The 461,373-nt window shown below is 71.2% G+C and carries 379 protein-coding genes and 13 pseudogenes (2 of these 392 cut by a window edge); 215 read left to right on the top strand and 177 right to left on the bottom strand.

Annotated elements, in window-relative coordinates:
* Positions 1 to 799, top strand: partial view of a cellulose binding domain-containing protein gene (locus ACVDFE_RS22470; RefSeq protein ID WP_458431725.1) — the 3' portion only. Its footprint begins 578 nt before the window's first position; 799 of the gene's 1,377 nt are visible here — the last part of the coding sequence; its start codon lies off the left edge, out of view; it ends in the stop codon at positions 797 to 799.
* Here ACVDFE_RS22470 and ACVDFE_RS22475 read toward each other — a convergent pair.
* Together ACVDFE_RS22475 and ACVDFE_RS22480 are read right to left on the bottom strand one after the other, a co-directional pair.
* Positions 760 to 1,392, bottom strand: coding sequence for a VOC family protein (locus ACVDFE_RS22475; protein WP_360389662.1), 633 nt, complete (start codon positions 1,390 to 1,392; stop codon positions 760 to 762). The two genes, ACVDFE_RS22470 and ACVDFE_RS22475, sit on opposite strands and share 40 nt — an antisense overlap.
* Before the next feature lie 11 nt (positions 1,393 to 1,403).
* The gene (locus tag ACVDFE_RS22480) at positions 1,404 to 2,420 is read right to left on the bottom strand and encodes a gamma-glutamylcyclotransferase (protein WP_458431726.1); all 1,017 of its coding nucleotides are present in this window, start codon (positions 2,418 to 2,420) and stop codon (positions 1,404 to 1,406) included.
* Between the two features lie 409 nt (positions 2,421 to 2,829).
* On the opposite strand from ACVDFE_RS22480, the gene ACVDFE_RS22485 reads away from it, so the two are divergent.
* The 4 genes from ACVDFE_RS22485 to ACVDFE_RS22500 are packed head-to-tail and all read left to right on the top strand — an operon-like array spanning position 2,830 to position 5,811.
* Entirely contained in the window at positions 2,830 to 3,228 is a 399-nt protein-coding gene (locus tag ACVDFE_RS22485; protein WP_360389658.1) for a TOBE domain-containing protein, read from the top strand.
* Positions 3,229 to 3,245: 17 nt separating this feature from the next.
* Positions 3,246 to 3,983: a molybdate ABC transporter substrate-binding protein gene (gene modA / locus ACVDFE_RS22490; protein ID WP_458431727.1), complete on the top strand. Its 738-nt coding sequence runs from the start codon at positions 3,246 to 3,248 to the stop codon at positions 3,981 to 3,983.
* Positions 3,980 to 4,768 carry a molybdate ABC transporter permease subunit gene (gene modB, locus ACVDFE_RS22495; protein ID WP_360389656.1) on the top strand — a complete coding sequence of 263 codons (789 nt, stop codon included), beginning with the start codon at positions 3,980 to 3,982 and terminating at the stop codon, positions 4,766 to 4,768. The genes modA and modB overlap by 4 nt, the downstream gene beginning before the upstream one ends.
* Entirely contained in the window at positions 4,765 to 5,811 is a 1,047-nt protein-coding gene (locus tag ACVDFE_RS22500) for an ABC transporter ATP-binding protein (RefSeq protein WP_458431728.1), read from the top strand. Before modB ends, ACVDFE_RS22500 begins: the two co-directional genes overlap by 4 nt.
* A 33-nt stretch (positions 5,812 to 5,844) precedes the next feature.
* Here the strand turns inward: ACVDFE_RS22500 and ACVDFE_RS22505 are convergent, their stop codons facing one another.
* The 4 genes and pseudogenes from ACVDFE_RS22505 to ACVDFE_RS22520 all read right to left on the bottom strand — a co-directional run bounded on the left by ACVDFE_RS22505 (position 5,845) and on the right by ACVDFE_RS22520 (position 10,406).
* Positions 5,845 to 6,756, bottom strand: a complete 912-nt coding sequence (locus ACVDFE_RS22505) for an ArsR/SmtB family transcription factor (RefSeq protein WP_458431729.1) — start codon at positions 6,754 to 6,756, stop codon at positions 5,845 to 5,847.
* Positions 6,757 to 6,954: 198 nt separating this feature from the next.
* A pseudogene (rox, locus tag ACVDFE_RS22510) lies at positions 6,955 to 8,368 on the bottom strand (rifampin monooxygenase).
* Between the two features lie 136 nt (positions 8,369 to 8,504).
* Positions 8,505 to 9,230 (bottom strand): TauD/TfdA family dioxygenase, encoded by a 726-nt coding sequence (locus ACVDFE_RS22515; RefSeq protein WP_458431730.1) that lies wholly within the window; start codon positions 9,228 to 9,230, stop codon positions 8,505 to 8,507.
* Positions 9,227 to 10,406, bottom strand: a pseudogene (locus ACVDFE_RS22520) (MFS transporter). Before ACVDFE_RS22520 ends, ACVDFE_RS22515 begins: the two are co-directional and overlap by 4 nt.
* Before the next feature lie 121 nt (positions 10,407 to 10,527).
* Between ACVDFE_RS22520 and ACVDFE_RS22525 the strand changes: the two are divergent.
* Genes ACVDFE_RS22525 through ACVDFE_RS22545 form a run of 5 tightly spaced genes read left to right on the top strand, consistent with a single transcriptional unit; the run spans position 10,528 to position 15,171 of the window.
* Positions 10,528 to 11,511: an ABC transporter substrate-binding protein gene (locus tag ACVDFE_RS22525; protein WP_360389641.1), complete on the top strand. Its 984-nt coding sequence runs from the start codon at positions 10,528 to 10,530 to the stop codon at positions 11,509 to 11,511.
* Complete coding sequence (locus ACVDFE_RS22530) at positions 11,504 to 12,553, top strand: FecCD family ABC transporter permease (RefSeq protein ID WP_360389638.1); 1,050 nt, start codon at positions 11,504 to 11,506, stop codon at positions 12,551 to 12,553. The genes ACVDFE_RS22525 and ACVDFE_RS22530 overlap by 8 nt, the downstream gene beginning before the upstream one ends.
* Positions 12,550 to 13,317 (top strand): ABC transporter ATP-binding protein, encoded by a 768-nt coding sequence (locus ACVDFE_RS22535; RefSeq protein WP_458431731.1) that lies wholly within the window; start codon positions 12,550 to 12,552, stop codon positions 13,315 to 13,317. Before ACVDFE_RS22530 ends, ACVDFE_RS22535 begins: the two co-directional genes overlap by 4 nt.
* A 10-nt stretch (positions 13,318 to 13,327) precedes the next feature.
* Positions 13,328 to 14,128, top strand: a complete 801-nt coding sequence (locus ACVDFE_RS22540; protein WP_360389633.1) for a Rossmann-like domain-containing protein — start codon at positions 13,328 to 13,330, stop codon at positions 14,126 to 14,128.
* Positions 14,125 to 15,171: a pyridoxal-phosphate dependent enzyme gene (locus tag ACVDFE_RS22545; protein WP_458431732.1), complete on the top strand. Its 1,047-nt coding sequence runs from the start codon at positions 14,125 to 14,127 to the stop codon at positions 15,169 to 15,171. Before ACVDFE_RS22540 ends, ACVDFE_RS22545 begins: the two co-directional genes overlap by 4 nt.
* A 189-nt stretch (positions 15,172 to 15,360) precedes the next feature.
* Here ACVDFE_RS22545 and ACVDFE_RS22550 read toward each other — a convergent pair whose 3' ends face one another.
* Both ACVDFE_RS22550 and ACVDFE_RS22555 read right to left on the bottom strand, forming a co-directional pair.
* On the bottom strand, positions 15,361 to 17,670 hold the full coding sequence (locus ACVDFE_RS22550; protein WP_458431733.1) for a beta-xylosidase/alpha-l-arabinosidase: 2,310 nt from the start codon (positions 17,668 to 17,670) through the stop codon (positions 15,361 to 15,363).
* A 14-nt stretch (positions 17,671 to 17,684) separates the two neighbouring features.
* Complete coding sequence (locus ACVDFE_RS22555) at positions 17,685 to 18,698, bottom strand: LacI family DNA-binding transcriptional regulator (RefSeq protein ID WP_360389627.1); 1,014 nt, start codon at positions 18,696 to 18,698, stop codon at positions 17,685 to 17,687.
* Positions 18,699 to 18,839: 141 nt separating this feature from the next.
* Between ACVDFE_RS22555 and ACVDFE_RS22560 the strand changes: the two genes are divergently transcribed.
* The 7 genes from ACVDFE_RS22560 to ACVDFE_RS22590 all read left to right on the top strand — a co-directional run bounded on the left by ACVDFE_RS22560 (position 18,840) and on the right by ACVDFE_RS22590 (position 28,705).
* Positions 18,840 to 20,126, top strand: a complete 1,287-nt coding sequence (locus ACVDFE_RS22560) for an ABC transporter substrate-binding protein (protein ID WP_360389625.1) — start codon at positions 18,840 to 18,842, stop codon at positions 20,124 to 20,126.
* A complete protein-coding gene (locus ACVDFE_RS22565) occupies positions 20,126 to 21,103 on the top strand; it encodes a carbohydrate ABC transporter permease (protein WP_458431734.1) in 978 nt (325 codons plus the stop codon). Before ACVDFE_RS22560 ends, ACVDFE_RS22565 begins: the two co-directional genes overlap by 1 nt.
* A gap of 1 nt (position 21,104) precedes the next feature.
* On the top strand, positions 21,105 to 21,920 hold the full coding sequence (locus ACVDFE_RS22570; RefSeq protein ID WP_458431735.1) for a carbohydrate ABC transporter permease: 816 nt from the start codon (positions 21,105 to 21,107) through the stop codon (positions 21,918 to 21,920).
* A 20-nt stretch (positions 21,921 to 21,940) separates the two neighbouring features.
* Positions 21,941 to 25,003, top strand: a complete 3,063-nt coding sequence (locus ACVDFE_RS22575; RefSeq protein ID WP_458431736.1) for a glycosyl hydrolase 115 family protein — start codon at positions 21,941 to 21,943, stop codon at positions 25,001 to 25,003.
* Positions 25,004 to 25,022: 19 nt separating this feature from the next.
* Positions 25,023 to 26,042, top strand: coding sequence for an endo-1,4-beta-xylanase (locus tag ACVDFE_RS22580; protein WP_360389615.1), 1,020 nt, complete (start codon positions 25,023 to 25,025; stop codon positions 26,040 to 26,042).
* Between the two features lie 100 nt (positions 26,043 to 26,142).
* Positions 26,143 to 27,150: an endo-1,4-beta-xylanase gene (locus ACVDFE_RS22585; RefSeq protein ID WP_458431737.1), complete on the top strand. Its 1,008-nt coding sequence runs from the start codon at positions 26,143 to 26,145 to the stop codon at positions 27,148 to 27,150.
* Between the two features lie 13 nt (positions 27,151 to 27,163).
* Positions 27,164 to 28,705, top strand: coding sequence for a glycoside hydrolase family 43 protein (locus ACVDFE_RS22590; protein WP_360389610.1), 1,542 nt, complete (start codon positions 27,164 to 27,166; stop codon positions 28,703 to 28,705).
* Positions 28,706 to 28,743: 38 nt separating this feature from the next.
* Here the strand turns inward: ACVDFE_RS22590 and ACVDFE_RS22595 are convergent, their stop codons facing one another.
* Positions 28,744 to 30,012, bottom strand: coding sequence for an SGNH/GDSL hydrolase family protein (locus tag ACVDFE_RS22595; protein WP_458431738.1), 1,269 nt, complete (start codon positions 30,010 to 30,012; stop codon positions 28,744 to 28,746).
* Positions 30,013 to 30,339: 327 nt separating this feature from the next.
* Between ACVDFE_RS22595 and ACVDFE_RS22600 the strand changes: the two genes are divergently transcribed.
* The 16 genes from ACVDFE_RS22600 to ACVDFE_RS22675 all read left to right on the top strand — a co-directional run bounded on the left by ACVDFE_RS22600 (position 30,340) and on the right by ACVDFE_RS22675 (position 52,688).
* Positions 30,340 to 30,900, top strand: coding sequence for a DJ-1/PfpI family protein (locus ACVDFE_RS22600; protein WP_458431739.1), 561 nt, complete (start codon positions 30,340 to 30,342; stop codon positions 30,898 to 30,900).
* Positions 30,901 to 31,174: 274 nt separating this feature from the next.
* The gene (locus ACVDFE_RS22605; protein ID WP_458431740.1) at positions 31,175 to 32,689 is read left to right on the top strand and encodes a sugar ABC transporter ATP-binding protein; all 1,515 of its coding nucleotides are present in this window, start codon (positions 31,175 to 31,177) and stop codon (positions 32,687 to 32,689) included.
* Entirely contained in the window at positions 32,686 to 33,714 is a 1,029-nt protein-coding gene (locus tag ACVDFE_RS22610; protein WP_360389599.1) for an ABC transporter permease, read from the top strand. Before ACVDFE_RS22605 ends, ACVDFE_RS22610 begins: the two co-directional genes overlap by 4 nt.
* Before the next feature lie 44 nt (positions 33,715 to 33,758).
* Positions 33,759 to 34,802 carry a substrate-binding domain-containing protein gene (locus tag ACVDFE_RS22615; protein WP_458431741.1) on the top strand — a complete coding sequence of 348 codons (1,044 nt, stop codon included), beginning with the start codon at positions 33,759 to 33,761 and terminating at the stop codon, positions 34,800 to 34,802.
* A gap of 34 nt (positions 34,803 to 34,836) precedes the next feature.
* Positions 34,837 to 35,976, top strand: coding sequence for a Gfo/Idh/MocA family protein (locus tag ACVDFE_RS22620; protein WP_360389868.1), 1,140 nt, complete (start codon positions 34,837 to 34,839; stop codon positions 35,974 to 35,976).
* 13 nt (positions 35,977 to 35,989) lie between these two features.
* Positions 35,990 to 36,997 (top strand): sugar phosphate isomerase/epimerase family protein, encoded by a 1,008-nt coding sequence (locus ACVDFE_RS22625; RefSeq protein WP_360389594.1) that lies wholly within the window; start codon positions 35,990 to 35,992, stop codon positions 36,995 to 36,997.
* A 37-nt stretch (positions 36,998 to 37,034) separates the two neighbouring features.
* The gene (locus ACVDFE_RS22630; protein WP_360389591.1) at positions 37,035 to 38,198 is read left to right on the top strand and encodes an inositol-3-phosphate synthase; all 1,164 of its coding nucleotides are present in this window, start codon (positions 37,035 to 37,037) and stop codon (positions 38,196 to 38,198) included.
* Positions 38,199 to 38,530: 332 nt separating this feature from the next.
* Complete coding sequence (locus ACVDFE_RS22635) at positions 38,531 to 41,371, top strand: PQQ-dependent sugar dehydrogenase (protein WP_458431742.1); 2,841 nt, start codon at positions 38,531 to 38,533, stop codon at positions 41,369 to 41,371.
* A gap of 37 nt (positions 41,372 to 41,408) precedes the next feature.
* On the top strand, positions 41,409 to 43,103 hold the full coding sequence (locus ACVDFE_RS22640) for a ThuA domain-containing protein (protein ID WP_458431743.1): 1,695 nt from the start codon (positions 41,409 to 41,411) through the stop codon (positions 43,101 to 43,103).
* Between the two features lie 5 nt (positions 43,104 to 43,108).
* Positions 43,109 to 44,425, top strand: a complete 1,317-nt coding sequence (locus ACVDFE_RS22645) for an RICIN domain-containing protein (protein ID WP_458431744.1) — start codon at positions 43,109 to 43,111, stop codon at positions 44,423 to 44,425.
* A gap of 138 nt (positions 44,426 to 44,563) precedes the next feature.
* Complete coding sequence (locus tag ACVDFE_RS22650; protein WP_458431745.1) at positions 44,564 to 45,295, top strand: glycoside hydrolase N-terminal domain-containing protein; 732 nt, start codon at positions 44,564 to 44,566, stop codon at positions 45,293 to 45,295.
* 42 nt (positions 45,296 to 45,337) lie between these two features.
* On the top strand, positions 45,338 to 46,567 hold the full coding sequence (locus tag ACVDFE_RS22655; protein ID WP_458431746.1) for an ROK family protein: 1,230 nt from the start codon (positions 45,338 to 45,340) through the stop codon (positions 46,565 to 46,567).
* Between the two features lie 74 nt (positions 46,568 to 46,641).
* Positions 46,642 to 47,490: a sugar phosphate isomerase/epimerase family protein gene (locus ACVDFE_RS22660; RefSeq protein ID WP_360389577.1), complete on the top strand. Its 849-nt coding sequence runs from the start codon at positions 46,642 to 46,644 to the stop codon at positions 47,488 to 47,490.
* 88 nt (positions 47,491 to 47,578) lie between these two features.
* Positions 47,579 to 51,016 carry a ThuA domain-containing protein gene (locus ACVDFE_RS22665; protein WP_458431747.1) on the top strand — a complete coding sequence of 1,146 codons (3,438 nt, stop codon included), beginning with the start codon at positions 47,579 to 47,581 and terminating at the stop codon, positions 51,014 to 51,016.
* A 56-nt stretch (positions 51,017 to 51,072) separates the two neighbouring features.
* On the top strand, positions 51,073 to 51,717 hold the full coding sequence (locus tag ACVDFE_RS22670) for a hypothetical protein (protein ID WP_458431748.1): 645 nt from the start codon (positions 51,073 to 51,075) through the stop codon (positions 51,715 to 51,717).
* Positions 51,714 to 52,688, top strand: coding sequence for a polyprenyl synthetase family protein (locus tag ACVDFE_RS22675; protein WP_458431749.1), 975 nt, complete (start codon positions 51,714 to 51,716; stop codon positions 52,686 to 52,688). Before ACVDFE_RS22670 ends, ACVDFE_RS22675 begins: the two co-directional genes overlap by 4 nt.
* A gap of 18 nt (positions 52,689 to 52,706) precedes the next feature.
* On the opposite strand, the gene ACVDFE_RS22680 is transcribed toward ACVDFE_RS22675, so the two are convergent.
* Positions 52,707 to 53,882, bottom strand: coding sequence for an ROK family transcriptional regulator (locus ACVDFE_RS22680; protein ID WP_360389565.1), 1,176 nt, complete (start codon positions 53,880 to 53,882; stop codon positions 52,707 to 52,709).
* A 261-nt stretch (positions 53,883 to 54,143) separates the two neighbouring features.
* Between ACVDFE_RS22680 and ACVDFE_RS22685 the strand changes: the two are divergent.
* The 11 genes and pseudogenes from ACVDFE_RS22685 to ACVDFE_RS22735 all read left to right on the top strand — a co-directional run.
* Positions 54,144 to 54,239, top strand: a pseudogene (locus ACVDFE_RS22685) (ATP-binding cassette domain-containing protein); the annotation flags it as partial.
* Between the two features lie 85 nt (positions 54,240 to 54,324).
* On the top strand, positions 54,325 to 55,524 hold the full coding sequence (locus ACVDFE_RS22690; RefSeq protein WP_458431750.1) for a sugar ABC transporter ATP-binding protein: 1,200 nt from the start codon (positions 54,325 to 54,327) through the stop codon (positions 55,522 to 55,524).
* Between the two features lie 5 nt (positions 55,525 to 55,529).
* The gene (locus ACVDFE_RS22695; protein WP_458434379.1) at positions 55,530 to 56,522 is read left to right on the top strand and encodes an ABC transporter permease; all 993 of its coding nucleotides are present in this window, start codon (positions 55,530 to 55,532) and stop codon (positions 56,520 to 56,522) included.
* Positions 56,519 to 57,505: an ABC transporter permease gene (locus tag ACVDFE_RS22700; RefSeq protein ID WP_458431751.1), complete on the top strand. Its 987-nt coding sequence runs from the start codon at positions 56,519 to 56,521 to the stop codon at positions 57,503 to 57,505. Before ACVDFE_RS22695 ends, ACVDFE_RS22700 begins: the two co-directional genes overlap by 4 nt.
* 70 nt (positions 57,506 to 57,575) lie before the next feature.
* Positions 57,576 to 58,769, top strand: a complete 1,194-nt coding sequence (locus ACVDFE_RS22705) for a substrate-binding domain-containing protein (RefSeq protein ID WP_458431752.1) — start codon at positions 57,576 to 57,578, stop codon at positions 58,767 to 58,769.
* Between the two features lie 7 nt (positions 58,770 to 58,776).
* Entirely contained in the window at positions 58,777 to 59,556 is a 780-nt protein-coding gene (locus tag ACVDFE_RS22710) for an SCO3242 family prenyltransferase (RefSeq protein WP_458431753.1), read from the top strand.
* Positions 59,553 to 60,881, top strand: coding sequence for an EboA domain-containing protein (locus tag ACVDFE_RS22715; protein ID WP_458431754.1), 1,329 nt, complete (start codon positions 59,553 to 59,555; stop codon positions 60,879 to 60,881). The genes ACVDFE_RS22710 and ACVDFE_RS22715 overlap by 4 nt, the downstream gene beginning before the upstream one ends.
* Positions 60,881 to 61,735: a TatD family hydrolase gene (locus ACVDFE_RS22720; RefSeq protein WP_458431755.1), complete on the top strand. Its 855-nt coding sequence runs from the start codon at positions 60,881 to 60,883 to the stop codon at positions 61,733 to 61,735. The genes ACVDFE_RS22715 and ACVDFE_RS22720 overlap by 1 nt, the downstream gene beginning before the upstream one ends.
* Positions 61,732 to 62,815, top strand: a pseudogene (gene eboE, locus ACVDFE_RS22725) (metabolite traffic protein EboE). The gene ACVDFE_RS22720 and the pseudogene eboE overlap by 4 nt, the downstream one beginning before the upstream one ends.
* The gene (locus tag ACVDFE_RS22730; protein WP_458431756.1) at positions 62,812 to 64,200 is read left to right on the top strand and encodes an alkaline phosphatase family protein; all 1,389 of its coding nucleotides are present in this window, start codon (positions 62,812 to 62,814) and stop codon (positions 64,198 to 64,200) included. Before eboE ends, ACVDFE_RS22730 begins: the two are co-directional and overlap by 4 nt.
* Entirely contained in the window at positions 64,197 to 64,514 is a 318-nt protein-coding gene (locus ACVDFE_RS22735) for a helix-turn-helix domain-containing protein (RefSeq protein WP_360389539.1), read from the top strand. The genes ACVDFE_RS22730 and ACVDFE_RS22735 overlap by 4 nt, the downstream gene beginning before the upstream one ends.
* Before the next feature lie 95 nt (positions 64,515 to 64,609).
* On the opposite strand, the gene ACVDFE_RS22740 is transcribed toward ACVDFE_RS22735, so the two are convergent.
* Positions 64,610 to 65,086 carry a roadblock/LC7 domain-containing protein gene (locus ACVDFE_RS22740; protein ID WP_458434380.1) on the bottom strand — a complete coding sequence of 159 codons (477 nt, stop codon included), beginning with the start codon at positions 65,084 to 65,086 and terminating at the stop codon, positions 64,610 to 64,612.
* 5 nt (positions 65,087 to 65,091) lie between these two features.
* Entirely contained in the window at positions 65,092 to 65,466 is a 375-nt protein-coding gene (locus ACVDFE_RS22745; RefSeq protein WP_360389536.1) for a hypothetical protein, read from the bottom strand.
* Between the two features lie 342 nt (positions 65,467 to 65,808).
* On the opposite strand from ACVDFE_RS22745, the gene ACVDFE_RS22750 reads away from it, so the two are divergent.
* Positions 65,809 to 67,212 (top strand): RICIN domain-containing protein, encoded by a 1,404-nt coding sequence (locus tag ACVDFE_RS22750; RefSeq protein WP_458431757.1) that lies wholly within the window; start codon positions 65,809 to 65,811, stop codon positions 67,210 to 67,212.
* Positions 67,213 to 67,284: 72 nt separating this feature from the next.
* On the top strand, positions 67,285 to 69,531 hold the full coding sequence (locus ACVDFE_RS22755) for a glycosyl hydrolase family 95 catalytic domain-containing protein (protein WP_458431758.1): 2,247 nt from the start codon (positions 67,285 to 67,287) through the stop codon (positions 69,529 to 69,531).
* Here the strand turns inward: ACVDFE_RS22755 and ACVDFE_RS22760 are convergent, their stop codons facing one another.
* Positions 69,532 to 70,377, bottom strand: a complete 846-nt coding sequence (locus tag ACVDFE_RS22760) for a cellulose binding domain-containing protein (protein WP_458431759.1) — start codon at positions 70,375 to 70,377, stop codon at positions 69,532 to 69,534.
* Between the two features lie 238 nt (positions 70,378 to 70,615).
* Positions 70,616 to 71,617, bottom strand: coding sequence for a LacI family DNA-binding transcriptional regulator (locus tag ACVDFE_RS22765; protein WP_458431760.1), 1,002 nt, complete (start codon positions 71,615 to 71,617; stop codon positions 70,616 to 70,618).
* A 233-nt stretch (positions 71,618 to 71,850) separates the two neighbouring features.
* Here ACVDFE_RS22765 and ACVDFE_RS22770 point away from each other — a divergent pair, with 233 nt between their 5' ends.
* Positions 71,851 to 72,849 carry a LacI family DNA-binding transcriptional regulator gene (locus ACVDFE_RS22770; protein ID WP_458431761.1) on the top strand — a complete coding sequence of 333 codons (999 nt, stop codon included), beginning with the start codon at positions 71,851 to 71,853 and terminating at the stop codon, positions 72,847 to 72,849.
* A gap of 138 nt (positions 72,850 to 72,987) precedes the next feature.
* Positions 72,988 to 73,680, top strand: coding sequence for a GH12 family glycosyl hydrolase domain-containing protein (locus ACVDFE_RS22775; RefSeq protein WP_360389519.1), 693 nt, complete (start codon positions 72,988 to 72,990; stop codon positions 73,678 to 73,680).
* Between the two features lie 67 nt (positions 73,681 to 73,747).
* Here ACVDFE_RS22775 and ACVDFE_RS22780 read toward each other — a convergent pair whose 3' ends face one another.
* Both ACVDFE_RS22780 and ACVDFE_RS22785 read right to left on the bottom strand, forming a co-directional pair.
* Positions 73,748 to 74,734 (bottom strand): acetylxylan esterase, encoded by a 987-nt coding sequence (locus tag ACVDFE_RS22780; RefSeq protein ID WP_458431762.1) that lies wholly within the window; start codon positions 74,732 to 74,734, stop codon positions 73,748 to 73,750.
* 126 nt (positions 74,735 to 74,860) lie between these two features.
* Complete coding sequence (locus tag ACVDFE_RS22785) at positions 74,861 to 77,680, bottom strand: glycoside hydrolase family 3 C-terminal domain-containing protein (RefSeq protein ID WP_458431763.1); 2,820 nt, start codon at positions 77,678 to 77,680, stop codon at positions 74,861 to 74,863.
* A 176-nt stretch (positions 77,681 to 77,856) separates the two neighbouring features.
* Here ACVDFE_RS22785 and ACVDFE_RS22790 point away from each other — a divergent pair, with 176 nt between their 5' ends.
* The 12 genes from ACVDFE_RS22790 (at position 77,857) to ACVDFE_RS22845 (ending at position 96,147) form a co-directional block, all read left to right on the top strand.
* On the top strand, positions 77,857 to 79,536 hold the full coding sequence (locus tag ACVDFE_RS22790) for a hypothetical protein (protein WP_458431764.1): 1,680 nt from the start codon (positions 77,857 to 77,859) through the stop codon (positions 79,534 to 79,536).
* Positions 79,533 to 80,480 (top strand): ABC transporter permease, encoded by a 948-nt coding sequence (locus ACVDFE_RS22795; RefSeq protein WP_458431765.1) that lies wholly within the window; start codon positions 79,533 to 79,535, stop codon positions 80,478 to 80,480. The genes ACVDFE_RS22790 and ACVDFE_RS22795 overlap by 4 nt, the downstream gene beginning before the upstream one ends.
* Complete coding sequence (locus ACVDFE_RS22800; protein WP_360389506.1) at positions 80,477 to 81,454, top strand: carbohydrate ABC transporter permease; 978 nt, start codon at positions 80,477 to 80,479, stop codon at positions 81,452 to 81,454. The genes ACVDFE_RS22795 and ACVDFE_RS22800 overlap by 4 nt, the downstream gene beginning before the upstream one ends.
* Before the next feature lie 6 nt (positions 81,455 to 81,460).
* Positions 81,461 to 82,489: a LacI family DNA-binding transcriptional regulator gene (locus ACVDFE_RS22805; RefSeq protein ID WP_458431766.1), complete on the top strand. Its 1,029-nt coding sequence runs from the start codon at positions 81,461 to 81,463 to the stop codon at positions 82,487 to 82,489.
* A gap of 62 nt (positions 82,490 to 82,551) precedes the next feature.
* On the top strand, positions 82,552 to 84,591 hold the full coding sequence (locus tag ACVDFE_RS22810) for a glycoside hydrolase family 31 protein (protein ID WP_458431767.1): 2,040 nt from the start codon (positions 82,552 to 82,554) through the stop codon (positions 84,589 to 84,591).
* Entirely contained in the window at positions 84,588 to 86,576 is a 1,989-nt protein-coding gene (locus tag ACVDFE_RS22815; RefSeq protein ID WP_458431768.1) for a beta-galactosidase, read from the top strand. Before ACVDFE_RS22810 ends, ACVDFE_RS22815 begins: the two co-directional genes overlap by 4 nt.
* Complete coding sequence (locus ACVDFE_RS22820; protein WP_458431769.1) at positions 86,573 to 88,612, top strand: alpha-galactosidase; 2,040 nt, start codon at positions 86,573 to 86,575, stop codon at positions 88,610 to 88,612. Before ACVDFE_RS22815 ends, ACVDFE_RS22820 begins: the two co-directional genes overlap by 4 nt.
* 3 nt (positions 88,613 to 88,615) lie before the next feature.
* Complete coding sequence (locus tag ACVDFE_RS22825) at positions 88,616 to 90,097, top strand: glycoside hydrolase family 43 protein (protein ID WP_458431770.1); 1,482 nt, start codon at positions 88,616 to 88,618, stop codon at positions 90,095 to 90,097.
* Between the two features lie 24 nt (positions 90,098 to 90,121).
* Complete coding sequence (locus tag ACVDFE_RS22830; protein ID WP_458431771.1) at positions 90,122 to 92,134, top strand: cellulase family glycosylhydrolase; 2,013 nt, start codon at positions 90,122 to 90,124, stop codon at positions 92,132 to 92,134.
* 297 nt (positions 92,135 to 92,431) lie between these two features.
* Entirely contained in the window at positions 92,432 to 93,094 is a 663-nt protein-coding gene (locus tag ACVDFE_RS22835) for an NADPH-dependent F420 reductase (protein WP_458431772.1), read from the top strand.
* A gap of 161 nt (positions 93,095 to 93,255) precedes the next feature.
* Positions 93,256 to 94,563 carry a jacalin-like lectin gene (locus tag ACVDFE_RS22840; RefSeq protein WP_458431773.1) on the top strand — a complete coding sequence of 436 codons (1,308 nt, stop codon included), beginning with the start codon at positions 93,256 to 93,258 and terminating at the stop codon, positions 94,561 to 94,563.
* Positions 94,564 to 94,725: 162 nt separating this feature from the next.
* Positions 94,726 to 96,147 carry a cellulose binding domain-containing protein gene (locus tag ACVDFE_RS22845; protein ID WP_458431774.1) on the top strand — a complete coding sequence of 474 codons (1,422 nt, stop codon included), beginning with the start codon at positions 94,726 to 94,728 and terminating at the stop codon, positions 96,145 to 96,147.
* Between the two features lie 40 nt (positions 96,148 to 96,187).
* Here the strand turns inward: ACVDFE_RS22845 and ACVDFE_RS22850 are convergent, their stop codons facing one another.
* On the bottom strand, positions 96,188 to 96,613 hold the full coding sequence (locus ACVDFE_RS22850; protein ID WP_458434381.1) for a nitroreductase family deazaflavin-dependent oxidoreductase: 426 nt from the start codon (positions 96,611 to 96,613) through the stop codon (positions 96,188 to 96,190).
* Positions 96,614 to 96,682: 69 nt separating this feature from the next.
* Between ACVDFE_RS22850 and ACVDFE_RS22855 the strand changes: the two genes are divergently transcribed.
* A complete protein-coding gene (locus tag ACVDFE_RS22855; protein WP_458431775.1) occupies positions 96,683 to 97,057 on the top strand; it encodes a DUF6927 domain-containing protein in 375 nt (124 codons plus the stop codon).
* Between the two features lie 393 nt (positions 97,058 to 97,450).
* Here ACVDFE_RS22855 and ACVDFE_RS22860 read toward each other — a convergent pair whose 3' ends face one another.
* Together ACVDFE_RS22860 and ACVDFE_RS22865 are read right to left on the bottom strand one after the other, a co-directional pair.
* Positions 97,451 to 97,957 carry an LLM class flavin-dependent oxidoreductase gene (locus ACVDFE_RS22860; protein WP_458431776.1) on the bottom strand — a complete coding sequence of 169 codons (507 nt, stop codon included), beginning with the start codon at positions 97,955 to 97,957 and terminating at the stop codon, positions 97,451 to 97,453.
* Positions 97,958 to 97,985: 28 nt separating this feature from the next.
* Positions 97,986 to 98,858: an NmrA family NAD(P)-binding protein gene (locus ACVDFE_RS22865; RefSeq protein WP_458431777.1), complete on the bottom strand. Its 873-nt coding sequence runs from the start codon at positions 98,856 to 98,858 to the stop codon at positions 97,986 to 97,988.
* A gap of 279 nt (positions 98,859 to 99,137) precedes the next feature.
* Here ACVDFE_RS22865 and ACVDFE_RS22870 point away from each other — a divergent pair, with 279 nt between their 5' ends.
* The 9 genes from ACVDFE_RS22870 (at position 99,138) to ACVDFE_RS22910 (ending at position 106,546) form a co-directional block, all read left to right on the top strand.
* Positions 99,138 to 99,437, top strand: a complete 300-nt coding sequence (locus tag ACVDFE_RS22870; RefSeq protein WP_458431778.1) for a hypothetical protein — start codon at positions 99,138 to 99,140, stop codon at positions 99,435 to 99,437.
* A 111-nt stretch (positions 99,438 to 99,548) separates the two neighbouring features.
* Positions 99,549 to 99,926 (top strand): winged helix-turn-helix transcriptional regulator, encoded by a 378-nt coding sequence (locus tag ACVDFE_RS22875; protein ID WP_458431779.1) that lies wholly within the window; start codon positions 99,549 to 99,551, stop codon positions 99,924 to 99,926.
* A gap of 114 nt (positions 99,927 to 100,040) precedes the next feature.
* Positions 100,041 to 101,585, top strand: coding sequence for an MFS transporter (locus ACVDFE_RS22880; protein WP_458431780.1), 1,545 nt, complete (start codon positions 100,041 to 100,043; stop codon positions 101,583 to 101,585).
* A 226-nt stretch (positions 101,586 to 101,811) separates the two neighbouring features.
* Positions 101,812 to 102,381 carry a nucleoside 2-deoxyribosyltransferase gene (locus ACVDFE_RS22885; RefSeq protein ID WP_458431781.1) on the top strand — a complete coding sequence of 190 codons (570 nt, stop codon included), beginning with the start codon at positions 101,812 to 101,814 and terminating at the stop codon, positions 102,379 to 102,381.
* Positions 102,378 to 103,244, top strand: coding sequence for a hypothetical protein (locus tag ACVDFE_RS22890; RefSeq protein ID WP_458431782.1), 867 nt, complete (start codon positions 102,378 to 102,380; stop codon positions 103,242 to 103,244). Before ACVDFE_RS22885 ends, ACVDFE_RS22890 begins: the two co-directional genes overlap by 4 nt.
* Positions 103,241 to 104,023 carry a creatininase family protein gene (locus ACVDFE_RS22895; RefSeq protein ID WP_458431783.1) on the top strand — a complete coding sequence of 261 codons (783 nt, stop codon included), beginning with the start codon at positions 103,241 to 103,243 and terminating at the stop codon, positions 104,021 to 104,023. Before ACVDFE_RS22890 ends, ACVDFE_RS22895 begins: the two co-directional genes overlap by 4 nt.
* A 2-nt stretch (positions 104,024 to 104,025) precedes the next feature.
* Positions 104,026 to 105,339: an NtaA/DmoA family FMN-dependent monooxygenase gene (locus ACVDFE_RS22900; RefSeq protein ID WP_458431784.1), complete on the top strand. Its 1,314-nt coding sequence runs from the start codon at positions 104,026 to 104,028 to the stop codon at positions 105,337 to 105,339.
* Positions 105,340 to 105,429: 90 nt separating this feature from the next.
* Positions 105,430 to 105,954, top strand: coding sequence for an NUDIX domain-containing protein (locus tag ACVDFE_RS22905; protein WP_458431785.1), 525 nt, complete (start codon positions 105,430 to 105,432; stop codon positions 105,952 to 105,954).
* Between the two features lie 16 nt (positions 105,955 to 105,970).
* Positions 105,971 to 106,546, top strand: a complete 576-nt coding sequence (locus ACVDFE_RS22910; protein WP_458431786.1) for an NADPH-dependent FMN reductase — start codon at positions 105,971 to 105,973, stop codon at positions 106,544 to 106,546.
* Between the two features lie 47 nt (positions 106,547 to 106,593).
* On the opposite strand, the gene ACVDFE_RS22915 is transcribed toward ACVDFE_RS22910, so the two are convergent.
* From ACVDFE_RS22915 to ACVDFE_RS22925, 3 genes are all read right to left on the bottom strand, one after another.
* Positions 106,594 to 106,920, bottom strand: coding sequence for a hypothetical protein (locus ACVDFE_RS22915; protein ID WP_458431787.1), 327 nt, complete (start codon positions 106,918 to 106,920; stop codon positions 106,594 to 106,596).
* A gap of 1,429 nt (positions 106,921 to 108,349) precedes the next feature.
* Positions 108,350 to 108,967: a hypothetical protein gene (locus tag ACVDFE_RS22920; RefSeq protein ID WP_458431788.1), complete on the bottom strand. Its 618-nt coding sequence runs from the start codon at positions 108,965 to 108,967 to the stop codon at positions 108,350 to 108,352.
* Positions 108,968 to 108,982: 15 nt separating this feature from the next.
* Positions 108,983 to 109,477 carry a NucA/NucB deoxyribonuclease domain-containing protein gene (locus ACVDFE_RS22925; RefSeq protein ID WP_458431789.1) on the bottom strand — a complete coding sequence of 165 codons (495 nt, stop codon included), beginning with the start codon at positions 109,475 to 109,477 and terminating at the stop codon, positions 108,983 to 108,985.
* A gap of 556 nt (positions 109,478 to 110,033) precedes the next feature.
* Here ACVDFE_RS22925 and ACVDFE_RS22930 point away from each other — a divergent pair.
* On the top strand, positions 110,034 to 110,804 hold the full coding sequence (locus ACVDFE_RS22930; RefSeq protein ID WP_458431790.1) for a dioxygenase family protein: 771 nt from the start codon (positions 110,034 to 110,036) through the stop codon (positions 110,802 to 110,804).
* A 421-nt stretch (positions 110,805 to 111,225) separates the two neighbouring features.
* Here ACVDFE_RS22930 and cmdF read toward each other — a convergent pair whose 3' ends face one another.
* The 5 genes and pseudogenes from cmdF to ACVDFE_RS22955 all read right to left on the bottom strand — a co-directional run.
* Complete coding sequence (gene cmdF / locus ACVDFE_RS22935; RefSeq protein WP_458431791.1) at positions 111,226 to 112,803, bottom strand: tyrosine 2,3-aminomutase; 1,578 nt, start codon at positions 112,801 to 112,803, stop codon at positions 111,226 to 111,228.
* The gene (locus ACVDFE_RS22940; RefSeq protein WP_458431792.1) at positions 112,800 to 114,047 is read right to left on the bottom strand and encodes an APC family permease; all 1,248 of its coding nucleotides are present in this window, start codon (positions 114,045 to 114,047) and stop codon (positions 112,800 to 112,802) included. Before ACVDFE_RS22940 ends, cmdF begins: the two co-directional genes overlap by 4 nt.
* Before the next feature lie 252 nt (positions 114,048 to 114,299).
* Positions 114,300 to 114,821 carry a hypothetical protein gene (locus tag ACVDFE_RS22945; protein WP_458431793.1) on the bottom strand — a complete coding sequence of 174 codons (522 nt, stop codon included), beginning with the start codon at positions 114,819 to 114,821 and terminating at the stop codon, positions 114,300 to 114,302.
* A gap of 93 nt (positions 114,822 to 114,914) precedes the next feature.
* Positions 114,915 to 115,454 carry a hypothetical protein gene (locus tag ACVDFE_RS22950; RefSeq protein WP_458431794.1) on the bottom strand — a complete coding sequence of 180 codons (540 nt, stop codon included), beginning with the start codon at positions 115,452 to 115,454 and terminating at the stop codon, positions 114,915 to 114,917.
* A 411-nt stretch (positions 115,455 to 115,865) separates the two neighbouring features.
* Positions 115,866 to 116,861, bottom strand: a pseudogene (locus tag ACVDFE_RS22955) (IS701 family transposase); the annotation flags it as partial.
* Positions 116,862 to 116,956: 95 nt separating this feature from the next.
* Between ACVDFE_RS22955 and ACVDFE_RS22960 the strand changes: the two are divergent.
* Positions 116,957 to 117,834 (top strand): annotated as a pseudogene (locus ACVDFE_RS22960) (IS5 family transposase).
* Positions 117,835 to 118,150: 316 nt separating this feature from the next.
* Here the strand turns inward: ACVDFE_RS22960 and ACVDFE_RS22965 are convergent.
* Positions 118,151 to 118,693, bottom strand: a complete 543-nt coding sequence (locus tag ACVDFE_RS22965; protein WP_458431795.1) for a TetR/AcrR family transcriptional regulator — start codon at positions 118,691 to 118,693, stop codon at positions 118,151 to 118,153.
* Positions 118,694 to 118,745: 52 nt separating this feature from the next.
* On the opposite strand from ACVDFE_RS22965, the pseudogene ACVDFE_RS22970 reads away from it, so the two are divergent.
* Positions 118,746 to 119,663, top strand: a pseudogene (locus tag ACVDFE_RS22970) (amidase); the annotation flags it as partial.
* 169 nt (positions 119,664 to 119,832) lie between these two features.
* Positions 119,833 to 120,168 (top strand): amidase family protein, encoded by a 336-nt coding sequence (locus ACVDFE_RS22975; RefSeq protein WP_458434382.1) that lies wholly within the window; start codon positions 119,833 to 119,835, stop codon positions 120,166 to 120,168.
* Positions 120,169 to 120,421: 253 nt separating this feature from the next.
* Here ACVDFE_RS22975 and ACVDFE_RS22980 read toward each other — a convergent pair whose 3' ends face one another.
* Both ACVDFE_RS22980 and ACVDFE_RS22985 read right to left on the bottom strand, forming a co-directional pair.
* Positions 120,422 to 120,616: a hypothetical protein gene (locus ACVDFE_RS22980; protein ID WP_458431796.1), complete on the bottom strand. Its 195-nt coding sequence runs from the start codon at positions 120,614 to 120,616 to the stop codon at positions 120,422 to 120,424.
* Positions 120,617 to 120,788: 172 nt separating this feature from the next.
* A complete protein-coding gene (locus tag ACVDFE_RS22985) occupies positions 120,789 to 123,410 on the bottom strand; it encodes a BTAD domain-containing putative transcriptional regulator (RefSeq protein WP_458431797.1) in 2,622 nt (873 codons plus the stop codon).
* A gap of 431 nt (positions 123,411 to 123,841) precedes the next feature.
* On the opposite strand from ACVDFE_RS22985, the gene ACVDFE_RS22990 reads away from it, so the two are divergent.
* The 5 genes from ACVDFE_RS22990 (at position 123,842) to ACVDFE_RS23010 (ending at position 129,352) form a co-directional block, all read left to right on the top strand.
* Complete coding sequence (locus ACVDFE_RS22990) at positions 123,842 to 127,717, top strand: golvesin C-terminal-like domain-containing protein (protein WP_458431798.1); 3,876 nt, start codon at positions 123,842 to 123,844, stop codon at positions 127,715 to 127,717.
* 11 nt (positions 127,718 to 127,728) lie between these two features.
* Positions 127,729 to 128,103, top strand: coding sequence for a hypothetical protein (locus ACVDFE_RS22995; protein WP_458431799.1), 375 nt, complete (start codon positions 127,729 to 127,731; stop codon positions 128,101 to 128,103).
* A 30-nt stretch (positions 128,104 to 128,133) separates the two neighbouring features.
* A complete protein-coding gene (locus ACVDFE_RS23000; RefSeq protein WP_458431800.1) occupies positions 128,134 to 128,352 on the top strand; it encodes a hypothetical protein in 219 nt (72 codons plus the stop codon).
* A 274-nt stretch (positions 128,353 to 128,626) separates the two neighbouring features.
* A complete protein-coding gene (locus ACVDFE_RS23005) occupies positions 128,627 to 128,782 on the top strand; it encodes a hypothetical protein (protein ID WP_458431801.1) in 156 nt (51 codons plus the stop codon).
* A gap of 285 nt (positions 128,783 to 129,067) precedes the next feature.
* Positions 129,068 to 129,352: a hypothetical protein gene (locus ACVDFE_RS23010; protein ID WP_458431802.1), complete on the top strand. Its 285-nt coding sequence runs from the start codon at positions 129,068 to 129,070 to the stop codon at positions 129,350 to 129,352.
* Between the two features lie 170 nt (positions 129,353 to 129,522).
* Here ACVDFE_RS23010 and ACVDFE_RS23015 read toward each other — a convergent pair whose 3' ends face one another.
* Complete coding sequence (locus ACVDFE_RS23015; protein WP_458431803.1) at positions 129,523 to 129,702, bottom strand: hypothetical protein; 180 nt, start codon at positions 129,700 to 129,702, stop codon at positions 129,523 to 129,525.
* 41 nt (positions 129,703 to 129,743) lie between these two features.
* Between ACVDFE_RS23015 and ACVDFE_RS23020 the strand changes: the two genes are divergently transcribed.
* The gene (locus tag ACVDFE_RS23020) at positions 129,744 to 129,971 is read left to right on the top strand and encodes a hypothetical protein (RefSeq protein WP_458431804.1); all 228 of its coding nucleotides are present in this window, start codon (positions 129,744 to 129,746) and stop codon (positions 129,969 to 129,971) included.
* Positions 129,972 to 130,055: 84 nt separating this feature from the next.
* Here ACVDFE_RS23020 and ACVDFE_RS23025 read toward each other — a convergent pair whose 3' ends face one another.
* Together ACVDFE_RS23025 and ACVDFE_RS23030 are read right to left on the bottom strand one after the other, a co-directional pair.
* Positions 130,056 to 130,730, bottom strand: a complete 675-nt coding sequence (locus ACVDFE_RS23025) for a response regulator (protein WP_458431805.1) — start codon at positions 130,728 to 130,730, stop codon at positions 130,056 to 130,058.
* A gap of 39 nt (positions 130,731 to 130,769) precedes the next feature.
* Complete coding sequence (locus ACVDFE_RS23030; protein ID WP_458431806.1) at positions 130,770 to 131,885, bottom strand: sensor histidine kinase; 1,116 nt, start codon at positions 131,883 to 131,885, stop codon at positions 130,770 to 130,772.
* 124 nt (positions 131,886 to 132,009) lie between these two features.
* On the opposite strand from ACVDFE_RS23030, the gene ACVDFE_RS23035 reads away from it, so the two are divergent.
* Positions 132,010 to 133,209, top strand: coding sequence for a serine hydrolase domain-containing protein (locus tag ACVDFE_RS23035; protein WP_458431807.1), 1,200 nt, complete (start codon positions 132,010 to 132,012; stop codon positions 133,207 to 133,209).
* Between the two features lie 1,140 nt (positions 133,210 to 134,349).
* Here ACVDFE_RS23035 and ACVDFE_RS23040 read toward each other — a convergent pair.
* From ACVDFE_RS23040 to ACVDFE_RS23070, 7 genes are all read right to left on the bottom strand, one after another.
* On the bottom strand, positions 134,350 to 134,601 hold the full coding sequence (locus ACVDFE_RS23040; RefSeq protein ID WP_458431808.1) for a nitroreductase/quinone reductase family protein: 252 nt from the start codon (positions 134,599 to 134,601) through the stop codon (positions 134,350 to 134,352).
* A gap of 61 nt (positions 134,602 to 134,662) precedes the next feature.
* The gene (locus ACVDFE_RS23045; RefSeq protein WP_458431809.1) at positions 134,663 to 134,938 is read right to left on the bottom strand and encodes a hypothetical protein; all 276 of its coding nucleotides are present in this window, start codon (positions 134,936 to 134,938) and stop codon (positions 134,663 to 134,665) included.
* A gap of 8 nt (positions 134,939 to 134,946) precedes the next feature.
* Complete coding sequence (locus ACVDFE_RS23050; protein WP_458431810.1) at positions 134,947 to 135,090, bottom strand: hypothetical protein; 144 nt, start codon at positions 135,088 to 135,090, stop codon at positions 134,947 to 134,949.
* Complete coding sequence (gene yjfF / locus ACVDFE_RS23055) at positions 135,087 to 136,058, bottom strand: galactofuranose ABC transporter, permease protein YjfF (protein ID WP_360389474.1); 972 nt, start codon at positions 136,056 to 136,058, stop codon at positions 135,087 to 135,089. The genes ACVDFE_RS23050 and yjfF overlap by 4 nt, the downstream gene beginning before the upstream one ends.
* Positions 136,055 to 137,035 (bottom strand): ABC transporter permease, encoded by a 981-nt coding sequence (locus tag ACVDFE_RS23060; RefSeq protein WP_458431811.1) that lies wholly within the window; start codon positions 137,033 to 137,035, stop codon positions 136,055 to 136,057. The genes yjfF and ACVDFE_RS23060 overlap by 4 nt, the downstream gene beginning before the upstream one ends.
* Positions 137,032 to 138,564 carry a sugar ABC transporter ATP-binding protein gene (locus ACVDFE_RS23065; protein ID WP_360389468.1) on the bottom strand — a complete coding sequence of 511 codons (1,533 nt, stop codon included), beginning with the start codon at positions 138,562 to 138,564 and terminating at the stop codon, positions 137,032 to 137,034. The genes ACVDFE_RS23060 and ACVDFE_RS23065 overlap by 4 nt, the downstream gene beginning before the upstream one ends.
* 139 nt (positions 138,565 to 138,703) lie before the next feature.
* The gene (locus tag ACVDFE_RS23070) at positions 138,704 to 139,678 is read right to left on the bottom strand and encodes an ABC transporter substrate-binding protein (protein WP_360389466.1); all 975 of its coding nucleotides are present in this window, start codon (positions 139,676 to 139,678) and stop codon (positions 138,704 to 138,706) included.
* 163 nt (positions 139,679 to 139,841) lie between these two features.
* Here ACVDFE_RS23070 and ACVDFE_RS23075 point away from each other — a divergent pair, with 163 nt between their 5' ends.
* The 6 genes from ACVDFE_RS23075 (at position 139,842) to araA (ending at position 148,947) form a co-directional block, all read left to right on the top strand.
* Positions 139,842 to 142,325, top strand: coding sequence for an alpha-L-arabinofuranosidase C-terminal domain-containing protein (locus tag ACVDFE_RS23075; protein ID WP_360389463.1), 2,484 nt, complete (start codon positions 139,842 to 139,844; stop codon positions 142,323 to 142,325).
* Positions 142,322 to 143,764, top strand: a complete 1,443-nt coding sequence (locus tag ACVDFE_RS23080; protein ID WP_458431812.1) for a family 43 glycosylhydrolase — start codon at positions 142,322 to 142,324, stop codon at positions 143,762 to 143,764. Before ACVDFE_RS23075 ends, ACVDFE_RS23080 begins: the two co-directional genes overlap by 4 nt.
* 113 nt (positions 143,765 to 143,877) lie before the next feature.
* Positions 143,878 to 144,861 (top strand): LacI family DNA-binding transcriptional regulator, encoded by a 984-nt coding sequence (locus ACVDFE_RS23085; protein ID WP_458434383.1) that lies wholly within the window; start codon positions 143,878 to 143,880, stop codon positions 144,859 to 144,861.
* A 239-nt stretch (positions 144,862 to 145,100) separates the two neighbouring features.
* On the top strand, positions 145,101 to 146,774 hold the full coding sequence (gene araB, locus ACVDFE_RS23090) for a ribulokinase (protein WP_458434384.1): 1,674 nt from the start codon (positions 145,101 to 145,103) through the stop codon (positions 146,772 to 146,774).
* Positions 146,774 to 147,427: an L-ribulose-5-phosphate 4-epimerase gene (locus ACVDFE_RS23095; RefSeq protein ID WP_360389454.1), complete on the top strand. Its 654-nt coding sequence runs from the start codon at positions 146,774 to 146,776 to the stop codon at positions 147,425 to 147,427. Before araB ends, ACVDFE_RS23095 begins: the two co-directional genes overlap by 1 nt.
* A gap of 17 nt (positions 147,428 to 147,444) precedes the next feature.
* A complete protein-coding gene (gene araA, locus ACVDFE_RS23100) occupies positions 147,445 to 148,947 on the top strand; it encodes an L-arabinose isomerase (protein ID WP_458431813.1) in 1,503 nt (500 codons plus the stop codon).
* Here araA and ACVDFE_RS23105 read toward each other — a convergent pair.
* The gene (locus ACVDFE_RS23105; RefSeq protein WP_458431814.1) at positions 148,917 to 149,744 is read right to left on the bottom strand and encodes an alpha/beta fold hydrolase; all 828 of its coding nucleotides are present in this window, start codon (positions 149,742 to 149,744) and stop codon (positions 148,917 to 148,919) included. The two genes, araA and ACVDFE_RS23105, sit on opposite strands and share 31 nt — an antisense overlap.
* Positions 149,745 to 149,901: 157 nt before the next feature.
* Here ACVDFE_RS23105 and ACVDFE_RS23110 point away from each other — a divergent pair, with 157 nt between their 5' ends.
* Together ACVDFE_RS23110 and ACVDFE_RS23115 are read left to right on the top strand one after the other, a co-directional pair.
* On the top strand, positions 149,902 to 150,714 hold the full coding sequence (locus tag ACVDFE_RS23110; RefSeq protein WP_458431815.1) for a hypothetical protein: 813 nt from the start codon (positions 149,902 to 149,904) through the stop codon (positions 150,712 to 150,714).
* A gap of 321 nt (positions 150,715 to 151,035) precedes the next feature.
* Positions 151,036 to 151,920: a cellulose-binding domain-containing protein gene (locus ACVDFE_RS23115; RefSeq protein ID WP_458431816.1), complete on the top strand. Its 885-nt coding sequence runs from the start codon at positions 151,036 to 151,038 to the stop codon at positions 151,918 to 151,920.
* Between the two features lie 4 nt (positions 151,921 to 151,924).
* On the opposite strand, the gene ACVDFE_RS23120 is transcribed toward ACVDFE_RS23115, so the two are convergent.
* Positions 151,925 to 152,908 carry a LacI family DNA-binding transcriptional regulator gene (locus ACVDFE_RS23120; protein ID WP_360389441.1) on the bottom strand — a complete coding sequence of 328 codons (984 nt, stop codon included), beginning with the start codon at positions 152,906 to 152,908 and terminating at the stop codon, positions 151,925 to 151,927.
* Between the two features lie 71 nt (positions 152,909 to 152,979).
* Here ACVDFE_RS23120 and ACVDFE_RS23125 point away from each other — a divergent pair, with 71 nt between their 5' ends.
* The 7 genes from ACVDFE_RS23125 to ACVDFE_RS23155 all read left to right on the top strand — a co-directional run bounded on the left by ACVDFE_RS23125 (position 152,980) and on the right by ACVDFE_RS23155 (position 160,885).
* Complete coding sequence (locus tag ACVDFE_RS23125) at positions 152,980 to 154,176, top strand: MFS transporter (RefSeq protein WP_458431817.1); 1,197 nt, start codon at positions 152,980 to 152,982, stop codon at positions 154,174 to 154,176.
* A 356-nt stretch (positions 154,177 to 154,532) separates the two neighbouring features.
* Positions 154,533 to 154,781 (top strand): hypothetical protein, encoded by a 249-nt coding sequence (locus ACVDFE_RS23130; protein ID WP_458431818.1) that lies wholly within the window; start codon positions 154,533 to 154,535, stop codon positions 154,779 to 154,781.
* The gene (locus ACVDFE_RS23135) at positions 154,778 to 156,715 is read left to right on the top strand and encodes a pectinesterase family protein (RefSeq protein WP_458431819.1); all 1,938 of its coding nucleotides are present in this window, start codon (positions 154,778 to 154,780) and stop codon (positions 156,713 to 156,715) included. The genes ACVDFE_RS23130 and ACVDFE_RS23135 overlap by 4 nt, the downstream gene beginning before the upstream one ends.
* Positions 156,712 to 157,587 (top strand): carbohydrate ABC transporter permease, encoded by an 876-nt coding sequence (locus ACVDFE_RS23140; protein ID WP_360389432.1) that lies wholly within the window; start codon positions 156,712 to 156,714, stop codon positions 157,585 to 157,587. The genes ACVDFE_RS23135 and ACVDFE_RS23140 overlap by 4 nt, the downstream gene beginning before the upstream one ends.
* Positions 157,584 to 158,465: a carbohydrate ABC transporter permease gene (locus tag ACVDFE_RS23145; protein ID WP_458431820.1), complete on the top strand. Its 882-nt coding sequence runs from the start codon at positions 157,584 to 157,586 to the stop codon at positions 158,463 to 158,465. Before ACVDFE_RS23140 ends, ACVDFE_RS23145 begins: the two co-directional genes overlap by 4 nt.
* Before the next feature lie 9 nt (positions 158,466 to 158,474).
* Positions 158,475 to 159,743: an ABC transporter substrate-binding protein gene (locus tag ACVDFE_RS23150; protein WP_458431821.1), complete on the top strand. Its 1,269-nt coding sequence runs from the start codon at positions 158,475 to 158,477 to the stop codon at positions 159,741 to 159,743.
* Complete coding sequence (locus ACVDFE_RS23155) at positions 159,740 to 160,885, top strand: enolase C-terminal domain-like protein (protein WP_360389423.1); 1,146 nt, start codon at positions 159,740 to 159,742, stop codon at positions 160,883 to 160,885. Before ACVDFE_RS23150 ends, ACVDFE_RS23155 begins: the two co-directional genes overlap by 4 nt.
* Before the next feature lie 39 nt (positions 160,886 to 160,924).
* Here the strand turns inward: ACVDFE_RS23155 and ACVDFE_RS23160 are convergent, their stop codons facing one another.
* Entirely contained in the window at positions 160,925 to 161,689 is a 765-nt protein-coding gene (locus ACVDFE_RS23160; RefSeq protein WP_360389420.1) for a pectate lyase, read from the bottom strand.
* Positions 161,690 to 162,060: 371 nt separating this feature from the next.
* Here ACVDFE_RS23160 and ACVDFE_RS23165 point away from each other — a divergent pair, with 371 nt between their 5' ends.
* Positions 162,061 to 162,771, top strand: coding sequence for a cytochrome b5-like heme/steroid binding domain-containing protein (locus tag ACVDFE_RS23165; protein WP_458434385.1), 711 nt, complete (start codon positions 162,061 to 162,063; stop codon positions 162,769 to 162,771).
* Positions 162,772 to 162,899: 128 nt separating this feature from the next.
* The gene (locus tag ACVDFE_RS23170) at positions 162,900 to 164,039 is read left to right on the top strand and encodes a hypothetical protein (protein ID WP_458431822.1); all 1,140 of its coding nucleotides are present in this window, start codon (positions 162,900 to 162,902) and stop codon (positions 164,037 to 164,039) included.
* A 94-nt stretch (positions 164,040 to 164,133) separates the two neighbouring features.
* On the opposite strand, the gene ACVDFE_RS23175 is transcribed toward ACVDFE_RS23170, so the two are convergent.
* The 5 genes from ACVDFE_RS23175 to ACVDFE_RS23195 all read right to left on the bottom strand — a co-directional run bounded on the left by ACVDFE_RS23175 (position 164,134) and on the right by ACVDFE_RS23195 (position 169,602).
* Positions 164,134 to 165,090, bottom strand: coding sequence for a ketoacyl-ACP synthase III family protein (locus tag ACVDFE_RS23175; protein ID WP_458431823.1), 957 nt, complete (start codon positions 165,088 to 165,090; stop codon positions 164,134 to 164,136).
* Positions 165,087 to 166,283: a cytochrome P450 family protein gene (locus ACVDFE_RS23180; protein ID WP_360389408.1), complete on the bottom strand. Its 1,197-nt coding sequence runs from the start codon at positions 166,281 to 166,283 to the stop codon at positions 165,087 to 165,089. Before ACVDFE_RS23180 ends, ACVDFE_RS23175 begins: the two co-directional genes overlap by 4 nt.
* Complete coding sequence (locus ACVDFE_RS23185; protein ID WP_360389405.1) at positions 166,280 to 166,555, bottom strand: hypothetical protein; 276 nt, start codon at positions 166,553 to 166,555, stop codon at positions 166,280 to 166,282. The genes ACVDFE_RS23180 and ACVDFE_RS23185 overlap by 4 nt, the downstream gene beginning before the upstream one ends.
* 47 nt (positions 166,556 to 166,602) lie before the next feature.
* Positions 166,603 to 168,246 (bottom strand): AMP-binding protein, encoded by a 1,644-nt coding sequence (locus tag ACVDFE_RS23190; protein ID WP_360389402.1) that lies wholly within the window; start codon positions 168,244 to 168,246, stop codon positions 166,603 to 166,605.
* Between the two features lie 69 nt (positions 168,247 to 168,315).
* A complete protein-coding gene (locus tag ACVDFE_RS23195; RefSeq protein WP_458431824.1) occupies positions 168,316 to 169,602 on the bottom strand; it encodes a cytochrome P450 in 1,287 nt (428 codons plus the stop codon).
* A 131-nt stretch (positions 169,603 to 169,733) separates the two neighbouring features.
* Between ACVDFE_RS23195 and ACVDFE_RS23200 the strand changes: the two genes are divergently transcribed.
* The 7 genes from ACVDFE_RS23200 to ACVDFE_RS23230 all read left to right on the top strand — a co-directional run bounded on the left by ACVDFE_RS23200 (position 169,734) and on the right by ACVDFE_RS23230 (position 180,523).
* A complete protein-coding gene (locus ACVDFE_RS23200) occupies positions 169,734 to 170,033 on the top strand; it encodes a hypothetical protein (protein WP_458431825.1) in 300 nt (99 codons plus the stop codon).
* Between the two features lie 311 nt (positions 170,034 to 170,344).
* Positions 170,345 to 173,128 (top strand): glycoside hydrolase family 48 protein, encoded by a 2,784-nt coding sequence (locus tag ACVDFE_RS23205; protein ID WP_360389393.1) that lies wholly within the window; start codon positions 170,345 to 170,347, stop codon positions 173,126 to 173,128.
* Positions 173,129 to 173,153: 25 nt separating this feature from the next.
* The gene (locus tag ACVDFE_RS23210; protein WP_458431826.1) at positions 173,154 to 174,419 is read left to right on the top strand and encodes a lytic polysaccharide monooxygenase; all 1,266 of its coding nucleotides are present in this window, start codon (positions 173,154 to 173,156) and stop codon (positions 174,417 to 174,419) included.
* Positions 174,404 to 174,871 carry a hypothetical protein gene (locus tag ACVDFE_RS23215; protein ID WP_360389387.1) on the top strand — a complete coding sequence of 156 codons (468 nt, stop codon included), beginning with the start codon at positions 174,404 to 174,406 and terminating at the stop codon, positions 174,869 to 174,871. The genes ACVDFE_RS23210 and ACVDFE_RS23215 overlap by 16 nt, the downstream gene beginning before the upstream one ends.
* Before the next feature lie 22 nt (positions 174,872 to 174,893).
* Positions 174,894 to 176,633, top strand: a complete 1,740-nt coding sequence (locus ACVDFE_RS23220; protein ID WP_360389384.1) for a glycoside hydrolase family 6 protein — start codon at positions 174,894 to 174,896, stop codon at positions 176,631 to 176,633.
* Between the two features lie 245 nt (positions 176,634 to 176,878).
* On the top strand, positions 176,879 to 179,317 hold the full coding sequence (locus ACVDFE_RS23225; RefSeq protein ID WP_458431827.1) for a beta-L-arabinofuranosidase domain-containing protein: 2,439 nt from the start codon (positions 176,879 to 176,881) through the stop codon (positions 179,315 to 179,317).
* A 165-nt stretch (positions 179,318 to 179,482) separates the two neighbouring features.
* Entirely contained in the window at positions 179,483 to 180,523 is a 1,041-nt protein-coding gene (locus ACVDFE_RS23230; protein ID WP_458431828.1) for a LacI family DNA-binding transcriptional regulator, read from the top strand.
* A 182-nt stretch (positions 180,524 to 180,705) separates the two neighbouring features.
* Here the strand turns inward: ACVDFE_RS23230 and ACVDFE_RS23235 are convergent, their stop codons facing one another.
* The 6 genes from ACVDFE_RS23235 to ACVDFE_RS23260 all read right to left on the bottom strand — a co-directional run bounded on the left by ACVDFE_RS23235 (position 180,706) and on the right by ACVDFE_RS23260 (position 190,599).
* Positions 180,706 to 182,028, bottom strand: coding sequence for a ricin-type beta-trefoil lectin domain protein (locus ACVDFE_RS23235; protein WP_360389375.1), 1,323 nt, complete (start codon positions 182,026 to 182,028; stop codon positions 180,706 to 180,708).
* Positions 182,025 to 183,332, bottom strand: coding sequence for a cellulose binding domain-containing protein (locus ACVDFE_RS23240; RefSeq protein ID WP_458431829.1), 1,308 nt, complete (start codon positions 183,330 to 183,332; stop codon positions 182,025 to 182,027). The genes ACVDFE_RS23235 and ACVDFE_RS23240 overlap by 4 nt, the downstream gene beginning before the upstream one ends.
* 45 nt (positions 183,333 to 183,377) lie before the next feature.
* Positions 183,378 to 186,221, bottom strand: a complete 2,844-nt coding sequence (locus ACVDFE_RS23245) for a glycosyl hydrolase family 95 catalytic domain-containing protein (protein ID WP_458431830.1) — start codon at positions 186,219 to 186,221, stop codon at positions 183,378 to 183,380.
* A gap of 133 nt (positions 186,222 to 186,354) precedes the next feature.
* Positions 186,355 to 187,689 (bottom strand): extracellular catalytic domain type 1 short-chain-length polyhydroxyalkanoate depolymerase, encoded by a 1,335-nt coding sequence (locus ACVDFE_RS23250; protein WP_458431831.1) that lies wholly within the window; start codon positions 187,687 to 187,689, stop codon positions 186,355 to 186,357.
* The gene (locus ACVDFE_RS23255; protein WP_458431832.1) at positions 187,686 to 189,155 is read right to left on the bottom strand and encodes a glycoside hydrolase family 43 protein; all 1,470 of its coding nucleotides are present in this window, start codon (positions 189,153 to 189,155) and stop codon (positions 187,686 to 187,688) included. Before ACVDFE_RS23255 ends, ACVDFE_RS23250 begins: the two co-directional genes overlap by 4 nt.
* Before the next feature lie 88 nt (positions 189,156 to 189,243).
* Positions 189,244 to 190,599 (bottom strand): endo-1,4-beta-xylanase, encoded by a 1,356-nt coding sequence (locus ACVDFE_RS23260; RefSeq protein ID WP_360389362.1) that lies wholly within the window; start codon positions 190,597 to 190,599, stop codon positions 189,244 to 189,246.
* A gap of 461 nt (positions 190,600 to 191,060) precedes the next feature.
* Between ACVDFE_RS23260 and ACVDFE_RS23265 the strand changes: the two genes are divergently transcribed.
* A complete protein-coding gene (locus tag ACVDFE_RS23265) occupies positions 191,061 to 192,458 on the top strand; it encodes a glycoside hydrolase family 6 protein (protein WP_458431833.1) in 1,398 nt (465 codons plus the stop codon).
* A gap of 178 nt (positions 192,459 to 192,636) precedes the next feature.
* On the opposite strand, the gene ACVDFE_RS23270 is transcribed toward ACVDFE_RS23265, so the two are convergent.
* Positions 192,637 to 195,006, bottom strand: a complete 2,370-nt coding sequence (locus tag ACVDFE_RS23270) for an RICIN domain-containing protein (RefSeq protein WP_360389357.1) — start codon at positions 195,004 to 195,006, stop codon at positions 192,637 to 192,639.
* 272 nt (positions 195,007 to 195,278) lie between these two features.
* Here ACVDFE_RS23270 and ACVDFE_RS23275 point away from each other — a divergent pair, with 272 nt between their 5' ends.
* The 6 genes from ACVDFE_RS23275 (at position 195,279) to ACVDFE_RS23300 (ending at position 203,701) form a co-directional block, all read left to right on the top strand.
* Positions 195,279 to 196,052: a FadR/GntR family transcriptional regulator gene (locus tag ACVDFE_RS23275; protein ID WP_360389354.1), complete on the top strand. Its 774-nt coding sequence runs from the start codon at positions 195,279 to 195,281 to the stop codon at positions 196,050 to 196,052.
* Positions 196,053 to 196,209: 157 nt separating this feature from the next.
* A complete protein-coding gene (locus ACVDFE_RS23280) occupies positions 196,210 to 197,253 on the top strand; it encodes a LacI family DNA-binding transcriptional regulator (RefSeq protein WP_360389352.1) in 1,044 nt (347 codons plus the stop codon).
* 230 nt (positions 197,254 to 197,483) lie between these two features.
* The gene (locus ACVDFE_RS23285; RefSeq protein ID WP_458431834.1) at positions 197,484 to 198,506 is read left to right on the top strand and encodes a cellulose binding domain-containing protein; all 1,023 of its coding nucleotides are present in this window, start codon (positions 197,484 to 197,486) and stop codon (positions 198,504 to 198,506) included.
* Between the two features lie 37 nt (positions 198,507 to 198,543).
* On the top strand, positions 198,544 to 200,004 hold the full coding sequence (locus ACVDFE_RS23290) for a non-reducing end alpha-L-arabinofuranosidase family hydrolase (RefSeq protein WP_458431835.1): 1,461 nt from the start codon (positions 198,544 to 198,546) through the stop codon (positions 200,002 to 200,004).
* A gap of 98 nt (positions 200,005 to 200,102) precedes the next feature.
* Complete coding sequence (locus ACVDFE_RS23295) at positions 200,103 to 201,749, top strand: glycoside hydrolase family 27 protein (protein WP_458431836.1); 1,647 nt, start codon at positions 200,103 to 200,105, stop codon at positions 201,747 to 201,749.
* Complete coding sequence (locus ACVDFE_RS23300) at positions 201,746 to 203,701, top strand: family 43 glycosylhydrolase (protein ID WP_458431837.1); 1,956 nt, start codon at positions 201,746 to 201,748, stop codon at positions 203,699 to 203,701. Before ACVDFE_RS23295 ends, ACVDFE_RS23300 begins: the two co-directional genes overlap by 4 nt.
* 189 nt (positions 203,702 to 203,890) lie before the next feature.
* Here the strand turns inward: ACVDFE_RS23300 and ACVDFE_RS23305 are convergent, their stop codons facing one another.
* Both ACVDFE_RS23305 and ACVDFE_RS23310 read right to left on the bottom strand, forming a co-directional pair.
* Positions 203,891 to 204,157, bottom strand: a complete 267-nt coding sequence (locus tag ACVDFE_RS23305) for a hypothetical protein (protein ID WP_458431838.1) — start codon at positions 204,155 to 204,157, stop codon at positions 203,891 to 203,893.
* Positions 204,154 to 204,966 (bottom strand): phytanoyl-CoA dioxygenase family protein, encoded by an 813-nt coding sequence (locus ACVDFE_RS23310; RefSeq protein WP_458431839.1) that lies wholly within the window; start codon positions 204,964 to 204,966, stop codon positions 204,154 to 204,156. The genes ACVDFE_RS23305 and ACVDFE_RS23310 overlap by 4 nt, the downstream gene beginning before the upstream one ends.
* 73 nt (positions 204,967 to 205,039) lie before the next feature.
* Here ACVDFE_RS23310 and ACVDFE_RS23315 point away from each other — a divergent pair, with 73 nt between their 5' ends.
* Entirely contained in the window at positions 205,040 to 205,798 is a 759-nt protein-coding gene (locus ACVDFE_RS23315; RefSeq protein WP_458431840.1) for a helix-turn-helix domain-containing protein, read from the top strand.
* A 57-nt stretch (positions 205,799 to 205,855) separates the two neighbouring features.
* Here the strand turns inward: ACVDFE_RS23315 and ACVDFE_RS23320 are convergent, their stop codons facing one another.
* The 8 genes from ACVDFE_RS23320 to ACVDFE_RS23355 form a co-directional block, all read right to left on the bottom strand.
* Complete coding sequence (locus tag ACVDFE_RS23320) at positions 205,856 to 206,953, bottom strand: aldose epimerase family protein (protein WP_360389338.1); 1,098 nt, start codon at positions 206,951 to 206,953, stop codon at positions 205,856 to 205,858.
* A gap of 192 nt (positions 206,954 to 207,145) precedes the next feature.
* Positions 207,146 to 208,366 (bottom strand): multiple monosaccharide ABC transporter permease, encoded by a 1,221-nt coding sequence (mmsB, locus tag ACVDFE_RS23325; protein ID WP_360389336.1) that lies wholly within the window; start codon positions 208,364 to 208,366, stop codon positions 207,146 to 207,148.
* Entirely contained in the window at positions 208,363 to 209,868 is a 1,506-nt protein-coding gene (gene mmsA / locus ACVDFE_RS23330) for a multiple monosaccharide ABC transporter ATP-binding protein (protein WP_360389857.1), read from the bottom strand. Before mmsA ends, mmsB begins: the two co-directional genes overlap by 4 nt.
* A 27-nt stretch (positions 209,869 to 209,895) precedes the next feature.
* The gene (chvE, locus tag ACVDFE_RS23335) at positions 209,896 to 210,981 is read right to left on the bottom strand and encodes a multiple monosaccharide ABC transporter substrate-binding protein (RefSeq protein WP_360389333.1); all 1,086 of its coding nucleotides are present in this window, start codon (positions 210,979 to 210,981) and stop codon (positions 209,896 to 209,898) included.
* Between the two features lie 247 nt (positions 210,982 to 211,228).
* Positions 211,229 to 213,808, bottom strand: a complete 2,580-nt coding sequence (locus tag ACVDFE_RS23340; protein ID WP_458431841.1) for a glycoside hydrolase family 9 protein — start codon at positions 213,806 to 213,808, stop codon at positions 211,229 to 211,231.
* A gap of 156 nt (positions 213,809 to 213,964) precedes the next feature.
* Positions 213,965 to 215,470 carry an arabinofuranosidase catalytic domain-containing protein gene (locus ACVDFE_RS23345; RefSeq protein ID WP_458431842.1) on the bottom strand — a complete coding sequence of 502 codons (1,506 nt, stop codon included), beginning with the start codon at positions 215,468 to 215,470 and terminating at the stop codon, positions 213,965 to 213,967.
* A 46-nt stretch (positions 215,471 to 215,516) separates the two neighbouring features.
* Entirely contained in the window at positions 215,517 to 217,268 is a 1,752-nt protein-coding gene (locus tag ACVDFE_RS23350; RefSeq protein ID WP_458431843.1) for an RICIN domain-containing protein, read from the bottom strand.
* A 243-nt stretch (positions 217,269 to 217,511) separates the two neighbouring features.
* Positions 217,512 to 218,525 carry a LacI family DNA-binding transcriptional regulator gene (locus ACVDFE_RS23355; protein WP_458431844.1) on the bottom strand — a complete coding sequence of 338 codons (1,014 nt, stop codon included), beginning with the start codon at positions 218,523 to 218,525 and terminating at the stop codon, positions 217,512 to 217,514.
* A 158-nt stretch (positions 218,526 to 218,683) separates the two neighbouring features.
* Between ACVDFE_RS23355 and ACVDFE_RS23360 the strand changes: the two genes are divergently transcribed.
* From ACVDFE_RS23360 to ACVDFE_RS23370, 3 genes are read left to right on the top strand one after another with little or no spacing between them, the layout of a single operon-like run.
* On the top strand, positions 218,684 to 219,898 hold the full coding sequence (locus tag ACVDFE_RS23360; RefSeq protein WP_458431845.1) for a sugar ABC transporter substrate-binding protein: 1,215 nt from the start codon (positions 218,684 to 218,686) through the stop codon (positions 219,896 to 219,898).
* Positions 219,899 to 219,900: 2 nt separating this feature from the next.
* Complete coding sequence (locus ACVDFE_RS23365) at positions 219,901 to 220,770, top strand: carbohydrate ABC transporter permease (RefSeq protein ID WP_458431846.1); 870 nt, start codon at positions 219,901 to 219,903, stop codon at positions 220,768 to 220,770.
* On the top strand, positions 220,767 to 221,579 hold the full coding sequence (locus ACVDFE_RS23370; RefSeq protein WP_458431847.1) for a carbohydrate ABC transporter permease: 813 nt from the start codon (positions 220,767 to 220,769) through the stop codon (positions 221,577 to 221,579). Before ACVDFE_RS23365 ends, ACVDFE_RS23370 begins: the two co-directional genes overlap by 4 nt.
* A 110-nt stretch (positions 221,580 to 221,689) precedes the next feature.
* On the opposite strand, the gene ACVDFE_RS23375 is transcribed toward ACVDFE_RS23370, so the two are convergent.
* A complete protein-coding gene (locus ACVDFE_RS23375) occupies positions 221,690 to 221,965 on the bottom strand; it encodes a hypothetical protein (protein ID WP_458434484.1) in 276 nt (91 codons plus the stop codon).
* A gap of 400 nt (positions 221,966 to 222,365) precedes the next feature.
* On the opposite strand from ACVDFE_RS23375, the pseudogene ACVDFE_RS23380 reads away from it, so the two are divergent.
* A pseudogene (locus tag ACVDFE_RS23380) lies at positions 222,366 to 223,275 on the top strand (MGH1-like glycoside hydrolase domain-containing protein).
* Positions 223,276 to 223,523: 248 nt separating this feature from the next.
* Here ACVDFE_RS23380 and ACVDFE_RS23385 read toward each other — a convergent pair.
* From ACVDFE_RS23385 to ACVDFE_RS23400, 4 genes are all read right to left on the bottom strand, one after another.
* Positions 223,524 to 223,769 carry a hypothetical protein gene (locus ACVDFE_RS23385; protein WP_360389309.1) on the bottom strand — a complete coding sequence of 82 codons (246 nt, stop codon included), beginning with the start codon at positions 223,767 to 223,769 and terminating at the stop codon, positions 223,524 to 223,526.
* The gene (locus ACVDFE_RS23390) at positions 223,769 to 224,371 is read right to left on the bottom strand and encodes a hypothetical protein (RefSeq protein ID WP_458431848.1); all 603 of its coding nucleotides are present in this window, start codon (positions 224,369 to 224,371) and stop codon (positions 223,769 to 223,771) included. Before ACVDFE_RS23390 ends, ACVDFE_RS23385 begins: the two co-directional genes overlap by 1 nt.
* Before the next feature lie 356 nt (positions 224,372 to 224,727).
* Positions 224,728 to 225,948: a helix-turn-helix domain-containing protein gene (locus tag ACVDFE_RS23395; protein WP_458431849.1), complete on the bottom strand. Its 1,221-nt coding sequence runs from the start codon at positions 225,946 to 225,948 to the stop codon at positions 224,728 to 224,730.
* A gap of 211 nt (positions 225,949 to 226,159) precedes the next feature.
* Positions 226,160 to 226,921 carry a hypothetical protein gene (locus tag ACVDFE_RS23400; RefSeq protein ID WP_458431850.1) on the bottom strand — a complete coding sequence of 254 codons (762 nt, stop codon included), beginning with the start codon at positions 226,919 to 226,921 and terminating at the stop codon, positions 226,160 to 226,162.
* A 190-nt stretch (positions 226,922 to 227,111) separates the two neighbouring features.
* Between ACVDFE_RS23400 and ACVDFE_RS23405 the strand changes: the two genes are divergently transcribed.
* Positions 227,112 to 229,913, top strand: coding sequence for a BTAD domain-containing putative transcriptional regulator (locus tag ACVDFE_RS23405; protein WP_458431851.1), 2,802 nt, complete (start codon positions 227,112 to 227,114; stop codon positions 229,911 to 229,913).
* Here ACVDFE_RS23405 and ACVDFE_RS23410 read toward each other — a convergent pair.
* The 7 genes from ACVDFE_RS23410 to ACVDFE_RS23440 form a co-directional block, all read right to left on the bottom strand.
* Positions 229,891 to 230,301: a Calx-beta domain-containing protein gene (locus tag ACVDFE_RS23410; protein ID WP_360389296.1), complete on the bottom strand. Its 411-nt coding sequence runs from the start codon at positions 230,299 to 230,301 to the stop codon at positions 229,891 to 229,893. The genes ACVDFE_RS23405 and ACVDFE_RS23410 overlap by 23 nt on opposite strands.
* 61 nt (positions 230,302 to 230,362) lie before the next feature.
* A complete protein-coding gene (locus ACVDFE_RS23415) occupies positions 230,363 to 231,316 on the bottom strand; it encodes a hypothetical protein (protein WP_360389293.1) in 954 nt (317 codons plus the stop codon).
* A gap of 71 nt (positions 231,317 to 231,387) precedes the next feature.
* A complete protein-coding gene (locus tag ACVDFE_RS23420) occupies positions 231,388 to 231,747 on the bottom strand; it encodes an L-rhamnose mutarotase (protein WP_360389291.1) in 360 nt (119 codons plus the stop codon).
* Between the two features lie 39 nt (positions 231,748 to 231,786).
* The gene (locus ACVDFE_RS23425) at positions 231,787 to 232,968 is read right to left on the bottom strand and encodes a mandelate racemase/muconate lactonizing enzyme family protein (RefSeq protein ID WP_458431852.1); all 1,182 of its coding nucleotides are present in this window, start codon (positions 232,966 to 232,968) and stop codon (positions 231,787 to 231,789) included.
* A 1-nt stretch (position 232,969) separates the two neighbouring features.
* Complete coding sequence (locus ACVDFE_RS23430; protein ID WP_360389285.1) at positions 232,970 to 233,797, bottom strand: carbohydrate ABC transporter permease; 828 nt, start codon at positions 233,795 to 233,797, stop codon at positions 232,970 to 232,972.
* Positions 233,797 to 234,747, bottom strand: coding sequence for a carbohydrate ABC transporter permease (locus ACVDFE_RS23435; protein ID WP_360389282.1), 951 nt, complete (start codon positions 234,745 to 234,747; stop codon positions 233,797 to 233,799). The genes ACVDFE_RS23430 and ACVDFE_RS23435 overlap by 1 nt, the downstream gene beginning before the upstream one ends.
* A gap of 4 nt (positions 234,748 to 234,751) precedes the next feature.
* On the bottom strand, positions 234,752 to 236,023 hold the full coding sequence (locus ACVDFE_RS23440) for an ABC transporter substrate-binding protein (RefSeq protein WP_458431853.1): 1,272 nt from the start codon (positions 236,021 to 236,023) through the stop codon (positions 234,752 to 234,754).
* Positions 236,024 to 236,176: 153 nt separating this feature from the next.
* On the opposite strand from ACVDFE_RS23440, the gene ACVDFE_RS23445 reads away from it, so the two are divergent.
* The 7 genes from ACVDFE_RS23445 (at position 236,177) to larE (ending at position 243,113) form a co-directional block, all read left to right on the top strand.
* Entirely contained in the window at positions 236,177 to 236,956 is a 780-nt protein-coding gene (locus tag ACVDFE_RS23445; protein WP_458431854.1) for a FadR/GntR family transcriptional regulator, read from the top strand.
* 88 nt (positions 236,957 to 237,044) lie between these two features.
* Positions 237,045 to 237,953, top strand: a complete 909-nt coding sequence (locus tag ACVDFE_RS23450; protein ID WP_360389272.1) for an amidohydrolase family protein — start codon at positions 237,045 to 237,047, stop codon at positions 237,951 to 237,953.
* Positions 237,953 to 239,236: a nickel-dependent lactate racemase gene (gene larA / locus ACVDFE_RS23455; protein ID WP_458431855.1), complete on the top strand. Its 1,284-nt coding sequence runs from the start codon at positions 237,953 to 237,955 to the stop codon at positions 239,234 to 239,236. Before ACVDFE_RS23450 ends, larA begins: the two co-directional genes overlap by 1 nt.
* The gene (locus tag ACVDFE_RS23460; protein ID WP_360389266.1) at positions 239,233 to 240,363 is read left to right on the top strand and encodes a glycerate kinase; all 1,131 of its coding nucleotides are present in this window, start codon (positions 239,233 to 239,235) and stop codon (positions 240,361 to 240,363) included. Before larA ends, ACVDFE_RS23460 begins: the two co-directional genes overlap by 4 nt.
* The gene (larB, locus tag ACVDFE_RS23465; protein ID WP_458431856.1) at positions 240,360 to 241,106 is read left to right on the top strand and encodes a nickel pincer cofactor biosynthesis protein LarB; all 747 of its coding nucleotides are present in this window, start codon (positions 240,360 to 240,362) and stop codon (positions 241,104 to 241,106) included. Before ACVDFE_RS23460 ends, larB begins: the two co-directional genes overlap by 4 nt.
* The gene (larC, locus tag ACVDFE_RS23470; protein WP_458431857.1) at positions 241,103 to 242,248 is read left to right on the top strand and encodes a nickel pincer cofactor biosynthesis protein LarC; all 1,146 of its coding nucleotides are present in this window, start codon (positions 241,103 to 241,105) and stop codon (positions 242,246 to 242,248) included. The genes larB and larC overlap by 4 nt, the downstream gene beginning before the upstream one ends.
* Positions 242,249 to 242,303: 55 nt before the next feature.
* Positions 242,304 to 243,113, top strand: a complete 810-nt coding sequence (larE, locus tag ACVDFE_RS23475; protein ID WP_458431858.1) for an ATP-dependent sacrificial sulfur transferase LarE — start codon at positions 242,304 to 242,306, stop codon at positions 243,111 to 243,113.
* Here the strand turns inward: larE and ACVDFE_RS23480 are convergent.
* Entirely contained in the window at positions 243,100 to 243,705 is a 606-nt protein-coding gene (locus tag ACVDFE_RS23480; protein ID WP_360389256.1) for a TetR family transcriptional regulator, read from the bottom strand. The genes larE and ACVDFE_RS23480 overlap by 14 nt on opposite strands.
* A gap of 85 nt (positions 243,706 to 243,790) precedes the next feature.
* On the opposite strand from ACVDFE_RS23480, the gene ACVDFE_RS23485 reads away from it, so the two are divergent.
* Complete coding sequence (locus tag ACVDFE_RS23485; protein WP_360389253.1) at positions 243,791 to 244,348, top strand: NADPH-dependent FMN reductase; 558 nt, start codon at positions 243,791 to 243,793, stop codon at positions 244,346 to 244,348.
* 52 nt (positions 244,349 to 244,400) lie between these two features.
* On the opposite strand, the gene ACVDFE_RS23490 is transcribed toward ACVDFE_RS23485, so the two are convergent.
* From ACVDFE_RS23490 to ACVDFE_RS23530, 9 genes and pseudogenes are all read right to left on the bottom strand, one after another.
* Positions 244,401 to 245,987 carry a cellulase family glycosylhydrolase gene (locus tag ACVDFE_RS23490; protein WP_458431859.1) on the bottom strand — a complete coding sequence of 529 codons (1,587 nt, stop codon included), beginning with the start codon at positions 245,985 to 245,987 and terminating at the stop codon, positions 244,401 to 244,403.
* A 29-nt stretch (positions 245,988 to 246,016) separates the two neighbouring features.
* A complete protein-coding gene (locus ACVDFE_RS23495; protein WP_458431860.1) occupies positions 246,017 to 248,050 on the bottom strand; it encodes a cellulose binding domain-containing protein in 2,034 nt (677 codons plus the stop codon).
* Between the two features lie 348 nt (positions 248,051 to 248,398).
* Positions 248,399 to 249,415, bottom strand: coding sequence for a LacI family DNA-binding transcriptional regulator (locus ACVDFE_RS23500; protein ID WP_360389244.1), 1,017 nt, complete (start codon positions 249,413 to 249,415; stop codon positions 248,399 to 248,401).
* A complete protein-coding gene (locus ACVDFE_RS23505) occupies positions 249,412 to 250,791 on the bottom strand; it encodes a GH1 family beta-glucosidase (RefSeq protein ID WP_360389241.1) in 1,380 nt (459 codons plus the stop codon). Before ACVDFE_RS23505 ends, ACVDFE_RS23500 begins: the two co-directional genes overlap by 4 nt.
* 2 nt (positions 250,792 to 250,793) lie before the next feature.
* Positions 250,794 to 251,609: a carbohydrate ABC transporter permease gene (locus ACVDFE_RS23510; protein ID WP_360389238.1), complete on the bottom strand. Its 816-nt coding sequence runs from the start codon at positions 251,607 to 251,609 to the stop codon at positions 250,794 to 250,796.
* Complete coding sequence (locus ACVDFE_RS23515; RefSeq protein ID WP_360389235.1) at positions 251,606 to 252,544, bottom strand: carbohydrate ABC transporter permease; 939 nt, start codon at positions 252,542 to 252,544, stop codon at positions 251,606 to 251,608. The genes ACVDFE_RS23510 and ACVDFE_RS23515 overlap by 4 nt, the downstream gene beginning before the upstream one ends.
* 20 nt (positions 252,545 to 252,564) lie before the next feature.
* Positions 252,565 to 253,846 (bottom strand): annotated as a pseudogene (locus ACVDFE_RS23520) (ABC transporter substrate-binding protein).
* Positions 253,847 to 254,332: 486 nt separating this feature from the next.
* Complete coding sequence (locus ACVDFE_RS23525; RefSeq protein WP_458431861.1) at positions 254,333 to 255,355, bottom strand: LacI family DNA-binding transcriptional regulator; 1,023 nt, start codon at positions 255,353 to 255,355, stop codon at positions 254,333 to 254,335.
* Between the two features lie 171 nt (positions 255,356 to 255,526).
* Positions 255,527 to 258,172 (bottom strand): glycoside hydrolase family 9 protein, encoded by a 2,646-nt coding sequence (locus ACVDFE_RS23530; protein WP_458431862.1) that lies wholly within the window; start codon positions 258,170 to 258,172, stop codon positions 255,527 to 255,529.
* Positions 258,173 to 258,727: 555 nt separating this feature from the next.
* On the opposite strand from ACVDFE_RS23530, the gene ACVDFE_RS23535 reads away from it, so the two are divergent.
* Entirely contained in the window at positions 258,728 to 260,803 is a 2,076-nt protein-coding gene (locus tag ACVDFE_RS23535; RefSeq protein ID WP_458431863.1) for a cellulase family glycosylhydrolase, read from the top strand.
* Here the strand turns inward: ACVDFE_RS23535 and ACVDFE_RS23540 are convergent.
* Entirely contained in the window at positions 260,784 to 261,770 is a 987-nt protein-coding gene (locus tag ACVDFE_RS23540) for a helix-turn-helix transcriptional regulator (RefSeq protein ID WP_458431864.1), read from the bottom strand. The two genes, ACVDFE_RS23535 and ACVDFE_RS23540, sit on opposite strands and share 20 nt — an antisense overlap.
* A gap of 108 nt (positions 261,771 to 261,878) precedes the next feature.
* On the opposite strand from ACVDFE_RS23540, the gene ACVDFE_RS23545 reads away from it, so the two are divergent.
* Complete coding sequence (locus tag ACVDFE_RS23545; RefSeq protein WP_458431865.1) at positions 261,879 to 262,334, top strand: VOC family protein; 456 nt, start codon at positions 261,879 to 261,881, stop codon at positions 262,332 to 262,334.
* Between the two features lie 201 nt (positions 262,335 to 262,535).
* On the opposite strand, the gene ACVDFE_RS23550 is transcribed toward ACVDFE_RS23545, so the two are convergent.
* Positions 262,536 to 263,540: a TerC family protein gene (locus ACVDFE_RS23550; RefSeq protein ID WP_458431866.1), complete on the bottom strand. Its 1,005-nt coding sequence runs from the start codon at positions 263,538 to 263,540 to the stop codon at positions 262,536 to 262,538.
* Positions 263,541 to 263,609: 69 nt separating this feature from the next.
* Here ACVDFE_RS23550 and mmuM point away from each other — a divergent pair, with 69 nt between their 5' ends.
* Together mmuM and ACVDFE_RS23560 are read left to right on the top strand one after the other, a co-directional pair.
* Positions 263,610 to 264,491, top strand: a complete 882-nt coding sequence (mmuM, locus tag ACVDFE_RS23555) for a homocysteine S-methyltransferase (RefSeq protein ID WP_458431867.1) — start codon at positions 263,610 to 263,612, stop codon at positions 264,489 to 264,491.
* Between the two features lie 198 nt (positions 264,492 to 264,689).
* Entirely contained in the window at positions 264,690 to 265,802 is a 1,113-nt protein-coding gene (locus tag ACVDFE_RS23560) for a hypothetical protein (RefSeq protein WP_360389209.1), read from the top strand.
* Positions 265,803 to 265,869: 67 nt separating this feature from the next.
* On the opposite strand, the gene ACVDFE_RS23565 is transcribed toward ACVDFE_RS23560, so the two are convergent.
* The 3 genes from ACVDFE_RS23565 to ACVDFE_RS23575 form a co-directional block, all read right to left on the bottom strand.
* The gene (locus ACVDFE_RS23565; protein WP_360389206.1) at positions 265,870 to 266,712 is read right to left on the bottom strand and encodes a peptidoglycan DD-metalloendopeptidase family protein; all 843 of its coding nucleotides are present in this window, start codon (positions 266,710 to 266,712) and stop codon (positions 265,870 to 265,872) included.
* 61 nt (positions 266,713 to 266,773) lie between these two features.
* Positions 266,774 to 267,607: a peptidoglycan-binding protein gene (locus tag ACVDFE_RS23570; RefSeq protein ID WP_458431868.1), complete on the bottom strand. Its 834-nt coding sequence runs from the start codon at positions 267,605 to 267,607 to the stop codon at positions 266,774 to 266,776.
* 336 nt (positions 267,608 to 267,943) lie between these two features.
* Complete coding sequence (locus ACVDFE_RS23575) at positions 267,944 to 268,531, bottom strand: cysteine hydrolase family protein (protein WP_360389200.1); 588 nt, start codon at positions 268,529 to 268,531, stop codon at positions 267,944 to 267,946.
* A gap of 158 nt (positions 268,532 to 268,689) precedes the next feature.
* Here ACVDFE_RS23575 and ACVDFE_RS23580 point away from each other — a divergent pair, with 158 nt between their 5' ends.
* Together ACVDFE_RS23580 and ACVDFE_RS23585 are read left to right on the top strand one after the other, a co-directional pair.
* Positions 268,690 to 270,567 (top strand): FAD/NAD(P)-binding protein, encoded by a 1,878-nt coding sequence (locus tag ACVDFE_RS23580; RefSeq protein ID WP_458431869.1) that lies wholly within the window; start codon positions 268,690 to 268,692, stop codon positions 270,565 to 270,567.
* Positions 270,568 to 270,581: 14 nt separating this feature from the next.
* Positions 270,582 to 270,959 (top strand): cupin domain-containing protein, encoded by a 378-nt coding sequence (locus ACVDFE_RS23585; protein ID WP_360389196.1) that lies wholly within the window; start codon positions 270,582 to 270,584, stop codon positions 270,957 to 270,959.
* A 32-nt stretch (positions 270,960 to 270,991) separates the two neighbouring features.
* On the opposite strand, the gene ACVDFE_RS23590 is transcribed toward ACVDFE_RS23585, so the two are convergent.
* From ACVDFE_RS23590 to leuC, 3 genes are read right to left on the bottom strand one after another with little or no spacing between them, the layout of a single operon-like run.
* A complete protein-coding gene (locus ACVDFE_RS23590; RefSeq protein ID WP_360389193.1) occupies positions 270,992 to 271,882 on the bottom strand; it encodes a LysR family transcriptional regulator in 891 nt (296 codons plus the stop codon).
* Positions 271,879 to 272,475 carry a 3-isopropylmalate dehydratase small subunit gene (gene leuD, locus ACVDFE_RS23595; protein WP_458431870.1) on the bottom strand — a complete coding sequence of 199 codons (597 nt, stop codon included), beginning with the start codon at positions 272,473 to 272,475 and terminating at the stop codon, positions 271,879 to 271,881. The genes ACVDFE_RS23590 and leuD overlap by 4 nt, the downstream gene beginning before the upstream one ends.
* A gap of 30 nt (positions 272,476 to 272,505) precedes the next feature.
* A complete protein-coding gene (gene leuC / locus ACVDFE_RS23600) occupies positions 272,506 to 273,900 on the bottom strand; it encodes a 3-isopropylmalate dehydratase large subunit (RefSeq protein ID WP_458431871.1) in 1,395 nt (464 codons plus the stop codon).
* A gap of 256 nt (positions 273,901 to 274,156) precedes the next feature.
* Here leuC and ACVDFE_RS23605 point away from each other — a divergent pair, with 256 nt between their 5' ends.
* The 3 genes from ACVDFE_RS23605 (at position 274,157) to leuA (ending at position 278,144) form a co-directional block, all read left to right on the top strand.
* On the top strand, positions 274,157 to 275,161 hold the full coding sequence (locus ACVDFE_RS23605; protein WP_458431872.1) for a TauD/TfdA family dioxygenase: 1,005 nt from the start codon (positions 274,157 to 274,159) through the stop codon (positions 275,159 to 275,161).
* A 146-nt stretch (positions 275,162 to 275,307) separates the two neighbouring features.
* Positions 275,308 to 276,486 (top strand): pyridoxal phosphate-dependent aminotransferase, encoded by a 1,179-nt coding sequence (locus ACVDFE_RS23610; protein WP_360389184.1) that lies wholly within the window; start codon positions 275,308 to 275,310, stop codon positions 276,484 to 276,486.
* The gene (gene leuA / locus ACVDFE_RS23615; RefSeq protein ID WP_458431873.1) at positions 276,483 to 278,144 is read left to right on the top strand and encodes a 2-isopropylmalate synthase; all 1,662 of its coding nucleotides are present in this window, start codon (positions 276,483 to 276,485) and stop codon (positions 278,142 to 278,144) included. Before ACVDFE_RS23610 ends, leuA begins: the two co-directional genes overlap by 4 nt.
* A 25-nt stretch (positions 278,145 to 278,169) precedes the next feature.
* Here the strand turns inward: leuA and ACVDFE_RS23620 are convergent, their stop codons facing one another.
* Together ACVDFE_RS23620 and ACVDFE_RS23625 are read right to left on the bottom strand one after the other, a co-directional pair.
* Positions 278,170 to 278,820, bottom strand: a complete 651-nt coding sequence (locus tag ACVDFE_RS23620) for a response regulator transcription factor (RefSeq protein ID WP_360389178.1) — start codon at positions 278,818 to 278,820, stop codon at positions 278,170 to 278,172.
* Between the two features lie 155 nt (positions 278,821 to 278,975).
* Complete coding sequence (locus tag ACVDFE_RS23625; protein WP_458431874.1) at positions 278,976 to 279,791, bottom strand: ArsR/SmtB family transcription factor; 816 nt, start codon at positions 279,789 to 279,791, stop codon at positions 278,976 to 278,978.
* 64 nt (positions 279,792 to 279,855) lie between these two features.
* Between ACVDFE_RS23625 and ACVDFE_RS23630 the strand changes: the two genes are divergently transcribed.
* From ACVDFE_RS23630 to ACVDFE_RS23655, 6 genes are all read left to right on the top strand, one after another.
* Positions 279,856 to 281,283: an MFS transporter gene (locus ACVDFE_RS23630; protein ID WP_360389172.1), complete on the top strand. Its 1,428-nt coding sequence runs from the start codon at positions 279,856 to 279,858 to the stop codon at positions 281,281 to 281,283.
* A gap of 38 nt (positions 281,284 to 281,321) precedes the next feature.
* Entirely contained in the window at positions 281,322 to 282,320 is a 999-nt protein-coding gene (gap, locus tag ACVDFE_RS23635; protein ID WP_360389169.1) for a type I glyceraldehyde-3-phosphate dehydrogenase, read from the top strand.
* Between the two features lie 102 nt (positions 282,321 to 282,422).
* Positions 282,423 to 283,184 carry a putative protein N(5)-glutamine methyltransferase gene (locus ACVDFE_RS23640; protein ID WP_458431875.1) on the top strand — a complete coding sequence of 254 codons (762 nt, stop codon included), beginning with the start codon at positions 282,423 to 282,425 and terminating at the stop codon, positions 283,182 to 283,184.
* 27 nt (positions 283,185 to 283,211) lie between these two features.
* Positions 283,212 to 284,483: a lanthionine synthetase LanC family protein gene (locus tag ACVDFE_RS23645; RefSeq protein ID WP_458431876.1), complete on the top strand. Its 1,272-nt coding sequence runs from the start codon at positions 283,212 to 283,214 to the stop codon at positions 284,481 to 284,483.
* A gap of 88 nt (positions 284,484 to 284,571) precedes the next feature.
* Positions 284,572 to 285,546 carry an ATP-binding cassette domain-containing protein gene (locus ACVDFE_RS23650; protein WP_458431877.1) on the top strand — a complete coding sequence of 325 codons (975 nt, stop codon included), beginning with the start codon at positions 284,572 to 284,574 and terminating at the stop codon, positions 285,544 to 285,546.
* Positions 285,543 to 286,316 carry an ABC transporter permease gene (locus ACVDFE_RS23655; protein ID WP_360389157.1) on the top strand — a complete coding sequence of 258 codons (774 nt, stop codon included), beginning with the start codon at positions 285,543 to 285,545 and terminating at the stop codon, positions 286,314 to 286,316. The genes ACVDFE_RS23650 and ACVDFE_RS23655 overlap by 4 nt, the downstream gene beginning before the upstream one ends.
* Positions 286,317 to 286,336: 20 nt before the next feature.
* On the opposite strand, the gene ACVDFE_RS23660 is transcribed toward ACVDFE_RS23655, so the two are convergent.
* From ACVDFE_RS23660 to ACVDFE_RS23685, 6 genes and pseudogenes are all read right to left on the bottom strand, one after another.
* Positions 286,337 to 288,655, bottom strand: coding sequence for an ATP-binding protein (locus ACVDFE_RS23660; protein WP_458431878.1), 2,319 nt, complete (start codon positions 288,653 to 288,655; stop codon positions 286,337 to 286,339).
* Between the two features lie 130 nt (positions 288,656 to 288,785).
* A pseudogene (locus tag ACVDFE_RS23665) lies at positions 288,786 to 289,289 on the bottom strand (AfsR/SARP family transcriptional regulator); the annotation flags it as partial.
* 84 nt (positions 289,290 to 289,373) lie between these two features.
* Positions 289,374 to 290,288: a phosphotransferase family protein gene (locus ACVDFE_RS23670; protein WP_458431879.1), complete on the bottom strand. Its 915-nt coding sequence runs from the start codon at positions 290,286 to 290,288 to the stop codon at positions 289,374 to 289,376.
* 10 nt (positions 290,289 to 290,298) lie between these two features.
* Positions 290,299 to 290,691 (bottom strand): MmpS family transport accessory protein, encoded by a 393-nt coding sequence (locus ACVDFE_RS23675; protein WP_360389149.1) that lies wholly within the window; start codon positions 290,689 to 290,691, stop codon positions 290,299 to 290,301.
* 103 nt (positions 290,692 to 290,794) lie between these two features.
* Positions 290,795 to 292,612 (bottom strand): lectin, encoded by a 1,818-nt coding sequence (locus tag ACVDFE_RS23680; protein ID WP_458431880.1) that lies wholly within the window; start codon positions 292,610 to 292,612, stop codon positions 290,795 to 290,797.
* A gap of 36 nt (positions 292,613 to 292,648) precedes the next feature.
* The gene (locus ACVDFE_RS23685; protein ID WP_458431881.1) at positions 292,649 to 294,520 is read right to left on the bottom strand and encodes a discoidin domain-containing protein; all 1,872 of its coding nucleotides are present in this window, start codon (positions 294,518 to 294,520) and stop codon (positions 292,649 to 292,651) included.
* A 110-nt stretch (positions 294,521 to 294,630) separates the two neighbouring features.
* On the opposite strand from ACVDFE_RS23685, the gene ACVDFE_RS23690 reads away from it, so the two are divergent.
* The gene (locus ACVDFE_RS23690) at positions 294,631 to 295,647 is read left to right on the top strand and encodes a LacI family DNA-binding transcriptional regulator (RefSeq protein WP_458431882.1); all 1,017 of its coding nucleotides are present in this window, start codon (positions 294,631 to 294,633) and stop codon (positions 295,645 to 295,647) included.
* Here the strand turns inward: ACVDFE_RS23690 and ACVDFE_RS23695 are convergent.
* Both ACVDFE_RS23695 and kstR read right to left on the bottom strand, forming a co-directional pair.
* A complete protein-coding gene (locus tag ACVDFE_RS23695; RefSeq protein WP_458431883.1) occupies positions 295,619 to 296,059 on the bottom strand; it encodes a hypothetical protein in 441 nt (146 codons plus the stop codon). The genes ACVDFE_RS23690 and ACVDFE_RS23695 overlap by 29 nt on opposite strands.
* A gap of 65 nt (positions 296,060 to 296,124) precedes the next feature.
* Positions 296,125 to 296,700 (bottom strand): cholesterol catabolism transcriptional regulator KstR, encoded by a 576-nt coding sequence (kstR, locus tag ACVDFE_RS23700; protein ID WP_360389854.1) that lies wholly within the window; start codon positions 296,698 to 296,700, stop codon positions 296,125 to 296,127.
* Between the two features lie 160 nt (positions 296,701 to 296,860).
* On the opposite strand from kstR, the gene ACVDFE_RS23705 reads away from it, so the two are divergent.
* The 6 genes from ACVDFE_RS23705 to ACVDFE_RS23730 are packed head-to-tail and all read left to right on the top strand — an operon-like array spanning position 296,861 to position 303,249.
* Positions 296,861 to 298,756 (top strand): acyl-CoA dehydrogenase family protein, encoded by a 1,896-nt coding sequence (locus tag ACVDFE_RS23705; RefSeq protein WP_458431884.1) that lies wholly within the window; start codon positions 296,861 to 296,863, stop codon positions 298,754 to 298,756.
* Complete coding sequence (locus ACVDFE_RS23710) at positions 298,756 to 299,727, top strand: acyl-CoA dehydrogenase family protein (protein ID WP_360389132.1); 972 nt, start codon at positions 298,756 to 298,758, stop codon at positions 299,725 to 299,727. Before ACVDFE_RS23705 ends, ACVDFE_RS23710 begins: the two co-directional genes overlap by 1 nt.
* The gene (locus ACVDFE_RS23715) at positions 299,717 to 300,859 is read left to right on the top strand and encodes an acyl-CoA dehydrogenase family protein (RefSeq protein WP_458431885.1); all 1,143 of its coding nucleotides are present in this window, start codon (positions 299,717 to 299,719) and stop codon (positions 300,857 to 300,859) included. The genes ACVDFE_RS23710 and ACVDFE_RS23715 overlap by 11 nt, the downstream gene beginning before the upstream one ends.
* Positions 300,856 to 301,743 (top strand): bifunctional MaoC family dehydratase N-terminal/OB-fold nucleic acid binding domain-containing protein, encoded by an 888-nt coding sequence (locus ACVDFE_RS23720; RefSeq protein ID WP_458431886.1) that lies wholly within the window; start codon positions 300,856 to 300,858, stop codon positions 301,741 to 301,743. The genes ACVDFE_RS23715 and ACVDFE_RS23720 overlap by 4 nt, the downstream gene beginning before the upstream one ends.
* Positions 301,730 to 302,113, top strand: a complete 384-nt coding sequence (locus tag ACVDFE_RS23725; RefSeq protein WP_458431887.1) for an acyl dehydratase — start codon at positions 301,730 to 301,732, stop codon at positions 302,111 to 302,113. The genes ACVDFE_RS23720 and ACVDFE_RS23725 overlap by 14 nt, the downstream gene beginning before the upstream one ends.
* Positions 302,110 to 303,249: a lipid-transfer protein gene (locus ACVDFE_RS23730; RefSeq protein WP_458431888.1), complete on the top strand. Its 1,140-nt coding sequence runs from the start codon at positions 302,110 to 302,112 to the stop codon at positions 303,247 to 303,249. The genes ACVDFE_RS23725 and ACVDFE_RS23730 overlap by 4 nt, the downstream gene beginning before the upstream one ends.
* 22 nt (positions 303,250 to 303,271) lie before the next feature.
* Here the strand turns inward: ACVDFE_RS23730 and ACVDFE_RS23735 are convergent, their stop codons facing one another.
* Genes ACVDFE_RS23735 through ACVDFE_RS23755 form a run of 5 tightly spaced genes read right to left on the bottom strand, consistent with a single transcriptional unit; the run spans position 303,272 to position 308,005 of the window.
* Positions 303,272 to 304,099: a MaoC/PaaZ C-terminal domain-containing protein gene (locus tag ACVDFE_RS23735; protein WP_458431889.1), complete on the bottom strand. Its 828-nt coding sequence runs from the start codon at positions 304,097 to 304,099 to the stop codon at positions 303,272 to 303,274.
* Between the two features lie 10 nt (positions 304,100 to 304,109).
* Positions 304,110 to 305,072, bottom strand: a complete 963-nt coding sequence (locus ACVDFE_RS23740; RefSeq protein WP_458431890.1) for a 2Fe-2S iron-sulfur cluster-binding protein — start codon at positions 305,070 to 305,072, stop codon at positions 304,110 to 304,112.
* On the bottom strand, positions 305,065 to 305,301 hold the full coding sequence (locus tag ACVDFE_RS23745) for a hypothetical protein (RefSeq protein WP_360389115.1): 237 nt from the start codon (positions 305,299 to 305,301) through the stop codon (positions 305,065 to 305,067). Before ACVDFE_RS23745 ends, ACVDFE_RS23740 begins: the two co-directional genes overlap by 8 nt.
* Positions 305,298 to 306,428 carry a Rieske 2Fe-2S domain-containing protein gene (locus ACVDFE_RS23750; RefSeq protein WP_458431891.1) on the bottom strand — a complete coding sequence of 377 codons (1,131 nt, stop codon included), beginning with the start codon at positions 306,426 to 306,428 and terminating at the stop codon, positions 305,298 to 305,300. The genes ACVDFE_RS23745 and ACVDFE_RS23750 overlap by 4 nt, the downstream gene beginning before the upstream one ends.
* Entirely contained in the window at positions 306,428 to 308,005 is a 1,578-nt protein-coding gene (locus ACVDFE_RS23755; RefSeq protein ID WP_458431892.1) for an FAD-dependent oxidoreductase, read from the bottom strand. The genes ACVDFE_RS23750 and ACVDFE_RS23755 overlap by 1 nt, the downstream gene beginning before the upstream one ends.
* A 113-nt stretch (positions 308,006 to 308,118) precedes the next feature.
* On the opposite strand from ACVDFE_RS23755, the gene ACVDFE_RS23760 reads away from it, so the two are divergent.
* Genes ACVDFE_RS23760 through hsaB form a run of 8 tightly spaced genes read left to right on the top strand, consistent with a single transcriptional unit; the run spans position 308,119 to position 315,658 of the window.
* Positions 308,119 to 309,597: an FAD-binding protein gene (locus tag ACVDFE_RS23760; RefSeq protein ID WP_458431893.1), complete on the top strand. Its 1,479-nt coding sequence runs from the start codon at positions 308,119 to 308,121 to the stop codon at positions 309,595 to 309,597.
* A 2-nt stretch (positions 309,598 to 309,599) separates the two neighbouring features.
* Positions 309,600 to 310,361 carry a 2-keto-4-pentenoate hydratase gene (locus ACVDFE_RS23765; RefSeq protein WP_458434386.1) on the top strand — a complete coding sequence of 254 codons (762 nt, stop codon included), beginning with the start codon at positions 309,600 to 309,602 and terminating at the stop codon, positions 310,359 to 310,361.
* Between the two features lie 9 nt (positions 310,362 to 310,370).
* Positions 310,371 to 311,249 carry an acetaldehyde dehydrogenase (acetylating) gene (locus ACVDFE_RS23770; protein WP_458431894.1) on the top strand — a complete coding sequence of 293 codons (879 nt, stop codon included), beginning with the start codon at positions 310,371 to 310,373 and terminating at the stop codon, positions 311,247 to 311,249.
* Positions 311,215 to 312,225 (top strand): 4-hydroxy-2-oxovalerate aldolase, encoded by a 1,011-nt coding sequence (dmpG, locus tag ACVDFE_RS23775; RefSeq protein ID WP_458431895.1) that lies wholly within the window; start codon positions 311,215 to 311,217, stop codon positions 312,223 to 312,225. The genes ACVDFE_RS23770 and dmpG overlap by 35 nt, the downstream gene beginning before the upstream one ends.
* On the top strand, positions 312,222 to 313,388 hold the full coding sequence (gene hsaA / locus ACVDFE_RS23780; RefSeq protein ID WP_360389099.1) for a 3-hydroxy-9,10-secoandrosta-1,3,5(10)-triene-9,17-dione monooxygenase oxygenase subunit: 1,167 nt from the start codon (positions 312,222 to 312,224) through the stop codon (positions 313,386 to 313,388). The genes dmpG and hsaA overlap by 4 nt, the downstream gene beginning before the upstream one ends.
* Positions 313,389 to 313,401: 13 nt before the next feature.
* Positions 313,402 to 314,223 carry a 4,5:9,10-diseco-3-hydroxy-5,9,17-trioxoandrosta-1(10),2-diene-4-oate hydrolase gene (gene hsaD / locus ACVDFE_RS23785; RefSeq protein WP_458434387.1) on the top strand — a complete coding sequence of 274 codons (822 nt, stop codon included), beginning with the start codon at positions 313,402 to 313,404 and terminating at the stop codon, positions 314,221 to 314,223.
* Positions 314,223 to 315,125 (top strand): iron-dependent extradiol dioxygenase HsaC, encoded by a 903-nt coding sequence (hsaC, locus tag ACVDFE_RS23790; RefSeq protein WP_458431896.1) that lies wholly within the window; start codon positions 314,223 to 314,225, stop codon positions 315,123 to 315,125. Before hsaD ends, hsaC begins: the two co-directional genes overlap by 1 nt.
* Positions 315,089 to 315,658 carry a 3-hydroxy-9,10-secoandrosta-1,3,5(10)-triene-9,17-dione monooxygenase reductase subunit gene (gene hsaB / locus ACVDFE_RS23795; RefSeq protein ID WP_458431897.1) on the top strand — a complete coding sequence of 190 codons (570 nt, stop codon included), beginning with the start codon at positions 315,089 to 315,091 and terminating at the stop codon, positions 315,656 to 315,658. The genes hsaC and hsaB overlap by 37 nt, the downstream gene beginning before the upstream one ends.
* Here the strand turns inward: hsaB and ACVDFE_RS23800 are convergent.
* A complete protein-coding gene (locus ACVDFE_RS23800; RefSeq protein ID WP_458431898.1) occupies positions 315,644 to 316,450 on the bottom strand; it encodes a class I SAM-dependent methyltransferase in 807 nt (268 codons plus the stop codon). The genes hsaB and ACVDFE_RS23800 overlap by 15 nt on opposite strands.
* A 42-nt stretch (positions 316,451 to 316,492) precedes the next feature.
* On the opposite strand from ACVDFE_RS23800, the gene ACVDFE_RS23805 reads away from it, so the two are divergent.
* A complete protein-coding gene (locus tag ACVDFE_RS23805) occupies positions 316,493 to 316,885 on the top strand; it encodes a helix-turn-helix domain-containing protein (RefSeq protein WP_360389086.1) in 393 nt (130 codons plus the stop codon).
* Here the strand turns inward: ACVDFE_RS23805 and ACVDFE_RS23810 are convergent.
* Genes ACVDFE_RS23810 through ACVDFE_RS23830 form a run of 5 tightly spaced genes read right to left on the bottom strand, consistent with a single transcriptional unit; the run spans position 316,767 to position 322,015 of the window.
* Complete coding sequence (locus ACVDFE_RS23810; protein WP_458431899.1) at positions 316,767 to 317,837, bottom strand: acyl-CoA dehydrogenase family protein; 1,071 nt, start codon at positions 317,835 to 317,837, stop codon at positions 316,767 to 316,769. The two genes, ACVDFE_RS23805 and ACVDFE_RS23810, sit on opposite strands and share 119 nt — an antisense overlap.
* A complete protein-coding gene (locus ACVDFE_RS23815) occupies positions 317,834 to 318,634 on the bottom strand; it encodes an acyl-CoA dehydrogenase family protein (protein ID WP_458431900.1) in 801 nt (266 codons plus the stop codon). The genes ACVDFE_RS23810 and ACVDFE_RS23815 overlap by 4 nt, the downstream gene beginning before the upstream one ends.
* The gene (locus tag ACVDFE_RS23820; protein ID WP_458431901.1) at positions 318,631 to 319,722 is read right to left on the bottom strand and encodes an acyl-CoA dehydrogenase family protein; all 1,092 of its coding nucleotides are present in this window, start codon (positions 319,720 to 319,722) and stop codon (positions 318,631 to 318,633) included. Before ACVDFE_RS23820 ends, ACVDFE_RS23815 begins: the two co-directional genes overlap by 4 nt.
* On the bottom strand, positions 319,722 to 320,552 hold the full coding sequence (locus tag ACVDFE_RS23825) for an enoyl-CoA hydratase (RefSeq protein ID WP_458431902.1): 831 nt from the start codon (positions 320,550 to 320,552) through the stop codon (positions 319,722 to 319,724). The genes ACVDFE_RS23820 and ACVDFE_RS23825 overlap by 1 nt, the downstream gene beginning before the upstream one ends.
* Positions 320,549 to 322,015 carry a FadD3 family acyl-CoA ligase gene (locus ACVDFE_RS23830; protein WP_458431903.1) on the bottom strand — a complete coding sequence of 489 codons (1,467 nt, stop codon included), beginning with the start codon at positions 322,013 to 322,015 and terminating at the stop codon, positions 320,549 to 320,551. Before ACVDFE_RS23830 ends, ACVDFE_RS23825 begins: the two co-directional genes overlap by 4 nt.
* Positions 322,016 to 322,057: 42 nt before the next feature.
* Here ACVDFE_RS23830 and ACVDFE_RS23835 point away from each other — a divergent pair.
* The 4 genes and pseudogenes from ACVDFE_RS23835 (at position 322,058) to ACVDFE_RS23850 (ending at position 325,639) form a co-directional block, all read left to right on the top strand.
* Positions 322,058 to 323,145, top strand: a pseudogene (locus ACVDFE_RS23835) (acyl-CoA dehydrogenase family protein).
* Entirely contained in the window at positions 323,142 to 323,885 is a 744-nt protein-coding gene (locus ACVDFE_RS23840) for an SDR family oxidoreductase (RefSeq protein ID WP_360389067.1), read from the top strand. The pseudogene ACVDFE_RS23835 and the gene ACVDFE_RS23840 overlap by 4 nt, the downstream one beginning before the upstream one ends.
* 14 nt (positions 323,886 to 323,899) lie before the next feature.
* Positions 323,900 to 324,493, top strand: a complete 594-nt coding sequence (locus tag ACVDFE_RS23845) for a TetR/AcrR family transcriptional regulator (protein WP_360389064.1) — start codon at positions 323,900 to 323,902, stop codon at positions 324,491 to 324,493.
* 12 nt (positions 324,494 to 324,505) lie between these two features.
* Positions 324,506 to 325,639: an acetyl-CoA C-acetyltransferase gene (locus ACVDFE_RS23850; protein WP_458431904.1), complete on the top strand. Its 1,134-nt coding sequence runs from the start codon at positions 324,506 to 324,508 to the stop codon at positions 325,637 to 325,639.
* Here ACVDFE_RS23850 and ACVDFE_RS23855 read toward each other — a convergent pair.
* From ACVDFE_RS23855 to ACVDFE_RS23870, 4 genes are read right to left on the bottom strand one after another with little or no spacing between them, the layout of a single operon-like run.
* Positions 325,620 to 326,672 (bottom strand): NAD(P)H-dependent flavin oxidoreductase, encoded by a 1,053-nt coding sequence (locus ACVDFE_RS23855; protein WP_458431905.1) that lies wholly within the window; start codon positions 326,670 to 326,672, stop codon positions 325,620 to 325,622. The two genes, ACVDFE_RS23850 and ACVDFE_RS23855, sit on opposite strands and share 20 nt — an antisense overlap.
* The gene (locus ACVDFE_RS23860; RefSeq protein WP_458431906.1) at positions 326,669 to 327,379 is read right to left on the bottom strand and encodes a CoA-transferase subunit beta; all 711 of its coding nucleotides are present in this window, start codon (positions 327,377 to 327,379) and stop codon (positions 326,669 to 326,671) included. Before ACVDFE_RS23860 ends, ACVDFE_RS23855 begins: the two co-directional genes overlap by 4 nt.
* A complete protein-coding gene (locus ACVDFE_RS23865; protein WP_458431907.1) occupies positions 327,376 to 328,173 on the bottom strand; it encodes a CoA transferase subunit A in 798 nt (265 codons plus the stop codon). Before ACVDFE_RS23865 ends, ACVDFE_RS23860 begins: the two co-directional genes overlap by 4 nt.
* Positions 328,148 to 328,915, bottom strand: coding sequence for an enoyl-CoA hydratase family protein (locus ACVDFE_RS23870; RefSeq protein ID WP_458431908.1), 768 nt, complete (start codon positions 328,913 to 328,915; stop codon positions 328,148 to 328,150). The genes ACVDFE_RS23865 and ACVDFE_RS23870 overlap by 26 nt, the downstream gene beginning before the upstream one ends.
* A gap of 70 nt (positions 328,916 to 328,985) precedes the next feature.
* Between ACVDFE_RS23870 and ACVDFE_RS23875 the strand changes: the two genes are divergently transcribed.
* The 5 genes from ACVDFE_RS23875 to ACVDFE_RS23895 are packed head-to-tail and all read left to right on the top strand — an operon-like array spanning position 328,986 to position 331,822.
* Complete coding sequence (locus ACVDFE_RS23875; protein ID WP_458431909.1) at positions 328,986 to 329,747, top strand: SDR family oxidoreductase; 762 nt, start codon at positions 328,986 to 328,988, stop codon at positions 329,745 to 329,747.
* The gene (locus ACVDFE_RS23880) at positions 329,744 to 330,607 is read left to right on the top strand and encodes an SDR family oxidoreductase (RefSeq protein ID WP_458431910.1); all 864 of its coding nucleotides are present in this window, start codon (positions 329,744 to 329,746) and stop codon (positions 330,605 to 330,607) included. Before ACVDFE_RS23875 ends, ACVDFE_RS23880 begins: the two co-directional genes overlap by 4 nt.
* 44 nt (positions 330,608 to 330,651) lie before the next feature.
* On the top strand, positions 330,652 to 331,191 hold the full coding sequence (locus ACVDFE_RS23885; protein WP_458431911.1) for a hypothetical protein: 540 nt from the start codon (positions 330,652 to 330,654) through the stop codon (positions 331,189 to 331,191).
* Between the two features lie 11 nt (positions 331,192 to 331,202).
* The gene (locus ACVDFE_RS23890; RefSeq protein WP_458431912.1) at positions 331,203 to 331,340 is read left to right on the top strand and encodes a DddA-like double-stranded DNA deaminase toxin; all 138 of its coding nucleotides are present in this window, start codon (positions 331,203 to 331,205) and stop codon (positions 331,338 to 331,340) included.
* The gene (locus ACVDFE_RS23895) at positions 331,337 to 331,822 is read left to right on the top strand and encodes an Imm1 family immunity protein (protein ID WP_458431913.1); all 486 of its coding nucleotides are present in this window, start codon (positions 331,337 to 331,339) and stop codon (positions 331,820 to 331,822) included. The genes ACVDFE_RS23890 and ACVDFE_RS23895 overlap by 4 nt, the downstream gene beginning before the upstream one ends.
* A 15-nt stretch (positions 331,823 to 331,837) precedes the next feature.
* Here ACVDFE_RS23895 and ACVDFE_RS23900 read toward each other — a convergent pair whose 3' ends face one another.
* On the bottom strand, positions 331,838 to 333,064 hold the full coding sequence (locus tag ACVDFE_RS23900; RefSeq protein WP_458431914.1) for a cytochrome P450: 1,227 nt from the start codon (positions 333,062 to 333,064) through the stop codon (positions 331,838 to 331,840).
* A 128-nt stretch (positions 333,065 to 333,192) separates the two neighbouring features.
* Here ACVDFE_RS23900 and ACVDFE_RS23905 point away from each other — a divergent pair, with 128 nt between their 5' ends.
* The 3 genes from ACVDFE_RS23905 to ACVDFE_RS23915 are packed head-to-tail and all read left to right on the top strand — an operon-like array spanning position 333,193 to position 336,021.
* A complete protein-coding gene (locus ACVDFE_RS23905; RefSeq protein ID WP_458431915.1) occupies positions 333,193 to 334,320 on the top strand; it encodes a steroid 3-ketoacyl-CoA thiolase in 1,128 nt (375 codons plus the stop codon).
* A gap of 10 nt (positions 334,321 to 334,330) precedes the next feature.
* Positions 334,331 to 335,152: an SCO6745 family protein gene (locus tag ACVDFE_RS23910; protein ID WP_458431916.1), complete on the top strand. Its 822-nt coding sequence runs from the start codon at positions 334,331 to 334,333 to the stop codon at positions 335,150 to 335,152.
* Positions 335,149 to 336,021: a fructosamine kinase family protein gene (locus ACVDFE_RS23915; protein ID WP_458431917.1), complete on the top strand. Its 873-nt coding sequence runs from the start codon at positions 335,149 to 335,151 to the stop codon at positions 336,019 to 336,021. Before ACVDFE_RS23910 ends, ACVDFE_RS23915 begins: the two co-directional genes overlap by 4 nt.
* On the opposite strand, the gene ACVDFE_RS23920 is transcribed toward ACVDFE_RS23915, so the two are convergent.
* Genes ACVDFE_RS23920 through ACVDFE_RS23940 form a run of 5 tightly spaced genes read right to left on the bottom strand, consistent with a single transcriptional unit; the run spans position 335,999 to position 340,451 of the window.
* Positions 335,999 to 336,445, bottom strand: coding sequence for a nuclear transport factor 2 family protein (locus tag ACVDFE_RS23920; protein ID WP_458431918.1), 447 nt, complete (start codon positions 336,443 to 336,445; stop codon positions 335,999 to 336,001). The genes ACVDFE_RS23915 and ACVDFE_RS23920 overlap by 23 nt on opposite strands.
* Positions 336,442 to 337,302 carry a TIGR03619 family F420-dependent LLM class oxidoreductase gene (locus ACVDFE_RS23925; protein WP_458431919.1) on the bottom strand — a complete coding sequence of 287 codons (861 nt, stop codon included), beginning with the start codon at positions 337,300 to 337,302 and terminating at the stop codon, positions 336,442 to 336,444. The genes ACVDFE_RS23920 and ACVDFE_RS23925 overlap by 4 nt, the downstream gene beginning before the upstream one ends.
* Positions 337,299 to 338,444 (bottom strand): thiolase domain-containing protein, encoded by a 1,146-nt coding sequence (locus tag ACVDFE_RS23930; protein WP_360389024.1) that lies wholly within the window; start codon positions 338,442 to 338,444, stop codon positions 337,299 to 337,301. Before ACVDFE_RS23930 ends, ACVDFE_RS23925 begins: the two co-directional genes overlap by 4 nt.
* On the bottom strand, positions 338,445 to 339,497 hold the full coding sequence (locus tag ACVDFE_RS23935) for a thiolase domain-containing protein (RefSeq protein ID WP_458431920.1): 1,053 nt from the start codon (positions 339,495 to 339,497) through the stop codon (positions 338,445 to 338,447).
* Positions 339,498 to 339,506: 9 nt separating this feature from the next.
* Complete coding sequence (locus tag ACVDFE_RS23940; protein WP_458431921.1) at positions 339,507 to 340,451, bottom strand: Zn-ribbon domain-containing OB-fold protein; 945 nt, start codon at positions 340,449 to 340,451, stop codon at positions 339,507 to 339,509.
* A gap of 45 nt (positions 340,452 to 340,496) precedes the next feature.
* On the opposite strand from ACVDFE_RS23940, the gene ACVDFE_RS23945 reads away from it, so the two are divergent.
* Genes ACVDFE_RS23945 through kstD form a run of 4 tightly spaced genes read left to right on the top strand, consistent with a single transcriptional unit; the run spans position 340,497 to position 345,210 of the window.
* Positions 340,497 to 341,525 carry an LLM class F420-dependent oxidoreductase gene (locus ACVDFE_RS23945; protein WP_458431922.1) on the top strand — a complete coding sequence of 343 codons (1,029 nt, stop codon included), beginning with the start codon at positions 340,497 to 340,499 and terminating at the stop codon, positions 341,523 to 341,525.
* A gap of 25 nt (positions 341,526 to 341,550) precedes the next feature.
* Complete coding sequence (locus ACVDFE_RS23950; RefSeq protein ID WP_360389012.1) at positions 341,551 to 343,059, top strand: acyl-CoA synthetase; 1,509 nt, start codon at positions 341,551 to 341,553, stop codon at positions 343,057 to 343,059.
* A complete protein-coding gene (locus ACVDFE_RS23955) occupies positions 343,052 to 343,507 on the top strand; it encodes a pyridoxamine 5'-phosphate oxidase family protein (RefSeq protein ID WP_458431923.1) in 456 nt (151 codons plus the stop codon). Before ACVDFE_RS23950 ends, ACVDFE_RS23955 begins: the two co-directional genes overlap by 8 nt.
* The gene (gene kstD / locus ACVDFE_RS23960; RefSeq protein ID WP_458431924.1) at positions 343,504 to 345,210 is read left to right on the top strand and encodes a 3-oxosteroid 1-dehydrogenase; all 1,707 of its coding nucleotides are present in this window, start codon (positions 343,504 to 343,506) and stop codon (positions 345,208 to 345,210) included. The genes ACVDFE_RS23955 and kstD overlap by 4 nt, the downstream gene beginning before the upstream one ends.
* Positions 345,211 to 345,449: 239 nt before the next feature.
* On the opposite strand, the gene ACVDFE_RS23965 is transcribed toward kstD, so the two are convergent.
* Entirely contained in the window at positions 345,450 to 346,049 is a 600-nt protein-coding gene (locus tag ACVDFE_RS23965) for a hypothetical protein (protein WP_458431925.1), read from the bottom strand.
* 130 nt (positions 346,050 to 346,179) lie between these two features.
* Positions 346,180 to 346,968: a crotonase/enoyl-CoA hydratase family protein gene (locus tag ACVDFE_RS23970; protein WP_458431926.1), complete on the bottom strand. Its 789-nt coding sequence runs from the start codon at positions 346,966 to 346,968 to the stop codon at positions 346,180 to 346,182.
* A gap of 75 nt (positions 346,969 to 347,043) precedes the next feature.
* Here ACVDFE_RS23970 and ACVDFE_RS23975 point away from each other — a divergent pair, with 75 nt between their 5' ends.
* Positions 347,044 to 348,630 carry an acyl-CoA synthetase gene (locus tag ACVDFE_RS23975; protein ID WP_458431927.1) on the top strand — a complete coding sequence of 529 codons (1,587 nt, stop codon included), beginning with the start codon at positions 347,044 to 347,046 and terminating at the stop codon, positions 348,628 to 348,630.
* Positions 348,611 to 349,702, top strand: a complete 1,092-nt coding sequence (locus ACVDFE_RS23980) for an NAD(P)H-dependent flavin oxidoreductase (RefSeq protein ID WP_458431928.1) — start codon at positions 348,611 to 348,613, stop codon at positions 349,700 to 349,702. Before ACVDFE_RS23975 ends, ACVDFE_RS23980 begins: the two co-directional genes overlap by 20 nt.
* 19 nt (positions 349,703 to 349,721) lie before the next feature.
* Here ACVDFE_RS23980 and ACVDFE_RS23985 read toward each other — a convergent pair whose 3' ends face one another.
* Entirely contained in the window at positions 349,722 to 350,621 is a 900-nt protein-coding gene (locus ACVDFE_RS23985; protein WP_458431929.1) for an acyl-CoA dehydrogenase family protein, read from the bottom strand.
* Positions 350,622 to 350,629: 8 nt separating this feature from the next.
* A pseudogene (locus ACVDFE_RS23990) lies at positions 350,630 to 351,791 on the bottom strand (acyl-CoA dehydrogenase family protein).
* A 45-nt stretch (positions 351,792 to 351,836) separates the two neighbouring features.
* Between ACVDFE_RS23990 and ACVDFE_RS23995 the strand changes: the two are divergent.
* The 5 genes from ACVDFE_RS23995 (at position 351,837) to ACVDFE_RS24015 (ending at position 356,307) form a co-directional block, all read left to right on the top strand.
* Positions 351,837 to 352,028 carry a ferredoxin gene (locus ACVDFE_RS23995; protein ID WP_458431930.1) on the top strand — a complete coding sequence of 64 codons (192 nt, stop codon included), beginning with the start codon at positions 351,837 to 351,839 and terminating at the stop codon, positions 352,026 to 352,028.
* A gap of 78 nt (positions 352,029 to 352,106) precedes the next feature.
* Entirely contained in the window at positions 352,107 to 353,192 is a 1,086-nt protein-coding gene (locus ACVDFE_RS24000; RefSeq protein WP_458431931.1) for a Zn-dependent alcohol dehydrogenase, read from the top strand.
* Positions 353,193 to 353,201: 9 nt separating this feature from the next.
* Complete coding sequence (locus ACVDFE_RS24005) at positions 353,202 to 354,047, top strand: SDR family NAD(P)-dependent oxidoreductase (RefSeq protein ID WP_458431932.1); 846 nt, start codon at positions 353,202 to 353,204, stop codon at positions 354,045 to 354,047.
* Between the two features lie 8 nt (positions 354,048 to 354,055).
* On the top strand, positions 354,056 to 355,561 hold the full coding sequence (locus ACVDFE_RS24010; protein WP_458431933.1) for an aldehyde dehydrogenase family protein: 1,506 nt from the start codon (positions 354,056 to 354,058) through the stop codon (positions 355,559 to 355,561).
* Entirely contained in the window at positions 355,561 to 356,307 is a 747-nt protein-coding gene (locus ACVDFE_RS24015; protein ID WP_360388980.1) for a glucose 1-dehydrogenase, read from the top strand. Before ACVDFE_RS24010 ends, ACVDFE_RS24015 begins: the two co-directional genes overlap by 1 nt.
* Positions 356,308 to 356,485: 178 nt before the next feature.
* Here ACVDFE_RS24015 and ACVDFE_RS24020 read toward each other — a convergent pair whose 3' ends face one another.
* The 8 genes from ACVDFE_RS24020 to ACVDFE_RS24055 all read right to left on the bottom strand — a co-directional run bounded on the left by ACVDFE_RS24020 (position 356,486) and on the right by ACVDFE_RS24055 (position 366,226).
* On the bottom strand, positions 356,486 to 358,255 hold the full coding sequence (locus tag ACVDFE_RS24020; protein ID WP_458431934.1) for a cation:proton antiporter: 1,770 nt from the start codon (positions 358,253 to 358,255) through the stop codon (positions 356,486 to 356,488).
* Positions 358,256 to 358,760: 505 nt separating this feature from the next.
* Entirely contained in the window at positions 358,761 to 358,970 is a 210-nt protein-coding gene (locus ACVDFE_RS24025) for a hypothetical protein (RefSeq protein WP_458431935.1), read from the bottom strand.
* A 55-nt stretch (positions 358,971 to 359,025) separates the two neighbouring features.
* Positions 359,026 to 359,457 (bottom strand): universal stress protein, encoded by a 432-nt coding sequence (locus ACVDFE_RS24030; protein ID WP_458431936.1) that lies wholly within the window; start codon positions 359,455 to 359,457, stop codon positions 359,026 to 359,028.
* Positions 359,458 to 360,711 (bottom strand): SLC13 family permease, encoded by a 1,254-nt coding sequence (locus ACVDFE_RS24035; RefSeq protein ID WP_458434388.1) that lies wholly within the window; start codon positions 360,709 to 360,711, stop codon positions 359,458 to 359,460. It abuts the gene before it with no gap.
* A gap of 106 nt (positions 360,712 to 360,817) precedes the next feature.
* The gene (locus ACVDFE_RS24040; protein WP_458431937.1) at positions 360,818 to 363,643 is read right to left on the bottom strand and encodes a glycoside hydrolase family 2 TIM barrel-domain containing protein; all 2,826 of its coding nucleotides are present in this window, start codon (positions 363,641 to 363,643) and stop codon (positions 360,818 to 360,820) included.
* Between the two features lie 182 nt (positions 363,644 to 363,825).
* A complete protein-coding gene (locus ACVDFE_RS24045; RefSeq protein WP_458431938.1) occupies positions 363,826 to 364,404 on the bottom strand; it encodes a LacI family DNA-binding transcriptional regulator in 579 nt (192 codons plus the stop codon).
* Positions 364,405 to 364,427: 23 nt separating this feature from the next.
* The gene (locus tag ACVDFE_RS24050; protein WP_458431939.1) at positions 364,428 to 365,345 is read right to left on the bottom strand and encodes a DUF6891 domain-containing protein; all 918 of its coding nucleotides are present in this window, start codon (positions 365,343 to 365,345) and stop codon (positions 364,428 to 364,430) included.
* Between the two features lie 23 nt (positions 365,346 to 365,368).
* Positions 365,369 to 366,226, bottom strand: a complete 858-nt coding sequence (locus ACVDFE_RS24055; RefSeq protein ID WP_458431940.1) for a LysR family transcriptional regulator — start codon at positions 366,224 to 366,226, stop codon at positions 365,369 to 365,371.
* Positions 366,227 to 366,304: 78 nt separating this feature from the next.
* Here ACVDFE_RS24055 and ACVDFE_RS24060 point away from each other — a divergent pair, with 78 nt between their 5' ends.
* The 3 genes from ACVDFE_RS24060 to ACVDFE_RS24070 are packed head-to-tail and all read left to right on the top strand — an operon-like array spanning position 366,305 to position 369,451.
* The gene (locus ACVDFE_RS24060; protein ID WP_360388953.1) at positions 366,305 to 367,534 is read left to right on the top strand and encodes an aspartate aminotransferase family protein; all 1,230 of its coding nucleotides are present in this window, start codon (positions 366,305 to 366,307) and stop codon (positions 367,532 to 367,534) included.
* A 10-nt stretch (positions 367,535 to 367,544) separates the two neighbouring features.
* A complete protein-coding gene (locus ACVDFE_RS24065) occupies positions 367,545 to 368,690 on the top strand; it encodes an acyl-CoA dehydrogenase family protein (protein WP_458431941.1) in 1,146 nt (381 codons plus the stop codon).
* Positions 368,687 to 369,451, top strand: a complete 765-nt coding sequence (locus ACVDFE_RS24070; protein WP_458431942.1) for an FAS1-like dehydratase domain-containing protein — start codon at positions 368,687 to 368,689, stop codon at positions 369,449 to 369,451. The genes ACVDFE_RS24065 and ACVDFE_RS24070 overlap by 4 nt, the downstream gene beginning before the upstream one ends.
* Before the next feature lie 12 nt (positions 369,452 to 369,463).
* Here ACVDFE_RS24070 and ACVDFE_RS24075 read toward each other — a convergent pair whose 3' ends face one another.
* From ACVDFE_RS24075 to ACVDFE_RS24085, 3 genes are read right to left on the bottom strand one after another with little or no spacing between them, the layout of a single operon-like run.
* A complete protein-coding gene (locus ACVDFE_RS24075) occupies positions 369,464 to 370,966 on the bottom strand; it encodes a tripartite tricarboxylate transporter permease (RefSeq protein ID WP_458431943.1) in 1,503 nt (500 codons plus the stop codon).
* Complete coding sequence (locus ACVDFE_RS24080) at positions 370,959 to 371,453, bottom strand: tripartite tricarboxylate transporter TctB family protein (RefSeq protein ID WP_458431944.1); 495 nt, start codon at positions 371,451 to 371,453, stop codon at positions 370,959 to 370,961. The genes ACVDFE_RS24075 and ACVDFE_RS24080 overlap by 8 nt, the downstream gene beginning before the upstream one ends.
* Positions 371,450 to 372,424: a Bug family tripartite tricarboxylate transporter substrate binding protein gene (locus tag ACVDFE_RS24085; protein WP_360388941.1), complete on the bottom strand. Its 975-nt coding sequence runs from the start codon at positions 372,422 to 372,424 to the stop codon at positions 371,450 to 371,452. Before ACVDFE_RS24085 ends, ACVDFE_RS24080 begins: the two co-directional genes overlap by 4 nt.
* A 143-nt stretch (positions 372,425 to 372,567) precedes the next feature.
* On the opposite strand from ACVDFE_RS24085, the gene ACVDFE_RS24090 reads away from it, so the two are divergent.
* Positions 372,568 to 374,139, top strand: coding sequence for a sensor histidine kinase (locus ACVDFE_RS24090; protein ID WP_360388938.1), 1,572 nt, complete (start codon positions 372,568 to 372,570; stop codon positions 374,137 to 374,139).
* Complete coding sequence (locus ACVDFE_RS24095; RefSeq protein ID WP_458431945.1) at positions 374,136 to 374,807, top strand: response regulator; 672 nt, start codon at positions 374,136 to 374,138, stop codon at positions 374,805 to 374,807. The genes ACVDFE_RS24090 and ACVDFE_RS24095 overlap by 4 nt, the downstream gene beginning before the upstream one ends.
* Positions 374,808 to 374,844: 37 nt before the next feature.
* Here ACVDFE_RS24095 and ACVDFE_RS24100 read toward each other — a convergent pair whose 3' ends face one another.
* Both ACVDFE_RS24100 and ACVDFE_RS24105 read right to left on the bottom strand, forming a co-directional pair.
* Positions 374,845 to 375,948 carry an RES family NAD+ phosphorylase gene (locus ACVDFE_RS24100; protein WP_458431946.1) on the bottom strand — a complete coding sequence of 368 codons (1,104 nt, stop codon included), beginning with the start codon at positions 375,946 to 375,948 and terminating at the stop codon, positions 374,845 to 374,847.
* A 3-nt stretch (positions 375,949 to 375,951) separates the two neighbouring features.
* Positions 375,952 to 376,584, bottom strand: coding sequence for a hypothetical protein (locus tag ACVDFE_RS24105; RefSeq protein WP_360388930.1), 633 nt, complete (start codon positions 376,582 to 376,584; stop codon positions 375,952 to 375,954).
* A 156-nt stretch (positions 376,585 to 376,740) separates the two neighbouring features.
* Between ACVDFE_RS24105 and ACVDFE_RS24110 the strand changes: the two genes are divergently transcribed.
* The 9 genes from ACVDFE_RS24110 to ACVDFE_RS24150 all read left to right on the top strand — a co-directional run bounded on the left by ACVDFE_RS24110 (position 376,741) and on the right by ACVDFE_RS24150 (position 392,145).
* Positions 376,741 to 377,931 carry a hypothetical protein gene (locus ACVDFE_RS24110; RefSeq protein ID WP_458431947.1) on the top strand — a complete coding sequence of 397 codons (1,191 nt, stop codon included), beginning with the start codon at positions 376,741 to 376,743 and terminating at the stop codon, positions 377,929 to 377,931.
* Complete coding sequence (locus tag ACVDFE_RS24115) at positions 377,921 to 379,804, top strand: AAA family ATPase (RefSeq protein WP_360388924.1); 1,884 nt, start codon at positions 377,921 to 377,923, stop codon at positions 379,802 to 379,804. Before ACVDFE_RS24110 ends, ACVDFE_RS24115 begins: the two co-directional genes overlap by 11 nt.
* Positions 379,798 to 380,460: a 4Fe-4S single cluster domain-containing protein gene (locus ACVDFE_RS24120; RefSeq protein WP_458431948.1), complete on the top strand. Its 663-nt coding sequence runs from the start codon at positions 379,798 to 379,800 to the stop codon at positions 380,458 to 380,460. The genes ACVDFE_RS24115 and ACVDFE_RS24120 overlap by 7 nt, the downstream gene beginning before the upstream one ends.
* A complete protein-coding gene (locus ACVDFE_RS24125) occupies positions 380,448 to 380,957 on the top strand; it encodes an FHA domain-containing protein (RefSeq protein WP_458431949.1) in 510 nt (169 codons plus the stop codon). The genes ACVDFE_RS24120 and ACVDFE_RS24125 overlap by 13 nt, the downstream gene beginning before the upstream one ends.
* Complete coding sequence (locus ACVDFE_RS24130; protein ID WP_458431950.1) at positions 380,954 to 381,691, top strand: PP2C family protein-serine/threonine phosphatase; 738 nt, start codon at positions 380,954 to 380,956, stop codon at positions 381,689 to 381,691. The genes ACVDFE_RS24125 and ACVDFE_RS24130 overlap by 4 nt, the downstream gene beginning before the upstream one ends.
* Entirely contained in the window at positions 381,684 to 384,347 is a 2,664-nt protein-coding gene (locus tag ACVDFE_RS24135; RefSeq protein WP_458431951.1) for a protein kinase domain-containing protein, read from the top strand. The genes ACVDFE_RS24130 and ACVDFE_RS24135 overlap by 8 nt, the downstream gene beginning before the upstream one ends.
* 3,183 nt (positions 384,348 to 387,530) lie before the next feature.
* Positions 387,531 to 388,442: a CHAT domain-containing protein gene (locus ACVDFE_RS24140; RefSeq protein WP_458434389.1), complete on the top strand. Its 912-nt coding sequence runs from the start codon at positions 387,531 to 387,533 to the stop codon at positions 388,440 to 388,442.
* Between the two features lie 108 nt (positions 388,443 to 388,550).
* Positions 388,551 to 390,116 carry a sigma-70 family RNA polymerase sigma factor gene (locus ACVDFE_RS24145; protein WP_458431952.1) on the top strand — a complete coding sequence of 522 codons (1,566 nt, stop codon included), beginning with the start codon at positions 388,551 to 388,553 and terminating at the stop codon, positions 390,114 to 390,116.
* A 256-nt stretch (positions 390,117 to 390,372) separates the two neighbouring features.
* Positions 390,373 to 392,145 carry a CocE/NonD family hydrolase gene (locus ACVDFE_RS24150; RefSeq protein WP_458431953.1) on the top strand — a complete coding sequence of 591 codons (1,773 nt, stop codon included), beginning with the start codon at positions 390,373 to 390,375 and terminating at the stop codon, positions 392,143 to 392,145.
* A gap of 59 nt (positions 392,146 to 392,204) precedes the next feature.
* Here ACVDFE_RS24150 and ACVDFE_RS24155 read toward each other — a convergent pair whose 3' ends face one another.
* From ACVDFE_RS24155 to ACVDFE_RS24195, 9 genes are all read right to left on the bottom strand, one after another.
* The gene (locus ACVDFE_RS24155) at positions 392,205 to 395,402 is read right to left on the bottom strand and encodes a hypothetical protein (protein ID WP_458431954.1); all 3,198 of its coding nucleotides are present in this window, start codon (positions 395,400 to 395,402) and stop codon (positions 392,205 to 392,207) included.
* Positions 395,399 to 396,520 (bottom strand): ATP-binding protein, encoded by a 1,122-nt coding sequence (locus ACVDFE_RS24160; RefSeq protein WP_458431955.1) that lies wholly within the window; start codon positions 396,518 to 396,520, stop codon positions 395,399 to 395,401. The genes ACVDFE_RS24155 and ACVDFE_RS24160 overlap by 4 nt, the downstream gene beginning before the upstream one ends.
* Positions 396,521 to 396,536: 16 nt before the next feature.
* Positions 396,537 to 397,907 carry a VWA domain-containing protein gene (locus ACVDFE_RS24165; protein WP_360388897.1) on the bottom strand — a complete coding sequence of 457 codons (1,371 nt, stop codon included), beginning with the start codon at positions 397,905 to 397,907 and terminating at the stop codon, positions 396,537 to 396,539.
* A complete protein-coding gene (locus tag ACVDFE_RS24170) occupies positions 397,904 to 399,286 on the bottom strand; it encodes a hypothetical protein (RefSeq protein ID WP_458431956.1) in 1,383 nt (460 codons plus the stop codon). The genes ACVDFE_RS24165 and ACVDFE_RS24170 overlap by 4 nt, the downstream gene beginning before the upstream one ends.
* On the bottom strand, positions 399,286 to 399,777 hold the full coding sequence (locus tag ACVDFE_RS24175) for a hypothetical protein (RefSeq protein WP_360388893.1): 492 nt from the start codon (positions 399,775 to 399,777) through the stop codon (positions 399,286 to 399,288). Before ACVDFE_RS24175 ends, ACVDFE_RS24170 begins: the two co-directional genes overlap by 1 nt.
* Before the next feature lie 149 nt (positions 399,778 to 399,926).
* Positions 399,927 to 400,460: an SMI1/KNR4 family protein gene (locus ACVDFE_RS24180; RefSeq protein WP_360388891.1), complete on the bottom strand. Its 534-nt coding sequence runs from the start codon at positions 400,458 to 400,460 to the stop codon at positions 399,927 to 399,929.
* Between the two features lie 17 nt (positions 400,461 to 400,477).
* Positions 400,478 to 402,313: a HEAT repeat domain-containing protein gene (locus ACVDFE_RS24185; protein ID WP_458431957.1), complete on the bottom strand. Its 1,836-nt coding sequence runs from the start codon at positions 402,311 to 402,313 to the stop codon at positions 400,478 to 400,480.
* Positions 402,314 to 402,389: 76 nt separating this feature from the next.
* A complete protein-coding gene (locus ACVDFE_RS24190; RefSeq protein WP_360388884.1) occupies positions 402,390 to 402,791 on the bottom strand; it encodes a hypothetical protein in 402 nt (133 codons plus the stop codon).
* Between the two features lie 65 nt (positions 402,792 to 402,856).
* Positions 402,857 to 403,669, bottom strand: a complete 813-nt coding sequence (locus ACVDFE_RS24195) for a glycoside hydrolase family 20 zincin-like fold domain-containing protein (protein ID WP_458431958.1) — start codon at positions 403,667 to 403,669, stop codon at positions 402,857 to 402,859.
* A 409-nt stretch (positions 403,670 to 404,078) separates the two neighbouring features.
* Here ACVDFE_RS24195 and mptB point away from each other — a divergent pair, with 409 nt between their 5' ends.
* Genes mptB through ACVDFE_RS24210 form a run of 3 tightly spaced genes read left to right on the top strand, consistent with a single transcriptional unit; the run spans position 404,079 to position 407,539 of the window.
* The gene (mptB, locus tag ACVDFE_RS24200) at positions 404,079 to 405,497 is read left to right on the top strand and encodes a polyprenol phosphomannose-dependent alpha 1,6 mannosyltransferase MptB (protein ID WP_458431959.1); all 1,419 of its coding nucleotides are present in this window, start codon (positions 404,079 to 404,081) and stop codon (positions 405,495 to 405,497) included.
* Complete coding sequence (gene lnt, locus ACVDFE_RS24205) at positions 405,484 to 406,974, top strand: apolipoprotein N-acyltransferase (protein ID WP_458431960.1); 1,491 nt, start codon at positions 405,484 to 405,486, stop codon at positions 406,972 to 406,974. Before mptB ends, lnt begins: the two co-directional genes overlap by 14 nt.
* A 49-nt stretch (positions 406,975 to 407,023) precedes the next feature.
* Entirely contained in the window at positions 407,024 to 407,539 is a 516-nt protein-coding gene (locus ACVDFE_RS24210) for a hypothetical protein (protein WP_458431961.1), read from the top strand.
* A gap of 9 nt (positions 407,540 to 407,548) precedes the next feature.
* Here the strand turns inward: ACVDFE_RS24210 and ACVDFE_RS24215 are convergent, their stop codons facing one another.
* On the bottom strand, positions 407,549 to 408,313 hold the full coding sequence (locus ACVDFE_RS24215; protein WP_458431962.1) for an SDR family oxidoreductase: 765 nt from the start codon (positions 408,311 to 408,313) through the stop codon (positions 407,549 to 407,551).
* Positions 408,314 to 408,413: 100 nt separating this feature from the next.
* Between ACVDFE_RS24215 and ACVDFE_RS24220 the strand changes: the two genes are divergently transcribed.
* Positions 408,414 to 409,259 (top strand): MmyB family transcriptional regulator, encoded by an 846-nt coding sequence (locus tag ACVDFE_RS24220; RefSeq protein WP_360388864.1) that lies wholly within the window; start codon positions 408,414 to 408,416, stop codon positions 409,257 to 409,259.
* Here ACVDFE_RS24220 and ACVDFE_RS24225 read toward each other — a convergent pair.
* Complete coding sequence (locus tag ACVDFE_RS24225; protein WP_458431963.1) at positions 409,252 to 410,109, bottom strand: helix-turn-helix domain-containing protein; 858 nt, start codon at positions 410,107 to 410,109, stop codon at positions 409,252 to 409,254. The two genes, ACVDFE_RS24220 and ACVDFE_RS24225, sit on opposite strands and share 8 nt — an antisense overlap.
* A gap of 248 nt (positions 410,110 to 410,357) precedes the next feature.
* On the opposite strand from ACVDFE_RS24225, the gene ACVDFE_RS24230 reads away from it, so the two are divergent.
* Complete coding sequence (locus ACVDFE_RS24230) at positions 410,358 to 410,693, top strand: hypothetical protein (protein WP_458431964.1); 336 nt, start codon at positions 410,358 to 410,360, stop codon at positions 410,691 to 410,693.
* A 45-nt stretch (positions 410,694 to 410,738) separates the two neighbouring features.
* On the opposite strand, the gene ACVDFE_RS24235 is transcribed toward ACVDFE_RS24230, so the two are convergent.
* The 3 genes from ACVDFE_RS24235 to ACVDFE_RS24245 all read right to left on the bottom strand — a co-directional run bounded on the left by ACVDFE_RS24235 (position 410,739) and on the right by ACVDFE_RS24245 (position 414,186).
* Positions 410,739 to 412,454, bottom strand: coding sequence for a S8 family peptidase (locus ACVDFE_RS24235; protein WP_458431965.1), 1,716 nt, complete (start codon positions 412,452 to 412,454; stop codon positions 410,739 to 410,741).
* A 121-nt stretch (positions 412,455 to 412,575) separates the two neighbouring features.
* Positions 412,576 to 413,604 (bottom strand): alpha/beta hydrolase-fold protein, encoded by a 1,029-nt coding sequence (locus ACVDFE_RS24240; RefSeq protein WP_360388855.1) that lies wholly within the window; start codon positions 413,602 to 413,604, stop codon positions 412,576 to 412,578.
* Between the two features lie 9 nt (positions 413,605 to 413,613).
* Positions 413,614 to 414,186, bottom strand: a complete 573-nt coding sequence (locus tag ACVDFE_RS24245; protein WP_360388852.1) for a CGNR zinc finger domain-containing protein — start codon at positions 414,184 to 414,186, stop codon at positions 413,614 to 413,616.
* A gap of 48 nt (positions 414,187 to 414,234) precedes the next feature.
* Here ACVDFE_RS24245 and ACVDFE_RS24250 point away from each other — a divergent pair, with 48 nt between their 5' ends.
* Complete coding sequence (locus ACVDFE_RS24250; protein ID WP_360388849.1) at positions 414,235 to 414,921, top strand: metallophosphoesterase family protein; 687 nt, start codon at positions 414,235 to 414,237, stop codon at positions 414,919 to 414,921.
* 13 nt (positions 414,922 to 414,934) lie between these two features.
* Here the strand turns inward: ACVDFE_RS24250 and ACVDFE_RS24255 are convergent.
* The 6 genes and pseudogenes from ACVDFE_RS24255 to ACVDFE_RS24280 form a co-directional block, all read right to left on the bottom strand.
* Positions 414,935 to 416,534 (bottom strand): annotated as a pseudogene (locus tag ACVDFE_RS24255) (PucR family transcriptional regulator).
* A gap of 63 nt (positions 416,535 to 416,597) precedes the next feature.
* Positions 416,598 to 418,016: an MFS transporter gene (locus ACVDFE_RS24260; RefSeq protein WP_458431966.1), complete on the bottom strand. Its 1,419-nt coding sequence runs from the start codon at positions 418,014 to 418,016 to the stop codon at positions 416,598 to 416,600.
* Complete coding sequence (locus ACVDFE_RS24265) at positions 418,013 to 419,107, bottom strand: hypothetical protein (protein ID WP_458431967.1); 1,095 nt, start codon at positions 419,105 to 419,107, stop codon at positions 418,013 to 418,015. Before ACVDFE_RS24265 ends, ACVDFE_RS24260 begins: the two co-directional genes overlap by 4 nt.
* Positions 419,108 to 419,320: 213 nt before the next feature.
* Entirely contained in the window at positions 419,321 to 420,112 is a 792-nt protein-coding gene (locus ACVDFE_RS24270) for a creatininase family protein (protein WP_458431968.1), read from the bottom strand.
* Positions 420,109 to 420,963, bottom strand: a complete 855-nt coding sequence (locus ACVDFE_RS24275) for a hypothetical protein (protein ID WP_458431969.1) — start codon at positions 420,961 to 420,963, stop codon at positions 420,109 to 420,111. Before ACVDFE_RS24275 ends, ACVDFE_RS24270 begins: the two co-directional genes overlap by 4 nt.
* A 1-nt stretch (position 420,964) precedes the next feature.
* Positions 420,965 to 421,483, bottom strand: coding sequence for a hypothetical protein (locus tag ACVDFE_RS24280; protein ID WP_360388833.1), 519 nt, complete (start codon positions 421,481 to 421,483; stop codon positions 420,965 to 420,967).
* A 564-nt stretch (positions 421,484 to 422,047) separates the two neighbouring features.
* Here ACVDFE_RS24280 and ACVDFE_RS24285 point away from each other — a divergent pair.
* From ACVDFE_RS24285 to ACVDFE_RS24320, 8 genes are read left to right on the top strand one after another with little or no spacing between them, the layout of a single operon-like run.
* A complete protein-coding gene (locus ACVDFE_RS24285; protein ID WP_458431970.1) occupies positions 422,048 to 422,311 on the top strand; it encodes an acyl carrier protein in 264 nt (87 codons plus the stop codon).
* A 33-nt stretch (positions 422,312 to 422,344) separates the two neighbouring features.
* Positions 422,345 to 423,736, top strand: coding sequence for an aminotransferase class III-fold pyridoxal phosphate-dependent enzyme (locus tag ACVDFE_RS24290; RefSeq protein WP_458431971.1), 1,392 nt, complete (start codon positions 422,345 to 422,347; stop codon positions 423,734 to 423,736).
* On the top strand, positions 423,730 to 424,281 hold the full coding sequence (locus ACVDFE_RS24295; protein ID WP_360388824.1) for an acyl-CoA thioesterase: 552 nt from the start codon (positions 423,730 to 423,732) through the stop codon (positions 424,279 to 424,281). The genes ACVDFE_RS24290 and ACVDFE_RS24295 overlap by 7 nt, the downstream gene beginning before the upstream one ends.
* Entirely contained in the window at positions 424,223 to 424,663 is a 441-nt protein-coding gene (locus ACVDFE_RS24300) for a 3-hydroxyacyl-ACP dehydratase FabZ family protein (RefSeq protein ID WP_360388822.1), read from the top strand. The genes ACVDFE_RS24295 and ACVDFE_RS24300 overlap by 59 nt, the downstream gene beginning before the upstream one ends.
* On the top strand, positions 424,660 to 425,766 hold the full coding sequence (locus ACVDFE_RS24305; RefSeq protein WP_458431972.1) for a beta-ketoacyl synthase N-terminal-like domain-containing protein: 1,107 nt from the start codon (positions 424,660 to 424,662) through the stop codon (positions 425,764 to 425,766). Before ACVDFE_RS24300 ends, ACVDFE_RS24305 begins: the two co-directional genes overlap by 4 nt.
* Positions 425,763 to 426,281 carry a beta-ketoacyl synthase N-terminal-like domain-containing protein gene (locus tag ACVDFE_RS24310; RefSeq protein ID WP_458431973.1) on the top strand — a complete coding sequence of 173 codons (519 nt, stop codon included), beginning with the start codon at positions 425,763 to 425,765 and terminating at the stop codon, positions 426,279 to 426,281. The genes ACVDFE_RS24305 and ACVDFE_RS24310 overlap by 4 nt, the downstream gene beginning before the upstream one ends.
* Complete coding sequence (locus tag ACVDFE_RS24315; RefSeq protein WP_458431974.1) at positions 426,269 to 427,615, top strand: class I adenylate-forming enzyme family protein; 1,347 nt, start codon at positions 426,269 to 426,271, stop codon at positions 427,613 to 427,615. The genes ACVDFE_RS24310 and ACVDFE_RS24315 overlap by 13 nt, the downstream gene beginning before the upstream one ends.
* Complete coding sequence (locus ACVDFE_RS24320; RefSeq protein WP_458431975.1) at positions 427,612 to 428,424, top strand: LLM class flavin-dependent oxidoreductase; 813 nt, start codon at positions 427,612 to 427,614, stop codon at positions 428,422 to 428,424. Before ACVDFE_RS24315 ends, ACVDFE_RS24320 begins: the two co-directional genes overlap by 4 nt.
* A gap of 15 nt (positions 428,425 to 428,439) precedes the next feature.
* On the opposite strand, the gene ACVDFE_RS24325 is transcribed toward ACVDFE_RS24320, so the two are convergent.
* From ACVDFE_RS24325 to ACVDFE_RS24345, 5 genes are all read right to left on the bottom strand, one after another.
* Positions 428,440 to 428,949, bottom strand: coding sequence for a DUF4916 domain-containing protein (locus ACVDFE_RS24325; RefSeq protein WP_458431976.1), 510 nt, complete (start codon positions 428,947 to 428,949; stop codon positions 428,440 to 428,442).
* A 4-nt stretch (positions 428,950 to 428,953) separates the two neighbouring features.
* A complete protein-coding gene (locus tag ACVDFE_RS24330) occupies positions 428,954 to 429,652 on the bottom strand; it encodes an NTP transferase domain-containing protein (protein ID WP_458431977.1) in 699 nt (232 codons plus the stop codon).
* Positions 429,640 to 430,179 (bottom strand): HAD family hydrolase, encoded by a 540-nt coding sequence (locus ACVDFE_RS24335; RefSeq protein WP_360388802.1) that lies wholly within the window; start codon positions 430,177 to 430,179, stop codon positions 429,640 to 429,642. The genes ACVDFE_RS24330 and ACVDFE_RS24335 overlap by 13 nt, the downstream gene beginning before the upstream one ends.
* 2 nt (positions 430,180 to 430,181) lie before the next feature.
* Positions 430,182 to 430,913 (bottom strand): phosphotransferase family protein, encoded by a 732-nt coding sequence (locus ACVDFE_RS24340; RefSeq protein WP_458431978.1) that lies wholly within the window; start codon positions 430,911 to 430,913, stop codon positions 430,182 to 430,184.
* Between the two features lie 367 nt (positions 430,914 to 431,280).
* Positions 431,281 to 433,959 carry a BTAD domain-containing putative transcriptional regulator gene (locus ACVDFE_RS24345; protein ID WP_458431979.1) on the bottom strand — a complete coding sequence of 893 codons (2,679 nt, stop codon included), beginning with the start codon at positions 433,957 to 433,959 and terminating at the stop codon, positions 431,281 to 431,283.
* A gap of 217 nt (positions 433,960 to 434,176) precedes the next feature.
* Here ACVDFE_RS24345 and ACVDFE_RS24350 point away from each other — a divergent pair, with 217 nt between their 5' ends.
* Genes ACVDFE_RS24350 through ACVDFE_RS24360 form a run of 3 tightly spaced genes read left to right on the top strand, consistent with a single transcriptional unit; the run spans position 434,177 to position 447,787 of the window.
* A complete protein-coding gene (locus ACVDFE_RS24350; RefSeq protein WP_458431980.1) occupies positions 434,177 to 442,867 on the top strand; it encodes a LamG-like jellyroll fold domain-containing protein in 8,691 nt (2,896 codons plus the stop codon).
* Entirely contained in the window at positions 442,845 to 443,387 is a 543-nt protein-coding gene (locus tag ACVDFE_RS24355) for an SMI1/KNR4 family protein (RefSeq protein ID WP_360388792.1), read from the top strand. The genes ACVDFE_RS24350 and ACVDFE_RS24355 overlap by 23 nt, the downstream gene beginning before the upstream one ends.
* Complete coding sequence (locus ACVDFE_RS24360) at positions 443,384 to 447,787, top strand: ricin-type beta-trefoil lectin domain protein (protein WP_458431981.1); 4,404 nt, start codon at positions 443,384 to 443,386, stop codon at positions 447,785 to 447,787. The genes ACVDFE_RS24355 and ACVDFE_RS24360 overlap by 4 nt, the downstream gene beginning before the upstream one ends.
* Positions 447,788 to 447,879: 92 nt before the next feature.
* Here ACVDFE_RS24360 and ACVDFE_RS24365 read toward each other — a convergent pair whose 3' ends face one another.
* Positions 447,880 to 448,203, bottom strand: coding sequence for a hypothetical protein (locus ACVDFE_RS24365; protein ID WP_458431982.1), 324 nt, complete (start codon positions 448,201 to 448,203; stop codon positions 447,880 to 447,882).
* Between the two features lie 73 nt (positions 448,204 to 448,276).
* Positions 448,277 to 448,564, bottom strand: coding sequence for a DUF732 domain-containing protein (locus ACVDFE_RS24370; protein ID WP_360388783.1), 288 nt, complete (start codon positions 448,562 to 448,564; stop codon positions 448,277 to 448,279).
* Between the two features lie 127 nt (positions 448,565 to 448,691).
* Between ACVDFE_RS24370 and ACVDFE_RS24375 the strand changes: the two genes are divergently transcribed.
* Entirely contained in the window at positions 448,692 to 449,345 is a 654-nt protein-coding gene (locus ACVDFE_RS24375) for a response regulator (RefSeq protein ID WP_458431983.1), read from the top strand.
* Here the strand turns inward: ACVDFE_RS24375 and ACVDFE_RS24380 are convergent.
* Positions 449,323 to 450,465: a hypothetical protein gene (locus ACVDFE_RS24380; protein WP_458431984.1), complete on the bottom strand. Its 1,143-nt coding sequence runs from the start codon at positions 450,463 to 450,465 to the stop codon at positions 449,323 to 449,325. The two genes, ACVDFE_RS24375 and ACVDFE_RS24380, sit on opposite strands and share 23 nt — an antisense overlap.
* Positions 450,458 to 451,465 (bottom strand): sensor histidine kinase, encoded by a 1,008-nt coding sequence (locus ACVDFE_RS24385; protein WP_458431985.1) that lies wholly within the window; start codon positions 451,463 to 451,465, stop codon positions 450,458 to 450,460. Before ACVDFE_RS24385 ends, ACVDFE_RS24380 begins: the two co-directional genes overlap by 8 nt.
* A 430-nt stretch (positions 451,466 to 451,895) precedes the next feature.
* Between ACVDFE_RS24385 and ACVDFE_RS24390 the strand changes: the two genes are divergently transcribed.
* The 3 genes from ACVDFE_RS24390 to ACVDFE_RS24400 all read left to right on the top strand — a co-directional run bounded on the left by ACVDFE_RS24390 (position 451,896) and on the right by ACVDFE_RS24400 (position 454,202).
* On the top strand, positions 451,896 to 452,168 hold the full coding sequence (locus tag ACVDFE_RS24390) for a hypothetical protein (RefSeq protein ID WP_458431986.1): 273 nt from the start codon (positions 451,896 to 451,898) through the stop codon (positions 452,166 to 452,168).
* Positions 452,169 to 452,524: 356 nt separating this feature from the next.
* Positions 452,525 to 454,075, top strand: coding sequence for a tetratricopeptide repeat protein (locus tag ACVDFE_RS24395; RefSeq protein WP_458431987.1), 1,551 nt, complete (start codon positions 452,525 to 452,527; stop codon positions 454,073 to 454,075).
* Between the two features lies 1 nt (position 454,076).
* On the top strand, positions 454,077 to 454,202 hold the full coding sequence (locus tag ACVDFE_RS24400; protein ID WP_458431988.1) for a hypothetical protein: 126 nt from the start codon (positions 454,077 to 454,079) through the stop codon (positions 454,200 to 454,202).
* A gap of 88 nt (positions 454,203 to 454,290) precedes the next feature.
* Here the strand turns inward: ACVDFE_RS24400 and ACVDFE_RS24405 are convergent, their stop codons facing one another.
* The 5 genes from ACVDFE_RS24405 to ACVDFE_RS24425 form a co-directional block, all read right to left on the bottom strand.
* A complete protein-coding gene (locus ACVDFE_RS24405) occupies positions 454,291 to 455,760 on the bottom strand; it encodes a DUF4185 domain-containing protein (RefSeq protein WP_458431989.1) in 1,470 nt (489 codons plus the stop codon).
* Positions 455,761 to 455,888: 128 nt separating this feature from the next.
* Positions 455,889 to 456,989, bottom strand: coding sequence for an o-succinylbenzoate synthase (gene menC, locus ACVDFE_RS24410; RefSeq protein ID WP_458431990.1), 1,101 nt, complete (start codon positions 456,987 to 456,989; stop codon positions 455,889 to 455,891).
* Entirely contained in the window at positions 456,986 to 457,795 is an 810-nt protein-coding gene (locus ACVDFE_RS24415) for a GNAT family N-acetyltransferase (RefSeq protein ID WP_458431991.1), read from the bottom strand. The genes menC and ACVDFE_RS24415 overlap by 4 nt, the downstream gene beginning before the upstream one ends.
* Positions 457,792 to 458,853, bottom strand: a complete 1,062-nt coding sequence (locus ACVDFE_RS24420; protein ID WP_458431992.1) for a M20 family metallopeptidase — start codon at positions 458,851 to 458,853, stop codon at positions 457,792 to 457,794. Before ACVDFE_RS24420 ends, ACVDFE_RS24415 begins: the two co-directional genes overlap by 4 nt.
* A 1-nt stretch (position 458,854) precedes the next feature.
* Positions 458,855 to 461,373 carry the 3' portion of a serine hydrolase gene (locus tag ACVDFE_RS24425; RefSeq protein WP_458431993.1) on the bottom strand. 700 nt of this gene lie beyond the right edge of the window, so only the last 2,519 of its 3,219 coding nucleotides appear in the window; its start codon lies off the right edge, out of view; it ends in the stop codon at positions 458,855 to 458,857.

The raw sequence follows: 461,373 nt of genomic DNA on the forward strand, positions 1-461,373 counted from the left end.
CCCCGGCAGCGGTCCCGCGCTCTTCGACGACTTCAACTACTCGAGCTCCGGCGACAGCCGCATCGCCCAGCGCGGCTGGACCGTGCGCTCCGGCGGTGGCGGCCCCGGCGTGCCCGGTGCCACCTGGGACCCGTCGCGGGTGACGTTCCCGACCGTGGGCGGCCAGAAGGTCATGCGCCTGGACTCGTGGAACAACGGCTCGGCCGCCGCGCAGACCGAGGTGTTCCACCAGCGCAAGTTCTTCGAGGGCACCTACGCCGCGCGCGTGAAGTTCTCCGACGCCCCCGTGTTCGGCCCGGACGGCGACCACGTGGTGCAGACGTTCTTCACCATCACGCCGCTGAACGCGCCGATGGACCCGAACTACGGCGAGCTCGACTTCGAGTACCTGCCCAACGGCGGCTGGGGCGAACCGGCCAACATCATGTACGAGACGACCTGGGAGACCTACCAGAACGAGCCGTGGGTGGCCGACAACGTCCACACCGAGCAGCGGCAGAGCTGGGCGGGCTGGCACGACCTCGTGATCCAGGTCGGCGGCGGCCGGGTGAAGTACTTCATCGACGGCACGCAGGTCGCCGACCACGGTGACAGGTACTACCCGGAGACGCCGATGTCGATCAACTTCAACCTGTGGTTCATCTCCGGCGGCCTGGTCGGCAGCGGTGCGGAGCGGGCCTACCAGCAGGAGGTCGACTGGGTGTACTTCGCGAAGGACCGCGTTCTCTCGCCCGCGCAGGTGACGTCCGCGGTGAACGGCTACCGCGGCTCCGGCGTGGACCACGTCGACAACGTGTGAGTGCCCCCGGGCCCGGAGATCCGCGCTGTCAGCGCGGGCTCCGGGCCCTTCGCCGTCTCCACGTCGGCTTGCAGCGCGCGCAGCTGCGGTGTGATGTCGTCGGGGTGTTCGACGTGGAAGTGCCGCAGCTCCAGGCCTTGCGGAGCGGTGGTCGCGGGGGACGGGGTGGTGCCCCAGCTGATCAGGAACGGGATCACACCGCCCCGCAGCGCGTTCGTGGTGAGGCGCCAGGTGACCAGGCCGCCCTCCGGAGTGCGCCGCTGGCCGTCGATGACGGGTCCGGGGTCGTGGCCGTTCGCCGCCGCGTGGTCCCGCGCCGCGTCGATGTCGTCGGTGGCGAGGGCCCAGCCGACGAGACCGGGCCCGGTCATGCCGTCCACGCCGAACGGCCGGGGCAGGGCCGGCTCGGGTTGCGCCGGGTCGGGGGCGATGAGCTCCAGGTAGGTGTGCGGGCCGAGGGCGAGCAACCGGTTGTGGGTGCCCATGCCGACGTGCTGCCCGCCGCCGGCGGCGCGGACGCCGAAGAGCCGCTCGAACTCGTCGACCCCGGCCTCCAGGTCCGGGACCGCGTACACCAGGTGGTCGATCCGCACGAGCGCCTCCTTCAGTCCGTCTTGGCGAGGTATGCCCACGCGGGGCCGGAACCGAGCGCCACGAGCACGCGCCGGTAGTCGTCGACCTCGTACACGTCCGCCGCGGCCAGCTCCTCGGCGGTGACGGTCAGTACGGTGCCCTTGGTGGTGTCGGCGGGGTCGCCGGTGCGGCGGACGATCGGGTGCCGGTCGGTGCCGCTGACCGCGACCACGTCCGGGTCGGTGATCGTGACCCAGTCCTGCCGGTGGCCGGGCAGCACGTCCGGTTCGCCCGCGAGCACCCGGCCGAAGCGTTCGCGTTGCACCGCCTCCAGCTGCAGGGTGCCGTAGGAGAACAGCCGGGCGGTGGCGCCGGCCGGGCCGCCGATGCGGCGCAGCACGGGGTGCGCGACGTCGTCGTTGCCGACCACGACGGTGGCCCTGCCGACGGGGTTTGCCTCGGCGAGGTACCGGCGGCTCGCGGCGTGGTAGCGGTGCTCGAACGTGTGCGCCGCCTCCGCCGCGCCGCCCAGCAGTTCGGCGTCCCGCCGGGTGCCGCGGGTCTTGGCGACCTCGAACGCCGTGTCGACGAAGACGACCTCGTCCCAGGTCAGGTCGCGTTGCAGGAAGCTGCCGTCCACGACGAGGACGAGGTCGTCGGCGGCGGTCAGCGGCGGTTCGTCGACCGGGGTGTCGGCGCGCAGGTCGAGGATGCGCTCGCGGTAGCGGCGGTCACCACCGGGACCGAGCGGGCCGAGGACCTCGCGGGCGACCGCGGCGAAGTCGTAGGCGTCGGCGTAGTAGCCGTCCGCGGAGTCGCGGCCCCGCCGGTGGCGGTGGGCGCGCGGGTGGTGGAAGCCGTCCATGGACAGGTGGGCGGCGGGACGGCCCCGCTCGGCGACGGCGGCGGTGAGCTCGCGGGCCAGGGTGGTCTTGCCGGCCGCGGTGACGCCGTCGACGGCGACGCGCAGCGGGTGTCCGGGGTCCCGGCTCGCGAGGTGGTCGGCGATCCGGGCCACGACCCTGGCCCGCGCCGTGGAAGTGATCATGGGATCAGGGTACGGGCGGGGGGTGAGCGGGACGCGGGGTGCCAGGGGTGCGCCTGGGAGCGGGACGCGGGCGCGCTGGGGGTGTTCGGGGGTGCGGGGCGGGCTGGGCTGAGCGGGACGCGGGGTGCGGGGGCGCTGGGGCGGGCGGGATTGCGGGACGCGGGTGCGCCGGGGGTGTGCGGGGGTGCGGGCGCGCTGGGCTGAGCGAGACGCGGGGTGTGCGGGGGTGCGGGCGCGCTGGGGCGCGCGGGATTGCGGGACGCGGGTGCACCGGCAAGCAGGTGCGGTGGCTGGCGGGGGCAGGACGCGCGGTGGTGCGCCGGACGGGCGAGCACCCGGCGGTGTGTTCCGCAGAAGCCGCAATCGCGTGGCCCTTGTGTCCGCAGGCGCGGGACATAGGATGCGCATCATGCCGAATCTGCGGATCACCGAGGCCGCCGCCCTCCTGGGCGTCAGCGACGACACCGTGCGCCGGTGGGTCGACCAGGGGCGGCTCGCGGCCACCGTGGCCGAGAACGGGCGCAAGGCGATCGACGGCAAGGAGCTCGCGGCGTTCGCGCAGCGGGTGGCCGAGGGCACCGAGGCGGGGACGACGGTGGCGGCGTCGGCGCGCAACCGGATGCGGGGAATCGTGACGCGCGTGCTCAAGGACGGTGTGATGGCGCAGGTCGAGATGCAGGCGGGGCCGTTCCGGGTCGTGTCGCTCATGAGCAGGGAGGCCGCGGACGAGCTCGGCCTCGAGGCCGGGAGCGTGGCGGTCGCGTCGATCAAGTCCACCCACGTCGTCGTCGAGATCCCGGAGGCCTGACCGTGCGTCGTCCGCTCGTGGCACTCATCGCACTGGGGCTCGCGGGGTGCGGGTCCGCCGAGCCGGCGGCCGGGGGGATCGGCGGGGACGTCACGGTGTTCGCCGCCGCGTCACTCACCGAGACGTTCACGGCGCTGGGCAGGGACTTCGAGGCCGCCCACCCCGGCACGAGGGTCAGGTTCAACTTCGGCGGCAGCTCGGCGCTCGCCCAGCAGCTCACCAACGGCGCGCCCGCCGACGTGTTCGCCAGCGCCGCGCCCGCGAACCTCCAGCAGGTCGCCGACACCGGGGCGATCACCGAGGCGCCGCGCACGTTCGCGAGGAACAGGTTGCGGATCGTGGTGCCCAAGGGCAACCCGGGGAAGGTCACCGGGCTGGCCGACTTCGCCGACCGGGACCGCAAGATCGCCCTGTGCGCGGAGCAGGTGCCGTGCGGTGCCGCCGCCAAGAAGGTCTTCGGCCTCGCCGGGGTGACCCCGCAGCCGGACACGCTGGAGCAGGACGTCAAGGCGGTGCTCACCAAGGTCTCGCTCGGTGAGGTCGACGCGGCCCTGGTCTACAAGACCGACGCCCAGGCCGCGGGGGACAGGGTCGAGGGCATCGCTTTCAGCGAAGCCGACCAGGCCGTCAACGACTACCCGATCGCGCCGCTCGCCAAGGCCCCCAACGCCGCCGCTGCCCGTGCCTTCGTCGAGCTCGTGCTGTCGGAGAAGGGCCGGTCCGCGCTGAGCGCCGCCGGGTTCGACGGGCCGTGACCAGGCGTCACCGGCTGCCGGTCGTCCTCCTGCTGCCCGCGCTGCTCGGGCTGGCGTTCCTGCTGGTGCCGCTGGCCGGGTTGCTGGTGAAGGCGCCGTGGACCGAGCTGCCGGGGCTGCTCAGCGCCGAGGTCGGGGAGGCGTTGCGGCTCAGCCTGGTCTGCGCGTCGCTGGCCACCGCGCTGTGCCTGGTGCTCGGCATCCCGCTGGCCTGGCTGCTCGCGCGCTCGGGGCTGCCGGGGCGGGGGTTCCTGCGTGCGCTCGTCACCGTGCCGCTGGTGCTGCCGCCGGTGGTGGGCGGTGTGGCGTTGCTGCTGGTGCTGGGGCGGCGCGGGCTGGTCGGGCAGCACCTGGACGCGTGGTTCGGGATCTCGCTGCCGTTCACGACGGCCGGGGTGGTGCTCGCGGAGGCGTTCGTGGCGATGCCGTTCCTCGTGATCTCCGTCGAGGGGGCGCTGCGGGCCGCCGACCCGCGGTTCGAGGAGGCCGCCGCCACGCTCGGGGCGTCGCGGTGGCTCACGTTCCGGCGGGTCACCCTGCCGTCGGTGCTGCCCGGTGTGGTCGCGGGCGCGGTGCTGTGCTGGGCGCGGGCGCTGGGCGAGTTCGGTGCCACGATCACGTTCGCGGGCAACTTCCCCGGCGAGACCACGACCATGCCGCTGGCCGTCTACCTCGCCCTGGAGACGGACCCGGACGCCGCTGTCGTGCTGAGCGTGGTGCTGCTGGTGGTGTCCGTGGGCGTGCTGGCCGGTCTGCGCGACCGGTGGATCAGCGGGCCGTCATGACCCTGACCGCTTCTCTGCGGGTCACCCGCGCGCACTTCGACCTGGACCTCGACCTCACCATCGCCCCCGGCGAGGTGGTGGCGCTGCTCGGCCCGAACGGCGCGGGCAAGACGACCGCGTTGCGCGCACTGGCCGGGCTGCAGCCGCTGACCGGCGGGCGGATCGCGGTGGGGGAGTCGGTCTGGGACGGTCCCGGCCGGTACCTGCCGGCCGAGGAACGCCCGATCGGTGTGATGTTCCAGGACTACCTGCTCTTCGCGCACATGTCGGCGCTGGAGAACGTCGCGTTCGGCCTGCGCGCACGGGGCACCCGCAGGGCCGAGGCCCGTGCGGTGGCCGCGACCTGGCTCGACCGCGTCGGCCTCGCGGACCACGCCGGGGCGAAGCCGCGCGCGTTGTCCGGCGGCCAGGCCCAGCGGGTGGCGCTGGCCCGTGCCCTCGCCACCGGCCCGAGCCTGCTCCTGCTCGACGAACCGCTGGCCGCCCTCGACGCGAGCACCCGCCTCCAGGTGCGTGCCGAGCTCGGCCGGGTGCTCACCGGCTTCACCGGTCACACCCTGCTCGTCACGCACGACCCGCTCGACGCCATGGTGCTGGCCGACCGCCTGGTGATCCTGGAGGACGGCCGCGCCGTCCAGGAGGGACCGCCCGCGGAGGTCGCCCGCCGCCCGCGCACCGACTACGTGGCGAACCTCGTCGGCCTCAACCTCTACCGCGGCACCGCCGACGGCACCGCGGTGGCGCTGGACGAGGGCGGCACCCTGGTCGTCGCCACGCCCGCGCACGGCGCGGTGCACGTGGCGTTCCCGCCCACCGCCGTGGGCCTGCACCTCGACCGGCCCACCGGCAGCCCGCGCAACACGTGGCCGGTGACCGTGGCCGCCGTCGAACAGCACGCCCACACCACGCGGGTGCGGCTGGACGGGGCGCCGTCGGTGCTCGCCGACATCACGACGGCGACCCTCGCCGAGCTGCGGCTGCGGCCGGGGGACGAGGTGTGGGCGGCGGTGAAGGCGACCGAGACGCACACGTACCCGGTCTGACCCCCACCGCCGTCACGACCTCCCTGCCGCCGCTCAGCGGTGGTCGTGCCCGCACAGCAGCGCCGACCCGAGCGCCGTCCGCCGGTGCAGCACGGACAGTCCCCGCCGGACCGTCGTGAGCAGACCCGCCTCCCGCAGCACGGTCGTGTGCCGGCTGACCGCGGACGGCGACGCCCCCAGCCGCGCCGCCAGCTCCGTCGTCGTCGCCCCCGTGCCCACCGCCGCCAGCACCGACGAGCGGGTGGTGCCCAGCAACGCGGCCAGCGCGCCCTCCGGCCGGCTGCCGGAGGAGAGCTGGCGGCGCCACGTCCAGTCGTGGTGCACCGGGTAGACGAGCGTGGGCGGCAGACCGGGGTCGGCCAGCGCGACCGGTGTGCGGCGGCAGAAGTACGACGGCACCAGCCGCAGGCCGCGGCCGCCGAGGTGCAGGTCGCGGTCGTAGGAGTACTGCACCTCCAGCACGGGTGGGCGCCAGTTCATCAACGGCCACATGCCGCGCAGCAGGCCCTCGACACCGTCGAAGCCCGCGCGGTGCACGCGGTCGGTCTCCACCGCGTCCTCGACCAGGTCGGTGTACGGCTCGATCACGGCGCAGTGGTAGCGGGCGAGGGTGCCGGTGAGGTCCTCCAGTGCCGCGCCGTCGCCCTCCACGAGCGGACGCGTCCACTCCGGAGTCGGGCGGATCGCGGCCAGCAGCGAGAACTCCGCGCGCAGGCGGGCGCGCGGAGTCGACCTGATCGCGGCGAGCGCGCTGGACAGCCCGTGCGCACCCTCGGGCGGTGTGAGGAAGTCCGGGAAGTAGGGGCCCAGCGGTGCCAGCACGGACAGCACGCCCACGCCGGCGCGGACCGCCTCCCGCGCGGGGCCGCGCCGGACCGCGCGCAACCACGGCTCGAACAGCAGGCCGCTGTCCCGCTCGGTCAGCCGCAACCAGCTGAACACCATCTCCCACAACGGATCGACGTGATCCGCGACCTGCGTCCGCTCCAGATCTCCTGCCGAGAAATGGATACGCAGCAAAAGCAACCTCCCCCTGAACAGGTCACCGCCAGCAACCGTACCGGGGGAGTCAATCCCTTGTGCCGCACTCGTCTGCGGGTCGTGGTCTCCCGGCGCCGCACCGGCGCTCAGGCGCTCAGGCGCTCAGGCGCCGAACCAGCGGGGCAGCACCTCCTCCAGGTCGTCCTGGTCGTCACCGGCCCACGCGACGTGTCCGTCCGGCCGCAGCAGCACGGCGGGCACGTCCAGCTCCTCGCTCACGTCGACCACGTGGTCGACCCGGTCAGCCCAGCCCCGCGCCGAGAGCCTGCCGGTCTGGTCGAGCAGCAGGCCGCGGGCGGTGCGTTGCAGCTCGAACAGGCGGCCGTCCTTGAGCCGCACGTCCTTCAGCCGCCGCCCGACCAGCGGGTGGTCGCTGCCGAAGTCGTAGCGGATGCCGACCGCGGTGATCTTCTCGATCAGGTGGCGGGTGACGCCCTCCAGGTCCATCAGCTCGCCGAGCAGCCTGCGCACCGCCTGCGGACCCGGTTCCGGTGTCATCAGCTGCACCTGCGCGCGGGTGTTGTCCAGCACGGCGGCGCCCACCGGGTGCCGTTCGGCGTGGTAGCTGTCGAGCAGGTCGGCGGGCGCCCAGCCGCGGACCGCCGCGGCGAGCTTCCAGCCGAGGTTCACCGCGTCCTGCACACCGAGGTTGAGGCCCTGGCCACCGGCCGGCGGGTGGACGTGGGCCGCGTCGCCCGCCAGGAACGCCCGGCCGGACCGGTAGCGCTCGGCCTGCCGGGTCGCGTCGCTGAACCGGGACGTCCAGCGCGGCGAGTGCACGCCGAAGTCCGTGCCCGCGACGGCGACCAGGCGGCGCCGGAAGTCGTCCAGGGTCGGCGGCGTGCGGTCCTGCCGGACGTCATCGGCCGAGACGACGACGCGGAACGTGTCGCCCATCGGGCCCACGCCGAACCACGGGTTGGTCCTGCGGATCTCCGCCACCCGCGCCGTGCAGCTCGTCGAGCGGCATCGTCACCTGCATCTCGCCCAGCAGCGTCTCCAGCCGGGCGGGTTCGCCGGGGAAGCCGATGCCGAGCAGCTTGCGGACCGCGCTGCGGCCGCCATCGCAGCCCACCAGGTAACGGCCGCGCACCGTGCTCCCGTCGGCCAGCGCGGCCGTCACGCCCTCGTCGTCCTGCGTCAGGCCCACGACCTCGCTGCCGCGCCGGACCTCGGCGCCCAGCCCGACGGCGTGCTCGGTGAGCAGCCGGTCGGTCAGCGGCTGCGGGATGCCGAGGATGTAGCCGTGCGCGGTGTCCATGTCCGCGGGCCACGGCTTGAGGATGCCGGCGAAGAATCCGCCCGCCTCGTGCTTCGTCCCCAGCTCCAGGAACTTCTCCAGCAGCCCCCGCTGGTCCATCAGCTCGATGCTGCGCACGTGCAGGCCGAGCGCCCGCACCACCGGCGTCGGCTGCTGCTCCCGTTCCAGCACGACCACGCGCACACCGTGCAGGCGCAGCTCCCCGGCCAGCATGAAGCCGGTGGGCCCGCCGCCGACGATGATCACGTCATACATGTGTTGCTCCCCCGTTCACCAAGCAATGCGCGGTGAAGTGTGGGGCAGGCACGGGGTCTTGTGGCAAGGCCCCCTGTGCGCTATATGTTGAAGTGGGAGGAAGCGCGCTTCCTCCCTTTGTCGTGTGTGGACCCGCTCAGCCGGCGTCGTCCGTGCGGATCGTCTGGATGTGCACCGTGCGTGTGCCGGTGTGCGCGTCGCGGCCGTGCCAGCAGCGGTAGTTGTCGAGCACCAGCACGTCGCCCTCGTCGAGCCGGAACCTCGGCAGCGCCGGCTGCACGCGGGCCACCTCCTCGTCGAGGCGCCGCAGCATCGCCGTGACGTGGTCGCTCCGGGGGTCGCGGTGAAGGGGAGCGGCACCGTCGGTGCGGCGGGTGATGCGCCGCCCGGTGCGCGTGTGCTCGACGTGCCGCGCGACCCGCGGTGTGGCGGGCAGGCCGCGGACGCCGGCCCACCGCCCGTACAGGTCGACGTCGACGTCGGTGAGGAACGCCCGCAGGTCCGCCGGCAGCGAGTCGGTGAACGCGTGCGCGTCGACGACGAACGACTCACCGCCCGACGGCGCCTGCTCGACCAGTTGCAGGAGCACGAAGTCCTCGTCGGGGTGCCGCCGCCGCACCTGCCTGCCGCCGACGTCCACGACGACGTCGAAGCTGTCGGCGTGCAACGGCAGCGGGCCGCCGTCCACGGACCTGTGCGTGCGGTGCGGGTACAGCTCGCGCACCCCGCTGCCGAACAACACCGCCGCCGCCACCGCGAGCGAGCCGGGCTCGACCGGCAGCCCGGTGAGGACCACCGCGCCGGTGCCGGTCAGCGCGGCACGGGCCTGGGGCGAGGTGGCCGGCAGCCGGGCCGGGATCACGACCTGGCCCGGAAGTCGCGCGCCGACGGGACCAGCGCGGCCACCGCGGGAGCGGCGAAGCAGACCACGGCGCACCCGGCGAGCACCGCGGTGGCACCGAAGTGCGCGATGGCGGGGGCGATCAGCGCCAGGCCGACGGGCGCGAGGCCGTACGACATCAGGAAGTCCAAAGAGGACACGCGGGCGAGCTTGGACGGTTCGACCTCGCGCTGGGTGGCGGTGAACCACGGCACGTTGAACAGCTCGATGCCGACACCGGCCACCGCGTAGGCGGCGAGCACGACCGCCGGGTGCACCGGCAGCAGCAGGCTCAGCGGCGCGAACCCGTACAGCGCCAGGCCCGCGAACGCCGTCCAGCCCGCGTGCTTCGGCCGCCAGCGCGCGATCAGCAGGGCGCCGGCGAGCGCGCCGAGCGTGTAGGCGGTGAGGGCGCCGGCGAGCACGGCCTCCGTGCCGTAGCGGTCGCGGCTGACCAGCGGCAGCACCACGCCGGTCGCGGAGTAGCCGGTGGCGATCACGGCCGTCAGCGCGCCCAGGCCGGCCAGGAACCAGGGGTGCCGGCGGGCCTCCCGCACGCCCTCGGCGAACTCGGCGAAGAACCGCGGCCTGCCCGCCGTGCCCGCGAAGTCGTTGCCGCGCGGCGGAACCAGCGCCGCCACCAGCCACAGCGCGCCGATGCCGAGCAGCAGCGCCTCGGTGGTCGCGACGAGCGCGAGCAACGCGGTGAGGCCGGGTGCGACGAGCGTCGTGACGCGGACCGAGAGCGTCATCGCGGCGTTGGCCCGCTGGCGCTGGTCCTCGTGCACCACCTCGGCGGTCAGCGCCTGGAACGCCGGGCGGCACGCGCCCTGGCCCGCGCCCATCGCCACCGCGGCAACCGCCATGAGCGGCAGGGAGGCTCCCGACGAAGAACGCGAGCACCGGTGCCGCGACGGCCGCCGTGAGCCCCGACCAGAGCACCACGCGGCGACGGGCGTAGCGGTCGGCCAGCACGCCGCTGATCGGCACCGCGGCGAGGAACCCGGCGGTGCGTGCGGCCAGCAGCACACCCAGCTCCACCGCGGTGAGGGTGCGGTCGAGCACGGCCAGGCCGAGCACGAACGGCAACGCCCAGGTGGCGATGCCGGACGCGGTGGTCGCCGTCCAGAGCCGCAGGAACGCCACGTTCCTGAGCACGGGGGCGGGTGGGGGCAGTGTGTCGTGAACCACGCGGCCGACCTTCCGGATTGGGGCTTGTGTTGAAAATGGTTGTCGTTACAGTAACGGACACCGCTGTCGTCTCGCACTGGAGGATCCGATGTCACACGCCGCCCGGCTCGGCCTGGCGCTCACCGCCGCGGCGTTCGTCGCCGGCTGCGCCGCACCGGGAGGAGGGGCCGCGCCGACGTCGTCGGTCGTGGTCGACAGCTGCGGCAAGCAGCTGACCTTCACCGGCACGCCGCAGCGGGTCGTCACGCTGGACCAGAACTCCACGGAAACCCTGCTGGCACTGGGGGTCGCCGACCGCATGGCGGGCACGGCCAACCTCAAGACCAAGGTGTCGCCCAGGTTCGCCGAGGCCTACGCGAAGATCCCGGTGCTCTCACCGAAGGTGCTGACCTCCGAACCGTTGCGCGCGGCGAACCCGGACGTCGTGGTGTCGTCGTTCGAGGAGCACTTCACCACCGACCGCGCCGGCACCCGCGACGAGCTCGCGGAGCTGGGCGTGCCGAGCTACGTCAGCGCGGTGAACTGCCCGGACGGCACCACGCCGCCGTTCGAACGGCTGTTCCGCGACTACGAGAACTTCGGCAAGTTCCTCGGGGTGGCCGACAAGGCGAACGCGCTTGCCGCCGAACAACGCGCCGCGGTGGCCGAAGTGCAGGCCGCGGGCGCGAAACGACCCAGGGCGCCCAAGGTCGTGTGGATCTACTCGGTGTTCAAGGACGTGCCGTACGTGGCCGGCCGCGACGGCATGCCGAGCCAGATGAGCAAGATCGCGGGCGCGGTCAACGTGTTCGACGACGTCGCGCAGGAGTGGCCGGAGGTGTCGTGGGAGGAGATCGCGCGGCGCAACCCCGACGTGATCGTGGTCGGTGACCTGTCCGAACGCGGCAACCCCGGTGACAAGGCGAGCGAGAAGCTCGCAATGATGCGCGAGCACCCGGCGGTCGCGCAGCTGGACGCGCTGAAGGGCGGCAGGGTCATCGAGCTGCCCGGCATCGAGATGGACCCGTCGGTGCGCACGGTCGACGCGCTGCGCGCGTTCAGCAAGGGCCTCGACGAGGTCGCGGGTGGCTGACACCGCTGTGCTCGCTGAACCACCCGCACCACCGGAACCGGTCAGGCGCACGCTGACCACGGTGCTGTGCCTCGCTTTCCTCGTCCTCTCGCTCGTGCTCGCCGTCCGCATCGGCGCAGGCACGGGCTGGGCGGAGATCGGCAGGGCCGTCGGTGGGCGCCTCGGGGTGCCGGTCGTGCCGCTGTCCCGGTTGCAGGACTCGCTGATCTGGGACCTGAGGGTGCCGCGGGTGCTGCTCGCCGCACTGGTGGGCGCCGCGCTCGCCGTGTGCGGTGCCGCGCTGCAGAGCGTCACCCGCAACTCGCTCGCCGACCCCTACCTGCTCGGGGTGTCCTCGGGTGCCTCGACCGGCGCCGTCGTCGTGGTGGTGCTCGGGTTCGGCGGGTCGCGGCTCGGGGTCACGGGAGGTGCGCTGATCGGTGCGCTCGTCGCGTTCTCCGTGCTGATGCTGCTGTTGCGGCGCACCGGGTTGGACTCGGTGCGGGTCGTGCTCACCGGTGTCGTGGTCGGGCAGTTGTTCGCGGCGCTGACGTCGTTGATCCTGCTGTCCTCCGGTGACGCCGACAGCATCCGCGCGGTGACCCACTGGCTGCTCGGGTCGCTGGCGTCGGCGCGCTGGTCGTCGGTCGCCGTGTGCGCGGTCGTGCTCGCACTGGGGTTGCTGGTCGTGTGGTTGTGCTCGGCGGCGCTGGACGGGTTCGCGTTCGGCACCGACACCGCCGCCTCGCTCGGTGTGGACGTGCGGACCACCCGGATCGTGCTGCTGGTGACGACGTCGGTGCTGACCGCCGTCGCCGTGGCGGCCGTCGGGGCGGTCGGGTTCGTCGGGCTGATCGTGCCGCACGGCGTGCGGTTCCTGGTCGGGCCGCTGCACCGGCGGCTGCTGCCGTTGTCGGCGGTGGTCGGCGCGGTGTTCCTGGTGTGGACCGACGCGGTGACGCGCGTGGTGTTCGCGCCGCTGGAGGTGCCGGTCGGCGTGTTCACCGCGCTGCTGGGCGTGCCGCTGTTCCTGCTGGTGCTGCGCAGGAGGGGAGAGCTGTGAGGATCTCCGCGGAGCACCTGGACTGGGGCGTGCCGGGCAAGGCGATCGTGCGGGACGTCGAGCTGGTCGTCGAGCCCGGTGAGACGGTGGGGCTGATCGGCCCCAACGGGTCCGGCAAGTCGTCGCTGCTGCGGTGCCTGGCCGGCCTGCGCACACCGGTCGCCGGAGCCGTGCGCTGGGACGGTGCGGACGTGGCGTCGCTGGGTCCCCGCGACCGCGCGCTGCGGCTGGCCTTCGTCGAGCAGACCGCCGACACCGACAGCGACCTGCGCGTCGCCGAGGTCGTGATGCTCGGCCGCACCGCGCACCGGTCGCGCTGGCGCGGACCGGACGCGCACGACCGGGAGGTGGTCGCGGCCGCGCTGGACCGGCTCGACCTGGCCGACCTCGCAGATCGGCCGTGGAAGCAGCTCTCCGGTGGCGAACGCCAGCGCACGCACCTGGCGCGCGCGCTCGCCCAGGAGACGCGGGCGTTGCTGCTGGACGAGCCGACCAACCACCTGGACGTGCGGCACCAGCTGGAGCTGATGGAGCTCGTCAGCGGCACACCGCAGACCGTCGTGGTGGCGCTGCACGACCTCGCGCAGGCCGCCCGCTACTGCGACCGGCTGGTCCTGCTGCACCGCGGTGCCGTGGTGGCGCAGGGCAGTGCCACCGAGGTGCTGACGGCGCCGTTGTTGCGTGAAGTGTTCGAAGTGGACGCCGAGATCGGTCGCGACGGCCTGGGCCACCTGGCCGTCGGCTACCGCGAACCGGCTCGTTGAAGGGGGAGTTGTGACCACAGTGGATGGTTTGGTCGCCGAGGTGCTCGCGAACAGGCACGGGCCTGATCCGGGAGCCGTGGTGGCGACCAGTGTGTTCTGGGTGCACCACGGCACCCGGCTGGCCGGCGGTGACACCACCTACCGCAACCAGTACGTGCTCGTGCGGATCGGGTCGGCGTTCGGCGCCTGCGCGTTCGCCGAGGGCGAGACCGACCCGGCGGTGTGCGCGGACTACAGCGGCGCGCCGGTCTCCGCGCTGCTGACCGAGGCACCGGCGCCGGTGCGGGTCGCGGCGCTGGACGCGTACCTCGCCTCGGTCCGTCCACACCGGACCTCGGGCGCCGAACGGGTCGTGCTCCCCGTTGGCACGCCGGAGGAACGGGCTCGTGCCCGTGACGCGGCGGTCGCGGGGCTGCTGGACGTCGAGCCGGGTGCCAAGGTCGCGTTGATCGGTGTGGTGAACCCGTTGGTGGCGGCGATCAGGGACCGCGGGGCCGAGTGCCTGCCGTGCGACCTGTCGTTGCGCACCACCCAGTGGGGCGACCCGGTGACACCGGACATGAGGGACGTCCTCGGTGTCGCCGACGCGGTCGTGGCCACCGGCATGACGATCGGCAACGGCACGTTCGACGAGATCCTGCGCACCTGCCGGTCGCGAGACATACCGCTGGTCGTCTACGCGCAGACCGCCAGTGCCGTCGCCCGGCAGTTCCTGGGCAACGGGGTGACCGCGCTGTCCGCGGAACCGTTCCCGTTCTCCCAGTTCAGCGCCGACGAGACAGTCCTGCACCGCTACCGGACCCGGACGTGAGCCCCGTCGTGGACCACCACATCGCCGACACCCTCAGCCGACCCGCCCTGGTGCGCCTCGACGACCGCACCACCTGCCTGCGGTTCGAGACCATGAAGGTCGCCTCCGCGCTGGCCGCCGTGCGCCACCTGCTGGAGTGCGGCACGGTCTGCGCGGGCGACACGCTCGTGGACAGCTCCAGCGGCATCTACGCCCACGCACTGGCGCTGGCCTGCCACCGGCACGGCCTGCACTGCCACATCGTCGCCTCCACCACCGTGGACAAGACGTTGCGGGCACAGCTGGAGATCCTGGGCGCGACGGTCGAACCCATGCCCGCCACCGCGAGCCTGAAGCTCGACCAGAGCCGCCGGGTCGCGCGGGTGCACGAGATCCTGCGCGACAACCCGCGCCACCACTGGATGCGCCAGTACCACGACGACGTGCACTACCTCGGCTACCGACCCATCGCCGACGCCGTCCGCGCGGAGCTCGGCCCGGTGCCGCTGACCGTCGTCGGCGGCGTGGGCACGGGCGCGTCGACCGGTGCGCTGGCGAAGTTCCTGCGGGAGTCCGATCCGAGCGTGGAACTGGTCGGCGTGCAACCGTTCGACAGCGTCACGTTCGGCAGCGAGCACGTGCACGACCCGGAGATCATCATCGCCGGTATCGGCAGCTCGATCCCGTTCGCCAACGTCGACCACACCCTGTACGACACCGTGCACTGGGTCGGTTTCGACGCGGCGCTGGCGGGCGCGGTGGCGTTGCTGCGCGAGCACGCGATCTTCGCCGGGCTCTCCGCCGGCGCGGCCTACCTCGCGGCGCGGTGGGAACAGCAGCTCGACCCGGACCGGCACGTCGTGCTGCTGGCACCGGACACCGGTCACCGCTACGTGGACGCGGCCTACTCGCGCCACTCCGAGGCGTTGCCGTTGACGGAGCTGGAGCCGCACGACATCACGGCACTGGCCGACATGGACCTGCCGTGGTCGCGGATGCACTGGAACCGCGCCGAGGCACCACCCGCGGCCTCGGCCCGGCAGCCCATCCCCGTCGCATCCTGAGGGGCTCCTTGCTGCCAAGGCGTCTGCAAGTACCACCAACACATGATCGAATCGCCGCTGACCACCACCAACACGTTCGCCGCTCGCCGAAGCAGGCTCCCCTGTCCCCGGGGAACGGGGGAGCTGTTGGTAGTAGGAAGGTGCTTGTTGATGTCGAGTTGGTGGTACTTGCAGATGCTGGGGAGGTGGTCAGTTCAGGTCGAACGTCGGTGTGAACACCCGGTCGAAACCGACCTCGCGGCGCGGACCGGTCATCGTCAGGCCGATCGCCGTGTCGATGTCACCGCTCGACCGGCCCACCCGCAGCTCGACGGCACCGGGGTCGACCTGGCGCCGACCGGCACGGCCGGTGTAGGAGGTCTGGTCGGCGTGCACCACCGCGGTGACGGTGCGGGTCTCGCCCGGTTCGAGGTCGACCTTCACCGCACCGACCAGCGCCTGCACGGGACGGGCCACCTCGGCGACCGGGTCGTGCAGGTACAGCTGCACGACCTCGGTGGTGGGCAGCTCGGTGTCGTTGCGCAGGGTGGTGACCACGCGGCACGTGCCGTCGGTCGGCCACTCCGCCGCGTCGGCCGTCACGGACACCCAGGTGACCGGGGCGTAGGTGAGGCCGTGGCCGAACGGGAACAGCGGGGTCGGGTCGACCGTGCTCACGTCGCTGCGCGCGCCCAGGGGTGCGGTCAGGTAGGTCGACGGCTGGGTGGCACCGGCGCCGGGGAAGCTGACCGGGAGGCGCCCGGACGGGTTCACCCGTCCGCTGAGGACCGCGGCCAGTGCCGCCGCGCCCTCCTCGCCGGGGTAGAAGCCGCACACGGCGGCGGCGAGGCGGTCGATCTGGCGGGACAGCTCGTACGGGCGGCCCGAGAGCAGCACCAGGACGACCGGGGTGCCGGTGGCGATGAGGGCTTCGAGGAGCTCCTCCTGCCGGCCGGGCAGGCGCAGGTCGCTCGCGTCGCAGCCCTCGCCGGAGGACCCGCCGCCGAACAGGCCCGCCTCGTCGCCGAGGACCGCGACGCAGACCTCCGCGCCGGCCGCCGCCTCGACGGCCGCGCGCAGGTCGGCGTCGGTGCCGCCGAGCACGGTGCAGCCGGCGGCGTGCACCACGTCGTGGTCGTCGCCGAGCGCGTCCAGGACGGTCGGCACGTCGATGCCCATCGGCACCTCGGGGTGGTGCTTGCCGACGTGCAGCGGGAACGAGTAGCAGCCCAGCATCGCACCGGGGTCGTTCGCCCGCGGGCCCACCACGGCGACGCGGCGGCGGGAGGTCAGCGGGAGCACGCCCTCGTTGCGCAGCAGCACGATCGAGCGCTCGGCGAGCTGACGGGCGACGGCACGGGAGTCGGCGTCGTCGAGGTCGATGCCCGCGGCACCGTTGTCGGGCTCGGGGGAGAAGTCCGGGTCGAGCAGGCCGAGCTCGCACTTCTGCGCCAGCACGCGGGTCAGCGCCCGGTCCACCAGCGCCTCGTCGACCCGGCCCTCCTGCACGGCGGTCAGCAGCGGGTCGCCGTAGCAGTCCACAGTGGGCAGTTCGACGTCGATGCCGGCGGCGAGCGCCTGTGCCGCGGCGTCCTCCCTGTCGGTCGCCACGGCGTGCAGGCGGTAGAGGAACGGCACGGCGAAGTAGTCGGCCACCACGGTGCCGGTGAAGCCGTAGCCGTCGCGCAGCAGGTCGGTGAGCATCGCGGGGTCGGCCGCGACCGGCACGCCGTCGTTGTCGGTGTAGGAGTTCATCACCGACCGGGCACCCGCGTGCAGGGCCATCTCGAACGGCGGCAGGAGCACGTCGGCCAGCTCGCGCGGGCCGATCGACACCGGCGCGAGGTTGCGGCCGCCCCTGGAGGCCGAGTAACCGGCGAAGTGCTTGAGCGTGGCCACGATCCCCGCGGACTCCAGGCCCGCCACGTAGGCGGCGCCGATGGTGCCGACCAGGTGCGGGTCCTCGGCGATGGTCTCCTCGACCCGGCCCCACCGCAGGTCGCGCGCCACGTCCAGCACCGGCGCGAGACCCTGGTGCACGCCGAGGCGGCGCATCGAGCCACCGATCAGGGACGTCATGCGGCGCACCAGGTCCGGCTCGAACGAGGCGCCCCAGCACAGCGGTGACGGGAAGGCGGTCGCCTGCCACGCGGCCAGGCCGGTGAGGCACTCCTCGTGCACCATCGCGGGAATCCCGAACCGGGTGCTCGCGATGATCTGCCGCTGGCTGCGGGCGAGGCTGTGCGCGCCCACCTCCGGCGCGATCGGCCGGGTGCCGAACACGCGGGTGAGCTGGCCGATGCCGTGGCGGGTCAGCTCGTCGAAGTCCGGCGGCTCCACGATCAGGTCGTGCTGGTGCGGCGCCATCTCGCCCGCCGAGTCGATGCCGACCCAGATGCCCTGCAGCTGCGCGATCTTCTCGGGCAGGGTCATCCTGGCCATCAGGTCGCGGACGCGGTCCGCCGCGGCGGCGTGCGGGTCGCGCCAGAGTTCTGCCGAGGTGGTGGCTTCGGTCGTCACATGATCTCCAGGGGTCAGGAGGACAGCGCTCGGGTCGAGTGCCGGGCGATCAGCTCGGTTCCGAGCGTGATGTGAGTGCCGTCCGGCGTCTCTCCGTTGATGAGCCGGACGAGCAACGAGACCGCGCGGCGCCCCATCTCGCGGATGGGCTGCTCCACGGTCGTCAGCGCGGGGGCGCACAGCGCCGACTCGGGGATGTTGTCGAAGCCGACCACCGACAGGTCCTCCGGCACGCGCAACCCCATTGCCACAGCGGTTTCGATGGCCGCGATGCCGGTGACGTCGTTCGCGGCGAAGATGGCGGTCGGCCGGTCGGGCAGGCTGAGCAGCTCCCGCGCGGACGCGGCCGCCACGTCGCGGTCGTAGTCACCCGGCCGGACCAGGTCCTCGTCCACCTCGACGCCCGCACCCGCGAGCGCCCTGCGGTACCCGGTTTCGCGCTGCTGGGCGGACTTCAGGTCCGCGCGGCCGGTGAGCAGCGCAATCCTGCGGTGGCCCAGCGCCAGCAGGTGCTCGGTGGCGATCCGGCCACCGGTCAGGTTGTCGGAGTCGACGGTCGGCAGCGCCGCCCGCCCGGTGTGCGGGTCGACCGCCACGACCGGGGTGCCCGGCACCTCCTCCAGGTCCACGGCGGGCGTGACGAGCACGGCGCCGTCGACCAGGGTGCCGCTCAACCGGCTCAGGTACCGGCGTTCCCAGCCCTGCGGGTCACCGGTCCGGCCGCCCGCCGAGTAGACGACGAGCTCGAAACCGGTGCCGCGGATGGCATCCGCCGCTCCCTTGAGCAGTTCGGTGCTGAACGGCTCGATGTCGGCGACCAGGATGCCGATGACGTTCGTGCGGTGGTTGCGCAGGCTCTGCGCGACCAGGCTCGCCTCGTAGCCGAGTTCCTTGATCACCGCCGTCACCCGCGCGAACGTGTCGGCGGAGACGCCGTAGCGCTGGTTGAGGACCTTGGACACGGTGGCCACCGAGACGCCGGCCTGAGCGGCGACGTCACGGATGGTGACACGAGAGCGAGGGGGCACGGGGCTGAGACTAGCCGTGTAAAACGTTATCGACAACGATTGACACAGCGACTTCGAAGCGGAATTCTCTCTAGCCACCGCAGGGCATGTGTTCGATCCCGCCCCGTCCTACTCGGCCGAAGTCGTCAGGAGTGGACCCCAATGCGTTCTGTGCACAAGTTGTCCGTCGCTCTCGCCGCAGCCGCGACGCTCGTGCTTGCCGCGTGCAGCGGCTCCAGCGGTGGCGACGCCTCCGCTGACGGTCCGGTCACGCTCACCTGGTGGCACAACCGGACCACTGAACCGATGAAGTCGATCTGGCAGCAGATCGCGGACGACTTCCACAAGACCCACCAGGACGTCTCGTTCACGATCGAGCCGATCCAGAACGAGCAGTTCCAGACCAAGGTGCCCCTGGCCCTGCAGGGCAACACCCCGCCGGACATCTTCCAGCAGTGGGGCGGTGGCGGGCTCGCCTCACAGCTCAGCTCCGGCAAGATCGCGGACATCACGCAGGGCGCCTCCGGTTGGATCGGCCCGCTGGGCCAGGCGGCGCAGGGCTGGCAGGTCAAGGGCAAGCAGTACGGTGTGCCGTACCAGATGCACGCCGTGGGCTTCTGGTACCGCAAGGACCTCTTCGCCACCGCGGGCGTCACCGCGCCACCGTCCACTCTGGACGAGCTGAACGCCGCGGTCGCGAAGCTGAAGACCGCGGGCCTGGTGCCGATCGCGGTCGGCGGCAAGGACCGCTGGCCGGACGCCTTCTACTACAACTACTTCGCGATCCGGCAGTGCTCGGTCGACGCGCTGAAGAAGGCCGTGGAGAAGACCGAGTTCGCCGACCCGTGCTTCACCAAGGCGGGCGAGAACCTCAAGGCGTTCATCGACACCAAGCCGTTCCAGGACGGCTTCGTCGGCACCCCGGCCCAGCAGGGCGCCGGCAGCTCGGCCGGCATGCTCGCCAACGGCAAGGCCGCCATGGAGCTGCAGGGCGACTGGAACCCGGACGTGATGCAGGCCCTGTCGGAGGACAAGGAGCTGGACTCGAAGATCGGCTGGTTCCCGTTCCCGTCGGTGCCCGGCGGCGAGGGTGCCCCGGACGCCGTGCTCGGCGGCGGTGACGGCTTCTCGTGCACCTCGCGTGCGGCCAAGGCCTGCACGGACTTCCTGGGCTACCTGGTGGGCGAAGAGGTGCAGAAGAAGCTCGCGGCGACCGGTTCCGGCCTGCCCGTGCACCCGGCTGCCGTGGCGTCGCTGAAGACCGAGACGCACAAGCAGATCTCCGAGTACGTCACGAAGGCACCGCACCTGCAGTTCTACTTCGACATCGCCTTCCCGACCAACGTCGGCCAGGCGCTGAACGACTCGATCGCCAACTTCTTCGCCGGCCAGGGCGGTCCTGACACGATCGTCCAGTCGGTCTCCAAGGCAGCCGCCGGGAACAAGTGATGAGCACCGCGACCAGTTCGCGGCCGTTGACCGCCCCCAGCTCGCCCGCGCCAGCGGCTGGGGGCACCCGGCGGCGGCGGTCCCGCACCCGCACACGTCTCGAGCTCGCCCTCCTGCTCACACCGGCCCTGGTGCTGTTCGCCGGGTTCGTGCTGGTGCCGATCGGGGTGGCCGCGGTCTACAGCCTGTACTCCTGGAACGGGTTCGGCCCGCTGACCGACTTCGTCGGCCTGAAGAACTACGTCGACGCCTTCTCCGGTGACGTCTTCCAGGGCGCCATCGGGCACAACCTGATCATCGCGTCGTTGTCGATCGTCGTGCAGCTCCCGCTCAGCATCGGCCTCGCGCTGCTGCTCAACCGGAAGCTGCATGGGCGGACGTTCCTGCGCATGGTGGTCTTCGCGCCGTACGTGCTGTCGGAGGCCGTCACCGCCGTCATCTGGCTGCTGATGCTGCAACCGGGCGGGTTCGTCGACGAGGTCCTGCGGTCGGCGGGCCTCGGCTCGCTGGTCCAGCAGTGGCTGGCCGACCCGTCGATCGTGCTCTACACGCTGTTCGTCGTGATCACGTGGAAGTACATCGGGTTCGGCGTGATCCTGCTGCTGGCCGGGCTCCAGGGAGTGCCGCCCGAGCTGCGGGAGGCCGCCGCCCTCGACGGGGCGACCGCGTGGCAGACCACCCGGCACGTCGTGCTCCCGTTGCTGGGGCCCACGATCCGCGTGTGGATCTTCCTGTCGGTGATCGGCTCGCTGCAGCTGTTCGACCTCGTGTGGATCATGACGCTCGGCGGTCCCGCCAACGCGTCCTCGACCATGGCGACCTACCTGATCGACCACGGCTTCAAGCGCTACGAGTTCGGCTTCGGCAGCGCCGTCGCGGTGATCCTCTTCATCATCTGCTTCACGTTCGCGTTGTTCTACCAGCGGTTCGCGCTGCGCAGGGACACCGAGGGCGCCTTGACCAGGGCGGTGGGCTGAGTTGTCACGTCGCAACACCGCGGGCTACCTCGCCGCGTTCGCCGTCGTGGGCATCACGGTGGTGCCGCTGCTCTTCGTGCTGCTGGGCGGGTTCCGCACCACGGCGCAGATCAACTCCGCACCGGCGGGCCTCCCCGGCCCGTGGGTGTGGGAGAACTACGCCGAGGTCGCGACCTCACCGGTGTTCTGGCGGTTGCTGGGCAACAGCGCGCTGATCGCCGTGATCGCGACGACCCTGGCGGTCGTGCTGGGGGCGATGGCGGCGTTCGCGTTGTCCCGCTACGCCTTCCGCGGCAGGGAGGCGTTCTACACGCTGTTCACGCTCGGCCTGCTGTTCCCGCTGGGAGTGGCGACCCTGCCGCTGTACCTGTGGCTGCGCCAGCTCGGTCTGCTGGAGAACCCGCTCGGTGTCGCGATCCCGGAGGCGGCGTTCTCGCTGCCGATCACGATCGTGATCCTGCGGCCGTTCATGCACGCCATCCCGGCCGAGCTGGAGGACGCCGCGCTGCTCGACGGCGCGGCCAAGCTCGGGTTCTTCTGGCGGATCCTGCTGCCGCTGTCGGGGCCCGCGCTGTCGACCGTGTCCGTGCTCGCGTTCGTCAGCAGCTGGAACTTCTTCCTGCTGCCGTTGCTCGTGTTCAACGACTCCAGCAACTTCACCCTGCCGCTGGGCGTTGCCATGTTCCAGTCGGAGCACACCCAGGACACCGCGAAGGTGCTCGCCTTCACCGCGTTGTCCATGATCCCGGCGCTCACGTTCTTCGTGCTCGCCGAACGACGGATGGTCGGTGGCCTGACCGGTTCGGTGAAGGGCTGACACCTCGGAGGAGCTCGACGATGAACTCGTCCTTCGCCCGGCGTCACTTCCTGCAACTGCTCGCCGCGCTCACGGCGACCGCGAGCGCGACCGGAACCGCTGCTGCCGCCGAGCTCGTCTCGGCGCAGGGCGGGGCCGGCCGGTTCCCGCTCGTGTCCAGGGGGAGGTCGGCGGTGCTGGTCGTCAGCACCGCCGACCACCCCGGCGTCGTCCGGGTCGCCGGTGACCTGCAGGCCGACGTGGAACGGGTCACCGGCGTCAAGCCGGCGCTCGTGCACTCCCTGCCCGACAAGGGCGACGTCGTGCTCATCGGCACGGTCGGCAGCCCGCTCGTCGACCGGCTCGTGGCGGCGGGCGCGCTCGACGTCACCGGCATCGCCGGCAGGTGGGAGACCTCGCTGACGCAGGAGGTCCGCACCGGCGGGCGGCGCGTGCTGGTGATCACCGGCAGCGACCAGCGCGGCACCGTCTACGGCACCTACGACCTCTCCCGCGCCATCGGCGTCTCGCCCTGGTACTGGTGGGACGACGTGCCCGTCGAGCACCGCGACGAGCTGCACGTGCGCTCCGAGCGGCACAGCCCCGGCCCGCCGTTCGTGAAGTACCGCGGCATCTTCATCAACGACGAGAACCCGGCGCTGGGCACCTGGGCGCCGCGCTACTTCGGCCCCGGCCACGCACCCGGTCACCCCGGCGGCTTCAACCACCTGTTCTGGGAGAAGGTCTTCGAGACCCTCCTGCGGCTGAAGGGCAACTACGTCTGGCCCGCAGTGTGGGGACGGGCGTTCGCCGAGGACGACCCGCTCAACCACGCCACCGCCACGCGCTACGGCATCGTCATGGGCACCTCGCACGAGGCGCCGATGATGCGCGGCATCGAGGAGTGGAACCGCCACGCCGTGCCCGCGGTGCGCGACGCGAACGGCGTCATCACCAAGCCGGGTCACGACCCGTACGGCGGCACGGGGGAGTGGAGCTTCCGCCGCAACGCCGACGCGATCAAGGCGTACTGGACCGACGGCATCCGCCGCATGGTGGACGAGGACATCGAGGGCGTCGTCACCGTCGGCATGCGCGGCAACGGCGACACCCAGCTGCCCGACGGCGACAGCATCGAGCTCATGCAGTCGATCATCGCGGCCGAGCAGGAGGTCCTCGCCCAGGTCACCGGGCGCGACCCGGCGCAGGTCCCGCAGGTGTGGACCCTCTACAAGGAGGTCCTGCGGTACTGGGACAAGGGCCTGCGCCCGCCCGACCACGTCACCGTCGTCTTCCCCGACGACAACTGGGGCAACCTGTGCAAGCTGCCGGACCGCTCGCTGCCGGAGCGCGCCGGCGGGTACGGCCTCTACTACCACTTCGACTACGTCGGCGTGGGGCGCAACTACAAGTGGGTCGACACCTGCGCGATCGCGAACCTGTGGGAGCAGCTGCACCAGGCGGCCGAGTACGGCATCTCCCGGCTGTGGGTCGCGAACGTCGGCGACTTCAAGGGCAACGAGCTGCCCACGCAGTTCTTCCTCGACTACGCCTGGAACCCGCAGGCGCTGCCGCTGGAACGGGTGTCCACCTGGGAGCGCGAGTACGCCGAGCAGAACTTCGGCAGGCGCGAGGCCGCGGCCATCGCCGAGGTGCTGAACGAGTACGGCCGGCTGCAGGCGCGGCGCAAGCCCGAGCTGCTCAACCGCCGCATCACCGTCGAGGGCACCACGATCGTCAACGACGACAGGGCCACGCCGTTCAGCCTGGTCAACTACCGCGAGCTCGACCGCGTCACCGAGGAGTGGAAGCGGCTGGGCCAGAAGGCCGAGCAGGTCGGCGCGCGTCTGCCCGCCGCCTACCGCGACGCCTACTTCGAACTGGTGCTGTACCAGGTGAAGGCCACCGCGAACCTCTACGAGCTGCGGCACGCGGAGTTCACGAACCTCTTCTACGCCGCGCAGGGCCGGGCGCTGGCCAACGACCTCGCCGCGACCACCGAGGCGCGGTTCGCCGACGACCTGGCGCTCGCGGACCGGTTCAACAACGTCGTCGCGGGCGGCAAGTGGCGTGGTTTCCAGACGCAGCCGCACATCGGGTACGGCGACGTCGAACGCTACGGGCCGAACGCGCCGTGGCAGCAGCCGGAGAAGGACAACGTGGCGCTGCCCGACGAAGTCTTCCCGCCGGTGCGCCGGATCACCCCGGCCGGTCCGGCTGAGATGGGTGTCGCGATCGACGGGTCCGAGCAGTGGTGGCCGTCCTCGCAGGAGCCGCCGGTGCTGCCGGAGCTCAGCCCGTTCCAGAGCGCGCCCGCGCCGTTCGTCGACGTCTTCAACCGCGGCACCGAGCCGTTCGACTGCACCATCACCTCCGGTGCGCCGTGGCTGGTCGTGCGGCCGGCGTCGGGCCGGGTGGACAAGCAGCTGCGCGCCACCCTCTCCGTGGACTGGTCACGGGCACCGAAGGGCACGACCAGCGTGCCGGTCGTGGTGTCCGGTGCGGGGCGCACGGTGACCGTGCGGGCCCCGATCGGCAACCCGGCGCTGCCGCACTCGTGGCGCGAGGGGTTCGTGGAGGCCGGCGGGTGCGTGTCGATCGAGGCCGAGCACCACAGCGCGAACGTCGCCGTCGGTGGCGTGCGGTGGCGGCGCATCCCCGGTCTCGGCCGCACGGGTGCGGGCATGAAGCCGTTCCCGGTCACCGCACCGAGCCAGGAACCCGGTCGCGGACCGCAGCTGGAGTACCGGCTCACGCTCCTCGCCCCCGGTGAGGTCACGGTGTGGGCGCACCTCTCGCCCCGCGCCGGGGTGCTGCCCACACCGGGCCTGCGCTACGCGGTGTCGTTCGACGACGAGGTGCCCCAAGTCGTGGACGCGATCAAGGTGCACGGCGCGGACCACTCGCTGATGAACCGGCCGTGGGAGCGCATGACCTCCGACAACGTCAACCGCACCGCCACCAGGCACACGATCACCAGGCCCGGCCCGCACGTGCTCCGGTTCTGGATGGTCGACCCCACGCTCGTGGTGCAGAAGCTGGTCGTGGACACCGGCGGCCTGCGCGCGAGCTACCTCGGACCGCCGGAGAGCAAGCGCATGTAGTCAATCCAAGGGAGCGACGATGAAGTTGCACTCAACCAGGACCACGCGGTTACTCGCGATCACGGCGGCGGCGGCCGCGATCGCGGCGGGCCAGGTGGTCCCGGCATCGGCCGCGGGGCCGTTGAAGGACATCACGAACAGGTGGGTCGGCAGCGCCGTGGCGGCGGGGCCGCTGGGCAGCCAGGCCGACTACCGCTCGGTGCTGACCCGCGAGTTCGACAGCGTGACGCCCGAGAACGAGATGAAGTGGGCGGTGGTCGAGCCCAACCGCGGCCAGTTCAACTGGTCCGGTGCGGACGCGATCGTCAACTACGCGCAGCAGAACGGCAAGACCGTGCGCGGGCACACCCTGGTGTGGCACAGCCAGTACCCCGGCTGGCTCAACAACCTCGGTGGCTCCGAGCTGCGCAGCGTGACCCAGCAGCACATCAACACCGAGATGGGCCGGTACCGCGGCAAGATCCGCGCGTGGGACGTCGTCAACGAGATCTTCGAGGAGAACGGCTCGCGCAGGCAGTCGATCTTCCAGACGCGCATGGGTGACGGGTTCGTCGCCGACGCGTTCCGCTGGGCGCGTGCCGCCGACCCGTCGGCCAAGCTCTACATCAACGACTACAACACCGAGGGGATCAACGCCAAGAGCGACGCCGTCTACAACCTGGTCCGCACGCTGAAGCAGCAGGGCGTGCCGATCGACGGCGTCGGCATCCAGACGCACCTCGCCACCCGGTACGGCTTCCCGTCGAGCTTCCGGCAGAACATCGAACGGCTGGCCGCGCTCGGCGTCGACATCGCGATCACCGAGGCCGACGTCCGCGTCCAGCTGCCGGTCGACTCGAACAAGCTGAACCAGCAGGCCAACTACTACAAGCAGATCTGGGACGCCTGCCACGCCGTCTCGCGGTGCGTGGAGTTCACGACGTGGGGGTACACGGACCGCCACTCGTGGGTGCCGGGGACGTTCCCCGGTGAGGGTGCTGCCTGCCTCTTCGACTCGAACCTGAGGCCGAAACCCGCCTACACCCGGATCAACCCGTAACGACCGACCCCCGTCGGCCACGTCCTGCCCGGCACCCGAGCGGTGCCGGGCAGGACCGGCGGACCGCACCCAGAACCACGTCAAGGAGAGAGCGACGATGATGTTGCGCTTACCCCGGGTCCTCGTGATCACCGCGGCGGCGGCCGTGCTGGTGGCGAGCCAGGCGGTGCCCGCGTCGGCGGCGGGACCGCTGAAGAACAGCACCAACAGGTGGGTCGGCAGTGCCGTGGCCGCCGGTCCGCTGGCCGATGAGGCTGACTACCGCGCGGTGCTGACCCGCGAGTTCGACAGCGTCACCCCGGAGAACGAGATGAAGTGGGGCGTCGTCGAGGCCACCCGCGGCCAGTACGACTGGTCCGGCGCCGACGCGATCGTGAGCTACGCCAAGCGGACCGGCAAGTCCGTGCGCGGGCACACCCTGGTGTGGCACAGCCAGCTGCCCGACTGGGTCGCCGGGCTGGAGGCACCCGAGCTGCGCAAGGTGGTCAAGGAGCACATCAAGACCACCGCAGGGCGGTTCAAGGGCAAGATCCGCGCGTGGGACGTCGTGAACGAGGCGTTCAACGAGGACGGCACCCGCCGGCCGACGGTGTTCCAGGAGAAACTCGGCGACGGCTACATCGCCGAGGCGTTCCGGCACGCGCACGCCGCGGACCCGAAGGCCAAGCTGTACATCAACGACTACAACATCGAGGGCCTCAACCCCAAGAGCGACGCGGTGTACGAGCTGGTGCGCAAGCTGAAGAGGCAGGGCGTGCCGATCGAGGGCGTCGGCATCCAGACGCACCTCGCGCTGCAGTACGGCTTCCCGACCACGATGAAGCAGAACATCGAGCGGTTCGCGAAGCTCGGCGTCGACGTCGCCATCACCGAGGCCGACGTGCGCATCCCGCAGCCGACCGACGCGGCGAAGCTGGAGGCCCAGGCCGACTTCTTCGAGCAGGCCTGGGACGCCTGCCACGCCGTCAAGCGGTGCGTGGAGTTCACGACGTGGGGCTTCACCGACCGGCACTCGTGGGTGCCCGGTGTGTTCCCCGGCGAGGACGACGCGTGCCTGTTCGACGACGACCTGCGGCCCAAGCCCGCCTACCAGCGCATCAACCCCTAGCGGGAGCCCCCACTTGGCACAGTTCTCGAACCCGGTCCTGCCCGGCTCGCACCCCGACCCGTCGGTGTGCCGGGTGGGACCGGACCACTACCTGGTGACCTCGACCTTCGAGTACTTCCCCGGCCTGCCGGTCTACCACAGCCTGGACCTCGTGCACTGGCGGCTGCTCGGCCACGTGCTCGACCGGCCGTCGCAGCTGCCGCTGCAGGGCGTGCCGGCCTCCGGTGGCCTGTACGCGCCGACGATCCGGCACCACGACGGCGTGTTCTACGTGGTCTGCACGCTGGTGCACGGCAAGAGCGAGTCCGGCAACTTCGTCGTGACCGCGACCGACCCGGCCGGTCCGTGGTCGGAACCGAAGTGGCTGCCGGAGGCCGACGGGTTCGACCCGTCGCTGTTCTTCGACGACGACGGCCGGGCGTGGTGGACCGCGACCCGGCTGGTGCGCCCGCCCGGTGAGACCGAGGTCTGGCTGCGCGAGTTCGACCCGGCCACCCTCGACCTGGTCGGGGACGAGCACGTGGTGTGGCGCGGCGCGATGAGGGACGCGGTCTGGCCCGAAGCACCGCACGTGTACAAGGTGGACGGCCGGTACGTGCTGCTGACCGCGGAGGGCGGCACGGACTTCGAGCACTCGGTCGTCGTGGCGACGGCGGACCACGTCACCGGCCCGTACCGCGGGTCGCTGCTCAACCCGGTGCTGACCCACCGCCACCTCGGCCGCGACCACCCGATCGCGGCGGCCGGGCACGCGGACCTGGTGTGCACGCAGAACGGCCAGTGGTACGCCGTGCTGCTCGCGACCAGGCCGTACGGCGGCTACTACTACAACCTCGGCCGCGAGACGTTCCTCGTGCCGGTGAGGTGGGAGGCGGGCGGTCCGGTGTTCAGCCCCGGCACCGGCCGGGTCGAGGCGTCCTACGACGTGCCCGACCTGCCGCCGCACCCGTGGCCGGAACCGGACAGGACCGACGACTTCGACGGGCCGGGGCTCGACCCGGTGTGGATGTTCCTGCGCACGCCGGAGGAGCCGTTCTGGTCGCTGGCTGACCGGCCGGGGCACCTGCGGCTGCGGGTCCGGCCGGAGTCGGTCACCGAGGCGGTCACGCCGAGCATCGTGCTGCGGCGCCAGCAGCACGCCAGCTTCCACGCGTCCTGCGTGCTCGACTTCGCCCCGGCGGGACCGTCAGAGGTGGCGGGACTGGTGCTGCTGCAGAACGACGAGCACCACGTGCGGCTGCTGCTCGGCGCCGACCGGGAGGTCGTCCTGGTGCGCCGCTTCGGCGGCAAGGACGAGGAGCTCGCGCGGACGGCGGTCGGCGAGGGCGCGGTGCGGCTGTGCCTGGAGGCGGTCGGCCAGGACGTGCAGGCGCTGGTCGCCGCGGGCACCGAGGGCTGGCAGCTGCTCGGCGACCCGTTCGACGGGCGGGTGCTGAGCACCCCGGTCGCCGGCGGGTTCACCGGGGTCCACATCGGACTGTACGCGTCCTCCGAGGGCGTGCCGAGCGAGTCGTGGGCCGACTTCGACAGCTTCACCTACCGCGGCCTGGAGTAGCCGGTGCCCTCGCGGCACCGGCTGTCCGGAGGAGCTGATCAGTGGAACAGGCGCAGGGGGACCGCCTCCGCCAGAGCCCGGTACCCGGCCGGGTTCAGGTGCAGGTGGTCTCCCACGTCGAACGCGGTCAGCAGCTGCCGCGGTGCGGCCGGGTCGCGCACGGCGGCGTCGAGGTCGACCACGGCGTCGAAGCGGCGGCTGGTGCGGATCCACCGGTTCACCGCCTGCCGCGCCGTCTCGCGGAACCCGCCCGCGTCGTCGTAGAAGCTGCCGCCGAACGGCAGCAGCGTCGCGCCGTACACGGCCAGGTCGTGCGCATGGGCCCGGTCGAGGACCTGCTGGTAGCCCGCGATGAGGCGCTCGGCGACGCGTTGCTGCGACGCCTGGTCCGCGGCGGCCGTGCCGATGTCGTTGATCCCCTCGAACAGCAGCAGCCACTCGACCCGGCTCTGCGCCAGCAGGTCGCGGTCGAGCCGCGCCAGCACGCTCGGGCCCAGGCCGTTGTCCAGCACCCGGTTGCCGCCCGCGGCCTGGTTCAGCACCGCCACCCCGGCGGTGCGGCGGTCCGCGCGCAGCCGCTCGGCGAGCCGGTCGGGCCAGCGGTCGTTGCCGTTGGTGGTGGAGCCGCGGCCGTCGGTCAGCGAGTCGCCGATCACGACGAGGGCCGACGTGCCCGCACCCGTGACCACCTCGACACCGCTGAGGAAGTACCAGTGGTCGGTGGGGGTCGCGCCGGGCAGGTCGGCCGCCTCGACGTGGTTGCCCGCCAGGAGGTGGGACGTGGTGCGCGAACCGGGGTGCGAGGTGATGTCGTTCGACGCCTGCCCGGTGGCGAGGTACGTGGTGACGGTGAGGATCGAGCCCGCGGCCAGCGGGAAGTCCAGCGGGTCGGACACCACGAGCACGCCGGGCGTGAGGTCCGCCGACGGCGAGCCGTTGAACGTCACCCGGCGCGTGCTGCCGGGTTCGACGGCGCTCACACCGGCCCGGCCGCCCGCGGGGAGTGCGACGGTGACCGCGGTGATCGGCAGCGTCGCGCCACCGAACGCGTTCGAGAACCGCAACCGCAGCCGCCGCCCGCCGATCGTGACCCGGACGGTCTGCCGCAGGGTCGCGTCGGCCAGCACGAGCCCGTCCTGGGTGAACGGCGCCGGCGGCATGTTGTGCGGCTCGGTCAGCTGGGGCATCGACGCCCACGTGCCGACCCAGCGTTCCCGGCCCCGCGGTGGCGTGGCGGCCCCCGCGGTGGTGGTGGATCCGGCGACGACCGTGGCGGCCGCGGCGCCGAGGAAGGAGCGTCTGCGCATTGTCCCAACCCTTCGGGAGGAAGGCGTCCGTGATCGAACCTAGGAGGGCCGCGGCAACGCCGTCAATGAAGTGACACAAGGGAAATCGGCAGAACACCTGTGCGCCGGGCGGGGGCCGGAGGTGTGCCTCGCGCTGCCCTGCGCACGCCGCGGGAATGGCCTGCACCTGCCACCTCGGCCGGTTGACCGCGGGTGGTGGTGGTCCTACCGTGGGAGCTGTTCTGCCGAAGACCGATGTAGTCCTTTGTGGACACAAATCTCCGGGTGCCACCGGCGCCCTCGCCGTGGAACCGCCGTGTCCGCAGTCGCTGACGACGAGGAGTGCGCATGGCACGAGTGCTGATGCTGGTGGGTGACGCCGCGGAGGAGCTCGACTCGATGTACCCGCTGTTCCGCCTGCGGGAGGACGACCACGAGGTGGTGGTCGCGGCACCGACCACCCGCCCGGTGCAGCTGGTGGTGCACGACTTCGAGCCGGGCTGCGACGCCTACACGGAGAAACCCGGCCGGCGGCTGCCGGTGGACCTGGCGTTCGCCGACGTGCGGCCGGAGGAGTTCGACGCGCTGGTGATCCCGGGCGGCCGGGCACCGGAGTACATCCGCGTCGACCCGGACGTGGCGCGCATCGTCGAGCACTTCTTCACCCACGAGCGCCCGGTCGGGACGATCTGCCACGGACCGCAGGTCCCGGCGGCGCTCGGGCTGCTGCGCGGCCGGACCACGGCGGCTTACCCGCCGCTGCGCGCCGACGTGGAGCAGGCCGGCGGGACGTTCGCCGACGGACCGGACGTGGTGGACGGCGTGATGGTCTCCTGCCGCGGCTGGCCGGACCTGCCGGAGTGGTCGCGCGCGTTCCTGCGGGTGCTGGCGAAGACGAACGGCAGCTGATCCTCCACAGTGGAAGACCGCACGTCCGACGCGGGCCGGGACGACTCCCGGCCCGCGTCGCCATCGCTCCCGAACGGCCCCTGGTCAAGGGAAAAATTGGCCGATATGTGCCACCTCCACCACCTTGTCCCCGGGCTCGGCCGAACCTAGGTTGACGGTTCACAAGGCCGGATTTCCCTGCTGGCACAGCGGTTGCCGGGGCTCGGAGGACTTCGATGGTGGGCTCACCCGTGCGCGGTCGCGCGCCTGGTCGGCTGTGGACGGGAGTGACCGGATGACGGTCCCGGCGGCGGCACTGCTGTCGGTCAGGGGCCTGGTCAAGCGGTTCCCCGGCGTGACGGCCCTGGGCGGGGTGGACTTCGACGTCCGCGCGGGGGAGGTGCACTGCCTGCTCGGGCAGAACGGGGCCGGCAAGTCGACGCTGATCAAGGTGCTGTCCGGTGCGCACCGCCCCGACGAGGGCGAGATCCGCTGGCGCGGCGAGGTCGTGTCGTTCGGTCACCCCACCGCCGCGATGCGCAGCGGGGTGGCCGCCATCTACCAGGAGCTGGACCTCGTCGCGGGCCTCTCGGTGGCCGACAACGTCTTCCTCGGGCACGAACTGTCCACTGCGGGCTTCAGCCGGCGCGCGGAGGCGCACCGCAGGACCCGTGCGCTGCTCGACCGGCTGGGCCACCCCGACATCGCGCCGGACCGGGACGTCGGCCGGTTGTCCGTGGCCCACCAGCAGGTCGTCAGCATGGCGCGGGCGCTGTCGCTGGACGGGCAGCTGCTCATCATGGACGAGCCGTCGGCCGTGCTGGACCCGGACGAGGTGCGAGTGCTCTTCGACGTCATCCGCGAGCTGACCGCCCAGGGCGTGGCCGTCATCTACATCTCGCACCGGCTGGCCGAGATCAGGGAGATCGGCGACCGGGTGACCGTGCTCAAGGACGGCCGCACCGTCGCGACGGGCCTGTCCGCGCGCGAGGTGCGGACCGCGGAGCTGATCGCGTTGATGACCGGGCGCGACCTCGACAACGTCTACCCCGACCGGCCGCCGCTCGACCCGGCGGCGCCGGAGGTGCTGGTGGTGCGCGGGCTGACCGACGGCGACCGCTTCCGCGACGTGGACCTGACCGTCCGCGCCGGTGAGGTGGTCGGGCTCGCCGGTCTGGTCGGGTCGGGCCGCTCGGAGATCCTGGAGACCGTCTACGGCGCCCGCAAGCGGGCCGGTGGCACGGTCGAGGTGGACGGCAGGCCGTTGCGGCGCGGTGGTGTCGGGGCGGCGGTGCGCGCGGGCATGGGGCTGTGCCCGGAGGAGCGCAAGAGCCAGGGGCTGCTGCTGGACCAGGCCGTCTACCGCAACATCACCGTGTCGTCGATGTCGGCCTTCGCCCGGTTCGGGTTCCTCGACGACCGCGCCGAACGCGCCCGCTCGACCGCGCTGACCGAGGCGCTGGACGTGCGCCCGGCCGGGGTCGACCGCGTGGTGCGCGGGCTGTCCGGCGGCAACCAGCAGAAGGTGGTGCTCGCGCGGTGGCTGCTGCGGGAGTGCCGGGTGCTGCTGCTCGACGAACCCACGCGCGGGGTCGACGTGGGCGCGCGCAACGAGATCTACGAGCTGATCCGCGACCTGGCGGCCAGGGGGGTGGCCGTCGTCGTCGTGTCGAGCGACGTGGAGGAGGTCCTCGGGCTGGCCGACCGGGTGCTGGTCGTGCGCGAGGGCCGGGTGGTCCACGACGGGCCGGCCGGCGAGATCGACGAGTCCCGGGTCCTCGACCTGGTCATGGAAGGACACGCCGCATGAGCGAGGACACCGCCGTGCCCGCGCGAACACAGGGCAGAGCGCCCGCAGCCAAGGAGACCGGCATCGCGGGCCTGCTGGGCTCCGCCGCAGGGCGCAACACCGGACTCGTGGTCGCACTGGTCCTGCTGTGCGCGGGCGGTGTGGTCACCGCCGGGGACCGGTTCGCCGACATCGACAACGTGCTCACGATCCTGCGGCTCGCGGCCGTGATCGGCGTGGTGAGCATCGGCATGACGTTCGTGATCACCGGCGGCGGCATCGACCTGTCCGTGGGCGCGATCGTCGCGCTGTCGTCGGTGTGGGCGACCACGCTGGCCACGCAGGGCCTGGCCGGCGACACCCACTGGATCGTCATGGTGTTCACGGCCCTGCTGGTGGGCGGGGCCTGCGGGCTGGTCAACGGGGTGCTGATCGCGTACGGCCGGGTCGTGGCGTTCATCGCGACCCTGGCGAGCCTGGCCGCCGCACGCGGCCTGGCCGAGATCATCTCCAACCGCAAGACGCAGATCGTGAACGTGCCGGGCTTCGCCGCGTTCTTCGACGCGTCGGTGCTGGGCGTCCCGGTGCTGGTGGTGATCTTCGCGCTGGTCGCGGTCGGCGGGTGGGTGCTGCTCAACCGCACGACGTTCGGGCGCAGGACGTTCGCCGTCGGCGGCAACCCGGAGGCGGCCCGGCTCGCCGGCATCGACGTGCGGCGGCACACCGTGATGCTCTACTCGCTGCTGGGCCTGTGCTGCGGGCTGGCCGCGGTCATGCTCATCGCCCGCACCACCACCGGCAGCGCCACCCACGGCGGCCTGTACGAGCTCGACGCCATCGCCGCGGTCGTCATCGGCGGCACGCTGCTCTCCGGCGGCCGCGGCACGATCGCGGGCACCGTCTTCGGCGTCCTGATCTTCACGACGCTGTCGAACGTCTTCACCCTCAACAACCTCTCCATCTCCGCCCAGGCCGTCGCGAAGGGCGCGATCATCGTGGTCGCCGTCCTCCTGCAGCAGCGGCTCGCCCGACGCAGCGGCGCTTGACGCCGCCCCTCCAGACCGCTGCCACCCGAGGAGACAAGAAAGTCATGCCGCACAAGAGAACCACCCGCATCGCCGCAGCGGCGGCGACACTCGCGCTCGGTGCCGCGCTGACCGCGTGCACCGGCAACACGCCGCAGGACACCGGAGGTGGCGGCAACCAGGGCGGGGTGCGGGTCGCCAACGACGAGCCGGGCAAGAAGGTCGTCATCGGCTTCTCGGCACCGGCCGCCGACCACGGCTGGATGGCCGCGATCACCGACGCCGCGAAGAAGGAGGCCGGCAAGTACTCCGACGTCGAGCTGCGCGTCGTCGAGGGCACCAACGACCCCAACCTCCAGATCAGCCAGGTCGAGACGTTCATCAACGACAAGGTCGACGCGATCGTCCTGCTGCCGTTCGACGGCGCCGCGCTCACCCCGGTCGCGCTCAAGGCCATGAAGGCCGGCATCACCGTGATCAACGTCGACCGCCGGTTCGACAGCCCGTTCGCGGCGCGGTCCACGGTGCTGGGCGACAACTACGGCATGGGCGTGTCCGCGGGCACCTACGTCTGCGAGCGGCTCAAGGGCAAGGGCGACGCCGTGGTCGCGGAGATCGCCGGCATCGACTCGCTGCCGCTGACCCAGGACCGCAGCAAGGGCTTCGCCGAGGCGCTCGCGGGCTGCGGCCTGAAGGTGACCAACCGGGTGGCCGCCGAGTTCACCGTCGAGAGCGGTGAGCGGGCAGCGGCGAACCTGCTGCAGGCCGCGCGCAAGATCGACGCCATCTGGAACCACGACGACGACCAGGGCGTCGGCGTCGCGGCCGCGGTCAAGAACTCCGGCCGCGGCGAGTTCTTCATGGTCGGCGGCGCGGGCTCGGCGAACGTGATGCGCGAGATCAAGGCCGACAACGGGCCGCACAAGGCGACGGTCGTCTACCCGTCGACCCAGGGTGCGGACGGCATCCGGCTGGCCCGGCTCGCGGTGCAGGGCAAGAGCCTCGGCGACCTGGTCGAGGTGGAGGTCCCCCGCGAGGTCCAGCTGTACGCGCCGGTCGTGACGAAGGACAACGTCGACCGCTACCTGCCGACCGCCTTCGAGTCCTGAGAGGGAACGCACTGTGACGACGCTGGGCATCGCAATGGTCGGCCACGCGTTCATGGGAGCCGCTCACTCCCAGGCGTGGCGGGTCGCCCCCCGCTTCTTCGACCTGCCGGTGCGGCCGGTGATGGCGGTGCTGTGCGGCCGGGACCCCGGCCGCACGCGCGCCGCCGCCGACCGGCTCGGCTGGGCCGACGCCGCGACCGACTGGAAGTCCGTGCTGGACCGCGACGACGTGCACGTGGTGGACATCTGCACACCGGGTGACACGCACGCCGAGATCGCGGTCGCCGCCCTGGAGGCGGGCAAGCACGTGCTGTGCGAGAAGCCGCTGGCCAACAGCGTCGCCGAGGCGGTCGCCATGGCGGAGGCGGCCGCACGCGCCGCCGAACGCGGGGTGCGGGCGATGGTGGGCTTCAGCTACCGGCGGGTGCCCGCGCTCGCCCTGGCCCGCGACCTCGTCGCGCAGGGCAGGCTCGGCCGCGTCCACCACGTGCGCGCCCAGTACCTGCAGGACTGGATCGTCGACCCGGCCGCACCGCTGTCGTGGCGGCTGGACAAGGAGAAGGCCGGTTCCGGCGCGCTCGGCGACATCGGCGCGCACATCGTGGACGCCACCCAGTTCATCCTCGGCGACACCGTCGCCGAGGTGACCGGGACCATGGAGACGTTCGTGCCGGAGCGGCCCGTCGCGGCCGCCCACTCCGGGCTGTCGGGCACCGCCGCGGGCAGCGAGACCGGCCCGGTCACCGTGGACGACGCCGCGCTGTTCCTGGCCCGCTTCACCGGCGGCGCGCTCGCCTCGTTCGAGGCGACCCGCTTCGCCAACGGCCGCAAGAACGCGCTGCGCATCGAGGTCAACGGCTCGGCGGGCAGCCTGGCGTTCGACTTCGAGGACATGAACGTCCTGCAGTTCTTCGACGGCACCGAGGACGCGTCCGTCGCCGGGTTCCGCCGGATCGTGGTCACCGAGCCGGAGCACCCGTACGTGTCCGCGTGGTGGCCTGCCGGGCACGGCCTCGGCTACGAGCACGCGTTCACCCACCAGGCCGTGGACTTCGTGCGGGCCGTGGCCGCGGGCACCGACCCGGCGCCGTCGTTCGCCGACGGCCTCCAGGTGCAGCGGGTGCTCGCGGCGGTCGAGACGAGTGCTGAGTCCCGCACGTGGCAACAGGTCTGAGGAGGCAGAACAGATGGCACGCCCGATCACGTTGTTCACCGGCCAGTGGGCCGACCTGCCGTTCGAGGAGGTCTGCCGGCTGGCCTCCGGCTGGGGCTACGACGGCCTGGAGATCGCCTGCTGGGGCGACCACCTCGACCCGTGGCGGGCCGCGGAGGACGACGACTACGTCGCCGACCGGCTGGAGGTCCTCGCCAAGCACGACCTGAAGGTGTGGACGATCTCCAACCACCTCACCGGCCAGGCCGTCTGCGACGACCCGATCGACGAGCGGCACCAGGGCATCCTGTCCGCCCGCAACTGGGGCGACGGCGACCCCGAGGGCGTGCGGCAGCGCGCGGCCGAGGAGATGAAGATGACCGCGCGGGCCGCGGCCAAGCTCGGCGTCGACACCGTCGTGGGCTTCACCGGCTCGTCGATCTGGAAGACCGTCGCGATGTTCCCGCCGGCACCGCAGTCGATGATCGACGCCGGGTACCAGGACTTCGCCGACCGCTGGAACCCGATCCTCGACGTGTTCGACGAGGTCGGCGTCCGGTTCGCGCACGAGGTCCACCCGTCCGAGATCGCCTACGACTACTGGACGACCGTGCGGGCGCTGGAGGCGATCGGGCACCGGCCCGCGTTCGGCCTCAACTGGGACCCGTCGCACTTCGTGTGGCAGGACCTCGACCCGGTCGGGTTCCTGTGGGACTTCCGCGACCGGATCTACCACGTCGACTGCAAGGACGCCCGGCGCCAGGTCGGCAACGGCCGCAACGGCCGGATGGGCTCGCACCTGGCGTGGGCGGACCCGCGGCGCGGCTGGGACTTCGTCTCGACCGGACGCGGCGACGTGCCGTGGGAGCAGTCGTTCCGGATGCTCAACACCATCGGGTACTCCGGTCCGATCAGCGTCGAGTGGGAGGACGCCGGCATGGACCGCCTCGTCGGCGCGCCCGAGGCGCTGGAGTTCATCCGCCGCAACGCCTTCGACCCGCCGTCGGCTTCCTTCGACGCCGCGTTCAGCTCGGGCGGGTGACGCGCGGGCGAGGGCCCGCTGACGAGAGGAGACGGTCGTGACCGAACGAATCGGCCTGTGGCTGAACGGTGCCAGGGGGTCGGTGGCGACGACAGCGGTCAGCGGGCTGCTCGCCCTGCGCGAGGGGCTCGTGCCGCCCACGGGCTGCGCCTCGGAACTGCTGGACGCCGACCTGCCGCCGTGGGAGGCGTTCGTGGTCGGCGGGCACGACGTCGTGGACACCCCGCTGGTCAAGCGGGTGGAGGGCCTCGTGCGCGACGGGGTGCTGCCGCACGACCTGGCGGGGTGGGTGGCGGACGGGCTGGACGCCGTGGACGCGGAGATCCGGCCCGGCCACGACCCCGCCGCGTTCGCCGGCAGCCAGGCCGAGGCTGCCCGGCGGCTGGCGGCCGACATCACCGGCTTCCGCGAACGGCACGGGCTCGCCCGCGTCGTCGTGGTGAACGTGGCGTCGACCGAACCGCCCGTGCACGTGCCGCACGAGTCGCTGGCGGAGCTGGAGGAAGCGCTCGCCGTGCCGGGGAACGCCGTGCTGCCGCCGAGCTCCCTCGTCGCCTACGCGGCGTTCCAGGCCGGGTGCGCCTTCGTGGACTTCACCCCGTCCACCGGTGTGGCGCTGCCCGCGCTGGACGAGCTGGCGCGGGCGCGGTCGCTGCCCTACGCCGGCCGTGACGGCAAGACGGGGGAGACGTTGCTGCGCGCGGCGATCGCGCCGATGTTCACCTCGCGGGCGCTGAAGGTCCTGTCCTGGACCGGCACCAACCTGCTCGGCGGCGGTGACGGTGCGACGCTGGAGGACCCTGCGCACGCCGACAGCAAGCTCGCGTCCAAGGCCAGGGGACTGGCCGCCCTGCTCGGCGCGGAGGTCACCGCGCCGTTGCACATCGACCACGTGCCAGACCTCGGTGAACGCAAGACCGCGTGGGACCACGTGTCCTTCGAGGGGTTCCTGGGCGCGCGGATGTCGTTGCAGCTCACCTGGAGCGGCCTGGACTCGTCCCTGGCCGCCCCGCTCGTGCTCGACCTCGCCCGCCTGCTCGCCGCCGCCCACGCGGCCGGCCGCAGCGGTGCGCAGGGCGCGCTCGCGTTCTTCTTCAAGGACCCGCTGGGCAGCGACGAGCACCGGCTCGCCGAACAGGCCCGCGAACTGCACGAGTGGGCGCGGGGACTGGATGACCCGCGCTCGCGCCAGACCGACTGACCCACCGACCGTTCCGGTTCGCTTCCGCTGCGCGACCCTTTCCCTGCGAAGGAGCCAAGCGTGAATAGAACGTCATGGCGGCGCGTCCGCCCCCGAGGAGTCGTCCCGCTCTCCGGCACCTCCTCGGCCCGCGCGTAACCCCTCCCGGCCCGCGTTCCCCCGGCGGTGAACAGGGCCGTTCCGGCCGCCCTCTTCTGGGAGCGCTCCCAGAAGAGGGCTTCCCCTGGCGAACGCGCCCGCACACCGACCGACTCGACGCGCCGACGCCCTGACCGTCCACAGCGGACCGCGCGCTGCCCGCGCGCGAACGAGATCGAAGGTTGTCACCTGTCATGAGAAAACGATTCTCCGCGGCGTTCTCCGCCGCACTGCTGACCGTGGCCGGAGCGGTGGCCGTCACGGCCGCCTCGGTCGCCACCGCCCCACCGGCCGCCGCGCACGTCGTCAACCCGGCGGACTTCCAGCAGGTGGAACTCGCCAAGGGCGTCGCCGAGATGGGCGAGCCGATGTCGATGGCCGTGCTGCCGGACCGCTCCGTCCTGCACACCTCCCGCAACGGCACGCTGCGCCGCACCACGGCGACCGGCACCACGAGCGTGATCGCGAACATCCCCGTCTACACCCACGACGAGGAGGGGTTGCAGGGCGTCGCGGCGGACCCGAACTTCGCCACCAACCGGCAGATCTTCCTCTTCTACGCGCCACCGCTGTCGACACCGTCCGGTGACGCTCCGGCCACCGGCACGAACTTCTCGGCGTGGAACGGTGTGAACCGGCTGTCCCGCTTCACCCTCAACACCGACTTCACGGTCAACATGGCGAGCCAGGTGACGGTGCTCGACGTGCCGACCAGCCGGGGCATGTGCTGCCACGTCGGCGGTGACATGGACTTCGACGCGGCCGGCAACCTGTACCTGTCCACCGGTGACGACACCAACCCGTTCGACTCGGGCGGCTACACCCCGATCGACGAGCGCTCCGGCCGCAACCCCGTCTACGACGCGCAGCGCAGCGCCGGCAACACCAACGACCTGCGCGGCAAGGTCCTGCGGATCAAGGTGAACGCCGACGGGTCGTACTCGATCCCGGCCGGCAACCTGTTCGCGCCGGGAACGGCCCGCACCCGCCCGGAGATCTACGCGATGGGCCTGCGCAACCCGTTCCGCTTCAACGTGGACAAGGCCACCGGCACGATCTACCTCGGCGACTACGGTCCGGACGCCGGGTCGACGACGTCCACCCGCGGTCCCGCCGGTCAGGTCGAGTTCAACCGGATCACCTCGGCGGGCAACTACGGCTGGCCGTACTGCACCGGCGGCAACACCACCAACGAGACCTATGTGGACTACACGTTCCCGTCGGGTCCGTCGGGCAGCCGGTTCAACTGCGCGGCACCGGTGAACAACTCGCCGAACAACACCGGACTGACGAACCTGCCGCCCGCGCGCGCGGCGTGGATCAAGTACGACAACTGCTCGTTCGCCGCGTTCGGCTGCGGCTCGGAGTCGCCGATGGCGGCGCCGGTGTACCGCTACGACTCGACGAACCCGTCGACGGTCAAGTTCCCGGCCTCCCTGGACGGGCACGTGTTCGCCACCGAGTTCGGCCGCCGCTGGATCAAGACGATCGACGTCAACTCCGACGGCACGCCCGGCACGGTCGGCGACTTCCCGTGGCGCGGCACGCAGGTCATGGACGCCGCGTTCGGCCCGGACGGCGCGCTCTACGTGCTCGACTACGGCACGGGCTGGGGCAGCGGTGACGCGAGCTCCGCGCTCTACCGCATCGAGTACGTGCCGTCGGGCAACCGGGCGCCGGTCGCGAAGGCGAGCGCGGACCGCTCGTCCGGTGCCGCTCCGCTGACCGTGAACTTCTCGTCCGCGGGCTCCTCCGACCCGGAGAACGGCGCGCTGACCTACTCGTGGAACTTCGGCAACGGCGCCACCTCCACGGCGGCCAACCCGAGCTACACCTTCACCGCCAACGGCCAGTACACGGTCACACTGACGGTGACGGACCCAGGCGGGTTGACGGCCAGCACCAGCGTGGTGGTCACAGTGGGCAACACCGCACCGGTCGTGACGCTGAACGCACCGCTGAACGGCAGCCTGTTCAGCTACGGCGACACCATCCCGTACACGATCACGGTCACCGACGCCGAGGACGGCACGATCGACTGCACGCGGGTCAAGCTGTCCTACATCCTCGGCCACGACAGCCACGGCCACCCGATCACGTCGAAGACCGGCTGTTCGGGCACCCTGACGATCCCGGTCGACGGTGAGCACGACACGGCGGCGAACATCTACGCGGTCTTCGACGCCGAGTACACCGACAACGGCGCGAACGGCGTCCCGGCGGCGACCACACACACCCAGCACGTGCTGCAGCCGCGCCACCGCCAGGCCGAGCACTACGCGGCGCAGTCGGGTGTCGCCCTGTACGACAAGACGCCGGCCGAGGGCGGCCGGACCGTCGGCGACGTCCACAACGGCGACTGGATCGCGTTCGACAACTACAACCTCACCGGCGCCAACCGGTTCACCGCACGGGTGTCCTCGGCCGGCGCGGGCGGCACGATCACGGTGCGCGCCGGTTCCCCGACCGGCACGGCCATCGCCACGCTGACGGCGCCGGTGACGGGTGGCTGGGAGACCTTCACCGAGGTCTCGACCGCTCTCAGCTCGGTGCCCGCGACCACCGGCAGGCTGTACCTGACCTTCACCGGCAGCGGCACGGGCTACCTGTTCGACCTGGACGCCTTCACGTTCGACACCTCCACCGGCGGCGGTGGCCGCACCGGGCCGATCACCGGCCCCGCGAGCAAGTGCGCCGACGTGACCGGCGGCAGCACCGCCGACGGCACCCGCATCCAGCTCTACACCTGCAACAACGGCACGAACCAGCGGTGGACCGTCCAGGGCACGACGCTGCGGGCGTTGTCGAAGTGCATGGACACCGCCGGTGGCGCGACCGCCGACGGCACGGCCGTGCAGCTGACGACCTGCAACGGTGCCACGAGCCAGAACTGGTCCGCCGGCGCCAACGGTTCCGTGGTGAACACGAAGTCGGGCAAGTGCCTGGACGCCAACGGGGCGAGCACGGCCGACGGCACCGCGCTGATCATCTGGAACTGCCACGGCGGCACGAACCAGCGCTGGACCCTGCCGTGACGACTCCGCCGCCTGCTTCACCATCAAGGAGGATGAGATGAGGTACCAGGCACTCCGGCGGGCGCTCAGCGCGACCGCCGCGGCACTGGTCGCCGGGGCGGTCGTCACCGCGCCACCGGCGGCGGCTGCCGACGCACCGTACGACGTGCTGGTGTTCTCCAAGACCGCGGGCTTCCGGCACGACGCCATCCCCACCGGCATCCAGCTGGTCCGCGACCTGGGCGCCGGCAACAACTTCACCGTGACCGCCACCGAGGACTCCGCGGTGTTCACGACCTCGAACCTCGCGCAGTACGAGGCCGTGGTCTTCCTCAACACCACCGGGGACGTGCTCAATGCGACCCAGCAGACCGCGTTCGAGTCCTACGTCCGCGGCGGGGGCGGCTACGTCGGCGTCCACTCCGCGGCCGACACCGAGTACGACTGGCCGTTCTACGGCGAGCTGGTGGGCGCGTACTTCTCCTCGCACCCGGCGATCCAGCAGGCCACGGTCCGCACGGAGAACCGGGCGCACGCGGCCACCGCGCACCTGAGCCCGGCCTGGTCGCGCACCGACGAGTGGTATAACTACCGCAGCAACCCGCGCTCCACGGCCCGCGTGTTGTCCACTTTGGACGAGTCGACCTACTCCGGCGGGTCGATGGGCGGCGACCACCCGATCACCTGGTGCAAGATCCTGAGCGGCGGCCGGTCGTTCTACACCGGCACCGGTCACACCAGGGAGAGCTACGCCGACCCGGCGTTCCGCTCGATGGTCCTCGGCGGCATCCGCTACGCGGCGAACCGGACGAAGGCCGACTGCCGGCCCGAGACCGGGTACACCACCCTCTACAACGGCTCGACGAGCGGGTGGACGCAGGCGGGCCCCGGCGGTTTCACCAACACCAACGGCACGCTCACGTCGTACGACGGCATGGGCATGCTCTGGTACAGCGCGAAGGAGCTGCGGTCCTACTCGCTGAAGCTGGACTGGCAGGTGCCCGGTGACGACAACTCCGGTGTCGTGCTCGGGTTCCCGGCCGGCAGCACCCCGGACTCGGCGCTGACCAGCGGTTACGAAGTCCAGATCGACGCCACCGACACCGCGGACAAGACCACGGGCGCGATCTACGGGGTCAAGGGCGCGGACATCGCGGCCAGGGACGCGGCGCTGAACCCGCCGGGCGAGTGGAACACCTACGAGCTGCTCGTCGAGGGCGAACGGCTGCAGGTGTTCCTGAACGGCGTGAAGATCAACGACTTCACCAACGCCGACCCGGCCCGCTCGCTCACGTCGGGCCACATCGGCCTGCAGAACCACGGTACGGGCGACGACGTGTCGTTCCGCAACGTCCGGATCAAGGAGCTCGGCGGGACGACGCCGCGCACCGGCCGGATCACCGGTGGTTCCGGCAAGTGCGTGGACGTGGCGGGCGGCAGCAGCGCCGACGGCACCCGCATCCAGCTCTACACCTGCAACTCCAACGCCGCCCAGCAGTGGACGGTCAACGGGAACACGTTGCGCGCGTTCAACAAGTGCATGACCACCGCCGGCGGCAACGGCGCGCAGGTGCAGCTGCAGACGTGCAACGGCAGCGGCACGCAGAACTGGGCGCCGGGCGCGAACGGGTCGCTGGTGCACCAGCAGTCCGGCCGCTGCCTGGACGCCAACGGCGGCAGCTCGGCCGACGGCACGTCGCTGATCGTCTGGACCTGCCACGGCGGGACCAACCAGCGCTGGACCCTGCCGTGAGGCGGGTGAGCGCCGCGGTGGCGGCACTCGTCGTGGCGGGGACGGTGGTCGCGGCCGGTCCACCGGCGTCGGCTGCGACCATCGACACCACCGCCTGGTACGTCCTCGTCGACCGCAACAGCGGCAAGGCGCTGGACGTGTCCGGTGCCTCGGCCGCCGACGGCACGCGGATCATCCAGTGGAGCCGCACGGACGCGGCGAACCAGCAGTGGCAGTTCGTCGACTCCGGCGGCGGCTACTACCGGATCAGGTCCCGCAGCTCGGGCAAGGTCCTCGACGTGTCCGGCGCGTCGGCGGCCGACGGTGCCGCTGTCGTGCAGTGGTCCGACAACAACGGGTCCAACCAGCAGTTCCGGGCCGCGGACTCGGACGGCGGCCACGTGCGGCTGATCGCCAGGCACAGCGCCAAGGCGGTGGACGTGCGCGGCGGGTCGACCGCCGACAACGCCGACGTCGTGCAGAACACCGACACCGGTGCCGCGAGCCAGCAGTGGCAGCTCGTCAAGCTGTCCGGTGGCGGCGACCCGGGAACCGGTGGCGGCTGCGGCAAGGCACCGACCCTGCGCAACGGCACGCACACGATCCAGAGTGGCGGCAAGACCCGCAGCTTCATCCTCCGCATCCCCGACAACTACAGCAACACCACCCGCTACAAGCTGATCATCGGTCTGCACTGGCGCGGCGGCACGGCCAACGACGTCGCGTCCGGTGGCAGCAGCGGTGCCGCCTGGGCCTACTACGGCCAGCAGGAGCAGTCGAACAACACCGCCGTCCTCGTCGCACCGCAGGGCCAGGGCAACGGGTGGGCGAACTCCGGCGGTGAGGACGTCACGTTCATCGACGACCTCGTCAAACGCGTCGAGGGCGACCTGTGCGTCAACCCGGCGCAGCGGTTCGCCCTCGGGTTCAGCTGGGGCGGTGGCATGAGCTACGCGCTGGCCTGCGCGCGGCCGACCGCGATCCGCGCGGTCGCCGTGATCTCCGGTGGCGAGATCAGCGGGTGCAGCGGCGGCACGCAGCCCGTCGCGTACTTCGGCCTGCACGGCGTCAGCGACAACGTGCTGGGCATCGGCCAGGGCCGGTCGTTGCGCGACCGGTTCGTGCGCAACAACGGCTGTGCCGCGCAAAGCCCGCGGGAACCGGCGGTGGGCAGCCGGACGCACGTCACGACCACCTACTCGTGCCGGGCCGGGTACCCGGTGCAGTGGGCCGCCTACGACGGGGGCCACGCGCCCGCGCCGGTGGAGGGCTGCGGCTGTGACGACGGTGCACGGACGTGGACGAAGGCCGAGATCTGGAGGTTCTTCGCGCAGTTCCAGTGACAGTTCCGGTGACAGTTCCGGTTGACAGTCGAACTGTCGAACAACGCGGTGCCAGTCGTGCCTTCCGTGGTACGACTGGCACCGTTCCACACGCCGCGCACAGCCATGACCACCCATCACTGACGAAGGAGTCGTGTGATGCGCACCTCCGTGGACCGCGAGCGCGGCCGGCACGACACGAGCCCGGCCGTGTCCAGGACCGACGGCTTCCGCACCGACAACGACGAGTGCGGCGCCCTGCTGTACGGGATGCCCGCGATGGAGAAGGTCGTCTTCGACCACCCCGGCTGCGACCCGGCCTACGAGTTCCGCATCTCCAGCCCCGGCATGACCGCCGTCGACGGCTACGGCCGGATCACCGACTACCGCACCGGCGAGGTCATCTCGACGTGGATCGACAGGTACGGCATCTGGGCCCGCCGGGCGTTCGCGTCCAGGGTGGACCGGGTGATCGTGCACGAGCTGCTGCCCGCGCCCGGCCGCACGGTCGACACCACGCTGAGCGTCGACACCGCGCTCGACGGCCTTCCCGGTGGCCTGAGCTTCACCACCAGGGCCACGGTCAGCGGCGGCTCCGGCTACCTGAACCTGCGCGGCTCGGCCCCGGCCCGCGACGGCGTCCCCGGCTGCGAGGGCGTCACGCGCGTGGTCGCGTTCGACGGCACGATCTCCGCCAGCGGCACCACGCTGGTCGTCATCGGCGCGACCCGGCTGCTGCTGCTCACCAAGCTCGACCGGTACGCGTCGCCGACGGCGTGGGTGACCCAGGCGCTGCGCACGGCGCTGGCCGGACTGGACGCGGACTACACGGCGTTGTTCGCGCGCCACCGCGACGCCACCGGTTCGGGCGGCGGTGACACGCGGCCGTGACAGCTGCACCCGTACTTTCGGTGGCGATGTGACAATTGGCTGATGGAGAGCACCCAGGGCATCGAGGCGGGTTCGCCGGCCGCTGTGCTGCGCATGCTGATGGACGGCAGGCCGCGCACCCGAGCGGAGATCGTGGCGGCGACCGGCCTGGCCCGTTCCACGGTGCGGGCGCGGCTGGACCTGCTCGTGGCCGCGGGACTGGTGACCGGCAACGGCACGGGTGAGTCCACCGGCGGGCGCCCGGCGAGCCGGTTCGGGTTCAACCCCGGCGCGCACCTCGTGCTGGCGGCGGAGGTGGGGGCCACGCACGCCACCGTGGCCGTGGCGGACCTGGCGTGCCGGCTGCTGGCCGTCGAGCAGGTGGGCCTCGACGTCGCCGACGGGCCCGCGGTGATCCTGCCGCTGCTCGTGGCGACCTGGCGGGAGCTCCTGCGGACGGTGGACCCCGCCGAGATCGCCGGTGTCGGCATCGGGCTGCCCGGACCGGTCGAGCACTCCACCGGGCGCCCGAACAACCCGCCGATCATGCCCGGCTGGGACGGCTACGACGTGCCCGCGGCGATCGAGGCGGAGTTCGGTGCCCCGGTGCTCGTCGACAACGAGGTCAACCTGATGGCGCTGGGCGAGCACGCGGCGTCCCACCCGGACGTGCAGCACATGATCGTGGTGAAGGCGGCGACCGGCATCGGTGCCGGGCTGATCAGCAACGGCGTGCTGCACCGGGGTGCGGCGGGCGCGGCGGGGGACCTCGGGCACATCCGGGTGCCGCAGGGCGGCGAGGTGCTGTGCCGGTGCGGCAACACCGAGTGCCTGGAGGCGGTCGCCGGTGGACCCGCGCTGGCGGCGAAGCTGCGGGGACTGGGCCTGCCCGCGCACTCCACCGCCGACGTGGTGCACCTGGTGCGGTCGGGCAACCTCGAGGCCGGCCGGGTCGTGCGGCAGGCGGGCCGCGACATCGGCGAGGTGCTCGCCGGGTGCGTGAGCATGTTCAACCCCGCGCTCGTGGTGATCGGCGGGCTGCTCGCCGAGGCGGGGGAGATGCTGCTGGCCGGGGTGCGCGAGTCGATCTACCGGCGCTCGCTGCCGCTGGCCACGGAGAACCTGCGGATCGTCGCCTCGGGTGCCGGGGTGACCGCGGGTGCGCTGGGCGCGGCGGCGATGGTCGTGCGGCACGTGCTGTCGCCGGAGGTGCTGGACGCGCGGCTGGGTGCCGTCGCGGCGGGGGCCGCCGGGGTGGCCACCGCGGAGGTTCACGGCACTTTTGGCGGATAGTCGTCATAAGTTACGCCAGAAGCGACGCTCTTCTGCATTGACCCGGTCATATGTCCGGGCCTACGTTCAGGCTCATGTGGGACATTGGCGTCAGCACATGGGTTTGGACGTCGCCGCTCACCGACGACGGGTTGGCCGCCCTCGCACCGAAGGTCCGCGAGCAGGGCTTCGACGTCATCGAGCTGCCGGTCGAGCAGCCGGGTGACTGGGACCCGCACCGCGCGGCCGACCTGCTCGCCGCACTCGGCCTGCGCGCCACCGTCTGCCTGGTCATGCCACCGGGCCGCGAGCTGGTCGCCGCGGACACCGTGCGGGAGACGCAGGACTACCTGCGGCACGTGGTCGACGTCGCGGCGGTCGTGGGCAGCCCGGTCATCGCCGGTCCCGCCTACAGCTCCGTCGGCCGCACCTGGCGGATCGACGACCGGCCGCGGGTGTACGCGGAGCTGCGCGCGAACCTGGCCCCGGTCGTCGAGCACGCCGCCGCACGTGGCGTCCGCGTCGCCGTGGAACCGCTGAACCGCTACGAGACCAGCCTGCTCAACACCGTGGACCAGGCGCTGGAGGCACTGGCCGGGCTCCCGGACGAGGGCTGCGGACTGGCGCTCGACACCTACCACCTCAACATCGAGGAAGCGGCACCGGTGAAGGCGGTCCACGCCGCCGGGTCGCGGATCGCGCACGTCCAGGTGTGCGCCAACGACCGCGGCACACCGGGCCGCGACCACCAGGACTGGCCGGCCCTGCTGGGCGCCCTCTCCGGGGCCGGCTACCGGGGACCGCTGTGCATCGAGTCGTTCACCCCGGACAACGCCGCCATCGCGACCGCCGCCTCGATCTGGCGGCCGCTCGCCGACTCACCCGACGCCCTCGCCGCCGAGGGGCTCGCCTTCCTGCGTTCCGCCGCCGCCGCTCTGACCTGACCGCCGACCGCCTCACCACCACGGAGGAGTGGCAATGCAACGCAGACTCACGCGATTACTGTCAGTGCTGGCCGGTGTCCTGGTGGTGATGGGGCTCGTCGTTCCGGTCACCCCCGCCCAGGCGCACGGCCTGCACGTCCTGCTGTTCTCCAAGACCGCCTCGGGCGCCTACCGGCACGACTCCATCCCCGCGGGCATCACGATGTTCGAGCAGCTGGCCGCCGAACGCGGCTGGGAGCTCACCAAGAGCGAGGACGCGTCGGTCTTCAATGACACCACGCTCGCCACGTTCAACGTCGTCGTCATGCTGCAGACCTCGGGCATGGTGTGGGACACCGCGGCACAGCGCACCGCGATGCAGAACTACATGCGCAGGGGCGGTGGTGTGGTCGCGATCCACAACGCCACCGACATGAACATCGAGGCGCAGTTCCCGTGGTGGGACCAGATGCTCGGCATGACGATGACGCAGCACTCGGCGGTCGTGTCCGGCACCGCGAAGGTCGCCGACCGCAAGCACCCGTCCGGCGCGGGTCTGCCGGACCGCTGGACGCGCACCGAGGAGTGGTACAACTTCAACCGCTCCGCGCGCGGTGACGTGCACGTGCTGGTCACCGCCGACGAGTCGACCTACGACGCGGGCTCGTCGAAGATGGGCGTCGACCACCCGATCTCCTGGTGCCGCAACTACGAGGGCGGCCGGCTGTGGGCCACCGGCATGGGCCACCAGGCGTCGAGCTACTCCGAACCCCTGTTCCGCCAGCACATCACCGGCGGCGTGGAGTCCGCGGGCGGCGTCGTCTCGGCCGACTGCGGGGCCACGGTGTGGAGCAGCTTCCAGAAGGTGCAGCTCGACAGCTCCACGATCGCGCCGAGCACCCTCGACGTCGCACCGGACGGCCGGGTGTTCTTCACCGAGTACAACGGCAACCTCAAGATCTACAAGCCGGACACCAGGACCACGGTCGTCGCGGGCACGCTCAGCGTCTACGGCGGCGGGCAGACCTCGGAGGACGGTCTCGTCGGCCTCGCGCTCGACCCGGCGTTCGCCACGAACCGGTGGGTGTACCTGAACTACTCGCCGACCGGGTCGCAGGAGATCGCGCGGATCTCCCGGTTCACGATGAACGGCGACCGGCTCGACACCTCGACCGAGAAGGTCCTGCTCACCCTGCCCGCGTCGCGGCGGGAGGAACCGGGCCACACCGGCGGCCAGCTCGCGTTCGGGCCGAACGGCAACCTCTACATCAGCGTCGGCGACGACACGAACCCCAACGGCGACTCGGCCGGCTACGCGCCGATCGACGAGCGCTCCGGCCGTTCGCTCTACGACGCGCAGGGCACCGCGGCCAACACCAACGATCTGCGCGGCAAGATCCTGCGCATCCACCCGGAGGCCGACGGCACCTACACCGTCCCGGCGGGCAACATGTTCGCGCCCGGCACGGCCAAGACCCGGCCCGAGATCTACGCGATGGGCTTCCGCAACGCGTTCCGCTTCAGCGTGCACCCCACCACGGGCGTGGTCTACGCGGCCGACTACGGCCCGGACGCGGGTTCGGACAACCCCAACCGCGGACCCGCGGGCCTGGTGGAGTGGAACGTCATCAAGTCGCCCGGCAACTACGGCTGGCCGTACTGCGTGGCGAACAACATCGCCTACAACGACTGGAACTTCGCCAACAACACCTCCGGCGCGAAGTTCAACTGCGCCGCACCGGTGAACAACTCGCCCAACAACACCGGTCTCACCACGCTGCCCGCCGCCCGTGCCGCGGACATGTGGTACGGCAACGGGGCCAACGGCAACGTGTGGCCGGAGATGGGCACCGGCGGCGAGGCGCCGATGGCGTTCCCCGCCTACCAGTACAACGCGAACAACCCGTCCACCACGAAGTTCCCGGCCTACTTCGACCAGACGCCGTTCTTCGGCGAGTGGTCGCGCAACCGGATGTGGGAGTTCCGGCTCGACTCGTCCGGAAACCTGTTGAAAATCAACAACTTCCTGTCGAACATGTCCTTCGCCTCGCCGATGGACGCGAAGTTCGGGCCGGACGGGTCGATGTACCTGCTGACCTGGGGCACCGGCTGGGACGACAACAAACCGCTGCCGGGCGCGGGTCTGTGGCGCATCGACTACACCGCCTCCGGTGAGCAGAGCCCGGTCGCCCAGGCCTCCGGCACCCCGCTGTCGGGCGGCTCGCCGCTGACGGTGCGCTTCTCCAGCGCCGGATCGGCCGACCCCGGTGGTTCCGCGCTGACCTACCGCTGGGTGTTCGGCGACGGCAGCACCTCCACCGAGGCGAACCCGACGCACACCTACACCGGCCGCGGCCGGTTCACCGCCCAGCTCACCGTGACCAACGCGAAGGGCAAGACGGGCACCGCGAACGTGACCGTGACGGCGGGCAACACCGAACCGGTCGTGCGCTTCACCGGCCCCGCCGACGGTGGCATGGTGAACTTCGGCGACACCGTCCCGTACACCGTGTCGGTGACCGACCCGGAGGACGGCACGATCGACTGCTCCAGGGTGACCGTGCAGTCGAACATGGGTCACGACACGCACAAGCACCCGATCGGTTCACCGGCGACCGGCTGCACGGGAACGCTGCAGACGGGCATCGACTCCGGGCACCAGGGCCTCAACGTGCACGTCATCGGGTCCGCCGAGTACACCGACGGCGGCGCGAGCGGGGTGCCGGCGCTGACCGGTGGCGCCCAGGTCGTGTTGCAGCCCAAGCAGAAGCAGGCCGAGTTCTTCACCGGCTCGTCCGGTGTGCGGGTGGTGTCGCAGTCCGGTGCCGAGTCCGGTGCGCGGATCGGTGACATCGGCAACGGCGACTGGATCTCGTTCAACCCGGTCAACTTCACCGGCATCAACCAGGTGTCGTTCCGGGTGTCCGCGCCCTCCGGCGGTGGCGGGACCATCGAGCTGCGGTCGGGTTCCCCGACGGGCTCCCTGGTCGCGTCGGCGGCGGTGTCGAGCACCGGCGGCTGGGACAACTACGTGAACCTGCCCGCGGTGAACGTGACCGCGCCGTCCGGTTCCGTTGAGCTGTTCGCGGTGTTCCGCACGTCCTCGTCGACCAGCTTCGACCTCGACTCGATCACCTACGTCGGGCCGGGTGTCGGGACGGGCGGCGGTGGCGGTGGCGCCAAGGAGATCGTCGGCGCCTCCGGCAAGTGCGTCGACGTGAACGGCGCCAGCTCGACCGACGGTGCCAAGGTGCAGTTGTGGACGTGCAACGGCGGCGCCAACCAGAAGTGGACGCAGAACGGCACCACGTTGCGCGCGCTGGACAAGTGCCTGGAGGTCACCGGCAACAGCCAGACCGACGGCACCGCTGTGCGGCTGTGGTCGTGCAACGGCGGGTCGGGCCAGAACTGGACCGCGCAGTCCGACGGCACGATCCGCAACGGCTCGAAGTGCCTGGACGCCAACGGGGCCGGCTCGGCGGACGGGACCCAGCTGATCATCTGGACCTGTCACGGCGGGACCAACCAGAGGTGGACCTTCCGCTAGCGGGAGGGCGGCCGGCGGCTCGCCGCCGGCCGCCCTTGTTCCCGGAGGAGGACTCGATGGTCAAAACCGTGCGGAGCCGTGCGGTCAAACCGGCCGTGCGGCCCGTTCCCGCCGCACGGCCGTTCTGGGCGGGGCTCGTGACCGCGTTCCTGCTCGGCCTGGCGGTGGCGTTCCTGGTGGGGTCGTGGACCGGCCCGGACGCGACCGAGCAGCGGATCGCGGAGCTCGAACGCGAGGAGGCCGACCGCGACGCCGCCCAGCTCGGCCCGTTGTCCGACCAGGCCCGGCAGAGCCGCGACCGGCTGGCCCCGGTGCTCGCGGCGATGGCCGAGGCCCCCACCGCGGAGGCGGTGAGCGGCTGGCGGGACGTCGTGGCGGAGGTGGCCGGGACGTACGAGCAGTCGCCGTCGGCGGGCAACGGGATCAACATCGCGCGCACCGGCATGCGCACGGCGGTGCAGCAGCTGGCGGCAGCGGTGAAGACCTGCGAGCTGGCGTTCGGCGGGGCCGAGGCGGACCGGGCCGCGCTGCTGGCACTGGCGCAGGAGCAGCGGATGCTGGCGGTCCGCACGTGGTCGGTGGCGGCGGTGCAGCTCGACGTCCTCAACATCGAGGCCGGGCGCGGGCACGTGCACGTGCAGCTGTCCGGCGACGGGGACACCGGCGGGCTCACGGTCGACGGTGCGCCGGAGGGGCGGTGACGGCTGACCCGGTGCGGCTGCTGGACGAGGCACGGGCGGCGGTCGAGCCGGTGCGGCGGGCGGCGGTCGACGGGCTGGGACCCGCGTTGCGACGGGTCGCCGGCTACCACATCGGGTGGTGGGACGCGGACGGCCGACCCGCGCGGGCCACGGGGAAGGCGCTGCGTCCGGCGCTGGCGCTGGCGAGCGCTCGTGCGGCCGGCGGTGAGGTCTCGTCCGGGGTGGTCGCGGTGGCCACGGCGGTCGAGCTGCTGCACGACTTCTCGCTGCTGCACGACGACGTGATGGACGGCGACGAGACCCGGCGGCACCGGCCGTCGGCGTGGATGGCGTTCGGGACCACGGCCGCGATCCTCGCCGGTGACGCGTTGATCGGGCTCGCGGTGCGCCAGGTGCCGCCCGCGCTGGCCCCGGTGCTGGCCGACGTGCTGGTCGAGCTGTGCGAGGGTCAGTCGGCGGACGTGGCGGCGGAGCCGGTGTCGCCGGCGGAGTGCCTCGTCACGGCGGAACGCAAGACGGGTGCGTTGCTCGGCGCCGCCTGCCGGCTCGGTGCGGTGGCGGCCGGTGCCGGCGAGACCACGGCCGAGCACTACCGCGGGTTCGGCGTGCACCTGGGTGTCGCGTTCCAGGCCGTCGACGACCTGCTCGGCATCTGGGGCGACCCCGCCAAGACCGGCAAGCCGGCCCACGCCGACCTCCGCGCACGCCGCCGGTCCCTGCCCGTGGTGGCGGCGCTCGCCGAGGAGTCGCCCGCCGCCCGCCGGCTGGCGCGGTGCTACGCCGGGCAGCCGGCCGATCCCGAGGAGATCGCGCACCTCGTCGCCGAGGCGGGTGGCCGGGCCTGGACCGAGGCCGAGGCGGACCGGCGGGTGCGGCTCGCGTTCGACTGCCTGCGGCAGGCCTGCCCGACCTCCGCCGGCGGGGCGGAGCTGCGCGCGTTGGCGGGGCTCGTCGTGGCCAGGGACCGGTGAGGCCACCCGCCGCAAGCGTCAGCCCAGCTGCTGGTCCACGACGGCGGGGGACAGGACGTGGTGGATGACCATGGCCGCCGCACCGAGCACACCGGCCACCTCGCCGGCCCGTGACGGCACGATCCGCAGGTTCTCCGTGGCCAGCGGCAGCGAGCGTCGGTAGACCGCCTCCCGCACCCCGGCCAGCAGCATCTCACCGGCCGCGGCGAGGTCTCCGCCGACCACGATGAGCGAGGGGTTGACCATGCTGACGCACGCGGCGAGCACCTCGCCGATGGTGCGGCCGGCCTGCCGGATCGCCTGGCCCGCCTCGACGTTGCCCGCGCGGACCAGCGCGACCACGTCGGCGCTCGTGTGCGCCTCGACGCCCCTGGAGCGCAGCCGGGCCGCGACCGCGGAGCCGCTCGCGACGGCCTCCAGGCAGCCGGAGTTGCCGCAGCCGCAGTCGGCGCCGTCGCCGTCGGGCACCCGGATGTGGCCGAGGTCCCCCGCCGCGCCGGCCGCGCCGCGGTGCAGGACGCCGTTGCTGATGAAGCCGGAGCCGATGCCGGTCGCGACCTTCACGACGATCATGTGGTCGGTGCCGGGGAACGAGTGCGCGTGCTCGCCCAGCGCCATCAGGTTGACCTCGTTGTCCACCAGCACCGGCACGCCGAACTCGGCGCGCAGGTGGCCGGGCACGTCGAAGCCGTTCCAGGCCGGCATGATCGGCGGGTGGTTCGGGCGGCCGGACGAGTGCTCGACCGGGCCGGGCAGGCCGATGCCGACACCGGCCAGCGACACCGCGGACAGCCCCGCGTCGCGCACCATCTCCCGCCACGTCCCGGCCAGCGCCGCCAGGACGCGCTCCGGGCCGGTCGCGACGTCCAGGGCGAGGCGCCGGGAGGCCAGCAGCCCGCCCACGAGGTCGGTGACGGCGATCGTGGCGTGGCTGGCACCGACGTCGGCAGCCAGCACCGTGCGCGCGCCCGCGTTGAACGCGAACCGCCCGGCCGGACGGCCGCCGGTCGCCACCGTGATCACGCGGTCGGTGAGGAATCCCGCTCCCTGCAGGGCGTCGAGCCGGGTCCGGACCGCGGCGCGGGTCAGGCCCGTCTGGGTGGCCAGCTCGGCGCGGGTGCGTGGCACTCCGTCGAGCAGCAGCCGCAGCAGCTGTCCAGGCGATGCTGCGGGGGCCCAAGGTACGTCCGGCACCGGATCAGTGAACCAAATAGACCGAGTAATGGCGATATTCATCCCGAAGACATGTGTCCTTTGGCAGAGAAGCGCCAACTTTTGATTGACAGTCGCCAATAGTCCACTCTACGTTCGCCTCATGACTGTGACCCGCGTAACACCGGGGGTGGCGGCGTGACGGACGTCGTCCGGTTGGAGGGGATCGGCAAGGCCTTCCTGGGCGTGCCGGTGCTGCGCGGCGTCGACCTCGCACTGCGGGGCGGCGAGGTCCACGCGCTGGTGGGCGAGAACGGCGCGGGCAAGTCCACCCTGCTCAAGGTGCTGGCGGGCGTGCACCGGCCGGACACGGGCCGGGTCGTAGTGCGCGGCGAGGAGGTCTCGTTCGCCGCGCCGCGGGACGCGCAGGCGGCGGGCATCGCGATCATCCACCAGGAGCTGCACGCTGCTGGAGCACCGCACGGTGGCCGAGAACGTCTTCCTGGGCCGCGAACCCGTGCGCCGCGGCCAGGTCGACCGGCGGGCGATGGAGGCGGAGACCCGGCGGCTGCTCGGCTCGCTCGGCGAGGACGGGATCGACCCCGGCACCGAGGTGGCGCGGCTCTCCGTGGCGCGCAAGCAGGTCGTGGAGATCGTCAAGGCGCTGTCGGCCGACGCGACCGTCCTCGCGATGGACGAGCCGACCGCCGCGCTCGCCGACGGCGAGGTCGAGCTGCTGTACCGGCTGGTGCGCAGGCTGCGCGACCGCGGGATCGCGATCCTCTACGTGTCGCACCGGATGCGCGAGGTGTTCGACCTCAGCACCCGCATCACGGTGCTCAAGGACGGCGCGTTCGTCACCTCCGCGCCCACCGCCGAGCTGACCACCGACCAGGTCGTGCGGCACATGGTCGGCCGTCCACTCGACAGGCTCTACCCCGAGCGCGCCACCGCGCCCGGCGAGGTGCGGCTGGCGCTGCGCGGCGCGGGGAACGACCGGGTGCGGGACCTGACGTTCGAGGTGCGGTCGGGCGAGGTCGTCGGCGTCGCAGGGCTGCAGGGCTCCGGCCGGTCCGCGCTCCTGCGGGCGATCTGGGGCGTCGAGCCGTTCACCACCGGGACGCTGGAGCTCGACGGGACCCCGGCCCGCGTCACCGGTCCGCGCACGGCGGTGCGCAAGGGCATCGGGTACGTCACCGAGGACCGCAAGGGCGAAGGGCTCGCGTTGCGGCAGTCGGTGCGCGACAACACCCTGCTCGTCCGCCGGGCGACCTCGCGCGGTGCGCGCGCCCGCCGCGAGACCGACCTGCGGGAGCTGCTGGCCTCGGTCGCCGTCGTCGCACGCGGCCCGCACCAGGAGGTGCGCTACCTCTCCGGCGGCAACCAGCAGAAGGTCGTGCTGGCCAGGTGGCTCGCCGTGCGGCCGCGCGTGCTGCTCGTGGACGAACCGACCCGCGGTGTCGACGTCGGCGCCAAACAGGCGCTGTACCGGCTGCTGCGCGACCTGGCGGCCGACGGCCTCGCGATCCTGCTGGTCTCCTCCGAGCTGCCGGAGCTGATCGGGCTGAGCGACCGGGTCCTCGTGCTGCGCGAGGGCACCCTCGCGGGCGAGCTGCCCGCCGGTGCCGACGAGGAGACCGTGATGGGCCTGGCCACCGGACACCTGGTCGGAGAACCCGCGTGAGCGCCGTGGGCGTGGCGGCCGGCCGGCTGCCCGCGCGGCACCGCGCGGTCGCGTTCACCCCGGTCGTGGTCGTCTACCTGGCACTGGTGGCGTTGCTCGTCGTCGGCAGCGTGCTGGTGGCGCTCGACGGCGGCGTGCTCCTCGACCACGGCGGCGTCCTCAACATCCTGACCCGCAGCACGGTGCTCGGCCTCGTCGCGATCGGGCAGACGCTGGTGATCGTCACCGGCTCGCTCGACCTGTCCGTGGCCTACCTCGCCGGGCTCTGCTCGCTGATCGCCGCCGAGACCATGGCGGGCAGCACCGCCATGGTCGTGCCGGGCGTGCTGGCGGCGCTGGCCGTCGCCGCGGTCGTGGGGCTGGTCAACGGCCTGGTGATCACCGTGCTGAAGGCCAACGCGTTCATCGCCACGCTGGGCGTCGCGCTCGTCCTGCGCGGCTACCTGGAGCACAGCTACACCGGACCGGCCGGCAGCGTGCCGCGCGCGTTCCAGCACCTCGGCTACGACCGCATCGGCCCGGTGCCGGTGTCCGCGCTGCTGATGCTGGCGCTCGCCGCGGCGGCGTGGTGGTACCTGCGCCGCACCCGAACCGGTTACCACATGTACGCCGTCGGCGGTGACGTCGACGTGGCGCGGCTGTCCGGCGTGCGCACCGGGCGGACGATCGTCACCGCGCACGTCGTGTGCGCCGTCATGGCGGGGCTCGCCGGGGTGTTCCTGGCCTCGCGGCTGGGGTCCGGCGCACCGTACGTCGGCACCGACGCCGGGTACGACCTGGAGTCCATCGCGGCGGTCGTGCTGGGCGGTACAGCGCTGGCGGGTGGTCGCGGCGGAGTGGCCGGGACCATCGGCGGGGTGCTGATCCTGGCCACCCTGGACACGATCTTCGACGACCTCGGCGTGAACTCGTTCTTCAAGGACGTCGTCCGCGGTGTCGTGCTCGTCGTGGCGGTGGCGCTGTACGCGCGCCGCCGGCACACGGGGAGGTCGTCGTGACCCGGCTGCGGCTCGCCGACGGCACGGCACCCGTGCTGGTCGTGCTCGTGGTCCTGCTGGTGGCACTGGCGTTCGCCGGTCCCGCCTACTCCGAACCCAGCGGCTACCTCGCGCTGCTCAAGCGGGCGGCGCCGCTCGTGGTGCTCGCGGTGGGGCAGTACTTCGTGGTCGTGTCCGGCGGGTTCGACCTCTCGGTCGGCTCGCTGGTGACCGCCGAGGTGGTGATCGCGGCCCGGCTGGTGGACGGCGACGACGCCGACACCGCGTGGGTCGTCGCGCTGCTGCTCGGCTTCGGGCTGCTGGTCGGCCTGGTCAACGGGCTGGTCACGACGAAGCTGCTGGTGCCGTCGTTCATCGTGACGCTGGGGATGCTGCTGGTCCTCGACGGCGCGGTGTTCCTGTGGACCGGTGGCGCACCGCGCGGTGCGCTGTCGCCGTCGTTCCGGGTGGCCGGCCGGGGCGGTGCCGACGTGCCGCTGCTCGGGCAGGTGCCGTGGTCGGTGGTGGTCCTGCTGGTCGTGGTCGGCGCGGCGGTGTGGTTCATGCGCGGCCCGACCGGACGCCTGCTGGTCGCGGTGGGCGACAACGAGAAGGCCGTCCACCTCGCCGGTGGCCGGGTGGACCGGTTGCGGCTGCTCGCGTTCGTGCTGTCGGCGCTGCTCGCCACGGTCGCCGCGATCCTGCTCGCCGGGTTCGCCGGGGTCTCCGCCCAGGTCGGCCAGGGCCTGGAGTTCCGCGCCATCACCGCGGTGGTGCTCGGCGGGGTCCTGCTCGGCGGCGGCCGGGGTTCGGTGGTCGCCGCCGCCGCCGGTGCCGTGACGCTCGAAGCGCTCTTCTCCCTGCTGAACCTGCTCGGCGTCTCCGGTGCGCTGGAGTCCGCCGTGCAGGGCGTGATCATCATCGCCGCCGTGGCCTACGCCGCCCGCGGCACCGCGCTGCGCCGCCTGCTGCCGCACCGCAAGACCACTGTGGACAGCACGTGACCGCACCGCCGCACCACCTCTCCTGACCACACCGCCTGAGCCCCCGCCGAAGAAGCCGAGGAGCAAGCACATGCACAGGAATTGGTCCGTCGTGGCCCTGGCCGGCGCGCTGGTGGTGGCCGGGTGCTCCAGCGACCTGCCCGCCACCTCGGGCGCCGACGGCACCTCCGGACCGGCGAAGGCCATCGCGAAGTCGGAGTTCTACGACCAGGCGGAGCTCGCGCGCCAGCTGCGGTTCCGCACCGCGAAGGCGATCGGGCTCGACGGCCAGGACGGCACGGCGGGGCCCTGGGAGCAGGCGCTCGATCCGGAGCTGACCGACACGGCCAAGTACGCCAAGCCCGGTGGCGGCTACCACCTCTGCTTCTCCAACGCCTCGGTGGACAACCCGTGGCGGCAGGTCGGGTTCAAGACCATGCAGCAGGAGGTGAAGCTGCACCCGGAGATCACCAAGTTCACCGTCCTGGACGCCGAGGCCAAGGACGACAAGCAGATCAGCGACATCCAGTCGCTCGCCTCCCAGGGGTGCAGCGCGCTGGTCGTCTCGCCCAACACCACCGCCACGCTCACTCCGGCGGTCGAGGCCGCGTGCGCGACCGGCGTCCCGGTGATCGTGTTCGACCGCGGTGTGAAGACGAGCTGCCCGGTCACGTTCATCCACCCGATCGGCGGGTTCGCCTTCGGTGCCGACGGCGCCGAGTTCCTCAAGGAGAAGGTGGCGCCCGGAGGCAAGGTCCTCGCCCTGCGCATCCTGCCCGGTGTCGACGTGCTGGAGCAGCGCTGGGCCGCGGCCGACGAGGTGTTCGCGGGCAGCCAGGTGAAGGTCGTGGGCGTCGAGTTCACCGACGGCGACGCCGCCAAGACCAAGAGCATCGTCAACGAGTACATCCAGCGCGAGGGCAAGATCGACGGCGTCTGGATGGACGCCGGTGCCACCGCAGTGGCCGCGGTCGAGGCGTTCCAGGACGCCGGGGTGGCCATCCCGCCGTTCGTGGGCGAGGACCAGCAGGACTTCCTGCGCATCTGGGCCGACGAGAAGATGACCGCGGTCGCCCCCACCTACCCGACCTACCAGTGGCGCACGCCGGTAATCGCAGCGTTGCGCGTGCTCGGCGGCAAGCAGGTGCCGCGCGAGTGGGTGCTGCCGCAGCCCAAGGTCACCCAGGACACGCTGAAGGACTTCATCAAGCAGGACATGCCGCCGCTGCACTACGCGATGTGCGGCTGCGAGCAGATGCCCGGCTACCCCGCGCCGTGGAAGTGACCCGGTGATGAAGGCGTACGTGGAGCTGGTGCGCGCACCGGCGGCGCTCACCGTGCTGGGGGACACCCTGGTCGGCGCGCGGAAACCGTTGCGGGGCAGGGGACTGCTGCTGCCGCTGGCATCGGTGTCGCTGTACTGGGCGGGCATGGCGCTCAACGACTGGGCCGACCGGGACCTGGACGCGGCCGAACGGCCGGAGCGCCCGATCCCGTCCGGCCGGGTCGCACCGGACGCGGCACTGGCGACGGCGGCGGGCCTGACCGCGCTCGGCGTCGGGCTCGCCGCGGCCGCCGGGCGCAACGCACTGCCGCTCGCCGCCGCCGTGTGGGCCTATGACACCGCGTTGAAGGCCACGCCCGCCGGGCCGTTCGCGATGGCCGCGTGCCGTGCGCTGGACGTCCTGCTGGGCGGCCGGGCCGTGCTGCCCGCGGGCCTGATGGCCGCGCACACCCTGGGCGTCACGGCGTTGTCGCGCGGTGAGGTGCACGGCACGTCGCCCGCCACGGCGAAGGCGGTGCTGGCGGGCACGGTCCTCACCGCCGTCGCCGCGGCCGTGTCGTCCCGGCGCATCTCCGGGATCGCGGGGGCGCTGGGCTACGCGGTCACGGTCGGGCGCGCGCAGTGGAACGTGGTCCAGGACCCGAGCGCGCGGAACGTCCGCACCGCCACGAAGGAAGGCATCCACGGCATGGTGCTGCTGCAGTCCGCGCTCGCCGAGCACGGTGCCGCACTGCCGGTCGTGCTGCCGCTGGCGCAGGCGCTGAGCAGGAAGGTGAGCCCGACATGACGTTCCACCTGGGCTACGGCACCAACGGTTTCAGCAACCACCGCCTCGGCGACGCGCTCGCCGTGATCGCCGACCTCGGCTACACCGCCGTGGCGCTGACCCTCGACCACCACCACCTCGACCCGTTCGCCGACGACGTCGCCCGGCAGACCGACCGGCTCGCCGCCCGCCTGCACGAGCTGGGCCTGCGGGCCGTGGTGGAGACCGGCGCGCGGTACCTGCTCGACCCGCGTCGCAAGCACCACCCGACCCTGGTCAGCTCCGACCAGGACCGCCGGGTCGACTTCCTGGTGCGCGCCAAGCGGATCGCGGCCGACCTCGGCGCGGACTGCGTGTCGTTCTGGTCGGGCATCGGCTCGCCGGACGACTGGGACCACCTGCGCTCGGGGGTGGCCGCCGTGCTGGAGAACGGCCCGTCCGTCCCCATCGGACTCGAACCTGAACCGGGCATGGTCGTGCAGTGGCTGGAGCAGGCGCTGCGGCTGCGCACCGAGCTCGGCGACCCCGAACAGCTGCGGATCACCCTCGACGTCGGGCACTGCGTCGCCGTCGAGCCGCAGGACGCGGCCGCGTGCATCCGGCAGGCAGGTGAGCTGCTGGTCAACGTGCAGCTCGACGACATGCTGCCGGGCGTGCACGAGCACCTGGAGTTCGGTGACGGGCACCTGGACCTGCCCGCCACCCTCGCCGCGCTGACCGACATCGGGTACACCGGTGTCGCCGCGGTCGAGCTGCCCCGGCACAGCCACGCGGCACCGGACGTGGCGGCACGGGCGCTGCGGGCGTTGCGCGCGGCCCGGTGGCTGGCCGACGCCGAACGGGCGGTGCGGACCGACCCGAACGCGATCGACACCCTGTTCCCGGCCGTGGGCAGAGCGGTCGGAACGGGTGAGGACGCCGCCAGGGTCCGGCTGCTCACCGCGTTCGCCGACGCGACCGGCGACCCGGTCGACGGCCTCACCCGGCTCTACCGGTACGGCACCTCCGCGGAACGGCGCGGCGTCCTGCGCGGCCTCGCCGAGCTGGGCGACCGGGCTCCCGCCGCCGGTGTCGCGCTGGTCGAGGACGCGTTGCGCAGCAACGAGACCGGCCTCGTGGCGGCGGCGCTCGGCCCGTTCGCCACCCGGCACCTGGGCCGGCACGCGTGGCGCCACGGCGTGCTCAAGTGCCTGTTCATGGGCATCCCGCTGACCGCGGTCGACGGCCTGGACCGGCACTCGGACCCGGAGCTGCTGCGCATGGTGGCCGCGTTCGCGGAGGAACGCCGTGCCGCCGGCCGTCCCGTGCCCGCCGACGCCCTCGCCCTGCTCGGAAAGGCTTCGTGATGCGCATCTTCGACCCGCACATCCACATGACGTCCCGCACGACCGACGACTACGAGGCCATGCGCGACGCCGGGGTGGAGGCGCTCGTCGAGCCCGCGTTCTGGCTCGGGCAGCCGCGCACGAGCGTCGGGTCGTTCGTCGACTACTTCGACGCCCTGCTCGGGTGGGAGCGCTTCCGCGCCGCCCAGTTCGGCATCGCCCACCACTGCGCGCTCGCGCTGAACCCCAAGGAGGCCAACGACCCGCGCTGCGCCGAGGTGCTCGACGTGCTGCCGCGCTACCTCGCCAAGGACGGCGTGGTCGCGGTCGGCGAGGTCGGCTACGACTCGATGACGCCCGAGGAGGACGACGCGTTCGCCCGCCAGCTGGAACTGGCGCAGCGGCACGACCTCCCGGTCCTCGTGCACACCCCGCACCGCGACAAGCAGGCCGGTACCCGGCGCACGCTCGACGTCGTCCGCGAGTCCGGGCTGGCACCGGAACGGGTGCTGGTCGACCACCTCAACGAGACCACCGTGCGGATGGTCGCGGACGCGGGCTGCTGGATGGGGTTCTCCGTCTACCCGGACACCAAGATGGACGAGAAGCGGACGGTCGCGCTGCTCACCGAGCACGGCACGGACCGGATGCTGGTCAACTCCGCCGCCGACTGGGGCCGCTCCGACCCGTTGAAGACGTACAAGACCGGGCAGGCCATGCTGGACGCCGGGTTCTCCGCCGACGACGTCGAGAAGGTGTTGTGGCACAACCCGGTCGAGTTCTACGGCCAGAGCGGTCGGCTCGCGCTCGACCCGGTGACGGCGGGTGCGGTCGACGCGGCCACCGGCAGCTCGGTGCTGCGGGGTGAGCGGTGATCGCCTACTGCACCAACGTCCACCCGGCACCCGACCTGCCCGGCGTCCTCGCCCAGCTCGACCGGCACGCCGTGCGCGTGCGGGAGGCGCTGGGCGCGGACACGCTCCCGCTGGGGCTGTGGCTGCCCGCACCGGTCGCCCACGGCCTCGCCGAGGACGTGTCCGCGCGGCGGGCGTTCGGGGCGGAGCTGGCGGCGCGCGGCCTGACGGTGTCGACGCTGAACGCGTTCCCGTACGGCGACTTCCACGAGGAGGTCGTCAAGCACAAGGTGTACTTCCCGACGTGGACCGACCCGCGGCGGCTGGAGTACACGAAGGACTGCGCGACCGTACTGGCCGACCTGCTGCCCGACTCCGCCTCGTACGGCAGCATCTCCACCCTGCCGCTGGCGTGGCGGGAGCCGTGGACGTTGATGGACGACGGCGCCGCGACGGCCGCGCTCGCCGAGCTCACCCGGTTCCTGCGCGAACTGCCCGGCCGGCCGGTCAAGCTCGCCGTCGAACCGGAACCGGGCTGCGTGCTCGACACCGTCGCCGACGCGGTCGGCTGGCTCGCCGGCCGGGCCGACCCCGAGCTTCGTCGGGCTGTGCCTGGACACCTGCCACCTCGCGGTGTCGTTCGCCGACCCGGTGGCGGCGGTCGAGTCGATCCGGCGGGCGGGGCTGTCGATCGTCAAGGTGCAGGCGTCGGCGGCGCTCGAAGTCGCGGAACCCGGCACCGAGGAGGGCAGGCTGGCGGTCGCGGCCTACGGCGAACCCCGGTACCTGCACCAGGTCCGGGAGAACGCGCCGGGCGGCGTGCTGGCCGCGGACGACCTGCCGGAGGCGTTCCACACCCTGCCCGCCGAGCACCCGTGGCGGGTGCACTTCCACGTGCCGCTGCACGCCGTGCCACCCGCACCGCTCACGTCCACCACCGACGTGCTCGTGGCCGCGGTCGCGGCGGTGGACCCCGGTACCCACGTCGAGGTCGAGACCTACACCTGGACGGTGCTGCCGGGGGCGGGCGACCTGGCCGACGGCATCGCGGCGGAGCTGCGGTGGGCGCACCAGCACCTGGCGGCGGGGGTGGCGGCGTGAAACCACTGGTGGTGCTGAACGTCGTCGGCATGACCCCGGCGCTGCTGGCCCACATGCCGAACCTCGCGCGGCTGGGCTGGCAGGCGGAGCTGGGCACGGTGCTGCCGGCCGTGACGTGCAGCGCGCAGGCCACGCTGCTCACCGGCCTCACCCCGGCGCGGCACGGGATCGTCGGCAACGGCTGGTACTTCCGCGACCTCGGCGAGGTCCACCTGTGGCGCCAGCACAACCGGCTCGTCGGCGGCGAGAAGCTGTGGGAGACCGCCCGCCGCGCCCACCCCGGTTACACCGCCGCCAACATCTGCTGGTGGTACGCGATGGGCGCGTCCACCGACATCACCGTCACGCCCCGGCCGATCTACCACGCGGACGGCCGCAAGTCGCCGGACTGCTACGTCCGCCCACCCGGCCTGCACGACGAGCTGGTGGGTGCACTGGGGGAGTTCCCGCTGTTCCAGTACTGGGGTCCCACGGCGGCGCTGGCGTCCAGCGAGTGGATCATCGGCGCTGCCAGGAAGGTGTTCACCGAGCAGCGGCCCGACCTGCTGCTGGTCTACGTGCCGCACCTGGACTACGACCTCCAGCGGTTCGGCCCGTCGTCCCCGCAGGCGGTGAAGGCGGCGGCGGACGTGGACCGCGCGCTGGCGCCGTTGCTGGCCGATGTCGCGGACGCCACCGTGGTCGCGTTGTCGGAGTACGGCATCACGGACGCGCGCCGGCCGGTGGACGTCAACCGCGCACTGCGCGCCGCCGGTCTGCTGGAGGTCTACGCGCAGGCCGGGATGGAGTACCTGGACCCGTGGACGTCCCGGGCGTTCGCGGTGGCCGACCACCAGGTCGCGCACGTGTACGTCGCCGACCCGGCCGACGTGCCGCGCACCAGGGCGGTGCTCGCCGAGCTGCCCGGCGTCGACGTGCTGTACGACCGCGAGGGGCAGGCGGCCGTCGGACTGGACCACGAACGGTCCGGTGAGCTGGTCGCGGTCGCCGAGCCGGACGCGTGGTTCACCTACTACTACTGGACCGACGACAACCGTGCGCCGGACTTCGCCCGTGGCGTGGACATCCACCGCAAGCCCGGCTACGACCCGGCGGAGCTCTTCTTCGACCCGGCCGACCCGCTCGCGAAGGCCAAGGCGGGGCTCAACCTGGCCCGCAAGAAGCTCGGCCTGCGGTACGCGATGAACGTCGTGCCGCTGGACCCGTCGTGCGTGCGCGGCACGCACGGCAGATCGCCCGACCGCGCGGCCGACGGCCCGGTGCTGCTCTGCTCGGACCCGGCGGTGCCGCCGTCGGTCGAGCGCACCGGGCGCGTCGCCGCGACCGAAGTACGGAACCTGTTGCTAGCGCTGCAGGGCATGCCCGCAGAGGAGTTCAGCCGATGACCAGACCGCTCACGTCACGCCCCACCCGGCGGGAAAGCCACCTGACGGCGGTCCCCGCGGTGCGCCAGGACCACACCGTGGCCGTCGGCAAGGAACCCACGGCCGCCACCCGCCGCCTGCTGCGGCTCATGGGCACCGGCGCCACCGACCGGGCGATCGCCCGCGAGCTCGACGTCAGCCTGCGCACCCTGCACCGGCGGATCGCGCGGCTGCAGTCGTTGCTCGGCGTGCAGTCCCGGTTCCAGCTCGGCGTGCTCGCCGCGGAGCTGGAGTGGCTCGTGGTGTCCCCGCCTCGGCAGGCCGTGGGCGAGTGAGAACGGGCCCGCCGGCCGCTGTGGGACGCGGCAGCGGCAGGCGGGCCTCCCTCCTGCTCGCCACGCAGATGCCGGAAAGGCGCGGAGCAAGGGGGTCAGCGGCGGTTGGCCACCGCCTCCTGCAGCAACGCCAGGGCCTGCTTCGCCACCACGTTGAACATGCCCATCGTCGTGTCACGCGTGCCGAGCACGACCAGCAACGTGTCGGCGTCGACGCCGAACACCCCGGCCTGACCGGAGTCGCCCTCGAAGAACACCGCCCGCGGGCTGCCGACACCGGCCTGCGCGGTGAACTGGTTCGCGAGACCCGCCGCCGCCGCGGCCATCGCCGCCACGCCGTCGTCCTGGACGCCGCGGGTGACGGCGCACAGCACCAGGCCGTCCCTGGTGGCGACCAGCACACCGTTGATCGCGATCGAGTCGATCGACCCGTGGACCTCCGCCAGCGCCTCGGTCATGACCTTCGCGTCGGTGCCCGGCAGGGGAGTGGTGACCGGGCCGTGGCTCGGTGTCGTCGCTCCGCGCCGGCGCGTCGGCAGGGCTTCCGGGGACGACGACGGGTGGATGAACATCTCGTTCACACCGTGAGGTCGGCTTCGATGGCCCTCAGGCTGTGCCTGGCGAGGGCCAGGTTGGCCCGCTCCCGGTCCAGCACGAGGTACAGGAAGAGCATCGACGAGCCCCGCTTGCCCGGGGAGAGCAGCCGGATCAGGTGGTACTGGCGCTGCAGGGTGATCAGGATGTCCTCGATCTCGTCGTTCAGCTTGAGCGCCGAGATGACCCGCTGCTTGGACCGCACGACCTCGGTGTTCCCGGCCGCCGCCACCTCCAGGTCGAGCCAGTCGCCACCGCCGATCGACCCCAGCGACATCCCGCTGTCGTAGTCGACGAGCGCGGCCCCCACCGCGCCGGTGATGGTCATGGCTTCTTTCAGCGCGGTATCGATGTTCATCCCGGCGATTTCCCCTCGTGCGCGAACGGTCACACGCGGCGACATCCCCCGTGGGCCGCGTGGTGGATCACCTTACGTCGCAGCGAGTCGCCCGGCCATGGCCGTTTGGAGCAACGTGTGGACGGTCCGTGCTCCTATGAGGACCGCGTCCAGGACGGCCCGATCGTCGTCTGATCCCAAACGTTCTGCGGGAGCGGTGCTAAACGTCCTGTGTGGACTTTAGCTGCCGAACGGGGTGTGGCGGTGTTCTGTCATCCCCCGGCCGCCGTCTTGACGCTCGTCCGAAACCGCTGCTCTCATGGGCCGATGAGACTTTGGAAAGCGCTTACCACATTACGCCTGTTGACCTCCGTCCTCCTCGTGGCCGGGCTGCTGACCGCGGGCACGACCGCCGCGCAGGCGTCCACCGCCGGGTTCCGGGGCGTCAACTGGGCCGACCAGCGCGACAACTTCGTCAACGGCGTGCTCTACCCCTCGGGGCTCAGCGCCTCGGACACCTACTCCTCGGCCGCCACCGTCGCCGACCGCGTCGTCGGCGGGCTCTACGCCGTCACCGGCGCGAACACCGTGCGGTTGCCGGTGAACGAGCCGACGGTGTCGACCTACTGGGGCACCTACACCGGTGCGATCGACACGGCGCTCACCAAGGGCAACGTGATCCTCGCGTACTGGGCGCACACCGGTGGCCGGCCGCAGAACCAGGCGGCGTTCCAGCAGATGTGGGACCGGGTGGTCGCCAAGTACGGCTCGCACCCCAACGCCTACTTCGAGGTCATCAACGAACCGCACGGGTACAGCACGGGCGACCTCAACAACATGTACAACGACTGGCTGAACAGGTACTCGTCCGTCCCGCGCGGCCGGGTCGTCCTCGACGGCGCCGGCCTCGCCCAGAACGTCCCCGCGGTCGGCGGCGACAGCCGGCTCAACGGCACCCTGCTCGCCGTGCACGACTACTCGTTCTTCGCCGGCTTCGAGAGCGAGACCGAGTGGGCCGACCACATCGGCAGCTACATCGGCGCCTACGCGAGCCGCACCATCGCCACCGAGTGGGGCGGCGCGATGGGCCCCGGCACCAAGAACGGCGTGTACTTCGACGCGGTTGACTACAGCGTCCCCAGCGGTTCCTACATGGCCGACTACGTCCGCGGTGTCGCCGCGAAGCTGCGCAGCCTCGGCATGGGCAGCGTCTACTGGCCCGGTCTGCGCGACGGCGACTGGTACAGCATGACCACCCGCAGCGGCACCGGCCAGAACACCGCGCTGACGCTGACGAACCCGTCCGGCCTCCAGCAGCTGCGGCACTCCTGGGGCCTCGGCGACAACGGCTCCACCACCGTCGAGATCCGCAACGTCGCGACCGGCTGGTACGTCGACGGCCTCGGCCGCAGCACCGACGCCGCGGCCGGTCAGGGCACCGGCGGCACCAGCGCCAGCCAGCGCTGGGTGGTCGAGAACACCGGTTCGTTCGTGCGCTTCCGCAACACCGTGACCGGCCTGTACCTCGACGGCGCCGGCCGCACCGGCAACGGTTCCGACACCGGCCAGCGCGCGAGCAGCACCGCCACGAGCCAGCAGTGGACCGTGGTGACCGGCAAGGCCAGGGGCAACGACATCCGCATCCGCAACCGCGCCACGGGGCTCTACCTCGACGGCATGGGACGCACGGCGACGGCGGCGAACCTCGGCCAGTGGAGCGACAGCAACAGCACGAACCAGCAGTGGCGGATCCTCCCGGCGGGCTGAGCCGGTCACCGCGGAATTCGCCTCGGGCCGATTCCTTGACGCTGGGGAAGGTGGCGTGGTCACCTTTCCCACGTGTATCGAAGCGCTTCGATTTCGGATTCGGCGCTGTGGTTTCGCACGCCGGCAGCGGTGTGGGAGGAAGCCCTGCCGCTGGGCACGGGCCGGCTGGGCGCTATGGCGTTCGGCGGTGTGCGCACGGAGCTGTTCCAGCTGAACGACGACCGGTTGTGGACCGGTGGGCCGGTCGCCGCGGTGGCGGGTGATCCGGCGGTGGTGGAACGGGCCCGGCGGCTCGCGCTGGCGGGGGATGCTGCTGGGGCGGAGGAACTGCTCAAGGCGGTGCAGGGCCCGGACACGGCCCGGTACCTGCCGCTCGCGGACCTGCGGTTGGAGCTGCGGGTCGGGGACGCTGCCGTGGAGGACGCGGCGGCGGAGGGGTACGAGCGGCGGCTGGACCTCGCGACCGGGGTCTACTCGGTGCGCTGCCGGGCCGGTGGCGCCGGGGTGGTGCGGGAGGCGGTGTGCCACCCCGGGTTGCACGTGCTGGCGTGGCGGGTGCGGGTGGACCGGCCGGTCGAGGTCGGGGTGCGGCTCGACAGCGCGCTGGCCGCGGAGGAGTTCGCGGACGGGGACGTGGTGGGGCTCGCCGGTGCGGTGGGCATGGCCTACGCCGCCGCAGTCCTCGTCGACCGGACCGACCACGCTGACCGGACCGACCACGCTGACCGGACCGACCGCGCTGACCGGACCGACCACGACGGCCCGCACACCGTCACCGTCTACGTGGCCACCGAAGCCGGCCACCGCGGCCCCGCCACCGACCCCGAACGCGACCCCGCCGTGTGCGCCCGGCTCGCCACCGACCGCGTGCGGCGGGCCCGTGCGCTCGGCTGGTCCCGGTTGCGCGAGGAAACCGTTGCCGCGCACCGGGAGCTGTTCGACCGGGCCGACCTCGACCTCGGGCCTGCGCCGGACCTGCCCACCGACGAACGGATCGCGGCGCCCGACCCCGCGCTGGCCGCGCTGCTGTTCCGGTTCGGCCGGTACCTGCTGATCACGAGCTCACGGCCGGGCACGCTGCCCGCCAACCTCCAGGGCGTCTGGAACCCGCACGTCGACCCGCCGTGGCGCGGCAACTACACGCTCAACATCAACCTGCAGATGAACTACTGGCCCGCCGAGGTCACCGGTCTGCCCGAGTGCCACGAGCCGTTGCTGGAGTTCGTCGAAAGGCTTGCCGTCCGGGGCGAACAGGTCGCACGTGAGCTGTACGGCCTGCCCGGCTGGACGGCGCACCACAACAGCGATCCGTGGTGCCCCGCCACGCCGGTCGGTGCGGGCGCGGGGGACCCGGCGTGGGCGAACTGGCCGTTGGCCGGGGCGTGGCTCGCGCTGCACCTGTGGGAGCACTACGAGTTCGGCGGGGACAAGGGTTGGTTGCGCGAGCGGGCGTGGCCGGTGGTGCGCGGGGCCGCCGAGTTCTGCGCCGGCTGGCTCGTCGAGCACGACGGCGGGCTCACCACCGCGCCGTCGACGTCGCCGGAGAACCACTACCTCGACAGCGCCGGCCGTCCGGTCGCGGTGGGTGTCGGGTCCACAATGGACCTCACGCTCATCGCTGAGCTCCTCGCCCGTCTCGTCGACGCCGCCGAGGTGCTCGGGGTCGAGGACGAGCTCGTGCGACGGTCGAGGGAGCTCCTGCCACGGCTGCCTTCCCCGCCGATCGGCAGCCGCGGGCAGCTGCTGGAGTGGGCCACCGAGCTGCCGGACGCCGAACCGGGTCACCGGCACGTGTCGCACCTCGTCGGCCTGTACCCCGGCAACCGGATCGACCCGCACCGCACACCGGAGCTCGCGGCGGCGGCACGAGAGGCGTTGCTGGAACGCGGTGACGCGGGCACGGGGTGGTCGCTCGCCTGGAAGACGGCGCTGTGGGCCCGGCTCGGCGACGGTGACCGCGCCGGGGAGCTGCTGGCGCTCTTCCTCACCGACGTCACCGCGGAGGGCGCGCACGGCGGTGGTGTCTACCGCAACCTGTTCTGCGCCCACCCGCCGTTCCAGATCGACGGCAACCTCGGCATCACGGCCGCGATCGCCGAGATGCTGCTGCAGAGCCACGCCGGCGAGCTGCGCGTGCTGCCCGCACTGCCACCGGCCTGGCGGCGCGGCTCGGTGCGCGGGTTGCGGGCCCGCGGCGGGCTCACCGTCGACATCGCCTGGGACGACGGGGAGCTGACCGGCGTGGTGGTGCGCGGTGGTGGGGCGCGGACGGTCGCGGTGCGGTACCGCGACCGCCTCTTCCACCTGGACGTGACCTGATCACACCACCGTGCAGGCGAACCCGTTGAGGCTGAACGCACGCGGCGCGGTGTTGGTGCTGCCACCGCTGGCGGTGAACCCGGCCGGCACCGTCCGGCCGCGCGGGATCGCCTGGTTGTAGGACACGGCGGTCGCGGACACGTCGGCGCCCGTCTGCCGGTGCGTCGCGTTCCACATCTCCGTCACCGTCTGGCCGTTGGCGAACTTCCACCGCAACGTCCAGCCGGTGACGTCGGTCGTGCCGGTGTTGCGGATGGTGACGTCGGTGCGGAACCCGCCGGGCCACGAGTTCGTGACGCGGTACTCGACCGAGCAGCCGGTCACCGGCTGCGGCGCGGCCGGCGTGGTCGTGGTCGGCGTCGGGACGACCGGGTCTGGGGCCGGCGGCGGGACCGGGGTGCTCGGCCGGACGCACGGCGGCCCCCACCGGCCGAGGCCCTTCGCCGACGCGGACGCCTCGGCCTCGCGCAGCACGCGGTCGTCGCCCGCCTCGCTGCGCACCATGCCGAGCTCGACGGCCAGCACCGCGTAGTCCGTGCCGTCGGCCAGCCGCAGCGACCCGGTCGACGTCGACTCGACCGGCTTCTCCAGCAGCACCGTCCGCGCGAACGCCGTGGCGGCGTCCGACCAGCACGCGTCGGGCTCGGCCAGGCCCTCGACCTCGACCTGCTCGCCGTCGGAGAGCTGCACGGTCCGCACGTCCAGGACCCGTTGCACGGTCGTGGTCAGCGCCTCCTTGCGCGGCGGCTCGATGGTGGGGACCTCGGCCTGCACCGGCTGGGCCGGTGGTGCCGGCGGCTCGTCGTCGCCGCAGGCGCTCGCCGCGCCGGCGACCAGGACGGCCACGACCAACAGCGATGCGACGGGTCTTGTCCTGATGGCGCCCAGTAGTTTTCTCATCGCCCCTCTGCGGCAAGGAGCCGTCGGCGCTCGTACCACAACCGGTTCGGCCGAACGGCTGATCTCGTCACGGCAGGCTACGTCGCACGTCCAAGGCGCGGAAGAACTTTCACGTAATTGGAATGCGCGTTGTCGTTCGACGCATTCGAGTCGAATCGCGTCGAACGCGGACGGGAAATCGTTGTCAGAGAACGGCGGTGCTGCCGCGGTCGGTGAGCCGGGGTTGCAGCAGCCGCACCTCCGGCGCGTGGTCGTGCGCGAGGCGGGTCATCACCATCTCGACCGCGATGGCGCCCAGCTCCTGCGCGGGCACGGAGATCGACGTGAGCGGCACGGGCAGGTCCTGCGCGAGGTCGTCAGGGCACAGCGTGATCACCGACAGGTCGCCGGGCACGTCCAGCGAGCGGCGCCGCAGCTCGAGCACCAGCTGGCCGAGGACCGCCTCGTTGTGCACGACCAGGCCGGTGGTGCCGCGGTCGGGGTGCAGCACCTCGTCCAGGCAGGCCGCGACCGAGTCGTAGCCGGGAGCGCAGGAGTGCACCGACGCGGGCAGGGCACGCCTGGTGGTCTCGCTCTGGAACCCGGCCAGCAGCCGGGCGGCGTAGCTGGTGCCGCGCTCGTAGACCGACGGGTGCGAGCCGATCAACGCGATCGACCGGTGGCCGCGGTCGGCCAGGTGCGCCGCCATCTGCCTGCCCGCGCTGGTGAAGTCGAGGTCGACGCAGCTCAGGCCGCTGTGGTCGTCGGGCATGCCGATCAGCACCACCGGGGCGTCGACCGCGCGCAGCTCGGGCACCCGCGGGTCCGCGCTCTCGACGTCCATCATGATGATCGCGTCCGCCATGGACCGCGCCGTGACCCGGTGGGCCTCGCCGGGACCCGCCTCCTTGGTCAGCAGCAGCACGTCGTAGTCGTGGCCGCGGGCGGACGCCACGATCGACGACACGAACTGCATGATCACCGGCATGTTCTGGTCCGACCGCAGCGGGACGACCAGGCCGAGCACCTGCGAGCGGTTCGACGCGAGTGCGCGCGCACCGGCGTTCGGGTGGTAGCCCAGCGCCACGATGCTCTGCTCGACGCGGCGCTTGGTCTCCTCCGAGATGCTCCGCTTCCCGCTGAGCACGTACGACACCGTGCTCATCGAGACGCCGGCGTGGCGGGCGACCTCTTTGATGGTGATCATGCCCGCCCTTCGGGTTCGCCACGAGTGGTGGCGATCATCGTAGTGCGCGCGGAACGGCGTCGCGCAGACGTCCGGCGGCTCCGGCGCGGCCCTCGCGGCACCACCCGGCGGTCGAACAGCGGTGGGCATTCGTCGAAATCGTCGAACGGAAGTCGTTCTCTTGACGCCCGCGTTTCGACTGTGTCACGGTACTGAACCACGTTCGAAGCGCTTCGATTTGCGGAGGTGTCGACGTGGTCACCATTGTTGACGTGGCGAGGCACGCGGGAGTCGCGCCCAGCACCGTTTCCTACGTGCTCACCGGCAACCGCCCGGTCTCGGCCGACACGAGGGTCCGGGTGCGGGAGAGCATCCAGCTGCTGGGCTACCACCCGCACGCGGGCGCACGGGCGTTGGCGAGCAGCCGCTCGAACGTGATCGGCCTGGTCCTGCCGCTGCGCGAGGGCGTGCAGCTGCCGGTGGTCATGCGCTTCGTCACCTCCGTCGTCACCGCCGCCCGCCAGCACGACATGGACGTGCTGCTGGTGACCGCCGACCAGGGCGCCGCGGGACTGCGGCGGCTGGCGAACGGCGCCAGGGTCGACGGGTGCGTGGTGATGGACGTCGGCCTGGACGACGAGCGCCTCCCGGTGCTGCGCGAGCTGGGCCGCCCGGCCGTCCTGCTCGGGCACCCGGCCGCGGTCAAGGGCTTGACCTGCGTCGACCTGGACTTCGAGGCGGCGGGCGCGCGGTGCGTCGACCACCTCGCCGAGCTTGGTCATCGCAGCATCGGGTTCCTCGGCGCGCCGAGCGTGGTCTACGCGCGCAACACCGGCTTCGCCCAGCGAACGCTGGCGGGGTTCAGCTCCGCGGCGATGCGGCGCGGTGTCGCGTCGACCGCGTTGCCCGCCGAACCGCGGTACGACTCGGTGCACGCCGTGGTGGGCACGCTGCTGCGGGAGCTGCCGCGGATGACGGCGCTGGTCGTGCACAACGAGGCCGTGCTCGGCTGGGTGCTGGAGTGCCTGCGCGCTGAAGGCAGGCGGGTGCCCGACGACGTGGCCGTGGTGGCGATCTGCCCCGACGAGCTCGCCGAACGGCTGCGGCTCACCTCGGTCCAGCTGCCGGCCGAGGCGCTGGGGCGGCGGGCCGTCGAGCTGCTGGTCACCAAGCTGAACGGCCAGCAGGCGCCGCCGCTGACGCTGCTGCCGCCGAACCTGTCCGTGCGCACCGGCCCGCAGCGCCCGAGCTGATTCGCAGATGGTTTCGCCGCAAATGCGTCGAACGATTTCGCGCGGTTGTATTCGAGCTGTTCGATGTTAGCTTCGTGGTGAACCGCTTCGACGCCGGCGGTGCGGATTCCGTTCAACGCAGCACGGAAGGAATCGGACATGTACGGGAAAGCGCGTTATCTGGTTCTCGCGGTCGTCGCCGCTTTGACGGTGTCGCTGGGCGCCGGCACCGCACTCGCCGCGACCTGGAGCTCGACCGACCGGTGGGGCACCTGGTCGAACGGCGGGTACACGGTCCGCAACAACGTGTGGGGCAACGGGTACGGCCCGCAGACCGTCTGGGCCAACTCCTACAGCAACTGGGGCGTGTGGTCGAACCAGCCCAACACCGGTGGCGTGAAGTCGTACCCGCACTCGGAGAAGATGGTGAACCGCAGGCTCAGCTCGCTGGGCAGCCTGCGCAGCAGCTTCAACGTCAGCTACCCGAACGCCGGCTCGTACACCACCGCGTACGACATCTGGGCGAACAACAACGCCTACGAGATCATGCTGTGGATGAACAAGGTCGGCAACGTCGGCCCGATCGGCTCGTGGCAGGCCTCGGCCACCGTGGGCGGTCACAGCTGGAACGTCTACCGCGGTTCCAACGGCCACAACGAGGTGTTCTCGTTCGTCCGCACGTCCAACACCGGTGCCGGGACCGTGGACGTCAAGGCGGTCATGGACTGGATCCGCGGCCGCGGCTGGTTCGGTGACGTGACGGTGGGTGCCGTGCAGTTCGGCTACGAGATCACCTCGTCCAGCGGTGGCCTCAACTTCGCCACCAACAGCTACTCGGTGTCCGTGGGCTGACCGCCCGGAAACGCGTGGCCCACCGGTGTTCCCGGTGGGCCACGCGGAGTTCGTGCGGAGAACGGGCTCACCCGGCGTCGGGCACCAGCCCGCGCTCGTGCAGCCACTCCAGCTGGACCGCGGCGTTGGAGCCGTACCCGCCGCCGTGGTCGGCGAACTGCCACACCGTCATCGTCTTGTCCGCACCGGCGTAGCGGTTGAACGCCGCGTACACGGTGGACGGTGGGCAGACCGGGTCCATCAGCGCGACGCTGAACAACGCGGGCGCGGTGGCGCGCCGGGCGAAGTGGGCACCGTCGAAGTAGGACAGCGTCGCGAACGCCGGGTCGACGCGGTGCCGGCTGTGCAGGCGCAGGTACTCGGCCACCTCCGGGTACGGGCCGTCGGCGGTGATGTCCACCGCGCGCCGGAAGTGGCACAGGAACGGCACGTCCGGCAGCGCCGCCGCCACCCGGTCGCCCAGCAGCCCGGCCACCGCGATCGTCAGCCCACCGCCCTGGCTGCCGCCCGCGACGACCACCCGGCCGGGGTCCACCCCCGGCAGCTGCGGCAGCGCGTCCACGGCGCGGGCGCAGTCGGTCATCAGCCGCCGGTAGTAGTGGTCGTCGGGGGAGTCGATGCCGCGGGTCAGGAAACCCTTGACCCACTGAGTTCCGCCGCTCGCGTGGCGGTCAGGGGTGTCGTGGCCCTGGCCGCGGCTGTCCACGACGAGCTGGGCGCAGCCGGCGGCGGAGAACAGCAGGTGGTCGGTGGGCACGCCGCGCCCGCAGCTGTAGCCGAGGTAGGTGACGACGACGGGCAGCGGGCCGTCGGCGCCGCGCGGCAGCAGCAGCCAGGCCGCGACCGGGTCGCCGTTCCAGCCGGGGAAGCGGACGTCGTAGGCCTCGACGGTGCGCAGCCGGTACCGGTCGGTCACGCGCTCCGCGGTCACCGCGCCGTCGTGCGAACGCGCCTCGGTCAGCGTGCGCTCCCAGAACGCGTCGAAGTCCGGTGGCGCCGGCAGGTCCGGGTGGTACGCGGTGAGCTCGTCGAGCGAGAGGTCCGTCAGCGGCATCGCAGCTCCTCACAGGGGAAGGTGGTGGCCCGTCCCCGCCGAGCGACGGGCCACCGGTCCCGGCCAGGCCGCACGGCCTGGAGAAAGGTGGTGGCCCGCCTCCGCCGGTTCGGCGGGCCACCGGTCTCAGGCGGATCCGAAGCGGAACGCGGTCAGCCGGAACGAACCGCGCAGCGTCACCCGCAGATCCTGGACTCCGGTCACGGGTGCGGACAACGCCGCCGACACCGTCGTCCACCGGTAGCGGTCACCGGTGGAGGGCACGGGGAGCTCCGCGAGCAGGTCCTCGCCGGTCCAGAACGCGACACGGGCGTCCGGTTCGTCGTTCTCCGCCGCGACCTCCGCCTCGACGCGGACAGCGCCGGAGAGGTCGGTGGAGCGGAACCACAGCGTCGCCGCACCGGCCGCGGGCGTGACCGCGTCACCGTCCACACGGGTGGCGTCCACGAGGGTGGCGCTGTCGTAGTCGTCGAAGTCCACGGCGAGCACCCGCCGGTCGACACCGGCACGCGGTGCGGGAGCCGGGCCGGCCACCGCGAGCGGGGCGGTGAGCACGACGTCCTCGGCCGACCGGGCGACGAGCAGCTCGTAGCAGCCGGGGTCGGTGGTGAACGCACCGGTCGCGACGTCCCAGTGGGCCAGCCGGTCGGTGGACAGCCGGAACGCCAGCACGCGGCTTTCCCCCGGCGCCAGCACGACCTTGCGGAAGTCGGCGAGCCGCAGCCGCGGTGCCTCGTAGCGCGCGTCGAGCGCGCGGACGTAGAGCTGCACGACCTCGCTGCCGGTCCGGTCGCCGGTGTTGGCGAGCGTCACCGAGACGTCGACCGCGCTGTCTGCGGTCAGCGTGTCCGCGGACAGGAACAGGTCGCGGTGCTCGAACCGGGTGTAGGACAGGCCGTGGCCGAACGGGTACAGCGGCGCTGCCCGGTGGTACTGGTAGGTCCAGCCCGCCTTGACGACGTCGTAGTCGAGCGGGTGCGGCAGCTCGTCGTCGCCGCGGTACCAGGTCTGCGGCAAGCGCCCGGCGGGCTCGGCCTCGCCCAGCAGCACGGCGGCGACCGCGCGGCCTGTCTCCTGCCCGCCGTGGGACGTCCACACCACGGCGGGCAGGTGCTCGTCGGCCCAGTCGAGGGCGTAGGGGTAGCTGCTCATCACGACCAGCGCGGTGTCCCTGCGGACCCCGGCGACGCGGCGCAGCAGCGCTTCCTGCGACTCCGGCAGCGCGATGCCCGCGCGGTCCTGGGTCTCGCGGCCACCGATCAGCGGCTGGTTGCCCAGCACCACCACGGCGACGTCCGCCGACAACGCCGCCGCGACCGCGTCCGCGGTGCCGTCGCGCAGCACCTCGCGTTCCCAGCGCTCGGCGGTCTCCGCAGACTCCGCGGTGACGGTGACGTGGCCGTCAACCGGGTCGACGACGGCGTATCGGCCCGTGAGCACGCTCTGCAGCAGCACCGGACCATCGGCGGGCACGAGGCGGAACGTCTCGCTGACGTCCCAGCTCTTGATCTGCTCCTGGTCCGCGGCCAGCGTCCCGTCCTCGCGCCGGAGGCTCAGGTAGCGCCGGGTCTCCGCGGACCGCAGGGTCAGCACGCCGTCGCCCCAGTCGAGGATGTCGAACGCGGTCTTGCCGAGCAGGTCGCCGGTGGTGCGCGAGCGCAGCGCGACCCGGTCGGCGCCGTTCGCGACGACCACCTCGCCGCCGTAGGTCCCCAGCACCGCCGAGAACCCGTCCGCCACCGTGACCTGGTACGGGAACGTGCCGCTGTACCAGTCCTCGCACAGCGTGTCGGCGAACGGCCCGATGACGGCGACCCGCGGTGAGGCGGCCGCGTCGATGGGCAGCAACCCGGTGTTGCGCAACAACACCACCGACTCCGTCGCCGACCGCAGCGCCAGCGCGCGGTGCTCGGGGCAGTCGACCACCTCGGGCCCGATCGCGGAGTACGGGTCGAGCTCCGGGTCGAACTCGCCCAGGCGGAAGCGGAGCTCCAGCTGCCTGCGCACCGCCCGGTCCACATCGGACTGGTCGATCAGCCCGCGCCGCAGCGCCTCGCGCAACCGGCCGACCGGGACCGCGCTGTCCTGCCCGTGGTCGGTGAAGCTGTCGATGCCCGCCTTCAGCGCGGCGGCGTGGGACTCGGCGTGGTCGTCGAAGTAGTGCTCGGGGTCGACCAGGTTGGACGGTGCCTCGGCGTCGCTCACCACGAACAGCTCACGGCCGGTCGGCTCCGCCCAGCGGCGCAGCTCGGTGCCCAGCAGCGGGCTGACGTGGCACGGGCGGCCGTTGACCAGGTTGTAGCCGGCCATCGCGCCGGTGGCGGCACCGGAGGCGACCACCGGCCGGAACGCCGCCAGGTCGTACTCCTGCAGCACCCGCGGGCGCAGGCCGGACGAGGTGGTGCAGCGGTCGTCCTCGTTGTTGTAGGCCAGGAAGTGCTTGAGCACGGGGGCCGTGCGCAGGAACCGGTGGTGGTCGCCCGCGAGACCGCGGCAGAACGCCGTCCCGAGCCGCGCGGTGTGCAGCGGGTCCTCGGAGTAGCCCTCCTCGTTGCGGCCCCAGCGCGGGTCGCGCAGCAGGTTCAGCACCGGCGCCCACGCCTGGAGGCTGTTCGTGCCGGTGCCGACCGCGGTCGGGCGGTGGTAGTGGAACGCCCGCAGCTCCACCGCGGTGGCCTCGGCGACGTGGTGCACCAGCTCCTCGTCCCACGTCGCACCCAGCCCCACGGCCTGCGGGAACACCGTGGCCTGCCCCAGCCAGGCGACGCCGTGCAACGCCTCCGTCCCGGTGCGGAACGCGGCCAGGCCGAGCCGGGGTACGGCCGGCGAGTACTGGTGCAGCATCGCGAGCCGCTCGTCGGGCGTGAGGCGCCCGAGCAGGTCGTCGATGCGCTTGCGCGTCGGGAGCGACGGGTCGCGGAAAGGCAGCCGATCGACGGCGGACACAGCCTCGGAAACCACGTGGTGACCCCTCCGGGTTGGCGCGTGCAGTGAAGCGTTTCGACGGTGGCACGCTTAGGTTTCTGCTGTCAACGGTCTTGTCTCGTGCGATCTGCGTCACTACTGTGCCGGGCATCTGTTTAAGCGCTTCGACACTTCGACGACGAAGGATCGGATCCGTCATGGGCATCGAGTTGAACCGCAGGAACTTCCTGAGCGCCGCCGTCTCCGCGGCCGGTCTCGTCGCGGTGGGGCCGCTGCTGTCGGCCTGCGGGGGCAGCGCGGCGCAGCGCGCGGGGGTGAACTCCGGGGCCGGGCTCCAGGCCGCGTTGCCCGCCCACGTGCCGAACACGGCGATCAAGCCGGACATCCCGTCCGTGGCGGGCGGTCCCGACGTGCTCACGAAGCCCGGGTTCCTCGGCTACCCGGCCGACCGGGTCGCGACCGTGCCCGGTGTGCCCGGCGCGGGTGGCCGGTACGCGGCGGTGACACCGCTGTGGGGCACCATCCCGCCCGCGGACAACTCCTTCTACCAGGCCATGAACAAGGCACTGGGCGTCGAGCTGCAGATGAAGCCCGCCGACGGCAACACCTACAACACCATCGTCTCCACGATGACCGCGGCGAAGAAGCTGCCGGACTGGATCCAGCTGCCCGCGTGGTGGAACGCGAACTTCAACACCGGCGGCCTGGCCGGCAGCCAGCTCGCCGACCTCACCCCGTACCTGGCCGGCGACAAGGTGAAGAAGTACCCGAACCTGGCCGCCATCCCCACCGCGGCCTGGCGGGCCGGCGCGTGGGGCGACAAGCTCTACGGCATTCCGTGCGTGTCCTCGGGGTTCGAGATCGCGGGCACCACGTACTACCGGCGTGACGTGCTGGAGGCCAAGGGCATCACCGCGGACCAGGTCAAGTCCGCCGACGACCTGATGAACCTCGGCAAGGAGCTGACCGACGCGAAAGGCGGTGTCTGGGCGTTCGGCGACGTCTGGACCTACCTCTTCACCACCTTCGGCGCACCGCTGAAGTGGAAGGTGGACGGCGGCAAGCTCGTCCACAAGTACGAGACCGAGGAGTTCTTCGCCGCCCTCGACTGGCACCACCGCCTCGCGACCGCGGGCTACGTGCACCCGGACTCGCTGGCCGGCGACTCCGCGGGCACCACCCGGTTCTACGCGGGCAAGGCGCTGATCACCGGCGACGGCATGGGCGCGTGGAACCTCGCCGACCACCAGTCCGGCCGGGCCGCGAACCCGAACTACCGGCGCGGCGCGTTCAACGTCATCGCCGCCGACGGCACGAGCAAGCCGCGCGTCGACATGGGCCCGTCCACCAGCATCCTCAGCTACCTCAACGCCTCACTGAAGCCGGAGCAGGTCGAGGAGCTGCTGGCCGTCGCGAACTACCTGGCCGCACCGTTCGGCTCCGCCGAGTACACGATGGTCAACTTCGGCGTCGAGGGGACCCACTTCACGACGGTCGACGGCGTGCCGACGCCCACGGAGGCGGGCAAGAAGGAGGTCCAGGCGCTGACCTACCCGTTCCTGGCCTCGTCGCCGGCCGTGGTCAGCAACCCCACCGGCGACAGCGTCACCAGGGACCACACCGCCTGGCAGAACGCGAACGTGCAGACGCTCGCCAAGCCGGTGTTCTGGAGCATGAACGTCAGCATGCCGCAGGCGCAGGCCACCGCGGAGGCCGCGCAGGCCGTCGAGGACACCGTCAAGGACTGCTACCGCGGCAAGAAGAAGGTGCAGGACGTCAGGGACGCCGTCGCGACCTGGAAGACCAGCGGCGGCGGTGACCGGCTGATCGCGTGGATGGACGAGAACGTCCTGCAGAAGCACGGCACGGGGCAGTGACCACGCTCGGGGCGCGCCGCCGCGGCCGGCCGGCACGGCTGGGCTGGCGGGCCAGGTTGCTGCGGGACCGTTCGCTGGTCCTGATGACGCTGCCCGCTGTCCTGCTGTTGCTGGTGTTCAACTACGTGCCGCTGTTCGGCGTCGTCACCGCGTTCCAGGAGTACGACCCGCTCTCCGGTGTCTCCGGCAGCCCGTGGGTGGGCTTCTACCAGTTCGAACGGCTCTTCGCCGACCCGTTGTTCTGGGGCGCGGTGCGCAACACGCTCTACCTCAGCTTCGTGCAGCTGGTCCTGTTCTTCCCGGTGCCGATCGCGCTGGCGCTGCTGCTGAACTCCGTGCTGAGCGAACGGGTCCGCAACTTCATCCAGTCCGTGGTCTACCTGCCGCACTTCTTCTCGTGGGTGCTGGCGATCACGATCTTCCAGCAGATGCTCGGCGGCGCCGGCGTGCTCAACCAGTTCCTGCGCGGCAACGACCTGGCGACCTGGGACGTGATGACGAACCCGGACACCTTCGCGTTGCTCGTCACCGCGCAGGTGGTCTGGAAGGAGGCGGGCTGGGGCATCATCGTGTTCCTGGCCGCCCTCGCCGCGATCAACACCGACCTCTACGAGGCGGCCGCCGCCGACGGTGCCGGGCGGTGGCGGCGGCTGTGGCACATCACGCTGCCCGGCCTGCGCGGCGTGATCGTGCTGATGCTGGTGCTGCGCCTGGGCAACGCGCTGACCGTCGGGTTCGAGCAGTTCCTGATCCAGCGGTACGCGGTCGGCCACGACACGGCCGACGTGCTGGACACCTTCTCGTTCTACTTCGGCATCGCCACCAACGACTACAGCTACGGCGCGGCGGCGGGGTTGTTCAAGAGCGTGATCTCGCTGCTGCTCATCTGGGGTGCGAACAAGCTGGCGCACGCCTTCGGCGAAGACGGGTTGTACCGGAGATGACACTCGCGATCGAACGCACCGGCGGCGACACGGCCGCGGAACCCCTCGCACCGCAACCGGTCCGCAAGCGGCGCAGGAACGAGCGCCCGGTCTGGGAGGAGCCGCCGACCGTCGCGGGCGAGACGGCCAAGGGCATCACGCTGGGCGGGGTGCTGCTGGTCATGCTGGTCCCGCTGTGGATCGTCGTGCTCACCAGCCTGTCCACCCAGGGCGCGGTCAACCGGGCCGGTGGCCTGGTGATCTGGCCGGACGGCCTGACCCTGGAGACCTACCGGGTGATGCTCAGCGACGTGACGGTGCGCAACGCACTGGTGGTCAGCCTCGGCATCACGCTGGTCGGCACGGCCGTGTCGATGGTGGTGTCGGTGCTGTGCGCCTACGGGCTGTCCCGGTCGCGGTCGTTCGGGCACCGGTTCCTGCTGTCGCTGCTGATCGTCACGATGTTCGTCAACGGCGGCCTGATCCCGACGTTCCTCGTCGTCACCGGCCTCGGCGGGTACGGGCAGCTGTGGTCGCTGGTCCTGCCGAGCGCGGTGTCGGTGTTCAACATCCTGATCCTGCGGGCGTTCTACTCCAGCACCTCGGCCGACCTGATCGAGGCCGCGCGCATCGACGGCGCGGGGGAGTGGCGGATCCTGTGGTCCATCGTGCTGCCGACCTCGCGGGCGGTGACCGCGGTGATGGCGTTGTTCTACGGCGTCGGTTACTGGAACTCGTTCTTCAACGTGATGCTGTACATGCCGACGGACAGCGAGAAGTGGCCGTTGCAGTACGTGCTCTACACCTACGTCAGCCGCGGTAACGGGATGCCCGGCTCGGTCAACAACGGCTTCGGTGACGCGCTGTCGCAGACCGCGCCGCTGTCGCTGCAGATGGCCGTGGTCGTGCTGACGCTCGTGCCGTTGCTCGTCGTCTACCCGTTCGTGCAGAAGCACTTCCGCACGGGTGTCCTGACCGGTGCTATCAAGGGCTGAGAACTCATGGTGACCATTGCCGACGTGGCCAGGCACGCGGGCGTGTCGTCCAGCACGGTGAGCTACGTGCTGAGCGGCAAGCGCGCCATCTCCGAGGAGACCCGCAACCGGGTGCGCAGCGCCGTGCAGCAGCTCGGCTACCACCCGCACGCGGGTGCGCGGGCGCTGGCCGCGCGGCGGTCGCACATCATCGCGCTGATGGTGCCGCTGCGCACCGACGTGTACGTGCCGGTGATGATGGAGATCGCGATCGCCGTGACCGTGGCGGCCCGCCAGCACGGCTACGACGTCCTGCTGATCACCAACGACGAGGGCCCGGACGGGGTGCGCCGCATCGGTGCCAGCGGACTGGCCGACGGCGTGATCGTGATGGACGTCGAGATGGACGACGAGCGCATCCCCGTGCTGCGCGGCCAGGGCACCCAGGCCACGCTGATGGGCCTGCCGTCCGACACCCGCGGGCTGTCCTGCGTGGACCACGACTTCGTGGCCGCGGGCGCGCAGTGCGCCGACCACCTCGCGGACCTGGGTCACCGCGAGGTCGCGTTCATCGGCTACGGCTCCGGTGTCTACCACCGCCACGCCGCCTACGCCGAACGCACGCTCGCCGGGTTCCGCAACCGGGCCGAGCAGCGCGGGCTGCGGTTCCTGCACCGCTCCTGCGAGGGCACCTACGAGTCCACGGCCGGGACGCTGGCCCGCATCCTCGCCGACCGCCCGGCGACCACCGGGTTCGTCGTGCAGAACGAGGGCGCGATCGGCCCGCTGCTCACGTTGCTGCGCACCAGCGGCCGCACCGTGCCCGAGGACGCCTCGGTGATCGCGCTGTGCCAGGACCAGCTCGCCGAGCAGTTCGCGCCGCGGCTCACCGCGGTGACCGGGTCGGCGCAGGAGCTCGGCCGGGTCGCCGTCGAGCAGGTGATGCGCCGGCTGACCGCGGTGAACGACGGTGGCCGGCCGGTCGACGACATGGTGCTGCTGACGCCTGCCCTGACGGTCCGCGAGAGCACGGGACCCGCACCGCGCCCGGCCTGACGCGCCGGCGACCGCACGCCCGACCTTCTCCGCCTCACTCACGAACGCGAGGGAGCTCCCGCATGCCCCACCACTTCCGAGACCTCGGCACCGCACTGGAATGGCGGGCCAAGGGCGAGACCGTGCGCGTCGAGGCCTGGGGCCCGGACGCCGTCCGGGTCAGGGCCACCCCGGGCGGCCCGCTGCTGGACGGCCTGCCGGGTGCGCTGCTGGACGCGCCACCGGAGGGCGGCGCGGCCGAGGTCGAGATCACCGAGCACCGGGCCACCCTCGTCAACGGCCGGATCACGGTCAGGGTGGACGCGCACACCGAGGGCCAGCTCACCCCCGAGCTGGGCGCGTCGGCCGGCTCGCTCACGTTCCTGCGCACGGAGGACGGCAGCGAGCTGCTCGCCGAACAGCCCGCCCACTTCTGGTGGCCGGGACCGCGGCTCGCGACCGCGACGGGCAACGGCTACCACCGGCTCGAACAGCGGTTCCGCGCCTACCCCGGCGAACGCCTCTACGGGCTCGGGCAGCACACCCACGGGCTGCTGGACCAGAAGGGCGCCGTCATCGACCTGGTGCAGCGCAACGCCGAGGTCACCATCCCGCTGCTGGTCTCCGACCGCGGCTACGGCCTGCTGTGGAACTCGCCCGCGATCGGCCGCGTGGAGCTGGCCGAGACCGGCACCCGCTGGGTGGCCGACAGCGCCCGCCAGATCGACTACTGGGTCACCGCGGGGCAGCCCGCCGACGTGTTGCGCGCCTACGCCGACGCCACCGGGCACGCGCCCGAGCTGCCCGAGTGGGCGGCCGGGTTCTGGCAGTGCAAGCTGCGCTACCGCGACCAGGACGAGCTGATGGCCGTGGCACGCGAGTACAAGCGGCGCGGGCTGCCGCTGTCGGTGATCGTCTGCGACTTCTTCCACTGGACGCACCTCGGCGAGTGGCGGTTCGACCCCGCAGAGTGGCCCGACCCGGCCGGGATGGTGCGCGAGCTCGGTGAGATGGGCGTCCAGCTCATGGTGTCGGTGTGGCCGTCGGTGAGCCCGGCGAGCGAGACCTACCACCCGATGCTGGACCAGGGGTTGTTCATCGGCACGGAGTTCGGGCCGATGGCGCACGCCGACTGGCCGGACAAGGGGCTCGGGGCCTACTCCGCGCAGGTCGCGTTCTACGACGCCACCAACCCGCGGGCGCGCGAGTACGTGTGGGACCGCATCCGGCAGGGCTACCACGACCTCGGGATCAAGGTGTTCTGGCTGGACGCCGGCGAACCCGAGCTCAAGCCCGGCCACCAGTACAACCTGCGCTACCATGCCGGTCCCGGCCTGGAGGTCGGCAACCTCTACCCGCGCGAGAACGCCCGCACCGTCCACGACGGACTCACAGCGGCCGGGGAGACCGAGGTCATCTCGCTCAACCGGTCGTCGTGGGCGGGCGCGCAACGCTACGGCGCCGCGCTGTGGTCCGGTGACATCGGCACGGACTTCGCCACGCTGCGCGCCCAGATCAAAGCCGGGCTGAACGTGATGCTGTCCGGCATCCCGTGGTGGACCACGGACATCGGCGGGTTCCACGGCGGCGACCCGGACGACCCCGCCTACCGCGAGGTGCTCGTCAGGTGGTTCCAGTACGGCACCTTCTGCCCGTTGTTCCGGCTGCACGGCTTCCGCGGCTCCGAACAGGTGCTGGAACCCGCGATGACCGGTCTGGCCAACGAGGTCTGGTCCTACGGCGAAGAGGCCTACGAGGTCCTCGCCGCGCACCTGCGGCTGCGGGAACGCCTGCGGCCCTACGTGCTGGAGCAGATGCGCACGGCGGCGCGCACCGGTGTCCCGCCGATGCGGCCGGTGTTCCTGGAGTTCCCGGACGACCCGGCGGCGTGGCGGGTCGAGGACGCGTTCCTGCTCGGCCCCGACCTGCTGGTGGCCCCGGTCACCGAGGCGGGTGTGCGGGAACGCGACGTGCACCTGCCCGCGGGCGCGCGGTGGACCGACGCGTGGACCGGCGAGGAGCACGAGGGCGGCCGCACGGTCACCGTCGCGGCGCCGATCGAGCGCATCCCGCTGTTCCTGCGCGACGGCGCGGTGCTGCCGGTGCGCGAGGAGGGCGCATGACGGCACGCCGGCTGACCTACCGGCTCGGCGGGCTCGCGTTCGGCGGCGACTACAACCCCGAGCAGTGGGACGAGCAGGTGTGGAAGGAGGACGACGAGCTGATGCGGCAGGCCGGGGTCAACCTGGCCACGGTCGGCGTGTTCTCCTGGGCGCTGCTGGAGCCGGAGGAGGGCCGCTACGACTTCGGCTGGCTCGACGCGCACCTGGACCGCCTGCACGCAGGCGGTGTGGCGGTCGACCTGGCCACGCCGACCGCCTCGCCGCCGCCGTGGTTCACGCTCGCGCACCCGGACGCACTGCCGGTCACCCAGGACGGCACCCGGCTCGTGCACGGCAGCCGGGACACCTACTGCCTCACCGCGCCCGCCTACCGCGCCGCCGCCCGCCGGATCGCCGCCGCGCTCGCCGAGCGCTACGGCGACCACCCGGCGCTGGCGCTGTGGCACGTGCACAACGAGTACATGACGTTGTGCTGGTGCGAGCACACCGCCGCCGCGTTCCGGGTGTGGCTGCGGGCCCGCCACGGCTCGCTGGAGGCGGTGAACGAGGCGTGGGGGACGGCGTTCTGGAGCCAGCGCTACGGCAGCTGGGAGCAGGTCCTGCCGCCGCGCGCCACCCAGTGGCACCGCAACCCCGGCCACACGCTCGACTTCAGCCGGTTCTTCTCCGACGAGGTGGTCGCGGCCTACACCGAGCAGCGGGACGCTATCCGCGCGCACAGCGACCGGCCGGTGACGACGAACCTGATGATGCCCGCCTACCAGAACGTCGACCTGTGGGCGCTGGGCCGTGAGGTCGACGTGGTGGCGGTCGACCACTACCCGGACCGGCCGGGTCTCGACGCGGCCGCCGACGTGGCGTTCGCCGCGGACCGCGCCCGGTCGTTCGCCGGCGGCGGGCCGTGGCTGCTGATGGAACAGGGCACCAGCACCGTCTACGACCGCGGCCGGGTGCTCGCCAAGGAGCCCGGTGAGGTCCTGCGGCACTCGCTCGGGCACATCGCGCGCGGTTCCGAGGGTGCGCTGTTCTTCCAGTGGCGCCAGTCGAAGGCCGGTGCCGAGCAGTGGCACTCGGCGATGGTCCCGCACGCCGGGCCGGACAGCCGCGTGTTCACCGAGGTGGCCGAGACGGGCAGGGCCGTCGCGCGACTGGCCCCGCTCGCGGGCTCGACCGTCACCGCGCAGGTGGCGGTGCTGCACGACTCCGACGCCTGGTGGGCCCTGAACGCTGACGGCCTGCCCTCGTCCGATCTCGGCTACCACCCGGCGCTGCGGGCCGCCCACCGCGCGGTCTGGGACGCCGGGGTGGTCGCCGACTTCGCACACCCGACGGCCGACCTGGGCCGCTACCGGCTCGTGCTGGCCCCGGCGCTGTACCTGCTGTCCGATGCGGGAGCGGAGAACCTGCGGCGCTACGTCGCCCGCGGCGGCACGCTGCTGGTGCAGCACTTCAGCGGCGTCGTCGACGACCGGGCGCACGCCCGGCTCGGCGGCTACCCGGCCGCACCGCTGCGCGCGGCCCTCGGCATCCGGGTCGAGGAGTACCGGCCGCTGCGGCAGGACGAGCGCATCACCCTCTCCGACGGCTCGCACGGCACGGTGTGGAGCGAGTCGCTGCGCACGCGGGGCGCCGAAGTGGTCGTGGAGTACACCCACGGCGCGCTCGCGGGTTCCCCGGCGCTCACCCGCTACGGCTACGGCGGGGGAGAGGGCTGGTACCTGTCCACCCGCCTCGACGACACCGCTTATCAAGCACTGATCGCCCGGCTGCTGGACGCCACCGGCGTCGGCCCCGTGCTGCCCGGCCTGCCGCCCGGCGTGGAGGCCGTGACCCGCCAGGGCGAGCACGAGCGGTGGCACGTGGTGCTCAACCACACCACCGAACGCGTGCCGCTGCCGGAGACCGCGCACGACCTGCTGACCGGTGGACCGCTGACCGCGCTGGCGCCCGGAGCGTGCGCCGTGCTGAGGGGAGGACGGCCGTGACCACGATCCGCTGGGGCCACACCGCAATCGAGCACGAGCTGCACGTCACCGAGGACGGGGTGCACCACGCCGGCAGCACGTCACCGCTGGTGGAGATCACGACGGCGGACCACGGCCGGACCTGGTCGAGCAGCCGCCTGGTCGACACCGCCATCGGGGCACGGCTGCGGTACCGCGGCCACCGCGCACTGTCCGAAGAGGACTGGCAGGGGGTCGTCGTCGAGCTGCACGACGAGGTGAGCGGCGTGACCGCGGAGGTGTCCCTCCGTTCCCCCGAGGGCATTCCCGTGGTGCGCGGGGAAGTCCTCGTGCGCAACGACGGGACCGCCCCGCTGCGGCTGGAGTCCGTCACCTCCCTCGTGCTGGGCGGTCTCGGCCCGCTGGCCACCGCCGACGTGCTGCGGGCGGAGAACGACTGGCTCGCGGAGTGCCGGTGGCGCCGGCAGCCCGCCCGCCTGACGGTGCCCGACCGCAACGGCAGGCATCCCGACTACCGCCACAAGGGAGCGGAGGTCGTCGCCGGGCGGGGTGTCTGGTCCAGCTGCGGCCACCTGCCGATGGGCGGCGTCACCGACCGGGCGACGGGCCGCTCGTGGGTGTGGCAGGTCGAGCACAACGGCGGAGGGTGGCGGTGGGAGCTCGGTGAGCAGGACGGCAGCGGCTACGTCGCGCTGTCCGGGCCCGCCGACCTCGACCACGGCTGGAACCGGGTGCTGGCACCGGGTGAGGAGTTCCGCACCGTGCCCGTCGCGCTCGCGTTCAGCGCCGGCGGTGGGCCGGACGACGCGTTCGCCGCGCTGACCCGCTACCGCCGCGTCACCCGGCGGCCGCACACCGACCACGACGACCTGCCGATCATCTTCAACGACTACATGAACTGCCTGATGGGCGACCCGACCACGGCGAAGCTGCTGCCGCTGGTCGACGCCGCCGCCGACGCCGGTGCGGAGTACTTCGTCATCGACGCGGGCTGGTACGCCGAGATCGGCGAGAGCTGGTGGGACGGCGTCGGTGCGTGGCAGCCGTCCCGCACCCGGTTCCCCGGCGGGCTGGGCGAGGTGCTCGACCGAATCCGCGACCGCGGCATGGTGCCAGGGCTGTGGCTGGAACCGGAGGTCATCGGGGTGCGCAGCCCGCTCGCGCGGTCGTTGCCGGACGAGGCGTTCTTCCGCCGCTCGGGCACGCGGGTCGGCGACTGCGGGCGCCACCACCTCGACCTGCGCCACCCGGCCGCCCGCGCCCACCTCGACGAGGTGGTGGACCGGCTGGTCGGCGAGTGGGGCGTCGGCTACCTCAAGCTGGACCACAACGTCGACCCCGGCTCCGGCACGAGCGCGGAGGAGGGGGAGAGTCCCGCGGACGGCCTGCTCGGCCACAACCGGGCGCACCTCGACTGGCTCGACGGCGTCCTCGACCGCCACCCGCACCTGGTGCTGGAGAACTGCGCCTCCGGCGGCATGCGGATCGACCACGCGCTGCTGTCGCGGCTGCAGCTGCAGTCCACGAGCGACCAGCAGAACCACGACCGCTACGCACCGATCGCGGCCTCCGCGCCGACCGCGATCACCCCGGAGCAGAGCGCCGTCTGGGCCTACCCGCAACCGGAGGACTCGCTCGACGAGGTCGCCTTCGGCCTGACGAGCGCACTGCTCGGCCGCATCCACCTCTCGGGCAAGCTCGCCGACCTCGCCCCGCCGGCACGAGCGCTCGTCCACGAAGCACTGGCCGTGTACAAGGCGATCCGCGCCGACCTGCCGCGGGCGGTGCCGTCCTGGCCGCTCGGCCTGCCCGGCTGGGAGGACCCGTGGCTCGCGCTCGCGCTGAGCACACCGTCCGCCACCTACCTGGCCGTCTGGCGGCGCGGCGGCGCGGACACCGTGACGCTGCCGTTCCCCGGACTGTCCGATGTGGACGTGGAGCGGCTCTACCCCGCTGACAGCGCCGCGGAGGTGCGGTGGTCGCCCGGTGAGCTCTCCCTGACGCTGCCCGCCGCCCCCTCCGCGGTCCTCCACCGCCTCACCCCACGGGGAGCGTGACCGGTGACCGGCGCCGCCACCCCTGTTCTCGCGGGCATGTACCCCGACCCGAGCGTCTGCCGGGTCGGCGAGGACTACTACCTGGTGTGCTCCAGCTTCGAGTACTTCCCGGGAGTCCCGGTGTTCCACAGCCGGGACCTGGTGCACTGGACGCAGCTCGGCAACGCGCTGGACCGGCCGAGCCAGCTGCTGCTGACCGCGGACACGCCGTCGTCGGCCGGGATCTACGCGCCGACGCTGCGCCACCACGACGGCAAGTTCCACCTGATCGTCACGAGCGTGAGCCACGGCGGCGGGACGGTGGTGTTCACCGCCACCGACCCCGCGGGGCCGTGGTCGGACCCGATCCCGCTGCCGGACGTGCACGGCATCGACCCGGACCTGGTGTGGGACGACGACGGCACCTGCTGGTGCACGATGGCGGGCGTCCACCAGTACCGCGTCGACCTCGCCACCGGTGCCGTCCTCAGCGGCCCGGAGCCGCTCTGGTCCGGCAGCGACCGGGCCAAGGCGCCGGAGGCACCGCACCTGTACCGGATCGGCCGCTTCTGGTACCTGCTCATCGCCGAGGGCGGCACGGAACGCGGTCACGCGGTCTCGATCGCCCGCGGTCCCGCCCCGGACGGCCCGTTCGAACCCTGCCCCGCCAACCCGGTCCTGACCCACCGCGGCACCGGCGAGCCGGTCCAGAACACCGGTCACGCCGACCTGGTGCAGGGCCCGGACGGGTCGTGGTGGATGGTGCTGCTGGGCGTGCGGCCCGGCGGTGGCACCCCCGGCTGGCACGTGCTGGGCCGGGAGACGTTCCTGGCGCCGGTGCGCTGGGTCGACGACTGGCCGGTGGCCGGCCCGCTGACCGCCACGCCGCCGTGGCCGCTGCGACCAGGGCCGGTGGAGCCGGACCGGGACGACTTCGACGACAGCGCGCTGCGGCCGTCGTGGATCTCCGTGCGCGACCGCTCCGAGGAGCACTGCACGACCGAGGTGCGGCCGGGCTGGCTGACCCTGCACGCCCGCGGCGCCGGTCTGGACGACCCGTCCGTCGTCTTCGTCGGCCGCCGCCAGCAGCACCGGTCGTGCCGGGTCCGCGCACTGGTCGACGTGGAGCGGGGCAGCGGCGGGCTGGCGGTGCGGCTCGACGAGGAGCACCACTACGAGGTCGAGGCCGGCTCCGGCGAGGTGCGCGTGCACGTCCGCATCGGTCCACTCCGGACGGTCGTGGCCGTGCAGCCGGTGCCGGCCGGGCCGGTGGTGCTCGTGGTGCGGGTGGACGAGGCGCGCGAGCTGCGCGACGCGCGGTCCGGCCCGGACACCGTCTCCTTCGCCGTCGAGGCGGCCGACGGCACCCCGACCACGCTCGCAGAGCTCGACGGCCGGTACCTCTCGACCGAGGTGGCCGGCGGTTTCACCGGACGGGTCATCGGCGCCTACGCCGCCACCGGCACCGTCCACCTCGACTGGATCGACTACGAGCCGCTCGACTGATCAACGACGATTGCGGGGCGCTTGATGTTCAACTCGACCGGTGTGAGAAGGCTGGCCGGTGCGGTGGTGGCCGTCGTGGTGTCCGCGGGACTCACCGCGGGAACGGCGACCGCCGCCGCACCACCGGGCTGCCGGGTCACCTACGAGGTCTCCGGCCAGTGGCCCGGCGGTTTCACGGCCGACGTCGCCGTCACCAACCTCGGTCCCGCCCTCGACGGGTGGCGGCTGAGCTGGGAGTGGCCGACCGGCCAGCAGGTGGGCCACGCCTGGAACGCGACGGTCACCGAGTCACCCGACGAGGTGGTCACCGCCACGAACGCCGGATACAACGCGGAGCTGGCACCGCAGGCGACCGCGCGGTTCGGCTTCTCCGGCAGCTGGGACCACGCCAACACCGCGCCGCTGGCGTTCTCGCTCAACGGCGTCACGTGCGTGCACGGCGGCAGGCAGCTCAGCGCCGCGCAGCACACCGCGGCGATGCAGCCGGGCTGGAACCTCGGCAACACGCTCGACTCGACCGGCGCCGACGAGACGTCGTGGGGCAACCCGCGGGTCACGGAGGCGTTGCTGGACAACGTGAAGGCGCAGGGCTTCAAGAGCATCCGCGTCCCCGTCACGTGGAGCGCGCACCTCGGGCCGGACGGCACGGTCGAGGCGGCGTACCTGGCCCGTGTCGAGGAGGTCGTGCGCTGGGCCTTGGCCCGCGACCTGTACGTGATGCTCAACGTCCATCACGACTCGTGGCAGTGGATGTCGAGGATGCCCGCCGAGCACGACCAGGTGCTCGACCGGTTCACCCGGATCTGGACGCAGCTGGTGGGCGCCTTCGCCGCGTACGGGCCGAAGCTCGCGTTCGAGAGCTGGAACGAGCCGCAGTTCACCGGCAGCACCGGCAAGCCGCAGGAGATCGCGCTCAACGCCGAGCTGAACGCGGCGTTCCACGGCGTCGTCCGCCGCTCCGGTGGCAACAACGCCACCCGCCTGCTCGTCCTGCCGTCCCTGCACACCTCGTCCGAGCAGCAGTACCTCGACCCGCTGGCGGAGCAGATCCGCGGCCTGGCCGACCCCAACCTGATCGCGACCGTGCACTACTACGGCTACTGGCCGTTCAGCGTGAACGTCGCCGGTGGCACCCGGTTCGACGCCACCGCCCAGAAGGACCTCACCGACTCGTTCGACCGCGTGCACGATACGCTGGTCGCGCGCGGCATCCCGGTGGTGCTGGGCGAGTACGGCCTGCTGGGCTTCGACCGGCACACCGGCACCATCGAGCAGGGCGAGAAGCTCAAGTTCTTCGAACAGCTCGGCCACTACGCCAAGGCCAAGAACATCACCACGATGCTCTGGGACAACGGCCAGCACCTGGGCCGCACGTCGTTCCAGTGGAGCGATCCCGAGCTGTACGCGCAGATCAGGTCGAGCTGGACCACGCGCTCCGGCACGGCGTTCACCGACCAGGTGTTCCTCGCGAAGTCCAGTCCCGTCACCGCGAGGACGATCGCCCTCAACCTGAACGGCACCGCGTTCACCGGCCTGCACAACGGGAACACCGCCCTGGTCCGCGGCCGGGACTACACGGTCTCCGGTGACCAGCTCACCCTCACGGCCGCCGCGCTGACCAGGCTGGGCGGGTCGCGCGGGTACGGCACGAACGCGGTGCTGACCGCCCGGTTCTCGCAGGGCGTGCCGTGGCGGTTCTACGTGATCACGCACGACACGCCGGTGCTGTCGGCCGCGACCGGCTCGACCGCGGCGTTCGACGTCCCGACCGCGTTCCGCGGCGACCAGCTCGCCACCATGGAGGCGAAGTACGACGACGGCACCTTCGCCGGCCCGCACGACTGGACGTCGTTCAAGGAGTACGACCGCGCTTTCACCCCCAACTACTCGGAGTCCCGTACCCGCCTGACCGCGGAGTTCTTCGCGGCCGTGCGGGACGGCGCGCGGGTGACGCTGACGTTCCACTACTGGAGCGGCGCCAAGGTCACCTACCACGTCACCAGGACAGGTGACACCGCCTCCGGCTCCCCCGCCTAACCCTTACCCTCCGCACCCACCCTCCCTTGCCCGGTTCGCACGCGGGGGCCTTTCGTGCGGTCCTGGAGTACGAAGGTTCCCCGCGTGCGGTGAAATGAGGCGCGTGAGGGGCGTGTGGGTGAACGAGGCGGGGGTGGGGGTGAACGAGCCGGGGGTAGAGGTGAACGGGCCGGGGGTGGGGGTGAACGAGGCGGTGGTGCGAGTGGAAAGTTCGGCGGGGAGGTTCGGCGGGGAGCGGAATAGGAGAGAGGGACGGGGTGTTGACGTGCAGGTCCATCGATCTTGGAAGGGCCTGTCATGAAGATCGGCATCATCGGCGCCGGCAACATCGGCGGCAACCTCACCAGGCGGCTGACCGCGCTCGGGCACGACGTCTCGGTCGCGAACTCCCGCGGCCCGCAGACGCTCACCGCGCTGGCCGAAGAGACCGGAGCGACGCCCGTCGCGGTCGAGGAGGCGGCCCGCGGCGCGGAGGTCGTCGTCGTCACGATCCCGCTGAAGGCGATCCCCGACCTGCCGTCCGGCCTGTTCGCCGACGCGGCGGAGGGCTTCGCGGTGATCGACACCGGCAACTACTACCCGCAGCAGCGGGACGGGCGGATCGCCGAGATCCTCGACGAGGGGGTCACGGAGAGCCGCTGGACCGAGCGCCACCTCGGCCACCCCGTCGTCAAGGCCTTCAACGGCACCTACGCCGCCGACATCCTCGACCGGGCCCGCCCGGCCGGTGCCCCCGACCGGATGGCGCTGCCGGTGGCCGGCGACGACGAGGCGGCGAAGGCGAAGGTGCGCGCGCTGATCGACGAGCTCGGGTTCGACACGGTCGACGCGGGCGGCATCGACGAGTCCTGGCGCCAGCAGCCCGGAACCCCCGTCTACGGCCTGCGCGAGGGCGTCGACGGGGTCACCAAGGCCCTGGCCGACGCGAGCCGGGAGCGGACGCCGGACTTCGTCATCTGAGGTCCACTTAGGACGGAAACCGTCGAATGCCGTTCGACGCGTTCGACGGTTTCCCGTTCTTCGTTGCGGTGTTGTCACCTCCACGGTATGTGAAGTTTCTTCGCGTTGCTCTAGCCTCGCGGCGTCGTGCTCGATCGCGAGGCGGGAGTGGTGCCGTGCAGGTGTTGACCAGAACTGTCGTCGTCGCCGGCTTGGTCGCGGCGGCGCTGCTCCCGGCCACAGCCGTGGCGGCGCCGGCCGGTGGGACGTTCTCGGTGCTCAGCTACAACGTCGCCGGGCTGCCGGAAGGCCTGTCCAGCGGCAACCCGAGGGTGAACACGCCGATCATCGGCCAGCGCATCCGGCCGTACGACGTCGTGCACGTCCAGGAGGACTTCAACTACCACGCGTCGTTGTACGCCAACAACACCCACCCGTTCCGCACGCCCACCAGCGGCGGCGTCCCGTTCGGCGACGGCCTCAACACCCTCGCGAACTACCCGTACTCCGACCTCGTTCGCGACAAGTGGGACCGCTGCAACGGCACGGACTGCCTGACGCCCAAGGGCTTCACGTTCTCCCGCACCAGGCTGGCCGAGGGCGTGCTGGTCGACTTCTACAACGTGCACTCCAACGCGGGTTCGACCGACGCGGACCTGGCCGCCCGCCGCGCCAACATCAGCGAGCTCTCCCGGTTCATCGCCGCGAACTCCGCCGGCAACGCCGTCGTGGTCGCCGGGGACACCAACACCCGCTACACCCGCGCCGGCGACAACATCCGCGAGCTGGTCACCGCCAACGGCCTCACCGACGCGTGGGTGCAGGAGGAACGGGGTGGCGTGCCGCCGGAGGCCGGCAGCCCGGCGCTGGTCTGCGACGACGCGAACGTCACCGACGCGTGCGAGGTCGTCGACAAGGTCCTGTTCCGCGGCAACCGGTACATCACCCTCAGCCTCACCCGCTACGCCAACGAGAACGCCGCCTTCCGCACCGCGGACGACAAGATGCTGTCCGACCACTACCCGATCGCGGCGGACTTCCGGTGGACCCTCGACCCGGCCCTGTCGCTCAGCGACCAGTGGGGCGGCCCGCACGGCACTCCGTTCACCGACGTGGCCACCGTCCCGCCGGCGCAACGGGTGACCCAGCTGACCCTGCGCACGGGCTCACGGGTCGACCAGGTGGGCCTGGCACTCGCCGACGGCACGACGTTCACCCACGGCGGCAACGGCGGCACGGCTCAGCAGCTGACCCTCGCACCGGGGGAGCACCTCACGTCGGTGACCCTCCACTCCGGACAACACGACGGGCGCACCCGGATCTTCTTCGCCCGCTTCACCACGAACACCGGCCGCACGCTGTCCGGCGGCACTGAGACACCGAACGCCGTCACCTACACGGCACCGGCCGGGTTCCAGATCGCGGGCTTCCACGGCCGCGCGGGCAGCGAGGTCGACGCGCTGGGCGTGGTCTGCACGCGCGTCGGGTGATCGACGCGTCGTCCGACCGGCCGGCAGGTCCGGCTTCGACCCGGTTCGACCGGTCGTCGTCGAACACCGCCAGGCTCGTTTTCGATCTCGTTCGACGCTACGGTCGAGGTTCCGGGAGCGTTCCCGCACAGTCCGCAGTGGACGGCCGAACGAGGAGAGCAAGTGCACCGGTTGAAGCCGACGGCAGCCGCCGTCCTCACCGCCGCGATGACAGCGGCCGTCCTCTCCGCCGGTGCGCCGGCGGCCGGTGCCGCAGCCGGGTGCCGGGTGGTCTACCAGGTGACCAACGAGTGGCAGGGCGGGTTCATCGCCTCGGCGGAGGTCACGAACCTCGGTGACGCCGTCGACGGCTGGCAGCTGACGTGGTCGTTCGGCGGCGGGCAGACCGTCACGCAGCTGTGGAACGGGACCGTGCGGCAGTCCGGTGCCCAGGTGACCGTCACCGACACCGGCTACAACGCCCGCATCGGCACCGGTGCCACCGCCGGGGTCGGCTTCGTCGCCACCGGCGCCATCACGCCCGCTCCCACCGGGTTCGCGCTCAACGGCACCGCCTGCACGGGGGACACGCCCGCGCCGGACCCGCTGACGCAGGCGCACACCGCCGGCCGGGTCACCGCCACCGGCCAGTACACCTGGCCCGGTGTCTACTTCGAGGGCCGGTTCCGCGGCACCGGCGTCGGTGTGGTGCTCAACGACGCGGTCAACGACTACGACGTGCAGGTCGACGGCACGACGGTGGCCACGCTGGTCAAACCCGGCAGGGTCACTCACCAGGTCGGCGGGCTCAGCAACGCCGAGCACCGCGTGCGGCTCGTCAAGCGCACGGAGAGCACGTACGCCGCGGGGCAGTTCGGCGGGTTCGTGGCGGCCAGCGGCGGTGTGGTGCTCGACCGGCCGGCGGCGCGCAGCAGGCAGATCGAGTTCATCGGCGACTCGCTGACCGCCGGCTACGGCAACCTCTCGACCACGCGGGACTGCTCCGCCAACGGCGGCGTCGACCGCAACACGAACTCCGACATCAGCTTCGGTGCGCTCACGGCTCGCGCGCTGAACGCGGACTACCAGATCAACGCGTTCTCCGGGCGCGGCATGGTGCGCAACTACGCGGGCGGCCAGCCGGGCACCAGCTACCGCACCTACTACGACCGGGCGCTGCTGCACGTCGAGGGCGACGTGTGGGTCAAGCCCGCGAGCTGGCAGCCGAAGGTCGTCGTGGTGGGCCTGGGCACCAACGACTTCTCCACCGCGCTCAACCCCGGTGAGCAGTGGCCGACGCAGGAGAGCCTGGTCACCGCCTACAAGAGCGCCTACCTCGGGTTCCTCGCGAAGCTGCGGACCCGCTACGGCGCCGGCACGGAGATCGTCGTGGGCGTCCCGGAGGCGTCCGGGGTGTTCGCCGACGCCGCACGCCAGGTCGTGCAGGAGCGCACGGCCCAGGGCGACAGCCGGGTCCGCCACTGGAACTTCGCCGACCCCGCCATCGACCGGCTGGGCTGCGACTGGCACTTCTCCGCCCGCGACCACCGGTTGATCGCCACGAAGCTCGGCGACTTCCTCGCCGGGCTGGGCATCACCTGGTGACGGAGGTGGGCGGTCCCGCGACACCGGGACCGCCCGCGCGTCACTTCGCTTCGAGCACGAACACCGGGATCTGCCGGTCGGTCTTGGTCTGGTACTCGGCGTAGGGCGGGTAGGCCGCGACGGCCCGCTCCCACCACTGGGCGCGTTCGTCGCCGTCGACCTCGCGTGCGACGAAGTCCTTCGTCACGGTCCCGTCCTGCAGCTTGATCTCGGGGTACGCCTTGATGCTGTGAAACCACGCCGGGTGCTCGGGCGCGCCGCCCTTCGAGGCCACGACCGCGTAGCTGCCGTCGTGCTCCACGCGCATAACCGGGGTGTAGCGCAGCTGGCCGCTCTTGGCGCCGCGCACCGTCAGCAGCACGATCGGCCTGCCGGCGACCTTGATGCCCTCGGTGGTACCCGTCTCCAGGATCTTCGCCGTCTGGTCCCGCACCCACTCAGTGGGGCTGAGCTTCACGTCTGCCATGTCCACGATCAACGATTCTGCGGCAACTTCTGTTCCCTCGCAGGCCGGCGAGCGGAGAACTGTACGTTCGTGGACTGCGCGGCGTCCTGCCGGACCGGGAGGGCAGTAGCTAGCGCCCCGGCCAAGGTCCTCGACGCACTCAGCCCCACGACCAACGAGTACGCGTTGGAGTGGCGTGCGAAGTGCCGCAACCGGCTCACCAGACGATCGGAAGTGCGCCAGCGTCTGAAGGACGTCGTGGTCGGTACGACGATCAAGCTGAACGGCCCGCTGCGTTTACACAACGGTCTGGAAGCGTCACGGTTTCAGTGCCTCAGCTCGACCGGTCGGAGCTTCGGATGGATGGCCATCACTGACGATGGCACTCAGTTCCCCTGCCGCCTTGGTGCCGACTGGGCACACGAGCTCCGGTGGGAGATCGAGCCAGCTCAGGCTTTGAGCTGACCGGTCGAGAAACGGACATCCTCGGGCCGATGACCGGTCTCTCACGACGGCGCGGGAGGCGATGACCCGCGGAGCTCAGCGGAGGCGCTGAAGCGGGCATCGCCTTGACCCGCGCACCAGCGCTGTGCGACACAACTACGACTGCTGCAGATCAACTGCACCGCCGAGGTGCTCGACCAGTTCGAGACGCTGCTGGCCGCGGTGCCCTGGGCGGTCTACGACGTGCGCCGCACGCTCTCACCACGGGTGGACGGCAAGGTCAACCACGCGAGGTCGATCCGCATCCTCGACGTCGGCGAACGCGCCGAGATCCGTAGGCGTAGGGCTGCGGCGGCGGAGGAGGGCCACCGTTCCAGCCCTCCGCGAATCGATCGTCCCGATCCCGCTCAGGGTTCAACCCGTACCGAGGCGTCGACGCCTGCCCCGGTACTCGGCAGGGCCGGGGGTCCAGAGCTGGTCCAGCACGTCCAGGGTCTCGTCCAGGCGGCTGCCGCGTTCGGACATCGCGACGTTCACCGCGGTGAACTCGTCCGGTGACCAGCCGATGCCGAGGCCCGGCACGAGGCGCCCGTCGCTGAGCACGTCCAGGGACGTGAGCGCGCGGCCGAGCACCACCGGTGGGTACCACGGCGCGTTGAGGACGTTGCTGCCGATGAGCACCCGTTCGGTGGCCATCGCGGCGATGCTCAGCAGCACGAACGGGTCGAGCACCGCGCGGAACTCGTCCGGGAACGTGCCGGCGCCGTTGTGGCCCGCCGTGGGGGCGACCGGCGCGAGCAGCCGGTCGATCACCCACAGGCTGTCCGCTCCGAGCCGTTCGCCCTCGCTCGCGTAGCGGCCCGCCCGCTGCACCTGCCGGGCGGCCGTGCCCGCCTGCGGCAGCGTGGAGCCGATCTTCACGACGCTCCTGCCGCCGTCGGTGCGGGCATCAGCGGTTCACCGAGTCGCGCACGTAGTCGCGCAGGGAGCGCGGCGCGTGGCCGAGCAGCTCGGTCATGGTCGCGACCTGGGCCAGGTCGGTCAGGATCGGTCCCGCGCTGAGCAGCTCGAAGCTGTGGATCCAGCCGATGAGCTTCGGGCCGGAGAGCCTGCGCCCGAACGCCTTGCGCCACTCGGGGTCGTTCCCGGTGTAGACGACCTCGCGGCCGAGCGCCTCGGCCCAGATCTGGGCACTCTGCTCGCCGTTCAACGACTCCGGTCCCAGCAGCTGGTAGCTGCCGGCCGCGAAGCCGGGGTCGACGAGCGCGCGGGTGATCACCTCGGCGGCGTCGCGCAGGTCGATCCGGTTGACGCCCCTGGCGTGCAGCGGCGTCGGGTGGACACCCGCCTCGATGTCGGCGCGGAAGACCTCGTCGTTCTGGTCGAAGTTGGTGAGGCTGAACATGGCCGGCCGCGTGTCGGTGCCCGCCAGGAACGCCGCGAGCCGCAGCTTCCCCGTGTAGTCCGGCATCGCCTGGGCCGCTCCCGCGCGCGCCTCCGGGTCCTCGACGTGGAAGCCGCCGAACGCGAGACGGGCGCCCGCGCGCTGGGCCTCCTCGCCGAAGATCGTGGCGATCTCGATCTCGTTGGCCTCGTGCGGCGAGACGTAGAACGCCGAGTCGACGCCCTTCAGCACGGCGGCAACGGCCTCGCGGTCGGCGAGGTCGCCCTGCACGACCTCGACCGTGTCGGGCAGGTTCGCGCGCTCCGGCTCGCGGAGATCCGCAGGCGACGCGGCCCGGACGACCCGGTGGTGCGGGCGCTCGCGCTCAACGGCGAGGAACGGCTGGCGTCGGTGCGCCGCGTCCACCGGCTGCTGCACCGCACGGCACCGCGGCAACGCTGACGCCGGTCTTCAGCCACGAGACGGTCAGGTCTCCGCTTCCGGCGGCGGCCGGCAGGCCAGGGCCGTCACGCCGTTCACGAGATCGCCCGCGCGGCCGACCTCGGCGAGTTCGCCGGTTCGGTACCGTGCGAGGAGCGGGCGGCACGGGTCGTTCCGCCACAGCGCAGAAGAAGAAGGTGGTCGTGGTGCGGCGGATGCCTTAGCCGCCCGCCCGGAGGGTCCGGGAGCACGGGTGGCTGGTTCCGGAGGAACGAGATGTCCCGCACGGACAAGACCAAACCGGCGTGGGTGCGGCACCGCGAGCACGGTGGCCTGCCCCTGCACGACCACCGGCACGGGTCGTGCGACCTCCCCCCGCTCCCGCCGCGGGAGCACACGGGTACCCGGTGCCGCTGGGCGGTGGTCACCGGGATCGCCTCCCCGTGGCGTTGCTGCGCACGGACCCAGGAGCGCTCCGCGCACAAGGAGTGGCAGGGCTGGGTGAAGGCCGCCAACCGCGGGGTCCGCTACGCGGGCCGTGCCGCCGCGCGCCGCCGGCACCTCGACGCGGACTGACCCGGCGGGGTCACCACGAATGTTTCGGGTCGATTGTCACCAGGTAAACCGCCGCGAAATCAAGCTCGTCTCATTTGCCCGATTCTCGGCGGTGCCGTAGAATTCCACTCCGTGAGACAGGTGAGAATTCGGGAGAACATCGACGAGATGCCCGAGCTGTGCAACGTCGAAGTGGCGCTCGTGGTGATCGGCGGAAAATGGAAAATGCTGATCCTGAAGTACCTGCTGGACGGAACGCTCCGATTCGGCGAGCTGCGGAAGATGCTGCCGTCGGTGACACCGCGGATGCTGAGCCGGCAGCTGAAGGAGCTGGAAACCGACGGACTGGTCACGCGGGCCGTGTACGCGGAGGTGCCGCCGAGGACGGAGTACTCCGTCAGCGAACTGGGCGAGTCGCTGCGGGAGCTTGTCGACAAGCTCGACAGCTGGGGTGCGCAGTACCGGGACAGCGCGCGACCGGCGGCGGTGACGGGTTCCGCCGAAATATGACGGAGATCATATTGCAACGTGGATCGCCGCTGCCCGCAAAGGTATACAGCTTGTCACTATGACACAGCGTGTTCACTGCTTGACTCTGCGTTACGATAAGTAGACAAAGGGTCAGTGAGTCTCAAGCCCTCCACGCATTCCCAAGCCAAAAGCGAGCACCACCGGCGGTGGCTGGTCCTGGCCGTGCTGTGCACGAGCCTGCTGCTGGCCGGCCTGGACCTCACGGTCCTGCACGTCGCCGTGCCCGCGCTCGCCCGCGACCTCGACCCCAGCGGGCCGGGACTGCTGTGGATCGTCGACGTCTACTCGCTGACCGTCGCCGCCTTCCTGATCGTGTGCGGCACCCTGGCCGACAAGATCGGGCGGCGCCGGGTGGCGCTGACCGGCTTTGCCCTGTTCGGCCTGGCCTCACTGGCCGCGGCGTTCGCGCCGTCGACCGGCCTGCTGATCGCCGCGCGCGCCGTGCTCGGGCTCGGCACCGCACTGATCATGGCCGCCACCGTGGCCATCATCCGCAACGTCTTCCCCGACGACCGCGAGCGCGCCTTCGCGATCGGCCTGTGGACCGCCGCGCACAGCGTGGGCACCACCCTGGGGCCGCTGATCGGCGGCGCGCTCGTCGAGCACTTCCCGTGGGGCTCGGTCTTCCTGGTCAACGTCCCCGTCGTGGTCGTCGTGCTCGTCGTCGGCGCCCTGGTCATCCCCGAGTCCTCCAACCCCGAGCCCAGGCCGTGGGACCCGCTGAGCGTCGTCCTGTCGGTGGTCGGGCTCGCGGGCTTCGCCTACGGGCTCAAGGAGGCCACCGCCCCCGGCGGGCTGACGCCGTTCACCCTCGCCGGCGGCGTCGCCGGCATCGCGGTGCTGGTGTGGTTCGTGCTGCGGCAACGCCGGCTGCACCAGCCGCTGCTGGACCTCGAACTGTTCCGCAACCGCCGCTTCAGCGTCGCGATCATCGCCGTGTTCGGTGCGTTCGGTTCCTACGTGGCGATGCTCTTCCTGCTCATGCAGTGGTTCCAGCAGGCGCGCGAGTTCACGCCGTTGCAGGCCGGGGCGGCGATCGTGCCGCTGGCCGTGGCCAACGCGCTCGGGGCCACGCTCGCACCGCGGATCGCCGACCGGTTCGGCAGCCGCTGGTCGATGACGGGCGCGCTCACGGCGTTCGCCGCCGCGCTCGCCTTCTTCGCGGCCAGCCCGCTGACCACCTGGTACCCCGCGCTGGTCGGCGTGCTGGTGGTCTCCGGCTTCGGCGCGGGCATCATCATGACCTCCGGCGCCGACTCCATCACCGCCGTCGTCGCACCCGAGCGCGCGGGTGAGGCCGCCGCCATCCAGGAGACGTCCTTCGAGCTGTCCGCGGGAATGGGCGTGGCGCTGCTCGGCAGCGTGCTGGCGGTCGTCTACCGGTTCAGCCTGACCACACCGCCGTTCCTCTCCGAGGGCGAGGGCGACGTCGCGCGCAGTTCCGTCAATGGGGCCCAGGAGGTCGCGGCGACCTTGTCGCAGGCCGATGCCGGTGCGCTGACGACCGCCGCCGAGTCCGCGTTCGACACCGGCGTGCGCGTGGCCGTCGGCGGTGCCGCGGCGGTGCTGCTCGTGATCGCCGCCGCCGTGGCGGTGCTGCTGCGGCCGCCGTCCGCCGGGGAGGACCCGCCCGACTGAGGTCCGACCGGTCGCCCGGACAACACCCGCGCGTTGTCGCGCGGTTTTTCGGCGCGCGCACGATTCTTTTTCGAGGCATTTTGTTTAGGCTCTGAACAGTCACCCGATCGGAGGTGCCGGCGCGGATTATTCGCGCCGGATACTGATTGCTGAAAGCCGTCGCCGCGAACTTTGTCGACAGATCATTCCCATTCTTCTCGACATCGCAACCTCGAAGGGCGAACAAATGCTGACCGAGCAGCACCCACCACATTCCGCGCTCACTGGTCTAGACCTATTCGTCGGCGGTCCCATCCAGCACGCCATCCGCCCCGACGGGTTCACCGGGCACCTGCGCAGCGCGATCTCCCTGGCGATCGAGACGCTGCGCGGACAGGGCGGCACGATCTTCTCCGCGCACACCGTCGAGGAGTTCGGGGCGCGGACCGCCGCGTTCAGCCCCGAGCAGGTGTCGGCGCGGGATCTGCGCTGGATGTCCAAGTGCGACGTCTTCATCCCCGTGCTGCCCACCTCCGACGAGGAGCTGATGCGCACCGACGGCACCCACATCGAGCTAGGCTGGGCCACCGCCCTCGGGCGGCCGATCGTGCTGGTCACCCGGCAGCCCATCGTCGAGTCGGCCAGCCACCTGCTCAAGGGGCTGCACCGCATCGGCAACGTGCAGGTGCTCGACCTCGACCGGTTCACCCGCGCGCCGTTCCTGCTGGTCGAGGCCGTGCTGCGGGCCACGACGCGCCAGCGCGAGGCCGTGCGGTCCTCCGCCGTCGCCGTGAAGACCCCGGTGGCGGGCCGGTGAGCCCCCGCAGCGGCTCCACCGCGCGCGTGCTCGGCATGGACCTGGCGAACCCGGTCGTCGTGGGCTCGGGTCTGCTGACGGACCAGGCCCGCAACATCCGGCGGCTCATCGCCACCGGCGCGGGCGCGGTGGTCACCAAGACCATCCACCCCAGCCCGCCGCGCGACCTCGACGAGCGCATCCTCAGGCTGCCCACCGGAATGATCAACAGCACCACCTACTCCAAGCGCTCCGTCGGGGAGTGGCTGGGACACCTGCGCGGCTTCACCGAGGACGACCTGCCCGTGATCGCCTCCCTGCACGCCGACAGCCCGGCCGAGCTAGCGGAGCTGGCCGCACAGGTCGAGCAGACCGGGTGCCGCGCGCTGGAGCTGGGCATCTCCTGCCTGAACGAGGAGGACGGGCTGGAGGACACACCGGAGCGGGTGGCGGCCTACACCAGCGCCGTGCGCGCGGCGACGTCGTTGCCGTTCGCGGTGAAGCTGGCCATCGGCGAAAGCTTGCGCGACCGGTCCAAGGCCGCGCTCGACGCCGGTGCGGACGCGCTGAGCATCAGCGACACCATCCCGGCCGCGGCCGTGTCCGTCGCGGGCGAGCTGGAGCTGGGCGGTGTGTTCGGCTACTCGGGTCCCGGCATCAAGCCGCTCGTGCTGGCCGCGATCCACTCCCTGCGCAGGGCTGGTGTCGGCGCGGAGATCCTGGGCATCGGCGGCATCGCCACGGCCGACGACGTGCGCGAGTACCTGGCGGTCGGGGCGACGGTCACCCAGGTCTACACAGCGCTGCACACCGACATGTACTCCACGCTCGCCGCCATCGTCGCGGGCGTCGTCGAGCACGAGCCGGACGGAGTGGTGGTGTGAGCCGCTACTTCGCGGACCTCAGCAGCGCCGAGGTGCACGAGGCGCTGGCGGGCGCGACGGTCATCTGGCCCATCGGCTCCACCGAGCAGCACGGTCCCCACCTGCCCCTGTCGGTCGACTCCGTGCTGGCCGAGGCGTTCGCTGCCGAGCTGGCCGAACGGGTCGACGGCCTGCTGCTGCCCACGCTGGACATCGCGGCGCGCTCGCTGCCGCAGAGCGGTGGCGGACTGGCCTTCCCCGGCACGCTCTACGCCTCCGGCGCCGAGCTGATCTCCTACGTTCGCGAGGTGCTGCGCTCGATCGCGGAGCTGCCGCTGGCGCGGCTGGTGGTGCTCAACGGGCACTTCGAGAACGAGGCGCTGCTGCTCGACGCCGTCGACGACGCCACGCGTCCCGGTGGTGCGCTGTCCGACCGCGAGGTGCAGGTCTTCAGCTGGTGGAGCCTGGTCGACGACGCGTGGGCGCGCGAGCACGTCGAGGGCTTCCCCGGCTGGCACGCCGAGCACGCCGGGCACACCGAGACCAGCCTGATGCTGCACCTGCGGCCCGACCTGGTGCGCGAGGTGCGGCCCGACCACGACACCCCGCCGCCCGCGGGGATCTACGTCCACCCGCTGGAGGTCTCCAGGGCGAGCACCCGCGGTGTGCTCAGCCGCACCTCCGGTGCCAGCGCGGAGTCCGGTGCCCTCCTCTTCGAGCACGTGAGCGCGCGTGCCGCGAAGTCGGTGGCAGAGGGCTTCGGGCTCGTCCGCCGGCAACCACCGTTCGACAAGGAGTGAGCATGGCCTCCCCGTTCCACCTCGCCTTCATCCTCAACTTCACCACCGACGACTGGCGCGGCCAGTTCGGCTCCGGCGGTGACACCTGGGACGGCGAGTTCTACATGGAGATCGCCAAGGCGCTTGAGCGCGCCTGCCTGGACTACGTGATCATCGAGGACAAGCTGATGGTCCCGGAGACCTACGGCGGCAGCGCCGCGGCGGCGTTGCGCCAGGCCGCGATCGCGCCCAAGCACGACCCGGTGCCGCTGGCCGCCGTGATGGGAAAGTCGACCACGGAGCTGGGCATCGTCGCGACACTGTCCACACTGGCCTACCCGCCGTTCATGACCGCGCGCCTGGCGTCCACGATGGACAGCCTGCTCGGCGGCCGGTTCGGCTGGAACATCGTCACCAGCGCGGAGGACCTGGCCGCGCAGAACTTCGGCCTGGACGCGCTGCCCAGCCGCGAGCAGCGCTACGAGATGGCCGACGAGTACGTCGACCTGGTCAAGCAGCTGCTGGCGTCCTGGGACCACGACGCGGTCGTGCGCGACCGGGAGAAGGGCGTCTACGCGGACCCGGACAAGGTGCGCCCGATCCACTTCCGCGGCAAGTACTTCTCCAGCCGCGGCCCCCTCAACACCGTGCCGTCGCCGCAGCACCGGCCCGCGTTCGTGCAGGCGGGCGCGTCGCCGAGGGGACGGGCCTTCGCCGCCCGAAACGCCGACTCGGTCATCGCCATCGCCAACGGCCCGGCGGAGATGAAGGCCTTCCGCGACGACATCCGCAAGCACGCGGAGGCCGCGGGCAGGGACCCCGACGAGATCAAGGTCCTGTTCTGCGTCACGCCGACCGTCGGCGAGACCGAGCAGGACGCGCGCGAGAAGCACCAGCGCATGGTCGACAACGACGACTTCATCGCCGACGTGCTGGTGCAGGTCTCCGCTCTGACCCAGATCGACTTCGCGCAGTTCGCGCTGGACGAGCCGTTGCCGCACAAGCTGGAGACCAACGGGGAGAAGGGCACCCTCGACCAGTTCCAGCAGTGGGGCAGCGGGAAGACGCTGCGGCAGCTGGTCACGGAGAACGCGGGCGGCCTCGTGTCCTCTGTGGAGCTGATCGGCACGCCGGACTCGGTGGCGGCGCGGATGGGCGAGGTCATGGAGGAGGTCGGCGGCGACGGGTTCATGCTCACCACCCCGTTGCTGCGCCTCAACCGCCGCTTCATCGCCGACCTGACCGACGGCCTGGTCCCCGCCCTGCAACGCCGCGGCCTGGCGCGCAGCGCGTACACGCCCGGCCAGACGCTCAAGCAGCGCCTGCGCGAGTTCTGATGCCCGTTCGTCCCGCCGCTCCTCCGTCCGTCCGACACCGTGCCCGGCCGGCAGGAGGTCGATCACGGGACTTCCGAGAGCGAGAGAACAGTGACCACTCATCTGACCAGCCCGGCGGACTGGCGGACGTCCGCGCGCTACACCGGGATCATCCCGGTGGCGGTGCTCGTCGTCCTCGGTGAGGACGGCAGGCCGACCCTCGTCCGCCAGAAGGGCGGACCGTTCGCCGGCCGCTGGATGCTCCCCGGCGGCGTCATCGAGCTGGGCGAGGCGGCCAAGGCCGCGGCGGTGCGCGAGTGCGCGGAGGAGACCGGCATCGAGGTCCCGGTCTCGTGCGTCACCGGCATCGGCACCTACGAGATCATCGCCGACTGGCCGGGCACTCCGCGCTACCACGTCCTGCTGTCGGCCCACCTGGCCGAGGGGAGCTACCGCCTGCCGGCGGGCTTCGTCGGTGACAACGGAGGGGGTGTGGTCCAGGCGGGTCCCGACCACGTCCGGCTGCACTCCACCGACCGGCGCATCCTCTCCGACGCGGGTGTCGTCCGCACTCCCGCGCGGGTGCTGGAGGACGACCTCGACAGCGACCAGTTGACCATCAGCGTGCTGAGCTGAGGGAGCGATGTTGCCCATGGAAGACGACGACAGCCCCATCCGCGTCACCATCGTCAACGGGAGCCTGCGGCAGGGGAGGTTCGCCCCGGTCGTGAGCTCGTGGGTGCACTCCCGCGCCCTGCGGCGGCCCGACCTGCACGTCACCCACCTCGACCTCCAGGACGTGCTCACCCCCGAGCACTGGGAGCAGCCGGGGCGCAACCCGGTGTGGGTCGACGCCGTGGCGGCGTCCGACGCGTTCGTGGTGGTGACCCCCGAGTACAACCACAGCGCGCCCGGCCTGCTGAAGCACGCGATCGACAGCGTCAACCAGGAGTGGTACCGCAAGGCCGTCTCGTTCGTCTGCTACGGCGGTCTTTCCGGTGGCCTGCGCGCCGTCGAGTCCCTGCGGCTGGTGTTCGCCGAGCTGTACGCGACGACGGTCCGGGAGACGGTGTCCTTCCACGGCGCCAAGAAGTGCTTCACAGCCGACGGCCTGCCCAAGGAGGAGGAGATCGCTGACGCCGCGGCGGACACGATGCTCGCCGAGCTGACGTGGTGGGCGCGTGCACTGCGCACGGCGAGGAAGGCCGGTGTTCCAATGCCGACATGACAACGGGAGCGGGCGGGCACGGATGCCCGCCCGCTCTCCGGCGCGGCTCAGGTCCGCGCGGGCTGGAGCTCCGCCTCGGGCACGTCGGCGCGGCGGGCCGCACGTCCCAGCAAGGCGCAGAAGCCCGCCGCGATGGTGGCGAGCACGGCGATCGTGACCGCCATCGGCACCGCCGAGTGCCCCTCCCTCGCGCTCACCAGCGGTGACACGACAGCGGCGAGCCCGAACTGCGACGCGCCCAGCACCGCCGACCCGGTGCCCGCGGCCTGCGGCACGGCGTCGAGCGCGAGCGCCGTGGCCGGACCGAGGACGAACCCGAGCGACGCGACGGCGAAGAAGATCGGCACGACCAGCCAGGCGGGGCCGACTGGCACCGCGAGGACTGAGCGAGCAAGTCGTCGGATACCTGTCGGCGGATGGGTCGATGGACCAGAAGGGCGTTGTACTGTGCCGTTGTGTCAGCGGATCTGAAACGGGCCTTCCCTGGTTTGGTCTTCGGCCTGTCGGTTGTGGCGTTGTGGGGCCTCGGGATGGCTGTTTTCACACCGTCAGCGAACACTGGTTTCGACGTTTCGCTGACGTCGTATCCTTCTTGGCGAGCTGCCGCGTTGTGGTGCGTGTCTGTCGTACTGGTGGCAGCTGCCGCTCCGGTACTTGTTACGCGGTCCCGGGTTGTTCCGACTGACGGCATGCTGCCGGCTTCGATTCGCTGGTTCCTCTCAGCGCGGGAGCGATCGCGTGGGTAGCTGGGTGGATCGACATGCTCAGCTTCTACGACGTGCTTCGTCCGATGGGAATCGCCGAGCACGTGGCTGGGTCCCACCCGGGTTCTTGCCGGCGGATGGGGGCAGTGGCCCGCTGCGTACCCAGGTGATCCGATCAAGTCGGTGATCGTCGGGTTCGCAGGGGTGGCCGTGATGGCGTTGTGGGCGCTGCGGCGTCGGTGGCCCGATCTCATGGTGGCTGCGGCTGTGGCCAGTGTGGCCTTGTCGGTCTCTGCTGCCGTCCGCGATCGCGTCCCCGCCGCTAATGTTCTGTCGCCGACACCGTACAACGCCGCCGAGATCCTCTGGAGCAGGCAGCGATCACGGTCGTTGCCGGCACAGCACTGATGGTGGGAGCGGTGATGAGCCGTTTCGTGCGGCGTCAGCGCAGGTAAGGCTCATCGATTCCCGGTTCGGTGCCGAAGCAGCGAAGCTGGTGTTGCGCCGTGCTTTACTCGTCGTCGGGCAAGGCCGCGGAGAGCCACATTCGAATCCGGTACCGCTCGAAGCCGCCTGGCTGTGCGGTGACGAGGGCTTCCCTGTGGACAGCGATGTCCTCGTGTTCGAGGATCTCCTGCCGTGCTGCGAGGGCTTGTTCGCGTGCCTGATAGGTGACCTCGAGCGCGTAGATACCTGGTCCCGTCGGCAATTGCGCGTCGAGTGCGTCGCCGGTGGGGGAGCTGAGGACGAGCAGGCCACTCGGGCACCCGAGTTCGAACAGCTGGGTTTCGACCAGCCGCCTTCGTCGGCTCCCTCAGGTGGTGCGGACCACGTCTCGAGGCGTGCGGACACCGGCAGCAGGTCCTGCGCACAGTTGATCACCAGCTCATAGCCGGTCGACGCCACGATGGTCGCCTGGGCGTGTGTGATGGCCTCGTCGAGACCTGTGCCGGCGTCGTTGTCCTGGTCGCGCACGGTGAGCAACCGGTGGGCGGGCACGGTGATCAGCTCGTGGTGACCCAGTAGCCCCGGCACGGCACACCCTCTTGTCGCTGCTGTTCGATCAGGTTGTGCCGATCACTTTAGCCGGACGTGACGTTCACGTAGAACGCATCGTTGTCCAGGATGCGGTTCTGGCCGTAGAATCCTGCCAGTTTGGTGCCGCCTCGTTGATTGTCGCCGGCATCGATCGGCCGGGCAGAACCATTCCACATGCCTTGCGGCGTTGTGTTCCGTATCGGCTTGCCCCTTTGAGGAGTTCCGCGGCGCGGTCGCCGGTGTCTGGCCACAGTTGGATGAGGTAGTGCTCGAGAATGTTGAGGCTGGATTCATCGACGGCGGAGTCGCGTCCGGTGGCGTGAACGCGAGCCCTGTAGCGACCGGCGGTCGCGGGTGTGCGGAGTTGTCCGGGGATGTCGTCCATCAGCGCGCTGACGCGAAGTGCGCCTGCGGGTGCGTCGAGGGAGACCTCGACGACGTCTTCCCAGGCGTCCAGATCCGGCTCCGGCGGGTCCGTGTGGCGCTCTACTACGAGTTCGACGGGCCCGGTGTGGATGCCGGCGTTGATGCCGAGCAGTCCTGACGCTGTGGTGGCCAGTCCGTTGCTGTGCCACGACAGCCGACCGCCGTCCTCGGGGTAGAAGCCTTCGTCCAGCATGAAGAACTGGTGGTAGGACACTCGTACCTCGCCGGACAGGCGGATCGGCTGCCGTGTCACATTCAGGCCTCCTGATCAGACGATCTGGACGTAGAAGGGATCGAAGTTGATGATCCGCTGGTCACGATAGAACGCGGACAGCTCCCTGCCACCCTTTTCATTGTCTTCTTCTTTGATCATCCTGGCGCTGTAGAGGCCGCCGCCGAGGAACGCGCCCTGGTTGGTCGAGGCGAAGGGATACTCGTCGCACTGCTTCCCGTCCGGCCGGGGGAGGCTTGAAGGACAGGACGTGCTGCGGTTCTTGTCCATCAGGATTCGGTCGGTTTGCCGTGTCAGTGGGCTCCCGCTTGCGGGGGAACCCGGAAGGCCGGCGCGTTGAGTGTCAGCGATGTGCGTGGCGAGTTCTCCGTTGTGTAGGTCAAGGTGGGGGTAACCGAGTGTGCCCATCTGCGTGAAGATGATGGTCCATCGGCTCTGGTGCGCCATGATCGTGCCTGCGGTTCCCGGCACGATGTCCGACATCGCGCGCACGGCCCCTTGAGGGTTGTCGCTGAGCAGGCGGTAGGGCAAGTCGCTGCTCGTGACGCTGCAGTCGATAGGGCATGACGCGATCGCTTCGGGGAATCAAGCCGTTGAGGTCGCCCCAGCCGTCCGGCTTGACGGTGACTGCTACCCCATTGTGAGGTGCGCGGGGTCGTGCTCATCCACCCCCACCGGAAGGGCACTGTCACCGTCCTCCAGGGTCGGTGGCGTGTGCGCGGTCGGGGTCCGAATGCCGATCCGGAGACGCCGATCTGCGTGCGCAACCCCTTGGGTGTCCGTGACCACGTCGAGGCGCCGCGACAGTCGCCGTGCCGCCGTCCGGCGGTAACAGCGTGACGAAGATATAACCGGGAACGGCCCGGACCACGTGAATTGCCCCATGTGCAATGACTGCGGATTCCGATGATCGGGCTATCAGTCCCACGAACGGTATTTCGTGATGGCGGCAGACGGGTGAATCCTCTCGACAGCGATTCTGGCGGTCTTGGACAGTTCCATCGTGCGCGGTTTCCTGCAACCACTCACCACATGCATTCCGTTCCCACCACGCACAGCGAACGGTATGCCCGGAAGGAAAAACTCCATGCACGACGACGATGAGCCGGTAGGCCGTGTACTCGGCCGACGGCAGGCGCTGATCCTGCTCGGCGCCGCAGGCGCGACGCTCACGGTCGCGGGATCTCCCGTGGCCGGCGCCACCCAGACAACCGGCGGCCCCGAGGTCTGCGCACCGGCGCTGAACTGCGTGGTCAAGCCGGAGCAGATGGAAGGTCCCTATTTCGTCGACAGGATGCTCAACCGGTCCGACATCCGAACCGACCCGGCCACCGGTCGGCCGTCGCCAGGAACGGCGCTGACGCTCAACTTCACCGTCCAGTCGGTCCGCCCGGGACAGTGCACCCCCCTGCCTGACGCCACAGTGGACATCTGGCAGTGCGACGCGCTCGGGCTTTACTCGGACATCCCGTCGCAGGGGAGTTCTGGTCGCCGTTTCCTGCGCGGCTATCAGAAAACCAACACGGATGGGAAGGCACAATTCATCACCATCCTGCCCGGCTGGTACACCGGCAGGACGCTCCACATCCACATCAAGATCCGGACGACCGGCACCAACGGCCGTCCGTACGAGTTCACGTCACAGCTGTACTTCACGACCGCGTTCGGCGCGGCCTACCTCCAGACCCAGCCGTACGCGCGTAAAGGCCCTGCGGACACCACCAACAACAGGGACTCCATTTACCTGAGGGGTGGTGCCCAGATGGTGCTGAACCCCACCAGCACCGGGACCGGCTACAGCGCGGACTTCGCGATCGGTCTCGACCTGTCCAACACCCAGGTCGGCCTCCCCGACTGATCGGGACGTTCGCCGGGCCTTCTCGACCTCGTTGTACTCCACCCTTCCAGTCCGAGTAGGACGGTCAGGTCGTCGGCGGGGAAAGGGAAGTGGTACCGGCAGAGTCCCGACTGCCCTTGACCGGGCACTGGTGATTCCGGGGTGGCCCTCATGAATGGGCTGCTGCCGCCGCCCGGGATCGCCTTGCAGGTCGAAGGCAGTGAGTTGCGCGGTTTGCCGATGCGCGGTGAGGTCGTCAGCACCGGCTGCGCCGCGAACCGCGTTCACCAGACGACACCTCGACCGGGCACATCCCGATCTCGATGATCTGCGTCGACTCGCCCGGCGGCGGCGTTCCTGCTCAACAGGTCGCCTCGACGTCGACGACCAGCACGTGGTCCACCACCATCACGTGCTGATCGTCCCCGGCGTGTGAATCCGATCAGTTGAGTTCCACCCCGACAGCGGACACGAACTCACCCGCTGCGACAGCGGCGGCGACGACCTCGATGTCGTCCGCCATGAACCGGTCCTCGGCCAAAGTGGGCACCAACGACCGGACCTTCGAGTACGTGGCCGCAGACTGCGGGCTCAGCCCGGACCGCCGCCCCGCCACGTCCACGGCCTGCGCGGCCGCCAGGTACTGCACGGCGAGAATCCGGGTGTTGTTGGACAGCACGCGGCGGGCGTTGCGTGCCGAGATCAGGCCCATGCTGACGATGTCCTGGTTGTCCCCGTTGGACGGCACACTTTGCGTGGACGCGGGGCCGATCGTCCTGTTCTCCGCGACCAGCGCCGTGGCCGGGTACTGCGCCCCGGCGAACCCGCTGTTCAGACCAGGATCGCCGGCGACGAGGAACTCCGGCAGGCCGTAGTTGAGGTGCCTGTTCAGCAGCCGGTTCGTCTGCCGTTCGGACAGCACACCCAGCTGCGTCAACGCGATCGTCACGTAGTCCATGGCAAACGCGATCGGCTGGCCGTGGAAGTTGGCGCCGTGGAAGATCTCCCTGCCCTCGAAGAACAACGGGTTGTCGTTCGACGAGTTGAGCTCGATCTCCAGCTTGCGCACGGCGTCGTGCAACGTGTCCCGCACCGCGCCGGCCACCTGCGGGACGGCGCGCATGGTGTACGCCTTCTGCAGATAGATCTCCGTGCGCTGCACGTCCTTGCCGTCGTGCCCCTCCTCCAGCTCGCGCCGCAGGTCGGCGTGCTCGACGGTCAACAAGCTGCCCGCGAGCAACGCCCGCAGGTTCGCGGCCGAGGCGATCTGGCCGGGGTGCGGGCGGGCGATGTCGTGACCCTCGGCCAGAAACGGGCTGGTGGAGCCGCGCAACGCCTCGATCATCAGCGCGGTCACGATCTCCGCCTGCCGCACCTGCTCTAGTGCCCGCGCCACGACCAGCGAGCCGAGGCCGGTCATCGCGGACGTGCCGTTGATCAGTGCCAGACCCTCCTTGAAGCGCAGCTCCAGCGGCTCGATGCCCTTGGCCCGCAACACCTCCCCGGTCGGCACGGGCTTGCCGTCGCGCAGCACGTAACCCTCACCGATGACCGTGCTCGCCACGTGGGCGAGCGGCGCGAGGTCACCGCTCGCGCCGAGCGAGCCGATCTCCGGAATGGCGGGCGTGATGTCCGAGTTGAGGTACAACGCCAAGCGCTGCAGCACTTCCGGCCGCACCGCCGAATACCCCTTTGCCAGTGCGTTCAGCCGCGCCGCCACGATCGCGCGTGCCTCGTCGACGGCGAACAGCGGGCCGACGCCCGCGCTGTGGCTGCGCACCAGGTTCGTCTGCAGTTCCACCTCCTTCGCCACGTCGACGCGCATGTAGATCATTTCGCCGTAGCCGGTGGTCACGCCGTAGATCGGGATGTTCTGCCGGGCGATGTCCTCGAACATCGCGCGGCTCTTGGCCGCCTTCGCGAGCGCGGCCGGTGCGACCGCGCACTCCTGCCCCAGCTCCGCGACGCCACGGACACCCGCGATGTCGAGGTGCTCACCGTCGAACTCGACCAGACTCAACTGATTCCCCTTCTCAGTGTGGTTGCGAGCAGCACCACGGCGAGCGGGTACAGCAACGCCCACCCGCCGAACGGCAGCACCAGCAGGCACCCCAGAAACGCGACCACGGCGCAGACACGACCGATGTCGTCGGGTGGCAGCACCTTCACAGCGGCCGCGGTGCCCGCCAGGTACAGCACGAGGAACGTGGCGCTCGGCCATGCCAGCAGTTCCCCGAGATCAGGTCGCAGCAGTGCGTCCGCGAGCAGCACCACCGCGAAGAAAACTCCCAGGCACGCCAACGCGACCCACGGCGTGCGGTGCCGGGAGTGCAGCCGCGCCAACGCTTTCGGCAGCTCGCCCACGCGCGCCTGGGCGTACAGAAGGCGGGAGAGGCCTGCGATGTTCGTGTGCACGGCCACGAACGCGCACGCCAGCGCGAACACCGCTGTCGCCACCCCTGCCGCCCGGCCGAACGCGGACGCGGCGGCCACGCTCATCGGCGCCAGCCCGTCGCCCTGCAGGTACGCGCCGGTACCGATGGTCACGAACGCCGCCGCGCAGTACAGCACCGAGAGCACGACCGACGCGATCCCCATGCTGAGCGGCAGATCGCGTCCGGGGCGGCGGAAGTCCTCCGCGAGGTGCACGACCATCTCGAACCCGATGTAGGACCAGAAGATCAGCAGTGCGGCCGCTCCGACCGCCATCCACCCGTTCGGCACAAACGGCGTCAGAAACCCGGACCGCACATCGGGCAGTCCGGCGACGGAGATCGCCGCGATCACCGCACCCACGGCGGCCACAGCCCCGGTTTGCACCGCCGCGGACGCCTTCAGCCCTCGCGAGTTGAGCCACAGCGACACGAACAACAGCACCAGGGCCAACACCGAGGCGGCAGCGTCGGGCAGGCCGAAGTACGACGTCACGTAATGCGCGCCGACCAGCGCGATCACCGGCACGGACAGCGGCACCGAGGCGAGGAACCACCAGCCGCACACACGGGCGGACCGAGGCCCGAACGCGTGCGAGACGTAGGCGATGATGCCTCCGGCGTCCGGGATGCGTGCCCCGGCCCGACCCAGCGCCACTGCCAACACCAGCCCGAACAACGACATGACCCCCCACGCGACGAGCGCGGCCGGTCCGGCGGTCCGTGCGGTCAACGCCGGCAGCACCAGCACGCTCGGTCCGAGCACCGCGCCGACGGCGAGTGCGGTCCCGGCGGGCACGGTCAAGTGCCGGCGCAGGCCGGTTTCCCCCATGAAGGATTCCACCCCAATGAGATAGCAGTGCGTGATTGTCCAACTCCGTACCGTAACCACATCAGCGTTGGTTCGTCGAGGTTCCAACCGGAACTTGTTCCGGTCCGCGGTTCGAACCAGGCCAGTACTCCAGCCGCACTTCGTGGTCCTTGGTCTGTCTGCGCTGGCGGTGAAAGGCTTTCGCGCGGCGCTAGTGACGTCTACGCCAGTGGGACCAGGCCCACTCGCGGGTGCTGTCGTAGACGGTGGTGATCAGGTGTGCCAGGAGACGCTTGACCTCTCCGGGTGAGCGGGATGAGGCCGCTGCCGGGGCTTTGGGACGATCGTGGCTGTGACAGCGAGGTAGGTGCGGGCGAGCATTGCGAGGGTGATGTGCCGGTACCAGGCGTCGTAGCGGCGAACCTGGTGGTGGTCGAGCCCGGCCTCGGTCTTGGCAGCCTGGAAGCAGTCCTCGCCCGCCCAGCGGGCGCCGGCCACACCGATGAGATCGTCATCTGTGGTTTCGTCTGGCGCGCAACATAAGTAGTAGGCCAGTTCGTGCTCGCCCTTGGTGTTGCGCGTGAGTGAGCGGCGGGCCAGTAGCCAGCGGCGCCACCCCGGCGGGATGGAATGCTCGTAGATGGGCAGCGAGGCCACCGCCCAGTCGAACAATCGTGGCCCCCTGGCTCCGTCGTCGCAATTGCGGCGTTTCCAGACGTCATCTGGTGCTTGCGCCGCCAAGACGTCGGCGCGGGACGTTCCGCCGACCGCGGGAATGGTCAGGTTGCAGGCCACGGCGACGACGTAGCCGATGCGTGGATTCGGCAGGGTTTGGCTTGGCGCAACTCACGCCGCCTGGGTGGGGGAGTGCCCCACCCAGGTGCTCGATCAGGAGATCCTGAACGAGTTGGCGCGGTTGTTCAACGCTCCGACATCGCCGTTGTCGAGCCAGGCGCTGGAGTCGCCGGTGAGGTCGTTGCCGTCGAAGAGCTTGACGTCGCAGGAGTTGTAGGTCTGCACCGAGCTGATCTGGTTGGCCGAGGCGCCGAGGTTGGCCCCGCCCTCGTTGTTGGTGATACCGCTGGTGCAGCCGACCTGGTAGGCCGGGTTGAAGACCACGACCTGCGAGCCACTGGCGCCCGTGCCGTAGTACAGGCGAGCCACCACCAGCCCGTCGCCCGGTGTGCCCTGCTGACACCCGAAGGTGTTGTCCCGGACCGCGCAGTACAGGGTCGCAGTGGTGCCCACGTGCCCAAGGCGGGCCAGGTCCGACACCATGACCGGTGTCGAACTGGTGAACCGCTCGACCTGGATCGTCGACGCGGCGGGCGCCGCCTGGTCGGCCGGGCTGGCCGAGGCGTGCGAGCCCACCACTCCCACCGCGCTCACTGCAAGCGCCACAGCCGCGAACCATCTTCCCTTGCTCATGTGAGCACTCCCCTCATGGATCCTCCGGTTGTTCGGAGTCTCCGACGGGCAAGATTCCGCACACAGGCCTGCCGCAGGGGCAGAGCTGCTCACGTCACCCGGACAGCGCCCCGAAGATCACCCAGATGCCGATCTGCAGCCTGACCGGTGATACGGAGGGCAGTCCTCTTCGCGGGCGACAATCACGAGCTCGACGCGGGTGGCGCCGTGAAGTTCCATATCGCGGTCGGTACTCACAGCTGTTACTGCCGGTTCCGCCTGGAGCTGGAGACGATGATGGCTGGGCACACCAGGCGAGTACGGGTCGAACACCGCTCCTTCGCGTTGAGCGCGGCGGTTCCCACTCCGAAGGAAGGCCTGCCCGTCCCTTTGCGCATCGCGCAGTTCGGCCGTGTCAGATTTTCAAAACACCTTGCTCTTGGCCTGCTTCAAGCATTCCTCGATGCGCCAGCGGGTTCCGGCGATCCAGGCCAGGTCCAGCAGCGTGCAGCGGCGCGGGCCGTAGCAGACGTAGTAGGCGATCTCGCCGGGATCGGTGATGCTGCGGCGGGCCAGTAACCACTGCCCGCGGCCCGGTTCCCACAACACGCGGATGGGCACCCGAGCCCAGTCGTACTCGCGCGGCCCGTGTGCCCCGGTGCTCACCGACAACCTGCGCCAGGCCTGCACCGGCAGCTGCGCGATCAGTTCGTCGGCGCGGGCATGGCGGAAGTCGGTGGTGGACAACACGTCGTTGACTTTGGTGGCCAGCACGTGCGCCACGTCGCGCTGTTTCAAGCCAGAACCGCAGGTACTTGACCTGCCCGTAGGCCTCGTCGGCGGTCACCCAGCCGAAAGGCACCTCGGCATCGAGCGTGCGCTCGCTTATCGCCATCGCCTGCCGCGGCTTGGTGGCGAACTCCACCTCGCCGGGGGACGCCGGCCGCCCGGCACCGGTCCGGATCGGCGGTCCAGGATTCCGGCAGGTAGAGCTTCTCGATCGATCAACGCGTGCCCCCGCGCCGAGGCGTAGGCCAGGAACACGCCCACCTGGCAGTTCTCCGTCCGGCCGGCGGTGCCCGAGTACTGCCGCTGCACCCCCGCCGAGCGATCGCCCTTCTTCAGGAATCCGGTGTCGTCAACGATCAGCACTCCGTCCGGGGCGCCCAGATTCTGCGCGACGTAGTCCCGCAGATCGTCACGGACACCATCGACGTCCCAGTCCATCCGCCGCAACAACCGCTGCATCCCATCCAGCGAGACTTCACCGGCCCGCTCGTCCAACGTCCAGCCGTTCTTGCGCTTCAACCCCGCGGTCAGACCCAGCACATACTCCCGCACCCGATCGCGCGGCTCCGACCTGACGAACCGGCCACCGATCCGATCATGCAACCGGCCCAGCTCCGCCACAGCGACATCGACCACCACGCATAACATGATCCATTGCGGAACACACAAGTGCCGTTGCAGTACTAGGGCGTGTCCTGCGGATCTTTCTCATGATCGTGTGCAGATGATGGTGTGTGGTCGGACGTGGTGAGCTGACGGACAAGGCCTGGGCGAGAATCGCGCCGTTGCTGCCCGCGCAGAGCGGGCAGCGCGGTGGCCGGTGGCGCAGCCACCGGCAGGTGATCAACGCGATCCTGTGGAAGGAACGCACCGGCGCCTCGTGGCGTGACCTGCCAGAACGGTACGGGCCGTGGAAGACCGCGCACGAACGGCTTCGGAAGTGGACCGCGGACGGCACGTGGGACCGGATTCTTGAGCACGTGATCGTCAAAGACGACTCACTCGGGACACTCGAGGACCATGTCGCGTTCGTGGTCAGCATCGACTCCACGAGTGTCCGGGCGCACCGGCACGCGGCGGGTGCCCGGAAAAAGGGGGCTGCGCGGACTGGATCGACGACCTCGCCGTCGACGGCGAATGCCTCGGACACTCCCGAGGCGGACTGACCACCAAGTTCCACCTGGCAGTCGACTCGGCCGGGTTGCCGCTGGCGGTGATCCTCACGCCCGGTCAGACCGGAGACAACCCGCAGCTGCTGCCACTGCTCGACGACATCTGCGACATCGATGTCGACGGGCAGCGGGTGCGGGTCGGTCGAGTGATCGCCGACAAGGCCTACGCGCACCCGAGCACCCGAACCGCGTTACGGCAACGGCGGATCAAGGCCACTATCCCGGAACGCGTCGACCAGATCGCTTACCGCAAGGCCAAGGGCTCGGCCGGTGGCAGGCCACCGGCCTTCGACCCCGATCTCTACAAGATGCGCAACGTGGTCGAGCGCTGCTTCAACCGGCTCAAGCAGTTCCGCGGCCTGGCCACCAGGTTCGCCAAACGAGCCGCCTACCACCGCGCCGAGATCATCCTCGCCTGCATCGTCCTCCACCTCAGGTGAAGGTCCGCAGGACAGGCCAGATGATCGGCGGGCCGGCCGGGGTGCAGGCCAGGCGCAGACGCAGGCCCCAGGAGAACCGTGGATGCGACGAGCAGTGGCCGGCCCAGCTGGCCGGTTCGGAAGGTCTGGTGGTCTCGCAGGAGCGGCCGCATTTGACCGGGTGGAGTCCACGATCCAGGTCGCGTCGTCCACAGGTCGGTGTCGACGGCGAGCGGCCGGATGGCTTCGGCATACAGCGGTGGAACCGCACGCGGGCGAGCAGTTCGCGCGTCCACGATCCCCGCGGTCCCGGTGCGGCCGCGGCACACCGCAGGTCCTATTTCCACAGCCCGGCCACATGCGTGTTCAGGACCTCCGCCGCGTCCTGTGCGGTGAGGTGGCCGATGACCACGTGGGTGGTGAGGCCGTCCGCGATGGCCAGCAGCGCGCGAGCCGCGGCCGGCGGATCGGCCAAGCCGCTGCCGGTGGCCAGGCGGACGAGCAGGTCGTGCAATGCCGCGTAGCTGTTCCTGAGGGGACGAGCGAGTGGCTCCTTGATGGCGGCCTGGGCGACGAACGCCAACCAGATCCGCGCCTGAGCCCGTTGTTCGTCGCGCAGCAGCGCGATCTCGTCGATCGCCTGCCCCAGGGAGGAGTCCGCGGTCAGACGTGCTCGCACGCGCTCGCCGACGTGCTCGACGGCGAACAGCAGCATCTCCTCCTTGGTGCGGAAACAGCGCTGAACGGCACCGAGTGAGACCTCGGCGCGAGCGGCGACGTCACGCATGCTCACCCCCTCGGGCCCGTGTTCGTCGGCGAGGAGGCAGACGGCTTCGGCGATCTGGCGGCGCCGGCTGTCGTAGTCCACCTGCTTGGGCATGCTCTCCTCTTTTCCGATACGGTCGTATCGATCTTATCGGATGGAGAACGTGATGATCAGGCAGGACGCCTTGTGGGCGAAGACGGCCGCATCCCAGGCGGAATCGGTCCGGAGCGGCGAAATCTCCGCCGCCGAGCTCGTCGAGAGCCACCTCGACCGCATCGCCGAGGTCAACCCGCGGGTCAACGCTGTTACGCAGCTGATGGCCGAGCGTGCGCGCGAGGCCGCGGAGCTCACGGACCGGCAGCGAGCGGCGGGGGAGACGCTCGGGCCGCTTGCCGGAGTGCCGTTCACGGTCAAGGAGTCCACCGCCGTGGAAGGGGTGCCGACCACGCTCGGGTTGCCGCGGTTCCGCGACCTGGTGGCGGCGGCCGACGCGCCCCCTGTCGCCCGGCTCCGCGCGGCCGGCGCGATCCCGATCGGCCACAGCAACATGCCAACCCTGGTACTGGCCGGCATGCACACCCGCAGCGAGCTGTTCGGCGACACCGTCAACCCGTGGGACCCCGGCCGCACCCCCGGTGGCAGCAGCGGCGGAGACGGGGTCGCCGTCGCCACGGGCATGGCGGCGCTCGGTCTCGGCAACGACTCCGGCGGTTCGGTCCGCATCCCGGCCGCGTTCTGCGGGGTGGCAGCGCTGAAGCCGACCACCGGACGGTTCCCCTCCGACCACCGCATCCTCGGCGCGGACGACCCGGGACCGGCCTCGCAGCTGTTCGTCACCGACGGTCCGCTGGCGCGCACGGTCGCCGACCTGCGGCTGGCCTACGAGGCACTGGCCGGGACCGACCCGCGCGACCCCCGTGCCGTGCCGGTTCCCCTGTACGGCGAGCCGCTGTGCGGACCGGTCAAGGTCGCCGTCGTCACCGATCCCGGAGGACAGGGCGTCCACCCGGACGTCGTTCGCGCTATCGCCGCGGCGGCCGATGCCCTGCGCGACGCCGGGTACGACGTGCAGGAGGTGGCGGACGTGCCGCGGCTGGCCGACGCGCTGGAGGCGTACGGCCGGATGACCGTGACCGAGTTCGCGCCGACCTGGCCGGTGGTGCGAACGCTACTCGGCAAGGGCGGGGACCGCTACATCCAGATGGCCATGGACAAGACCCCGCCGGTGGACGCCGCGGAGCTGCACGAAGCTGATGGGGACGTGGCTCGGCATCCGCCGCTCCTGGGCGGAGTTCCTCGACGAGCACCCGCTGCTGCTCGGACCCGTGTTCACCGAGCCGCCCGTCGAGCCGGGCCTGGAGTCGCGCGACGAAGCGGGACGCGAACGGGTCGCCCGCGCCCTGCGCCTGTGCGCGGTGACCAGCTTCGTCGGTGTTCCCGCCGTCGCCGTACCGACCGGCGTCAGCGACGGGCTGCCGTCCGGCGTGCAGCTCATCGGGCGCGCGTTCCGGGAGGACCTGTGCCTGGCTGCGGCCGAGGCGGTCGAGAGCCGCCTCGGTGTGTTCACCCCGCTCGACCCACGCCCGTGAGCGAAGCGGCGGGTTGACGCATCCCTTCAAGAACGCCGAGAAGTGCCCGGAAATGGCATGGTGACCATGCAGCTCAACGTTCCCGTTCGACCGAGCCGTGACCACGCACTGTCCGTCATCGAGAACATCACCGACGACGACGTGACCAAGCCGCCGCCGTGCGCCGACTACGACGTCCGCGCCCTGCTACCTCGGAAAGCGTCACGCCGTGATGGTGTGGCGCCTTCGCGAGTCCGGGGTAGTGGTCGGGTGGTCATTCACGCTGGTCCACAGTCGAGAAGTGCGTGATCCGGTCCTCGAGCTCGCGCGCCTCCTGCTCGGCCAAGTGCACGGAGAGCACCTGTCGCACCGCCTCGTTCCGGAAGACCTTGCGGCGCGCGGCAATGCACGTCAAGCCGTCGAACGCGCATGGCGGCAACCGCACGTTGGCCTCCTGGTGAGTGCCCACGGCGACATCATCGCGGCCAGTTAGCCACAACGACTGGAACCCTTCCGGTGGGGCAGGTCAAGATGTCACCAATCCGTGCAGCAGACCCAGTGGTTCGGCGTGTCCGCTGACGTCACCCGGCAGCTAGTACACCACTGCGAAGACTCACCCTTCGGCGTGCCCGTGAGCACACTCAAGCTAAGGACACTCTGCTGATTTCTGTGGAGGCTGCGGCGAGCAGGTTCTCCACCTTGCGCACGGCGGTCGTGCGACGCTGCGTCCGGTAGAGATCGACTGCCCGGAGCCAGGCCTGTTCCGCCTCACGGACACGACCCCGGGCCCGCTCGGACTCGCCGAGCTGGGTCAGCACGCTCGCCTCGATGTAGTTGTGGCTGAGTCGGCGGCACAGTGCCAGCGCCTCCTTGCAGTACCGCACCGCATCCGCGTACGCGCCCGTGTGGTGGGCGAGAAAGCCGAGGCTCTTCAACGTGTGCAGGGCGCCGTCGAGGTGATCGTGGCGTCGGCACAGCTCAAGTGCGGCCTCGCAGTGCGCTTGTGCGAGTTCGTGGTTGCCCAGGTGTGCGTGGGTCCAGCCGATGCAGTTGAGCATGTCGGCTTCCCACTCAGGCTTGTCGAGTCTGCGGTAGTGCGCCAGCGCGCAGGTGGCGTGCAGTAGCGCCTGTTCGTGGTGGCCGTGCCGATCCTGCAGCCACGCCAACGAGTTGTGCGCGTGAGCTTCTTCCGTGAGGTCGCCTTGCCAGGCTGCCAGCTCCACTGCCTGCTCCAGATGTTCCGCCGCGGTGACGAGGTCGGTGACGCTGGCGCAGGCGTCGCCGAACGACCGGTGCGCGAGCACCTTTGCGGTGTCGTCGTCGAGACTGTGGATCTCGGCGAGTGCGACCCGCCACACGTCGACGGTGTCGTGGTGCTTGCCCGTACGCCACTGATACACACTGAGCAGACGGGCCAGCTGCCAGCTCGACGGCCCCGGAAGGCGCTGTATGGCAAGAAGACATGCGTACTCGTCTTCGTACCAGGACATGGCCGCCGTGATGCCGTCGTGCGATGCGCATCCGGCAGGTGCGGGTCCCGTGGCGAGCGGCGAGCGGTGCGGGTAGAGCCACCGGTCGGCGGCGATCGCGCTGTGCAGGTAGAAGTTGATTAGCCGCTGCAGCGCGGCGTCCCGGCCGGGCATGGGTTGCTCGCTCGCGTAAAGGTGGACGAGGTCGTGCATGCGGTAGCGGTCCGGGCCGGTGCGGGTGACGAGGTGCGCCGCCTCGAGCTCGGCGAGTGCCAGAGCGGCCTTCTCCGCCAGCAGCGCGTCGATTGCGGCGACACCCAGGTCCATCGAGGGCGCTGTCCCCAACAGGCCGAACAGGGTGGCGGCGGGTCCGCTGAGTGCCCGGTAGGACCAGGACAGCGTGGTCCGCAGGCTCAGGTCACCGGCGTCGAGCGCGTCGAGGCGAGTTTCGCGCAACTCGGTGGCGATCGACGCGAGGCTGAGGTTCGTGCGGACTGCAGCGCGGGCGGCGACGATGCCGAGCGCCAGCGGGAGGCCGCCGCAGTGCCGCACGATGTCCGTTATCGATTCGGGTTCGTGAGCGCCCAGCCGTGCGGTCAACAGGTCGCGGGCCTCGTCGTCTGGCAGCACGTCCAGTGGCATCGACACCGCGCTGTGTGCCGCGATCAAGCCGGTCAGCGGGTGTCGGCTGGTGATCAGCGTGCGGCACGTCTCAGCGCCCGGCACCAGCGGCACGACCTGCTCGGTGTTCGCCGCATTGTCCAGCACCACCAGCATCTTCCTGCCTGCGACCGCGGTGCGGTAGAGGCCGGCGAGCGCGTCCACGTCGCCGGGCAGGCTGTCCGGCGGCATGCCCAGTGACGTGAGGAAACGGCGCAGTACCATCGCCGGATCGACCGGCTCGGTCGTGGGGTCGAAGCCGCGCAGGTTGACGTAAAGCTGACCGTCCGGATAGGACTCCGCGTGTCGGTGCGCCCAGTGCAGCGCGAGCCACGTCTTGCCGATGCCGCCCGCGCCGCGGATCGCTGAGATCAAGACGGTGTGCTCGCCCGCATCGGTCAACGCGTCCAGTTCGCGCGCCCGGCCGACGAAGTGCCTTGGCGCCAATGGAAGCTGCCGCGGGACGGCCCGCGTGGGCAGCTCGCCGGGGGAGAGCAACCGCTGGTGCAGCTTCCGCAGCTGACTGCTGGGGTCGATGCCGAGCTCGTCGGCCAGATGCCGCCGCACCGTCTCGTAGCGCGTGAGCGCCTGAGCCTGCTGCCCGCTGCGCGCCAGTGCGTCGATCAGCTGGTGCGCGACGCGTTCGTCGAACGGGCGTTCGGCGGCGAGCACGGTCAACGGGACCACTAGCTCGGCGTGCCGGTCGAGCCGAAACCGGACGTCGTGTTCGTCCAGCCGCGCGGCCAGGCGCTCGTCTGTCAGCGTCTCGCGCACCTCGTCCACCCACGGTGATTCCACGCCCACCAGCGCGTCATTTGTCCACAACCCGAGGGCCTCACCCAGTACCTCGCCACGCTTGTTGTCGTCCGTGAGCGTGGTGGACCGCGCGACGAGGTCGCGAAAGCGGTGCAGATCGACGCTGTCCTGGTCGGCCTCCAGCACGTACCCGCCCGAGCGCCGAGCGATGCGGGCGTTCTCCGCGCCGGCGAGCGCCGCCCGTAGTCGAGAGAGGTAGCTGTACATCGCGTCCTTGGGCCTGCGCGGCAGCTCCTCGCCCCATATCCGCTCGGCGAGCGTGTCGGCCGACACCACCCGGTTCACGTCGAGCAGCAGTACGGCGAGCACGGTGCGCACCCGTGCGTGCCTGAGCAGGACCGGCTGACCGGCCACTGTCACGCCTACTTCCCCGAGCAGCTGAAATCGTGCTCTCACGATGTTGTGCCTCCCCTGCCGACGTGTCTACAGACTTGTGCCAGGTCCGTGCAAGGTCTGATGGGCACTGTCTTCCCTGGCAGCTATGGGCGTCTGAGGGGGACACCCAGTGGGCCTGGGGATGAGATGCACACCGAAAGAAGATGTGTCGTTGGCGCGCGCCGTTGGCTGGTGGCCTTTCGCGAACGACCCGCCGTCGCCGACGCGGGACCGCGAGGTGCCTCGGAAGTAAACCGGCGACGGCGTCTCGGCAATCGATCAGTACGGGTGGTCCAGCGGCGCGGTACCAGTCGGCTGCTGGGCACCCCGTCCAAGATCTCGGACTGGCCGATCAGGGACTACCGGGGGAAACGATGAAAAGACCGATGCTGCGGGCGGCCGTTCAGGTCGTGCTCGCCTTGCTGCTCGCGACACTGCTTCCACCGCTGGCGGCCGCGGGAGTCCGAAGCCCGGCCGCGCCGGCACCGAGCTCACCTGACGAACTGCTCGGCCAGGGGTGGCAGGGGTCGCGTGACCGCCTATGGACGACCACCGGCGACGCGACAGGGTTTCACGTCCTCGTTGCCGAGGCCAGCACCGGGTACACGTGGCGCACCGCCGCCACGCTGACCAGGCCAGGCGTCGAAGCCGACCAGTGGATCGGCAACGCGTGCGTGACCGTCTCCGGGCGCAACCTCGTCGTGGTGTACGCGCCGCGGTCATTCACCAACAAGGGAGACCTCTTCGACCGAGGTGGCTTCACCTCGGTCGTCGACCTCACCACGGGCCAGACGCGGCACCTCGCTGTGCGGACCTCGCTCGCCTACTTCAACCCCGGCTGCGGACACGGCGAGTCCGCCGTGCTGACCCAGGGAGGCGATGACGACCTGGGCAAAACAGGGTTGATCACCCTCGACGCCGCGACCGGCGCTCTGACCAAGCGCATCGAGGTGCCCGGCCAGCTCACCTCGGCGGTGCCGACGAGCGAGGGGATCGTCGGCGCCGACCGCGACGCCGTCGTCCGGGTTGCGCGCGACGGCGTGCGAACAGTGCTCGCGGACAGCGCCGGCGTGCCGTTCGGGCTCATGACCGACCGCGCGGGCGGCCTGGTGTTCATGGACCGGACCGCGAACGAGGTGCGGGTGCGCCGGGCCGCGGCGGTCGGCAAGCCGGGGACCAAACCCGCCGTCGCGATGCTCGCCAGGGGCAAACCCGGCGAGCTCGGTGTCGCGGCCAGCGCGGATCGCAAGGTCGTCATCACCGGCACGGCGGTGGAGACGAAGACGCTGCCGCCGTCAGTGGTGAAACCGGACGTGCCGTTGCACGCCCAGCCGTCCACCACGGGCGAGGCCGCGGTGACCGCGGTGGCACCGGCCGGCAAGGCGGATCCCCGGCTGCGGGCGGTTGACCCGGCCGAGGCGCAGCCCGTGCGGATCGAGGGCAAGAGCATCAAAACCGGTAAGGCGCTGACGTTCGACGTCATCCCGGCGAGCCCGGAAGGTGCCGCCTCCGCCACCACCGGTGAGATGTCGGCCCAGGACAGTCCCGACGACGCCGGCCGGTACTGCGCGGTGCCGCGTAACGACCCGAACACCCAGGTGTACCAGCCGAAACCCAAGCAGGTGGAGTGGGCGGCGAACATGGCGGTCAAGGGACACCTGACGGTGCAGCGACCGGCGAACTGGCGAAGCAACGGCCTCGGCGCCTACACGCCGCAGGGCATGTTCCCGTCGATCCCGTTGAAGAACACCACCAACGGCCAGGTGCCCGCGCAGGTCCTGCTCGGCGTCCTCGGCCAGGAGTCCAACCTGTGGCAGGCGACGAGGCTCGCCTACCCCGGTGAAACCGGGAACCCGTTGGTCGGCAACTACTACGGCACCGACATCTACAACAAGCTGCCCAACGGCCAGCCGGACACCTCGGACGACTGGGACATCCGGTGGAACAAGGCGGACTGCGGCTACGGCGTCTCCCAGATGACTGACGGCATGCGCCTCGCGGGCCACGAGAAGCCCGGCGAGACGTCGTTGCCGTGGCACCAGCAGAAGGCGATCGCGACCGACTACGCGGCAAACCTGGCCGCCGGCCTGCAGGTGCTGCAGAAGAAGTGGAACGAGCTGCAGGACGCGGGCATCAAGGTCAACAACAACGACCCGGCCCGGATCGAGAACTGGTTCCTCGCGACGTGGGCGTACAACTCCGGCTACCACCAGCCCGGTGAACCGGGCTCGGCAGGCGCCCACGGGCTCGGCTGGCAGAACAACCCGGCGAACCCGAAGTACAACCCGTGGCGGGAGAACTTCGGCAAGTACCCGACCGACTTCGCCACGCCGCAGCGCTGGCCGTACCCGGAGAAGGTGCTCGGGTTCGCGTCGTTCCCGCCGTCCGGATTCGAAGCGCCCGGTGTCGAGGTGCCGTTCTTCCGGCCCGCGTGGTGGAACTCCGACGAGGCCCGTACCGCGGCGCGGCCGAAGACGAACACGTTCTGCACCGTCACCGCCAACGAATGCTGGTTCGGCAACAACTCACACGTGCCGGACTACCCAGGCGATCCCGGTACCGGTAGCGGCAACGTCGTCGGTGAGCCCGCCGGGCCGTGCGCGCACAAGAACGGCCCGTACTACGACCTGAAATGCTGGTGGCACGATTCGGTGACCTGGAAGGAGAACTGCGCGCGCGACTGCGGTAACGAGTTCATCCGCTACGACTACCCGCAGTACGCCGCGGAGCCGGACAACGGAGCCAGCTTCCCGCCGAACTGCGCAACCGCCGGGCTGCCCGCCGGGGCGCTGGTCATCGACGACGTCGGTGGCGACGTACCCGCGGTGCGCGGATCATGCGCGCGTCCGGCGAACGCGGGATCGTTCGACCTCGGCTTCGGCTCTGACTCCGCGCGGATCGACCTGCACCAGCTCGGCGGCGGGTTCGGCGCGCACTTCTGGTTCTCGCACACCAACAAGACCAAAACGGCGCTGGCCACCCGGCTGAACGTCACCGGCACGTGGACGCTCGACCGGGCCATCAACGGCTGGGCACGGGTGCTCGTGCACATCCCGGACCACGCGGCGCACACCCGGCAGGCGCGGTACGAGATCGACCTCGGCAACGGCGGAACGCGGTTCCGCACGGTGCCGACGCGGTTGCTCGCGCACAAATGGGTGTCGCTGGGTTCGTTCCCGTTCGCGGGCACGCCGAAGGTGCGGCTGAGCAACCAGACCTCGGACGGGGCCGGCGTGGAGGACGTGGCCTGGGACGCGATCGCGGTGGTGCCGTTGCCCGGCAAGCCCAAGCAGATCATCGCCTCACTCGGTGACTCCTACGCCTCCGGCGAGGGTGCCTCGGCACCACACGGCGTGGACTACTACCGGGAGACCGACCTCGACGGCAAGGGCGGCGAGTGGCGAGCGGCCTGCCACCGTTCCACGAAGTCGTGGTCGCGCACGATGACGCTCGCCGACTCCGCAACACCGGTCGGCGTGCGGGCCGACAACCTGGATCCGGCGGTGGACCACCGCATGGTCGCGTGCTCCGGCGCGCGCACCAAGAACCTGTTGTCCGCCGAGGGTCCCACCGATGCCTGGAACAAGCGGGGTGAGACGTCCTACCACGAGGTCGCGCAGCTGGACTCCGGCTGGGTGGACGAGGACACCACGCTGGTGACGCTGTCCGTCGGCGGCAACGACGCGCGGTTCGCGGACGTGCTCAAGCACTGCATGTACGGCTCGGGCGCGCAGGACTGCCAGCACACCACGATGAGCGGTGATCCGGAGCCGCTGGGCGCCTTCCAGCCCAAGGTGATGGCGGACCCCATGCGCCGGTCGGTCGAGACCGTGCTGGAACAGATCAAGCTGAAGGCGCCCCACGCGAAGGTCGTGCTTACCGGCTATCCGTTGCTGTTCTCCAAGACCGACGTATGCATCGTCGGTATCGGCAACGAGGAGTCGCTCTGGCTCAACGACATGGGCCGAAAGCTGAACGAGCAGTTGGAGGCCGCGGTGCGCAACTCGGCGAGCCGAGGTGTCAACGTGAGATTCAGCAATCCCCAGCAGGACTTCATGGGCAAGGGGCTGTGCGGCGCGCCGGAGAACATCCACGGCGTCGTCACCGACCTCACACCCGGTGACAACCCGGAGTTCGAGTACTGGCCGGGCAAGGGAATCGTGTCCGCGCAGGGGCTCCACCCCACGATCGAAGGCGCGGCGCTCTACGCGCAGATCGTCACCCGCACACTGCGCGAGTTCGGTATCTGACTGGAGGAAAAGTGTTTTCAACCAAGAAGATCGGCGCCGTGATCGCGGCGACCGCGATGTCCGTCGGCCTGCTCACCGTCCCCGCGAGCGCCGAGGCGAGCAGGGCGTGTCGCAACATCGGCAACGGTGACCTGTGCGTCGAGGTGGTCGCGTTCTACTCGATCGCCAGGGTGAGCTACCACAAGACCGCGGGTGCGCCGTACACCGGCGAGCTCGTGCTGTGGGACCGCTACGGCTGGCAGCGGGCCGGTAGCACGGCCACCTGGTACGTGGGTTCGTACTACTCGCAGGAGTTCCACACCGAGTTCATGCACTCCTGCATCACCGCGGGCATCCACGTGCCACCCGCCGGCGACAACATCTGGGGCGGCCAGCTCTGCTTCTGACCGACCGGTCGACTGGGGGAGAGGCAGAACATGAGAACAAGCCTGTGGTTCGTCACCGCAGCGGCATTGATCATCACCGGCCTGACGGCTGTCCCGGCGCAGGCGCAGACGTCGCAGTTCTTCCGCAACCAGAAGACCGGCTTGTACGTGGACGACAACTTCCAGGACGGCCTGCGCGCGTTTCCCTTCAACGGTGGTGTCTGCCAGAAATGGGACCCCAAGAGTGGTCCGACAACACCTGGCAGCTGAAGAGCCACGCCACCGGCCGTTGCATCGACGACAGCATCGAGTATGGACTGCGTGGCTACCCGTGCAACCAGTCGAAGTACCAGAGCTGGTACTGGCGAATTTGGCCGGCGGAACCCATGAGTTCAAGAACCAGCAGTCCGGTCGCTGCATCGACAACTCCGGGGGGCTGACGGCCCTCCGGTGTACCGCGTCCGAGTCGCAGAGCTGGTCATGACGCGGCGCGAACGAAGGGGGATGACGAGCAGTGAGAAGAACTGGGGGAGGACAGCGCTGTGTGCGCTGTCCTCCGCTGGTGCTGGTGCCCACGCAGGCCGAACCGGTGGCGATGCCCACGAAGGAGTCGTCGAGTGTCACGCCCGCCGAACGGGACGAGGTGCTCGGCATAGTGATGGCAGGCCTCTGGCGACCGGTTGTGGAACACGACGGGTGACTCGGATGGTCTGCGCCGCTGGTGGCCGAGGCGAAGACCGGTTGCACGTGCCGTACCGCCGCGACGTTGAGCCAGGCAGGTCGACGAACTCACCCAGCAGGCTGGGCATCTATCGCTGGGTCGAGGCGAGACCAGGTGGCGAGGTGTACTTGACGGCACGTGTAGGCAACCGTTGTGCTCGGTCTGCTCGCCGATCCCGGACTGGCGACTGACATCGTGGAAGCCCTGGCCGGGCATCTGCCGCGGCGGTTGAGCTGCGACGTGAACGGTGGCGTCGAGTGACGGGTGGTGCCTGTGTGCGACCAGCTCGCCGCCGACGAGCACGGCTCGGTGCGGCACGTCGCGCAGGCGGTGCGGGACCAGGTCGCGGACGAGCGTTGCGACCTGTGGGTGTGCCTGACGGACCTGCCGCGCAGGGACGGCACCGATCCGGTGGTCGCGGATGCCAGTGCCGACGACGGCCTCGCTGTGGCGTCGCTCCCGGCACTGGGCAGCTGGGCCTGCGCCGCAAGACCGGTGATGTCGTCAGTGCCGTCGTTGCCGAGCTCAGGGATCATGAGGTCCCGATGAAGCGGCGTGCGCGGCGGGTGGACTCGCCGACCGACGACATCGGTGTGCGGTTGTGGCACTTGGTCTACGCGGCCGGTTGCGGATGTCCGCGGGCGTGGTCAGGGCGAACCGGCCGTGGCGGCTCGCGATGGGCATGTCCAGCATGCTCGTGGCCGCCTTCGGCACGGGGCCTACACGTTGATCGGCCCAACCGTGTGGATGCTCGGCGCGCAGTCGAGCGTGGTGAGGCTGGTGGCGGCGATGCTGCTGTCGATCACCGCCATGGTGACGTGGCTGGTTGTCACGCACGACCTGTGGGAGCGGCCGTCCGACACGAAGGAGAAGGCGCGGGCGCGGCTGTACAACCTCACGACGGTGGTCATGCTGGTGCTGGGGGATCTCCAGGTTGTACGTGGCGTTGTTCCTGGTGGTGCTCGGCGCGGTGGTGTTGGTGCTCGAATCGTCCGTGCTGGCGCAGCAGATCGCTCACTCTCCGGCCGTGCGCGACTACCTGGGCCTGGCGTGGCTCGCCGCGACGGTGGCAGGGGCGCTCGGTGCTCGCCTGGAGAGCGACGAGGCGGTGCGCAACGCCGCATTCGGTCATCGCCAGCAGGAGCGCCGCGAGAACCTCCAGAAGTGACCCCACGGGACCACTGTCCGCTGTGGAGCTCCGCCTCGTGGACCGAAGCGTCGCACGCGTGCGGTGCGGAAGCGTTCTCACACCTCAGCCGCTGGGAGCCGCAGAGCCAGGAACGACCAGGCCGCTCTCGTAGGCCACGACCACAGCCTGAGCGCGGGTGGTCAGGTTCAACTTCCGCATCGTGTGCTTCACGTGCGTCTTCACCGTCGCTTCGCTGATGGCGAGCTGGTCCGCGATCTCCTCGTTGGTCGATCCGGTCCCGAGCAGCCGCAGGATCTCGGTCTCTCGTGGCGTCAGTTCCAGCAGCCGGGTGTTCGCCTGGAGTTCGACGCGGTGACGTTGTGCGTAGGTCTGGATCAGCCGCAGGGTGATGGCCGGCGAGATCAGCATCTCTCCTACCGCGACCGTGCGCACCGCCGCGATGATCCGATCGGGAGGTGTGTCCTTCATGATGAACCCGGCGGCTCCGTCGGTCAGCGCCGTGTAGACGTACTCGGGGATGTCGAAGGTGGTCAACACGACGACCTGGGTCTCCGGGCGCATCGCGAGGATGCGCCGGGTGGCGCTGAGTCCGTCCATGACCGGCATCTTGATGTCCATGAGCACCACGTCGGGCGTCAGATCGGCGACCAACGCCACGGCGCGCTCACCGTCTGACGCCTCGCCGACGGGTTCGATGCCGGGTGCGGCGTTGAGCAACGCCATGAGAGCGTGGCGAACGAGGTACTGGTCGTCGACCACCAGGACGCGGATTGCCATGACATCTCTCCAGCACGTGCATTCGGTCGGCGGTCGAAATCAGGCCTCGTCAGGAATCGGCAGGCGCAACACGACCTGGAACCCTCGGGGAGAGCGGTGTCCGGCGTCCAGGATGCCACCGTAGAGTTCGGCGCGCTCACGCATCCCCCGGATGCCGTGCGATTTCGCCTTGGCGCCGGAAGGTCTCGGCGCGCCGTCATCGGTGATGGTCAACAACAGTTCGTGCGCACGGTAGTCGAGCACCACCTCCACAGCTGCAGGACCCGCGTGCTTGAGGACGTTGGTCAAGGATTCCTGCGCGACGCGGTAGGCACAGAGGTCCTGCCCGGAAGGCAAGGCGCGCGGTGTTCCCCGGACCACGAGTTCGACGGCGAGACCGGCGTCGCGCGTGCGGTTCACCAAACCGGGGAGAGTGTCGAGGCCAGGACTCGCCAGTTGCACGTCGGGAAATTCTGTTTCGTTCTCCACCCGCAGCACGTCGAGCAACCTGCGCATCTCGGTCAAGCCCTGCCGGCAGGACTCGGAGACGGTTGAGATCGCGGTACGCGCGGTGGCGGGATCGGACGCGATGGTGTACTCGGCCACCCCGGTCTGCAAGGAGATCACAGACATGTGGTGCGCGACGATGTCGTGCAACTCCCGTGCGATCCGCACTCGCTCGTCGGCGGCCGCGCGACCTGCTCGCTCAGCTGCTTCCTCGGCACGCCTGGCCCATTTCTTGGAACTCTCGCCGAGTATCCAGGCAACGAACAAGACCAGGACGGTCTGCACGGCTTCCGACCATTTCAGCGTCGCCTCCCCGACGTATTCGGGCACCAGCAGGCATAGTGCCGAGGTCACTGCCATGACCGCGGCGGTCCGTGAGCTGCGCACGTTGGCGACGGTGAACACGCCGACGAGCACACCCAGCCCCATGTTGCCCAGGACGCCATGACCGAAGAACGTGTAGGCGACCGTCGAACCGAGAATCATGCACAACGACGTCACCGGCGCGATGTGACGGATCACCATGGGCGCCACTGTGAGCGCGGCGAGCGACAAATCCGCAGGTGTGAGATCGGCGCCGAAATATTCCACTTGATTGGCCAGGGTGAGGACCGTGGCAACCAAGGCGAGAAGAAGGTCTGCCCACGCCGGTCGGAGAAGCTTGCGCACCGGCGGGACGCTACCACGGGATTCTTGTTCGGAAACACAAGAGATCCGCTCTACCACCAGAGGGGTAGGACGGACGACCAACAAGGATGACGACATCGCGTGAATGCGTTCTTACGGTGATGTCATGAGTACGAAAACGAGCGCCTTGGTGGCGCTGCTTGCAATATCGTTTGTGGCCGGATGTTCACCGGCCGGTGCCGAGCACGACACGGACGACGCGGTTCAGGCCTCTTTGCAGAAAGACGCCGACGCACTGGTGGCGAAAGGTGCCCCCGGCGTTCTGACCGAACTGCGCACGCCCGGCGGTGCGGTGAAGGTCCGCAGCGGAGCAGGCGACACCGACGCGAAGACACCGGTGCCGTGGGACTCCCACTTCCGCATCGCGAGCTTCAGCAAGACCTTCGTGGCGACCACGCTGCTCCAGCTCGTCGGCGAACGCCGCCTGTCACTCGACGACACCGTCGAGAAGTGGCTGCCCGGAGTCGTGACCGGCAGTGGGAACGACGGCAGCAGGATCACCGTTCGTCAGCTGCTCCAGCACACCAGCGGCATTCCCGAGTACATCGCCAGCGTGCCCGTGTTCACCGATGACGACTTCCGGCAGCACCGGTTCGACAAGCACTCCCCGGCGGACCTCGTGGCCCTCGCGATGCGTCAGACACCGACCTTCGCGCCCGGCGCCGGCTGGAGCTACTCCAACACCAACTACGTGCTGGCCGGAATGATCATCGGCAAGGTGACCGGCCAGGACTGGCGCACCGCCGTCGACGAGCGGATCGTCCAGCGCCTGGGATTGCGGAACACGTCGGCCCCCGGTCACTCGACTGCGCTGCCGCACCCCCACGCGACCGCGTACGAGCGCTTCCCGGAAAACGTCACAGCGGATCCGTTGCGCTTCGGAAAGCCCGTCGACGTCACCGAGCTCAACCCGTCCTATGCCGAAGCGGCGGGAGAGCTGGTCAGCACCACCAACGACGCGCTCGTATTCCTGCGAGCCCTGATCTCGGGCGAACTCCTCGCTCCCGCGGAGCTGGCCGAGATGCAGAAGACGGTGCCGGCGCCGAGCCTGCAGTCGGTGTGGCCGGAAGCGCGGTACGGACTGGGCATCGCCTGGATTCCCACCGCGTGCGGCGGATTCTGGTCGCACGCAGGTGACATCCAGGGCTTCCAGACCCGCAACGGGATCACGCCCGACGGCAAGCGCAGCGTCATCGTCTCGATGAACACCGACTCGGTGATCCCGGTGGAGTCGTCCACCCCGCCGACGCCGCTCGAGGACCCGTCCTTCGACCTGGTCAAGAACGCGCTCTGCGACCGGCGGTAGCACGGCATGCCGGCTCAGCTGAACTGATCACTGAAGCTTGCTCCCGTGCCCTGTGGACGGGCCTGTCCGAGACTTGTGCGGACCGATGACGCGTTCGACTTCTGGCAGCCCTGACAACGACATCGCCGTCGTGGTTCTGGGCCTGCGGTTGGCTGGTGGCATCTGCGAACCGGCGGACTTCTGGGCCGGCTTGATCGTGGCACGCAGTGAGGACGGGGACCTCGCAGTCAGCGCCGTCCTCGGTTGGATTGGGCTGATCGTGCCGTGCTGGCCGCGTTGGTCCGCCAGTTACCGGTGTGGCTGCGAGAGCACCGGTTGATGTCCGGGCACCGCGCTGCGGTGGCATCGACGGTTGGTCGCGAAGAAGTGGGCCTACCCGAACCCGGCTGGGCGAGTGCGGGTCGATAACAACGTGGTTGGATTCCGATCAGCGAACGCTGGTGTGGCGCGATGGTCTTGCCGCGCGCGGCAAAGCTGAACCCAAACGCCCGAACGGCGTAGATCCCATTGTCCCATTTCGGCATGGAATAACCGGGCCGCCGCCAGAGCTGGTTTCACTGACGCGTCAAGAGGTTCCAGCGCCTGGTCGACGTCGCCGCACTGATACGACTGGTCATCTCGCCGCTCGCGGACCGGCGTCGTTGCCCTGATCGCCAATCCGACGCCTTGCCATCCGACCCCGTCCTGGGAGCGCTACCGCCGGGCCTGACCGAAGCTGAAGTGAGCCACCGATGGGCACATTGTTATTCGGACAGTTGCAATATCCGGCTGTGCCATCGCGCTGGGTGCGTTGGAGATGCACACCCGGATGGCTTCGGTGCCCGACACCTGGGAGGACCCGCATCTGATCCCGCTGACCGAGCTGCGGGAGAACCCCGCCGAAGACTCCGCGCTCGCAGTCGGTGCGCGGTGAGCGGGCGCGGCAGCAGCAGACGCGGCACCCCGGCCGTGGCCCGTCGGCCCCTGCTCGGCACCGCCGGGTGTGCAGGACGGCACCGAGGACGGTTGCGCGGGGTTCTTCCGCGGCGAGGGTGGGCGTGAGTACCGGTTCGACTTCAGTCGTTGTCCACTGCCGGGCTGGTACAGGCTGATGGCCGCAGCCATGGCACAGCGGGTCGGCCTCGCCGGTGGCCTGCGCACTCAGCAGTCGGCGCGCGTGTGCTGGCGGAACCACGCGGGGTGCTCGGGCGCGCACCCCTTCGACGCCACCACCGCGTAGCTGCCGTCGTGCTCCACGCGCATGACGGGCATGCAGCGCAGCTGGCCGCTCTTGGCACCACGCACGGTCAGGAGGACGATGGGCCGGTCGAAGATCAGGACGCCCTCGGTGGTCCCGGTCTCCGGGATCTGCTTGGTCTGGTTCTGCACCCAGTCGTCTGGGCTGAGCGCCACGGTGTCGTCTGCCCTGCAATGATCAACATCGTACGGGCCGCGAATGTTCCCCACGATCGGGTCAGTGGGCGCTGAACTGCTCTTCCGTCGGCTGGACCACGTCAGGCCGGACCGGTAGCGCGGGCAGCACGAACCGTTCGCCGTAGAGGTCGGTGACCGCGACCGGCCCGCCGCAGCCGTTCTCGGCGAGGAAGCAGTTGTACCCGGCCCTCGGCAGCTGCCGCCACCGGCCGGGGCACAGGTCGGTGACCCGGACCGTGACGCTCTTCCCGTTCGCGGCCTTGACCAGCACGTACGTACCACAGGCCGCTGAATTCCCGTAGTCGGCCCAGCTCATCGCGACGGTCAGCGGGTCGGGGCTCCTGTCGTACGAGCAGGCACGGCCGCGACGGCCGGGGTGCCCGCGATGCCGGGCGGGTCGCGGACCACGACCACGACCGCGACCAGCACCACGAGCACTACCAGCGCGTACGGGGCGGCACGCCTCACCGCCGCACCATGGTCCGCTGCACCGCGATGAACACCAGCAGCAGCACACCGATCACGATCTTCGTCCACCACGAGCTGAGCGTGCCCTGGAACGAGATCAGCGTCTGGATCGTGCCGAGCACCAGCACCCCGGCCAGCCCGCCCAGCACGTAGCCGACACCACCGGCGAGCAACGTCCCGCCGATGACCACGGCCGCGATCGCCTCCAGCTCCATGCCGACGGCGTGCAGGCCGTAGCCCGACAGCATGTACAGGCTGAACAGCAGCCCGGCCAGCGCCGAGCAGAACCCGCTGATCACGTACACGCCGACCTTCACCCGCGCGGTCGGCAGGCCCATCAGCAGCGCGGACGACTCGTTGCCGCCCACCGCGTACACCGTGCGGCCGAACCGGGTGCGGTGCAGCACGTACATGGCGGCGAGCACGACCAGCAGCGCGATCACGACGTTGTAGGTGATCGTCACGCCACCGGGCAGCGGGATGGCGGCGGTCGCGATGTCGCGCAGCGTGCGGTCCTTGATGGACACCGACTCGACGCTGATCAGGAAGCACAGGCCGCGGGCCAGGAACATGCCGGCCAGCGTGACGATGAACGGCTGGATGTCGAACTTGTGGATCACCAGCCCCATCAGCAGGCCCAGCGTCGAGCCGATCACCAGCACCGCCAGCACGACCAGCGGCACCGGCCAGCCCGCGCGCAGCCCGGCCGCGGTGACCATCGTGGACAGCGCGACCACCGACCCGACGGACAGGTCGATGCCGCCGCTGAGGATCACGAACGTCATCCCCGCCGCGAGCACGATCAGGAACGCGTTGTCGATGAACAGGTTCGCGATCACCTGGCCGGACGCGAAGCCGTCGTAGCGCACCGAGCCGATCCCGAAGGAGAGGACGAACAGCACGACGGTCGCGAGGACGGGCAGGAACCGCGACGGCACCCCGCGCACCCCGCCGACGAGCGTGGTCATGAGACGGCCACCTTCCGGAAGCTGAGCGCCGCACGGGCCTTCGGGGCCTGCACCAGGCACACGGCGATGACGACGACCGCCTTGAAGAGCAGCGTGACCTCCGGGGCGACGCCGATCGTGTAGACGGTGGTGGTGAGGGTCTGGATGATCAGGGCACCGAGCAGCGTGCCGGTGAGCGAGTAGCGCCCGCCCGCGAGCGACGTGCCGCCGATGACGACGGCGAGGATCGCGTCCATCTCGATCCACAGACCGGCGTTGTTGGCGTCGGCCGCGCTCACGTTCGAGCTGATCATCAGACCGGCGATGCCCGCGCACACGGCGGCGAACACGTAGACGGTCCAGATGATCGTGCGCGACCGCACGCCGGCCAGCCGCGAGGCCTCCGGGTTCACGCCGACCGACTCGATCAGCATGCCCAGCGCGGTGCGCCGGGTCGCGAACGCCACCAGCCCCAGCACCAGCAGGCTGATCAGGATCGAGATCGGCAGCACGACGAACCCGGCGCCGACCTGGCGGTAGGCGTCGTTGTTGACCGTGACGATCTGCCCCTCGGTGACGAGCATGGCCACACCGCGGCCCGCCGTCATCAGCACGAGGGTCGCGATGATCGGCTGGATGCCCAGCCCCGCCACGAGGAACCCGTTCCACAGCCCGAGCACCGCGCACAGCACGAGCGCGATCGCCATGCCGGCGAACGCGGTGCCCGCCGAGTCGGACGTTCCGATGTGGACGCACGTGACCGCGCCCGCGATCGCCGCCACCGCGCCGACGGAGAGGTCGATGCCGCGGGTGGCGATCACCAGGGTCATGCCCAGTGCGATCAGCAGGGTCGGCGCGCCGTTCTTGAGCACGTCGACCAGGCCGCCGTAGAGGTGGCCGTCCTGGACGCGCAACGAGAAGAACGACGGCGTGACGACGAGGTTGAGCAGCAGCAGCGCGGCCAGCGCGAGCAACGGCCACAGCAAACGGTTCTTCACGACACCACCTTCTCCGGTGCGGCTCCGCCCGCGATGAGCTCGACCACCTCGTCCACGCCGGTGACCGACCCGTCCAGCTCGGCGATCTTGCGCCGGTCGCGCAGCACCACGATCCGGTCGGCGATGCGCACGACCTCCTCCAGCTCGGCGGAGATGAACAGCACCGCGGTGCCCTCCGCGGCCAGGGTCGTGACGAGCTGCTGGATCTGGGCCTTCGCGCCGATGTCGATGCCCCTGGTCGGCTCGTCCAGGATAAGCAGCCGCGGCTCGGTGACGAGCCAGCGGGCGAGCAGGACCTTCTGCTGGTTGCCGCCGGACAGGGTGCGCACCAGCGCGTCCGGGTTGGCCGGGCGGATGTCCAGCGCCGTCAGGTACTTCTCGACGAGCTGGTCCTTGGTCTTGCGCGACAGCGGCCGGGTCCACCCGCGTGCGGCCTGCATGGCGAGCACCAGGTTGTCCCGGATGGACAGGTCCGCGACCACGCCCTCGCCCTTGCGGTCCTCGGAGCTGAACGCGATGCCGGCGGCGATGGCCGACCGCGGTCCGCGCAGCCGCACGGGCTTGCCGTCGACGAGCACGCGGCCGGAGTCGGCCTTGTCCGCGCCGAACAGCAGCCGGGCGAGCTCGGTGCGGCCGGAGCCGAGCAGACCGGCCAGGCCGACCACCTCGCCCGCGCGGATCTCCAGGTCGAACGGTTCGATGGCGCCGCGGCGGCCGAGGCCCTCCGCGTGCACCAGCACCGGTCCCTCCGGGTGGCGCTGCTCGGCGGCGTCCTCGATGGCCTCCAGCGCGCCGAGGTCGCGGCCGATCATCTGGGCGATCAGCGCCCGCCGGTCGACCTCGGCGGTGAGGTGCTCACCGACGAGGGTCCCGTTGCGCAGCACCGTCATCCGGTCGGAGATCTCGTAGACCTGGTCGAGGAAGTGCGACACGAACAGGATCGCGACGCCCTCGTCGCGCAGCACCCGCATGATGCGGAACAGCTCGGCGACCTCACCGGCGTCCAGGCTGGACGTCGGCTCGTCGAGCACGAGCACCCGGCAGTCGACCGCGATCGCGCGCGCGATGGCCACGAGCTGCTGCACCGCGATCGGGTGCTCGCCGAGGCTGGAGGCCGGGTCGATGTGCACGCCGATGCGGGAGAGGACCTCGGCGGAGCGCTTGCGCATGGCCGGGAAGTCGATGCCGCCGCGCTTGCGGGGTTCGCGGCCCAGCAGGATGTTCTCCGCGACCGTGAGGTTCGCGCAGAGGTTGACCTCCTGGTAGACCGTGCTGATGCCGGCGTGCTGCGCCTCGCCGGGGGAGGAGAACGCCACGTCGGCGCCGGCCAGCACGACCTGGCCGCTGTCGGGGCGGTGCACGCCGGTCAGGGTCTTGATCAGGGTGGACTTCCCGGCGCCGTTCTCGCCCATGAGGGCGTGCACCTCGCCGGGGAACAACCGGAAGTCGACGTCCTGCAACGCCTTCACGCCGGGGAACGCGAGGGTGATGCCCCGCATCTCGACGACTGGCGGCGGTGACTCGGTCATGGCTCAGGCCTTCGTCGCTGAGGTGCGGGACCCGTCGCCACTTGGGCGGAGCGACGGGTCCCGCGGTCTGGTGGGGCGGTGGGTGGTCACGACCGCGCGACCACCCACCGCGTGTGCTGTCCTGCGGCGGGGACCGGGGTCAGTACTGGCGCTGCGGCAGCGCGGTCTTGGCCTGCTCCTGGGTGAACGTGCCCTCCTCGGTCACGACCCTGGCCGGCACCTCCTCGCCCTTGACGACCTTCTTCGCCAGGTCCATCAACTGCTTGCCCAGCAACGGGTTGCACTCGACGATGAAGTTGATCTCGCCGTTGGCCAGCGCGGTCATGCCGTCCTTCACCGCGTCCACGGTGATGATCTTGATGTCCTTGCCGGGCACCTTGCCGGCGGCCTTGATGGCCTCGATCGCGCCCAGGCCCATGTCGTCGTTGTGGGCGTAGACCACGTCGATCTTGGGCTGGGACTTGAGGAAGGCCTCCATGACCTGCTTGCCGCCGGAGCGGGTGAAGTCACCGGTCTGCGAGGCGACGACCTTGATGTCGGACTTGCCGGCGATCTTCTCCTCGAAGCCCTTCTTGCGGTCGATCGCGGGCGCGGCACCGGTGGTGCCCTGCAGCTCGACCACGTTGGTGGGCCCGGAGGCGTTGGCCACCAGCCAGTCACCGGCCTTGCGGCCCTCCTCGACGAAGTCCGACCCGAGGAACGTCTTGTAGAGCGAGGTGTCGTCGGAGTCGATCGAGCGGTCGGTGAGGATGACCGGGATGTTGGCGCGCTTGGCCTCCAGTAGCACGGTGTCCCAGCCGGTCTCGACGACCGGGCTGAACGCGATCACCGACACCTTCTGCTGGATGTAGGACCGGATCGCCTTGATCTGGTTCTCCTGCTTCTGCTGCGCGTCGGAGAACTTCAGGTCGATGCCGGCGGTCTTGGCCTCGTCCTGGATCGACTTCGTGTTGGCGGTGCGCCAGCCGCTCTCGGCGCCCACCTGGGCGAAGCCCATGGTGATCTTGTCGCCGGACTGGCCGGAGGCGGCATCGCCGCCGCCGCTCGAGCCGCCGCACGCTGTCAACGCGAACAGCGCGACCACGCTGGCGGCTGTCGTGATCTTCTTCAGCACTGGGATTCCTCCGGGGTGACGACGGTGTCGCGGAGCTCGACCGCGTGTCCGCGGTTGTCAGGTGGACAACAGTGAACGTTCACATCTGCCGCGTCAAGTCCTTGCCCGTAACGAGTTCGCAGCCCTATGTTAACGCTCACTTCCGAGCAGGGGAGGCAAATCCGTGCCCCGCAAGTCCGTGCCCCGCAAGCACGTGTTGTTGTCCGCCGCTCTCGCCGCCGGTCTGCTGGTCGGCGTGCCGGGTTCGGGCGCCGCCGCGGAGACCGACTACGCGCTCAAGGTCGACGCCACGGCGAAGGGCCCGTCCATCGACGACTCGATGTACGGCGTGTTCTTCGAGGACATCAACCGCGCCGCCGACGGCGGCCTGTACGCCGAGCTCGTGCAGAACCGCTCGTTCGAGTACGACCCCGCCGACAACGCGGGCTACACCGGGCTCACCGCGTGGGCACCGCACAGCGGCACCCTGGACGTGGCCGACGACGCCGGGCGCCTCAACGAGCGCAACCGCCGCTACCTGAAGCTCGGCCTGCCCGCCGGTGTGATCAACTCCGGTTACAACTCCGGCATCGCCGTGCGGGAGGGCCAGCGCTACGACTTCTCCGTCTGGGCCCGCACCGACCAGGCCAGGACCGCGCTGACCGCCACCGTGACCGATCCAGCCGGTGCCCCGCTCGGTGACCCGGTACGGGTCGAGGTCCGCGGTGACGGCTGGGCGAAGTACACCGGCACCGTCCGCGCCCGCAGGTCCACGACGACCGGCCGGCTGCTCGTCACCGGCGAGGGCACCGGGACGCTGCGGCTCGACATGGTCTCGCTGCTGCCGCAGGACACCTTCAAGGGCCACGGCCTGCGCCGCGACCTGGCCGAGAAGGTCGCCGCGCTGAAGCCCGGCTTCGTGCGCTTCCCCGGCGGCTGCCTGGTCAACACCGGCAGCCACCAGGGCTACGACGCGCCGGGCTACGAGCGCCGCCGTTCGTACCAGTGGAAGGACACCATCGGCCCGGTCGAGCAGCGCGCCACGAACTGGAACTTCTGGGGCTACAACCAGTCCTACGGCCTGGGCTACTACGAGTACTTCCAGTTCGCCGAGGACATCGGCGCCATGCCGCTGCCCGTCGTGCCCGCCCTGGTCACCGGCTGCGGCCAGAACCGTGCCACGGACGACCCCGCGCTGCTGCGCCGGCACGTCCAGGACACGCTGGACCTGATCGAGTTCGCCAACGGCCCCGCCGACTCCACCTGGGGCCGCAAGCGCGCCGAGATGGGCCACCCGAAGCCGTTCGGGCTCACGCACCTCGGCGTCGGCAACGAGGAGAACCTGCCCGACGAGTTCTTCGCCCGCTTCACCGAGTTCCGCACCGCGATCAACGCGAGGTACCCGGACATCACGGTCGTCAGCAACTCCGGCCCCGACGACACCGGTGGCGTGTTCGACCGCCTCTGGCAGCTCAACCGGCAGGCCGGCGTGAAGATGGTCGACGAGCACTACTACAACAGCCCGAGCTGGTTCCTGGAGAACAACGCCCGCTACGACTCCTACGACCGCAACGGTCCCAAGGTGTTCCTCGGCGAGTACGCCTCCCAGGACAACAAGTTCTTCAACGCGCTGAGCGAGGCCGCGTTCATGACCGGCCTGGAACGCAACGCCGACGTCGTGAAGCTCGCGTCGTACGCGCCGCTGCTGGCCAACGAGGACTACGTGCAGTGGAAGCCGGACATGATCTGGTTCAACAACCACGCGTCGTGGGGCTCGGCGAGCTACGAGGTGCAGAAGCTGTTCATGACCAACGTGGGCGACCACGTCGTGCCCAGCACCGCGACCGCCACCCCGGCCACCCAGACCCCGATCACCGGCGCCATCGGCCTGTCCACCTGGGCCACCGCCGCGAGCTACGACGACGTGCGGGTCACCGGCGCGTCCGGTGAGGCGTTGTTCGGCGACGACTTCTCCGGCACCGACGCGCAGTGGACGAAGACCGGCCGCGGCGCGTGGAACGTCGTCAACGGCGCCTACGTCCAGTCCGACGCGGCCGCCGAGGACACGCTCGTCACCGCCGGCGACAGGAGCTGGCACGACTACACGCTGAACCTCAAGGCCACCAAGCAGTCCGGCCGCGAGGGCTTCCTCGTCGCGTTCGGCGTCAAGGACACCGGCAACTACTACTGGTGGAACCTCGGCGGCTGGAACAACACCCAGTCCGCTGTGGAGAAGGCCGCCGGCGGCGGCAAGAGCACCCTGCTGACCGACGGCACCCGCATCGAGACCGGCCGCACCTACGACGTGCGGGTCGAGGTCCGCGGCCGGAAGGTCGCGCTGTTCCTCGACGGGCGGAAGTGGGGCGAGTTCACCGACCAGGTCGCCGAACCGTTCCGCCAGGTCGTCACCCGCGACCGCGCCACCGGCGAGCTGGTCGTCAAGGTCGTCAACGCCCAGGACAACGCCGCCCGCACCCGCGTCGACCTCGGTGTCCCGGTGTCGTCCACGGCGCGTGCGACCGTGCTGCAGGGCCGTCCCGACGACGTGAACACCGAGTTCGCCCAGCCGATCAAGCCCCGCTCCGAGCAGGTGCGGGTGGCGAGCAGCTTCACGCACACCTTCCCGCCGAACTCCGTCACCTTCCTCCGGATCAGGAGCCGCTCGTGATCGACCGCCGATCCCTGCTGCGCACGGGCGGCGTGCTCGCCGCGACCGGGGCGCTCGCCTCCGCCGCACCCGCGGCCACCGCCGTCGCCGCCGAACCCGCGGCCGGGCTGCCCACCCGCAACCCGCTCGTCGAACAGCGCGCCGACCCGTTCGTCACACCGCCCACCGACGGCATGTACTACCTCACCGGGTCCGTGCCCGAGTACGACCGGATCGTCGTGCGCGGAGCGTCCACCCTGGACGGCCTGACCGCCGCCCGCGAGCGCACCATCTGGCGCCGTCCGGCCACCGGGAAGATGGGCGGCTACATCTGGGCGCCGGAGCTGCACCGCATCGACGGCAGGTGGTACGTCTACTTCGCTGCCGGTGACAAGGACGACCCGTTCCGCATCCGCACCTATGTGCTGGAGTCCCCGAACGCCGACCCGCGGCTGGACGGCTGGGTGCTGCGCGGCCAGATCACGACACACCTGGACACGTTCACGCTCGACGCGACGACGTTCGCGCACCGCGGCAAGCGCTACTTCCTGTGGGCGCAGAACGAGCCCGCCGTCGGCTCCGGCACCAACCTCTACATCGCCGAGATGGCCTCCCCGCTCGTGTTGCGGACGGCGCCGGTGCGGATCGCCACGCCGACGGCGTCGTGGGAGGTGCAGGGGTTCCGGGTGAACGAGGGGCCGGCGGTGCTCATCCGCAACGGCCGCGTGTTCGTGACGTTCTCCGCGAGCGCCACCGACGCCCGGTACTGCATGGGCCTGCTGACCGCCGACGAGAACGCGAACCTGCTCGACGCGCGGTCGTGGACGAAGTCGCCGAACCCGGTGTTCGCCACGCACGTGCCGACCTCGCAGTACGGGCCGGGGCACAACTCGTTCACCACGGTCGGCGACGTGGACGTGCTCATCTACCACTCCCGCGACTACCGCGACATCAGCGGCGACCCGCTGTTCGACCCGAACCGGCACACCCGCGTGCAGCGGCTGCACTGGAACGCCGACGGCACCCCGTCGTTCGGCGTCCCGGTGGGGGAGGGAGGGCCGATCACGCGGCTGTCGCCGTTGGACTCCCCGGCGCTGACCGTGCGGCACTACGAGTACCGGCTGCGGGTCGACGGCAACGTCCGCGAGCTCGCCGACTCGCAGTTCCGGTTCGTGCCGGGCTTCTCGGGCTCCGGGACGGTCGCGCTGCAGTCGGTGAACTTCCCGGACCGGTACGTGCGCGTCGACGGTGACGTGGTGCGGATCGACCCGTACGAGGACACGGACGCCTACGGCCGTGCGGCGAGCTTCGTCCGGGTTGCCGGACTCGCCGACAGCACGGCGATTTCGTTGAATGTTGGAGCAGATTCTTATCTCATCCACGACCGGGGGAGACTGGTGACCGGCAAACCCGGAAACGACCACGACGCGCGCCGACGTGCGACGTTTCGGCTCGAATAGCGGTCACAATGGGTGAGCTGTACCAGGACTGACCGGTGTTATCGCTAACATCATCGGTCTAGACCAAGGATCGGAGACCGTTCGTGGACCAGAAGATTTCGCGCGACCCCGCGATGACCGACGTCGCACGACTCGCCGGGGTGTCCCACCAGACGGTCTCGCGCGTTCTCAACAACCACCCCAACGTCCGCGAGCAGACCCGGCTGCGGGTGCAGGCCGCGATCAAGGAGCTCGACTACCGGCCCAACCGCGCGGCCCGCGCGCTGGTCACCGGCAAGACGCAGCTCATCGGCGTGGTGGCGCAGAACTCGACGCTGTACGGCCCGGCCTCGCTGCTGTCCGCCTTCGAGGAGGCGGCGGGCCAGGCCGGGTTCGCGGTGAGCGTCGGCCGGGTCAAGGTGCTCGACCGCGAGTCCATCTCCGCGGCCGTCGAACGCCATCGCGACCAGCGCGTGGCCGGCATCGTGGTGATCGCGCCGAACTCCGGTGCCGCCGACGCGCTGGCGGACGTGCCCGCCGGCGTGCCGCTGGTGACGGTGGACGGCGACCCCGACCGCGCGACGCCGCTGGTCACGGTCGACCAGGCGGCCGGTGCGTTCGAGGCCACCACCCACCTGCTGCAGGCGGGCCACAGCACGGTGTGGCACGTGTCCGGTCCCGCCGACTGGTTCGACGCGGCCGGTCGCGTGCAGGGCTGGCGGCGTGCGCTGGAGTCGGTGGACGCCGAGGTGCCGCCGGTGGTGACGGCCGACTGGAGCGCGGCGTCGGGGTACCGCGCGGGTCAGATGCTCGCGCGGATGCCCGAGGTGACGGCGGTGTTCTGCTCCAACGACCACTTGGCCCTCGGCCTGCTGCGGGCGCTGAGCGAACGGGGCCGGCGGGTGCCGCACGACGTGAGCGTGGTCGGGTTCGACGACGTGCCGGAAGCGGCCTACTTCATCCCGCCGCTCACGACCGTCCGCCCGGACTTCGCCGCGGTGGCACGGGAAACCCTCGGTCTGCTGCTGGAGCAGGTGAGCGACGGCGAGACCGCCCGCCCGCGCCGCACGGTGGCCCCTTACTTGGTGACCAGGGACAGCGTGTCCCCACCCGCCTGACCCCCGCTGCTTCCCGCACGCGGGGACCTTTCGTTCACCAGGAGAGTACGAAAGCTCCCCGCGTGCGGTGGACAGCGCGTGTGACGAGATGTGAGGACCGCCCGCCGGTGGCACACGCGGTGGGCGTTTTGTCGTGCGCTCACGGCGGTGGACATCGGTGTTCTTGCTGGGAAATCACGATGTTCGCGGCGCATCTTGACGGCGTGATTGTTAGCGATAACACTCAGGCCGTGACTGACATGACGATCGACCGCGACGCGTGCGTGGTGGGTGTCGACTTCGGCACGCTGTCCGGCCGCGCCGTGGTCGTGCGCGTCCATGACGGCGCCGAGCTCGGCACCGCCGTCCACGAGTACCGCCACGGGGTCGTGGACCAGGTCCTGCCCGCGACCGGCCGTCCGCTGCCGCCGGAGTGGGCCCTGCAGGTCCCGGCCGACTACCTCGACGTGCTGCGCACCGCCGTCCCACAGGCGGTCGAGGCGGCCGGGATCTCGCCGTCCCAGGTGGTCGGGATCGGCACCGACTTCACGGCCTGCACGATGGTGCCGGTCACCGCGGACGGCACACCGCTGTGCGACCTGCCGGAGTTCGCCGGGAACCCGCACGCCTACGTGAAGCTGTGGCGCCACCACGCCGCCCAGGGCCAGGCCGACCGGATCAACGAGCTGGCCCGCACCCGCGGCGAGGTGTGGCTGCCGCGCTACGGCGGCCTGATCTCCTCGGAGTGGGAGTTCGCCAAGGGCCTGCAGGTGCTGGAGGAGGCACCCGAGGTCTACGCGGCGATGGAGCACTGGGTCGAGGCCGCCGACTGGATCACCTGGCAGCTCTGCGGCACCTACACGCGCAACGCCTGCACCGCCGGGTACAAGGGCATCCTCCAGGACGGCGCCTACCCCGGTGAGGACTTCCTCGCCGAGCTCAACCCCGACTTCGCCGGGTTCGTCGCCGACAAGCTCGACCACCCGCTCTCGGCGCTCGGTGACCGCGCGGGCGGGCTCAGCGCCAGGGCCGCGGAGTGGACCGGGCTGCCCGAGGGCATCGCCGTCGCGGTCGGCAACGTCGACGCGCACGTCACCGCACCGGCCGCCCAGGCCGTCGAGCCCGGCCAGATGGTCGCGATCATGGGCACCTCCACCTGCCACGTGATGAGCGGCGCCGTGCTGCGCGACGTGCCGGGCATGTGCGGTGTGGTCGACGGCGGCATCATTCCGGGGCTGTGGGGCTACGAGGCCGGGCAGAGCGGTGTCGGCGACATCTTCGCGTGGTTCCTGCGCAGCAGCGTCCCGCCGGCCTACCACGAGCAGGCCGCCGAACGCGGCATCACCGTGCACGAGCTGCTGACCGAGCTGGCCGCCGGCCAGGCGGTGGGGGAGCACGGGCTCATCGCGCTCGACTGGCACAGCGGCAACCGGTCCGTGCTCGTCGACCACGAGCTGTCCGGCGTGATCATCGGCCAGACCCTCGCCACCAGGGCCGAGGACGCCTACCGCGCGCTGCTGGAGGCGACCGCGTTCGGCACGCGGGTCATCATCGACGCCTTCACCGACTCCGGTGTGCCGGTGACCGAGCTCGTGATCGCGGGCGGACTGGTCAAGAACGAGCTGCTGATGCAGATCTACGCCGACGTCGTGAACCTGCCGCTGTCGGTGATCGGCTCGGCACAGGGCCCCGCGCTCGGCTCCGCGATGCACGCCGCCGTCGCCGCGGGCGCCCACCCGGACATCCGCAAGGCCGCCGCCGCGATGGGTTCCGTGCGGCGCAACGTCTTCACGCCCGTACCGGAGAACGTCGAGGCGTACGAACGGCTCTTCCTCGACTACCTGGAGCTGCACGACTACTTCGGCCGCGGTGCCAACGATGTCATGCACCGGCTGCGCCAGTACCGCCGCGACGCACTGGAGGGGAAGAGCTGATGTCCGCCACGGCAGAGCTGCGCCGCACGGTCGCCGAGCTGCACCGCGAGCTGACCCGCTACGGGCTGGTGAGCTGGACGGCCGGAAACATCTCGGCCCGCGTGCCCGACCAGGACCTGATGGTCATCAAGCCGTCCGGGGTGTCCTACGACGACCTGGGCCCGCACGCGATGGTCGTGACCGACCTGCACGGCACCCTCGTCCAGGGCGAGCTCGCACCGTCCTCCGACACCGCCGCGCACGCCTACGTGTACCGGCACATGCCGCACGTCGGCGGTGTCGTGCACACGCATTCCCCTTACGCGACGGCGTGGGCGGCGCGCGGGGAGCCCATCCCGTGCGTGCTCACGATGATCGCCGACGAGTTCGGCGGCGACATCCCGGTCGGGCCGTTCGCGCTGATCGGCGACGACTCCATCGGCCAGGGCATCGTGGAGACCCTGAGCGCCAGCCGGTCGAAGGCCGTGCTGATGCGCAACCACGGCCCGTTCACGATCGGCGAGACGGCACGCGCCGCGGTGAAGGCCGCCGTGCTGCTGGAGGACGTCGCCCGCACCGTCCACTTCGCACTCCAGCTCGGCAAGCCCGACGTGATCGAGCAGGAACACGTCGACCGGCTCTACGAGCGCTACCAGAACGTCTACGGCCAGTGAGCCCAGAAGGAGAGCACATGCCGGACAAGCCCCAGATCTGGTTCCTCACCGGCAGCCAGCACCTCTACGGCCCCGAGACGCTCGACCAGGTGGCCGCGCAGTCGCAGCAGATCCAGCGGATGCTGAGCGACTCCGGCAAGATCAGCGCGGAGATCGTGTGGAAGCCGGTGCTCACCGACTCCGGTGCGATCCGCACGGTCATGCAGGAGGCGAACAACGACCCGTCGTGCGTCGGGATCATCGCCTGGATGCACACCTTCTCGCCGGCGAAGATGTGGATCACCGGCCTGGACCTGCTGCGCAAGCCGTTGCTGCACCTGCACACGCAGCTCAACGAGGCGTTGCCGTGGTCCACCATCGACATGGACTTCATGAACCTCAACCAGGCAGCGCACGGCGACCGCGAGTTCGCCTACGTGCAGACCAGGATCGGGGTGGCCCGCAAGACCGTGGCCGGGCACGCGAGCGATCCCGTTGTCGCACAGCGGATCGACGGCTGGGCACGGGCGGCGGCCGGTAGCGCGCACATGCGCAACCTGCGGCTGGCGCGGTTCGGCGACAACATGCGCGACGTCGCCGTGACCGAGGGCGACAAGGTCGAGGCGGAGCTGCGGTTCGGCGTCTCGGTCAACACCTACGGCGTCAACGACCTCGTCGCCGTGGTCGACGCGGTGGCCGACGCCGACGTCGACCTGCTCGTCACCGACTACGCCGAGGCGTACCGGCTGGCACCGGAGCTGGCGCGCGGGGGAGAGCGGCACGACTCGCTGCGCTACGCCGCCCGCATCGAGATCGGCCTGCGGTCCTTCCTCGACGACGGCGGGTTCGGCGCGTTCACCACGAACTTCCAGGACCTGGGCGGGCTGCGGCAGCTGCCGGGGCTCGCGGTGCAGCGGCTGATGGCCGACGGCTACGGCTTCGGCGGCGAGGGCGACTGGAAGACCTCGGCCCTGCTCGCCGCCGTGAAGGCGATGGGCACCGGCACCGGGCGCGGCACGTCGTTCATGGAGGACTACACCTACCACTTCGGGCCGGGTACGCCGAAGATCCTCGGCGCGCACATGCTGGAGGTCTGCCCGACGATCGCCACCGCGCAGCCGTCGTGCGAGATCCACCCGCTGGGCATCGGCGACCGGGAGGACCCGGTGCGGCTGGTGTTCGACGCGGCGACCGGGCCCGCCGTCGTGGTCGGCCTGGCCGACCTCGGCGACCGCTTCCGCCTGGTGGCCAACGAGGTCACCGTCGTGGAGCCGGACGAGCCGCTGCCGAAGCTGCCGGTGGCGCGCGCGGTGTGGCAGCCGGCGCCGTCGCTGTCGACGTCGGCGGAGTGCTGGCTCACCGCCGGCGGGCCGCACCACACCGTGATGACCCAGGCGGTCGGAGCGGAGGTGCTGCGGGACTTCGCCCAGATGGCGGCCACCGAGCTGGTGCTGATCGACGCGGACACCACGCCCGCCTCGTTCGTCGACCGGCTGCGCTGGAACCAGGCCTACCACCGCCTGGCCATGGGAATGAGCTGACGGGCGAGGAACTCCGCCAGCTGACGCCACATCGCGACGGGGTTGGAGTACATCGGCAGGTGCCCGCTGTGCGGGACCTCGGCGAGCTCCACCCCGTTCGCGTCCAGCCTCTGCAGGTAGGACAGGCCGGCGCACTGCTCGCCGTACAGGTACATCCGCGGGCAGGGCAGGGCCAGGAACTTCGCGATCAGGTCGCCGTGGTCGGCGAGCTCGACCATCGAGCGGAACACCCCGGCCACGGCACCGCGGCGGATCTTGTGCGGCAGACCCGCGGCGTACAGGCCGCTGCCGTAGTGCGGCGCGTTGCGGGTGCGTTCGGCGAACCGGAAGAAGTGCTCGGCCGGGTCCGGTGCCATCAGCGCCTGTCGGCTCAGCAGGCAGTCCTCCGGTGCGAGCACGCCCTTGATGTTCACGAAGCTCAGCACCCGCCGCGGTAGCCGGTGTGCGAGCAGCAACCCGGTGAGCCCACCGGTGGAGTGCCCCACCAGGTGGAACCGGTCGATGCCCGCGTGGTCGAGCACCGCGTGCGCGGTGTCCACCAGGAACGGGATGTCGACGGCGGTGAGGTCGGCGCACTCGGTGGCGCCGCTGCCCGGTGCGTCGTAGGCGAAGAACGCGCGCCCGGCGAAGTCGTGCCGCTGGGTGATGTCGAGGTAGTCCTCCTTGCTCGTGCCGAAGCCGTGCAGGAAGACGATCGGCGCGTCAACCCCTTCGCGGCGCACGGACGCCACCGCCAGGTCCACCCCGCGAACGCGCAGCGGGAGCTGTTCGTGCACGACGTTGTCTGCCGGCGGCATGGCGGTTCCCCGATCGTCGCAGGTGCGGTCTGCGCAACGAGCAGTGAGCATGCCATTGCACTGTGAACGCTCACAAGTAGTTGAACCCTTCACGACGGTGATCCGTATTCCGCTGTGCCGGCAGAAGAGCAGTCCACCACAGTCGTGAGGTTCGAATATGTCGAGAGCACATGCACGACCGGAACGGGGCAAGCGCCGGCTGATCGCGGGCATCGCGGTGGCGGGCACGCTGACGGCGGTCACGGCCGCCGTCGCCTTCGCGGCCACCGGGTCCGGTGACGGCAGCCAGTCGATCGCCTGCCCGCAGCCGGTCGTCCCGGCGGTCCCCGCACAGGCGCAGGCCGAGGTGCAGCGCGAGCTGGTCAACCTGGACAAGCAGATCGCCGAGGCGAACGAACGACTCCGCACCTCCGCGGGCCAGGGCGGCCCGAACTTCGTGCAGAACGCGATCCTCGGCCCCTTGGCGAGCAAGCGCGTCGCCGCGCTCAACCGGATCGAGACGGCGATCGGCCGCGTCGCCGACAAACCGGAGGGCCTGGAGCGGTTCGCGAGCTGCGGACTCGGCCAGGCACCCGCGGTCGGCCCGGCGCCCGTCACGACCACGCGGGCGAACGCGGGCAACGGCAACAACAACGGCGGCAACAACAACGGCGGGAACAACAACGGCGGCGGGAACAACGCGGTCGCCGGTGCGATCGCGTGCCCGGCACCGGCCGTGCCCGACGTACCTGCCGCGGCACGGGCCGAAGTGGACCGCGAGCTCGCGAACCTCGACAGGCAGATCGCCGAGGCGAACGAGCGGTTGCGCACCTCGGTGAGCCAGGGCGGTCCTAACTTCGTGCAGAACGCGATCCTGGGTCCGTTGGCGGACAAGCGGGTCGCGGCTCTCAACCGGATCGAGACGGCGATCGGCCGCGTGGCCGTGAAGCCGGAGGGCCTGGAGCGCTTCGCCACCTGTTCGCTCAGGTGACACCTCTCCTCGGGGGTGTGCGTCTCCGGGGGGTCCTGTCGAACGGGTGCGGTCCCGTTCGACAGGACCTTGACGTCCCGTGAGCGGCCTCGGTGGTTGTTAGCGTGAACATCGTGCGTTCAACGCAGAACCGATGACCAGAACGCTCGCTCTGCTGGCCGCGTCCGCGGTCAGTCTGTCCACTGTGGCCGGTGCTGCTACCGCACCCGTTCCGCGCAGGTAGTCCACTCCGAACGGTCGGTTGAACCGGCGGGGCGAACCCCTAGGGTTGTCGATGGTTGAACGACAACAGGGGTTGTGGTGACGCGCAGGAGTTTGCTCGTGGTCTTGGCACTGCTCACCGGAGCGTGCACGGCGGAACCGCCCACAGCACCACCGCCCTCGCTCGTCAACGAGGAGACGATCTCCCGGGGCGTGCTGCACCACGTGCGGGACGTGCTCGACCCCAGGACGGTCGAGCTGGCCGACGGCACGACGGTGCGTGTGGCCCAGCTGGCGCCACCGGCGGACTGCTGGGCGGAGGCGGCGCTCGCGTTCGCGCGGACGACGCTGCTGGCCGGCGCGGTGCGGGTCGACTTCCTCAGCGGCGGCGTCAAGATCGTGCTGGCGGACGGCGCCGACTACGCGCAGCTCGCGGTGCGGCAGGGTGTGCTGCGGGCCCAGGACGTGGACGGCGGCCCGCTGCCGGCCGCCGAGTCCCAGGCCGCAGCCGCAGACCTCGGCCTGTGGGGCGAGCCGTGCAACGGGCTCGACCTCGTCCCCAGCCCCGGACCGGTACCGCCCCCTCCGCCCGCGCCGGGCGCCACGGCACCGGCACCCACCGCGGTCGTGCCGCCGCGTCCGGCCCCGGCACCGTCGACGACGGTCCCGCCGCGACCGCCTGCCCGGGTCTGCTCCGTCGCCTACCGGGTCACCGGCCAGTGGCCCGGCGGGTTCCAGGCCGGCGTGACCGTGCGCAACACCGGCACCCGGCCGGTCAACGGCTGGCCGCTGCGGTGGACGTTCGGCGGCGGGGAGTCCGTGACGGGCATGTGGAACGCGACCGCGCGCCAGTCCGGTCCCACCGTGCACGCCGCCAACGCGAGCTACAACGCGCAGCTCCCGGCCGGCGGCACGGTCGTCATCGGCTTCACCGGCTCCACCCGCGGCGGTACCCCCGTTTCCGGCGCTTTCACGCTGAACGACGAGAGCTGCACCGCGGAGTAGGCCGTCAGGCGCTCTCGCGCACCACCAGGGTGGAGGGGTAGAAGGTGGCGGTGCCCGTGTCGTGGCGGTCGAGCACGGCCTGTGCCGCTGCCGCCGCGATCTGCTCCACCGGGTGCGTCGAGGTGGTGAGCGCCGGGCGGCTCAGGCACGCGAAGGCGATGTCGTCGAACCCGGCGACCGCCACGTCGCCCGGCACCCGGACGCCGAGCGCGTGCAGTCCGTCGAGGACACCCAGCGCGGTGAGGTCGCTGAGCGCGAACACCGCGTCGGTGTCCGGCCAGCGCGCCATGATCTCGACGGCCGCCTCGGCACCGCGGGCGGCGGTGAAGTCGCCGGGGACGACCCTGGGTTCGCCGCCGCAGGCGTGCACCACCCGCCGGTAGGCCGCCACGGCCCGGTCCCCGCACGGCAGCCACGACGGACCGGTGACCATCGCGATCCGCTGCCGGCCGGTGTTCGCCAGGTGCCGCACGACGCCCTCGGTGCCAGTGCGGTTGTCGACGTCGAACGACGGCACGTGCCGCGTGCCGACCCCGATCGCGGCGACCCGGCCGCGCAGGGACCGCGGCACCGCGTCGAGCGCGGACTGCGTCGGGTTCACCACGAGCAGCCCGCCCAGCCCGCGGGTCTCGGCGAGCCGCGCGAGCGACGCCGGGTCGTGCAGGGGCAGCCAGTGCAGGGACACGCCGACCTCGCGTTCGGCGGCGGTGTGCGCGGCGGTGGTGAGGACCCGGCCGACGTACGGGTCGTCGAGCACGGCGGCGGTGTGGCCGATGACCGCGATGGCGAGCCGGGTCCCGCTGCGGCTGGCCAGTGCGCGGGCGGCGGCGTCGGGCACGTAGCCCAGCATCGCCACGGCGGCGGCCACCCGGTCGCGCGCCTGCCGGGAGGCGGCGCCCTGCCCGGTGACCACGCGGGAGGCGGTGGCCCTGGACACGCCGGCGGCGCGGGCCACGTCGTCCAGTGTCGGGGTGTGTTGTCCCGTCATCTCCGCAGTATTGCGGTGGAAGCGCTTCCACGTGTGGGGTGTGGCTTTGTGGATCGAGAAAGGAGAACCGGATGACGCTCACGGTGACACGCGGGCAGGTCCGCGCGGCCGCAGCGGGGGTCGCGGTGACGTTCGGGCTCAACGGCGTGGCCGTGGCGACCTGGTTCGCCCGCGTGCCCGTCGCCCGCGAGGCGCTCGGGCTGACCGCGGGTGCGCTCGGACTGCTGCTGTTGTCGATGTCGGCGGGCGCGTTCCTCGCGATGCTCACGGCGGGGGAGGTGACCCACCGGCTCGGCCCGCGGCGGACCGTGGTGCTGTCGGCGGCCGTGGTGAGCACCGGCCTCGCGGTGGCGGGTGCGGGAATCGGGGCGGTCCCGTCGGTCGCGCTGACGGCGATCGGGATCTTCGTGCTCGGCTACGGCTCGGGCACCTGCGACGTCGCGATGAACGTCGAGGCCGCCGAGGTGGAACGCGCGCTGGGCAAGACGGTGATGCCCCGGTTCCACGCGATGTGGAGCCTCGGCACCGTGGCCGCGGCCGGTCTCGCGTCCCTGGTGGCGTGGCTGCTGCTGCCGGTGACCGCGCACCTGCTCGTGGTGGCGGCGGTCGTCGCGGCCGGCACCCTGCTGGCAGCGCGGACCTACCGCTTCGCGGGCGAGCCAGAGCACGGCACCGGCAGCGGCGTCCTGGCCGCGTGGCGCGAACCCCGCACGCTGCTGGTCGGCGCACTGGTGCTGGTGCTCGCGTTCACCGAGGGCACGGCCAACGACTGGGTCGCGGTGGCGTTCGTCGACGGCTACGACTTCGACCCCGGCACCGGCGCGCTGGTGTTCGGCGTGTTCGTGACGACCATGACCGCGGGCCGGATCGCCGGCACCGTCGCGCTCGACCGGTGGGGCCGCGTGCCGGTGCTCGTCGTGACGATGCTGCTCGCCGCGGCCGGCGTGACCCTGGCGGTGTTCGCAGGCTCACCCGGGTTGGCCATCGCCGGCGTCGCGGTGTGGGGGCTGGGCACCGCGCTCGGGTTCCCGGTCGGCATGAGCGCCGCGGCCGACGACCCGGCGCACGCGGCGGCCAGGGTCAGCGTGGTCGCGGTGATCGGCTACACGGCGTTCCTCGCGGGTCCGCCGCTCGTCGGGTTCCTCGGCGACCACGTCGGGGTGCTGCGCGGGTTGCTGGTCGTGCCGCTGTTGCTGCTGCCCGCGCTGGCTTTCGTGCCCGCGCTGCGACCGCTGCCGCAGTCAGTCCCGGAGGAGGCCAGCCGCTAAACCCTGGCCAGAAGTCTCGCCCGCCCCCTTCCCCTCCTTGCAGACGCCAGTGGAGCAAGGTCGGGAATGCGGGGCGCTGAAGGCACAACAGCTGGCAACCTGCTTGGACGAGCAACCGCGCAGAGCCCGTCCCGCCGCTGCCTGGCACCGGTGGGACGGGCTCCTTGCTGCGCGGCACATTCCTCCGGGGCAAATGCGGTTCGACGACATTCGATTCGAAGGAACGTCGAACGCCCCACCTCTTCGTCGAATGAATTCACTTCGTTGACGTGCGCCGGAAACGAGCGCAATACTCGCTTCACGCTTGTGTACGTCGTTCAAGAATGTGAATCAGTCGATCGAGAGGGCATTCCCCGATGCGGCTTTTCGTTGGTGCGGTGGTTGTGGCGTGCCTGGGTACCGGGGTGGTGGGCGTGCCCGCGCAGGCCGGCCACGACCCGGCCCGGCAGGTGTTGCCCGCCGGTGACGGCTGGGCGTCCAGCGGGCCCGGCACGACCGGTGGTGCCGCGGCACCCGCCGGTCATGTGCACGAGGTGCGCACGCGGGCGGAGGCGTCGCGGCGCTCGCGGCACCCGCGCCGCGGATCGTCAAGGTCAGGGGCGTGATCGACGCGAACACCGGTGCGGACGGGAAACCGTTGCGCTGCAACGACTACGAGACCGGCGGTTACACGCGGGCCGGGTACCTCGCCGCCTACGACCCGGCGGTGTGGGGCTGGGAGCGCGAGCCGGAGGGACCGCTGGAGGACGCGCGGGTCGCGTCGGCCAAGCGGCAGGAGGCGGCCATCGCGCTCGACGTCGGCTCCGACACCACGATCATCGGCGTCGGGCGCGGCGCCGGGATCACCGGTGGCAGCCTGCGGATCCACGGGGTGCGCAACGTGGTCGTGCGCAACCTGACCTTCCGCGACACCCACGACTGCTTCCCGCAGTGGGACCCGACCGACACCAGCCCCGGCGCGTCCCCCGGCAACTGGAACTCGCTCTACGACTCGGTGTCGCTGCAGCGGTCCGAGCACGTGTGGGTGGACCACAACACGTTCACCGACGAGCCGAACCTCGACAGCGCCGCTCCGCTCCACTTCGGACGGCCCTACCAGATGCACGACGGGCAGCTCGACATCACCACCGGCAGCGACCTGGTCACGGTGTCCCGCAACGTGTTCGCCGACCACGGCAAGACGATGCTGATCGGCTCGTCGAACACCTCCACCACCGACCCCGGCAAGCTGCGCGTCTCGGTGCACCACAACGTGTTCCGCAACATCCAGGAACGCGCGCCCCGCGTCCGGTTCGGGCAGGTGCACGTCTACAACAACCTCTACGAGGGCGAGCAGGTCTACAGCTGGGGCGTGGGCGTTCGGTCACAGCTGTACGCGCAGAACAACTTCATCCGCGGCATCGCGCCGGAGGAGGTCGTTTACAACTGGGGCGGCACCGCGCTCACCGACACCGGCAACCTGGTCGACGGCCGGCCCGTCAGCCTGGTGGCCGCGCACAACGCCGCGTTCCCGGACAAGCAGCTCGGCACCGACGCCGGCTGGACCCCGGCGCTGAACCGCGGCCTCGAACCCGGGCACCGGGTCCGGCACCTCAGGGCCGGCGCCCAGCCCGCGGGGCACCACCTCGTCGTCGGCCAGGGCTTCGCGACCGTGCAGGCCGCGATCGACGCGGCACCGGCGGGCGGTGTGGTCACCCTGCCCCAGGGCGTCTACCGCGAGGTCGTCAAGGTTCCCGCCACCAAGCGCGGCCTGACCCTGCGCGGCGCCACCGGACGTGCCCAGGACGTGGTGGTCGACTTCGACAACGCCAGCGGCACCAAGAAACCCGACGGCACCACCTACGGCACGACCGGCAGCGCCACCGCCACCATCGCCGCCGACGACTTCACCGCGCGCGACCTCACCTTCAGCAACTCCTTCGACCGCGCGAAGCACCCGGAGATCACGGCCACCCAGGCCGTGGCGGTCAAGGCCACCGGCGACCGGATGCTGTTCGACCGCGTCCACTTCCTGGGCCACCAGGACACGCTCTACGCCGACACCGCCGCCGTGGGCACGAAGGCGCGGCAGTACTACCGGGACTGCGCGATCACCGGCGACGTCGACTTCCTGTTCGGCCGCGCCACCGCGGTCTTCGAACGCGCCACCATCACCGCGCTGAACCGCGGCGGCGACCCGAACGGCTACGTCACCGCCGCCAGCACCCGCCGCGACAACCCGTACGGCTTCCTCGTGGTCGACTCGAAGATCCGCAGCGACGCCCCGGCCGGCACCTACTACCTCGGCCGCCCGTGGCACCCCAGCGGCGACCCGGACGCGATCGCCCAGGTCGTCATCCGCAACACCGAGCTGCCCGCCGCGATCAAGCGCACGCCGTGGACGGACATGTCCGGCTTCCCGTGGCGCGGCGCGCGGTTCGCCGAGTACCGCAACACCGGCCCCGGCGCGGGCACCGGTGCCGACCGGCCGCAGCTCACCGACGACCAGGCGCGGCAGTACACGAAGAGCGCCTACCTCGGCGGGTGGAACCCCGCGTGAGGACCCGCACCTGGGCACCCTACGCCCTGATCGCCCCGACGCTCGTGCTGATGCTCGTGTTCCTGGTCTACCCGATCGCGAGCGTCGGGTGGTTCAGCCTGCGCCAGCACACCGTCACCCAGCCGTGGAAGAACGGCTTCATCGGCTTCGAGAACTTCCGCCGCATGCTGTTCGAGGACCAGCTGTTCTGGCAGAGCCTCGCCTTCAGCGCGAAGTGGGTGTTCGTCGAGGTCGGGCTGCAGCTGGTGCTGGGGCTGGTCCTCGCGCTGATCGTGAACGAGACGTTCGTCGGCCGCGCGCTGGCCCGCTCGCTGGTGTTCTCGCCGTGGGCGGTGTCCGGTGTGCTCACCACCGGCATCTGGATCCTGCTCTACAACCCCTCGACGGGCATCTTCCAGCAGCTCGCCCAGTGGGGCATCGGCGATCCCGGCACGTCCGTGCTCGGCGACCCGGCGACCGTGTTCCCCGCGACCGTCGTCACCGAGCTGTGGCGCGGGGTGCCGTTCTTCGCGATCCTGCTGCTCGCCGACCTGCAGACCATCCCGAACGACCTCTACGAGGCCGCCTCGGTCGACGGTGCCGGGCGGTGGCGGCGGTTCGTGAGCGTCACCCTGCCGCACCTGCGCGACGCGATCGTGCTCTCGACGCTGCTGCGCGCGGTGTGGGAGTTCAACAACGTCGACCTGATCTACACGCTCACCGGTGGTGGCCCGGCGAACCAGACCACCACGCTGCCGCTGTACGTGGCGCGCAAGGCCGTCGACTCGCACGACTTCGGCTACGGCTCCGCGCTCACGATGGCCGGCTTCGTGATCCTGCTGTTCTTCTCCATCCTCTACCTGAGGCTGTCCAAGTTCGGGAGCCGGGCATGACCCAGACCCTCGTCCGCCCGGAGGTGGCCCTCGACCCGCCGCCACCACCGCCCAGGCGTCGCAAGCAGCGCGACCCGAGCCGCTACTTCCGGCTGCACCTCCCGCTGGTGCTCTACCTGCTGTTCACGCTGATCCCGTTCTACTGGATGCTCGTCTTCGCGTTCCGGCCCGCGGGGGAGACCGCGCTGGTGCCGTGGCCGATCACGTTCGAGCACTTCGACACGGTGTGGAACGGCATCGGGTTCGGGTTGTTCTTCCAGAACAGCCTGATCATCGCCGTCGGCACCCTGGTCGTCGTCACGGTGTTCGCGCTCATGGGCGGCTACGCGCTGGCGCGGTTCAGGTTCCGCGGCCAGCGGGTGTTCCTGCTGGCACTGCTGTGCACGCAGTTCATCCCCGGCGCGATGCTGCTGATCCCGCTGTTCGTGATCTTCAAGGGCGCCGGCCTGCTCAACAGCCTCACCGGTCTGGTCATCGCCGACACGGCGTTCCAGCTGCCGCTCGCCCTGATCCTGATGAGCGGTTTCGTGCGCAACGTGCCGGTGGAGCTCGAAGAGGCCGCGATGGTCGACGGCTGCACCCGGCTGCGCGCGTTCTTCGCGGTGACCCTGCCGCAGCTGCGCCCCGCACTCGTGGCCGTCGGGTCGTTCGCGTTCATCGGCGCCTGGAACAACTTCCTGTTCGCGCTGATGTTCGCGAGCAAGCAGGACAAGTTCACGCTGCCGGTCGGGCTGAGCTACGCGCTCGGCGAGTTCAACACCGACTTCGGTGCGCTCGCGGCGGGTGGCGTCGTCGCCGCGGTGCCGGTCGTTCTGGTCTTCGCCGTGGTGCAGCGGTTCCTGGTGCAGGGGCTGAGTGCCGGCGCAGTGAAGGGATAGAGGAGAGAGATGAGAGCACTGCTGGTCGCGCTGGCACTCCTGCTCGGCGCGTGTGCCGGAGCCCAGGACGACAAGACGACGATCACCTTCTGGGACAACAACGGCGGTCCCGGCCGCACGCCCATCTACCAGGAGCTGATCAAGCGCTTCGAGGCCGCGAACCCGGACGTCGAGGTCGAGTACGTCGGCATCCCCAGCTCGTCGGTGCAGCAGAAGTACGACACGGCCATCGCCGGCGGCTCCACACCGGACGTCGGCGGTGTCACCACGTCCTACCTCGCGCACCTCGCGGGGCAGGACGCACTGGAGCCGGTCGACGAGCGGCTGGAGGGCAGCTCGCTCAAGGGCAAGCTGATCCCGGGGCTGCTGGAGACCGTGCGGCAGACGTCGTCGGACGGCAAGCTCTACGCCGTTCCCGCGTCGGGCAACATGGACGTCGTCTGGTACCGGTCGGACCGGTTCGAGGAGAAGGGGATCACCGAGCCGGTCACCTGGGACGAGCTCGTGCAGGCCGCCATCAAGCTCACCGACCCGGCGGCCAACCAGTACGGGTTCACCATCCGCGGCGGTGCCGGGTCCGTCTTCCAGCTGCTGTCCGAGGCCTACTCCTACTCCGGTGTCGAGAAGTTCTACGACGGCGGGAAGAGCACGGTGGCCGACCCGCGCAACGCCGAGCTCGTGCGCAAGGTCGCCGACCTCTACAAGAAGGCGACGCCGGAGGCCGACGTCAACAACAACTACACGCAGATGGTCGCCCAGTTCACCGGTGGCACGGTCGCGATGATGCACCACAACCTCGGGTCGACCGCGGACGTCATGAAGACGCTCGGGCCGGAGCGAGTCGCCGCGATGCCGCTGCCGAAGGGGCCCTCGGGCAAGCGGACCGTGGTGCCGAACCCGACCGACGGGTTCGCGGTGTTCAAGGGCGGCAAGAACACCGACGCCGCGTGGCGGTTCGTCGAGTTCCTGGTGTCCGCGGAGAGCAACGGCTACTGGAACGAGAAGGTCGGGCAGATCCCGGCGAACACCGACGTGCGCGGCGCCGAGTGGATTCAGAAGAACCCGGCCGTGAAGATGGCGCTCGGCGTGCTGGAGGACCCGGCGACCGTCCTCGTGCCGGCACCGGTGCACCTGCCGGAGTACTCCTCGATCACCAAGACCGACACCGAGCCGCTGTACCAGAAGGTGCTGCTCGGCCAGATGCCCGCGCAGGAGTTCCTCGACCAGCTCGCCACCAAGCTGACGACCGCCCAGCAGGACTGGGAGAAGCGCAAATGATCGACCGGGTCGCGGTGCGGACGTTCACGACGACCGCGTGCACGTCCGTCGACGCGGAGGGGCACCGGCACCCGGCGCCCGAGCACGAGGTGACCGAGGCGCTGCTGGAGATCACCGACACCGACGGCGTGACCGGGTACTGCCAGGTGCAGCCGGACCAGCTGCGCCCGGCCGTGCTCGACAAGCACGTGCGGCCGGTGCTGCTCGGGCAGGACCCGTGGGACCGCGAGAAGCTGTGGCGGTTGCTGGCCCGGCGGCAACGCGGCGCGCACGGCGGGTTCACCGACCGGGCGCTCGGGTTCGTCGACCAGGCGCTGTGGGACCTGGTGGCACGGCGGGCGGAGCTGCCGGCGTGGCGGCTGGCCGGTGGCGCCCGCGACCGGGTGCCCGCCTACGCCAGCACGATGTGCGGTGACACCGGCGGCCTCGCGACGCCGGGCGACTACGCCGACTTCGCAAAACAGCTCGTGGCGACCGGGTACCGGGCGATCAAGCTGCACACGTGGATGCCGCCGGTACCGGGTGCGCCGAGCGTCGCGCGGGACGTCGAGGCGTGCCGGGCGGTGCGGGAGGCCGTGGGACCGGACGTCGAGCTGATGCTCGACGCGAGCCACTGGTACTCGCGCACCGAGGCGCTCAAGCTCGGCAGGGCGTTGGAGGAGCTGGACTTCTACTGGTTCGAGGAACCGATGGAGGAGGCCTCGATCAGCTCCTACCGCTGGCTCTCAGAGCAGCTGGCGATCCCGGTGATCGGCCCGGAGGTCGCCTGGGGCAAGCACCTCACCCGCGCCGAGTGGATCACGGCCGGCGCGTGCGACGTGCTGCGCGCGGGCCCGGCCGGGTCCGGTGGCATCACGCCGGTGCTCAAGACCGTGCACCTGGCAGAGGCGTTCAACATGGACTGCGAGGTCCACGGCAACGGCAGCGCGAGCCTGACCGTGCTCGGTGCCACCGACGCGGGCCGGTGGTACGAACGCGGCCTGCTGCACCCGCACGTGGACTTCGACCGGGTGCCACCGCACCGCAACTCCATTCCCGACCCACTCGACGAGGACGGCACGGTCGCGTTGTCCGCGTTACCGGGAATCGGTGACGACTGGAATTCGGAGTACATCGGAGTTCACACCCTTGAAGTGTGGTGAGAAATCGGGGCCCCGGCATTTCGCCGGGGCCCCGATCCGTTAGCGGTAGGTCAGGTCGGATGCGGAGAAGAAGCAGTTCTTCCCGTCCGCGCCCGTACCGATCTTCTTCGGCTCACCGCTCGTCACGCCCTGGTACTTGTCGCAGATCGCGATCTTGCGGCTGCTGTCGCCGACGATCGTGATCCGGGAGAACCGGGCCGTGTCACCGTAGTTGGTGTTGATGCCGACGAGGGCCTTGCCTGGCGAGAACGCGGTGATGTTCTCCAGCACCACGTTCCGCTTGTGCTGCGTCTTGCAGTTGCCGCAGGACCGGTAGAGCTTGCCGAAGTCGTCCACCTGGAAGTTGCGGATGATCATCGTGCCCGGTCCGTTGTGCTGGAACACCTTGTCCGACGCCTTGCGCGCGCCGCCGCCGGTGATGGTCATGGTCTGCCCCGACGACGTGCCCTTGAACGTGGCAGCGTCCTCGCCGACGTCCTCCCACCACACGTTGGAGAGCGTGCAGGTGCCCAGGCAGTGGACCCCGTCCGCCGCCGGCGCGCCGAGCACGACGTTGCGCAGGGTCGCGCCGTCGGCCAGCTGGAAGATCGGGTCCTGACCCTCGCCCTGGCCACCGGAACCGAGGTTCCCGGTGCCGTAGAACCGCTGCATGCCACCGTCGTAGCCGCTGGACGAGACCTTGATCGTGGCACCCACGGCCTTCTGGCCCACCGGGGTGGGGAAAGTGCTGCCCGCTGCCTGTGCCTGAGGTGCGAGGAACGCGGCCAGTGCCGCGGCCAACACCATTGTTGCCAGTTTCTTCATGTGCGCTCCGCTTGAAGTGGATGCGCGGCGGTATTTTATATCGTAGAGCGGTGCTGTTTTCTGTCAACCGCATTCGAACGTTCGATTCGAACAACGTCGAAGAGGTTGACCGGATCGGGTACGACGCGGGAGTCCCGCGCAGCCCGTGGGGATCATAGGACAGTTGTCAACGTTGCCGAAGTGCGACGATCGATTGTCGTATCGAAGATCATCGGGGCGAATGGCTCGACTGTGCGGCGTTCCACGCTGTGGAACCCGATCTTGTGCAGATGACGGATGCTTCGTTAGATGGAGCTAATCGTACTGCGGACAGGCGTCGAGTTCGAATTCCCCGTGCTTGGAGCATCAGCGTGGATCGAAATGTCATGTCGATGGAAGATGTCCTCGAAAGGTCGGGAACATCGTGCCCACTGATCGTGGTGGACACGCAAGTTCTCGACGTGAGCGAGTTCCTGCGCTGGCATCCAGGTGGCGAAGCGGTGTTGCTCGCAAATCTGGGACGAGACGCGTCCGTGGATTTTCACCACGTGTCGGCGCACGCACGTCCCGGCGTTCGGCACAAGGTGCGGCAGCTCGCCGTCGCCGAGGTCGACGACGTTCCGCCGCCCACCGCGTGGGCGCCCCTCGGTGAGCTGCTCGACCACACCAGACTGGTGCGCAACTCCTTCGCCGTCCAGCACAGCGCGGGGAGGAACCCCGTTCACGACCTGATCTACCTCGGTCAGTCCTACCGCCACCTCCTGGACGACCACCTCCGAACCTTCGTCCAAGGGTTCTCCGCGCTGCTCGGGCGGACTGCGGATCCCGCGATGCTGCGGCGACTGGATGAGCTCTCAGCCGACGCCCAAGCCCGTGTGGAGGAATCGTTGGCGAAGGCCGACACAACCGCCACCGCGTCGTTGGCGCAATGGATTCAGCAACACTGCGTCGTCCTGTTGGACGATTTGATCGTTCGCACTTCCGTGGCCGTGCGTGCGCTCCGCACGTCTTGCACCGAATCAGCGGACCGCGTCGGGGAAGTCATGTCGGTGATCGAGGATTGGGTCTACAACGATGACGAGGTGGAACTCGATGATGCCTGAACCGGATTCGCTCGCCCAGCACATCGCCACCTGTTCCGCGGGTTCGGCCAGGAACCTGGACGGCGACATCACCGTCGACCACGGGTTCATGCCCCGGACGGTGGCCAGTTCGCCGTTGACCGGTCCGCATGCGGCTTGGGAACAGGTGGCCGCGCGGCTGCCGGAAGCTCGCCTTCGCCCAGGACGCCCAAGCGATCATCGCGGACCTCCCGCTGCTGGCCGCAGGTCCGGACGACCTTCCTGACGACCAGGTCAAGCGGGCGGCGACCGTGCTGGGCCTGGTGGCTCACTCCTACTGGCGGTTCGGCGTCGCGCGCATGTACGTGTCCCGCAACCGCGACATCCCGGATCAGCTGCCCCCGGCGATCACACAGCCGTGGCAGCAGGTGTGCCACCGGCTCGGTCGGGACGGTGCGGGGCTCACCCTGGAGGACTGGGTGTTCAACAACGTCACCTTCAGCGATCCCGGCCTCATGGGACCTTCGGGTGAGTACCGGATCGAGGACGCGGTCATCGAGAACCTGCGTCCCTCGCTCCCGGTGTACGACAATCGCGCCGAGCAGGTGTTCACCTCGGCCTTCTTCGAGATCAACGCCGCGGCGACGCCGATGGTGGGGGAACTGTGCCGCTTGGAGCAGGTGGTGCGCGAGCACGGCCCGGACGCGCACGACGAGGTCTGCCGGGTCCTGCTGGTCGCGGCCGAGTGCGCCCGGCGGGCGACGAAGTCCTTCCGCCGGGTCAGCCCGCGCAGTGACAGCACGACCTTCTGCGACCCGGTCGACTGGGCCAAGACCCTCGTCACCTGGACGGTTCCACCGCCCGGCTACCCCACCGGACCGAGCGGCTCCGCCACACCGCTGGTGCACCTGTTCGACGCGTTGATCGGCCGCACGCAGTACGACTCGGCGCTCGGTGTGTTCGCCCAGGAACTGCGCGGCAGCCAACTTCCGCAGAAACACCGGTCGTTCTTCGACCTGGTCCGCGACCTCGGCCTGCGCGGGTACGTGGCAGGCCTGGCGGAGGTAGCGCCGGCACGGCACACCACGGCCGTGGAAGCGTTCAACGACGCCGTCTCCGCCTTCGCGGGCGACTCCGGCTTCCTGGGAGTGCACAAGGGAAAAGTGGTCAACTACCTCGGTGTGGGAACGATCGTGGGGCGAAACCAGTCGACCGCGCACGACCAGACCTTCATCGCGGACGCGACGTGGACCGAGATGGCCGGCAAACTGCAACACGCGCGGGACGAGCGCACAGGGCTCGCGATCTGACCCCGCCGGCAACGTCTCGCTGACCGCGCTCAGAAGAGGAACCGGTGACACACCGGCCTGCCCACCACACCTGGCGTGTGCCGTCCGTCCATGCTCAGCGACCACGGGTGATCAAGCAGGTGGTGGTGAGTCCTGCCCCGGTGCTGACGTGCAGGTGGTGCTCGTCCTTCCGCGGACCCGGGTGCTCGGCCAGGTTGGCCAGCATGTCGCCTGAACCGAGGTGCCCGGTCGCGTATCCCGTCCGGACGACTCGATCGGCCACACCAGCGGGCAGTCCGGTGCGGGCCAGGTGGCTCACCAACGTCTTGCCGAGCCGGGGGAGCAGCACGGAGCTGATGTCGTTCCAGTCCAGCCCGGCGTCCTCCAGCGCCTGCTCGGCGGCGTCGCGCACGTGGGCGGCGAACGCGTGCAGCGCCTGCCTGCTGGGTGAGCCGGCCGTGCGGGCGGCACCCGGTTCGAAGGGATCGGAGGTGGGGAAGTGCAGTTCCATCCCGGCATCGCCCGCTGTCGTGATGGATTCGACCACCTGCGGGCCGGGGCCTCTGGTCAGCACGACGGCGGTGGCACCGTCGCCGAGCGGTGGCACCGAAAGCCACCTGTCGTAGGGCAGGCTGCTGAAGTTGTCCGCTGTGGTCACGAGTGCGGAGGCTGCGCGAGGCTCCGCGAGGAGATGGGCGATGGCGGTCTGCATCGCGGCCGCACCACCGTTGGACATCTGTCGTATGCCGATCGCGGCGCAGCGGCGCGCGCCCAGCTCCCGTGCGACACGATGCGGGGGAGTCCACGTCTGCGGGCCCTGGTCGAACACCCAGGCGTGCACCAGCAGCCCTACTTCCGCTGCCGTCACCCCCGCGTGCTCCAGTGCGCGTTGTGCGGCGAGCCGGGCCATCCGGGGTGGTGCGATGTCCGCCACCGGGAGCCGGCCGATGAGCTCGCCTTCGGAATCCGCCGCCGTCACCGAGCCCGCCGTCTGCGCTTCGGACGCCGAGTAGACCTCGTCGGGAAGCCACAGGGCGGTTCCCGCGATCGTGATCGCTCCCGCGACCCTCACCGCGCTGCGCCGTTCAGCAGGACGGGTACGCGCTCAGGGACCCGCGGACCGATACCACCGACCCACACCCACTCCTCGAACGGCAGCTCGAGCCGCAGATCGGGGAACCGGCTGAACAACCCGCGCAGAGCCGCGACCGCCTCGATGCGCGCGAGGTGACCGCCGGGACAGCGGTGCACTCCGCCGCCGAAGGAGAGGTGCCCCTGCCGGTTCCCGGCGTCCACCGCGCGGTTCGCGGCTGGGATCAGCACCAGGACCGCATCGCCTGGTGCGACGGAGTGGCCGTCGAGGTCCATCGGCTCGGTGGCGAACCGCCAGCCGGTGAAGGGGATGGGCGGTTGTTCGCGGAGCAGTGACTCGACCACGGCGTCAGCGTCGCCGTGCAGCAGTTCGGCACGCGCGTGGCTGTCGGCCTGGACCAGTGCGACGCCGCGGGAGATGAGCGCGATCACCGGGTCGGCGGCGGCGATCATCAGCAGCGCGAGGTTCGACATGGTCTCCCGCTTGCGCAGCCTGCCATCCCGCTGGGCGGCGAGCAGATCTCCCAGCAGGTCGTCGCGGCCTTCTTTCGACATGCCCTCGGCCAGTGCCCCGTTCAACGCCTGGACGAGCAGGGGATAAGCCGCCAGCATGTCCGGATCTGCCGGGTGTTGCGGCCCGAACAGCTTGCTGCCGTGGGTGACGATGGCTCGGGTGAAGTCCTCGCGCACCCCGAAGAGCTGTCCGATCACGTCCGTGACCAGGGGGACCGCGAAGTCCTCGACCAGTTCCGCCGTGCCGGCTCCGGCGATGGTGTCGAGCCGGTGGTGCACCAGCGTCTCGACCATCGGCCGTGCGGTGGTCAGCGCGGCACCGGACAGCCGCCTGCCGATGACGCGCCGGATGCGCACGTGGTCGTCGCCGTCGAGGTTCATGATCGTGCGACCACCCACGGAGGCGAAGTCGTCCGGCACGCGGCGGGAGCCGACGGGCTGGCCGTACCGCGCCACCCGCATCGGGTCCTTCACCAGCCGCGGGTCGCGCAGGGTCCGTTCGGCGAGGTCGCGTTCGGTGATCAACCACGCCGGCACCTCGCCGGGGAGCGAGATGCGGTGCACGGGGCCGCTGTCGGCGAGCTCGTCGAAGACCGCGGGATGAGGAGAGGTGGTGTAGTCGCTCGTGTGCAGCGGACAACGCACAGCTCGCGCTGTCATCGGGCGGACTCCTCGTCCTGCTCCGCGATCGCGGCTGCCAGTTCGCCGATGGTGCGCACGGTGACCAGTCGGTCGTCCGCCAGTTCGAAGCCCAGCACACCTTCGACGTGGATCAGACCGCGCAGCATCGCGAGAGAGCTCATGTTCGGCATCCCGACGAGCTCGACGTCCTCACCGAGGTCGGTGTCTTCGCGTTCGACTTCCAGCGCGTGCGTCAACGCGCTGCGGACGAGCTCCAGGTAGTCGGTTTCAGTGCGAGCCGTGTCGGCCATGGTTGAACTCCTTCGCAGGAAAGACTGGTTCCGCCTTGAGCGGACCGTCAGGATCCGGTCAGCTGGCGGAACAACCGCGAGGTGAGCCTGCGTTGCCACTTGCCACTGGTCGTGCGCGGCAACGTGTTGCGCGGCACCGCGTACACGTCGACCGAGCCGAGGTCCAGACGTGCCGACACAAGTCCTCGAACCTTGTCGCCCAGTTCGGCGCCGGCTGCCGGATCGGACGTCTCGAGCACCACGACGACGCGTTCTTCGTCGGTGTCGGCGAACGCGACACAGCGACCGAGCTCCGGTGGCAGCAGTGTGCGCGCGACGTCTTCGACGTCCTCGGCGTAGAAGTTGCGGCCCGCAACGATGATCATGTCCTTGCGCCTGCCGGTCACGTAGAGCTCACCGGCGATCCGCACGCCCAGGTCACCGGTCTGCAACCAGCCGTCGCGGATCGCCGTCGCGGTCGCGACGGGGTCGTCCCAGTACCCGGTCATCACCGAGGGCCCGCGCAGCACGATCTCGCCCACGGAGCCGTCCGCGACCTCCGTTCCGTCGTCGGCGAGCAGCTTCAGCTCCATGCCGGGCACGGGCCGGCCGACCGACACGAGTCCGATCCCGTCCGAGGAACCGTCCGGCACGCGAACGGCGACCCGTCGATCTCCGAGCGACGCGCGGTCGAGCCACAACGCCCGAGCGGGCGTACCCGGCTCCGGGCAGGCCACCGACAACGTCGCCTCCGCCATGCCGTACACGGGGAACAACACGCCGGGGGCGAGCCCAGCGGGGCCCAGCGCGGCCGAGAAGCGCTCGACCGTGCCGGGTTTCACGGGTTCGCCACCGTTGAGCGCCAGTCGCCACCTGCTCAGGTCGAGCCCGTCGAGCAGACCGTCGTCGTAGGCCGTGGCGATGCGGTCGTAGGCGAAGTTGGGACCACCGAACGCAGTGGCACCAGCGGCACTCATGTGTTCGATGACCTTGCGCGGCCTGCGGATGAAGTGCCACGGCGAGAACAGGTGCAGCTCGTAGCCCGACCACAGTCCGAAGAGGATCGTGATGAGACCGAAGTCGTGGAACACAGGTACCCACGACACGAAGATGTCCCCCGCGGCGACGCCGCTCGCGGACGCCGTCGACGCGAAGCAGGCGAGCACGGCCGAATGGGACAGCACGACGCCCTTCGGCCGGGAGGTGCTGCCCGACGTGAACTGGACGACGGCGGGGGACTCGGGTCGCGCGGAAGACGCGATCCTCGGCTTCGGCGCGCAGTCGCTGACCCGCACCACGCGCAACTCCGGATGGCGCGCGGCGAGTTGTTCGGCCACACCGATCTGGCTGTCCGTGACGACGACGTGGGTCAGCAGGCCCGCCACGGGACCGAGCGCGGCGGCGACGGACTCGGGAGGCGTCGGCATCGGTGGCACCGGCAGCACGGTGATCGCTCCGCCGGCGGCCCAGACACCGAACACGGCAGGCAGAAAACCCGGCTCGGTGCCGGACAGGACTCCGACGACGGAGCCCTCCTCGACACCGGCCCGCAGGAGCTCATCGGCCACGCCCCATGCCAGCGCGGGCACGTCCGCATGGCACTGCTGTTCACCGGTGACGGGAAACCGGACGAGCACGCCACCGTGTTCGTCGTCGAGGTGGTCGATCAGTTCGGCGAGGGTGGTCGCGGCGGCACGGCCGTCATTGGGCATGCGGGGTTCCTGATCTGCGCGATGTTCGGAGGGTGGTGGTCCGGGTGGTGACATCGCCCGGCGTTCTGTTCAGCTGCGCAACCGGACGGGGACGCGTCCTGGCCCCCGGGGCCCGAAACCACCTCGCCAGATCAGCTCGGTGCCGGGGACCTGCAACTGGACGGAGGGGAACGCGCGGAAGAGGGCGGGCAGTGCCGTCGCGGCCAACCGTCGTGCGAGCGACTGGCCGGGGCAGCGGTGCCGGCCGCCGCCGAACGCGAGGTTCCGCTCGGGCCGCCGCTCCGCCGAAGCACGTTCACCTGGAGCCGCAGGAGCGCCGGAAGGGCAGGCCGGTGGAGCGGGCTCGCTGTTCGCCGTGGCGATGAGGACCATCACGGCGTCGCCCGCGCGCACCTGTTGCCCGGCGATCTCCATCGTCTCCGTGGCGAACCGCCAGCTCGTGAACGGAATGGGAGGCTGCTGGTAGAGCAGGTCCTCGACGACCGCCATCGGGTCGCCGCTGAGCATCGCGTGGCGCAGGAGCGGGTCGTCGTGCAGCGCGACCGCGGAATGAGCCAGCATCTTCACCGGACCGCCGGTCGCCGCGATCATCACCATGGCCAGGTTGGACGCCGCCTCCCGCCTGCTCACGAGCCCGTCGCGCACCGCGCACGCGAGCCCTCCCAGGAGGTCGTCCGCGCCCTCCGCGGTGGAACCCTCCGCAACAGCGCGGCCTGCGGCAGCGGTGACCTGCCGGTACGCGTCGATCATCGCCGGTGCGGTCGGGTCGTCCGGGCCGAACAACAACGCCCCTCCGGTCATGATGATCTCGTTCAGTTCCGGTGGGACACCGATGATCCGGCCGATGACGTCGTTGACGAGGGGTACGGCGAAGTCCGCGACGAGGTCAGCGGTCTCCTCGGCGGCGAGGGCGTCGACGTGGTGCCGGACCGTCTCGGTCAGCACGGTCTGCTTGCGGGCGACGGCGCTGTCGACGAGGTACCTGGTGATCACCCGCCGGATCCGCGCGTGGTCGGCTCCGTCGAGGTTCATCAACTGCCGTCCGCTCACCGCGGTGAAGTCCTCCGGCACGCGTCGGCGGCCGACGGCCTGTCCGTAGCGCGCGACCTCCAGCGGGTCCTTCGTCAGCCTCGGATCGCGCAGCGCTGCCTCGGCCTCGGCCCGCCGCGTCACGAGCCAGGCAGGAGCCTCACCGGGGAGCACGACGTGGTGGATGGGACCTCGCGCGGCCAGCTCGGCGAAGACAGCAGGGGCTGCCGCGCGCCGGTAGTCCTCCGAGTCGAGGGGCCGGAACGAGGTTTCCGCCGGCGTGACCGAGGTGCTGGAGGAGTGGGCAGGACAACTGGGGGTGGACATGGTGTGCCTCTCGCGGCAGGAGCGTCGGGCTCGCACAGTCTCTACTCCGGGCGAACCGTAGGTCGGCTCCTCCTCAGGCGACAACGGCGTGTGCCGCAGGGTGGAACATCGGCTGCACGGCAGCCGGTCCGGTGCACGTCCACGACAACTGTTGCGGCGGTGTGACCGGCTACGGCGTCGCGTCCACCACGGAGGCCGGTGTGCTCGTCGCAGGCAACTGCTTCGAGAACATCCAGGACCCGTTCCACCGCGGCGAGGGCAGCTCGCTGGTCGCGCGCGACGACCACTTCGGGAACGGGCGACCGGGGCGGTTCGGTGAAGACGCTGCCCTGCTCGTACCCGCTCGACGGCGCGAGCAGCGGCAAGAGCGTGGTCACGGCCGGTGCGAGAACCGGGCGTGGCTGAGGGGCCCAGAGGAGTCTTCACCGTGAGGCGGGCATCCCCGCCCTCATCTGGGACCGCTCCCAGAATTCCACTCGAAGAGAGCAGTAAGAGTAACCGGTGGACGAACCGGTGCTGTGTCAAGTGGCGCAACGACAACGGCTTTCCGGTTCAACAGCCGCTGCACCGGCGGCCAGTTGGTCGATGTGGCCCGCGTTACAGTGCCGTGAACTCTGGGAGCGCTCCCAGTTGTCGAGAGGGCGGCGGCATGACTCGGCGAACAACGGCGTTGACAGTTGCGGCGGTGGTGGTCATGGGCGGGGTACCCGCCGTGGCGGCACCGCTCGCGGTTGCTTGCACCGTGACGTATTCGGTAACCAATGAATGGAACAACGGCTTCGGCGCCAGCGTGGCGATCCGCAACGACGGTGAGGCGCTGAACGGCTGGAAGCTCACCTGGACGTTCCCCGACGGGCAACGCGTCCAGCAGGGCTGGAACGGGACCTTCGCCCAGAGCGGCGCGGTCGTCACCGTGACCAACCCGGACTGGGCCCGCACGATCCCGTCCGGCGGCAGCGCCTCGGTCGGGTTCAACGGCAGCAAGGGCTCGACCAACCAGCCACCGACGGACTTCGCGGTGAACGGGGTGTCCTGCACCGGCCCGAACCAGGCGCCGTCCGTGGCGCTGACGTCCCCGGCCAACGGCAGCAGCTACACCGTGCCCGCGTCGATCCCGCTCGCGGCCACCGCGGCGGACTCCGACGGCACGGTCGCCAAGGTCGACTTCTACGCGGGCGACCAGCTGATCGCGACCGACACCAGCGCGCCGTTCACCGGCACCTGGTCCGGGGTCGCGGCCGGTGACCACAGCATCGCCGCGCGGGCGACCGACAACCGCGGCGCCACCACGACGTCCACGCCGGTGGCCGTCAAGGTGCTGGCCGGACCCGCGGTGGTGGCCTCGCCGAGCGCGGTCTCGGTGAAGCAGGGGCAGACGGCCACGTTCGACGTCTCCCTCGCCACGGCACCCACCTCGCCGGTCACGGTCACGCTCGCCCGCAGCGGCAGCGCGGACCTGACCGCCACGCCGACGACGTTCACGTTGTCCGGCACCGCGAAGCAGAAGGTGACGGTGACGTCGGCGGCCAACGGCGGTGACCTCGCGACCGCGACGTTCACCGCGTCGGCGAGCGGGCACACCCCGGCGACGGTGACGGTCAAGGAGCTCGACCCGAGCACGTCGGACTTCAACAAGGCGTTCCTCGACCAGTACAACAAGATCAAGGACCCGGCGAGCGGCTACTTCCGCAAGTTCGGCGACCTGCTCGTGCCGTACCACTCGGTCGAGACGCTGATGGTCGAGGCACCCGACCACGGCCACCAGACGACGTCCGAGGCCTACAGCTACTACCTGTGGCTGGAGGCGAGCTACGGCCGCGTCACCGGTGACTGGGCACCGTTCAAGTCCGCGTTCGCGTCGATGGAGAAGTACATCATCCCCGCGAAGGCCGACCAGCCGACCAACGACAAGTACGACCCGTCGAAGCCGGCGACCTACGCGCCCGAGCACCCGCGGATGGACCAGTACCCGTCGGTGCTCAGCAGCACCGCGCCGGTGGGCACCGACCCGATCGCGAACGAGCTGAAGTCCGCGTACGGCAGCTCGGACGTCTACGGCATGCACTGGCTGATCGACGTCGACAACACCTACGGCTTCGGCCGCTGCGGTGACGGCACGACGGCGCCCGCGTACATCAACACCTACCAGCGCGGCTCGTCGGAGTCGGTGTGGGAGACGATCCCGCAGCCCTCGTGCGACACGTTCAAGCACGGTGGCCCCAACGGGTTCCTCGACCTGTTCACCAAGGACTCCTCCTACGCCAAGCAGTGGAAGTACACCAACGCACCGGACGCGGACGCCCGCGTGGTGCAGGTGGCGCTGCTCGCCCAGCAGTGGGCCACGGCGCAGGGCAAGGCCGGCGACATCGCGAGCGAGATCGGCAAGTCGGCCAAGATGGGCGACTACCTGCGGTACGCCATGTTCGACAAGTACTTCAAGCGCATCGGCAACTGCACCAGCCCGACGACGTGCCCCGGAGCGACCGGCAAGAACAGCGCGCACTACCTGATGTCCTGGTACTACGCGTGGGGTGGCGCGACCGACACGTCCGCCGGCTGGGCGTGGCGCATCGGTGACGGTGCCTCGCACCAGGGCTACCAGAACCCGCTGGCCGCGTACGCGCTGTCGAACGTGCCCGCGCTCAAGCCGCTGTCCGCGACCGGGCAGCAGGACTGGGCGACCTCGCTCGACCGGCAGCTCGAGATGCTGCAGTGGCTCCAGTCGGCCGACGGCGGTCTCGCCGGCGGTGTGACGAACAGCTGGGAGGGCCAGTACGCCTCGCCCCCGGCGGGCACGCCGACCTTCTACGGCATGTACTACGACGCCCACCCGGTGTGGCGCGACCCGCCGAGCAACCGGTGGTTCGGCTTCCAGGTGTGGGGCATCGAGCGCACGGCCGCGCTGTACCGGCTGACCGGTGACGCGCGCGCCAAGAAGATCCTCGACAAGTGGGTGCCGTGGGCCATCGCGAACACGACCACCGGCACGAACTTCCAGATCCCCGCGGACCTGGAGTGGTCGGGAGCGCCCGACACGTGGAACGCCACCAACCCCGGTGCGAACGCGAACCTGCGGGTGCGGGTGCTGAACCACAACCAGGACGTCGGCGTGGCCGCGTCGTACGCGAAGGTGCTGCTGAACTACGCGTCGAGGTCGGGCGACGCCGCGGCCAAGACCACGGGTGAGGCACTGCTGACCGGGCTGCTCTCGCACCAGGACAGCCTCGGCATCGCGACGCCGGAGACCCGGTCCGACTACAACCGGTTCGACGACGTCTACAACACCAGCACGCTCGAGGGCCCGTACGTGCCGCCGGGCTGGACCGGGAAGATGCCGAACGGCGACGACATCAAGCAGGGTTCGTCGTTCCTGTCGATGCGGTCGATGTTCCGCAACGACCCGCAGTGGCCGAAGGTCCAGGCCTACCTGGACGGTGGCCCGGCACCCACGTTCACCTACCACCGCTTCTGGGCGCAGACCGAGATCGCCACGGCGTTCTCGCTGCACGCAGAGCTCTACGGGTGAGAGGAGTAGCGAGATGAGAAAACGCATGGCAACGGCGCTTGCGCTCGTTGCTGCCACGACCGGTGCCCTGCTCGTGCAGACCGGCGGCACCGCGGTCGCGCACGGCTCGATGGTCTGGCCCGGCAGCCGCACCTACCTCTGCTACGAGGACGGCCGGACCGGCGGCGGTGGCGGTGACCTGCAGCCCACCAACCCGGCCTGCCAGGCCGCAGTGGCCCAGGGCGGCAAGCAGCCGCTGTGGGACTGGTTCGGCAACCTGATCAGCAACGCGGGCGGCCGCCACCGGGAGATCGTGCCCGACGGCAGCCTGTGCGGTCCCACCACGAAGTTCGCCGCCTACAACCTCGCCCGCGCCGACTGGCCGGTGACGCAGGTGCAGGCGAACGCCTCGGTCACGTTCCGGTACAACGCGTGGGCACCGCACCCCGGCACCTGGGAGCAGTACGTCACCAAGGACGGCTTCGACGTGACGAAGCCGCTCAAGTGGTCGGACCTCGAGTCCGTGCCGTTCGACAAGGTGACGAACCCGCCGCTCGCGAACGGCGAGTACGCGTGGCAGGCCCGGCTCCCCAACAAGACCGGCCGGCACATCATCTACTCGCTGTGGCAGCGCTCGGACAGCCCGGAGGCGTTCTACAGCTGCTCGGACGTCCAGTTCGGCGGTGGCACCGGCACGCCGGACACCACCGCCCCGTCGACGCCCGGCACGCCGGTCGCGTCGGGTGTCACCAGCAGCTCGGTGAAGCTGGACTGGAGCGCGGCGACGGACGACGTCGGCGTGACCGGCTACCGGGTCTACCGCGGTGACCAGGTGGTCGCCACCACGTCGACGACCTCGGCGACGGTGACCGGGCTGAGCGCGGACACGCAGTACTCGTTCACGGTGGTCGCGACCGACTCGGCGGGCAACGCCTCGCCGGCGTCGCCGAGCGTCACGGTCAGGACGTCCACGGGTGGCGGCGGACCCACCGGCTCCTGCACGGTCGCGTACGCGCGGCCGAGCTCCTGGAACGGCGGCTTCACCGCGAACGTGACGGTGACCAACAGCGGCACCAGCGCGATCAGCGCCTGGCAGCTGGTGTGGGACGTGCCGTCCGGCCAGCAGCTGCAGCAGGCGTGGTCGGCCACCGTCACGGTCGCGAACGGGAAGGCGACGGCGAAGGGCGCGAACTACAACGCGGACATCGCACCCGGTGGAACGGCGTCGTTCGGCTTCAACGCGACGACGACGTCCACGCCGGTCGACCCGACGGCGTTCACCCTCAACGGGTCGGCGTGCGCCGTCCGCTGACGAGGGCACTGCTCGCCCTCCTGGTGGTGGGTTCGGTCGCGTTCGCCCTCCTCGTCGGGCGCGCCGAACCCACCCCTGACCTCAGCAAGGGGGTCGACGGCATCGCCGCCTGGCTCAACCGGCTGACCGACGAGTGCACGACCGTCCGGCGCGAGGCGGACTTCGCGGAGTTCGCGGGTCCGGTGCGCGCCAAGGTCTACGCGCCGTTCATCGCGGAGTGGGGGACCTGCAGCAAGGAGCCGTACGAACGGCTCGGGCTGCTGGTCCTGCGGCCAGGGCTGGAAGAGGCCTGGCGAGCGGCGCTCGCGAACGGCGAGGTCCGGGGCGACCCGGACCTCGCCTTCGGCGACGGCTTCGCGCTGACCGGCTCGGAGGGCATGGAGTACCTGGGACTCAACAGACTCGAGTGCACGCCCACCGCGTGTTCGCTCGTCCCGATCAAACACCACTGAGAGAGACAGGAGATCCGGAGCAATGACGCTCAACGGACAAAGGCGGTGGGCCGCGGCGGGTGTCGTGGTCGCCACCGCCGTGGCGACGTTCGGGGTGGCGCTCAGCGCACCCGCGGGCGCCGCACCCGGTTGCCGGGTGGACTACAAGGCGAACAGCTGGGGCGGCGGTGGGTTCGGCGCCTCGGTGAAGATCACCAACCTCGGTGACGCCGTGTCGGGCGGCTGGACGCTCAAGTTCACCCTCCCCGGCAACCAGCGCGTGGCACAGGGGTGGAACGCGACCTGGGCGCAGTCGGGTGCCGACGTGACCGCGACGAGCCTGTCGTGGAACGGCAACCTCGGCACCGGCGCGTCCACCGAGCTCGGCTTCAACGGCAGCGGTGCGGGCGCCAACGACGCCAGCCCGGCGACGTTCACGCTGAACGGCACGCAGTGCACCGGTGAGGTCGGGCCCACCACCACGACGACGACCACGACGACGTCGAACGGCCCCGGTCCCGACCCGGGCAACGGCAAGGTCGACAACCCGTACGTCGGTGCGAAGCAGTACGTCAACCCGGACTGGGCGGCCAAGGCCTCGGCGGAGCCGGGCGGCAGCCGGATCGCGAACCAGCCCACCGCCGTGTGGCTCGACCGCATCGCGGCGATCACCGGCACCGTGGACTCGCGCGGACTGGTCGGACACCTGGACGAGGCGGTGCGCCAGGCGGCGGGCTCACCACTCGTCATCCAGCTGGTGATCTACAACCTGCCCGGTCGCGACTGCTCGGCGCTCGCGTCGAACGGTGAGCTCAAGCCCGACGAGATCGGTCGCTACAAGACCGAGTACATCGACCCGATCGCGGCGATCCTCGCCCGGCCCGCGTACAAGGACCTGCGGATCGTCACCACGGTCGAGATCGACTCGCTGCCGAACCTGATCACGAACGTGACGCCGCGGCCCACCGCGGTGGCGAACTGCGACGTGATGAAGGCCAACGGAAACTACATCACCGGTGTCGGCTACGCGCTCGCGAAGCTGGGTGCCGTGCCGAACGTCTACAACTACCTGGACATCGGCCACCACGGCTGGATCGGCTGGGACGACAACTTCGGCGCGACGGCCGAGCTGCTGTTCCAGGCGGCGAACGCGTCCGGCAGCACGAAGGCGAACGTGCAGGGCTTCATCGCCAACACCGCGAACTACGGTGCGTTGAAGGAGCCGTACTTCAAGATCGAGGACTCGGTGAACGGCACCTCGGTCCGCCAGTCGAAGTGGGTGGACTGGAACCGCTACGTCGACGAGCTGTCCTACGCGCAGGCGTTCCGCAACCGGGCCGTGCAGGCGGGCTTCGACGCGAACGTCGGCATGCTGATCGACACCAGCCGCAACGGCTGGGGCGGCAGCGCCCGTCCGACGGGTCCCGGCCCGCAGACGACCGTGGACGCCTACGTCAACGGCGGCAAGCTGGACCGCCGCATCCACCTCGGCAACTGGTGCAACCAGTCCGGTGCCGGCCTCGGTGAGCGCCCGAAGGCGGCGCCGGAGCCGGGCATCGACGCCTACGTGTGGGTGAAGCCGCCGGGTGAGTCCGACGGTGCGAGCAAGGAGATCCCGAACAACGAGGGCAAGGGCGCGGACAAGATGTGCGACCCGACCTACACCGGCAACATCCGCAACGGCAACAACCTGTCGGGTGCGCTGCCGGACGCCCCGCTGTCGGGCAAGTGGTTCTCCGCGCAGTTCCAGGAGCTCATGCGCAACGCCTACCCGGCGCTGTGACCGGAGCACCGCACCACAGCACCACCGGCACCACCGCGGTACCGCTGTGAAACGGCTCCTGCGCGACTTCCGCTCGCGCAGGAGCCCCGCCGCCGCCGCACCCGCACCCGCGGCGGCGGCGCGCGGCGGCACCCCGTGCGTTCGACGTGGTTCGAAGGCAGCAGCCGATCCCGGGCCGACCTCGTGTCCGGCCCGGGTCGGCACCACGCTGCGGATGGCCCGGCCCCTGCGAAAGGTCATGCGCGATGCCAGAACTCCCGCGCCACGGCGTGCTGTCCGCCGGCACGCCGGTCACGCACCCGCGCACCGGCCAGGCCCGCCAGGACTTCGGCGTGGCCGCGGAGGCGTTCCCCCTCGGCGCGGTGGCGCTGCTGCCGGGACCGTTCCTGGACAACACCTCCCGCACCCACGCCTACCTGAGGTTCCTCGACCCCGACCGGTTGCTGCACACGTTCCGCCGCAACGTCGGGCTGCCCTCGGGCGTCATCCCGTGCCGCGGCTGGGAGGCGCAGGACAGCGGGCTGCGCGGCCACTCGACCGGCCACGTGCTGTCCGCTCTCGCGCAGGCGTTCGCGAGCACCGGCGACCCCGCGTTCACCGCCGGGGCCGACCACCTGGTCGAGCAGCTGGCGCTGTGCCAGGACCGGGCCAGGACCGCCGGTTACAGCACCGGGTACCTCGCGGCGTTCCCGGAGGGCTTCTTCGGCAGGGTCGAGGCGGGAGAGCCGGTCCAGGCGCCCTACTACACCCTGCACAAGATCATGGCGGGACTGCTCGACGTGCACGTGCTGATGGGCAGCGCACGGGCGCTGCGGGTGCTGACCGGGATGGCGGCCTGGGTGAGGTGGCGGGCCGGCCGGCTGACCGAGGCGCACCGCCAGGAGGTGCTGCGCACCGAGTTCGGCGGCATGAACGAGGTCCTGGTGAACCTCTACCAGGTCACCGGCGACCCGGCGCACCTGGCCGCCGCGCGGTTCTTCGAGCACTCCGCGATGTTCGACCCGCTCGCACTGGGCACCGACGAGCTCAACGGTCTGCACGCCGGCACCCAGGTCCCCAAGGTGCTCGGGGCGATCAGGGCCTACCACGCCACCGGCACCACCCGCTACCGCGACATCGCCGTCAACTTCTGGCGGATCGTGACCGGCGCGCACACCTACGCCATCGGCGGCACGTCCAACGACGGGCACTTCAAGCCACCGCACCGGATCGCCACCGAGCTGTCCGACCACACCTGCGAGAGCTGCACCACCCACACGATGCTCAAGCTGACCCGGCAGCTCTTCCGCACCGACCCCGGTCAGCCGGGGTACTTCGACTTCTACGAGAAGGCGCTCCACAACCACCTGCTCGGCGCGCAGGACCCCACCTCCCGGCACGGCCACCACAGCACCTTCACGCCGTTGCGCGCGGGCGGCATCCGCACCTACAGCAGCGACTACGACGACTTCACCTGCTGCCACGGCACCGGCCTGGAGACCGACACCGGGCACGGCGGCAGCATCTACTTCCACGCAGGCCGCACGCTGTACGTCACCCTGTTCATCCCGTCCGTGCTCACCTGGGCGGCCAGGGGCGTGGTGGTGCGGCAGGAGACGTCCTTCCCGGACGAGGGCGCGACCCGGCTCACCGTCACCGGTACCGGCCGGTTCGAGCTGCGCGTGCGCATCCCGTCCTGGGCGCGGGGCGCGCTGCTGCACGTCAACGGCGTCGCCGCGGAGCCCGTCACGCCCGGTACCTACGCGCGGGTGGACCGCGACTGGCGCAGCGGGGACGTGGTCGAGGTGACCCTGCCGATGCACCTGCACCTGCGGCGGGCACCGGACGACAAGCGGGTGCGGACGGTCGAGGTGGGGCCGATCGTGCTCGCGGGCGCGTACGGCACGAACGACCTCGCCCACCTGCCCACGCTGCGCACCGCGACCCTGCGGCCCACCGCGAACCCGTTGCGCTACACCGCGATGGCCAGTACGGGCCCGGTCACGCTGCTGCCGTTCTTCCGGCTGCACGGTCAGCGCTACACCGTCTACTGGCGGGTGGGCGACACCCCGGCGCCACCGCCGTTCATCGCGCACTTCCGGTTCGGCGAGGGCCGCGGCTCGACCGCCGCGGACGCCACCGGTGGCGAGCGGGCGACGCTGGCGGGTGGCGCGGGCTGGAGCACCGGGCGCACCGGGGCCGCGCTGTCGCTCGACGGTGCGGGCGCGCACGTGGTGCTGCCACCGGGCCTGCTCACCGGAGCGCGCGAGTTCAGCCTGGCCGTGTGGGTGCGGCCGCGGTCGGCGGTCGCGGGAGCGCGGCTCGCCGACTTCGGCAGCGGCGTGAACTCCTACCTGTTCCTCACGCCGCACGGACCCCGGGGCGGGGTGCGGTACGCGATCACGACCGGTGGCGCGGGTGCCGAACGGCACCTCGACGGGGGAACGGTCGCGGTGGACGAGTGGACGCACCTCGTCGTCACGCAGGCCGGTGGACTCGCCGTGCTGTACGTGAACGGCGCGGAGGTCGCACGCGACGCGGAGTTCCCGGTGAGCCCGGCGGTGCTCGGCAGCACCACCCAGAACTGGCTCGGGCGGTCGCAGCACGCGGGCGACGCCCACCTCGACGCGGCCGTCGAGGACCTGCGGGTCTACGGCCGCGCACTGGCACCCGGCGAGGTCGCCGCCCTCTGCGCCGATCCTTGACCGGGTTTGTGAGCGTGCCCAATCGGAAACTTTCCATACGGTACGGAATTCGTCTGGACCACTAGAAATGATCAATGTTAACGCGAACATCACTCTTGTAACGGACTGAACCGGATCTCTATGGTGTCGGAACGCTACAGCGGGTGAACGCGGGAAGGAGGCGGTGTGGTCACCATCGCGGACGTCGCTCGGCACGCTGGAGTCGCGCCGAGCACCGTCTCCTACGTGCTGACGGGCAAGCGGTCGATCTCCGCCGACACGAAGTCGCGGGTCAGGGAGAGCATCAGGGCGCTGGGGTACCAGCCGCACGTGACCGACAGGGGCCTGTCCTCGAGCCGGACCAACGTGATCGGGCTGGTGCTGCCGCTGCGCGCGGGGATGCACCTGCCGGGCATGATGCGGTTCGTCACCGCCGCGGTGACCACCGCGCGCCGGTACGACATGGACCTGCTGCTGATGACGGCGGACGACGGCGCCTCCGGGCTGCGCAGAGCGGCCAACAGCGCCCAGGTCGACGGCTTCCTCGTGATGGACGTGGAGATGGACGACGACCGGGTGCCGTTGCTGCGGCAGCTGTCCAAGCCGTCCGTCCTCATCGGACACCCGGCCACCGCGCGCGGGCTCACCTGCGTCGACCTCGACTTCGAGGCGGCCGGGGCCAAGTGCGTCGACCACCTGGCCGACCTCGGGCACCGGTCCATCGGCTTCCTCGGCGCACCGAGCGCGGTCTACCGGCGCAGCACCGGGTCCGCGCACCGCACGATGAACGGCTTCAGCGCCGCGGCGATGCGCAGGGGAGTGGCGGCGACCGCGCTCGCGGTCGAGGACGACCACGACTCGGTGCTCAGGGCCACCAAGGCGCTGGTCCGCGCGCACCCGTCGATGACGGCGCTGGTGGTGCACAACGAGGCGGCGCTGGGCTGGATCACGTCGTGCCTGCGGGCGGCCGGGCGGCAGGTGCCCGGTGACGTCGCCGTGGTCGCGATCTGCCCCGACGAGCTCGCCGAGCAGCTGTCGCCGCCGCTCACCTCGGTGCGGCTGCCGGCGGAGGAGCTCGGCCGGCACGCGGTCGACCTGCTCGCGGCCAAGCTCGACGGCAAGCAGCCACCGCCGTTGATGCTGCTGCCACCGCGGCTCTCGCGGCGGGCGAGCACCCCGGACCCGGCGGTGCCGCACCAGCACCGCAGAACGGGGTCGTCGGGCTGATCCGGCGACCGGACCCGGCCTCGCGGCCGGGAACGCGGACCGGGCGGTCGGGTGGTGGTGCCGCGCGTGCGGAATGCGGCCCGCACGGGTGGACCTCCACCACTCGGACACCGTCCTGGAGGAGTGCGCGGCGCTCGGCGGAGAGAGTCGCGCACTCCTCTTTTTCCGGTTCTGGCAGGACGTCAGGCCTTGGCCCAGCGCTGGTTGGCACCGCCCTGGCAGGTCGCGACCGTCACGGCCGCGCCGTTGCCCGTGCCGGCGGAGGTGAGGCAGAGCCCGGTCTGGACGCTGGTCACCGTGCCGCTGCCGGTGAGCTGCCAGGCCTGGTTCGCACCGCCGTGGCAGTCCCAGATCTGCACCCGTGCGCCGGAAGCGGCGTTGTTGGGGGCGTCCAGGCACTTGCCGGTCACCTGCAGCGCCTGGCCGTTCTGGGTGAACTGCTGGTTCGCGTTGGTGTGACAGTCCCAGGTGATCATCTGCGCGCCGTTGGCCGTGCTCGCGCCGTTGACGTCGAGGCAGCGGCCGGCCGCCTCACCGCGCAGCCGGAACGTGGTCGGCGCCGGCGGCGTCTCGCCGGTGAAGAACTTCCAGACCTCCTCCTTCACCCAGCTGCGGGCACCGCTCTCGCAGCCCGCGCACCCGTCGACCGGTCCCTGCTGGTGGCCGCCGTCGAACGGCGCCCACACCACCGGGTAGCCGGCGCGGCAGTTCGCGTACTGCGTGATGATGTGCGTGCGGCTGCCCGCGGCCGGTTCCGGCGCGTTCTGCGGCGTGCAGCCGTTGTTGCGCACCCACCGGTCCCGCTGGCCGCGGCCGGAGCCGATGTTGTCGCTGACGCCGTGGATGCCCATGTACGCCACCGGTGCGGTGCCACCGGCGCAGCCGCTGATCTCGCCGGGGGAGGCGATGGCGGCGATGGCGCGGAACACGGTCGGGCGCGAGCACGCGAGGGAGATGCTCATCGCGCCGCCGTAGCTGAAGCCGAGCGAGAACCGCTGCGTGGTGTCGACGCAGAGGTCGTTCTCGATGCGGCTCATCATGTCGTCGACGAACCGGACGTCCTCGCCGCCGCTGTTGCCCCAGCCGTTGTTGAGGCCCTGTGGTGCGACGAAGATCGTCGAGTTGTTCGCCAGCCTGCGCAGGCCGTAGTAGGCGTAGACGTCGCCGTCGCTGCCGCCGCCCGCCACCTGCTGCGCGGTGCCGCCCAGCCAGTGCAGCCCGAAGACGAGCTTGTACTGGCGGGTGTTGTCGTAGTTGTCCGGGATGCTCAGGATGAACGACCGGGTCTTGCCGCTGCTCTGGATCGTCTGGTTGCCGCTGCGCAGCGTCGGTGCCTTGCCGCAGCCGGGGGTGGCCGCGAGCGGGGCGGGCTCGGCCGGTGCCTGCGCCTGGGCGACGCTGCTGCCGGAGAACGCCAGCGCGGCGGCCGCGAGCAGCCACCCCGTCCGGCGGAGGAGGTGCCTGGTACGCATCAGGGTGTTCGCGCTCTCTGTCGTGGCGGTCATGCGGAGGTGCACGTCTTGCCGTTGAGGGTGAACTGCGCCGGTGCCGCGGTGTTGCCGGTGTGCGTGGCCTGGAAGCCGATGCTGGTCGACGTGCCCGGTGCGAGGTCGCCGTTGTAGGAGACGTTGGTCGCGCCCACCCGTCCGGTCGGCGAGTCGTAGGTGGCGTTCCACCCGCCGGTGATGGTCTGCCCGCTGCCCAGCGTGAAGCCCAGCAACCAGCCGCTGATCGCGGCCGTGCCGGTGTTCGTGATGGTGATGGTCGAGGTCAGCCCGTTGTTCCAGGCGTTGACCTCCGCGCCGACCCTGCACTCGCCCTGGGGCAGCGGAGTCGTGGACGTGGGTCCGTCGCTGGTGGTCGTGGTGGTCGTCGTCGTGGTGACCGGCGGACCCGCGAACTGGGTGATGAACTTCCACGCCTCGCCGGAGGTCCAGGTGCGCCAGCCGTCACCGCCGGAGTCGATCGGGCCGGGGGTGTGCCCGCCGTCGAACGCCGCCCACACCACCGGGTACCCGGCGCGGCAGCCGCTGTAGGCGGTGATGATGTGGGTGCGGCTGCCCGCGGCAGGCTCGCGCGGGTTCTGCGCCGTGCAGCCGTTGTTGCGCACGAACTTGTCGCGCAGCGCGCGGCCCTGCGAGATGTTCAGGACGTTGTCGCTGACACCGTGGAAGCCCAGGTACGCGATGGGCTGCGTGCCGCCGTTGCAGCCGCTGAGCTGAGCGCCCGCGTAGACGACGACAGCGCGGAACACGGTGGCACGGGCGCACGCGACGGCATACGACATCGCGCCGCCGTAGCTGAACCCGCCCGCGTAGCGCTGGGTCGTGTCGACGCACAGCGCGTTCTCGAGCTGCCGCAGCATGTCGTCGACGAACGTCAGGTCCTGGCCACCGGGGTTGGCCCAGCCGTTGTTGTTGCCCTGCGGCGCGACGAAGATCGTGCCGTTGTTCTCGGCGTCGGCGAGCTTGCGCAGCCCGTAGTAGGACCAGTTGTAGCCGTCGGACCCGCCGGTGTCGACGTCGTTCGCGGTGCCGTTGAGCCAGTGGAACCCGACGAACAACCGGTACTGCCGGTTGGGGTCGTAGTTGGCGGGCAGCCGCAGGATGTACTGGCGGTTCTGGCCGCCGCTGCTGATGGTCTGCCGTCCGCTCGACAGCGAGGGGGCCTTGCCGCACCCCGCCGTCGCCGCCGCCGCGCCCACGCCGCCGGTGGTCGTGGTCGTGCCGCCGAGCGCGATGCCCGCCGCGCCCAGCAGCACCACGGCACTCGCGACGGCCATCGCCAGCACCGTCCTAGGCCCTGCCACGGCAGCGCTCCTCGTGTTGGTGGAACATCGTCGTCCCTTCGGTTGTCAGACTTGCTGGAGTTGGAACCGCTGGTTGTCGGCCGCGCTCTGGTTCCACTGGGACACGCGGGTGCCGTCGGTGGTCGCCGCGTTCCAGACGTCCATGGCGAGACCGCTCTGCCGGTTGACCAGGCTGATGACGCCGCCGCCTTGGTCGACGACCCGCCACTGCTGGGTGGCCGCACCGGTGTCGGGCTGCTGGGTGATGTCGGCGCCGGTGCCCGAGCCCGCGACCTGCATGACCAGGCCGCTGTGCCGGGCGCGCAGCCGGTAGTACCCGCCGCCGGAGTCGAGGAAGTCGAACTGCTGGTTGAGCCCGCTCGTCGGCGACCACTGCTGCAGCAGCGCACCCGCCGCCGTCGAGACGCCGCTGATGTCGAGGTACTTCCCGCTGTGCCGGGCGACGAGGCGGTAGTTGACGCCCGGCCGCACCACCGCCGGAGCCGAGCCCTGGCCGGTCGCGCGGTAGACGTGCCCGGCCTGTCCGGGGAACTCGGCGACGCCGCTCTCGGGCTGGGCCGGCTGGACCACCGCGCCGGTCGTGGTGTCGCGCAGCTCGAAGGTGCCGCCGAAGATCCGGTTGCGCACGCGGACGGTGCCGTCGCGGTCGGGGGTGACGGTCAGCGTCACGGTGCCGTCGGCGGCCCAGGTCGCGCCGACGGTGTACCCGCCGCGCCCGCGCAGGCCGGTGACGCTGCCCGCGGGCCAGGCCGGTGGCAGGGCGGGCAGGACGTGCAGCTCGCCGTTGTGGCTGTGCAGCAGCATCTCCGCGACACCGGACGTGGCACCGAAGTTGCCGTCGATCTGGAACGGCGGGTGCAGGTCGAACATGTTGGGCGCCAAGCGGTCCGTGGTCACCAGCGAGCGCAGCAGGTCGTGTGCCCGCGACCCCTCCTCCAGCCGGGCCCAGAAGTTGATCTTCCACGCGAGCGACCACCCGGTGCCGGCGTCCCCGCGCAGCTCCAGCGTCCTGCGGGCCGCGGCGTGCAGCTGCGGCGTGCCGCGCTTGGTGATCTGGTTGCTCGGGTGCAGCCCGTACAGGTGCGAGACGTGCCGGTGGTTCGGCTCGGTCTCGACCCAGTCGTACTGCCACTCCATGACGTTGCCGCGCGAACCGACCCTGGTGGGCGCGAGCCGTTGCCGGGCCGCCCGCACCTGGGTGCGGAAGTCGGTGTCGACACCCAGCACCTCGGACGCGGCGGCGCAGCCGTCGAACAGGTCGCGCAGGATCTGCATGTCCATCGTCGGACCCGCGCAGACGCTGACGCCGGAGTGGTGGTTGAGCTCCGGCGAGTTCGACGGGTTCGTGACGAGGTGGCCCAGGCTCGGCTCGGTGACGAGGGTGTCGAGGAAGAACTGCGCGCACCCCTTGAGCGCCGGGTAGTACGTGCGCAGGAACGCCACGTCGCCGGTGAACCGGTAGTGCTCCCAGATCAACGTCGACAGCCACGCGCCACCGGTCTGCCACATGCCGGCCGCGGCGAAGTCGACGACCGAGGAGCCGCGCCACGCGTCGGTGTTGTGGTGGGTGACCCAGCCGCGGGCGCCGTACTGCACCTGGGCGGTGCGGGCGCCGGTGGTGGTCAGGTCGTTGATCATCCGGAACACCGGTTCGAAGCACTCGGCGAGGTTCGTGGTGTCGGCCGGCCAGTAGTTCATCGGCAGGTTCGCGTTGATCGTGTACTTCGAGTCCCACGCCGGGGCGAGCTGGTCGTTCCAGATGCCCTGGAGGTTCGCCGGCTGCGTGCCGGGGCGTGACGAGGAGATCAGCAGGTACCGGCCGTACTGGAACAGCAGGGTGGAGAACTGCGGGTCGCTGGTGCTGCCGTGCCGGGAGATGCGGACGTCGGTCGGCTGGTCGGCGGCGGACGTGCGGCCCAGGTCGAGCGTGACGCGGTTGAACAGCGCCTGGTAGTCGGAGACGTGCCGGGACCGCAGCGTGGCGTAGGCGGTGCCCTGGGCCGCGTTCAGGTGGGTCCTGGCACGGCCCTGGTAGTCGCCGTTGACGGTTCGGTGGTCGACGTAGCTGGTGCCGATGGAGACCAGGACCGTGACCGCGTTGGCGCCGGTGACCCGCAGCGTGCCGCCGGAGCTGCTGACCGAACCGCCCTCGGCCACGACCCTGGCCAGTGCGAGGAACCGCACCGTGCCCGCGATGTTGCGCTGGGTGCCGGAGATGCCGTCGAGCGCGATCGTCGTCGCGTCCGGGCTGGAGGCCGTGACACGCTGCGGCGAGGTGAAGGCCGCGGTGAACGTGACCGAGTTCGCCGTCTCCGCGGTCAGCCTGATGACGATCACCTGGTCCGGCGCGCTCGCGAACACCTCACGCCGGTGGCGCACGTTGTTCGCCGTGTAGGTGACCTCGGTGGTCGCCGTGGTGAGGTCGAGCGACCGCTGGTAGTTCGTGGCGGTGGCCGACGGGAAGGTCAGCCGGAGGTCGCCGACCGGCTGGTAGGCGAGCTGACCGGCCGGGCTGCCCAGCATGGTCTGGTCGATCAGGGTCTGCGCCTGCGACCACTGGTTCGAGAAGACGAGCTGGCGGATCTGCGCGAGCGCGCCCGCACCGCGCGGGTTGCTGTAGTCGTGCGGCCCGCCGGCCCAGACGGTGTCCTCGTTGAGCTGCAGGCGTTCGGTGTCGGTGTTGCCGAACACCATCGCGCCGAGCCTGCCGTTGCCCACCGGCAGCGCGCGCAGCCAGTCGGACCCGGCTGCCCGGTCGTACCAGAGCGAGAGGTCACCGGCCGCCCGCGCCCGAGGTGGGTCGGCGGCCGCGGTCGCCGTCCACCCCGCCTGCGTCAGCACAGCTCCCGCGCCGAGCACCATGAGCTGCCGCCGGTTCAGGTCGGACATGCCAGTCCTCCAAAGGGTGTGCGCGATCGCGGAACTCCCCTTGGTGGCTCGCCACGAGGAGCGGGGTGGTGGGGGTGCGGGCCGCCGGCGGGCACGCGGTGGTGCCCGCCGGCGCCTGGGGACAGCGGTGGGCTCAGGCCGTGGAGCACCGCGCGCCGTTGAGGGTGAAGCCGGACGCGGCCGCGCTGTCACCGGTGTGCGTGGCCTGCAGGCCGATCGAGATCGAGCCGTTCGGCGGGATCTGGCCGTTGTAGCCGACGTTGCTCGCCGTCACGGCGCCGCTGGCCGGCGCGTAGCTCGCGCTCCAGCCGCCGGTGATGGTCTGCCCGCCGGGCAGCGTGAAGCCGAGCTGCCAGCCGTTGATGGCGGTGGCCGACGTGTTGGTGATGGTGATCGTCTCGGTCAGGCCGTTGTTCCAGGCGTTGACCGAGGCCGTGACCGCGCATCCGTCCGTGGGAACGGGCGTGGTCGTGGTGGTCGTGGTGGTGGTGGTGGTGGTGGTCGTGGTCGTCGTCGGTGGCGCGTCCAGACCGAGGAACGAGATCGCGTACGCGAGCATCCCCGACTGCGGCAGGTCGTGCCCGACGCCCTGGATGCTCACGCCCTCGACGGTCGCGGCGGTGCCGGTCGCGCCGTACCGGGTGCGGGTCCAGTTCTGCCGCGGCTGGTCGGTGAACGCCGGGGTGCGGCTCAGCCCGTGGAGGTTGGTCCACTGGTCGAGCTCCTCGCCGAAGTTCGGGTACGCCAGCGTGGTGTCGTTCGTGCCGTGCCACAGCTGCATCCGCGGGTAGCGCCCGGTGTAGCCGGGGTACATCGCCCTGGCCTGGTCACCCCACTGCTGCGGGGTCTTCAGCAGGGTGCCGCCGGAGCACTGGCTGTTCCACAGCGACCCGTTGGTCGTGGCGAAGCAGCCGGCCGGCACGCCGGAGAACGCCGACCCCGCGCTGAACACGTCCGGGTACTCGGCGGCCAGCACGTTGGTCATCATCGCGCCGGAGGAGAAGCCGGCGACGACGATGCGCGCCGGGTCGACGTTGTAGGCCTGCCGCGCGTGCGCGACCATCGACATGATGCCGGTGGAGTCGCTGCCCCCGTTGCGGCGCAACGCACCGGCGGTCGCCACGTCGAAGCAGCGGCCCTCCCGGGTGGCCTCCGGGTAGACGATGACGTACCCGAGCCGGTCCGCCGCGGTGACGAAGTCGCGCCCGTTGCCGTTGTGCACGGCGCTGGCCGAACCGGTGCAGAAGTGCACCATCACGAGCAGCGCGGGTTTGGGGGCGACCCGGTCCGGGACGTACACGTACATGTTCAGGCCGGTCGGGTTGGCGCCGAAGTTCGTGACGCGGACCAGTGAGGCGGCCTGCGCGGGCTGGGGCACCAGGGAGACCGCGAGAGCGGCCAGCATCAGCAGCAGCACGGGCACGAGCGCGATGAGCCCGTACCTCCTCGAGTGCGCGCGAGCGGTCATGACGCACCGCACGTCAGGTCACTCGCCCTGGTGACGGCGACGGTCTGGATCGTCGAGCACATGGTGTCCTCCGTGATCGGTTCTCGGACGGCGGAGCTCGTGCCGGCGGGACCGAACTGCCACCAGTTGAGGTTGAGCAGGTAGCCGCTGCCGCCGCTGAACCTCAGGTACAGGTCGCGGGTGCCGGTCAGGCCGCTCACCGGGCAGGTGACGGTGGTCCACGCCTGCCAGCCGCCCGTGTTGGGCACCGAGCACCGGCCGGCCAGGGCGCCCGTGGCGCTGCCGGAGCGGACCTCGATCGAGCTGCCCGCCACGGTGGAGGCCACCCGTGCGGTGAAGGTGGCGGCGCCGTTGCCGAACGCCACGTTCTTCAGCTTCACGTAGTCGCCGTTGTTGGTGTGGCTGAGGTTCAGCCCGCCCTCGCTGGAGGCCTCGGTCTCGACACCGCTGCCCCACGCGACCGTCTCGCCCTCCTGGCGCACGTACGGGTTCAGCGTGTCCGCGGCCGGTGGCCCGGTGGTGCTCATGGAGAGCTGCGGGATGGTGCCGTCGGCGTTGTAGCTGAACTTCTCCACGGCCACGGACCGGGTGAAACCGCCGCCGCCCGGCAGCGCGCCGTTGTGGTAGAAGAAGTACGAGCCGCCCTTGAAGTCCACGATGCCGGGGTGGTTGGTGAACGCGCTGCCCTGCGTGGGCATCAGGGTGCCGCGGTACGTCCACGGACCGGTGGGGCCCGGCGCGGTCGAGTACCCGATGAACTCCGAGCAGCACTTCGCCGCGAAGACGTTGTAGTACTGGCCGTTGCGCTGGTACACCCAGGGCGCTTCCTCGTAGAGGGTCGGCCGCTTGGGGTCACCGGTGCGGGTGCCGAACCCGGCGGTGGTGAGCGGGATCTGGCTGACGCCGCCGGAGTAGGAGGTCATGTCGGCGTTCAGGCGGACGTACCAGAGGTTGGGGTTGCCCCAGTACAGGTAGGCCTGGCCGCTGCTGTCGATCATGACCGACGGGTCGATCTCGCCGTTCTCGACCAGCGGGCGGCCGAGCGCGTCGCGGAACGGGCCGGTGGGGCTGTCGGAGACGCCGACGCCGATCGCCATCCGGTTGGTGGCGCGGTTGACCACGGGGACGTACCAGTAGAACTTGCCGTTGCGCTCCACGGCCTGGCCGGCCCACGCGTCCTGCTTGGCCCAGCTGAACGTGCCGAGGTTCATGGGCGAGCCGTGGTCGGTCCAGTTGACCATGTCGGCCGACGAGAAGACCCGCCACTCCTTCATGGTGAACCAGGTCGAGCCGTCCTCGTCGTGTCCGGTGTAGAGGTAGACCCGTCCGTTGTGGACGAGCGGGGCCGGGTCGGCCGTGTAGATGTGCTGCACGATCGGGTTGTCCGCCCTCGCGGGGGCGGACACCGCCAGGAGCATGCCCGCCACCAGGGCGAGGTGCGTCCAGAACCTGCGTGTCGTGACCATTCTCGTCTCCCGAGGGCAGGGGAGGTCCCGCGGACCGGACTGCGTTTCCGGTCCGCGGAACCGTCCTCGGCTGCTGCGTGGTGCGGTGTCAGCTCGCGGCGCAGGCCGGGTTCAGACCCGAAGCGCTGCCGGTGCCCTGGAAACCGAACGTGGTCGACTGGCCGGCCGCGATGCTGCCGTTGTAGTCGACGTTGGTCCAGTTGACGGTTCCGCTGGTGCCGCTGCGGTTGGCGCTCCACGAACCGGTGATCGTGGCACCGTTGAGCGTCGTCGTGACACGCCAGCCGTTGAGGGCCGAGGAGCCCGCGGTGACCTTCACGTTGGCGACGAACCCGCCGTCCCACTGGTTGAGCTCCACGGAGGCGGTGCAGTCACCGACGGGATCGGGGCCGTTGCTGGTGGTCGTCGTCGTGGTGGTGGTCGTGGTCGTCACGCCGGGGCCACCCGAGTTCAGCGCGTCCAGCACCGAGTTGTACGCGGGCTTCTTCGCACCCGAGCCGGTGAACAGCAACGGGTTCTCGCCACCGCGCCACGAGTCGGTGTCGCGGATGCCCCACACCGTGATGCCGGTGCAGCGCGCGACGGCCATGCAGGCCCTGGTCACGGCACCGTAGGCGTTGGCCTGGTTGGAGCCCGCGATGTCCAGCTCGGTGATCTGGACGTCGACACCCAGGTCCGCGAAGCGCTTGATGTTGGCCTGGTAGTCCGACGGCGCGTTGTTCGTCAGGTGCGACTGGAGGCCGACGCAGTCGATCGGCACACCGCGGGCCTTGAAGTCGCGGACCATGTTGTAGATGCCCGTGGACTTCGCGTTGATGCCGTCGGTGTTGTAGTCGTTGTAGCAGAGCTTCGCGGCCGGGTCGGCCGCACGGGCCGCGCGGAACGCCGCCTCGATCCAGTCGTTGCCGGTGCGCTGCAGGTTGGAGTCGCGCCGGCCACCGCTGCCGCCGTCGGCGAACGCCTCGTTCACGACGTCCCAGGCGTAGATCTTGCCCTTGTAGTGGGTGGCGACCTGGGTGACGTGGTTGATGGCCGCCTGGCGCAGGTCCGAACCGCTGAGGTTCTGGGCCCAGCGCGGCTGCTGCTGGTGCCACAGCAGCGCGTGACCGCGGACCCGCTTGCCGTTGCTGATGGCGTGGTTGAGGATGCGGTCGCCGCCGGAGTAGTTGAACTGACCGCGGTTGGGCTCGGTCGCGTCCCACTTCATCTCGTTCTCGGCGGTGACCATGTTGAACTCGGTGTTCAGGATGTTCACGTAGGTCGAGTCGCCGAGCTTCTGCGCCGCGACGGCGGTGCCGAAATAACGCCCGCTCTGAGCGGCGGCGGCACCGAGAGTGGTGGCCGCGTTCGCGGTGGCGGTGACGATCAGTGTCGCGCCGAGTGCCGCCGCGGCGACTGTCGAAACGATTGGCACAAGTGACACTGACCTCGATGTCAGTTTCATCGTCCACACTTTCGAAACTTGCCCGAATGCCGGGCGTGATGGGCAGGGCAGACAGTTCGCACGGGCGGAGCTCCGGTGCGCCAGTGCCGGGCTCGGTGCTGCGTGCGTCGGTGGTGTTGCCTTTGCTGTCAAGGAGTGTGGCAGTTGCATGTTCACGCTCACAAGAAGACGGCCGCAGTTTCCCGGCGAGATTGAGCTGAACGGGCTACAAAATGCAGGGAGCGCTCCCAGTCTGCTCATCGAATCTGTCGAACACGAATTGTTGAAGGGCTGTCGAACGCAAAGCGCTAAAGTTAACGCTCACATTTTTAGCGTTTGACCGGCCCTCGGCGGCGTGCCTACGGTGGTTCGAGTTCGGACGCACCTGCCGAGCGGAAATCACCCTTCGGTGGTTTGTGAGAGCGCTCTCACAATTGTTCGGCCCCATATCGCAACAGCAACGACGCTGCGAGGACCCCTGAATGAGAGCAACAGATCCCGCGCGCGCCGGCACGCCGGCCCGTGACCAGTCCCGCTCGTCCGGCACGCGGAGGCGCGCGGCGGGCGCCTGCGCGGCCGCGAGCGCACTCGTGGCCGGCACCGTCGCACTGGCGGTGAGCGGCGGCGCGTCCGTCAGCGCCGCGGAGTCGGCGTACTACGTCGACCCGTCGAGCTCCAGCGCCCGCTGGGTGGCGGCGAACCCCGGTGACTCGAAGGCGGCGGTGATCCGCGACCGGATCGCCTCCGTGCCCCAGGCGCGCTGGTACACCACCACGAACACCTCGACGGTCCGGTCGGAGGTCAGCTCCTTCGTGGGCGCGGCCGCCGCGGCCGGCAAGATCCCGATCCTGGTGGTCTACAACATCCCCAACCGCGACTGCGGCGGCGCCAGCGGCGGCGGGGCGCCCTCGCACCAGGCGTACCGGGCGTGGGTGGACGAGGTGGCGGCAGGCCTGGGCGGACGCCCGGCCGCGATCGTGCTGGAACCCGACGTCCTGCCGATCATGACGAGCTGCCAGAGCGCCGACCAGCAGAACCAGACCAAGGCCTCCATGGCCTACGCGGGCAAGAAGCTGAAGTCCGGTTCCTCCCAGGCCAAGGTGTACTTCGACATCGGCCACAGCGCGTGGCTGAACCCGTCGGAGGCCGCGAACCGCCTGCGCGCCGCGGACATCTCCAACAGCGCCGACGGCATCTCGACCAACGTGTCCAACTACCGCTCCACCTCCGACGAGGTGAACTTCGCCAAGAACGTGCTGAACGCGGTGGGCGACAGCAGGTTGAAGGCCGTCATCGACACCAGCCGCAACGGCAACGGCCCCGCGGGCAGCGAGTGGTGCGACCCCGCCGGGCGCGCCATCGGCACCCCCAGCACGGCCGCCACCGGCGACGGCAAGATCGACGCGTTCCTGTGGATCAAGCTGCCCGGCGAGTCCGACGGCTGCATCGCCCCGGCCGGCCAGTTCGTGCCGCAGCGCGCCTACGACCTGGCGATGGCGGCGGGCCCGATCACCACGACCACCACGACGACCACGACCACGACGACGACCACCGGCGGCAACCCCGGCGGCGGCTGCCGTGCCACCCACCGCCTGCTCAGCTCGTGGCAGGGCGGCTACAGCGCCGAGGTCGTGGTCGAGAACCGCGGTGCCGCGGTCAACGGCTGGACCTTCACCTTCTCCGCACCCGGCGTCACCGTGACGCAGGGCTGGAGCGGCCAGTGGAGCGACGGCGGCGACGTGGTCACCGTGACCAACGCGTCGTGGAACGGCTCCATCCCGTCCGGCGGCCAGGCCGTCATCGGGTACAACGCGAACTACACGGGGTCCACGCCGCCGTTCCAGGCGCCGGCGCTGAACGGAGCTGCCTGCTCCTCCTGACGTTCCTCGGGCAGGGAACCGGTTCCCCGTCACGGCCCACACCCCGGCCGTGGCGGGGACTGCCGTCTCCCGCGCGAGCACGCCAGCTGGGCAGGACTGGGCGTCACGCACGATCTTCCTTTCCCGGCTCGATGCGGGGACCGGACGGCGCCGGCCCCCGCACCCACCGCGCGGCCCCTCAGTCGCGCAGCGTCCACTTCTGGTTCGTGCCGCCGTGGCACGTCCAGAGCTGCACCAGCGTCCCGTTCGCCGTGCCGTTGGCGCTGGCGTCCAGGCACAGCCCGGACTGCGCACCGGCGATGCTGCCGTCGGCGTTGACGTTCCACTGCTGGTTCAGGCCGCCGGTGCAGTCCCACAGGATCACCGCGGTGCCGTTCACCGTGCCCTGGCCGGAGGCGTCGAGGCACTTGCCGCCGAGCGTGAGCTGCCGGCCCGTGGTGTGGTTCCAGCGCTGGTTCGTGCTGCCGGTGCAGTCCCAGAGCCGGGCCCTGGTGTTGTTGCTGACCGCGGCGACGTCCAGGCAGCGGCCCGACTGGGTGCCGACGACCGTCACGTTCTGCCGGCCGCCGCCACCGGTGCCGGTCGGACCGGCGTTCGCGATCACCGCCTGAGCACCGGCCGGCCAGTTGCCGTTCGAGACGACCACGTTGCCGGAGACGGTGTTGCCGCGGTCGCCGTTGGTGATGTTGGTGCTGTTGTTGGTGGACCAGTTGTTGCTCACGGTCCAGTTGCCCATGTTCTCGCCGCCCCAGTAGTTGGCGGTGGCCCACGTGCCGGTGTTGGAGAAGACGTTGCCGGTGGCGCGGTAGTACTTCGAGCCCTCGTCGAAGTACAGGCCGAACCAGCCGTTGGTGCGCAGGCAGTGGTTGCCGCTGATCTCGGCGTTCGGGTTCCACCCGAGCGTGTAGATGCACCCGCCGTCGGTCATCTGCTGCATCACGTCGTGCACGTAGTTGTTGAGCAGCCGGTTGTTCGCCGCGGTGGTGGGCGTCGAGTAGCGCGGCTGGTAGTTGTACAGGCCGCGGTTGGCGTAGTGGTTGCTGCCGCCCGCGTCGTTGGCGCCCCAGCCGTAGCCCAGGGACAGGCCCGAGTACGGCAGGTTGTAGATCTCGTTGTTCGCCACGGTCGCGCCGTTGACGTAGGTGTTGAGCACCGACACGTTGCCGCGGTACTCGACGGCGATGTCGTGGATGCGGTTGTGGCTCACCGTGATGTCCCGGTTGACCATCCGCTGGTCACCGGGGTGGTGGGCATCCGCCCGCACGCCGCCGACGACCACGCCGCCCGCCGAGGTCCTGGCGATCTCCGAACGGGTCACGGTGATGCCGGACGCGCCCAGGCCGACGCCGCTCGCGTGGGCGTTGGCGTCGTTGCCGATGCCGATCGCGGTCTGGCCGAGGTTGAAGAACCTCGAGTCGGTGAACGTGATGCCGCTGGCCGCCGACACCTGCACCGCCGCGGGCATCTGCGCCCAGTTCGGCCGCGCCGCCTCGAACTGCGCGCAACCCTGCTGGCAGGAGTTGATCCGGTCGGCGGGCCAGTTCTGGTTGCCCGTCATGAACGCGCCGGTCTGCTGGTCGGCGAAGCCCTGGTTGCTGCTCGGGCCGAGCCACGACGTGCCGGTGAACGTGATGCCGGCGAACGTGATGTTCCGCGCGGGCGCGTCGTAGGTGCCACCGACGTTGACCAGCGACTGCAGGGCCGGCAGTTCGACGCTGGTGCTGCTCATGCTCTGGCCGGACAGCGGGATGTAGTAGAGCGTGCCGGTGCCGGTGTTGAGGTACCACTCGCCCGGCGAGTCGAGGAGCTCGTAGGCGTTGGCCAGGTACAGCGGGCCCGCCCGGTGCGGCTTGCTGAGCGTGTCGTAGCCGAAGGTGTTGTTGTTCCACGCGGGCTGCTGCATCGTCAGGAAGTTGCCGCTGATGCTCTGCACCGGCGAGTACCGGTCGGTGAACGAGTTGACGCTCTCCACTTCGACCCGGCTCTGGTTCGCGAGGGTGTTGAGGTAGTTCAGCGCGCTGTTGGAGAAGCGCATGCCCGTGTCGGTGAACGTGAAGTCCGCGCGGTTGAGCTGCGTGCGCGCGCGGGTGGCGATCGCGCCGTTGACGTAGAGCTGGCGGGCGTCGAGGCCCGTGCCGACGTCGGCCCGCCAGATGTTCTTTCCGGAGTCGGCGACGGTCCAGCCGGTCACGGCCCTCGACCCGCTGATCACCGGCCGCGCGGACGCCGCGGCCTGCCACAGCACCCGGTAGCCGTTCGTGCCGGAGTCGGCCGCGGTGAAGCGCAACGGCTGGGAGAGCCGGTACGTGCCGTCGGCGAGCTCCACGACGATGTCGCCGGTCATCGAGCCGGTGCGGGACCGCACCGCCGCCTGGGCCGCCGGCAGCGCGCACGGCTCGGTCGCGGTGCAGCTGGTGCCGGTGCCCGTGGGGGAGGCGTGGAGCGTGGTGGTCGCCGCGGTGGCAGGGGGAGCGGTGACGAGCGCGGCGACCACTGCCGCCGTGAGCGCGACCGCGCTCCGCCGGCGCGCTGTGGGGGACGTGGACAAGGGACCTCCTCGTGCAGGGGCGTGGCCTGGTCACCCTCCCGTTGCGGCGACGGGCGGAGTGATGTCCGGTGTGGACGGAGACGTGGCTGAGACGTGGAACGACCCGGCGGGTGGCCGCGGCCCCGGCTGGCGCACCAGGGGCCACGGACGTGGTGTCAACACCCGCGTCCGGAAACAGATCGGAACGTAACTCGTATGACGTGTGACGTCAATGGTGTTACGTATACTGTCGGATCGCCGTCAACGACGTCGTGGAGCGCAACGGAGGCCAGATGTCAGCGACACGTTCGCAGCCGGAGCCGGTCACCACCGCGCCTCCCGGCTGGACGCGGCGACCGGCGAACCTGGCCGCGGCGGTGACCGCCGAGCTGGTGCAGCGGGTCGTGCGCGGCAGCTACCCGCCGGGGACGACGCTGCCCCCGGAACCGGTGCTGTGCGAGACGTTCTCGGTGAGCAGGACGGTGATCCGCGAGGCGGTCAAGATCCTCCAGGAGAAGGGGCTGGTCCGGGTCCGCCAGGGCGCGGGCACCACGGTCACCCAGCAGGCGCAGTGGAACATGCTCGACGAGCTGGTCCTCGCCGCCACCATCGCCGAGGACGAGACGCTCGCGATCCTCGACGACGTCGTCGTGACCCGGCGGCTGCTGGAGTCCGACATGGCCCAGGTCGCCGCGCTCACGGCCGGGCAGGACGTGCTGGACCGGTTGCGGGAGCTGGTCGACCGGATGGACGAGCTGGTCGACGACACCGCGACCTACGAGCAGCACGACCGGCAGTTCCACGACACGATCATGCAGGCCTCCGGCAACCGCATCGCCCGCGGTGTCGTGCGTTCGCTGGAGGGGCAGGTCATCAACTCGTCCGGCTACCAGGGCAAGAGCGGCCGGGACATGTGCAAGGCCTCCAACCGCGGCCACCGCCGCATCTACGAGCGCATCGCCGCCCACGACGCACCCGGCGCCGCGGCGGCGATGTTCACCCACATCACCGAGGCGTGGCTGGTGCGCCGCGGTGCCGCCGGCGACCCCGGCCGGCTGAAGCGCTAGGCGGGCGCCCGCCGCCGGTCCCTCCGCCAGGACCGGTCGGCGAACGCCCGGTGTGAAGACGTGTGACCACGAGCATTTCGTGCAACCTCCCGACCGGGCCAACGCGGTCGGGGCCCGTACTGCGACGGGAGGCGGATCCGGAGTGGGACGAACGCGCGTGACACTGGCCGACGTGGCGGCGGCGAGCGGGGTGTCGGTCACCACCGCCTCGCTCGTCCTGACCGGCAGAGCACGGGAGCTGCGCATCTCCGAGGCCGCCGAGCGCAGGGTGCGCTCCACGGCGCAGGAGCTGGGCTACCGGCGCGGCAGCACCCTCGCGGCGGGCCAGCGCACCGGCCGGTCGCAGACGATCGGCTTCGTGTCCGACGCGGTGGCCTCCTCCGGCCTCGCGGGCGACATGGTGCGCGGTGCCGCGGACGCGGCCTACCAGAACGGTTTCATGCTGTTCGTCGGCGAGTCCGGCGGTGACCCGGTGGTGGAGCGGTCGCTGGTCGAGGCGATGCGAGACCGGCGTGCGGACGGCGTCATCTTCGCCGCCATGCACACCAGGGCCATCGTGGTGCCCGACAGCGTGCACGACGGCCCCGCCGTGCTGCTCAACGCCACGGCGTGGACCAGGACGCGGGCGCCGTCGGTGGTGCCCGACGAGCTGCAGGCCGGTCGCTCGGCCGCGCTGGTGCTGGTCGAGGCCGGGCACGACCGGGGCGTGCACCTGATCGGCGCCGGACCCGGTGCCTACGACGTGCCGCCGAACAGCATCGCGGCGGTGGAACGGCTCCTCGGGTTGCGCGACGTGTTCACCGCGGCCGGGGTCGAGGTGGCCGGCGCCCACCGCTGTCCGAAGTGGACACCGGAGTACGGCTACGAGGCCACCCGCGCCCTGCTGCGCAGGCACTGCCCGAAGGCGCTGGTGTGCTTCAACGACCGGCTGGCGTTCGGCGCCTACCAGGCGCTCGCCGAGGCCGGGCTCTCGGTGCCCGGCGACGTCTCGGTGATCGGCTTCGACGACCACCCGGTCGCCTCGTGGATGCGGCCCCGGCTGACCACGGTCGCGCTGCCGCACCACGAGCTCGGCGCGAAGGCGGTCGCGGTGCTGGTGGACGTGGTGGAACGGCGGGGTCGCGACGCCCGCGCGCCGATGGTCCACCGGGTGCCGATGCCGGTGCGCGAGGGGGGATCGGTGGCCGCTCCGCGTCGTTGACGGAGGGCTCGACGGTCGATGTGTGCGTTAACAGTGCTTGGCTCGATCGAATGAAATTCGACGGCTTCTCGTGGGTGAAGCTAAAGGTTAACGCTCACAACTTTAGCTTTGACCGGCTGTGACGGCCTGGTTACATTGGCCGGAGTCGGACCCCTGCCGCGGACCGCTCGTCAGCGACGACGCAGGGAGACCACGGGCCTGCCACCCCGGTCTCCCGGGAAGGCCCACCCATGCCGAGCCCGCTCACCGCCCTGTGCGCAGCCGCGCTCGCCGTCCTGCTGGCGGCACCGCCTGCGGCGGCCGAGGAGTCCACGTCGCCCGGTCAGTCCACTGTGGACGTCGCGGCGGACCCGGTGAGGGTCATGCCGCTCGGTGACTCCATCACCCAGGGCGGTTCGATCGGCGGCTACCGGCTCGACCTGGGGGCGAAGCTGCGGGCCGACGGGCGGTCCGTCGACTTCGTCGGGTCACTGGCCGACGGCCCGTCCTCGATGCCCGACCGCAACCACGAGGGCCACCCCGGCTGGACCATCGCGCAGGTCGACGCGAACGTCGTGAACTGGCTGCGCACCTACACACCGCGCACGGTTCTGCTGCACATCGGCACCAACGACATGTACGGCAGCGATCCGGGCGGTGCGCCGCGGCGGCTGTCCGCGCTGGTCGACAAGATCACCGCGCAGGCGCCGAACGCGGAGGTGTTCGTCTCGACGATCATCCCGATCCGGTTCGCCGACGCCACCGTGCGCGGCTACAACGCGGCGATCGTGCCGTTGCTGCGCGCGAAGGCGGCGGCGGGCAAGCGGGTGCACGTCGTGGACATGTACCCGTCGGTCCCGATCTCGGACCTGCCCGACGGCATCCACCCGAACGCCGCCGGCTACGCCAAGATGGCGGCCACCTGGTTCACCGCGCTGCGCTCGGTGCCGGGCAGCGTCGGCGACCCGCAGCAACCGCAGCCCGGCGGATCGTGCACGGCCACCGCCCAGGTCACCGGCACCTGGAACGGCGGCTTCCAGGCCGAGGTGACCGTCGCCAACCCCACCGCCACCGCGCTGACCGGGTGGACCGTCCGGTTCGCGCTCCCCGGCGGCCACACCATCTCCCAGCTCTGGGGCGGTACCGCCAGCGGCGCGGTGACCGTCACCAACGCCCCCTACAACGGCGCGCTCGCCCCCGGCGCCACCACCACGTTCGGCTTCCTCGCCTCCGGGTCCGGTGCGCCCTCGGTCGGCACCGCCACCTGCGCGTGACCCGGCCGGTCCCTCCCTCCGACGTCGAAGGGTGATCATGTTCCTCGTACGACGACTGTTCTCCTCCCGCAGAGCCCGGCTCACCGCGCTCACCGCGGTGCCGCTGCTGGCGGTGACCGCGCTGACCGCGGTCGCGCTGCCGCCCGCCTCGGCCGCCCCCGGCTGCTCGGTCACCTACTCCGCACCGTCGCAGTGGGACGGCGGGTTCACCGCGAACGTCAGCGTCACCAACCTCGGTGACGCGGTCGACGGCTGGACGCTGACCTGGAGCTACGACGCGGGGCAGAAGGTGTCGCAGGCCTGGAACGCCCAGGTGACCCAGTCCGGCGCCGACGTCACCGCGCGCAACGTCGCCTACAACGCGCAGATCGGCACCGGCGGCAAGGTCGAGTTCGGGTTCAACGGGACCGCGTCCGGCACGAACTCCCCGAACCCCACCGCGTTCACCCTCAACGGCACGCTGTGCACCGGTGACGTCGACCCCACGACCACCACGACGACGACGACCACCACGTCGGACAACCCGCCGGTCGGGAACCTGCCGTCGAGCTTCCGCTGGTCCTCCGGCGGTGCGCTGATCTCGCCGAAGCCGGACTCCGCGCACCCGAGGGTGTACTCGGTCAAGGACCCGAGCATCGTCTACCACAACGGCAAGTACCACGTGTTCGCGTCGGTCTACACGACCGGCTACAACATCATGTACACGAGCTTCACGGACTTCTCGCAGGCGTCCTCGGCACCGCACTACTACCTGGACCGCACGGCTGTGGGCACCGGGTACAAGGCCGCGCCGCACGTGTTCTACTTCGCGCCCCAGCGCCTGTGGTACCTCGTGTACCAGACGGGCTCGAACGCGTCGTACTCCACGACCACGGACATCTCGAACCCGTCCTCGTGGTCGGCGCCGAAGAACTTCTACGCGGGCGGCATGCCGCAGATCATCCGCGACAACATCGGCAACGGCTACTGGGTCGACTTCTGGGTCGTCTGCGACACCGCCAAGTGCTACCTGTTCTCCTCCGACGACAACGGCCACCTGTACCGCTCGGAGACGACGCTCGCCCAGTACCCCAACGGGTTCACCAACACCGTGATCGCGATGCAGGACTCCAACCGCAACCGGTTGTTCGAGGCGTCCAACGTCTACAAGATCGCGGGCAAGAACCAGTACCTGCTGGTGCACGAGGCGATCGGCTCGGACGGCCGGCGCTGGTTCCGCACCTGGACCGCACCGGCGATCACCGGCCCGTGGACCCCGCTGGCCGCGGAGGAGTCGAACCCGTTCGCCCGCGCGAACAACGTGACGTTCCCCGGTGGGCAGTGGACGCGTGACATCAGCCACGGCGAGATGATCCGCTCCGGTGTGGACCAGACGATGGAGATCAGCCCGTGCCAGCTGAAGTTCCTCTACCAGGGCATGGACCCCAACGCGGGTGGTGACTACAACCAGCTGCCCTGGAAGCTCGGCCTGCTGACGCAGACCAACTCGACCTGCTGACCGCCCCCCAGCCGGACGCCGCCGGACACCCGCCCCGGCGGCGTCCTCCCACTGCCGCAGAACCGCCCCACACCCTCCCTGTCCGAGAGAAGGCAACGATGCCCACCCGGTCGAGAAGACTGGCGCACCTCGCCGCCGCCCTGCTGACCGCGGTCGCCGCCGTCACGGCGAGCCAGGTCACCGCGTCCCCCGTCGTCGCCGCGCCCGGCAGCCCGGCGCTCACCCCGCCGCTGGGCTGGAACAGCTGGAACAGCTTCGGCTGCGGCATCACCGAGGGCCAGGTCCGCCAGGCCGCGGACGCGATGGTGTCCTCCGGCATGCGCGACGCCGGCTACCAGTACGTGGTCGTGGACGACTGCTGGTTCGACCCGCAACGCGACTCCGCGGGCAACCTGCGGGCGCACCCGTCGAAGTTCCCCAGCGGGATGAAGGCGCTGGGCGACTACATCCACTCGCGCGGCCTGAAGTTCGGCATCTACCAGGCGCCGAACGAGAAGACGTGCGCGCAGGGCGTCGGCACGCACCCCGGTTCGACCGGCAGCAAGGGCCACGAGGCCCAGGACGCCCGCTCGTTCGCGTCCTGGGGCGTGGACTACCTGAAGTACGACTGGTGCTCGGGCAGCGGCACCCGCGACGAGCAGATCGCTCGCTTCACGATCATGCGCGACGCGCTGCGCGCCACCGGCCGCCCGATCGTCTACAGCATCAACTCCAACAGCTTCCACGCCCCTACCGGTGACAAGTACAACTGGGGCGAGATCGCCGACCTCTGGCGCACGACCGAGGACCTGCTGGACATCTGGCAGAACGGCAACGTCAACAGCTACCCCATGGGCGTGGGCAACGTCCTCGACGTCACCGCCCCGCTGGCAGCGCAGGCCGGTCCCGGCCACTGGAACGACCCCGACATGCTGGTCGTCGGCCGGCCGGGTCTCACGCTGACCGAGTCCCGCGCGCACTTCGCGCTGTGGGCGTTGATGGCCGCTCCGCTGATGGCGGGCAACGACATCCGCACCATGTCCGCGGACGTGAGCGCGGTGCTGCGCAACACCAGGCTGATCGCGGTCAACCAGGACGCGCTGGGCGCCGGTGGCCGGCGGGTGCGCGACGACGGCAACACCGAGGTGTTCGCCAAGCCGCTGTCGGACGGCTCGGTCGCCGTGGGCCTGTTCAACCGGGGCGGCGGCACCGCGACGGTGTCCACCACGGCCGCCCAGATCGGCTTGTCCGGCAGCAGCTTCACGCTGACCGACCTGTGGACCGGTGGCACGTCGTCGACCTCCGGCGCGATCTCCGCGTCCGTCCCGGCGCACGGCGTGGCCGCGTTCCGGGTGAGCGGCGGCAGCCCGGTGCAGTCGACCACCGCACGGCTGCGCGGTGCGGGCTCGAACCGGTGCCTCGACGTGGAGAACAGCTCGACCGCGGCGGGCGCGAACGCCACGATCCAGGACTGCGCCACCGCTGCCAGCCAGCAGTGGACCAGCTGGGCGGGCGGTGAGGTGCGGGTGTTCGGCGACAAGTGCCTCGACGCCTACAACCAGGGCACCGCCAACGGCACGCGGGTCATCATCTGGCAGTGCAACGGCCAGGCCAACCAGCGCTGGACCGCGGAGGCCGACGGGTCGCTGCGCAACACCCAGGCCGGTCTGTGCCTGGACGTCGAACGGGCGGCGACCGCGAACGGCTCCCGGCTCGTGCTGTGGACCTGCAACGGCCAGTCGAACCAGAAGTGGAGCCGGTCATGAGGCGCGCACCGTACGCGGCCGCACTCGCCGCGGTCACCCTGGTGGCGGGCGGGCTCGCCGCGAGCACCGCGGCCCAGGCCGCACCCGGCTGTTCGGTGACCTACACCAAGACCTCCGAGTGGCAGGGCGGCTTCGGCGCGTCCGTGGCGATCACCAACACCGGTGACGCGATCAACGGCTGGACCCTCGAATGGACCTACGCCTCCGGTCAGCAGGTCGGGCAGCACTGGAACGCCGTGATCACGCAGAGCGGCGACCAGGTGAGTGCCCGCAACGCGTCGTACAACGGCTCCGTCCCCACCGGCGGCAAGGTGGACTTCGGCTTCAACGCGACGACGAGCTCGGCCAACCAGGACCCGGTGTCGTTCCGCCTCAACGGTACGACGTGCAACGACACCGGCACGACCACGACCACGACCACCACGACGACCACCACGACGACCACGCCCCGGCCGTCGTCGTTCACCAACCCGGTGCTGTGGCAGGACTTCGCGGACATCGACATCATCCGCGTGGACGACGCGTACTACTACTCGGCCTCCACGATGCACTACTCGCCGGGCGCGCCCGTGCTGCGCTCCTACGACCTGGTGAACTGGGAGTTCGCCGGCCACTCCGTGCCCAGGCTGGACTTCGGCAACAAGTACGACATGAACGGCGGCCGCGGCTACGTGCGGGGCATCTGGGCGTCGTTCCTGCAGCACCGCAAGAGCAACAAGACGTTCTACTGGGGCGGGTGCATCGACTTCGCCCAGACCCACATCTACACGGCCACCGCGGTCGACGGGCAGTGGACCAAGCACGCCACCATTCCGAAGTGCTACTACGACGCGGGCATGCTCGTGGACGACAACGACACGATGTACGTCGCCTACGGCAACACCACGATCAGCGTCGCGCAGCTCTCGGCGGACGGGAAGTCCGAGGTCCGCTCGCAGCAGGTGTTCCAGACGCCGTCGAACATCGGCACGCTGGAGGGCGCCCGCTTCTACAAGCGCGGCGGCAACTACTACATCTGGCTGACCAGGCCCGCGAACGGCCAGTACGTGCTCAAGGCCTCCAACCCGTGGGGCCCCTACACCGTCCAGCAGGTGCTGCTGAACATGCCGACCCCGATCCAGGGCGGCGGCGTGCCGCACCAGGGCGGCATGGTGCAGACGCAGAACGGTGACTGGTACTACATGGCCTTCGTGGACGCCTACCCCGGCGGCCGGGTGCCGGTGCTCGCCCCGATCACCTGGACCTCCGACGGCTGGCCGCGCATCACCACCGTCAACGGCGGCTGGGGCGTGAACTACCCGATGCCGAACCTGCCGGCACCACCGCGCCAGGTGAAACCGATGATCGGCGTGGACACGTTCCAGGGCACGAAGCTCGGCCCGCAGTGGGAGTGGAACCACAACCCCGACACCACGAAGTACAGCGTCGACAACGGCCTGCGGCTGTCCACCGCGACCGTCACCAACGACCTGTACAGCGCCCGCAACACCCTCACCCACCGCGTGCAGGGCCCGACCTCCACGGCCACCGTGGCGCTGGACGTGAGCGCGATGCGCGACGGCGACCGCAGCGGCCTGGCGATGCTGCGCGACTCCTCGGCGTGGATCGGCGTCAAGCGCGACGGCGGCCGCAACCGGGTGGTGATGGTCAACGGCCTGACCATGGACAGCAACTGGAACACCACCGGCACCGGCACGGAGGTCGCGAGCGCGGCGTTGTCCGGGACCCGGATCTGGTTGCGCGCCAACGCCGACATCAGACCCGGCAGCGGCAGGCAGGCCCGGTTCTCCTACAGCACCGACGGGGTGAACTTCACCTCGCTGGGCAGCGGGTTCACGTTGAAGAACGAGTGGCAGTTCTTCATGGGCTACCGGTTCGGCATCTTCAACCACGCGACCCAGGCACTGGGCGGCTCAGTGGCCGTGTCCCGCTTCGAACTCACGACCCCCTGACCCCTTGCTTCCCCAGCGTCTGCAAGTACTACCAACTCAACATCAACCAGCACTTTTCTACTACCAACACGGTCGTGCCGGGTTCACAGCGTGGCGCGGAGCCTCGTGGGCGGCGACCGAGTTGGGTGTGGTCAGCGGCGGTTCGATCATGAGTTGGTGGTACTTGCAGATGCGGGAAAGGCAGGGGAGTCAGGGGAGTTTTTCGAAGAAGAACTCGTGTTTGAGGAAAGAGACGTCGTACTCGCCGCCCAGGTGGGGCGGCAGCAGCTGCGCGGCCTGGAACAACCGCCAGCCGTCGCGCAACGCGGCCACCCCGTCCGGGTACGGCGGCTCGTCCGAGTCGCCGGTCGTCGGCTGCGTCGCACCGGTGCCGTCGTAGCGCGACCACCCGACGACGTGCGAGTCGAGCGCGGACGACGCCAGGTACAGCACCAGCACCTGCTGCCGCGCGCTCATGCCCGCCCCCGCTGTGCCGGGCGGTTCGTGACGCGGGTGACCCAGTGCTCGACGTCGAACTCCGGGTCGCCGGTCAGCGCACGCCACAACCGCACCCGCTGGTAGACCTCCAGGCGGGCGGTGGCCATCTCGTACCAGGGGAAGTACCGCCCCAGCTCCTCGCCGACAGCGGGGTCGTCCAGGTCGGCGGTGTCCCACAGCCGGACCTGCGGCACGGTCGGGTTGAACCGGATCTTGAACATGTACCGGCGCACGGCGCTGTCGTTGCGGCGGCCGCCGTGCCAGATGCCGTGGTGCAGCAGCAGCACGGTGCCGGCGGGGCAGGTCAGGCGGGTCTGGCCGCGCAGGTTCTGGTAGCGGCCGGTGTCGCTCTCGTTGGTGCGGCGCAGGTGGCTGCCGGGCACGACGAGCGTGCCGCCCATGTCCGGCGTCACCTCCTGCGGGTAGTACATGAGCTGCACGTCGAACGCGTCCGGGCGGACGTCGATGATCGCGTCGCCGTGCAGCGCCTGGGCGTGTCCCTCGTGCGGCTCGCGGACGTGCACCGCGTGGTGGTCGACGGTCGGCGACGGCCCCACGAGCGAGCGCAGCGCACCCGCGACGACGGGCAGGTCCACGAGCTGCCGCGGCCACGATCCGGTGTAGGTGTCGGCGAGCGGGGTGCCGTGGGGGACCGGGGGCACACCGGACGGGAGCCGGTCCAGCGCGAGCCGGTTCAGCTCCGGCGGCACGACCGCGTCCAGTCGCAGGTAACCGTGGGCGGCGAACCGGGCCAGCTGCACCGAGGTGAGCAGTGGAGGTGTTGGCATGCAACGGAACCCAGGCCGCCCCCGAGCATGGGGCGTGGGTTGAAATCACCCACTGCTGGTAGGTTTTCACCTCGTGCGTCAGGTCGTGCTGCCCCTGGGTGAGGCGCCGGTGGTGGCCGACGCCGGGGTGGGCGTGCACGGCGTCATGGCGCCAACCGACGTCTTCCGGCTGCCGGACCTGTGGCAGCTGCACCTGTACGGCTACGAGGGCGTGCTGGAGGTCGGTGGCACGCGGCACCGCATCGCACCCGGCCACGCGAGCCTCGTCCCGCCGGACACCGAGGTGCGCTTCCACTACCGCGGCCGGTCCGAGCACCTCTACGCCCACCTGCGCCTGCCGGACAGCCCCGAACGCCGCACCGCGCCGGTGATGCAGGACCCCGGTCCGAACAGGACACCGATCACCCGCCTGCTGCGCGGTGCGCTGGCGGCGGCCCCGGCACGGGCCACCGCGCACCTGTGGACCGTGCTGTGGCAGCTGACCGACGCCGCCCCGCCGGAGCGCCCCGACCCGTTCGCGGTGGCCGTGGCGCACGTGGAGGCCCACCTCGCGGGGACGTTGTCCGTGGCCGGGATCGCGCGGGTGGCCGGGGTGTCGCACAACCACCTCACGCGCTTGTTCCGCGCCCGCACCGGCCAGACCGTCGTTGCCTACGTGCGCCGGCGGCGTGCGGAACGGGCCCGGCACCTGCTCACCGCGTCGACCCTGTCGGTCACCGCCGTCGCCGCGGCGGTCGGCATCCCGGACCTCCAGGCGTTCAACAAGGTGTGCCGCCGTGAGCTCGGTGCGGCACCGACGAGGCTGCGCCGCGTCAGCACGGGCGGCGGCTGATCCGGTCGAGCCTCCGCGGGGACCGCGCGTGCGACGACGCCTGCGCGGTCCGCTCGCTCAGTCCACCGTGGACAGCCGGTAGACCGTCTCCTGGTGGTACACCTCGCCCGGTCGCAGCACGGTGCTGGGGAAGTCCGGCCGGTTCGGCGAGTCGGGGAAGTGCTGGGCCTCCAGCGCGAACCCGGCGCCGCGGTGGTAGGGCCGGCCGCCGGTGCCGACCAGCTCCGCGGTGAGGAAGTTGCCCGAGTAGAACTGCACGCCCGGCTCGGTGGTCCACATGGTCAGCCGCCGCCCGGACACCGGGTCGTCGGCCTGCGCGGCCAGGGCCGGCGGGTTGCCCGGCGCCCAGTCGTCGAGCACCCAGTTGTGGTCGTAGCCCCCGCCGAGGACGAGCTGCGGGTCGGGGCCGTCGACGCGGGCACCGATCGGCGTCGCCTCGCGGAAGTCGAACGGCGTCCCCTCGACCGGCACCGGGTCGCCCTGCGGGATCAGCGTGTCGTCGACCGGGCAGAACCGGCTCGCGTTGAGCCGCAGCGCGTGCCCGTACACGTCGCCGTTGCCCTCACCGGCCAGGTTCCAGTAGGTGTGGTTGGTCAGGTTCAGCACGGTGGGCGCGTTCGCGGTGGCCCCGTAGGTGATGGAGAGCCGGTTGTCGCGGCTCAGCCGGTAGGTGACCTCGGCGGACACCGTCGCCGGGAAGCCCTGGTCGCCCGCCGGGCTCACCAGCTCGAGCCGCAGTCCCACGCTGTCCGGTTCGTGCAGCTCGGTCGCGGACCACACCCTGGTGTCGAAGCCCGCCGGACCGCCGTGCAGCGTGTTCGGGCCGTTGTTGACGGGCAGGTGGTAGGTCGTGCCGTCGAGCGTGAACCTCCCGCCCGCGATCCGGTTCGCGTACCGGCCGACCAGCGCGCCCAGGAACACCCTGGACGCGCCCGGCCGGTTGTTCGCGGCGTACTCGTCGAGCGAGGAGAACCCGAGCACGACGTTGCCGGGGACACCCCGCCGGTCCGGTGCCTCCACCGACTGGACCACGCCACCGAGGTCGAGCACCCGCACGGTCAGGCCACCCGGCCAGGCCAGGACGTACCGGTGCACGTCGGCGTCACCGAGCCGGCCGAACAGCTCACGGCCGAGCCCGGGCTCCCGCTGCGACATCGAACTCCTCTGGATCAGTTGAACAGGGTCCGGCAGTGCTGCTGCCGGATCCGCTGTGGTGCGACGCTCTCCGGGGTCGGCACGACCGGCTTGGTCGTGCCGACCCCGTCGAAGGTCATCTTGTCGGTCGTCGCCTCCCGGCGCACGCCGTCCCCGCCGGCGAGCGCCCGGTGCCCTCGATCCCAAGGAGGGTCAGGCGCGGCCGCGGCGCTTGGTCCACACGTCGTAGGCGACCGCCAGGAGCAGGACCAGGCCCTTCACGAGCATCACGCGCTCGCTGGGCGAGCCGATCAGCGACATGCCGTTGTTGATCACGCCCATGATCAGGCCGCCGGTGATGGCGCCGACCACCTTGCCGACACCGCCCTGCACCGCCGCGCCGCCGATGAACGCCGCCGCGATGGCGTCGAGCTCGAAGGACGCGCCCGCGGTCGGGCCCGCCTGGTTGAGCCGGCCCGCGAAGATCACACCGGCGAGCGCGGCCAGCGCGCCCATGTTGACGAACACCCAGAACGTGACGGCCTTGACCTTCACACCGGACAGCGTGGCGGCCTGCAGGTTGCCGCCGATCGAGTAGATGTGCCGTCCGAACACCGAGTTGCCGGCCATCAGCGAGTAGCCGAGCGTGAGCGCCGCGAGCAGCACCAGCACCCACGGCAGGTTGCGGAACCGGGCGAGCTGCACGACGACCGCCATCACGACGACGCCCACGCCCACGATCTTCAGCACGAACACCGGCATCGGGTCGACGGTCTGGCCGTACCCGAGGCGGGCGGACCGCTTGCGCCACTGCGACAACGCGAACCCGGCCACGCAGGCGAGCCCGGCGAGCAGGCTCACGAGGTCGGCGCCGCCCAGCGGGCCGAGGCCGATGTTGCCGAGGTAGCCGCCGGTGAACCCGTTGGACAGCGCCCGGATCTCGTCGGGGAACGGGCCGATGCCCTGGTTGCCCAGCGTGGACATGGTGAGCGCGCGGAACACGAGCATGCCCGCCAGCGTCACGATGAACGCGGGGATGCCGAAGTAGGCGATCCAGTAGCCCTGCGCCGCACCGATGAGCGCGCCGGCGAGCAGCGTCACCAGCACCGCGACCGGCCACGGCAGTCCCCACTGGACGGTCAGCACCGCGCAGATCGCTCCGGTCAGCGCCACCGTGGAGCCGACCGAGAGGTCGATGTGCCCACCGATGATCACCAGGATCATGCCGATCGCGAGGATCAGCACGTAGGAGTTCTGCACGATGATGTTCGAGATGTTCTGCGGCTGCAGCAGGTCGCCGCCGGTCAGCACGGTGAACAGCACGACGATCAACGCGAACGCGACGTAGATGCCCGACTGCCGCAGGTTGATCGAGAACCGCCGGGGCTGTGCTGCGGGCGCGGTGGCCGGAGCGGGCGCGGTCTTCGTGGTCATGAACCTTGTCCTCGCGTCATGTATTGCATCAGGCGTTCCTGCGTGGCCTCTTCGCGGCTCACCTCACCGGTGATGCGGCCCTCCGACAGCGCGTACACGCGGTCGCACAGACCGAGCAGCTCCGGCAGCTCCGAGGAGATCACCAGCACCGCGCGGCCCTGCGCTGCCAGGTCGTTGATGATCGAGTAGATCTCGTACTTGGCGCCGACGTCGATGCCGCGCGTCGGTTCGTCCAGGATCAGCACGTCCGGGTCGGTGAACATCCACTTCGCCAGCACGACCTTCTGCTGGTTGCCGCCCGACAGCGTGCCGGTCGGCGTCGACACCGACGCGGTCCGGATGCCCATCGACCGCCGGAACCGCTCGGCGACCGAGTTCTCCTCGTTCTCGTTCACCCAGCCGCGGCGCGCGAGCTTGCCCAGCGCGGCGGCGGAGACGTTGCGCTGCACGTTGTCGATCAGGTTGAGCCCGTAGCGCTTGCGGTCCTCGCTCACGTACGCGAGCCCGTGGTCGATCGCGGCGCGCACGGTGCGTGTGTCGATCTCCCGGCCTTCCTTGACCACGCGCCCGGAGATGCCCACGCCGTAGGAACGGCCGAACACGCTCATGGCGAGCTCCGTGCGACCGGCGCCCATCAGGCCGGCGAGACCGACGATCTCCCCGCGCCGCAACGACAGGGTGGCCCTGTCGACGACCACCCGGTCCGGCTGGGCGGGGCTGTGCACCGTCCAGTCCTCGATGCGCAGCACCTCCTCGCCGATGTCCGGCGTGCGCGGCGGGAACCGGTGCTCCAGGTCGCGCCCGACCATGCCCGCGATGATCCGGTCCTCGCTGAGGCCCTTCGCCGGCAACGTCTCGATCGTCTTCCCGTCGCGCAGCACGGTGACCGTGTCGGCGACCCTGGTGACCTCGCCCAGCTTGTGGGAGATGATCACCGAGGTGATGCCCTCGTCCCGCAGGCCGTCGAGCAGGTCGAGCAGGTGCTGCGAGTCGTCGTCGTTGAGCGCGGCGGTCGGCTCGTCCAGGATCAGGAGCTTGACCTCCTTGGACAGCGCCTTGGCGATCTCGACGAGCTGCTGCTTGCCGACACCGAGGTCGTCGACCCTGGTGGTCGGGTTCTCCCGCAGCCCCACCCGGTCGAGCAGCACCTGGGCCTCGTGGTTGGTGCGGTTCCAGTCGATGAGCCCGCGCCGCGCCCTCTCGTTGCCCAGGAACAGGTTCTCGGCGACGGAGAGCTGACCGCACAGCGCCAGCTCCTGGTGGATGATCACGATGCCGCGGCGCTCGCTGTCGCGCACCCCGTCGAACGCGCACGGCTCGCCCTCGAAGAGGATCTCCCCGTCGTACGTGCCGTGCGGGTGCACCCCGGACAGCACCTTCATCAGCGTGGACTTGCCCGCGCCGTTCTCCCCGCAGATCGCGTGGATCTCACCGCGCCGCACGGTCAGCGAGACCTCGTGCAGCGCGGTGACACCCGCGAACCTCTTGGTGATGCCGCGCATCACCAGGACGTCGTCGTTCACCGGGACCTACTTGAGCTGGTCGGCGGTGTAGTAGCCGGACTCGACCAGTTCCTTCTGGTAGTTCGCCTTGTCCACCGGGACCGGCTGGAGCAGGAACGCCGGCACGACCTTGACGCCGTTGTTGTAGTCCGTGGTGTTGTTGACCTCCGGCTTGCCGCCCTTGAGCAGCGAGTCGGCCATCTTCGCGGCCACGTCGGTGAGCTGGCGCAGGTCCTTGAAGATCGTGGAGTACTGCTCGCCCTTGATGATCGACTTCACCGAGGCGACCTGGGCGTCCTGCCCGGTCACGATCGGCAGCGCCTGGCCGCCGGTGCCGTAGCCGTTGCTGCCGAGCGCGGAGATGATGCCGATCGAGATGCCGTCGAAGGGCGACAGCACGCCGTCGACCTTGGCGCTGCCGTAGGTCGAGGTGAGCAGGTCCTCCATGCGCCGCTGCGCGGTGGCCGCGTCCCAGCGCAGGATCGCGACGGTGTTGAAGTCCTTCTGGCCCGACTTCACGACGAGCTTGCCCTGGTCGATCAGCGGCTGGAGGACGGACATCGCGCCGTTGAAGAAGAACGTCGCGTTGTTGTCGTCGGACGACCCGGCGAACAGCTCGATGTTGAACGGCCCCTCACCCCTGGTCTTCAGCCCGGCCAGCAGCGAGTTCGCCTGCTGCACGCCGACCTTGTAGTTGTCGAACGTCGCGTAGTAGTCGACGTTCGGGGTGTTGAGCAGGAGCCGGTCGTAGGAGATGACCGGGATCTTCGCGTCGGCGGCCTGCTGCAGCTGCGAGCTGAGCGACTTGCCGTCGATCGACGCGATGATCAGCAGCTTGGCCTTCTGGGTGATCTGGTTCTCGATCTGGTTGGCCTGCGTGGGGATGCTGTCCTCGGCGTACTGCAGGTCGACCTTGTACCCCTTGGCCTCCAGCGACTTCTTGAGGCTGTCGCCGTCGCGGACCCACCGCTCCGACGACCGGGTGGGCATCGTGATGCCGACGAGTGCGCCTTCCCCCGAGCCGGTCTGCTGATCGACTGTCTTCTCCGTTGAACCGCAGGCCGCGAGGGAGACGGCGAGTGCGGTGGTGACCGCGATCCGGACAAGCCTCATTGGTTCTCCTCGATGTCACCGACAGGCAACAGTGCTGTAGGCGGCGAGTGTTATCGCTAACAATGGACCAGTCAAGTGACAGGTTGATAACCGCAGGTAGTGGCTGTTAGCGCTCACAGGACGGTTGTCCGGGTATCTCGATTGGTGGTCCACGCCGTCCCTCCGGCACGAAAGCGCGCCCACCACCGCGGTTGCGGTAGCGGGCGCGCTTCGTCCTGCCGGTCGACCGGGCCGGCCCCCTCGGGGGTCAGCCGGTCTTGCAGCCCTTGCCGTTGATCGTGAAGGCTGCCGGGTCGGCTCCACCGCCGGAGGCGTTGAACCCGATGTAGACCGACTTGCCCGGTTCGACCCGGTTGTTCCACGACATGTTCGTCGCGGCCACGTCCTTGCCGGTCTGGGTCCAGTTCGCCGACCAACCGGCGGTGACCTTCTGGTCGCCGGGGAACGCGAACCCGAGCTTCCACTCCGTCCACGCGGCCGTGCCGGTGTTCTTCAGCGCCACCTGCGCGGACAGGCCGCCCTGCCACTTGTTCGCGGTGTAGGTGACCTCGCAGTCCGAGACGGGGACCGGCGGCTTGCCGGACTTCTCGGCCGCCCAGCCGGACACCCAGGCCAGCGCCGAGTTCCAGTTCACCGCGACCTCGTTGACCGAGTAGGCGCCGATGTCGTCGACCCAGCACTTCTGCTGCGGGCACCCGGTGAGCAGGCGCTGGACGATCGGGTCCTGCAAGCCGCTGTTCGGGCCGCCGGACAGGGAGCCCGGCGGTGCGATCGGCAGGGTCGGGTCGTTCTGCTTGGCCCAGAAGCGGTGGTGCACGTTCTGCACGGCCTGGTCGCCGTAGCCCGCCACGTACGAGGTGCTCAGCGGGTTGCGGCCGAGGAGGTAGTGCAGGGCCTCGAAGACGCCGTCGCGGTACTTGTCCGCTCCGGTGAAGTCGTGGGCCAGCGCGATCACCTGGGCGTTGTTCAGCACCGCGGAGTTCGAGCCCCAGACGTAGCCGTCGACGCTGTTGTCGTACGGCGTCGCGTAGCCCATCTGGGCCATGGCGGCCAGGTGCTGGTCGGCCACGGTGGCGAACGCCGACTTGGTCGCCGCGACGTCCGCGGCGGGCAGGCCGGTGGGCACCAGGGCGAGGGTGATGTCGCCCAGGGGCGCCGTGCCGCCCCAGAAGAAGCCGGCCCTGGTCAGGCTGGCGCCCTTGTAGTGCGTGGAGCCGGTCACGTCGGTGCGGTAGGCGGCCTCGCCGGTCGTCGCGTACAGCTCGGCAGCGGCCCAGTAGAACTCGTCGGTCAGGGTGCTGTCGCTGTAGGCGCCGCCGCCGGTGCCGTCGTTCGGGTCCGCGATCTTGTTCGGGTTGGCCTTCGCCGCCGTGTACGCCTTGCGGGCCGCGGTGAGCAGCTTCGCCGAGTACGTGGCGTCGATCGACTTCCAGAGGCGGGACGCCTGCGCCGCCACGGCCGCCAGGTTCAGCGTCGCCGCCGTGCTGGTCGCCGACAGCCTGCGCGGCTGGTCGTCGAGCTCGGGGCGGGTCGGCAGGGCCGTCCAGTTGGCGTCGTGGACCTTGTGGTGCGCCATGCCGTCCGGTGCCTGCATCTTCAGCAGGAAGTCGACCTCCCAGCGGGCCTCGTCGAGCAGGTCGGGCACGCCGTTGGACTTCTCCGGGATGGCGAGCGTGCCGTCGCGGAACGCCGAGGCGTCACCGATGCGGGACGCGCGCTCGTAGGAGTTGAGCAGCTGCCAGACCGAGATGCCGCCGTTGACCACGTACTTGCCGTGGTCGCCCGCGTCGTACCAGCCGCCGCGCACGTCGAGCGTGTAGCCGCAGGCGAGGTCCGCGCGGCACGGCACGTTGTTGTCGCCCTGGTTCGGCGCGACGTTCACGTGACCGGCCGGGCGCGCGTACTGCTCGCCCACGTACTGCGCGTCGATCGGCGTGCCGCTGCGCTGGTGGTAGAAGAACGCCAGCGAGTCGTAGCGCAGCCGCTTCACCGCGTCGGCCGAGATGTCGAACGGGAAGCTGGCGTCCGACCCGACCACCAGCGTGTACCCGGTGCCCGCCGTGTCGTACGACGAGAAGTCGATCTGGTGCACCGAGTCGCCGGACGTCACGTCCGCACCCTTGGGCACGGTCTGGCCGGTGGCCACGGCCGCACCCGCGGAGTTCTTCAGCGTCCACGTCTGCGGCGTGGTCGCGGTGGACACGAGCGTCGCCCGCTTCGGCAGGCCCGGCACGTAGCCGACCTGGTCGACCTGCACCTTCCTGGTCGGGTTGGGGTTGACGCCACCGGGCGGCTTCACGCCGCCGACGAGCGACACGTTGTCGACGCAGACGGTGTTGTCGGCCGCTTGGCCGCCCAGTTGGAAGGCGACCTGGCCGTTGCCCGCGTCCGGGAAGTCCAGGGCGGACGTGAACGTGAAGCTGAACCGCTGCTTCGTCGGCGTCACCGCGAACTCCTGCCGGGCGATGCCCCGGTACGGGCTCACGGCCTCACCGGCCGCCGCGGCCACCGTCTGCGCGGTGGTGGCGTGCGCGTCGAACGACAGGGTGTACGGCTGGTCGGCCTCGAACGGCACACCGTTCTGGCCGACCAGCGCGTCCCAGGGATTCGTGGTGCCACCGGTGACCGCGGCGCACAGCTCGCCGCCGGTCACCCGGTTCGTCACACCGGCGCTGCTCCACCACGGGTCGGCGGAACCGCTGTCGAACTTCCCGTTGAGCACGCGCTCGTACTCCGCAGCCTCGGCGGTGCCCGCTGCCGGCAGCGCGGTCGCGGTGAGCGCCGTGAGCAGGGCGGCAACGAACAGGCGTGGGGGTTGCGATCTCATCTCGTGAGGTTCTCCGTCCTCGTCGACGGGGCTTCTGGGAGCGCTCCCAGGAGACCGTAGGGTGGTCCCGTCGTCATCGGCAAGCCCCGTTCAGCCCTGACCTGGCGGCGTCACCCGGACGGCCGCTCCTGCTCCACCTGCAGCAACCGGGCTGCGTCAGCCGAACGTCCACTGCTGGTTGGCGCCGCCGTGGCAGGTCCACAGGACGACCCTGGTGCCGTTGGCGGTCGCGGCGCCGTTGACGTCCAGGCAGAGTCCGGAACCACCGGTGATCGTGCCGTTGGCGTTGACCGTCCAGCGCTGGTTCGCACTGCCGTCACAGGTCGCGGTCACCACCGCCGTCCCCGCCGCCGACTGGTTGTTCTGCGGCGCCGCGCAGCGGAGCGTCGATCCGCTGTAGACGGTGAGCTGGCCGGACGCGGTGCGCGTCCACGTCTGGTTCGCCCCCGCGTGGCAGTCCCAGATCTGCACCGCCGCACCGACGGCGATGCTCGCACCGTTGACGTCGAGGCACCGGCCGGCGGCCAGCGCGCGCACTGGTCCAGTGGAACCGCCGCCACCGCCGGTGCCGTACCCGGCCGCGATGATGTTGGCCTGCACGGCGTTCTCGGTCGCGTCGGACGGGTACCCGGCCACCATGGCGCCCTCGTAGAACGTGCCCGCGCTGAGGTTCGCGCCGCCGTCGGGCTTGCAGCAGTCACCACCGCTGCCGAGGATGATGGCGCCCTGCTTCTTCATCGGGCTGTAGCCCGGTGGCAGCGAGCCGTCCCACAACGTCGTCACGGTGCCGTTCTGCGCGTTGCCGCCCTTGAGCGCGAACCGCGTGGTGCCGTTGTTCTTGAGCATGGCCGTGACGAACCTGGTGGGGAACGCCCGCTGGTTCGGGTTCCACGACTGGCTGCCGCCGGGGAAGAGGCCCCACTCGAGGTCGGCCTGCACCCACGGACCGGTGCCCTGGCAGCCGCCGAACCAGCACTGCGTGCTGAAGTTGATGGCGTCCATCGCCCCGGCCGCGTCGGCCTTGCGGGTGGTCTCGCTGTTGCCGTAGTCGAAGCAGCAGCCGCCGTTGACGTGCGTGCCGCTGGTGACCATGTACATGCCCTCCGGCGCGCTGCCGGTGGGGACACCGGTCAGGTGGCCGTCGCGCCAGTAGCTGTTGCCGGGGTTGATGTAGAGCGAGTAGGCCTTGTCGCCGCCGACGGTCAGCGCCTCGGACGTCGCGACGGCCGGCCTGCTCTGCGGCGAGCCGGGCACGACGCCGGACCCCTGGTACCACAGGTCGTTGCCGCGGCCGGACTGGTCGTAGACCACCGTGACCACGCACGTGGTGCCCGCGCAGAACGCGTCCTGCGTGGCCGCGTTCGCGTTGCCGCCCGCGGTCAGCACGGCGATGTCGCGCGTCGTGCTGTCCGACGAACGCCGGACCTGGTAGAGGTTTCCGCCGTAGGAGCCGTAAAGCGCTCGCACCGTGCTGTGCGCGGCGATGCAGGGCGTGCCACCGGACGCGTAGATGTCGCACGTCCCGGTGGCCGCTGCCGCCACCGGTGCCGGTGCCGCCGCGGGAGTTGACGCCGCTGAGCCGACCGGGAGGACGGCCAGCGCGAGGGACAGGCCCAGTGCCGCGTGCAGAACGCGCCTCGGGCTGGTTCGGGTCGTTGTCATGAGCCGCTCCACTGCGTTGTGGGGGATCGGAGACCGGCGGGGACCGTCACCGGCCCCAGAGCCGCCAGGTCTGGTTGAGCTGGCTGTTCTGGTTCACGGCCTTGCACGTCCACTGGATGGTCCGGGCGCCCGCCGCGGTCGAGACGCCGTTCACGTCCACGCACTTGCCGCTGGCACGCGCCACGAGCTGGTGGTCGTGCGGGTCGTTGCCGCTGTAGGTGACCCTGCGCACCGTGAACTGCTGGGCGGTCGACCCCGGCGCGCAGGCCTGCTGCACGACCGGGGCACCGTCCGCGGCCGAGGAGACGTCCAGGCACTTGCCCGACTGCTGGTTGGCGACGGTGAAGGTGTCGGCCACGCCCGCGACCGGCGTGAAGTTCCACAGCTGCTGGTCACCGCCCTCGCAGGGGAACTGCTGCTGCTGGTTGCCGTCGGCGGTGCTCAGGTTCGTGTTGTCCAGGCACTGCTGGGAGTGCTGCGCCGCGGCCACGGTCTGGAACCCGGCCGAGCCGGGCGGCAACAGCGTGATCGTGGACGTCTCGTTGACGTCGTTGTGCGGCACGGTGACCGTGACGGCGTTGCCGGACAACGACACCACGGAGTTCTGCACGGTGACCGGACCTTGCACCGCGCCGCCGTTGTTGTGCGGGATGCGCTGCACGAGAACGCGGACCTGGTTGTTCTGCACGAGCCCGGTCGTGGTGTCCAGGCGCTGCAACGTGACCGCGACGTTGCCGGTCGTGCTGCCGCCGCCGATGAGGACCTTCGCGACACCGTTGGCCTTGGTGGCGAACGAGTCGTAGGACTGGCTCGGCGTGGTGGCGGTGCTCTGGCCGGTCTGCCCGGCGTAGAACCGGTAGACCCACCACTCGCCCTTGGGCTGGTGCTGCCCGGCCGCGTTGCGCACCAGCAGGTTGCCGAGGTCGTTGTGCAGGTTGCCCGCACTGGCCCAGTTGGCGCGCAGCCCGTCGGCACCGGCGCGTTCCAGCCGCGCGATGTACCACGCCCCGTCGCCGGGGTTCTGCTCGTTCGACGCGCCGTACTCGTTGATCTGGTACGGCCGCGGGTGCGGGATGCCGCGCGCGTCGAGCGTCGCGTTCGCCGTGGCGACGTTGGCGACCGGGTCGCCGGGCAGCGCGTGCCAGCTGAAGACGTCGGGCACGACGTTGTTGGCGCGCACGAAGTCCAGGTACTGCACCCACCAGCCGCCGGTGGACGGCACGCCCGCGTGGCTCGGCCCGACGATCAGGTGCGCGGGGAACGCCGCCCGGACGCGCTGGTACGTGCGGCGCCACAGCTCGAAGTACTGCGCCTGCGACCGGTTCCAGAACGTCGTGATGTTGGCTTCGTTCCACAGGTCCCACTGCACCGGCACGCCGGTCGCCCGGACGTCGTCGATCACGCGGGTGAGGAAGTTGTCGTAGTCGGTCCAGTTGCCGTTGTCGCCGGGGAAGCGTGAGATCGGGTAGCCGTCCGCGCCCCACAGGTCGTGGGGCAGCAGCACGAACTCACCGCCCAGTGCGCGTGTCCGCAACAACTGCGCCCTGGTGGCGTTCCAGCGGCGCTCGTACTTGCCCGAAACCCAGCCGCCAGGGCTGTCGAGCTGCGCGCCGCCCGCGCGCATGTACCGGAACTTGACGTCGCGGAAGAAGTGGTCGGCGGGCCCCGCGGCGTTCTCCGTCATGCCGTAGATCCAGCCGGAGGCGCGCTGGGCGGGGGTGCCGGTGGTCGTGGCGAAGTCGACGCTGATGGCCTCGTTCGCAGCCTGGGCAGGGGTGGTGAACGCGAAGGCTGACACGAGTACCGCCAAGAGGGCTGTGCGGGTTCGTCGGTGAACCATGGGTGGGCTCCGTAACGGGTCAGGGGCGACGGAGACTCGAACCGGTTCGATCGAGGAGTGAAAGTACGCGCACAGCGGAGTTCTGGGCAAGAGGCTCGTGGGTCGAACCGGTTCGGCCGCAGCGCGGCGAGCCGCGCCGTTCGTCCCGCAGAGGCGCCCTGACCGGACCGCCCGTTCCGCGCGCCGACGGCAGGTCGAGGCTCAGCCGCTCCGGCGCGCCCCGGTGCTCGACCGCAGCGTGATCGACGGCGCCAGCAGCGCGTGCCGCGGCGTGGCCGTCGGGTCGGCGATCTGCTCCAACAGCAGGTCGACCGCGAGCCGCGCCATCTGCCCCGCGGGCACGTCGGCGGCGGTCAGCGGCGGGTGGAAGTCCTCGGCGAGCCGGTCGGCGATCACGCCGGTGAGCGAGAAGTCGCGGGGCACGTCGAGGCGGGCCGCGTGCAACGCGCGCTGCACGCCGGGCAGTGCGGCCTCGTTGATCGTCACGGCCGCCGTCACCTCCGGCCAGTCCGCCCGGATCTGCTCGAAGCACGCCACGCCGGCGGCCGGGTCGTCGGAGCAGCACACGTCGTGGGCGGTCAGGCCGCACTCCGCGGCGGTCCGCAGGAACGCGGCCGTCGCGCGCACCGCCGGGCCGTAGCCGGACGCGACCAGCTCGGCGGAGCGGTTGACCAGCACGATGTCGCGGTGCCCGAGGTCGGCGAGGTGCCGCACGCAGCGGCTGATCAGGCCGCCGTAGTCGACGTCGACCCACCAGGAGGCGGCCGGGTCCGCGACGTGGCCGATCGTCACGAACGGCAGGCCGGTGCTGGTCAGGCGCTCGACGCGCGGGTCGTGCAGCAGGATCTCCATCAAGATCACCCCGTCGACCCTGCGGCCGGTCACCACGCGGTCGAACGAGCGGTCGTGGTCGCCGCCGCTGGGGGAGAGCAGCACGTCGTGGTCGTGCGCGGCGGCCGCCTCGACGACGCTCGCGACGAAGCTCAGCTGCACGTCGGTCAGCCGGGTGCTCGCGGGCGGGATCACCAGGCCGAGCGTCCTGGTGCGGCCTTCGGCGAGGGCGCGAGCGCTGGCGTTGGGCCGGAAGCCGAGCTCGGCGATGACGTCGTTGATCCGCCGGACGGTCGCCGCGGACACCGGCCGCTTGCCGCTCAGCGCGTACGACACGGTGCTGCGGGAGACCCCGGCCCGCCGGGCGATCTCGCCGATGTTCATGCCGCTTCCCCTCGTCGAAGGAACCGATTCGACAGTCGACACTGTAGGCCACCGCCTCTTGCACGCGGTCAGCCGAGACGGCTACGTTGGCGCGGCTGCTCGAAAATCGAACCGGTTCGATGATTGCCGGCGACGGGGCCGGCAGGGAGGACCACCTCATGCGACGCGCAGCCCTGACCCTCCTCGCGGCCGGCCTGGCCGTGACCGCGTGCACCTCGGCGCCGAGCGCGGGCGCGCCGGACGTGTTCTCCGTCTGGGACCCCTACCCGCAGTTCACCGCCGGCTCCGAGTGGGCGCGCACCGTCGACCGGTGCGGTTCCGAGGCCGGCGTCGAGGTGCGGCGGCAGTCCTTCGACACCACCGACCTGACCGGCAAGGTGCTGCTCGCCGCACAGCAGCGCACGGCGCCGCACGTCCTGGTCGTCGACAACCCCGTGGTGTCGACGCTCGCCGAGGGCGGCGTGCTGCGGCCCAACTCCGAGGTCGGCCTCGACGCGTCCGCGGCGGCGCCCAACCTCGTGTCGGCCGGTGCGCTCGACGGGCAGACCTACGGCGTTCCCATCGGTGCCAACACTTTGGCGCTCTACTACAACAGGTCCGTGCTCGCCGCCGCCGGTGTCGACCCCGCGGCGATCACGGACTGGGCGGCCCTCACCACCGCGCTGGCCAAGGTGAAGGCGGCGGGCAAGAAGGGCATCACGTTCTCCGCGATCGGCACCGAGGAGGGCACCTTCCAGTTCCTGCCGTGGTTCTGGGGTTCGGGCGCCGCGCTCACCGACCTCGGCTCCACCCAGGCCGTCAGCGCGCTGACGCTGTGGAAGTCGTGGCTGGACCAGGGTTTCGCGCCCAACTCGGTCATCGGCAACACCCAGACCACCAGCTGGCAGGAGTTCGCCACCGGCGAGTACGCCTTCGCCGAGAACGGCACCTGGCAGCTGCAGAACGCGAAGAAGACCGGCTTCGAGTACGGCGTCATCGCGATCCCGGGTCGCACCGGCGGCACCGCGCCCGCGCCGACGGGAGGCGAGTTCGTGACCGTGCCCGTGCAGGACGACAAGGCCACCGAGACCAAGGCCGGGCAGATCGCCGCCTGCCTCACGAGCCCGGAACGCGTGCTCGCCGCCGACACCGCCCTGACCTACGTCTCCGCCGTGCGGTCCGTGCAGGAGCAGCAGGTGGCCGCCCTGCCCGAGCTGGCGGTGTGGGTGGCCGCGGTGAACGCCGCCAAGGGGCGCACCGGCGACAACCTCGGCACCCGCTACCCGCGCATCTCGCAACCGCTGTGGGGTGCGGTGCAGGCCGCGCTCACCGGCGCCAAGACACCGGAGGCCGCGTTGAAGGACGCCCAGGCCACCGCGGCCGCCGCGAAGTAGCCGTGCGCGCACGGCTCGCAGCCTGGGCGTTCGCGGCCCCGCTCAGCGCGTACCTGCTGATCTCCTACGCGTACCCCCTGTACACCACGGTGGAGCTGAGCCTGCGCGGCTACACCGTGCGGACGTTCGTCCGCGGTGGCGCGCCGTTCGTCGGGCTCGACAACTACGTGGCGGTGTTCGCCGACCCGGCGTTCCGCACGGCGGTGCTGAACACGGTGCTGTTCACGGTCGTGTCGCTGGGCTTCCAGTACACGATCGGCCTGGCGCTGGCGGTGTTCTTCGCCCGCGACTTCCCGCTGTCGGCGACGTTGCGCGCGTTGTTCCTCGTGCCGTGGCTGCTGCCGCTGATCGTGTCGGCGTCGACCTGGGCGTGGCTGCTCAACAGCGAGTCGGGTCTGGTCAACGCGGCACTGGCGGCGGTCGGCCTCGACCCGGTGAACTGGCTGACCTCCCCGTCGTGGTCGCTGGTGTCGGTGACCATCGCCAACATCTGGATCGGCGTGCCGTTCAACCTCGTGGTGCTCTACAGCGGCCTGCGCACGATCCCGCCCGAGGTGCACGAAGCGTCCGCTTTGGACGGTGCGAGCGGCTGGCAGACGTTCCGGCACGTCACGTTCCCCATGCTGCGGCCGGTCTCCGCGATCACGCTGCTGCTCGGGCTGGTCTACACGCTCAAGGTGTTCGACCTGATCTGGGTCATGACCAGGGGCGGGCCGAGCGGCTCGTCGACGACGCTCGCGACCTGGTCCTACGAGCTCGGCTTCGGTGGCGCGCTGCCGCGGTTCGGGCCCAGCGCCGCCGTGGGGACCGTGCTGATCCTCGTCTCGCTGGTGGCCGGGCTCTGCTACGCGCGGGTGCAGGAGCGCGGATGAGGGCCCGGTCGTGGCGCACGTGGGCCGGTCTGGGGCTGACCGCGGTGATGCTGTTCCCGGTCTACTGGATGGTCGCGGTCTCCCTCACCCCGGCGGGGGAGATGCGGAAGTCGCCGCCGAACCTGTTCCCGGCCTCACCCACGCTGGAGGGCTACCGGCTGGTGCTGCACGAACAGCTGCCGTACTTCGGCACCAGCCTGCTGGTCGCGCTGGGCACCGTCGTGCTCACCCTGCTGCTGGCCGCGCCCGCCGCGTACGCGCTGGCGAAGCTGTGGCCGGCCGGGCGGCGCGTGCTCGGGTTCGTGCTGCTGGTCGCGCAGATGATCCCCGGGATCATCATGGCGCTCGGCTTCTACGGGCTCTACGTGCGGCTGGGCATCACGAACACGGTGTGGGGCCTCGTCTTCGCCGACTCGACGGTGGCGGTGCCGTTCGCGGTGCTGGTCCTGACGTCGTTCATCGCGGCGGTGCCGGACGAGCTGCTGCAGGCCGCCCGCATCGACGGCGCGGGACCGTGGCGCACGTTCGTCTCGGTGGTGCTGCCCGCGAGCCGCAACGGCCTGGTGACCGCGGCGCTGTTCGCGTTCCTGTGGGCGTGGTCGGACTTCGTGTTCGCCGCGACCCTCGACTCCGGTGGCGCCTGGCAGCCGTTGACGCTCGGCATCTACCGCTACATCGGCAACAACAACCAGGAGTGGAACGCGATCATGGCCACCGCCGTGGTCGCGTCGGTGCCGGCCGCCGTGCTGCTCGTGCTGGCCCAGCGCTACGTGGCCGCCGGGGTCACCTCCGGCGCCGTGAAGGACTGAGTTCGAAGGACCGAGAGGAACGCCGTGGCAACCGAGTTCTCCGTGCGCGAGATCCCCTTCAGCCGGTCCGGCGCCTGGTTCGGCCTCTCCCCGGTGGTGGGACTGGCCACCTACGCCGACGACGTGCACCTCGTCTCGCACCGCAACGGCATGCACCCGTTGCTGCGCCTGGTTCCCGTGCCGGCGCCGGCCGAGGTGACCGCCGATCCCGCGACCCTCACCTGGAGCACCGGGCAGGGCCGGGTCACCGCGGTGTTCTCGGCACCGGACGTCCTGCGGATCTCGGGCACCGGCACCGGACTGGAGCTCAGCGCCGCCGAACCGGCGCTGACCCCGTTCACCGGCACGTACCTCTTCGCCGACCCGGCCGGTGGACTGGTCTTCACCTCCTACGAGACCGGCCACCGGCTGCGCCTGACCGTCCTGTCCGGACGGTGGGACCAGGCGGGCGACCAGGCGCTCGGCACGGCGCGGCGGGCGGTGGTGCTGAGCGCGGAGGAACCGTGGGAGCTGCTGGTCGAGGAGATCGGCACGGCCCGCGCGCCGTTCTCACCCGCTACGACCTTCGCCGAGGACGTGACGGCCGTGCACGAGGAGTTCACCCGGTTCGCCGACGCCGTGGCACCGTGGCGCGACGACCACGTCCCGGCCGCCGAGCTGGCCGCCTACGTGCTCTGGTCGGCCACCGTGCGCCCGGCCGGGTTCGTGCGTCGCCCGGCCGTGCTGATGTCGAAGCACTGGATGGACAAGGTGTGGAGCTGGGACCACTGCTTCACCGCGCTGGCGCTGGCCGGTGGCGCGCCGGAGCTCGCGTGGCAGCAGTTCCAGGTGGTGTTCGACCACCAGGACGCCGAGGGCGCGCTGCCCGACTCCGTCACGCACTCCGAGGTGCTGCGCAACTTCGTCAAGCCGCCGATCCACGGCTGGGCGCTCTCCCTGCTGCGCCACCGCCTCCCCGGCGGGCTGCCGGACGTGGGAACCGCCTACCGCCAGCTGTCCGCGTGGACCTCGTTCTGGCTCGACCACCGCCGCGCACCCGGCAGCCGCCTGCCGCACTACGAGCACGGCAACGACAGCGGCTGGGACAACTCGACGGTGTTCCGCGAGGAACGCCTGGTCCGCTCACCCGACCTGGCCGCGTTCCTGGTGCTGCAGTGCCGGGAAGCTCGCCGTCCTCGCCGCCGAGACCGGCGAGAACTCCGCCCGTTGGTCCGAGCAGGCCGACGAGCTGCTGACGGCCCTGCTCGACGAGCTGTGGCACGGCGACCACTTCGTGAGCCAGGGCGTAGCGAGCGGCACGAAACGGCGCAGCGCGAGCCTGCTCGACCTGATGCCCGTCGTGCTGGGCGAACACCTGCCGCGCGAGGTGTTCGAGCACCTCTGCGCCGGGGCGGCCACGCACCTCACGTCCGTCGGGCCGGCCACCGAACGGCCGGACTCGCCCTGGTACGAACCCGACGGCTACTGGCGCGGACCGGTGTGGGCGCCCGCCACCGTGCTCGTCGAGGACGGCCTGCGCCGCGGCGGCGCGGTGGAGCTGGCCGACCTGGTGAGCGCCCGGTTCCTGGCCACGTGCGAGAAGTCGGGGTTCGCCGAGAACTTCGACGCGTTGACGGGGGAGGGGCTGCGCGACCGCGCCTACACCTGGACCGCGGCCGCCTACCTGCTGCTCGCGGAGGCGGCGGACCGGCCCTGATGGCGGTGAGGGCGGATGACGACGTCGCAGATGGGGAAGAGCGCGTCACGAGGCGTCAGAGCAATCGAGTCATCGCACTCAGCCGCCAACGCGGTGCAGGTCATCTCGTCGGCTTCACGCCGCCACGACTGCAGGGCCCGGCTCACCGCGCGGCGGTCGAGGTTCGCCTGGTAGTGGGGAAAGGCGCACATCATCTCGGAAACCTGCGTTCTGCGTGGACAACACTGACGGCAGCTGCGGCAACGGGCTCATGCGAGGCGACGCAATCCGGCAAGCACACGCGTGAGCAGCGCGGGGTTGCGCTGGACGAAGAACCGTTCGTCCGGAGGAACAACCGAGCCGGGCGTCCGCTGCGCCAGGTCCGGCCGTGCGTGGCTGGTGGGCCTGCCTGGCGGAGGGGCATCGGCGATGCCCGGCCGGTACACGCGGACCTGGCGCTTCAGCAGCTCGCCCACACCGATCGCCCCGCCCTGATGCCCGTGGTGAGCGCTCATCAGGTGAGCTCCTCGAACGGCACGACGGTGCAGTCCCGAAACTCGCGAATCAAGGCAGACGCCACCACCCAGCGGACGTCCGGGTCGTCGTAAGCCAGGTTCACCTCTTCGACGGCCGCGGGGCCGAACGTGCCCCTCCGGTACAGCGCCCCGTGGACCCCCGCCACCGCGAACTGCCGGACGCGGACAGCCACGGCTCCCCGCCTGAGCGCCGGGCACAACCGCAGGGACACCGCGACGCACCGCACGCAAACAGGCGGCTCTGTGCACGCCATCCCGTCCGGCCAACCCGGCCAGTCGTCCTCGTGGTCGCGGAGCAACCACAAGACGCCGTCGTCGTTCCGGTCGGCTGGCTCTGCGCAGACCTGGCACAGCAGCTTGCGCATGGCACGACGCTGCCTGAGCGGGTGCACCTTGCCGAACTCCGGCTTGCCCACGCCGAGGCGCACGCCGGGTCGCTGCCACAGCACACCACGCGCATCCCGATCGCCGAAGGTCTCGTTGGCGTAGCCGACGCCGAACCCGGGACGCTCAACGACCCTGAAGGGAACCTCCAGCTCAGCACTCCAACTGGTGATGTACGGCGCGGTCGTCCGGCTCACCGCTCGTCCTCTCCGATCCTGATCTCGTCCGGCGTGTTCACACGGATGTGGCCGTGAACCGTTCGAGCCGGGCCGAGTACTGGCTCGTTCGTCGCTGTGGACGCGGGCATCACTCAACTGCTCCCAGAAGTCGCCGTCGTGGGGTACCCGGCGTCAAGGCTTCGCGCAGCGGGCGGAGGCATCACCGCTGCCGGTGTCCCTGACGCCGGGCACCGTCCACTGTGGCTGCTTTCCGCCTTCCGCAGAAGTGACGGAGGTTCAGAGCGAACCCGAACGAGCGAAGGGACTGGGACGGCGCGTCCTAGTCCCTTGAAATCTGCGGTGCCGCTGTCACAGCGCGCCCGCCTCGCGAGGCCCTACAGCTCGATGTTCAACCGATCAGCCAGGCGCAGAAGCGGTGTTTGCCTGCGTCGTGCGCGTTCAGCCAGTTCGTGGACCGTCTGCCGGCTGAGGGTGTGGTACCGCATCCACTCCGGCGCAACACGTTCTGCGGCGAGGAGCTGCGCGGTGGCGGCCTCGTCCTGGTCGAGCTCGCTGTGGGCGATGGCGACGTCGAGGAGGTGGCGGGCGCGGAACGTGGGCGACACCCAGCCGTTGACGGGCACCGACTTGGCCAGCTCCAGCGCGTACTCGAAACGTTCGCTCTCCACTGCCGCGTTCACGGCAGCGATGCTCGCGTTGGTCGGCCCGAACGGCGTGGCGTAGATGTTGTGGTCGGTACCCACCCGCGCCGCTGCGGCACGGGCCAGGCTCATGTGCTCTTCCGAACGCTCCACCTGCTTGTTCCGCACCGCGGCGCTTCCCGCTCGGAGCATCAGGATTCCCCACACCGCCAGCTGTTCCGCCGAACCGCGGACGAAGTCGGGTCCGAGCTGTTCGGCCTTGCGCAGCGCCGCGGTTTCCGCGTCCGCAAGGCGCCCCTGCTTGAAGAACACCCACGACAGCGCGGAGACGTTCATCGCCTGCAACAGCTCGTCACCGGACTGCTCCGCGGCTTCCTGCGCCCGGATCAGCCCGATGTAACCGATGTCCGGCTTGCCGAGCGCCGTCAGCATGGTCGAAGCGATCTGGATGACCTCGGACAGCAGACCGTAGGCGGCCACCCGGTCGTCACCCTCCAGTTCGCGTATGGCCGCGCGTGCCTCGGCCACGAGACCTGGCAGCATCACACCGAGCTGGGCGAACGAACCGTGTTGCCGGATGGACTCGGCATGCGCCAAGGCCATGCGCAGCCCGGCCACGGTGGGCGGTTCGTCGTTGAAGACCTCTTGGTCCGCCAGCCCGGGGAAGTAGGACAACGAGGTCAGCTCATCCCGGATCGCCAGGATGCCGACCGCCTCTTCGTCCACCATCGGTTCGATGGTCGACTTCTGCCCGAGGAGCTGCGGCACGTCGACATCGAGAGCGCGGGCGATGCGGGTCAACGAACTCATGCTCGCGGTGTGCCGGATCTCCTGCTCCAGCTTGCGCACCAGGTCGACGCTGACCTCTGCCTTCTCCGCGAGCTGTTCCTGGGTGAGTTGCCGGCGCTTGCGGGCGCGCTTGATGCGCAGGCCAAGGCTTTGGTCGCTCGTCATGGAGCCTGTCCACCTCCTGCCACCGGGTGAGGCCGAGAGCCGTCACCAGGATACGCAGGGTCTGACCTCGGCAAATGGGTGATGGTGACCAGGACGTGGCGTCCTGGTCGCGATGCACCCGAACGAGCACGGCTCATCTCGGGTCGTTCTCGACATCACTCATTCGATCTCTGGGGAACGAGGACCAACGCGGAGCGGGTTGTGCCGCCGGTCAGCAGCCCACGCGGCGCGACCCCAGTGCGATGTCGTCGACCCACAGGTCGTAGGCGCCGTCGTTGGGCTGGTAGAGCTGCCACCCGATCTTCACCGTGTCGAACGCCGGGAACACGAAGTCCACCGGGTTGCCGCCGTGCGAGCGGGTCGAGACGGTCAGGTCGGGTTGCGGCTTGCCGTCGAACCACAGCTCGACGCGGTTGTCGGAGGCGTCCATCCGCCACTCGACGCACTGCCACACGTCCTCGCGCGAGGGCGCGGACTCCCGCCAGTTCGTCCAGTCACCGGTCGGGCCGCCGTCGGCACCGACGCCCCACAGCGCGCGGCCGGACGTGGGCACGTACTGGCCGCCCAGCGGTCGCACGACCTCCGCGCTGCCCTGGCCGGTGGCCTCGACGAGGGTGTAGTGCGCCCAGTCGGGCTTCTTCGGGAAGGCGTCCACCTTCAGCCGCATCCGGCCGTAGAAGCTGTTGCCCGGTGCGGAGAAGTCGTCGACCCGCAGGAACGCGCGGCCGTTGGCCTCGGTGTGCACGTGCAGCACCCGCTGGCCGCGGGCCGCCTTCTCCACGGTCAGCGTGCCGTGCCGGGTGTCGACGCCCCACCGCAGGCTGGTCGCGCCGCCCAGCGGCACGGACTGGAAGTCCTCGCAGAACAGCAGGTCCGCGCGGGCGCACGAGCGGGTGTGCGCGGTCGCGGACGGCAGGCCCGCCAGCAGGAGGGGGAGGGCCAGGACCACGGACATCGCTTTCCGCAAAGGCATGCCCGGCAATCTACGAGATCGGCCGCAAACGGTGCCAGCAAAGGACTTCCGGCCCGCGATCTTCGAGTCGAATTCGACGGGGGCGGCCGGGCGAGCCATACGCGGACGTGACCGGCAGATTCGTGAATGCGGGCGGTTTGCCCGGTTCAGCGCTGCCGCCGGGGGTGTCCGGCCCGCTACCGTGCGGCACGTGGGCGGACGTGGCGAGGTCCGGATCCTCGGGCCGGTGGAGGTGTGCGGCCCGCTCGGCCGGGCCGAGCTGAACGGCGTCCGCCAGCGCAGCGTCGTGGCGGTGCTCGCCCTCCGCGCCGGCACACCGGTTTCCGTCGACCGCCTGGTGGACGTGCTGTGGGGGGACGATCCGCCGCGCACGGCCGTGCGGTCGTTGCACAGCCACGTCGCACGGGTGCGGCAGGCGCTCGCGGACTGCGGGATGCCCGGCGCGCTCGTCACCGGTCCCGGCGGCTACCGGCTGGACGCCTCCGTGGACGCCGACCGGTTCGAGCGGACCAGGGACCTGGCGCTGTGGCGGGGCGAACCGCTGGGCGGCACCGAGCTGTTCGGGTGGGGCCGCGCGGAGATCGGCCGGTTGCGCGAGCAGCGGCTCACCGCCCTGGAGGCGCACTGGGCGCAGCGGCTCGACCGCCAGGACGCGATCAGCGAGCTGGAACGGCTGGTGGTGAGCCACCCGACCAGGGAACGGCTCGTCGGCCTGCTGATGCGGGCGCTGCACCTGGACGGGAGGCACGCGGACGCGCTTGAAGCGTTCCAGCGCCTCAGATCCCGGCTCGCCGACGAACTCGGCGCCGACCCCGGTCCCGAGCTGAGCGCCCTGCACACCGCCGTTCTGCGGCGCGACCCCTCCCTGCACAGCGCGAAACCCGTCACGCGCACCGCGAGACCGGCCCAGCTGCCCGCCCGTGCCGGGCACTTCACCGGCCGGGCCGCCGAGCTCGCCGCACTGGCCGGTCTGCCGCCGATCGTCGTGGTCTCCGGTGTCGCCGGCGTCGGCAAGACCACCTTCGCGGTCGAGTGGGCGCACCGGGTCGCCGACCGGTTCCCCGACGGGCAGGTGTTCCTGGACCTGCAACGGCTCACGCCCGCCCAGGCGCTGGCCGAGGTGCTGCACGCGCTCGGTGTCCCCGCTGACCGGACACCCGCCGACCCGGCCGCGCTGTACCGGACGCTCACCCACGGCAAACGGCTGCTGATCGTGCTCGACGACGTCCGCCGCGCGCGGGACGTGCTGCCGCTCGTGCCCGGCGACCAGGGCAACCTGCTGCTGGTCACGAGCCGCGACACGCTCTCCGCGCTCGGCACGCACCACGCCGTGCACACGGTGCGCCTCGGCCTGCTGAGCGAACCGGAGGCGCACGACCTGCTCGCCGACATCCTCGGCGCGCAGCGGGTGCACGCGGAGTCCGACGCGACCTCGGCCCTCGCCGTCCACTGCGGACGGTTGCCGCTCGCGCTGCGGATCGCGGCGGCGCGGCTCGCGGTGCGACCCGGCAGGCGGATCGCCGACCTGGTGCGGGAGCTGACCCGCAACGACCCGCTCGACGTGCTGGCGGTCGAGGGCGACGACCGCACCGTCCGCACGGTGTTCGCGAGCGCGCACCGCACGCTCAGCCCGCAGGCGGCCCGCCTGTTCCGCGTGCTCGGCGAGCACCCGGGGGCCAGCTTCCCCGCCGACCTCGCCGACGCGCTGGGACCGGGGCTCGACGAGCTGGTCGCGTCGCACCTCGTCAGCGAGGTCGGCGCCGGCCGGTACGCGCTGCACGACCTGGTCCGGCTGTTCGCCCGGCAGAGCGGTGACCTCGGCGACGGGCTGGAACGCCTGCTCGACCGGTACCTGACGATCGCGCACGCGGCCAACGCGGTGCTCAACCCGCGCCACGACCTCGTGACCCGCCCGCCGTGCGACGACCTGCCGTTCGCGGCCGACCGCGTCGAGGTGCTGGCCCACCTCGACGCCGAGCGCGACAACCTGCTGCACGTCATCCGGCTGGCCGCGAACGCCGGTCTGCGGCGGGAGACCTGGCAGCTGGCGTACCTGCTGACGAGCTACTTCGAGGCGCGCGGCAACTGGGCGGCGCGCGTGGAGCAGTGCGAGCACGCCGTCGCGGCCGCCCGCGCGCTCGGTGACCGGCGGGCGGAGGCGGAGATGTTGCGCGGCCTGGGGATCGCGTTGCAGATGACCTCGCGCATCGCGGAGGCCATGGTGGTGCAGCGGCAGGCGCTCGCGCTCGTCCAGGAGGCCGGTGACCTGCGCGGGGAGGCCCGGCTGCACAACAACATCGGCAACGCGCACTCCGAGCTGCGCGAGTTCGACCGGGCGCTGGAGTCTTACGAGGCCGCCATGCGGGTGCACGGCGCGGCGGGTGACGCGGTGGGCGTGGCGCTGGCGCGGCGCAACCTCGGCTACACCTGCGTGCGGATGGGCCGGGCGGACCGCGCGGTCGGGCCGTTGTTCGCGGCGCTGGAGACCTTCCGCGCGGAGGGGAACTCCCGGCTGGAGGCGGCGACCCTGATGTCGCTGGGCAACGCCTTCCACCAGCTCGCCGACCGGGCACCGGCGCTGCGCTACTTCGGGGACGCGCTGCGGATCAGCCGCGAGGTCACCGACCACCGCTTCGAGGCCGACGCGCTCACCCACCTCGGCGTCACGCAGCTCGCACTCGGCGATCCGGCGGTGGCGCGGGAGCACCTGACCGGTGCGTTGTCGATCTGCCGGGCACTGGGCGACCGCCACCGCGAGGCCTACGCGCTGCACCAGCTCGGCGAGACCGCGCTCGCCCTGGGCGACCTCGCCGCCGCCCGCGACCACCTCGCGGCCGCGCTGACCGCCCGCGCCCAGGCGCCGGACGCCTTCGAGGAGGCCTCGGTCCACCGCTCGTGCGCCGACCTGGAGGGCCGGTGCGGGCGGTGGACCGAGGCCCTGCGCCACTGGGCTCAGGCGCTCAGGCTGTTCACCTCGTGCCGCCGATCGTGAACACCGCGACCGCCTTGCCGACCTGACCCGGTCTCACCGCGGTGATCTGCAGGGTGAACTGCTTCTGCTGGGCACCGACCCGCAACACCGTGTAGGGCACCTGGGCGTAGCTCTGGCCGGCCTTGATCGTGACCGTTCCGCCCTGCGCGGACCGGTAGTCCTCGCCCTGCTTCGCGGTGCCGTCCACGAACCGGTACGACACCTCGACGTTCTCCTGCGTGGCGCCGTAGCGCAGTGCCAGCGTCGCCGCGTACGGACCCGTCTTCTCGTGCACCGGCCCGTCCTGCGCGTCCACCACCACCGGGCAGTCGGGCGGGTTGCAGTCCGGTGCTCCGTGTGCGGGCACGACTCCCAGCAACAGGAGCAACAACACCATGATCGTCTTCATTGACCACCCCTTCGGCGGGTCCGTCTCCGTTCAACGGAGTCGGACCCGCCGGGGCTGATACTCACTCCTTGTCGTTGATCCGGTACTGCGCACCACCGAGGTCGAGGCCCTGCGCGTCGATCTGGTGCACCTCCAGCACCGCCGGTGCGGCCTCCACGTCGGTCGCGAAGGTCACGCCGATCTGAATCCGCTCCTCCGCCTTGAGCGTGAGCCCTTCGAAGCGGGCGAGCTTCGGCTCGACGACCTGGAACTGCGTCTCACCGACCTGCCGCACACCGGTGCCCCGCTGACCGGTCGCCTTCCACCTGGCGGCGAGGTCAGGGCCGAGGTCGACCGTCACCGTGCCGGTGAACTGCCGCTCCGGCTGCTCCAGCACCAGCGCCTGCCTGGTGTCGAACGCCTCCGGGTTGCCGATCGTGTACGGCCGGGTGATCGGCCGGCCGGGGAGGACCCGCACCGAGTCGACGTTGCGCCACGCGATGTTGTTGTTGCGCTGGGCGTTGAGCTGCGTGTTGGACCCCTCGGCGAACGTCATCGGGTCGGCGCTGGACACCCAGCGGGCGAGCAGGCAGAAGTGCGCGGGACCGGGCACGTTCCAGCCGGGCCAGGTGATCATCACGGTCGAGCCGCTGACCGGCACGCTCGCGCCCACGCCGCCGATGTAGGTCCAGCCGCCCGGCCACGCCGTGCCGCCGCCGAGGTTGCTGCGGTACAGGTGCAGGGCGCCGTCCACGTTGCCGAGGCCGTTCGGCTTGCGGCGCAGGTTGACGAACACGTAGTTGGTCGCGCCCACGATCGGCTGCTGCGAGGTCGCGCACGGCGTCGGCGTGTAGCAGACCCGGATGTCGGGGCTGTGGTAGATGCTGCCGCTGCTGGGTTCGTTGCCGATGTCGCTGCCGTTGTCGCGGATGTAGACGTCGCGGTAGGCCGGTGTGGCGTTCGCCGTCGGCACGACGGCGAGCCCCACGATCGAGAGAAGTGCGACCACCATCGCGGCCAGCTTGGTTCTCACCATGTCCTCCTCGGTTGTGCTCTGCTACCGAAGGAGTACCGGCGCGCTGTTGTGGAGCGGTTGTCGTGCTGTTGTCAGCCGGCCGGCGCTGCCTGTCCGCCGGGGCCGGAGAGGTGCCACACCTCCCGCATCGGCACCCACCAGTGCCCGGAGTCCGGCTCCGCCAGCGACTCCTGGCACGGGTCGGTGAACGTCCACCACCGTTGCGTCTCCGGGTCCGCCGCGATGCGGGCCTGGTCGGCGTCGTGGTCGTCGCCGACGTACTCGTAGTAGCCGAACAGCAGGTCGCCGTGCAGGAAGATCGTGAAGTTGCGCATGTTCGCGTCGAGCAGCGTCTGCTCGACCGCGGGCCAGACGGCCGAGTGCAGCTCCAGGTACTCCTCGCGCTTCTCCGGGCGCAGCCGGATCAGCATGCCGAAGCGCTGTGGTTCCATGCGGGGGAGCTCTCCTTCGCGGGCGGCGGGGTCTTCGTTCTACGCGTTGAGCACGGGACTTTCCACGTCCTGCCCGACCTCCACCGCGTGCAGGCGGTGCCCGGCGCGTTCGGGCCGGATGTGCGGGCCACCGGACAGGGCAGCGGGCAGCAGGTCACCGGCCGCGGCGATCCTCTCCTCGTCGACGCGCAGCCCGAGGCCGGGGGTCTCGCCCAGGACGTACGCCCCGTCCGCCACGGTCAGGTCGATCTCCACGCCCACCGGCGGGCGGAGGTCCTGCAGTTCGCTCACCAGGTGGTTGGGCACGGACGCGGCGGCGTGCAGCAGCCCCACCGGGCTCGTGCCGATCGGGCTCACCGGCAGGTCGTGAGCGTGGGCCAGCGCGGCGACCCGCAGGAAGTGCGTGATCCCCCAGACGGCGGCGGTCTGCACGACGTCGACGGCACCGGCGGCGATCAGCGGGCGGTGCTGTTCGAGTCCGGTGAGGTTCTCGCCGGTGGCGACCGACGCGCGGATGCCGCGCCCGACCGCCGCGTGGCCCTCGACGTCCCAGCGCCGCACCGGTTCCTCGACCCAGGTCAGGTCGAAGGTGCGTTCCAGCTCGCTGACGTAGCGGACCGCCTGCTTGCGCGTCCAGGTCTCGTTGACGTCCAGCATCAGGCTGGGCCGGGCGCCGCCGCCCGCCTCGGTGAGGACGTCGCGGACCAGGGCGAGGCGGTGCCGGTCGCGGTCCACGTCGAGGCCGCCCTTGAGCTTCGCCGCGCGCAGCCCGTGCGCCGCGTACTCCTGGTACACCGCGACCAGCTCGTCATCGGGCAGCGCGACGCACAGCCCGGAGGCGTAGGCGGGCACACGGCGGTCGCGACCGCCGAGCAGCCGCCACAGCGGTTCGCCCGCCGCCTGCGCCTTGATGTCCCACAACGCGGTGTCGACCGCGCCGATCGTGCCGAAGACCGCGCCGGCGTGGCCCGCCTTGAACACCCGGCGCAGCATCCGGTCGTAGAGGGCGGTGACCGAACGCGGGTCCTCGCCCTCGATGGCGGCGAAGACGGTGTCGGCCTCCACGTGCGGGCCGAGCCCGACCCCGGTCAGGCCGGTGTCGGTCTCCACGACGACGACGGGGACCCGGACCAGGCCGTCGGGGTGGACGCCGTTGGCGTCCCCGACCGGGCGGCCCCAGTCCTGGACCGTGGTGAGGGTCCGCAGACCAGTGATGCGCATGTCAGCCCTTCGTCGACCCGGCGGTGACCCCGTCGGCGATCTGTCGTTGCAGGAAGAGGTAGACGAGCAGGACGGGGACCGCGGCGATGAGCACGCCGGAGGCGAACGTGGGGATGTCGTCGGAGTACTGCCCGCGCAACGACGTCACGCCCACCATCAGCGTGCGGTGCTCGGCCGACGGCATCACCAGCAGCGCGATGAGCACGTCGTTCCAGCAGAAGAGCGCGTTGAGCACCCCGACCGACAGCAGCGCGGGCGCGCCGATCGGCAGCATGATCCGCCAGTAGACGCCGTAGACGGAGTTCCCGTCGATCCGCGCGGCGTCCACGATCTCCGCCGGCACGGTCGAGTAGTAGCTCGTCAGCAGGAAGATCGTGAACGGCAGGAACTGCGCCACGTAGGCCAGCACCAGCCCCGGGTAGGTGTCGACGAGCCCGGTGTCGGCCATGATCCGCGCCAGCGGCACCATGATCACCTGGAACGGGATGAACAACGCCGCCAGCACGCCCAGGAACAGCGCGGAGGAACCGCGGAACCGCAGCCGGGCCAACGCGAAGCCCGCCATCGACCCGAGCAGCAGCAGCAGCGCGACCGAACAGGTCACGACGACCACCGAGTTGAGGAAGTAGCGCGACATCCCGACGCTGGTCCACGCCTTGACGACGTTGTCGAGGCTGAAGGAGCCGGCGGGGGAGAACCGGTCGAGCACGTACTCGCGCCGCGTCTTCACCGCCACGTTGGCCGTGAACACCAGCGGGTAGACCGTGGCCAGCGCGAGCAGCGCCATCGGGACCGCGACCACCCACCTGCTCAGCCGGGAACCGGTCATCAGTCGTCCCTCCCGGTGCGTCGCAGGACCGCGACCTGGGCCAGCCCCACCACGAGCATGATCAGGAACAGCGCCGTGGAGGCTGCGGAGGCGAGCGCGGGCTGGTTCAGCTGCCCCTGCTGGATCCACACGTAGTACTCGGGCAGGTAGGTCGACCCCTCCGGGCCACCGCTCGTCATCACGTACACCAGGCCGAACATCGACGTCAGCAGCCCGATCATCGTCGTGACGAAGACGAACTGGATCGTGCGGGACAGGCCGGGCACGACCACGTGCCGGATCCGCTGCACCAGCGACGCGCCGTCCACCTCGGCGGCGTCGAGCAGCGAGCGGTCGAGGGTCGCGAACCCGGCCAGGAACACCACCAGCCCCATGCCGAACGTCGCCCACACGTGCACACCGACGACCGCGAAGATCGCCACGCCGGGGTCGCCCAGCCAGTCCACCGGCCCGAGGCCCGCGAGGCCGAGCAGCGCGTTGACCGGGCCGTCGAACGCCAGCAGCAGCGTGAAGATCGCGCCGACGATCACCGGGGACAGCACGGCGGGGAAGAAGTACACGCCGCGGTAGACGCGGTGGCCGGGCACCTTCAGGAAGATGAACGTCGCGAGCAGCCCGGGGACCGCTACGGCCACCGGCAGCAGCAGCACGAGCAGGCCCACGTTGCGCAGCGCCGTGCGGAACAGCGGGTCGTCGAGCAATGCCAGGTAGTTGGCGAACCCGACGGCCTGGCCGTTGCGGTCGCCGTCGCCGGTGAAGGAGAAGTTGATCCCCAGCACCAGCGGCCACAGCCGCAGCCCGACGATCACCAGGACGGCCGGGGCCAGCAGCACCAGGGGAGCCAGGCGCTCGGACCGCGGGCCACCGCGGCGTCGCCGGGTGGGCGGGGCAGCGGGCCGGACGGGCCCGGTGGTGGCCGGGCCCGCGGGCGAGAGGGAGGGTGCCGTCACGCCGTCAGCCCGTCTTGTCGGAGGCCGCGAGCTGCTGCAGCACCTCGTCCACCGTGGCCGAGCCGCTGAGCAGCTGCTGCGAGAGCCGGCCCATGAGGTCGACCGTCTTGGACGACAACGCCACGTGCAGGGCGGGCTTGCCCGACTTCACCTCGCCGACGATGGTCTTGACCGCGGGGCCGCCGGCTGCGGTGTCGATCGTCGTGTCGGCCGCGATCGCGCCGCCGTCGAGGTAGAACGCCTTCAGCGCCTCGGTGGAGGTCAGCGATCGGACGAGGTCGGCGGCGACCCCCTGGTCCTTCGTCCACTTCGCGACGGCGTAGCCGATGCCGCCGTCGTAGGCCAGGCTCGGCTTCGCGGCCGGGTTGACCAGGGGTGCGGGCCGGACGCCGACCTTCTCCGGGGTGAGGAACTCGGCGAAGTCCTTCCAGTGCCCCACGTCCGACATCAGGCCGATGACGTTGGCGGCCTTGGCGGCGTTGAAGGCGGCGAACGCGTCGTTGAACATGGCGGTCGAGTTGGCGCCGTCGGTGTTCAGCCCGCTGTCGCCGGTCTGCTTCCACAGCTCGAAGACCTTCTTGACGTCCGGTGAGGACCAGTCGCGCTTGCCGGCGATCCAGGCGTCGTACTCCTGCGGCGTCAGGACGGCCGATCCCATGGCGGACAGGAAGAACTGGATTCCGATGCCCTCCTTGTTGCCCAGCGCGAAGCACTTCGCGCCGGTCTTCTGGGTGATGACGCCGCAGTCGCGCACGAAGTCGTCCCAGGTCTTCGCGGGGGAGTCGGGGTTGAGCCCGGCCTTCTGGTAGAGGTCCCTGTTGTAGTAGATCGGGTGGCCCTGCAGGGTCACCGGTGCGGCGTAGACCTTGCCCTCGTCGGTGAACGCGTCCCAGCCCGCTAAGCGACCGCGGTCCTCGGAGACGAAGGAGTCGAGCGGGGCGAGCGCGTCGGACCGGTCGCGGATCTGGCCGCCGCCGTTGAACAGGACCACGTCCGGTCCCTTGCCCGCCTGGATGGCCGCGCCGAGCAGCGTGTAGTACTGGTCGAACGGCTGCGCCACGAACTCGACCTGCACGCCGGGGTGCTTCTTCGCGAAGTCGGCCTTGGCCTTCTCGACGTAGCCGCGCGTCTTGGCGTCACCGGACTTCCAGTCCCACACCACGAGCTTGTCGCTCGCACCGCCGGAGGACGTGCCCGGCCCGGAGGCGCTCCCGCAGCCCGCTGTCAACGCGAGACCCACCACCAGGGCGGCCGACCACAGTGTGCGCTGCTTCATCGCTGCTCACTTCCCGAGACGGTTGGCCGGGGGAGACCGGCCCGACGAGGTCCGCCTGAACGTAAGTCGTATGACGTATTACGTCAACGGGTCATTCGGGGTACGCTCCGCAGCGCGCTCCAGCGCATCGGCGGAGCGCGACCGGAGGAACGGATGACGGCATCAGGCCAGCGGCCGGGCGCGGCCGTGGGCGCGCACCCCGCCCCGGGCTGGGTGCGCGGACCGGCGAACCTGGCCAGGGCGATCACGACCGAGCTCGTGGAGCGGATCGTGCGCGGCGACCACCCGCCGGGCACGTCGCTGCCGCCGGAGCCGGTGCTGTGCGAGACGTTCTCGGTGAGCCGCACGGTGGTCCGCGAGGCCGTGAAGGTGTTGCAGGAGAAGGGTCTCGTCCAGGTGCGCCAGGGAGCGGGCACGCTGGTCACGCCGCCGTCGATGTGGAACATGCTCGACGAGCTCGTGCTGGGCGCCGTCGTCGCCGAGGACGAGACGCTGGGGGTCCTCGACGACCTGGTGGTCACCCGCAGGCTGCTGGAGTCCGACATGGCCCTGGTCGCCGCGCGGGTCGCGGACGACGCCACCGTGGCCGCACTGCGCGACCTCGTGGACCTGATGGACCGGCTGGTGGACGACCCCACCGCCTACCGCGAACAGGACCACGTCTTCCACGACACGATCATGCGCGCGTCCGGCAACCGCATTGCCAGAGGCGTCGTGCGGTCGTTGGAGAGCCAGGTGTTCAACACCGCCCGCTACACGGGCAGGACCGACAGCGAGCTGTGCGCGGCCTCGAACCGGGGACACCGCCGCATCTGCGAGCGCATCGCGGCGCACGACCCGGAAGGCGCCGCCGAGGCCATGTTCACCCACATCACCGAGGCCTGGCTCGTGCGCCGCACGGACGTGGGCGAGCCGGGCCGCCTGGACCGCTGATCTTCTCGCACCTCCTGGCGCACACCGGTTCCGCCACCGCCGTGCGCCGCTCCTCCCACAGGCATTCGACGAACGGAGCGACTGGGCCATGGGTGACTTCGACGGGAGCACGGCGGAGCTGCCGGCCGGAAGGGCGGGCACGCCCGCACCACGCCGGATCGACGCCCACCACCACCTGTGGGACCTCTCCGCACGCCCGCAGGGCTGGCTCGACGCGCCGGAGGTCGCGCGGATCCGCCGCGACTTCGGGCTCGCGGACCTCGCGGAGGTGACCGGACCGGCCGGGGTGGACGCCACCGTGCTGGTCCAGGTGCTCGCCGACACCGGCGAGACGGCCGAGTTCCTCGCACTGGCAGCGGAGTCCGGGCTCGTCGCCGGTGTCGTCGGCTGGGTCGACCTCACCGCGCCCGACGTCGCCGAGCAGCTCGACCGGTTGCGGTCGGGACCGGGTGGCGACCGGCTGGTGGGCGTGCGGCACCTCGTGCAGTCCGAACCCGATCCGGACTGGCTCCTGCGGCCGGAGGTGCTGACCGGGCTGCGGGCGGTGCGCGACGCCGGGCTGGCCTACGACCTGCTGACCCGCCCGCACCAGCTGCCCGCGGCGCTGGTGGCCGTGAGATCGGTGCCGGACATGGTGTTCGTGGTGGACCACCTGTCCAAACCGGACATCGCGCGCCGGGCGTACCAGCCGTGGGCGACCCACCTGTCGGCGCTGGCGGCCGAGCCGAACGTGACCGCCAAGGTGTCCGGGCTCGTGACGGAGGCCGGTCCTGACTGGACGGTCGAGGACCTGCGGCCGTGCGTCGACCTGGTGCTGGAGGTGTTCGGGCCGGACCGGCTGATGGTCGGCTCCGACTGGCCGGTGTGCCTGCTCGCCGCCGAGTACGGGGAGGTGCTGTCCGCCGCCGACGCGCTGCTGTGCGGGCTGTCCGCTGCCGAGCGCGCCGACGTCCTCGCCGGCACGGCCACCCGCGTCTACCGGCTGGGGGAGCGGTGATGGACGTCGTGCGGCTGGCCTACGGGGAGACCGGACTGGACCTGCGCGTCGACCCGGCGGTGACCACCGTCGTGACCCCGCGGCACCACCCGGTGCCGGAGCCGGCGGAGCAGGTGCTGCGGCGGGCGTTGCGCTCGCCGGTCGCGGGGCCGCCGTTGCGCGAGCGGGTGCGGCGCGGCCAGACCGTGGCGATCTCCGCCTGCGACGGCACCCGCCCGCAGCCACGGCACCTGATGATCCCTGCGGTGCTGGCGGAGCTCGACGGGCTGGTCGACCTCGACGACGTCGTGGTGCTGGTCGCGACCGGCACCCACCGCGGCAACACGGACGCGGAGCTGCGGGCGATGTTCGGCGACGAGGTGGTCGACTCGGTGCGGATCGTCAACCACGACGCCCGCGACCGGACCGGCCTGACGTGGCTGGGGAAGCTCGCCGCGGACGTCCCGGTGTGGCTCAACAGCGAGTGGGTGGCCGCGGACGTGCGCATCACCACCGGGTTCGTCGAACCGCACTTCTTCGCCGGGTTCTCCGGCGGGCCCAAGCTCGTCGCACCCGGTCTCGCCGCCCTGGAGACGGTGCTGGTGCTGCACGACGCGCGCCGGATCGGCCACCCGCGGGCGACGTGGGGCGTCATCGAGGGCAACCCGGTGCACGACGACGTGCGCGCCATCGCGGCCGCGACCGGGGTGACGTTCGGGTTCGACGTGGTGCTGAACCAGGACAAGGAGGTCGTCGCCGCGTTCGGCGGGGACCTGCCGGAGATGCACGCGGCGGCCGTGCGCACCGCCCGCGAGGTCGCGATGCGGCCGGTGCCGCGGCCGTTCGACGTGGTGGTGACGACGAACTCCGGCTTCCCGCTCGACCAGAACCTCTACCAGGCGGTGAAGGGCATGTCGGCGGCCTACCGGGTGGTGCGGCCGGGCGGCACGATCGTGTGCGCAGCCGAGTGCCGCGACGGGTTCCCCGACCACGGCTCGTACCGCGAGGTGCTGGCCTCGGCCGGTTCGTCGGCGGAGCTGTTCGCGGAGATCTCCGCGCGCGAGGTCACCGTGCCCGACCAGTGGCAGGTGCAGATCCAGGCCCGCATCCAGGCCGACTGCCGGGTCGTCGTGCACACCTCACACCTGACCGACGCGGAGCTGGCCACCGCGCACCTGGAGCAGACCGCGGACATCTCCGCGACGGTCGCGGAGGCGCTGGCGTCCGCCGGTCCCGGTGCCCGCCTGTGCGTGCTGCCGGAGGGTCCGCAGACCATCCCGTACGTGACGGGGGAGGGGCGATGAGCGGCACGGTGCTGGTCTGCCTCGACAAGTTCCGCGGCAGCCTGACCGCCGAGCAGGCCTGCGCCGCCGTCGTCTCGGGCGTCGTCGGCGCGGGCGGCACGGCGGTGGCGATGCCGGTGGCGGACGGCGGCGAGGGCACGCTCGCCGCACTGGCGCGGGCCGGGTATCGCGAGGTGCACGCCGACGTCACCGGTCCCACCGGACGGCCGGTGCGGGCGGCGTTCGCGGTGCGCGGCACGCGTGCGGTGGTCGAGCTGGCGCTCGCGAGCGGCCTGGGCGTGCTGCCGGACGGGGTGGCGGCGCCGCTGGTGGCCGACACCCACGGCACCGGCGAGCTCATCCGCGCGGCACTCGACCACGGCTGCCTGGACATCGTGCTGGCGGTCGGCGGCAGCGCCACCACCGACGGGGGAGCGGGCCTGCTGCGCGCCCTCGGTGCCCGCATCACGGACGCGCGCGGCGTGCCGGTCGGTCCCGGCGGTGCGGCGTTGACCGGGGTCGCGCACGTGGACCTGTCCGGCCTGGACTTCCGGCTGCGGCTGGCGCGCGTGACGCTGGTGTCCGATGTGGACAACCCGCTGACCGGCCCGTCCGGTGCCGCCGCGGTGTTCGGCCCGCAGAAGGGCGCCTCACCGCGTGACGTCGAGGTGCTGGAGCGGGGCCTGGAGCGGTTCGCGGCCGTCGTGGAGCGCGAGGTCGGCCGCGATCTGAGCGGTGCGCCGGGCGCGGGCGCGGCGGGTGGCACGGGGTTCGCCGCGCTGGCCGCCCTCGGTGCGCGGCGCAGCTCCGGCGCGGACTTCGTGCTGGGTGAGATCGGCCTGGAGGACGCGCTGCGCACGGCGGCGCTCGTCGTGGTCGGCGAGGGCCGGTTCGACGAGCAGAGCCTGCGCGGCAAGGCACCCGTCGGCGTGGCGGAGGCGGCCAGGCGCCACGGCGTACCGGTCGTCGTGGTCGCCGGTGACGTCCGGCTCTCCGCGGACCAGCTGCGCGCGGCCGGGGTGAGCGCGGCGTGGTCGTTGCTCGACCGCGCGGGCGACGTCGCGACGGCGATGGCGCGGGCACCGGAGCTGCTGGCGCAGGTCGGCCGCGAGCTGCCGTCCGTCGTGGCCAGGGGAGGAGCCGCATGACCAGTCCCTCCGACGGCGTCTGCAAGTACCCCCAACTCAAGATCAACGAGCACTTTTCCGCTACCGACAGCGAGGCCGTGGACCTCGGCTTCGCCAGGGTCGACGTCGGCCGCGAGGCCCGCCAGGGGGTGCCGGAGGTCGTCTACGGCACCGGCAAGACCGCGGCCCAGGTCGTGGCGATCGTCCGGACCCTGCTGCGGCACAACGACGGCCCGGTGCTCGTCACCCGCGTGACCCCCGACACCGCCGGCGTCGTGCTGGACGCCGTTCCGGACGGCACCTACGACAGCGCTGCCCGTCTGCTCACGTGGCGCCCGGCCCGGCCCACCGCGTTCACCGTCGTGGTCGCCGCCGCCGGCACCGCCGACCTGCCCGTGGCCCGCGAGGCCGCCGCGATCGCCGCTGCCGTCGGCTTGGACGTCACCTCGGTGACCGACGTCGGCGTGGCCGGCCTGCACCGCCTGCTGGCCGAACAGCACCGGCTGCGCGCCGCCGACACCGTGATCGTCGTTGCGGGCATGGAGGGCGCGCTGGCGAGCGCGATCGGTGGCCTGGTCGCCTGCCCGGTGGTCGCGGTGCCCACCTCCACCGGCTACGGCGCCGGTCTGGAGGGCATCACCGCGCTGCTGGCGATGCACGCCTCCTGCGCGGCCGGCATCACCGTGGTGAACATCGACTCCGGCTTCGGCGCCGCGATGGCCGCCTTCCGCCTGTCCGCGGTCCTGCGCAGGAGCACGCCGTGAACCGCATCTGCATGATCACGCCGTTCACCGGCCTGGCCGGCGACATGCTGCTCGCCGCCCTCGTCGACGCGGGCGCACCACTCGACGCCATCCGCGCCGCCGTGGCCGAGACGGGCCTGACCGGGTGGGACCTGACCGTTCCCGCCGCGTCCACGCACGGCCTGGCCGTGCGCCGCGCCGTGGTGTCGGTGACGGACGGTGCGGCGAGCCGCAAGGCCGGCGAGCTGATCGCCATGGCCCGCCGGGTGTCGCCGGCGCCGGTCGCGGCACTGGCGGTCGCCGCGGTGCAGGCCATCGCCGAGGTCGAGGGGAGGCTGCACGGCGAGGACCCGGCCGAGGTGCACCTGCACGAGCTGGGCGGCCACGACACCCTCGTGGACGTCGTGGGTGTGGCCGCCGCACTGCACGCCCTGGGGGTCAGCACCGTCCACTGTGAACCGTTGCCACTCGGTGCCGGTTCGGTCCGGACGGCCCACGGCGTCCTGCCGTGCCCGGCACCGGCGACCGCGGCGTTGCTGGAGGGGGCGGTGGTGACCGGTACGGCGTTGACCGGCGAGACCGTGACGCCGACCGCGGCGGCACTGCTGCGGGCGATGGCGGCGGACTACGGGGTCGCGCCCGCGATGCGGTTGGTGGCCACGGGGTACGGGGCGGGAACCCGGGTGTTGCCGGACCGGCCGAACGTCGCCGTCGTGCGGCTCGGCGAGCCGGTGGGGAGCTCCGCCGACCTCGTCGTGCTGGAGACGAACCTCGACGACGTCACCGGCGAGGTCCTCGGCCACGTCGTCGGCCTCCTGATCGACCGCGGCGCCCTCGACAGCTGGACCACCCCCGCGGTGATGAAGAAGGGCCGCCCCGCCCACGTGCTGCACGCCCTCGCCACCCCGGCCACCGCCGACGAGCTCGAACGGCTGATGCTCGCCGAAACCGGCACCCTCGGCGTCCGCCGCACCGCGGTCCGCCGCACCGCCGCCGCCCGCACCACCGACGTGGTCCACGTGCACGGCATGCCGGTGCGCCGCAAGCACGGCCCGCACCACGGCAAACCCGAGTACGACGACGCCGCCGCCGTGGCCCGGCAGACGGGACTGCCGTTGCGCACGGTGCTCGCCCTGGCCGCGGAACAGCCGAGGGAGCGCTGATGGCCGCCACCTGCGTCGCCACCACCCCACCCGCGCACCAGCCGAAGGAGTGCTGATGCACCCCGCCACCACCGCCACCCGCCTGGTCACGCACCTCGCCGACCTCGGCCCGGTCGCCGTCGCCTTCTCCGGCGGTGTGGACTCCGCCCTGGTCCTGGCCGCGGCCGTGCGCGCGAGTGGCCCGGACGCGGTGCTCGCGGTCACCGGCGACTCCGCCAGCCTCGCCGCGGCCGAACGAACGGCAGCGGCCGCGTTCGCCCAAAGCCTCGGCGTCCGCCACCTCACCCCCGGCACCACCGAGCTCGACCACCCCGGCTACGCCGCCAACGGGCGCGACCGCTGCTACTTCTGCAAGTCCACGGTCCTCACCGCGATCACCGAGGTCGCCCGCGAGCACGGCTTCACCGCCGTCGCGACCGGCACCAACGCCGACGACGCGCGCGACCGGTTCCGGCCCGGCATCCGGGCGGGGGACGAGATCGGCGTGCACACCCCGTTGCGGGAGCTGCGGATGACCAAGGCCGACGTGCGCGCGGTCAGCCTGCACTGGGGGCTGGGCACGTGGGACAAGCCGGCGCAGCCGTGCCTGGCGAGCCGGGTGCGGTACGGGCTCGCGATCACGCCCGCGCGGCTGGCCAGGGTGGAACGGGCCGAGGTGGCGGTGCGCGCCTGGCTCGCCGGTGCCGGTACGCCGTCGCGGGACCTGCGGGTGCGCGACCTCGGTGGGGTCGGGCGGGTCGAGCTCGATCCGACGCTGGTCGAGCTGCCGCAGGTCAGGGTGGGGGTGGCCGAGGTGGTGAAGGACGCGGGGTTCGACGGTGCCGAGGTCGCGGAGTTCCGGTCGGGGGTGCTCAACCTCGAGTGAGCAGCCGGTCGACCAAGTCGTGCCAGCCCGCCTCCACCCGCTCCACCGCCGTGCCGTGCACGCGGACCAGGTGGTCGACCAGCACCAGGTCCACGGAGGCCAGCAGCGTGTGGGCGAGCAGTTCGGCGTCGGCCTCCGGGAGCAACGTGCGCACCAGCGCCACGACGTGGGCGTGCCGCAGCCGCTTGGCCGGAACCGCGTACCGGCGGCCAGCGGTGGGTTCCGCGGCCAGGTAGAGGTCGAGGTGGGTGCGTTCGTGGCGGAGCAGGGCCGGGCCGAACGCGTGCAACCGGTCGGCTGCGGGCGCGCCGGAGCCCAGTGGTGGCCGGCCGGTCAGGAACTCCTCCTGGAACTGCCGCTCCGCGTGGTCGAGCAGGGCCAGCAGCAGGCCACCGCGGTCGCCGAAGCGCCGTGACACCGTGCCCTTGCCGACGCCGGCCGCCGCCGCGACCGCCTCCATCGTGAGCGCCGCCGCGCCGCGTTCGGCCGCCAGCCGCGCCGCCGCCTCCAGCAGCCGCGCCTGGTTGCGCACCGCGTCCGCACGCAGGGGTTTTCCCGCCCCGACGAGGGGCAGGGGTGTGCTGTCGATCACCTCCGCAGCCTAACCCGGAAGATAACCGGGACGCGTCCCGTTTAATCGGGTGACCCTGTACGACCTGCACCCCCAGGAGCTCTTGATGGCCGTTCGCATCCTCACCCTCGTCGGCAGCCTCCGCGCCGGATCGCACAACCGCAGGCTCGCCGAGGCCGCCGTGCAGATCGCGCCGGAGCACGTCGAGGTCGAGCTGTTCAACGGGCTGGACGCGGTGCCGTTCTACAACGAGGACATCGACGTCGAGGGCACCGTGCCCGCGCAGGCCGCGAAGCTGCGCCAGGCCGCGCAGGACGCCGACGCCCTGCTGCTGGTCTCGCCCGAGTACAACGGCACCATCCCCGCGGTGCTGAAGAACGCCATCGACTGGCTGTCCCGGCCCTACGGCGCGGGCGCGCTGGCCGGCAAGCCGGTCGCCGTCGTCGGCACCGCGTTCGGCCAGTACGGCGGCGTGTGGGCGCAGGACGAGGCCCGCAAGGCCGTCCGGATCGCCGGCGCCGAGGTCGCCGAGGACCTGACGCTGTCCATCCCGGGCTCCGTGGTCCGCTTCGCCGAGCTGCACCCGGTCGACGACCCCGAGGTCACCGAGAAGCTCGGCGCGGTCATCGAGGGTCTGGCCGCCCGCACCGGCGTCACCGTCTGACGAACCCACCTCGGCCGCGGTACCCCTCACGAGGTACCGCGGCCGAGTCGTGTCACGCGCAGGCGGACCGGTTGAGCGCGACCGCCGCGGGCGCGCTCGCCGTGCCGTTGGCGGTGAAACCGAGCGACACGGCCGCTCCCGCCGCCAGCGACGGGCTGTGCGCCGGCGCCGTCACGGTGACCGTGGTGCCGCTCTGGCTGAAGGTGCCGTTCCAGCCGCTCACGATCGTGGCCCCCGCGGGCAACGAGAACGTGACCGTCCACGGGTTCGCGGCGCTCGAAGCCGTGTTGGTCACGGTCAACGCGCCCTGGAACCCGCCCTGCCACGAGTTGTCGAGCTTCCACGCGCTCCGGCAGCCGCCCGTGCCGCCACCGGTGGTGGTCGTCGTGGTGGTCGTGACCGGCCCGCCGGCCGGTGGGACCAGGTACGGCTGCAGGATGCTCTGCTTCGCCTGGTTGACCGTGGTCCAGTCGTCGCCGACGATGCCGCCCGTGTCACCGCTGTTCGGGTTCCACGACCAGTACGTGAACGACATGCCGGTGACGCCGGTCCCGGTGTGGGCCATGAGGTGCTCCAGCCACACCTTGTCGACCGGGTTGGCGAGCGTGGTGCCGAACTCGCCCATCATGATCGGCGCGATGTCCTGCTTGTACAGGTAACCCCAGTACCTGTCCCAGATCGCCGGCATGTTCGCCGGGTAGTCCGGAGCGCTGAACCACGGCTGGTCGTAGACCGAGGTGGCGTACTCGTGCGGGGAGTAGACGAGCCGGCCGGGAACGGACAGCCGCACCGGGAACTGGCCCGCCCTCGACAGGTTCCCGCCCCACCAGCCGCAGTCCTCGTCGTTGGTCGGGTCGCCGTCCCACACGTTCGACAGCCCGCCGCTCGGGCAGCTCACGCCCTCGACGAAGATCAGCCAGTTCGGCTGCACGGCGAGGATCGCGTTGCCCGCGCGTTCCGCGGCCAGCCGCCAGTCGCGGGCGGTGTCACCACAGCCCCAGCACGCGCCGGTCGCCGCCGGGTTCGTGCCCTCGGCGTGCGGCTCGTTGTGCAGGTCCGCGCCGATGACCGTGGTGTTGCCCGCGTAGCGCTGGGCGAGCATCTTCCAGTCGTTGATCCAGGTGCTCTCCGGGACGCCCGCCGTGTACCAGAGGGCGGTCTGCCCCGCGCTCGTCGGCCGGTGCCGGTCGAGGATGACGCGCATCCCCTTCTGCCCCACGTGGTCGATGACCTTGTCGAGGATCTGCAGCGGGGACAGGCCGATGAGGTCGGGGTTGGTGTAGTCGTTGATGCCGGTCGCCTTGGCGTCGGCCTTCAGCGCGTCGTTGGAGAACGGGATCCGCAGCGTGTTGTAGCCCAGCTGCGCCATCTGGTCGAGCTGCTGGCGCCACGTCCGGCTGGCCCACAGGCCGTGGAAGGTCTTGTTGTCGGTCTCCATCCCGAACCAGTTGATGCCGGTCAGCCGGACCGTCGCACCCGTGCTGTCGAGGATCTTGCTGCCGCTGGTGTGCAGGTAACCCGTGCCCGTGCCGCCCGCCGCCGCGGCCGTGACCTGTCCGGCGGCGCCGGCGGCGACCACCCCGCTCACGGCCACCGCGGCGGCGAGCACCGCGCCGGCGATCCTGTTGTGCCGCTTCATCCGTTCTCCTCCGAGCAACCGCGCGTGGCTCATGCCGCGGTGCGGCAGAGCGTTCCGTTGAGGGTGAAGGCCGTCGGCAGGACGTTCGGGCCGGTGTAGGCGCCCACGAAGCCCGTCGAGACGGTCGCTCCCGGTTCGATCCGGGAGGTGCCGGTGACCGTGACCGCGGTCCCGGTCTGGTTCCACGTCGCGTTCCAGCTCGACGACACCTGCTGCAACGCCGTGGGCCAGCGGAACGTCAGCGTCCAGTCGGCCACCGGTGCCGTGCCGTCGTTGGTGATGTCGACGGAACCGACGAACCCGCTGCTCCAGTCCGTCACGTTGCCCATCCGCACCGAGCAGGTGCTCGTGGCCGGGCTGCCGGTGGTGATCGTGAGCGGGGGAGAGGACCACGACAACCGCCCGGCCCCGTCGCGCGCCAGCACGTTCACCGCGTAGCGGCTGCCGGGGTCGAGGTTCCGCACGGTCAGCTCGGTCCCGGTCGTCTCGCCCCACTGCTCGCTGGTCGTGCCGAGCTGGCGGTGGACCTCGTACTTCACGCCACCGGGCACCGCGGGCCAGCTGATCGTGGCGGTCCGGTCGGTGACCGCGCTCGCCACCGGCTGTCCCGGTGCCGGCGGCAGCGCGCTCGCCGCCGCCGGCTTCAGGACGAGGGTCGTGAGCGAGAACGGCGGCAGCGTCCGGCTGGTCGCGGTGCCGTCGGCGGTGGTCACGACACCGTTGGCGCCGTTGGTGAACGTGTGCACGGTGGGCGTGCTCGCGGACGGCGTGTACCCGGCGTAGTCGATCGCGACCGTGCGCGCGTTGTCCGGGTCGGCGTTGAGCAGCAACACGGCGAGGTCGCCGTTGGGCCTGCGGACCGCGTGCGCCCGGACCGACGGGTCACCGGAGCCGGCGCGGACGAGCTGGTCGCCGGGCCGTGCGAACAACCCGAGCACCTTGAGCGCGTGGTAGGGCGCGAACGGCGTGTTGAGCGGTGGTTCGCAGGCGCCACCGGGCAGGCAGGTGCCGCTGGAGAGCAGGCCGAAGTCGTGGAAGTCGGGTTGACCGGCCACAGTGGACGCCGTCTCCGCCCCGTTGTGGGTGTTCCACCAGTCGACGGTGAAGACACCGTTCTCCAGCAACGAGGTGTAGGCCTCCGCGGCGAACAGCGCGCCCGGCTGGGTGTTGCGGCCGTAGGTGGTGTTGAGCTCGGTCATGGCGATGCCCAGCCGGTCCGGGTCCGGTCCCGCGTACCTGGTGATCTGCTGGCGCAGCAGGTAGGTCATGTCGGCGATCTGGTCGGTGCTCGCGAGGGTCTGCGCGGCCGTCGACCCGCTCGGGTACCAGTGCACGACCACGAAGTCCACGTGCGGTCCCGCGATCGAGAGCACCGTCTGGTTCCAGCTCGCCGCGTCCCCGGTGCCGACGATGCCGTCCGGCCAGTTCGCGGGCGTGGTCAGCACGGCACCGACCTTGACCGTGGGGTCGACCGCTTTCATGGCCTGCGCGAACGCGACCGTCTCCCGCGCGTACCCGGCCGGGCTCTTGTCGGGGTGGTCGTCGGCCTCCCACGCGGAGCCGTAGTGCCCGTTGCCGTAGAGCTCGTTGCCGATCTCCCAGTACTTCACGCCGTAGCCCTTGGTGACGTTGGCGTAGCGCACCCAGTCCGCGGCCTCCTGCGGAGAACCGGTGCCGTAGTTGGCGATGACGATCGGCTGCGCCCCCGCGCGGCGGACACCGGCCATGAACGTGTCGAAGTCGGTGTTCGGCGCGACGTACCCGCCGGGCGCCGTGTGGCTCTCCCAGTGGTAGATGTCGCCGTAGGAACCGCCGGGGTAGCGCATCATCCGCACGCCCGCGTCGCCGAGCAGGCCGGACACCTCGGGAGTGCCGAGCTGGCTGTCCCAGATGGCGTGGTTCACGCCGAGCGCGGTCTCGGGAACGGTGGCGAGACCGGCCTTGGCGTTCACGACGACCGTCGCGTCCGCGGGTGGGCCGGTCGGCGGTGGCGCCGCGGTGGCCACCGCGGGCAGGCAGGCCGCGACGAGCGCGGAGATCAGGAGGAGCCGGCGTCTTGCCATGCGCATCACGTCCTCGGCGACGGATCTGGGAGCGCTCCCAGGTTCGTTGTCCGAACGGCCGGGGACAAGACGGCGTTCGGAGTCTTCGCCGGAGGGCTACCGCCGCTCAGTCCACATTCGACGGTCGATTCGACTCGAAGGCGGCCCGAGCGGTCCCAGGTCGCGAATCCCGCTCACCGCACGTCACTGCTCCGGTTCCGACGCGTCCCGGCCCGGCCGGTTCTCCTGCTACCAGGCCATGATTCACCGCCGGCCCTCGTCGGTGACGTGGTGGCCGAGGTGGTCGCCCACCGGTGCCCGGAGCAGCTCTGCGGAGTCGTCCCCCGAGCCGTTCGCCACCCGGGCGGATCAGGCGCTCGACCTGCGCACGAGCGAGGTGGGCAGCAACATCGAGAGGGGGAGCTTCTCCTCGCCCGCCAGTTCGGCGAGCAGCCGCCAGGTCATGGTGCGGCCGAACTGCTCCAGGTCCTGGCGCACGGTGGTGAGCGGCGGCACCGCGGTCGAGGCGAGCACCGAGTCGTCGAACCCGACCACCGCCACGTCGGTGGGGATGCGGTAGCCGCGGGCCTGGAGGACGCGCAGGGCACCCAGCGCCATGATGTCCGCCGCCACGAACACCGCGTCGAGGTCGGGTGCCCTGCGCAGCAGCTCCTCCATCGCCAGTGCACCGGCCTCCGGCGTGAAGTCGCTGTGCACCACCAGCGAGACGGCCATGCCGTGTTCGGCGAGCCCGCACCGCCACCCGCTGAGCCGGTCCATGCCGACCGCCATGTCGCGCGGGCCAGCGATCGTGGCGATCTTCTCGCGGCCCAGCGAGACGAGGAACCGCACGGCCTCCAGCGAGCCGTTGAAGTTGTCCGAGTCGACGAACGGGACGGTGCCGCCCGCGAGGGGGCGGCCGCCCACCACGATGGGCAGCCCCGCCTCGTGCAACGTCCGCGGCAACGGGTCCTCGCCGTGCAGGCTCACGACGAGCGCCCCGTCCACGTGCCCACCGGTGAGGTAGGCCACCTGGTCCTGGCCGTCCAGCGGCTGGTTCATCATCAGCAGCAGCTGGACGTGCCGTCCCGCGAGCTCGGCGTGCACCCCGCGCAGCACGCCGGCGAAGAACGGGTCCGCGAGGACCCGGCTGCCCTGCTCGGAGATCACCAGCGCGATCGCGTTGGCCTTCGAGCCCGCCAGCGTGCGCGCGGCGTGGTTGGGGCTGTAACCGAGCAGGGCGATCGCGCGGTGCACGGACTGGCGCGATCGCTCGCTCACGTACTTCTCGCCGTTGATGACCCGCGAGACGGTGGACTTCGACACCCCGGCCACGCGCGCCACTTCCTCGATGCGCGGGCCGGGGCGACGGGTCCGTTCGGTCATGAGACGGCGACCAGCGCGTTGTCGCGGGCCACTCGGGAGAACCACCTCGCACTCATCTTCGGCGTGCGGATCTGCGTCGCGTAGTCGACGTGGACGATGCCGAACCGCTTCGCGTACCCCTCTGCCCACTCGAAGTTGTCCAGCAGCGACCAGCAGAAGTAGCCGCGCAGGTCGACCCCCGCCTCGATGGCCGCGTGCGCCGCGCGCAGGTGCGACGCGATGAACCCGGTGCGGTCGACGTCGTCGATGGCGCCGTTGCCGGAGAAGTCGTCGCGGAACGCCGCACCGTTCTCGGTGATGTAGAGCGGCAGGCGCGGGTAGTCGTGGTGCAGCCGCAGCAGGACGGCGGTGAGACCGTCCGGGTGCACCTCCCAGTCCATGTCGGTGCGCGGGGCGTCCCGGCGGGGGAACGACGCGTGCTGCACGCCGACCCACGGCGACGGCGCGCTGTCACTGCCGTTCGGCGACGCGCTGACGTAGTGCTCGGAGTAGTAGTTCACGCCGAGCATGGCCATCGGTGCCGAGATCACGGCGAGGTCGCCGTCGCGCACGTGGTCGCTGAACCCGAACGGTTCGAGGTCCGCGACGATGTCGGCGGGGTACTCGCCGCGCAGCAACGGGTCCAGGAAGATCCGCTGCTGCAGCCCGTCGAGCCGGCGCGCGACGTCGAGGTCGGCCGGGTCGCTCGGGTCGACGGGGATGATCGGGTACATGTTGAGCGTGATGCCCACCTTGGCGTCCGGCACCGCGGTGCGGATCGCCTCGGCCGCGAGCCCGTGGCCGAGCAGCAGGTGGTGCACCGCGGCGACCGCGGCCTTCGGGTCGGTGATGCCGGGGGCGTGGACACCCGAGGCGTACCCGAGGAAGGCCGAGCACCAGGGCTCGTTCAGCGTCGTCCAGGTGCCGACCCGGTCACCGAGCGCCTCCACGGTGGCGGCGGCGTAGTCGGCGAACCGGTACGCGGTGTCGCGGTTGGTCCAGCCGCCCGCGTCCTCCAGCGTCTGCGGCAGGTCCCAGTGGTACAGCGTCGGCCACGGGGTGATGTCGTGCGCGAGCAGCGTGTCCACGAGCCGCTGGTAGAAGTCGAGGCCCTTCTGGTTCACGTCGCCGCCGTCCGGCCGCACCCGCGGCCAGGCGATCGAGAACCGGTAGGCCTTCAGGCCGAGCTCGGCCATCATGGCCACGTCCTGCTCGAACCGCCGGTAGTGATCGGCAGCGGGTTCACCGCAGTCGCCGCCGACGACCTTGCCGGGTACCCGGCAGAAGGTGTCCCAGATGGAGTCGGTGCGGCCGTCGACGGCCGTGGCACCCTCCACCTGGAACGCCGCGGTCGCAGCGCCCCACAGAAAACCCTGCGGGAAAACAATGTTCTCCATTTTCACCCCTTGACGGCGCCCTGCATCACACCGGCGACGATCTGCCGCCCGAGCACGAGGAAGACGATGAGCACCGGAACCGTCGCGAGCGTGGTCCCGGCGAGGACGAGCGAGTAGTCGACGTAGTAGCCGCTCTGCAGCTTCTCCAGTGCGACCTGGAGCGTCGGGTTGTCGGCGTTGAGCACGACGAGCGGCCAGAGGAAGTCGTTCCACGACTGCATGAACGTGAACACGCCCAGCATCGCGGCGGCCGGCCGGGCCGCGGGCAGTGCGACGTGCCAGAACGTGCGCCACAGGCTGCAGCCGTCCATCCGCGCCGCCTCGACGAGCTCGTCGGGGATGGCGTCGAGGAGGAACTGCCGCATCCAGAACACGCCGAACGCGGTGACCAGGTTCGGCACGATCACGGCCTCCAGCTCACCGGCCCAGCCGAACTCGGCCATCGCCATGTAGAGCGGGATGATGCCGAGCTGGGTCGGCACTGCCAACGTTGCCACCACGAACAGGAACAGCACGCCCCGGCCGCGGAACCGCAGCTTGGCGAACGCGAAACCGGCGAGCGTCGACAGCAGCACCACCGACAGCGTCACGGTCCCGGACACGATGAAGCTGTTGGCCAGCGCCTTCCAGAACGGGACCGTGTCGAACACCCGCACGGCGTTGGACCAGAAGTTCCCGCCGGGCACCAGCGTGAAGTCACCGGTCAGCACCGAGTTGTCGCGGCTCGCGACGAGGAACGACCAGTAGAACGGGAACGCGGAGCCGAGCACGAACGCGGCGAGGATGCCGTAGATCGCGAAGGACGGTCGCTTCGTCATTTGACGGCCCTCCTGGTGAGGAAGAAGTTGAGGACCGCGACACCGATCACGACCAGGAACAGCACCCACGCGATGGCGGAGGCGTAGCCGAGGTCGAGCCCCTGGAAGGCCGACTGGTAGAGGTAGAGCACGACGGTCTGGTACTGGTGCTCCGAACCGCCGCCGCTGCCGCCGGAGGGCTCGAACAGCTTCGGCTCGGTGAAGATCTGCAGGCCACCGATCGTCGAGGTGACGATCACGAAGATCAGCGTGGGCTTCAGCATCGGGAGCGTGATGCTGAAGAACCGCCGCAACGCGCTCGCGCCGTCCACCAGTGCCGCCTCGTACACGTCGCGCGGGATCGCCTGCATCGCGGCGAGGATGATCAGCGCGTTGTAGCCGGTCCACCGCCAGTTGACCATCGAGGCGATCGCGACGTGGCTGCCGAAGGTGCTGGCCTGCCAGTCGATCGGGCTGATGCCCAGCAGGCCGAGCACGTCGTTCACCAGGCCGTACTGCGGACCGAACAGGTTGCCGAAGATGATGGTCAGCGCCACGAGGCTCGCCACGTAGGGCAGCAGCACGCCCATTCGCCAGCCGGTGCGGGCGCGCAGGTTGGCGTTGAGCAGCGCGGCGATCACCACCGCGACGACGATCTGCGGGACGCTCGAGAGCAGGAAGATGCTGAACGTGTTGAACAGCGCGTTCCAGAACTGGTCGTCCTCGAACAGCGTCCGGTAGTTCTCCAGGCCGATGAACAGCGGCTCGTCGGCGCCCACCTCCCAGTCGAACAGGGAGACGTAGGCGGTGTAGAGCAGCGGGAACAGCCCGATGGCGCCGAAGAGCACGAAGAACGGTGCTACGAACAGGTAGGGCGAGACCTTGGCGTCCAGGTTGGACAGCCGGTACCGCCGCGGAGGCCGCGGGCCAGCCTCCTGCGCTGGCCCGCGGTCCACCTCGGAGAGAGTGGCGGTCACTACTTGGCCGCCTTCTGAGCGCCTTCGACGGCGGCCTTCCAGGCCTCCTCGGCGTTCTTGCCCTGCTCGACCGACTGCAGCGCCGGGCTGAACACGGTCTCCTGGATCTGACCGTCGGCCGGGCCCTTGTACTGCGCGGCCTTGATCTTCTTGGCCTGGGTCGCGAACAGCGCGCCGGCCTTCACGTCACCGAAGTAGGCGTTGGTCTGCTCCAGCAGCTCCGGCGCGTCGAGCGCCTTGACCTGGCTGGGGAAGGTGCCCTTGGCCTTGAACGCCTTGATCTGCTGCTCCGGCGCGGTCAGCCACGCGGCGAAGCTCGGCGGCCTTCTTGGCGTTCTTGCTCTGCTTCGGCACGGTCAGGTACGAACCGCCCCAGTTGCCGCCACCGTTCGGGAACGCGTCGGTGACCGCCCACTTGCCCTTGTTCTCCGGACCGGCCTGGGTCTCGACGACGCCGAGCATCCACGACGGGCAGGTCTTGGTGGCGAACTTGCCGAGCTTGAAGCCGGTGTTCCACTCGGGGCTGAACGCCCCGAGCCGCGCCGACTGCCCCTTCGCGACGGCAGCGGTCACCGTCGTCCAGTCCTTCTTGATGTCGGCGTTGGTGTCCACGACGAGCTTGTCGGACTTGTCGTAGTAGCCGGTCTCGAGCTGGTTGTGCATGGCGTTGTAGACCTGGGCCGCGCTGTCGAACCACGCGACGCCCGGGACCTTCGCGATGAAGGTGTCACCGGCGGCGAAGTAGCTGTCCCACGTGGCGAAGAGCGCCTTGACGCCCTCGGGGTCGGACGGCAGACCGGCCTGCTCGAACAGGTCCTTGCGGTAGCACATGGCCAGCGGACCGATGTCGGTCCCGTAGCCCATGAGCTTGCCGTCCTTGGTGGTGATCGCCTCGGTCTTCCACTTCAGCCAGCGGTCGTCCTCGATCTTCGGGCCGATCTCCTTGAGATCGTTGAACTGCCCGGCCTTCGACATGAACTGGCTCAGGTAGCCCTCTTCGACGCCCTCGATGTCCGCGAGGCCAGACCCGGCACCCAGCTTGGTGAACAGGTTCTGGTGGTGCGGCTGACCCTGACCGGTCTTGCGCTGCGTGATCTTGACGTCCGGGTGGGCTGCTTCGTACTCCTTGAACAGCTCCTCGTACCCGAACTCGTTGAACGTGGCGATCGTCAGCTCGGTCTTGCCGTCTGCGGACTGAGTGGCGCCGCCGGAACCGCAGGCGGTTGTGGCGGCGGCGGACACGGCGGCACAGATCAGCACGCTGACCCAACGGTGTCGCACGGGAGAACTCCTCTGGTCTCGGCGGGCGGATTCTGGGAGCGCTCCCAGGTGCCGAGGAGTGTCGTACTGGTGTCGAGAGTGTGTCAAGACACACTCCGGCCCGGATCAGGCAGTTCCGGCCCTGTGGAGGGGGATGACCTCGGGGTTCGGGGTGCAGGTCACAATCGGGAAAACTGGGAGCGTTCCCGGAAAGATGTCGTTTGGGTTAACGCTCCGTGCGGGTACAGGTACGGACCGCTTCAACCGGCCCGCGACCGGTTGGCGCAGCAGGGGTTGCGGCGGGTGGTGCAGGCGGCGTGGGCCGGGGTGGAGCGGGGGTCGCTCGAATGCGCGGCGTGCCGTCCGGTCCGCGAACGTCCGGTGCGCGCTCACGGCTCGGACCGCGCCGCCGCTCGCGTCAGGCGCTCACGGCTCAGGCCGCGCCGCTGTTCGCGTCAGGCGCTCGCGCCGGCCGTGACTCCTCAGCCGCCCCTGCGGCCCGTCGGCCTACGCGCTCGCCCGCCGCACCAGCGACGTCGGCAGCAACAGCGACGGCGGCAACCCCGCCTCCCCGGCCAGCTCCCCGAGCAACCGCCACGTCAGCGTCCGTCCCAGCTGCTCCACGTCCTGCCGCACCGTCGTGAGCGGCGGGGTGGCCGTGGACGCCAGCAGCGAGTCGTCGAACCCCACCACGGCCACGTCCTGCGGCACCCGGCGGCCACGCGCGTGCAGCACCCGCAACGCGCCCACCGCGATGATGTCCGCCGCCACGAACACCGCGTCGAGGTCCGGTGCGCGGTCGAGCAGGTCGGCCATGGCGGTCGCGCCGCTCTCCGGCGTGAAGTCCGCCTCCGCCACCAGGTCCGCGGGCAGCCGCGCCTCGCCCAGGCCGCGGCGCCATCCGCTCAGGCGGTCCTGGCCGGCCGCCATGTCGCGGGGGCCGGTGACCGTCGCGATGCGGCCGCGCCCGAGCGACACCAGGTGGCGGGCGGCCTCCAGGCCGCCGGTGAAGTTGTCCGAGTCGACGAACGGGACGCCCGCCGAGCCGAGGGGGCGGCCACCGACGACCACGGGCAGGCCCAGCTCGTGCAGGCGGTGGGGGAGCGGGTCGTCGCCGTGCAGGCTCACCAGCAGCGCGCCGTCGACGTGGCCGCCCGCGAGGTAGGTGACGAGGTCGTCGTGGTCCTGCGGGCGGCTCAGCATCAGCAACAGCTGGACGTGGCGGCCGGCGAGCTCGGCGTGCACACCCCGCAGGACGCCCGCGAAGAACGGGTCGCCGAGCACGCGGCTGCCCTGTTCGGAGACGATCAGCGCGATGGCGTTGGCCCGGTTGCCCGCGAGGGTCCGCGCAGCCTGGTTCGGGCTGTAGCGCAGGCGGGTGATCGCGTCGTGCACGGCGTCGCGGGACTTCGCCGACACGTACGGCTCGTCGTTGATCACGCGGGAGACCGTCGACTTGGACACCCCTGCCAGTCGCGCGACCTCCTCGATGCGCGGGCCCGGTCGGCGCTGCCGGTCGATCTCCGTCATGCGCTCATCGTAGGAGTGGGCACGTGCCAGTTCGAAAACGGGCGAAACACCCGTGGGAGCGCGTCCCCGGCACGACGTTGTGCCGGGGACGCGGCGGGAGCCGGCCGGAGGCCGGGGTTGGGATCGGCGCGGAACGCCTGGGCGCGCAGAACGCCCCGCACCGAAGCTCGGTCAGGGTTCGGCACCCCACGACAGCGCGCCGCCCGAGTAGCCGGTGACCCGGTCGAAGTCCGACAGCGCGCTGCTGACCCGGTAGCTGTGGTCGTCGCTCTGGTCGAAACCGGACCAGTCGGACTTCGCCACCCGCACCTGGATCTCACCGGTGCCCGCACCGGCGGCGAGGCTCCCGGACGCGAACGACACCTCGACGTAGGCGTCCGCACCCGGCCGGGCCGTCGCCAGCTTCACCACGCGCAGGGTGACGTTGGCGCACCCGATCTGCGCCCAGTCGCACCACACCTGGTAGCCGGCCGCCGCCGAGTCGCCCGTGAACCAGTACCGCGCGGTCGTCGTGCCCAGGCCCACGGCGGTCGTGCCGCGGTTCGTCAGCTGCAGCGCGGCGGTGATCTGGTTGGACCGGGCGGCGCTCGAACCCTTGTGCTGCACGGTCAGCGTGCTGCGAACACCGGGCAACGTCCTGGTGCTCACCGGCGTGCTCGCCGCGGAGACGTTGCCCGCCGCGTCCCTGGCCCGCACCGCGAACGAGTACGCCGTGTCCGGCGTGAGGCCGGTCAGCAGCAGGCTCGTCGTGCTGCTCGACCCCACGACCGTGGTGCCGTCGAGCACCTCGTAGCCGGTGACGCCGACGTTGTCGGTCGAGGCGGTCCAGCCCAGCGTCACGCTGGAGCTGCCGGCACCGGACGCGGTCAGTCCACCCGGGACGGACGGCGCCTCGCTGTCCTCGACACCGCCGCCGCCGGGCTCCTGGCCCCACACGATCCGGCCGTCCTGGCGCAGCACGAGCCGGTCGGTCTGCGCGACCGTGTTGCCGCTGCCGAGGCCGACGTAGGACCAGTCGTTCGCCGGGTCCCACGTGCCGGCGCTGGTGATCCGGAACTGGACCTCCTTGCGGAACGCGGACTGCCCGGCCGGTGCCACACCGGTGCACGCGATCTCCACGTAGTACACCGCGCCCCGGTACTGCGCGGGCGGGCTCGCGGCACCGCACTGGTTGTAGTTCGTGGTGACGCTGATCTGGCTCGGCGTCGTGGCGCCGTCGAGCGTGAAGTAGTAGCGCAGCGAGCCGTTGAACGTCCTGGCCGGCCACGCGGTCTTGTTCAGGATGAACGCCTTGACCTCGGTGAACTGGGTCGCGGCCTGGTTCACCGACGCCTGCACGGTCAGCTCGGGGCCGTCGGGCGCCTCGGTCACCGGGAAGTTCGCCAGCGGGGTGCCGCCGTACTCCTGGTACAGCCGGGCCAGCGCCCCGGTGAAGCCCGCGTTGTAGTCGAGCGCGACCTCGTTCATCACGTAGTCGCTGCGGCTGTCGGTGTAGGCGTCGTTGTTCGTGCTGGGCCCGCCGACCAGCGCGCCGTAGAGCACGTGCCGGCTGACGGCCGGCTCCTGGATGGTGTCGGCCCACGACCCGTGCGCGGTGCGGTGGTGCGGGTTGCGCGGCGGATTGGTGCCGAAGCCGACGACGTAGCTCGCGTTGCGCGGGTTGTCGCCCAAGGCGTAGTTCACCTGCCGCACGCCGAAGTCGTGGTAGGTCTTGGCGCGCGTGCTGTCGCGAGTGGACAGCCAGTCCGAGTAGACCAGGGCGGCGAACGCCGTGTTGGCGGCGTAGCGCAGCGAACCCCAGCTGTCGAGCACCGCCTGGCCGCCGGGGGAGTAGCGCACTCGGTTGCCGTTGTAGCCGGTGGTCCAGAAGTCCAGCCACCGGTTGGCGTCGGTGACGTAGACCTGCTCGCCGGTCAGCTTCGCCATCAGCACGTACGCGCCGTAGGACTTGTCGTCCCACGCGATCGTCCACTTGTAGGAGCGCTCGGTGCTCTGCTGCTCCGTGCTGAGCTTCAGGTACTCGGTCTTCGCCTTGGCCAGGTAGCTCGCGTCACCGGTCGCGCGGTGCAGCCAGATCGCACCCCACACCAGCTCGTCCTGGTAGCCGCTCCACGAGTTGTAGAAGCTCGCCGCGTCCGTGATGCAGGAGCTGTACTTGCCGCGGTAGGTGTCGGCGAACGAGTACAGCTGCTTGGCGTGCGTCAGCAGGGTCGCCGCGTAGGCCGGGTCGGTGTCCTTGAAGACCATCGACGCCGACGCCGTGGCGGCCGCGTACTCGCCGGCCAGGTCGGAGCCGGGGCAGGAGGCGTCGACCTTGTAGGAGGGCCGTGCCATCGGCATGACCTCGGCCGAGCCCCACCACGCGTGGTCGGGGTTGCCCGCGCCGACCTGGCCGTAGACGACGTTGGGCGACGGGTGCGCCTTGATGATCCAGTCGGTGCCCCAGCGGAGGTTCGACATCAGGTGCTGCAGCTGGCCGGAGCTCGCGTAGGCGGCGCGGTTCTCCACGGCGCCCCAGGCGAGCATCGACATGCTGAACGCGAACGGCAGCCCGAACTTCACGTGGTCGCCCGCGTCGTAGAAGCCACCGGACAGGTCGAGGCCGACGTCGGAGCCGTCGCGCAGCGCCGAGTCCGCGCGCCAGCTCACCCGGTTGTCCTGCGGCAGCTTGCCCGACCGCTGGGCGTCGTAGAACCAGACCGACTTCTGCAGCGCCTCGGCGTAGTTGAACGCGGGGGCGGCCGTCGCGCCCGGCACCAGCGGACCGGTCAGCGCCACGAGCAGGGCGACGAGCGCGGCTGTCGCAGCTCTCGACATGCGACCGTGCATGTGGGCCTCCGTTGGCAGGGGGAGAGATTCTGGGAGCGCTCCCAGGTCCGGGACTGTAACGGTCACGAAACCGCTCCGACAGACCTCCGGTGCTGATTTCTTCACACATTCGGCCGTTTGCCGCAACTTTCGCTTAACGCCCGCGTGCTCATTTCGATCATGATTGCTAAGGCCGTCCCTGAAATGGCTCAGTGGCAACAAAAATCCGGCGACCAAGCGTGACCGGAACTCGTCGCCGCAGCTCCGCCGCTGCTCGCATCGCGTGAACGAACGGCATTTCGCCGATCACGCGAAGTGCAATGTGAGGTTCGCTTTCGTATCGACCACAGTTCGACAGGTCTTCCCGACCGGCGGTTGGCGTGGTTACAGTCCGGCCACCGACTGGGAGCGCTCCCAGTCCATGATCCAGGGGTCGAACAGGGCGCGGATCGCCACGGTGCGGCGTCGTGGCGGGCTGCGACGGCCCCTTTCGAGCACTCCCTCCGAGCGTGCGGTTCGGAGGGGGTGCTCCTGGACCGCGCCGCCGAGCCCGGGAGGTGTGCCATGAGCGGATTCCGCGATCGGCTGCAGGCGATCCGCCGTGGAGGTGCGGCGCTGGCGGCGGCACTCGTGGCGGTGGCCGGCACGGCGGGGCTGGCGGCGGTCACCCCCGCGGCGGCGGCACCCGGCTGCAAGGTCGACTACACCGTCCCCAGCCAGTGGTCCGGCGGCTTCACCGCGAACGTGGCGATCACGAACGTCGGCGACCGGGTCGACGGCTGGCGGCTGACCTGGACGTGGCCGTCCGGGCAGCAGGTCAGCCAGGCCTGGAACGCGACCGTCACCTCGACGGGCAGCCAGGTCACGGCCGTGAACGCGGGCTACAACGCGGTGATCGAGCCGAACGCCAAGGTGTCCTTCGGGTTCAACGCCAGCTCGTCCGGGGCGAACACCCCGCCCGCGTCGTTCGCGCTCAACGGCGTCACCTGCACCGGCGCCCCCGTCACCACGACGACCACGACCACGACCACCGGGAACCCCGTGCCCGGCGACGCGATGGCCCAGGTGGCCGCGATGCAGCCGGGCTGGAACCTCGGCAACACGCTCGACTCGACCGGCGCCGACGAGACGTCGTGGGGCAACCCGCGGGTCACGGAGGCGTTGCTGGACAACGTGAAGGCGCAGGGCTTCAAGAGCATCCGCATCCCGGTGACGTGGGGCCAGCACCTGGGCGCCGCGCCGGGGTACACCATCGAGGCGGCGTACCTGGCCCGCGTCAAGGAGGTCGTCGGCTGGGCGCTGGCCGACGGCTTCCACGTGCTGATCAACATCCACCACGACTCGTGGCAGTGGATCAACACCATGCCCGCGGACCGCACCGGGGTGCTGGCGAAGTACAACGCGATCTGGACGCAGCTCGCGACCGCGTTCAGGGACTCCCCGGCGCGGCTGGTGTTCGAGAGCGTGAACGAGCCGCAGTTCACCGGCAGCTCCGGTGACGCGCAGAACGCCCAGCTGCTGCACGAGCTGAACGCCTCGTTCCGAGACATCGTCCGGCGCTCCGGCGGCGGCAACACCGCCCGCCTGCTCGTCCTGCCCACCCTGCACACCTCGTCCGAGCAGGCCCGGCTCGACGAGCTGACCGCGTCGCTGACGACCTTCAACGACCCCAACATCGCCGCGACCGTGCACTACTACGGCTACTGGCCGTTCAGCGTGAACGTCGCCGGCGGCACGCACTTCGACGCCACCGCCCAGAAAGACCTGACGGACTCGTTCGACCGCGTCCACAGCACGTTCATCGCACGCGGCATCCCGGTGATCCTCGGCGAGTACGGCCTGCTCGGCTTCGACCGCCACATCGGCACGATCGAACAGGGCGAGAAGCTCAAGTTCTTCGAGTACTTCGGCCACTACGCCCGTGCCAAGAAGATCACCACCATGCTCTGGGACAACGGCCAGCACCTCGGCCGCACGTCGTTCCAGTGGAGCGACCCCGAGCTGGTCGCGCAGATCAAGTCGAGCTGGACCACGAGGTCCGGCACGGCCTCCACGGACCAGGTGTTCAGCGCGAAGTCGAGTGCGATCAGCGCCAAGACCATCACGTTGAACCTCAACGGGACCACGTTCAGCGGCCTGCGCCAGGGCACCACCGAGCTGGTGCGCGGCACCGACTACACCGTCTCCGGCGACCAGCTCACCCTGACCGCGTCCGCGCTGACCCGGCTGAGCGGCTCCCGCGCCTACGGCACCAACGCGACGATCACCGCGCACTTCTCCCAGGGCGTGCCGTGGCGGATCAACCTGGTCACCTACGACCCGCCGGTGCTGCGGAACGCGACCGGCACGACCGCCGCGTTCGCCGTCCCGACCGCGTTCCGCGGCGACCTGCTCGCCACCATGGAGGCCAAGTACGACGACGGCTCGAACGCGGGCCCGCACAACTGGACCTCCTTCAAGGAGTTCGACCGGACGTTCGCGCCGGACTACACCGCGGGCACCACCACGTTCACGCCGGAGTTCTTCGCCGAGGTCACCGACAACCGCCGCGTCACGCTGACGTTCCACTACTGGAGCGGCGCGAAGGTGACCTACTACGTGACGAAGTCCGGCAGCGCGGTCACCGGCACTGCCGCGTGACCCCGGCCGCCCGGGCCGCGCGACGCGACAACGCGGCGAACGCGTCGCGCAGCTCGGGCGGGCCGACCACCTCGACCTCGATGTCGAACCGCAGCAGCCGCGCGGCGAGGGCGGCCCACGACCAGGACCCGGTGACCAGCCGGGTCCGCCCGTCGCCGAGCTCCTCCGCGGTGTCGTCCCCGGCGAACGGCGCGACCTCGGCGACCGGCAGGTCCAGCACGACCTCGCCGCGACACGGCCAGCCGGGCGCGTCCGACCCCTTGAACCGCGCCGACAGGAACGCGCCGACGTCACCGCCGGGCACCTCCCGCGGTGTGAACCGCGGCCCGTTCGGCACCCGCAGCACCATCCGGTCGGCCCGGTAGGTCCGCCAGTCCTCCCGCTCCGCGCTCCACCCGACGACGTACCACCGCCCCGCCCGGCTCACCAGGTGGTGCGGCTGCACCCGCCGCGGCGGCCCGCCGGCGTCCGGACGGCCCGGTGCGCGGTAGTCGAACCGCAGCTCCTCCCGCGCCCTGATCGCACTGCTCACGGCGAGCAGCACCCCGGTGTCCACCTGCGGTCCGGCGCCGGCCGTCCCGACCTCCAGCACGTCGACCCGCCGCCGCAACCGGGACGGCAGCACCTGCCGCACCGTGACCAGCGCCCGTGCTGCGGCCTCCTCGATGCCCGCACCCGTCCCGACCGCGATCCGCAGCGCCACGGCCAGCGCGACCGCCTGCTCCTCGTCGAACAGCAACGGCGGCACCTCGCTGCCCGCCTCCAGCCGGTACCCGCCGTCGGGTCCCTTGACCGCGTGCACGAGGTAGCCCAGCTCCCTCAACCGGTCGACGTCACGCCGCACGGTCCGTTCGCTGACGCCCAACCGGCCGGCGAGCAACCCGCCCGGCCAGTCGCGGCGGACCTGCAGCAGCGACAGCAACGACAGCAGGCGCGCGGACGTCGTCGTCGAGGGGGAAGTCGGCATGAATCCACTCTCGCACAAGTAGCGGACGTTCCCTGTCCGCTACTACCGGCATTGTCGTCCTCAACGCCGGAGACCTCCGGCACGGAACCACTCGCACAGGGGACGTCGATGTCGCTCAACGCAGTCACCCACCTGAACTTCCGCGGCCAGGCGCGGGAGGCCCTGGAGTTCTACGCCTCCGTGTTCGGCGGCAAGGCCACCATCGCCACCTACGGCGACTTCGGCATGCCCGCCGACCTGCCCGGCGCGGACAGGGTGGTGTTCGGCCAGGTGGTCGCGGACAACGGCTTCCGCGTCATGGCCTACGACGTGCCCGGTGCGGACGAGCCGGTGTCCGGTGCGGGCACGACCCGCCGTGAGAACGGCACCACGATCACCACCGAGCCGTTCTTCCTGTCGGTGCGCGGCGAGACCGTCGAGGAGGTCCGCGGCCACTGGGACGCGCTGGCCGACGGCGCCACCGTGGTGGAGGAGTTCGGGCCCGCGCAGTGGGCGCCGGCGTTCGGGATGCTGACCGACCGGTTCGGCGTCACCTGGATCCTGGACGTCGCAGCCGCCTACTGACCGCCCCGCATCTGCAAGTACCACCAACCCATGATCAAACCGCCGCTGACCACACCCAACCTGTTCGCCGTCCGTCGAACACGTGTGCGGGACGGCGAGTTGGTGGTGGAAAAGTGCTTGTTGACGTTGAGTTGGTGGTACTTGCAGACGCCGGTGAGCGGTCTCCGGCGAGAACCGTGCGGCTAGGCGCGGGGGACGGGGTCACTTCTCCTCGGGCTGCTCCTTGCCGCTGCCGCGCAGCGAACCGGGGTGCGCCTTGACCGACGGGTCGTTGCGCGTCTTGACCAGGCTGGCCACGGTGACGACCACCAGGATCGAGATGATCACGCCCAGGCTGAGCGGAGTGGGCACCTCGGGCACGCGCGGGTCGATGTCGACGTGCGCCCAGTGCAGGATCAGCTTCACGCCGATGAACGCGAGGATGATCGCGAGACCGGCCGACAGGTACACCAGGCGGTCGAGCAGGCCCTTGACGAGGAAGAACAACGCGCGCAGGCCGAGCAGTGCGAACGCGTTGGCGGTGAAGACGATGTAGGGCTCCTCGGTCACGCCGAACACCGCGGGGATCGAGTCGAGCGCGAACAGCAGGTCCACGCCACCGATCGCGACCAGCACGACGAACAGGGGAGTGGCCATCCTGCGGCCTTCGACGCGGGTGAAGATCTTGCCGCCCACGTAGTCGTCGGTGACCGGCAGCAGCTTGCGGGCCGTGGTGACGACGACGTTGTTCTCGACGTCGGGGTCCTCGTTGCGGTGCCGGAACAGCTGGATCGCCGTGTAGATCAACAGCAGGCCGAACAGCAGGAACATGAACGAGAACAGCGAGAGCAGCGTGGCGCCGACCGCGATGAAGATGCCGCGCATGATCAACGCCAGCACGATGCCGAACGTCAGCACCTTGTGCTGGTGCTCCTCGGGCACCAGGAACGTGGTCATGATGATCACGAACACGAAGAGGTTGTCGACCGACAGGCTCTTCTCGACGATGTAGCCGGCGAAGTACTCCGTGCCGGGGCCACCGCCGTGCGTGAGCATGAACCAGACGCCGAAGCCGACCGCGACCAGGATGTAGAACACCGACCACAGGCTGGCCTCGCGGAACCCGACCTTGTGCGGGCGGGCGGCGGCGAGCACGAGGTCGACCGCCAGCAGGACGACGATCACCCCGATCGTGACCGCCCACGTCAGTCCGCTGATCTCAAGCACAGGTGCCCTCTCCTCTGGTGGTCGATTTGTCTGAATTGGACGTTACCGGATCGTGCGTATCCTCGGCTGGTGGACTTGGTGAACGTGCTCACGAACAGGGTCGTCGTGCTCGACGGCGGGCTGTCGACCGCGCTGGAGCAGGCCGGTCACGACCTGTCCGACGAGCTCTGGACGGCCCGCCTGCTGCTCTCCGACCCCGACGCGGTCAGGGCGGCGCACGCCGGCTACCTCCGCGCGGGCGCGGACGTCGTGATCACCTCCAGCTACCAGGCCTCGTTCGAGGGGTTCGCCCGCCGCAGTCTGACCGATGAGCAGACCGTCGGCTTGATGAAGGCCAGCGTGTCGATCGCCCGATCCGCCGCGTCCGAAGTGGACGGCCCCCGCTGGGTCGCCGCGTCGGTGGGCCCGTACGGCGCGGTGCTGGCCGACGGCTCGGAGTACCGCGGCCGCTACGGCAGGACCACCGACGAGCTGGAACGGTTCCACCGCCGCCGCATCGAGGTGCTCGCCGACGCCGGACCCGACCTGCTCGCGGTCGAGACGATCCCGGACGCGCAGGAGGCGGAGGCGGTCCTGCGGGTGGTCGCGGGCAGCGGCGTGCCGGCGTGGCTGTCCTACAGCGTGCGCGACGGGAAGACGTGCGCGGGCCAGTCGCTGGAGGAAGCGTTCGGCCTGGTCAAGGGCATCGACGAGGTCGTGGCCGTGGGCCTCAACTGCTCAGCGCCCGAGGAGGTCGCCGGAGCCGTCGCCACCGCCCGCGCGGTGACCGGGCTGCCGGTCGTGGTCTACCCGAACACCGGCGAGCAGTGGAACGCCGCCGCACGCGCGTGGTTCGGCGGCGTGGAGTCGTTCGCGGTGACGGAGTGGGCCGAACAGGGCGCACGCCTCATCGGCGGCTGCTGCCGCGTCGGCCCGGCGGGCATCGCCGAGATCGCCCGCGCTCTCCGCTGAAACCGCATCAACGGGCATGGGCGGTCGTGTAGGGAAAATGTAGACCTGCTCGGAAAGCTGATGAGCGTTGTGCGAGCAAATCAGTGAAGTGACCTTCGGTATCTGGTTGCGGGAAACGGAATGGCAATGCGTTCTTCTGTTGTCTCATTCTGTTGCCCGCGGTGACACGAACACCAGAGATGGGATGGTTCAGCCGTCATGCAGAAGGACCAACGAAAAGGCCTGCTCCGCAGGACGTGGCGCATCACGGGCGGGACCGCGAAATCTTCGCCGCGGTTCGTCCAGCGGGTTTTCTCCCTCCTCGTGATCGCGCTGCTGGCCGCCGCGACCCCCGCCGCGGTCCCCGCCGCCGCGGCCGGTGAGCTTCCCGGTGGGCGGGCCAACTTCGTGGTGTCAACCGGAAGCCTCACCACCGGCTCGACCGCCAACTGGTTCCGGCTGGGCACCTACGCGTTCGACGCGGCCACCGGGAAGGTGTCAGCGAGCATGTACGTGTGGGAGCAGACGAAGCCCACTCAGCGGACCGGTATCGGGGTCACACCGGACTCGTCGTGCTCGTCCACCGATCCGAAGGCGACCGACAAGGTCCGCCCGTGCGAGATCATGACGGCGGGTGGGTTCACCGGCGCTCCTGACGACGTCCGGCAGGGCACCTACGTGCTGGGCACCCAAGATGGCAAGCAGACCGTCACGATCACCTGGTCGCCGACCTGGACGGACAAGTGGTCAGTGGACACCCAGCAGGCGCTGGCGCGGTTGAACTTCGTGAGTTCCACGCGGGTCAACAGCGGTTATGGCTACGGCAGCAACGCGGCGCTGACCGACCGTCGTGCGATGTCGAGCGTGCAATCGCACCAGGGTGGTCTCCGTTATGTCGGAAAGGGCTGGACGGCTGGTACGGCGAGCGATGTGACCAGTTCGTTCGCGGTCGGCTCCTTCACCGCCTGCACGACGGTGACCTGGTGCCTGACCTATTTCCAGCCTTCGTCGACGAAGGTGTGCCAGGCGGCCGGTGGCTGCCCGCATTACGGCGGCGGCACCCCGGCGAACGTCAGCTCCCTGCAGTACTACCTCGGCCGGGTGAACTCAGGCGACCGCCGCGACGCGCTGTGGCACTGGTGCACTTGCCTGGCGATGGAACGCGACGAGCCGTGCTACACCGGTAATTCGCACGTGAAGCCGTTGTTGCAGATCCTCGACGACAGCGGCACGTTCCGCGGCTGGGTGGGCGTCGAGGGCTCCTTCTCGACCAACGGCGTGCGCAACAGCGACATGCTCGCCGTCTTCGTCCAAGCCGACTGGGTCGCTTGACCGGTGCCCGGGGGGTCTCGGACGAGTGCCCCGGCCGCAGCGGCCGGGGCACTCGGTCATCCGTTCGTCACGGGCAGTTCGTGCTGCGCGCGAGGTCGCGCGTGCCCCAGTAGGTCGGGTTGCCGTCCCGGAACGTCACCCGCTGCACGGAGCCGTTGAGCTTCTGCTCGTAGTGCAGGTGCGGGCCGGTGGAACCACCGGTGTTGCCGACCCGGCCGATCATCGTCTTCTCGGACACCGACTGGCCGACGGACACGTCCTGCGAGCTGAGGTGCGCGTACAGGGTCTGCCAGCCGCCCGCGTGGTCGATCACGATGTAGCGCCCGTAGGAGGTGCTGCCCAGGTTCGCGACCTTCGACACCGTGCCCGGCGCGGACGAGTAGACCTTGTAGCCGTTGTCCTCGGGGTAGTGGTTGAAGTCGACGGCGTTGGCCGGGCTGTGGCCGGAGCGGGTGCTCGCCGCCCAGGTCTCCCCGCAGGGGAACGGCAGCCAGAAGCGGCCGGTCGTGCCAGGGTTGAACTGGTGCGAGGCGTTGTTGTTCTTCAGCGTCGAGTTCAGGTTGGTCTTCGCGCCGGACGCGAAGTCCTGGGTGGCGCCGGCGTAGCCGGAGTTGAAGTACACCCGGACCGTGCCGCCGGTGCGGTTCCACACCGACGCGGCGTTGTTCTTGACGCACAGCCCCTGCCCGGCGCCCGCGCTCTTGAAGTCGTAGCAGGAGGGCTGGGTGGAGCCGTAGTCGGAGATCGACCCCGCGAAGTCGGAGACCGAGCCCGCGTGGTCGCTGTTGTAGAAGTAGCAGAACTCGCCGCTGTCGCAGACGCCGTCCCTGGCCGCCGCGGCCGCCGGGGTCACCGTCAACGCGGTGAGGCTCGCGGCGGCGAGCACCGCGGCAGCCGCGGCGAGGGCCATTCGTGTCCATGTCCGTGGTCTGGGCATGTGCTTCCTCACTGGTGCGGGGATTCTCGAGCGGTCAGGCGGCGCGGAGGTACTGCTCCCACGTCACCTTCGTCACCTGGGGCCCGTCGTCCTGGCCGTTGCCGGCCAGCCCGTCGCGCCCGAGGTAGTACTGGCCGACCTGTTTCTGCGCGGGTGTCGACAGGTCGGTGTCGTTCACCGCGATGCCGTGGACGTGCAGCGGCCAGTTGCCCTGGCTCGGTCGCCGCAGCCACGCCGCGAACCCCACCCGCCGCAACGCCGTCACGAGCGCGGTGCGCTGCGCCGAGGTCAACGCCTCGGCGTCCAGGTCGACGGCGCCACCTCCGTCGTGCGTGCCGGCGGAGGTGGGGTCCTCGCCGGGGGAGTAGGAGCCCTGTTCCACGACGAGCGGAACTCCGCAGAGCCGCTGCGCCTCCCGCAGCATCGCGACCGTGCGCGCGTTGAACGGGAAGCCCTGGAACGTGGTGCGCGCGCCCGGCGTGAGGGTGCGGGTGAGGGTGAACCGCCCGTCAGCGAGCGCGGTGAGCGACGCCCGGCCGGGAAACCCGTTGGCGGCGGCGCCCGCGTACCCGAGCGACTCCTGCCACCGCCCGTAGGCGGTGCGGGTGACCGTGCCGAAGTGCCCGTCGACGTACTGCGCGGCGAGCAGCCCCTCGGCGACGAGCGCCTGCTCGACGAGCCGCACGCTCGCCCCGGCACCCGGCGTGAGCCCGGTGTCGGGCTTGACGGGGTCGCACTGCGCGGCCAGGACCACGAGCTCCATGTCCGCGGTTCCCGCGGCGGCCGCCACCCCGGGGACCAGCACACCCCCTGCGGCGATCCCGCCCAGAACGGCCAGGAACCCACGACGTCCAAGACGATCCGACATGCCGGACATCCTCGGCCAGGCACATATAAAACCGATATATTTTCGACCGGCCCCCGGTTCGATCAAGCCGTTCACCTGGAACGATGCCGGTCGCGCGGGGTTGGCAGACCGCTCGTGCGGGGACCGGGGACGTCTGCGGACTTGTGCACGGCGAACCGACAGCGGCCGCCGGATCGGTGGTGCCAGACCCCGCCCTCACCGGAGCCTTCCGGCCAGACGAACATCCGGCCACCGAGCCCGAGCAGGGTGCGGTCGGCGAGGCCACCGGCGTGGGTCACTCCCGAAGTCGGTCACGGGGTGTGCGAACCGGGGGCACCCACGCCGTCTGCGACCCGTTCACCTGGGCGGCAGTGCCTCGTCCACCGTGGTCACGGTGCCGGTTCGGGCGATCAGTCGCAGCGCCGCCTCGTGCAGGTCGGAGGTGGCGGAGGCGGTGGCGTCCGCCAGCACCTGCACGGCGTAGTCGCGGTCGTGGGCATCTCGTGCTGTGGCCAGCACGACCAGATCGGTGGAGACGCCGGTGAGCAGCAACGTGTTCACGCCTCGCGTGCGCAGCACCAGGTCCAGCTCCGTGCCGAAGAAAGGGCTGATGCGCCTTTTGACGACCACGGCGTCGCCTTCGGCGGGTTTCACGGCGTCGTGCACTTCGGTCGCCCAGGTACCGATGACCAGCTTTCCCGCGTCCTTCGCTTCGGCGAAGACCGGGGAGTTCGACGGCCATTCCGAGAAGTCGGGGGAGAATCCCACCACCACGTAGATGACCGGGATGTTCTCCGCTCGTGCGCGGGCTATCGCGGTGGCGGCCCGTTCGAGCACGCCTCGGCTGGCGACCTGCTGCTCGTAGCCGTGGGAGGCGTACTGGCCGTCGGGGTGCACGATGTCGTTCAGCAGATCGAGCACGAGAAGTGCCGGTGAACTGGTCATGCCGCTCAACTTATTCGCGTGCCGGACACCGGCGGGAAATCTGTCGGCGCATCTTGCATGAGCGAACCAGATGGCTGCATGAACGAGTTCTTCTTCCCGGTGCCCGCCTGCCGGTCATAGCTTTCTCGGCGGTTGCAGGACTCGGGGAAGGTGTGTCCATGGAGGCGTTCGGACCGCTTCGGATCGCCGTGGTCGGCAGCGGGCCCCGTGGGCTCGCGGTGCTGGAACGGCTCGTCGCCAGGATGAACGAGCAGGCGCCGGCGGTGCCGGTCACGGTGTACCTGGTGGACGCGGTCGAGGTCGGCTGCGGCCGCATCTGGCAGTCGGGACAGCCCGAGTGGTTCCTCATGAACACCCCCTGCGGTGAGGTGACCATGTTCTCCGGGCCTCCGGACGAGGGGCGTGCGCGGCCGGGTGCGGGGCCGTCGCTCGCCGAGTGGTGGAGTGCGCATGCCCCGGGGTTCGAGGGACGTACGGGCTATGCGCCGAGGGCCTTGCACGGCAAGTACATGCGGTGGGTCACGGACGTGATCGAGGCTTCGCTGCCGCCCACGGTGCGCTTGCACCGGGTGACGGCGGCGGTCGAGGACCTGGAGCCCACGTCGCTCAGGTACCGCCTCGACCTGTCCACCGGCGATCACCTGCTGGTCGACAAGGTCGTGCTGACGACCGGGCACCCGAGGCTCCACCAGGTGGGGATGTTCCGCGAGTTCGAGGAGTTCGCCGCCACACGACCGGACCTGCGCTACTTCGCCGCCGACTCCGCGGTCACGATGCCGCTCGACACCATCCCCGACGGCTCCGCGGTGGGGCTGCTCGGGCTCGGGCTCACCTTCTACGACCTCATGCTCGCCCTGACGGTCGGCAGGGGTGGGCGGTTCGTCGAGGAAGGCGACGGTCTGCGGTACCTGGCCAGCGGCCGGGAACCGCTGCTGGCCGGCGGTTCGCGCAGCGGGATCGCCCTGTCCGCGCGCGGCATCAACCAGAAGCCCGCGACGCTCAAGTTCCGGCCGACGCTCTTCACCACCGAGAACGTCTGTCGCGGCCGGGTGTTCGGCGAGATCGACTTCGGTGCGCACGTGCTGCCGTGGATCCTCGGCGAGATCGAGTACGTCTACTACCTGACCGAGGTGCGCGAAACCCTCGGAGCCGAGGCGGCCGCGGAGTTCACGGCGGCCGTCGTGGCGGCGACCGGCGCGCGACCGCCGGACATCAGGCCGATCGCCCTCGCTCAGGGCCTCGGGCACCTGACGCCGTTCGACTTCGAGGGCCTGGCCCGTCCGTTCGCGGGCCGGACCTTCGCGTCGCGGGCCGAGTTCGAACGTGCGCTGGACGACCACGTCCGCGCCGACATCGAGCACGCCGTGCGCGGCAACTACGCCTCGCCGCTGAAGGCCGCGCTGGACGTGCTGCGCGACACGCGCTGGGTGGTGCGCGAGATCACCGACTTCGGCGGGCTCACGCCGGACACGCACCGCGACTTCCTCACCTGGTTCTCGCCGCGCAGCTCGCTGCTGGCGGCCGGCCCGCCGCTGGTGCGGATCAGGCAGGCGGAAGCGCTGCGCAAGGCCGGAATCCTGAGGTTGGTCGGGCCCGACGCGGAGTTCTCGGTGGACCGCGGGCGGAACGCGTTCGTGCTGTCCTCGCCCGCCGTCGCCGGATCGAGGGTCGAGGTGCGGACGCTGATCGACGCCCGCATCGCCAATCCCAACGTGTACCTGGACAGCTCGCCGCTGACGCGGGCACTCGTGCGCCGCGGAATCTGGAACGGCTTCACCAACGGCAAGGGCGACAACGCGTTCCACACCGGTGGCGTCGCGGTCACGCGCAGCCCGTTCCACCCGCTGGACCGCCACGGCAGGCCCGACACCGATCTCTACGTGCTGGGCGTGCCGGCCGAGCACACCCGCTGGTTCACGTTCGTCGGCAGCGGCAGGCCCGGACCGTGGAACGAGTTCACCAGGGACGCGGACGCGATCGCCCGGCACGCGCTGACCGCCGTCCACGCCATGACATCACCGGTTCCGGCCGGCTGACGAGGAGGAACACCATGACCGACACCCAGCTCCGATCGGTCCGCGTCCTGCGGGACGTCCTGTCCGCCGGTCTCGACACCGTGCAGTGGACCCGCTGGGAACAACCAGGTCGCGCCGGGGTGGAGATCCACCCGCTGTTCACCACCGGCGATCCCCAGAACGCCACGGCCTTTCTCACGAGGATGGAGCCGGGCGCTCACGGGGACCTGCACGAACACCTCGGCTACGAGCTGATGTTCGTGCTGCAGGGCGAACTCGTCAACGACAACGGCGACCGCTACGGAGTCGGTGACCTGATCGTCGAGGAGCCCGGCAGCGTGCACCAGGTGACCAGCGTCGCCGGCTGCACGGTGCTCGGGGTGCGCACCGCTGCAACCCGGCCGCTGGGCTGACCGGACGCGTGAACCGGTCGGTGCGGACCGGTTCACGCGCTCAGCGGCTCGTCCACGGCTCGCCGGGCGAGCTCGCGGACGAGCCGCACGAACGCCGAGACCGCCGGAGTGCTCCTCGCGGTCTCCCGGACGCCGAGCGCGACCGTCCTCGTCAGCGCCGGCGTCAGCGGGACGACCGCCACCCCGGACATCCCGCCGGGCAGCAACGACATCGGCAACACCGTCGGTCCGACGCCGGCGGAGACCATGGCGAGCAGTGCGTGCAGGTCGCGGATGCGGTACGCCACAGCGGGTTCTGCGCCCTCCGCCAGCAGGACCGCTCGCAGCAGGGGTTCCACCCCGCCGACCGGTAGCACCAGGGGCTCGCCCGCCAGCTGGCCGGCCCGCACCGCGGTCTGCCCGCAGAGGCGGTGCCCCGCGGGCAGCACCGCGCACAGCTCGTCCCGCCACAACGGGGTCGTGACCAGGTCCGGTTTCGGCAACGTCACCACGCCGACGTCCACGGCACCGGACCGCAACCACGCCGCGATCTGCTGGTCGGTGCCCTCGCGCAGCACGATCTCCCCTGAGGGGAACCGGGTGCGGAACTCCTCCAGGAGCACGGGCAGCAGTCTGCCGGCGAAGGTCTGGCTGGTGGCGAACCGCACGGTCCCGCGCAGTCCCGTGACGACCGCCGAGGCGGTCAGCCGGATCTGTTCGGCGTGCGTCACGATGGCCCTGGCGTGGACGACCACGTCGCGTCCGGCATCGGTCAGCCGCACGCCCGCGCGACCGCGCAGCACCAGCTCGCACCGGAGGTCCGACTCCAGTCCCGCGATCGCGTGGCTGACGGCGGACTGCGAGACGCCCAACGCCTTGGCGGCCTTGGTGAAGCTGCCTTCGTCGGCGACCGCGACGAAGGCAGCGCACTGGGTGAACCTCACCGCGTGCCCCCGGTGACGGGCAGCGTGGGGCGGCGGTTCGCTTCGTAGGTCTCGATGTCGCCGGCGTGCGTCAGCGTGGCGCCGATCAAGTCGGTGCCGGTGAGCAGCCGCTCCCTGGCACGCGCGTCGACGCTGAACGACTCGGCCAGCCCTCCGCACCGCACCTCGAGCCGTTCCAGGTCGACGGTGACGGGCACCGCGGGATCGGTTTCCACGGCCTGCCACAGCCGCTCGACCACCGCGGCCGGCAGCACGACCGGGAGCAGGCCGTTGAGCAGCGCGTTGCCGCGGAAGATGTCACCGAACCGCGGGGCGATCACCGCACGGAAGCCGTAGTCGAGCAACGCCCACACGGCGTACTCACGTGACGATCCCGTGCCGAAGTCGTTGCCCGCGACCAGGATCGTCGATCCCCGGTGGACGGGCCGGTTGAGCACGAACCCGGGGTCCTCCCGCCAGTCGGCGAACAGCGAGTCGGCGTGACCGGTGCGCTCGGAGAGCGTGAGGAAGCGGACGGGGATGATCTGGTCGGTGTCCACGTCGCTGCGCCGCAACGGAACCGCGGTTCCGGTGTGGACGGTGAACTGCTGCACGGGTGCGCTCCTGGAGGCGTGGGAAGGCGGTCAGAGGTCGGCGGGGGCGGCGATCCGGCCGCGCACGGCCGTGGCGGCGGCAACGGGCGGCGACACGATGTGCGTGCGCGATCCCTTGCCCTGCCTGCCCTCGTAGTTGCGGTTGTTGGTGGACGCCGCCCGCTGACCCGGTCGCAGGCGGTCCTCGTTCAGCGCCGCGCACATCGAACACCCTGCTGCCGCACGGAAGTCCGCGCCGGCCGCGGCGAACACCTCGTCCAGCCCCTCCTCGCAGGCCTGGCGGCGGACCGCGGCCGAGCCGGGCACGATGATCATCTCCACGGAGTCGGCGACGCGCCGTCCCCGCAGCACCTCCGCGGCCGCGCGCAGGTCCTCGATGCGGCTGTTCGTGCACGAGCCGATGAACACCGCGTCCACCGCCACGTCCCGCAACGCCGTGCCCGGCTTGAGATCCATGTACTCCAGCGCCCGCTCGGCCGCTGCCTGCTCCTGCGCGCCGGCGAACTCGTGCGGATGCGGCACGTGCGCGTCGATCGGCACGCTCTGGCCGGGGTTCGTGCCCCAGGAGACGTGCGGGCGCAGCGAGCTCGCGTCCAGCACGACCTCCTTGTCGAACACCGCGTCGGCGTCGGTGCACAGCGTGCGCCAGTGGGCGACCTCGGCGTCGAAGTCGGCCGGCATGCCGGGACGGAGCCGCAGGTAGTCGAACGTCGTCTGGTCCGGCGCGACCATTCCGGCGCGCGCACCGGCCTCCACCGCCATGTTGCACAACGTCATCCGTCCCTCCATCGACAGCGCCCGCACGGCCTCGCCGCGGAACTCCACGAGGTGGCCCTGTGCCCCGGCCGTGCCGATCCTGGCGATCAGCGCGAGCACCAGGTCCTTCGCCGTGCACCCGAAGGGCAGCTGCCCGGTGATGGTGACGGCCATGTCCCGAGGCCGTGACATCGGCAGCGTCTGCGTGGCCAGCACGTGTTCCACCTGGCTCGTCCCGATGCCGAACGCCAGCGCGCCGAACGCGCCCTGCGTGGTGGTGTGCGAGTCGCAGCACACGATCGTCATGCCCGGCCGGGAGAGTCCCAGCTCCGGCCCGATCACGTGCACGATGCCCTGCTGTTCGCTTCCCAGGCGGTGCAACGGGATCCCGAACTCGGCGCAGTTGGCCCGCATGAGCTCGGCCTGCCTGCGCGCGGCGGGGTCGAGAATTCCGCGCGTCAGGGACGTCGTCGGCGTGTTGTGGTCCTCCGTGCCCACGGTCAGGTCGGGGCGGCGCACCGTGCGGCTCGCCGCCCTCAGCCCGTCGAACGCCTGCGGTGTGTTCACCTCGTGCAGCAGGTGGAGGTCGATGTAGAGCAGGTCCTCGCCCGACGAGTCACTGCGCACCACGTGTCCGGCCCAGATCTTCTGCGCCATCGTCGTACCCATGCGATTTCCCCCGCGCATCCGGTGTGTCGATTCACGTCGAGGCAACCACACGACCTTCGCGAGCAGCAAGACAATGCACCGAAGGGGAATCCGGCTCCACCGGCGGACTAGGCGGTGTACCTCGTTTCCACCGGACTCCACCTCCTGCACCTAAGGCAAGACGCGGAGGATCCCGATTCCTCCGGCGGCCGATGACTCGCCCGTCCCCGGTGGCGAAGCTTGTTCTCAGGATCTCCGCCAGAGCAGGGAAGGAACCATGAAGCCGATCCACATCTTCACCGACGAGCAGTACGAGGAGCTCTACCGCGCTCTCGGCGACGTCGACAAGAACCCCTACGACGACTACGAGGCGTTCTCGCAGGCCGTGGCCGACCTGGTGGACAGGGGCGACGTGCCGGCGTTCTTCCTCGAGGTCTGCGCCCGGATCCGAGCGGACCGGGAGAGCGGGACCGTCGACGCGCACGTCCTGCGCAACGTCCCGATCGACGCGGAACTGCCGGACCTCGGCAACGAGGACCCGGTGTCGGTCAAGCACGCCGAGAAGAAGACGTTCATCGGAGAGACGCTGCTGGAGCTGTTCGGCAAGCTCATGGGCAACCCGCTGCTGGCCTACGCCCGAAACCGCGGCGACTTCTTCACCGACGTGGTCGCGTTCGACAAGTACAGCGGAAAGCTCACCGGCTACAGCGACAGCGAGCTCTACTTCCACAACGACCGCACGGCGCACGAGGTCCGCGCCGACTACATCGCGTTGCTCGGCATGCGCTGCCCGGAGGGCGAGCTGATCTACACCGGTTTCATCGACGGCCGGGAGATGCTCGTCCACCTCGGCGACCAGGAGCAGCGACTCCTCCGCGAACCGTTCTACATCACGCCGTTCGACGTGTTCTCCAAGGACAAGAACGCGAGCCTGACCGACTCCGGAGCGCACCCGATCCTCGAGAACGACCACAGCTTCCGCTACCTCGACACCGCGACCACCACCGCGCCGGGCAGCCCGGTGGAGGCCAAGGACGCGCTGATCGCCATGAAGAACGCGCTGGCGAAGGCGAGCAAGGTCCGGCACCGCATCCTGGAGCGCGACCTCTTCGTCCTGTCCAACCAGGACGGTCTGCACAGCCGCGAGAAGATCGAGATCAACGACCCGGCGCAGGCCCGCAAGCGGTGGCTGCTCAAGACCTACGCGTTCCGCGACGACGCCGCGGCGGACCGCCACGGCGACAAGTGGCTGGACGGCGTGCGAGGACGGGTCGCGGACTAGGGCCTGTGTCGAAGTCCATGTTCGCGACAGCCGGGCCTGAGGCGGCCCCAGGAACCACCTCAGGCGCGACTCTCATCGAACGGGACCCCGACACAGGCCCTAGGTCTGGTCACCCCTGCAACGCGGACACGGTGGAAGGAAGAGTCATGCCCAGGGTGGCGACGCGGTTCGACCACATCCAGAAATCAGCGACCTACGCGGTGCTCGACCTCGTGCGCGAGCTCCGCGCACAGGGCGCCGACGTGCTCGACCTCGGCGGAGGGGAGCCGGACTTCGACACCCCGGAGCACATCTCGGACGCGGCCGTGTCCGCGCTGCGCGAGGGGTTCACGCACTACACGCCCAGCCGGGGGACACCGGAGCTGCTGGAGGCCATCGCCGAGAAGCTCGCCAAGGACAACGACCTGCTGGTGGACCCGATGCGGGACGTCGTCGTCACACCGTCGGCCAAGCACGCGCTGTCCAGTGCGGTGCTGACCGTCGCGGGACCCGGTGACGAGCTGATCGTCCCGACACCGAGCTGGGTCAGCTACGCGGCGATGGCGCACCTCGCGGGGGCCCGTCCCGTGCCGGCGCCGTTGAGCGCGCGGGACGGGTTCCGGCTCACCGCCGGCGCACTGGAACAGGCGCTGACCAGGAGGACGAGGGCGGTGCTGGTCAACACCCCCAACAACCCGACCGGCCGGCTGCTCGACGCCGACGAACTGACCACCCTCGTCCGGTTCGCGCGGGAGCACGACCTCGTCATCATCTCCGACGAGATCTACGAGAAGATCACCTACGCCGACCGGCCGCACCTGAGCCCGGCCGCGCTGCCCGGTGGCGCCGAGCGGACGCTCACCGTCAACGGGTTCTCCAAGGGGTACGCGATGACCGGCTGGCGGCTGGGGTACGTGGCCGGTCCGACCGAGATCATCGCCGAGCTGCTCAAGGTGCAGCAGCACACCGTCGGCTGCGCGAGCTCGTTCGCCCAGCGCGGCGCGGTCGTGGCGCTGACCGGGCCCCAGGAGCCGATCACGGCGATGACCACCGAGTACGCCGCGCGGCGCGACCTGCTCGTGGCCGGCCTCAACGGTCTGCCCGGGGTGACGTGCGCGGTGCCGGACGGTGCGCTGTACGTGTTCCCCGACATCCGCGGGACCGGCCGCGGCGACTCGGCGCGGTTCACCGAGTGGCTCCTGCGCGAGGCGGGCGTCGCGGTGACGCCGGGGTCGGCGTTCGGAGAGGGCGGCGAAGGCCACGTCCGGCTGTCGTTCGCCACGTCCCGCGAGGTGCTGGCCGACGCCGTCGGCCGGATCGGCACCGCGCTCGGGGCAGACCGATGACCCGCCCCGCCACCGCGTCCGGGGAGACCCCGATCGCGGCACACCGCACGCCGCAGCGCCCGTCCGGAATGCCCTTCCGCCGCTACGTCCCCGCCCAGCGGGTTGACCTGCCCGGCAGGACCTGGCCGAACCGGACCATCACGGCCGCGCCCCGGTGGCTGTCCACCGACCTGAGGGACGGCAACCAGGCCCTGATCGACCCGATGGCGCCCGGACGCAAACGTGCGTTGTTCGACCTGCTGGTCAGCATGGGCTACAAGGAGATCGAGGTCGGCTTCCCGGCGGCGTCGCAGGCCGAGTTCGACTTCGTCCGGTCGATCATCACCGACCGGCTGGTCCCCGCCGACGTGACGATCTCGGTGCTGACCCAGGCCAGGGACGACCTCATCGAACGCACCCTGCAGTCGCTGCGGGGCGCGCCGAAGGCCACGGTGCACCTGTACAACGCCACGGCCCCGCTGTTCCGGCGGGTCGTGTTCCGCGCGGACCGCGAACAGGTCAAGGACATCGCCGTCTCCGGTACCAGGACCGTCCTCAAGCACGCGGACCAGATCCTCGACGACGGGATCGCGCTCGGGTTCGAGTACTCGCCGGAGATCTTCACCGACACCGAGCTCGACTTCGCGCTCGAGGTCTGCGAGGCGGTGATGGACGTCTGGCAGCCGGAACGCGACCGGGAGATCATCCTCAACCTGCCCGCCACCGTGGAGCGGTCGACGCCGAACGTCTACGCGGACCGGATCGAGTGGATGTCGCGCAACCTGTCACGCCGCGAGTCGGTGTGCCTGTCCGCGCACCCGCACAACGACAGGGGCACCGCGGTCGCCGCCGCCGAGCTCGCGATCATGGCCGGCGCGGACCGCGTCGAGGGCTGTCTGTTCGGCCAGGGCGAGCGCACGGGCAACGTCGACCTGGTGACGCTGGGGCTGAACCTGTTCGCGCAGGGCGTCGACCCGATGATCGACTTCTCGGACATCGACGAGGTGAGGCGGGTCTACACCTACTGCAACCAGATGACGGTGCCCGAACGCCACCCGTACGCGGGCGACCTGGTGTTCACGTCGTTCTCCGGGTCGCACCAGGACGCGATCAAGAAGGGCTTCGAGGCGCAACGCGCGAACGCCGCGCTCACGGGCGTACCGGCCGAGCACGGCCCGTGGGAGATGCCCTACCTGCCGATCGACCCGCACGACGTCGGACGCACCTACCAGGAGGTGGTCCGGGTCAACAGCCAGTCGGGCAAGGGCGGTGTGGCCTTCCTGATGAAGGAGCACCACGGGTTCGACCTGCCCAGGCGGATGCAGATCGACTTCTCGGCCGTGGTCCAGGCCAGGACCGACGCGGTGGGCGGAGAGGTCACGCCCGAGCTGATCCGCGAGCTGTTCGACCGGGAGTACGGGCTGGGGCTCGATCCCGCCGTCGTCCTCGGTGTGCCGGACGTGACCGGTCAGGCCGAAGCGCTCGCCGCACTCGCGGCACGCGGCCGGCCCTGCCGCGTGCTGGACAGGGTCGAGCACGCGATGGGAGCACGCACGGCCGTCTACCTGGAGGTGTCGCTGGGCGACTCGGTGCACTGGGGTGCCGGCGTCGCGGAACACGCTGACCACGCCGCGCTCTCGGCGCTGGCCAGCGCCGTCGCCCGGTACGGTCGCCGATGACCGCACCCGGTGCGGAGCGGGCGGGTCACGCGGTCCGCGAGTTCCGCGCCGGGTGGTACGGCCTCGTGCTGTTGCGGATCAGGAGAACGGCTTCGAGCCGGTTGCGCGCTCCCAGCTTGGGCAGCGCGTGGGAGACGTGGCTCTTGATCGTCGCCGGGGAGACGCCCAGCGACCGCGCCGCCTCGACGGTGCTCATCCCGTCGGCCAGGAGGCTGAGGACCTCGTGTTCCCGGTCGGTGAGGCCGGCGTTGGGCTGCTGGAGCAGGACGGGCGGCGCGACACCCATCGGCCCGCGGTGTGCGGCCAGCTCCGGTGAGAACAGCAGATAGCCACCCGCCACCGCGTGCACGGCGTCGGTGAGGCCCCCCATTTCCGTGTCTTTCACGACGCATCCGGTGGCGCCGATCGACAACGCCCATTCGACCGATTGCCGGTCGACCCTCGAGACCAGGAGAAGAATCCGAATTCCACGTGAGGAGAGTTCGAGGACCGTCCGCTCGACGTCCTCACGCGAATACACCGACATGACGACGACGGTCTTTTCGGTCAATCGCGGCCAGTGCGACACCGGAACCAGGCTGTCCACGCTTCCGATCAGCTTCATCCGGTTGCAGCAGGTCCTGAGCCTGGCGGCGAGCACGTGCCGGGAGATGGGATCGTGATCGGCCAGCAGCACGGAGCACGTGGATGAATCGGATAAGACGTCGGTTCTCGTGTACAATTCAGACACTTCTCGATTCCCCCCGCGAAGGTTTTCCCCACCACTGCCCGAATCGATTCTGAAGTTACCACGGGTAGCACTTCGAGTGCTCTCCGGAACCGAAGTGTGAGCTACCGCACAAGAGTGCGCTCGGGCTGGTCGGGCAATTCTGCGGGCACCATCTCGAAAGGCCGTCCGAAAGTCCGGGAAAGACCGCTGGCGCCCGCCTTGGTGAGGTGCACGACCCGCGGGCTCACGCCGTGCCGAACCCATTCGAGGGTGAACAGCCTGTGTGCGATGGCCGCTCCGAGGGCCCCCGACAGGTGGTGGCGTTCCTCGCTCCAGTCCACGCAGTAGCGGACCAGTGGTCGCCGCCGAGCGTGTTCCCGCACGTCGATCCCCAGTGTCTGCAACGTGTCCGCGCCCTCGTCGGTGAGCTCGTACCGGTGGTCGCGGCCGTAGGAGGCCGCGCGGTCGTGTGCCGCGGTGGCCGGGTGGTGCGTGCCGTCCGCGCCGTCCACGCCGACGAGGACCTTCGTCTCCAGCAGGACGCCCATGAGGTGGACGCCGAGCTGGCCGGCGAGGTGGTCGTAGCAGGTGCGCGACCTGCGCAGAGCGTCCGCGCGGACGCTCTGCTTGAGCGACCTGACCCGCAGCGGCGGTGCGATCACCGCGAGTGCCTCCAACGCCTCGGCGACCTCGGCGCGGGCCAGCCGGTAGCGGCGGTTGCGGCCGTCGCGGTGGGAGGTGACCAGACCCGCGTCGACGAGCTTCGCCAGGTGGGCGCTCGCCGTGGGGCCGCTGACACCCGCTTCGTCGGCCAGCACGGTCGCGGTGATCGCCCTGCCGTCGCACAGCGCCTTGAGGATCCGCGCACGAGAACCGTCCGCGATGAGCGCCGCCGCTCGCGCGATGTCAGGGTCGGACTTCGTGTCTTCGGAGTGCACACCTCGACGGTACGACATCGATACTTAGACGGGCGACGAAGTGTTTTCGTCACAGACTGGCCGCATGAGCATCCGCGTCCCGCAGCGCACGGAGCCGCCCGCGCTGGCACTGCCCCCACTCATCGCGCTGAGCCTCGGCTACTTCCTCGTGATGCTGGACGTCACCGTGGTCACCGTCGCGGTGCCGGACCTCCAGCGGTCGTTGCAGGCGGGCCCGTCGGCGTTGCAGTGGGCGGTCGACGGCTACAGCGTCGTCTTCGCCGCGTTGCTGCTCCTCGGTGGCGGCCTCGGGGACCGGCTGGGCCACCGGAGGATCTTCCTCGTGGGTCTCGCCGGGTTCACCGCGGCGTCGGTGGTCTGCGCCCTCGCGGCGTCACCGGGCGCGCTGATCGCGGGAAGGCTCCTGCAGGGAGCGGGTGCCGCGCTGCTCGTGCCGACCTCGCTCGCCCTGCTCGCCGCCGCCTACCCCGACCGCGCCGTCCGGGCCCGCGCGCTCGGCTTCTGGGCCGGTGTCGCCGGGGTGGCGTTCGCCGCGGGACCGGTGCTGGGCGGCCTGCTCGTGTCGGGCCTGAGCTGGCGCGCGGTGTTCTGGCTCAACGTCCCGGTGGCCGCGCTGGCGGTCGTGCTGACCCTGCGGCACGTGCCGTCCCCCGCGACCTCCGGCACCGCCCGGCGGATGGACGTCCTCGGCCAGGTGCTCGCCGTCATCGGCCTCACGGGCATCGCCGGAGCCCTCAACGAGGCGAGCACGTCCGGCTGGACGTCCACCGTCGTCGTGGTCTCCTTCGTCATCGGCGCCGCGGCCGTCGTGGCGTTCGTGCTCACCGAATGGCGTCTCGACCGCAACGACGCCTCGCCGCTGCTGCCGCCGTCGTTGTTCGCCGACGGCGGTTTCGCCGCTACGGCAGCGATCGGGGTGCTGCTGAACCTCGGCTACTACGGCATGTTGTTCGTCTCCACGCTGTACTTCCAGCAGCAGCGGGGCTACGACGCCATGACCACCGGCCTCATGCTGCTGCCCACGGTCTGCATGGCGCTGGTCGCCGGTCCTGTCTCGGGGAGGCTCACCGCCCGCTACGGGCCCTACAAACCCATGGCCGCCGCGATGCTGCTCGGCTCCGCGGGGTTCCTCGGCTGGCTCGTCGCCGGGCCCGACACCCCGTACGTCGCGCTGCTGTTCGCCTTGGTGGCGACCGGTCTGGCCACACCGTCCACGGTGCCCGCCGCCACCGCCGCGATCATCGAGTCCGCGCCGAGCGAGAAGGCCGGTGTCGCCTCGGCGGTCTTCAACGTGTCCCGCCAGATCGGCAACGCCGTCGGTGTCGCCCTGTTCGGCACGCTGACCGTCGCCTCGGCGAGCATGTACGACGGCCTGCACACCTCGGCGTTGATCGCCTCGGTGGCGTTCTTCACCGGCGCGGTGCTCGCACTGCTCGCCGGTCGGCGCCGGTCCGTCCGCACCTCCACGGCGCCGGCGACCGCGCGCCCCTGATTTCTTCTCCGCACCAGTGAACTCGAAGGGACAGTCGCTTGACTCGCATCGCCATCAACGGGTTCGGCCGGATCGGGCGCAACGTGCTGCGCGCCTTGCTGGAACGCGACAGCGTCCTCGAGGTGGTGGCCGTCAACGACCTGACCGAACCCGCCGCCCTGGCGCGGCTGCTGAAGTTCGACACCACCTCCGGCCGTCTCGGACGGCCGGTGGAGGTCGACGGCGACACCCTCGTCGTCGGCGACCGCCGGATCCAGGTCCTCGCCGAACGGGACCCGGCACAGCTGCCGTGGAAGGAGCTGGCCGTCGACATCGCGCTGGAGTCGACCGGCCGCTTCACCGCGGCGAAGGCCGCCACCGCCCACGTCGACGCCGGTGCCCGCAAGGTCCTGGTCAGCGCGCCCTCGGAAGGCGCGGACATCACCCTCGCCTACGGCGTGAACAGCGACCTGTACGACCCGGAGTCGCACGTGATCGTGTCGAACGCCTCGTGCACCACCAACGCCCTGGCACCGCTCGCCGCCGTCCTGGACGACCTCGCCGGCATCGAACACGGCTTCATGACCACCGTGCACGCCTACACCCAGGAGCAGAACCTCCAGGACGGCCCGCACCGCGACGCCCGCCGTGCCCGCGCCGCGGCCGTCAACATCGCACCGACCACCACGGGCGCGGCCAAGGCGATCGGACTGGTCCTGCCGAACCTGGACGGCAAGCTGTCCGGCGACGCGATCCGCGTTCCCGTCCCGGTGGGCTCGATCGTGGAGCTGAACACCACGGTCACCCGCGACGTCACCCGGGACGACGTGCTCGCCGCCTACCGAGCCGCGGCCGAGGGCGACCTCGCCGGAGTCCTCGAATACTCCGAGGACGACCTCGTGTCGTCCGACATCACCGGCAACCCGGCCTCCTCGATCTTCGACTCGAAACTGACCCGCGTCGACGGCCGCCACGTCAAGGTGGTCGCCTGGTACGACAACGAATGGGGCTTCTCCCACCGCGTGGTCGACACGCTGGAGCTGCTCGCACGTCGATGAGGTGGGACGGACGTCGTGGAGCGGCTGACCGCGCCAGGGGACGGCCGCGTGGAACAGGTGTGAGCGGGTTGTCCCACGCGGCCCTTTGGTAGAAATGCGGCCATGATCGATGTGGTCGCGACGCTGCGTGCGGCGGGGTGCGTGTTCGCGGAGGACGAGGCGCGCCTGCTGCTCGACGCCGCCGCCACGCCCGCCGAGCTGGACGAGCTGGTGCGCCGCCGGGTGGCGGGCGAGCCACTGGAGGTGATCGTCGGCTGGGCCGAGTTCCGGGGCCACCGGGTGCTGGTCGACGCCGGGGTGTTCGTACCGCGGCAGCGGTCGGTGTTCCTGGTCGAGAACGCCGTGGCGCTGGCCGGGCCAGGAGCGGTGGTGCTCGACCTGTGCTGCGGCGCCGGGGCGCTGGGGCTGGCGGTCGCCGCCGAGGTCGAGGGCGCGCAGCTGCACGCGGCCGACATCGAGCCCGCGGCCGTCGCCTGCGCCCGCCGCAACCTCGCCGGGCGGGGCCGGGTCTACGAGGGTGATCTGTTCGACCCGGTGCCGGAGACTTTGCGCGGCACGGTGGACGTCCTCGTGGTGAACGCGCCGTACGTGCCGACCGACGAGATCGCGCTGATGCCTCCCGAGGCCCGCGACCACGAGCCGCTGGTCGCCCTGGACGGCGGTTCCGACGGCGTGGACGTGCACCGGCGGGTCGCCGCCGCCGCACCGGGGTGGCTGGCGCCCGGTGGTCACCTGCTGATCGAGACCAGCGAGCACCAGGCACCGCTCACCGCCGCGGCGATGACCGAGCACGGGCTGGTGGCGCGTGTGACGACGTCGGACGATTACTACTGCACGGTGGTGATCGGGACAAAGCCCGTGTGAGAGCGGCGGAGGTGTGATCATCGTGTGGTGAGCGAGACCTACCTCGGCACCGCCGAGGCCGCTTGGCGGTGGGTGCTGGACCAGGTCCGGTACGACGAGGGCACCGCGGCCGTCCCGCCGTCGCCGGGCGCCGAGGCCGACCCGGACCGCGACGGCATGTACGACGGCGTCGGCGGACTGGCGCTGACCCTGGCGGAGGTCAGGGCCGTGCGGGCGTGGACGGCGGAGGAGCAGCGGCTGGCCGACGCGATTCGCGCCCAGGTCACCGCGGGCATCGCGACGAGCGCGGACTGCAGCCTGTTCCACGGCCTGGTCAGCACGATCGGCACGCTGACCGCACTGGGCGAGCCGGCCCCGGACGCCGCCGTGGCGCGGCTGCTGGCGCTCGTCACGCCGGACGGCTGGCCGCAGACCGCCATCGGGCCGCCGCGCTACCTCGACGGCGCACGGGTCAGCGACGTCGTGCTCGGCACCGCCGGGGTGCTGCTCGGCGCGGTGTGGGCGCGGCGGCACGGCGCGGAGGCGGACGAGCTGGCCGAGGTCGCGGCCGGAATCCTGCTGGCCGAACGCGAGGAGGTGCCGTCCGGGCTGAACTGGCGCATGGTGCCGCCGCGGTTCTCCCCGGTCGAACGGCAGATGCCGAACTTCTCCCACGGGCTGGCGGGCGTGGCGACGGCGCTGGCACTGGCCGGGGCCGAGCTCGGCCGGCCGGAGTGGGTCGCTGCCGCCCTCGACGGTGCCCGGCACCTCGTGGCGCTCGCCGACCTCACCGGCGGCGGGTTCCGGGTGCCGCTGCGGATCCCGCGGCTCGGCGACGACTTCGAGGAGTACAGCTACGGCTGGTGCCACGGACCGGCCGGGACGGCGTTGCTGTGGAACGCCCTGGAGCACGCCGGGGTGTTCGAGGTGGCCGGTCGGACGACCGCGGAGCTGCGGCGGCGGTGCACGCGCACCGTGCGCACCTGCGGGTTGCCCGAACGGCTGCGGCCCGGCTTCTGGGACAACGACGGGCGGTGCTGCGGCACGGCGGGCGTGGGGGCGCTGCTGCTCGACGCGGGGGAGCGGGACTTCGCGCCGCACCTCGCCGACGTGCTGGTCGACCGCGCGGTGCCGGACGGGGGCGGCGTCTGCTGGCGGTTCACCGAGCACCGCGCGCAGGAGCCGCTGCTGCCGCCCGGCGTCGGCTGGATGCAGGGCGCGGCCGGGATCGCCGGGTTCCTGTTCCAGGCGGGCCGGGGCGGCACCGCCGTGCCCGGCATGACCAACTGGTGGGCCCTCACCGGCCCTCACCGGCCCTGACCAGCCCTGACAGTCGCTGACAGCTCGTTACCAGCGCGCTGACAGCGCGCGGGCGCACAGTTGCTCCCGACACAGGGAGGAACGCGAGATGTCACTGGCGATCAGGGCAGAGGGCCTGGTCAAGCACTACGGGGAGACCAAAGCCCTCGACGGGGTGGACCTGGAGGTGCCGGAGGGGAAGGTCGTGGGCGTGCTCGGGCCGAACGGCGCGGGCAAGACCACGGCGGTGCGGGTGCTGGCCACGTTGCTGCGCCCGGACGCGGGACACGCCACGGTCGGCGGGCACGACGTGCTGAAGGACCCGGTGGCGGTGCGCAGGCTGATCGGGCTGACCGGGCAGTACGCGTCGGTGGACGAGGACCTCTCCGGCACGGAGAACCTGGTCCTGCTGGCGAGGCTGATGGACTACTCCCGAGCGGGGGCACGGGCGCGGGCGGCCGAGCTGCTGGAGCAGTTCGAGCTCACCGGCGCGGCGGGACGGGCCGCCAAGACGTACTCGGGTGGCATGCGCCGGCGGCTCGACCTGGCGGCGAGCCTGGTCGGCGACCCGGCGGTGCTGTACCTCGACGAGCCGACCACCGGCCTGGACCCGCACGCGCGCAACGAGGTGTGGGCGGTCGTGCGGCGGCTCGTCGCGAACGGCACGACGGTGCTGCTGACGACGCAGTACCTGGAGGAGGCCGACCAGCTGGCGGACACGATCACGGTGTTCGACCACGGCCGGGTGGTCGCGGAGGGACGTCCGGACGAGCTGAAGCGCCGAGTCGGCAGCCAGACGCTGCAGGTGCGGCCGACGTCGGTGCACGACCTCGACGTGGTGCAGCGAATCCTCGGCGACCTGACCGGCACGCGGCCGTCGCGCGACGACGACACCGGGCTGCTCACCGCGCCGGTCGACGACCCGGTGCTGCTGTCGACGCTGGTCCGCAAGCTCGACGAGGCCGGCATCACCGCGGACGAGCTGGCGCTGCGGCTGCCGTCGCTCGACGAGGTGTTCCTGGCGCTGACCGGCAAGAAGACCGGCGCCGCCGGCACCGCCGCGCCGGAAGGGAGCCTCGTGTGAGCACGATCGCGTTCGACAAGGGCGTGCGCCACGGGTTCTCCCTGGCGTGGCGGGGGATTCTCAAGATCCGCAAGAACCCGGAGCAGCTGATGGACGTGACGCTCGCGCCCATCATCTTCCTGCTGATGTTCACCTACCTGTTCGGCGGGGCGCTGGCCGGCAGCACCGACGCGTACCTGCAGGTGCTCGTGCCGGGCATCATGGTGATGAACCTGTTGCAGGGCAGCATGACCGCGGGCGTGCAGCTCAACACCGACGCGTCCAAGGGCGTGTTCGACCGGTTCCGCGCCATGCCGATCGCGCGGTCCGCGCCGCTGATCGGCGCGGTGCTGGCCGACGTCGTGCGGTACGTCGTGTGCGTCGTGGTGCTGCTGGTGGTCGCCACGATCATGGGCTACCGGGTGCAGACCGGCCCGGTGGAGCTGCTGGTCGCGGTGGCGCTGGGCATCCTGTTCGCCCTGTGCTTCTGCTGGGCGTCGGTGTTCGTCGGCATGCTGCTCAAGACGCCGCAGGCCGTGCAGGGCATGATGTTCGTGCTGATCATGCCGTTGACGTTCGGCAGCAACGTGTTCGTCGGCACCGCCACGATGCCGGGCTGGCTCAAGGCGTGGGCCGACATCAGCCCGGTGACGCTGATGGCCGACGCGCTGCGCGGACTGCTCAACGGCGGGCCGATCGCGGGGCCGCTGACCGGGTCGCTGATCTGGATGGTCGGCGTGGTGGCGGTGTTCTTCCCCGCGGCGATGTGGGCCTACCGCAGGCGGGTCTGAGCGGAGGAGGGGCGGGCCGCTCAGCCGGGCAGGCCCGCCTCCTTGCGGATCTCCCGCAGCGCGTCGTCCTTCGGCACCTGCGCCGCGTCCGGTTCCCCGAGCTCGGCGATCAGGCCCCGCACGCCGGGGTCGCCGAGGTCGAGGCCGCCGCGGAGGAGCTTCACGAGCGCGAGCAGCCGCAGCGCCACGTCGCCTGCGCCCTGGCCGTGCCGCACCTGGGCGAGGATCTCGGTGACCGCGGCGAGGTCGGGCATGTCGCTGCGCGCCGACGTCGTCTCCACCGCCACCGCGACGCCCTGCTCGGCGTCGGCGAAGCGGTGCTCAGCCAGCGCGATGCGGGCCTCCAGCATCGCCGACCACTCCTCGCCGAACGCGCCGAGCGCCGCCGCGGTGCCGCGCACGCGGAAGCTCTCGGCCAGCTCGCGGGCCTCGGTGACGGCACCGCACCGCAACCGGATCTCCGCCTTGGCGTAGAGGATCATCGCGGACATCTGCTCGTTGCCAGTCTCCTGCACGAACCGCTCGGCCTCGGCGAGCTGCCGCTGGGCCGCGCCGAGGTCGCCCAGGCGCGCGTACTCGACGGCGAGCCGCCAGTGCTGCTGCACGGCGTCCTCCGTGGACCGCAGCTCCTGCGCCAGTGCGAGACCCCGTTCGTACAACGCGATCGCGCCGAGGTTGTCGCCGGTCTGGGAGACGAACGCGGCCTTCATCCCGAGCGACATCGCCGTGCCCCACCGGTCGCCGGTGGCGCTGAACAGCTCGTAGGCCCGCTCGCGGGCGGCCGCCGCGCCGTGCAGGTCGCCGTCGTCGACCAGCAGGAAGCTGCGCGCCCACTCCGCGCCCGCCCGTGCCCACGGGTCGGAGCTGCCCGCCGCCCGCTGGACCTCCCGGTGCGCGAGGTCCTTGTTCTTGCTGACGAACGCGAGCATCGGCAGGGCGATCGCCAGCGCGGGGAACCTCTCGATGGACTCGGCGCGCACGCAGTCCTCGATGACCGCCGCCGTCTCCGCCGCGTCCGGCACCCCCGGCATCACCTGCATCATCAGCCGCATCGCGGTCAGCGCCGCCCGGACGTCGGCGGGCAGCCGGTCGCCGAACGCGAGCACGTCGTCCACCGCCGTGTCCGCCCGCTTGCTGTCGCCCTTCACCATCCAGTACCAGAAGACCGCGGTGAGCAGGCCCGCGGCCGCGTCGGCGTCCTGGTCCTCGACCGCCCCGCGCAACGCGGCCACGATGTTGTCGTGCTCGGCCTCGTAGCCGGCGATGACCTCCAGCTGCCGGGCGGTGCGGGTGAGCGGCTCCCAGTCCTCGGTCAGCCTCCGGTAGTGGTCGCGGAACCGGGCGACCACCTCGGCGGTCTCGCCGGACGCGGCGAGCTGCTCGGCCGCGTACACCCGGATCGTCTCCAGCATCCGGTAGCGCGGCTCGTCGTGGTCGAGCACGTCCACGATGGACTTCTCGACCAGCGACGTGAGCACGTACAGGTCGTGCCGGCAGATCTGCTCGATCGCGGCGAGGTCGGCGCCTGCGGGGAACACCGACAGCCGCCGCGCCAGCTCCCGTTCCTGCTCGGTCAGCAGGTCCCAGCTCCACTCGACGACTGCGCGCAGCGTCCGCTGGCGGGGGAGCGCGGTGCGGCTGCCGGAGGTGAGCAGCCGGAACCGGTCGTCGAGCCGCTGGGTGATCTGGTGCACGGTCATCGACCGCAGCCGTGCGGCGGCCAGCTCCAGCGCGAGCGGCATGCCGTCGAGGCGGCGGCAGATCTGCGCGACGGCGTCCGCGGTGGACTCGTCGAGCCGGAAGCCCGGCTTCACCGCAGTCGCCCGGTCCAGGAAGAGCCGCACCGAGCCGTACCCGGAGAGGTCGGCGCGGCCGTCCGGCACGGCGAGCGGTCCCACCGGGCACAGCGACTCGCCCTCGATGGCCAGCGGTTCGCGGCTGGTGGCGAGCACCCGCGCGGACGGCACGAGCCGCAGCAGCCGGCCGGTGAACTCGGCGGCCGCCTCGACCAGGTGCTCGCAGTTGTCGAGCACCAGCAGCGACTCACCCGCCGCGAGCGCCTCGGCGATGCGGTCCATGCCGTCGCTGCCCCTGCGCAACGGGTCGCCGGTGGTGAAGTTCGGGTCGAACGCGCTGAGCACCGCGCCGACCAGGTCGTCGGCCGCCCGCACGCCGGCCAGCGGCAGGAACCAGACCCGGCCCCTGGCGTGCAGCCGGTGCCGCACCGCCGCCTCGGTCGCGAGCCGCGTCTTGCCCGCACCGCCGGGCCCGACCAGCGTGACGAGCCGCGCCCGGTCGAGCTGGTCGCCGACGCGGCGCAGCTCCTCGTCCCGTCCCACGAAGCTGGTGAGCCGCACCGGCAACCGGTCGGCGACCGGCTTGGGCGCGAGCTTCGCCCCGCAACGCGGCGAGGTGCACGTCCCGCAGCTCCCGCGACGGGTCGACACCGAGCTCGTCGGCGAGCGTGCGGCGCACGTCCTCGTAGACCTGCAACGCCTCGGACTGCCGCTGGTCGGCGCACAGCGCCCTGATCAGCAGCCCGGCGAGCCGCTCGCGCAACGGGTACCGCTCGTGCAGCGCGGCGAGCTTCGCGACGTCCAGCTCACCGCGGTCGAACCGGTCCTCCTCCGCGCTCAGCCGCGCCTCGTCCAGCTCGGCCGCCGCGATCCGCGCGAACGGCGCCTCCCGCACGTCCGCCAGCGCCTCGCCCCGCCACAGCCCGAGCGCCTCGTCGAGCCGCCCGGCCGCGCGCAGCCGTTCGAACCGGACGACGTCCACGTCCTCCGCCGCGACCGCGAGCCGGTACCCACCGGGCTCCAGCGCCACGTCCGGGCAGACCTTCCGCAGCCGCGAGACCAGCGACTGCAGCGCGTTCGTGGCGTCCGCGGGCGGCTGCTCACCCCACAGGTCGTCGATGAGCGTGGCCGGCGAAACCGGCCGGCCGGGGTCGAGCGCCAGCCGGGCGAGGAGCATCCTGACCCTGGCACCACCGATGTCGACCGGTGTGCCGTCGTCCTCCTCGACCCTGAGCGGTCCCAGCAACGCCACGCGCACACGTCAAGCTTCCCAGATCCGCTCCGCGCGCCGGGGCGGGCCGATCTTGCCGGTGCTACCCAGCTCGCGGACGGCCGCGTCGAGCGCTTCGGCGATCACGCGCTCGAACCCGTCGTCGGTGCTGCCGCGCGGGACCCGTTCAGTGAGCATGATCGCGTAGAGGTACGCCCGGTAGGCCGCGAGGCGCACGTGCTCGCTGTCGGTCAGCGCCCGCCCGTACCCCTTCAGGAAGCTCTCGCCGACGGTCCCGAACAGCGCCGGCGACACGAGGTCGGCCACCGGGTCACCCCAGAACGCGCGTTCGCCGTCCACGATCCCGGTCAGCCCGCGGTCGACGAGCACGTTGCCGTCCCAGAGGTCGAAGTGCACCAGCACCGGTGTCCGCACCTCGTCGAACAGCCGCCGGTCGACCGGGATGCGGGGCAACGCGACGCCGTAGCGCTCCGCGTCGGCCTGCACGGCCTCGACCATGGCGGTGAACGCCTGCGACCACGTCTCGTGCAGCCCGAGCTGCGGGTAGCCGAACCCCGGTCCCTCGATCGTGTGCAACGCCCGCGCGGCCGCACCGAGCTGTTCCTGAACGGCATCGCGGTCCACACCGGACCGTCCGAACAGGGGAGTCCCTTCGAGCTTCGTCGTCACCAGCACGTCGCCGTCGACGTGGGAGCGCGAGAAGTCGGTGCGCACGACCTGCGGCACCGGCGCGACCCGCGCCCCGAGCGCGCAGAACAGCGCCTCGGTGCGCACCAGGTCCCGCTCGTAGGTCAACCCCGGCTGCTCACCCGGACTGATCTTGACCACGAGCTCGCCCTCGGCCGCCGTGACGAGGAAGACCCGGTTGTAGGTGCCGCCGCCGAGCGCCTCGACGCGGTGGACGGTGGTTTGTGTGATCTGCTCTATTACTTCAGTGTTGACCAAAACCAATGCCTCATCTGTCGGTCACCTTCGTGCAGGTCACCGCCTGTCCGGGAGCAGCAGTGGCGCTCGCCCACACCCGTTCGCCGTCGAGCAGGATGCGGCACGTCAACGCCTCGTTCCCGGACGGCGTGGCGGTCACCTCCGCCTTCTGCCCCGAGTTGATCACAACGTCCGTCGTCCACGGAACCACCCCGGTGGCGTCGACGGTCCGCGGTGCGTCCCGTTTGCGGGTGTCGGGGTTCTCGGTGTAGCGGAGGGCGACGGGCGCGGACCCCGGCCCGGTCACCTCGTAGGTGACGGACCAGGCCTTGCCGGTGATCTCCGACCAGCCGAAGTAGCGGATCGCGACCACGAACCCCGCGCCGACGAGGACGAGGGCCGCGACCACTGCGAGCGTCTTCACGGCTTCCCACGGTATGGGGTGCGGCGTTCGGCGGCATCGTTCGGTGGGCTGAACGGCCGTCATCCCGCGGTGTCAGGCGGGGGATGACGGCCGTCGGAGCGTCCTAGGCCGGAACGGTCCAGCGCTGGTTGGCCCCTCCCGTGCAGGTCCAGATCTGCAGCTTCGCGCCGTTGGCCGTGTTGTTGCCGGTGACGTCGAGGCACTTGTTGCTGCCGGCGTTCACGAGGGTGCCGCCGGAGGCGGTCCACCGCTGGTTGGGTCCGCCGAAGCAGTCCCACAGCTGGACGGGGGCGCCGTCGGCGGTGGAGTTGCCGGTGACGTCGAGGCACTTGCCGAGGCCGCGGACGGTGCCGTCGGTGGCGAGGGTCCAGGTCTGGTTGGGGCCGGGGGAGCAGGTCCACAGCTGGGGCTGGTTGCCGTTGGCGGTGGAGCCGTCGGTGACGTCGAGGCACTTGCCGCCCAGGCCGGTGATGGTGCCGGTGCGGGTGCCGGGTTGGCCGGGGTCGAGGGTGCCGGGCCAGGTGAAGGTGGCCATGGCGCCGGCGGGGAGGCGGTAGCCGAAGGTCTGGCCGCCGTAGGAGACCTGGAAGTTCTGGTCGGCGCCGGTGTTGAGGGCGACCAGGGCGATGGAGCCGTCGGGGTTGCGGAAGGCGACGTTCTGGATGCCGCCGTCGCCGTAGCCGGTGGAGTCGATGCGGACGGCGCCGGGTTTGACGAACTTGGCGAGGTGGCCGAGGACGTAGTACTCGGCGTTGTAGGTGGTGGTGGAGCCGTTGGTGGTCACGACGCCGGTGCAGTTGGTGCAGCTGCCGATGACGGGGCCGTTGTTCTGGTCGAGTGCCATGTTCCAGAGGGCGACGGTGCGGGCGTGGTTGCGGGTGGCGCCGATGGCGAGGTTGGTGCCTTGCCAGCGCAGGGTGTCGCGGAAGGTGGCGGCGTCGGTGGCGGAGCGGGTGCCGGAGCACTCGGTGAAGAAGATGTCCTTGCCGGGTTGGTTGTTCTTGACGACGGACTGGCCGCCGGGGTTGCCGCCGTAGCAGTGCCAGGCGGAGCCGATGACGTTGGTGCCGGCGCCGTTGTTGACGGTTTGGGGGTAGGTGGTGTCGTCCCAGTTGTGGTCGTAGCCGAGCAGGCGGGTCTGTTGGCCGGCTGCGCGCAGTTTGGGGGCGAGGGTGTTGATGACGGTGACCTGTTGCTGGGCGGACATGCGCATGCCGGGGTAGCCGGGGGGTTCGAAGTTGGGTTCGTTCTGGACGCTGAGGTAGTCGATCGGTACGCCTGCTGCCCGGTAGGCCTGGGTGAACTTGACGAGGTAGTCGGCGTAGGTGCTGATCTGGCTGTCGTTGAGGGAGCCCTGGATGAGGCTGTTGTTGTTCTTCATCCACGCGGGGGCGCTCCACGGTGTGGCCATGGTGCTGATCTGCGGGTTGAGTGCTTTGGCCTGGCGCAGGAGCGGGAGGACGTAGGCGTTGTCGCGTGCGGTGGAGAACCGGGACAGCGTCGGGTCGGGTGCGCCGTCGTCGTAGGTGTAGAAGCTGCGGGAGAAGTCGGAGGCGCCGATCGGCTGGCGCAGGAAGCTCAGGCCGATGCCGGTGTTCGGGTGGAACAGGTTGGTCATGATCTCGTCGCGGCGTGGTGAGTTCCAGATGTTCCACGCGGCCGAGTCGGTGAAGGAGGCTCCGAACCCGATCATGGACTGGTGGGTGGAGTTGGGGTTGACGGTGATGACCGGTCCGCTGCCGCCGTTGCCGAATGCGACTCCTGCTTGCTGGCGCAGGAGGTTGGAGCGGTCGGCGGTGGTCAGCCAGACGTTGGCGGTGGTGGCTGCTGTTGCCGGGGTGGCGAGGTGGGTGCCTGCCGTGACGGCCAGGACGGCGGAGATCAGTGCGGCGCTGTGCCAGCGGTGTTTTTCTCGGGACATGAGCGCTCCTTGCAGGGGTTCGGGCGCTGGTGGGTGTTATCGGTAGAGCCGGATGTCGGCGATGCTCCACCAGTTGTTCGCGGTGCCGGTGGAGGTGATCCGCAGGAATCGGGCGTTCCCGCGGACGTCGATGTTCGTCAGCTGGCCGGTGCTCTGTCCTTTTGTGACGGTGTGCCAGGTGGTGCCGTCGCGGCTCACGTCCAGTTGCCAGGTGCGGGCGTGGTCGCCGAGGTTGGCGCCGCTGTCGACGGCGACGCGGCGGAAGTCGCGGTTGCGGCCGAGGTCGATTTGGAGGAACTGGCCGGGTGTCTGGGTGGTTTCGGTGGTCCAGCGGGTGGAGGCGTCGTCGTCGACGGCGAGTGCGGCGTTTTTGCCGGTCGGGGAGGTGGCGGTGGCGCCGGTGAGGGGGACGGGGTCGTGGTTGCCGCGGAGTCGGTGGTGTGCGGGCCAGGTGAACGTGGCCAGTGCGCCGCCGGGCAGGGTGTACTCGAAGGTGCGGTCGCCGGTGTTGACGGCGAAGGTGCGGGGGTCGTCGTTCTGGTTGTGCACGACCAGTGCGGTGGAGCCGTCGGGGTTGCGGAAGGCGGTGTCCATGATCTGGCCGTTCCAGCCGGTGGTGCCGAAGGAGGTGCTGGCGATGCGGCGGGCGCCGGGGCGGACGAACTTCGCGAGGTGGCCGATCGTGTAGTACTCGGCGTCGGTGGTCACGGTGCCGTCGGGGTGTGCGGTGACCAGGGCGGTGCAGGTGGTGCAGCCGCCGTTGTGGGGGCCGCCGGTGCTGTCGAGGGCGATGTTCCAGGTGACGGCGCTGCGGGCCCAGTTGCGGGTGGTGCCGAGGACGACGTTGCGGGCGTGCCAGCGCAGCGTGTCGCTGAAGACCTTGGCGGGTGGGTCGGTGGCGTTCTTGGAGCCGGAGCACTCGGTGAACCAGATGCCCTTGTGCGGGAAGGCGTTGTGCAGTGCGGTCTGGGCGCTGGGGTCGCCGTAGTAGCAGTGGTAGGCGGTGCCGGCGACCCACCTGGCGGCTTTGGCGCGCAGGACCTGGTGGGGGTAGTCGGCTTCGGCGGTGCCGTCGTTGGGGTGGGTGGCCCAGTTGTGGTCGAAGGCGAGGATCTTCGTGCGGGGGCTGGCGGCTCGCAGTTGTGGTCCGAGGGCTTCGATGACCTTGAGCTGGTCGGCGACGGGCATGTCGGTGCCGGGGTAGGCGTCCGGTGTGCGGTTCTGCGGTTCGTTCTGCACGGAGAGGAAGTCGATCGGCACGCCGGCGCGGGTGTAGGCCTGGACGAACTTGACCAGGTAGCGGGCGTAGGCGTCGTGGATGCGCGGGTCGTCCTTGAGGCGGCCGCCGATGAGCGAGTCGCCGGTCTTCATCCACGCGGGCGGGCTCCAGGGCGTGGCCATGACCTTGAGCTGTGGGTTGAGGCGTTTCGCCTCGCGCAGCAAGGGGAGGATCTTCGCTTCGTCGTGGCGGATGGTGAAGTGCCGGAGGGGGAAGTCGGTCTGCCCGGGCGGTACGTCGTCGTAGGTGTGGTGCTCGGGGGCGGCGGTGAAGTCGGAGGAGCCGATGGGCTGGCGCAGGAAGCTGATGCCGATGCCGGTGTGGGGGTCGAAGAGCTTGCGCATGGTGTCCGCGCGCAGGGCGGGGGTGAGGCCGTGGAGGACTTCGGCGCTGGAGTCGGTGATGGACGCGCCGAAGCCGTCGACCGCTTGGTGGTCGCGGCCGGGGTCGACCACGATCGTCGGGTGGTCCGACGGCGTGGTGCCGAATGCGACGCGGGGGCGTTCGTGCAGGAGTTCGGCGCGGTCCGGGGTGGTGACCCAGACGCGTGCTTCCGGCGTGCTGGAGGCTTCCGCCGTGGGTGCGGCGGTGAGGCCGAGGACCAGGGCCATGATCGCGGTAGTTCTCATCGCCGTCCTTGTAACAGAGGTTCATCACTGTGAAACAAAGTCTTTCCAGGATGAAACACCTCGGCGTGGTGACGGTCAATGGCCTGCCCCAGTTCCGGTACAGTGACCAGGTGGAACGTGCTTCCGGTTCGATGAAACAACGGGCCAGTCTCCGGGCCATCGCCGCCGAGACCGGTGTCTCGGTCGCGACCGTCTCGCGGGTGCTCAACGACCACGTCAACGTCGCCCCGCGCACCCGTGACCTGGTGTTGCAGGCCCTGGAACGGCGCGACCAGCCGCCGGGGCAGCGGACGGTGTACGTGCGGTGCCCGTACGTCCTCACGGACTACTTCGGCCTGATCGTCTCGTCGGTCGCGGAGACGCTGAAGCTGCACGGTGTGCGCCTGCTGCTCGACGCGGGGGAGTCGGCGCAGCACAGTGAGGCGGTGCGCGGCCTGCCCGGTCAGCAGGACGTCAACGGCGCGATCCTCATCCTGCCGCCGGAGGAGGGTGACGAGCTGGTGGCGTTGGCGCAGGCCGGTTTCCCGTTCGTCGTCGTCGACCCGCGCACGCCACCGCCGCCGGACATCGCCTCGGTGTCGGCCGCGCACTCCGCCGGTGCCCGCGCGGTCGCGGACCACCTGATCGCGCTGGGGCACCGCGACATCGCGGTGATCGCGGGCCCGTCGGAGTGGCTGGCCGGTGACGCGCGGCTGGCCGGGCACCGCTCCGCGCTGGCCCAGGCGGGTGTGCTGCTGAGCGCGGACCGGGTGCGGTGCATCGAACCCACGACCGCCGAGGGCCGTCGTGCGGCGCTGGACCTGCTGGCGGCGGACCCGCGGCCGAGTGCCGTCGTGTGCTTCAACGACAAGGTCGCGGTCGGCACGATGCAGGCCGCGCGGTCACTCGGGCTGCGGGTGCCCGAGGACCTGTCGGTGGCGGGCTTCGACGACATCGACCTGAGCGAGGCGACCGATCCGCCGCTGACGACCGTGCGGCAGCCGTTGCAGGAGATGGGCAGCATCGCCGTCACGCAGCTCATGCGGATGCTCGACGGTCACCGGCCCGAGGCGTTGCACATCGAGCTCGCGACCTCGTTGGTGGTGCGCGGATCGACCGCTAGTGTTCAACGCCCCACACGCGCGTGACCGGGTCGACGAGTACCGGCAGTTGCTGCTCGCCGTCGTAGCGGTGGCACCAGTGGCCGACCTCGAACCCGCCGCCGGGCACCGGGACCCACAGCGTCAGCAGGTGTGAGGTGCTCTCCCCGTCGTCGTGCGCCTCGCTGCCCAGGACGTCGGCGAGCACCGTCGTGCCCGTGGCGCGCAACGCCGTGGTCTGCTTGGCGTCCTCCGCCGCCGACGACCAGATCGCCATCATGATCAGGGCGATGAGCACCACGCCCAGCTCGGTCAGCGCGATGCCCCACCACGGCAGGTCGGACAGGGCGACCACGACGCCGATCGCCGCGATGCCGACGAGCGAGGCGCCGGCGATCACGCGCTGGGCGGTGGCCGAACCGCGGCTGGTGAGGACGACTTCGGCGGGGTTCGTGGTCACCGGCTGATCTTAGGTGCGCATCCGGTCCCTGTGCGGGGTTGCGGGGTCTTGGCCGGCCGCACGGGTCAGGCCAGCAGCAGCCGCACGGTCAGCTCCAGCCGGTTCGCCACGTCGGTGGCCGTGGCCCGCCGGGTCACCCACGCGACGAGGTTCGACAGCCACACGTCGCTGATCACCCGCGCGATGGCCTTCTGCTCCTCCGTCGGTTCCTCGTCGGTCATCGCGCGCGTGAACATCGTCTCCATCAGCAGCGCGACGCGGTCGATCTCGGCACCGGCCGAGGCGTCGGCGAAGGTGAAGGCGCGGGTCATGGCCTCGGTCAGGTGCGGGTTGCGCTGCAGGCCGCGGGTGATGCGGCCGAGCACGAACAGCACGCGGTCGTAGGCGGTGTCGCCGGGGACGGCGGCGCGGTCCATCTTCTCCTGCGCGCGTTCGAGCTCGACGGCGAGGCTGGAGACGAGGAGGTGGATCTTCGAGGGGAAGTAGCGGTAGAGGGTGCCGAGTGCGACGTCCGCCCGGTCGGCCACCGCCCGCATCTGGACGGCGTCGAACCCGCCCTTGGACGCCAGCGCGATGGTCGCGTCGACGATCCTCTTGCGCCGCTCGCGCTGGGCGGCCGAGCTCAGCTCCTCGCCCGCCATCAGGGCGTCCGCGCGCGACTTCGAAGGTGACACGGAGATGGTCCTCCTGGAACGTGTTGCAGCAGCCTCCACATCGTACCGGAGTGGGTTTCCCGGCCATGATCTCTTGCCGGAATTAGAACACGTTCTATAAAGTTCCTCATGTATTGGAGGAGGCCGCATGCCGATCGCCACGACCGACGAGCACCGGGCACTCAGGAACAGCGTCAGCGCGGCCCGCGGGACGTGGGAGGACCTGGTCCGCGTCGGGTTCTTCGACGTGCTGCGCGACGGCGGCACGACCCTCGACCTCGCGGTGATGCTCGAGCAGGCCGCCGAGCACCTCGTACCGGGCCCGCTGCTGCCCACGGCACTGGCCTGCGCCCTCGTCCCGGACTTCGACGGGATCGCCGGGTTCGGGTTCGGCACCGGGCACGTCCTGGGCGCCACCGAGGCCACCCACCTGCTCGTCAAGGACCAGGACTGGATGTTCGTCCCCGCCGGGCACACGACCGTCACCGCGCTGGACGCCGTCGACCTGACCCGGTCACTCGGGGCGGTCACCGTCCACACACCGGGCGAGACGATCGTCGACCCGACGGACCTCGCCGTCACGCTCATGGCCGCCGAAGCGAGCGGCATCGCCCAGTGGTGCCTGCGGACCGCGGTCGAGCACGCGCGCCGCCGCGAGCAGTTCGGCCGGGCCATCGGGTCCTTCCAGGCCGTGAAGCACCTGTGCGTGGAGATGCTGTGCCGGGCGGAACAGGCCGCGAGCGTCGCGTGGGACGCGGCACGGGCGGCCGGCCACGACGAACACCCGTTCGCGGCGGCGGTCGCGGCGGCCGTGGCGTTCGACGCGGCGGTGCGCAACGCCAAGGACTGCATCCAGGTGCTCGGCGGCATCGGGTTCACCTGGGAGCACGACGCCCACCGCTACCTGCGGCGTGCCCTGGCGCTGCAACAGCTCGCGGGCGGTCGGGAGCGGTGGCGCAGGACGACGGCCGACCTCGCGCTGCGCGGTGCGCGGCGGCACCACACCGTCGAGGTCGAGGGCGACCCGGAGGTGCGCCGGTTCGCCGCGGAGGTCGCCGCCCTCGAACCGGACGAGCAGCGGGCACGGCTGGCGGACAGCGGATACCTCGTCCCGCACTGGCCCCGGCCCTACGGCCAGGACGCCGGCCCCGCGCGGCAGCTCGTGATCGACGACGCGCTCGCTGCGGCCGGGGTGCGCAGACCGGACCTGGTCATCGGGGCCTGGGCCGCGCCGGCGATCCTGCGCCACGGCACCCCGCAGCAGCAGGAGCGGTTCGTGTGGCCGACCCTGCGCGGCGAGCTGACCTGGTGCCAGCTGTTCAGCGAACCCGAGGCCGGTTCGGACCTGGCGTCGTTGCGCACCAGGGCGCGCAGGGTCGAGGGCGGGTGGCGGCTGACCGGCCAGAAGGTCTGGACGTCGCTCGCCCACCAGGCCGACTGGGCGATCTGCCTGGCCCGCACCGACAGCGACGTCCCCAAGCACAAGGGCATCACCTACTTCCTCGTCGACATGCGGTCCGCGGGCATCGACGTGCGGCCACTGCGGGAGATCACCGGCGAGGCCCGGTTCAACGAGGTCTTCCTCGACGACGTCCTCGTGCCCGACGACTGCGTGGTCGGCGCGGTGAACGACGGCTGGCGCCTGGCCCGCACCACCCTGGCCGACGAACGCGTCGCCCTGGGCCGCGGCTCGTCGCTCGGCGAGGCACTGGAACAGGTTCTGGCCACCGGCCCCGCACCGTCGGAACGGCTCGGCGAACTGGTCGCCCGGGGGCTCGCCGTGTCGCTGCTCGACCTGCGCGCCGGACTGCGCCGCCTTGACGGGCAGGAACCGGGCGCGGAGTCCAGCGTGCGCAAGCTCGTCGGCGTGCGGCACCGGCAGGACGTCGCCGAGTTCGCCGTGGAGCTGGACGGCGGGCTGGTGCACGGCGACGCCGTCCACGAGTTCCTGCTGACCCGCTGCCTGAGCATCGCGGGCGGCACCACCCAGGTCCTGATGAACCTCGCGGGCGAACGGATCCTCGGCCTACCCAGGGAGAGTTGATGGACTTCACCCTCGACGACACCCAGCAGGAGATCGTGCGCCTCGCCGCCGACGTGCTGGGCCGGGAGAGCACGACGCCCTGGAAAGCCCTGGGGGAGGCCGGGTTGCTGGCCCTCGCCGTTCCGCAACGGCTCGGTGGCCACGGCCTCGGCGTGCTGGAGACGGCACTGCTGCTCACCGAGGTCGGCCGCAGCGCCGCGGACGTGCCGGCGTTCGCCACCCTCGCCCTGGGCGTCCTGCCGATCGCCCGGCACGGCACCCCGCACCAGCAGGACGAACTGCTCCCCCTGGTCACCGAACAGCACGCCGTCTTCACCGCCGCACTCAGCGAACCCTCCACCCCGCTGCCGGCCACGCCGTCCACCAGGGCCAACCCCGACGGCACCGGGCTGACCGGCCTCAAGGTCCACGTCCCGCGCGCCGCCGAGGCCGGCAGAATCCTCGTCAGCGCCCTGCTGGGCGACCGGCCGGGCACCCTGGTCGTCGACCCCGCCCAACCCGGGGTGTCCACAACGGACAGCACCGTCCGGTTCGACAACGCCCACGGTGACCCGCTCGACGGTGACCTCACGAAGTACGCGCTGGCCGGCGCCTGCGCGGTCGGCGACGGTGTGCTGGCCGGAGCCCTCGACCTCACCGTCACGCACGTCGGCACCCGCCACCAGTTCGGCGCACCGCTGTCGACCTTCCAGGCCGTCGCGGGCCAGGTCGCCGACGTCCACATCGCCGCCCGCACCCTGCACCTCGCCACCCTCGCCGCCTGCTGGAGCCTCGACGACGCCGACCTCGCCATCGCCGCCCACTGGCTCGCCGCGGAAGCGCTCCCGGCCGTGCACACGTGCCACCACCTGCACGGCGGCCTGGGACTCGACATCACCTACCCGATGCACAGGTACTACGGCCTGGCCAAGGAGCTGACGAGGTTCGTCGGCGGAGCGGAGCACCGGTTGGGGCAGATCGATGTTCATTGACCTCACGAGCGACCAGCGCAGGCTGCGCGACGAGCTGCGCGAGTACTTCTCCGGCGTCATGACCGAGCAGCAACGCGAGGCCGTGCTCACCGAACGGCACGGCACCGCCTACCGCGACCTGGTGCGCCGCCTCGGCGCCGACGGGTGGCTCGGCGTCGGCTGGCCCACCGAGTACGGCGGCCGCGGCTTCGGCCAGGTCGAGCAGCAGATCTTCGTCAACGAGGCCGCACGCGCCGACGTGTCGCTGCCCTACGTGACGCTGCAGACCGTCGGCCCGACCCTGCAGCGCTACGGAACCCAGGAGCAGAAGGACCTCTTCCTCCCGCGCATCCTCAAGGGCGAGCTGCACTTCGCCATCGGCTACACCGAACCCGAGGCCGGCACGGACCTCGCGGCGCTCACGACCAGGGCCGTCCGGCAGGGCGACCACTACGTCGTCAACGGCCAGAAGGTCTTCACCACCGGCGGCCACGACGCCGACCACGTGTGGCTCGCGGTCCGCACCGGAGCACCCGAGGACCGCCACCGGGGCATCACCATCCTGATCGCCGACACGACCGACCCCGGCTACTCGTGGACTCCGATCATCACCTGCGACGGCGCGCACCACGTCAACGCCACCTACTACAGCGATGTCACGGTGCCCGTCGGCCTGCGCGTGGGCGAGGAGAACAAGGGCTGGCGGCTGATCACCACCCAGCTCAACCACGAACGCGTCATGCTCGGCCCGTCCGGCCGGATCGGCGCCCAGTTCGACCGCGTGCACGAGTGGGCGCGCGAGCACGACCTGCTCGGCCTGCCGGACGTGCGCAGGGCGCTGGCCGAGGTCAAGGCCGTGCACCGGGTCAACGAACTGCTCAACTGGCAGGTCGCCGCCCGGGAGGTGGAGGTCGCCGACGCCTCCGCCACCAAGGTCTTCGCCGCCGACCGCACCCAGCGCGTCGGCCGCCTGCTGGAGGAGGTCGTGAGCCGCCACGGCGATCCCACCGAACCGGGCACCGCGCAGCTCGTGCGCTGGCTGGACGTCCAGGCCCGGCGCAACCTCGTGCTCACCTTCGGCGGTGGCGTCAACGAGGTGCAGAAAGAGCTGATCGCGTCCCTCGGGCTCGGACTGCCGAGGGTGGTGCGATGACCGACGTCGAGAAGGCAGCGGCCGAGATCGCCGGCCGGGGCGAGTCCGCACCACGCCTGGCCCGCGACCCGGTGAACCTGCCGATGATCCGCACCTGGCTGGAGGCCATCGGCGACACCCACCCCGGCTACACCGAGGTCGCGCCACCGGCGATGGTGCAGGTGTGGACGATGGCCGGGCTGCACGGCCAGCGCGCGCTGGACGACCCGCTCGGCGCGATGATGCGGGTCCTCGACGAGGCCGGGTTCACCTCGGTCGTCGCCACCGACAGCGACCAGACCTACCACCGCTACCTCAGGGTCGGCGAACAGCTCGCGGTCACCACCCTGCTGGAGGACGTGACCGGCCCGAAGAGGACCGCACTCGGCGAGGGCTGGTTCGTCACGACCCGCAGCACCTGGTACGTCGGTGACGAACCGGTCGCCGAGATGCGGTTCCGCGTCCTGAAGTTCCGCCCAGCCGAGAAACCCGCTGCCCCGGCGCAGACGCAGAAGGCGCAGGCGATCCGGCCCTCGGTCAACCGCGACACCGAGTACTTCTGGAACGGCACCAAACAGGGCGAGCTGCGCATCCAGCGCTGCGGCGGCTGCGGGCTGCTGCGGCACCCACCGGGCCCGATGTGCCCGGAATGCGGTGCCACCACACCGAGGTACCTGGTCTCGGACGGCCGCGGCGTGGTCTACAGCTACGTCGTGCACCACCACCCGCAGGTGCCCGGCAAGCGGACGCCGTTCGTGATCGCGCTGGTCGAGCTGGACGAGGGCGTGCGGATGCTGGGCGAGCTCGACGGCGAGCCGAGCGTCGGGCTGCCCGTCGAAGTCGTGTTCACCGAGGTCGACGACGACCTGACGATGTTCGGCTGGAGGCCTCGTGCGGACCGGTGACCCCCTGCCCGAGTGGCACGTCGAGGCCACGCCCACGTTCGTGATCAGCACCGCGCTCGCGACCCGCGACTTCCAGGACGTGCACCACGACCGCGACCTCGCCGTCCGGCGCGGCGCGAAGGACATCTTCATCAACATCCTCACCACCACCGGACTGGTGCAGCGCTACGTCACCGGCTGGGCGGGCACCGGGGCGCTGGTCCGGCAGATCGACATCCGGCTCGGCGCACCCTGCTACGCCTACGACACGCTCAAGTTCTTCGGCCAGGTGGTCGAACGCCACGACAACGACGTGGTGGTCGAGGTCGTCGGCCGCACCGGCCACGGCGACCACGTCACCGGCACGGTCAGGATCGAGGTGCCCGCGTGAACGCCGCGATCGCTGGCATCGGCGCGACCGAGTTCTCCAAGGACTCCGGCCGCACCGAACTGCAGCTCGCCGCCGAGGCCACCAGGGCCGCACTCGCCGACGCCGGACTCGAACCGTCCGATGTGGACGGCCTGGTCAGCTTCACCATGGACACCAACGCCGAGATCGCCGTCGCCCGCGAGCTCGGCATCCCGGAGCTGACGTTCTTCAGCCGCGTCCACTACGGCGGCGGCGCGGCCTGCGCGACCGTCCAGCAGGCCGCCATGGCGGTCGAGACCGGGATGGCGCAGGTCGTCGTGTGCTACCGGGCGTTCAACGAACGTTCCGGGCACCGGTTCGGCCAGGTCCAGACCGCGGCGGCGGCGAACGTCGACAACAGCTGGTCCTACCCGATGGGCCTGGGCACCCCGGCCGCGATGGTCGCCATGTTCGCCCGCCGGTACATGCACTCCTACGGTGCCACGAGCGAGGACTTCGGCCGGGTCGCCGTCGTGGACCGCAAACACGCCGCCACCAACCCCCACGCGTGGTTCCACAACCGCCCGATCACCCTCGACGACCACCAGTCCTCGCGCTGGATCGCCGAACCGCTGCGGCTGCTCGACTGCTGCCAGGAAAGCGACGGGGGAGTGGCGCTCGTCGTCACCTCCGCCGCGCGCGCTCGCGACTTGAGGAACACGCCCGTGCTGGTCAAGGCCGCCGCCCAGGGCAGCGGCACCGACCAGTTCACGATGACCAGCTACTACCGCGACGACCTGACCGGCCTGCCGGAGATGGGCGTGGTGGCGCGGCAGCTGTGGCAGCGGTCCGGCATCGAGCCGTCCGATGTGGACGTGGCCGTGCTCTACGACCACTTCACCCCGTTCGTCCTCGTGCAGCTGGAGGAGCTCGGGTTCTGCGGCAAGGGCGAGGCGAAGGACCTCGTGGCCTCCGGCGCGTTGGAGCTCGACGGCTCGCTACCGCTCAACCCGCACGGCGGCCAGCTCGGCGAGGCCTACCTGCACGGCATGAACGGCATCGCCGAGGCCGTCCGGCAGGTCCGCGGCACCGCCGTGAACCAGGTCGCGAGAGCGGCCCACGTCCTGGTCACCGCCGGCACCGGCGTTCCCACCAGCGGCCTGCTCCTGGGCCCCTGACCCCCCTTGCAGATGCCGGGGGTCAACGGCTCAGCAGCACCGCGTCGGCGAGCACGGGACGGTCCGCGGAAGAGGTGGTCAGCACCAGGCGGGAGCCGTCCCGCCACACCGACGTCCGCAGCGTCTCACCGGGGAACACCACGCTCGCGAACCTCGCCCCGAACGACACCACCTGCTCCGGCCCGTCCAAGAACGCGTCGACCACCGCCTTGCACACCACGCCGTAGGTGCACAGGCCGTGCAGGATCGGCCGGTCGAACCCGGCCGCGCGGGCGAACCCGGGATCGGCGTGCAACGGGTTGCGGTCCCCGCACAACCGGTATAGGTGGGCCTGCTGCGGCAACGTCGGCGTCTCGATCACCGCGTCGGGTTCGCGGCCGGGCAGCTCGACCCGGTTCGACGGCCCGCGCTCACCACCGAAACCGCCCTCGCCGCGGGCGAAGATGCTCGACCGGGTCGTGTAGAGCGCCGTTCCGTCCGGTGCCACGGCGGTCGACTCCTGCACGATCACCGCCGCCGTGCCCTTGTCCCACACGTCGGTGATCCGCGTCCGCAGCACCGCCTGGCCCTCGGCGGGGATCGGCCCGTGCGCGGTGATCTCCTGCGTGCCGTGCAAGACGCGCGCCAGGTCGACGTCCACACCGGGGAACGACACCACCGGCGGCGCGGTCTCGTGGAACCGCGGCGCCACCACCCCGAACGTCGGCAGGACCGCCAGCCCCTCCTCGTAGACGTACCGCAGCTCGGTCGCACCCAGCGCCAGGTGGTAGAGCAGCACGTCCGACGACGTCCAGGAGAACTTCAGCTCGGGCAGTTCCGCCCCCACCGCAACAGCCGGATCGATCGGCATCGCACGCCCTTCACTCGTAGGTGATCGTCACCGCGTCGGTGACCGGAACCGACTGGCACGCCAGGACGATCCCGTCGGCGATGTCGCCGGAGTCGAGCACGTCGTTGCCGAGCATCTTGACCTCACCGGAGACCAACCGGCACGCGCACGCGCCGCACGCACCCTCCCGGCACGAGAACGGCGCGTCCAACCCCTTCTCCAGCAACAGGTCCAGCAGCTTCATCCGGGCCGGCCAGGCGAAGCGGTGGGTCTCCCCGTCCAGCGACACCTCGACCTGCGCGTCCGGCCGGTCGTCCACCACCGGCACGGCCTCGGCGAACGGATCACCCGACAGCGACACGAACTTCTCGACGTGCACCACCGGAACGTCGTGCAACGCCGTGCGGGCCGCCTCCATGAACGGTGCCGGCCCGCACACGAACGCCTCGTCGCACGGACGCACAAAGGCCCGCAGCCCGTGCGGCAGCCCCTGCACCGACTCCAGCCAGTGCACCACCGTCAACCGCTCCGGGAACTCCCGCGACAACCGGTCCAGCTCGCGGGCGAAGATCACCGACTCCGCGTCCCGGTTGGCGTAGAACAGGAACACCGACCCGGTCCCGCCGGACAGCACCGCCCGGATGATCGACATCACCGGCGTGATCCCGCTGCCCGCCGCGAACGCCAGCACCGAGGAGTCCAGCGACCGCGGCGTGAACACCCCGGCCGGTGCCAGCACGTCCAGCTCCATCCCGGTGCGCAGCTCGGAGCACATCCACACCGACCCGCACCCGTCCGGCGTGCGCTTGACCGTGATCTTCAACGGTTCACCGGGTGCGCTCGACAGCGAGTAGCACCGCGCCACCTCACCCGCCCGCACGGTCAGGAACTGCCCCGGCCTGGGTTCGAAAGACGCCCCCGACAGCACGAACGACCGCGCGTCGTGCGTCTCCTCGATGACCGACTCGACGCGCAACCGGTGCACCTCAGCCATCGGCGACCTCCACCGTCCCGTCGCGCACGGCCTTCTCGATGCCGTCGCGCAACCGCAGGCACGTGCGCACCAACGGCGCCCGCGGTCCCAGCTCCGGGCACGCGCTGGTGTCGGCGAGCCACTGCACGCTGGTGTGCCGGGGGCTGTTCTTCTTCACCAGCACCCGGTTCCCGCAGTCGCACGTCACCGGTGCCATGCCGCCGGACAGGAACTCGTCGCGCTCGCTCATGAGCTCGTCGGCTGCCGGCGGGCGAGGTTCTCGGCGACCTCCCTCTCCCACACCTCGACCGCCCTGCTCGTGTCGACCTCGAACTCGAACCGCCGCACCATGTCGTCGGTGACGTCCTCGACGTCCACGTAGAACTGCTCGTACCAGCGCCGCAGCTGGTAGACCGGCCCGTCCTCCTCGCACAGCAGCGGGTTGTCGATCCGCGTCTTGTTCTGCCAGATCTCCACGTCCTGCAGGAACCCCGCGCCGATGCCGCGCGCGAACTTGCGGGCGATCTTGTCCGCGTGCTCGTCCGACACACCCGGCAGCTTCTTCACGATCGCGCCCCACTGCAGCCGGAACGAGTTCGGCGTGATGGGGTAGTGGCAGTTGATCAGCACCGTCTCGATCTCGATGCCCTTGTAGTCGTTCCACAGGTAGTCGATCATGTACGACGGCCCGTAGTACGAGGCCTCCGAGCGCACCTCGACGTCACCGGTGTAGTTCGACGCCATCGCCACGTCCGGCCGCCCGCGCGTGGTCAGGTACTGCGAGGCGATGTGGCCCTCCATCACGTTCTTGAAGTACGTGGGGAACGCGAAGTGGATGTAGAAGAAGTGGGCCATGTCGACGACGTTGTCGATGATCTCGCGGCAGTTCGCGTTCTCGATCACGACCGAGTCCCACGTCCAGTTGCTCCACTCACCGCTGAACGCCTGCTCGATCCGCGGGATCGTCACGTGCTCGGGCGGCGGGTTGCCCTGCGGGTCGTTCCACACGAACAGCTGCCTGTTCTCCTCCAGCGTGGTCCACGACCGGGTGCGGGCCCGCAGCGGAACCCGCTTGGCGTAGGGGATCTCGACGCACCGGCCGTTGCCCGCCCAGCGCCAGTCGTGGAACGGGCACGCGATGGTGCTGCCCTTCACCGTGCCCCGGGTGAGGTCACCGCCCATGTGCCGGCAGTACCCGTCGAGCACGTTGAGCGTGCCGTCCTCGCCCTGGAACACCACGAGCTTCGTGCCGAACGCCTCGACGGCGTGCGGCTGCCCGTCGCGGAAGGTGTCGGCCAGGCCCAGGCAGTGCCAGCCGCGCGCGAACCGCGCGGGAGGCGCGCCGGTGTCGATCGAACGCACGGAGTCCTGCGTCATCACATGCCTCCACGGTGGTCTTGGCTGGAGATGTCGAGTCCGGCCAGGTACCCGAAGGTCATCGCCGGTCCGAGGGTGGCGCCCGCGCCCGCGTAGGTGTGGCCCATGACCGACGCGCTCGCGTTGCCCGCCGCGTACAGGCCGTCGATCACCGAACCGTCCTCGCGCAGCACCCGCGCGTGCGCGTCGGTGCGCAGCCCGCCCTTGGTGCCCAGGTCGCCGGGGACGATCCTGGCCGCGTGGAACGGCGGCGTGAGCAGCGGCGCGAGGCACGGGTTCGGGTGGACGCGCGGGTCGCCGTAGTAGCGGTCGTAGGCGCTGTCACCGCAGCCGAAGTCGGGGTCGGTGCCGTTGAAGGTGTTGAACCGCGTGACCGTGTCGGCGAGGCCGGGGAGTCCCGCTTTCGCACCCAGCTCTTCGAGGCTGGGGGCATTGAGCACGACCTCGTCCCACCGCCGGGGCAACGGCCGGCGGGGCGGGAAGCCCGCGAACGGGTAGCGGTTGCGGTAGGTCTGGTCGAACACCAGCCAGGTCGTCCCGGTCATCGCCTTGACCACGTCGATGTAGGGCGCCGCCTCGTTGACGAAGCGCCGGCCGGACCCGTCGACCAGCACACACCCCGGCAGCGCGCGTTCGGCGAGCAGGAAGAACGGCCCGCGCGGCAACGGGACCGCCGGCCCCCACCAGGCGTCGTCCATCAGATCCACGGCCGCGCCCGCGCGCAGCCCGGCCTCGATGCCGTCACCGGTGTTGGCCCGCGCGCCGACCGTCCATTCGGTACCGATGTCCTGGTGCTGCTTGCGCAGCTGCTCGTTGTGCTCGAACCCGCCGGAGGCGAGCACGACGTGCGGAGCCTGAATCAGCTCGTCGCCCACGCGGATGCCGGCGACCCGGCCGTTCTCGAAGTGCAGGTCGGTCAGCGCGGTGTTCAGCCTGACCTCGACGTCCAACGCCGTCAGGCCCGCACGCAGCCCGGCGGCCAGCGCCTGGCCCATCGCGAGCCTCCGGCCCGGTGTGAACCTCTGCGCGACCAGTTTGGCCGCGGTGAGCACCCCGCGCGGGTGGCGGGCGGCCAGGGTGAGCCACCGGTAGTCGACCTGGGTGATCACGATTCCGGCCGGGGTCGGCACGTACGGCGGTTCGAGGTGCTCCAGCTCGGCGCCGAGGACGTCCGCCCTCATCGGCACCGGCTCGACCGACCGCCCGCGCGGACGGCCGCCGGGTGCCTCCGGGTAGTAGTCGGGGTAGCCGCGCACCCAGCGGAACCGCAACGGCGTGTGCGCGCACACGAACCCGAGCATCGCGGGACCGGCGTCGAGGAACGCCTCCCGCAGCTCGGCCGGCACGTCACCGGCGATGTGCGCGAGGTAGGCGGAGGCGTCCTCGGGCGTGTCCCGCACACCGGCCTCGGCGAGGACGGGGTTGTTCGGCACCCAGATGCCGCCGCCGGACCGGGCGGTCGAGCCGCCGAAGCGCGCCGCCTTCTCGACGACCAGGGTGCGCAGTCCCCGGTGGGCCGTGCACAGGGCGGTGGTCATGCCTGCCGCGCCGCTGCCGACGACGATCACGTCGTACATCCGCACCTCCGGAGTCGAGACTAGAACAGGTTATAGTTCTGGGGCGGTTTGGCGCTATGGTGTAGGAGTTCCAGGCGGTTCGGATCACCAAGAACGTGTTCCGGGAGGGTTGCGTGGAGGTCACCGCTGACGTGGTCGTCGCCGGCTTCGGCGCCGCCGGTGCGTGCGCCGCGCTCGAAGCCGCGGCCTCCGGTGCGTCCGTGGTGGTGCTGGACCGGTTCGCCGGCGGTGGCGCGACGGCGTTGTCCGGCGGGGTCGTCTACGCCGGTGGTGGCACGCGCCAGCAGGTCGAGGCCGGGGTCGCCGACACGCCCGAGTCGATGCACGCCTACCTCAGGCACGAGGTCCGCGACGCGGTGTCGGACGAGACGCTGCGCCGGTTCTGCCAGGACAGCGCGAAGATGCTGGCCTGGCTGGAGGACCAGGGCGTGCCGTTCGGCGCGCGGCTGTGCCCGTTCAAGACCTCCTACCCGACCGACGACTACCACCTCTACTTCTCCGGCAGCGAGACCGCCTGGCCCGACCCGGTGCCGCGCGGGCACCGGACCAGGGCGAAGGGCACGTCCGGGGGCGTCTTCTTCGCCCGGCTCGCCGAGGCCACCCGGCGCGCGGGGGTGCGGGTGATGACCCAGACGCGGGCCGTGGAGCTCGTCGTGGCCGACCGGGTGACCGGCGTGCGGTGCCGGACGCTGACCGGCCCGCCCCGAGCGCTGCACCGGGCGTTGTCGCGGGCCGCGGCCAAGCCGTGGCTCTACCTCCCGCCGCTCGGGCGCGCGCTGCACCGGGTCGCGGCGGCCGTGGAACGCCGGTTCGGCCGTGAGCTGACGGTGCACGCCCGGCGCGGTGTCGTCATCGCCGCCGGCGGGTTCATCGCGAACCGGGCGATGCTGCGCGACCACGCACCGGCCCACCGCGGCGGTCTCGCCCTGGGCACCCCCGGTGACGACGGCAGCGGCATCCGCCTCGGCACCGCCGCCGGTGGCACGACCGACCGGCTGGACAAGATCTCGGTGTGGCGGTTCGTCACGCCGCCCAGCGCGTTGCAACGCGGCATCCTCGTCGACATCGACGGTCAGCCGTTCGGCGACGCCACCCGCTACGGCGCGGCGATCGGCGACGAGATCATCCGGCGCGACGGCAAGGCGTGGCTGCTCGTCGACGATGACACGCTGAGCGTCGCCAAGGCCCAGGTCAGCACGCAGACCGCGCGCTTCCAGCGCTTCCAGGCCCGCTACCTGCTCTCCCGCGGCCTCGTCACCGCGCCGACGATCGAGGCCGCCGCCGAGAAGGCGGGCATCAGGGCACCGCAGGTCGAACCGTTCGGGCGGCCACCGTACTCGCTGATCGACGTCTCGGTGCGGTTCGACTCCTTCCGGCGCGGCTTCGGTTACCCCTGCCCGATGCTCACCCTCGGCGGCTTGGTCGTCGACGAGCAGACCGGTGCGGTGCAGGGGGTGCGCGGCCTGTACGCGGCGGGCCGATCCGCGGTCGGGGTGTGCTCGGAGTCGTACGTCAGCGGCCTCGCGCTCGCCGACTGCGTCTTCTCCGGCCGGCGCGCCGGCCACCACGTGGCGAAGGAGGACCGGTGCTGACGATGGAGAAGAGGGCGGCGGCCGCACAGCTGCTGCGCACCGCCGAACGCGAGCGCGTGCCGATCACACCGCTGGTGGAGCTGTACCCGGACATCGACGTGGTCGACGCCTACGAGATCCAGCTGCTCAACGTGCGGCACCGCAACCGCGACGTCATCGGCCACAAGGTCGGCCTGTCGTCGCCGGCGATGCAGCAGATGATGGGCGTGGACGAACCCGACTACGGGCACCTGCTCGACGACATGCAGCTGCACGGCACCGCGGACGCCTCGGCGTACCTGTACCCGCGGGTCGAGGTGGAGATCGCGTTCCTGCTCGGCCACGACCTGCCCGGCGAGGGCTGCACGGTCGCGGACGTGCTCGCCGCCACCGAGTTCGTGGCACCCGCGATCGAGCTGATCGACAGCCGCATCGCCGACTGGCGGATCACGCTCCCCGACACCATCGCCGACAACGCCTCCTCCGCGGCGTTCGTCCTGGGCGGCGAACGCGTGCGGCCGTCCGATGTGGACATCCGCGGCGTCGAGGCGACCCTGGCGCGCAACGGGGAGCCGGTTGCCCAAGGCCGTGGTGACGCGGTGCTGGGTGATCCGGCGATCGCGGTGGCGTGGCTCGCGCAGAAAGTGGCCACGTTCGGTGTGCGGCTGCTGGCCGGCGACATCGTGCTGCCCGGCTCGTGCACGCGGGCGTTCGACGCGAAACCGGGGGACGAGTTCCGCGCCGAGTTCGCCGGACTCGGTTCTGTCGACCTGAAGTTCGAGTGAGGTGAACGGGTGAAGGCGGCCATCGTCGGGTCCGGCAACATCGGCACCGACCTGCTCTACAAGCTCCTGCGCTCACCGACGCTGGAACCCCGCTGGATGGTGGGCGTCGACCCGTCCAGCGAGGGCCTGCGGCGAGCGCGCGAGGCGGGTCTGGAGACCACGGCCGAGGGCGTCGACTGGTTGCTGCGCCAGGACGAGCTGCCCGACGTCGTGTTCGAGGCGACCTCGGCCGCGGTGCACCGGGCCAACGCCCCGCGCTACGCCGAGGCCGGCATCCGGGCCGTCGACCTGACCCCCGCCGCGGTCGGCCCGTACGTGGTGCCGCCGGTCAACCTGCGCGAACACCTCGGCGCACCGAACGTCAACCTGATCACCTGCGGCGGCCAGGCCACGATCCCGGTGGTGCACGCCGTGTCACGGGTCGTGCCGGTCGAGTACGCGGAGATCGTCGCCAGCGTCGCGTCGGTGTCCGCCGGACCGGGCACACGCGCGAACATCGACGAGTTCACCCGCACCACCAGCCGCGGCATCGAGACGATCGGCGGCGCCGGCCGCGGCAAGGCGATCATCGTGCTCAACCCGGCCGACCCGCCGATGATCATGCGCGACACCGTCTTCTGCTCGATCCCCGAGGACGCCGACCCGGACCCGATCACCGACTCGATCACCCGGATGGAGACCGACCTCCGCGCGTACGTCCCGGGGTTCCGGCTGCTGCGCGAGCCGCAGTACGACCCCGGCCGCGTCGCGATCTTCGTCGAGGTCGCGGGAGCGGGCGACTTCCTGCCGCCCTACGCCGGGAACCTCGACATCATGACGGCCGCCGCGACCAAGGTGGGGGAGGAGATCGCCGATGCAGTTGCGGCTGACCGACACGTCTCTGCGTGACGGCTCGCACCACAAGCGCCACCGGTTCACCGTCGACGACGTGCGCTCGATCGTCGGCGCGCTCGACGACGCCGGGGTGCCGGTCATCGAGGTCACCCACGGCGACGGGCTGGGCGGGTCGTCGTTCACCTACGGCTTCAGCCGCACACCGGAGCAGGAGCTGATCAAGACCGCGGTGGCCACGGCCCGGCAGGCCAGGATCGCCGTGCTGATGCTGCCGGGCGTCGGCGTCAAGGACGACATCCTGGTGTCGCAGGACAACGGCGCGTCGATCGTGCGGATCGCCACCCACTGCACCGAGGCCGACGTGTCGGTGCAGCACTTCCAGCTCGCCCGCGAACGCGGGCTGGAGACCGTCGGGTTCCTGATGATGGCGCACTCGCGGCCACCGGAGGCGTTGGCACGTCAAGCGAGGATCATGGCCGACGCCGGGTGCCAGTGCGTCTACGTGGTCGACTCGGCCGGCGCGCTGGTGCTGGAACAGGTGTCCGACCGGGTGGCCGCGCTGGTGGCGGAGCTGGGGGACGACGCGCAGGTCGGGTTCCACGGGCACGAGAACCTCGGGCTGAGCGTCGCGAACTCGGTCGCCGCGGCACGGGCGGGCGCGAAGCAGATCGACGGCAGCGTGCGCGGGTTCGGCGCGGGAGCGGGCAACACGCCGCTGGAGGCGTTCGTCGGCGTCTGCGACAAGCTCGGGTTCACCACCGGCGTCGACTTCTTCAAGATCGTCGACGCGGCCGAGGACGTCGTGCGGCCGGTGATGCCCGAGGAGTGCCTGCTCGACCGGATGGCGCTGATGATGGGCTACGCGGGCGTCTACTCCAGCTTCCTCAAGCACGCCTACACCCAGGCGGAGCGCTACGGCGTGTCCGGCGCGGAGCTGCTCGTGCGCGCCGGTCGGCGCGAGCTCGTGGGTGGCCAGGAGGACCAGCTGATCGACATCGCACTGGAGCTGAGCAGGGAGGAGGTCCGATGAGCGAGGAGATCCTCGGCAAGGTGCGGGAGCTGCTGCCCGCGCTGCGCGAGCGCGCGGCGGAGGCCGAACAGCTGCGCAGGGTGCCGCCGGAGTCGGTGAAGGCGTTGCAGGAGACCGGGTTCTTCCGGATGCTGCAACCCGTGCGCTGCGGCGGGTTCGAGACGCACCCGGTCGCGTTCTACACCGCGGTCAAGATGATCGCGAGCGCCTGCGGGTCCACGGGCTGGGTCTCGTCCGTGCTGGGCGTGCACCCGTGGCACGTCGGGCTGTTCGACGTGAAGGCGCAGGACGAGGTGTTCGGCGAGGACCAGGACACCCGCATCTCCTCCTCCTACGCACCGACCGGCCGGGCGACCGCCGTGGAGGGCGGGTTCCGGTTCAGCGGCAGGTGGAGCTTCTCCTCGGGCTGCGACCACGCCACGTGGGTGCTGCTCGGCGGACTGGTGATGAACGACGAGGGAAAGCCCGTCGACTTCCGCACGTTCCTGCTGCCGATCGCCGACTACACGATCAACGACGTGTGGGACACGGTCGGCCTGCGCGGCACGGGCAGCAACGACATCGTGGTGTCCGACGTGTTCGTGCCCGAGCACCGCACGCTGAGCATGGCGCACACCGCGCGGTGCCAGTGCCCCGGCCAGGAGGTGAACCCCGGACCGTTGTTCCGCATGCCGTACGGGACGATCCACCCGTACGCGATCACCGCGCCGATGATCGGCATGGCGGCCGGCGCGTACGAGCTGCACGTCAACGCCACGCGCGAGCGCGTCCGTGCCGCCTACCTGGGCGAGAAGGCCGTCGACGACCCGTTCGCGCAGGTCCGGATCGCCACGGCGGCCAACGACATCGACACCGCGTGGTGGCAGCTCGAGAAGGACGTCGACGACGAGTGGGAGCACGCCGTCGCCGGCACGAGGATTCCGGTCGAGCTGCGCCTGCGGGCGCGCAGGGACCAGGTGCTGGGCAGCGCGCGGGCCCTCTCCGCGATCGACCGGCTCTTCGAGAGCGCGGGCGGCAAGGCGATCAACGCGAACCTGCCGTTGCCCCGGTTCTGGCGTGACGCCCACGCCGCACGGGTGCACGCGGCCAACGACCCGGAACGCTCGCTGGTGATGTTCGGCAAGAACGAGCTCGGCATCCCAGTCCGCGACGGCCTGTTCTGACCGCAACTGGAAGCTGCAGAGGAGAGACATGGTTCGGTTGCACTACCACGAGGCCGGCGCCGACCACGCCGAGACGCTGGTGCTGCTGCACGGCGGCGGGCCGGGTGCGTCGGCGCTGAGCAACTTCGGCCGCACCATCCCGGTGCTCGCCAAGTCGTTCCGGGTGCTGGCGGTGGACCAGCCGGGGTTCGGTGAGTCGGAGAAGCCGACCGAGCACGGCCAGTACTTCACCCACGCCGCCGAGGCGCTGCGCGGGCTGCTCGACGACCTCGGGGTGGAGAAGGCACACCTCCTCGGCAACTCACTCGGCGGCGGCACGGCCGTGCGGTTCGCACTGGACCACCCGCAACGCGCCGGACGGCTGGTCCTGATGGGACCGGGTGGCCTGTCGCTCAACGTCTTCGCACCCGATCCGACCGAGGGCGTGCGCAAGCTCAGCGCGTTCGCCAAGGACCCGACGCGGGAGCGGATCGAGGAGTTCCTGCGGATCATGGTGTTCGACCAGTCGCTGATCACCGACGAGCTGATCGACGAACGGTTCGCCGCCGCGTCCCGGCCGGAGTCGCTGAAAGCCATGGTCGCGATGGGGAAGTCGTTCTCCGGACCGGACTTCGAGCAGGGCATGCTCTGGCGCGAGGCCCACAGGCTGCGCCAACGGGTGCTGCTCGTGTGGGGCCGCGAGGACCGGGTCAACCCGCTCGACGGCGCCCTTGTCGCGTTGAAGCTGATCCCACGCGCACAGCTGCACGTGTTCGGCGGCTGCGGGCACTGGGCGCAGCTGGAGAAGTTCGACGAGTTCAACCGGCTCGCGGCAGACTTCCTCTTGGAGACGTGATGGGCATCCGATCGCTGGGCTATCTGCGGATCGAGGCCACCGACATCGGCCGGTGGCGCGAGTTCGGGCTGAAGGTGCTCGGGCTCGTGGAGGGCAAGGGCTCGACCGAGGGCGCGCTGTACTTCCGGATGGACGACTTCCCGGCCCGGCTGGTGATCGTGCCCGGTGCGGCCGACCGGCTGCTCGCCTCCGGCTGGGAGGTCGCGACCGAGGCCGAGTTGGACGAGGTCGCGAAACGCCTGGCGTCCGCGGGCGTCGCGGTCGTCGAGGGCACGGCCGACGAGCTCGCCGAACGCCGGGTCACCGGGATGGTCAAGTTCGAGGACCCGTCCGGCAACACGCTGGAGGTGTTCCACGGCGCCGCCCTGGAGCACCGGCGGGTGGTGTCCCCGTACGGGCACCGGTTCGTCACCGAGGACCAGGGCCTCGGCCACGTCGTGCTGTCCACCTCGGACGACGAGGCCGCGCTGCACTTCTACCGCGACGTGCTCGGGTTCCGGCTGCGCGACTCGATGCGGCTGCCCCCGCAGTTCGTCGGCAGGCCCGCCGACGGGCCACCGGCGTGGCTGCGGTTCTTCGGCTGCAACCCGCGCCACCACAGCCTCGCGTTCCTGCCGATGCCCACCCCGTCCGGGATCGTGCACCTGATGATCGAGGTGGAGAGCACCGACGACGTCGGGCTGACGCTGGACCGGGCGTTGCGGCGCAAGGTGCCGATGTCGGCGACGCTCGGCCGGCACGTCAACGACCTGATGCTGTCGTTCTACCTGAAGACACCCGGCGGGTTCGACGTCGAGTTCGGCTGCGAGGGACGGCAGGTGTCCGATGAGGACTGGATCGCGCGAGAGAGCACGGCGGTGAGCCTGTGGGGTCACGACTTCAGCGTGGGGCACCGGGGGTAGCGCGCTTCCGGTCGGTCCTGGGGCACTTCTGCACCGGCGTGACCGTGGTGACGGGCATGTCCGCGACCGGCCCGGTGGGGTTCGCCTGCCAGTCGTTCGCGGCGTTGTCGCTGGACCCGCCGCTCGTGCTGTTCTGCCCGCAGCGCACGTCGGGCAGCTGGGCGGCGATGTCCCCGGCCGGGGCGTTCTGCGTGAACGTGCTCGCCGAGGACCAGCGGGAGCTGTCGGCGGTGTTCGGCCGGGCAGGGGCGGACAAGTTCGCCGGCGTCGCGTGGTCCCCGTCGGGCACCGGTGCTCCGGTGCTCGGCGGGGCGCTCACGTGGGTCGACTGCCGGGTCACGACCGTGCACGAGGCCGGTGACCACTACGTCGTGATCGGCGAGGTCGTCGAGCTCGGACCGCAACGCGACGCACGACCGTTGCTGTTCTACCGCGGCCGGTACGCCGCGCAGGCCGACCTCGACCCGCGCGGCCGGTCCGGCGAGGTGCTCGACACCCTCCTGACCTGGCAGCGCCAGTCAGAGTGGAGCTGACGCCGTGACCCGCCAGGTCGCCGTCGGGAAGCTGACCTCGCCGTCGTGCACGAACTCGTCGAATGCGCCGCGCACCCGGTCGAGAATCCGGTCGCGGTCCCGCTCGGGCACCTCCCGCAGGGCGCGGCTGACCGGGCCCATGTTCGTCAGGTACGGCAGCAGCACCTCCTCGGGCAGCCGGGTGGTGCGGTCGATCGGCGTGACCTCGACGTCCGCCCAGCCGTCGAGGACCTCGCGGACCCGCGCCGGATCGGCGAGCGAGAACGGTCCCGGCCCGTCCAGGTCGCGCGCCGGTGTGCCGGGCAGGATCTCCCTCGCCACGCGGTCGCCGGTGAGCATGAACGGGTTCTCCTCCTGCGCCCGCCACGTGATGAAGCACAGCTCACCACCCGGTTCGACGGCCGTGCGCAGGTTCGTGAACGCCGCGCCGGGGTCGGCGAAGAACATCACGCCGAACCGCGACACGACCAGGTCGAACCGCTGCTCGAACACGTGCGTCTGCGCGTCGGCCAGCAGGAACTCCGCCTGCCCGTGCTCCCGCGCCGCCGCGACCATCGACTCGGCGATGTCGACCCCGACGCACTCCGCACCGGTGGCCGCGGCGACCGCCCGCGTCACCCCGCCGGTGCCGCACCCGACGTCGAGCACCCTCCTGCGCGGCCGCTCCGCCGCCTTCTCGACCAGCAGTTCCTCGAACGGCCGCAGGATCTGGCCCACGGTGTCCTGCACCCGCGCCCAGCCCTGCCCCGACGTGTTCCACAGCGCCGCCTGCTCGGCGTTGACCTCTGCCATGCTCCTACCGTCCTACTTCAAGTCGACTTGAGGTCAAGTGTCGTGGACGAGATCGCCATCGGCGAGGTGGTGCGCCGCTCCGGCGTGCCCGCCTCCACCCTGCGCTACTACGAGGAGCGCGGCCTGATCGCCTCGACCGGCCGTCGCGGCCTGACCCGCGTGTTCCCGGCGTCGGTGCTCGGGCAGCTCGCGCTGATCGCCGTGTGCCGCAACGTCGGGTTCTCGCTCGACGAGATCGCCCGGATGCTGGCCCGCGACGTGTCGAACCTCGACCGGGCGATGCTGTCGGGCAAGGCCGACGAGCTGGACGCGATGATCACCCGGATGACGGTGATGCGCGACCGGCTCCGCCACGCCGCCGCCTGCCCCGCTCCCAGCCACGCGGAGTGCCCCGCGTTCCAGCGGATGCTGCGCGAAGCCGGCCCAGGCGCGTGAGGTGCTGCTGCGGGCTGCCGAACAGCTGAGCGCTGCCGTGCGCCCGCTTGAAGTACAGGTGTGCGTCGTGCTCCCAGGTGATCGCGATGCCGCCGTGCAGCTGGATCATCTCGGCGGCGACCTTCTGGAACGCCTCCGAGCAGTAGACCTTCGCGACCGCGGCCGAGACCTCGTCGGACGCCGCCTCCGCCGCCGACCGGGCGGTCTCGACGAGGACGTGCAGGTCGGCCATCCGGTGCTTGAGCGCCTGGAACGAGCCGATCGGCTTGCCGAACTGGACGCGGGTCCTGGTGTGCTCGACGGTGAGCTCCAGCGCCCGTTGCGCCGCACCGACCTGCTCCGCGGCCAACGCCGCGTACGCGACGTCCTGCACACGCGGGTCCCACGGCCCGAGCCGCGCGCCTTCGGCATCGGCGAGGTGGACGGCCGCGAGCCGCCGGGTCGGGTCCATCGCCGGGGTGTGCCGCCGGGTCACGCGCGGCTGGCAGGGATCGATCTCGTAGAGCGAAGTGCCGTTGACGACCAGCAGCACCTCGGCGAGGTCACCGTCCACGACGTGGTTCGCCGTCCCGGTCAGGTCGCGGATCTCCGCTTCCCACGGCCACACGAGCGCCGCGACCGCCCCGCCGGCGATGCGCGGCAGCAACCGGGCGCACGCCTTGGCGTTGCCGGTGGCCAGCAGTGCCTGGCTCGCCAGCGTCGAGGACAGCAGCGGCGCCGGGGTCAGCGTGCGCCCGAGCTCCGCCAGCACCACGTGCGTCTCGGCGAGCCCCGCCCCGGCCCCGCCGTACTCCTCGGGCACGGCGAGCCCCGCGACGCCGACCTCCCCGCACAGCTTCGCCCACAACGCCGTGTCGTACCCGGCCGGTTCCTCGATCGCCGAACGCACGTCGGAGTGCTTGGCCAGCAACGCGCGCACGGAGTCCCGCAACGCGACCTGTTCCGGTGTCACAACGCCTCCAGCACGCGGTTCCGGTGGAACGACAGGCTGCCCCACGCGGTGCGCAGGGCCCGGGTCCGCATCAGGAACCGGCTCAGCTCGTACTCGGCGGTGTAGCCGATCGCGCCGTGCACCTGCAACGCGGTCCGTGCCGCCCGCCAGGCCGCCTCGGAGGTGGCGACCTTGGCGGCCGACACGTCCCGCGGGGCCATCGTGACCGCCGCGCCGAACACCAGCGGCCGGGCCAGCTCCAGTCCGATGAGGACGTCCGCGAGGTGGTGCTTGACCGCCTGGAACGACCCGATCGGCCTGCCGAACTGGACGCGGGTCTTGGCGTGCGCGGTCGTGAGCTCGAGCATCGCACGGCCCAGGCCCAGCAGCTGCGCCGAGCACGCCAGGACACCGAGGTCGAACGCACGGGCGGCGGGGACGTCGGTGGCGACCACCGGACCGGCCGCCACCTCGACGAGCGTCCGCGCCGGGTCCACGGACGCACGGGTGGTCACCGGCGTGGCCTCGCGCAGGGTGGTGCCCTCGACCAGGTGGTACCGGTCCGCCTCGACGGCGTGCGGCACGTGCGGCGGGAACGCCACCGAACCACCGATCCCGAGCGCCGGTCCCACCGCGTACGTCTCCACCACCGGCCCGTCCACCGCGTGGTGCCCCAGCTCCTCGAACACCACCACCAGGTCCACCGGGTCCGAGACGTCCCCGACCCCCACCGCCGCGAGGTCCCGCCGGCCCTGCGCCAGGAACCCGTGCAGCACCGCCCCGAAGTCGGCCTGCTCGGCCGAGAGCGCGAACCTCATCGCGGCAGCCCCAAGATCCGTTCGGCGACCACGTTGCGCTGGACCTCGTTGGTGCCCGCGTAGATCGGGCCCGACAACGAGAACACCCACCCGTCCCGCCAGTCCGGCGCCACCTCGCCGAGCAGGTCCAGCGCCGTCTCGTGGATCGCGACGTCCATCTCCGACCAGAACACCTTCGTCACGCTCACCTGCGGCCCGGACGGCGGGGCCTCCACCGCGCCGAACGTGTGCAGCCGGTACGCCTGCGCCCCGATCCACGCGTCCACCACCCGGTCGCGCACCGCCGGGTCCGGCCGTTCCCGGTACAGCTGGACCAACCGCGCCGCCGCCGCGACGAACCGCCCCGGACTGCGCAACGTCAGCCCGCGTTCGCTGCTCGCCGTGTTCATCGCGACCCGCCACCCGTCGCCGGGCTCGCCGATCACGTCCTCGTCGGGCACGAACACGTCGTCCAGGAAGACCTCCGCGAACCCCGGCTCCCCGCCGAGCTGCCGGATCGGCCGCACGGTGACCCCGGGCGCGCGCAACGAGAACATCAGGTACGTCAGCCCGCGATGACGGCCCTCGGGACCGGTGCGGAACAGGCCGAACGCCCGGTCCGCGAACGCCGCCCGCGAGCTCCACGTCTTCTGCCCGCGCACCGACCAGCCGCCGTCACAACGCACCGCCGTGCTGCGCAACGACGCCAGGTCGCTGCCGGACTCCGGTTCCGACCACGCCTGCGCCCACACCTCGTCCGCGCGGGCCATCGCGGGCAGCAGCCGCTCGCGCTGCTCGTCGGTGCCGAACGCGAACAGCGTCGGCGCCAGCAGGAAGATCCCGTTCTGCGACACCCGGCCCGGCGCGCCCGCGGCGTGGTACTCCTCCTCGAACACCAGCCACTGCAGCAGCGACGCGTCCCGGCCGCCGAGCTCCGCCGGCCACGACACCACCGACAACCGCTCGGCGGCCAGCTCCCGTTCCCACGTCCGGTGCTCCTCGAACCCGGCCGCGGTGTCCATGGAGGACAACGGCCGGACGTGCGAGCGCAACCACGACCGCACCTCGTCGCGGAACTCGGTCGTCGCGTCGTCCAGGTCGAGGTCCATCAGCCCGACGCTTCCTTCATCGACCGCGCGTCCATCCCCGCCAGGGCGTCCGCGCCGACCTCGGCGTTGTGCGCGTGCGCGAAGTGGTGCAGCCCGAACACCGAGTCCATGCCGGCGCGCATCCCCATCAGGTCCTCCGACTGGTTCACCGCCCGTTTCGCGAGCGCCAGGCCGAACTGCGGCATCGCCGAGATCCGCCCGGCCAACGCGAAAGCCGCTTCTTCCAGCTCCGCGCGCGGCACGACCCGTGACACCATGCCCCACTCGTAGGCGCGTGCGGCGGAGAAGCGGTCACCCGTGAACAGCACCTCCTTCGCCGCCCGCGGCCCCAGCACCCACGGGTGCGCGAAGTACTCGACGCCGGGAATTCCCATCCGCACCACCGGGTCGGCGAAGAACGCGTCCTCGGCGGCCACGACCAGGTCGCACACCCACGCCAGCATCAGCCCGCCCGCGACGCACGCCCCCTGCACCATCGCGATCATCGGCTTCGGGATCTCCCGCCACCGCCGGCACATGCCCAGGTAGACCTCCATCTCCCGCGCGTACCTGAGGTCACCGCCGGGACGGCCGACGTGGTCCCACCACATCACCGCGCGTCGCTCGAACGACCGGTCCACGTCCCGGCCGGGCGAGCCGATGTCGTGGCCCGCGGAGAAGTGGTCACCGGCACCGGCCAGCACGATGACCTTGACCTCGGCGTCGTCCACCGCGCGCGTGAAGGCCTCGTCCAACGCGTAGGTCATCGCCGAGTTCTGCGCGTTGCGGTACTCCGGCCGGTTCATGGTCACGACGGCGACCGCGCCCCGCCGCTCGTACGAGACAGTCACGCGTTCTCCTTGCGCAGTAGGCTCTTCAGGACCTTGCCGCCGGCGTTGCGGGGGAGTGCGGGCACGAACTCGACCGCACGCGGCACCTTGTAGTTCGCGAGCAGCGACCGGCAGTGCTCGACCACCGCCGGCTCGGTGAGCGACCGGCCGGGTGCGGTCACCACGAACGCCTTCCCGACCTCGCCGAGCCGCCCGTCGGGCATGCCCACGACCGCCGACTCGGCCACCCCCGGCAACCGGGCCAGCGCCTGCTCGACCTCGGCCGGGTAGACGTTGAACCCGCCGCAGATGTACATGTCCTTCAGCCGGTCCGTGATCGACAGGTACCCGCGCGAGTCGACGCGCCCCACGTCGCCGGTGTGCAGCCAGCCGCCGGCGTCGACCGCCAGCGCCGTCGCCTCCTCGTCGTCCAGGTACCCGAGCATCACGTTCGGCCCGCGCAGCAGCACCTCGTCCCGCTCGCCCAGCCGCAGTTCGAACCCGGCCACCGGCGCCCCGCACGTGGTCGCCACGGTCTGTGGCGAGTCGTCCGGCCGGCACATCGTCGCCACCACGGCCTCGGTCAGCCCGTAGGCCGTCAGCACGGTCTCGAACAGCTCCCGCATCCGTTCGACCAGCACCACGGGTACCACCGCGGCCCCGGTCACGGCGAGCCGCAGCGACGACAGGTCGAACGACGACCGCTCGGGGTGGTCGAGCACCGACTGGAAGATCGTCGGAGCCCCCGGCAGCACGGTGATCCGCTCCCGTTCGACCAGCCGCATCGTCTCGACGACGTCGAACACCGGCTGCGGCACGATCGTCGCACCCGTCAGCAGGCAGGCGAGGATTCCGGCTTTGTACCCGAAGGTGTGGAAGAAGGGGTTGACGACCAGGTACCGGTCAACCGCCGACAACGCCCCGCAGTCCGCCCACGCCTGCGCCACCCCGAGCGACTGCCGGTGCGCGCTCATCGCGCCCTTGCTGCGCCCGGTCGTGCCCGAGGTGAACATGATGTCGCAGACCTGGTCGGGCTCGATCGCAGGCAGCTCCACCGCAGCGCCCGGCCACTCGAACGGCAGCCGCACCACCTCCGGCAGCCGTGACCCCTCCAGCTCGGCCAGCCGGTCCCGCCCCAGGAACGACCCCTCGACGACGAACGCGCGCACTTTGCCGCGCACCAGCACGTCCAGCGTTTCGGCAGCGGTGAACCGGGTGTTGATCGGCACCAGCGCCGCGCCCGCGCACAACGCCCCCAGCGCCGCCACGACCCAGTGGTGGCTGTTCGGCGCGCACAACGCCACCCGGTCGCCCGGCCGCACACCCATCCCCGCGAGCGAGCGCGCTGCGACGTCAACCGCCGAACGAAGCTCGGTGAAGGTGAGTCGGACTTCCCCGTCCACCAACGCTTCCGCTTTACCGTGCAGTGCCGCCGCCCGGTCGAGCACCGCTGAAACCGTGTGCCTGCTTGGATCGATCGCCATCGCGCCTCCAAAGCAAGTGCTTGGTAGGTTAGAGTATGGCGCATGGAGCACTTCCGGCGCGAGGTGCGGGAATGGTTGTCCGCCAACCTCGTCGGCGAGTTCGCCGACCTGCGCGGTCTGGGCGGGCCGGGTCGTGAGCACGAGGCGTTCGAGCAGCGGTTGCGGTGGGACCGGCACCTGGCGGCCCACGGGTGGACGGCGCTCAGCTGGCCCGGCGAGCGCACGATCGACGAACAGGTCGTGTTCCACGAGGAGTACGCGCGGGCGAACGCGCCGGCGCGGGTGAACGTCGTCGGCGAGGGTCTGCTGGGTCCGACGCTGTGCGCGTTCGGCACGCCGGAGCAGCAGCGGCGGTTCCTGCCGAAGATCCGCGCGGTGGAGGAGCTGTGGTGCCAGGGCTACTCCGAACCCGGCGCCGGCTCCGACCTCGCCTCGGTCGCGACGAGGGCCGAGCTGCGTGAACGGCCGGTGGGTGGTCACCGGCCAGAAGGTCTGGACCTCGCTCGCGCACGTCGCCGACTGGTGCTTCGTGCTCGCGCGGACCGAACCGGGCTCGCGGCGCCACCACGGCCTGTCGTACCTGCTCGTGCCGATGGACCAGCCCGGCGTAGAGGTCCGCCCGATCCGCCAGCTCACCGGCACCTCGGAGTTCAACGAGGTGTTCTTCGACGGCGCCGTGACCGCCGGGGAGAACGTCGTCGGCGAACCCGGTGAGGGCTGGAAGATCGCGATGGCGACCCTCGGGTTCGAACGCGGTGTCGCCATGCTCGGCCACCAGGTCGCGTTCCGGCGCGAGCTGGACGAGCTGATCGCGCAGGCACCCGGTGAGCCGGTGCTGCAGGACCGGCTCACCAGGGCGTGGGTCGACCTGCACGTCATGCGCTCGCACACGCTGCGGACCCTCGGCGACGAGCCCGGCCCCGAGGCGTCGGTGCTGAAGCTGTTCTGGTCCGGCTGGCACAGGAGGCTCGGAGAAGCTCGCCATGGACGTCCTCGGCCCGGCCTCGATGCTCGACGGCAACCCGCACCAGGCGCTGTTCCTGTTCAGCCGCGCGGAGACGATCTACGGCGGCTCCGACGAGGTCCAGCGCGAGATCATCGCCCACCGCGTGCTGGGACTGCCCCGGTGAAGGGCCACGACCTGCTCGTGGGCAAGGTCGTCGTGGTCACCGCGGCGGCCGGCACGGGCATCGGCTCGGCCACCGCGCGCCGGTGCCTGGAAGAGGGCGCGACCGTCGTGATCAGCGACTGGCACGAGCGCCGGCTCAGGGAAACCCACGAGTCGCTCGGCGCCCACCACGCGGTCCCGTGCGACGTCACGAACGAGGACCAGGTGCGGGCGCTGGTCGACCAGACCGTCGAGCGGTTCGGCCGGATCGACGTCATGGTCAACAACGCCGGCCTCGGCGGCGAGAGGTCGGTCGTGGACATGACCGACGACGAGTGGTCGCGCGTGCTGGACGTGACGCTCAACGGCACCTTCCGCTGCACCAGGGCGGCGTTGCGCCGAATGGTCGCCCAACGAAGCGGTGTCGTCGTCAACAACGCGAGTGTGATCGGCTGGCGGGCGCAGAGGGGTCAAGCCCATTACGCCGCAGCGAAAGCGGGTGTGATGGCGTTGACGCGGTGCGCCGCGATGGACGTGGCCGAGCACGGCATCCGGGTGAACGCGGTCGCTCCGAGCTTGGCCGCGCACCCGTTCCTGAGCAAGGTCACCAGTGAGGAGTTGCTGACGGAGCTCGCGTCCAGGGAGGCGTTCGGGCGCGCCGCCGAGCCGTGGGAGGTCGCGAATGTGATCGTGTTCCTCGCGAGCGACTACTCGGCCTACCTGACGGGCGAGGTCGTCTCGGTGAGCAGTCAGCACCCGTGAGAGAGGAACGAACGATGAGTGGGCGGCGCCAGGAGCTGCTCGCGTTGGCGGCGAGGATGTTCGCCGAACGCGGGTACGGGCAGACGACGGTGCGCGACATCGCGGACGCGGCGGGCATCCTGTCCGGCAGTCTCTACCACCACTTCGACTCGAAGGAGTCGATGGTGGACGAGATCCTGCGGTCGTTCCTCGACGAGCTGTTCACCCGCTACCGCGAGGTCGTCGACGCGGGACTCGGGCCGAAGCAGACGCTGAAGGCGCTGGTCGTGGCGTCGTTCGAGGCGATCGACACCCGGCACGCCGAGGTCGCGATCTACCAGAACGAGTCGAAGCACCTGGCCGGCCTGGAGCGGTTCTCGTACGTGGACGACCGCAGCGTCGAGTTCCGCAAGCTGTGGACCGTGCTGCTGGAGGACGGCATCCGGGCCGGGGTGTTCCGCGCCGACCTCGACGTGGACCTGGCCTACCGCTTCATCCGCGACACCGTGTGGGTGGCCGTGCGCTGGTACCGGCCCGACGGCGAGCTGTCCGCGGAGACCGTCGCCGAGGAGTACCTGGCGATCTTGCTCGACGGAATTGCAACAGGGCGCCGGAGGGCGAAGACGTAGAGGAGGGCCCTCGTGGCCGAGGCGTACATCATCGAAGCTGTGCGGACCCCGGCGGGACGGCGCGGCGGCGTGCTGAGCCACGTGCACCCGGCCGATCTCGGCGCGCACGTGATCACCGCGCTGCTCAACCGGGTCGACGTCGACCCGACCGACGTGGACGACGTGGTGTTCGGCTGCGTCGACACGGTCGGGCCGCAGGCGGGGGACATCGCGCGCACGGCGTGGCTCGCGGCCGGGTTCCCCGAGCAGGTGCCGGGGGTGACGGTCGACCGGCAGTGCGGTTCCAGCCAGCAGGCCGTGCACTTCGCGGCGCAGGCGGTGATGAGCGGGACGGCCGACTTCGTGGTCGCGGGCGGCGTGCAGAACATGTCGCAGGTGCCGATCGGGTCGGCCATGACGGTCAACCCGCACGCCGGCTGCCAGGGCTGGCAGCACCGCTACGGCGACGAGGAGGTCAACCAGTTCCGCTCGGCCGACCTGATCGCGGTGCGGTGGGACCTGTCGCGCCGGGAGATGGAGGAGTTCGCGCTGCGGAGCCACCTGCGGGCGTTGACGGCGATCAAGGAGGGCCGGTTCGACCGGGAGATCGCACCGGTCGACGGGGTGGTGCACGACGAGTGCCCGCGACCGGACACGAGCGTGGAGAAGATGGCGGCGCTCGAGCCGCTGCGGCCCGACGGGCGGACGACGGCGGCGTTGTCGAGCCAGATCTCCGACGGTGCCTCGGCGGTGCTGGTGGCGTCGGAACGGGCCGTGCGCGAACGCCGGTTGACCCCGCGGGCACGGATGCACCACCTGTCGGCGCGCGGGTCCGACCCGATCTACATGCTGACCGCGCCGATCAGGGCGACGAGGTACGCGCTGGAACGGACCGGCATGTCCATTGCGGACATCGACCTGTTCGAGGTCAACGAGGCGTTCGCGTCGGTGCCGCTGGCATGGGCCAAGGAGCTGGGCGTCGACCTGGCGAAGGTCAACGTCAACGGGGGAGCGCTCGCGCTGGGCCACCCGATCGGCGCGACCGGCACGAAGCTGTTCACGACGTTGCTGCACGAGCTGGAGCGCACCGGCGGCCGGTTCGGGTTGCAGACGATGTGCGAGGGCGGCGGTCAGGCGAACGTGACGATCATCGAACGACTCGGGTGAGGTTGCCGATGATCTCCTCGGCGTCGGTGACGATGCCGGAGATCAGCTCGGCGCAGGTCGGCAGGTCGTCGAGCAGCCCGACGACCTGACCGGCCGCGAGCACGCCCGCGCCGGTCCGGCCCTCGACGAGACCGGCGCGCAGCAGCATCGGCGTGTTCGCGGCCATGACGACCTGGGACCAGGTGAGGTCCCTGCCGTGCTTCAGCGCCAGGCCGTCGCGGAGCATCGCGCGCCAGGACAGGCCGGTGTGGGAGCGGAGCCTGGCCGCGTTGGTCAGCGCTCTGACCAGGCTGCTGACGCGGCCGGACCGTTCGAGGTGGTCGACGAGGTCGGTGCGCAGGACGCGGTGGGGCAGGCCGTCGACGCGGGTGGTGACGACCGTGCCGCCCAGGTCCCGGTGCAGGTAGGCCTGCTTGACGGCGTCCGGCACGGTGCTTTCCCGCGTGAGCAGGAACCGGGTGCCCATGGCGATGCCCGCCGCGCCGTACGCGAGGGCGGCGGCGAGGCCCCGGCCGTCGAAGAAGCCACCGGCGGCGACCACCGGGATGTCGACGGCGTCCAGGACGCTGGGCAGAAGCAACGTCGTGGCGACGCCGCCGGTGTGCCCGCCGCCCTCCCCGCCCTGCACGACCACGGCGTGCGCACCCCACCGCGCGACCTTCTCGGCGTGCCGGGCCGCGCCGACCGACGGGATGACGACCGTGCCGGCGTCGGCGAGCTTGGCGATCATGTCGGGTTTCGGGGCGAGCGCGAAGGAGGCGACCCTCACCCGTTCGCGGATCAGCAGGTCGACGCGTTCGCCCGCGTCGTGCGCGTCGGCGCGGAGGTTGACGCCGAACGGTTGCGCGGTGCGGGCGCGGGTCTCCTTGATGGCGGCTTCGAGCTCGGTGCACGTCATGGTCGCCGAGGCGAGGATGCCGAGGCCGCCCGCTTCGGCCGTGGCGGACACCAGCCGCGGTCCGGCGACCCAGCCCATCCCGGTCTGCACGACCGGGTGGCGCACACCGACGAGCTCGGTCAGCGCGGTCTTCACCGGACCTCCCTCTCCCGCTCGGCGTCCGGGTCGAGCCGGGTGCGGATCAGCTCCAGCTCCTCGCCGGTGGGCAGGCGGGTCGCGGTGACGTCGCCGGCGGTGAGCGGGAACGACGTCTGCTGCTGCACCTCGTCCACGGAGGCGCCGGGGTGCACGGAGACCAGCCGCATCGAGCGGTCCGGGGTGGCGAAGTCGAGCACGGCGAGGTTCGTGACCACCCGGTGGACGTCGTGGAACGGGCCGACCGCGCGGTCGTAGCCCACGCCGGAGACCACGTCGACCTTGTCGACGAACACCCGGGTGCTGTGCTTGGGCACCCAGTAGCTGGTGCGGTGGTTGATCGTGTTGCCGGGTGCGCCGCGGAACCCGAGCAGCTGCCGCGTGGGCCTGGCGTGGTCGCCGATCGCGGAGATGTTCTGGTTGCCGAACCGGTCGACCTGGTTCGCGCCCATCACGACGTGCCGGCGGCCGTGCGCGACGACGTCGAACACCTTCCGGTACGGCAGCCATCCCTCCACAGTGGACTTCGGTGTGAGCAGGAACGCCTCCCCGTCGCTCAGCAGCAGGTCCGGTTCGGTGGTGAGCCGCGCGAGGCGGGCACCGAGCGAAGGGATGAGGCCCATCGGGCTGGCGAGCACCTCCCCGGCACCGGCGAACAGGTCGGCGCAGGCCACGACGCAGACCTCGGCACGCGTGACGTCGCTCATCCCAGGAACCTCCGGTAGAAGTCCGGCCACTGCTGCGGATCGGCCGCTGCGGCGGCGTACTCGCGTTGCGCGGCCTCGTCACGGGGGTAGTCGGGCACGCAGCTCGTGAACCCCGCGCCGCCCGGTGCCTCGACGACGCCGTCGACCATCATCCGGTTGAGCAGCAGGGTCTGCGGTGCTCCGTCGAACCGCTCGACGATCCGCTCGCACGAGACGTACCGGCGGTCGGCGGCCAGGCAGAACAGGTCGTCGAAGTACGGGTCCGGCCCGAGGTACTGGGCGTTGCCGTGCCGGTCCGCGCGGTTGAGGTGCACGAGCGCCACGTCCAGCTTGATGGCGGGCATGGCGACGAGCTCCTCGCCGTCGTCGTAGGGGGAGCGGACCGTGCGGATCTCGGGCGCGCACCTGAGCACGTCCGACCCCAGCCCGGCGCGGATCGGCAGGAACGGCAACCGGTGCGCTGCCGCCTTGAGCCCGACCTGGAACATGCCCTCGTCCAGCTCCAGCACCGCGATCGCACCGGTCTCGCGCGCCCGTTTGAACCACGGGTCGTAGGCGATGGTGTCGAGCGAGACGAACCCGTAGACCAGTTTGCGGACCTTGCCGGCCGCGCACAGCAGACCGACGTCCGGGCCGCCGTAGGAGACGATCGTCAGGTCCTTGGCCGGTGTTGTGAGGAGCGCCTTGACCAGGGCCATCGGTTTGCGCCGCGAGCCCCAGCCGCCGATGCCGACGGTCATCCCGTCCTCGATCCCGCCGACGACCTCGTCAGCCGTCATTCGCTTGTCGCGCATGGTTCCCGTCCACGAAGGCCTGCCGGGCGCGGTCGGACGCGCCGGTGAGGTTCAGCTCGAAGGTGAAGCCCTGCTCGAAGCGGTAGCTCGTGTGCACCCGCTGCGGGTCGATGCCGTTGATCGCCTCCTTGGCCCTGCGGATCACCGCGGTGTCCTTCCGCGCGATCTCCCGCGCCAGCTCGCGAGCGGCGCCGCCGAGTGCGTCTCCGGGTACCACCCGGTACACGCTGCCGTGGTGGTGCAGCTGGGCGGCGGTGACGTTGGACGCCGTGTAGTAGAGCGCGCGCATGAGGTGCTGCGGCACGAGCCGGGCCAGGTGCGTCGCCGCACCGAGCGCACCCCGGTCGACCTCGGGCAGGCCGAAGTAGGCGTCGTCGGAGGCGATGACGACGTCCGCGTTGCCCACCAGCCCGACCCCGCCGCCGAGGCAGAACCCGTGCACCGCCGCGATGACCGGCACCGCGCACTCGTACACCGCCCCGAACGCCTTGGCGCAGCCCCGGTTCGCCGCGACCAGCGCGTCGTACCCCGGCGTCCGCTGCATCTCCTTGAGGTCGACCCCGGCGCAGAACCCGCGGTTCTCGGCCCGCAGGACCACCACCCGCGCGTCCTCGTCCTCGCCCGCGGACGTGATCGTCTCGGCCAGCTCGAACCACCCGCGCGCCGGCAGTGCGTTGACCGGGGGGAAGTCGATGGTCACTTCGACGACGCCGCTTTCGGTGTGGCTGCTGGAGATCCCCATCGCGCCGCCTTCCAAACCAAGCGATTGCTTGGTAACTTAGCAGCGCCGGAGCAACCGGGGTAGGTGCGGAGTGGAACTCGACCTCGACGGATCAGTGGTCCTGGTGACGGGCGGCGTGCGGGGTGTCGGCGCCGGCATCACCCGCGCGTTCCTGGCGGCCGGTGCCGTGGTGGTGACCTGCGCCCGCCGTCCCGCCGAGGTACCGGGCGCGTCTTTTGTCCCGTGCGACGTCCGGGACGCAGACCAGGTCGCCGCGCTGGTGTCCTCGATCGTCGCGCGGCACGGCCGGCTGGACGCGGTGGTGAACAACGCGGGCGGTGCGCCGTTCGCCCTCGCGGACCAGGCCTCGCCGCGGTTCCACCAGAAGGTCGTCGAGCTGAACCTCCTGGCGCCGCTGCTGGTGTCGCAGGCCGCGTACGCCGTGATGCGCGACCAGGAGGGTGGCGGCTCGATCGTGATGGTCAGCAGCATCAGCGGCCGCCGTCCCTCTCCCGGCACCGCGGCTTACGGTGCCGCCAAGGCCGGTCTGGAGAACCTGACCGCCTCGCTTGCCGTCGAATGGGCGCCACGGGTCCGCGTGAACGCTCTGGCCGTGGGTCTCGTACGCACCGAACAGTCCCACCTGCACTATGGCGATGAAGCCGGTATCGCGGCGGTCGCGCGCACCGTGCCGTTGGGCCGTCTCGCGTCACCGGACGAGGTCGGCGCGTGTGCCGTGTTCCTCGCTTCACCGCTTGCTTCTTACGTCACGGGCGCGACCCTGCCGGTGCACGGCGGGGGAGAGGTGCCCGCCTTCCTGGCCGCCGCCCAGACCGACGGGGGTTCGTCATGACGTTGTGCGAGGACCGGGTCGTGGTCGTCACGGGTGCGGGCCGCGGCATCGGCCGCGCGCACGCCTTGGCGTTCGCCGAAGCCGGTGCGCGGGTCGTGGTGAACGACCTGTCGGCTGAGGTGGCCGGCGAGGTGGCGGCTCAGATCGGTCCGCGGGCGGTGGTGAACACCGACGACGTGGGCACCTGGGCGGGCGCTCGCCGGGTGGTCGAGGCGGCTGTGGACGCGTTCGGCGGCGTGGACGTGCTCGTGAACAACGCGGGCGTCGTGCGCGACCGCATGATCGTGAGCTGCGCCGAGGACGAGTGGGACGAGGTTGTCCGCGTGCACCTCAAGGGCCACTTCGCACCCCTGCACCACGCGGCGGCGCACTGGCGCGCCGTGGCGAAGGACGGCGGCACGGTGTCCGGCCGGGTGATCAACACGTCCTCGGGCGCGGGCCTGTTCGGCAGCGTCGGCCAAGCGAACTACTCGGCCGCCAAGGCGGGCATCGCGGCGCTGACCCTGGTGGCGGCGGCGGAACTGGCCCGCTACGGGGTCACGGTGAACTCGATCGCCCCCGCCGCCCGCACCCGCATGACCGAGCACGTGTTCGACACGATGGCGGCGCCGGACCACGGCTTCGACGCGATGGCACCGGAGAACGTGTCACCGCTGGTGGTGTGGCTGGGCAGCGCGGAGTCCGGTGACGTCACCGGGAAGATGTTCGAGGTCGACGGCGGGCGGATCTGCCTGGTCGACGGGTGGCAGCGGGGGCGGGAGGCAGACAAGGGGGAGCGGTGGGCGCCGGAGGAGTTCGGGCCGGTGGTGCGCGACCTGGTGGCCGGCCACCGGCCGGTGCCGGTGTACGGCGCTCGGTGAGGTCGACGACCAGCGGGGGCCGTTGATCGGTGCCACCATGGTGCGTGGCGTCGTTCGAGGAGGTCGCCGCCGAGCTGGCACAGGTGGCTGACGTGGCGCGGAAGGTGATCGCCGCTGTGCGCGAGGCCGGCAAGGCGGCGCAGGAGGCCGTGGACCTGGTCGCGGCAGCCACGCGCGGAGCAGGACACCTCGAAGGAGAGGCCGACCAGGTCGTGCGGTGCTGGACCGAGGTCGTCGCGGCCACCGGGCAGCTGGCCCGGGTCCTCGCGGCTGCCTGTCAGGCGGTCGACCGGCTCCATCGGAGCTTTTCCGGCCGCGCTCCCGCTACGGCGGAGTCAGCCCAGCCGGCCACGTGGGCCGGTCGGCAGCGCACCCAGCTGCCTGCCCATGTCACGAGCGGTGTCTACCGGGATGAGGACGGCCACAGCGATCTGGTCCAGAGCGGAGGTGAAACCAACGGTGAGGACCGGGAGATCGCACGGCACCTGGTGGCGATAGGCCGAGTCCGGCCCCGGACGTTCCCCACCGTGGCGCAGCACGTCGAGATGAAGGTGGGCTGGCGCATGCGCGCGCGTCTGGTGTGAAAGCTGCGGAAGTGGTCGTCAACAACCGGCTGTGCGAAGGCCGCCTGTCCTGCTTCGAACTGCTGCCGCACGTGCTGCTGCCAGGTCAAACGCTGGTCGTCCATGATCCGGTAAGGTCGTACACGTTCCACGGGAGGGGCACTCGGTGAGCTACACGCTTGACGTCTGGTACTACCGCGAGGACGACCGCAGCGGTCAGGGGAACACCCCGGTCACGATCACCTCCAGCGCTGAGCTGGAGGACGTGCTGACCCACGTCCTGAACCACCCGCAGCCGCACCCGGCGCAGATCGTCGCCCGTGAACGCCCCGTGGTCGGTCCGCACGACGAGCCGGACACCCTGATCAAGCTGGCCGTCGCACCGCTGGAACAGGTGGGCGCCCTGCTGTTCCTGGGGCCCGAGTCCTGGGTGCCACCCGTCGATGGCGACACCTCCACCGGCGTGTACGCGACCCGCGCCGAAGCGCCCGTTCCCGGCGCCCCGACGCTCTACGTCGACACCGACACCAAGACGCCGTTCCCGACCGACGCGGCCCTGCCCGTCCCGCACCTGCTCGCCGCCCTGGAGGAGTTCCGCCAGACCGGCGAGCGCCCGACGTGCGTGGAGTGGCAGGAGACCCAGGTCTCCTGACCGGCGGCTCCGGCCTCAGCCGTACTCGACCTGGAACTCCTTGATCCCGTTCAACCACCCCGACCGCAGCCGCCGCGGTGCCCCGGCCTCCCGGATGTCCGGCATGTGGTCCGCGATGGCGTTGAAGATCAGGTCGATCTCCAGCCGCGCCAGGTTGGCCCCGATGCAGAAGTGGGCGCCGTTGCCGCCGAACCCCAGGTGCGGGTTGGGGTCGCGGGTGATGTCGAACCGCTCCGGGTGGTCGAAGACCTCCTCGTCGAAGTTCGCGGACGAGTAGAACAGGCCGACCCGCTGGCCCTTCTTGATCTCCACGCCGCTGAGCGAGGTGTCCTGGGTCGCGGTGCGCTGGAACACGACCACCGGCGTGGCGTAGCGGACGATCTCGTCGGCGGCGGTGGCCGGGCGTTCGGCCTTGAAGAGCTCCCACTGGTCGGGGTGGTCGAAGAACGCCTTCATGCCGTGCGTGATGGCGTTGCGGGTGGTCTCGTTGCCGGCGACGGCCAGCAGCAGCACGAAGAAGCCGAACTCCTCCGACTTGAGGCCCGCACCGTCCACATCGGCCTGGACGAGCTTCGTGACGATGTCCTCGCGCGGGCACGAACGGCGGTCCTCGGCCATGGTCCAGGAGTAGCCGAGCAGCTCGGTCGCGGCGGTCAGCGGGTCGTCGTCGATCTCCGGGTCGTCGTAGGAGATCATCTGGTTCGACCAGTCGAAGATCTTGCGGCGGTCCTCCTGCGGGACGCCGATCAGCTCCGCGATCGCCTGCAGGGGCAGTTCGCACGCGACGTCGGTGACGAAGTTGCCGGAGCCCTTCTCCTTCGCCTCGGTCACGATCTGCTCGGCCCTCGCGCTCAGGGCCGCGCGCAGACCGTTGATCGCCCTGGGCGTGAAGCCGCGGGAGATGATGCCGCGCTGTTTGGTGTGCACCGGCGGGTCCATGTTCAGCAGCAGGAGCCGCTGCATCTCGATGCGGTCGCGCGGCAGGTCGTCGGCGAACCGGATGATCGCGGTGTTCTCCCAGCTCGAGAAGAGCTCGCTGTTGCGCGACACCTCCTTGACGTCGGCGTGCTTCGACACGACCCAGAACCCGTCGTCGGCGAACCCGCCCTGGCCGTGCGGGTGGGCGTTCCACCAGATCGGCGCGGTCTGCCTGAGCTCGGCGAACTCCTCGAACGGCAGGCGGGTCGCGTACATGTCGGGGTCGGTGAAGTCGAAGCCCTCCGGGATGCGCGGCTTGCTCACGAGCACCTCCTAGCTGTAACGCGTTCTAACCGATTCAAACACGGTTGTAGCTTGTGGTGAAGCCCCCATGCGGCCAAGCTGGTCAGCAAAAGGAACGTGTTCTAGTTCTTTGGCGAGGGGAGGCCCGCGTGGGGAGTCCGGTGATCGTGGGAGCGGTGCGCACGCCCATCGGCAAGCGTGACGGCTGGTTGTCCGGTCTGCACGCCGCCGAGCTCCTCGGTGCGGTACAGCGGGGTCTGCTCGACCGGACCGGAGTCGACCCGTCCGCTGTAGAACAGGTCATCGGCGGCACGGTCACCCAGGCGGGTGAACAGTCCAACAACATCACGCGCACGGCCTGGCTGCACGCCGGACTGCCGCGGACGACGGGCTGCACCACCGTCGACTGCCAGTGCGGGTCGGCGCAGCAGTCCACCCACCTGGTCGCCGGCCTGGTCGCCACCGGCGCGATCGACGTGGGCATCGCCTGCGGCGTCGAGGCGATGAGCCGGGTGCCGTTGCGGGCCAACATCGGCGACTCCGGGATGCCGCGGCCCGAGTCGTGGAGCATCGACCTGCCCGACCAGTTCGTGGCGGCCGAACGGGTGGCCGCCCGCCGCGGCATCGGGCGCGAGGAGGTCGACCGGTTCGGCGTCGCCTCGCAGACCAAGGCCCGCCGGGCGTGGGCAGAGGGGCGGTTCGCCGCCGAGGTGGTGCCGGTCAAGGTCGGGCAGGAGCTCGTCGACACCGACCAGGGCCTGCGCGAGACCAGCCTCGAGAAGCTGGCGGCGTTGAAACCGGTGGTCCCCGGCGGCGTGCACACGGCGGGCACGTCCTCGCAGATCTCCGACGGCGCCAGCGCGGTGATGGTCGTCGACGAGGCCTGGGCGCGGGCCCACGGGCTGCGGCCGCGGGCCCGCATCGTCACGCAGTGCCTGGTCGGGTCGGACCCGTACTACCACCTGGACGGGCCGGTGGACGCCACGAACCGGCTGCTCGACCGCAGCGGCATGAAGATCGGCGACATCGACCTGTTCGAGGTCAACGAGGCGTTCGCGTCCGTCGTGCTGTCGTGGGCGGCGGTGCACCGGCCCACCCTCGACCGGGTCAACGTCAACGGCGGCGCCATCGCGCTCGGGCACCCCGTCGGCAGCACCGGCACCCGGCTGATCACCACGGCGTTGCACGAGCTGGAGCGCAGGGACGGCACGACGGCGTTGGTCACGATGTGCGCGGGTGGTGCGCTGGCGACCGGGACGATCATCGAACGGCTCTAGATTGGAGCGCATGGCCCGAACCGCCCGTCGCATGCACGAGCTCCTCGAACCGATCTGCCTCGTCACGTACATGGAGGACGAGGTTGGCGAGGAGTACGCCGCTCTCGGCCACCGCAACTACTGGAGCGGCTACTTCGCCAGCCGTGCCGCACCGCTGGGGCGCGTGCCGGCGGAGGTCGTGCACGCGGCGTTCTACAACTTCGGTCCCGGCGAGGCCGCGCGGCACATCCCGAGCGCGTGGGAGAAGATCCCGGCTGAGGAGTCCCTCGCCGCACGGGAACGCGGCAGCGTGGCCTCCCTGCGCCGAATCCTGGGCGACCTGGCCGGCGCGGAGGGCGTGCACCGGGCCGCCGACCTCACCACGAAGGCCGCCACGAGCGCGCCCACCGACGGCCGGGTCATGTACGCCGGGCTGCGCGCGCTGCCGATCCCGGCCGACCCGCTCACCCGGCTGTGGCACTCCGCGACCGTGCTGCGCGAGCACCGCGGCGACGGGCACGTCGCGGCCCTCGTCACCCACCGCGTCGGCGGCACGGAGGCGCACGTCATCAGTGCCATCGCGATGGGCGTCCACCCGCCCGAGTCGTTCGGCCGCATCCACCACCTGCCGCAGGAACGGCTGGCGGCGGTCATGGCGGGCCTGCGCGACCGGGGCCTCGTCGAGGACGGCCGGTTCACCGACGCCGGTCGCGCGCTGCAGCAGAGCATCGAGGCCCTCACCGACGAGCTCGCCGAGGCGCCCTACGAGGCCCTCACCCCGGACGAGCTCGACGAGCTGGTCACCGAGCTGGAACCGATCAGCGCGGTGCTCGCGGCTGCCGGGTCGCGGTGACCGCCCTGCTGCTCGACCGCCTCCACACCGCCGGACTGACCGACGTCACGGCCGTGGAACCGGTCGAGGGCGGCCTCGCGGCGGTCGCGGGCATCGCCGTCAGGGACCCGGACCCGCCGCTGTTCGTGAAGTCGTTCGCCGACGTGCCCGCGGACGACCTGTTCGCGGCCGAGGCGGACGGGCTGCGGGCGCTGCGGGAACGCGGCGGGCTCACCACGCCCGAGGTCGTCCTCGTGACCCGCGACCTGCTGGCGCTGTCGGTGCTGCGCGAACGGCCGACCGAGGAAGCGTTCTGGGAGCAGCTCGCCCACGCGCTCGCCCGGCTGCACACCTCGACGGTGCACGACCGGTTCGGCTGGGAGCACGACAACTGGCTCGGCCGCTACCGGCAGGTCAACACCTGGACCGCCGACGGGCACGAGTTCTTCGCGCGGCACCGCCTGCTGCGCTGGCTGCCGGAGCGGCGGGTCAGGGCGGCGCTCGACGAACGCGACCGGCGCGCCCTGGAACGGCTCTGCGACCGGCTGCCCGAGCTGCTGCCGGCGAACCCGGCCTGCCTGACCCACGGCGACCTGTGGGCCCAGAACGTCCTGGCCACCGCGGACGGCCGGCCCGCGGTGATCGACCCGGCGGTGTCGTACACCTGGGCCGAGGTCGACCTGGCCCACCTGTGGTGCTCCCCGCACCCGCCGGAGGCGAAGCGGTTCTTCGCCGTCTATGCGGAGCTGACCGGCCTGGACGACGACTGGCGCAGCCGGATGCCGGTGGTCCAGCTGCGCCAGAGCCTCGCCCTCATCGCCATGTTCGACCACGGCTGGGGCGCCGCGGACCAGGTCCGCGCCCTGCTCAAGCCGTTCCGGGCTGGGTGAACGTGGCCATCGCGCGCTCGGTCTCCCAGAACGCGCGCACCGACCTGATCAACCCGTCCTCGCCGGCGTTGTAGACGAACACACCCTCGGTGTCGACGCGCGCGCCACCGGGCAGGAACGCGGAGATCACGCCGACGTTCGCGCACTCCGATCCCGCCGCGAACGAGTCGTGCACCGTGAACTCGAACCGCTCGACGTTGGCGATGGCGAGGTCCCAGAACGCGGAGATGGCCTCCTTGCCGTGGTGGCCCTTGCCCTCCGCGTCGAACATCGACGGGCCGACCGGGTCCTCGACCACCGCGTCCTCGGCGAACAGCGCGAGCCACTCGTCCTTCGCCCCGCGCGTCACGGCGTCCATCGACCTCCACGACGCCACCCGCGCCGGGGTCTCCGCCTTCGAGGCGTTCCAGCTCACCGCGGTCATGAGAACTCCTCCAGCACCTCGTCGGCGAACCGCCGCAACCCGTCCTTCTTCGCCTCCACCGACCCGTCGAACCCGACGCCGTGGAACAGCCACGGCAGCACGATCACGTCGGTCACGCCGATCTCCTCCAGCTGCCGGTACCCGTCGAGCCCGAACCGGTCGACGCACACCGCCTGGACCTCGAACGGCCGCTCCAACGCCCCGAGGTCCCCGAGCTGCGCGATCACCGACCTCAGCTCCTCGAACCTGATCATCGCCGACGTCCAGCCGTCGCCGACGCGTGCGGCGCGCTTCAACGCCGCGGGGGAGTGGCCGCCGACGTAGAACGGCACGGGCGCGGTCGGTGCCGGCGACATCTGCAACCGGTCGAAGTCGAAGTAGTCGCCGTGGTACTCGACCATCCCACCGCCCAGCACCAGCTTGAGCACGTCGATCATCTCGTCGACCCGCGGTCCCCGGTTCTTGAAGGGCACACCGCACCACTCGAACTCCTCCGGCGACCAGCCGAGCCCGAGACCGAGCCCGAACCGGTTGCCGGTCAGGTGCGCGACCGAACCGATCTGGCGGGCCAGCAGCAACGGGTTGCGCGAGCCGAGCTTCAGCACCTGCGTGTAGAAGCGGATGCGCGAGGTCACCGCGCCCATCGCCGCCGCGGCCACGAACGGGTCCACCCACGGCGTCTCGGCGTTCCACATCCGCGAGCCGTCCGGGGTGTACGGGTAGTCCGCGGACACCTCCTCCGAGAAGAACAGCGAGTCCGGCAGCGCGATCGAGGCGTACCCGCACTCCTCGGCGCACCGGGCCAGCTCGGTCAGCTGGTCGAGCGGGCTCATCGCGATGCCGACGGTGAACTTCATGCTGGCTTCTCCGATCCGACGACCCACATGGCGAAGAACTGCGACCCACCGCCGTACGCGTGCCCCAGCGCACGCCGCGCCCCGTCGACCTGGTGGTCGCCGGCCGTGCCCATGACCTGCATCGCGGCCTCGGCGAACCGCAGCAGCCCGGACGCGCCGATCGGGTTCGACGACAGCACGCCGCCGCTCGGGTTCACCGGCAGCCGCCCGCCGATCTCGGTCTCGCCGGCCTCGGTGAGCTTCCAGCCCTGCCCGGCCTCGGTGAAGCCCAGGTTCTCCAGCCACATCGGCTCGAACCAGGAGAACGGCACGTAGATCTCGGCCGCGTCCACTTCGGACAGCGGGTCGGTGATGCCTGCCTGCCGCCACAACGCCCGCGCCGCGTCCTGACCGGCCCGCGGGTTGACCTGGTCGCGCCCGGCGAACGTCGTGGGCTCGGTGCGCATCGCGGTGGCGTGGACCCAGGCCGCGCGCGACGACGTTGGCTCGGCGGAGATCACGACCGCGCAGGCGCCGTCCGAGGACGGGCACGTCTCGTCGTAGCGGATCGGGTCCCACAGCATCTGCGACGCCCGCACCGACTCGACCGTGATGCCGGGTTGCTTCAGGTGCGCGTACGGGTTCATGGCACCGTTGCGGCGGTCCTTGGCGGCGACCATCGCGCCGACGTGCTCGGGTGCGCCGGAACGGCGGATGTAGGAGCGCACGTGCGGTGCGAAGTACCCGCCAGCGCCCGCGTGCACCGGCATCGTGAACGGCGTCGGCACCGACAGCGCCCACATCGCGTTCGACTCCGACTGCTTCTCGAACGCCACGGCCAGCACGCGCTCGTGCACCCCGGCCTGGACCAGCGACGCGGCCACGTTCGCCGTGCTGCCGCCGACCGAGCCCGCGGTGTGCACGCGCAGCAGCGGTTTCCCGACCGCTCCCAGCGCGTCCGCGAGGAACAGCTCGGGCATCATCACGCCCTCGAACAGGTCCGGTGCCTTGCCGAGCACCACGGCGTCGATGTCCGGCCAGTCCACGCCGGCGTCGGCCATCGCGCGGTCGACCGCCTCGCGGCACAGGCCCGCCATCGACACGTCGAGCCGTTTCGCGGCGTGGTGCGTCTGGCCGGTGCCGACCACAGCTGCCGGTCGCATCTAGTCCCGCCCTTCCATCACGCAGACCAGGTTCTGCTGCAGCAGCGGCCCGCTGGTGGCGTGCCCGAGCACCTTCGCGGCCGTGCCGTCGTGCACCCGGCGGGCCGCCTCGCCGATCCGCGACAGGCCCGCCGCGAACATCGGGTTGCCGGCGAGCACCCCGCCGGACGGGTTGACCGTGCTGTCGCCGAGCCCGAGCGCCTGGCTCAGCAGCAGCTCCTGGTGCGTGAACGGCGCGTGCAGCTCGGCGACCTCGACCCCGTCCGCACCGGCCGCCTTGCCCGCGGCCACCGCAGACGGGGACGCCGTGAGGTCGCGCGTGCCGAACGACGGCGAGTCGACCCGGTGCTCGAATCCGGTGATCCACGCCGGTCGCTCGCACAGTTCGCGTGCCCGGTCACCGGCGGCCAGCACGATCGTCGAGGCACCGTCGGTGATCGGCGCGCAGTCGTGCCGCCGCAACGGGTCCGCCACGTACGGCTCGTCGAGCAGGTCCTCCGGTGACACCGGTCCGGACAGCTGCGCCAGCGGGTTCGACATCGCCGCCGCACGCGACCGCGCGGCCACCTCGGCCATCGCGCGTTCGCTCCACAGGCCGTTCTCGATGCCCATCCGCGCCTGGATGCCCGCCAGACCCAGGGAGTCCGGCCACAGCGGCGTCACGACGTACGGGTCGAGCTGCATCGCCATGACCCGCCGCAGCTGTCCGGCCGACGACTTGCCGAACCCGTACACCAGGGCCGTGTCCACCTCACCGCACCGCAGCTTCACCCACGCCTCGTACAACGCCCACGCCGCGTCCATCTCGACGTGCGACTCCATGATCGGCGGGAACGCGCCGATGGCGTCCACGGCGGACACGAACGAGAACGCCCGCCCCGCCAGGTAGTCCGACGAGCCCGAGCACCAGAACCCGATGTCGGACTTCGTGAGGCCGAGCCCGCCGAGCACCTCGTGGAAGATCGGCACCAGCATCTCGACACCGTTGGTGGTGCCGTCGGTCTCGCGCACGCAGGGCGTCTGCGCGAAACCGACCACAGCGACGTCACGCATGCGGGCCCCTCACAGGTGCTGGGAGTAGGAGTCGAACGGCGCGTCCGGCTCACCGGAGGGCGTGAAGTGGTCGATGTTCTGCATCGTCGGGCCCCACTCCTCGCGCGGCTTCCACACCGCCTCGACGCGCATGCCCATCCGCACGTCCTCGGGCGTGACGCCCAGGAGCAGGTGCAGGAACGGGATGTCCGCGCCGTCGAGCAGCACGTACGCCGACACGTACGGCGGCGGGATGCGCTGGCCCAGGAAAGGCACGTTGACCACGCAGAACGTCGTGATCGTGCCGCGGTCGGACAGCTCGACCGGATCGGTCGTGGGCACACCGTCGGTCGGGCAGGCCGGGCGCGGCGGGAAGTACACCTTCTCGCACGCGGGGCAGCGTTGCGCGACCAGCCGCCCCTCCATGAGCCCGCGCAGGAACGGGTCCTCGGTCGGCGACGCGGTGTGCGTGTAGTGCAGGTGCACCGGGGTCGTGACCATGGTGACGTCGTCGGCCTCGACCGGCTCGTCGCCCGGATCGCCGGACAGCTCGAAGCACTCGATGTCGGTGATCGCGCCGACCCGGTCGTCGCGCCAGCGCACCCGGACGCGGGCGCCGGTGGAGATCCGGTCGGGTGATCCCGCGTCGACGGCGTGCAGCATCGACGTGTCGGCGCCGTCGAGCTGGACCAGCGCCCACGCGAACGGGCGGTCCAGCGGCTGGCCTTCCAGCGGTTCGGGAATCCACGACCACCCGCGCACGACACCGGTCGAGGCCACGTCCACGAACTCGGTCAGCCGCTCGGCGGTCACCGGGTCGTACTCCAGCGGCGGCACGTGCACACGGCCGTCCGCGCCGCGGATGCCGGTGACCTTCCTGCGGCGGAGGTCGGAGAGGAAGCGGCCGAGCGTGGGTCCGGTCGAGCGCGTGTAGTCGAAGCCCACGTCCAGCGGAGCACTCAGGGGCCTAGGCACAGATCAAAGTGAAACAGGTTCTCGAAATGGTGGCAAGATGGCGGCATGAAGCTCGGTCTGCAGCTCGGCTACTGGGGCGCTGCGCCGCCCGCGAACGCCCCCGAACTCGTGGCGGCGGCGGAGGAGTGCGGGTTCGACGCGGTGTTCGCCGCGGAGGCCTGGGGCTCCGACGCCTTCACCCCGTTGGCGTGGTGGGGATCTGCCACCCGACGGGTCCGGCTCGGCACGTCGGTCGTGCAGATGTCCGCGCGCACACCGGCCGCGTGCGCGATGCACGCGTTGACGCTGGACCACCTGTCCGGCGGGCGGTTCGTCCTCGGGCTGGGCGTCTCCGGCCCGCAGGTGGTGGAGGGCTGGTACGGGCAGCCGTTCGCGAAACCGCTGACCAGGACCAGGGAGTACCTGTCGGTGCTGCGGCAGGTGCTGGCCCGCGAGGCGCCGGTGACCAACGCCGGTCCGCACTACCCGTTGCCGTACCGGGGGCCGGGTGCGCTGGGGCTGGGCAAGCCGCTCAAGCCGATCACCCACCCGCTGCGCGCCGGCCTGCCGATCTGGCTGGGTGCCGAGGGGCCGAAGAACGTGGCGCTGGCAGCGGAGATCGCCGACGGGTGGCTCGCGATCTACTACGCGCCGCGCCTGGCCGGCATGTACGACGAGTGGCTGGAGGAGGGGCTGGCGAAAGCGGGGCGCACGCGGGCGGACTTCGAGGTCGCCGCCACCTGCCAGGTGGTCGTGACCGACGATCCCGTTGGCGTGCGCGGGTTCCTGAAGCCGTTCGTCGCCCTGTACATCGGCGGGATGGGTGCGCCCGGGATGAACTTCCACGCCGAGGTGTTCACCCGCATGGGATACGGCGAGGTTGTCGCCGACATCGGCAAGCTCTACCAGGCGGGACGCAAGGACGAGGCGGCGCAGGTGGTCCCGGACGAGCTGGTGCGCGAGATCAGCATCGTCGGCAGCGCCGAGGAGGTGCGCGCGGAGGTCGCCCGGTGGGAGGCCGCCGGGGTCACCCAGTTGCTCGTCGGCTGCCGCGACACCGACTCGATCAAGGCCGTCTCCGAGGCTTGTCAGTAGATGAAACACGTTCTACTTTGAGGGAGTGGCAGGACTCTGGAACACCGCGTCGGAGCAGCCGGACCTGACCGCGTTGGTCGACCCCGGCGGCCGTGGGACCACCTACCGGGAGCTGGCGGCGGAGGCGAACCGGTACGGCCGGGGGTTCCAGGCCCTGGGGCTGACACCCGGCGACAGCATCGTGCTGATGCTGCCCAACAGCGCCGAGCTCGTGGCGGTGTACTTCGCCGCCTACCAGACCGGTCTCTACGTCGTGATGGCGAACTGGCACCTGACCGGCGCCGAGGTGGCGTACCTCGTGCAGGACAGCGGTGCCAAGGCGTTCGTAGGTCATGAACGCTTCGCCGCCGCAGCGGTCGAAGCGGCGGCGGGTCTGCCGTCCGAAGCGAAGTTCGCGGTGGGCGAGATCGACGGCTTCCGGCCGTTGGGGAGTCTCGGCGAGGGCGAAGAGGGCCGGCCCGACGTCCGCACGACCGGGTCGCCGATGCTCTACACCTCCGGCACCACCGGGCGGCCCAAGGGCGTGCGCAGGCCGTTGACCGGCGCCGACCCGGACGTCGTACCCGGCTCGGCGCCGTGGTTCTTCGGCATCTTCGGCCTGCGGCCGTTCGACGGGCACGTGCACCTGTGCGGGTCGCCGCTCTACCACACGGCGGTGCTCAACTTCGTGGTCATCTCCATCCAGCTCGGGCACACCACCGTGCTGATGGACCACTGGGACCCCGAGGACATGCTGCGGCTGATCGAGCGGCACAAGGTCACCCACAGCCACATGGTGCCGACCCAGTTCCACCGCCTGCTCGCGCTGCCCGACGAGGTGAAGGGCAGGTACGACCTGTCGTCGTTGCGCGCGATGATCCACGGCGCCGCGCCGTGCCCGGTCGAGGTCAAGCGCAGGATGCTCGACTGGTGGGGGCCGGTCGTGATCGAGTACTACGCGGCGACTGAGGGCGGCGGCACGGTGATCAGCGCGCAGGAGTGGCTGCGCAAGCCCGGATCGGTCGGGCTGCCGTGGCCCACGTCGGAGATCAAGGTTCTGGACGAGGACGGGAACGAGCTGCGCGCCGGTGAGCGCGGCTTGGTCTACCTGCGGATGGGCGACGCGACGTTCGAGTACCACAAGGACGCCGAGAAGACCCGCGCTGCCCGCGTCGGCAAGCTGTTCACGTTGCAGGACGTCGGGTACCTCGACGAGGACGGCTACCTGTTCCTGTGCGACCGGAAGAACGACATGATCATCTCCGGCGGGGTCAACATCTACCCGGCCGAGGTCGAGGGCGAGCTGGTGTGCCACCCGAAGGTCGCCGACGTGGCCGTCTTCGGCATCCCGCACCCGGACTGGGGCGAGCAGGTCAAGGCGGTCGTGCAGCCGGTCGACGGCGTCGAACCCGGCCAGGAGCTGACCGACGAGCTGCTGGAGTTCGCCCGCACCCGGCTCGCGAAGTTCAAGCTGCCGCGCACGATCGAGTACCTGGCCGAGCTGCCGCGCGACCCGAACGGCAAGCTGTACAAGCGGAAACTGCGCGATGCGTGACCGCATCAGGATGACCCCGGCCGAGGTCGACGCGTTCCTCGCCGGGCAGAAGACGTTGGTCGTGGCGACCATCGGGCGCGACGGCCTGCCGCACCTGGCGCCGATGTGGTTCGCGTGGCTGGACGGCGAGATCGTGTTCTGCACCGACCGCAAGTCGCAGAAGGTCGTGAACCTGCGCCGCGAACCGCGGTGCAGCGTGCTCGCCGAGGCGGGGGAGACCTACGACCAGCTGCGCGGCGTGCACATGGAGGGCGTCACCGAGTTCACACCCGACCTCGGCCGCGTGGTCGACGCGGTGGTGGCGCGCAACTTCGGCGAGGTCGGCTCGTCCGACGCCGAGCGGGACGCCCTGCGCAAGGCCATGGCGCGGCGCGTGGCCGTGATCTTCCGTCCGACCAGGACGGCCAGCTGGGACCACCGGAAGCTGATGTCGGGAGTGACCCCATGACCCTGAACCGCCGTCAGGTGCTCGCCGGAGCAGGCCTCGCGCTGGCCTCCGGCCTCGTGCACACCGGTACCGCCGAGGCGGACCTCGGTGAGTACGACGTGGTGGTGGTCGGGTCGGGCGCCGCCGGCATGACCGCCGCGCTGACCGCCGCCAAACGCGGGCTGAGCGTCGTGGTGGTGGAGAAGGCGCCGACGTTCGGTGGTTCCGCCGCACGCTCCGGCGCGGGCATCTGGATCCCGAACAACGAGGTGATCCTCGCCGAGGGCGTCCAGGACACCCCGGCGAAGGCCGCGCAGTACCTGTCGGCCGTGGTGGGCGACATCCCGCCGGCACGACAGCAGGCCTACCTGAGCGCCGGTCCGCGGATGATCTCGTTCGTGCTGCGCAACAGCCCGCTGCGGTTCCGGTACATGGACGGCTACAGCGACTACTACCCGGAGTACCCCGGCGGCATCGCGCGCGGTCGTTCCATCGAGCCGGACGTGTTCGACGGCACCCTCCTCGGCGCCGAGCTCGCGAACCTCAACCCGCCGTACCTCGCCGTGCCACCGGGCATGGTCATCTTCAGCGCCGACTACAAGTGGCTGGCGCTGGCCCTGGTGAACGCGAAGGGCGCCGCGGTGGCCGCCGCCGCGCTGGCCCGCGGTACCGCTGCCGCGCTGGCCGGGCAGAAGCCGTTGACCATGGGCCAGTCGCTGGCCGGTGCGTTGCGGCTGGGGCTGATGCAGGCCGGTGTGCCGGTGTGGCTGAACACGCCGTTGGTCGACCTGCACGTGGTCGGTGGTGCCGTGCGTGGCGTCGTGACCTCACGTGGACTCGTGCGCGCCCGTCGTGGCGTGATCATGGGTTCGGGCGGTTTCGAGCACAACGCGGCCATGCGCGCGCAGTACCAGCAACAGCCGATCGGCACCCAGTGGACCGTGGGCGCCAAGGAGAACACCGGCGACGGCCACCGCGCCGGCCAACGCCTCGGTGCCGCGTTCGACCTCATGGACGACGCCTGGTGGGGCCCCGCGATCCCGGTACCCGGCTCGCCGTACTTCTGCCTCGCCGAGCGCACGCTGCCGGGCGGGTTGATGATCAACCAGCTCGGGCAGCGGTTCGTCAACGAGGCCGCGCCCTACAGCGACGTCGTGCATGTCATGTACGACAAGAACCCCTCCGCGCCGTGCATCCCGGCGTGGCTGGTGGTCGACCAGAACTACCGCAACCGCTACCTGTTCGCCGACGTCGCGCCCGCGCTGCCGTTGCCGGACGGCTGGTACCAGAACGGCGCGGTGGTGAGGAACTGGTCGCTGGACGGCCTGGCATCGGCGATCGGGGTGCCCGCGGCCGCGTTGAAGGCGACCGTGAGCCGGTTCAACAACCAGGCGTTCTCCGGCCGTGACACCGACTTCCACCGCGGCGACAGCGCCTACGACCACTACTACACCGACCCGGCGGTCATCCCGAACTCGTGCCTGGCACCGTTGTGGGCGCCGCCGTTCTACGCGTTCAAGATCGTTCCTGGCGACCTCGGCACCAAGGGCGGCATGGTCACCGACGCGCGCGCTCGGGTGCTGCGGCCGGACGGCTCGGTGATCCCTGGCCTGTACGCGGCGGGCAACGTGAGCTCCGCGGTGATGGGCCGCAGCTACGCCGGCGCGGGTTCGACGATCGGCCCGGCCATGACGTTCGGCTACATCGCCGCGAACGACATCTAACCCGACCTTCCTTGCTGTTCTGGCATCTGCAAGTACTGCCAACCCTTGATCAAATCGCCGCCAACTACCACCAACATGGTCGCCGCGTGCCGAGCCACGTCTCGTGCCGCGGGGCAGCCGGAGGCGTTGTTGGTAGTGGAAAAGTGCCCGTTGATGTTGAGTTGGTGGTACTTGCAGATGCCGGCAGAGCGAGGGTGAGCGGGTGTGGGGCCCGGTCGCAGACCCCACACCCGGCGTGCTCAGCTCACCGAGCCGATCAGCGCCTCCATCTGCCGGGACTGCCCGGTGGTGCCTACGAACGCGACCACGCCGGCGCCCGCGCACGCCGCGCCCTGCCAGCCGATGCCGGACAGGTGGGCGTTGGCGCACGTCGTCGCGGACGGGGCGCCGAGGCCAAGCGCCTCCATCTGCCGGCCCTGGCCGGTCGTGCCGACGACGCCGATGTTGCCGTCGGCCACGCAGACCTGGCTCAGCCAGCCGAGACCGGAGACGTGCGCCTGCGCGCAGATCCCGCCGGTGCCCGCCGAGGACACGGCGAGCGCCTCGATCTGGCGGTTCTGGCCCGTGGTGCCGACGAGCGCACCCGCGCCGTCGTCGGCGCACACCCAGCCCTGCCAGCCGATGTTCTGCAGGTGTGCGTTGAGGCAGACGGTTCTCGCCGCCTGCGCGCGGAGCTGGCTGGGCAGTGTCGGCGCCTGGATGGCGGAGTTGGACTTCGACGAGCCGGGCGCACCCGTCGTGGCATTCGGAGCGGTGGCCGCGTCGGCGGGTGCGGCGGTCAGCGCCAGTGCCACGAGGGTGGTCGTGAGCAGTGCGGCGAAGCGGTGCCTGTGGTGCATCGGGATCTCTTTTGAGAGAAGGTGACCCGCTCACGTTCGCAGGCGCCGCCGGAAGATCCATCCGCTCTACGGACACAATTCCGGCGTCCGTTCGCGATCTTTCCACGCGGCCTGGAACGAGCTGAAGGCGTCAGCGGCCTTGGAAGTCCGGCTTCCGCTTCGCCGCGAACGCCCGCGGTCCCTCCTTGGCGTCCTCGCTGCGGAACACCTCCATGCCCAGCCGGGCGTCCACTGTGAACGCGTCGTTCTCGTGCATGCCCTCGGTCTCGCGGATGGTCCGCAGGATCGCCCTGATCGCCACCGGACCGTTCGCCGAGATCAGGTCGGCCAGCTCCATCGCCTTGGTCAACGCCTGGCCGTCCGGCACGACGTGACCGATCAGGCCGATCTCCTTGGCCTCCGGTGCCGTGATGTGCCGCCCGGTCAGCAGCAGGTCGGCCGCGACCGTGTACGGGATCTGCCGGGGCAGCCGGACCGCCGAACCGCCCAGCGGGAACAGGCCCCAGCGCGGTTCGGAGACGCCGAAGCGGGCGCTCTCTCCGGCCACCCGGATGTCCGTCGCCTGGAGGATCTCCGTTCCCCCCGCGATGGCCGGACCCTCCACGGCCGCGATGAGCGGTTTCGTCAACCGGCGACCCTTCAGCAGCGGTTCGATCACCGAGAAGTCGTACCCCGTGGTCTCGCCGGGGTGGTTCTGCGTCATCGCCTTGAGGTCCGCGCCCGCGCAGAACGCCCCGCCTGCACCGGTCAGGACGCACACGCGCACGTCGGGATCGTCGTCCACGCGGTCCCACGCCTCGCGCATGATGGCCATCATCGGGCCGGACAACGCGTTGCGCGCCTCCGGCCGGTTCATCGTGACCACGAGGACGTGCCCGCTGCGCTCCACCAGGCAATGCGGCTCTGCAGTGGTCGTCATCCGGGGTGCCTCCTGGATCGAGTCTGACCGCACGGGGGATTGTCCAGAACAGTAACACGTTCTACTTTGCAGGACATGGCCCTCAACGTCGCAGACCTCGTTGAACACGCCGCCGACACCGTGCCCGACCGCACCGCGCTCATCTGCGGTGCCAAGCGGGTCACCTACGCCGAGCTCGAGGCGCGCGCCAACAAGCTGGCGCACCACCTGGCAAGCAACGGCGTGACAGCGGGTCAGCACGTCGGCCTGTACGCGCGCAACTCCATCGAGCTGGTCGAGGCGATGCTCGCGGTCTACAAGCTGCGGGCCGTCGCGATCAACGTGAACTACCGCTACACCAAGAACGAGTTGCAGTACCTGTTCGGTGAGGCGGACCTGGTCGCGCTGGTGCACGAGCGCCGCTACTCACCGCTCGTGGCCGAGGTCGACGCGCCGGAGCTCAGGGTCGTGATCGACGACGAGTCCTTTGAGGACTTCGGCGGCACCGAGTACGAGGCCGCGCTGGCCGCCCAGTCCGGCGACCGGGACTTCGGCCCGCGCAGCGCCGACGACCTCTACATCCTCTACACCGGCGGCACGACCGGCATGCCCAAGGGCGTGATGTGGCGGCACGAGGACGTGTGGCGCACGCTCGGCGGCGGCATCGACTTCGTGACCGGCGAGCGCGTCACCGACGAGTGGCAGCAGGCCAACTCCGGCAAGGACTACGGGCTGGTGCGGCTGTGCCTGCCGCCGCTGATCCACGGTGCCGCGCAGTGGGCCGTGCTCGGCGCGTTGTTCGGCGGCAGCACCGTCGTGCTGGTGCCGAAGTTCGACCCGGCCGAGGTCTGGCGGGTGATCGGCAGGGAGAAGGTGCAGGTCGCCGTGATCACCGGCGACGCCATGGGCCGGCCGCTGATCGAGGAGTTCCAGCGCGGCGAGTACGACGGGTCGTCGTTGTTCATCATCAACAGCAGCGCCGCGCTCTTCTCCTACACCGTGAAGAAGCAGTACCACGAGCTGCTGCCGCACACGACGCTGCTGGAGTCGATCGGGTCGAGCGAGACCGGGTCCACCGGCATCGGCGCGGTGCCCAGGGAGATGGTGAAGACCGACGGCACGAAGGTGAAGCTAAACGAGGACACCATCGTCGTCGACGAGAACGGCACCAGGCTCGAACCGGAACCCGGTGTCGTCGGCAAGCTCGCCCGCGGCGGCCACATCCCGCTGGGCTACTACAAGGACCCCGAGAAGACCGCGCAGATGTTCATCGAGGTCGACGGCAAGCGCTACACGGTTCCCGGTGACTTCGCCCGGTTCGAGGCCGACGGCGACATCACGTTGCTGGGCCGCGGCAACACGTGCGTGAACACCGGCGGCGAGAAGGTGTTCCCCGAAGAGGTCGAAGGGGTGCTGAAGTCGCACCCCGGCGTGTTCGACGCGCTCGTGATCGGCATCCCCGACGACCTGCTCGGCCAACGGGTCGGCGCGCTGGTCCAGCCGCGTGACGGCGCCACCCCGACACTGTCCGAACTGGACGCTCACGTCCGCGAGACGCTGGCCGGCTACAAGGTGCCGCGCTCGCTCTGGCTGGTCGACGAGATCGGCCGCACCCCCAGCGGCAAACCCGACTACCAGTGGGCCCGGCGCCACGTGGAGGAGCATGCGCACCAACCTGTGTGACACGTTCGGCATCGAACACCCGGTCTTCGGCTTCACACCGTCCGAGCACGTGGCCGCCGCGATCAGCCGCGCCGGTGGTCTCGGCGTGCTGGGCTGCGTGCGGTTCAACGACGCCGAGGACCTCGACCGCGCGCTGACGTGGATGGACCAGAACACCGACGGCAAACCGTACGGCGTCGACATCGTGATGCCCGCCAAGGTGCCGACCGAGGGCACGCAGGTCGACCTGGACAAGCTCATCCCGCAGGGCCACCGGGACTTCGTGGACCGCACCCTGCTCTCCCTCGGCGTGCCACCGCTCCCCGAGGGCGCCGGCGGCGAGGGCGTGCTCGGCTGGCTGCACTCGGTGGCCCGGTCGCACGTGGACGTGGCGCTGGAGCACCCCGTCCGGCTCGTCGCCAACGCGCTGGGCTCCCCGCCGGTGGACGTGATCGAACGCGTGCACGCCGCCGGTGTCCCGGTCGCCGCCCTCGCGGGCAAGGCCGAACACGCCCGCAGGCACGTCGAGAACGGCGTGGACGTCGTGGTGGCGCAAGGCTACGAGGCCGGCGGGCACACCGGCGAGGTCGCCACGATGGTGCTCGTGCCGGAGGTCGTGGACGCCGTGGACGTCCCGGTGCTGGCCGCGGGAGGCATCGGCTCCGGCCGGCAAGCCGCCGCCGCGCTGGCACTGGGCGCTTCCGGCGTGTGGATGGGCTCCTGCTGGCTCACGACCGCCGAGTACGCGCTGGGCAACTCCTCCACGCAGGAGGCGTTGCTGGCGGCCGGGTCCGGTGACACCGTGCGGACCCGGATCTACACCGGCAAACCCGCGCGGCTGCTCAGGACGCGCTGGACCGAGGCGTGGGCGTCGGCCCACGCACCCGACCCGTTGCCCATGCCGTTGCAGAACATCCTGGTCAGCGAGGCGCACCAGCGGATCGCGCGGTCCTCGGACCCGTCGGTGGTGTCGATGCCGGTCGGGCAGGTCGTGGGGCGGATGAACGAGGTGCGGCCGGTCGCCGAGGTGATCGCCGACCTGCTCGCCGAGTTCGAGGACACGGTGAAGCGGCTGGGCGAGCTCGCGCGGTGAGCGGGTCGGGGCCTGCCGGTCACATGGCCGCGCTGAGCCTGAGGAGCTGGGCGGTCGCCCCGCCCAGCTCGAACTCGGCGCGCTTGGCCGCCGTGAAGTACCGGTGCACCCCGTGGCCCATGTCGATGCCCGTCCCGCCGTGGACGTGCACGGCGGTGTGCGCCACCCGGTGACCGGCGTCCGCGGCCCAGAACTTGGCGGTCGCCACCTCGGCCTCGGCGGGCAAGCCCTCCGCCAGCCGCCAGGCAGCCTGCCACAACGTCAGCCGGATCGCGGAGACGTCGACGTAGGCGTCGGCCAGGCGTTGGGCCACCGCCTGGAAAGCCCCGATCGGCCGCCCGAACTGCACCCGCGTGCGGGCGTGCTCGGCGGTGAGCTCCAGCGCGCGTTCGGTGACGCCGAGCTGGTAGGCGCACAACCCGAGCGCGTAGCGGGTGGTGAGCCAGCCGGGGGTGACGCCCTCGACCGGCTCGCCGCCGCCGGTGAACGCGAACGTGCCCGCCTCCGACCCGTCGAGGAGCACCTGCGGTGCGATGTCGAGGTCCGCGGCCTGCACGAGGAACACCTCGTCGCCCGACGCCACCAGGAACGCCTCGGCCGACGTCGCGAACGGCACCGCGGTCTTCGCGCCCGCGGGGTCCTCGGCGAGCGCCACCGACAGCACGGTCGCGGGGTCGACGCGCCGGCCGGACAGGGCCAGGGCGGTCTGCGCCAGCGTCGTCGGCAGGTACGGGACGGCGGCGACCGCGCGCCCCAGCTCGACCAGCACCGCGCAGTGCTCCAGCACGCCGAGCTCGGCCGGGTCCTCCGGCACCACGCCCGCCTTCACGAGGTCGGCCCACGGTGCGCCGGAGGACTCGACGATCTCGCGGGTCAGCGCGGCCAGCTCCCGTTGCGCCTCGGTCAGCGTGAAGTCCACGTCTCCTCCTACCGAGGTACGGCGGGCAGCCCGAGGCCGGCCCGCGCGATGATGTCGCGCTGGATCTCGTTGGTGCCGCCGCCGAACGTCAGGATCAGCGCGGAGCGGTGCATGCGCTCGACCCGGCCGTGCAGCAGGGCGCCAGGGGAGCCCGCACGGACGATGCCGCCGGCCCCCAGCACCTCCATCAGCAACCGGTAGCCCTCGGTCGCGAACTCGGTGCCGAACACCTTGGTGGCGGAGGCCTCCGCGGGTGAGGGCGCCTCATCGCCGCCGGACGCGAGCTTCCAGTTGATGAGCTTGAGGTACTCGGTCTTGGCGTGCACGCGCGCGAGGTGCAGCCGGACCCACTCCTGCCGGTCGGCACCGGTTTCCCGCGCCCACTGGCGGACCTCGCGCAGCGCGGTCTGCAACGGAGCGGCCGAGCAGAGCGCGACGCGTTCGTGGTTGAGCTGGTTGGTGATGAGCTTCCAGCCCTGGTGCTCGGTGCCGATGAGGTTCGCGGCGGGCACGCGCACGTCGTCGTAGAAGGTCGCGCTGGTGGTGGGGCCGGACATCGTGGGCACCGGTGTCCAGGAGAAGCCCTCGGACGCCGTCGGCACGATGATGATGCTCAGGCCCCGGTGCCGTTCGGACCCCTGGTCGGTGCGGCACGCGAGCCACACGTAGTCGGCGTACTGGACGAGGCTGGTCCACATCTTCTGGCCGGTGACCACGTAGTCGTCGCCGTCGCGGACGGCCCGCGTGCGCAGTGCCGCCAGGTCGGTGCCCGCCTCCGGCTCGCTGTAGCCGATCGCGAAGTGGATCTCACCGCCGGCGATCCTCGGCAGGTAGAACGCCTTCTGCTCCTCGGTGCCGTACGCCATGATCGTCGGTCCGATGGAGTTCAGCGTCAGGAACGGCACCGGCGCGCCCGCCGCGGAGGCCTCGTCGAGGAAGACCAGCTGCTCGATCATGGGGCGGTCGCGGCCGCCGTACTCCCGCGGCCAGCCGATGGTGAGCCAGCCGTCCTTCCCCATCTGGCGGACGGTGTCCTTGTACACCTCGGCGTCGCCGTAGTCACCGCCGGAAGCTCAGCGCGGCCCTGCGCTCCGGTGTCATGAGCGCCGCGAAGTACGCCCGCAGCTCGTCGCGCAGGCTCTCCTGCTCGGGCGTGAAACCGATGCGCATGCCCGCTACTCTAGAACAAGTTCTATTTTCTGTCAGGAGGCCGCGATGAAGGTCGACGTCGACCCGTCGCTGTGCGAGGCGCACGGCGTGTGCACGACAATCCTGCCCGAGGTATTCGATCTCGACGATGACGAAGTTCTGCAGATCCGGCCCGGTGTCGTGACGTCGGCGGAGGAGCCGGTGGCCGAGCGGGCGGTGGCGTCGTGCCCCAAGAGTGCGCTCCGGCTCTCACGCTGATGGACCTTGTCACGAACAGGAACAGATTCTAGTGTGCGACGGGTACCTCGGCCGTGAGCTCAGCGAGGAGTGATACCGGTGAAGGCTGCCGTGCTCAACCAGGTCGGCGACGACAAGCTCGAGCTCCGCGACGACGTGACCACCACCGCGCCGGGGCCGCAGGAAGTCCGCATCAGGATCAAGGCGTGCGGGGTGTGCCACAGCGACCTGTCCGCCATGGACGGAACGCTGCCGGCCCTCGTGCCGGGGGTGGTCGGGCACGAGGGCGCGGGGGAGGTCGTCGAGATCGGCAGCGCCGTGACGTCGCTCGCGGTGGGCGACCACGTCGTGATCACGTTCGTGCCGCCGTGCGGGAAGTGCGCGCAATGCGTGAGCTCCCAACCACATCTGTGCCTCGTCCACACGCTCTCCGCGTTCACGTCACCGCGGTTCGTGGTGGGTGGGAACCCGGCGTTCGGGTACGCGGGGCTCGGTGCGTTCGCCGAGGAGATGGTGGTGCCGGCGGACGCGGCGCTGAAGATCGACGACGACATCCCGTTCGACGTCGCCGCGCTGCTGTCGTGCGGCATCCTGACCGGCGTCGGCGCGGTGCTCAACACCGCGAGGGTCGAACCGGGCGCGAGCGTCGCGGTGATCGGCTGCGGTGGCGTCGGCATCGCGGTGATCCAGGGCGCGCGGCTCGCCGCAGCCGCCAAGATCGTCGCCGTCGACCCGGTGACGGAGAAGCACGAGGTGGCACAACACTTCGGTGCGACGCACGCGACGACACCGGACGGCATCGCCGAGCTGAACAACCAGCTGAACACGGGCATGGGCTTCGACTACGTCTTCGACGTGGTGGGGCTGCCGGCGACGATCCGCCAGGCGTGGGACCTGACCCGGCGTGGCGGCCACACGGTGGTCGTGGGCGCGGGCAAGGCCGACGCGATGGTGTCGTTCAGCGCGCAGGAGCTGTTCCTGCACGACAAGACGCTGCACGGGTCGTTCTACGGGACGGCCAACTTCCGGCGGGACGTGCCGCGCATGCTGGCGCTGTGGCGGCAGGGGGGGCTCGACCTGGAGGGCATGATCAGCAAGCGGATCCGGTTCGAGGACCTCAACGAGGGCCTGCAGGCGTTGCGCGGCGGCGGATCGCTGATCCGGCAGGTAGTGCTGTTCGACTAGGAGTCTCTTGTGGACCTTGCGGGGAAGGTCGCCGTCGTCACGGGCGCCGGTGCCGGGCTGGGCAGGGCAGAAGCGCTTGCGTTGGCCGGGGCCGGCGCGTCGGTGGTGCTGAACGACCTGCCGGGAGTGGCCGACGCGGTCGTGGCCGAGGTCGAGGAGCGCGGCGCGAAGTGCGCGGTGGTCGAGGGCGACGTGGGGGAGCGCGACACCGCCGACGCCCTGGTGGCCGCGGCGGTGGAGCTCGGCGGGCTGCACGTCGTGGTGAACAACGCGGGCGTGCTGCGCGACCGGATGCTCGTCAACATGTCCGACGAGGACTGGGACCTCGTGGTCCGCGTGCACCTGCGCGGCCACTTCCTGTTGTCGCGCAACGCGGTCGCACTGTGGCGGCAGCAGTCGAAGGCTTCGGGCGGACCGGTGTACGCGCGGATCGTCAACACCTCCTCCGAGGCGTTCCTGCTCGGGTCGGAGGGCCAGGCGAACTACGCGGCGGCCAAGGCGGGGATCACCGCGCTGACCGTCGCGACCGCCCGCGGCACCGGCCGGTACGGCGTGCGCGCCAACGCGATCTGCCCCCGTGCGCGCACCGGCATGACCGCGCACGTCTTCGGTGACGCGCCCAGCGGCGCCGACCCGCTGGACCCCGTGCACGTCGCGCGGTTCGTGGCGTACCTGGCCTCGCCCGCGGCCGCGGAGATCAGCGGGCAGGTGTTCGTGGTGCACGGCGGGATGGTCGCCCTGATGGCGCCCCCGGCCGTGGAACAGCGCTTCGACGCGCTGGAGGACGTCGCGGGGTACTTCGCCGCGCGTGATCCGCAGAGGACTTTCTCCTGTACCGAAACGCTCGCCCTGTAGGAGGAGCTGTGACGCTCACCGTGCAACCGCACCGCGAGACGCTGGGGTTGAAGGACGGCCGGCTCTTCGTGGGAGGTCAGTTCCGCGACGCGGAGGAGACCTGGACGCACCGCCACCCCGCGACCGGCGAGGAGATCGGCCGGTTCGCCGTCGCCACGCCGGGGGACGTCGACGACGCGGTGCTGGCCGCGCGCAAGGCGTTCGACGACGGCGTGTGGTCGCGCGCTCGGGTGCAGGAACGCGTCCGGGTGCTGCTGCGGTACGCGAACCTGTTGCGGGAGAACGCCGACGAGCTGCGTGGACTGCAGGCGCTGGACAACGGGGTGCCGCTGTCGTTCGGGCAGATCTACGCGACCTCGGTGGGGATCGCGGCGGACATCTTCGAGCACCACGCGGGCTGGATCGACAAGGCTGGCGGCCAGACCCTGCCGCCGTACCAGGGCGGTGACCACCTGGCGATGACGTTCCGCGAGCCGGTCGGCGTGGTCGCGGCGATCCTGCCGTGGAACGCGCCGTTCGTGCTCTTCGCGCAGAAGCTCGCGCCCGCGCTGGCCGCCGGCTGCACGGTCGTGGTGAAGCCGTCGGAGTTCGCGTCGTTCTGCGTGATCCGGATGGTGGAGCTGCTGACCGAGGCCGGGCTGCCCGACGGAGTGGTCAACCTGGTCACCGGACCGGGAGAGCCGACCGGGCAGGCGCTGATCGCGCACCCGCTGGTGGACAAGATCAGCTTCACCGGGTCGCGGGCGGTCGGCCGCAAGATCGTCGAGGCGTCGGCGGGGACGATGAAGCGGGTGTCGCTGGAGCTGGGCGGCAAGAGCCCCGCACTGGTGTTCGCCGACGCGCCGAACGTGGGCCTCGCCGCGATGACGTGCATGGGCATGGTCACCATGGGGTTGTCGGGGCAGGCGTGCGTGGCCCACACCCGTGCGCTGGTCGCGCGCGAGGTGCAGGAGGAGTTCGTCACGATGGCCACGATGATGGCCGGGGCCGTGACGTTCGGCGACCCGTTCGACCCGGCGGTGCTGGCGAGCCCGTTGATCAACGAGCGGCAGCTGGAGCGCGTGCTCGGCTACATCGACCGCGGCCAGGAGGAAGGCGCCCGGCTGGTCACCGGCGGCACCCGGCTGGACGGCGAGTTCGCGTCCGGCAACTTCGTGGCGCCGACGATCTTCGCGGACGTCTCCAACGACATGGCGGTGGCGCGCGACGAGATTTTCGGGCCGGTGCTGACCGTGGTGCCGTTCGACGACGAGGACGAGGCGGTCCGGCTGGCCAACGACACCGACTACGGGCTCGGTGCCGGCATCTACACCAACGACGTGAAGCGGGCGTTCCGGGTCGCGAAGTCGTTGCGCGCCGGGATGATCGGCGTCAACGGGTTCCAGCTGGAGCCGCACGTGCCGTTCGGCGGGTACAAGCAGTCCGGGCTCGGCCGTGAGGGCGGGCAGAGCGCCTACGAGGCCTACACCGAGCTCAAGACCGTGATGATGCCGCTGACCGACGAGCTGATGTGATGCGGCTGTCCGGCAAGGTCGCCCTGATCACCGGCGCGGCCCGCGGCCAGGGTGCGGCAGCGGCCAGCCGGTTCGTCGCCGAGGGCGCGTCGGTGCTGCTGACCGACGTGCTCGACGAACCGGGCAAGGAGCTGGCCGCGTCGCTCGGCGCGCCCTACTTCCACCTGGACGTGTCGTCGGAGGACGACTGGGCGGCGGCGGTGTCGGCGGCGGGCGAGCTGGGCGAGATCTCCGTGCTGGTGAACAACGCGGGCGTGCTGCACTTCTCGCCGCTCGCGGACACCACCCTGGCCGACTACCAGCGGGTCGTCTCGATCAACCAGGTCGGGACGTTCCTCGGGATGCGTGCCGTCGTGCCGTCGATGAAGCGGGCCGGCGGCGGGTCGATCGTGAACGTGTCGTCGGTCGAGGGGCTCGCCGGAATGCCGATGCTGACCGCGTACACGGCGTCGAAGTTCGCGATCCGCGGCATGACGAAGGTGGCGGCGCTGGAGCTGGGGGAGCACGGGATCCGGGTGAACTCGGTGCACCCCGGCGCGATCGACACGCCCATGGTCAGCACGGCGCTGGGCCGCGAGATCGACGTGTCGCCGATCGGCAGGCGGCTGGCGCTGCGGCGGATCGGGCAGCCGGAGGACGTGGCGAACGTCGTGCTGTTCCTGGCCAGCGACGAGAGCGCGTACTGCACCGGCGGGGAGTTCGCGGTGGACGGTGGAGCGACGGCGACGCACGCCCTGGGCCGCTGACCTGGGCTTCCGAAATTGTCAGACCTCGTCGCTACCGTTGTCGGTGCACGGTCGGAACGAGGGGTGCGGCAGTCCCCGAGCGCTGGTCGTGTCCTCGTCGTCGGGGGTGGATGCCCCGGTCGTGCTCGTCGCGGCCGGGCCCCGGTGCCGATCCGGTCTGCGCCGCTGCCGGGCGGCGTCAGGCGGTGAAGCGAGCGGCTTGGCCGTCGATGAAGTTCTGCGCGCGTTCGAGGGTGTGCGAGCTGTACGTCCCTCCTGCGCGGGCATCGAGCAGGGCGTTCTGCTGGGCGTCCAGGAGGAGGCGTTGAAGTTCCCCCTGCTGGTGCAGGGGGCTGTCCGGATCGCGGTCCGCGGTCAGCATCTTGTCGAGGATCTCCGCCAGGGCGAGACCTCGTGCCCGAGCCTGCTCCAGCACCGCCTCGTCGAACGGCTTGCCGTTCTGGCGTTCGAGCGCGGTGTTCTCGAGCACGGCCTGGGTCGCGGTCATCATCTCGGCGGCGAGGCGGGCGTACTCGCGGCGCTCGTGCTCCTCGTCGTTGCCGCGGATGCCGAGCAGCCGGATGAGCGTGGGCAGGGTGCCGCCCTGCAGGAGCAGCGTGACGATCGCGACGGTGAACGCGATCAGCACGAGCTCCGCGCGGTGGGGCACGTCGATGGGCAGCGACTGGGCGGCGGCGAGCGTGACGACGCCGCGCATGCCCGACCACGCGAGCACCGCACCGCCACGCCAGCCGAGCCCTTCGCTGGCGAAGAACGTGGCGTCCGCGTGCTTGCGCTGCAACGCCCTGGTGGCGCGCTCGTAGCGCCTGCCGGGTTGCGGGCCGTGCTCGGAGATCCGGTCGAGCACCGCCTCGATCCGCCCGGTGAGCCGGTCGGCACGGCGCTGCTGGCGGCGCAGCAACGCGATCAGCGGCACCACGAACACCACCCGCAGGACGATCAGCAGCGCCGTCGCCAGCAGGCCGAGGGTGAACGCGGCCCACACGCTCTCACCCGATGCCCGCACGTCGCTGACGACCGCCGTGATCTCGAACCCCATCAGGAGGAAGACACCGTTCTCCAGCAACAACTGAATGGTGCGCCAGTTGGTGCGCTCGGAGATCCGGTCGTGCGCGGTGAACCGCTTCGCGCTCTGATGACCGGTGATCAGCCCCGCCGTCACGACGGCGATCACGCCGGACGCGTGCAGCTCCTCTGCCGGGATGAAGGCGAGGAACGGCACGACGAACGAGATCGCGGTCGTCAGCACCGGCTGCCCCTGGATCCGCGACCGGGCCCAGACCGACACCACCCCGACCACCGCACCCACGACCACGCCGATGAGGACCGCCCGCCCGAAGTCGCCGAGCGCGCCCCAGAAGCTGACCGTGCCCGCGATCGCCGCCACGGCCGTGCGCAACAGCACGAGCGCCGTCGCGTCGTTGACCAGCCCCTCACCCTCCAGGATGGTGACGAGCCGCGGCGGCAACCCCAGCCGCTTGCCGATCGACGTGGCCGCCACCGCGTCCGGCGGACTGATCACCGCACCGAGCGCGACCGCGGCCGGGAACCCGATCTCGGGCAACAACCACCAGATCAGCAGCCCGGTGCCGAACGCCGACCCGACGACCAGCAACACCGACAACGCGCCGATCGCGCGGAAGTTGCGCCGGAAGTCCATCACCGGCACGTTCACCGCCGCCGAGTAGAGGATCGGCGGCAGCACCACCACGAGGATCCACTCGGGCTCCACGACCACGTGCGGCGCACCGGGCACCTGGCTGCACACCATCCCGACCACCACGAGCAGCACCGGCGCCGCCACCCCGACCCGCGGCGCGACGTACGACACCACGACGATGATCAGCACCGCGACGACGGCGAGCAACGCCAGCTCCTGCATGATCGTCAGTCTGGCCGCCCACGCCGCGTCCGGCCACGCGAGCCACGCCGCGGCGCGGCTCGGCAACTGGCACGCCCGCTCCACTGCGCCCGGCGGGGCGTCGGCCGATTCGCGGCCGCCACGCCCGCTCGCGCCCCGCGCTCTGACGGGCCGCCGGCCGGTTCGCAGCCCAAGCGTCCACTCTGGCCTCGCGTCCGCCGGCACGCGCGCCCGCGTCCCACCGGGCCCTGGTGGGCGTCGGCCGGTTCACGACCGCAGCGTCCCTCCCAGACCGGCGTTTGCCAGCACATCCGCTCGTGCCCCATCGCGCCCTGACGGGCTGCTGGCCGGTCCGCAGCCGCAGCCTCCCCCCATCCGGCATCCGCCACCACGACCCGCTCACCCCAGCCGCCGCGCTCGCCTCACCGAGTCAGGCCGGGCCGATAGCCCGTTCGCAACCGCGGCGTCCACTCCGGCCCAGCGCCCGCCGGCACGTCCACTCGCACCCCACCGCGTCCTGACGGGTCGCTGGCCGGTTCGCAACCGCAGTGTCCACCCCCGCCCGCCGTCCGCCGACACGACCGCCCGCATCTCACCGCGTCCTGACGGGTCGCTGGCCCGTTCGCAACCGCAGCGTCCACCCCCGCCCGCCGTCCGCCGACACGACCGCCCGCACCTCACCGCGCCCGACGGACCGCTGCCCGGTCCGCAGCCGCAACGTCCACTCAGGCCCGGCGTCCGCCGCCGCGCCGCTCGCCTCACCGCGTCGGGCCGCTGACCCGTTCGCAACCGCGGTGTTCACCCTCGCCCGGTACCCGCCGCCACACCCCGCTCACCCCCAGCCGCCGTGCCCGCCCTCACCCTGCCCACACCAGCAGCACCGGGCAGGGTGCGTGGTCCACGACGTACCGGCTTGCCGGCCCGAGGCTCTTCGGCCCCGGACGCCCGTGGTCCCCGTCCCGCGCCACGACCAGCAGCTCCGCCCCCTCCGCCGCCGCGACGACCTCCCGCTCGACCCGGCCCGACCGCTCCAGCCGGGTGCACGGCCGACCAAGTCGCGAAGCAGCCGCGGCGAGCAGGTCCGAGCCTGAGGTCGATGCGAGCGACTCCAGGGTCGTGCCGGGGTCGAGGCCGCGGCGGCCGAGGAGGCCGGCGAACGCGCCGTGGGCCGCGTGCGGCACGTCGTGACCGCTGACGTGCAGGAGGGTGATGTCGGCGTTCGGGTAGGCCTTCGCCGCGTCGACGCACGCGGGCCAGGTGCCCTCGACGACCCAGACCAGGACGGCCACTCAGCCTCCGATCAGCAGCAGGGAACCCCACAGTGCCACCACCGCGGCGACCAGGCTCGCCGGCACGGTCAGCAGGCCGAGCCTGGTGAACTCGCCGAGGTCCACGTCGTGGTCGTGCTGGTGGACGATCCGCCGCCACAGCAACGTCGCCAGCGAGCCCGCGTACGTCAGGTTCGGGCCGATGTTCACCCCGAGCAGCACCGCCAGCACACCGCCGGGACCGGTGGCGGCCACCAGCGGCAGCAGCACCAGGACCGCGGGCAGGTTGTTGATCAGGTTCGCCAGCACCGCCGCCAGCGCGGCGATCGCGAGCAGGGCCACCAGGCCGTTCCCGTCGGGGATGACGCGGGCCAGCGCGGCGCCGAGACCGTTGTCCACGACCGCCTTCACGATGATCCCGAGCGCCAGCACGAACGCCAGGAACGGCAGCGACACCGAGGCCACGACCTTGCGGACCGTCGTTCGCCGCCGCGCCAGCGCCCGGACCGCCAGCACCGCGGCGCCCGTCGTCGCCGCCCAGGCCGGGTCCACGCCGACCGCCGAGGTCACCACGAAACCGGCGAGCGTGGCCACGACCGTCGCCAGCGCGAACACCGGCATCTCGGGCGCCTCCTCGTGCCGCGGTTCGGCGCTGCCGGCGAGCTCGTGCGCGAAGAACCGCCGGAACACCAGGTACTCGGCCAGCACCGCCACCACCCACGGGCCCGCCATCAGCCCGGCGAACCGCGTGAACGACAGCCCGCTCGCCGTGAACGCCAGCAGGTTCGTCAGGTTCGACACCGGCAGCAACGTCGAGGCCGTGTTCGACAGGTGCGTGCACGCGTAGACCGGCGCCTTGGGCCGCACCCCGGCCCGTGCCGCCGTCGCGAACACCACCGGGGTCAGCAGCACGACCGTCGCATCGAGACTCAGCACCGCCGTGATCACCGACGCGAGCCCGAACACCCCGGCCAGCAACCGCTGCGGCCGTCCCGCCGCCCACCGCCCCAGCCAGGCACCGCAGGCCCGGAACAGACCCTCGTCCGCGCACAGCTGCGCCAGCACCAGCACCGCCGCCAGGAACCACACGACCGGCGCCAGCCGCACCACCTCGTCCCACGCGTGCGGCAGCCCGATCGCCCCGGTCAGCACCGCGACCGCCGCCGCGGGCACCGCCACCACCGCCTCGGGCAGTCCACGGGGGCGCACCACCGCGCACACCAGCACCAGCACGAGCAGGACGACCGACACGCCCTCCGCCAGCCACCCGCTCAACACCCGGCACTCCCGTCTCGCACCCGTTCGCCGCAATCGAACCACGCGCGAACGGGCCGCCGCCGGACGAGCGCCCGTGGCCTTGACCACGGGCGCGAGGGCCGGATCAGGACGCCGTGAACGTCAGCGTGAAGCTCGTCTTCTCCGCGTGCAGCCGGTGCCGGGGGAGGACACCGGGCCCGCACGACGCCGTTCCCAGGCCGTGCTGCGCCACGTCGAGGTTCAGGTGCACCCGGTCCCGTGCCCGCAGGTCGGTGGTGTGCGTGGCCGCGTCGAGGTCCTCGGACGTCCACCGGCGCGCGGCGAAGTCGAACACCGGCTCGCCCTCCACCCGCACCCGGCGCACGCCGTCGCTCAGCTCCAGCCACCGGGCGTCGGCGCGGTTTCCGTTCTCCTGCGGGAACACGTACGGCGTCTGCAGACCGTCCACGGTGGACGCGAACCGCCCGACCCGCACCGCCTGCCGGCTGTCGGCGTAGGCCTCGCCGGGCCCGCAGCCGAACCACGACACGGCGTCCAGCGCCCCCGGCAGCGCCAGCCGCAGCCCGAGCCGGGGCAGCGTGCACGGCCACTCGCCGTCCGGTTCCACGTCCACCCGCAGCCGCAGCCGGTCGCCCTCGGCGGTCCACCGGTAGTCGGCGCGCATCCCGAACCCCCACGCGGGCGGCGCCACCCGCGTCCGCACGGTGATCGAGTGCTCCGCCACCTCCACGGCGGCCACCCGGTGCTGCACCCGGTGCAACCCGGCCGCGCGCCACGCCCGCTCGTCGGAGGCTTGGCCACCGCCGCGGTCGTTGTCGGTCGGCGCCCGCCACAGGTCGAGGCGGGGGCCGTCCAGCTGCAGCGGGCCGAGCCGGGTCAGCAGGCCGGTGACCGGGGAGAACACGCCGGGACCGAGCCGCAGGACCCCGCCGCTCCGCACGACCGCGGCAGGCACGTCGCCACCGGCCGCCTCTCGACCGCGCGCACCGACGACCGCGACCTGCCCCACCGCCACCACGTGCCCGGCCGCTGCCCACCGCGTGCCCGCCGCCAGCACGGCCCGCACGGTCAGCCACCCCTCGCCAGCGACGTCCGGCAGCTCCGGCAACGGCACCTCGGCGTCCTGCCCCGGCCCGGTCGCCGGCACCCCGGACGCCACCGCGCCCCCGTCGTCCTCGTACACCCACTCGAACCGCAGGTGCTCCAGCGACACGAGGTCGTAGCGGTTCACCACCCGCACACCGCCGTCGGCACCGGCCGAGATCCGCACCGGCGCGAACACCGCAGCGAACTCCACCAGCCCCGGCGAGGGCACCCGGTCGGGGAACACGAGCCCGTCGATGACGAAGTTCCCGTCGTGCAGCGGTTCCCCGAAGTCGCCGCCGTAGGAGAACCGCCCGTCACCGGCGATCCCGTGGTCGATCCACTCCCAGACGAACCCGCCCTGCACGTGCGGGTACCGCTCGAACAGCTCCCGGTACTCCAGCATCCCGCCCGGCCCGTTGCCCATGGCGTGCGCGAACTCGCACAGCACGAACGGCAGCGCCCGGCGGCGTTCGTTCGCGTCCTCGCGCCGCCCGATCTGCTCGACCTCGGCGTGCGAGGCGTACATGCGGCTGTGGACGTCCACGTACTCGCAGTCGAGGTCGCCCTCGTAGTGCACCGGCCGGGACGGGTCGCGGTCACGGGTCCAGGCCGCCATCGCCGCCAGGTTCTGGCCCGTGTGCGACTCGTTGCCGAGCGACCACAGCACGATCGACGGGTGGTTCTTGTCCCGCTCGACCATGCGCCGCATCCGGTCCAGGTAGGACTCGAGCCACACCGGGTCGGCGCTCGGGTTCCCGGACCAGCCGAGCTCGGTGAACCCGTGCGTCTCCAGGTCGCACTCGTTGACCACCCACAGCCCGTACTCGTCGCACAGCGACAGGAAGAACGGGTCGGGCGGGTAGTGGCTCGTGCGGACGGCGTTGACGTTGTGGCGCTTCATCAGCTCGACATCCGCCACCGCGAACGCACGCGGCACCGCACGGCCCAGCGCCGGGTGGTGCTCGTGCCGGTTCACGCCGCGGAACTCGATCCGCGACCCGTTGACCGTCAGCACCCCGTCGACGATCGCGACCGTGCGGAACCCGATCCGCACCGGCACCCGTTCCGCGGCGGTGTGCACGACACCGTCGTACAACCGCGGCTGCTCGGCGCTCCACGGTTCCACCGCGACCGCCGCGCTCTCACCGGCGGGCAGGTCGTGCACGTCCAGCTCCGGCACGGTGACCAGCAGCCCGTCACCCTCCACCGACAGCGTGCCCAGTCCCGTGAGGTGGTCGTAGGAGGCGTTGAGCCGGTAGTCCGCGACGCCGCCGCGCGGGCGGGACAGCAGCGCGACGCCGCGGAAGATGCCGGACAGCCACCACATGTCCTGGTCCTCCAGGTAGCTGCCGGAGGACCACTGGTGCACCCGCACGACGAGGACGTTGCGGTGCGGGCGGAGCACCGCGCTCACGTCGAACTCCGCCGGCAGCCGGCTGCCGCGCGTCACGCCCAGCTCGACGCCGTTGAGCCACACCCGCCCGCACGAGTCGACGCCGTCGAACCGCAGCACCGCCGGCTCGTCCGGCCAGAACACCGGCAGGTCGAACACGAGCCGGTGGTCGCCGGTCGGGTTCTCCGACGGCACGCGCGGCGGGTCGACGGGGAACGGGTACCGGACGTTCGTGTACGCGGGCGACCCGTGCCCCTGCAGCTGCCAGTGACCGGGAACGGTGATCGTGTCCCAGGAGCTGTCGTCGAAGTCCTCCGCGGCCACGTCGTCGGACAGCACGGCGGTGGGGGACAGGCGGAACCGCCACGCCCCGTCGAGCGGCAGCGCGGCCGCGTCGGAGGAGAAGTGCGCGCGCGGGGGCAGCGCGCCGTGGCCGGGACGGGGGTCTTCGAGGTAGGTCGGCTGAGACATGTGTTCCTTAGCCCTCGACAGCGCCTGCGGCGATGTTGCGGATGAGATCACGTGCGCTGATCGAGGAACATGACCACCAGCGGCACGACCGCCACTGGAGGACGGGTGTTCCACGTCGTGACGAATATCCGTGAGCGCTCCCGTGAGCGTTCACGGATTGGTGCGAAGGATGAGCGCCGCCGTCACGACCAGCTCGGCACCGACAGCGGTTGCCCGCCGTCCGGCAGCAGGGCGGCCTGCTCGACGGCGAGTGCGCCGATCCGCTTGGTGTCCAGCGCGACGCTGGTGAGCGCCGGGTCGACGACGGTGCCGAGCTGCAACCCGTCGAACCCGACCACGGCGAGGTCGTCCGGCACCTTCAGACCGCGCCTGCGGGCGGAGCGCAGCGCGCCGACCGCGACGGTGTCGTTGAACGCGAACACCGCGGTGACACCGGGATGCCGGTCCAGCAGCGCGGTGAGGGCCTCGGCGCCGCCGTCGACGGACTGGTGTGCGCCCGTGACGGCACGCGAGTCGAGCCTGTGCGCGGCCATCGCCGCGCAGAACCACGCGTGCCGGTCACCGGGGTCGGCGCGGTTGGCGTGGTCGAGCATGCCGATGTGCCGGTGCCCGGCCGCGACGAGGTGGTCGACAGCGGCGCCGCGTTGAGGACGCGCCGCTTGGTGGCGCCGTCGATCTCGCCATTGTCGTTGAGCGCGCGACACGGTCTGCCGCGACACGCCCGCGGCGCTCGCGACGTCGTTGATCGTTGCGCGCTTCATGACGACCGAGTGTGCCGCCCGTCCTAGCCGACCAGGCGGCGGCGCCAGTCCAGCGCGGTGACGGAGATGGCCCGGCCGGGGTCGCCGTTCCACTCGATGCGCAGACCGGCAGCCTCGACCGCGGCGACGATCTCGGCGCCGACCGCGGCGGTGGTCTCGGCCGTGCCGTCGAAGCCGCCGTAGTACAGCGTCAGCCCGTGGCCGGCCGCGGCGGCGTCCGTGGACTGGGCGTGGAAGTAGACGAACCCGCGGGCGCCCGGAGCGGCCTCGTCGCCGATCTCGGCGTTGCCGCAGGTGCGGCAGCAGGTGAAGTTCTCGCGGGCGGTGATGCCCGCCTCGTCGAGCGCGGCGAACGCGCGGGTGAGTCGTTCCGGGTCGGTCTCGCCCTCCCAGGTCGCCTGTTCCTCGACCCGTTCCTGCCACAGCCGGTCGGCCAGTGCCCGCGCCTGCTCGGGTGAGACGGGCCTGCGGTCCTTCGTGGCCAGGTGGTCCTCAGCGAGCTCGGCCAGGTCCGCGCGGGAGGCGTAGCCGCCGGCCAGCACCTCGCGGACGCGCTGCTCCAGCGACGTGCGCTCCTCCTCGGTGAGGTCGAGCGACGGCACCTGCGCCGCGGGCGGCAGGTCCAGGGGTGACCAGGCCAGGCCGCGGTCCCAGCCGCTTTCCTTCCGGGCCCAGCCGACGAGGGTCGCGGCCACGGCGTCCGGCTCGCCGGCGGTCGCCGTGAAGTGCCGGTCCGCGGCGCCGTCGCGGTGCTCCACGGAGTAGTTGCCGCCGTTCTCGTGCCAGACCTGGGCGAACACCCCGGGCAGGTCGGGCACCCGCTGCACGACGAGGAACCGGTCACCGGCGCCGCCGATCCGGTGGACCAGCCCGGCCAGCTCCTGCTCGGACACGCGGACGTGCCGTTCACCGTTCTCCACCTGCACCGTGATCTCCAACATGCGCAGACTCTGGCACACGCCCCTCAGCCCGCCGCGGAGGCCAGCGCGTCGAGCACGGTCGTGATCGGGGCGCGCGAACCCCGCCGCACGGCCGCCGTGATCCGGCGGGTCACCGGCAGCTCGCGCGCCACCACGTCGAAGCGCGGGTGGACGGCCAGCGCGGGCAGCAGCGCGACCGCCAGCCCGGCCTCGACGTGCTGCAACGTCAGCACGTAGTTGCTGAAGCGGGCCACCACCCGCGGCTCGAACCCGGCCTGCCGGCACAGCCGCGTGGCCAGGTTCGCCATGTACGAGCCGGGCACGTCGAACGCCCACCGCTCGTCCTTGCACGCCTTCAGGTCCGTCGCCGGGTGACCGGGCGGGGTCAGCAGCACCACCGGGTCCTCGCCGAGCGGCACGACGTCGACGTCCGGCGGCACCGGCAGCTCCACGAAGTCGGTGGTCGTGATGATCACGTCGACCTCGCCGGCCAGCAGCGCGGGCATGCTCGCGTGCGGTTCCAGCTCGACCAGCTGCACGTCCAGGTGCGGGTGGTCCAGCTGCCCGATCGCGGGCACGGCCAGCGTGTGGATCGAGCTCTGGAACGCCCCGAGCCGCACCCGCCCGGACGGTTCGGCGTTGAGCCCGCGCAGCTCGGCCTCGACGGCGTCCATGTGGTCGAGGACCGCCCGCGCCCGCCGCGCGAGGATCAACCCGGCCGACGTGAGCCGCACCCGCCGCCCGGTGCGTTCCAGCAGCTGCGTGCGCGTCTCCGCCTCCAGCACCGCCAGCTGCTGCGACACGCTCGACGCACTCATGTTCGCGGCCTGCGCCACCGCGCGCACGGTGCCCAACGCGTCCAGCTGGCTCAGCAGCTTCAGCCGCCACGGGTTCAACGTCATGCTGTGCAGTATTTCCGAACAGCGAGCGTGGGATTGTGAGATGGACCTGATGCTCGCGCGCTCGTAGCGTCCCGGTCCATGGAGACCTTCTGGGAGGACGTGGACCGCCACCTCGTGCGCTACGGCGGCACCTTCACGCGAGAGATCATCGACAGCGCCGCGGGCAGCTTCCTGTTCACCGAGGACGGCCGCCGCATCCTGGACTTCACCTCCGGTCAGATGAGCGCGATCCTCGGCCACTCGCACCCGCGGATCGTCGCGACCGTGCAGCGCCAGATCGCGAACCTCGACCACCTCTTCAGCGGCATGCTCAGCCGCCCGGTCGTCGACCTGGCCCGCCGGCTCGCCGGGACGCTGCCGGACCCGTTGCGGAAGGTGCAGCTGCTCACCACCGGTGCCGAGTCGAACGAGGCCGCGCTGCGCATGGCCAAGTTGGTCACCGGCAAGCACGAGGTCGTGGCCTTCGCCCGGTCCTGGCACGGCATGACCGCCGGTGCCGCGGCCGCCACCTACAGCGCGGGCCGCAAGGGCTACGGGCCGGTGGGCGGCAACTTCGCGATCCCGGTGCCGACCGCCGACTGGCAGGCGCAGCTCGACCTGGCGTTCGACCTGATCGACGCCCAGTCGGTGGGCTCGCTGGCCGCGTGCATCGTCGAGCCGGTCCTGAGCTCCGGCGGCATCATCGAACCGCCACTGGGCTACTTCGCCGCCCTGCAGGCCAAGTGCCGCGAGCGCGGCATGCTGCTGATCTTCGACGAGGCGCAGACCGGCCTGTGCCGCACCGGCACCTGGTACGCGTTCGAACGCGACGGCGTGGTGCCCGACATCCTGACGCTGTCCAAGACCCTGGGCGCCGGCCTGCCGCTGGCCGCCGTGATCACCTCCGCCGAGATCGAGGAGGAGGCGCACGCCCGCGGCTACCTGTTCTTCACCACCCACGTCTCCGACCCGCTGGTCGCCGCCGTCGGCAACACGGTGCTGGACGTGCTGGTCGAGGAACAGCTGGACGAGCGGGTGGTGAAGCTCGGGGCGCACCTGCGCACCGGGCTGGACGACATCGCCGCGCGGCACGACCTGGTGACCGACGTGCGCGGACGCGGGTTGCTGGTCGGGGTGGAGATCGGGGACGAGTCGCTGCACGCGCCGATCACGCGGAGGTGCCTGGAGCTGGGGCTGCACATGAACATCGTGCAGACGCCCGGGATGGGCGGGGTGTTCCGGATCGCACCGGCGTTGACCACGACGGAGGAGGAGCTGGACCTCGGCTTGAGCATCCTCGACGAGGCGATCGGATCGACGACGGCCTAGGTTGGAGGGCATGGCGCTCACCGAGGACGAGACCGCGATCGTCGCACTGGCCGGCGAGTTCGTCGACCGCAAAGTGCGGCCGGTGGCACGGGAGCTCGACCACACCGACACCTACCCCGAGGCGCTCATCGACCAGATGAAGGAGATGGGCGTCTTCGGGCTGGCGGTGCCGGAGCCGTGGGGGTCGGTGGCGGTGTCGGCCGAGTGCTACGCGATGGTGACCTCGGAGCTGGCCCGCGGGTGGATGTCGCTGGCCGGTGCGATGGGCGGGCACACGGTCGTCGCCAAGCTGCTGGTGGCGTTCGGCACCCGCGAGCAGCAGGACGCCTACCTGCCGCGGATGGCCACCGGTGAGCTGCGGGCGACGATGGCGCTGACCGAACCCGGCGGCGGCTCCGACCTCCAGGCCATCCGCACCACGGCGCGCAGGGACGGCGCGGACTACGTGGTCAACGGTTCCAAGACGTGGATCACCAACGCGCGCAGGTCGGGGCTGATCGCGTTGCTGTGCAAGACGGACCCGTCGGCGTCGCCGCCGCACAAGGGCGTGTCCGTGCTGCTGGTCGAGAAGGGGCCGGGGCTCACGGTGTCGCGCGACCTGCCCAAGCTCGGCTACAAGGGCGTGGAGAGCTGTGAGCTGTCCTTCGACGACTTCCGCGTGCCCGCGACCGCGGTCCTCGGCGGTGTGGAGGGCCAGGGGTTCGCGCAGATGATGCGCGGCCTTGAGATCGGGCGCATCCAGGTCGCGTGCCGGGCCCTCGGCGTCGCGCAGGCGGCGCTGGACGACTCGCTCAGGTACGCCCAGGAGCGCGAGAGCTTCGGCAAACCCATCTGGCAGCACCAGTCCATCGGCAACTACCTCGCGGACATGGCCACGAAGCTCGAAGCCGCCCGCCAGCTCACCCTGCACGCCGCCCGCCGGTACGACTCGGGGGAGCGCGCGGACCTGGAGGCCGGCATGGCGAAGCTGTTCGCCTCGGAGACCGCGATGGAGGTGGCGTTGACCGCCGTGCGCATCCACGGCGGCTACGGCTACTCCACGGAGTTCGACGTCGAGCGCTACTTCCGCGACGCACCGCTGATGATCGTCGGTGAGGGCACCAACGAGATCCAGCGGACCGTCATCGCCCGCCAGCTGGTGAAGAGGGCGAAGTGACCACCGACCTGCTGCTCCCCGACCCCGCGCACGCACTGGGCGCGCTGCTCGACGTGCCGGTGCCCGACCTCGCCGAGGAGGGCCTGCCGCTGCTGTGGCACTGGCTCTACCTGCTCGACCGCCCGGCGCAGGCCGACCTCGGGCCGGACGGGCACCCGTTCCGCAACACCGTCCCGGTCCCGCCATCCGGACGGCGCCGGATGTGGGCGGGTGGCCGCGTGCGCCGCTCGGGGCCGCTGCGCTGCGGCGAGACGGCCACGCGGGAGACGACCGTGCTGTCCACCGAGGACAAGCAGGGCCGATCGGGGCCGTTGACGTTCGTCGTGGTGCGGCACCAGATCTGGCAACGCGGGGAGGTCGTGGTCGAGGAGGAGCAGGACCTCGTCTACCGCGAACCCGGAACGACCCCGGACCTCCCGGAGACACCGGAGGTGCCCGCCGCGGAGCACGAGTGGGCCGTCGACGTGACCCCGACGCTGCTGTTCCGGTTCTCCGCGCTGACCTACAACGCCCACCGCATCCACTACGACCGCGACTACGCGCGGGACGTGGAGGGGTATCCGGGCCTGCTGACGCACGGGCCGTTGCAGGCGCTCGCGATGGCCGAGGCGGGGAGGAGGGCGGGGCTCGCCGGTGACTTCGAGTACCGGCTCGTGGCCCCGTTGTTCGACCACCAGGGGATGGTGGTGACGCCGACGTCGGTGCGCGACCGGTACGGCCGGCGCACCGCGACCGGCGGGTTCACCGGAGCGCCCCGGTGAACCCGCCGGTCCTCAGACGGCGGTGAGCTCCGCGGTCCTGCGGCGCCGCAGCCGCAACACCACCGCCACCGCGAGCAGGACGGCCAGCACCGCGTAGCAGACGGCCGCGAACGGGCTCGCCACCAGCGCGGTCAGGTCGCCCTCGCTGATCTGCAGGGTCCGGCGCAGCTGCTCCTCCGCCAGCGGGCCGAGGATCATGCCGACCACCAGCGGTGCCACCGGGTAGCCGTGGCGGCGCATGAAGAAGCCGACCACGCCGATCACCAGCAGCACGACCAGGTCGTCCACCACGAAGTTCACCGCGTAGGTGCCCAGCGCGGCGAACAGCAGGATGCCCGCGTACAGGTACGGGCGGGGGATCTGCAGCACCTTCACCCAGATCCTGACCAGCGGCAGGTTCAGCACGAGCAGCATCACGTTGCCGATGTACAGCGACGCGATCAGCGCCCACACCATCTCGCTGTTGTTCGTGAACAGCAGCGGTCCCGGCTGGATGCCGTAGCTCTGGAACGCCGCCACGATCACCGCGGCCGTCGCCGTCGTCGGCAGGCCCAGCGTCAGCAACGGCACCAGCACGCCCGCCGCGGCCGCGTTGTTCGCCGCCTCCGGACCCGCCACGCCCTCGATCGCGCCCTTGCCGAACTCCTCCGGTCGCTGGGAGAGCTTCTTCTCCGCCGCGTACGACAGGAACGTCGACACGTCCGCGCCACCGGCGGGCACGGTGCCGATCGGGAAGCCGATCACCGTGCCGCGCAGCCACGGCTTCCACGACCGCGACCAGAACTCGCGGGTGAACCACTTGCCGCCGACCGGGATGACCTCGATCGGGCCGTGCCGCAGCCGGGAGGCGACGTAGAACGCCTCGCCCACCGCGAACACGCCGACCGCCACCACGACCACGTCGACGCCGTCGGCCAGCGTCGGGATGCCCAGCGTGAACCGGGACTGCCCGGACAGCGTGTCCGTGCCGATCAGGCCGATGAACAACCCGAGCGCCAGCGACGCGAGACCGCGCACGGGGGAGGACCCGAGCAGTGCGGCGACCGTCGTGAACGCCACGACCATCAGCGCGAAGTAGTCGGCCGGGCCGAGGGTGACCGCGACGTCCGCGATCGTGGGGGCCAGCGCGGTCAGCAGGACGGTGGCGATGGTGCCCGCCACGAACGACCCGATCGCCGCCGTCGCGAGTGCCGCCGCGCCCTTGCCCGCGCGGGCCATCTTGTTGCCCTCCAGCGCGGTCACGATCGACGCGGACTCGCCGGGCGTGTTCAGCAGGATCGACGTGGTCGACCCGCCGTACATGCCGCCGTAGTAGATGCCCGCGAAGATGATCAGCGCGGCCGTCGGTTCGAGCGTGTAGGTCAGCGGCAGCAGCAACGCCACCGTCATCGCGGGTCCGATGCCCGGCAGCACGCCGACCGCGGTGCCGAGCGTGACGCCCAGCAGCGCGTAGAGCAGGTAGAGGGGCTGCGCGGCGGTCGCGAAACCGTCGATCAGCGCGGTGATGTCACCCATCGAGGAGGGGCACCCCCTCGAAGATCCCGGCGGGCAGCGACAGGCCCAGCCCGGACGCGAACACGACCTGCACCACCAGTGCCAGCACCACGGCGACGATCAGCGCGCGCCACCACACGGCACCCAGCGCCCAGGCGGCGCCGAAGAACAGCACGGTCGCGGCCACCGGCCACCCGGCGAGGTCGATCAGCGCCAGGTGCGCCACCAGCACGACCACCAGCTTGGCCACCGTCGCCCAGTCGGTGCGGACGCCGGTGTCGACGTCCTCACCGTCCTCGGCCTGGCCGAGCTTGCCGCGTGCGGTGGCGATGATCGCCGCGATGCCGGTGACGACCAGCAACGCACCCACGGCGTAGGGGAAGGCACGCGGCCCGACGGAGGTGTCGGTGCCGCGCGAGGCGATCGTGGTCGCGTCGACCAGGACGAACGCCCCGATCGCCACGACCAGCCCGCCGAAGCCGTACTCCTCGGCCTTCTCCGCACTCACTTCGCGAGGCCCATCTCCTCGAGCGCGGGCTTGATCCGGCCGATCTCCTTGGTGAGGAACGTCGAGAACTCGTGACCGGTGAGGAACGTGTCCGTCCAGCCCTTCTTCTTGAGCTCCTCCTGCCACTGCGGGCTGTTGCGCATGTCGGTGACCAGCGTGATCAGCCGCTCCTTGGCCGCGGGCGAGATCGAGCCGGGCGCCACCACACCGCGCCAGTTGATCAGCTCGACGCCCTTGCCGACGCCCTTGAGCGTGGGCACGCTGCCGCCGAGGTCCGTGTGCTCCTTCGGACCGGACGTGCCGAGCGCGCGCAGCTTGCCCGCCTTGATCTGCTCGCGGTACTCGCCGATGCCGGAGATGCCCGCGTCGACCTTCTTGCCCAGCAGCGCGGCCAGCGACTCACCACCGCCGGAGTACGGGATGTAGTTGAGCTTGAGCGGGTCGATCTCCTTGGCGGCCAGCAGCATGGCCGCGAGCAGGTGGTCGGTGCCGCCCGCCGAACCGCCGGTGATCGAGACGCCCTTGCCCTTCTCGTTCACGGCGTTGAGCAGGTCGTCGATCGTCTTGTGCGGCGAGTCGGCCGGCACGACGACGACCTCGTCCTCCGCGGTGAGCCGCGCGATCGGGGTGGTGTCCTCCAAGCGGGTGTCGACGTTGTTGGTCTCCACCGCGCCGACCATCACCAGACCGGTGACCATCAGGTACTGCTCGGAGCGCTCGTTCGCGAGCTTCTTCAGCCCGACCGTGCCGCCCGCGCCGCCGACGTTGCTGACCTGGATCGATCTCACCAGGTTCGCGCCGTTCATGGCCGTCTGCATCGCGCGCGCCGTCTGGTCCCAGCCACCGCCGGGGTCGGCGGGCGCCATGATCTCCAGCTTGGCGAGCGCGTCGGAGCCGCTCTGCCCCTTCTGGCCGCACCCGGTGACCAACAATCCCGCTGCGGCCACCACCGCGACCCATTTCCTGCTCATCGTCCACACACCCGTTCCCTCGGCGACGTTGGGCGGGAACGCTAAGGAGGGGTGCGTTCACACGTAAGCAAACGGTCGTAAGACTCGTATTGGTCGTTTAGTTTGTGGCGCCGACCACAGCTTCTGCGTTAGAAACGTCAGCCATGCGCAGCCGTCGCCGCGTCTCACTGGGCGTCTCCCTGCTGGTACTGCAGGTGGTCATCGTCCTGGTGACCACGTGCGCCGCCGGCCTGCTCGCGGCCAAGCTGCAGAGCGACCGCATCCGCGACTCCTACCAGGACCGGATGCTGGCCGTCGCCGAGAGCGTCGCCCGGCTGCCGACCGTGGTCGGCGCGTTCGGCAGCCCCGATCCGGCGGCGACCATCCAGCCGCTGGCCGAGCTGATCCGCACCGCCTCCGGCGTGACGTACGTGGTGGTCACGAACGACAGGGGCGTCCGCTACGCGCACCCCGACCCGCGCCGCATCGGCGAGCGCGTCTCCACCGACCCGTCCACGGCCCTGTCGGGCAACGTCTTCGTCGGCACCGAGACCGGCACCCTGGGCACCTCGCTGCGGGCGAAGGTCCCGATCCGCTCCGAGGACGGCAGGATCATCGGCATGGCCTCGGTCGGCATCCTGGAGAGCCAGCTGTCCGCCGACCTCGCGGAGGACCTGCCCGAGCTGATCGGCTGGCTCGCACTGGCCGCCCTGGTCGGCGTGCTGGGCGCCGCCCTGGTCACCCAGCTGGTGCGCCGCCGCACGTTCCGGCTCGAACCCGCCGAGATCGCCCAGCTGCTGGAGACCCGCGACGCGATGCTGCACGGCATCCGCGAGGGCGTCGTGGCCGTCGACGAACACGGCCGCCTCGCGCTGGTCAACGACGAGGCCATGCGCCTGCTCGGCCTGGGCGCCGACCCCACCGGCCGCCCCGCCGACGAGGTGCTCGACTCCGGCGTCCTCGACCTCGCCCGCGGCGACGACGTCTCCGACCGCCTCGTCCTCGCGGGCGAACGGGTCCTGGTCGCCAACCGGATGACCGCGAAGACCGCGGGCCGTGCCGTCGGCGTGGTCCTCACCCTGCGCGACCGCACCGAGCTGCACGACGCCCTGCGCCAGCTCGACGGCCAGCGCACCGTCACCGAGGTGCTCCGCGCGCAGGCCCACGAGTTCTCCAACCACCTGCACGTCATCGGCGGCCTCGTGGAGCTCGACCGCCGCGACGACGCCGTCGCCTACATCGAACGCGTCGGCGGCGCCGGCTCGCTCACCTCCGACATCGTCACCGGCGCGGGCGCAGACCCCGCGCTGGCGGCGTTGCTGCTCGCGAAGTCCTCCACGGCCCACGAACGCGGCGTGGCCCTGCGCCTGGACGCCACCTCGTCGGTCGACGTCCGGGCCGGCGACGACGCGCTGACCGTGCTCGGCAACCTCCTCGACAACGCCGTCGACGCCGTGGACACCGGCGGCACCGTCCGGGTGCTGGTCCGGTCGTCCGACGCCGGTGTGCGGGTCGTGGTCGACGACGACGGCCCCGGCATCGCCGAACCCGACCGCAACCGCGTCTTCGACCTCGGTGTCAGCTCCAAGGCGGTGGCCGGCGCGCACGGCAGGGGCATCGGCCTCGCACTGGTCTCCCGCGTGGTCACCCGCCGCAACGGCAGGGTCGACGTCACGGACTCTTCGCTCGGCGGCGCGTCGTTCGACGTGTGGCTACCGGAAACGGGGAACAGATGACCGTCCGCACGCTCGTGGTCGACGACGACTTCGCCGTCGCCGCCATCCACCGCGAGTTCCTCACGGCCCTGCCCGAGTTCGAGGTGGTCGGCGAGGCCCACGGCGGCGGCGAGGCCCTGCGCGCGGTCGAGGTGCTGCGCCCGGACCTGGTGCTGCTCGACATCCACCTCCCCGACATCTCCGGCCTGGAGGTGCTGGCCCGCCTGCGCGCCCGCTCCGGCCCGCCGGTGGACGTCATCGCGGTGACGGCCGCCCGCGAGCTGGAGACCGTGCGCCAGGCGATGTCCCGCGGCGTCGACCACTACCTCGTGAAGCCGTTCACCCGCACGGCGTTCCTCGACCGCATGCAGCAGTACGCGGTGCGCCGCACCGAGGTGCAGCGCCTCGGCCAGTGGCTCGACCAGGACGAGGTCGACCAGCTGCTGCAACACCGCCCGCGCTCGGCCGGTGTGCCGAAGGGCCTGTCCGCACTGACCCTGAAGCTGGTCATCGCCGCGTTGCGCGACTGCGAGAGCGACCTGTCGGCGCAGGAGGTCGGCGAACGGGCCGGGTTGTCGCGGGTGAGCGCGCGGCGGTACCTGGAACACCTGGTGAGCATCGGCAAGGCCGAGGTGCAGCCGCGGTACGGAATGGCGAACCGGCCTTCGCACGGTTACCGCCTGACCTGAGGAAATTGCGGTGCCGCGGCGAAGCCGGATGATTCCGCTAATCGTGCAGCAACCGGTCGACCAGCAGCTTCACGTCGGGTTCGCCGAAACCGCGCGGGAGTTGCACGTACTGCGCCGCGGCGAGGTGCTCCAGCTCGGGCGGAAGTGTCGCGGCTGTGAGCTTCAACCGGGCGCCGAGCAGCACCGGAACCACCGGTACACCGCTCTCGTGCGCCAGGACGAGCTCTCTGCGCACCCAGTCGGCGGGGTTCTCCAGCAACGGCACGCCGTTCTCGTCGGCCTCGTTCTCCCAGCGGCGCCCGATCACCGCGAGGACCGTCTCGCAGTGGCGCACGTTGTCCTCCAGGGCGGTGGCGAAGTCCGGTGTGCCGGGCCGGATCGAGCGCACGTCCCGGAAGACCGCCTTCTCACCGAGCCGGCGGCTGAGCTCCCGGTGCAGCAGCTCCGGCGCCTCCTGGCCGTCGCCGGTGCGGTAGTTGATGAAGAACCGCGGCCAGGGCGCCGGCTCCTCCACCTGCACCCGGTAGGGGCTCAGCAGGTCGCGCAGCCAGGGGAGCTCGGCGTCGTCGTCCAGGACGTGCCGGACACCGGTCGGCACGGGCGCGGCGCAGCGGTCGTCGAAGAGCACCAGGGTGTCGCGGGGCATGTCCGCGATGGACTGCCAGAGGATGCCGTCCGCCCACGGGACCTGGTCGTGCAGCCACGTCGCCCACTCCCTGGTGAACGGGAAGTGCTCCGGAGGACCGGTGACGAGCCGGCTGTCCTGGTGCACCTCGGCGAGGTCGTGGGCGCTGTACAGCCGGACCAGGGCCAGGTCGCGGGAGGTGCGCACCTCGGTCAGCACCTGACCGGCCAGCGCGGCCCGCGGCAGCACCCGTTCGGTGCCCGGCGTCAGCGCGAACTCGCGCAGGAACCGCTCCGCGACGGTCGTCTCCGGCGCGGCCGACAGGCACAGCGTGCGGTAGCCGCAGGCAGCGGTCGCGTCGAACCGGCCGCCACCGGCGAACAGGCTGGTCTGCGGCCGGTCGAACAGCAGCGGGTCGTGGGCAGCGGCGTGCACCCGGTGCAGCACCGTGCCGGCGGGAACGGTCGCGCGTGACGGCGTGCCGGTGAGGGTCGCGGGAGGCGCGTGGTGGATCACGGTTCAGCCCTCCACCACGGCCGCGGCGGCGGCCACGAGCCGGTCGTCGGGGGTGCGGCCGAGCAACCGGACCGGCCGGTCGCGCAGCCAGGCGTTCGCGCTGAACCACCAGTCGGCGGCACCCCAGGGGTCCTGCTGGGCCTGCAGCAGCAGGTTGATCCGCAGCACCACGTCGAGCGGTTCACCCGCGGCGTCGAACTGGAACGTCGGCACGGAGGCGCTGCCGTCGTCGCGGTGCAGCTTGATCACCCCCGCCACGTCCGGGTTGTGACCGCGTTCGCGCAGGTCGGCCGCCGACTCCCACTCGTTGGTCAGAATCCGCTCCCTGGCGCTGCGCGGCCGTCCGCCGAGCCTGACGTCGTCGGAGAGGTGGACCAGCGCGAGGTCGAGGTCGGCCAGCTCGGCGCTGCTCGCGTACCGGACGCCGGCGTCGGCGAAGATCCGGTCGTCGTGCGGCAGCAGGTCGCCGAGCAGCTTCGTCACCTCGTGCGCGGCCGCCGCCCGTTCCACCGGGGTGACCGCGCCGCGCATCTTGTCGACCAGTGAGCGCAACCGCGTGCGCCCGTCGTGCCCGAGCAGGTCGTTGACCCGAGCCCAGTCCTCGACGAGCGCGTAGATGAGGTGCTGCACCGCCACGCGACCACTCCGAATCCGTAGGCCGACAATTCTTGCCGTAAAAGTCGCTGCGGAAGTGGACAAAAAGGGGTCAATTCCTGTTCATCGCTCTGAATTGCCGGTCGCGCACGTATTTTTCCTGCACGGTCCGATGACAGTAGACAGCCGTGAGGTCTGATGAGCTCCTCCGTCGGGTACTACCTCTCGCCCGCTGACTTGGAGGCCCAGCGCCGGCGCCAATTGCGCGCCGACATCGCGGGCACGCTGGCGCGGCTGGCGGAAATGCGCGCGCACGCCCGTGCGGTCGGGGTGAAGGTCCCGGCCGTCGCCGGCGAGCACCGGGCGGACGGCATCACCGACCTCACCGAGCTCGAAGAGCTGCGGGCGCGGGCCTCCGCCGCGGTGGCCGACGCGACCGAGGCGGTCGACGCGGGGTGGTCGCAGCGGTGGCGCGCGACCATCGGCAAGGCCACCGGCGGGACCGCCGCGACCACCGCGTCGGCCGCCCAGGAGCTGGCTGCCCGCCGGGTACCGGCCCAGCACACGCCGACCCGGCGGGAGGGCGATGCGGTGGCCGCCGCGCTGGCCGACGCCGAGACGCTGCTGGCGGGCAACGGCCACCGCTGCGACGCGGACGGCCTCGCGGCGGCGCAGGCCGTGTACGAGGAGATGAAGGCGGTGACGTCGCTGCAGCGGGCCAGGACGTACTCGCTGGAGGTCGCCGTGCTCGTCCGCGAGTCGATCGAGCGCCGCAAGCGGCTGGTGGCGCAGGAGGAACAGCGCGCCAGGCTGCGCCAGCTGCTCGCCGACGTGCTGGAGGAGGAGCAGCCGGCGCTGCTGGCGCTCGTGGCCGGTGCGGCCGATCCGGACGAGGCCGAGGACGCCGTGCACCGCGCCGTCGAACGCGCCGACCTCGCCCGGCACCGCAGGCGGGTCGCCGCCGCGGCGGCGGAGGCGCTGAGCGAGCTCGACTGCGTCGTGGGGGAGGAGTTCGAGTCGCTGCTGGTCGAGGAGACGCAGGCCGTGGTCGCCTTCGACGGCGCACAGCGGGGGTACGGGCTGCTGGTGCGCCTGCCAGGGGACGGGACCGCCCTGCTCACCGCCGTGGTCCGCGCCGCCGACCAGGACGCGGAGGGCGAGCACGCGAAGGCCGTGCAGTCGCACTACTGCGACGAGACGTTGCCCCAGCTCGACTCCGCGCTGCGCGAGCGCGGCGTCGAGCTCGACCCGGCACCGTTCCTGCGGCTCGAGCCGGGCCGACCGGTGCCGGCGGCACCGGCCCCGTTGCCGCCGTCGCGGCGCAAGACCAGACCCGCCGTCCGCCGCCGGGCGACCGAGGTGCCGGGGGTGAGGCAGCGTGAGCGCTGAGGAGCCTGCGTGGGTCCGCGAGCTCGACCTCTCCCTCGTCACCCACCCGCAGCTGCTGTTCGTGGGCAACGTCCGCGACCGCTACTTCCTGCCCGCGGGCGCGGGGAGCGACGTGCTGGTGCCGCTGGGACTGCCGCAGGTGGTCGAACGCGCGTGCCGGGCCCGCGGGTTCGGGGCGCTGGCGGTGCTCGACATCGCCCGCGACCGCCTCGAGGTGTGGCCGTTGAGCGAGGACGGCTCGGCGATACCGCAGGCGTTGCGGGAGTTCGTCGCCGACGACGCGTTGTCGAGGCCGGAGCGCGACGACGGCAGCGCGCCAGACGACCTGGTGCTGCGCAGGGCCCGCCGGGCGCTGCGGGAGATCGTGATGTCGCGCGGCGCCCCCATCGGCCTGCTGATCCCGTTCGCGGCACGGCTGGGCTCGCCGCGCTCGGAGCTCACCGGTGAGGGCAAGCTGCTGATGGCGACGGCGGAGGTGCTCGGCCACGAAGCCCGCCCGGTGCCCGGAACGGCGCCGGTGATGCCGTTCAACACGGTGTTCTGGGTGGTGGAGAAGCAGGAGCAGCTGCCGGTCGAGTTCGCGATGTCCCCGCGCACGGTCAAGGTGATCACCGTGCCGCCCGCGTCCGCCGACCAGCGGCTCGCCGCCGCCCGCCACGCCGTGCGGGTGGTCATCAGCAAACGCCCCGACGCCGCCATCGATGACAACGCCCGCGAGGCCGCGGCGCAGAACCTCGTCTCGGTCACGCACGGGATGAGCAACGGCGAGGTGCTCGCCGTCGGCAGCGTGGCGGTCGACCGGGCCATCCCGGTGAACCGCCTCGACGAGGCGGCCCGGCTGTACCGCGTCGGCGTGCGCGACAACCCGTGGGCGGTCGCGTCCCTGCGGGACACGATCGCGTCGGCGGGTCCGGCGTCGATCGGGGTGTTCGGGCAGGACCACGCCGTGCGCAAGGCGGTGGAGATCTTCATGCGGTCGGCCGCCGGGCTGACCGGCGCGCAGTCGTCGAGCTCCCCGAACCGCCCGCGGGGCGTGCTGTTCCTGGCAGGGCCGACGGGCGTGGGCAAGACCGAGCTGGCCAAGGGCATCGCCCGGATGATCTTCGGGCGGGACGCGGAGCCGATCCGGTTCGACATGAGCGAGTTCGCCCAGGAGCACGCGCGGGAACGGCTCATCGGCGCGCCACCGGGCTACATCGGCTTCGACGCCGGCGGTGAGCTGACCAACGCGGTGCGGTCCAACCCGATGAGCGTGCTGCTGTTCGACGAGATCGACAAGGCACACCGGCTGGTGTTCGACTTCTTCCTGCAGGTGCTGGAGGACGGCCGGCTCACCGACGGCCGCGGCTCGACCGTCTACTTCACCGAGTGCGTGCTGATCTTCACCTCGAACCTCGGCGTCGTCGACCCGGACGCCCCCGCCGGCACCGCACCGCGGCTCAGCTACCGCACCGACGTCGCCGAGGTGCGCAAGGTGCTGCAGCAGTCGTTCGAGCACTTCTTCGACCACCGGATCGGCCGGCCGGAGCTGCGCAACCGGCTCGGTGACGCGTTCATCGCCATGGACTTCATCCAGCCGGAGGTCGTGCCGGAGCTGCTGGACAAGGCGCTGCGGTCGGTGGCCCGCCGGATGGACGTGGTGCACCGGGTCCGGCTGGAGGTCGCGCAGGCCGCACGCCGGACGTTGTACGACCGGGCCGTCGAGAACCTCGACCACGGCGGTCGCGGCGTGAACAACGCCGTGGAGTCGGCGCTGATCAACCCGTTGTCCGAGATGCTGCTGCGCGACCCGCCGCGCCAGGGCGAGACGTGGCGGGTCGACCAGGTCGTCGCCGAACCGGACGGCTGGCGGGCCGAGGTGACCCGGTGCTGAGCGACCGCGGGCCGAGGACGGACGGGGTGCTGAGGACCAGCAGGGTCCTCTACCCGATCACCGCGCTGGGACCGGGCCGGCGGCTCGGGATCTGGTTGCAGGGCTGCACGCTGGCCTGCCGGGGCTGCATGTCGCGGGACACCTGGGACGCCGCCGGCGGCACCGAGGTCACCGTCGACGACCTGCTGCGCACGTGGCACGGGGCGGTGCGCGCGGGTGCGGAAGGGCTGACGATCAGCGGCGGGGAGCCCCTGCAGCAGGCCGCGGCGCTGGCGGAGTTCCTCGACGCCGCCTCCGTCGCGGACCGCGACGTCCTGCTCTACACCGGCTACGAGCTCGACGAGCTGAACGGGCAGCAGGCCGACGTCCTGCACCGGGTCGACGCGGTGGTCACCGGGCGGTACTCGGCGGGCGAGCCGACCAGGTTGATCTGGCGTGGCTCGGCCAACCAGCGGCTGGTCCCGCTCACCCCGCTCGGCGAGCAGCGCTACCGGCACTTCGTCGACCTCGCACCCGTGCGGGCACCGGTGCAGGTGCGGGTGGACGACGGGGTGCTGTGGGTCGTCGGGGTACCGCCGGCCGGCACGTTGCCCAAGGTCGAGCGGAACCTGCGCGACCAGGGGATCGTCTTCGAGGAGGCCGCATGGCGACCGTGACCTACCAGTGCCCCGACGACCCGGACGGCTGCCCGCGGACCACGTCGCCCGGTTTCTGCGCCGTCCACCCCGCGGCCGAGCTGGAAGCGGTGCGCGCCACGGCGTTCGCGGACGCGCCCGCCGACCGGCCGGAGGCGGGGCGCCCGCCGGTGACGGTGGAGACGCCCCTCCCGCAGGAACAGCTGCACCTGCGCTTCCTCGACCGGGTCGTGCCCATCCCCGCGCTGGGCATGCGGCTGGGCCGGGAGTGCGGCCCGCTGGCGGACCTGCCGGGCATGGCCGAGCTGACCCAGGTCTCGCGGCAGCACGCCACGCTGTACCCGCTGAACGGCCACCTGTACGTCCGGGACGACGACTCGACGAACCACACCTACGTGGACGGCCGGATGGTGGTGACGCCGCAACGCCTGCGGGCGGGCCAGGTGCTGCGGCTGGGCCAGGACGTCGAGCTGCGGGTGGAGGCGGCCGGGTTCGACGAGTTCGGGTTGCCGCTGTGACGCGGGTCCACGTCGCGGCGGTGACGTGCAGGGGGCTGGTCCGCGAGCACAACGAGGACAGGGTGGGCGTCCTCGGCTGGCTGGCGCCGGTGGAGATGTCCGCACCGGTCGTGCTGGCGTGCAGGGACCCCGCGGCCGCACTGGTCGTGGTGGCCGACGGGCTCGGCGGGCACCGGGCGGGCGAGGTCGCGAGCCGGCACGTCGTCACCCGGCTGACGGCGGCGCTGCCCGAGCCGGCGGACGGCGAGTCGCTCGCCCGTGCGTTCGTGGACGCCCACGAGGAGCTGCTGGAGCTCGGACGGCGGGACCCGGAGCTGGAGGGGACCGCGACGACCGCGACCGCGCTGCTCGTGCGCCCCGACCGGAGCTACCTGTGCCACGTGGGCGACAGCCGCGCCTACTACGCCGAACCAGGGCTGGTCATGCCGCTGACCGTCGACGACGTCGACGAGGACGCCGCGGGCGCGCTGACCCAGGTGCTCGGCGGGGTGCAGGGCCGCCGTGTCGATCCGCACGTGCGGGTGGTCGAACCGGCTGCGCGGCAACGTTTCCTGCTGTGCACCGACGGCCTGCACTCCTATGTGGACGAGGACGTGCTGAAGGACGCCGTGGTGCTGGACTCGGCGCACGACGCCGCCGAGGCCCTGCTCGCCGCGGCGATAGCGGCCGGTGCGCCCGACAACGTGTCGTTGTGCGTCGTGGACGTGTGGCGCGAGGGAGAGAACGATGACTGAACCCGTGCGACGGCCGAGCACCCCGACGGTGCAGCAGGGCGCCACGCGCAAGTCGGCGCCGACGGTGCAGCAGGGCGCTCGCCGCGAGTCCGTGCCGACCAGGCAGCAGGGGTCGAACCCCACCGTGCAGCAGGGCGAGGCGCCACCGCCGGCCGCGGACGACGGCGGGCCGGTGTTCCCCGACCAGCTGCGGGACCGCTTCGAGCCGCTGCGGGTGCTGGGCACCGGCACCGAGGGCGTCGTGTGGTGCTGCCGCCGCACGGCCGAGGGCGACGAGGTCGCGGTCAAGGTGCACTGGGCGGGGCACCCGATCGACGTGGACCTGTTGCGGCACCTCGACGACGAGCGCTTCCACCGGCACGTGCCGCGGTTGTTCGGCCACGACTCGTTCATCGGCCCGCACGGCCGGGTCGGCTGGGTGGCGATGGAGCTGCTGGAGGCCACGCTCGACCAGGTCGTCGCCCGCAGGCCGGCTTCCGTGCGCAAGGCGGAGGAGGTGCTGCGGGAGCTGGCCGGCGGGCTGAACTTCTGGCAGCAGGTCGTCGGCCGCAACCCCATCGACTTCAAGCCGGACAACCTGATGTACCGGGCCAACGGCGAGTTCGTCATCGCGGACTTCGGCGGTGTCACCGGGCTCACCGCGAGCAAGCAGATCGGCGGCACGATCATGGCCGCCGTCGCCTACACCCCACCGGAGCAGCACTGGGAGGAGAAGGGCTGGCCGTGGCCGTGGTGGAGCCTCGGTGAGATCGCCTACCTGCTCGTCACCGGCCACGGCCGGTTCCAGCGGCGCACCGGCGAGATGCTGTCCGACCAGGCGATCCGGCGGATGCGCACGCTCGACGAGCTGGACCTGACCGAGATCACCGACGAGCGCTGGCGGCTGCTGGTCAGCGGCCTGCTCACGAAGGACCCGCGCGACCGGTGGGGGTGGCCGCAGGTCGAGAGCTGGCTCGGCGGCGGCAGCCCGCCCGTGGCGGCGCACGCTCCCGCGCAGGCGGCGCAGCCGGAGCACTCGCCGATCACGTTCGTCAACGGCCGGTCGTTCACCGACCCCGCCGAGCTGGCCGTGGCGATGCTCGACGACCCGCACGCCGCCGAACGCTGGCTGACCGGCACCGGCGCGGACGCGCTGAGCACGTGGATCCGCAAGGAGAAGCTGCACAACCGGTTCGACACGATGCGGCTGACCGGCCTGCACGGCAGCTCGGCACGACTGCACAGCGCCGTCCTCGCGTTCGGCCAGGCCTTCGCGCCCGACGTGACACCCCGGTACCGCGGCCGCCCGGTCGACACCGACGGGCTCGTCGCCGCGCTCGCCCAGCCGGACGGCTTCGAGTTCGCGGGCGAGGTCGTGCAGGGCGACCTGCTCGGCACCGCCGCCGGCTACCGCTGCGGCCACGGCGGCTGCGGGCCGCGGTGCGGGGTGCTCGACCAGGCGGCGGCCGAGCTGCCGGTGCTGGTGCAGAACGCCGAACAGCTCGTGCACTCGACCGGCTCCGGCGGGTTGACCGCGGGCGAACGGCAACGGCTGCACGGCATGGCGTTGCTGCTGGTGCTCAACCGGCGGCAGGCGGCGCGCGCCCTGCAACCCCCGGTCCGGCTGCGGCTCGCCGACGTGCCGTGGTGGCGTCCGCTGGCCAAGCAGCTCGCGAACGCCGACACCCGCGAAGGCCGCGTCCTCCTGCTGGCACAGGGGGTGTTGCAGGAACGGGTGGTCCGCGAACGCCGGCCGAAGCGCGCGCCGGTGTCGTTGCGGGCCGTGGGCACGACCGCCGGCACGATCGTGCTGCTGACCCTCGCCATGACCGGAGTCGCGTGGGTCGTGGTGGTGCTGCAGAACGGTGCGGTGGCGTTCGAGGGCGGACCGGACGGCGCGCGTGCGGCGGTCACCCTGGCAGCCGCAGCGCAGCTGGGCCTGCTGCCCCCGTTCGCCCTGCTCGCGACCGAGCTGGTGCTTCTGGTGCGCACCAAGGGCGCCGTGGCCGGCGGCGTGCTGCTCGCCGTCGTGCTGGCGTTCTTCGCGTCCGACCTGCCGCTCTTCACCGCGGTGACGTCACCGGACCTCGTCGCCGACCTGGTGTTCTCGCTGGCGGGCAAGTGGGCCGACGGCCTGGTCGTCGGACTCGTCGTCACGGCACTGGCCAGCCTCGGACTGTGCCTGTGGGCGCGGTCCTGGCTGCCGCAGACCGCGCAGAGGAGCACCCGGCGCGCACTGCCGCCCACCCCGCTGCGCCGCGTCGCCGTGTTCGGCCTGGCCTGGGCCGCGCTGGGACTCGTGTACTGGGCCGCGACGGTGCTGCGGCTGACGGTCCACTCCGAGGACCTGTTCGTCACGGCACCGGAGTTCGGTCTGCGGGCGGCCGCGCTGCTGAGCGGCTACCTCCTGCTCCTCGGCGTCGTCGCGGCCATCGCGGCGATGTGGCGGGCGAACACCTTCGGTGTCGTCACGATCGGGATGCTCGCGGTCCTCGTGGCGGCCGGCTTCGCCCAGGTCGTGCCGCAGACGAAGGCGCTGTGGCTGCCGTTCCTGCAGGACCCGCTGCTCTGGGCAGCCGGTCTCTGGGGCGCCGCCGCGTTCTGGGCCGCCCTGCTCGTGCACGTGCCGCTCGCCGTGGTGTGCCTGCGCACGATGCGCCGTCTCGTTGACGCCTGATGGAGGGTGAGTTCCGCGACCGCCTGGAGGCGGCCGAGGTCCTGCTGGCCCAGTTCGAGGCCGGCCTGGACGACGCGGCGCCGGTCGACGTGGCCGTGGTCGAGGACATCCGCTACTACCTCGACTGGGTGCTCGCGGTCGCGGACCGGTCGTCGTTCGACTGGGTGTGGGCGCAGTACCTGAGCGCGGCGTGGTTCCGCTGCCAGGGCAGGGCGCTCGCCGACCCGTCGCGGCTGGACGAGGCGATCGAGGCGATGCGGATCGTCGTCGACCGGCTCGACGCCACACCCGGCTTCCGCATCGAGCTGGTCGACCTCATCCAGCTGCGGTACGCCTCGACCGACGTCGGCGACCGGGAGCTGCTCGAAGCCTCCGTCCACGAGCTCCGCCTGCTGGTCGCCATGGAGCTCGACGAGGAGGACCGCGCCCTGGCCGAGGCGGTCATGGGGATGTCCCTGCGGGAACAGTTCCGCCGGGCCCGCGCCGACGACGAGGAACCGCCGCCGGAGCTGCTCGACGAGGCGCAGCGCTACCTCGACAACAGCCTCGACCTGCCTGGCATGGACGACGGCCTGCGCGTCGAGACGATGCTGGAGCTGGCCCGCCTGCGGTCGTTCCGGTCGGTCATGGGCGGCACGCCCTACGTGCTGGACGCCGCCGCAGAGGAGGAAGAGGCGATCCCGCTCTACGAGCAGGTGGCGCCGAACGACCCGAACGCGGCGTTCGAGCTCGCGGAGATGATGATCTCCCGGTTCGCTGCCTCCGGTGACCTGCGGGAACGCAACGGCGCCCTGCGCTGGCTCACCAGGATCGAAGGCGACCCGCGGCTGGAGCAGGACCCGGCGGAGGTCGCGGCGCTGCGCGGGGACCTCCTGCTCGACCGGGCCAGGAAGGCGCGCGACGAGCTGCCGGCGCTGATCGGCTACCTGACCGGGGCCGTCGCCGCCGCGCCGGGGAACGCACAGCTGGCCTCCGAGCTGCTGGAGGCCTACTACCTGCACGACGACGTCGACGGCATGCTCCGCGCCGTCGAGCAGCTGGCCGCCGCCGGCGAGGACGCGCCGGACCCCGTGCTGCTGCTGCCGTACCGGGCGCTCGCCCTCGCGACCAGGGCTCTGCGCGGGCGGGACGACCTGGTGGAGGCCGAGCGCGTGCTCAGGGCCGCTGCCGGCGAACCCACCGTCTCCGGCTGGACGAAGCACCTGGTCATCGGGCTCCTCGCGGTGGTCGAGGTGGTCCGTGTGAATCCCGGTGCGGTGCTGGGCGACATCGCCGACATCGGGATGTCCGACGGGTTCGGCCAGGACGCGGCGACGACGCTGCTGACGTGGCTCGTCGAGCACGGGACGGGCGGTGTGGACCAGCGGTGCGCGATCGCGTTGCTGCGGAGGCTGCTCGCGCAGGGGCCGAGCGAGCAGCTGACGGCGTTGACCGAGCTGGACGCCGTGCGCCGGGAGCTGGACCGCACGGACGACGTGGCGGTGGTGCTGCTGTTCCAGCAGGCGGTGGCGGCGTGCAACCTGGCCCTGGACTCCAACGACCAGCGGCGGGTGGAGGCCGTGGTCGGGCTCCTGGACGAGTTCTTCGCGGTCGCGGGGGAGTCGCACCCGCTGCGGTCGACCGCGCTCGGGCTGTACGGCACGACGCTGTCGCACGCCCACCTGGTCGGCTGTGAGGCGACACCGAGCCGTCACGCCGTCGCCGCCCTGACCGCGGCCGTGGCGGACGAGGACCAGGACCCGGACATCAGGGCCAGGTTCCTGGTGATGCTGTCCCAGGCCGAGATCCTGCAGAGCACGCAGGAGCGGGTGGACCTGTACGAGTCCGCCGCCGGGCACTGCCGGCAGGCCATGAACCTGGTCGAACCGGGCACCGAGGAGCACGACCTGGCCTGGCAGGCGTTCGCCGCCGTGCTGCTGACCCGGTTCCAGCAGACCGGGGACCTGCGCGACCGGCAGGCCGGGCTGAGCCACCTGGAGGCGCTGCGCGCCGCACGCGTCGCGAGGGGCGCCGGCGTGTCCGAGATCGACGACATGCGAGACCGGATGAACGTCCTGACCGGCGGAACCGACGGGACCGACGACCTCGCCGCCATCCGGGCGCAGCTCGACCGGCTCGCCCGAGCTGACGAGCACGTGGACGCGGTGGCGCTGGCGGGGGAGAGAGCCGTGCTCGCCCAGCGGCTGCTCAACCTCGGCGCGGGGAAGATCGACCAGGCCGTGCTGGACGAGGCCCTGCAGTTGCTCGTCGACGCGGTGGAGGGGATCGACCGCAGCTCGGCCATGTTCGCCCCGCTCGCCCTGACCTCCGCGCACGGGCGCATGGGGGTGGCACTGCTGCGCCGCGACTGGGCCCTGTTCGACGCCGCCATCGCCGAGCTCGAGGCGCTCAGGGACGACGCGGACGTCCTCGACGTCCACCGCGCCGCCGCCGTGTTCGGCCTGGCGATGTTCTGGCACGGCCGCCACCTGACGACGAGGACCAGCGCGGACCTCGACGAGGCGCTGCGCCGTTACGCGCACGTGGAGCTTCGCCCCGATCGGTGGCAGGGACGTCACCGGGGTGCTCGACGGTTTCGCGGACAGCTGCTGGAAGCTCGCCACGCTGGGCTACGGGGACGACGCCATCGCGATCGGGTTCGACTCCCTGCGGCGGCGGGCGAGCGACGTCCTGCTGCAGAGCGACAGCGGGCACGCCGTGGAACGCGCAGCGGACGCCGCCGCCCGTGCCCGGCGGGTCGCGTTGCGCTGTGCGGACTCCGGCGACTGGGAGCGGGCCGTCGAAGCGGTCGAGTGGGGTCGCGGTCTGGTGCTGCACAGCACGACGGCGTTCTCCGGCATCGGCCCCCGGCTGCGCGCGCTCGGGCACGACGACCTCGCCGCGGACCTCGCCAAGCCGCAGCCGCCGGTGCCGATCGCGTCGATGGAGCTGCAGCCCAGCGACCTGCGCAGGCGTGCGGTGGCGGCGCTGGGCGGCGAGCTGGAGCTGCTCCGGCCGCCGCCGGTGGCCGACGTCGCGAAGGCGTTGCGGGCGCTGGAGGCCGACGTGCTCGTGCACCTCGTGCCGGGACTGGACAAGCACGACGGACGTGCCCTGGTGACGACGTCGGAGGGCATCGTGCGGGAGGTGCTGCTGCCGCTGCTGCGCGCCGAGGAGGACGGCGAGGTGGGGCGCTATCTCGCGATGGACGACCAGGCGCGGCGGGCGGCACTGCCGTCGTTGTGCGCGTGGGCCTGGCGTGCGGTCGTCGAGCCGCTGCTGCGGGAGATCGGCCGGCACCAGCCCTGGATCGTGCTCGTGCCGACGGGCGTGCTCGGCGTCGTCCCGTGGCACGCGGCAGCGGGATCAGGCCGGACCGCGGTCCGGGAGGCCGGCTTCACCTACGCCACCTCGGCGCGGCAGCTGTGCGACCTGGCGGCACGGCGGCGCCTGCCGTTCGACGCGGACCCGGTGGTCGTGAGCAACCCGGACGGCACGCTGGTCGCGGGCCAGTACGAGGCCCAGTTCCTGCACCGGCTGCACCCCGGAGGCCGGTTCTACGGCCAGCCGGGACCGGGCGTGCCGGTGAGCGGGCCGGGAACGCCCGACGAGGTGCTCGCGGCCTGGGACGGCGGCGTGTCGTTGCTGCACCTGGGCTGCCACGCCCGCGCAGGGACGACGCCCGCCCGGTCCGCGCTCGTGCTCGCCCGCGCCGAGCTGTCGGTCGAACGCGTGCTGCGGCACGCGGCCGGCCGTGACGACGACCGCGCGGGCGGACTGGTGGTGCTGGCGGCGTGCGAGAGCGACCTGACCGCGGGCCTGCACGACGAGGCGCTGACCCTGGCAGCCGCGTACGTGGCGATCGGCGCGGCCGGCGTGGTCGGTACGAGGTGGAAGGTCGACGACATCGAGTCCGCGCTGCTCATGTGCGTGTTCTACGACTTCCTCCGATCGGGCGCCCGCCCGCGGGACGCGCTCAGGTCGGCCCAGCTCTGGGCGTTGGACGAGGACCGGGAGGCACCGGAGGGGGTCGACACCCTGCTGCGCGGGCGGGCCCGTGACCGCGCGCTCGCCGACCCGGTCAAGTGGGCCGCGTTCGCTCACCACGGCTGGTGAACCAGTTGTGACATGGGTCACTTTGTTTCGTGCTTTGTGTGACTTGGGGTGAGATGCGCCGGTCTCCGTTTCCGAACGGGTGACGTCGGCGAAGTGAGGGTGTTGGTCGTGACGGTGCGGGAGTGGCTGGGGCAGGTGTCCCCGGAACTGGTGGTGGCTGCGCGGGAGGGGGACCGCGCGGCGCTGGACGCGGTGGTCGAGGCCTACCTGCCGCTGGTCTACAACATCGCTGGTCGCGCGCTGTCCTCGGACGCCGACGTCGACGACGTGGTGCAGGAGACGATGGTGCGGGTCATCCGCGGCATCGGCGGCCTGCGTGAGCCGGAGCGGCTGCGGTCGTGGCTGGTGGCGGTGACGGTCAACCAGCTCCGCGAGCACTACCGGCGCCGGGAGACTGCCCCCGCGCCGCTGGAGGAGTACGACCGGGCGGACCCGGAGGCGGAGTTCGTCGAGGTGGCGTTGTCCCGGCTGCACCTGCTGGAGCAGCGGCGGGAGGTCGACGAGGCGGCGCGGTGGCTGGACCCGGCCGACCGCGAGCTGCTGGCGGTGTGGGCGCTGGAGCGGTCGGGGCAGCTCAGCCGCGCCGAGGTCGCCGACGCGCTGGACCTCAACGCGCACGCCGTGACGGTGCGGGTGAGCCGGTTGAAGGGCCGGCTGGAGACGATCCGGCTGCTGGTGCGAGCGGTGCAGCACGACCCGCGCTGCGCGGGCCTCGCGCGGGCGGCCGAGGAGTGGAACGGGCAGCCGAACCCGTTGTGGCGCAAGAGGTTGCTGCGGCACGTCGACGATTGCGGCCGGTGCCGGCGCGGAGTTGCCGACGCCATGCCGGTCGAGCGGATCCTGACGGGCGCGGCCCTGCTGGTGGTTCCGGCGGGCTGTCTGCCGCTGCTGCTGGAGAACCTCAGCCGACCGGCCGTCGAGCCCGCGGCGCACCTGCTGGAGATGACCGTGCTGCAACGGATCGGTGGTTTCCTCTCGGCCAAGCCCGCCCTCACCGTCGCGGCCGCCGTGGTGGTCTGCGCCGCGGCCGGCGTCACGGGCGCCTGGGTCTTCACACCCGGCAACCCACCCGCGCCACCGGCGGCACAGGCCCCGGCCGCGCTGACGCCTGCGGTGACGACGTCCGAGGTCCCTCCCGGCACCTCCGCGGCTCCCAGCACCTCTGCGGCTCCCAGCGGCTCCGCCACGCCGACCAGCTCCGCCGCCCCGACCACGACGTCCGCCGCCCCACCTCCACCACCCCCGCCTCCCGCAACCCCGGCCGAACGCGTGCTCGCCCACCTCAACGCCGCACGGGCGGAGGAGGGCCTGCCGCCGTTGACGATGGACCCCGCGCTGGTCACGGCAGGCGAACGGCACAACCAGGCGATGATCGCGGGCTGCGGGCTCTCACACCGCTGCTCCGGCGAGGCCGACCTGGGCGACCGGATCACCGCGGCGGGCGCGCGGTGGAGCTCGGTCGGCGAGAACGTCGGCATGGGCGGCCCGGTCGCGAACGCCGCCGACCCGATCGCGGCCATGGCCATCAAGCTCAACCAGGGCATGATCGACGAGAAGCCGCCGAACGACGGCCACCGCAAGAACATCCTGAGCCGCTCGTTCACCCGCGTCGGCATCGTGGTCACCCGCGACGCCAAGGGGACGGTGTGGATGACCCAGGACTTCGCCGGCTGAGGTCCCGGGCCGCCGGGCTCACGTTCGCCGGGCCACCGCCTCGCCGCCAGGCACGACCGGGGTGCACGCCGGTAGCCCCGTGGAGGCGGTGGCGAAGCCGTCGGCGCCCGAAGACCCGCGGTTCTGGGCTGGGCCGGTGGGCCGAGTTCCGGCAACCGTCAAGATCCTTCGACGGTACCGCCGCACGTTCCCGCATCGGTGAGATTCCGGTGTGCCCGGTCACCCCTGCTCGGCCGGGCTCGCACCGGAGGAACCCATGCGAACCCTTGTCCCCGCCGTGCTGGCAGCACTGCTGTCGGCCGGCGTACCCGTGAGCGTCGCCGCCGCCCCTGTCGCGGCCGACATCACCGAGACCGTCTACGTCGAGTCGTCAGTGGACAGTGACGGCGACGGTGTGCGCGACCGCATCGCCGCCGACGTCAAGCGCCCCGGCCAGGCGGGCAAGGTCCCGGTGGTCATGGAGGCCAGCCCCTACTACGGGCTCGGCGCGACCGCCGCGGCCGGCGTGCCGCGCGGTTTCGGGCGGTGGTACGACGAGTACTTCGTGCCGCGCGGTTACGCCGTGGTCGAGGTGGAGATGCAAGGCACCTCGCGCTCGACCGGCTGCCCGACCACCGGCGGGCCGGAGGACACCGCCAGCGTGCGCGCCGTCGTCGACTGGCTGAACGGCCGCGCCACCGCGCGGTACGCCGACGGCCGTGCCGCCGTCGCGTCGTGGAGCACCGGCAACGTCGGCATGCTCGGCGTCTCCTACAACGGCACGCTGCCCAACGCCGCCGCGGCCGCGAACATCCCCGGAGTCAAGACGGTCGTGCCCATCGCCGCGATCTCCAGCTGGTACGAGTACGCGCGTGACCAGGGCATCGGCTACCGCGGTTACACCAGCGACTACCCGACCGTGCTCGCCAACTACGTGATCAGCTCCGCGCAGAAGTCGAAGTGCCGCGCGGTGCTCGACGCCATGGCCCGCAACGACGGCGACGAGTCCTACGACTACACCTCGTTCTGGCGCACCCGCGACTACCGGCCCTCGGCCGGCAACGTGAGCGCGTCCGTGTTCGTCGTCCACGGCCAGGCGGACTGGAACGTCAAGCCCTCCCAGTTCGGCCGCTGGTGGGACGCGCTCGCCGCACAGGGCGTGCCCCGCAAGCTGTGGCTGCACCGCGGCGGCCACCTCGACCCGATCTCGTTCCGCCAGGCCGAGTGGCAGCGGGTCATGGGCCTGTGGATGGACCACTGGCTCAAGGGGATCGACAACGGCATCATGAGCGAGCCGATGGCCGACATCCAGCGCCCTGACGGCTCCTGGGAGCAGCACGCGTCCTGGCCCCAGCCCGGCACGGCGACCACCACCCTCCACCTCGGCCCCGCGGCCGGCGGCTTCACCGGCTCGCTGACCGCGTCGCCGACCGGCACCGGCCAGACCCAGCGCCTCGCGGACAACACCAACCTCAGCGAGTCCGCCATGATGGCCAACCCCGAGGTCGCCGACACCCGCCGCCTCGCCTACGTCACCGCACCCCTGACCCGCGAGGCCCGGCTCTCCGGCGAGGTCCAGGTGACCGCCCGCATCGCGGCCAACCGCACCTCCACCCCGCTCACGGCACTGCTCGTCGACTACGGCCCGGCCACCCAGGCCGTCCTCACCGAACGCACCCCGCTGCAGCTGTCGACCGAGAAGTGCTCCCGCGACGACCTGCGCAACCGCACCGGCTGCGCCCAGCCGCCGGCCGTGTCGACCCAGGCGGTCTCCGCGACCATGCTCACCAAGGGCGCCATCGACACGAAGAACCGCAACTCGCTGGAGACCGCGACCCCGTTGCCGACCGGCACCGCCGTCGACGTGACGTGGAAGCTGCACGCCCGCGACGCGGTCATCCCGGCCGGGCACCGGATCGGGATCGTGCTCGTGACCAACCACAGCGGCTACATCGGCACGGACACCGGGTCGAGCGGCATCTCGATCGCCGTGTCGCTCGGTGTCAGCAAGGTCGTGCTGCCCGTGGTGGGCGGCACGATCAGCACCTGACCGGCTGAACCGTTGCCCGTCCCGGCCGCCCTGAGCGGTGGGGACGGGCAACGCTCGTTTCAGGGCACCAACAGCGCCTCCAGTGCCAACGCCGTGTCCGGGTGCTTGGCCAGCAGGGCCACGCCGGACGGAGCGGCCGCCTGCCAGGAGCCCGTGCAGCCCAGCAGGTCCGCCACCGCGTCGCAGGTCGCCGGGTGGGCGGCCAGCAGCGCCACGCCCCGGGGTGCGGACGTGCGCCGGGGCGCGGTGGGGGTCGGCTCGGCGAGCCAGGGCGGGGTCCAGGCGTCGAGGGCCGGGAGGCGGGCCGGGAAGAGGCGGGCGGCCTCGCGGATCAGGGTCGGGACGTGCTGCGCGCCCTTGGTGCGCAGGGTGGTGATGAGGCTGGGCAGCCACGGCAGGAGCAGGTGGTCGGGGAGGTGGGCGAAGGCGGTGGAGATGGTCTCCACCACGAAGTCCACCAGCGACGGGGCCGGTTCCAGGGCGTGGACGAAGCCGCTGAGGTAGCGGGGGTAGCTCGGCAGGGTCAGCGGGTTGGTGAGCAGGTCGTGGCACCGGGTGCGGAGGTCGGCGCGGGTCAGGCGGCCCAGCTGGACCTGGGCGGCCCACAGCAGTGCGACCTTGGCGGGTTCCTCCGGGTGGGACTGGGCGACGGCCAGTTCCAGCTGGGTGCGGTCGCAGCCCAGCGACAGCGCCAGCGACTCCATGCTGAACAGGAAGCCCAGGGTGGCGGCGACCTGGTCGACGGTGGCGTCCTCCTCGGTGAACGCGGTCGGCAGCAGCGTGCAGTAGTGGGCGTAGCCGGTGCGGACGAACGACTCGATCCACGGCGGCAGGGCCGGGTCGTTGGTGCGGTAGTAGGCGAGCAGGCGGCGGGCGCGGCGCAGGACCTCGGGGGCGCTGTCGACCGTGCGCTCGCCGGCCAGGACCTCCAGGGCGCGGGTGCCCAGCTCAGCGGCCAGGCGCGGGCTGTGCAGGTAGCGGATGGCGTCCTCGACGGCTTCGAGGACGCGGGCCGTCGTGGCCTGCGGGTCGTGGGCGGCGCGGCGCAGGCGTTGCTCCACCACCTGTTCGACGCTCACGCCCTCGTAGCCGAGCTCGATCAGCGAGCGCTGGTGGGTGCCGAGGGCGAGGTCCCAGGACTCCTGGATCGGGCGTTCACCGAGGCTGCGCTCGCCCATGATCGGGCGGGCGGCGCCGTGCGGCATCAGGTAGCGCAGCATCCACAGCAGGTCGGAGCACGCTTCGAGCTCCGGCCGGCCGGCGATGTCGAGCAGGGCCCGCTGCACGCCGCGCTGACCCAGCTTGAGGTCGAGCGGCGCGAGCCGGTCGTGCACGTCGCGGGCCAGCGGCGGCAGCGCGTCGTAGCCGACCTGGCCGATCCGGTCGCCGCCCATCATGATCTCGACGATGCGGCGCACGTCGCGGCGGCCGGGCACGACGTCCTTCTCGATGCACGTGACCGCCGCGTCCTGGAAGTCGTACGGCGTGGGCCGGGCCCGGTCGCGCATCCCGGCCAGCAGGATCGACGTCTCGAACACGGCGATCGCGTCGGCGGTGGAGGACAGGTAGCCGTTGCGGCGGGCCGCGCGGACCACCTCCACCGACCAGCCCAGCAGCTCGGCCTCGTCCAGCCGGTCGAGGACCGGCGGGCGCTGCAGGAAGCCGGAGAGCTGGTCGGCCGCCGCCAGCTCGGCCACCGGCTCCGGCAGCGGTTTCCTCGGCTTCTTCGCGCCGGCCTGGCCCTCCAGCGCGAACGGCTTCACCTTGGTGCGCTTGAGGTTCTTCGCCCACTCGGTGGCCGCGATCGACACCGAGCCCGACGCGAGGCCGAACTGCGCCTCGATCGCGGCGTGGCTGGACGGGATCAGGCCGTACTGCCACCTGCTCGCGCTGCGCGGGCTGATCTCGAAGTCGCCGGAGCCCTCGACGCCGAACTCCGCGACGTGGCTCGCCGCGTGGAAGGCACCGCAGACGTACAGGCAGTCTGCCGGGTCCGCGCCGCTGGCGGCCAGGTGCTCGCGCATCCGGGTCCACATGTAGCGCTCGCGGTCCTCGTCCACGGTGACCCGGTGTGGGTCGCCGGGTGCGAGTCGCCGGAAGAGGCTGCCGATCAGGAACATCACCTGGCGGTAGGTGTCGTGGTCGGTGCCGCCCAGCGGCTGCTCGACGTACTGGTGCCACCACTCCGACCAGTGCCGCACCTTGCCGTGGTGCAGCAGGTGCTCCTCCAGCTCGGCGAAGCGCGGCCGCAGGTCGCCGATCTCCACGCCCACGGCGTCGCCGTGCAGCGCTTCCTCGTCGGCCGGCCCCGCTTCCGGTGCCTGCCACTGGAACACGTGGTCGGACGACCGGTCGACCAGCACCAGCTCGACGCCGGGGGTGTCGAGCGCGTACGAGATCGCCTGGTACTCCGCGGACGCCTCGGTGATCGGCGCGACCACCGACAGCGGTGCCCACTCCGCCGGGAAGCCCTCGACCTCGCTCGCGAACGCCTGCACCGCGACGGGCAGGCGGCAGTTGCGCAGCTCCGTCAGCAACGGCGCCATGTCCTCGCACAGCTCCAGGTACACGACCTTCGGCTGCTTCTCCCGCAGCCGCCGCGCCATCGCCACGGCCGAGGCGGGGGAGTGGTGGCACACCGGGAAGATCTCCAGCGGCTCCCGCACGGCGCGGTCGACGTCGTCGACCATGCCGCGCAGGATGCCCTCCAACGCGCCGGGCCCGTCGGCGAACTCCGTCGCCGCCTCGTGCAGCTGCGTGCGCAGCGCCTCGAAGACCCCGGCGGTGGCGCTCTTTGCGGGCGCGCTGGTCGTGGAGGGGCTCGCGGACGTGCGGGCCGCTCTGGCGGTGGCCGGGGCATTGTCCGCAGTTGGGCTGGTGAGCGTGCGCTCCGCCCTGTCGGTGGCCAGCGCGTTGTCCGCTGTGGGGCTGGCGGATGTGCAGGCCGCTCCGGCGGTGGCCGAGGCGTTGTCCGCGGTGGGGTTGGCGGACGTGCGGGCCGCTCCGGCGGTCGTTGGCGCGTTGTTCTCGGCGGGGCTGGCGGACGTGCGGGCCGCTCCGGCGGTAGTCGGGGCGTTGTCCGCGGTGGGGCTGGTGAGCGTGCGCTCCGCGGTAGCGCTGACGGGCGCGTGGTCCGGGCTGCCGCTCGCCGGTGCGGGGCGGGGGAGAGCGCTGGCCGCGGCGGGACCGGTGGACGCGCTGTCCGTTGCTGGGCCCGCAGGTGGGGTGTCCGGCGCGGGCGTGGGGGCGCCGCTCACGAGAGGGTGGCGATCGTGTCGCGGCCGCCGGTCAGGAACTCGGGCCAGTGCCCGCCCTCGTCCTTGCTGCGCGGCTCGACGACACCGTGCAGGTACTTGTTCATGATCGCCAGGTCCTCCGGTGCCCGCCGGGAGAGCGAGCCGACCAGCGACGCCCCCAGCGTGTGCGCGGTGAGCGCGCGCTCGCCGAAGAAGTTGCTGTGCAGGATCGCGTCTTCCAGCACACCGATCTGCTCAGCGGTGGACAGGGCGGACTCGAGCTTCTCGTCCTCGCTGGCTGCCGAGGCGGAGGCGGCGCGCAGGTCGGCGAAGCTGCGCAGCAGCACGTCGAGCAGCGTGGGCGGCACGTCCAGCTCGATCTGGTGGCGGCGCAGCAGCTCCTCTGTGCGGAAGCGGACGATCTCGGTCTCGCTCTTCTTGTTCGTCACCACCGGGATGCGCACGAAGTTGAACCGGCGCTTCAACGCCGACGACAGGTCGTTGACGCCCCGGTCGCGGCTGTTCGCGGTGGCGATGATCGAGAAGCCGGGCTTGGCGAACACGATGTTCTCGCCGCCGGCGCTGTCGAGCTCCGGCACCGAGATGTACTTCTCCGACAGGATCGAGATGAGGGCGTCCTGCACGTCGCTGGTCGAGCGGGTGAGCTCCTCGAACCGGCCGATCGTGCCGGTCTCCATCGCCGTCATGATCGGCGACGGGATCATCGACTGCCGCGACTGCCCCTTCGCGATCACCATCGACACGTTCCACGAGTACTTGATGTGGTCCTCGGTCGTGCCCGCCGTGCCCTGCACGACCTGGGTGGAGTTGCGCGAGATCGCGGCGGCCAGCAGCTCGGCCAGCCAGCTCTTGCCAGTGCCGGGGTCGCCGATCAGCAGCAGACCGCGGTCGGAGGCGAGCGTGACGATGGCCCGCTCCACGATGCTGCGGTCGCCGAACCACTTCTGGGCCACCTCGCGGTCGAGGCCGTCGGACCGCTCGGCACCGAGCACGAACAGCCGGATCATCTTGGGCGACAACCGCCACGCGAACGGCTTGGGGTTCGCGTCGATCGACTCGAGCCAGTCGAGCTCCTCGGCGTACTTGATCTCGGCGGGGGCGCGCAACAGGTCGGACATGGTGATGTGGTGCCTTTCAGAAGGTCAGGAAGGTCTTGAGTTCGTGGACGAGCTTGCGGACGTGGCCCGAGATCACCGGGGTGCCGAGGTCCTTGAAGCGTTCGCGGAACCACGGGTTCACGCTGCCGCGGCCGGAGCTCGTGACGGAGCCGACCGGGATGAACTTCGCGCCGGAGCGGTGGATGGCCGCCATGTTGTCGAAGAGCTGCTCGATGCGGGTCTCGTAGAAGTCGGAGATCCAGACCACCACGGTGTTCGCCGGCTCGGCGATCTTCGCCTGCGCCAGCGCCATGGCGACCATGCCGTCGTTGCCGCCGCCCAGGTTCGTGCGCAGCAGCGTCTCGAACGGGTCACCCACCCACGGCGTGAGGTCCAGCGCCTGGGTGTCGTACGCGATGAGGTGCACGTCCACCTTGGGCAGCCCGGCGAAGATCGACGCCAGGATCGCGCAGTTGACCATGGAGTCGACCATCGAACCGGACTGGTCGACCACCGCGATCAACCGCTGCGGCGTGGTCTTGCGCGCCGTCTGCCGGTAGTAGAGGCGGTCGACGTAGAGCCGTTCCTCCTCCGGGCTCCAGTTCGTCAGGTTCTTCCAGATGGTGCGGTCGAGGTCGAGGTTGCGGAACACCCGCTTGGGCGGCACCGACCGGTCGATCCTGCCGACCGAGGCCTTCTCGACCTCGGTGCGCAGCACCTCGGCGACCTCGTCGACGTACCGGCGGATCAGCGACTTGGCGTTGGCCAGCGCGACCCCGGACAGGTTGTTCTTGTCCCGCAGCAGCTGCTCGATCAGCGACATGCTCGGCGTCAGCTGGGCGGCCAGCGCCGGGTCGGCGAGCACCTCGCGCAGGTGCATGCGCTTCACCAGGTCCGCTTCGAGCGCACCCAGCTCGGGCCCGATGCCGGGCAGCAGCGTGCTCAGGTCCGGTGTCGGCGCGCCGCCGCTGGTGCCGTGGCCGCTGCGGCCACCGCGCAGCTCACCAGGCCGGCAGCCCAGAGCGCGTTCCAGCCAGCCGGCGTCGGACTGCCAGCGGGCCAGCTGCCCGGCCGTGACCGTGCCGGAGCCGGTGCCGAACACGTTCAGCAGCACCTTCGACACCAGGGCCGCGCGGCGCACCTCGGCCGCGGAGTCCCTTTCCTCGTCGGGGGAGCGGGCCATCAGCCCGTCGAACTCCGCCTCCAGGCCGGGGTGGCGCTGCACCACGTTGTCGACACCGGTGTGCGGGTCCAGCAGTGCGGGCGGCAGGCCGACGTCCTGCAGCACGGCGAGGCTCGCGGCCTCCAGCGAGGACTGCTCCTCGTGGTCGAACAGGCGCGACAGCAACCGCCAGTACAGGACCTGCCTGCGGTTCTCGTCGTTCGCCGACGTGGTCTCGTCGGTCATTTGCGCAGCAGCCTTCCAGCGCGCTCGCGCAACACGGCCACGGCGTCCGTGGCGGCCTTCTCCGCCTTGACCCCGGCCTTGTCGGTGCCCGCGCCACCGGCCCACGCACCCGCGTGCAGCGCCACGGACTTCTTGCGCGCCACCGTGAGCACGGCCAGCGGCTGCACGCGGAACGCCCCGTCGTCCCAGCGCACCAGGCCGATGCACTCAGCGGAGGCGGCCACCGCCTCCGGCGTCAGCGGCCCGGCCGCCGGGATGCGGTCGGCGTCCACCGCGACCTGCTGCCCGGACACGACGAACGCCAACGGGTCGGGCTCCACGCCGTACCCCTCCAGGAACACCGGCGCGGCGATGCGGGCCGGGTGCCGGTCCAGCGCCGCCGTCGGCAGCGCGGCCGCGGTCGGCAGGACCACCCGCGCGGTCGTGAACGGGTCTGCGGCCTCGGCCGGCCGTGCGCACGACTCGACCCACAGCAGGTCACCCTCACCGGTCATCGGCATGTCGGTCAGCTCCACCGCCCTGCCCTCGCTCACCGCGGTCAGCAGGCTCAGGTGCGGCCGCAGCAGCTGCCAGATCCCCGCGCCCACCACGGTGTCCGGCTTCGGCGCGGACACGCTGGCCCGCACCAACACCGGCGCGCCGCCGTCCGCGGGCTCCAGCACCGCGTGCACCTGCGCCTGCGCTGCCGTGGCGTGCTCCTGCAGGTCCACGCCGAGCGGCAGCAGGCGGCCGCTCACCGTCGTCGTCCCCGTCCGCAGCGCGCCGGGCAACGTCAGCAGCATCGCCCGCGACCACAGGTCTCCCCAGCGCCGCGCGGGAACCCGCTCCAGCGCCGAGCCGGGGCAGGACGCCGCCAGCTCCGCCGCGAACCCGTCCAGCAGCGCGGCCAGCCTGCGCAGCTCCGGCACCGGCAGCAACGCCGACACCACCGGCGCGGCACCGGCGACGAGGTCGTGGTCGATGCCCTGCCACCCGGCCCGCGCGAGGTCGGACAGCCAGGACCGCGCCGCCAGCAACAGGTTCACCGGCACCTCGGCGGTGCCCGCGGGAACCAACTCCTCCGCACGAGCCCGCCCGGTCGCTTGGTCGAGCCGGTGCACCACCGCGTCGTGCACCGAGCCGAACAGCGCAACCCGTGCCGCGGCAAGGGACACGAAGTGGTCCTCGCCCGCCGCACCGGCCGCGACCTTCTCGGCCGCCTCCGCCACCCGCTCCGCCAGCGGCGACCCCGCCACGGCCTCGGCCAGCGCGGTCACCCCGGCCACCTGGGCGGCCTGCGGGCGCAGCAACCCCGCCGCCAGCGCCTGGTCGGCACCGGCCACGGCCGCCAGCGCCTCGTCGAGGCCCTCGACCTCGTCCGCCAACAGGTCGGCACGCATCACACCACCGCCCTGGTCGGCGGGAACCACTGCATCTCCGGCAACGGCGCCGTCGTCGGCGACAGCTCCAAATAGGCCAGATGACGCAGGAACCGGCTGAACACCTGGGCCGCCGCGGCACTGTCCCCCTGGGACGGTCCGGCCGCCCGCATGTTCGCGGCGATCTGGTGGCCGTCCTCGCCCTCGACGCGCAGGTACCGCGCGACCCGCTCGGCTCCGTACTGCAGCACGGCCTCGCCGATCAGCCCGAGGACGTGGTTGCAGAACCCGCCCCGCGCCCCACCACACGGCCGATTGTTGTTGGTGCTGCAGGAGAAGTCGTACGAGCCGGCCGCGACCGACGACACGTACACCCGCTCGACGTCCGAGCCGCTGGAGACCACGCCCTGCAGCCGCCCGTCCGCCAGTTCGACGAACGGGACCTTGGCCAGCTTGCGCGGCCGCGCGGGCCACAGCACCCGCGCCGTGCTCGAACTTTCCCAACCTGACAACGCGTCATCTCCTCACCCCGGGGCCCGATCCGACCGGTCCGGCCCGACAGGGGAGACGTTAGCGACGACCACTGACAATTTCTGACGATCACCACAACCCTGCAGGTGGTGAGCACATCACCACGCTGGGTGGGCGGTCGGGGAGGGGCTCAGCGGCACCAGGACTGGACGGTTTCGGCGAAGTCCGGGAACTCCGCCCGCGCCGCCGCCAGCACCTCGGCGGGCGTGCGCGGTGCGGTGCCGGAGTGCTGTTCGGCCACCGCGCGCAGCTCCGGGTGCGGCACGCCGGTGTCCGTGCCGAACTCGACCGCCTCCTGCGGTCCGACGCCGCCGGCCAGCAGCCACAGGAACGAGCCCAGGTCCGTGGCGACCACGCCGACCTCGCCCTCGGAACCGAAGAACGCCACCGGTTGCTCGGTCAGCGGTCGGCCGGGTCGCACGAGCCAGCTGGTGACCAGGCCGCCGGTGCCGTCCTGCGCGAACACCCGGAATGCGGCGCCGTCGAGCTCGTCGTTGCCCGTCCAGGCGCGGATCCAGTCGGTGGTCTCGTCGGCGGGGTCGAACTCGTCATAGGGCTCGTAGTCGATGTTCGTCGGCGCCGGCTCCTCGTCGTGGCTCCAGGGGAACTCGATGCCCGACAGGGCGACGAGGGCGGGCGGGAACGTTCTGTCGGTGATCTCCACGCGCGCACGGTACTTCTTCAGGCCGCACCGGCCAGCACGGCCCTGATCGCGTCGCACAGCAGGTCGTCGTCGCGGATGCCGCACCGCCGGTCGGGCCGTCCCGGCCGGGTGTCCTGCTCCAGCAGCTCGCGCAGCACCGGCACCGCGGGCTCCGCGAGCGGACCGAGTTCGGCCAGCCGGCCGATGCACTCGATCAGGTACCGGCCGAACGGTCCGCCGGTGGTGAGCGCCCGCCACACCGCCATGGCCGCGCCGGTGGCGTCGGCCGGGTCGCCGGTGATGCGCCACAGGGTGCGCAGCCGGCGTGCGTCGTCCCATCCGGAGGTGCGGGTGGTGCGCAGCACGGCGGCCAGATCGGCTGCCGCGGGGCCGAGCTCCGCCAGGACGTCGAGGTGCCGGACGAGTGTGGGGTCGTCGGCGCGGAGGCGGTCGAGGAGGAGCTCGGTGTCGCCGGTCGCGCGCCAGTACCGCACGGCCGACCTGACCGGCGCGTCTGGTTCGGGCCGTTCGCAGATGTCGCTCAGCCCGAACGAGACCAGCGCGTCGAGAGCCCACTCCTCGACGTCCGTGCCGATCTGGGCGGTGACCTCCGGTGCCGCCTCCACGGCGTCGGGGCCCCAGTGTGCGAGCACGAGGAGGTAGTCGCGTCGTTCGGCGAAGTCGTCTGCCTCGGCAAGGCGGCGGCGCAGCAGCGGCAGCAGCGTCGCGGCGAAGGGCCGCAGCGGGCGCAACGACCGGCGGAGGTCGTGGTCCACCGGGCCGTGGTCGAGCAGATCTGCCACCAGGGCAACGGATTCCGGCGCTCCGGCCAGCGCCAGCACGGCCGCCTTGCGCACCGCGGGCACCTCGTCCCGGGCCGCGGCGACGAGGTCTGGATGCCACGGTTCGGCGGCGCGGCCGGTGGCGCCGAGCACCTCGGCTGCCTGCTCGCGTCGAGCCGGGTCCGGATCGGACAGCCGTTCCGCGACGAGCGGCAGCAGGGTGGCGGCCGGGGAGCGCCAGCGGCTCAGCACGTCCCAGGCCGCGGTCAAAGCCTGCTCGTGGCCGAGGCGCAGCAGTGCCGCGGCCAGACGGGTCCGGCCGTCCCGGTCGTCGTCGAGCACGTCGGCGGTCCACCGCACCAGCCGGGCGATCGGTCGGCGCGCGGCCCAAACGTGGTGCCACAGCAAGGGATCGGCCGTCGGCAGGTAGGCGATGGCCTCATCGACGTGCCGTGGGTCGCGTCCGCCGAGACCGGACCTGCGGTGGGCCATCGCACCGGCGAAGCGGTGCACCGCGTCGGGGTGCGAGCGGAGGTCCGAGAGCCAGTCGACGACCGGCGCCGGCCACTCGGTGGCCATGTCGCGCAACAACTCCGCTGCCGCGCACACGAACCCGACCCGAGCGGCCTCGTCGGTGTCGCGGTGCCAGCCGTTCACCAGCGCGGGCAGCACCAGGCAGGCGTGCTCGTGCGCCTGGGCGAGGGGGAACGCGATCCGCCGGCGGACCACCGGGTCGGGGTCGGTGACCAGGTCGAGCAACCGCGGGACGGCCGCCGCCCACGCCGCCGGCCAGGTCGGTGTGACGTACCGGGGTTCCGCCGTCCGCCCGGCCTCCGCCAACCGGCCGACGAGGTCGACCACGGCGGCACGGTGCCCGACCGCCGGATCGGCGGCACAGCGCAGAAGTGCCGGCAGCACCGGGGGCGCGGCGGACAGGACGCAGCCGCCCTGGTGGGAGATCCTGTTGTCCAGCTCGCCGAACGCGCGGGCGTCGGTGGCGGCGGCGCGCAGCAGGGCGGGAACGTCCTCCGCGGTGCCGTAGTGGTGGTGCAGCCGGTCCCACGCGACGGCGGGAACGAGGTCCTGGGACATCCAGGCGACTTCTTTTCGGATCAGAACCGACGAGGTGCCCGAACCCTACGTCATCGCCAGTACGCCGCGCAGGTGTTCAGGACGTGCTGACAGCCGCGTTCCGCCGGAGCGGGCCGCGGTAGGTCACGGCGAGCACCCCGAGCGCGCCCGCCCACGCCGCGAGGGTCGCGCCCCAGCTCGGCTGCCAGCCGACCTCGCCGAGCCGCAACGCCCAGCTGGTGCCGAAGAGCAGGAGCACGAAGGCGATCCCGACGTCGCGCGCGGACGTGTGCTCGGCCGGCTCGGCGAAGATCCGGTCGAGCCACTGGGCGGCGGCGACGGCGATGCCGAGCAGCAGACCGGCGGTGATCAGGTGCCACGCGAGCGCGGCTGCGGTGGTGCTGCCGCTCAGGACGTGCAGCAGGTCGAGGCAGGCCGCCACCACGAGCAGGACCAGTGGCAGCGCGGCCATCCGGCGCAGGGGCCTGGACGAGGGCATGGTCGGAACTTCCTTTCCCGGGGACGCGTCTGTACCCCGGAGAAGGCCGGTTAAACCTGGTTCGGTCAGCCCAGTGCGGGTGAGGCCAGTGCGGCGGACCGCTGCAGCACCCCGTGGCCGCCCACCCAGCCGGCCACCGCGACGGCGCGCAGCCCTGCGTCGCCCTCGCTGAGCTGGCCGTGCGGGCCGAGGACGTCGGCGGGCGCGTCACCCTCGTGCCAGCGCACCGGCACCCGGTCGTGGCTCTGCAGCAGACCGGCAAGACCGCTGGTCAGCTTGGCCCGGCCGATGTGCACCCAGCGGCTGGGGAACACGTCGAGCACCTCGGCGAGCGACCTGCCGATCTCGGGCACGATCGTCACGCCGTTGGCCAGCGCGTACTCCACGAGCTCGCGCAGCTCGTGCTGGTCGCCGTCCGGGCGCAGGTGCAGGACGTTGAGCTTGTAGGCGGCCATCCGGTCGATGGTCGCGCGCATCTCGGCGGCCGGCAGCAGCGGGCTGGTCACACCGCGCCACGCGAACGCGGGGGAGTCCTGCACGTCGGCGGCGCGCACGGTGCCGTCCGGGGTCATCAGCTGGCGGAACGACTGCACGCCGTGCCGCAGACCGGCCTGGGTTCGCGCCCGCAGCATCACGGCGCTCGGGCTGACCAGCAGCGCGTAGCCCTCGGGGCCGAGTCCGCGCAGGGCCGGGTCGAGCGTCACCATGAGCCTGCCGTCGGGCGACTCGGCCAGCGTGTGGCCGGTGCGGCGGAAGATGTGCTCGCGCAGCAGCGCGGCCGCCGTGCGGGCCTGACCGGTCACCCTGATCGTGACGTCCTCGGTCAGTGCGAACGCACCCGTGCGACGGGGTGCGTTCGAGGGCATGGGGACGATCACCGCGTTCCTCTCCGGCGGACTGCCTGCACCCGCTCAACGCGGCACGGCTCAGGTGAGTTCCACGTGACCCGGCAGCCGCACGGTGGTGCCTCGACCAGGTGCGGCGGTCACGTCGACGGAACCGCGGTGCACCTCTTCCAGTGTGCGTACGGCAGGCCCTCGCGGCGATGCCCACGGTGGTGTCGGTGATCGAGATCACCCGCTCGGCGGCCCCCTGAGCGGCGGGGGCTGACTGATCTCCGGGGTCGACGTCGAGGCGCCGCCGGGTGAACCGGTGTCGGCACTGGTGGCGGCGGCCCGGCAGGAGGTTGCGCGACCACCGGATGATCAACGTCATCCTCAGGTCGTACGCCCGGCAGCGACCGCGGGGTGACGCGGGACGATCTGTCCGGAAAGCACTGTCTGTTCCGTGCAGACGGCAACGGCGGCCCTTCCCCGCTCACTGGCACCCGCTCCCGAGGCGGAGCTGCTGCGCTGGACCGGTGCCGGCGGTGCGGTGCTGCTGACCGGCGGGGCGTGGGCGGTCACGGCGGGAGCGGGCGCCGCCGGGCTGGCCGCCGCCATCGCGGGCGCGGGGCTGGTCGTGCTGGCGTGGGTGCTGCTCGGCCGCACGAAGCGCCCGGTCACGTGGCTGCGCCGCACGCTTGTGTGGTGGTGTGCCCCGTTGGTGCCGGCACCGCCGCTGTTCAGCCTTGATGTGTACAGCTACCTCGCGCAGGGGGAGGTGGCCGCCCGCGGGTTCGACCCGAACGTCGTCAGCCCCGCGGCCGGTGCGAGCGCCGAGGCCGTCGCACGGGTCAGCGGCCACTGGCGGGAGACGCCGTCGCCGTACGGGCCGCTGTTCGGCACGGTCGAGCGCGGCATCGCCGAGATCACCGGCGGAGATCCGGTCGCGGGCATCGTCCTGCACCGGCTCGCCGCGGTGCTGGGCCTGCTGCTCGTCGTGTGGGCGGTGCCGCGGCTGGCCGCGCGTGCGGGCGCGTCGCAGCGCACGGCGTTGTGGCTGGGCGTGCTGAACCCATTGGTGCTGTGGCACCTCATCGGCGGCATGCACAACGACGCCCTGATGCTCGGTCTCATGCTCGCGGGCACCGTGGTCGCGCTCGACGCACTCGACGACGCCCGCTGGTGGTCGGTCACGGCCGGGATCGTGCTCATCGCGCTCGGTGCGCAGGTCAAGCTGCCGGCACTGGCCGCGCTCGCGATCGTCGGCACGGCGCTGGCCCGCCGGTTCGGCGGCGGGCTGCTGAGGTTCACGCTCAGTGGTGCCGCCATGGTCGCGGCCGCCGTCCTGGTGTCCGTGGCGACCTCACTGGCCGGTCGGGCCGGATTCGGCTGGGTGCAGGCCCTCGGGACGCCGTCGAAGGTGCCCAGCTGGATGGCGCCGAGCAACTGGCCGGGCTTCCTGGCCGGTGCGGTGTCCGGTGCGGAGAGTGGTCAGGCGATGATCTCCGCGGGACGGGTCGCGGGGCTCGTGCTGGTCCTGTGCGGCGTCGCGGTGGTGCTGACGCGCCAGCTGCGCGGCGGGATCTCCGAGGTGAGGGCGCTGGGGCTGGTGATGGGCGTGATCGTGGTGCTGGGCCCGGTGGTGCAGCCGTGGTACCTGCTGTGGGCGGTGGTGCCGCTCGCGGCCGCGGGGCTGTGGCGGACCGGCCTCACCGCGGCCGTGACGATGTTCGCCCTGCTCGTGCCGCCGCTGGCCGGGGACTTCACCGGCCGGGTGGGCGAGCTGGTGGTCGGCTACGGCGCCGGCCTCGTGCTCGTGGCCTGCGCGTTCCTCGTCCTGCGCCGCCTCGTCGTGAGCCGGGTGCCCGGTGCGCGGGGCTGACCTGGGCCGGTACGGCGCCGCGGCACTGGCCGGCGGCGCACTGGCGTCGAGCTTCCCGCCGCGCACCCTGTGGTGGCTGGCGGTGCCCGCGTTCCTCGTGCTGTGGCTGACCCTGCGGAACGGGCGTTCCGGCCGCCTGGGCTTCGTCTTCGGGCTGGCGTTCTTCCTGCCCCACCTGTGGTGGATCCAGCACTTCCTCGGCACCGAGTTCGGCCCGTGGCCGTGGCTCGTGCTCTCGGCGTTGATGGCGCTGTTCGTCTCGGCCGCGTTCGCGCTGTACCCGCTGGTCGCCCGGCTGCCGGGAGCACCGGTGTGGGCGGCGCTGCTGTTCGTGCTCCAGGAGACAGCGCGCGGGCTCATCCCGTTCAACGGCTTCCCGTGGGGCCGGGTCGCGTTCGGGCAGGTCGACGGGCCGTTCGGGCGGCTGGCGTCCCTCGGTGGCGCACCGCTGGTGACGTTCGCCGTGGTGGTGACCGGGTTCGGGCTGGGCGCATGGCTGCGCCGGCCGCGTGAGTGGCGCCGGTCGTGGGCGCTGCTGCCGGTGCTGGCCGCGCTGCTGGTCACCGTGCCCGTCGCCGCCGAGAACGGCACCCGCACCGTCGCCGTCGTGCAGGGCAACGCACCCGACATCGGCCTCGGCCTGCTCGACGCCGGCGCCGAGCTGCGCGCCAACCACCTGCGCAAGACCGCGGAGCTGGCCGCACGACCGGGACCGAAGCCCGACCTGGTGGTGTGGCCGGAGAGCGCGACCCGCACCGGCGACCGCGACCCGGTGCTCGACCGGATGGTCGACGACCTCGGCGTGCCGGTGCTCGTGAGCGCGTTGAAGAACGGCGAGAACTCGGTGATCGCGTGGCGTCCCGGCAGCGGCCGGGGGGAGTCCTACGCGAAGCAGGAGCTGGTGCCGTTCGCGGAGCACATCCCGCTGCGCCCGCTCGCCCGGCTGGTCACGCCGTTCGCCGACCAGCAGGACCTGAAGGCGGGCAGCGAACCCGGCCTGCTGGACGTCGCGGGCACCCGCGTGGGCGTCGGCATCTGCTACGAGGTGGCCTACGACTACGTGCTGCGCGAGTCCGCGGCCGAGGGCGCGCAGCTGCTGGTCGTGCCGACGAACAACGCCTGGTACGGCCGCGGCGAGATGACCTACCAGCAGCTCGGCATGGCCCGGCTGCGGGCGGTCGAGCACGGCCGTGCGGTCGTGGTCGCGGCCATCAGCGGCGTGAGCGCGGTCGTGCGCCCGGACGGCAGCGTCGTGCGGTCGACCGGGATGTTCACCGACGACCTGATGGTGGACACCGTGCCGTTGCGCTCGTCGCTGACGATCGCCACCAGGTTCGGCGGCGCGTTGCACGTCGTCTTCACCGGTGCCGCTTTCGTGGCGTGTCTGGCCGGGCTGTGGCAGCGCCGTCGTCGACGCGGAGTGACCGAGGATCACCCGATGAGGTCGCCGTTGCCGGAAACCGGCGTCCCCTCCTGAGAAACGGGTACCTGACGGCCGTCTGCACACTCCACAAAGGACGGCGATGATGAACAAGACCGCTTTGGCCGCAGTGTTCGCGACGGTTCCCCTCATGCTCGCGCCCACCGCGTCGAGTGCGATCGCCTGCTACGACAACCTCTCCAGCTCGGTCGGGACCATGGCCACGATCGTGCGCGACGAGTTCATCAAGCCCGTCTGCCAGGCGCAGCTGCAACCGGGAGCAGAGCGCCAGGACGTGACACAGCTGCGGGAGGTCGTGATCCCGCAGGCGATCAACAACCTCGCCGGCATGAAGCTGATCTTCGAGCGGTCCAAGCCGGTCCTCGACGGCCTGGTGGAGAAGTGCTACTCGCCGCAGGACTTCTGCAGCCCGGACGCGGTGGGCCGGGCCGTGCGGTGCATCAAGTCCGAGCTGCCCGACATCGCGGCGGCGACGCTGAGCGCGACCACGCTCTCGGAGTCCTGCGACGGGTTCGAGGCGGTGGCCAAGACCGATCCGCAGGGACTGCGCGAGCGGGCCCGCGCCGCCGCCGACTCCTACATCACCTACCTGCGCGGGTAGTCCCCTGGTTCAGTCGCCGTGCGGGTCCTCGGCGTTGAGGGCGGCCACGACCTGGTCGTAGTCGCCGCGGGCCTCGCCGTAGCGCAGGAACTTGACCCGCTCCACCTGGATCTCCCGCACGTCGGGCCGGGCCTCGATGATCCCCATGACCTCGGCGACGTACTCGTCGAGCGGCATGGCGTGGTCGTTGTCGGCCTGGCCCGGCAGCAGGTCCGTCTGCACCGACGGCGGCTCCAGCTCGGTCACCTGCACGGAGGTGCCGGCCAGCTGCAGCCGCAGCGTCTCGCTGAGCATGTGGATCGCGGCCTTGGTGGCGTTGTAGCTGGGCGTCACCTTGAGCGGCGCGAACGCGAGCCCGGACGACACGGTCATGATGGTGGCGTCCGGTCGCGTCTGCAGGTGCTCCACGAACGCCGCGATGAGGCGGATCGGCCCGAGGAGGTTCGTCGTCACGGTCGTCTCCGCCGACTCCAGGAAGGTCTCCGGCCGGCGCCAGTCCTCCACGCGCATGACACCCGCCATGGTGATGAGGACGTTCAGCTCGGGGAAGCGCGCCAGCACGTCCTTGGCCGCGTCCTTGACGCTGTCCGCGTCGGCCGTGTCGATCCGCACGGTCTCGACACCGGGGTGCTCGGCCGCGATGCGCTCCAGCAGCTCGGTGCGGCGGCCACCGACGACCACGGTGTTGCCGCGTTCGTGCAGGGCCAGCGCGAGCGCCAGGCCGATGCCGCTGGTGGCGCCGGGGATGAAGACGGTGTTTCCGGTGATGTCCATGAGTGAAAGCTTCTGCCGTTGCCGTCGCACGCGGCAGAGAGCGCTTATCGGGGGATCGGCGATCCCTGGCTCACGGCGCACACACGCCGATACTGAAGCCATGGACCGTGTGGAACTCGCAGCCTTCCTCCGCCGCCGACGCGAAGAGCTCCGGCCGGAGGACGTCGGTCTGCCCGTGGGCGCACGTCGGCGAGCGGCGGGCCTCAGGCGCGAGGAGGTCGCAGCACTGGCCGCGATGTCCACGGACTACTACACGCGCCTTGAACAACAACGCGGCCCGCAACCGAGCGAGCAGATGCTGGCGGCACTGGCCCGCGCGCTGCGCCTGACCGACGACGCCCGCGACTACCTGTTCCGCATCGCCGGCCGCAACGCGCCGTCCCCGTCGGTCACCAGCACCCACGTCGCCCCCGCGCTGCAACGCGTGCTGGACCGCCTCACCGACACCCCGGCGTTGATCCTCTCCAACCTCGGCGAAGTGCTGCTGCAGAACCGGCACGCGGCCGCGCTCTACGGCGACTCGTCGAAGTTCACCGGCCTGGCGCGCAGCGGCATCTACCGCTGGTTCACCGACCCGGACGAACGCCTGATCTACCCCGAACACGACCGCGACCGCCAGTCCCGCGCCCAAGTCGCGAACCTACGAGCTGCCTACGGCGCTATGGGCGCACGTTCGCGTGCAGGCGAGCTGGTGCGTGTGCTGTCGCGAGAGAGTGCCGAGTTCGCGGAACTGTGGGAACGCCACGAGGTCGCGAAGCGGTTCGAGGACCACAAGGTGCTGGTGCACCCGCAACTGGGCGAGATCGAGGTCGACTGCCAGGCGCTGTTCACCGAGGACCAGTCGCAGGCGCTGCTGGTGCTGACCGCACCGCCGCGCACGGAGGCGTTCGACAAGATCCAGCTGCTGGGCGTGCTCGGGCACGAGACGTTCGAGGACGTCAGGTAGGCCGGCACCCGGTCGTGCTGGTGCCACCGCCGGACGGTGCGGCCACGGTGACGGTGACCTGCACGCAGCCGTCCGCGGTCAGCAGGATGTTGCCGAACACGGCCTGCCCGTCGAACTCGGTGCTGTAGGGCAGTCCCTTCGTCGTCGTCCGCGGACGCGCGGCCGCGATCGTGACGGTCGCGCTCCTCAGGAACGTGACCCGGTCGCTGGGCGTGAACCGGCCCCACGCGACCCGGCAGCGCGGGGAGTAGCGGAGCTCGGCGGTGCCCAGGAAGTTGCGCTGGGCGGTGTTGATCTCGACGCTGTCCAGCGTGGTCACCTCCGGGTCGTAGGCGCACCCGGACTCCTTCGGGTCGGCGCCGTCGGCGACCGGAGCCGCGGTTCCGGCGAACCTCGGCGTCGTGTCCGCCGACGGGGGCGAGGTCTCCGGTGGAGTGCGGTTCGCGCCCCACCACCGGGCTGTTCCGAACGCCGCCGCGACCAGGACGGCGACCACCGCGGCGATGGCCGGTCCGGCGCCGGCCTTCCCGGCGGCCCGCTCGGGTTCGCGGGGAGCGGCCGGGGCCGGTTCGTCCGGCGGCAGGCCGAGGTCCGCGCGGGCCTGGACCCAGCGGCGCCGCCACTCGTCCACCTCACCGCCGCACGCCTGGACGTACGCCTTCGTGACGTCCCAGGTGGGGAGGCGGTGACCGCTGGCAGCGGACGACGGGGTCGCTTTGGATAAGTGGACCCTGGCCGCCATGGAGCGGTAGGACTCGCCACCGGCCGCGTCCCTCAGCTTCCTGAGCTCGGCGGCGAACAGCTGGGCCGGACCGGTGGACCCGTCGATCGGCCGTTCGGGACGAGGCATGCGCATCCCTCCGGTTGTCCGGACCTGTTGTCCACGCCTGGACAGCGTGTTGGCCAACCCGGTCCGCGCTTAGACCTGAATGGCGATTCCCTTCACTGGTCCACATGTCCGACAGCACGGCGCATTACGCGCAACACCCGGACGGGCCAGCGATTCCACTGACGGAGGAAAGGACCGACGATGAGAAGTCTTGTCCGCGGTGTGGCTGTGCCGGCAGCGGTGGTCCCGCGAACGGCACGGCGAGCACCGTGCCGATCCTCCACCCGGAGATCAGCGGCAACGTCCTCGGCTGGGTGGACCTGCGGTGGAGCACCGGCTGCCAGATCAACTGGGCCAGGGTGCGGATGAACTCCGGTGCCGCGTACGCCGTGCCCTCGCTCGGCATCCGGGTGTGGGCGGTGCGCCCCGGCGACGGCACCAGCACGTGGGGCCACGCCTGCAACCCCGGCCCCTACTACGCGTCGTCCGCCTTCTCCGGACAGCTCAACGGGAGCTCCAACCAGGTCATGTGCGCCTACGGGGGGCTCGCCTACCAGCCGGTCAACGGCCCGGTCGGTTGGCGGCAGGCGAGCTACTGCTTCTGACGGCGAGAGGTGGGCCCGTGGCCGCGGGCCCACCCCCGGCTGTGCCTAGAAGGTCAGCTTCCAGGCGTTGATGTAGCCGGTGTCGCTGCGGTACGTGTCCCGCACCTGCAGCTTCCACACGCCGTTCGCGACCTCGCTGGAGGCGTTGGTCGTGTAGGTCTCCACCACGTTGTCCGCGGAGTCGGAGGTGCTGGAGTCCTTCAGGCGGTACGCCGTGCCGTCCGGGGCGATGAGGTCGATGACCAGGTCGCCGCGGTAGGTGTGCACGACGTCGACGCCGACCTTGAGCGTGGCCGGGGCGTTGCCGGTGAGGCCGGAGACGGTGATCGAGCTGGTCACGGCCGAGCCGGCGTCGGGGATGGCGACGTCGGCGGTGTTCTCGAAGGTCTGGCCGGGCGGGGTGGTGCCGGTGTCGACCGCGGCGAACGCGTCGACGCGGCCCTCGCCGAAGAAGTTGTTCTTGGCGGTGGTGCCGCTGCACCGGGTGTCGGAGCAGGACAGGTCGTCGGCCTGGGTCGCGAGCAGCGTGCGCAGCTGCGCGGGGGTGGCCGTCGGGTTGACCGACTTCAGGAGTGCGGCGACGCCCGCGACGTGCGGGGAGGCCATCGACGTGCCGGACTTCGAACCGAACCGGCCGCCGGGGACGGTCGAGTAGACGCTGTCACCGGGGGCGGCGACGTGGATCTTGTCGGTGCCGAAGTTCGAGAACGACGACTTGGCGTTCGAGGAGGTGATCGACGAGACGCTGACGACGCCGGAGAGCTCACCGGGCACGCTCAGGCAGGCGTTGCTGATCGTGCGGGTCGCGGGCGTGGAGTCGTTGGGGCTGGTCGTGTCCGTGGACTTGGCCGCCAGGTTGTAGTTCTCGTTGCCGGCGGCGGCGACGGTGAGCACGCCCTTGCCCTCGGCGTAGGCGACGGCGCGCTTCATGCCCTCCAGGATCGCGTCCTGGTCGGCGTTGCTCGGGCAGTTGAACAACCAGGGATCGGTGTAGTAGCTGTTGTTGGTCACCTCGAAGCCGCGGTCACCGGAGAAGACCATGGCGCAGATGGTGTTCTCCGCGAAGAACAACCCGCTCGGCTTCTCCGCGATGCGCACCGACGCGATCTTCACGCCCGGCGCCACGCCGACCATGCCCACGCCGTTCTTGGCGGCCGCGATCGTGCCTGCGACGTGCGTGCCGTGCGTGTCCGTGTCACGCCACGAGCCCGTGCGCGTGTCGAGCTTGCCGTAGGCGCACGACGCCGAGTTGGCCGCGTCGAAGTTGGCCTTGAGGTCGGCGTGCTGGTCGTCGACACCGGTGTCGAGCACACCGACGGTGACGGTGGGCGAGCCCTGGTTGACCGCCCACGCGCGGTCGGCGCCGATCTGGCTCATGTCCGTGCGCACCGGCTCACCGGCGGCGGGTGTGGCCTGCGCCGGGGCGGCCGGGACGGCCGGGTTCGCCGCCTCGGCGGGCACGTCGGAGGTGCGGGTCGCGCCGACCTTCTGCACGCCGCTCACCGACCGCATCCGGGTCGCGAAGTCCGCGGAACCGGAGTGGGCGACGACGACGCCGATCGCGTCGTAGGAGGCCCAGACCGTGCCGCTGTTGCTCGCGACCGCGGACTTGGCGCCCGCCGTGTCACCGGGTGCGGTGATGACCAGGTACGACCGGTTGCCCGCCGCGGGTGCCGCCGCTGCCGGGGTTGCCGCCGCCAGGACCCCGGCGCCCACGACCGCGGCGATGACCGCGGCACGCAGGCGTGTTCTTGTACGCACGAACACGATTCCTCCAACACTCTCGCGGGCTGTCCCCGCGCAGTGTGCGCGGGGCGCAGGGGCCCGTCACGAGCTGAAGAGGAGCATCGCAGGCGTCAGGGACGCGCGGAGTTCAGAAACCCTACGAAAGTCGTGCCAGCCGGTCAGCCAGCCAGGCCAGCGAGAGCGGGTAGCGGTAGTCGATGGCGGCGTGACCGGCGTCGAACAGCTCGAAGTGGACGCGCTCGTCCGGCACGCCCACCGCGGCCAGCTCGGCGCGGAACGCCTCGGCGCCCAGGTCGAGGTGGTACTCGTCGCTGCGGCCCGCGTCGATCCACACCGCGTGCAACGAGCGCACTGCGCCGGCGTGGGTCGCGACCATGCGGACCGGGTCCCGGTCGAGCCAGCGCTGCCACACGTCGGGGCGCAGGACGCCGGTCACCGGGTCGAACGGCAGCTCCGGGGTGCCGTCGTCGAGGGCGGAGAAGCAGGCCGCGACGCCGAGGGTGCTCAGGAGGGTGGCGTCCGCGGGCTTGGTGAAGGCCGGACGGCCCTGGAAATCGGCCCACCACGCGCGGATGTCGTGGTCATAGGCGCGTAGGAAACGCACAGCCTTGGCGAAGTCGGGCAGGTAGCAGTACTCGTAAAGCGTGTCGCCCGCGTGCGTGGCCAGTGCGCCGAACAGGTCGGGGCGCAGCATCGGGGTGATCATCGCGCCGAAGCCGCCGGAGGACTTGCCGGCGATGGCACGGGACTGCGGGGCCGGGATCGTGCGGTAGTGCGCGTCGACCCACGGCACGATCTCGTCGCACAGGTACGAGTGGTAACGGCCGGTGCCGGGGGAGTCGACGAACTGCGAGCCGCCGTAGGTGGTCCAGGCGTCGACGTAGACGACGACGCACGGCGGGGCGCCGTTCGCGAACACGGCGTCCGCGGTCTCGACGAACGGCTGGCGGAACGGCGTGCGGTTGGCCCACATGCCCAGGTGGCCGGTGTAGCCCTGGATCACGTACACGGCCGGGTAGCGCTCGTCGGACGAGTCGTAGCCCGGCGGCACGTACACCCACAGCGGGCGCTCGTGCGGGTCGCCGAGCGGGTTGCCGCGCAGCAGCTCGGATTCGACGGTGTGCCGGTCGAGCCGGCCGGCGAGTTCGCCCTCCCACGGAAGCATGCGACCGAGTCAACCACGATCTTGCTGTTGGCTCGCGAACCTCGCTACGCGCGCACGGTTGCCGCACGACGCTTTGCACCACTGCTGGCGGCCGTGCTGCTGCACGAAGTACCGCACGCACCTGGGGGCCTGGCACGAACGCAGGCGGGGTGCGAGCGGGCCGGTGAGGAACTCGACGACCGCGAGGGCCAGTGCGCCCTCGACGAGCGCGGGACCCCGTGCCGCGGTCTGCAGCCGGCGCCGGACGCCGTCCTCGATCGTCACGACGGTCTCGGCTCGCAGCGCGTTGACGGCGTTGTGCAGGACGGCGGCGGCCTCGGTGTCGCTCATCCGCCGCGTCCGCTCGACCCGGCTCGGCGGGTGCGGGAACACGGAGGCGGCGAACGCCGAGCGCGCGGCGAACCGCAGGGTGCGCACGCGGTCCGGCACCACGAGCGCGCCGGGGAAGCGGTTCGCGACCCAGTTGTGCACCTCCGCGTCGGTGGCGAGGTGGTCGGCCACGCCGCCGTTGCCGTCGTCGGCGATGGTGCTGACCAACGCCAGCGCCGTCACGCCGTCGGTGCCGTCCGGCAGTGTGAACACCAAGCCTCCGCTAACGGTAAATGCAGATTTACCGTTAGCCTAGCTCGGGTGACGACTCTCCTGCACCTCAGCGACTGCCACCTCGACGGGTCACCGGAGCGGGCGGACCGGCTCCGCGCGGTGCTCGACCTGCTGCCCGCGAACCGGCAGCCGGACGCGGTCGTGCTCACCGGGGACATCGCCGACAACGGCGTCGAGCCCGAGTACGAGCAGTTCAGCGCGGTGATGGAGGGCCGGCTGCCGTGGCTCGCGGTGCCGGGCAACCACGACGTGCCCGCGCTGGTGCCGTCCGTGCCGGTGCTCGACGTGGGCGAGCTGCGGGTGATCGGCGTCGACGTGGTCGTGCCGGGGGAGAACCACGGCGTGCTGCGCGAGGAGGAGGCCGACCGGGTGGCCGCGCTCGCCGCGGGCGCCGAGCGGACGGTGCTCGCGTTCCACCAGCCCCCGATGGAGATCGGCCACACCTACGTCGACCCGATGCGGCTGCTGAACGCGGACGCGCTGGCAGCGCTCGTCGACCGCATCGGCACCGTCACGGCGATCCTCTGCGGACACGTCCACACCGCGTGCGTGGCGCAGTTCGCGGGCGTGCCCGTGCTCGTGGCGCCCGGCATCGTCTCCGCGGCGAACCTCGACGGCGACCACCCGACCGCGAACCGCGAGCACCCGCCGGGCATGGCGCTGCACCAGTTCACCGGGCACGGCATCGTCACGACGTTCCACTACGCGTGCTGACCGGCCCGGTCCGTCACACGGGACGCCACAGCCGCAGCTGCAGCATCGCCGCGAACCGGGCGTCCGGGTCGGTCAGGTCGAGCTTCGCCCACCTCGGCCAGGCGCCGCAGCCGGTAGCGGAACGTGTTGGGGTGCACGAAGACGGCGGCCGAGGCGGCGGCGACGTCGCCGAAGGCGTCCAGCCACGCGCTGAGCGTCTCCACGAGGTTGCCGTTGTGCCGGAGGTCGTAGTCGATCAGCCGCGCCACCGGGCCGGTGAGGGTGTCGCCGCGTTCGGCGATCAGGTCGGCCAGCTCCAGCAGCAGGCCCTCGCTGTGCACGTCGGACACCCGTGCGACCGCGCGCTGCGACCGCCCGGCGCGCAGCACCCGCAACGCCAGGTCGGCGCCCGCCTTGGACCGGGCGAGGGTCAGCCCGTCGGCCACCGGCCCGACGCCGACGACGACCCGGTCGCCGATGCGGGTGCGGAAGTCCGTGGCGATCCGCAGCGCCCGGTCCTCGGACTCGGTGGGCAGGATCGCGTAGGCGACGTCACCGACGAGCGCGGCGGCCGCACGCGGGTGGACGGCCGTGAGGTGCATGGCGAACGCGTCCGCGACCTGCTGGCGTTCGGCCAGCAGCCGGGCGTGCTCCGCCGGGTCGTCCACGTGCGAGTCGGCGAGCGCGAGGACGAGCACCACGCACTCCTGGTCGGTCAGCCCGAGCCGGCGCACCGCCTCCGCCGCACCCGCACCGCCCTCGACCGCGGTGCTGACCAGGTCCGCGCGCAACCGGCGTTCGACGTCGGCACCCGCACGCTGCCGCATCAGGTGCAGCGCCACGAGCTTGGCCGCGTCGCAGAACGCCAGCTCGCGGTCCGCGGGCAGCGGCGCCCGCACGGCCGCCCAGATCGAGCCGAGCACCTCGTCGCCCGCCCGCACCGCGACCGCGACCCTGGGCAGGCACACACCCCCGTCGTCGTCGGGCAGGTCCGAGATGTAGACGGGCTGGTCGCTGCGGTAGAGCCGGCGGAACACCCCGCGTGCCTCCAACAGCTGCGAGTACCGCGCGGGCACCTGCCGCCCCAGGATCGTCTGCACGCGCGAGGCGTCCGCCTGCTCCTGCCGCCCGGAGAACGCGAGCACCCGCGAGCTGCGGTCCTCGATCGTCACCGGCGCGCTGATCAGCGACGCGACGGCGTTGGCCAGCGCGAACAGGTCACCGGCCGGGGTGCCGCCCAGTGTCTCCGAGTCGGTGACCTCGCCCTCGGCCAGCAACGACCGCAGCAGCGCGGCCAGCTGCGTCCACGACGCCCCCGGCGCGAGCCCGAGCAGCGCCACACCGGAGCGGTCGGCCGCCGCGGCGACCTCGTCGGTCAGCACGACCGGGCCGCGCACGACGAGCCCGGCCGCGCCGAGCACGCCCAGCTCGTCGAGGCGGGCCCGCACGTCCGCCGGTTCCCGCACGCCGACGCCGAGCACCAGCGCGCGCGGCGGCAGCACCTGGTCGTCGTGCGGGTCGTCGATCACCACGCCGCCGATGCCACCGGCCCGCGCGGGGTCGCCGCGGACCAGGTCGATCAGCGTCGTGCCGAGGTCGTCGAGCACGCGGGCGAGGCCGGTTCGGTTGCTCACCCCGCCACCGTGCCACGGGAACCGTCTACAGAGGAATCCCTTGCGCGCCCGACGTCCGCTGCCTCACCGCACGGCACGCCCGGCACTCCAGCGAGCGACGACGGCGGTGGTCGACAGGACCAGAGCGGCCGCGACCCAGGTGATGCCGCGAAAAGCCCCGGTGAGCGCCTCGGCCGCGGCGGCGGAGCTCCGAGCGTCCAGCAACGAGGCCGATCCTCCGGCCCGCTCGCGGTAGAACACCGCGGTCACGGTGCCGAGGACGGCGATCCCCACCGCCGCGCCGGTCTCGTACGACACGGACTCGATCCCCGCGGCCGCCCCGGCCTGCTGCTCCGGCGCGGTCGTCATGACCAGGTCGGACGCGATCATCTGGACCAGGCCGTGGCCGAACCCGACAAGCACGAGTCCTCCCGCGAACACCACGTCCGACGCCACCAGCGCGTAGCCCGCCGCGGCGAGGGCCAGGCCACCCGGTACCGCCAGGCGTGCGCCCAGCCGCGGCAGGAGCCATCCTCCGATCGGGCCCGCGAGCACCGCCGCCACCGGCATGGGCAGCAGCCGCCACGCCGCCTCGGCCGGCGACAGACCGAGCGCCAGTTGCAGGTACTGCACCAGTTGCAGCTCGAACCCGACCATCACCAGCACCGGCAGCACCGAGATGACGACCCCGGCCCGCAACGGTGGCAGCCGGAACAGCGACAGGTCGAGCAGAGGGTGCTCCAGCACGCGCTGCCGGCGCAGGAACGCCACGATCGCCAGGACTCCGGCCGCGCCCGGTACGACCACCTCCGCCACCCCCACCCCGTCGTGGGTGAGAGCGATGACCGCGTAGGCGGTCCCCACCGAACCGATCACCGCCAGCACCGGCGACAACGCCTCCCACGGCCGCGGCTCCGGTTCCGGGTTGTTGCGCAGCACCAGCAGCACCGCCGGTACCGCCACCGCCACGACCGGCAGGTTGACCAGGAACGTCGAGCCCCACCAGAAGTGGTGCAGCAGGAACCCGCCGGCCACCGGCCCCAGTGCCGACGCCCCCGCCGCCACCGCGCTCCACCAGCCGATCGCGACGGCGTGCTCGCGCGGATCGGAGAACGTCTGCCGGATCACCGCCAGCGTCGCCGGGATGATCATCGCCGCTCCCACCGCCAGCAACGCCCGGCCGGCGACGAGCGCGAGCGGCGTGCCGGCCAGTGAGGAGAACGCGGAAGCCACCCCGAACACACCCAGCCCGATCAGCAGCAGCCGCCGATGACCGATGCGGTCTCCCAGCGGCCCGGTGACCAGGACCAGGCCGATCATCAGCAACGAGTAGACGTCCACCACCCACAGCAGTTCGGTGGTGGAGGCGTCGAGCGCCTCGGCGAGCGTGGGCACCGCGATGGTCAGGATCGTGACGTCGACGGCAGCGGGGAGGAAGCAGAGCAGGACCACCGCGAGCACCAGCCACCGCCTGGCAGCGCCGACACCGGTCGCCGACGTCACCGGAAGAGTCCCAGGGCCGTCCTGGTCTTCGCGATGAGGTCGTGCAGCTCGGCGATGCCGGGGGCGAAGAACATGCAGCTCAGTCTGCCGCAGCCGAGGTCGGTCAACTCAGCCGGAACCACCCCGCGGCCGGCGTGCCTGGGCGAGGCGACCAGGTTTCCGAGCTGCCGCAGCAGTTCCGGCAGCGTCAAGCCGGTCGGCAGACCGTAGAAGTCGTAGTTCGCGACGGTCGTCGTTTCCAGGTAGTCCGGCCCGATCAGCTCGTACCCGAACTCGTGCACGTGCGTGGACCCGGTCCGGCGGGCGTTGAGGTCGTGGGCGTACACGACGCCGTCGCGGGCGATCGCGTCGATGCCGAAGTGGCCTCGGTAACCGCGCCGCTGGAGCTCCCGCGCCAGCCGCATCCCGCCGTCGACCAGTGCCCGGTACCACCAGCGCGTGCGCAGCTCCCGCGAGGTGACGTTGCCGCGCAGGTGCGTGGCACCCTCGAACAGCATCTCGGTGGTGTAGCAAAGGCGTGGTTCCGCGGTTTCGGGCACCACGTACTCCACGGACGGGAACTCGACGTCGCCGTCGAGGAACTCCTCGACCACGACCGGTTCGTCCGCGTAGAACTGGCTGCCGGCCAGCGTGCGCGCCACGTGCTCGGCGGTGTCGCCCGGCTGGAAGATGAGCAGCCCGAGACTCGCCTCGCCCCGGTCGGCCTTCACGATGCACGGCGTCCCCGCGGCGAGCATCGCCGTCACAGCGGCCGTGACCGCCTCCTGGCCGGCGTGGTGCTCACCCGCCGGAACGCGGAACGGGCCTTCGAGCATGCCGAGATCCGCGGCGAGGTCGCGCAGCCCGGTCTTGGTGTCGGCCAGGTCGCGCAGGGACTGGTCCGGCGTGCTCTCCGGCAGCTCGGCGGTGACCCCGTGCCGTTCCCGCAGCACCTCGGCGAACAGCCACAGGTCGGCGGTGGTGGTGTGCGGGATGATCCGGATCCGGCGACCGGGGCCGGCGTGGTCCGCGAGCGCGGCCGTCAACGCCGGGTCGGCGATCATGTCGGCGAACAGCGAGCCCGTCGACCGCGACGGCCACAGGTTCACCACCCCCGGGAAGCTCCAGGAACTCCTGGTGCCAGGCCAGGTCGCCGATCGGTTCGTAGGTGACGAGCACCTTGTCCAGCGGGCCCCAGAACAGTGCCTGGTCCTGCTGGGCGTAGCACTCGGCGAGCAGCGCATCGACGTCGTCCGCGCGGATCGCGAAGTCGCGCAAGGTGTCCACGGCGTTGCACACGCAGACGGTGGGCACGTGCTGATCGGTCACGGTTCCTCCTCGGACGGTGTGCGCAGCAGTCCGTCTCCTCGGGACACCAGGTCGACCGCGGACGACACCACGTGCCAGAACAGCTCCTCACCGAATGACGCGGAGGCGCCGGAGGTGCTGGAGAGGATGCCGTGGGTGGTCGTGGTGGTCACGTCCGCGGGGTGGAGGTAGACGCCTGCGCGTGGCGGGTGGTCGTGGTCCAGGCGCAGCCCGGACACGAGGTCGGGGCGCAGGAACAGCATCAGGCTGGTCTCGGTGAGCCCGGCGTGCTCGGCGTGCCAGCCGGGGAAGGCGGGGACGCGCTCGGCCAGCCAGCTGTCGTCGACCAGGCTCCACCAGCTCAGCGCCATGAACTCCTTGCCGTGGGCGGCCGGGCGCCTGGCGACGTCGTCGAGCGCCTCGAACACGAAGGGCTCGTTCTCGAAGTGCCCGTTGACGACCAGCAACCTCTTGAACGGCAACGCGCACAGCGATTCCAGCGCGTCCACCAGGAAGTCCAGCAACGACCGCCCGCGCACGTGGACGGTGCCGGGGAACGACAGCCCGCCACCGCTCTGCGGTAGCGACCGGGCCGCGATGGACTGCACCGGCAGCGTGAGCGCGGTGAGCTCGTAGGCGATCTGCTGGGCGAACGCCTCTGCCAGCACGAAGTCGACGGACAGCGGCAGGTGCGGCCCGTGCTGCTCGATCGAGCCGATCGGCCACACGACCGTGCGCCCCGCGGTGGCCTCGACCACCTCGGCGCTGCTGACGTCGCAGAGCCGGGGCCCGGTCGACCGGGGCGTCACGACGGCACCCGCCGGGTCCGGTCGAGCACCTCGGTCTCGGTGACGATCCTGGTCAGCGTCGGGTAGAGGTCGGTGTGCAGCGCGGTGTAGACCTGGGCGGCGCAAGCGCCGACCCGCAGGTAGTCGTGCACGTCCCGGCCGGACTCGACACCGCCGGAACCGAGCACCGGCAGGGTGAAACCCGCACGCCGCAGGCGCCAGATCGAGGCGAGCACCAGCGGTTTGATGCCGGGGCCGGAGTACCCGAACGTGCCACCGAGGCGCAGCAGGCCGGTGTCGGGATCGACGGCCGCGGCAGGCAGGGTGTCGCTGAGCGTCAGCGCGTCCGCGCCCGCGGCCTCGGCGGCCGCCGCCCTGGCCGGCAGCCCTTCGCCGCTGGCGAGCTTGACGGCGAACGGGATCGTGGTCGCGGCACGGGCCGCCGCGGTGTAGGCGTGGACGCGTTCCGGGGTGTCCTCCAGGCCGTCCTCCTCGTTGAGGCACGAGATGCCCAGCTCCAGGGCGCGGCAGCCGGTGCCCTCGACCTCGGCGGCCAGCTCGGCGAGCTCCCCGGGGCTGTCGGCGTGCAGCGAGGCGATCACCGGCAGGCCGTCGGCCGCCATCCCGCGCAGCACGGAAAGCCAGTGCCCGACAGGGCGCTTGGAGTAGGTGGTGCTGTTCATCATGCCGGTGGGCAGCCGGATGATGCGCTCGTCGAGGCCCGCCGGCGGGCTGGGGTGGATGGTCTTGGTGACCACCGCGCCCGCGCCCGCGTCCAGCATCCTGCGCAGGGTGCGTTCCTGGTCGGTGAGCAGTCCCGAGCCGACCAGCACCGGCGACGTCACGTCGATGCCGAGCACGGTGGTGCCCACCTCAGGCCGCCGTCCTGGCCCGGCCGAGGGCGGCGAGCACGCCGTCCACCAGCAGGCCGGGCGCCTCCGCGAACTCGGCCGCGGACAGGAAGACGGCGTCGGCGACCCGTGCCAGGCCTTTGAGCAGGTGGCTGGCCGAGTCGGCGAAGGGCTGCTCGGTGATCCCGACGATCGGGCGGCCCAGAGCGCTGGCCCAGCCCAGCTCGATGTGCGTGCCGTCGGTGCGCAGCAGGGTGCCGTCGGCGAGTACCGGCAGCACCGGCACGAACACGTCGCACGCGCGCATCCAGCCGAAGTCGCGTTCGGACACCTGGTCCGGGGTGAAGTCCGCGGTGGTGACGCCGAAGCGCTCGGCGACGTGCGCGGACAACACCGCGCCGCCCGCCCGCTCCACCTGGTCGATGGCCGCGTGCAGCCGGTCGCTGACCGCGCCGAGCATGCCGCCCGGCACCAGCGCGTGCTGGATCGGACCGCCGACGAACACGGTGGCGCCCGTCAGCGGGCGCGAAGGGGGAACCATTCCGGCAGCTCCTTCGGGTTTCGCGATGCCGGGCCGCGGGAGTCGGCGGGTATCGCGATCCGGTTGACAGAAGATGTGGGCACTGAATTGCCCGTTCGGGCATTGGTGGGTGAGGCGCGAGAGAGTGGCCGCGGGGACCGCAATTGCGGATCGCCTGTCACGGCCTTCGTTGTCCACAAGGCCTCGGCCTCGATCAGGCTGGCACGAGTCGTCGATAGCCGCAACATCAACCACGAACACTTTTAACAGCAATGGAATCCGCTGCTCAACAGTAATCAGGGCTTCTACGTGCGCAAACAGTGGGTCCACAAAGGAGTTATGAAACCTGAAAAACACCCGTTCGGATCATATATGAGACCGATTGAACTATGAAAAGTCCTAGTACACCCCACTGGGCGTTGACCGTCGGCGAAGTCGATGCGTAGCTTCAGGGCATCGAGCTGCGCGCGACCATTACCGGCTTATTCCACCTCATTGAGCCTGAGGTCTGACAACTCGCACGCACGACGACACAACCCCTCCCGGAATTGGGTGAAACCCCCGGAAGAAGTAGGGAAACTGCTCATGAATTCGTTGCAGACGATCAAGCGCATCCTGTCCGCCGACGTGCTGGTCGAGATCCCCGAGGACCGGATGGGTCTCGACGACCAGCTCCGCGAGGGCTACGGCATGGACTCGCTCGGGTTCGTGGAGCTGCGCGTGCGCTGCGAAGAGGTCTTCGGCGTGGAGATCGAGGACGGGGCACTCGCCGGGCTGATGACGCTCGGTGACGTCCTCGCCCTGGTCGAGCGGCTGGCCAGGGCGCAGCACTCGACCGCGGGCGCCTGACCCGCCCTGGACCACGACACGAAAGGGCGACCAGTGGCCGCACCTGTTGATCATCCCCGGACCGACGAGGTCACGGCGCGTCTGCTGCGCGGCACCGACCTGCACCTGAACCACTACGGTGCGCCCCGGTTGCCGTTCGCCTGCACCGGCGGACGTGGTCTCGAACTCGACGTCATCGACCTCACCCCGGAACACCGGGGCAGGCGGATGCGGTTGCTCGACGCCAGCGGCGGGTACGCCAGCGCCGCGCTGGGCGTCGGCCACGAGGTGGTGCTCCGGGCGCTGGCGCGCGGGGTGACCGGAGCAGGCAGTGCGACCGACGAGCTCGGTTCGCTGGAACGCGCGGAGCTGCTCGACCGGCTGTTCGGCCCTGGCGGGCTGTGGACCGGCCACTTCCCCACCGGCGAGTACCACGTCAGCGGGCGCAACTCCGGGTCGGAGGGCAACGAGCTGGCGCTGCGGCTGGTGCTGGAGTCGCGGTACGACCCACGCCGGCTGCGCCGCCGCCCCGGCAAGGAGCACCGGGACACCGTCCTCGCCTTCGAAGGCGCCTGGCACGGGTGGACCGACGGGCTCGTGCCACTGCTCAACCGCCGCCACTACCAGGCCGGTCTGCCGGGACAGGCACCGCCCGAACACGGCGGGGTGCGCGTCGAGCACCTCCCCTTCGGCTCCGCCGAGGCACTGACCGGGTACTTCGCCGCCCACGCCGACCGGTTGCTGGCCGTGGTGGTCGAGCCGGTGCAGGGTGACGCGGGCGTGCTCCGGCCGCCGCCGGGCTACCTGCGCGGGCTGTCCGAGCTGTGCCGGGCGGAGGGCGTGCTGCTGGTCGCCGACGAGGTGCTCACCTTCGCCAAGACCGGCGACTGGTTCGCCATGCGCGACGACGCGGGCCCGGTGCCCACCGACGTGACGGTGATCGGCAAGTACCTGGGCATGGGGGCGGTCTCGACCTCGATGGTGATCGCCCGGCGCGACCTGACCGTGCGCGCGTCCGGTGCGGTGGCCACGTCCGACCTGCGCCCGCTGACCTGCGCGGTGATCCGCGACGGGGTCGAGCACGTGGTGGCGGAGGGCCTGCTGCCGGCTTCGGCGGAGGTGGGCGCGCACCTGGCGGAACGGCTGCACCGGGACCTGGTCGAACGGTTCCCCCGCTTGTTCACCGAGGTGCGCGGCACGGGCGTGATGCTGGGCGTGGAGCTCACCGCGGAAGCGGGCACCCGGATCGGCGCGCTGCGCCGGGCGCTGCTGGACGCCGGTGTCTACGTGGAGTTCATGGCGGGAGCGGGCAGGCGGTCCGGCGGACTGCGGTACGTGCACCCGACGATGCGGGTCGCGCCACCGCTGATCACCGGTCGCGCCGACGCCGACGAGATCGCCGCCCGGCTGGCCGCGGGCACCGAGGCGCTGCTGGCGGCGTGGTGAACCCGTCGCTGCGGACCCGCATCGAGCACGTCGACACCGACGCGACCGGGATCGTGCACTTCTCCCGCTACACCTCGCTCATGGAGACCGCGGGCACCGAGTACCTGGAGGAGCACGGCGCCGGGCTGACCGCGTTCACCGCGACGGGGATCGACGTGGTCCTCACCGACCTGCGGGTGCGCTACCTCGCCAGTGCCGTCCACCGGGACCGGATCGTCGGTGAGGCCAGGGTGGCGCAGGCCGGCGCGGCCCGGCTGCGCCTGGCGGTGACCCTGTCGCGCGAGGAGCCCGGCGGCGCCCGCACCCCGCTGGTGTCCGGCGAGCTGACCTTCGGCGCGGTCGATCCCGCGACCCGCCACCCCGTCCCGCTCCCACCCCCGATCCGAGCCATCCTGAAAGGACTGCACGCGGATGCGCAACTCCACGCAGCTCCCGGCACCGGCGCGCACGGCGCGACCGCTGGGCATCTCCGAGATCAGCCGCCTGGTGCGCGGACGGCACCCGAGGCTGTTCATCGACCGGGTCCTCGACCACGAACCGGGTGAGTTCCTGCACAGCATGTTCGCCGTGTCGGCGGAGATGGGTGCCCTCTCGGGACATCTGCCCGAGCGCGGCCTGGTCCCGGGGGTGATCCTGCCGGGCAGCCACACGATGCAGGCGTTCGCGCAGTCGGGGGTGCTGCTCTACCAGCTCAGCAGCTCACCCCTGCAGGAGGACGAGGTCACCCTGGTCGGCACGGTCAAGTCCCGCTTCCTCGCCCCGGTGGTGCCGGGTGACCAGGTGGTGCTGGACGTGCGCGCCGACCGCCTGTCCGGGTCCACGTTCACCTTCTCCGCCACCGCGAAGGTGCAGGGGCGGTCGGTGGCGGGCTTCCGCGGTGCGATGAGCAGGGCGAAGGTCGACTCGTCCGGCGGGCACCTGTGGTGAACCCGGTCGTCACCGGCATGGCCTGGGACACACCGCTGGGTGACTCGCTGGACGGGGTGTGGACGCGTCTGTGCGCGGGGGAGTCGGGAGTGGCACCGGTGCCCTCCGCGCACCCGCTGCGCAACGCCGAGGCGGCTCTGGTCGACGACCTGCCCTACGACGGCACACCCGGTGAGCGGCAGCGCGCATTGGCCGCACGAGTGCTCCTGGCCGCGTTCGCCGACGCCGGCCTGTCCCCGGCGGACTCCGGGGTGGGCCTCGTGCTGGGCACGAGCTTCGGCGCGGCCCTCGACGAGGAGGAGGAGTCGCTGCACGCCTGGGCCGACGACGCCGTCGCGGCGATCGGGCACCCGGTCGCCCCGGTGTGCGTGGCCACGGCGTGCTCGGCGGGATCGGACGCGATCGCCGTGGCGCACGCGCTGGTGTCGTCAGGTGCGCGGCGGATCTGCGTCGCGGGCGGGGTGGACGTGGTGACGGAGGCGAAACGCCTGGGCCACAGCGCGTTGGGCACGATGAGCCCCACCGGTTCGCGCGCCTTCGACAAGACCCGTGACGGCATGGTCCTCGGCGAGGGCGCCGCGTTCCTCGTCCTGGAACACCCGGACTCCGCACGGGAACGCGGCGTGCGGGTGCGTGCGACCCTGGCCGGCGTGGGAGCGGCGAACGACGCCACCGGCCTCACCGCTCCGGACCCGACGGGCCGCAGCGTGGTCCTGGCCCTGCGTCGCTGCCTGGCCTCGGCCGGCCTCGGCCCCGCCGAGGTGGCGGTGGTGAACGCGCACGGCACCGGCACCGCCCTCAACGACGAGGTGGAGGTGACCGGTCTGCGCGAGGTCTTCGGCGAGCGAAGCCCGACGATCTTCGCCACCAAGGGAGCACTGGGCCACAGCCTCGGCGCCAGCGGGGCGATCGAGGCGGTGGCGACGATCCTGGCCCTGCGCGAGCGGGTGGTTCCCCCGATCTTCGGCCTCCGCGAGCCCGCCTCCTCGCTGACCTTCCCGGTGGGGTCGGCGGCACCCGTCACCGCGGGCGCGGCGGTGAGCACCACCCTCGGCTTCGGGGGCTTCGACACGTGCCTGCTCTTCACCGGGGAGGCGATGTGACCACGCTTCCCGCCGGGACGACGGTGGTCGGCTCGGCCACCATCACCACCGGCGACCTCGCCGAGCACACCGCCAACAAGCCCTCGTTCTACGCCGACCCCGCGGCCTGGCTGGTCGCCGCCACGGCGCACCGGGCGCTGACGGACTCGCCCGCCGACGTCCTGGCCGGAGCCGAGGACACCGGTGTGCTGGTCATGAGCGCGAACGGCAGCCGCGACACGCTGCGCGCCATCGCCCGTTCGCTGCCGAGCGTCTCACCGCTGCGCTTCGCGGGTGCCAACCCCGGCGTGCTGGCGGGCCTGCCGTGCCTGCGCTGGGGCTTGCGCGGCCCGTCGCTGCTGCTGGCCGCGCACCCGGACGCGGCAGCGGGCGTGGCGTTCACCGTGGCCGACGGCTGGCTGCGCACCGGCCAGGCGCGGCACGTGCTGCTGATAGGACTGCAAACCGAACCGGGCGGCCACCTCTGCCGGTGCCTGGTGCTCAGCACCGAGGAGGTGCCACCGTGCCCGAGTTGACGTTCGAGGGCGTCGCGGAGTTCATCGACCGCACCCGGGACGTCGGCGGTCGCTCCGGCCCGGGACTGGCCGAGGTCCTCGGGGACCTCGACGGCCTCGGCCTGGCGCCGGGTGACGCCGTCCTGCTGGCGATGACCAACGGTGTCGACCTGGTGCGGGTCCACCTGGCGACACTGCTGCTGGGCCTGGTTCCGCTGGCGGTGTCGCCGGGAACCCCTTGGGAACGCGTGCAAGCGCTGGCCGGACACGTGGGCGCGCGGGTCGCCGTGACGACCCGGCTGGTGGGCTCCGGCGGGGGCAGGCCCGTCGGCGGAGCCACCGCGCTGTCCACCGGGGCGGCGGGCATCCGGTACGAGCCGGGCGAGGTGCTGCTCTCGACCTCCGGCACCTCGGGCATGTTCAGCGCGTGCGTCCACCGCGTCCCCTCCCTGTTGCGCAACGCCGTCCGTCACGCCGGGGCGACGGGACTCACCTCATCGGACGCGGTGCTGGCGAACCTGCCGCTCTACTACTCCTACGCGATGGTCGCCCAGGTCCTCGCGGCGTACTGCGCGGGAGCACGGCTGGTGATCTCGGGTCCGCCCTTCTCTCCCGCCGGCTACCGCGACGCGGTGTCGAAGCACGGGGTCACCCACTCGGCGCTCACCCCGACCGTGGTCCGGCAGCTCCTCGCGGACGGAGCGGGTCTGCCGCCGGTCAGGGCACTGGCCGTCGGCGGGGATCGGCTGGCCCCGGCGGAGGTGGCCTCCCTCCTGGCCGCCAGACCTCACGGGGAGCTGTACCTGACCTACGGTCTGACCGAGGCAGGCCCCAGGGTGTCCACGCTCGCCGCACACGCGGAGCCGACGCACCGCCACGACTCGGTCGGCCTGCCGCTGCCGGGCGTCCAGGTGTCGTTGCGCGACGTGCGGGACGGGGTGGGCGAACTGCTGGTCACCTCGGACACCGCGCTGATCCGCCGAGTCGGCCCGCGAGCGGCCAGGGGCCTGGTGGCGCCGGGTGTGATAGCCACCGGGGACGCCTTCTCCGTCGTCGACGGCTACCTCAGGTTCAAGGGCAGGCTGTCGGACTTCGTGGTGCTCAAGGGCGAGAAGGTCTCCCTGGCGACGGTTCGCCAAGCGGCCTTCGCCATCCCCGGCGTGGTCAGCTGCACCCCGTCGGTGATCCAGGGCGACGACGGCACCCCGGTCCTCGACGTGCACCTGGGGATGACCGACCCCGCGCCCGGTGCGGAACGCACAGCCCTCCGAACCCTCAACTCACTCCTCCTGCCGGCCGAACGCCCCCGTTCGGTCCACGTACGGCCCGCCGACCCCTCCGCTCTCCGAAAATGAGCCTCCGCCTGGGCGTCACCGTCCCGGAAGGGCTTTCCGGCAGGGAGCTGCGCGAGTTCGCGCGGAAAGCGGAGTCGTTGGGGTACGACCACCTGTCGGTGGCGGAACACCTGTCGTCGCACACACCGGCGTACGAGTCGGCGACCCTCGTGGCCCACCTCGCCGCGGTGACCACCAGGATCGAACTGTGCACGTGCATGCTGATCCTGCCCCACCGGCCGGTGGTCCTGGCGGCCAAACAGGCCGCCCAGCTCTCGGACCTGGCCGAGGGCCGGCTCCGCCTGGGCGTGGCCGCGGGCGGCGACCCCGCGGAGTCAGCCGCGCTGGGTCTCGCCCCCGCCACCCGCGCTGCCCTGTTCGGCGAACAACTGGCGGCCCTGCGCCGTTTGTGGACCGGTGACGAGGTGAGTGCCGAAGGTGCCCACGTGACCTTCGGCCCGGTCACCCTCACCCCTCGCCCGACCCACCACATCCCGCTGTGGCTGGGCGGAGGCTCTCTTCGCACGGCAGGACGACCCGGCCAGGAGGTGCTCCTCCGAACAGCAAGGCACGCTGACGGCTTCACGATGTCGCGGCTCCTGGCCAACAGGGTCGAACGCGGCTCACGAGTGGTCGAAGCCCTCCGCGGAGCACTCAGCGCGGTGGGTCGCGATCCATCGGCCTTCGGCGTGGAAGCCCGCCTCCTCCCCGAACGGACCCCGGACTGGAGAACGCAGGCACGTTCCTGGAAAGAGGCAGGAGCCACCCACCTCACCGTCACCACGGACGACTCGGACCTGCTCGCCCAGGTCATCGCTGCGATGAGGTGATCGCTCCACGCGTCGTTACGACGGGTGAGCAGCCAGGAGGCGCGGTACGAGGAGTTCTTGCCCGAAACCGAGGGAGTCACGATCGGGGATCGCGTCGGGCGAGAACCAGCGGAAGTCGATGGCCTTCCCGCGAGGACGCGGGTCACCCGACATGACACAGGTGTAGGTGAGGGCGACGGCGTGCTTGCGGGGGTCGAAGAACTCGCCGGTGTCCGGATCGGGGAAGTACTCCACCACTTCCTTCAGCTCCAGGGTGTCGAGGTCGAGTGAGACCCGGTCACCCAGCGCCCAGTCGAAGACCCTCTCGACGGCGTTCGGCAGCGGTTCGCCGTGCTGGACCCCGCCGCCCACGAGGCACCACCGACGGCGGCCCCAGAAGGTGTCGCGGAGCATCAACCCCACCAAGCGCTCCGGCCCGGGGTGGATCGGCAGCACGTCGACGCACAGGATCGGGATCTTCTTGGTGATCTCGTCGTACTCGGCCTCGGGAATCCACTTTCCCTTGGCGGAAGAACTGCTGATCATGACGTCATTCCTCGATGGGTGTGCTTGCCGGAAGCCATGCGGCGGGAACGCCGATGTCCACAGAGGACACCGGAACGAGGGTGGCCGGACCCTGCTCGTTGAGCAGTGGCCCGATGGGGACTTCCTGCTCCGCCGCGTCCGCCTCGGTTCGCGTGCTCCGGATCCGGCGCTCGATGGCGGCCTTGATCTCGTCGGTCCTCAGCTTCAACGGGCCGACCCAGCAGGGCAGGAGCTGCTCGGGCTGGGCTTCGTCACAAGGGAGTTTTTCGACCCAGCTGCCGCTCGGGGTCAGGTACGTGAACCGTTCGGCTTCGGCAGGACGCATCAGCACGACACCGACTGCCGGAGCGGCGGCCTGCGCGATCTTCTCCGCGTCCCGGACGGACACCACGTTGTCGCCGAGGAGGACCTGGACCTCGGGCGAGGTGACAAGTCGAAGACCCGTGAGGAGCGCGTCTCCTGGTCCGTTCGGCTGACGCTGGAGGACGATCTCCGCCGGGAGGTCGCCCAGCACCTGGCAGAGGAGCAGCGCGTTCTCCGGGGCGGCGACGATCACGGTCCGCCCACTTGAGATGCGCAACGCCGTCCGGACGAGCCGGCGGATGAGGGGTTCGCCATCAACGATGACCAACGGCTTGAAATAAGGCGGTGTGATGTCCTTGAGTCTGCTGCCGCGTCCGGCGGCGAGGATCACGACATCCATGCCGTGCTGATCTCCTTGATCAACTCTGCCTCGGTCTGGTCGCGGAAGTGCACCAGTTTCCACGTGCTTCCTCCGGTGACCTTGACGCCCAGGTCGTGGTTGTCGTCGACGTACACGCCGCCCGCAGGGGAAATCCCGTCGAGCGCTCTCCGTTTGCCCGTGCTGTCCAGATCGGTTCCGGCCAGGAACCCGCTCAACGACGGATCGGCGGAGTCGAGCGTCCTCCGCACGACTTCGCGGGTGCCGGAGGTGATGAACTTGACGGTCCATCCGCGGGAGTGCAACGCGCGGGCGGCTTCAGCGCCCGCGAGCGTGGCGACCCTGGTCTCGCTGAGCAGGTCGAGGTGAGCCTGGGTTTTCTGGTCGTGGACAGCCTGGGCGCGCAGGAGGTCTCCTCCGCAGAGCTCGGGAAGCCAAATGCGCCATGAACTGCCCCAGAGCCGGTCGGGCAGCTCGATGCCGACCTCGGCATAGGCTCGCCGCACGATCTCCCGGGTGTCGACCAGCACCCCGTCGATGTCGAACACCGCTACAGCCGACATGTCGCCGCTCCGATCAAGCTGTCCACGCATTCCTCCAGGAGGTGCGTCGCCTTCCGGGCCGAGACGTACACCATCGAACGGAGGAGGTGCACGATTCCGAAGTACAGAGCGGCGGTCAGGTCGTCGTGCGACAGTTCCGCCATCGAAATGATCACGTCGAGCGGGACGTCGTCGGGCGCCGGCAGTTCGTAAGTCACCCGCTCGTATCCCACGCAGGACTGGAAAATTCGGCCGACGTCCAGGGCGATCACGTCGGGAAGGCCCGGGGTCGACGGGATCGGATCGGTCAAGACCATCGAACCGTCGCGAGCGAAAAGAACGTTGTCGAAGATCGGATCGCCATGGGTGAGACCCCGGGACAGTCGATCCCATTCTATTCGGTCGCGAAGCTGGTCGAACACGTCTCTCCTGCGCCCGGTCAGCGGTGCTGTGATGGGGGACAGGCGATCGGCATGTGCCGCCTCGTCGAACTCAGCCTCTGGAGTCCGGTGCCAAAGACTGGTTTGCAGCAGCTGGATGATGGACGTCGCAAGCTTCCGGCCGTCGAGCAGCTCAAGGGGGACCGTGTCGAGCCGGTCCATGGTGTACCCCCACCGCGCGTTGTTCCGGAAAACACCGTGAACCTTCGGCAGGGCTTGATTGCTGTGTCGTAGAATCCACTCGCCTTGAGCGACAACGCGGCTGCCGAGCGCGGTGTTCGGCGGGCCGTACTTGATCACCTGGTCTTGGAGTTCCGGTGCGATGTCCGCGCCCGATCGGCCCCGTTGGTCCGGCACACGGCAATGCGGCTCCGGTCCCGGTGAACTTGATGACCCGTAAGTCTCGATGATCCTGCGTACTGATGCCGGCTCGCGTGCTGCGGTGTTCAATCATGACTCCGTGCTTGCGGGAGTCCAGGCTGCTGCCCGGTGTCCGTCTTTCGACTATTTCAAAGTTCCGGGCGGTCGCCAGCGAAGTCTTGTCTTGCTACCCCTCTGTGCTCGTTCCGTTGCCCTTCTTGCTCGGATCGCCGATGGGGCCGGACCGCGATCCGCGGTTTCGTCCTTTTCGTTGTCAAGGTCCCGCAACTGCACGTGCCCGGTGCGGTCACAGCGACGCGAGCCGCTGCTCCAGCGCGTCGGCCTCCGCGAGCCCGCGCCCGCGGAACACCTCCAGCGCCTGCGTCCACGCCTGCCGCGCCCCCGTCCGGTCGCCCTCGGCGGCGAGCACGCCGCCGAGGCGTTCCAGCGTGACCGCCGCCTCGAAGTGATGGCCGACCTTCCAGAACATGTCCGCGGACTCCCGGTAGGCGACGGCGGCCTCGGCGGGTGCGCCGCGCTGCTCGTGGATGTAGCCGATGCTGTCGAGGGTCTCGCCGACGCCCGCCCAGCGGCCGGCCGCGCGGTGGATCGGCACGGCAGCCGCGCAGTGGGCGAGCGCCTCCCCGTACTCGCCGAGGTTGGCGCAGATCCAGCCGAGGTTGTTCAACGCCAAGGCCTCCACGCCCGGCTCGCCGGAGGCCCGGTAGAGCTCCAGGCCGGTGCGCGCGTGCTGCTTTGCCCGCCGGTAGTCGCCCTGCTGGCCCCAGACGCGGGCGAGCACCAGCTGGGCGTGGCCCTCGGAGAGGGGGTCGCCGAGGGCGGCGCTGGTCGCCGCCGACTCCTCCAGGTGGGCGAGGGCCTCGGTGTTCAGGCCGGCGCGGGCGCACATGTGACCGAGGGTGTGCAGCAGGCGGGCCGTGATCGACTGCTCCCCGGCGCTCTTCGCGGCGGCGACGGCGAGGCGCAGCACCTGCAGCGGCTCGGCGCGGTGGCCCTGCTGCCAGTGGTAGGACGTGGTGGTGGAGGCCAGCGCCCACACCCGGCGGTGCCAGCCGTGGTCGGCCGCGATGCGCTGCACCGCGAGGACCATGGCGTGCTCGGCGTCGAACCACGCGAGCGCGGACTGCTTGTCCGCCAGCGGGACCGGCACCACACCGGGTGCCGGGTCGGGCAGGTCGTAGGGCGGCCGGTCGGGTTCCAGCAGCCGTTCGCCGATGTGCGCGGTGTGCAGGTAGAGGTCGACCAGCCGGGTCAGCGCGGCCTCCCCGCCGGACACGGGCTGTTCGCTGGCGTAGAGGTGGATCAGGTCGTGCATGCGGTAGTGGCCGGGACCGGTGCGCACGACCAGGTGCGCGGCCTCCAGCTCCGCCACCGCGGCCGAGGAGTCCGCCGCGGCCAGTGCGTCCAGCGCGGCGACGCTCAGGTCCACGGCGGGCGCCAGCCCCACCAGTCCGAAGAGGACGGACGCCGGCGTGCTCAACGCCCGGTGCGACCAGGAGATCGTGGCCCGCAGGCTCAGGTCACCGGTGTCCAGCGCGTCCAGCCGGGCCGACCGCAGCTCGGCGGCGATCTCGGCCAGGCGGAGGTTCGTGCGCACCGCGGCACGCGCGGCCACGATGCCCAGCGCCAGCGGCAGACCACCGCAGTGCCGCACGATGTCGGCCATCGCCTCCGGCTCACGCGCGCCCAGCCGGGCCGTGAGCAGCTCGAACGCCTCGTCGTCGGTCAGCACGTCCAGCGGCATCGGCACCGCGCCGTGCGTGGCCACCAGCCCGGTCAACGGCTGCCGGCTCGTGACCAGCGTGCGGCACGACGCCGTGCCCGGCAGCAGCGGCTCGACCTGGGCGGTGTCGGCCGCGTTGTCCAGCACCACCAGCATCCTGCGGTCCGCGACCGCGCTGCGGTACATCGCGGCGAGCGTGTCCACGTCGTCGGGCAGGCTGTCCGGCGCGGTGCCCAGCGACGTGAGGAACCCGCGCAGCACCACGGCGGGCGCGGTCGGCGCCGCCGTCGGGTCGAAACCGCGCAGGTTCACGTAGAGCTGCCCGTCGGGGAACTCGCCGGCGTGCCCGTGCGCCCAGTGCAGCGCCAGCCACGTCTTGCCGATCCCGCCCGCGCCCCGGATCGCCGTGATCAGCACGGTGTGCCCGGCCGACAACGCGTCCAGCTCGTGCACCCGGCCCTGGAAGTGCGCCGGTGCCAGCGGGAGCTGCCGCGGCACGTCCCGCGACGGTGCCTCCGCCGGTGACAGCAGCCGCCGGTGCAGCTCCCGCAGTTCCTGGCTCGGGTCCACGCCGAGCTCGTCGACCAGGTGCCGGCGCAGGGTCTCGTAGTGCGCCAGCGCCTGCGCCTGCCGTCCGCTGCTGGCGAGCGCCTCGATCAGCTGGTGTGCGACCCGTTCGTCCAGCGGCCTGGCCGCGGCGAGCGTGCTCAACGGCGCCACCAGCTCGGCGTGCCGCCCGAGCCGCAACCGGACGTCGTGGTCGTCCAGCCGCACCGCCAGCCGTTCCCCCTCCAGCGCCTCGCGCACCGCCGCCGCCCACGCCGAGTCCACGCCGGTCAGCGCCTCACCGCTCCACAGCCCGAGCGCCTGCGCCAGCAGATCGGCCCGCACCTGGTCCAGCTGCCCGGCCGAGTCCGCCACCAGCGCGCGGAACCGGTGCAGGTCGATGCACGCCGGATCGGTCCGCAGCACGTACCCGCCCGAACGCCGCGCGAGCTCCACGTCCCGCGCCCCGGCCAGCACGACGCGCAGCCGTGACAGGTAGCTGTAGACGGCGTCGCGGGGCTGCCGCGGCAACCGCTCGCTCCACACCCGTTCGACCAGCGCGTCGGCCGACACCGTCCGGTTCGCGTCGACGAGCAGCGCCGCGAGGACGCACCGCACACGTGCGTGCTTGATCGGTACCGGCTCACCGGCCACCGTGACGCCGACTTCCCCCAGCAGTTGAAACCGTGCTCCCACCGATGCCCTCCCCCCAGTGAGTTCGTGTCTATCAGACCCGTGACAGGTCCGTGCAAGGTCGGCCGAGCAATGTTCGCCCCGGCTCGGGTGTCAGAGGGAGGCATCCGGTGGCACTGGGGGCTTTGTCATGCACAGACGTGTCGTTGTCGCGCGCCGTTTTCTCGCTGTTGTGGTCGTGTTGCTGCTCATCGCATCCGGTTCGACCGGTTCGATTCCAGTGTCCATTTTGTCCGGAGCACTGCCCGCGGGCGCGTCGACCGAGGCGCCGCAGCAGGTCAGCGGGACAGCGGACGGCGTGGCGCACGAGGCCCCCAGCGCCGCGGCCGCGCTGACCGGCCCCCGACGCGAACAACCACGACCGCCGGGCGCCGTGGCGGACCGGACAGCACTGTCCAAAGGCGACGCTCACCCCGACGTGGCCGCGCCGCAGCAGGTCACACCACAGCTGACCCGTGGTCCAGCCCTACCGGGCATCGACCCCGCCGCGAAGGAACGCCCCGGTGACCGCACCGCCACCACCGAGACGTTCGACAACCCCGACGGCACCCGCACGCTGCGCCTGCACGGCACACCGGCCAACGTCCGGCAGCCCGACGGCACCTGGCAGCCCGTCGACCTCACGCTCACCCCGCGCGGCGACCGGTGGGAGCCCAAGGCCAGCGCGGTCGGCACCGCCTTCGCCCGCACCGCCACCGGCGCCACGGCCATCGCGTTCGACGAGCGCCACCGCATGGAGTTCACCCTCGACGACGCCGCGGCCTCACCCGGCCAGGTCACCGGCGCGTCGATCACCTACCCGCAGGTCCGCCCCGGCGTCGGCCTGCGCCTGACCGCCCAGCACACCGGCCTGAAGGAAGAACTGGTCCTCGACCGCGCCGACGCCGCCACCACCTACACGTTCACGTTGCGCCTCACCAACCTCGAACCCCGCCTGACCGGCAGCGGCGCCATCGAGTTGCGCGACGTCGAGCGGGTCATCGGTGTCATCCCGGCCGGCTTCATGGACGACGCCGCGGGCGCGCGCTCGACCGACGTCCGCTACCGCCTGTCCACAGTGGACAAGGGCTGGCGGCTGGAGGTCGGCCTGGACCAGGCCTGGCTGCACGACCCGGCCCGCGCCTACCCGGTCGTCGTCGACCCGTCGGCCGCGCAGTTCAACGCCAACGCGGACGACCTGTACGTCCAGAAGGGCCTGAACCCCGGTGCCGGGGCGGAGGAGCTGCGCACGGGCCGCCTTTCCGGTGGTCCGGCACGGTCCTACCTGCGTTTTTCCGACGCCCTGGGCACGCTGCGCAACCAGTTCGTCCTCGGCGCCTCGCTGAACGTCTTCGCCGTCGAGTCCACCACCTGTGCGCCGCGGTCGGTCTCGGTGTTCGAGGTGACGAGGCCGTGGGACGCGAGCACGACCTGGCCGGGCGCCGACGTCGGTCAGGTGCTGTCCACCAGGTCGTTCGCCCACGGTGCCGCGTGCGGCGGGTCGGCCTGGGAGGCGTTCCCCCTCAACTACGAGCTGATGACGAGGTGGACCCACGGCACGGCGGTGCCGCACGGGTTCGGGCTGCGGGCGTCCGACGAGGCTGACCCCAACGGCATGCGCTTCGGCTCGGCGAACTCGCCGAAGAAGCCGTTCCTGGACGTGCGCTACTCACCGGAGGGCGCCGGGTTCGAGGTTCCCGCGATCACGCTGCCCACCGCCGCGACCGCGGGCAAGCTCACCGCGAAGGTCACGAACCTGGGCACCACGACGTGGACGCCCACCAACGGTTTCGAGTTCGGCTACATCATCCAGCAGAACGGCGCGAAGATCCGGACCGCGCGCGGCTGGAAGGCCACCGTCGCGCCGGGGCAGACGAACACCTTCGAGGTGCCGATCGACCCGCTGACCCCCGGTGACTACCGGGTCTTCCTCACGATGTTCACCCCGCAGGGCAACGACTTCTTCGTCGCCCACGAGGTCCCGTACGGCGAGTTCGCGCTGAAGGTGAACAACGTCGCGCCCACGTCGAACCTGCAGCAGCCCGGCGCCGGCGCCGTCGTGGAGACGCTCACCCCGACGCTGTACGCGGAAGGCACCGACCCGGACGGCTGGCCGGGCAAGGGGCTCACCTACCGGTACCGCGTCTGCTCCGATCCCGATCTCACGCGCGACTGCCAGGAGTCGGGCTGGACCGCCCAGTCGTGGGCGCCGCCGAACCTGTTCTGGGGCCGCACCTACTTCTGGGGCGTCAAGGTCTTCGACACCGTCAACGAGACGCCGTTCTGGGTGAGCGTCAAGGACGGCGTGCGGCTGTCGTTCACCACCCGCGTGCACCAGCCGGAGATCACCTCGCACCTCGCGGGCAGTCCGGACGGCAACGAGGGACCGGGCCTGGACCCGCAGATCGGCAACTACTCGACCGTCGTCACCGACGCGTCCGTGGCCACGGTCGGCCCCGACCTGACGATCACCCGCACCTACAACAGCCTCGACCCGCGCCGTGACACCGCGTTCGGCGCCGGGTGGGCGTCACGGCTCGACATGCGGCTGCGCCACGACGACGACCGGTCCGGCAACGAGGTGCTGACGTTCCCGACCGGGCGGCAGGTGCGCTTCGGCCGCAACCCCGACGGCGGCTACGCCTCCCCGCTCGGCCAGAACGTGGACCTGGTGCACCGCACGGACACCGGCACCTACACGATGCGCGACGTCTCCGGCAGCCGCTGGACGTTCGACCAGCTCGGCCGGCTGATCACCATCACCGACCCGGCGGGGCTCACCGAGACGCTGTCCTACGACACCTCCGACCGGGTCTCGGTGATCACCAACGACGTCAGCAAACGCGCTCTGCGCATGACCTGGCAGGGCACGCACGTCACGGCCGTCACCGCGGGAGGCGACCAGACCTGGACCTACACCTACGACGGCGACAAGCTGACCAAGGCGTGCGCGCCGGGAGCGGCGCCGAACTGCACCACCTACGGCTACCAGCAGGGTTCGCACTACCGCAGCACCGTGCTCGACAACAAGCCCCGCGCGTACTGGCGGCTGGGCGAGACCGGCGGTGACACCGTCGGCAACGCCGTGGCCCGCCGCGACGGCGCGGACGCGGGCAAGCAGCACGGTGTGCTGTTCGGCGGTACCGGAGCGCTCGGCGGCACGGCGGACAAGGCCGGCACGTTCGACGGCAACAGCAGCTACGTCACGCTGCCCGAGCAGCTCACCACCTCGACCATGTCGCTCGCGGTCGAGCTGTGGTTCAAGACCGGCGGCCAGGGCACCCTGCTGAGCTACTCCGACCAGGCGTTCCCCGCCGGCGGCAAGTCCACGCCCATCCTGTACGTGGGCACGGACGGCCTGCTGTACGGCGGTTTCTCGTTGCGCGACACCGGCGGGCCGCGTCAGATCGTGAGCACGCGGCAGGTCGACGACGACAGGTGGCACCACGTGGTGCTGTCCGCGGCGATCGACCGGCAGGTCATGTACGTCGACGGCGTCGCGGTGGGCCAGGAGCTGCTCGGGTTCGTCGACCACCGCGGACAGGGCCGGTTGACGCTCGGCGCGGGTAACGCCAAGGGCTGGCCCGCCACCAACGGCGGCGACTTCTACTTCTCCGGTGCCATCGACGAGGTGGCGCTCTACCAGCACACCATCGGCTCGCTCGCGGCCGCCACGCACTTCCGTGCGGGCGGGCCGGCCGAGCAGCTGAGCAAGGTCGAGCTGCCGCAGGACCAACGCCGGTTCGCGGCCCTGACCTACGACGACGTCTTCGACCGGGTGCGCACGCTCACCGACCACGGCGGCCGCCTGTGGACGCTCGACACCCCGGTGGTGCTCGACGCCGTCCGGACCGTCACGACGCGCGGCCCGGCCGGCTACGGCGACTGGACCTACGCGTTCGACGTCGACAACGGCGGCCGGCTCACCTCGCGGACCCACGACGGGGAAGTCTCGCGCTACGAGTACAACACCGCCGGGTTCCCGTCCGCGTCCGTCGACGAGAACGGGTTCCGCACCGAGCAGACCACCGACGAACGCGGCAACGTGCTGAGCCGCAAGACCTGCCGCACCGCCGGTTCGTGCAACACGGAGTACTTCACCTACGTCAAGTCCGACATGGTGCTGGACCCGCGCCGCGACAAGCTGGAGTCCTCTTCGGACGCCCGCTCGTCCGGACCGGCCGACATCCGGTACCGGACCTCCTACACCTATGACACCGCCGGTCGGCCACTGCGGGTCACCCGCCCGGTCCCGGCCGGGCACACGACCGCGCCGACCGAGTCGACGACGTACACGACCGGCGCGGAGGACGCCGCGGGCGGCGGCAAGGTGCCCGCCGGCCTGCTGCTGACCAGCACCGGGCCGCGCGGCGAGCTGACCAGGCGGGTCTACCGCGCCAACGGCGACCTCGACGAGCTGACCGGACCGACCGGGCTGCGCACGCGCTACGGCTACGACCAGTTCGGCCGCCAGACCACCGAGTCGCTGGTCAACAGCGGCGACGGTGCCCTGGGCACGACCACCTACGAGTACTCGCCGCGCTCCGAGGTCGTGAAGGTGACCGCACCGGGCGTCCGCAACGAGGTCACCGGCGTCACGCACACCGCGGTGACGGCGCACCGCTTCGACGGCAACGGGAACCTGGTCGAGACCACCCTGTCCGACAGCACCGGCGGCGATCCGGCGCGGTCGACGAAGTACGGCTACGACGCGGCGGACCGCCTGTCCCGCATCGAGTTCGCCGACGGTGGGGTCGAGGAGCGGTCGTACCCCGACAACGGCCTGACCCAGGTCGTGAAGGACGTGCGCGGAACGTCGTGGTCCGACCGCTACGACGAACGCGGCCGGCTGCTGTCCCGCGCCGCCTCCGGTCCCGGTGTGAACCCGGAGGACCCGGCCGCCACCTCGATGACACTGGAGGCGCGGGCCTACGACCCGGCCGGCCGGCTGGCCTCGGTCACGGACGCCATGGGCCGGCTGACCTCCTACAGCTACTACGACGACGACCTCCTCGCGAACGTGCGCCGCACCGTCCAGGGCCGCAGCGTCACCCTCGACGAACGGGCCTACGACCCGGCCGGCCAGCTGACCGAGCAGACCACGGCGGGCGGGCGCAGGACGACGTTCACCCACGACGCGGCGGGCAACGTCGTGACGGCCGCGTTCGACCCGGCCGGGCTGAACCGCGTCACCACCAACCAGTACGACCTCGGCGGCAACGTCACGCGCACCGAGCTGCGGGGCGCGGCAGACCCCACGCGGGTCGAGACGACGGTCTTCGGTTACGACGCCGCGGGTCTGCAGGTGCGCGAGGACGCGTTCCTCGACGGTTCCACCACCGTCTCGGCGTCGGTGGACCGCGACGAGCGCGGTCTCGTCCGCAGCTCGACGGACCGGCGCGGCATCACCACGTTCTACGACTACGACCTCGCCGGTCAGCTGGTGCGCACGACGAACCCCGCGGCCGACGCGTGGGTCGCGGGTGTCCGCACGACCGGCTTCAGCCGTGCGGAGGTGCTGGGCCACAACGCCTTCGGCGAGGTCACGCAAACGCGGGACGGCGCCGGGAACGTGACCACGACCGAGCGCGACCTGATGGGTCGTGCGGTGTCGGGTGCGCTGCCGGACTACACACCGGCGGGCGGGCAGCCGATCAAGGGTGCCGGCACGCGCACCGAGTACGACCACGCCGGCAACCCGGTCAAGACGACCGATGCGTTGCAGCGCACCGCCTCGCGGACGTTCGACCCGTACGGCCGCGTGTCGACCGTGACGCTGCCGCAGGTCGGCTCCTCGCCGAGCGTGCTGTCGTCGCGGTACTCCAAGAACGGCGAGCTGCTGCTCAGCACGGACGCCGGCGGTGCGCAGACGTCGTTCACCTACGACGAGCTCGGTCGCCGGGTCACCGTGACGCAGGCGGACCGCACGCCGTCGGGAACCCTCTACTACACGACCCGCACGGGCTACGACGACGCCGGCAACGCGGTGTCCGTGGAGACGCCGCAGGGCAACGTCTCCACGGCGGCCCACAACGCGGCGGGCGAGGTGACCTCCAGCACCGACGCCACGTCCCGTGCGATCAGCTACGGCTACGACATCGCCGGCCGGCGGAGCTCCGTCACCGACGCGACCGGGCTCACCACCACGACGTCGTTCGACCTGCTGGGCCGGGCGGTGCGGACCGCGCAGTCCGTCGCCGGGCAGGAGAAGCGCGCCTCGGTCACCGACTACGACCCCAACGGCAACGTGACAGCGACCCGCAGTGCCGAGGACCGGCTCGTCACCTACGGCTACGACGCGCTCGACCGCGTCGTCCGGCAGACCGAACACGTCTCCGCGACCAAGCAGGTCGTCACGACCACCGGGTACGACGCGCTGGGCAACCGCAGCCGGTTCGTCGACGGCCGCGGCAACGCCACCACCTACACCTTCACGCCGTGGGGCCTGCCCGAGTCGGTCGTCGAACCCGGTGGTGCCACCTGGACGTCGTCCTACGACGCCGGGGGACAGGCGGTCCGGCTGGCGAAACCCGGTGGCGTCGAGGTGACCCGCACGTTCGACGCGCAGGGCAGGGTGACGCTGGAGAAGGGCTCCGGTGCCGAGTCCGAGACCGCCGACCGCACCTTCGGCTACGACGCCGCGGGCAGGCTCGCCTCGGCCGGATCAGACCTCTACCGCTACGACGACCGCGGCAACCTGCTGACCGCGCGCGGCCCCGGCGGTGACACCACCTACACCTACAACGGCGACGGCACCGTCGCGAGCCGCACCGACGCCTCCGGCACGGCCGCGTTCGGTTACGACAAGGCCGGCCGGCTGACGTCGGCGGCCGATGCCCTGACCGGCCGCACCGCCGACTACGGCTACGACAGGGCAGGCCGCACCGCCTCGGTCGCGGACCGCGCGCTCGGCGGCTACACCGTGCGGCGCATGGCCTACGACGAGCTCGGCCGGCTCGTCTCCGACCAGGTGCAGCAGACCATCGACGTCGGGGTGCCGCCGCGGGTGCTGCTCGGCACCACGTACGGCTACGACCGCGACAACCAGGTGACGGCCAAGAACGCCGACACCTACGGCTACGACGGCGCCGGCCGCCTGACGTCGTGGACCGACCAGGCCGGCAAGGCCACCGCCTACGGCTGGGACGACGCCGGCAACCGGACGTCCGCGGGCGACCGGACGTTCGCCTTCGACGCCCAGAACCGGTTGACCTCCGGCGACGGGGTCACCTACGACTACACGGCGCGCGGCACGCTGTCCTCGCAGACCCGTGACGGCGTGGTGAACAGCTCGTCGTTCGACGCCTTCGACCGGCTCACCGCGATGGGTGCGGCCCGCTACACCTACGACTCGCTGGACCGGGTGGCCGCGCGCAACGGCACCGGGTTCCGCTACCTCGGACAGACCAACGAGGTGGTGTCCGACGGTGCGCGGACGATCAGCCGGTTGCCGGACGGGTCGGCGTTCTCCGACAAGGGCACCGGTACCGCGCGGATGCTCTACGCCGACAGCCACGGCGACGTGGTGGGCCGGTACCTGAGCAACACCGTGGACGGCAGGCGGTCCTTCGACCCGTTCGGTGCGGTGACCTCGTCGTCGGGTGACACGGCCTCCGTCGGCTTCCAGGGCGACTGGACCGACTCCGGCACCGGCGCGGTGAACATGTCGGCGCGCTGGTACCTGCCGGAGACCGGCCGGTTCGCCAGCAGGGACGACTGGACGCTCGACCCGACGCCGTCCTCGGCCGCCAACCGGTACGCCTACGGCAACAGCAGCCCGCTGTCCGGAGTGGACGAATCGGGCCACGACATGGCGCAGTGCCTGTACAACGTGGGCAAGGACGTGAAGACCCCGTGGGACGCGTTCTGGGAACCGATCAAGCACACGCTCTTCGACTCCGACTGCGCCGGGCGGCTGGCGAACGGGGAATGCCCCCGGTACGGCTGCTACAACGCCAAGGCCGGTGGTGACGAGGACCCGATCCCGGTGGGCCGCAACTGCAGGTACTACATCGGCGGGTGCAACCGGGGTGGGCAGAAGGTCGCGCCGCCTCCGCCACCCAACTGCCGGCAGAAGAAGACGTGCGTGGCCGGTCCCGGTGGGTACAAGGGACCCGGCGCGCGCAAGCCGAAGCCGATCTCCAGGCCCGCACCGCCGCCCCCGCCGCGCTGGTGGACCGACCTGCACAAGCCCGCGTTCCGGCCACCACCCGGCGGCACCGTCGTGCGGCCGCCGACCTCGTACGACCCGACCAGCCCGCTGACCGTCATCACCGACCTGGCGAACACCCTGATCGACATCGCGACCAAGGTGACGCCGACCGTGGTCGACATCGTCGGTGACCTGATCGGCCAGCCGTACGACGCGGTGATCGGCGCCGACGAGAAGCGCAAGCCCGACGAGGAGGGCTGTCTCGAAGGCGATCCGGGAGTCGCGGTCAACGAGGTGTTCAACGACGAGATGGAGGACATCAAGAACTGGACCGGACCCTACGCGGGCAAGAGCCGCGGCTGGCCCGCTCAGCGCGCGACCGCGGGCACGGTGTGCCTGACCGACCTCAAGCCCAAGGGGCCGCGCTACGAGCAGAAGCCGGTCGGCTACGTGCACGGGCAGCACAACAAGAGCCACCTGATCGGCTACCAGTTCTTCGGCAAGGGCGGACGCGAGAACATCGTGCCGCTGGACGCCGACGTGAACCAGACGGACATGCTCGGCGTGGAGAACGAGATCGCGGACGCGGTCAGGAGCGGCCAGCGGGTCTTCTACCGCGTCGAGGCGATCTACGCCCGGCCGGAGGACGCGGTGCCCTCCGCCATCGACATCTACGCCGTCGGGGACAAGGGCTTCGCCTGTGGCCAAAGGATCTTCAACCCGCACCCGGCGTCCGGCTACCCAAGGGGAAAGCTCAATGGCACACGACCCACGTGTTGACGAACTGGCCGCACTGGTCGGTTGGCAGGGCACCGTCGACGCGGACGAGGCGGTGCGGGACGTGGAACGCACGCTCGGCATCGGCCTGCCGCCGGACTTCCACGCGCTGGTGAACCGGTTCCCGACCGGGTACTTCAGCTCGTTCGTCACGGTGCCCTCGCCGGTGCGGCTGGCCAACGGGAACTCGCCGTTCCTGTGGGAGGCGCAGGACGCCCTGGCCGTCCTGCGCGAGGCGGCGGACACCGCGCATCCGGCGTACCCGGCGCCCGGCGGCCTGCTGCCGTGGGCCAGCAGCACCGAGGGGCACGTCTTCTTCTGGCGCACCGGGGACGAGGACCCGGCGCGCTGGCCGACGGTGTTCTGCGACGACGAGCTCACCGGCTGGGGCGAGTACCCCGGCACGGCGTCGGAGTTCCTGCGCGATGTGCTCACCGGCCGGTTCACCCACGAGTTCTTCGACCCCTGCCTGCAGGGCGTCGAACCCGACTTCGAGCCCGAACAACGAGAAGGAAACGCATGAACCGCATGAGACGCGTGGTCGTGGGAGGTGTCGCGCTGCTGCTGGGGACGGCGGGCGTGGCAACGGTTCCGACGGCCGCCACAGCCGACGTCCCGCAGTCGATCAGCGCTCCACGGCCCGGTGAGGCGGTCCCGAAGGACCGCGACGGCAAGGTCCTGCTCTACGTCGACGGCCGCGACCAGAAGGCCGTCCGCACGGCGGTCACCAAGCTCGGCGGCGAGGTCACCGCCACCCAGGGTTCACGCGCGCAGGTCGCCGTCCCGCAGGACAAGGTGGCGGCGCTGGGCAAGGAGCAGTCCATCGTGGAGGTGAAGCGGCCGGAGCGGGCGATCCCGATGGCCGTCACCTCCGAAGGCGTGCAGGCGTCGGGGGCCGACGGCTGGATCAACGCGGGCAAGAAGGGGCAGGGCGTCAAGGTCGGCGTCATCGACGTCGGCTTCGCCGGACTCGGCGACGCGCAGCAGGAGGGTGAGCTGCCGGCGAACGTCGCCGTCGACAACTCCGGCTGCCACGACGCCACCAGGTCGTCGAGCCACGGCACCGCCGTGGCCGAGGTGGTGCACGACATGGCACCCGACGCGCAGCTGTTCGGGGCGTGTGTCGACGGGCCGCTCGACTTCGAGAACGCCACGAACTGGTTGCGGCAGCAGGGTGTGCAGGTGATCACCGCCGCCATCGGGTTCCTCAGCTCCGGGCGCGGTGACGGCACCGGCGAGGCCGGCAGTCCCGCCGACGTGGTCCGCAAGGCCCGCGAGGCGGGTGTCACGTGGTCCGTGGCGGCCGGCAACCTGGCGCGCGACCACTTCGCCGGCAACGCGGTGGACGCCAACGGCAACGGGTTCGTCGAGTTCGACGGCACCGCGCAGAACAACGGGTTCAACGTCGCGGCCGGTGTCACGACCACCGTGGCGTTGCGGTGGGACGGCTGGCCCAGGACGAACGAGGACCTCGACCTCTACGTCATGTCGCAGCCCAAGGCGCCGACCGGTCCCACCGACTCCGCGGTCGTGGCGGCGTCGACGACCAACCAGCGCGACGTCTCGGGTGGTGCGCGGCCGACCGAGGAGGTGACGTTCACCAACTCCTCCGGGGCGGCGCAGTTCTACTACCTGTACGTGCGCAACCACAACGCGAAGTTCACCACCCGGCTCGACCTGTTCGTGTCGGGGCCGAGCGACCCGTTGCAGTACAACACCCCGGCCGGCAGCGTCACCGAGCCCGCCACCTCGCCGTACGTCATGGCGGTCGGCGCGACCCGGCCCGGCAGCGGCACCCTGGAGAACTACAGCGGCCAGGGCCCGACGATCGACGGCAGGCTCAAGCCCGACCTCACCGGGTTCGCTCGCGTCAGCACCTCCACCTACGGCGGCCAGAACCTCAGCGGCACCTCCGCGGAGGCGGCGCACGTCGCGGGCGCGGCGGCGTTGCTGAAGTCCGCCAACCCGCAGCTCGACGCCGCGCAGATCCAGACGGCGCTGCAGACGCGCACCAACCCGCGCAAGTCCGACAACCAGTGGGGCACCGGAGTTCTCGCGATGGGCACGCCGGACACCGTCCCGGTCGTGACCGGGTCCGGGTACACGCCGTTCCCGAAGGTCTCGGTGATCCAGGGCAGGGCGTTCGCGGCCGGCGAGGTCTTCACCCTGCCGATCCCGGACATCCCCACCGACACCACCGCGGTGGCGCTCAACATCTCGCTGCGCACCAACCCGGCGTCGGGTGCGGTCGACGTGCCCAGCGGGCTTGACGTGTTCCCGGAGAACTCCTCGACCAGCAAGGCCACGACGCTGCGCGTGCAGCCCGGTGACGGCTGGGTCAACGCCCTGGTGATCGCCAAGCTCGGCGCCGACCGCGCCGTGCGGCTGCGTGCCGGTGCGGGACCGGTGTTCGACAACGTCGACCTGCTCGGCTACTTCAGCCCGAACAGCGCCTCGACCTACTTCCCCCAGCACAGCCCGGTCCGGGTGCTCGACACCCGCGGCCTGAACGGCGGCCCGCGCACCACCCCGCTCGGTCCCGGCGAGGTCGTGACCGTGAAAGCCCGTGGCGCCAACGGTGTCCCGGACAACGCCACGGCGGTCGCGGTCAACCTCACCGCCGTCGAGTCGACCCTGGGCACCGCGATGGGCCTGTTCGGCACGGAGAACGGCGGCACGGCGCTGAGCGCCAACCGCAACGAACGCCGCTCCAACGCCTCCATCGTCGCCATCGGCGAGGACGGCAACATCCGGCTGCGCAACAGCACCGGCCGCGCGCACGCCGTGCTCGACGTCGTCGGCTGGTTCGCCGCCGGCGCCGGCGGCAAGTACGTCCCGCTCGACGAGCCGGCCCGCATCGCCGACACCGCGACGGGCAGCCAGCGCACCGGCCCGCTCGGCGAGGGCGAGACCGCGCGGTTCCAGGTCACCGGCCTCGCCGGAGTCCCGGCCACCGCCACCGCCGCTGTGCTGATGCCGTCGGCCGCCGAGAACCTGCTCGGCACCGAGGTGTCGGTGGCACCCGCCGAGATCGGCTGGTCGCCGGTGACGAACCTGGCCGTGAAGCAGCGCGGCCGGTCGTCCTCGACCGTGCTGACGCCGCTGGGCGCGAGCGGCAAGGTGGCCGTGCGCAACGAACGCGGCAACGCCCAGTTCGCGCTGGACGCCCAGGGCTACTTCCTCGGCGGCACGCAGTTCACCGACGACGGCGCGTGCGCGCTGCCGGTCGGTGAGGCCGGCTACACCAGCATGTTCGACGGCAGGGCGGAGACGAACCTGTCGGCGTGGCGGGTCGCGGGCACGACCCCGTTGTCCGTCAACGGGTGTGAGCTGCAGACCACCGAGGGCAACGACGTGTCCTGGTACGCCGCGCACTCGTTCGGCAACGACTACACGGTGAAGTTCGACTTCCGCGGCAACCAGTCGCTGGCGCGGACCGGCCTGTTCGTGATGTTCCCCGACCCCGGTACCAACCCGTCCGTGCCGCGCGGCAACGGCGTGGAGGTCGAGATCGGCACCGACGGCAGCGTCGGCTCGATCACACCGGGCAAGGCGCGCAGCGGCGAGGCCCCGTCACCGGGCAACTGGCACACCGCCGAGGTGACGGTCGCCTGGAACACGGTCATCGTCAAGATCGACGGCGCGGAGGTCAACCGCCACACCGTCACCGACGCCGGACGGGCGTACGTCAACAGCTTCATCGGCTTCAAGAACGACGGTGAGTACCGCACCACGTACCTGCGCAACCTCCGCGTCAAGAACAACACAGCGGTGCGCAACGGCGAGATCAGGGGCGTCAACGACCGCTGCCTCGACGTGCCCGGCTACGACCCCAACGTCGCCGAGCTGCAGATGTGGGACTGCAACAACTTCCCCAACCAGCGCTGGACCACCACCGTCGACGGCCTGGTCACCAACGTCGGCAAGTGCCTCGGCGCGCAGAACAACGGCACCGCCGCCGGAACCGCTGTCGTGCTGGTGGCGTGCACGCCGGGCGAGTACTCCCAGCAGTGGGTGGTGCGCCCGGACGGCGCACTGGTCAACGTCCGATCCGGACGGTGCCTGACGCCGGCGACCACCGACCGTTCGGCTGCATTGCGGCTGCAGGACTGCGCGGCGCGGTCGGACCAGGTCTGGCGGCTGCCCGACCAGCACGGCCAGCAGGGTGCACTCGTCAACGCCGCGTCCGGTCGGTGCCTGGACATCGCGAGCGGCGACCCGCGCACCAACAAGGCCCAGTCGTGGGACTGCTACGGCAACGCCGCGCAGCAGTGGGCGATCACCGGTGACGGCCGGATCACCAGCAGCGGCAAGTGCCTCGACATCGTCAACGCCGCCACGACCGCCGGCAGCGCGGTGAACCCGTTCGACTGCAACGGCCAGCCCAACCAGCAGTGGCAGTCACGGCCGGACGGCACCATCGTCAACCCGGCGTCCGGCCGCTGCCTGACCGCGGCCGGCACCGCCAACGGCGCCGGACAGTCCATCCAGGACTGCACCGGGGCACCGGCGCAGGTCTGGCGGCTCAGCGCGCAGACGCAGTGGGTCGGCAACCTCGTCGGCATGGGCAAGTGCGCCGACATCAAGGGCGAGAACCCGGCCAACGGCACGGTGTGGCTGTGGCAGTGCTTCGGCCCGCAGGGCGAGACCTGGGCGGCGATCGGCGACGGCGCGATCCGGTCCATGGGCGCGTGCCTCGACATCGGCGCACTGCCCAACGGCACCCCGACCGTGGTGGCCACCTGTCACAACGGCCTGAGCCAGCAGTGGACCGCTCGCCCGGACGCCACGTTCGTCAACGTCGAGGCCTCGCGCTGCCTGGACGTGTACGCGGGACTCGTCGACAACGGCACGAAGATCCAGATCTACGACTGCGTCGGCACGCCGCAGCAGCGGTGGTCGGTGCCGCTCAGGGCGAGCTAGCAGAACAGGCGGCGGTGGGCGGCGGGATTCATGACCGCCGCCCACTGCCACATCTCGTCGGGCCTTGTTCAGGTGGCGCGAGCAGCAGCGCGTCAGTAAACGCAGTACCAGCTGTAAGGGTTGCTGTAGGCGCTGTAGGCGCTGTAGGCGTTCGGGTTGCCGTACTGCGTGCGGCACTGTCGCGTCACGTCGATCTGCCCGTCCGCCACCGGGACGACGCCCGTCACGCACCTCCAGCCGAGCACGTTCCAGGTCCTGATCTTCGCCACCCGGCCCTGCCCGGGGTACTGGTTGTCGCACGCCGCCTGCATGCTCACCGAGCCGGTCGCCGCAGACGCCGGTGATGTCGACACGACGGCGCCCGTGATGCTGATCAACGCGCCTGCCGCTATTGCTGCCACTCGTCGTGCTTGCATGGTGAATTCCTCCTTGGAATGGAGCCGGAATCGACTCGCAATTTCGTGCGTGAACTTGTCCGGTGCGTGAGCTTCACCGGCTGCCGTACTCCGGGCAGAACGCGGCCACCGAGACGTTCAGGAATGCTCGTTTTGCGTTGATGTTGTTGCCGAAGTCGCCGTACATGGCCATGAGGTCGCCGGCCCCGTATCCCTGGTCGAGCTTGGCGCAGAGGGACTTGGCCAGCGTTTCGGCCTCGGTCATGTCGTGGGGTGCGATGCCCTTGTGCGCGAGCAAGTCGTGGAACTTCGACGTCGCGTTGTTCGTAGGACTGCAGGCCGCGGTGAGCACAAGCGTCACGACGGCCAATGTCGTCTTCATCGTGCGCCTCCTTTGTCGTTCCCCCATGGTGTGGAAGGCGTTGTGGGTGACGCGTGGGTCGTTCACCCGACACGTTCGGCTCGGCTGGTCCGACACAGTGGGTGGTGGCTCGCGGGAGGAGGGCGTTGTGGACGGCAGGCGCATGCGGGTGGTCGTGCTGGACGACCACCCCGCGGTGGTGGCGGGTGTGACGGTGTGGTGCGAAGCCGCTGATCCGCCGATCGACGTCGTGGATGCGGGTGACCACCTGTCGCTGGTGTGGACCGGACGCGGCGCCGAAGCCGATGTGGTGGTGTTCGACCTGCAATTGGGCGGCAAGCCGCCCGCGTTCGCCGAGCTGGAGGCGCTGGTGAAGGCCGGACGCCGCGTGGTCGTCTACTCGCAGCACTTGGCGTCGGCCACGGTGATGCGTTGCCTGGACCTCGGCGCCTTGGCCTACGTGACGAAGGTCGAGGGGCCGGAGCACCTCGTTCCCGCTCTCCGAGCCGCGGCGGAGGGCGTCCACTACCTCTCGCCGTCACTGAGCGGCGCTGTGTGCGCGGTGCCGGACGGTCGCGCGCGGCTCACGCCGAGGGAGGTCGAGGTGCTCACCGCCTGGTTCGAATGCGCCTCCAAGGACCTCGTCGCGGCCAGGCTGCACATCACGCATAAGACGGTGGAGACCTACATCGAACGGGTCCGGGCCAAGTACGCCGAGTTGGGGCGTCCCGCGACGACCAAGCAGACGCTGGTGAAGCGGGCGCTGGAGGACGGGCTGGTCAGCTTCGACGACCTGCCGTGACGATCCTGTGCTCCGCGCGCACCCAGCACAGTTCCGCAGTCGCCAGGTGCGTCACGACGACCTGTGTGTCGTCGCTGGTCTCCTGTGGTGTGACGGGAGGGCAGTCGCCCACGGCGCTGACCGACACGGCGTCCGGAGTCCCGAGCACCACCAGGCGGAGGGTGGAGCGTGCCGTGGTGACGACGACGAGTGGTGCCTCGGTCAACAGGTGGCGCACCGAACGTGGCAACGGGGGAATCGGTCCGTTGACCTCCAGGTGGACCTCGATGCCCCGTCGTTGCGCCAGGTCGATGCACGCGTCCAGTTCGTGCAACAACGGGTTTTCGGCGTCGTCGGCCTCCGCGAACAGCCGCCGCATCCGGGCCGCCTCGATCCCGCATCGTCGTCGCACGTCGGGATCGGCGGGATCGAGGGCGCGGCTCAGCAGCCCTTCGAGCAGGGGCAGCGCCGACGTGGACAGCTCCGCGCACCTGGCCTTCCTCGCCTCGTGGAGGCCGACGGCCACGCGATGAGCGGTTGTCGTCTCCTCGAGTGCCCTGCGGGCAGCGCCGGCGGCTGCGGCGAGGCGGACCAGGGCTGCGGCCGTCGCGCCGACGCAGAGCTGGAACGCCAGGATTGCCGTGAGCGCCACCAAGCCGCCGAAAAGCCTGTCCTCGTCGGCGTGAGCCACGGTGACCAGGCTCGCGGCGCTGATGCCCAGCTCCACCAGCAGGACCGGGAGCAGTGTGGACAGGGGGTGGCCGAACAGCACGCACAGCGTGACCCACCCGACCACTCCGGTGCTCCAGTCGGCCTGTTCGAGCACCTGGCTCGGGGCGAGGGTGGCGGTGGCGGCGATGTGTGTGAGGACGAGGGTGGCGGCGACCGGCCAGCCGGCCTTGGCCCACGAGCGCCCCCGTCGCACCAGCAGCCATTCGACGACGAGGAGGAGGAACACGTACAGGTAGGCGGCGATCTGGACAGCGGGGACGGCGAAGTCCCGCAGGGCGGGGAACAGCGACGGCGCGTTGAGCAGCAGCAGGACGGCGCTGGCGATCACCGCGGTCGACAGCCGCAGCTTGCGGAGGAACTCGTCTTGGACCTCGTGTGCTGCGAAGGCGGGCGAGGGCAGGTCAACCATGGCCGTGAACCAACCGCACGATCGACCCGTGGCCGGGGTGTGAGATGACCGATGCCTGGCCGCCCGCCTCCCGCATCCGGCCGATGATCGAGCTCGTGATGCCCCGGCGCGATGCCGGGACCGTCGCCGGGTCGAAACCACGCCCGTGATCGATCACCTCCACGGTCACCGCTGTTCCGCGCTTGTGCGCCAGCACCGTGGCGGAAGCAGCTCCGGAGTGCCGGGACACGTTCGTCAACGCCTCGCGGACGCAGTGGGCGAACGTCGCTCCCAACGCCGCGGGCACTGCCAGGCCCGGGGCGATGTGGAACTCGACGTGCAGCCTGGACGCCGATCCGGCGCGGCACAGGACGTCGTCCAGTTCCACGACGCCGCCCGCGTGCGGAGGGTGTTCATCGATGGCGTCGATGTCGACGCGCAGTTGGGGTCTCAACCACTCGTCGTGCCGGCCGACCTGGCCGAGTGCGACCATCAGCAAGGTGGTGGCGGCCGTGTCGTGGAGCAGTGCGGCTGCCCGGCGCTCGTCGGCCCGGACGGCCTGGGCGATCGCCGACTCCGTTCGCTCCCGCTCTGCCAGGGCTGCGGCGTTGTCAGCCTGGGCGGCGCTGCGGTTCACGAGCGACCAGAGCAGTCGTGACAACGCGGCCTCGACACAGATCCAGCCGGCGAGGGGAAGCGTGGCGGTGACGGCCGCGGGGCCGAGGACTGCGGCTCCGATGACGTGCGTCGCCGACAAACCCGCTGCGACCACCATTCCGGCGACGGGGCGTGAGGTCCACTGGATCGCGACCGCGACGAACGAGGCGAACACCAGCGCCCAGCTGTGACCGTTCGTCAACGCCTCCACCGGCACCGTCCACCGCTGTGTCAGGCAGGCCAGTGCCGCCAGCAGGACTTCGAGGGCCGGTGGCCACCACGCCCACGGCCATCGGAGCAGGACCGCGTTCAGCAGCACGACGCCCGCGACGGCGACCAGCAGCACCAGGGGGACAGGCGCCACAGGCATCCCGAACCCGGCGACGACGAGGATGAAGGCCGCTTTCCCGAGCACGGCGTACCGGGCCCCGAGGCGCGAAAGTCTTCGCTGGAACTCGCCGTCAAGCATCCCGACCGCCCATCAACGTCGTTGTTGATTTCGACAACGAGGCGGGCGTGTTACTCCTGGAACAGCACTACCCCCTGAACGGGTGACATTCGAGCAGGGCGATGTCAGGCGTCGCCGTCGCCCGTGCAACAAGTTCCCGCAGTCGTGGCTGTCGGGTGAACGACCGACGCGTTGCCCAAGGCGCCCTGCCCAGACTGAGGTGGTGGAAGCGGAGGTCACATCGGCCACCACCAGGTGATCGCCGGGCTCCCGAGATCGTCTCGGTTCACACAGGGGCCAGCCATCTCCGTCGGCCGGCTTCTGCACGGATGTCGTGGAGGGCGTCATGCACTGGAGCGCGTACGAGGTCTTCTCGGTTCTGAGCGGGGTCACGGTGCTGATCCTCGCGCTGGTGGCTCGTGGAATGAATGGCAGGAGTCGGGCTCTGGCTGTGTTCAGCGGCCTCTTCTGCATCGTCCTCGGATTCTACGTAGCGGCTCAAACGAACGGAACCTACTACTTCCCGAGGCGCATTTTCTTCATCCCGTTCGTCGCTGTGGGCTGCACGATTTATGAGGTCGTCAAGCGCAAGCGTGGAACAGGCGCGCGGCGATACTGAAACAGGTGGGGAAAGCATTCAGGATCTTCGCGTGCTCGTGATGATCGACTGCATGAACGCTTTGCGAATTCTGGTCTGGTAACAGTTGGGGCCCGTTGAGCGGGCGGTGTCCACCGACGAGCAAGTGCCGCGGTCGAGTGACCGAGGTGGACGTGGTGCCGGACCTTGCCCCTGTCACGCTCTGCCAGGGAGAAGTCCTCGGTGAAGTCCACCCGCGAGGCGGTCCGAACCTCGTGAGGAGGTGCCGCCGATCCACGTCCCGCCGCTCTCCGTGCTGGTTGGATGTGCGAGTGGTCTGGCTTCCCGTAGACGCGATCTGGTGCACCATCGGCACGGTCTGGTTCACCGAAGATGACGTGTTCGCACATGCGGACATCGACCGCTACGAGTTGGGCCAGGAACTCTGCGAGCAGGTCGGCCCGTTCCAGGTGCTGGCGGGTCAGGTGGTCGCTGTCGTGTGTGACCGTCAGGTGCGGTTGACCGGCGCCGATGGCCGGTTGACCGGCGAGTGTTCCTGCCCGGCGGGGCTCGGCGGTGTCTTCTGCGAGCACTGCGTGGCCGTCGCGGTGCTGGCTGTCGACGTCGTACGTCCACTGGATGCCAAGGCGCTGCTCACCGCGGTGGACTCGGTCAGCAGGACACGTCCGGACGCCACGTACCCGGACCGCTGGGCCGATGACGCCGAGAAGCTCCTGCTCACCTTGGAGGAGGCCACCATCGGCCACCCGGCGGTCACCAGGCCGCTGTACCAACGGCTGGTGCGGCGCTTGGCGCGCAACGGGTCGAACCTCGGCTCCCACGAGGCCCACCACCTGTGGTCGGACGCGGTGGAGCAGGCGACCACGGGTCTCGTCCAGGCGTGCGTGCGCGAACCGGCGGACCCCGACGAGCTGGCCGTCTGGGCTTTCGACCTGCAGGCGGAGGAACCCGCGCACTTCCTCGACGTCGCCGATCTGGTGGAGGCGCTCGGTCCGCGCGGGCTGGCCACCTACCGGCGGCGGTTGGACCAGGCGCACCGGAACCTGGCCCCCGAGGACCCCTATGACCACCACTCGGTGCACCAGCACGGTGTGATCGCCTACATCCGCGAACAGTTCCTGCTGGCGTTCGAACCGGATGTCGAGGTCCTGAGCGCTTTCTACGCCGAGAACCCACGCCCCGGCAGTGCCGTGTCGATCGCCAAGGCGTTGCGTTCCGCCGGCCGGGTCGACGAAGCCCTCGCCTGGCTCGAAGACGTGCCACGGAGGAGCCACGAAGGCGACGACGAACTCGCGCGGCTGTACGAGCTGCGCGGCCGGTACCGGGACGCGGCCAGGGCCCGCTGGGACATTTTCGAACGCTTGCCCCATTCGGGTCACTACCGCGCGCTGCTGGCCGTCGCCGAACCGCTGGACGCCGTGGAGTACGCGACGGACCGCGCCATCTCCTGCCTGGAAGGCCTGCGGCAAAGGGACGAGAACGCCGACGACCTGCTCGCCGAGCTGTACGGGACGCGCGGCCGGCACCGGGACGCGGCCAGGATTCGCTGGAACATCTTCGAACGCGTGCCCCACGGCCACTTCGACCGGAACCGGGAACGAGCGTACCGGTCGCTGCTGGCTGCCGCCGAACCGCTGAACGCGGTGGAGTACGCCAAGAACCGCGCCTTCGCGCATCTGCGCGAACAGGTGGCGCGGTCCGGAGCTGACGCCGCCACGTCACTGGTCCACCTGCTCTTCGTCGCCGGCGACGAAGAGCAGGCGTGGCGAGTGGCGCGGGAACACGACCTCGACGACCGTCAGCTCGCGCACATCGCACGTGCGCTCGCACACCGGCATCCGGCCGCCGCGATCCCGGTCCTGGTGCGGGCGGCCGAGCTGCACGATCGACCGTCGCACGGACAAGGCCAGGTACGCGCGGGCCGGTGAGGTGCTGGCCGAGATCGAGGTGCTGCACCACCGGGCCGGGTTGGACTTCGCTGACTGCCTGGACCAGTTCACCGCCGCGCACCACCAGCCGGCGCTGCTGGCTGCCTTGGCCAAGGCCGGCCTGTGAAGGCGACCTGCCGCCACGCTCGACATGACGGCCAGCACCGGCACCGGACAGGGTTGAACCGGGTGTCGCCCGTGGCCGGCCCGGTGTTCTAGTCGGTCGGCGCCATCGCCCCCGCTCGGTGGCGTGCCGCCGACACCCCGGTGTTGGCGCTCGCCGCAGACCTGGTCACCGCCGCGATGTCGGCCCTGCTCACGCGGTCGTCGGTGTTGTCACCGAGTACCGCGATCTGCTCGGCCAGCGGCAGCTCCTGCCACTGCGGCGACACCGGCCCGACGTGCCCGGGAAGGGCGGGCTCGTCCTTCGTCACCGCCAGCGTGTCACCGACCGAGCCACGCGCCGCGACGGTGCCGTACATGTTGCCGGTCCACTGGCGGACGCCGTAGTACTCCGATCCGACCCATTGCGACAACAGGATGTGGGAGTTCGCCAGCGTCGAGTACGGATGCACGATCGGCGCGTAGATGTTCTGGGCCTGCGCGTAGGTCACCTGGGTCTTCGGGGCGGTCCACAGGCCTGTCGGGTACGTCGCCGTCTGGGTGACCGCGCCGCGGCCGCCGTTGAGGAACGACAACACGACCCGACCCTCGATGACCTGTGCCGACAACTCGCCGATGGCCTCGGTGCGACTCGGTGCGTTGATGATCGGCGTGATCGGCCCGTACTGGCGCCAGTCCCAGCGACCGGAGCCGTCGACGCCCCAGAAGCGGTACTGGCTGTAGTTCCACATCTTGTCCCACGGCACCCGCATGAGGTGGATGCCACCGCCGTTCCACCGGCCCTCGTTGGTCCCGTAGATGTAGACGAAGTTCTCACCCGGCCACATGATCATGGTGTTGTTCTGGAACAGGCTCATGTCGCCGCTGTTCCAGTAGTCCATGTTCTCCCGGTTGGTCTCCAGGTTCCACGTGGTGGTCCAGTTCTCCGCGTGGGTGTCGGTGGACGTCCACAGCCGGGAGTACCAGGTGCGCCAGCTGCCACCGGCGCTCGGGATGCCGCCCTGCTCGGGGATCGCCCAGTCCCGCACGCCGAACGTGCTCATGATGTAGCGGCCGTCGGGCAGGTGGATCAGGTCGTTGGGGATCTCGGTGACGACCTGCCCCGGCGTGTTCCTGGCGTAGTTGGGGTCGTTGTGTCGATAGGGGATCAACTCCTTGGCCCGTGAGCCGCCGATGGCGTTGTCCCAGCGGATGCCGTTCTGCAGGTCGGTGTTCGACTGGCGCAGCCCGACGGGCGAACGCCAGCCGGTGACGTTGACCGGCACCGGCTGGTCGAAGGTGTCGCCGAAGATGGAGATGCAGTAACCGTGGTTGGTCCGTGCTGTGAACCCGAGGTCGGTGCCCCGGAAGCCGAACCGGGCCGTCTCGTTGCCCGTGAGGTCCTTGAGGTAACCGGCACGCGGGGTGCCGGCTGCGCCGGCCGTCCCGGCGCCGAGCCCGCCGAGCCCGCCGCCGAGCAGTGCGCCGGCGGCCCCCTTCAGGAACGTCGCACGGCTGAAGCCGCGGCCCGTCCGTGTTGTCGGATCGGTGCCGTCGCCGCTGGTGTGGTCGTCGCGTCGCATTCCGCTCCTTCAGGAGTTCGCGCTGTGTGACCACGACGCTACCTACTGTTCCGGAAAACCGGAATGACCAGAGGCTCACCGGTTCCGGAACGTCGGTCCCGGAACCGGAGAGCAGATCAGCGCGGCGCTCATGCCAGAGGAACCCACTCGGTCTTCACCGTCACCTCGTCGAGCACCTCCTGGAGCGGCTCGACCCCGAGCCCCGGTTCGGTGGGCACCCGCAGGTGCCCGTCCCGCAGCACGAACGGCTCGGTGACGTCCAGCGCGTAGTACCGGTCCGACGCCGAGGTGTCACCGGGCAGCGTGCACCCCGGCAACGCCGCGAGCGCCACGTTCGCCGCCCGCCCGATGCCGGTCTCCAGCATCCCGCCGCACCACACCGCGATGCCGTGCGCCGCGCACACGTCGTGGATGCGCCGCGCCTCCAGGTACCCGCCGACCCGGCCCGGCTTGATGTTCACGACCTGGCACGCGCCCAGCGTGATCGCGTCGGCGGCCGACCGGGCGGAGGTGATCGACTCGTCCAGGCAGATCGGGGTCCGCACCACCTTGGCGAGCTCGGCGTGGGCGAGGATCTCCTCCTCGTCCAGCGGTTGCTCGATCAGCAGCAGCTCGAACGGGTCGAGCTTCGCGAGGTGGCGGGCGTCGGCCAGGGTGTAGGCGGTGTTCGCGTCGACCTGCAGCAGCACGTCGCCGAACCGCTCCCGCACCGCGCGCACCGGCTCGACGTCCCAGCCCGGCTCGATCTTCAGCTTGATCCGGACGTACCCCTGTTCGACGTACCCGGTGACGGCGTCGAGCAGCTCGGGGATCGAGTTCATGATCCCCACCGACACGCCGCACGGCACGGACTCGCGCGTCGCCCCCAGCTCGCGGGCGAACGACCGGCCGGCCGCGCGCAGCTCGGCGTCCAGCACGGCCATCTCCAGCGCGCCCTTGGCCATCCGGTGGCCGCGGAACTTCGCGAGCCGCGGCCCGACGGACACGGCGTCGACCTCACCGGTCAGCGCCGGCACCAGGAACCGCCGCAGCACGTCCGCGCAGCCCTCGGTGTACTCGGGCGAGTAGACCGGGTCCACCATCGCCACGCACTCGCCCCAGCCCTCGCCCACGTCGGTGACGGCGCGCAGCAGCATCAGCGTGCGCACGGTCTGCGTGCCGAACGACGTGCGGAACGGGCTCTTCAACGGCATCTCGACCCAGCGGAGCTCGACCCCGGACAGCCTCATGACGACTCGTTCCTCTCGACGACGTACCACCCGGCCCGGTCGAACCCGGTGACGCGGGCACCTCCCGCGAGCAGCCCGCCGAGGACCTCCCGCACGGCGTGCCGCCACTGCCGCGCCGCGTCCGGGTTCGCCACCCGCAGCGCCTCGACGTCCGGCGGCACCGCGACCAGCACGGTGGAACCGCCGGTGGTGCCGGGCACCGGCAGGCCGTCGGCGGAGATGCCCAGCCCGACCACGCCCCTGGCCTCCACGACCCGCGGCGTGCCCGCGCACACCGCGGCGACCTCCGGTGACGTCACCCGCCAGTGCACCAGCAGCCGGTCGCTCTCCACGCCGCCGTTGATGCTGTCGCGCATGTCGCCGTAGAAGTCCGGCAGGTACTCGGCCGCGTCGGCACCGAGCTTGCCCAGGTTGAAGTAGGCGTTGCGGCGCACCAGCGGGTCGAACGTCCAGGTGACGGCGGTCAGCCCGCGGGCCAGCGCCCACGCCCGCTGGTCGAGCTTGAGCGCGTAGCCGACGTTGCGCCCGCGCATCCGGGCCGAGACACCGGCGATGTGGCTGTGCAGCGTGCCGGCCGCCGGTGGCGAGCAGAAACCGATGCACGCGCCGACGAGCTCGTCGCCGTCGAACGCGCCCGCCACGTAGCTGCCCGCCTTGGCCATCGCCCGCAGCAGCTCGGCGGTGACCGGGGGAGTGTTCCCGCTCGACCGCCAGATCTCGGCGTAGAGCCGTTCGGTGGCGACGAGCTCGGACTGCTCGGTGAGCTGGCGGACCACGACGTCCTGGGCCAGCAGCGGTTCGGTCATGTGGTCAGCTCCCTCACCAGTGCCGAGAGCAACGCGGTGCGCGGCGCCAGCTCGGACACCAGCACGTGCTCGTTCTCGGCGTGTGCGCCACCGCCGACGGCGCCGAGCCCGTCGAGCGTCGGCACGCCTGCGCCCGCGGTGAAGTTGCCGTCGGAGGCACCGCCGACCGCGGCCCGGGTCAGCGGTCCGCCCAGCCGGGACGCGAGCGCGAACAGCTCGGCGGACATCGCGGCCTCCAGCGGCGCGCGGTTCGGGCCGCCGGTCACCTCGACCTCCGCCCCGTCGAGCACCGGTTCCAGCGCCCGCATCGCCTCGTCCACGCGCAGCTGCTCGTCGAGGTCGCGCACGCGCACGTCCACCATGAAGCTGCCGTGCGCGGCAACGGTGTTCGTGGTCGTCCCCGCCGACAGCACGGTCGGCGTCACGGTCGTACCCGAGTCTACATCGGACAGTGCGGCCACGGCGAGGATCTGGTGGGCCGCCTCGATCGTCGCGCTGACACCGCGCTCAGGTTCGAGCCCGGCGTGCGCGGCGCGGCCGTGCAGCACCACCTCGTACATCGACGTGCCCTTGCGCTCGGTCTTGAGCGCGCCGCCGTCCGCCGACCCCTCGGTGACGAGCACGGCCTGGTGCTCGCGCGCCTCGGTCTCGATGAGGCCGCGGGAGGACGGCGAGCCGATCTCCTCGTCGCCGGTGATGAGCACCGTGACGCCGTCGGGGGAGTCGAGCGCGGCCACGGCGTGGAAGATCATCACCACGCCGGTCTTCATGTCGAAGCAGCCGGGACCGCGCAGCACGCCGTCCCGCACCGAGAACGGGATGCGGTCGAGCGTGCCGATGGGCCACACCGTGTCGTGGTGGCCCAGCAGCAGCACCTTGCGCGGACCACCGCCCAGCCGCCACCGCAGGTGGGTGCGGCCGTCGAGCACGATCCGGTCGGGGGCGCTGCCGAGCAGGGCCGTGCCCACCTCGGCGGTGACGTCCGCGCTGCGGGCGACGGCGGCGAGGTCGGTGGACGGGGACTCGCAGTTGATGAGGCGTTCGATGTCTTTGAGCACGTCAGGACACCTTAGGCGTGGCGCGGACGCCCATGTGCAGGTACTGCTCGCCGGTGGGCAGCGTGTAGAACACGACCGAGGTCCAGCTGTCCTGCTCGGAGTCCCGGCACACGAACAGCTCGTCGGTGATCGGCACGAGGTCGACCTCCGGCGGGTCCGGCACGAGCCCCGCCAGCGATCCGGTGACCGTCATCGCCAGCCGCAGGCCTTTCTCGCCCTCGGACACCTCCAGGCGCGCCGAGGCCCGTTCGTACCGGCCGACGTACCGCGCGGTGTCCACCTCGACAGGGTCGCCGGGCTCCAGCGGGCGCGGCATCGCGACACCGGCCAGCTCGGCGAAGATCTCCCGGTACAGCTCCAGGTAGAGCTCGCGGGCCTTGCCGCCGTTGGTGAGCAGCGTGACGGCGAGGCCCTGCTCGGGCAGCAGGCGCAGGAACGCCGACTGGCCGATGGTGTTGCCGTCGTGGCCGATGAGCCGGTGACCGTCCCAGCCGAACCGGATCCAGCCCAGGCCCCACGAGTCGCCGAGCGCGTTCGGGTCGGGCACGTCGGTCTGCTTCTCGGTCATCGCCGCCGCGGTGGCCTCCGCCAGCACGGACCCGCCGCCGGTGAGGTGCATCTTCGCGAACTCCAGCACGTCCGCGGTCGTCGAGAAGATCGTCCCGGCGGGGCCGAGCGAGCGCGGCAGCTGCCACACCGGGGCCGGCTTCGCCTCGCCGTCGGCGTCGATGTGGCCGACGGCGGCGCGGTGCATCAGCGCCTCCTCCGGCAGCGTGCCGGTGCGGTCCAGGCCGAGCGGGCCGAAGAGCTTCTCCCGCATGGCCGCGTCCCACGTCTGCCCGGTGAGCTTCTCGACCACCCGGCCGGCGAGGGAGAACCCGCTGTTGCAGTAGGAGAACGTGGCGCCGAGCGGGTGGTTCTGGCCCGCCTCCACCAGCTGCTCGACATAGCGCCGCAGGCAGTCGTCGCCGCGGCCGGTGTCGGTGAACACGTCGCCGTCGATGCCACTGGTGTGCGTGAGCAGGTGCCGCATGGTCACCTTCTGCGCGACCACCGGGTCGGCCAGCTTCAGCTCGGGCAGCACGTTGGCGATCAGCGTGTCGAGGTCGAGCAGGCCCTCGTCGACCAGCCGCATCACCACGGTCGCCGTCCACACCTTGCCGATCGAGCCGATCTGGAACACCGAGTCCTGGGTGACCTCGACCCCGGTGGCCGTGTTCAGCACGCCGTGGCAGGCCTCGGCGACGTCGTCGCCGCGCAGGATGCCGAGCGCCGCACCGGGCACGCCGTGCTTCTTCGCGAGCACGGACAGCCTGCGCTGCCAGTGCGCCGCGTCCAGGGCCCGGCCCTCACCGGTGTGCTCGCGCACCCAGTCGACCACGCGCCGGTTGAAGTCCTCGCGGTGCGACGGCGTGCCGTTGAGGATGAACAGGTGCGAGGCACCGGGGTAGAGCACCAGCCGGGCCGGGACGTCGTTCTGGCGCAACGCGGTGAACCACTGCTCGGCCTGCCCGGCCGGGCACCGGTCGTCGCTCGCGCCCTGGTAGATCAACGTCGGCGTGCGGACGTCGTCGACGCGGGTCAGCGGGGACAGCTCGGCGAGGTGGTCGCCCGCACCGCCCAGCTCCAGCGCGGTGAGCGCGTGACCGGCGTCGGACGTGCCCGCCATGCTCGTCAGGTCGCTGACCACGCCACCGGCGACCGCGGCGGCGAAGCGGTGGTCGCGGCTGGTCAGGTAGCAGGTCATGTAGCCGCCGTAGCTGTAGCCGGTGACGGCGAGCCGGGCCGGGTCGGCGGTGCCGTCGGCGACCAGCTGGTCGAGCGGCTCCAGGAAGTCGCGCGCGTCGGCCTTGCCCCACGCGCCGAGCGCAGCCTGGTAGAACGCCTCGCCGTAGCCGTCGCTGCCGCGCGGGTTGAGCAGCAGCACCGTCCACCCGCGCCGGGCCAGCACCTGGTGGTACAGGTGCACCGGGTCCGCGGAGCCGTTCCACGCGTTGTGCGGGCCGCCGTGGATGTCCAGCAGCAGCGGGGAGGGGCCGGTGCGCTCCGGGTCGCGGACGAGCCAGCCGTGCACGACGGTGCCGTCGGAGATCGTGAACTCGCGCTCCCGCGGCACGAACCGGTCGGCGCCGCTGTCGTGCCCGGTGCGGACGGTCACCTCGCCGGTGGTCAGGTCGACCGTGGCGATCTCGCCGTAGGAGGTGCCGCTGCTCAGCACGACCGCCGCGGTGGTGCCGCTGACCGACAGCCCGGACACGACCCGGGAGTCACCGCCGACGAGCAGTCTGGGCGCGTCGTCACCGTCGACCGCGTACAGCTGCGTGCAGCCGCGGTCGCGGGCGCAGAACACCACACCGGTCGGCGTGAGCGCGGGCTGACCGCCGGGGTAGCCGGCCATGCCCGGCATGACGTTGCGGTCCAGCGGCGCGGCGAGGTCGCGCGGCTCGCCGCCGTCCAGCGGCAGCTCCAGCAGGCCGAGGTGGCCGGTGTCGGTGGTGGTGCGGCCGGTGACGAGCAACG

The sequence above is a fragment of the Lentzea chajnantorensis genome, from assembly GCF_054300775.1.

Bases quoted from the DNA above. Each gene is read 5' to 3' on its own strand.
- ACVDFE_RS22480 (WP_458431726.1), bottom strand. From the start codon at position 2,420: ATGATCACTTCCACGGCGCGGGCCAGGGTCGTGGCCCGGATCGCCGAC.
- ACVDFE_RS22485 (WP_360389658.1), top strand. From the start codon at position 2,830: ATGCCGAATCTGCGGATCACCGAGGCCGCCGCCCTCCTGGGCGTCAGC.
- ACVDFE_RS22500 (WP_458431728.1), top strand. From the start codon at position 4,765: ATGACCCTGACCGCTTCTCTGCGGGTCACCCGCGCGCACTTCGACCTG.
- ACVDFE_RS22505 (WP_458431729.1), bottom strand. From the start codon at position 6,756: ATGGTGTTCAGCTGGTTGCGGCTGACCGAGCGGGACAGCGGCCTGCTG.
- ACVDFE_RS22525 (WP_360389641.1), top strand. From the start codon at position 10,528: ATGTCACACGCCGCCCGGCTCGGCCTGGCGCTCACCGCCGCGGCGTTC.
- ACVDFE_RS22560 (WP_360389625.1), top strand. From the start codon at position 18,840: ATGCGTTCTGTGCACAAGTTGTCCGTCGCTCTCGCCGCAGCCGCGACG.
- ACVDFE_RS22565 (WP_458431734.1), top strand. From the start codon at position 20,126: ATGAGCACCGCGACCAGTTCGCGGCCGTTGACCGCCCCCAGCTCGCCC.
- ACVDFE_RS22575 (WP_458431736.1), top strand. From the start codon at position 21,941: ATGAACTCGTCCTTCGCCCGGCGTCACTTCCTGCAACTGCTCGCCGCG.
- ACVDFE_RS22580 (WP_360389615.1), top strand. From the start codon at position 25,023: ATGAAGTTGCACTCAACCAGGACCACGCGGTTACTCGCGATCACGGCG.
- ACVDFE_RS22585 (WP_458431737.1), top strand. From the start codon at position 26,143: ATGTTGCGCTTACCCCGGGTCCTCGTGATCACCGCGGCGGCGGCCGTG.
- ACVDFE_RS22595 (WP_458431738.1), bottom strand. From the start codon at position 30,012: ATGCGCAGACGCTCCTTCCTCGGCGCCGCGGCCGCCACGGTCGTCGCC.
- ACVDFE_RS22600 (WP_458431739.1), top strand. From the start codon at position 30,340: ATGGCACGAGTGCTGATGCTGGTGGGTGACGCCGCGGAGGAGCTCGAC.
- ACVDFE_RS22605 (WP_458431740.1), top strand. From the start codon at position 31,175: ATGACGGTCCCGGCGGCGGCACTGCTGTCGGTCAGGGGCCTGGTCAAG.
- ACVDFE_RS22610 (WP_360389599.1), top strand. From the start codon at position 32,686: ATGAGCGAGGACACCGCCGTGCCCGCGCGAACACAGGGCAGAGCGCCC.
- ACVDFE_RS22615 (WP_458431741.1), top strand. From the start codon at position 33,759: ATGCCGCACAAGAGAACCACCCGCATCGCCGCAGCGGCGGCGACACTC.
- ACVDFE_RS22620 (WP_360389868.1), top strand. From the start codon at position 34,837: ATGGTCGGCCACGCGTTCATGGGAGCCGCTCACTCCCAGGCGTGGCGG.
- ACVDFE_RS22625 (WP_360389594.1), top strand. From the start codon at position 35,990: ATGGCACGCCCGATCACGTTGTTCACCGGCCAGTGGGCCGACCTGCCG.
- ACVDFE_RS22635 (WP_458431742.1), top strand. From the start codon at position 38,531: ATGAGAAAACGATTCTCCGCGGCGTTCTCCGCCGCACTGCTGACCGTG.
- ACVDFE_RS22640 (WP_458431743.1), top strand. From the start codon at position 41,409: ATGAGGTACCAGGCACTCCGGCGGGCGCTCAGCGCGACCGCCGCGGCA.
- ACVDFE_RS22650 (WP_458431745.1), top strand. From the start codon at position 44,564: ATGCGCACCTCCGTGGACCGCGAGCGCGGCCGGCACGACACGAGCCCG.
- ACVDFE_RS22655 (WP_458431746.1), top strand. From the start codon at position 45,338: ATGGAGAGCACCCAGGGCATCGAGGCGGGTTCGCCGGCCGCTGTGCTG.
- ACVDFE_RS22660 (WP_360389577.1), top strand. From the start codon at position 46,642: ATGTGGGACATTGGCGTCAGCACATGGGTTTGGACGTCGCCGCTCACC.
- ACVDFE_RS22665 (WP_458431747.1), top strand. From the start codon at position 47,579: ATGGGGCTCGTCGTTCCGGTCACCCCCGCCCAGGCGCACGGCCTGCAC.
- ACVDFE_RS22670 (WP_458431748.1), top strand. From the start codon at position 51,073: ATGGTCAAAACCGTGCGGAGCCGTGCGGTCAAACCGGCCGTGCGGCCC.
- ACVDFE_RS22705 (WP_458431752.1), top strand. From the start codon at position 57,576: ATGCACAGGAATTGGTCCGTCGTGGCCCTGGCCGGCGCGCTGGTGGTG.
- ACVDFE_RS22710 (WP_458431753.1), top strand. From the start codon at position 58,777: ATGAAGGCGTACGTGGAGCTGGTGCGCGCACCGGCGGCGCTCACCGTG.
- ACVDFE_RS22715 (WP_458431754.1), top strand. From the start codon at position 59,553: ATGACGTTCCACCTGGGCTACGGCACCAACGGTTTCAGCAACCACCGC.
- ACVDFE_RS22720 (WP_458431755.1), top strand. From the start codon at position 60,881: ATGCGCATCTTCGACCCGCACATCCACATGACGTCCCGCACGACCGAC.
- ACVDFE_RS22735 (WP_360389539.1), top strand. From the start codon at position 64,197: ATGACCAGACCGCTCACGTCACGCCCCACCCGGCGGGAAAGCCACCTG.
- ACVDFE_RS22740 (WP_458434380.1), bottom strand. From the start codon at position 65,086: ATGTTCATCCACCCGTCGTCGTCCCCGGAAGCCCTGCCGACGCGCCGG.
- ACVDFE_RS22745 (WP_360389536.1), bottom strand. From the start codon at position 65,466: ATGAACATCGATACCGCGCTGAAAGAAGCCATGACCATCACCGGCGCG.
- ACVDFE_RS22765 (WP_458431760.1), bottom strand. From the start codon at position 71,617: ATGATCACCATCAAAGAGGTCGCCCGCCACGCCGGCGTCTCGATGAGC.
- ACVDFE_RS22775 (WP_360389519.1), top strand. From the start codon at position 72,988: ATGTACGGGAAAGCGCGTTATCTGGTTCTCGCGGTCGTCGCCGCTTTG.
- ACVDFE_RS22780 (WP_458431762.1), bottom strand. From the start codon at position 74,734: ATGCCGCTGACGGACCTCTCGCTCGACGAGCTCACCGCGTACCACCCG.
- ACVDFE_RS22790 (WP_458431764.1), top strand. From the start codon at position 77,857: ATGGGCATCGAGTTGAACCGCAGGAACTTCCTGAGCGCCGCCGTCTCC.
- ACVDFE_RS22800 (WP_360389506.1), top strand. From the start codon at position 80,477: ATGACACTCGCGATCGAACGCACCGGCGGCGACACGGCCGCGGAACCC.
- ACVDFE_RS22805 (WP_458431766.1), top strand. From the start codon at position 81,461: ATGGTGACCATTGCCGACGTGGCCAGGCACGCGGGCGTGTCGTCCAGC.
- ACVDFE_RS22810 (WP_458431767.1), top strand. From the start codon at position 82,552: ATGCCCCACCACTTCCGAGACCTCGGCACCGCACTGGAATGGCGGGCC.
- ACVDFE_RS22815 (WP_458431768.1), top strand. From the start codon at position 84,588: ATGACGGCACGCCGGCTGACCTACCGGCTCGGCGGGCTCGCGTTCGGC.
- ACVDFE_RS22830 (WP_458431771.1), top strand. From the start codon at position 90,122: ATGTTCAACTCGACCGGTGTGAGAAGGCTGGCCGGTGCGGTGGTGGCC.
- ACVDFE_RS22835 (WP_458431772.1), top strand. From the start codon at position 92,432: ATGAAGATCGGCATCATCGGCGCCGGCAACATCGGCGGCAACCTCACC.
- ACVDFE_RS22850 (WP_458434381.1), bottom strand. From the start codon at position 96,613: ATGGCAGACGTGAAGCTCAGCCCCACTGAGTGGGTGCGGGACCAGACG.
- ACVDFE_RS22870 (WP_458431778.1), top strand. From the start codon at position 99,138: ATGTCCCGCACGGACAAGACCAAACCGGCGTGGGTGCGGCACCGCGAG.
- ACVDFE_RS22885 (WP_458431781.1), top strand. From the start codon at position 101,812: ATGCTGACCGAGCAGCACCCACCACATTCCGCGCTCACTGGTCTAGAC.
- ACVDFE_RS22900 (WP_458431784.1), top strand. From the start codon at position 104,026: ATGGCCTCCCCGTTCCACCTCGCCTTCATCCTCAACTTCACCACCGAC.
- ACVDFE_RS22910 (WP_458431786.1), top strand. From the start codon at position 105,971: ATGGAAGACGACGACAGCCCCATCCGCGTCACCATCGTCAACGGGAGC.
- ACVDFE_RS22930 (WP_458431790.1), top strand. From the start codon at position 110,034: ATGCACGACGACGATGAGCCGGTAGGCCGTGTACTCGGCCGACGGCAG.
- ACVDFE_RS22940 (WP_458431792.1), bottom strand. From the start codon at position 114,047: ATGGGGGAAACCGGCCTGCGCCGGCACTTGACCGTGCCCGCCGGGACC.
- ACVDFE_RS22950 (WP_458431794.1), bottom strand. From the start codon at position 115,454: ATGAGCAAGGGAAGATGGTTCGCGGCTGTGGCGCTTGCAGTGAGCGCG.
- ACVDFE_RS22965 (WP_458431795.1), bottom strand. From the start codon at position 118,693: ATGCCCAAGCAGGTGGACTACGACAGCCGGCGCCGCCAGATCGCCGAA.
- ACVDFE_RS22975 (WP_458434382.1), top strand. From the start codon at position 119,833: ATGGGGACGTGGCTCGGCATCCGCCGCTCCTGGGCGGAGTTCCTCGAC.
- ACVDFE_RS22990 (WP_458431798.1), top strand. From the start codon at position 123,842: ATGAAAAGACCGATGCTGCGGGCGGCCGTTCAGGTCGTGCTCGCCTTG.
- ACVDFE_RS23000 (WP_458431800.1), top strand. From the start codon at position 128,134: ATGAGAACAAGCCTGTGGTTCGTCACCGCAGCGGCATTGATCATCACC.
- ACVDFE_RS23025 (WP_458431805.1), bottom strand. From the start codon at position 130,730: ATGGCAATCCGCGTCCTGGTGGTCGACGACCAGTACCTCGTTCGCCAC.
- ACVDFE_RS23035 (WP_458431807.1), top strand. From the start codon at position 132,010: ATGAGTACGAAAACGAGCGCCTTGGTGGCGCTGCTTGCAATATCGTTT.
- ACVDFE_RS23045 (WP_458431809.1), bottom strand. From the start codon at position 134,938: ATGAGCTGGGCCGACTACGGGAATTCAGCGGCCTGTGGTACGTACGTG.
- yjfF (WP_360389474.1), bottom strand. From the start codon at position 136,058: ATGACCACGCTCGTCGGCGGGGTGCGCGGGGTGCCGTCGCGGTTCCTG.
- ACVDFE_RS23065 (WP_360389468.1), bottom strand. From the start codon at position 138,564: ATGACCGAGTCACCGCCGCCAGTCGTCGAGATGCGGGGCATCACCCTC.
- ACVDFE_RS23085 (WP_458434383.1), top strand. From the start codon at position 143,878: ATGACCGACGTCGCACGACTCGCCGGGGTGTCCCACCAGACGGTCTCG.
- araB (WP_458434384.1), top strand. From the start codon at position 145,101: ATGACGATCGACCGCGACGCGTGCGTGGTGGGTGTCGACTTCGGCACG.
- ACVDFE_RS23095 (WP_360389454.1), top strand. From the start codon at position 146,774: ATGTCCGCCACGGCAGAGCTGCGCCGCACGGTCGCCGAGCTGCACCGC.
- araA (WP_458431813.1), top strand. From the start codon at position 147,445: ATGCCGGACAAGCCCCAGATCTGGTTCCTCACCGGCAGCCAGCACCTC.
- ACVDFE_RS23105 (WP_458431814.1), bottom strand. From the start codon at position 149,744: ATGCCGCCGGCAGACAACGTCGTGCACGAACAGCTCCCGCTGCGCGTT.
- ACVDFE_RS23110 (WP_458431815.1), top strand. From the start codon at position 149,902: ATGTCGAGAGCACATGCACGACCGGAACGGGGCAAGCGCCGGCTGATC.
- ACVDFE_RS23120 (WP_360389441.1), bottom strand. From the start codon at position 152,908: ATGACGGGACAACACACCCCGACACTGGACGACGTGGCCCGCGCCGCC.
- ACVDFE_RS23125 (WP_458431817.1), top strand. From the start codon at position 152,980: ATGACGCTCACGGTGACACGCGGGCAGGTCCGCGCGGCCGCAGCGGGG.
- ACVDFE_RS23130 (WP_458431818.1), top strand. From the start codon at position 154,533: ATGCGGCTTTTCGTTGGTGCGGTGGTTGTGGCGTGCCTGGGTACCGGG.
- ACVDFE_RS23145 (WP_458431820.1), top strand. From the start codon at position 157,584: ATGACCCAGACCCTCGTCCGCCCGGAGGTGGCCCTCGACCCGCCGCCA.
- ACVDFE_RS23150 (WP_458431821.1), top strand. From the start codon at position 158,475: ATGAGAGCACTGCTGGTCGCGCTGGCACTCCTGCTCGGCGCGTGTGCC.
- ACVDFE_RS23155 (WP_360389423.1), top strand. From the start codon at position 159,740: ATGATCGACCGGGTCGCGGTGCGGACGTTCACGACGACCGCGTGCACG.
- ACVDFE_RS23160 (WP_360389420.1), bottom strand. From the start codon at position 161,689: ATGAAGAAACTGGCAACAATGGTGTTGGCCGCGGCACTGGCCGCGTTC.
- ACVDFE_RS23165 (WP_458434385.1), top strand. From the start codon at position 162,061: ATGGAAGATGTCCTCGAAAGGTCGGGAACATCGTGCCCACTGATCGTG.
- ACVDFE_RS23170 (WP_458431822.1), top strand. From the start codon at position 162,900: ATGCGGCTTGGGAACAGGTGGCCGCGCGGCTGCCGGAAGCTCGCCTTC.
- ACVDFE_RS23180 (WP_360389408.1), bottom strand. From the start codon at position 166,283: ATGACAGCGCGAGCTGTGCGTTGTCCGCTGCACACGAGCGACTACACC.
- ACVDFE_RS23185 (WP_360389405.1), bottom strand. From the start codon at position 166,555: ATGGCCGACACGGCTCGCACTGAAACCGACTACCTGGAGCTCGTCCGC.
- ACVDFE_RS23190 (WP_360389402.1), bottom strand. From the start codon at position 168,246: ATGCCCAATGACGGCCGTGCCGCCGCGACCACCCTCGCCGAACTGATC.
- ACVDFE_RS23195 (WP_458431824.1), bottom strand. From the start codon at position 169,602: ATGTCCACCCCCAGTTGTCCTGCCCACTCCTCCAGCACCTCGGTCACG.
- ACVDFE_RS23210 (WP_458431826.1), top strand. From the start codon at position 173,154: ATGGCAACGGCGCTTGCGCTCGTTGCTGCCACGACCGGTGCCCTGCTC.
- ACVDFE_RS23220 (WP_360389384.1), top strand. From the start codon at position 174,894: ATGACGCTCAACGGACAAAGGCGGTGGGCCGCGGCGGGTGTCGTGGTC.
- ACVDFE_RS23225 (WP_458431827.1), top strand. From the start codon at position 176,879: ATGCCAGAACTCCCGCGCCACGGCGTGCTGTCCGCCGGCACGCCGGTC.
- ACVDFE_RS23235 (WP_360389375.1), bottom strand. From the start codon at position 182,028: ATGACCGCCACGACAGAGAGCGCGAACACCCTGATGCGTACCAGGCAC.
- ACVDFE_RS23245 (WP_458431830.1), bottom strand. From the start codon at position 186,221: ATGTCCGACCTGAACCGGCGGCAGCTCATGGTGCTCGGCGCGGGAGCT.
- ACVDFE_RS23250 (WP_458431831.1), bottom strand. From the start codon at position 187,689: ATGACCGCTCGCGCGCACTCGAGGAGGTACGGGCTCATCGCGCTCGTG.
- ACVDFE_RS23255 (WP_458431832.1), bottom strand. From the start codon at position 189,155: ATGGTCACGACACGCAGGTTCTGGACGCACCTCGCCCTGGTGGCGGGC.
- ACVDFE_RS23260 (WP_360389362.1), bottom strand. From the start codon at position 190,599: ATGAAACTGACATCGAGGTCAGTGTCACTTGTGCCAATCGTTTCGACA.
- ACVDFE_RS23265 (WP_458431833.1), top strand. From the start codon at position 191,061: ATGAGAGCAACAGATCCCGCGCGCGCCGGCACGCCGGCCCGTGACCAG.
- ACVDFE_RS23275 (WP_360389354.1), top strand. From the start codon at position 195,279: ATGTCAGCGACACGTTCGCAGCCGGAGCCGGTCACCACCGCGCCTCCC.
- ACVDFE_RS23285 (WP_458431834.1), top strand. From the start codon at position 197,484: ATGCCGAGCCCGCTCACCGCCCTGTGCGCAGCCGCGCTCGCCGTCCTG.
- ACVDFE_RS23290 (WP_458431835.1), top strand. From the start codon at position 198,544: ATGTTCCTCGTACGACGACTGTTCTCCTCCCGCAGAGCCCGGCTCACC.
- ACVDFE_RS23295 (WP_458431836.1), top strand. From the start codon at position 200,103: ATGCCCACCCGGTCGAGAAGACTGGCGCACCTCGCCGCCGCCCTGCTG.
- ACVDFE_RS23300 (WP_458431837.1), top strand. From the start codon at position 201,746: ATGAGGCGCGCACCGTACGCGGCCGCACTCGCCGCGGTCACCCTGGTG.
- ACVDFE_RS23305 (WP_458431838.1), bottom strand. From the start codon at position 204,157: ATGAGCGCGCGGCAGCAGGTGCTGGTGCTGTACCTGGCGTCGTCCGCG.
- ACVDFE_RS23310 (WP_458431839.1), bottom strand. From the start codon at position 204,966: ATGCCAACACCTCCACTGCTCACCTCGGTGCAGCTGGCCCGGTTCGCC.
- ACVDFE_RS23320 (WP_360389338.1), bottom strand. From the start codon at position 206,953: ATGTCGCAGCGGGAGCCCGGGCTCGGCCGTGAGCTGTTCGGCCGGCTC.
- mmsB (WP_360389336.1), bottom strand. From the start codon at position 208,366: ATGACCACGAAGACCGCGCCCGCTCCGGCCACCGCGCCCGCAGCACAG.
- mmsA (WP_360389857.1), bottom strand. From the start codon at position 209,868: ATGCGCGGCATCACCAAGAGGTTCGCGGGTGTCACCGCGCTGCACGAG.
- chvE (WP_360389333.1), bottom strand. From the start codon at position 210,981: ATGAGGCTTGTCCGGATCGCGGTCACCACCGCACTCGCCGTCTCCCTC.
- ACVDFE_RS23340 (WP_458431841.1), bottom strand. From the start codon at position 213,808: ATGAGATCGCAACCCCCACGCCTGTTCGTTGCCGCCCTGCTCACGGCG.
- ACVDFE_RS23345 (WP_458431842.1), bottom strand. From the start codon at position 215,470: ATGACAACGACCCGAACCAGCCCGAGGCGCGTTCTGCACGCGGCACTG.
- ACVDFE_RS23355 (WP_458431844.1), bottom strand. From the start codon at position 218,525: ATGAACATCGGCGAGATCGCCCGGCGGGCCGGGGTCTCCCGCAGCACC.
- ACVDFE_RS23360 (WP_458431845.1), top strand. From the start codon at position 218,684: ATGCGACGCGCAGCCCTGACCCTCCTCGCGGCCGGCCTGGCCGTGACC.
- ACVDFE_RS23370 (WP_458431847.1), top strand. From the start codon at position 220,767: ATGAGGGCCCGGTCGTGGCGCACGTGGGCCGGTCTGGGGCTGACCGCG.
- ACVDFE_RS23385 (WP_360389309.1), bottom strand. From the start codon at position 223,769: ATGAGCGCTCACCACGGGCATCAGGGCGGGGCGATCGGTGTGGGCGAG.
- ACVDFE_RS23395 (WP_458431849.1), bottom strand. From the start codon at position 225,948: ATGACGAGCGACCAAAGCCTTGGCCTGCGCATCAAGCGCGCCCGCAAG.
- ACVDFE_RS23400 (WP_458431850.1), bottom strand. From the start codon at position 226,921: ATGCCTTTGCGGAAAGCGATGTCCGTGGTCCTGGCCCTCCCCCTCCTG.
- ACVDFE_RS23410 (WP_360389296.1), bottom strand. From the start codon at position 230,301: ATGAAGACGATCATGGTGTTGTTGCTCCTGTTGCTGGGAGTCGTGCCC.
- ACVDFE_RS23415 (WP_360389293.1), bottom strand. From the start codon at position 231,316: ATGGTGAGAACCAAGCTGGCCGCGATGGTGGTCGCACTTCTCTCGATC.
- ACVDFE_RS23420 (WP_360389291.1), bottom strand. From the start codon at position 231,747: ATGGAACCACAGCGCTTCGGCATGCTGATCCGGCTGCGCCCGGAGAAG.
- ACVDFE_RS23425 (WP_458431852.1), bottom strand. From the start codon at position 232,968: ATGCGCATCACTGGTCTGCGGACCCTCACCACGGTCCAGGACTGGGGC.
- ACVDFE_RS23430 (WP_360389285.1), bottom strand. From the start codon at position 233,797: ATGACCGGTTCCCGGCTGAGCAGGTGGGTGGTCGCGGTCCCGATGGCG.
- ACVDFE_RS23440 (WP_458431853.1), bottom strand. From the start codon at position 236,023: ATGAAGCAGCGCACACTGTGGTCGGCCGCCCTGGTGGTGGGTCTCGCG.
- ACVDFE_RS23445 (WP_458431854.1), top strand. From the start codon at position 236,177: ATGACGGCATCAGGCCAGCGGCCGGGCGCGGCCGTGGGCGCGCACCCC.
- ACVDFE_RS23450 (WP_360389272.1), top strand. From the start codon at position 237,045: ATGGGTGACTTCGACGGGAGCACGGCGGAGCTGCCGGCCGGAAGGGCG.
- larA (WP_458431855.1), top strand. From the start codon at position 237,953: ATGGACGTCGTGCGGCTGGCCTACGGGGAGACCGGACTGGACCTGCGC.
- ACVDFE_RS23460 (WP_360389266.1), top strand. From the start codon at position 239,233: ATGAGCGGCACGGTGCTGGTCTGCCTCGACAAGTTCCGCGGCAGCCTG.
- larB (WP_458431856.1), top strand. From the start codon at position 240,360: ATGACCAGTCCCTCCGACGGCGTCTGCAAGTACCCCCAACTCAAGATC.
- larE (WP_458431858.1), top strand. From the start codon at position 242,304: ATGCACCCCGCCACCACCGCCACCCGCCTGGTCACGCACCTCGCCGAC.
- ACVDFE_RS23485 (WP_360389253.1), top strand. From the start codon at position 243,791: ATGGCCGTTCGCATCCTCACCCTCGTCGGCAGCCTCCGCGCCGGATCG.
- ACVDFE_RS23490 (WP_458431859.1), bottom strand. From the start codon at position 245,987: ATGAAGCGGCACAACAGGATCGCCGGCGCGGTGCTCGCCGCCGCGGTG.
- ACVDFE_RS23495 (WP_458431860.1), bottom strand. From the start codon at position 248,050: ATGGCAAGACGCCGGCTCCTCCTGATCTCCGCGCTCGTCGCGGCCTGC.
- ACVDFE_RS23500 (WP_360389244.1), bottom strand. From the start codon at position 249,415: ATGACCGAACGGACCCGTCGCCCCGGCCCGCGCATCGAGGAAGTGGCG.
- ACVDFE_RS23505 (WP_360389241.1), bottom strand. From the start codon at position 250,791: ATGGAGAACATTGTTTTCCCGCAGGGTTTTCTGTGGGGCGCTGCGACC.
- ACVDFE_RS23510 (WP_360389238.1), bottom strand. From the start codon at position 251,609: ATGACGAAGCGACCGTCCTTCGCGATCTACGGCATCCTCGCCGCGTTC.
- ACVDFE_RS23525 (WP_458431861.1), bottom strand. From the start codon at position 255,355: ATGACGGAGATCGACCGGCAGCGCCGACCGGGCCCGCGCATCGAGGAG.
- ACVDFE_RS23530 (WP_458431862.1), bottom strand. From the start codon at position 258,172: ATGTCGAGAGCTGCGACAGCCGCGCTCGTCGCCCTGCTCGTGGCGCTG.
- ACVDFE_RS23535 (WP_458431863.1), top strand. From the start codon at position 258,728: ATGAGCGGATTCCGCGATCGGCTGCAGGCGATCCGCCGTGGAGGTGCG.
- ACVDFE_RS23540 (WP_458431864.1), bottom strand. From the start codon at position 261,770: ATGCCGACTTCCCCCTCGACGACGACGTCCGCGCGCCTGCTGTCGTTG.
- ACVDFE_RS23545 (WP_458431865.1), top strand. From the start codon at position 261,879: ATGTCGCTCAACGCAGTCACCCACCTGAACTTCCGCGGCCAGGCGCGG.
- ACVDFE_RS23560 (WP_360389209.1), top strand. From the start codon at position 264,690: ATGCAGAAGGACCAACGAAAAGGCCTGCTCCGCAGGACGTGGCGCATC.
- ACVDFE_RS23565 (WP_360389206.1), bottom strand. From the start codon at position 266,712: ATGGCCCTCGCCGCGGCTGCCGCGGTGCTCGCCGCCGCGAGCCTCACC.
- ACVDFE_RS23570 (WP_458431868.1), bottom strand. From the start codon at position 267,607: ATGTCGGATCGTCTTGGACGTCGTGGGTTCCTGGCCGTTCTGGGCGGG.
- ACVDFE_RS23575 (WP_360389200.1), bottom strand. From the start codon at position 268,531: ATGACCAGTTCACCGGCACTTCTCGTGCTCGATCTGCTGAACGACATC.
- ACVDFE_RS23580 (WP_458431869.1), top strand. From the start codon at position 268,690: ATGGAGGCGTTCGGACCGCTTCGGATCGCCGTGGTCGGCAGCGGGCCC.
- ACVDFE_RS23585 (WP_360389196.1), top strand. From the start codon at position 270,582: ATGACCGACACCCAGCTCCGATCGGTCCGCGTCCTGCGGGACGTCCTG.
- leuC (WP_458431871.1), bottom strand. From the start codon at position 273,900: ATGGGTACGACGATGGCGCAGAAGATCTGGGCCGGACACGTGGTGCGC.
- ACVDFE_RS23605 (WP_458431872.1), top strand. From the start codon at position 274,157: ATGAAGCCGATCCACATCTTCACCGACGAGCAGTACGAGGAGCTCTAC.
- ACVDFE_RS23610 (WP_360389184.1), top strand. From the start codon at position 275,308: ATGCCCAGGGTGGCGACGCGGTTCGACCACATCCAGAAATCAGCGACC.
- leuA (WP_458431873.1), top strand. From the start codon at position 276,483: ATGACCCGCCCCGCCACCGCGTCCGGGGAGACCCCGATCGCGGCACAC.
- ACVDFE_RS23630 (WP_360389172.1), top strand. From the start codon at position 279,856: ATGAGCATCCGCGTCCCGCAGCGCACGGAGCCGCCCGCGCTGGCACTG.
- ACVDFE_RS23640 (WP_458431875.1), top strand. From the start codon at position 282,423: ATGATCGATGTGGTCGCGACGCTGCGTGCGGCGGGGTGCGTGTTCGCG.
- ACVDFE_RS23650 (WP_458431877.1), top strand. From the start codon at position 284,572: ATGTCACTGGCGATCAGGGCAGAGGGCCTGGTCAAGCACTACGGGGAG.
- ACVDFE_RS23680 (WP_458431880.1), bottom strand. From the start codon at position 292,612: ATGTCCCGAGAAAAACACCGCTGGCACAGCGCCGCACTGATCTCCGCC.
- ACVDFE_RS23685 (WP_458431881.1), bottom strand. From the start codon at position 294,520: ATGAGAACTACCGCGATCATGGCCCTGGTCCTCGGCCTCACCGCCGCA.
- kstR (WP_360389854.1), bottom strand. From the start codon at position 296,700: ATGGCGGGCGAGGAGCTGAGCTCGGCCGCCCAGCGCGAGCGGCGCAAG.
- ACVDFE_RS23705 (WP_458431884.1), top strand. From the start codon at position 296,861: ATGCCGATCGCCACGACCGACGAGCACCGGGCACTCAGGAACAGCGTC.
- ACVDFE_RS23710 (WP_360389132.1), top strand. From the start codon at position 298,756: ATGGACTTCACCCTCGACGACACCCAGCAGGAGATCGTGCGCCTCGCC.
- ACVDFE_RS23715 (WP_458431885.1), top strand. From the start codon at position 299,717: ATGTTCATTGACCTCACGAGCGACCAGCGCAGGCTGCGCGACGAGCTG.
- ACVDFE_RS23720 (WP_458431886.1), top strand. From the start codon at position 300,856: ATGACCGACGTCGAGAAGGCAGCGGCCGAGATCGCCGGCCGGGGCGAG.
- ACVDFE_RS23735 (WP_458431889.1), bottom strand. From the start codon at position 304,099: ATGCCGATCGATCCGGCTGTTGCGGTGGGGGCGGAACTGCCCGAGCTG.
- ACVDFE_RS23740 (WP_458431890.1), bottom strand. From the start codon at position 305,072: ATGGCTGAGGTGCACCGGTTGCGCGTCGAGTCGGTCATCGAGGAGACG.
- ACVDFE_RS23745 (WP_360389115.1), bottom strand. From the start codon at position 305,301: ATGAGCGAGCGCGACGAGTTCCTGTCCGGCGGCATGGCACCGGTGACG.
- ACVDFE_RS23750 (WP_458431891.1), bottom strand. From the start codon at position 306,428: ATGACGCAGGACTCCGTGCGTTCGATCGACACCGGCGCGCCTCCCGCG.
- ACVDFE_RS23755 (WP_458431892.1), bottom strand. From the start codon at position 308,005: ATGTACGACGTGATCGTCGTCGGCAGCGGCGCGGCAGGCATGACCACC.
- ACVDFE_RS23765 (WP_458434386.1), top strand. From the start codon at position 309,600: ATGGAGAAGAGGGCGGCGGCCGCACAGCTGCTGCGCACCGCCGAACGC.
- dmpG (WP_458431895.1), top strand. From the start codon at position 311,215: ATGCAGTTGCGGCTGACCGACACGTCTCTGCGTGACGGCTCGCACCAC.
- hsaA (WP_360389099.1), top strand. From the start codon at position 312,222: ATGAGCGAGGAGATCCTCGGCAAGGTGCGGGAGCTGCTGCCCGCGCTG.
- hsaC (WP_458431896.1), top strand. From the start codon at position 314,223: ATGGGCATCCGATCGCTGGGCTATCTGCGGATCGAGGCCACCGACATC.
- ACVDFE_RS23800 (WP_458431898.1), bottom strand. From the start codon at position 316,450: ATGGCAGAGGTCAACGCCGAGCAGGCGGCGCTGTGGAACACGTCGGGG.
- ACVDFE_RS23815 (WP_458431900.1), bottom strand. From the start codon at position 318,634: ATGAGGTTCGCGCTCTCGGCCGAGCAGGCCGACTTCGGGGCGGTGCTG.
- ACVDFE_RS23820 (WP_458431901.1), bottom strand. From the start codon at position 319,722: ATGGACCTCGACCTGGACGACGCGACGACCGAGTTCCGCGACGAGGTG.
- ACVDFE_RS23830 (WP_458431903.1), bottom strand. From the start codon at position 322,015: ATGGCGATCGATCCAAGCAGGCACACGGTTTCAGCGGTGCTCGACCGG.
- ACVDFE_RS23845 (WP_360389064.1), top strand. From the start codon at position 323,900: ATGAGTGGGCGGCGCCAGGAGCTGCTCGCGTTGGCGGCGAGGATGTTC.
- ACVDFE_RS23860 (WP_458431906.1), bottom strand. From the start codon at position 327,379: ATGAGCGACGTCACGCGTGCCGAGGTCTGCGTCGTGGCCTGCGCCGAC.
- ACVDFE_RS23865 (WP_458431907.1), bottom strand. From the start codon at position 328,173: ATGCGCGACAAGCGAATGACGGCTGACGAGGTCGTCGGCGGGATCGAG.
- ACVDFE_RS23870 (WP_458431908.1), bottom strand. From the start codon at position 328,915: ATGGGGATCTCCAGCAGCCACACCGAAAGCGGCGTCGTCGAAGTGACC.
- ACVDFE_RS23880 (WP_458431910.1), top strand. From the start codon at position 329,744: ATGACGTTGTGCGAGGACCGGGTCGTGGTCGTCACGGGTGCGGGCCGC.
- ACVDFE_RS23910 (WP_458431916.1), top strand. From the start codon at position 334,331: ATGGCCCGAACCGCCCGTCGCATGCACGAGCTCCTCGAACCGATCTGC.
- ACVDFE_RS23920 (WP_458431918.1), bottom strand. From the start codon at position 336,445: ATGACCGCGGTGAGCTGGAACGCCTCGAAGGCGGAGACCCCGGCGCGG.
- ACVDFE_RS23925 (WP_458431919.1), bottom strand. From the start codon at position 337,302: ATGAAGTTCACCGTCGGCATCGCGATGAGCCCGCTCGACCAGCTGACC.
- ACVDFE_RS23930 (WP_360389024.1), bottom strand. From the start codon at position 338,444: ATGCGACCGGCAGCTGTGGTCGGCACCGGCCAGACGCACCACGCCGCG.
- ACVDFE_RS23935 (WP_458431920.1), bottom strand. From the start codon at position 339,497: ATGCGTGACGTCGCTGTGGTCGGTTTCGCGCAGACGCCCTGCGTGCGC.
- ACVDFE_RS23945 (WP_458431922.1), top strand. From the start codon at position 340,497: ATGAAGCTCGGTCTGCAGCTCGGCTACTGGGGCGCTGCGCCGCCCGCG.
- ACVDFE_RS23955 (WP_458431923.1), top strand. From the start codon at position 343,052: ATGCGTGACCGCATCAGGATGACCCCGGCCGAGGTCGACGCGTTCCTC.
- kstD (WP_458431924.1), top strand. From the start codon at position 343,504: ATGACCCTGAACCGCCGTCAGGTGCTCGCCGGAGCAGGCCTCGCGCTG.
- ACVDFE_RS23965 (WP_458431925.1), bottom strand. From the start codon at position 346,049: ATGCACCACAGGCACCGCTTCGCCGCACTGCTCACGACCACCCTCGTG.
- ACVDFE_RS23970 (WP_458431926.1), bottom strand. From the start codon at position 346,968: ATGACGACCACTGCAGAGCCGCATTGCCTGGTGGAGCGCAGCGGGCAC.
- ACVDFE_RS23975 (WP_458431927.1), top strand. From the start codon at position 347,044: ATGGCCCTCAACGTCGCAGACCTCGTTGAACACGCCGCCGACACCGTG.
- ACVDFE_RS23980 (WP_458431928.1), top strand. From the start codon at position 348,611: ATGCGCACCAACCTGTGTGACACGTTCGGCATCGAACACCCGGTCTTC.
- ACVDFE_RS23995 (WP_458431930.1), top strand. From the start codon at position 351,837: ATGAAGGTCGACGTCGACCCGTCGCTGTGCGAGGCGCACGGCGTGTGC.
- ACVDFE_RS24015 (WP_360388980.1), top strand. From the start codon at position 355,561: ATGCGGCTGTCCGGCAAGGTCGCCCTGATCACCGGCGCGGCCCGCGGC.
- ACVDFE_RS24040 (WP_458431937.1), bottom strand. From the start codon at position 363,643: ATGTCTCAGCCGACCTACCTCGAAGACCCCCGTCCCGGCCACGGCGCG.
- ACVDFE_RS24045 (WP_458431938.1), bottom strand. From the start codon at position 364,404: ATGAAGCGCGCAACGATCAACGACGTCGCGAGCGCCGCGGGCGTGTCG.
- ACVDFE_RS24050 (WP_458431939.1), bottom strand. From the start codon at position 365,345: ATGTTGGAGATCACGGTGCAGGTGGAGAACGGTGAACGGCACGTCCGC.
- ACVDFE_RS24055 (WP_458431940.1), bottom strand. From the start codon at position 366,226: ATGACGTTGAACCCGTGGCGGCTGAAGCTGCTGAGCCAGCTGGACGCG.
- ACVDFE_RS24060 (WP_360388953.1), top strand. From the start codon at position 366,305: ATGGAGACCTTCTGGGAGGACGTGGACCGCCACCTCGTGCGCTACGGC.
- ACVDFE_RS24065 (WP_458431941.1), top strand. From the start codon at position 367,545: ATGGCGCTCACCGAGGACGAGACCGCGATCGTCGCACTGGCCGGCGAG.
- ACVDFE_RS24075 (WP_458431943.1), bottom strand. From the start codon at position 370,966: ATGGGTGACATCACCGCGCTGATCGACGGTTTCGCGACCGCCGCGCAG.
- ACVDFE_RS24085 (WP_360388941.1), bottom strand. From the start codon at position 372,424: ATGAGCAGGAAATGGGTCGCGGTGGTGGCCGCAGCGGGATTGTTGGTC.
- ACVDFE_RS24090 (WP_360388938.1), top strand. From the start codon at position 372,568: ATGCGCAGCCGTCGCCGCGTCTCACTGGGCGTCTCCCTGCTGGTACTG.
- ACVDFE_RS24095 (WP_458431945.1), top strand. From the start codon at position 374,136: ATGACCGTCCGCACGCTCGTGGTCGACGACGACTTCGCCGTCGCCGCC.
- ACVDFE_RS24110 (WP_458431947.1), top strand. From the start codon at position 376,741: ATGAGCTCCTCCGTCGGGTACTACCTCTCGCCCGCTGACTTGGAGGCC.
- ACVDFE_RS24125 (WP_458431949.1), top strand. From the start codon at position 380,448: ATGGCGACCGTGACCTACCAGTGCCCCGACGACCCGGACGGCTGCCCG.
- ACVDFE_RS24135 (WP_458431951.1), top strand. From the start codon at position 381,684: ATGACTGAACCCGTGCGACGGCCGAGCACCCCGACGGTGCAGCAGGGC.
- ACVDFE_RS24140 (WP_458434389.1), top strand. From the start codon at position 387,531: ATGGACGACCAGGCGCGGCGGGCGGCACTGCCGTCGTTGTGCGCGTGG.
- ACVDFE_RS24150 (WP_458431953.1), top strand. From the start codon at position 390,373: ATGCGAACCCTTGTCCCCGCCGTGCTGGCAGCACTGCTGTCGGCCGGC.
- ACVDFE_RS24160 (WP_458431955.1), bottom strand. From the start codon at position 396,520: ATGTCCGACCTGTTGCGCGCCCCCGCCGAGATCAAGTACGCCGAGGAG.
- ACVDFE_RS24165 (WP_360388897.1), bottom strand. From the start codon at position 397,907: ATGACCGACGAGACCACGTCGGCGAACGACGAGAACCGCAGGCAGGTC.
- ACVDFE_RS24170 (WP_458431956.1), bottom strand. From the start codon at position 399,286: ATGCGTGCCGACCTGTTGGCGGACGAGGTCGAGGGCCTCGACGAGGCG.
- ACVDFE_RS24185 (WP_458431957.1), bottom strand. From the start codon at position 402,313: ATGTCCCAGGACCTCGTTCCCGCCGTCGCGTGGGACCGGCTGCACCAC.
- ACVDFE_RS24190 (WP_360388884.1), bottom strand. From the start codon at position 402,791: ATGCCCTCGTCCAGGCCCCTGCGCCGGATGGCCGCGCTGCCACTGGTC.
- ACVDFE_RS24210 (WP_458431961.1), top strand. From the start codon at position 407,024: ATGAACAAGACCGCTTTGGCCGCAGTGTTCGCGACGGTTCCCCTCATG.
- ACVDFE_RS24215 (WP_458431962.1), bottom strand. From the start codon at position 408,313: ATGGACATCACCGGAAACACCGTCTTCATCCCCGGCGCCACCAGCGGC.
- ACVDFE_RS24220 (WP_360388864.1), top strand. From the start codon at position 408,414: ATGGACCGTGTGGAACTCGCAGCCTTCCTCCGCCGCCGACGCGAAGAG.
- ACVDFE_RS24225 (WP_458431963.1), bottom strand. From the start codon at position 410,109: ATGCCTCGTCCCGAACGGCCGATCGACGGGTCCACCGGTCCGGCCCAG.
- ACVDFE_RS24240 (WP_360388855.1), bottom strand. From the start codon at position 413,604: ATGCTTCCGTGGGAGGGCGAACTCGCCGGCCGGCTCGACCGGCACACC.
- ACVDFE_RS24280 (WP_360388833.1), bottom strand. From the start codon at position 421,483: ATGGTTCCCCCTTCGCGCCCGCTGACGGGCGCCACCGTGTTCGTCGGC.
- ACVDFE_RS24285 (WP_458431970.1), top strand. From the start codon at position 422,048: ATGAATTCGTTGCAGACGATCAAGCGCATCCTGTCCGCCGACGTGCTG.
- ACVDFE_RS24320 (WP_458431975.1), top strand. From the start codon at position 427,612: ATGAGCCTCCGCCTGGGCGTCACCGTCCCGGAAGGGCTTTCCGGCAGG.
- ACVDFE_RS24325 (WP_458431976.1), bottom strand. From the start codon at position 428,949: ATGATCAGCAGTTCTTCCGCCAAGGGAAAGTGGATTCCCGAGGCCGAG.
- ACVDFE_RS24330 (WP_458431977.1), bottom strand. From the start codon at position 429,652: ATGGATGTCGTGATCCTCGCCGCCGGACGCGGCAGCAGACTCAAGGAC.
- ACVDFE_RS24355 (WP_360388792.1), top strand. From the start codon at position 442,845: ATGGCACACGACCCACGTGTTGACGAACTGGCCGCACTGGTCGGTTGG.
- ACVDFE_RS24360 (WP_458431981.1), top strand. From the start codon at position 443,384: ATGAACCGCATGAGACGCGTGGTCGTGGGAGGTGTCGCGCTGCTGCTG.
- ACVDFE_RS24365 (WP_458431982.1), bottom strand. From the start codon at position 448,203: ATGCAAGCACGACGAGTGGCAGCAATAGCGGCAGGCGCGTTGATCAGC.
- ACVDFE_RS24370 (WP_360388783.1), bottom strand. From the start codon at position 448,564: ATGAAGACGACATTGGCCGTCGTGACGCTTGTGCTCACCGCGGCCTGC.
- ACVDFE_RS24380 (WP_458431984.1), bottom strand. From the start codon at position 450,465: ATGGTTGACCTGCCCTCGCCCGCCTTCGCAGCACACGAGGTCCAAGAC.
- ACVDFE_RS24390 (WP_458431986.1), top strand. From the start codon at position 451,896: ATGCACTGGAGCGCGTACGAGGTCTTCTCGGTTCTGAGCGGGGTCACG.
- ACVDFE_RS24405 (WP_458431989.1), bottom strand. From the start codon at position 455,760: ATGCGACGCGACGACCACACCAGCGGCGACGGCACCGATCCGACAACA.
- menC (WP_458431990.1), bottom strand. From the start codon at position 456,989: ATGAGGCTGTCCGGGGTCGAGCTCCGCTGGGTCGAGATGCCGTTGAAG.
- ACVDFE_RS24415 (WP_458431991.1), bottom strand. From the start codon at position 457,795: ATGACCGAACCGCTGCTGGCCCAGGACGTCGTGGTCCGCCAGCTCACC.